The organism is Psychrobacillus sp. FSL W7-1457 (genome assembly GCF_038593405.1).
Taxonomy (GTDB): domain Bacteria; phylum Bacillota; class Bacilli; order Bacillales_A; family Planococcaceae; genus Psychrobacillus.
Genome location: NZ_CP151993.1, coordinates 461370 through 922742 on the forward strand (window position 1 = coordinate 461370; position 461373 = coordinate 922742).

Here is a 461373-nt window from a genome sequence, read left to right on the forward strand (position 1 = left end):
GGAATTACTGCGCCAATGCTTTGTACAATTTCGTTGTAGGCTTGTTGAGGAGAAGCTGATTGACCAACAAGCGATTTTTATTGATGGCACAAAGCTTGAAGCAAACGCAAATAAATTCACATTCGTTTGGAAAAAGTCGATTGAAAAGCATCACGCCAACTTAGTCGAAAAATCGAATCAAGTATATGAACAACTACTCGAAGAACAGGTTATACCAGCAATTGAGCGTGAAAGCATGGAACAGCTTTCTGTAAAAGAACTTGGAGAAGTTGCAGTAACACTTGAGGATGTAGTCGATGACTACACTACAAAAATTACTACCTCTGATGATGTCATTGAACGAAAACGACTTCGAGCTGAACGTAAAACACCAAAGCAATTATTGAAACAAGTAGATGATTGGATGAAACGCAAACAAAAGTATGAACAAGATTTAGAGATACTGGGTACACGAAATAGCTATTCTAAAACTGATCAAGACGCCACATTCATGCGCATGAAAGATGACTATATGCAGAATGGACAATTGAAGGCTGGATATAATATACAAATAGCAACAGAAAACCAGTTTACTTTAGCTTATGATGTATTCCCTAATCCAACTGATACAAAAACACTTTCACCTTTTTTAGATGTAATTGAAGAACAATATTTTAAATTACCAAAGCATATCGTAGCAGATGCCGGATACGGCAGTGAACCCAATTATGAGGATATTATATCTAAGAGAAAACGTAAGCCCTTAATTACATACGGTATGTATCGAAAAGAACAGCAGAAAAAATATAAGGTTGATCCTTTTAAAACGAGTAATTGGTCTTATGATGAAGAAGCCGATACGTATACCCGTCCAAACAATCAAACGTTATCATTCCTTCACCATTCAACACGTAAAGATTCTACTGGGTTCGTGCGCCACTTTAAAGTGTATGAATGTGAAGATTGTACAGATTGTCCGTTTCGTAGTTTGTGTACGAAAGCCGGTGAAGGAACGAATCGTAAACTCGCAGTAAATACGAAATGGGAACAACAAAAAGCATATGTACAACAAAAGCTTTCAGAAGAAAAAACAGCAGCTATCTATCGTCAACGTAAAACTGACGTGGAGCCAGTTTTTGGATTTCTGAAAGCTAATTTAGGTTTTACACGATTTTCTGTTCGTGGAAAAACCAAAGTGAAAAATGAAATCGGCCTCGCATTAATGGCCACAAACTTAAGGAAATATTCATTAAGAGGGCTGTAAGCCCTCTACTTTCTATAAGAATTAGAAAAGGGCGAGTCGTTTTTGACGACTCACCCTTTAAAACTAGCTTAGAACCTATTTATGTCCCAGCCTCTTCTACTTCTTATTTAGGATCATGAGCAATAATTACTAGTTTACCTTGATCTAATTCTTTTTCTGCAGCTTCTGCTTCTTGAGTGGTTAATCCTGCACCGCTCATTTTAGCTCGTAGTTCATCTCCACGTGAAGAGAACATATTCTTCATTGATTGAAGGAATCCCATCTCCTTCACTCCAACATCAGAAGTATCTAATGCGTCATTTACGTCGTCTGCACGATCTTTTGAATGTGCAAAAATATGAATATGGTCTTTATGGTACCCTTGAGTTTCTAATCGTTCGATTTCTTGCTTAGCCTGTACGGCATTTTCTACAGTTAATTTGACTGTCATATAAAATCCCTCCAGTATTTGTTCTCCTTCATACTTTACCCGTCCTGAATAAATTTAAACTAAATACAAAACGTATTATGTGAAACAATAAATGGTATTTGTTATGATGAAAGAAAAATAGAATGGAAGTTGCCGGATGGAAAACCAATCAAAACGAATAGAAAGTTTTAAGGCTGCAATGGGAAATTACCCGACAGGAGTAACCGTGGTAACTGCTTTAGATCAACAAGGTAAACCGATGGGAATGACTGTTAACTCCTTTGCCTCTGTCTCTTTGGATCCATTACTTGTTCTCTGGTCTATTGATAAAAAAGCGTTCTTATATGAAGAGTTTTTAAAAGCGGACAAGTTTGTAGTGAACATATTAGCAGAGGATCAAAGTGACCTTTGTAATTTGTTCGCCAGCCGAGTAGAAGATCGTTTTTCTGGCTGTGAATGGCGAGCATCCGAATTAAATCAGCCGATATTAGCAAATAGTCTTTCTGTTTTAGAATGTACATTATTTAAACAAGTAGAAGCTGGCGATCATACTATATTAATAGGAGAAGTCACGGATATAAAGAATGAGGAAAAAAATCCTTTGCTATACCACCGTCGCTTTGTCGGGGCTATTCCTAAAGAGTTTTATAATTAAGTATTCGGTGGCTAGGATATGTTAAAGGTAAAGATGGATTTAAAATACACATAAAGAATGAGTTAGGATATTTTCTCCTGACTCATTTTATTTTAATATTGGTTTTTACTAAAGCACCCATTACTTTAAGTGCATCTTTTTTACCGATTCTTCTATTCCACTCATTAAACGCCCCCCATCGAATTCTCACCATCGCATGATCGAAGGATTTCGAACGCTGCATATTACTGTCTTTGTGAGATTCCTGCCAAAACAGCACGCTAGTAGATTCTTATTCTACATTACTTAAGAGTTTTACTTCCCTATAACTTTTAGGATGCCCCTTTATTTTGGTGAATTAAAAGATAAAATTATTTATAGAAATAAATTCTGACAGAACAGAGCATTGAAAGACAGGTATTTAAAGTGAAATAAATTTACTATTTAATTAAGGAGGAAATAGCATGTCAACTTGGTTAGAATCGTTACAAAAAGCAATTAACTATATAGAAGAGAATTTATTAGAAGAAATTTCGATAGAGGACATTGCAAATGAAGCAAGCTCTTCTGCATTCAACTTTCAACGAGCATTTGGATTATTAACAGAAACCACAGTAGGTGAATATATTCGACGTAGAAGATTGACTTTGGCAGCAGACGAGTTAAAAAGAACAGACAGTAAGATTATCGACCTTGCATTTAAGTACGGCTATGATACTCCCGAGGCTTTTTCAAAAGCCTTTAGGCGTCAGCATGAGGTTTCACCAAGTGACGCTAGAAAAAATATTGGCAAGATCAAATCATATAACCGCCTTGTGATAGAGGTGAGATTGAAAGGGGCAGAACCAATGAAATATCAAATCGTAGAACGTGAAGGTTTCCAAGCAATAGGTATAAAAAAAGAATTTTTACTTGAGAACGAGGGCAATTTAATCGGAATCCCTAAAATGTGGGATGAATTAAATGGTGATGGCACTACTGACAAGCTAGTACAAATTAATAATGGACAAATTAAAGGAATGCTTGGTATTTGTGTAGAAAAACCACATGAGAAAATTGACTATTGGGTTGCTACAGAATATGCAGGTGACGTTAAAGAAGGATTTGAAGTAATTGAACTTCCAGCTTCTAAATGGGGTGTTTTTGAAGTACATGGTCCAATGCCTGATGCAATGACAAAAGTTTGGAAACAAATTTTCACTGAATGGTTCCCTGCTAACGGATATCAACATGCAGGAACTCCAGAGTTCGAAAGGTATACAGAAGATGATCCATTCAGTCCAGATTGCTATTCAGAAATTTGGATTCCATTAAAATAATTTGAAATAGATGTCCCATTCGTCGACGCCAAAACGACTAGTGGGATTTTTGAATGGAGGCTAGATATACTTTCTTCTCCGACCCAACAACTATACAGTTCAATTAGTTTATCTTTGGATTCGTACATGTTTTTTGGGTTCATATATTCCAAAATCTCTATTCCCCAGTCACTTGATACTTCGTAAACAAAAGGAGTGGTAAATTGATGTTTTTTCACTTCTCAACGGTTATACTTGTTAATCAATCATTTAAGTACATTTTTTAAGGCTTCCTCAATATCTGTTTCCAGGTCATTTTTTGATAAATCATATAGTGTACCTGAACCTTCAGAATAACCACCAAAGTAATACCACAATTGAATTGTATCTGCATAAAAATCATCCTCAAATTTTGGACTATCATAATCTATCGCTATTTGAGATCGATACTCTTTTTCTAGACATTTTTCGGAATTTAAGCATTTTACTTCATCGCCATCAATATCCCTGCAAATCCAAATTCTTAGATTGGGTTTTCCCTGAATTTTGAATACATTTTCATACTTTTTCTGGAGAACTTTACCACATTCTTCTCCTAGCTTTTCTAATTCAATTATGTTTCTTTTTAACTCTTTGTTTATCTCACTTTTTGTAATTAGAATGTACTTGTTACCAAGCTTATTTTGTTCATCCTTCTTAAATAACTTTCTTAATTCATCCAGCATATTTTCCCACCTGCCTAGAGTACCCCGTCTTAAAGTATTCGATTTCTCCTTAAACTAACCTACTTACGTTCGTTAAAGTGTAACATTTTACAAACAAAACAACTTCATGAATATCCACCATAGTCTTAAACATAGACCATAAAAAAGACCCCACAAACTGTATCAATGGTAAATTTTTCGAGGTCTTTTGAACTACTAGGTATAATCATTAAATAACATTTGTGAGAAATTACTCAATTGAAAATTTTAAATTGTCTAATCTTCTATAAATTGGGTATATAAATGGTAAAATTATATTATTTGTAAACAAAAATAAAATAATGGAAAAAGTTAGGGGGATTAAATTGAGCTTAACTATACATAACGGAGAGTATGACTCTAAACAAGCATTCGCGCAAATAAAAGATTTTTTTAACGTTTTAAAAGCAAATGTTGTTCGCTCTCGTATGACAATTACTGCTGTTTTTTTATCAGCCTCTTTTAAGAAATTAGAATTCAAGCAAGAGGATTTAACATCCTATTTAGGGAACCAAATTAGAAAAACTGATTTTCTTTTTGAACTTAAGGAGCCTCATAAATGGTGTATCATACTATCCCAAAGTGGGGAGGAGGAAGCGCAAGCCTTTCTTAATAGGTTGTTTGCAGACTCTAACATTGTCTCTTCTTTGACTCTATCGGCAATTATTATAGAGATAGGGAATAATCGCGTAGAGTTTGAGGAATTATTAGAGGTTGGAAACAGAGCTTTAGATGAGGTCATTAGTACTGGAAGTCCCTTTGAAGTATCATACATACCACAATTTAAAGAAAAAGATGTAGAAAAAATTAAGGTTAGTATTCTTGAGGAAAATGAAATATTTCGGAATGTACTAAGCTCTTCCATGGAAAATATGAATGTTGATATGTTCGAATTAGAGATAAAAGCTTTCTCTGATGGGTACGATTTTTTAGAATCTAATTGGTATCGTTCTAGCCATACACATATCATCATTATGAACGATATTTTACCTAGAAAAAATGGTCTAGAAGTTTTGCATATGGTTAAACAGCTCCCTAATGAACAACGCTTTATAACTTACATGATGACTAAGAAAAAATCGGAGGAGGACATGCTCTATGCCTACGAAATAGGGGTAGATGAGTATTTGATAAAACCATTTAATATTAGACTTTTTGAGGCACAGATAAGAAGGACTTTTGAAAGGTTATGGCTATGATTCAAATTTCCATTAAATTTGTCCTCCTACTGATCTGTCTATTAACATTGTTACTGGTTTCTATCGGTCTTTACTTAATTATAAAGAGAGTCAAAGAGGTAAAGATAAAAGCGAAAATAGCATCTTATGTCAGCAAGCATGAAGAGAATTGGCGTCGTTTCTTAATAGAAGGGGTACCCTTTAATCCGGAGGTCATTCCTAAAAGTAGAGAAGAGATAATAGGTATAGAAGAAATATTTTCGACCTACTTAAAGAATCTCTCAAACGAATCCATTCAAGAAAAAATTAGTCAATTTTCTAATGAATACTTAAAGGACTACTATTTGAAGCTTCTGCAAAGTAAAAGCTGGAGTAAACGAATGAATGCTATGTTTCATATTGAAGATTTTAAGATTGACTCCCTGGAAAAAGATTGTGAAAAGCTCGGGAGAAAGAAAATCTCAAGAGAAGAATACTTTCAGCTTTTGAAAATCTACTCGCTATTTAATAAAAATTTATTTTTACAGCATATCCTGATCAGTAATGTTCAACTATCAGAATATGAGTATAAAAAACTACTTTTAAATCTCCCACCTGAGCTTTTGGATACCTTAACCGATAAAATTGTGGATTTACCTAAAACATGTCGCTATGCCTTAATTGATACCTTGGGGCTTAAAAGAGATATAGAGTATTTGCCTCATCTAGAAGTACAACTACAGCAAGAGGATATTGAGATTCGGATAAAATCCCTTAGGGCGATTTATGAGATTGGATTTATTAATAATCCAGAAAATTATTTAGCTTTTGTGAAATCTCCAGTTTGGGAGGAAAGGCTAATGATAGCTAAATTGTTTCAGCTTTTACCACTTTCTTATACGCTCCCTCATTTAGAAATACTTTTAGAGGATGAGTCGTGGTGGGTCCGCTCTCAGGCTGCCAAAACAATGATGAAGGATAAAAGGGGAAGGACTAGCCTGGAAGAGTATATAGAGCATTCAAGTGATCGGTATGCAATTGATATGGCCAATGAGGCACTAGGGAAAGGACTTAAACCATAATGGGCTTAGCCAATATTTTAGATTATATACTTTTGTTTTTTGCCGGAATCATATTGTTTTATATGGTCATCGTTATTTTAACGTATAGTATTATGCTTTTCATGGCTTTCCATCAGCTAAAAAAGCAATCCAAACTGGATAAGGATGAATTAGACGATGATTATATAGATGTGATTTATTCAAAGCCAGTCTCGATTATTGTCCCAGCTTACAACGAAGAAGCAGGTGTGATTGATAGTATCCATTCTCTTTTAAGTCTGCGATACCCACAAACAGAGTTAATCGTTGTTAATGACGGGTCTACTGATTCTACACAACAGAGGATCATTGACCAATTTAAAATGAAAAGAATAACAAAAATTATACGAGATCAGTTATCAACAGAGCCTATATTAGATATTTATCAGTCAGACATTCACCCTAACTTGTTGTTAGTAAATAAAAAAAATGGAGGAAAGGCTGACGCATTAAATGCAGGCATTAATGTCTCGAGATACCCTTACTTTTGCTCCATTGATGGAGATTCTATCCTTGAAGAGACTTCTTTGCTTCGGGTGATGAAGCCTATTATTTTATCTAACGGTGAAGTTATCGCAACGGGTGGTAATATTCGAATAGCAAACGGATCAGATATTCAATTAGGATCTATATTTAAAACTGGTCTATCGAATAACTTCTTAGTTGTTATGCAGGTTGTAGAATATTTAAGAGCTTTTCTTATGGGAAGAATTGCACTTAGTAAATTTAACTTAGTACTAATTATATCTGGTGCCTTTAGTGTTTTCTCCAAGCAATGGGTGATAGAGGCAGGTGGGTATTCCAAGCATAATATTGGAGAAGATATGGAGCTGGTCGTTAAACTTCACCGCCTACTTAAGGAAAAAAAATCAAAGAAACGTATTGAATTTGTGCCTGATCCCGTTTGCTGGACGGAGGCTCCACAAGACCTATCAACATTAAGGAAGCAAAGAAGAAGATGGCACCAGGGGTTAATAACAAGCTTATGGAAACATAGAAAAATGACCCTTAATCCAAAGTACGGAGGAATCGGTATGATTTCTTTTCCTTACTTCTGGATTGTAGAATGCTTGGGACCTGTTATTGAATTGGGAGGATATATTTATATTATTATTGCCTTCTTTTTAGGAGATATCTATTACGAGATTGCTATACTTCTTGCGCTATTATTTGTTGTTTATGGAGCCATCTTTTCAGCGTTATCCATATTATTAGAAGCATGGAGTACAAATGCATTCCCGAAAGTTCGGGATGTGTTTAGGTTAATCGTAGTATCCCTTTCGGAAATTTTTTGGTACAAGCCTTTAACGTTATTTTGGAGATGTGAAGGGTTGCTCCATTTTATACTGGGTAAAAACGTATGGGGAACTATGCAGCGTAAAGGCTTATCGCAGAAAGGATAGTGGAGATGAAACGATTTTATTTAGTTTGTATTGCTATCCTCTGTATTTTACTTCTACCAATTATACTGTGGTTTTTAGAACCAAATGAAAAGGTGAGTATAGCCATTATTGATAAGACTGTACCAGATGATTCTTACCGAGAGCATTTAGGACTCACTTGGTTACTCAATCATCTAAAATATTCGAATGGTGATGAAGAATATGATGCATCATCCGATTACTTTGGGTTTATGCCAAATAATAAGGAAAAAATACGGGCATTGCCTGATGACTATTCGAATTATGATGTAATTTACTTGGCTGATACTTACGGTGTTCATGAGGGTAGTAGTGAAGCTTATGGTGGACTGGAGCAAGTAGAGTGGAACAATATTCTAAAGAGATTAAATGATCGAGATAAAAGCTTGTTAATCGCAGAATTTAATACTTTTGCCTTTCCTACTGAACCTCCAGTTAGAGAAAGTGTGGAAAATTATTTAGGACTCCAGTGGACTGGCTGGACAGGAAGATATTTTGAAGATTTGGACCCAACTAGCAATGAAGAGATTCCAAATTGGGTGATTGCCTCTGTAGAAGATTGGAGCTACGTCGGAGAAGGATTTGTGTTAGTAAACGACCAAAATGATGTCATTGTTTTGGAGAGTGATCAGCATTTTGGTGAAAAAGGAATTCAAGTATCCTTTACGAAGGATGGAAAAGCCAAATTTGATCTCGAGAAAAGTACGGATTACAAATATTGGTTTGACATAGTAGTGCCGCAAGAGGGAACTGAGGTTTTAGCTAATTATCAATGGGATTTAACAGCAGCAGGTAAGAGTTTACTTGAGGAGTATTCAATCCCAACAGAATTTGCTGCAGTTTTGGCAAGAGAACAATCAAATTCATCTAGTTATTATTTTGCAGGTGACTTCAATGATGTAGCAAAGGTTCCTGCTTTTTATCAGCTGAAGGGGCTTGCAAACATCTATAAATTTGCTGAGAGATTTGCTGATAATGCTTTTTACTGGTCTACGTATGTTCCTATGATGAAGGTAATATTGGAAGACTTCCGTACAAGTGAGGGGACCGACATGGAAGATGGCTTGGGCTATAACGCGAGAGTAAAAGGTGAAACATTTGAAGTGTATGAGAATGACCAGTGGAAGCCCTTAACCATTAAAGGGGTAAACATCGGCATGGGAAAACCAGGCTACTTTCCTGGAGAAGCAGCTATTACAGAGGAAGAATATTATCGCTGGTTCAAACAAATAGGTGATATGCACGCTAACATGGTGCGCGTATATACATTACATCCTCCCGGCTTTTATAATGCCTTGAAACGCTATAACGAAGAACATGAAAATAAGATTTATGTACTTCATGGCGTTTGGATCAATGAAGAAAAGCTGGAGGAATCATTAGACGCTTTTGAGGAAGAAAATTTAAAAGATTTTCAAACGGAAATGAAGACAATTGTCGATGTTATCCATGGAAACAAAATAGTCAAAGAGAGGCCAGGGCATGCTTCCGGTGTTTACAATGCTGATGTGTCTGAGTATATCGCAGGGTGGGTTCTAGGCATTGAATGGTACCCTTACATGGTACTGAATACAAATGAAAAGCACAGCTCCATAGGAGAGTATGACGGTACATATTTTGAGACGAAGGGAGCAAGGCCCTTTGAATATTGGTTGGCAGAGCAAATGGATACTATCGTTACGTATGAAAAAGAGAGCTATAACTGGGTAAGACCTATGAGCTTTACCAACTGGGTGACAACGGATATTTTAGAGCATCCCGCAGAGCCAGCTGAACAGGAGGATCTGGTAGGTGTAGATCCTAACGTCATCTATACAAAAAATGAAATGAAGCTAACTGAGCAATTCGCTTCCTACCATGTCTACCCCTATTATCCTGACTTCTTTAATTATGAGGAGTCCTATCAAAAATTTGTAGATCACCGTGGTGAATTTAATAGCTATGCTGCTTACTTAAAGGAGCTACACGAGGTGCATCGTATGCCAATACTAATTGCCGAATTTGGAGTGCCAGGCTCTAGGGGGCTAACGCATAAAAATCCATTTGGTTGGAATCAGGGTTTTCATTCTGAAGAGGAGCAGGGCAAAATTATTAGCCGTCTATTTGAAGATATTATGGCAGAAAAGCTCTTAGGAGGCTTAGTTTTCACCTGGCAAGATGAATGGTTTAAGCGTACGTGGAATACCGTGGACTATGATAATCCAGATAGACGCCCTTATTGGTCTAATGCACAGACAAATGAGCAACAGTTTGGTCTTTTGAGCTTTGATCGCCATAAGATTAGAGTCGATGGAAAAACAGAGGAATGGAAGGGGAAGCCTATCTATGAAAAGAAAGACGGAAGTATGCGATCTTTATATGTAGATCATGATGAAAGATATTTATATATAAGATTAGATTATGATACGTCATTTACAGGATATCCTATGATTCTTCTAGATGTCGTTCCGAATCAAGGAAATACTAAGCTTGAGGGCTTGCCTAATATTTCTTTTATGAACGGGATAGACTTTATTGTAAATTTAAAGGAAAGTGAATCTCGTTTACTGGTCGATCAATATTACGACTTTTTCTCCTATCAATATGGTCATGTATTAAACTTACTAAAGCCAAAGCCGACAACTCCTTCATTGGATAGCGGGAAATTTGTAAAAGAGCAATATGCCTTAAATAAGGAACTATATTTGCCCCAACAAAAAACAACGCTTCCCTTTGAATCCTATGAAGCAGGAAAGCTAAAACGGGGAAATGGAAATCCAGATGCTAGTGATTATAATTCACTAGCGGATTATTACATAGCCGATGGTAAAATCGAGCTTAGAATTCCTTGGCTATTACTACGTGCCAAAGACCCTAGTCAAAAAGAGTTCATGGGGGATTTATACAAGGATGGAATAGAGGCAAGCAAGTTTGTGGATGAAATATTTGTAGGTGCCTTGTTACTGAATGAGGAAGACATTCTTCAGGATACGTTACCTTCCATGGAAGCAAGTGTTTTACCAAAGCTAAATAGCTATACTTGGGATAAGTGGGATCTACCTGAATACGAGGAGCGCTTAAAAGAGTCTTATACCATCGTACAAGATCTATTTGGTCGATATAAATAAATTAAGTAAAGACGTGAAATCAAGTAGCTGATTTCACGTCTTTCAATTTTTTAACTAGTGATCCCAGTCTCTTTTTTTATCGGCAACTAACTTATTCAAAATCAAGCTTGTAATCCTGAGCTTTAATCATTTTAAGTTTACGTGAGAATAAGTATATCAATCCTACATTTAATGCAATCGGAAGAACAAGAAAGGTACTAAGCATAATAGTTATATTCTTAAGGTTCCAACCGCCTTCAGCTAGGTTAATATAATTTAGTGGGCCTACAAGACCAGATAGGCCAAAGCCTGCACTCATGGGAGTACCCTGTATATTTAAGACACCTGCTAATCCTCCCAATATGGCGGCACTAATAACCATCGGAAAAACAATTTTTGGCTTCATAAAAAAATTACGCATTTGGATTTTAGGGGAACCAAGTACATGTGCTAATGCAGTCCCTAAATTATTAGCTTTGTAGCTTGCAATTGCCAATCCGACCCCGGTTGCCACTATCCCTAAGTTGGCTGCACCTGAGCCGACTCCAGAGAGCATGATCACAGTCGCAACACCGACCGTCGAAATAGGCGACAAAATAATTAGACAGAATGCAACAGCGATTACTGCGCCCATCAATACCGGCTGTAAGGTAGTCAAATAAGCAATTCCTTCTCCTAACAAGCCAGTAGACTTCTTCATGAATGGCAATAAAAGATAACCGACCATTCCTGGTATCATAATAGTAAGTGTTGGTATGAGAAGAATTGCATAGGCTTTTAGTTTATCTCCAATCATTGTCACAAATAATACTGCTAAAGCTGCCGTCACTCCTGTATTAAGAACAACCCCGATCCCATTCAATGCAAAAAGACCGTCAGCAGTTTTCATGACTGCCCCACTACCGACCATTGCTGCTAACCCAACGCTAGCTGTCTGAATAGGAGTTAGTTTAAAAGTAATACCTACCATAATCCCGATTAAAATAGAAAGCATACTCATTAAGTAAACGGTTATATCAAATAATGGCTGTAAAAACGGAAAATGTGGTATTAATAGTTTTAATATCTCTCCAAGTAAAGCATTTGGTATGAGAGCTACAACAATTCCAATACTCATCCCAGTGAGTAATTTACTCATAAATTCTTTCATTTCTCTTTCCTCCATCCTTACAGATTGATGTTAATTATAAAAACTATTCAGAATAGGGTCAATACACTTTATTGCTTTAAAGTGATATATAACAAAAGTATATCATTTTATTATTATTTCTTAATAATAAAATGATATAAAAAAATCCCCTAAACAGAAGTTCAGGAGATTAAGATGTATCCATATAGTTAATATTTATTGATTCACGTAAAACAATTTAAATAGAATTTCTCTTTGGGGAACCTCTAATTCCTCAAACTTTTTCAGAAAGGCTTTTTTATCATATTTTACATGATGGATTAATATAGATGGTTCGTTAGAGGAAACATCTATAATTGCATAAGGAGCTGTAGTATCTTTTGATACCCCCAGAGCACCAGGGTTTAAGAAAATTTGTTTTTCATTTGAAAAAAGATGCTGTGGATGATGGTGACCAAAGCAGATAATATCTGCGGGATAGGTAGAATACATTTTCTCCATATTTTCTAAAGTGCCTTCTAAGATACTATGAAAAGGTTTGTCCTTAATATGAGCAGATCTTTTATCTTCTTCAATATGATAATGGATGCCGAGTATACGAATACCATTTAAATTTTTTTCCAGTACACGTGGGAGGCTTGTAAGTCTTTCAACATTTTTCTGACTTAAATGATTAGCAATCCATAAATGATGTTCGAACGTATGGCTGTAGCTTTCCGGATGACCCTCCCCTTTTTTGAGCGAAAGTATGGCTTCATCATGGTTGCCTGTAATCATTTGGGTATCTGGTCGAGAAAATAATAAATCTAGTACTTCATTCGTATCAGGACCCATGGCAATCATATCACCAAGGCACCAAATCTCATCAATGTCTTGTTTCGTATCGATATCATGTAATACTGCTTTCAATGCAAGCTCATTTCCATGAATGTCTGTAATGATGGCAAGTTTCATAGCTATTATCTCCTATATATCATTAGTTATTTGCTTCTTTTTGATTATACCAAATGGGTGAGAAAGGAAATTTTACATGGATAAAAAATAAATTAAATTGAATCAAAATAGTTAAAGAAAACATGTTAGAATAAGTATATTCCAAAAATTTACTGAATATTTAAGTAATGTAATGTGAAGGAGGTATGGCTCATTGAAATCTAATTTAATCATATTAGGAGTAAATCATGCTTATCAGCTTGTTTCTAGAGAGTGTCAACCTGCCGTTTATCGCGCATTTTTTGATAGAGTAAATCCAGATTTAATAGGGATTCAAAGTACCCCTGAAAAATATGCACGTATGGATTTACAGGAATATACTTACGAGCAAAAAGAAATAATACTACCTTATGCAGTTCAAAAAGGCGTACCTATTTTTCCGTTTGATTGGAATGCATCTTCGAATGATCAACTATTAGCATACGGTATAAATGATAGTGATCAGCCAGCCTTTTTTAGAGGAGAAAACTCCTTCAAAAAATTCGCTTCCTTTTCAAATTTAAAGGAAGATTTCTTTTACTCAGAACGCAAAGAAGTTATAAAACAAAATAATGAATGGATACAAACGAAATCATCAGGGGAAAAAGATTTTGCGAGACGATTATTTCAGTATAGAACATATATGCAGGCGATGAGTATTAAGTCAATTGCTGAGAGTCATCCAGGAAAAACTATATTAATAATAGTTGAGCATAAACACAAGGTAGATATTGAAAGTATATTATCCAATAACTCTTTCATGGAAATTATACAGCCATCTAAATTTGGTTATCCAACTAATGAGGAAATTAGTCAGCACAAAGAAATTAAAGACGCTTACGCCGTATGTTCCTTTAATATACTAGGTTTGCAGGCTAATCATGAAATAGATATGAAGTGGATAGAAGAAAATCTAGATACGTTAAGAGATCATGATTATACAAGTGAAGTAAAGCTGTTAGAAGTTAAGCTAGAGCTTTTAAAGGGAACAATCACTGATACCGAAGCTATTAAAAGATATATTGAGTTAGAGAAGGGGTTAAACTACTACCAACGCTTTACCTATACAGGTGTAAAAGATAAATCTAGGATTGACTCTTATTTCGATCCTTTTGGCAATTTATCGGTAAAAAATAGATTACGAGTTGAACTTGGTAAGAGCTTTTATAATATAAAGCAGCAAGACAAGGTTCAGGTCTTAAAAGAAGAAATACTTAGCATGAGTAGCTTAACCATCTTCCAGGAAAAGCAACTTGAAGCCTATTGGAATATGTATATTTCCACGGTTTAAAAGTTATAAAATGGAGGACAATCTAATGTTCATGTTTAACTCAACTCAGCAAAAAGAGGAATTCAAAGAAAGTTTGCAACAAATTAATATTGTGCTTCGAAAGATTGAAGAATATGTAAGTATAGATATCTTCTCTTTTGATCAATTAAACAAATTCCAGTTGGGCTACAGTGTAGACTCAGAAGGAAACTCTCTTATAACTGATGAAGAAGGATCCTGGAAAAGAAGCTGGGTCGTGATAGCCTTTGATACATCCTGTGGAGACCCTATCATTGTAGATCTAAATGAAGAAGGCTATCCTGTATCAATACTACTTCATGGCTTGGGAAGCTGGGGAGCAGGCAGCTACCTGTCTAACTCAATGAGCTCCTTCACAAATAATCTAAAAGAGGTAACCAATTTATTAGAGAAAAAAGATAAAAAAATAATCGGTAAAAAAGATTTTGAATTTATGTTAAAGAAAATAGTAGTCGATAATAATGGTTATGCAGATTATTATGGGAGTCTTTATTAAATCCATTGTTTGAATTTATTGTGGACTATGAAAGTACTATGAAGGACAAAGTCAGGAACATGAAAAAAGAAGGCGAGAAAATTAGAGAAATCTCCTCTTACTTAGATATTTCCTCTAAAGATGTATATGACTACTTAAAACAGGATTAATGATTAACTTGCTTTACTGCGTGGCATTATCTTTCTATCGGTTGCGATGATATCTCACAGGAGAGCCATTTTTGCTTCGGCTTTGTAATATGGCAGTTTCTATTGCAGCGCAAGGAAAATAAATAAGAGGACGGTCTCAGGAATTAGGACGGACCATCCTCAAGTGATGCATATATATTGGTGCCTAAGTTATTTCACATTTTCAGAATCCGAAATAGGCTTACGTTTATGTTTGATGAGTTTTATAACGTAATAAAGAGCAATAGTCACAAAAATAATGCTTAGAATCAAATATTCATCTAAATCAGAGGATAAGATGCCAGCTGGGATTAATGCAAGGATAAAAAAGTATATGAAGTTACCAATAGTAGTAGCAACTGTAAAAGGCAAAATCCGTATCGTACTAAGTCCACCTAAAATATTTACGAGGCTAGTTGGGACGAAAGGAAAGAGTCTTGCTTGGAATACGTAAGCAAAGCCGTTTGCATCTACTTTTTCGATTATTTTCGCATCAAACTTATGAATAATCATGCTTTGGAATATGTAGCGAACTCCGTAAAAGACGATAATAGAAGCAAAAACACTAGTAAACCAGCTCCATAAAAAACCATTTACAAAACCAAACAATGCAATATTTATAGTAATTACTAAAATTAGCGGAAAAACAGTAAAAGAGTTTTGTATCACCATGACCAATGCCATAAAAAACAATGCATAAGCAATATTTTTATCAAGAAATGCTTTGGCTTTATCTACATCTCCATCTAAAAGGATACTAATTAGGTCTTGGTTTATTAAGAAAAAAAATATAAGGAACAGAAATCCACCGATTAAGATCCATTGCTTTTGGGAAAGAGTAGTTTTCTTTTTTTTCATAACTCACCTGTTCTTTCTAACTCGAAGTGCTGATATTTTATTCTTTCATGGTATCATTCTTTGCCTATTCTCAACACTTTGATGCATCGTTATATTACTAAAACTATAACTAAATGGAGGTTATTTAATGTCGCATAAAGGATTTAACGCCTACAACCAAGAGCAATTTTTCACGAATTACTTTAAGAGGAGAGAACGTTCGGACAGCCCGAATAATGCAATTGAAGGACCGATGATTTTTGAAATGCTAGGAGATATTAATGGTAAATCAATACTAGATCTAGGTTGTGGTGATGGCTCATTTGGTAAGGATTTGGTACAGAATGGAGCTACTAAATATATAGGGGTGGAAGGCTCCGAAAAAATGGTGGAAGCAGCCAAAGCAAATTTAAAGACGTTAAATGGCGAGGTGATTAAGGATACAATGGAGTCATATCCTTACCCAGCCAAAGCGTACGACATAGTGACTTCTAGGTTTGCTATACATTATGTGTCAGATATAAATCAGCTATTCGGCTCTATACATAAAAGTTTAAAAGATAATGGAAAATTCATATTTAGTGTCCAGCATCCTCTCACGACTTCTTCCTTTTTAAGCAAGCAATCTGGAGAGAAACGTGAGAATTGGATAGTGGACAATTATTTTCTAGATGGAGAAAGAGAAGAACCTTGGATCGATCACATAGTTATAAAATTTCACCGTACAATTGAGCAATACTTTACAGCATTACGAGACAATGGCTTTACAATCTTAGAATTGCGTGAAGGGAATCCTAAGCGTCAACATTTTTCAAGTGAAGAAGAATTTAAACGAAGACAAAGAATTCCTGTTGTATTAGCCTTTGCCTGTGAAAAAAGTAAATAGTCAAAGGGTTTCAAAACCTCTTGTTTTAGATATTCTCCATGTAATAAGGATTAAATAGCATGAACCAAGTAGCATGAGAATGGAGCCTCCTATGACCACTACTTTGATGGATACCCAGCTAGCAACTAGTCCGAATAGAAGGACTGCTACTATTTGAACAAAACTAGAAATCATCTCATATAAACTAGTGATGCGTCCCATCATATTAGAATGAATTCGTGATTGAATATATGTCATAAATCCAGTATTGGCTATAGAAAGACTGAATGATAATGCGAAAAACCCAATACTTGCTGCAAAATAGGAAGTTGAGAGACTATAAATAAAATATCCACTTGCTACAAAAAATGTCCCTAGACCCATCATTGCTTTAGCCGATAGAAACCTTACCAACAAATTTGTACATATTGCACCTAGTAAAAATCCCAGTCCAGCTATACTAACAAGGGATCCATAGGCAGCATCTGTCAATAAGAGCACCTCCTTTGCAAAAGCAACTTCTGTGGAATCTAATGCTGCAGTTACTAGCATCGTCCCTTGGAAGGTCATATAAATGAAGAAAAAGGACAAGTATTTTTTGCTAAAGTTCCAAACGGCATACCAATCTTCTCGCACCTCCTTTACGTGGAGGTGTTTTTTCACTTCAGGGATAGTATTGAGTATATTAGGCAGGAATATAGTCCATATACCGCAGCAAATAAAGATTAATACATTTATTATTAATGAAAATTCAAGTGGTGCAAGCATAAATAATATACCTGCTAGAAAAGGTCCGGTAACAAACGCACCCGAATGAACAAAGGTTAACACAGCATTAAACTTGTTTCGATCCTCTTCTGGTAACAATAAAGTCATATAAGTAAATGAGCTTGTTTCAAATATAGCACCAGCCATTTGTATAAATAAAACTAGCAAATAGATAATCCATAAGGAATCTACAAAAAGCAGAGAGCCTACGAGAATAGCCCGGATAATATCTAAAAATATCATCAAATGCTTAGTAGAAACACGGTCAATCATACTTCCAGCCCAAGGTCCAATTAACATACTAGCGAAGGGTTTAATTATATATAATCCAGTTACGGCTAATACAGACCCTGTTTTGTCCAAAATAATTAGATTAAGGGCAAGTAAATAAATCCATCCTCCAATGTTTGCAAGTCCAACAACACCTAAATAAAGAGCTCTAACTTTCCGCTTATTCATTTATATTCCTCCCGACATGTTTATTACTACAAATAAAAAAATCCCACCCCCAAGACGATTGTCTTGGGGACGAGATTAACATGTCGTGGTGCCACCCCAGTTTGCCCCATTGTCACCAAAGGAGCCTTTTCAAGTACGGCATATAATATGCTTATACTTTAGCTCTATAACAGGAGCACCCGTCACATCATACCCCGTTTTATACGAGTCCTATGTGAAGCTCAGAGGCTTGTTTCAGTAATTCCTTCTTCATCCCTTTTCAGCTGCCAGGACTCTCTTTTGGAAGACTATAAATTACTTACTCTTCTCTTCATCGCATTTAATTTACAATATCATACCATATATTTGGTTAATTTCTAGCTCGGCATATAAAATAGAATAAAAATAATTTAGATTACTCAAACTTCACATGAGAGGAGTGCAATTATTGAAGAAATTAAAGGAGTCTATTCAGCAATTTGCGTTGCCTATATCCACGGATGAAGATTTAAATCCTTTATTAGAAGCAATTGGGGGAGCTAACATTGTTTTACTTGGCGAGGCGAGTCATGGTACCTCAGAGTTTTACAAGGTAAGAGCTGAAATTTCTAAACGATTAATAAATGAAAAGGGTTTTACTTTGATAGCGGTGGAGGGAGATTGGCCATCCACTCAGCACATTAATCGATTCATAAAGGGCTATAGTAAGTACTCGGATGCTAAAGAAATGCTTATGGCTGCATTTGAGCGTTGGCCAACTTGGATGTGGGCTAACGAAGAAATTGCTGAATTTTCTACATGGTTAAAGGCTTATAATAGTAATAAAGAAGATAAAATTGGCTTTTATGGAATCGATGTATATAGCCTATGGGAATCGTTGGATGAGGTCATTCGATATTTAAAGGAAACTGATCCAAACGGAACGGAATTACAATTTGCACAAAGAGCTATTTCTTGCTTTGAACCATTTAATCGACATCCGGAAACATACGCACTTTCCACTTTAGACATTTCAGAGGCTTGTATAGAAGAGGTATCAAAGCTTATCAAGTCCATCAGAGAACACGAAGATAACTTTAAAGACGAAGAAGAAAATGACTTAAATTTGAAGATAAACGCTTTAGTTGCTGGGAATGCAGAGGAATATTACCGAGCAATGGTTCGAAGTGATGATCTGTCATGGAATGTCCGAGATGAGCATATGGTAGAGGCCATTAATGAAATAATGGATTACCATGGAAAAGATGCAAAAATCATTATTTGGGAGCATAATACGCATATTGGTGATGCGTCAGCTACAGATATGAAGGATGCAGGGATGTTGAATGTTGGACAAATCCTTCGTCTTCAAAATAGAAGAGACAATGTATTTGCGTTAGGCTTTGGTACTCATTCAGGAACAGTCATAGCTGCAGATGAATGGGACACCCCCTACAAAAAAGAAAAAGTTCCTCCAGCGAGGAAGGATTCCTGGGAGGATGTGCTCCACGATGCTGGGGGTGGAGACAAGCTATTGCTCTTTAATAAAGATAATCGTACTCTGTTCAACGAGTGGATAGGTCATCGAGCCATAGGAGTCGTTTATAATCCCGCTTTTGAGGCCTATGGTAATTACGTTCCTTCTAAAATAAGTGAAAGATACGATGCTTTTATTTACTTAGAGCAAACAAATGCTTTAAGACCTTTAAAGTAGAAAGTAAGGAGAGGTGATAAGGTCAGTGACTTTACACCTCGTTTTATTTTGCAGTAGGAAAAAAGACAGGTTTTTAGAAATATATACAATTTGAACTTATTATTTTACTATTTCATGTTAAACTAACAAAAAATAGATAATTTGGAGGTAGAGAATTGAAGGCTTGCAGAAAAGTACTTATTACATTAGTAGCAATCATCTTAATAGGAAGCGCTATATTTGTACCTACTCCGTCCATTTCTTCGGTTGAGGCTGCTTCAACCTATACTAGTTTAACGAATAAATTAAATACAATAATGGCAGACAATCGAATGAAAAACGCAACTTCCAGTATTACAGTTCGCAAGGCTTCTACGGGGGAAATCATCTATGAACGTAATGGAAATAAAGGGATTACTCCTGCATCGTCCTTAAAGCTGTTGACTGGAGCTACAGCGCTAGAAACATTGGGAGAGGATTTTCGGTTTTCTACTGCTGTATTAACGAATGGAAAGATAAGTAAAGGTACCTTGAATGGTAATCTCTATCTTAAAGGGCAAGGAGATCCGACTTTATTAAAAAGCCACTTTGACAATTTTGCTGCGGGTTTATCCAAACAAGGCATTAAGCAAATTTCAGGTAATCTAGTTGGAGATGATACTTGGTATGACAGCGTAGGGCTATCATCTGGAATACTAGAGGAGGACGTGCCCTATTATTATGCTGCTCCTATTTCCGCATTAACCTTATCGCCCAATGGAGATTTTGATGCTGGATCTGTCATTGTGGAGGCTAAGCCAACAAGTAATGGAAAAGCGGCTAGGGTAACGCTATCCCCGAATACTAATGTATTGAAGGTTGTTAATAAATCTAAGACGGTTCCAAAAGGAAGTAAAAGTACTCTTAAAATTACGCGTGAGGTTGGGACAAACAAAGTAATTGTCACGGGAAACTCTCCTATTGGAAGTTCTGGATCCAAGGAATGGATTGCCGTTACAGATCCAACGATGTATGCACTTGATATTTTCAAGCGCTCCTTAGCAGAAAGAGGGATTACCCTTGGGAAGTCTAGCAAATTAGTAAAGGGAAAGACTCCTGCTAACGCTAATACACTCCTTTCTAGAAAATCACAGCCTTTAAAAGATTTAATCGTTCCATTCATGAAGCTGAGCAACAATGTACATGCTGAGATTTTAGCTAAGGAAATGGGGAAAAAGGCATATGGGGAAGGAAGTTGGGATGCAGGACTCCAGGTAATGCGGGATTATGCATTCTCTGTTGGGATAGATACTTCTCAATGGAAGTTCGAGGACGCTTCTGGTCTATCCTATTCCAACAAAATTACATCGAGAGAGCTTTCTCATTTATTGTATGTGATTAGAAAAGAACCATGGTATAACACCTATTATAAGAGTCTTCCTATCGCTGGATCGAAGGACCGCTACGTTGGTGGCACACTGCGCCACAGACTAGGAACAGCACCAGCTGCTGGAAACGTAATGGCGAAAACAGGGAGTCTTAAAAACATTAAAGCACTTGCAGGCTATGCGAAAACAAAGGACGGAGAGCTACTCATATTCACAGTCCTTACAGAAGACAATAAAGCGAGCACCGTACCTTCTATTGACCAAATAGCAACTGCCATAACAAACCACAAATAAAACAATTACAGCAATGTTGCAGGTGCCTGGCACCCGTAACGTTGCTGTAATTTTGTGTAGGATGGTTTTTGTAATATAATGAGTGGGATAGTGAGGTGTTGGATATGGCTCGTGAAAGAAAATTTACTGATGAGCATTTGTTTAAGGAAACGAAGGAATTAATTATTCAAGATGGCTACGAGGCTTTTACGTTTAGTAAGCTGGCTTCACGTTTGGGTGTTTCAAGAGGAAGTCTCTATAAATATTATGAAAACAAGGATGAGTTAATTTCTGAGTTTCTGATGTATGAGATGGCTAGGTTTTTATCGGATTTTGATAAGTTGAATAAAAGTGCTGATTTCCAAACTCAGTTTAATGAGCTGATTGATTTTATTTTTGCGCATAATAATATTTACGAGATACTGGACATCATTGGTCAAATTCCTGCACCGACGACAAAACGAGCATTGAATAATAAATCTCGAATTAGCGAATACTATATTAGTATGTACCAGCAATTTGAAGGGTTTATTGAGCTAGGGAGAAGAGAAGGTCTTATTAAGGAGCATTTGCCTACAGCAGTTTTACTGGGGATGATCTTTCAAATTATTGCGATTCCCAACCACTTTCATATTCCTGAAGGCGAATGGGTGGCTTCTATTAAGGAAATCTTAAGTAGTGGTATGTTCAAGGTCGATTCATTGACAGGAAAATGATAGAAAAGGATAATGAAAAAGTAATATGTTTTTTTATCCAAAGTGACACTAGTGTCACTTAACAAACCAAGTAGGGAGTGGAATTGTTGAAAAAGTTATTAGGAAGTGTTACTGATTTTGTAGCCACTAAAAAGGGTATGTGGATTACAATCGGTGCATGGATAGCGATTACGGTCTTACTATCAATATTTGCACCTGGAGCGGGAGACCATAAAGTATCAAGCGTCACGTCTCTTCCTGAGGATGTTCAATCCGTAGTGGCTCAAAAGCATATTGACGAGCACTTTAAGGATGCAGAAAGTCTTCCGGCTATTTTAGTATTAAAATCCAAGGATTCAGAAATTGATGTAACTGCCCTTGGAGAAGCATTAGATAAAGTAAGTGCAGCAAATATTAATGGGGTAAAGGAAGTTGTTCCTTTTAGCAGCCTGCCACCTCAGGCTCTAGCTGGTTTCTTCTCAGAGGACCAAAAGACGGCAGTTGTTCCGTTAAATTTTATAACCTCTTTAGAAACTGCTGAATTAGAAAAATCATTAGAAGAAATAAGAGATATAGTTTTGGAAGATACGGGGGCAGATGTTTACATTACTGGCCCAGCTGGTATTGCAGTAGACACGACTAATTTGTTTGAAAGAGCAGATTTAGTATTGATTTTAGCTACTGTTGGTATCATTTTAATTTTATTGATTGTAATTTATCGATCTCCTTTATTAGCAATTATTCCATTATTGGCTGCAGGGATTGTATATCAGGTAGTTAATCAATTGTTAGGTATTCTCGGAGCAGGAGGTCTAGATTTAGCTGCTCAGTCATTATCTATTATGTCTATTCTATTGTTTGCAGCTACCATTGATTATTCTTTATTTGTTTTCTCTCGTTATCGTGAGGAACTGAAGAATTATGAGAGTAAGTTCGATTCGATGAAGTGGGCAATGAGAGAAACAGGAATACCAGTATTCTTTGCAGGTGGTACTGTTCTTGCAGCAATGCTAGTATTGTTCTTTGCGAGCTTCGGAGATTATAGAAACTTCGCTCCGATCTTTGGTACTACGATGTTTGTTATTATGTTTGCTTCTGTAACATTAATACCTGCATTGTTCACATTATTTGGTCGCAAGTCGTTCTGGCCACGCATTCCTAAGTATGGTGAAGGGGAAGAGAAGGTCAGTAAACTATGGAGCAAAATTGGTTCATTCGTTGTAGGGAAACCAATTGTAGCGGCTCTAATTATACTTGTTATTTTAGTGGGATCTGCTTTGAATATGTTTAACCTAAAGTATGAGTTCGATACGATGAAGTCCTTCCCAGAGGATATGCCATCACGTATGGGCTATGAGATTATAGAGGAAGAGTTTGCGAAAGGTGATTTAGCACCAACAACTGTTCTTTTTGAATCAGAGGAAGAAGTAACGGAGGAAGTTCAAGCAAGTATTTTGGAGCAGCTTCAAAACCAAGAACTTGTAAACTCTGTACGTCCTACTGGTGTATCAGAGGATGGGTTAGCGGTGCAATACCAATTAACCTTTAAGGACAGTCCATATTCTACTGAATCAATGGATGCTCTCGAGAAAATGATAGAAGAGAAAGAGGATATCATTTCTGCATCGGATGCTGACGGCGACCTATACTTTGCAGGTGAGACGGCTGCTCAAGTGGATGATCGAGCAGTTAATGATCGTGATTTAATCATTATCGTTGTATTAGAAACGATTTTGATCTTCATTCTATTAATCGTGTTGACAAAGTCTATTAAAATGCCTATTTACATGATGGGAACCATTCTATTGTCATTCTTAGCTGCATTAGGCTTAGGAATGTTCTTATCTAATTTATTCTTTGATATTGATACCATCAGTAATCGAGTTCCATTGTATTCCTTTGTGTTCCTCGTTGCGCTTGGGATAGATTATAATATCATTTTAATATCTCGTTTTATGGAGGAACGTCAAAAGCATTCAGTGAAGGATGCTGTTCAAATTGCAGTTTCTCATACAGGAGGAGTAATTTCCTCTGCCGGGATTCTATTGGCAGCTACATTTGCTGTCTTAATGACTCAGCCAATTCAATTATTGTTCGTATTCGGCTTCATTGTTGCGGTAGGTATTATTCTCGATACCTTCTTAATTCGAGGTATTTTATTACCAGCTTTAATCGTCTTGTTTGAAAAGGATAAAAAAGAATAAGTAGAAATAATGAAAGCTTGAACCGTTAGGGATTCTAATGGTTCAAGCTTTTTACATGGATTAAGGAGTAAAAAATTCATCTTTACTCATACTAAAGACACTTATGGATGTAGTGACATTGTGTGTATTTCAATCAGCTCTGAGACAGTTACAAACCGATATCCCTGCCTCTGAAGCTCGGGGAGTATTTCTTCCAGTGCTTTAATAGTTTGAGAACGGTCCCCTCCAGAATCGTGGAATAAAACAATGTTGCCTGGCTTCACACCTGATAATACCTTTTTAACAATTTTCTTTGTACCTGGTCTTTTCCAATCCTCTGTATCCTGATGCCAAGACCACATAATTACTTTATAACCTTCATCAATCGCAGTGTTAATAATTTTGTCATTATACTGGCCACCTACTGGCCGATAAAAAATGGGATAGGTTCCTGTTATTTTATGAATTATATCATTTGTCTTTTCTAATTCTTCCTTTAGCTTAGCTGGGGAAATGGTTAGTGGATGTGTATACGTATGGTTAGCGATCTCATGTTCATCTGTCCCCATTCTAGAAACAACCTCTGGATACTTCTCTGCTCTTTCTCCAATCACAAAAAAAGTTGCTTTTGCATCATATTTTTTTAATAAATCTAAAACCTGCGGTGTATATGTAGGATGGGGACCATCATCAAATGTAAGGGCGATAACCTTCTCATCTGTTTTTATCTCCCACATAACATATCCCTTCTCTTCGTAATAAGGTCGCCCCTTATCCATGGCGAAGGTAGTATAACCAATGCCAAAAAGCACAAGGAATACTACTCCAATTTTAATGAAAAGTGACTTCATTGCTTTATATTCCTCCTTGTAGCATATTTGGCGGAAGTATTATTTAAGTTATTGTTGCCCTAGCAAATAAGAATATACCAGCCAGAGAGCTCCCATTAAATGCAAGACGACTACAGGTACTATAATTGCAGAATGATTACAGGTGCCAGGCACCTGTAATCATTCTGCAATCTAAAAAATGCTTGGGAACTAGATTGGACTAGTCACCAAGCATTTCTATTTAGAATATTTTTTTCTGGTCTCTATCTTCTATAAGTAGCTCTACCGATTCCCTAAATCTTAAGGAGTGAATATTTTCCCTTTCTCTAAGGAAACGAAGAGCATCACTTACACCTGGATCATCACAAATGTCGATTAGCCATTGATAGGTGGCACGAGCTTTTTCTTCGGCGGCAATATCCTCATATAAATCTGCAATTGGATCACCCTTAGATTGAATGTATGCAGCGGTAAAAGGAACGCCACCAGCATTTTCATAGAATAAAGAGTGTCCATGATTAACAAAATGAGGACCAAGGCCTGCTTTTTCTAATTGCTCAGGAGTTGCATCCTTAGTTAATTTATAAATCATGGTAGCAAGCATTTCTAGGTGAGAAAACTCTTCTGTTGAAATGTCGGTAAGAATTCCAATTACTTTATCAGGAACCGTGTATCGCTGGTTCATATAGCGCAAAGCAGCTGCGAGCTCTCCATCGGCTCCACCGTATTGTTCCATAAGATATCTAGCAAGCATTGGGTTGCATGTCGTAACTTCTACAGGATAAAGCAGCTTTTTCTCATAAACCCACATTAGTTTTCTCCTTTCAAATTTGCCATGGCCATGGTGTAGAGTTCCAACGCCAGCCAACCTCTAATGCTTGCTTGGAGGGAGTAGTCATTAATGAAAGCGGACCATACTGAGCTTCATATTTCTTCCGCACAGCAGCAGCATTTTTTATAGCCATACGCCATTGCTCCAAAGCATCTAAATCATCTGGATGTGTATCGGTGTAGAGAGTCAGCTCTACGACAACAAAATCCATTTGTTGAACTTGTTTTAATAGATTCCATTGGTGATCGCTTGATGTCATGATATTCCCTCCTCCCTATAAAACCCATCAACAAACTGAGGCCATAAAGAGCCTTGCATTAATGCTTCTGCTGGTGTATTTTGCGGTAATCCTGGTTGTTGAAAATTAGTAAATAGCTGTGGAGGAAGTACAAACTTTCTAACTAAAATAGGGGGGCAAGGATCCCGCGGAGAAACGTATGGCTTATAACTACCCCGAAACTGCCAATTTTCCATCTTTAATCACTCCTTCAAACCAACCTATGTAAAAAAAAATGAAATAAGACTAGATGGACAACCCAAAAAACAATTTTTAATAACTACTGTAGCGTCTCGGCGGGCAAGGATATATGTATTTGTTACAGGTGCCTGGCACCTGTAACATTCTCTACTCTTTGGATACTTCACAAAAAAAGACCACCTAGGAAGGTAGTCAGTAAACGCACTTTAGAGCTATAGAAATTAAATTCCGAGAAAAAACAAAACGAATGGAATGGTAAGGATACTGAGAATAGTAGTTATAAAGGTTATAAAGGATACTAAATCTGGTTCAGTTCCAAACTGTAAAGAAAGCATTGTTGTGTTTGCAGCTGTTGGCATAGCAGCTTGAATGATAAAGACCGTTTTAAGTAAGTCATTTACCGGCAGAAAAAACATAATGGCTGCTGCCAGTAGAGGTGAAACAAACATTCGAATAACCGTTGCAGTCGTAACAAATCGATATGCAACCTTTTTCCTTGAGATCACTGCCAATTGCATACCGAGGACAAGCATGACGGTCGGTATAGAAGCATCTGCAGCTAGTCCCACTCCTTCCATTACTGATTGAGGAACAGTCACATTTAGCACTTGAAGGAGAACTCCCAGTAAGGATGCATAAACAAGAGGCATTCTTAAAACCTTATGTACAGCTTGCTGCCAGGTATTTTTTTCCTCTCCACCTAAAGAGGCAAAAAAGATTCCAATGGTGTTCATGATCAAACCGTGGAAAACCATTATCACAACAGCATAATCAAATCCAACAGCTCCCAAAGCAAAGAGAACAACTGGTGCACCATAGTTCCCGCTATTAGGAAAAACACTCCCTAAAATTAGTGCTGCTAACTGAGGGCGGGTCGTCTGCATAAAAAGGGAAGAAAGCCATACGACTCCCAATAAGCAAAAGGTCAAAAGAAGACATGCCCCCAAAATATATACATAATCAATAGACAACTCATGTGTATAAAACGTACGAAATGCTAAGAAAGGAGACATAAGATAAAGCGCAGCAGATGAAATAGATTTAATATCAAACCCTATCAATCTCTGTCCTATAAAACCAATAAAAAAGATAATAAAAACCGGCAAAATAATCAGCAATAAATCCATCCAAACCCACCCCTTAACCATATCTTCAAATATTACAGGTGCCAGGCACTTGTAACAAAAATAAAAACAAAACAAACCCAACCCCAAAACTAGTCCGGTATCCGTAATATATATATAACTATATCATTTGTGGAATCTTTTTTCTGAAATAGTTTTAAGGGTATGTTAAAATTATATCGTATTATACGATATAAAAAACGGGGGGGATAAAAAATGAGTATACAATCAAATCAACTAAATCAGTATTGGACTGACATTTATTTTTATTTACATTATCCACATGTGGATAAAATTACTCATCAAGCAGTACGAATACTTCAACTTCTGGATAAACATTCGGATGCTGGAATTAATGAGGTAGCAAAGGTTTTGCAGATTTCACATAATACTGCGTCAGAACATATTAAAAGACTAATTGAGAAAAATTATATAATTAAAGAGAAAAGTGGAGAGGACCAGAGAAGAGTTATACTTCGCTTAACGGAAGTAGGGGCAGATGTTTTATATCGAAACACAAGTTTGGATGATCAAAAGTTATCGAAGATTATGAATCAACTCTCGCAGGAAGAAAAAATAATAATTGAAAAAGCATTTCAAACCTTAAGTGAGGTAGCTAAAAAATGTACATTTTAATGAAGGTTATTATATCCGCTATTATCATAGCTATGGTAACGGAGATTTCAAGGAGATTTCCCACCTATGGAGGTATTATTGCAGCATTGCCTTTAGTGAGCTTACTAAGTATTGTTTGGCTGTATGTTCAAGGAGAGCAATCCTCTACGCTTAGCAAGTTCGCTTTAGGAGTGCTATGGGGATTCCCAGCAACCGCTGTAATGCTACTGATCGTATATCTGGCATTACAAAATTCTTTGCATCTTTTTGTTTCCCTCTTGTTAGGGATTGCTGGATGGTTATTCTTCTTATACATACAAGAAACCGTGGTAACTTATATTAAGCACATCGTCTAATGAGGGGCTGGTGTTGTTGCTACAGCACAGGTGGCAAACGAGGAAGCGCTTGTTTTAAATAAACTAAAAGAAATTGCAAAAGAATTGTAGACGAAAACACATTTGAATCGCATGACATTTTTTATAGTCATTTTGACAATTATAGTTGTCAAAATGACTATAATTGTATATATTGGAAAAGAGGAGGCGGGTAATGGTGAAAAGTCGTTTAAAGGAGTTAAGAGCAAGAGATGGACTCAATCAGACAGAACTAGCCAAGTTAGCTAAAATTTCTAGGCAAACTATTAGCTTAATAGAACGAGAAGAATATATGCCTTCAATATTAATAGCGGTTCGTATAGCTAGAATTTTTAATGAGCCTGTAGAAAATGTCTTTTTAATAGGGGAGGAAGAATAATGAAAAAGGTGTTCACAACAATTGTTAGTTTACTGCTTGGAGGGGTAGCTGGTTTTACGATTACTTTTGCTATCATGATGGGTAAAGATGAGGTTCGAGAAGCATGGGACCATCCTGTAAATCTGATTTTATATATTGTTTTGGCTACGATCCTAACTCTTTTAGTAATCGGTCTTGTGTTTATAGGGAAGATAAAAACAGTGAATTCCCAAACATTTGAAGGGGAACAAGAGGATTTAATGGAAGAGTACAAATACAAAAAGGTCGCTGATTTGGGCATAGCTGCTAATATTTCTCAAGTCTTGTCTATATTAGCGGTTGCAGTTTCTATTCTAATGACAAACAATACAATTTTACAAATTGGTTTTATATTTTTGTTCTTAGCTAGCTGGATAACCCCAATGTTTAGTGCAAATTTTATAAAGACAAGTTATCCAGAAAGAAACCTTCCGAGCATCCATTCAAAGGATTATGAGCAACGGCTGATGGACTCTATGGATGATGGGGAGAAGTACGTGACTTTACAAGGACTTTATAAATCGCATCAATTATTCAACCTGTTTATGCTCACTGGTATTATTTTAGCTGTTGCATTTTCTTACTTTAGCGAGCAATCTCAAATTTTTTCTATAGCAGTAATGTGCTTAGTCTTACTGGTAGTGAATACAAGCTATTTAGTAGTTGTACGCAATAAATAAGGGGGATTTTAAAAATGACTACGGGACAATTGCTTTTATGGATAATAGGTTTATCTATACTTTTATACTTTATTATCAAGTGGGGAGTAAAAAATGGGATTAATGAGTCTATGTTAGTCTCAGAGGAAGCTAGAAGGAAATATCGACAGGAGCAAGAAGACAAGGTGCAAAGGTCCATAGACGATTTAAAGAACTAAGATTTCGTATTTCGGTAAGCCACCACTACAGAAATCCAATCAGCTATGATGGCTTATCTGTTATACTTGCTCGCTGTTTGTTTATTAAAATAAAAACTGATACCTGTCTCTAAAATAAGACAAGTATCAGCAACTTAGTTATCCTGCATGGGACCATGTAGTAGGGGTTCCTGCTTTTGGGCAGTTTGGAAAAGTGGAGCCAGCCTCCAGAAAAGCTTCATCTCCATCTTCATCCACATAGCGACCAGATGTAAATACTTCCTGCCCTGAGCTATGGGTATGACTTTCAGAGCGTTTCCAATAAGTAACTACTTCTGTGTCGGGGCAAGAAGGGAATTTCGAACCCTTTTCTAAGGTTCTAGTTGTACCAGACTCACACGTATAATTACCGGTTTCTTCTACGACATCATCTGTTGTATATTCATAAACTTTACTCATCATACATTCCTCCTATATAGAACTGATATCTTATTTAAATAGATACCCTAACAGGCAAATGTAAAAACATTTCTACTAACGTTATCCACATGTGGGTAAGTCAGTTCCAAACATCCTTTGCTATTTGGACTACATGGCGAATTTTTGCCCATTGTTCCTCTTCAGTTAATATGTTTCCTTCCTCTGTAGAAGAAAATCCACATTGAGGACTCAAGCAAAGCTGTTCTTTTGGTACATATTTAGTAGCTTCTTCGATGCGAGCTTTAACTAATTCTTCTTCCTCTAGGTCCCCATGCTTAGAGGTGATCAGCCCTAGTACAATATTTAAATCCTTTCTATTAACATGTCGTAAAGGCTCAAAACCACCAGAGCGCTCATCGTCAAATTCTAAAAATAAACCATCCACATTTAATCCACCGAATATAGTTTCTGAAACTAACTCATAGCTTCCGCTTGTGATATAAGTGGATCGGAAATTTCCCCGACAAATATGCATGGTCACTAGCATATCAGCTGGTCTTTTAGAAATAGACTCATTAATAGCCCTTGCAGAAAGGGATAAGGCTTGCTCAAGCGATAACCCCCTGTCCTTTAAGGAAACGAGGCCTTCCTCGGAAAAGGAGGTAGCCCATGAAGTATCATCAATTTGAAGATAACGACAGCCCTCATCGTAAATTGCTTGAATAAAGCCTTGATAAGCTGTGATTAAGTCAGAAAATAATTCCTCATCATTGTTGTAAACCCCTTCCTCAAAGGCTGCTCGATAATAAAGCATGTTCGGACTAGGGATAGTAAATTTTACAACAGCATCCCCAGCTGCTTCTTTTAAAAACTTGAAATGCTCAATCATGTAGTGGGTACTAAAGCCAATTTTTCCTGTCACCTTAATACCATGAGCTTTTGTTTGCACCCCTTTAAAGGAGAGTCCTTGATCGGTTTCATAAAATTCCACGCCATCAAGTCCGCTTAAAAAATCGAAATGCCACCATTTTCGACGAAACTCTCCGTCTGTAACTGAAAGTAGTCCAGCTTCCTTCTGTTTTTCTACGAGTTTAATAATTTCTTCATTTTCAATTTGAGTGAGTTGTTCTAAGGATATCTCTTTTTGTTCAAATTGAGCCCTTGCTTGCTTTAAACGTTCCGGTCTCAGGAAGCTTCCCACATGATCTGCTTTGAAAGGTGCTTTTACAAGTAATTGATTTGTCATATTAAATTCCTACCTTCTATTTATATTATGTTGCTAGTAATCCTGACTATAAAATCAAATAAAAAGAGGGCTCGCTTCATAAGAAGAGAGCCCTCAATATATATTGAAGTCATTCTTCTTATCTTCAAGACTTAATGTCTATTGGATTTAGCACCACACCTAAAAGGCTGGTTGCTGAGACATCATAGGGCCAATCCCTCCGTCTCTCTTGATAAGAAATAAAATATTAAATTGTCTAAATATAATAAAAATAAGTTTAACATGGGTTTTAAACTATTTCAAGGGTTACCTTACTTAGGGATAGCTACCCAGTGACCGTTAGAAACCTCTACAAGCTCAGAATTCTTTAATTGATACTTGTCAGTAACATTAGACTCTTCCAGGAGCACACGCTTTTTCTTGGCCTCTACTTTTGGGTCAGGGATTGGGATGGCTGCTAAGAGAGACTTAGTGTACGGGTGCTGTGGATTAGTATAAAGCTCCTCACTTTCTGCTAGCTCTACAATTTTTCCAGAATACATGACAGCAACACGATCACTTATATGTTTTACCATGGACAGGTCATGTGCGATAAATAAGTATGTCAGGCCTAGTCTGTGCTGTAAATCCTCCAGGAGCTCTACAATCTGTGCTTGTATAGAAACATCTAAAGCCGATAGAGGTTCGTCACAGACGATAAAATCTGGCTCAACCGCAAGTGCACGAGCGATACCTATACGTTGTCGCTGTCCTCCAGAAAACTCATGTGGATAACGTAATGCATGCGAGGGGTCTAAGCCTACCAATACTAGTAATTCCTCTACTCGTTTCTTTCTTTCCTCTGCATTTTTGCTTAGACGATGAATATCTAACGCCTGCCCAATAATGTCTAGTACCTTTAATCGAGGATTTAAGGAAGAATAAGGGTCCTGGAAGATGATCTGCATATGCCGACGCATCGTTTTGAGCTCATTTTTACTTAAACGATTAATGGCCATCCCTTGATATAGCACATCTCCATCTGTAGGCTCGTGTAATCGAAGAATCGCTCGACCGGTAGTAGATTTACCTGAGCCCGATTCTCCTACAAGACCAAGAGTTTCTCCGGGCTTTATAAAGAAGCTAATATCGTCGACCGCTTTTAAGACATTCCCGCGACTTACTTGAAAATGCTGTTTTAAAGATTTAACTTCTAGCAGCGGCTTTCCATTTTCTAATCCAATAGAACGAAGAGGAGGTTTCTTCGGCTTTTTCTTCTCGTCTAAACGAGGCAAGGCATTTAATAGTTTTTTCGTATAGTCATGCCTTGGGTTAGCAAAAATTTCTTCAGTAGTTCCTGTTTCAACGATTTCTCCATTTTTCATCACTGCTACCCGGTCACACATTCCAGCGACAACTCCAAGGTCATGAGTGATTAAAATAATAGAGGTCCCAAAGCGCTTCTGCATATCCTTCATTAAATTTAATATTTGAGCTTGAATGGTCACGTCTAACGCAGTAGTTGGCTCATCTGCTATAAGTAGCGTGGGCTTACACGCTAAAGCAATGGCAATCATAACTCTTTGACGCATACCGCCAGAAAACTCATGCGGATATTGGTTATAACGTTCTTCACTATTTTTAATTCCTACAAGCTTGAGTAGCTCAATTGCTTGTGCCTTTCCCTCTTTTTTCGAGAGCTTTTGGTGCTTAATAAGGCTTTCTGCTATTTGAACGCCGATACGAATGGTTGGATTTAAAGAGGTCATCGGATCCTGAAAAATCATACTGATATCTTTTCCTCTAATACCTTCCATTTCCTTCTCTGTTTTTGTGTGAAGTTGTTCCCCTAAAAACTCAATGGAACCATTTTTCATGAAAGAAGGGGGAGAAGGTAAAAGGCGCATAATGGAACGGGCCGTGACGCTTTTTCCACTTCCAGATTCTCCGACTATGCCCAATGTTTCTCCTTTTTTGACTTCAAAACTAACCCCTCGAACAGCCTCAAATTCATTATCATTTGTTAAAAAGGAAATTTGTAAATCCTCTACTTTTAAAATAGTTTCCATGAAAACCACCTATCTGAATGAAATCTTCGTATTGTTTATAATTCATGCTCTGTTGTTAGAGAGCGTATATTTAAAGTAATATGAGCGGTTTCTACAAAAAAGAAGACTAAACACGCACATTAGTGGCGCATTTAACCCTACTCTAAATAGACTAAATAATTTGCGTTGACTTAATGGTAGTTCGAATCTATACTATACTATACCACTCGGATTTATACAATATAGAGAGGGGGTATTTAGTATGGGAAGAAAATTTTCTTCCAACGCATTTAGTTTTACCTACGGAAGACTACAACATCATTCCTTCTATAGTATTTTGTTATTTTTACTTGGTTTGCCGGTTCATATAATTACTTTTATACTCTTTTATTTAAAAAAACAGAAGGATCCTCATTCTTCCTTAAAAAGCGATTTAAAGTCTGCATTTGAGGCAAGGGGAGTACGAGAGGAACTGTACAAAGAGTATAAGGAACAATATGAACGAAAGCATACCTTTTTTAATGAAAAAATTAATAAAGAAAAAATGACGGCGGAAGTAAATAAACTAGTAGAAGATCGAATAGAAAAGCTTGTATCTACTGAAATGGAAGAAATACATCAGTTAAAAGGCACGAAGCCTCTTACTTATACATCCTATTTTCAAAGTATGTTAGAAAATACAACATTTCTCATTATTTCATTTATACCAGGCTTATTGATGTACCTTTTGTTAGGTATATATAGTAATGCGTTCAGTAAATTTATTTTTGAGAGACTTATTATGAGTATCTTTGTGATAACGGGTGTTTCCATTCTAGTATTTACTATTTTATACCTGTCACCATTTGATCCAGCTGCCAATCTTTTAGGGGAAAGTGCAACGAAGGATCAGATTGCTGCATTCAACCAAATGCACGGGTTAGACTTACCTTATTTACATCAGTTATGGAACTCTGTAAAAGGCATCGTAACATTTGATTTAGGAGCATCCTTTACAGGAAATGAAGATGTCGCAACAAGTATTGCAAACAAGTTTCCAGTTACGCTAATGATTGCTATCTTATCTTTAGTGATGGCCGTAGTAATTGCGATACCAGTAGGAATTATATCTGCAACAAGACAAAACTCTTTCTTAGATTATTCATTTATGTTCATTGCTTTGATCGGCTTGTCCATCCCCAACTTTTGGCAGGGACTTATCTTTATCTTGAACTTTTCTATTAAGCTACAATGGCTTCCAGCAACCTATAGTCCTCAAAACTATTTGTCCATTATTATGCCTGTAGTTGTGCTCGGAACAGGCCTTACTGCTTCGGTAGCGAGAATGACACGTTCATCCGTTTTAGAAATTATAAATGAGGATTATATAATTACCGCAAAAGCGAAAGGCTTAAACCAACGCCAAGTACTTTGGAAGCATGCAATAGGAAATGCAATGATTCCAATCATTACGGTTATTGGTCTACTGTTTGGCGGAATGCTAGGTGGAGCAGCTGTTACAGAGAAAGTATTCAATATTAGTGGTATTGGGAGTTATATTGTCGATAAACAGTTTATCCCCGATATCCCAGCCATTATGGGTGGAGTTATTTATATTGCAATAACCATTTCCTTAGTGAACGTGCTCATCGACATTTTATATGCATTTTTTGATCCGCGTATAAAATCTAAGATGAAGCAACTGTAAGAAGTAGGTGTAAAAGTGGTATCTAAAAAACAACATGCACTAAAGCTGTCACGAGAATATACTCAGGCAAACTTTGCTGGAGTATTATCTCTTCTACTGACAATAGTTTTATTGTTTAATAGCTTTAATTTTGACATGGGTACGTTAAAGCCAATTGCTAGTAGTATTTTAGCTATATATGCATTTTTTACAGCGTTTCAGTATTTTATAATCTGGAGAATGAAACGAGAGCTTTTGAGTTTAGGGCATTTAAAAAATGCTACTAGAAGGCTTGGCTATGTCCAAGTAACCGCTCTATTAACTGGTAATATCTTCATAGCATCATTCGGTTTTAATTTGATCAAGGAGAAGAAAACACCAGAATACACATTCAGCATTTGGATGATTTTCACCCAGCTTTTTATTCTAGTTATTTCTGCATTGAATCTCTTTAAACCATATGTGTCGGACACTTTTTTACCCGCAATGGGTGCTTTACTCGTAATTTTAATAATCCAAGTGTTTACTTTGGTGGCTGTAGCTAGGTATGTCAGTGATGAAGGTGCGCCTGGGTGGATGCAGGGCTTAGCGATTGTATTAATTATCACTTCGTTGACAGGTAATATTTTCAACTTACTGCTTGGCGTTAGCTTAATCATTAAAACGCGTAGTAACAGTCTGTCACGAATAGTGAAGTGGAACACAATGTGGGATAAAATCACTCGTAATTCTACAGCTATACTGGGAATGTTCTTTATCGTTCTTATGTTCGCGTTATCTGTCTCTAGCCGTTTTACTTTTGACTATGATATGGCAGTAGAGAATAACTATGAGGCACTGCTTCAGTCGCCAAGCCTGGAATACCCGTTCGGTACAGATAATTATGGCAGAGATGTATTTTCTCGAATTATCTTCGGGGCGAGAATTTCTCTAATTGTAGGCTTTGCTTCTACGTTAATACCATTCATAGTGGGAGGGGCATTAGGAGCATTGGCTGGATATTACAGCAAACGTACAGATAACATCATTATGCGTTTGCTTGATATTTTGTACGCAATTCCAGGGATATTACTTGCCATTGCAATTATTGCAGCATTCGGAGCAAATACTACGAATCTTATACTAGCTTTGAGTGTTGGTTCTATTCCGACATATGCTCGAACAATGCGAGCGAATGTGATGATGGTCTCGAATTACGAATATGTAGATTCTGCCCGGGCTTTAGGGGCTTCCAATCTATCGATCATCTTTAAGCAAATTGTTCCAAATTCCCTTGCACCTATGATTGTCAAAGCTACACTTACAATAGGTACAGCAGTAATTGCAACGAGTAGCTTGAGCTTCTTAGGTCTTGGAGTAGAGCCACATATACCTGAATGGGGCAATATTTTAAAAATAGGTAGTACTTATTTAGAGTCTAATTCCTATTTGGCGATTATACCTGGCCTTGCAATTATAGGTCTCGTATTATCTTTTAACTTTTTAGGCGATGGACTTAGAGATGCATTTGATCCGAGAATGGATTAAAGCAAGCTCAACAAGGAGGAAAATGTAATGAAGAATACAAAAGGATTATTAGCTTTATTGTTAACGCTAGTTTTAATATTGGCAGGTTGTGTAAACACAAAATCAGACGTAGATAAAGCAACAGACAAATCTGATTCTAAAACAGAGCAGGGTAAGGTAGTAATTGAGCTGTTAGGGATGAGCACTGGGGAAGCGGACATGAATATTGTACGTGACCAGTTAATCAAAAATGGCTTCGATGTGAAATTAAATATTCAACCAGACTACGGTAGCTTCACTGCGCAAAAAGATGCAGGAAACTATGATTTAGCTTTATCTAGCTGGACGACTGTAACGGGTAACCCTGACTATGCAGTACGTGCGCTTTTCAAAACAGACGGTGATAACAGCATTATGTCTGACAAGAAAATAGATGAGCTAATCGAAGAGGCTAGCACAGAAACACCAGAAGAATACACAAAAACTTATAAAGAATTCGAGGATCTTCTCGTCTTAGAAAAAGCTTATATTGCACCGTTATATAATTCTTTTAAAGCGCAAGGAGTAAATAAAGAAGTATTGAATGCGGATACTGTGAGATTGGCTAAATCTCGTGCAATCGCATGGGAAACAATTGACTTTGTAGATGCTTCTAAACGAGATTCTGCACCACTGATCATGCAACAGGGAATCGCATCCTTAACCTCATTAGATCCTATAAAAGGAAATGACGGTTCTATTAATACACTAAATACAAATATGTACGTTCGTTTAGTTAACTTAACAGACGATGATAAAGTAGTTTCTGACGGTTCTCTTTCACTGAACCATGCAATCGCAGATGGCAATAAAGATTATTACTTCTTACTAAGAGATGATATTAACTTTGCGGCAGTAACAGATAAAAAAGCAGTAGATACTGGAGAACGTGTAGGGGCAGAGGATGTAGTATTCTCGATGAACCGTGCAAAAGACAGTAAATCTGTTCCAGATCATCGCACATTTAGCTTACACGAAAGCATGGAAAACATTGAAATTGTATCAGATCTTTCAGAGCTTGATGTGAAGCAATCAGGCAGTGATACTACGGTGAAGGAAGCTTTAGAAAATAATGTTGATACAGCAATTTCAGAGCTAGTGACAGATAAAACACAAGCAGATGCAGCTAAAGGAAAGTACCAAGTAGTTAAAATTACAACGACTAATCCATTCCCACAAGTTTTAAATTATTTGGCACATCAATCTGCAGGGATTGTATCTAAAAAACAAGTGGAGAGCATCAACACTTACGATGTTGCTACCTTCGATGTAAACAAAGATATTCCTTACGGAGATCAAAATACAGTAACAGAAGGTGCTGCTTATAACAATACGTTATATGCTAGTGGGCCTTACATCTTATCCCACAAAAATGATTATGAGGCAGTATTCGTAAAAAACCCTGCTTATATGCCAGGAACTGAAAACGAGCCGAAGATCGCAAACGTAACCGTTCGTTTCATTGCAGATGCGGATAGCGCGCTATCGGCTCTTCGCAACGGAGAGATTCATATATTTAATGGAGTTCCTGAAACAAAATACAAATTAGTTGAAGATGATAGCAAGCTAACTCTTCAGAAAAACGATAGTAATGCTGTATCTTATCTATTATTTAATACAAAAGGACGTAAAGTATCAGACAGCGAATCTTTACGTAAAGCGATTCTGTACTCGATCAACCAGGATGAAATTATTAACTATTACCAAGGAAACAAGAAAAAAGCAGTATCAACTGTAAGTCCTCTTGTAGAAACGGGTAACGAGCTTAAGGCAGATGCTGCTAAGGTAGATGAGTTCTTAGAGGCTTTTAAAGCTGGCAAATAAAATAATATAAAAGAGGCTGGGACATAACTGGTAAATAAATTAAAAGAAGTGAAATAATAACGTGATTTCACTTCTTTATTTTTTTAAAGGTAACTTATTTTTTTAGGCTATATAAAAAGATAGGGTTGATTTATGAAGCAAATAAATCTTTAAATTAGAAAGTAGAATTGATTTCCGCACCAGCCGGACGCTTTCCGCGGGGTGAGCGATAAGCCATCACCCATCGCTTACGCGCGTGGTTGTGATGTCTTATCTGTCTCACTCATCCCGCAGGAGTCGCCGTCTGGCGCTCCAATCAATAATGGAAACGGCTTTTATACAGCGATAAAGATCTATAAAATTACTCGCATAAACAAAGCTTGGAAATAGACTCACACCACATTTCATAATCTCTTTATGCTTTTAATAGTTCTTTGAATTGTAACTTTTGTAATGTTTACAGTCACTATAAAAAAGAAATTTTTAATCAAAATCAACTAATAGCTTTAACAATGCTTTTTTTAATAAAAAGTTCTCTTTTATGTTTGTTTGGAGAGGAGGCGGCGACTCCTGGGGGAACAGCGCGAGCTGAAAGCCCCGCAGGAGCAAAGCGACGAGGAGATTGAAGCCGTGCCCCCGGAAAGCGTCCGCTGGAACGGAAAACAACAATGCTTTATTTTAAGGGAACTTTTGTCCCAGCCTCTTTTTGTAATTTAATTTTAGTTTTATAGGCTATGTGTTAAAGGTAAAGGTTGGTTTAACAGACAAATTAAAAATGAGCTAGGATATTTTTTCCTGGCTCATTTTACTTTGATTTTGTTTTTGACTAGCGCAGCAGTTAGTTTAGGTGTAGCATTTCAAAAACAAAAACTATCTCATGAAAAATCAACTCTAGCCTTTAACAGAGCCTTTTAAATTTACGCGTGTAAAATAACTCAAGACTCTTTTCAAAAAAGGTTTTTGGATTTTCTTTTTTCTGGATAGGTAGTTATGTCCTAATTTAGATTGTCTTACTTCCTTTTCCAAGTCAGCCATCCGTTGCTTTGCATATTCTATATCATTAATCGTAATCATTATTTTTCTCCTTAAGGAGAAGTCCAATTATATTGTTAAGGTGTGGCTAGCACCATTCCTGTTAGCCACTTTTCACCTAAATAGTGTGTTGGCAACTCCAATTTATTTTTACCTACAAATTTATTAACCTGCTTACCAATCATTTTTGGTATCATCATTTCTTTTCCTCCTTCATTTATTATTTTACCGATTAAACCAATAGCATCATTTTAGTCGACTGGGGTTTTTCTTTCCCCAACCGTGCTATCCACTTTCGAGAGATCCCTTTTTTAATAACTTTCTTCGCTGTTCCATGATCATCATCACCAGCACTCCTTTTCTTATTATTTTGTTTATATATGCAACACGCACTGCGTGAAAACACCAAAGTTTTTAAAAATGCACAAAAAAGAGCACACGCTTCTTTACATAAGCGTGTGCTCATAGAAAAAAACGGCATAACATGCCGTCAGTATTAATTATTTACAAATAAAATAATTAGCGGTTGGGCACGAAATCACTATACGATTATTTTTTGAAGTTTTAAATGTAGTCATTTTCCGTACCTCCATTTCTAATTTGAATATCTAACTACTAGAGGATATCATTGTTTATTTCTGAATGTCAACATATTTCTGAATATTATGTGTTGATTTTAGGATATCAGCCTCCAAAGCTAAGTGACTTCACATCCCAATTTGTTGCTGATTATTTTTTCTACTAATATTCACCGATTAAATCCTATTTTTTTTTCACATAGGATAAGCTATATTTTGTCTTATATGATACATGGGCATTACGGAGACTAACATTAAAGCATTTTACCCTATTTAAAATATATAAGCTTACAAAGAACAACGAGTCCTCTTCGGCTATTTAAAATATTTTAAGAAAAATCCAAACTTTAAGGGGTTGAGAATCGTTTACTATTTAGGGAAAGGAGTTTGTGATTTTGTTAACTGTTCATGACTTAAAAGAATTAATGTTTCAATATACGGAGCCATTAATACGCTTAGCTTATGGTTATGTGAAGGATATTCAGATGGCAGAGGATATTGTGCAGGAAGTATTTATAAAGTTTTACCATCAGAATAATTATGAAGAGCGTGGGGAGCTTAAGGCTTATTTAATGCAAATGACTGTTAACAAAAGCAAAGATTATTTAAAAAGCTGGGCCTATAGAAAAGTTCTTTTACAGAATACGCTTTTCCCAACAGCCGGGAAACATAGTGTGGATGAATTTGTAAAAAAAGATGAAAAATCTATTATTGGAGACGCAATACTTGAACTGCCATTAAGACAGCGAGAGGTTCTCCTCTATTTTTATTTTAATGAAATGACCATTTCAGAAATTGCCCGTTTTTTATCTATTCCTGAAAGTACCGTAAAAACTCGAATAAGTCGAGGGAGAGAGCTATTAAAAAATAAACTGAAAGGAATAGAATGGGAGGCGCTATTAAATGAATAAATATATCCCAAATAAAATCCAAGACTTAACCGACAGTAAACAACGGGTGATGCAAAATGTAGTAAATGAGATTGAAAACAACTCCAAACGACCAAAACATCAATGGCGATTTGTTGCGGTTTCTTTTGTTTTACTAGTGAGTATAATACTTTTTTTCTTTAACATTGAAAATGAACTACCATCAAACAAACTACAGGCTACATCAGAGCAACGTTTTGATTTAACAAAGCCTTCATTCATAGAGGAACGAGGAATCCTTTATCTACAGGGGGTAACGTTAGGTGACTCACAGGATCAAGTTATAGAAGACTTAGGAGAAAATTACACAATCGTACAAGAGGATGATAGTGAAGCCGACCTCATCATGGACTATGGCGGTCAGTCCAGATTCTACTTCGATGATGATAAATTGAATTCAGTAGTTTTCATGAATGTAGATGATAATTATTTCAACGAATTATTTAAAAACTACGATGGATTCAAATTTTTCACTTCCATCTATACAGACTATGATGGTCATTATTTCTACTCGAATGAAACTAATCAAGTATTAAAAGCCTTCACAGACTCTACTGATGGAAATCTTCAATTATCTTTGTCTGAATACGATTCGAATTTCTTTGTAAACGCGGAATATCTATATAAGACGCAACAGAAACTTGATAATCAACAGCATTCTCCATCAGACATTAAAATTGATTTAGTTAATCCAACAATCTTTGAGGAGCAAGGTCACCTTCACCTTAATGGAGTAACATTGGGTGACTCATCATCAGAAGTAATTGAACGCTTTGGTAATAATTATCTAATCGGTCAAGTGGATGGAGATGGCTCCGACTTCGTTTTAAATTATGATAAGCAAGCGAGCTTTTCTTTTTACGAAGATAAACTACTATCAGTAGTACTCACAAAAGTTGATAAAGACTACTTTGATCAATTATTTAATGACTATGAAGGATTTAAATTTGTTTCTGCTTCTAGTGAAGACGATAAGAATCGTTTTATCTACTCGAAAAAGACGAATAACATAATAAAAGCAACAACACAAACCCCTAACCAGGAGCTACATCTCTATCTATCCAATGCTGATCCTAACATCTTTGAAAACCCAAATTTTCTTGAAGCGATGGAACAATACCCAGATTAATTTTTAAACTATAAAGTACAAGGTTAGTTTTGGGCTATTTAGTAACATTCTTACTGGTAACGTATGTAAGTATCCAATTATTCTTGCATATAAAAAAGGCACCTGGTTTGACAAGTCGGGTGCCTTTTTCCAAAGATTATCTACATTAGCCTAAAAGAAAAAATAAAGTATGAGCACAATTACACCTAAAATAATGGAAAGCCATCCTACAATAAGTTGCTTGTAGTGATACAATGCTACGAATCCTAAAACAATTGCAGCTAAGCCTAGCCAAATTGGGTAGAAGAAAAAGCCTACAATTGCTAGCACGATACCAAGAAGCCCTATCCATAATCCTGCGTTATTAACCATTTTATACCCTCCTTATCATGTCGTGTTATGAGAACGAATTACACAGCTGTTCTTATAAACTAGTATATGAAGGGGGATACTAAGACTGTTGAGCAATATGCTAGGGGTCTTTCTAGTAAGAACATTAAATAGGTATAGCGATGGAGCCGTGCTTGTAAAAGGTATAGCACGTTTAATATTAAATCGACGAGTTTTCTAGTTTTTTGGATAAAAAAAAGAAATGAAGACAAATTTATTTTAGTTTGTCTTCATTCCATAAGAGATAGACTTCTATTATTTCCCGCCTAAAAGGTCAAAAAGTCCACCAGTTATGCTTCCTTCACCTTTAGATCCTCCACCTGGAGTTTGGGGAGCAGCAGCAAACACTCGACTCGCTAAACGGCTAAATGGAAGGGATTGAATCCACACTGTTCCAGGGCCACGAAGAGTAGCGAAGAATAATCCTTCACCACCAAATAGAGCTGTTTTAACTCCTTTAACCATCTCAATGTTATAGTCAACATCTGAAGTCATAGCTACTAGGCAACCCGTGTCCACCCGTAATACTTCCCCAGGTCGTAAAACTTTTTGGTGTATCGTTCCGCCAGCATGAACAAATGCTAGACCGTCCCCTTCGAGCTTTTGCATGATGAATCCTTCACCGCCAAAGAATCCAGTACCTAACTTTCGTTGGAATTCAACTCCCACGGAGACTCCTTTAGCTGCTGCTAAAAATGCATCCTTTTGGCAAATAATTTTTCCTCTATACTCGCTTAAATCCATTGGGATAATCTTTCCTGGATAAGGGGAGGCAAAGGAAACGTGTTTTTTACCACTACCTACGTTAGTAAAAGTAGTCATAAACAGACTCTCACCTGTTATTAACCGTTTTCCTGCGCCCATTAATTTACCCATAATCCCACCGCCACTACCCCCGGAGCCATCTCCAAAGATAGTTTCCATAGAAATGCCATCCTCCATCATCATTAAGCTGCCAGCCTCAGCTACAACCGTTTCCTGTGGATCCAGTTCAATTTCAACAAACTGCATATCGTCCCCATACAACTTGTAATCTATTTCATGATTATTCATTCTTTTTTCCTCCTCGGTGTAATTAAATAACTATACGAATGATAAAATAAAAGGTTCCTGTTTTTTTACAGAGCAATACCTTCATCTACTACTCTCGAAGCACTGATTAGGCTTTTATGCTAGTAATTTCTTGATTTCTTATGTCGTGGTGCTAGTTTTATAAAAGGATTTTATTAAATTTTTCTTAATTTTTAAATTTTTAAAGGATTTTATTAGTAATTATAGAATTTATTATATATGTAAACGTTTTCAATTTTAAGAGAGAGAGGTAAGGATATGAAACTAACAAATTTTATTAATGGAAAGTGGCAAGAGGGAGAGGCTTCCTATACCGCTGTTTTAAATCCCGCAAACGGTGAGCAACTAGCAGAAGTAAGAATGTCTACAAAAGAGGATGTAGACGCTGCAGTAGAGGCTGCAGTGAAGGCACAAAAGAAATGGGCATTAGTTCCGGCTCCAAAACGAGCGGACTACTTATATGAAATTGGCAGACTGATGAAAGAAAGAAAAGAACACCTAGCTCAAGTACTGACAAAAGAGATGGGGAAGGTCATAGAAGAAGGTCGTGGAGAAGTGCAGGAAGGAATTGATATGGCCTTTTATATGGCTGGTGAAGGAAGAAGACTTTTCGGAGAAACGACCCCTTCTGAGCTGGCAGACAAATTTGCCATGAGTGTTCGTGCCCCAATAGGTGTTGTAGGACTGATTACACCATGGAATTTCCCTGTGGCTATTGCTACGTGGAAGTCGTTTCCAGCTTTAGTTGCGGGCAATGCATTTATCTGGAAACCTGCTACAGAGACACCAATGATGGCATATGAAATGGCTAAAATATTTGAAGAGGTTGGTCTGCCAAGTGGCGTTGCAAACGTCGTATTTGGTTCCGGTTCAGAGGTGGGAACAGCGATGATTGAGCATAAGGACGTAAAAGTTATTTCGTTTACTGGCTCTACAGATACGGGAAGTAAGGTAGCTGAGCTTGGCGGTAGACATTTAAAGAAGGTCTCCTTAGAAATGGGCGGTAAAAATGCCGTAATTGTTATGGAGGACGCAGATTTAAATCTAGCTGTAGACGGAATTCTTTGGAGTGCATTTGGTACAGCTGGCCAGCGCTGCACCGCATGTAGTCGAGTGATTGTGCATAAAGATGTGAAGAAGAAACTGGAGAAAATGCTTCTAGAAAGAATGGAGAAGCTGACAATTGGTGATGGGATGGATGAAACAGTCAAGGTTGGTCCAGTTATCAACAAGGCAGCATTAGAGAAAATCCACTCCTACATTCAAATTGGAAAAGAGGAGGGGGCTAACCTTGTTGTAGGTGGTACGATCCTTCAGGATGGTGATTTAGCTAAAGGAAATTACTATGCTCCCACTCTTTTTACAGATGTGAAACCGGATATGAGAATTGCTCAAGAAGAAATCTTTGGCCCGGTTGTTTCATTAATTGAAGTTGAATCATTAGAAGAAGCAATTGAAGTAAACAATGGAGTGAAATTCGGGTTGTCCAGTTCTATTTTCTCTAGAGATATAAATAAAATATTTAGAGCTCAACGAGATTTAGATACGGGGATTGTCTATGTTAATGCTGGAACGACCGGTGCTGAAATACATCTTCCGTTTGGAGGAACAAAGGGTACAGGGAATGGCCACAGAGATTCTGGAGTTGCAGCTCTAGACGTTTATACAGAGTGGAAGAGTATTTATATAGATTACAGTGGGAAGTTACAAAGAGCTCAAATAGACACAGAATAAGGGGGAAGTCGATATGAAGGTAGCTGTATTAGGTGCAGGTTTAATGGGGAAGGAAGCAGCAAGAGATTTAATCTTGAGTCCAAATGTGGAGAAAGTATATTTATGTGATTTGGACGTTGGGCAGGCCAATATGTTTAAGGAAAAAATGCAAAACTCTAAAATTGAGGTTTTAAGATTAGATGCAAATGACGATGCCAACTTAATAGAAGTGATGAAAAAGGCTGATGTCGTGATCAATGCGCTGTTTTACTCATTCAATGAGAAAGTGGCTAGAACCGCAGTCGAAGTAGGAATCCACTCTATTGACCTTGGTGGTCATATTGGAGGTGCTACAGATGCTGTGCTTTCGTTAGATGAAAAGGCACAAGCGAAAGGGGTAACGATTATTCCGGATTTAGGAGTCGCTCCGGGGATGATCAATATTCTTGCAGGCTATGGTGCTAGTAAATTAGATGATGTTACAGATATTCACCTATATGTTGGAGGAATACCTGTAGAACCAGAAGGGATATTCAAGTATAATATCGTGTTTTCATTAGAAGGAGTATTTGATCACTATACAGATTCTTCTCATGTAATAAGAAATGGTCAATTAGAGGAGATAGATTCGTTAACAGAGGTTGAGCCAATCAAGTTTGACGGGTATGAGGAACTAGAGGCGTTCCATACAGCAGGGGGGACATCCACTCTAACTAAATCATTTCCTAACGTTCAAACATTAGAATATAAGACGATTCGCTATAAAGGCCATGCAGAGAAATTTAAGCTACTGGTAGATTTAGGTCTGACAGATAAAAATAAAACAGTTAACGCTGGAGGAAATATTGTAAACGTTCGGGAAGTATTGAAAGAAGTGCTGACACCGTCTCTTCTCTTAGGAGATAAAGAGGACGCAGTGCTACTAAGAGTTATTGTTAAAGGTGAAAAAGATGGAAATGAAACAATTTACACGTATGAAATGGCAACTCAAAAGGATCCTTTATCTGGCGAAACTGCTATGGCTCGTGCCACTGCAAATACCATTTCAGTTGTTGCACAAATGATTGGCAATGGTGTAATTACAAAACCAGGCGTTTCTACACCGGAGCTAATTGTGCCAGGTGAATTATATATTAAGGAAATGTCTGCTAGAGGCGTTGAGATAAAAGAATATGTAACAAGAGGTGAAACAGTTTGAATTTTGAATTCTCTGAGGAGCAGGTGCTTCTACGAAAAACAGTAAGGCAGTTTGTCGATAATGAAATTATCCCTCACATTGCAGAGTGGGAGGTAAAAGGCTCGTTTGACCCAATTATCTGGGAGAGACTTGCTAGCTTAGGATTAATGGGAGTATGTATTCCAGAGCAGTATGGTGGAAGTGGCATGGACTATAATTCTCTTGCTATTGTTTGTGAAGAGCTAGAAAGAGGAGACACCGCTTTTAGAACGGCTGTCTCCGTTCATACAGGCTTAAACTCCATGACCATACTACAGTGGGGTACTGAGGAGCAAAAGAAAAAATACCTGGAGCCACAAGCTAAGGGAGAAAAAATTGGTGCGTTTGGTCTAACTGAGCCTGGTGCAGGTTCAGATGTGGCAGCGATGTCGACAGTTGCCGTTTCAGATGGAGATCATTATATTTTAAATGGACAAAAGACATGGATTTCTTTATGTGATGCAGCGGATCATTTTATAGTCTTTGCTTATACGGACAAGTCAAAAAAACACCACGGGATCAGTGCATTCATTGTCGAGCGCACAATGCCAGGCTTTTCCTCTAAAGCGATCAAAGGCAAATATGGTATAAAATCGGGTAATACCGGTGAAATTTTCTTTGAAAATATGAAAGTGCCAAAGGAAAATCTATTAGGAGAAGAAGGCGAAGGGTTTAAAATTGCTATGTCGGCTTTAGATAATGGTAGATTTACTGTAGCTGCTGGAGCAGCAGGTCTTTCACTTGCTTGTCTTGAAGCGAGTGTTAAGTATGCAAAAGAGCGTGAAACCTTTGGTAAGGAAATTGGACGGCACCAGCTTGTACAGCAAATGATCGCTAAGATGGAAGCCGGTCTTCAAATGAGTCGTCTGCTAGTTTATCGTGTTGGTGAGCTGAAGAATAAAGGGGTCCGTAATACAAGAGAGACATCCTTAGCAAAATGGCAAGCTTGCGATTTCGCGAATAAAGCAGCGGATGATGCAGTTCAAATCCACGGTGCGTATGGTTATTCAGATGAATATCCCGTAGCACGTTACCTAAGGAATTCTAAGGCTCCGGTCATTTATGAAGGAACGAGAGAAATCCATACCGTTATGCAAGCGGAATATGTCCTCGGATATCGAGAAGATAAAAAATTGAACAAAATGCTTCCAAAATGGCCTTTTGAAGAATAACAAAAAAGGGGATTAGGTTATCCTCAACAATATACTATTAAGGCAGACCAATTAGCTATTCACTGGTCTGTCTTTTTGTTGTATATAAGTTTTAGGTTGAAATCCTCTTAAAAATGAATGAAAATTAGCGTTAAGATACAAGTAAGAAAATCATATACACAAGCTAGATGAAGGGGGAGATTGGTTGAGTAATTACATAGATTTTCAGTGGCGAGTCACAAAGTACAACCCTGAATTTAGGGATGAAAATGGTTACTATACGTTAAGGGAGGAATGGACTTGTCCTTCTGAAATGGGAAAGACCATTAACGGAAATGAATTCACTTTGAATGAATATCTCCAAGTTGAGGCCGCTTATATTGATTCAGTAATCAAATTTATAGAGGAAACCAGTATTGATTCATTGCGAATCTTACAGTTAGAATGCACTATTTCAGAAGAAGACAAAACATCTCCTTTATACGAAAAAGAATTTGAAACAATGGTTCTTAAAGAAGATGCACTGGTAAACAAAAACGATATACGCTTAATTTGCAAAATGGTTTTGAGAAATTTTATATGGTGTCAATTATATAGTAAGAACAATTTCTTTGTACATTTTGGTTGGGATTACTATATGTATATTGGGTCCAAAGTAAATTGTCTTTCCGCTATCGAGTTTGCCTCCAACAATGGATTGTTTGTTGAACAATGTGCGTCACCATATTATTTCTCTGAAGAAGATACTACAAGGCAAATTCAATGGAGTGAAATTGACGATGAATCAAAAGTGATTGTCGGTGAAGAGGAACTTAAAAATGTTCCACTAAATGAGTATCAGAGGATTTTTAATTTGACCCAAGAACATCCAGTGATTGGTTCATTTCATTTAAAAAAAGAACAAATGGATTTTTTCCAAACATTCTTAAAGCATAAGATGAATTTTGATAAATATGAGTATAGTTTTTGGGGCGGATATTAAGAAGATTTTGAGACAAAAATCTCCTCCAAATAAAAAAACTCAAAAATTTTACAATCTGGTAAAGTTTTTGAGGCTTCGATTGAAATTCCTGTAGTTGTTTTCCGTTACAGCGGACGCTTTCCGGGGGCAAGACTTCAATCTCCTCGGCGCTTTGCTCTTGCGGTGCTTTTGCGCTCGCTTGTTCCCCCAGGAGTCGCCGCTTCCACTTCAAACAACAAACAGATTAATTCAATAAGAAAAAAAGCTACCTAAGCAGCTCAACGGTCTTTCATTAAAGTACCAGTTAGTTGAAGAAGGTTTTGCACTCTTTGGAGCAACATTGTACCTATACAGAAAAAAGAGACACCATAATAAAATGATGACTCTTTCAGTGTCTCAGACAAATCTCCAAAAGTATAATTCATCTGTTTCTTTATACATTTTCGCCCCTGATTTTTCTAAAACCCTGTGTGATGGAATATTATCTTTATCTGTATCAGCAATAACAAACATAACATCGGGCTGATTTAACAACCAGTTTTTCAAATTATTAATGGTTTCCGTCATATAGCCGTTACCTTGGAATTCAGGGAGAGTATAGTAACCTATTACTACTTCACCATTTTCATTAGGAAGACCTTTTATCATTATTCCTCCAACACTACAGTTTTTCTCTTTCGACACGATTAACCAATTGGTATACCATACATAATTTTCCTCATCACCTAACAACTTTGAAAGTCTTATTTCCATAGCTTGTTTAAGTTCTGGACTAAGAAATCTATCTGAATCATTTAAAGATAACCTTAGTTCCATTTTCTGTGGATTATCAATTAGTAATCTTAGATTTTCTGCACTTAGTGGAATTAATCTTAATCTTTCTGTGTCTAATTCAATCATTATTACACTCCTATCATAATTTTGCACGTCATTTTATAGACAAAAACAAATTTTAAAATAGGTATATATTATTGGCAGCTACTCCCGTTACATTTAATCCAAAGTAAAGGATGCATCAAACTTTGCAATCCGATATTAAATGGTTCCTAAAGTTTATCATTCCAGAAATCTCATGTAAACCATGCCATTAATCGAATAATTATTTTATACAGAATATTTTTCATCCTTGTTCAACTTAACTGAGCTTTAGTTTAAGTGTAAAGTTGCACAAACAAAACCAACCCAAGCCTATAACGTAGCTAAAAATAAAAAGACATGAAATCAATTTGTCGATTTCACGTCTTTTTTAATTATTATCTATTTATGTCCCAGCATCATTTGCTATCTATATTATTGCATTTTTCTAATCAAGGAGACCCTCCGTTTATGAGAACGATCTTCTTACATATTTCAGGGAATGTATAATAAAATTTTTTAGAAAAAGAACAAACCGATACTAATAATGACACCACTTAGTAACAGGACAAACACACAATAGCCCATGATGTCCTTCGCCTTCAAACCTGCGATTGCCAAGGCTGGTAATGCCCAGAAAGGTTGGATCATATTTGTCCACGCATCTCCCCACGCGATAGCCATGGCCGTTTTTGCATAGCTAAGGTTAAGCGCAGATGCAGCTTCTAGCATAATTGGTGCCTGCACTGTCCATTGTCCGCCCCCTGAAGGGATAAAGAAGTTAACTATCCCAGCCGCATAAAACGTGAACAAGTAAAACGTGTGCTCATTCGATATACTAATAAATGCCTCAGAAACAACTCCAGCTAAACCGGATGCAACCATCATACCCATGATCCCTGCGTAAAAAGGGAATTGGATAACAATATCTCCTACAGTACTAGCGGCATTTTTAACTGCCATTAAAAAGTTTCTTGGTGTTCCATGACAAATAATGCCAAGCGTTACGAAAATCAAGTTAACAATATTTAAGTTTAAGTCGAAGCCCTTAGTGACAAAGTGGTTAACCAAGTAAACCAGACCAAGTAGTCCGATTAAACCGGTCAATATATAGCTTCCTTCCAGTCTTTGTGCAGGAGTAGGTTTTTCAGTTGATTTTTCCTCAATCTTTTCTTCTTCTAGTAATGCCGGGTCAATTGAGAAAGTATCCTCCTTACTTGGCATCATCCATCTGTTTAAAAGAGGTACGGAAATAAATAGCGCAATAACAATAATTAAATTGTACGGTGTAAATAATGTTTCCGAAGTTGGCACGACTCCCATGATATCAGCAAATGGATGTCCCTCGGTTGCAATAGAAAGTGGTATTGAACCTGCGAGGCCACCATGCCATATGATAAAGCCTGAATAAGCACTAGCAATTAATAGGCGGTAATCCACATTTTTAACCTGCTTGGCAATTTCCTTTGCAAATAAAGCACCAATTACTAAACCAAACCCCCAGTTAATCCAGCATCCGATTAAAGAAACAACAGAAACTAATAGAATGGCTGAACCAGGTGTCTTAGCTATTCCAGCTAAGGAACTTAATACTTTTTTAAAAAACGGGCTGCTTGCTAATACATGACCTGCCAAGAGAACAACAACCATTTGCATAGTGAACGATAGTAAACCCCAAAAACCATCTCCCCAGTAGGTTGCCATTTCCAATGGTGTGGAATCTGTTAAGAACACCCCTAGTAAGAATACAAGTAGAGTAAGTATTGCAACAAATATGTATGGATCAGGTAAGAATCTGACCATTAAAGTGTTTGAAAATCGTGTTAACGCTTTCAATTTTATTTCCCCCTTTGTTTTTTTACATCCCCTATTAATCTATGTTATAGGAAAGAGAGAAAATTCTCTATATTTTAATTAACATTTTTCGACAAAAAATACTAAAACATGACCTGTAACTAATAACCAGAAAAACGGTCTAATATATTAATTAATGTAAAAGAAAGGAAGAAGACGATGAAGAAGTGGACTGTAATTTTTATCGTTGCTGCTATTTGTTTAACAGGAGGCACATGGTGGATTTATTTTTCTCAGCAAGAGGTTTCTGCTCAAAGTCATATTTTATCCGATCAAGTTTTTAAAGCAGATTTTTCAAGGAGTATTAATAGCGATGCTCTGAAAAATGAGGAGGTGTATGTAACCGACCATTATGGCGATAAAGTAAAGCCGGATTATAAGCTAAAGAATAATGGAAAGTCCATTGAAATTTCAGGTCTATCAGAAGGCGATTACACGCTATATGTAGGTAAAAGGAAACATACTTTTCAGGTTCATGAGTCTATCCCGACTGTAAAGTCTCGAAAAGAGCTTGAGGAATATTTTAAGCTAGTGATGAGCACAAGGGAAAATATAGTCACAGAAGCAACAGATGAAATGGCGATGGAGGAATCCTCAAAGTCCGACAGTGCAAATCATTCTACTACTAACAATCAAGTAGAAGGAGTAGAAGAGGCAGATATTGTTCAGACGAATGGTTCTCATGTATTTATGATTAGTGAAAATAATATAATCATTAATGATATTGAAAATGCGAATAATATGAAGCTTGAAAGTAAAATACAATTTACAGACTCATTTTATCCTAGTCAGCTATTATTAAAAGACGAAACGCTACTAGTAGTTGGGCAAAAGAACATTTACCATACTTTGGAGGCTAGAGATAATGAGTCAAGAATAGAGCCTGCCTGGGAAAGCATGACAAGTGTTTTCCTATATGATATTTCTGACCCGACATCTCCGAAGCTGATTAGAGAACTAGCCTCAGAGGGTTATATGAACGGTGTTCGTTTAAAAGAAAATGTCCTTTATATAGTTTCTACTATTATGCCTAGATATTGGATGATGAAAGAAAATAAAGATATAGAGTTGAGACCCTTTACGTATGATTCAAAGGTAAACAAAGAGGCTCAGCCGTTGGATTATAAACAAATCTCGATATTGCCTAATTCATTAGACGGGAATTATACGGTTATAACCACGCTTGATATTTCGGAGCCTATAGAGAATGAGGCTAAAACAAAGAGCTTTCTCGGAGGCAGTCAGGATTTATATATGTCCACAGAGAATCTTTACCTAACTTCCGCCATTTATAAGGAGGAGGGGGCTAATACAAGTAGAAAGATGGTATGGGGACCGGGTAAGCTTGACACGGTTGTCTATAAATTCTCTCTTAAAGAAACTACAGTAGACTTTGTAGGAACAGCTACGTTACAGGGAACGATTCTTAACCAGTTTTCTATGGATGAACATGATGGTTACTTTAGAACAGTTACTACCACAGGGGACCTTTGGGATGAAAGGAATCCCTCAGAGAACAATTTATTTATATTAGATGAAGATATGAAATTGGTAGGTTCTATTACAGGATTAGCAAAGGAAGAAAGAATTTATTCGGCAAGGTTTATGGGGGATAAAGCATACATGGTAACATTTAGAGAGACAGATCCATTGTTTGTGATTGATGTTGCCAATCCTACTAAGCCTCAAGTGCTTGGTGAATTAAAAATCCCAGGGTTTAGCAACTATTTACATCCGCTAGGTGAATCGCATTTAATCGGGTTTGGGTATGAAACATCATCCGTTGTGCCTGTCGGTAGTAAGGAACCTATTATACAGACGGAAGGGATTAAGATTTCTTTATTCGATGTGAGCGATTTTGGCAATCCTAAGGAAGTGGATACAGAGGTAATTGGTGGGCAGGGAACATACTCCCCTCTTGTATATGACCATCATGCCTTATTCGAACATAGCGAAAAGAATCTTTTTGGCTTTCCCGTTATAATTTATGAAAAAAAGGAAGGCCAGGAATATAGCAGCTATAAACAGGATGGGGCAATCATCTACGAAATAACACCGGAGAAAGGAATTGTTTTAAAGGCGGATTTACTTAACAAGGTGAACCAAGCACAGCAATATGAGGAATGGGGAACGATGATCCACAGATTGATTTACTCGGATAACTCTATCTATACAATTGGGATGAAGGAAATGAAAAGCTATCATATGGATACATTTAAGGAAACGGGCGTCCTTTCTTATTAAATTCAATAAATATGAACGTAGTTATGGATATCACTGTAAGCATTGATGAATGTCACTGCACATGCTCAATTAATTGGATGCTTGGTAGTTTATTAAAGTGTTAAGTCGACATTAGTCAATTTAACACTTTTTTCTTTTGCCTCCATCACTTTTTAGTAGGCTATTTATGAAATTAACTAAGGTAAATGTTATATTAGATTAAACATTTCTTATAAGGGAAATTAATAAAAAAGAGGTTTTGAAGATAAAGGAAGGTGAGCGGCAATGAAAACGGATTATGAGCTAGCGGTAGAGTGCTGTTTACTTGCTGGTAAATTGATGATGGAAAGTGGGGCAGAGACATATCGGGCAGAGGATACAATGGACAGAATGGCCTTATCACAGGAATTAACCCAATCCCAAAGCTTCGTTACCCCAACTGGAATCCTATTTAGCGGAAAAGACAATCTTCCAACAAGATTAGTAAGAGTAAATAATAGAACAACAGATTTAGAAAAAATTGCCCTCGTAAATGCAGTTTCTCGTAAATTGGCCTCGGCAGAAATAAGCTTGGAAGAAGCATATAAAGAATTAAAAAGAATCGATGAAGACCATAAAATGATTGCTTTTTGGATTCGTATAGCAGCATCCGCGGTTGCATCAGGTGCATTTCTGTGGTTATTCGGTGCGTCCTTAATAGATGTTCCTCATGCCATGCTTGCTGGTGGAATAGGCTTTGCCGTTGCTGATTTATTGGAGAGAAAAACAAGAGTCAAATTCTTTGCAGAATTTTTTGCTGCACTTATCATTAGTATGATTGCCACACTTGCCGTTCGGTATGGATATGGAGTTGAAATCGATAAGATTATTATTGGATCGGTAATGCCCCTTGTTCCTGGTTTGCTTATAACAAATGCGGTCAGAGACTTGATGGCAGGGCATTTTATGTCGGGACTATCCAAGGGAGCAGAAGCTTTTCTAACTGCTTTCGCTATTGGAGCAGGAGTGGCGTTTATATTATCTTTATAAGGAGGGATCGAGATGACTTTTGTTCTACAAGGTATCATAAGCTTTATTGCTGCTGCCGCATTTGGGGTGATTTTTAATGCACCGAGAAAATCCCTCATCTACTGTGGATTAGTTGGTATGGTCGGTTGGCTTGTATTCTCGATTATGAGATATTACAACGATGATCCCATTGTGTCTACCTTTGCGGGTGCATTCTCTATTGCATTTGTTGCTCATATAATGGCGAAAAAATTTAAAATGCCAATGATTATATTTAGTGTTGCGGGTATTATACCGCTTGTTCCAGGAGGTTCTGCTTATAATGCAATGAGAAATGTAGTCGAGGAGGATTACGGAACAGCTGTAGAATACGCTGCGCTTGCCTTAATGATTTCCGGAGCGGTTGCAATGGGGCTAGTGTTCGCTGAAATCATAACACAAATATGGCTACAGACTTTGAGGAAGAAGAAAGTAAAGCCTAGCTGAACAAATAATCCTCCCCGTTTTGTGAGGGTGCAGTTAAGTAGATTACATAAAGCGGCTCCCGAAATTATATATTCGGGAGCTGCTTTTTTTATAAAAGAGGAAGTGGGAGGAGAGGTGACGAAAAAGTATAGGATGAAAAAGAAATGGGGGAGCTTCATATGAGATGTAGGGTAATTGGAATGTGGGGAGGATATCCAAAAGAAAATGGACCTTGCTCAGGCTATCTAATTGAACAAGGTGACTTTTCTGTGCTAGTAGACTGTGGAAGTGGAGTATTAATGGAAGTTCAAAAGTATATAGACTTGAATGATATAAACCACGTCATGCTGTCTCATTATCATTATGATCATAGTAGTGACATCGGTGCTTATTTGTTCTCCAGATTAGTTAACACTAAGATTGGTAGAGCAAATGAGCATTTACAAATATACGGACCTAATGATGAGGATATAAAAAGAAAGGTGGAGGAAGTAGAGTACTCTAAATTCTCCTCATTAAATGAAAAAAGTGAGATACATATTGGTCCCTTTACTTTCACCTTTTTGAGGAATATCCATCCGGTCGAAACTTATAGCATTAAAATTGAAAGTGAAAATTCAAAAATAGTGTATACATCAGATACAAGTTATATGAAGGAGCTAATTGATTTTGCTGAGGAAGCTGATTTACTAATTGTAGAAAGTAGTTTATATGAGGATATGGATGGCAGTTCATCTGGACATATGAATTCAAAGGAGGCAGGGCTTCTAGCTAGTCAATCTAAAGCAAAAAAAGTAATCTTAACACATCTTCCACACTACGGAGATTTAGAAAACCTACTGAAAAGTGCTAGAAATGAAGGAAATGAAAATATTGATCTAGCGACTCCTGGAATGCTTATAGAGTTGTAAATAGGGGGAAGTGTGATGATCCATATAATAAGGTTAAGGTGTATTATCTATCTTGCTATACTATAGAAGAAGAGGTCCTGAGCAATTCAAGACCTCTTCTTTACTATTATACATTTTCTGTAGATCTAATTAACTTTTCAACTTGATCTGCAGTAATTGGTTCGCTAATATAGTAGCCCTGTACTGCATCACAGCCCATATCCTTTAGTGCATTATATTGTTCCTTTGATTCTACGCCTTCTGCAACAACCTTCACGCCAAGAGACTGTCCAAAATGGATTAAACCTTGGATCAGTTGCTGAAGTTTTTCTTGTTGCATGATGGAATTTACAAAGGATTTATCTATTTTTAGCTTGCCTATTGGTAGTAACTGTAAATATCTTAAGGAAGCATAGCCCGTACCAAAATCGTCTAATGCAAAAGTTATTCCTTCTTGATGAAGGGTCTGCATTTGCTTCACAATATTTTTTTCTGCCTCAGCTTCCAAGGCAAACTTCTCTGTAAACTCTAATTGTAATAATTCTGGAGAACAATTATATTTTTTTAATGCAGCCCGTATAGCCTTTACCATATTTTTATCTCTAAATTCTCTTATGGAAGAGTTATAGCTAACCTTAACGGATAAGCCTTTTTCTTGCCAGATTGCAGCTTGTTCGCAGGATTTTTCTAGCATAAACATACCTATTTCATTTATAAGTCCGGTTTCCTCTGCTATTGGGATTAACTCGTCTGGGTTAATAACTCCAAGAACTTCGTCTTCCCAACGAACTAAAGCTTCTACGGAAGTAACTTTCCCAGAAGTCACTTCACGTTGTGGTAAATACATAACATGAAAGTCATTATGGTTGAGTGCTTCTATTAATCTTTTTTCAATTTGTAGGGATCTGGTAAGCTTATGATGATCCGATTGAGAAAGGGATGAAATGATTCCCCCGCCCTCTAATTTTACTTTTTGAAGTGTTGTATTTGTTGCTTTTAAAAGATGCAAATAGGTCTGTTGGTCTTCAGGGAATCTAGTGATTGCTCCACTTACGGTTATTGGGATAACTTTGTTTTCCACATAAATTGGGTTTTGTTTTAAGAAATGTATGAACCCTTCAATATACCAATCGCTTAGTGGAGTGATTACAGCAAAGTCATCTCTGCCCGCTCGAGCTATAATAGAATCTTCAAAGTAGATTTTTAATCTTTTTGTTAGCTCTATCATTAGGAAGGATTCTGTTTCAACATCTAGTATTTCTTTTAACGTATAAAATTGATTGATGCTTATAAAAACAAATGAAAAGTTCTTTTGCTCCTCAATATGCTCGTTAACAACTTGTTCTAAACGATGTCTACTCATCAGCCCTGTTTCTGCATCTACATAAGCAATTTCTTCTAGGCGGGTTTGTAATAATTTTTTTTCTGTAACTTCTTCTTCCAAAAGAATATAGTAAAGCGTATTATTTTCAATATCCGTAATTGGAATAGCTATAAGGTCGACCCAATAGCTAAGCCCGTCTTTAGTCATTTTTTCTACTGTACCTTGATAAGTACTGCCTTTTTGAATCGAGTTCATTATTCCATCTGCTACGGCAATATGCTCAGACGTATTAGGAAAGAGCTGCCAAAAGGATTTACCCACGATTCTTTTAGGGGTCCAGTTACTCTTTTTAAGGAAAAGATCGTTTGCGTGCATAATCAATCCTTCCTTATCAAGGTAGAGAACCATAAAGCTATGGGATAAAGCTTTCTTCAAGATTTCAAGTTCAAATGAAGCTGTTTGATCTGAACTTTTTATTTGATCGGTATCAAATTGGAATAAGACGTACGTTATATCATGAATAGTTAGGGATTTTAGTATAAGCGATGTTTTTAATAATTGTTTATCCTTTTTATACAATGTTACTGAATTAATGCGAATTGGTTCTTCTTTCGCGATAATTTTGTCCCATTTGGCAATAAGGTGACCGTGGGTATAATCATTAAAAAACGGTAAATTTGAACCCTTTACTTCTTCAGAAGTATATCCAAAGTGCTTTTCTGCTTCTTGGCTCCACCAAACGATATGACCACCCTCATCTGTTAGAAAGGTAGGGTATGGTATATGATTTAACACAGCTTCACTTAAATCCAGTTGTTTTTCCTGCAGATACATCGTCAGTCCCCCATAAAAATTATCTAATAGTAATTATACAGAATATAGATAATATAGTCATTAGTATAGAACAATATATTCACGAAAAATTAAAATATGGGTTAAAATACCTAACAAATATTTGAGTTACAAGGGAGGAAGTCAACATGAAACGATCAAAGGGAATAATTTTAATAATTATTGGGTCTATTTTGTGGGGGGCCACAGGACCCATGATGGAGTGGGTCCTACATAATAGTGAGTTAAGTGTGTCTTTTTTCTTAACCGTAAGGCTAATTGTTGCAGGCATTAGTATTTTAGTGTTTTTAACATTTCAACAGAAAAAGGTATTTATTATATGGAAAGAACCAGTCTGGTTGAAGCAATTATTTATCTTCGCTTTACTGGGAATGCTTGGAATACAATATACATTCATAGCTGCAATTGAAGCTAGTAATGCTTCTATAGCAACCCTGCTTCAATTTCTTGGTCCTATTTATATCATCATATATGTTTCCTGGAAAGGTAGGACGTTTCCCCCTAAATATCAGGTGGTAGGAATAATAGGGACATTGGTAGGCTTATTTTTATTGTTAACCAATGGGAACGTAAACCAGCTTTTAATAAGTAATGAAGCATTGTTCTGGGGATTATTGCTTGGAATCACCTTTTCTATATACACTGTATATCCGGCAAGGCTAATGAAGGAGTGGGGGGTACTAGTTGTAGTAGGCTGGGGAATGCTTATTGGAGGTATTGTTTTAGCATTACTCTCTCAAGTTTGGAATAGTAATGAATGGAGCGAATTGGTGAGTTATCCTCTCATCATATTTGTAGTACTTATAGTTTTAATGGGGACGATTGCTTTTGTTATGTTCCTATCAAGTATGAAATACATAACAGCGGTAGAAACGAGTATTTTATCCAGCATAGAGCCTTTGACAGCAATGATTATCTCGGTATTTTGGTTTGGGCAAATATTAGGAGGCTGGCAGTATACAGGGGTATTAGTCATGCTAGTATTTGTGACTTGGCTCTCAGTAGCAGGTGATCTAAAATTGGACCGTTTTAAAAAGAAGAAATAAATCTAAATTTAGGGTATTACAGTACCCTATCTTTAAAATAAACAGATTATTAATTTTTTTCTATTTATTACAGTAGGGATGTGGCATAATAGGTTTTACAGTAATTAGTTCGAGTGACGAAGAATTTAGGAGTGTTTTATGTGAAGACCATATTTTCTTATTTAAAGCCTTATAAATGGCTTGTAGTAACAGCTTTACTTTTTATGTTGATTGAGTTATCGGTAGAGCTCATTCAGCCACTGTTAATTGCAGTTATTATAGATGAAGGAATTGTTGGAAGAGATCAATCATCTATTATTTTCTGGGGAAGTATAATGCTAGTGCTTTCTTTCGTTGCCTTTTTAGCTGGTATCATCAATACTTTTATAGCTTCGCATGCTGTACAGAGCTATGGCTTTGATATTCGACAGGCTTTGTTTAAAAAAGTTCAATCATTTACGATGACTACTTTCTTAAAGTTTCCGACTTCTAGTTTAATTACTAGATTAACAAGTGATGTTACTATTACTCAGAATCTTATCTTTATGGGTCTTCGGATCATGCTTAGAGCACCGTTGTTAGTAATAGGAAGTATTATCATGTCGTTCATTGTTCATCCAAAACTTGCCCTATATCTAGTAATCGGTGCTCCTTTTCTATTAATTTTTCTTTATGTTATGAGCAGAAAAGGACTTAGCTTGTTCTCTAAGGTACAAAAAAGTGTAGATAATGTAACACGTAAGATACAAGAAAACTTGCAAGCGGTAAGATTGATTAAAGCCTATTTAAGAGGAGATTTTGAAGCTAGTCGTTTTGGGAAGGTAGCTAACATTTTAAAGGTGGATAATGTGAAGGCCTTTAGAATTATGGAATTGATCCTCCCAGTCCTGCTATTTGTTATGAATATAAGCTTAATGGCAGTTCTCTGGTTTGGCGCTAAGGAAATCCAAACGGGTGGAGCACAAATTGGAGAGTTAGTAGCGATCGTCAATTACGCTATGCGAATGACAGGTGCATTTTCTATGTTTTCTTTCATCATTATATTCTTTTCCCGAGCAAAAGCTTCTTCAGAACGGATGGAGGAGGTACTGCTGGTGAATGAAGGGATAGAAAATTTTGAAGGTGGAATGACTGAGCATCTTTCTACTATTGGTAAGCTAGAATTTCAAAACGTTTCCTTTACATATCCAGGAACGAACGCACCAGTACTTAAAAACGTTTCCTTTACTGTTGAACCAGGATCTAAACTTGCCATTATGGGAACCACTGGTTCGGGAAAAACGACCCTGCTAAATTTAATTCCTCGCTTCTTTGATGCAACAGAAGGCAGGATTCTTATCAATGAAAAAGAAGTACAGGAATGGCCATTAAAAGAACTTAGACAGGTGATTGGGTTAGTCCCTCAGCAATCTATTCTCTTTACCGGTAGTATAGAGGAAAACCTTGGATGGGGAGACTCCACTGCTACGGAGGATCTATTGAGGGAAGCTGCAAAGCAAGCGCAGATACACAATTCGATTGAACGCTTCCCAGAGCAATACAACACTAGAGTTGGTCAAAAAGGCGTTAATCTGTCTGGAGGGCAAAAGCAAAGACTATCTATTGCGAGGGCCTTAGTCCGTAAACCAGAAATTTTACTATTAGATGATAGTACTAGTGCGTTGGATGTTGCTACAGAAAATGCATTGTGGGAAGCATTAGAAGGAGAAAATGCCACTATGCTCGTAATTACTCAAAAAATTAGAACTGCTAAAGGAGCAGATCAAATTCTTCTCCTGGAAAATGGAGAAGTATCGGCATATGGGACGCATGAGGAGCTTATGAAAAAATCTTCGCTGTACAGAGAGATTGCAGAATCGCAACAGGAGGTGGACGAACAAGATGAGCTTCATTCGTAAACCTTTTGGCTATGAACCCGTTATTACAAAGGAAGATTTGAAGAAGAATAACAAAAAGAAAGTAGAAAAGGTATCTGATTGGAAAGGGGTACTTAGCAGGTTATGGAAGCTAGTAGATGAACAACGATTTTTACTAATCGTTGTCTTGCTATTAGTAGTAGTAAGTTCTGCATTATCCTTGTTAGGCCCTTATTTAGTAGGGAGAATTATTGATGAATATATTACAGTAAGTGTATTTGAGGGCTTAGCACGCTTAATAGGCATTCTAATTGTTGTTTATATATTCTTATCTATTTCTATGTACTTACAAAGTTATTGGATGATTGGTGTAGCGCAGCAAACTATTTATCGTCTACGAACTATACTATTCAATAAGCTTCAAAAGCTACCTGTTTCTTTTTTTGATAAGCGTCAGCACGGTGAGCTGATGAGTAGAATGACAAATGATATTGAAAATGTCAGCCAAACCTTAAACTCTTCCTTTATCCAAGTGTTTTCTAGCTTACTAACATTAGTAGGAACAACTGTGGTGATGCTTATGTTGAGTCCATTACTAACCTTGGTTACGCTAATTATTGTTCCAGTGATGTTCTTTGCAATGAAATGGATTACTAAGCGAACATCCAAATTATTTAAGGAGCAGCAGCAGGCGGTTGGGGAATTGAATGGGATGATTGAAGAAACAATCTCTGGCCAGCGAATCGTCAAAGCCTTTTCACAGGAGCAGCGGATGCTAGAGGATTTTGCTTTAAAAAGTGAACGCTTGAAAAGAACAGGGTTTTGGGCGCTTACATACTCAGGATTCATACCTAAAGTAATGAACCTGCTGAACAATACAAGTTTTACATTAGTTGCCGCTGCTGGGGGTGTCCTTGCCTACCACGGCTATGTTTCAATCGGGGAGATCGTTATTTTTACAGAGTATGCCCGCCAATTTACAAGACCTCTAAACGATTTAGCCAATCAATTCAACACCGTACTTTCTGCAATTGCTGGTGCGGAGCGTGTTTTTGCTATTATTGATGAGCCAGAAGAGCAGGATACAGTACTGGAAAATAAAGATTTGAAATTGAAGGGTAATGTAACTTTTGAGAATGTAACCTTTAAATACAATACAAAAGATGAAAAGCCTACGATTGAAAAAGTTTCCTTTCATGTAGAGGCAGGAAAGACAGCAGCGCTAGTTGGAGCCACCGGAGCAGGGAAAACAACTATTATGCAGCTGTTAGCCCGCTTCTACGAGACAAATGAAGGGAAAATTATAATTGATGGTATCGCGATCGACCAAATGCCTCGCTATACGTTACGTAGTCAGACGGCTTTTGTATTGCAGGACCCTTTCCTTTTTGAAATGAGCGTAAAAGAAAATATTCGTTATGGAAAACTTAATGCTACAGATGAAGAGATTATCCAGGCTGCTAAAGAAGCAAATGCTCATGAATTTATTGCCAAGCTTCCAAACGGCTATGATACAATTCTTTCGGCAGACGGTGGAGAAATCAGTCAAGGTCAAAAACAGCTACTTTCTATTGCACGAGCATTAGTCGCAGATCCAGCAATATTGCTGTTGGATGAGGCAACCTCAAGTATTGATACAGTTACGGAATTGAAAATACAAGAGGCTCTTGAGAGATTAATGGAAGGCAGAACGAGCTTTGTGATTGCGCACCGATTAAATACGGTAAGAAAAGCAGACTTAATATTTGTCATGGAAAATGGAAAGCTGATAGAATCAGGTTCACAAGAGGATCTTATAAATGCGCAAGGTCGTTTTTATAGTATGCTTATGAATTCAAAGATTTAGAAGGGAAGTATGGACTTGGACATATCAGTCATGACAGTGTCGATTCCAATTGATATGGAAACACGGGAAGAGATGGAAAACTTAATAGAGGAAGCTGCTCATGTCGATTTAATTGATTACAATCATTTATTAAATACGTCAGAGCTAACAGATTATTTCTTAAAGGGATTTTGCATTTTAGCATATAGCGACGAATCGGATCAATTGGTTGGAGTATTAACTGCTGTTGATAGATTAGCTACTTTAGATTATGAATGGAGCGCTGTCGTTCTTCCAAGTGCCCGCAAATTAGGCATTGGAGGAAAATTACTACAAGAACTACAAAGAAATTTAGAGCTAAGAGGAGCCTCTAGAGATATAGCTTTAGTTGCAAGCGTTGCAAAGACGGGACAATATATGCTGAGCACTCGAGGTTATTCCTACGAACTTTCCGAAATTACGATGGTTGCTAATGCAGATTCAATACAAGTGGATAGTCCGTTTGAAGTGACGCCTTTTCAAAATGAAGGTGAAGAGCTAATAGAAGTTCTAGAAAATGCTTTTGGGGATACAGCAGAAGAGGCACAGGAAATGATTGCCTTTAACCTGCAAACACCGAACCGCAAGCTGATGCTTGCTAAACAAGAAGGAAAGGTTCTAGGCACAACTACTATTGTAGAAAATGAAGATCAGCTTTGGATAACTGGCTTAGGTGTGCATAAAGAGGCGCAGGGCAAAGGAGTAGCCAAGGCACTATTGAGCTGGTGTAAGCATGAAGCTTATAAACTTGGGAAGACACAAGTCTATTTGGACGTAGAAACCGACAATGATATTGCCTTCTCTATTTACGAAAAACAAGGCTTCCAAACAGTAGCTAATACGTTGTTTTATAGAAAAAATGGCGTGGTGGAGTAAGATAAGAGGATAACTAGATACATATTTTGTATTTAGTTTAGTAAAGAGAAATATTTAGATTGTAGACAACCTCAGGAGACATTTGAGATTGGCTACAATCTTTTTTTATTTTGTTAAGTATAAGATTTCACAATTGACGGCTTTTACATTGTCATAAAAAATATGTAACAAGAAAACATTTACAAACTCTAAACATAACACCTATATTATTTTCATAATATCTTTATAAGATGAATGTAGAAACATTCAATCGTAAAGGAGCGATCTTATTGGGGTTAAACGATCAACATGTAACAATGAAAAATTCAGACAAAAGGTTACATTCTATGCGTATTACCCATGTAAAACAAAAAATTCAACTTACGTTACAGTGGATGATTTTAAAGAAAACGCGACCACCCAAGCACAAATACATAGCAATCCCCAGACGGAAGTCTATTATTCCGTCAAAACTTAAGTAAAGAACCATTTTCTAGTTTCCTTTAGCCGTGGCTATTTGTAGATCTCGTCGTGATAGGAGTCGGTATCACGATTTTTTTATGTTTAGGAAATTTTAAAGTTCTGAACCTGTGGATAAATTGATGTCTAGCTCCAGCGCCTTGCCCCTCGGGGTCAAATGGATAAAAGCTGCTCCTGCGCAAGCTCGTCGCAAACAAGAGCGTTTGTGGTGGCTGAGGAGCTGCCTCCTCGCTTTTCCCATTTGCCTGTCGGGGCAGACATAGGCGCTTGCGCTTTTCTTATGTTTTTAGAAAATTCATTTCCATTATATTCTACGTGAAGATATACTTAATGTATCTATATGAGGGGGGCATACCATGAAAATTTATGCACACAGAGGCTCGGCTGGAACTCATCCAGAAAACACAATCTCAGCATTTAAAGCAGCGGCGGCTTTACCGATATTCGGAGTAGAATTTGATGTTCATATGACAAAGGATGGAGAACTTGTCGTAATTCATGATGAAAAAATTGACCGTACTTCTAATGGACAAGGCTTTATAAAAGATATGACTCTTTCCCAGTTAGAAGCGTATGACTTTGGAGCTTGGTATTCTCAAAAGTGTAGAGGAGAAAAAATACCAACCTTAAGAGAAGTATTATATGTGTTTAAAGATACTCATCATCATATTAATATTGAATTGAAATCAGATATATTCCCTTATGAAGGGATGGAGGACAAGGTAATTGAAATGCTCCAAGATTACCGGCTAACAAATCGTGTCGTAGTTTCATCCTTTAATCACGAGGTAATTCAAAGTTTTAAAAGGAAGGCTCCAAATATAGAAACTGCCATTTTATTTATGGAAGTAATGATTGCTCCTCATAAATATGCAGATTTAGTAGGAGCAGACGCGTTACATGCTTTTTTCCCAACGGTTATAAGAAAGATGGGTCATGACGCCGTAGCAAGCGGTAAAAAGGTGCGTGTTTTCACAGTAAATGATGAAGCTTACGTGGACATGTTAGAAGAGATTGGGATCGATGCTATTTTTACTGACTACCCAAAGAAAATGCTAGACTACTTAAATAGTGGGAAGTAGTAAAAGGAAAGTGTGAAAGTAAAAAATCACACTTTCTTTTTTATATGAACTTTCATCTACTACTGCACCGTCTATTCTTTGCTTGTACTTTTCCTAATAAATAGGAAAGCGGAATAAAGAAGTAGGTCGTGAACTGACAGGTGTTACAGTATTTAATTCTATTAAGGAAGCTGATGTAGCTATGAAATTTTATCGAAAATACATTGATAAACTGTATTTTATGATAATTAAAAGAGTCCATTTTAAAAAATGAACAAAATGGACTCTTCTTCAGATGATTTCAGTTGGTTTATTACCAACCTGGTAGTCCAACACTATTTTAAAATTTGTTAGGGAATTGTTTTACGACTCCATTTGAAAGTGTATCAGCAAGCTTGAGGATATGATCTATCCCTTTATCTAAAGCAATAATACTTGAATCCCAATCCTTTGCCAATCTTGCCTTTACATCCTCCGTAATCAATTCTAAATGCATTTCCAAAAATTCTTTTAATTCTTCATTAGGCAAATTGGGATTGGCTTTGCTAAGGAAATCAGCTATATCGTCTGCGTTTTTATACCATTCTTTATTGTATCTTTCAAAATTAGCATTGTTACCGCTTTTTGCCGTATCGACAACTTTTCCGGCAAGGAGGATATGGTCCTTTAACAGCTCGGTCAATTTATTGCCTGCTGCTTCACCATAATACGGCTTGAAAGCATTCCCTATGTCTTCCTGATTCTCTAATAACCTTGCTAACACCTTTTCTTGATCGTCAAGACCTTCCAACGTACTTACAATATAAAGTCTCGTCCACATGACGTGATCAGTCCATAGCTTTCTTATTTCTCCTTTCAGCTGACATGCAGCTTGGCTAACACATTGTTCTTGGGGTACGTTTTCTTGCGCTTCTGTAGTTAATGGAGAGGCAATCAAAACAAGGGCCATTAACCATACGGCTGACTTCAAAAACTGATTTCTCATACTATTTGCTCCTTTTTATAGAATTAGAAAAATGTCCTTGTTATTTTAGCTTTATTCTCTGATTTTATTCTTCCATACAAAAAAGTACTTAAGCTTTTACTTAAGTACTTTTTAAAGGATATCAACCATTTTTTAATTACTTTCTTATTGGAATTTAAATGGGAATCTATCCGTGTATAGACATATGCCTTAAACAAAATATCGTTTATTTTTTTAGCAATAGATACATAAAGTAAGGAGCACCGATAAGAGAAACTACAATACCGGTTGGAATTCCACTAGGTTCAAGTATATTTCGTCCAATCGTATCAGCTAACAGCAATAGCCATCCGCCTAATAGAATTGCAATTGGTAAAAATAGTTGATGTCTTGGACCTACAAGCGACTTTGCGATATGGGGAGCCATTAAACCAATAAAAGCAATACCACCCGTAACACTCACTGCAGCTGCTGCTAAAGCCACAGCTACCATTAAGAATATTATACGTTCCTTTTCAATGGAAACACCGACACCAATTGCGGCCGGTTCACTCAATCCTAAAAGATTTAATCGATTCGCTCGATACATCGTAAATGGCACGAGTACGATGAGCCAAGGGAGTAAGGCTAAAATAAACGGCCAGTCCGCACCCCAAATATTTCCTGCCAACCAATTAGCTATAAAATCGACTTTTTTAGTATCAGCAGAAGAAATGAGAACAATCATTAAGCCGGAAAGCGCCATGGAAAAGCCAACCCCTATTAAAACTAGGCGTACTGGCTGGAGTCCAACTTCTCGATTATAGGAAAAGATATATATTAGAAATGCAGTAAGTAAAGCTCCTAAAAATGCCACAAGAGGTAACAGATAAATAAATGAACCAGGATCTATTGGGAAAAATAAAAAAAACAAAGCAATAGCTACACCTGCTCCAGAATTGATACCAATTATTCCAGGGTCGGCTAAATCGTTTCGAGTAATCCCTTGGAGTATAGCTCCTGATAAGGCAAGAGCCATGCCGGCAAGTAAGGTAATAATAATTCGTGGGAGCCTAATAGAAAATAGTACAAACTCTTCTTTAAAGGAGCCATTTCCTAATATAGTTGGAATCAAGCGATCAAAGGATAGAGAAGAATAGCCAATTCCCGCACTCACGAAAGCAGTCACTAAAATTAAAACTAGAAAGCTAACAAACAATATACGTTGTTTTTTTATAACTTTGGGATGAATCATTGAAATATTTTCCCTCCTTTTCGAACAATCAATAAAAAGAATGGTAGACCCATTATTGCAATGATTGCCGCTACAGGGGTTTCATATGGAATATTAATTGTACGACCGATAGTGTCTGCTAAAAGCATTAGTATAGCTCCTAAAATAGCGGACATAGGGATAATGAATCGATAGTCAGTGCCGACAATGGCCCGAACGATGTGAGGAACCATCAAACCAACAAAAGCCATGTTACCAACTAATGCAACGGATGCGCCAGTTAATAAGATAACTACTAAAAATAGAATGGTCTTCACTAAAAAAATTCTTTGCCCTAATCCAACTGCTACCTCTTCATTCAAACTTAAAATAGTAAGCTGTCTAGAGAGTAAAAGTGAAACAATAACGCCTGCTATAACAAATGGAGCAATGACCTGTAGTTGACTCCATGATGTACCAATTAAACCACCGGAGGTCCACATAGATACATCCTTTGATATTTTAAAATATATACCGATTCCATCTGCAATCGCATATAAAAAGGTTGAGACGGCAGCTCCTGCAAGAACAATACGCAAAGGAGAGAATCCGCCTTTTTTAGCAGCTCCTATGCTGAAGACTAATATAGCCCCTAACGCAGAACCAACAAAGCAAGCAAATGTAATACCTAAATAGTTGGTAGCCGGTAAGAAAGCAAGAGTTACAGCTAAAGCGGCATTTGCCCCAGAGGTTAGACCAAGTAGTCCAGGATCAGCTAAAGGGTTTCTTGTCATTCCTTGCATGATAGCTCCCGATATAGCCAAGGCTGAACCTACAATAATTGCAGCCACCTCACGAGGTAGGCGTATTTCTCTAATAATATTTATTGAATCGTTGTTTTGGGATGTGAAAATTGCATTCCACACATCTACAATGCTAGTTTCTGCAGCTCCAAAAATGATAGCAAAGCCAAACATAATGATAAGTAGGAAGCAGCTTATAATAAATTTAATACTAAAATGCAGAGAAGAGTTCATATTTTAGTTCCTTTCTGACATGAAGAAGGAGGAATTCCTATTATGAATCCCTCCAATACACTATTTACTGTTTAAAAAATTTTCCTTAAAGAACGCTAGTTGATAGTCTAAAGATATTGGATCGTTAAAATAGAATTCCTCTGCAACAGCCTCAAAAACTCGACCTTCTTTTACGGCAGGAATATTTTTGTATACATCCGTTTCTTGGAAGGAGTTATCCTGTGTACCTACTTTACTGAAAATAATGTAATCTCCTGCATATTCAGGCAGGACTTCAAGCGATAAAGCATAAAATCCATCTTTTAAAGCCATTTCCTTTACTTTTTCAGGCATTGCTAGCTTCATTTCCTGATAGATAATTTCTGTTCCTCTACCCCAGTTATCACCAAATACATATAATTGCTTGTCAAAATTCTCGATAACGGAGACAGTTGTATCTTTACCTATTTTGCCTTTAATTTCTTCACCTGCTGTTTGTGCACGTTTCTTGAAATCATCTATCCATTCCTGAGCTTCTTTTTCTTTATTTAATAGTTTTCCAATTTCTAAATGTTGTGTAAGATAATCGACTTTTCCATAAGTAAAGGTAACAGTTGGAGCAATCTCTTTTAACTTATCCAGGTTTTTAGCTGTGGAAAGTCCAATAATTAAATCCGGCTCTAACTCAATAATTTTTTCCAAGTTATCCTCTGAAACCTCTTCTACATCCGCGAAATACTTATCAAACTGCGGATTAGATTTTGACCAAGCATCGACACCTACTAGGTTGACTCCAAGTGCTGCTACGTTCCCAGCATAGGTAGATACCACAACTACTCGTTTCGGATCAGCAGGGACCTCAATTGGACCTTCCTCTGAATCATATGTAATAGTAGTAGATTCTTCTACACTATCTTTACCTGTACCATTTGTTTCAGTTGGTTCGTCATTATTACAAGCAGTAATTAATAAGATAAGTAAAAACAATATTGGTATAAGAAGCTTTTTCATTTTTTATATTCTCCCTTTAGTAGGTTATATGTAATGCACATTGGTTTTTCTGTCCGAGGATCTATGCCAATTTCGGCATCGATTTCGAAAACGTCTCTTAAAATCTCTTTTGTAATGACTTCCTTGCAATTACCAGCTTTAATAATATGGCCTTCTTTTAGAGCAATAATATAATCTGCAAATCGTGCAGCTTGGTTCAAGTCATGCAAAACCATAACAATTGTTCTTTTTTCTTGAACATTTAATTTCTGTAAAAGCTCTAGTACTTCCAATTGGTGGGCCATATCGAGATAGGTAGTTGGTTCATCTAAAAAGATGATTTCCGTTTCCTGTGCAAGCGCCATAGCAATCCAGACTCTTTGACGCTGTCCTCCTGAAAGTGAATCTACTGGTAGATATTTAAAACCAATGGTTCCAGTCACTTCCATTGCCCAGTCTATTACCTCATAATCTCTTTTGGTGAGACGTCCAAAACCGCTTTGGTAGGGAAATCGACCATAGGACACGAGTTCACCAACGGAAAGTCCACTTGCACTTTCCGGCGTTTGGGGGAGAATCGCCATCTTCTTAGCAAGCACTTTTGTGTTTTCTCTTGAAACTGTTTTCCCATCTAACAATATAGATCCAGATTGATGGGGAATAATCCTCGTAATTGCTTTTAGAAGGGTGGATTTGCCACAGCCATTAGGACCAATTATTGTTGTAATTTTTTGGTCAGGAATCTGTATAGATAGCTCCTTCACAATAAGTTTTTCTCCATAGCCTATAGACAAATCTTCCGTATAAAGGCGAACCATTTAAAAACCTCCAAACTAACAGTTGATAAAATAAATGAAAACGATTATCATTATCATAAAGAAATCATATGGAATTTTTGGGGAGAAGTCAACAATAAATTTCAAAGGGGATTACAGTATATGCGTGATATATTTGATGTAACGATAATTGGTGGTGGTCCAGCAGGCTTATATTCTGCTTTTTATAGTGGGTTACGAGAAATGAAAACAAAGATCATTGAATTTCAACCTCAACTAGGTGGTAAAATTCATGTCTATCCCGAAAAAATGATTTGGGATGTGGGGGGGCAGCCTCCAATCTCGGGTGAACGATTAATCCATCAGCTAGTAGAGCAGGGGTTAACATTTAATCCGGAAGTAGTATTAAACGAAAAGGTAGAAGCAATTGGTAAGGATAACGAAGTCTTTTGTTTAACTACAGCTTCTGGAGAGATTCATTATTCCAAAACGATCATCCTAGCAATCGGGGGTGGAATCCTGAATCCTCTTAAACTAGATATACGTGGAGCTGATCGCTTTGAAGTTAGTAACCTAAACTATACGATTAAATCTATTCGTCGCTTTAAGGATAAAACTGTCATCATTTCAGGTGGAGGAAACTCTGCGATCGATTGGGCAAACGAACTGGAGCCAATTGCCAAAAAAGTATTTGTAACTTACCGCAAGGATGCGTTAAATGGACATGAAGCTCAAATAACTCAATTGATGAATAGCTCAGTAACTTGCTTATTCAATACGTCTATTACTAAGCTGATCGCTTCTAATAACCGTGACATTATTGAACAGGTAGCCCTTTCAAACAATGAAACAGGAGAAATTACTTACCTTGAAGTGGATGAAGTCATTATCAATCATGGTTATGAAAGAGATGCAGAGTTGATTGAAAAAAGTACGGTAAATATAGCAGTAAAGGATGAATATTACGTAGCCGGCACCAGTAAAAGTGAGACGTCCGTTCCAGGTATTTACGCAGCTGGAGACATATTAGCTCATCCAGGAAAACTACACCTAATCGCAGGTACCTTTCAAGATGCTGCAAATGCCGTCAACCAGGCAAAACAATTCATTGAACCAGATGCACATAGCTTTGCCATGGTATCCTCTCACAATGAGATGTTTAAAGAAAAGAACAAACAAATGCAAAAACAGCTTATTTAAGAAGACCCTATGTCTGTCCAAGACAAGTGATGGTAAAGAGTGAACCTAAATGGAGCGAAAAGTGCACCTAAAAGTTGAAGAATGCCACCTAAAGAGGAGTAATTGACACCTAACTGGGGGAATCGCACCTAAACCTAGAAAAGTGTTACGTAAATGGAGAGAAAAGTGCACCTAAAAGTTGAAGAATGCCACCTAAAGAGGAGCAAATGCCACCTAACCAGTGGAATCGCATCTAAAGCTAGAAAAGTGTCACGTAACCTGGAGAATCTGCACCTAAATATAAAAAAAGTGCTTACCATAATTAGGAGAAGGCACACCATTTCACAAAAAAAGGCTTCCCTAACTGGGTAGCCTTTTTACCATTTAGCCTTGTGCTCTTCAATGCATCCTAACATCTGCTGGATAGTTAGAGTAGTTCCATCTTCTAATTGAATCTTGCCATTATAATACCCCATCATCTGATTTACTTCCGAGGAGACCAACTTTACATCTGTCTTCGCTACTCGATGAAAGAAAGGGGTAAAGGTGAGATCAACATCTTTAGAAAACTTAGTCTTAATTTTCCACGGGACCATGAAATCAGTGTTTTGATACTGAAACACTAAATCTTCATGAATTTTAGATAAATGACCGTCTACAATAACAGCATTTTCGGTCATTCCAGTGCCATCTGTCCATTTACCTCCAAGATTGAGGCCAATTTTTCTTGCCCCTACACGTTGAGATGCAAAACCCCAGTTCCAAATTGCCTCGCGAGGCCAAACGCCTCTTCCATAGTCGAGTACTGCAAAGTTATCTTCGCCTTGAAAGGAATAAGAGGAACTACCCATCTTCACAAAGCCTTTAGCAGGAAGGAGGTGATGCTTCGCAGTAAATTGGAATTGAGTTCGATTCCATGGAATAACCACATTTAAAGAATCCTCATCTGGTGGATGAGAAATAACCAAATCAGCATGCAAAACTTCTCCATCAAAATCTGGAACTGTAACTGTCATATGAGTTTCATTTTGAAGATATAGGAGCTGAATGGACATTTCCTCAGACTGTAATCGAACGCTTTCCAGTACATTAGTTGGCATTTTCACCTTTGTACCTAATGGAATAGTTACCGTTCTTTCGACAAAGCGTTGCGTCTCATAATTTAGGAAATAAACAAAACAGACAGCAGCATAATCTAAATGACTAATAGTTACTGAAAATAGGACTTCATCTCCAAAGATGCACCAATAATTCCATTTTTTCTTTCGCATATAGTGACCTTTAAGATTGCTTTCAATTATAGGTCTTCTAGCGAATCCAATTGCCTTCGGATTTAAATTTCCCTTATCATCGCAGAGCAAAGTCGGCACTAAGATTTCCTTTTCTGCATGTTGTCGCATCAGCCAACTTCCTTTCCCAAAAAATAGAATAAAAGATAAAAGATTGTTCAGTTAACTTCATACTAGCATATATTCTTCTTAAATACATATAAACAAGATAGGAGGAGGTGGTAAAAATGGCAAAATATAATAGAAGCGCTGCCGTTCAATATGCGGATCAATGGTGGAACAGCTATAATCCTAATTTCCCTATATTTGATGTGGATTGTACAAATTATATTTCACAATGTTTATTGGCAGGTGGGGCCCCTATGAGAGGGCAGCCAAATAGGGAAAAAGGGTGGTGGTTAAGTAACAATTCATGGAGCTTGAGCTGGACGACACCCCATTCGTTGCGGTGGTACTTAGCTGGATCTACAATTGGATTGCAGGCAACACAGGTTAATTCCGCAAGCCAGCTAACACTAGGAGATTTAATCTTTTATGATTTCCAAGGGGATGGAAGGTGGGATCATTCTACGATTGTTACAAGGGTTGAAGACGGTGTGCCGTACGTGAATGCTCATACAAACAACAGTAGAAATAGATATTGGGAATATCAGGATTCCTATGCGTACACCCCTAATACGAAGTATGTATTCTTTCATGTTAAGGATGATTTTTAAGTAAACTACGCATACCAGAACAATAAAAGCTCCCGAACCTACTCGGGAGCATTGATATTTAAAATGTCTTTCTTACTTAAGGCAAATACCACAGGACTGCAATTGTATCCTCACCTGCATGTACTGCAAGAGAAGTACTTATCTCACCTATGGTTACATCTAAATTCGGACAAGATAGCAAAATAGTTTCTTTTAAGCTTTCCGCTTGCCCAAGAGCGTTGGCATGCATAATATAAACAGTCTCGATACCATCATTTTCAACAGAGTCTACAACTTTATCCACTAAATATTGAATTGCTCTTTTATGGGAGCGTACCTTATCTAGCTCCTGTAGCTGTCCCACATTATTTATTTGAATAACTGGTTTTATTTTTAAGAGACTGCCTAAGTAAAATTGGGCACTACTTAAACGTCCACCTTTATATAGCTGAGTAAGATTACCGATTAAGATGTAGTTTTTAAACTTTGTAGCCTCTGCTTTTAGGTGTTCTACTATTTCGGTATAGCGCAGTCCCTCATGCTGTAGTTTTATACCCTTTTCTACTAAACCAGTAATTCCAGCAGATAGGGATAAGGAGTCTATACAATCTACATGCACTTGAGCAATTTGTGCTCCAGCAACAGACGATGAAAGAGTCCCGCTTAAACTATTTGATACATGTATGGCGATGATGGATTCGTACTCTTTACTTAACTTCGAGTAAAGCTGAGCAAACTCACCTGCTGATGGCTGGGAGGTTTTTATAGAATCCGCACCATTACGAATTCGTTCGTATAACTGCTCAGACGTTAAGTCTACTCCATCTACAAATTGCTCAGTACCGAAATGTATATTAATCGGAACTATAAAGACATCGGGATGTGCTTGTAAATAATTATTTATATATGCGCTGCTATCAATAACCCATGCAATTTTATGTGGAATCATTCTGTACATCCTATCTATATATATTTACGATAATAATGTAGCATATTCAAATGTAAGTGTTATATTGACTAGTTGTTTGTTTCTTTTGACTTGCTCCACCAACGTTCATTCCAGGAATCGACTATATCAAACCGATGACGGAAAAGAATAATGGCAATAGCTAGAGATAAGGGGGCAAGCTCTCGGTATTCCGGTATAACTAAGCATAAAACACCATATGCACTGAAGGCGAAAATCATGCTTAAGGTTGCACTTCTGGAAAGACCTAAGAAAAATAAAAAAATAATAGCTAGCATTCCAAATAAAAATGGATTAAGTGCTAATGATACCCCAATGAACGTAGCTATTCCTTTGCCTCCTTTTCCTTTTAACCAAACAGGATATAGGTGCCCTATGATGACGAAGAATGCTGCAATCGAAATAACCATAATCGAAAAATCTAAATAATGTCCAATATAAAGTACGAGAACCCCTTTTAAAGCATCTCCAAGAAAGGTTAAGATGAAGGCAGTCTTACCTAGAACAGCTCCTGCATTTCTAGCACCGAGATTCCCACTTCTCATGTGCCGAAGATCAGTTTTCTTCCATTTGCCAATCCACCAGGCTGTAAGAATGTTGCCGACAAAATAGCTGAAAATCCAGTAGAGAACCAACAGATCACCTCAAAATAACATTTGTATTGTTTCCTATTTATACTATATTTTACACTAAGTATACCTGCTGCATACATAATTCTAGTAGTAACTGAAGACTTTTAAAGTTTCATAGAAATTGGTATGATTAGAAGGATAAAAAAGACTGACAATTAAGAGGGTGTTAATATGACGGAACAATCATTATCAGTACGTGAAGCAATTATCCAAAGAAGATCTATTAAATTATTTAATGGAGAGCTAGTTGATCGAGATACATTAGTGTCTATTATGGAGGACGCTCTTTGGGCTCCTAATCATCAGATGAGACAGCCATGGCGTTTTATCGCAGCATGCGGCGAAGAAGGTTTAACAGAATTACATGAGCTGTTAAAAGAATATGGCATTCCAAAATGGAAAGAGCTTTCAGAGGATGCTCTAGAGAAACAAATGCAAAAATTTAAAAATCCTGGAGCATACCTATTTGTCATTGTTCCGGAAGATGCACGTCAAAAGGAACGTTTAGAGGATTATGCAGCAGCTAGTATGCTTGTGCAGAACATCCAACTTCTAGCTTGGGAAAAAGGTATTGGATCATGCTGGAAGACACCAGGATTCCTAGACAATCCAAAGTTCCGTGAAGCTTTAGGAGTTCAATCTGGAGAACGTATTATCAGCATGTTCCAGGTCGGTTATTACAATGAAGCACCTCAACCAAAACCACGTAAGAGTATTGATGAAGTAGTAACATTCTTTGGCAATCAAAAGTAAAATGCAAAAGGCAAGCAAAAAGAGGGGAATCCCTGCTTTTGCTTGCCTTATTTTTTATAGTAGGGGGGAACTAGGCCGCTTTCACTATGAAGAGATACTGTGTTTCGATCAACTATATAATGAATTTTGTAAGTTCCGTTCAAATACCCCTTTTCCCAGCTTTCTGTGAAGGTAACAATATACTCATGATCCCCTCTTTTTCTTGCAGAGGATTTTCTAGATACCTGAAAGCCTTCAATTTCCCCATTCCATTTCTTTTTATCCTTTGGAAAGTTACTAGAAATAGTACCTTCTCCAGATGTAGCACGTTCAATTGCCTCTTCACTAGTAAAAGAGGGCCGTGTCTCAGACGTAAGGGAGAAAATTGCCCATAGTATTAGAGTGAGGGCAACCGGAATAAGAAGTCCGAATTTAATATGGCGACCATCCATATTTTGAGTGTATAACCATCTATCCACTAGGCCGTATATGAAGGCCGGAACTACTCCTAAAAATAGTATGTCTAAATCCTGGAATAAGAAAATACCACCAAATAAGCCATGTAATAAAATATATAACCAATTATACTTGGGTAATATTTTTCTTAGCATTAATTCTAAAACAATAGAAACAGCTGTCCCATATATGAAAATGATGATACCACCGTAGTAAAAAAATAGGGAAGCCCAGCCAATAAATTCTACTCCACGATCATATGAAAGAGAATCGTTGCCAATCAGGCCATAAGAAGAAAAGCTTAAAGCAAAAAGCATGGCAGTGATAAGAGTGGTAACAACTTTTCTAGCGATTAATTTGATCACTTGGTCTTTCATCAATTTCACCCTTTAATGGAATATTAACTCTTGTTGTAAGAATTATACAGTAATTAAACAATAAAAAGCACAGGAATCTATAAGACTCCATGTGCTTAAATGTTTTATTTTTTTAATTCGTCTTTTGATAGGCTAGCGAGCTCATTATAGTAATCACCAATAACTCGTAATCCTTTATCAAAATTTTCTAGATGGAAATGCTCATTAGGTGCATGGAAGTTTTCTGTAGATAAGCCAAAGCCCATCAACACTACCGGTAGTCCAAGAATTTCATCAAATGCTGCTACGATTGGGATAGATCCGCCGCCGCGTGTATAGGCAGTTGGTACAGCGTATACTTTTTCATAGCTACGTCCTGCTGCTTGAATAGCTGGATGGTCGAAAGGAGTGATGAAAGGTTTACCTTTATCAAATTCAGTTACTGTTACTGTTACGCCAGCTGGTTTATGCTGATCAATATGAGCCTTCAGTTTTTCAACTATTTCATCTGGATCTTGGTCTGGTACTAAGCGACAAGTAATTTTAGCTCCTGCTTCGCTTGGTAAAACCGTTTTAATGCCTTCCCCAGAGAAGCCACCAAATACCCCGTTGATTTCAAGAGTTGGACGAGCCCAAACTCGTTCTAAATGTGTATAACCCTTTTCTCCAAATAACTCATCTACACCTACTTCTTGTTTCAATTCTTCCTCACTGAAACCAAGTGCAGCATATGCTTCACGTTCTTCTTCCAACAAAGGACGAACGTTGTCATAGAAGCCTTCCACTTCAATTGTACCCTCTGCATTACGGAAAGACTCTAGAATGGATACTAAAGCGTGGATAGAGTTTTGCACTCCGCCACCGTAAAGTCCAGAATGCAAGTCTCCTTTAGCGCCTTTTACATCAATTTGAACGCCACATAAACCGCGTAGACCGTAGCATACTGCTGGTTGTCCAGGTCCTTGCATTCCTGTATCAGAAATAACAATGACGTCTGCTGCAAGCTTATCTTTGTTATTTTCAATGTATTCTTCTAGATTAGGGCTTCCAACCTCTTCTTCACCCTCAATTAGGAATTTCACATTAACAGGTAGAGATCCCTCTAATTCTAGAAGCGCTTCAACTGCCTTCACATGCATGAATACTTGTCCTTTATCGTCACTGGCACCACGAGCATATAGCTTATTATCACGTATCTCAGGCTTGAATGGCTCCGATTCCCAAAGGTTTAATGGATCTACAGGCTGGACATCATAATGTCCATAGATCAGCACAGTTGGCTTGTCTTCCGCATGTAACCAGTCAGCGTATACTACAGGATGACCTTTCGTTTCATCAATTACAATATTTTCTAGTCCCGCTTGTTTAAAGGAGTCTGCAAGCCATTCTGCACCTTTTTGCATATCCGCTTTGTGCTCTGATAAGGAAGAAATACTTGGTATGCTAAGGAATTTTTTTAATTCTTCTAAATGCTGTTCTCTTTTTTCTGCAAAATAGTTATCTAAATTAGTTATTTGGCTCATAGATTTATCCTTCTTTCCAAAGATAGTTTAGTAAAAATAGTATATCACAATTTCAAGGTAACTAAATCATTAGAAAAGTTTGTGAAATATAGAGATTAACGAAATAATCTCTATCTAAATTATAAAGGTATTTAGCTTATGTATAAAGAATACTAATAGAAATACGGTTAACTCATATAGAAGATAGGCTATTACAATAAACAAAAATTAAAATTATAGAGGGAGTGGATCGGATGAAGAAATATGTTGAAATTGGTTATCCAATCTATGAAGGGATGCCTGTTTATCCCGGTTTACCAGAAGTTAAATTAGAGCCAAGAGAGCGTTTGGAAAAAGGGGATGACTGGAACGGTAGCGTTCTTAGCATATATCTTCATGCTGGTACCCATGTAGATGCCCCTTATCACCATTTAAATAATGGGAAGGGGATAGATGCTATTCCAATTGAAGACTTCATTTACGAAAATCCACTATTAATTGATTGTCCAGTTGGCACCAATGGTTTTATAACAATTGAGATACTTGAAAAATATGAAAACCTTAAGAATGCAGATATTCTTATTTTTAATACCGGAAACTGGAAACACCGGGGAACTGACTTTGAAAAATATGCTAATAACTTTCCGACTGTCTCACCAGAAGCAGCCGAATATATTCGGACAAAATTGCCGAACTGTAAAGCAGTCGCTATTGATACGCTAAGCATTGAAAACTTAACAGAAGCAAAAGAGAATGGCTATTTCGTACACCATGCTTTCTTAGATCATGAAAGGTACAAAGAACCGACCATGCTTATTTACGAAGACATTAACCCCGAACCTTTAATAGGCAAAAGACTTATTTCTGCCTTCACTGCACCACTACGTATCAAAGACCATGATGCCTCGGTAGTTAATGTCATCGTACAAGTGGAAGAATAGCGATTAGACTTTGATATAGAAGCGATATAAAAGTTAGAAGAGTGACTAGTTAAATTACTAATCTGTTCGGTATAAATCTTTCTTTAAGATCAAATGAATGATATAATAAAAAAACTCAGTATAGAGGTTACCTATTTGTCAGTTGGCAATGGGTAGCCTCTTTCGTGTTTTAAGGGAAGTTGCGGAGGGGAAACATTTTGGAGCTTTACACAAACTTGCGCGCCGGTGAAAAAGGTGCTTACTTATCGATAGTAACTTATATTATCCTAAGTATTTTTAAACTAACAGCAGGATATCTAGGAAATTCAGAAGCCTTAAGGGCCGATGGTCTTAATAATACGACAGATATCATTGCTTCTGTTGCAGTGTTAATCGGGTTACGTATTTCACAGCGACCACCAGATGATGATCACCGATACGGCCACTTTCGTGCCGAAACAATAGCCTCGCTAATTGCTTCCTTTATTATGATATACGTTGGAATCGAGGTATTGATATCTGCGGTAAAGAGTATGACTAATCCTGTGGAAGTAACCCCCGACATACTAACAATCTTTGTCGCCCTAATAAGCGCAGTCATTATGTTTGGCGTCTATAAATATAACTATAATTTGGCTGAAAGAATTAAAAGTACAGCGGTAAAGGCCGCTGCTTATGATAATAGGTCAGATGCTTTTGTAAGTATCGGAACAGCTGTTGGGATTGTAGCCGCAATAATTGGTTTCCCTATTATTGATACGATAACAGCTTTTATCATCGGTATTATAATTATTAAAACTGCAATTGATATATTTAAAGAGGCTGTATATTTATTAACAGATGGATTTGACAGTAAATTTTTAGCTAAAATTCGTGCAGATATAGAAAAAATGCCACAAGTACGTGAAATTACTGAAATTCGAGGCCGTCAGCATGGCGGTATGATGCTAATTGATATAACCATTAGTGTTAACCCAAACTTAAACGTTCGCCGATCGCATGATATTTCTAATAAAATTGAACAACATATACAATCTCTTAACAGTGAGGCCGTTACATTTGTCCACATTGAACCGTATGATCCGAAGGAAATGGTTATTTCGGAAGATGATTATCATTTTTAGCCAGCACAGAACATATAAGTCAAAACCCTTATTTAATAGGGTTTTGACTTTTTTTTAGGCTATGTTAAAGGGTAGGGGTGATTTATAATGCAAAGAAATCTTTAAGTCAGAGAGTAGAATTGATTTCCGCCCCAGCCGGACGCTTTCCGCGGGGTGAGCGATAAGCCATCACCCATCGCTTACGCGCGTGGTTGTGATTTCTTATCTGTCTCACTCATCCCGCTGGAGTCGCCGTCTGGCGCTCCAATTAATAAATAGGAACAGCTTTAGCATCTATAAATCGAATCAATTTACTCGCATAAACAAAGCTGAAAACAACCCCAATTTCATCATCTTTTTATGTTCTTAATAGCGATTTGAAAGTTCCTTTTTTAATGTTTACAGTCACTATAAAAAAGAATTGTTTGTCAAAATCAACCAATAACTTTAATAAAGATTTTTTTATAACGTAAAAATGTATTTCACACCTTGATTGAAAAATATAGTTTATAATGTTATATTGATTAAAAATAAGGAATATTCTGTAATTTATGGAGGAGGATTGAAAAGAGTGTTTAGATTAGCGATTAAAAATCTTTCAAAAAGCTATAAGAAACAAAAAGTACTAGATGATATTAGTTTAACCATCGATTCGCCGGGAATTTGGGCCTTAGTTGGACCAAATGGAGTTGGGAAAACTACTTTCTTAAATGTTCTTACAAATATATTATCAGCTAGTTCAGGAAGCGTAGAATTGGTCGGTAAATCAAATAAAGATTATAGAGTGTTCAAAGAGGTTGCTTATCTACAAGACAATTCCGTGCTGTTCGAATATTTAACAGGCTATGATCACTTAAAATACATATGTGAGGTAAATAAAATAAGTAAAACTCGAATAAATGAAGTGGCTGAATATGTGGGCATGACCAATTATGTAAAAAAGGTAGTGGGTAATTACTCTCTTGGTATGAAGCAGCACCTATTGTTAGCTATGGCTTTGGTGAATAAGCCCAAGCTATTATTACTTGACGAGCCATTAAATGGTTTAGATCCGACAAGTGCCATTCTCATGCGAAAGATATTACTAGAGTTGGCAGAGAAGGGTACGACTATTATTCTTTCCTCCCATAATCTTGCGGAAATAGACCGTGTGACTAAACAAATCCTATTTTTAAAAGACAAAAAAATCCTCCAAGTCAATATGGCAGACCACGAATCCATTACCTATTATCTCACTTTGTCGGATTCTAAAAAGGGGAAGTCCTGTCTTAGAAAAAATGGTTTTTTAGTAAGCGAACAGCAGGATAAACTGATATTTGAGTTAAAAGAGCAGTCCTTATCCACAGTAATAAGCATTCTTCAGGAACACCAAGTAGAAATCTACGACATCGAAAAGGAAATAACGGGTTCAGAAAAACTATATGAAGAATTATTTGGACTGTGAGGAGCTCAATGTGAAAATATTCCTATTTGAGATCAAGAAAATACTCCATGCAAAGGCATTTACCATCTTCATTCTCTTAACTGTGTTATTTATTTGTGGATTATATACTCGGAATGTTCTTCAGCAAGATATAATCATTGCTACTAAGGTACAACAATTCTCCGAACATAGAGGCAATGTGTTTCAGGAAATCGAGCGAAACAGACAGGAACTAGAAACAGCCTCAGATCCAGAAGCGGAGAACAAATTAAACGCTGCCCTAAACTTATATGATGAAATAACTGAACTCATTCAAGCTGTACATGATAAAAAATGGGAAGTAGAACTGGCAACAGAAATTAAAGTCTATCAATCTGCGATCGCTTATCAAGATATGAATGGTGACTTCAGACAGAGTAAGGCAGACATGTTGGATACTATTTTGCTCAATGAAGAGCTGTTAAAGGAAGGACTGCCAAAGGAGGATTTGAACCTTTCCATTCAAACATCCCTCTTTATGAAAAATGTAGTTTCTCTCCTATTAAATCCTTTTGGATTTTTGGTTCTCTTACTGATTCTTGGGACATCCATTACGAGAGAGTTTGAGGAGAAAAACATACAAATGGTTTATGTTTTGCCCATGTCGAGACCCTATTATTTAATGAATAAGTTCATTAGCTTTTTTGTATTAGGTGTATTTTGGATGTCCATTGTGTTTTTGACTTCTTTTTTACTTCCTTATCTCTTTACTGACAACATGGAAAATGGTTTTTCTTTTCCTTTGACTACAACCGAAGGAAATTTTCTTACATCCGGCAATTACCTCCAGGAAGCTTTGTTCTATAGTTTCGTCTATATGATTTTTTGCGTCGCCTTAATCACTCTAACGGGTTTTTTAGTAAGGAATACAATCATAAGTTATTTGCTTATCATCTTTTTACACATCGGGAACTACATCGTATTGGTTAATGGTTTTGTCTATCAGGTAAACCCATTTACATACGGTATGATTGATCTCGCTGTGTTGAATGATAAAACTCAGGTATTTTTTGGAGCAAGTCTCTTATTAGGAGTATCCATCATTTTAATCCTGGTTGCTATATATATGAGTAAAAGGAGAGGAACTTAGATGAGAGGATTTTTATTTGAGTCTAAAAAGGTACTTAAAAAGAAGACGACATTAGTTTCGATTTTTCTCTCCTTTCTAGCTGCAGTTGGTCTTTATATCTTTAACTATGCGGTGGCCGAAGAAGTTCACGAAGGGAATATAACCAGGCTAGAAAGTTATCCTGAGATGTTCACAAATTTTGCAAATGAATTTAGAGCAGAAAAAGACAAGGCCATCGAGGTAGGAGATACCGCCAAAGGGGAAGAGATGGATTCACTCATCAATAGGAGTCTAGAGTCCATTGCCAACTCAGAAAAAATGATAGAAGCCTATGAGCAAGAAAATTGGATGTTCTTACATGAAAAAGATATTGATAGTTTACAGATATTTGTGGAGGATCCAGATACCACATCGTACGGTATTGAGGAACAATTGGTCTCTTATTTTACATTGAGAGCCACTTACGAGGAATTAAAGCTGCTAAAGGATATTGACAGTAAGCCTTTTGTTCAAAATACGACATCTCTGCCTCTTATTGCGACAATCTATGATGATTTTACTGGGACCTCTTTGGAACAGTATCAAATCACAACCAAAAGGTATGGTCAAGAAGGCTTTTCCTTTTTAGTTCAACTTATTCAGCTGTTTTATATTCCTGCAGTTGTATTGATTGGTTGCTTTATTTTTGGGAATAGCATTGCATCAGAAACCACCAAGAAGAAGAGGGGCCTGAATTTCTATAGAGTATTGCCTTATTCTAGAATGAAACTATTTTTCGCAAAATATATTAGTGGATACATGTATCTACTAATCTTTTCTCTCCTTATGTTAGCAATTCCATTAGTTTGTAGCCTCTTCACCAATGGGTTAGGTAGTTTGAAAAATCCAATCCTTGTATATGAAGGCACAAAATCAACCAGTATTTTTGGTGCCTCGTTGAATCCTAGAGAAGACCAATTTCACTTTATAGAATTCCAAGAGTATTTTTGGAAGGTCTTAATATTCTTAATCGTTTTTTCCTTCTTTATATACTCAATCTATTTCTTATTTGCCCTTTTGACCAAAAATGCGAGCCTTTCCATGGTTTTGTCAGGGGCGATTACTTATATTGGGATGAACATTCTTGCTTCTGAATTTAATCCTTTTGTATATACAGATATTCATAAAATCATCACTGGAGAAACTGCTACACTTACATTTAATCCTGGCTTTACTTTTAATACAGGTTTAAATATCCATTTGGTCTTAGGCATTATTCTAACCATTTTAAGTTATGTAACTTTTCGATTCAAAAGACAAGTAACTTGAATAGGAAGCCTTTCATTTGTGTATCTAGGTGCAACTATATATGCATGATTCTCCTTAGCCTTTAATCCCTCTCTATACTAGTAATTTTAAATTACTTAGAAAGGGATTTTTTGGTCATTAATTGGCATGGAAAAATAATTATAGAGTATAATGATAGAGTATTCCTTTTCTTTGTTAAGTCTTACGCTACTTTTTGGAGTTGCGCTAATTTTGTGACAACTTAAATGGCGGTATGCTATATTTATAATTAAAATATATGAACGTGAATAAATAGGAGGATTTTAAATTGTACATAGAATTTGTACTTTTAGCTGTTTCCATCGTAGCTTCCTTTTTCCTTTCTGGAAGTGAAACAGCCTTAATGACAGTAAATAGGACAAAGGTCCAGCTGAAAGCAGAGCAAGGGGAGGTTGCTGCAGTTAAATTACTTGCCCAGCTAATGAAGCCGGACCGAATGATCATAACGATTCTTATTGGTAACACGGTAGCTAATACATCTATGACGTTATTAGCTATATTAATAGCAGATCACTATGATTGGCATATTGGTTGGTCCGTTGTAGTTGTGGCAGCATTTATAATATTATTTTGTGAGGTATTGCCGAAAACAATTGCAGCAACATTTTCTGAAACGATTGTTTACATAGTAGCACCATTGATACGTTTCTTAGTCGCAATTCTTCGTCCTATTACTATCTTGATTTCAGAGTTTACAAATATGCTCATCAGAATAGGATCTAATGGGGCAGTAAAAGAAACAATGATTACGAAGGAAGAGTTGCTTTCCATGGTAGATCTTGCTTCAAGTGATGGTACATTTGAGGTAGAGGAGTCGGAGAGAATTAGAGGAATTCTTGACTTTCCAAATAAGGATGTCTCGGATGTTCTTTGTACACATAGAACAGATGTGGTAGGTATCCCAATAGAAGCTACTTACGAAGAAGTAAGAGATATCATTTTAGAACACTCATATACGCGCTATCCTATATATGAAGAGAGCTTAGACACGATTGTTGGGATGTTCTATTCGAGAATGCTAATAGAATGGTCAATAGAACCGTCACTTACGCTAGAGGAAATTGTTGATAAAGAACCATTGTTTGTCGTGCAAACATTAAGTGTAGAAAAAGTATTTAAGTTGATGCTCAACAAGAAAAAGCATATGGCCATCGTTTTAGATGAATACGGTGGTACGCTTGGTATTGTTACGCATGAAGATTTAATAGAAGAAATGATTGGTCAAGAAATTGAGGATGAAACGGATGAGGATGAAGAAATCCTACTGTTTGAACAATCGCAAAACCATCTGGTATGCTCTGGACGTTTTGAAATTGAAGACCTAAATGAAATGTTCGAGCTTTCTATTGAAACGGAAAATGATACAATAGGTGGTCTCGTTTTAGAACAACTCGGTCATGTACCAGAAGAAAATGAAAAGTTCCGTTTTGAAAACCTGTATATAGAAATAAACGAAATGGATCGCAATAGAATTGTACGAGTAACGATTACAAAGGATTCAGAGGAAGATACTACCGAAACACAAGAGGATTAAATTCTCTTGTGTTTTTTTATATGTATATTGGATTTATGGTCGGGTGATGGCTTATCTCTCAACCTACGAAAAAGCGCTTCACAGAGCGGAAAACCATTATGTTTCTTACTTTGAAAAGTATTTAAAATAGTACCTTTCTATGTTTCTTACACGTTTGTAATTTTTCTGAAAGAGAATCCGATGGAGGGTAAGGTTAGGATTTGGCATTATATAGTTATAAGAAAAGCCAACCGGAGGATATTAAAAATGCAAATTACAATTGAGAATATATATGAAGAATATAACCGTTACATATACTACCTATGTCTGAAACTGACTAAAAATCCTGTAGAAGCAGAAGATTTAATGCAAGAGGTATGGATGAAAGTTGTAAGGTACGAGTCTTATATGAAGGAAGTAGACCACGTAAAAGCATGGTTAACAACTATTTGTATGAATACATTCCGCGACCGTTACCGTAAGCAAGTAAGACGCAGTAAATACGTTGCAAATCAACCTGATCAGTTAGATATTTCATTGCTGGACCTCATTGCTTCAGACGTTTTATCAGTAGAGGAGCAGCTAGAAAAAGAAGACGTCTGTGAAATTGTCCGCACTAAGATTTCTGAACTAGATGCTATTTATCAAAAGACTGTCATGTATTTCTATGTACATCAATTTTCACTAAATGAAATTGCAGAGGTTATGAAAGTGTCTATAGGAACTGTAAAATCTCGCTTATTCCGAGCAAAACAACGTCTAAAAGAAATGATTATGAATGACGATCTAGCAAAAGAATCATTAGCTTTTGCGTAAAATATGTATAAATAAGGACGTGAAATCTTGATGAAGGTTTCACGTTTTAGTATTTTTTAGTTAGGCAATAAATTCAATTGAATGAAATCGATGACAAAAGCGGCGATTATTATGAACTTTTTATTTGTGCCAATTGTAGCAGTAGGCTGCGACTCCAATGGGAAGAATGATAAGACACGTACGTTATATTTATAAAAAGGCAAAGAGCTTGGAATAGCAAATCCAAGGCGTTTTTCTATTTTAATTAGTCTTTGTTAGTAGATTGGGAAGTATAAACATTTTGCTCAACGGGATAATTGCTAGCTTCAATTTTAATCCTTGATATTACTTCTTCTTCATTAAGCTCAGTAGGTTCAACGCTATAGCGCAGCTGATCGATGAGCTCACTTACTTCATACCACTCCATCAAATCGTCCGGATAATCTAAATCAGATGCAATAATCCGATACATCATGTAAGCTAAATCAAATATCGCAGAATGACTATTAGCCTCTAGTATTTTAGCTGCTAAATAACCTAAATAATCTCTTGTACATGTTTCAAGGGTTGGTGCTTGTATTGATAACTCTTGTAAAGCCCTTTTGAAATAAACTTCCACTTCGAAAATACTCTCATTATATGAGATGGAAGAAAGTATATTTACGGATGGTGATGATATATCGTTTGCTAATAAGTTATGGGACCAATTCACATAGTCCTTAGTGGTCACAGTTCTTTTTTGTATTTTATAAAATAGAGCATTGGTTTTCACTGTATCAATCTCCTTAAATAATCTCTTTTATAACTTTATACACGATGAACAAAAAATTTTCTATGCAATATGCTATAGAAATAGCTGTTAGTGTTTTGCTTTGAGATATGCTATTATTGTAAAAAAATAGAGGGGTAAGACACTATGAATTATATAATCCAATTGTTCAGCTACATGCCGAGCTTGTAGGGTGCGCTATTGCCATTCCTTGAAGCACCTTGCAAGCTCGGGTTTCTCAAGGGAGCTGATACAATATGAAAAATCGTTCGAAATCTTACACTCGCCATCAGCGAGAGCGAGCCATTCAAAAAAAGATAGGAATCGTAAGAAACGTTTTTAATGGGGACGACAACGGAGTAAAATATACGCCCGTAAGAGGTAAGTTTAACAAAGGCAAGGTTCATTGTTCTTGTTGGATGTGCCGTTATGAGCAACATCTTGGGGTTCCAAAAGCCAAATATCAAGCAAAATGGCATGCTATGAAAAAAGAGATAGACTTAGAGTTAACTGTCGATATGGGAGATAACTAACGTTTCCAGTCAAAAGAATATGCAAAAAAGCTGATCGCGATACTTCTCACGATCAGCTTTTTAATGTTTATCAGGTTAAAGTTTTACTCTTCAATAATTTCTTTCCCTTTAGAGAACCATTCTTCAACGTTCCAAACCTTTGTCGCTAAGCCCTCATAAAATTCAGGCTCATGGCTGACAAGAACAATTGTGCCTTTGAATTCCTTCATTGCACGTTTCAACTCTTCTTTTGCATGAATATCTAAATGGTTAGTTGGCTCATCGAAAATTAGCCAATTACTTTCTTCCATCATTAGCTTACATAAACGAACCTTCGCTTGCTCACCACCACTTAAACTGGAAAGAGGGCGAGTAATGTGTTCACTTTTAAGTCCGGTGCGTGCCAATGCTGCTCGAACCTGGCTTTGCTCCATGCTTGGATACGTTTCCCACACAGACTCAATTGGTGTAATGTTGCCAGCTTTTACTTCTTGTTCAAAGTAAGAAGGGAATAAGAAATCGCCGCGAATCACTTTACCACCGATTGGAGGGATTTTACCTAGCATTGTTTTTAGCAAAGTAGATTTACCAATTCCGTTCATCCCAACAAGAGCAATTTTTTCCCCACGCTCAATCGTAAACGTTAAAGGGGGAAGAAGCGCCTTGTCGTAACCGATCTCTAAATGCTCCGCTTCAATTACATAACGCCCAGAGCTACGAGACTCCTTAAAGCCAAACTCAGGCTTTGCAGCAGTTTCCGGACGATCAATACGCTCAATTCGATCCAATTGTTTTTGACGAGATTTAGCTCGTCCAGTTGTAGAGTAGCGTGCTTTGTTCTTAGCGATGAATTCCTCTTGTTTTTTGATGAAATCCTGTTGTTTTTCATAAGCGTCAAGATGCTGTCTTTTATTTAGCTCAGCAAGCTCTAAGAATTTTTCATAGGAAGCAGTGTAGCGTGTAAGCTTCGAAAATTCTAAATGGAAGATGACATCTACAATTCCATTCATGAATTCTGTGTCATGAGAAATTAATAAGAATGCATGTGGATAGTTTTTAAGATAGTTGGATAACCAATTTACATGCTCTTCATCTAAATAGTTAGTAGGCTCATCTAGTAAAAGTACTTTTGGCTTTTCCAATAAAAGCTTAGCAAGTAAAACCTTTGTACGCTGACCACCTGATAGTGCTTCAACTGGACGATCTAAACCAATTGCATCTAAACCAAGTCCTCTAGCAACCTCTTCGATCTTCATATCTAGTGAATAGAAGTCTCCAGCATCCAATGCATCTTGAATTTCTGCCATTTGTTCGAGTAACACTTCAAGCTCTTCAGGTGTAGCATCACCCATTTTTCCAATAATCTCGTTAAGCTCTTCTTCCTTTTTATATAGGGGCAAGAAGGCATCACGAAGTGTATCAAACATGGAACGGCCTGGCTGTAAGCGTGTATGCTGGTCTAAATATCCATAATGAGTACCTGGAAGCCATTCTACTCGACCTTCGTCATATATAATCTCTCCCGTTAAAATGCTCATCAATGTTGATTTTCCAACACCATTTGCCCCAACTAGTCCTACGTGTTCGCCCTCAACTAAGCGAAATGAAACCTCTTTAAATAATGTACGATCACCGAATGTATGTCCTAAATTTACTACGTTTAACATATGATTTTTTCCTCCAAAAAGAAAGCTCGCAAAACTGATAAAACGATTATTTTCTCTGTATCTTTGCTTAAAAAAACATCGCAAAGACATTTTCTTCTGCATATGTTCTGCAGAAATGCAGGCAGGTCAAGTCACCATGCTTCAGCCTTTCCAGGGGATAGGCGTCCATCTGTTAACTATGTCCTGTCTGCAAACAGAAAAAATACGTTTTACAGTTCAGCGAGCTGTTTGTTTAGTTTAGCAAGGTCTTCTTCCATTTGTGCTAGTCTACGCTCAGCATTCTCGACTTGAGTAGGATGTCCATTTGATTCAAGCTTTTCCATGTCACCTTGTAATCGAATATAGTCCATTTTTAACTCAGCAATTTGTGTCTGCAGCTGTTGTTTTGTCATGTATGTTCACCTTCAGCTTTTTGCTTCATTGTAGCACAAAAATTAACTTAATGCGCAATTTCTTCTTCCTCTTTTTTGGAGACTATCAATTGTTCTATGAGTTCCACTACATCTGTAAGGTGATTGCTAAAATCTAGTTGCTTTTGTTTATATTTGTAGGCATTTTTGCGATTCTCGTGAAGAATGATTTCCATTATTGCATTTTGCAAGTAGGACTGTTTTATCTTTCTTCCGAGTCCCAGATTTGTAAAACCATGCTTCTCAGTAGGAAAACCGTAGTTAACCTCTTCCTCATGCGCACATAGTACGATACAAGGTACCTGGAATTGTGAAACTAAATAAGGCACATAGGATCCCGAGCTAATCACGATATCGCTTAATGGAATATAAATTTCCGGTTCATTCGTTTTAATAATGCCGATAGATTTCCTTGTGAGAGCGAAACGTTTTAGCTCCGTTACATCATGCTTATATTGATCATTCACAAGTACACTGATACGCAATGGAATATGGAGCTGCACTAGATGCCTAAGTGTTCGGTACGTTAAGTTTTCGGGATCCTCATGAGGAAAAGCGACAACTATATGCGGAGGCAAGTCCGGCATGTTATTATTTTTATAAACGATCTTGTGTACGGGAATGTAGCCAGTTGGCCCATATACATAATTCTCCTTGGAAATTTCTTTAGGAGTTTCATAGAGTGCCTGAAAGACAATATCAGCGAGTAATCCGCCATCTCCATGATCATCAAAATGAACCAGGCATCGGTTATCCTTTTTTAATCTTTTAATAAGATCTTTTTCAGAATTACCACTATCATGAATGATACAATCCGGCTGGAAGGAGTCCATTTCTGCTACTAATTGAGCATTTGTTTTATACAAGAAAGGTTTAATCTGCTTTTTTTCTAAGTAGTAAATGAGGCTTGTATTAGAAGAAGGAACAAAAACTTTATTTTCCTTCATCTTCATTGCAGAAAGAAGGCTATTTGCACGATCGGCAGGATACAATCCACGATGAGGCAGCGTGTTTAATAAATAAGCAAGTTTCAAATTTCATCATCTTCCTTTCAGACATATTCCTTCTATTGTATGGGGACGGGCAACGGGATATGACAATTTGGCTAGGAAAGTGATTACTACATTTAAGAGGAGGTATAAAAGTGATTAAAAGAACAGCTATAGTAGTTGGAGCGACGGGCTTTACAGGTCAATTTTTAATAAAGCAGCTCTGTGAGAGTGATGAATATACAGCAATTTCAATTATTGCTAGAAGGAAACCCGATTTTAATCATCCAAAGCTTGACGTAAGGGTAAAGGATTTTGAGCAACTGGAGGAAAAGGATCTAGAAATTGCAGATGACTTGTTTTGTTGCTTAGGGACTACGATAAAAAAAGCTAAGTCGAAAGAAAATTTTCAAAAAGTGGATTTTGAGTACCCTCTACAAATTGCTTCCCTCGCAAAAAAGAGAGGCATCCCTAATTTCCATGTTATTTCTGCGGTTGGTTCAAACAAAAAGTCTCCTTTTTTCTATAGTCAGGTAAAGGGCAAACTAGAGGAAGAGTTAATAGCATTAAACATGCCGAGTCTCTCCATTTTTAGGCCATCGCTAATAATCGGTGGGAGAGAGGAGTTTAGATTAGGTGAACGTCTATCCGAAGGTTTATTTAAAGTGTTAAATCCAGTGCTGGCGGGTCCCTTTAAAAAGATGAGGGCAGTCGAAGGACACCAGCTCGCCTTTGCTATGTATCATTACGCCCTTCATGGTCAGAAGAATAAGGTGAATATTTATCAAAATATAGATATTTTAAATGCTAAACAAATCGAAGTGAAGGAAGAGCAGCCCATTTCTAGAGAAGAGCTTTTTAATTGGGAGAAAAGAGAAGGCATTTTTGTAGATAAGGAAAAAGAGGATTAGGTAAGGAAGTTGCTATTGTCGTTCATGCAAGAAGTGCATATACTGCATTAAACTAGGTAATCCCGTATTTAGAGAAAGAAAACTGGGTGTAGCCCAGAAGGGAGCTTTTTCAGTCAAAAGGATGAACTTCATCAAACAGGAACTTTTCTACTAAAATGGAGCTATTTTTTTGATATAATAAGAACGGAAAAAGGAGGTTCTGTTAAGGTGAAAATTCTATTGGTGGACGGAACAATTATCGGAACAAAAACAGGTGTATTATTAGAACAAGTGAAAGAATATATAGAAGAAATCAATAAAGACTATACATTGGAAATCATCAAGCTTTCTAATTATGAGCATCAATTTGTGGACGGGCGACCATTTCAACAATATAACGATGACATGAAGCTATTGGTTAGTAAATTTGATCAAGCAGACGGGTTTATTTTTGCGACGCCTATTTTTCAAGGATCTATTCCAGGCGTATTAAAAAATACCTTCGACTTCTTGCATCCAAAATCAATGCGTTACAAGCCGGTTTCCATCGTAGCCAATGGAGGTACATTCCAGCATCATCTAGTGGTAGAAAACCAGTTAAAGCCAATTCTAGATTATTTTAAATGCTTAGTTACACCAAACTACGTGTACACGCAAACGAGCCACTTTGATGAAAACAATAAAATCATTGATAAAGATGTTCATGCTCGTTTGAAGGAGCTTGCACGCGTGTTTGTTCTATATGCAGACATGAGCCACAGCCTAACAAAAGAGGCAACGATTCGTATAAATTAATTGCTTTCCCTATACTCTAGTAATCGGGAAGACAGACCCTAGACTGTAAACAATCTTTCAAAGTTGTTTATAGTCTTTTTTATACTCATTTTCATTTACCTACTCAGTTAATTTTCAGAAAAAAATAATGTTTTCGATGAACTTTTTCTGTGTTCGTGTGTCTAATGTATAGAAGAAAGCTAAAAAGGGGTGTCCATGTGGAGGAGTTAGAAATTGCAAAAAAAGCTATACAAAGAGATGAGCAGGCTTTTTTGCAATTAATGCAGGAGCATAAAGCCGCTCTTTACCGAACGGCATATGCATTTTTGAAAAGTGAGCATGAGGCAGTGGAGGCAATGCAGGAGGTCACCTTTCGTGCCTATCAAAAAATACATACAGTAAAGGAACCAAAATATATAAAAACATGGTTAATCAGAATTATGATCAATTACTGTCAGACTCAGCTAAAGAAAAATAAAAGATTCATATCTACTGATGCCCTTCAAGTGCAAGTATATGACGAGAACAGCTCTTATTTGGAAATAGAGGAAGCAATTTCTTCACTGTCAGAGAAAGAGCAGCAACTAATTTATATGAAGTACTATCAAGAATCTAAGATTAAGGAAATTGCAGTATTAGAGAATATTCCTGAAGGAACAGTGAAGTCTCGGCTTCATAAAGCACTCAAATCATTAAGGAGTTTTTTATCAGAGAAAGGAGGAGCAGACCATGTTTGAAAAAGAGGAAGAAATGATAAGCAAATCGAAGAAACGATTAGAGGAAATATCTATACCTGAGGAATCCGTAAACCATGCGATTCAACATGGTCTATTAATAGCAAAAGCAAAAAGGCGGAACCGCAGAAAAACAATATGGACTATTGGAGTGGCAGTTATCCTCATGCTTACTTTTACAACTTCTATACGGGTTTCTCCTACATTTGCAACTGCAGTAGCTTCCATTCCTGGGCTGGAACGATTTGTCGAAATACTTCAGCCAGAGTTTGATAAAGGTTTAGAAGCCATCATTGATCAGGAATATTATGAGCCAGTTGGTATTAGTCAAACGAAGAATAATATTACTTTCACGTTAGATGGAGTAATTATAGACGAGACTGGAGCGGAAATCTTCTATACGCTCGAGGCACCAAGGTCGATAAAAAATATAGAATATACCGATATAAAATTTTTGAATGGTGATAAAGAATTAATCGGTTCAATAGGCTACAATTCTCCCAACCAAGAAGAAGATAATCGAAAAGTAGACAAATTTAGTTTTACCTTTAGTGACATAGAGAAATTTGATACAAAAAATTTTACCATTAAGTTTGAAATAGAAGAAGGAGCAGACAATACAAACTTTGAAATTCCATTTACGATTAAAAATGAGTTAATGAGCGGTAAAGTATACGTGGTAAATAAGGAAGTAGTAATAGACAAGCAAAAAGTCTTAATAAAAGAAATAAAAATTTACCCACTTCGAGTAGCCCTTACGATGCGCTTTGACGAAGGCAACGATATGGTATTTCTCCAATTTGAGGACTTACGACTGGAGGATGAAAAGGGGGAAGAATGGAGCTCTATAAGAAATGGTGCCTCTGGCTTTGGGGGAGTCGGAGACATAGAGAAGACTTACTTTTTACAAAGTAACTATTTTAAAGAGCCAAAGGAGCTATATTTAAAGTTTGATAAGGTGCAGGCACTACCGAAAGAGGAGAGCTATCTGTTAGTAGACTTTAATAAAAAGGTAATATTAGAACAACCTTCTTTTGAAAAAATAGAAGTTACGAAAATTCTATCCGGAGGTTTGGAGCTGAGATATAAACCGATTAAAGAAAACCATATGTATTCTTTGTTCTCACAGGGAGAGAACGCGAAGGGTGAAGATATAGATATACCGTTGGATCGAAGCTGGCAGGACGAAGAATACCAATATGCTGACATTCAGTTGGAAGGGAATATGTTAAACCCAATAAAGCTGCCGTTTTATGCTTATCCGAATTATTTAGAGGGCACAGCATCCATCAGGATAAAGTGAGAGTAGAGGCGAGAATGATGATTTATCAACATTCTCGCCTTTAGTTATGTGACAGCAATTTGAAAGCACCTATTTACTATCTCCACTGAACCCTTTATAGTAATATTATTTGATTCGTTCGTAGTGGAGGGTTTTTATGATTTCAACTGTATCAGCAATAATTATTTTTATCATTACTCTCGCATTGGTTATTTTACAGCCTAGAAATTTGTCCATCGGTTGGTCTGCATGCGGGGGAGCGTTAGTAGCCCTTCTAGTTGGAGTAGTTGATTTACAGGATGTGCTCGATGTGACAAGTATCGTATGGAATGCGACCCTTGCGTTTATAGGAATCATTATTATTTCCTTAATTTTAGATGAGATAGGATTTTTTGAGTGGTCTGCACTCCATGTGGCGAGAGCTGCAAAGGGAAATGGAGTAAGAATGTTTATCTTTGTAACAATTTTAGGTGCTGTAGTTTCCGCCTTGTTTGCCAATGATGGAGCTGCACTAATTTTAACTCCAATTGTTCTAGCGATGGTACGCAACTTGAACTTCAATGAAAAAATGGTTTTTCCGTTTATCATGGCGAGCGGATTTATCGCAGATACTACCTCACTTCCATTTGTCATAAGTAATCTAGTCAACATTGTATCTGCTGACTTTTTCGGAATTGGATTTGTAGAATATGCATCCAGAATGATTGTGCCTAACTTATTTTCATTGGTAGCAAGTATCATCGTGCTTTATTTATTCTTCCGAAAAAGTATTCCCAAAAATTATAACACTGCTGATTTGAAGCGTCCGATGGAAGCAGTAAAAGATGTGAAAATGTTCAAGCTATCTTGGTATGTATTAGCGATCTTGCTGATAGGCTACTTCTCTAGCGAATTTATTGGAGTACCTGTTTCCTTTGTAGTGGGAGTTATTTCGATCTTCTTCTTAATTATGGCTAGAAGAAGCCCTTCAATTGAAACCGGTAAAATTATTAAGGGAGCACCTTGGAATATTGTTTTCTTTTCAATTGGAATGTACGTCGTTGTTTATGGACTACAAAACGTCGGGATGACTTCGATCTTAGCGGATGTAATCCAGTCAGCAGCAGACCAGGGTCTTTTCGTTGGAACAATATCGATGGGCTTTATAGCAGCTATACTTTCTTCAGTAATGAATAATCTTCCGACAGTTATGATTGATGCATTAGCCATTGCGGAAACATCCACAACTGGAATTATGCGTGAAGCTCTTATTTATGCTAACGTTATAGGATCCGATCTTGGACCAAAAATTACTCCGATTGGGTCGCTTGCCACATTAATATGGCTGCATGTGCTCTCCAGAAAAGGAGTTAAAGTTTCCTGGGGCACATACTTTAAAGTAGGAATCGTTCTTACTGTACCAACCCTTTTTATAACACTGGTAGGTCTCTATATTTGGCTACTAATTTTTTTATATGGAGTGTTACGAGGTTTATCACCGTTGACCAGAATTTATTACCGTTCAGAAAGATTTATCACCACTTAAAGATGTTTTCCCAACTCCTAGTCATACATGATTTAGTTTGAGTTCCCTTGGTCATTCGGAAACCAATTGAGTATATTGGAAAAAGAATAGAGATACTCGTTTAGCTCATCAGGAGGGGTAGAGAAATGGTTGCTATGCCATTCCACTAAAATGCCCATAATGGCGTTGGCCTGGTAACTAACAAAATACTCCATTTGTTCATCTGGAAGGTAGTCGAAGGAATTCATCGTCATTTCCTTCATCATTTTTCGGATCGCGTGAAATAACTTGTAATAGTATTTAACTGGATTGGCTTCATCAAAAATGATTTGGTAAAATCCTTCATACCTTTTCACATGATGAAAGATAATGATCATATCTGATTTTAAATTTTGGATATTAAAATCAGTTTGATAGTAAGGTTCCTCGTAAGATTTTCTTAAATCATCAATAATTTCCTCGAAGTAACTTTCAAATACACCATGCACATTTTGATAGTGAAGATAGAAGGTACCTCTATTAATTTTAGCTAAACGACATAGCTCGGAAATGTTGATAGACTCTAACGGTTTTATTTTTAAAAGTGCTAGTAGGGCATTCCTTAAACTTTCCTGAGTTTTTATAACACGTAAATCTGTTTTCATTTATTTTCCTCCAAAAGATATTGAACAATATTTTAAAAGTTGTTCTATAATGCACAATATTTAGTTTTGTGTTGTTTGTAGGAAATTGCTAACTCAAGTATAATTTTAAATGAACAGGTGTACAATAAAATATCCTTGAAGGAGGCAAAATTTAATGAAATTACAAGACAAAGTAGCTATCGTAACTGGAGCAGCATCAGGTATGGGTAAAGCAATCGCAGAAGGCTATGCAGCAGAAGGCGCAAAAGTTGTCGTATCTGATATGAATTTAGAGGGAGCGAAAGCGGTTGCAGAAGCAATCACTGCTAATGGCGGGACTGCATTTGCTATCGATACAAATGTAACAAAAGATGATGATCTTGCTCGTCTGTTTGACGAAACGGTTAAAACGTATGGCAAGTTAGACATTTTAGTAAATAACGCTGGAATTATGGATGGCATGGAGCCAGTAAATGAAATTTCAGATGCACGCTGGGATATGGTATTTGCGGTAAATACTACAGCAACGATGAAAACAATGCGTATTGCAACTGACCTTTTCTTAAAACAAGGAAGCGGTGTAATTGTAAACAACATTTCTGCTGGTGGTCTTTATGGAGGACGTGCTGGGGCAGCGTATACAGCTTCTAAGCATGCAGTTGTTGGCTTAACGAAAAACACAGCATTCATGTTTGCTGACAAAGGAATCCGTTGTAACGGAATTGCACCAGGTGCAGTAATAACAAATATCTCTTCCACTATGAACAACGTGAGCCCATACGGAGCTGGAAAACAACAGCTAGGCATGCCATTAAACCCACGTGCTGGACAACCGGAAGAAATTGCGAAGCTTGCTATTTTCTTAGGCTCTGAAGATGCTAGCTTCATCAACGGTGTAGTAGTAACAGCTGATGGCGGTTGGACTACTTACTAACAGGTAAAACATTCTCGACCACTGAGGTTACTTTTAACTTCAGTGGTTTTTTGTATTTGTATATAGGATGAAACCTTTGGCTGCATGTTCTCGTATAAAAGATATAACTCATAGGTAAGGCAGCTTAAAATAGCTCCAATTTAAAATGGCGATAAGAACAGAAATCCCTTACAGTTGTAGGAGTTATATCCAATTGTTAAACTATAATATAAAAACTAATAAGGGAGAGTGTGTAATGGAAATATTAAGAAGATTCCGTGACATTATGTCGAGTAACATCAATGCTTTATTGGATAAGGCAGAGGATCCAGAAAAAATGATTGACCAATACTTACGCGACCTAAATAGAGATCTTGGTAAAGTAAAATCCGAAACAGCAACAATTATGGCTGCTGAAAAACGTGCGACACGCGAGCTAGAGGAGTGTCAAAAAGATATAGCAAATATGCAAAAGTATGCAATAAAGGCATTAGAAGCTGGTAATGAAGAGGATGCAAGGAAATTCCTAAGTAAAAAGGCAGAATACACGGCGAAGGAAACCGATTTAAAAACGGCAAAAGAATTAGCCTCCGCGAATACGGTCCAAATGAGACAAATGCACGATAAGCTAGTAGATGATATTGGTGAACTGGAATCTAGAAGATCCATTCTTAAAGGAAAAGCTTCTGTAGCCAAGACTCAGAAGAGGGTTAACGAATTTGCGACTTCCGTGGGAGGGGCAACTCGTTCCATGTCTGCATTTGATAAAATGGAAGCTAGAATAAACCAAGAGCTAGATGAAGCAAATGCAATGGCTGAGCTAAACAAAGGCACAGGTGAAAACATTGAGGATCTTGCTTCTAAATACGATACAGATTCAAATGTGGAAAACGAACTTTCTGCACTGAAGGCTCAATTAAACGTAGATGATGAGCTGGCAGCTTTAAAGGAACAGCTACAAACGAAAGAAGAATAGAGTAGACACAATAAATAGGCTGTGGCATACGCTACAGCCTATTTAAAAAACAGTACGAAAAGGCGAGGAGCGAAAAGATGGTTATCCATTATAAATGTCCAAACTGTGGATCCGATATGGAATTTGACAGCACTTCAGGTATGTTGTCCTGTAACAGCTGTGGTAGAAAGGATAACATAGAGGACTTCTCAGATGAGTATATTACGACGACATTTGAGGAGGACGAAGCGAAGCAATACAATTGCAATAACTGTGGAGCTGTCATCATCACGGAGGCAGATACAACAGCCACTAGCTGCAGTTTTTGTGGAGCGGCTGTAGTATTAGGGGACAGATTGTCCGGTGATCTTGCTCCTGCTAAGGTTATTCCCTTTACCATTAATAAGGAACAGGCGATGGAAGCATTTCGTAAATGGTGTAAGAACGGTCGGCTAACACCAGCTGGATTTATGACTGCAGACAGAGTAAAAGGGATCACTGGAATCTATGTGCCCTTTTGGCTGTATGATTTAGATACAAAGGCAAAAGTCGATGCAGTTGGTACAAAGGTGAGAACCTATACAAGAGGAGACTATATTTATACAGAAACTAAGTTCTATGATGTATATCGAGATTTAGATCTTAGGTATGTAAAGGTGCCTGTGGATGCATCCGAAAAGCTGGACGATGAGCTAATGGATAAGCTGGAGCCGTATGACTACAGTAATTTAAAGGATTTTAAAACTCCTTATTTAGCAGGCTATATAGCGGAGAAATACAACTATACAGACCAGGAACTATTCTCTAGAGTTAAAACGAAGGTACAGCCCTACATAGACAATTACATTAGTTCTACAGTCGCTGGTTACTCCTCTGTTCAATATAAAAATAAACAAATTAATACAAATAAGAAAACGGCACACTATGTCCTTTTACCAGTTTGGATGGTTTATTATGATTTTGGCAATAAAGAGCATATTTTTGCTATGAATGGCCAGACAGGAAAAGTAGTAGGAAAGCCACCACTTAGTATGGGCAAGGTTGCTGGCTGGTTTAGTGGTATAGCTGCCGCGTCCTTTATTATACTGAAGGGTATTTCCTTTGCAGTTGGTGGTGTTCTATGGTGAAAAAGTATTCTATTTTATTCATTGCACTATTCCTATTATTGCTTCCTATAGGACTAACTGAGGCAGCCGACACAAAGCAACGCGTTTTTGATGAGGCAGGTGTGTTGTCTGCGAGTGAAGTGGAAGCACTGGAGAAACTGTCATCCGAATATAGCGAGAAAAACGAAACAGATTTTGTATTTCTTACTACTGATGGAGCAGATGATAAGGGTTTAGATACTTACGTAGAAGACTTTGCAGATCGTACAGGAATTGGCTATGGTAAACACAATGGCAGTGCTGCCATAGTAGGAATAGATATGGTCAACAGAGATGTTGTATTAAGGGGCTTCGATAAAGCTAAAGAATACCTTGATGATCAAAGAATGGACCTGCTCAGAGATAAAATTACGCCTGCGTTAGCTGCAGGAAGCTATTACGATGCATTTAGTGATTTTATCCTTACTGCGGATAAATATATGGAATATAATCCTGGGGTAAATCCTGAAAGTATCCTTTTCAAATGGTGGTTCCAGCTTGGAGCTTCTCTATCTCTTGGCGGTATAATTGTTGGTATGATGGCATTTAACTCGGGAGGTAGGGTAACAGTAAATAGTAGAACCTACTTTGAAGAAAATAATTCAAGAATAAACAGTAAGCGTGATGTTTTCGTCAATCAAACAGTTTCCAAAGTAAAGAAGCCTACGAACAATAATAATGGTGGAGGAAGCAGTGGTGGCGGAGTTACAAGTGGTGGTAGATCATTTAGCGGAAGCAGCGGCAAATTTTAACGGTTAAAGCTTACTTAGTCATGAAAGGAATGAGGATATGTCTTTTTTTAGAAATCAATTTTCAGATGTGGTGGAATGGCGAGAATTCAGAGAAGATATGATTTTTTGGAAGTGGAGCAATGAAGAGATTAAGAAAGGTAGTAAGCTAATCATTCGACCTGGACAGGACGCTGTATTTTTCAATGGAGGACGCATCGAAGGAGTCTTTGAGGACGACGGCGAATATGATATTGAGTCTCAAATCATACCGTTTCTTTCTACGTTAAAAGGATTTAGATTTGGATTTAACAGTGGGATGCGCGTGGAGGTTCTTTTCGTCAATACGAAGGAATTTACTGTAAAATGGGGAACACAGAATCCAATTAATATTCCAACGCCTCAGATGCCAGGAGGAATGCCGATTCGAGCTAACGGAACATTCAACTTTAAAGTAAATGACTACATGGCTCTGATCGACAAGATTGCTGGCGTTCGCACAAGCTATCTAGTAGAGGATATTAAAATTCGTATTACCTCTGTTTTAGATCAGCTATTAATGAAATGGATTAGCAAAGAAGGCAAGGATATGTTCAACCTTCAAGCTAATGCCTCAGATATAGCTAGCGGTATTAAAGACGATTTAGACATGCAAATCATGGATATGGGGATGAAAATCACTGGCTTCCATATTATGAGCTTCAATTATCCTAAGGAGATTCAAGATATGATTACCAAAAATGCTTCTCATGGCATGATTGGAGATCTCTCTAAATATCAGCAGGTTTCTGTTACAGATGCAATGGCCTCTGGAAAGCTTTCTGGATCAGGCGCAGCTTCAGATATGGCAGGAATGATGATGGGTATGAACATGGCAAATGAAATGATGAAAAACATGAACCAAAGTAACCCTAGCCAAGGTCAAAGTCAGTCTTCATCACAAAATAACCAATCGAGCAGTGGAAACTCAAGCAATGGTCAAATTCCAAATTTCTGTCCAAACTGTGGACAAAAAACAACAGGTGCCAACTTCTGTCCGAACTGTGGACAAAAGCTAGTTTAATCAAAAGGGATAATCAACCTGTGTAGGGTAGATTATCCCTTTATTGTGGATTAGTTATAATATAGGGATTGGGGAGAAACTCGTGGAAAATGTAAAGGTGGTTTATGTACTTCTTTTTAATGAAAGTGGTAAGCAGGTTTTAATGGTAAAAAACACAGGAGACCATGGCTCTTACTATACGCTGCCAGGAGGAAGAGTAGAAAAAGGAGAAACTCTAAAGGAAGCAGCAATTAGAGAGGCTAAAGAGGAGACAGGACTAGACATAGAGATTGATGGGATTATTTCTGTAAATGAAGCGTTTTTTGAAGATATAAAACACCATACACTTTTTATCACCTTTAAAGGGAAACTTATAGGAGGAGAGATTACTCTTTCCCGTCCAGACGAGATTGAGGAAATTGTATGGATGGACGTTGCTTCAGCTGAAAAGATTATACATATACCTAAGGAGTTAGAAGGGTTATTGATTAAACAGTCTACGGTACCATATTTTAATAGAGGTAAGGTAACTCATAAATACTGAAAATATATAAATAGTGTGGATTATAGTAGATTTTCTTCCATCCATATTCTAAGGGACCCAAAATGAATTAGACAAACGTCGATCACGATATGATACCGGTGATAAATCTCGATGAGCGGTGATAAAACTGCGCGAACGGTGATAAGTCTCGCTAAGCGGTGATAAAACTGCTACGAACGGTGATAAAACCAAGTAACGTAAGAGTAAAGTGTGTTCATATCTAGCGCTGCTAACTGAATCTAATGAAAACCTATGCTATATTATTCATAGGGATTTACGAAAGGATGTTTGGAATGGCAAAACGCTTAGTATTAGCAGAAAAACCATCTGTGGCAAGAGATATTGCAAGAGTACTTAAATGTGATAAAAAAGGAAATGGCTATATAGAGGGTAAAGATTATGTAGTGACTTGGGCTCTAGGGCACCTAGTAACATTAGCGGACCCAGAAAGCTATGATGTTAAATATAAAACATGGAATTTAGAAGATTTACCGATGTTACCAGAAAGCCTTAAACTGACTGTGATTAAACAATCGGGCAAACAATATAATGCAGTTAAAACGCAGCTTACACGTGGTGATATTAATGAAATTATTATTGCTACCGACGCTGGACGAGAAGGTGAGCTAGTTGCACGCTGGATTATCGCTAAAGCAAAGGTAAATAAGCCAGTTAAACGTCTTTGGATTTCATCTGTAACAGATAAAGCAATCAAGGATGGCTTTGCAAACTTAAAACCAGGTAAAGCCTATGAAAACCTTTATGCTTCTGCAGTAGCCCGTTCTGAGGCAGATTGGTACATTGGGCTTAATGCCAGCCGTGCACTATCTACCAAATTCAATGCACAGCTTAATTGTGGAAGAGTTCAGACTCCAGTAGTGGCGATTATTGCAAAGCGGGAGGATGAGATCAAACATTTTAAAGCTCAAACCTACTATGGAATTGAAGCACAAACAGTAGATAATTTAAAGCTTACTTGGCAGGATGCAAAAGGAAATGGTCGTAGCTTTGAAAAAGAAAAAGTGGACGCGATCGTGAAAAAGCTTGGTAAAGGTAACGCTACCGTAACAGAAATTGAGAAAAAGCTGAAGAAGTCATTCGCTCCTGGTCTGTATGATTTAACTGAGCTGCAACGTGATGCCAATAAAATCTTTGGCTACTCTGCAAAAGATACGTTGAATATTATGCAAAAGCTGTATGAGCAACACAAGGTATTAACTTATCCACGTACAGATTCGCGTTTTATCTCATCCGATATTGTGAGCACTCTCCCAGAACGTTTGAAAGCCTGCGCGGTGGGTGAATATCGACCATTAGCAAATAAAATCTTAAGCAAGCCTATAAAGGCCTCTAAATCATTTGTAGACGACAGCAAGGTATCGGATCACCATGCAATTATACCAACGGAAGGTTATGTAAACTTCTCTGCCTTCAATGATAAGGAACGTAAAATTTATGATTTAGTTGTAAAACGTTTCCTAGCGGTGATGTTCCCTGCATTTGAGTACGAACAATTAACGTTGCGTGCCAAAATTGGTGACGAGAACTTTGTTGCTAGAGGAAAAACGATTTTAGTGAGTGGTTGGAAAGAAGTTTATCAAAACCATATGGAAGATGAGTCAACGGAGGATTTAAAGGAACAGATTTTACCACGCATCGAAAAGGGAGATTCTTTAAATGTTAAGTTAATAGCTCAAACGTCTGGTCAAACAAAACCACCTGCACGTTTCAATGAAGCTACGTTACTAACTGCAATGGAAAACCCTACAAAATATATGGAAACGCAAGATAAACAGCTCGCGGACACGTTAAAATCGACGGGTGGATTAGGGACAGTTGCAACTCGTGCGGATATCATCGATAAGCTATTCAACTCATTTTTAATTGAGAAGCGTGGGAAAGATATTCATATTACCTCAAAAGGCCGTCAGCTGCTTGACCTAGTACCTGAAGAGTTAAAGTCTCCGACGTTAACTGGTGAGTGGGAGCAAAAGCTGGAGGCAATCGCTAAAGGGAAATTGAAAAAAGAAGTATTCATAGCCGAAATGAAGAACTATACGAAGGAAATCGTTTCTGATATTAAGGGCAGTAATAAAAAATATAAGCACGACAATATATCCACTAAAACTTGTCCTGACTGTGGAAAACCTATGCTTGAAGTGAACGGCAAAAAAGGTAAGATGCTTGTGTGCCAAGATCGGGAATGTGGTCATCGTAAAAATGTGGCACGCGTTACTAACGCTCGTTGCCCGCAATGTAAGAAAAAGTTAGAGCTTCGCGGGGAAGGCGATGGTCAAATCTTCGTGTGTAAATGTGGTCACCGTGAGAAGCTATCTGCTTTTGAGGCTCGTCGTAAAAAAGAAGGCGGCGGTAAAGTAGATAAAAAATCAGTGCAGCAGTACTTGAAAAAGCAAAATAAAGAAGAAGAACCGATTAATAATGCATTTGCGGATTTATTGAAAGGTATAAAATTCGATAAATAATTATAAAAGATGAGTTGTGTCATATTTGACCAGCTCATTTTTGGTACATAGAAAATGCTCATTAAAACACAAAAAAGACCTTCTTCAAGGTCTAGTTATTTCAGTTCACTATTTACATGTTCACGAATGATAAGTAATTCAATAACATCTTGTGAGGAGTAGGAATAAGGTGCATTTTCAGGTATGAGTTCATTAAATTGTCTTACTAGGTCATTAAGGATGTCTACATAAAAATCGTTTAAGTTTATCATTTTGTTCTCCTTTTTCTTTTTTAGAAGCATGAACTATTCTATTTCATTTTATTCATCCGACTTCAATTTATTATTCTCGAAAATTTCAAATCATTTCATTTGCATACCCCTAAAGGGTATCATATAATGTAAATAAGAATAGGAGGTTGGTTACTTGGACAATGTAATAGAGGAAAATACAATATTACCAACTGATTTGTCCTGTAGGAAAAGTCACCATCCTGAGCATGTAAAAAAAGATTTAACCAATAGACTGAATCGGGTGGAAGGCCAAATCCGGGGTATTAAAGGAATGGTTGAGAAGGATATCTATTGTGATGATATTATCACTCAGCTGTCGGCAACTCAGTCGGCTTTAAATAGTGTAGCTAAAGTTCTTTTGCAAGGGCATTTAAAAGGTTGCGTAGCTGAAAGGCTAGCAGAAGGCGATGAAGAAGTATTAGATGAATTACTTGTGACGATTCAAAAACTAATGAGAAAATAGGAGGAATGGAAATGTTAAATCAAGTTACATTAGAAGTTAAAGGTATGTCATGTGGACATTGCGTTAAGTCAGTAGAAACGAGTTTAGGTAATCTTGATGGCGTAGAGCAAGTAAAAGTCTATTTGGAATCGGGCAAAGTAGATGTTTCCTATGAAGAAGATAAAGTTACTCTAGCTAAAATTAAAGATGCAATCGATGAGCAAGGTTACGATGTTCAATAATAGAAAGAGTGCTAATTAGCACTCTCTTTATTTAATCTGAATATACCCCCTAGTCGTATGTGAGGAGAGGTAATGAAATGGATAATAACATAAAGCAGACCAGCTATAAGATAACAGGGATGACCTGTGCAGCATGCTCTGCGAGAATTGAAAAGGTTATTAACAAAATGGACGGTGTAGAAGAAGCTAATGTTAATTTGGCACTAGAGAAATCTGTCATTAAATATGACCCGGAGAAAGTGACAGAGGAAGACTTTGAGAAAAAAATTGAGGCACTTGGTTATGGTGTTGTGAAAGAGAAAAAAGAATTTGCTATTACCGGCATGACTTGTGCAGCATGCTCAGCCCGTATTGAAAAAGGTTTAAATAGATTAGAAGGTGTAAGCTCTGCCAATGTGAACCTGGCGCTGGAACGAGCAACTGTAGAATTTAACCCTTCCGATCTTACGGTAAATGACATTATCGAAAAGGTAGAAAAGCTAGGGTATGGGGCAATTATAAAATCTGAGGATAAAGAGACGGTTGACTACCGAGAGGAAGCAATCAAGAGGCAAAAGACAAAGTTTATTATTGCAGCGATATTTTCCTTGCCACTTCTATGGACGATGGTCGGTCATTTTTCTTTTACAACGTTTCTATATGTACCTGAATTTTTGATGAACCCGTGGGTGCAAATGGCACTAGCAACACCAGTTCAATTTATCATTGGAGGACAGTTTTATATTAGTGCTTACAAAGCGCTGAAAAATGGTAGTGCTAATATGGATGTCCTTGTCGTGTTAGGGACATCAGCGGCTTATTTTTATAGTGTTTATCAAGCTATTATAACGGTCGGTGAACACCATTCCGCTCAGCTTTACTTTGAAACAAGTGCGGTTCTTATTACGCTTATTTTATTAGGGAAATTATTCGAAGCGAAGGCGAAGGGACGTTCATCAGAGGCCATCAAAAAATTAATGGGTCTTCAAGCGAAAACAGCATTGGTTCTAAGAGAAGGTTCTGAGTTAATGATCCCTATTGAGGAAGTGCTAGTAGGTGACACGATCCTTGTGAAGCCAGGGGAAAAAATTCCGGTCGATGGAATAGTAGTAGATGGAAATAGTGCAGTTGATGAATCCATGCTAACCGGAGAGAGTATACCTGTTGATAAAGTACCTGGAGCTTCATTGTTTGGGTCAACTATCAATAAAAACGGATCCATTCAAATGCAGGCAACAAAAATCGGGAGAGACACCGCGCTTGCCCAAATTATTAAAGTAGTAGAGGACGCTCAAGGCTCAAAAGCTCCTATTCAGCGTTTGGCAGATAAAATCTCGGGGATTTTCGTTCCGATTGTAGTAGGAATTGCAATTGTTACATTTCTCATTTGGTTCTTCCTCGTCGATCCCGGAGAGATTACGCCAGCACTGGAAGCGTTAATAGCGGTACTCGTCATAGCTTGTCCATGTGCGTTAGGCCTTGCAACACCAACTTCGATAATGGCTGGCTCTGGTCGTGCTGCAGAGTTTGGAATATTGTTTAAGGGTGGCGAACATTTAGAAACGACACACCATATTGACACGGTGGTTGTAGATAAAACCGGCACAGTCACTTATGGGAAGCCGAAGCTAACAGATGTAATGGTGGCAGAGGGAATAAAAGAACTCGACTTTCTTTCATATATCGGGGCTGCTGAAAAACAGTCTGAACATCCTCTGGCAGAGGCGATTGTAGATGGCATAAAAGGACGTGAGATAACGCTGCAGCAAGTCACATCCTTCGAGGCAATTCCTGGTTTCGGTGTAAAAGCAGTGATCAATGAGCAGGAAGTACTGGTTGGAACTAAAAAATTAATGAATCAAAACAATGTCCAAATAGCAACCATTCTTAATCAAATGGAAGAACTAGAGGCACAAGGAAAGACAGCTATGCTAGCAAGTATAAATGGGAAGTACGCTGGTATGATAGCTGTTGCTGATACCATTAAGGAATCTTCCATTCAGGCAATTCAACGATTGAAGGATATGAACATTGAGGTCATGATGATCACAGGGGATAATCAGCTAACAGCTGCGGCAATAGGAAAACAAGCTGGAATTGACCATGTTATAGCGGAGGTGCTTCCTGAAGGTAAGGCTGAGGAAATTAAAAACCTGCAATCCTTTGGGAAAAAAGTAGCGATGGTTGGAGACGGCATCAATGATGCACCAGCGTTAGCAGTTGCCGATATAGGAATGGCGATTGGCACAGGAACAGATGTAGCCATGGAGGCAGCTGATATTACATTAATTCGCGGAGATTTAAACAGTATTGCGGATGCTATTATAATGAGTCGCAAAACAATGAGAAATATAAAGCAAAATCTTTTCTGGGCATTTGCTTATAATGTATTAGGTATCCCAATTGCAGCAGTTGGTTTGCTCGCACCATGGGTTGCTGGAGCTGCCATGGCATTTAGTTCTGTTTCGGTAGTTTTGAACGCTTTACGTTTACAACGAGTTAAATTGGATAAATAGAGTAATAAGGAAAACGGCTGCTGAGTGGCGGTCGTTTTCTTTACATAAGAAAAATACGATTAAATGTAAACTATGCATGAAGAGGAGAGAGATAAATGAAGAAAATAGCTATAACAGGGTTATGCTCGTTAATTTTACTGGCAGGCTGTGGTGATGATAGTAAAGAAACTGCAAAAGACACGAATACAGAGCAGGAGCATGCTCATATGAATCATATGGACGACGGTGGAGTAATTCCGGAGGGCTTGGCTGAGGCGGAGAACCCTAAATTTGAAGTAGGAAGCAAGGCCATAATCGAAGCAGATCATATGGAAGGCATGAACGGTGCAGAGGCTACTATTGTTGGTGCCTTCGATACAACTGTATATGCGGTTACTTACGAGTCTACAACGGATGGGGAAAAAGTAGAGAACCATAAATGGGTAATACATGAGGAATTAGAAGCTACGGATGGCAAGGGAATAGTTGGCTCTAATGTGATGCTGAATGCTAAACACATGGAGGGAATGGACGGAGCAGAAGCTATCATTGAATCGTCTGAGGACACGACAGTTTACATGATTGATTACGTTTCGACTACCGATGGGACTGAGGTTAAGAATCATAAATGGGTTATAGAGGATGAATTATCAGAAGCTAAATGACCGAAAGTTCTCTTGTTTAAATCCTAACTGTTAGGGAAAAATAGTAACAGATATTTAAACAAGAGGAGGACTTATGATGAATACGAAGTATGAAGAATGTATAAAGGCGTGTTTAGAATGCCTAGAGGCTTGCAATCATTGTTATGACGCTTGTCTCAAGGAAGATCATGTAAAAATGATGGCAGGTTGCATACGTTTAGATCGTGAATGTGCAGATATTTGTGCATATGCAGTCCAGGCTATGACAAGAAATAGCCCGTTTGTGCAGGAAATTTGTAAGCTTTGTGCTCAAATTTGTGATGCATGTGGTGAAGAGTGTGCCAAACACGATCATGAACACTGTCAGAAATGTGCAGAATCTTGTCGTAAATGTGCTGAAATTTGTCGTCAGATGGTCGCGTAAAAAAAGGAAAAATTAACAGACAGCTATTTCTTTTTATAGCTGTCTTATTTTATTTAGTAAAATTAGGCATTTTATACTAATTGATAGGAAAATACATAAATTTTTAATTGATTATTATGCCTCATATCAACTTATGACTAAAGGTTATTTAATTATTTTGACAAATTAGTTAAACTTTAAAGAACAATAAGGTATGGAAGGGATGGTGATTAGGGATGAGCTTAGTTAAAGCAACTGGCAATGGGATGTCTAACTTTATGTCTAGTATAAAGGCAGTACAACGTAAAGATGCAGGCCAGGCATATAGAAGGCATGCAGAGTATTTCCTGCCAAAAACTCCCTCTTTAAATGATTTAGAAGATCTTTTACTGGGGAATAAAGAAAAAGAGAAAGAAACACCAGAGCTTTCTGCTGCTATTCGTGAATTTCAGCAAATGGAAAAGCAAGCTATAATGGATATAAAGGGTCCGGGTATTCCCATACAAAGCATAGGAGGACCGACACCTGAAAAGACAATAGAACTATTGGAAAAGGTTCGCAGTCAAGCTTTTGCAGAAACACCTGCAACGCCACAGCATTTATTGGTCGCTGCAAGTGCAACCTCGAAAATTAGACAAGAGCAAGCTCAGCTTACGTTAAATGAAATGGCGAATAGACAAATCAAGATAGAGGTTCAACGACAAAAGGATATAGAGTCTGAAGTGTTTAATCGCTCTATGCAGGTAGATTTTCAAACACCAAAGGTTTTGGAGGATGATTTGCAAAATCTACAAGCAAAGCGATTAAAGGAGCAGGCAATTGCCAAATATTCTTATCAGGTTCACTTAAAAATGTATGGCTTTTCTGATCAACAACCGAGCTTTTTCCAGATAGCATAGGAGTAATAGAATGGCTAAAAAACAAAAAACCAATGCTGTCCGCATGCTGGAGCAGCAAAAAATACCATTTGAATTAATTGAGTATGAGCTGACTGGCGATCAAGTGGATGGGGTAACTGTAGCAAATAAAATAGGCTACCCCGTTTTTGTCGTGTATAAAACACTACTTGTGACAGCTGGACCAAACAAATATTATGTCTGCATTATCCCTGTGGACCAGGAGTTAAATCTCAAAAGAGTGGCAAAGGAGGTTGGAGAGAAAAAGGTGGAGCTGCTACATCTAAAGGATCTCCTCCCAACGACTGGATACATACGAGGAGGCTGCTCTCCAATCGGAATGAAAAAGTTATTTCCAACCATTGTGGCCAGTAGCGCAGAAAATAATGACTATATTATTGTTAGTGGAGGCAGGATAGGGCTTCAGGTGAAGCTGACACTAGCTGACTTACTTCACATGACGAATGGCAAAACGGCTTTAATTACCAATTCTAAAATGGACTAGCATTCTTCCTTCAAGCGATTATAATAGATATAGTTAGAAATGATTCCATTCCAACTGTTTAGTTGAGAATGGTTTTTTCGTTAAAGGGAAGTAGGACTGAATTATGAAGGAACTTGTTTTGCGTTGGGCCTTTTTTATAGTGGGCATAACGATTATGTCATTAGGAATTTCGATGACTATTAAAGGATACTTGTTTGGTATAGGTCCTTGGGATGTTTTACACGTTGGTCTGTTTAATCATCTAGGGTTATCCATTGGCACATGGGCTATTTTGACAGGCATTATAATTGTTTTAATTACAATGATCAGCACTAAAAAAATTCCTGCATTAGGTACATGGCTTAATATCTTGTTTGTGGGATCATTCATCGATATGTTTAATTGGCTTTTGCCTAATCCGACAGAATTCTTGGGTCAGGCAGTGATATTTATATTAGGGGTAATAGTTATGAGCATCGGGATCGGGATTTATGTATCACCGAATCTTGGCGCTGGACCACGCGATTCTTTAATGCTTTTTATAATGGACAAGACAGGCTGGAGCTTAAAGAAGGTGCGGACAGGCATTGAAGTTATCGTAGCTATTGCCGGTTGGATGCTTGGTGGACCAGTGGGGATTGGGACTATCCTTATTGCGTTTGGTCTTGGCCAGCTCGTGCATTACACATTACCTGCCTCACAAAAATATTTACAAAAGATAAGTGGCTATAGACTACCCTTCATGAACAAAAGCGCTGAGAAGCATATATGATTCTCAGCGTTTTTTCATATTTTAAATTACCGTAGCATACATTATCTATTGAATGAACCATAGAAAGGATGACTATTTGAACGGAACAATTACGCACTTTATGGGCAAATCTTATACAGGACAAGGTGTTAAAAACTTCTATAAGGAGATCATTCAGGAAGCAAAAAAGGTATATTTTTTTAAAGGGCCAGCAAGCTCTAGACTCTCAGATACGTTGAAGGAAATTGGATACGCGGCGATACGGAGAGGCAATGATATGGAATGGTTTTTAGATCCGCTAGATGAGGACGCAGTAGAGGCTGTTTATATTGTGGATACAAAAACACTTTACCTTCAAACAAATACCATTGATCCCTTCTTCTATGGGGCTGGTCATGAATGGGTAACTTACTATGACGCCTATCAACCGGACAGACTTCGTGATGTGGGACTAGTTGTCCGCGATAAGCACCTTGAGGGAGAGGCTTGGCTAGCGAAGGGCTTGCAAGCACTGTCCAGAGCTAAGCTCATCCATGATGATTGGGAGCAACTCATCCAGCCGGGGATGGATTGGAAGGGCATTAATTCTTTATTAGAGGACCTTCAAAAGAAGCATATAGGATTCGTAAAGCTCCAAAAAAAACCTAAGCTGACTCATCGTTTAATGGGTTCACTTACACCTTTAGGAGCAAAGGATACGTTTGCTTCCATTTCCAAAAATTTAAAAACCCGCTTGTATATAAAGGGACTGCCAGGGAGCGGAAAGTCCTCCTTTATGAAAAAGTTTGGAGAAGAAGCGAAATCGCACGGACTAGATGTTCAATACATTTGGTGCGGACTCGATGCTAATAGTATTGACGGGGTTGTGGTTCCAGAGCTTCAGTTGAGCATTGTCGATGCAACAAGTCCTCATGTCTACGATCCAGAACGCGAGGGTGATGACATTGTTGATTTCTTCCCATATATTGACCAAACAAAATGGGATGAAGAAGAATTGACGAAAATTCGAGAGACTTATACAGGTGAAATGGAGCTTGCTACAGATTACATCAGTACCTATTTTGCAGAGGCGAAGCTTATTAAATCACTTTACGATTCTGCAATAGATGAGGAAAAATGGAGAGAGATTCACAATAGAATGCTAGAAACAGTTGAGTGAGTAGGGTTTCCTACTCGCTTTTCTTTATTTACGGGGAGCTCGGATTTTTCAAAGGGACATATCTTAGTCTTTCTTCTACAACAATGGTAAAATAAAGTGGAATATTTGTGTGAAAGGAAGATGAACTTGTCTAAAGTATTAAATAGTTTTCTGACAGAAAACCTAGAGCAACTAAAGAGTCAAGGTCTATATAACGAAATCGATCCAGTAGAGGGAGCGAACGGACCAACTATTATAGTTGGCGGTAACGAGCTAATCAATCTATCCTCAAACAATTACCTAGGACTAGCTACAAATGATGAGTTGAAGCGTATTGCAAAAGAAACGATAGATAAATATGGAGTAGGAGCAGGAGCGGTACGTACGATTAACGGCACGCTAGACCTACACGTAAAGCTAGAAGAAAAGCTTGCTGAATTCAAGGGAACAGAAGCAGCAATTTCTTATCAATCTGGTTTTAACTGCAACATGGCTGCTATCTCCGCAGTAATGGATAAAAATGATGCGATTCTTTCTGATCAGTTAAACCATGCATCCATTATCGATGGTTGCCGACTTTCAAAAGCTAAAATCATCCCATTTAATCACTCCGACATGGAGGATCTTCGCAAGAAAGCAAAAGAAGCTACAGAATCTGGACAATACAACAAAGTAATGGTCATTACTGATGGTGTTTTCTCTATGGATGGTGACATCGCGAAGCTTCCAGAAATCGTAGAAATAGCAAAAGAGTTTGACCTAATCACCTATGTGGATGATGCACATGGCTCTGGTGTGACAGGTAAAGGTAAAGGAACAGTGAAGCACTTTGGCCTAGAAAAAGAAATCGATTTCCAAATCGGTACTCTTTCTAAAGCAATCGGAGTCGTTGGCGGATATGTTGCAGGGAAGAAGGACTTAATCGACTGGTTAAAGGTTCGTTCACGTCCATTCCTATTCTCTACAGCCTTACCACCTGGCGATGTAGCAGCAATCACTGCAGCAGTCCAAATGATTATCGATTCTACAGAGCTTCATGACAAGCTATGGGAAAATGGAGACTATCTTAAAGCTGGCCTATCGAAGCTTGGATTTAACATCGGTGACTCTGAAACACCAATCACTCCATGCATCATCGGAGACGAAAAGCTAACGCAACAATTCTCTAAACGACTGTTTGAAGAAGGTGTCTACGCGAAATCCATCGTGTTCCCAACAGTACCTAAAGGAACCGGCCGAGTTCGCAACATGCCAACAGCAGCCCATACAAAAGAAATGCTAGATGAAGCCATCGCTACCTATGAAAAAGTAGGAAAAGAGCTAGGTGTAATTAAATAAGAATGAATAACGGCTACCAATTAATTTGGTAGCTTTTTTTTGTGGGGGGGTGTGGGGTGGCAGCTGGAATAAAAGAATGGGCGAGTTATAGGGTAAGGAGCTCAGGTGGAATGTTGGTGAACCGCCAATAATCATGTGGAAGGGGCCCGTAAATAGGTTAGAAGAGTCCTATAAAAGGATGAAAATGACCCATAAAAACGCGAAATTGACCCATAAAAAGTACAAGCGCCCATAAACTCCGAAAAGTGTCCCATAAATGAGCGAAAGGCGCCCATAAATAGGTTAGTAGTGTCCCATAAATGGATGAAAGTGTCCCATAAAGAGTAGAAGTGCCCATAAACCCCGAAAAGTGTCCCATAAATGAGCGAAAGGCGCCCATAAATAGGTTAGAAGTGTCCTATAAATGGATGAAAGTGTCCCATAAAGAGTAGAAGTGCCCATAAACTCCGAAAAGTGTCCCATAAATGAGCGAAAGGTGCCCATAAATAGGTTAGTAGTGTCCCATAAATGGATGAAAGTGTCCCATAAAAAGTAGGAGCGCCCATAAACCCCGAAAAGTGTCCCATAAACCAGAGCTAGTTGCACCTAAATGAGTGTGAAGTGCTACATAAAATAGAGAAATTGTCACCTAAAGAGTGGGTCTGCACCTAAAAGTGAGAGAGGGGTCAACGGAATATACGAAAAAGCCCGCCAAGGCGGGCTTTTTTATTGGAATCGGTCGGTTCGATTCAAAAATCGGTCGGTTTTCTCAAATAATCGGTTGGTTCTGGTCCATAATCGGTCGGTTTCCCTGAATAATCGGTCGGTCAACACTCACTCAACAACTTCCCTCAATATGTATCCAATTGAAAAGAGTAATAGAGACTATATTTTTGAACGCCTTTTGCTAGGTCGATGCATATGTTTACTTCTTTCTCAAAGAGATCGATGTTGTCTTGTTGTTTAGCTATGACAGCTGCTATGGCGTGCTGCATCCATTCTTTTGGTAGTTGATTTTTTAGAGTATTGGCCTCGTCGAAATTTCCTTTAAGTGCTTCTGCGTATGCTATGTAATAAGTACGAAGTGGTTCTTTGCTTATTTGTTTGGCTAGCTGTTCAAATTTGGAGACGTTGTTTTCAAAAAGTGCCAACATGGTTTTATATACTTCCTGCATATAGGGTTGTTTGTGTCTTTTCAAAATTTCCTCTATGGAGCGAACAATTTGTTCTTGATCACCAGTTTTTAAAGCTAGCGGGTAAGCAAATATGGGTTTTCGTTTATTCTTTTCCAAGTATTGTTCTATTTTATTTAGGTTCTTGGATTTATAAACGGTATACATTTGTGGGGCGACTAACAAAAGTAAATAAATTACTACAACTGATACATAAATGAACCAGAACGGTAACTCTAGAAACATCATAGCTGTTGCCAATATTACCCCTAATACAAAGATGAGTGCGTACTTTATTATTTTCATAAATACCTCCTAATCTAATTATTATACCAAAAATCGAAAATGTATATAGTTGTATTTCACGAATGAACACGATATAATTAATTCCTGACAAACATAGTCGTATCAAGGTATTTTATTAATATAATGTACTTCCCAAAAATACAAATGTTTTTGAAAGGGAGAAATAAAGATGAAAAAAATAATGGTTACCGGAGCATTAGGACAAATTGGCTCGGAGCTAGTGACGAAATTACGAAAAGAATATGGTTCAAATAATATTTTGGCAACAGATATCAGACATATAGTATCTCCAGTAACGGAAAGTGGTCCCTTTGATATTTTAGATGTAACAGATGGTGAAAAAATGTATCAGCTGGCGAAGGAATTCCAAGCAGATACAATGGTTCATATGGCAGCATTACTTTCTGCAACAGCAGAAGCAAAGCCACTTTTAGCATGGAATTTAAATATGGGTGGTCTAGTAAATGCTTTGGAAGCTTCACGTGAGCTAGGAATGCAATTCTTTACACCGAGTTCTATAGGCGCTTTTGGGCCATCAACTCCTAAGAAAGACACGCCACAGGATACATTACAGCGTCCAACTACAATGTATGGAGTAAACAAAGTATCTGGAGAATTGTTATGTGATTACTACTTCCATAAATTTGGATTGGATACTAGAGGAGTGCGTTTCCCAGGGTTGATTTCAAACGAGACATTACCAGGCGGGGGAACAACTGACTATGCTGTAGACATTTACTATAAAGCATTAGAGGATGGCGCTTACACTTCTTATATCGCAGAAGGAACATTTATGGATATGATGTATATGCCGGATGCACTTCAAGCAATTGTCGATTTAATGGAGGCAGATCCATCTAAATTGATTCATCGAAATGCATTTAATGTAACAGCAATGAGCTTTGAACCGGAACAAATTGCAGCCTCTATCCGAAAGGAAATACCAAACTTCCAGATGAGCTATGATGTGGATCCAGTGCGCCAAGCGATTGCTAACAGCTGGCCAGATAATATTGATGCGACAGCAGCGAAAGAAGAGTGGGGCTTCTCGTATAAATATGATTTAGACGCTATGACAAAAGATATGCTACAAACATTAAAAATTAAAAAAACTGCAGGCTCCTTATAAAGGGCCTGTTTTTTTGTGTATGGCTTAAATTTTTAATAGCTTTTTTCTTCGAGACAGTTCCATTTATTCATAAACATGCCTTTTAATGCAATACTAAGTAGAATATATTTCATGCCAAATCTTTAACAAAGTTTTTAGAGAATAATAAATTTAACTAAAAGGGTTGAAATTTATCTAAAAAACGAATAATATGATTAATGTTGTTAAAATCGTTCGTGTTTAAGGAAGAAGGTAATAAGATGTTTCGTTTGAAGGAACACGGTACCAATGTGAAGACAGAGCTTATAGCAGGAATGACCACATTCCTTACTATGGTATATATTGTAGTGGTAAATCCAATTATTCTATCGGATGCAGGTGTACCACTGGACCAAGTATTTATGGCAACAATTATTTCTGCTGTTATCGGCACATTATGGATGGCGATTTGCGCCAACTATCCAATTGCTATAGCTCCTGGAATGGGGTTAAACGCATATTTCACTTATGCAGTTGTATTAGCATCAGATGGTAAAATTGATTATTTAACAGCATTTGCAGCTGTTTTTGTAGCGGGTATAATTTTTATTATTTTATCTTTAACACCTTTACGCGAGAAGCTAATAACCGCTATTCCCTCTAATTTGAAGTATGCCATTACTGCAGGGATCGGTTTGTTTATTGCTTTCTTAGGCTTACGTATGTCAAAGGTAGTTGTTGCTAGTGATAGCAATTTGGTGATGTTAGGAGATTTAACTTCTCCAGGTGTTTTGCTGACGTTATTTGGTTTAATAATCACAGTCATTTTGATGGTGCGTAATATAAATGGTGCATTATTTATCGGTATGGTCGTTACTGGTATTGTAGCTGCGCTTACTGGACAATTACATATTGAAAAAGTGGTAGCTCTTCCTCATCTACCAGAAGGTATTTTAATTTGGAATCCAATAGAGGCAATTGGACAGGTTATTTCTTACGGTTTATATGGAGTAGTATTTTCCTTTATTTTAGTTACGCTTTTCGATACAACAGGTACGATGGTTGGTGTTGCTAAGCAAGCTGGCTTGATGAAAGATGATAAGCTTCCACGCGCACGCCAAGCGCTATTAGCAGATTCAGTAGCTACTACTGTTGGATCAATGTTCGGAACTAGTCCAACAACAGCATTTGTTGAGTCTTCCTCTGGTGTAGCTGTTGGTGGTCGTACTGGTTTAACTAGCTTAACTGTAGCTGTGCTTTTCATCGTTGCATCATTCTTCGGACCTTTAGTAGGTGCGCTGTCTGGTGTTGCAGCTATTACCTCGCCAACCTTAATCATTGTTGGCGCATTGATGATTGGATCTGTAAAAGAGATTGAGTGGAGTAAATTTGACGAAGCATTCCCAGCATTTTTAATTATCTTGATTATGCCCCTTACATCAAGCATTTCAACAGGTATTGCTTTTGGGTTTATCGTTTATCCGCTGTTGAAATTAATTAAAGGGGAAGCGAAAAAGGTTAATATCATGCTTTATATCTTCGCTATCCTATTTGCATTTCAATTAATTTTTTTGCCACACTAATAAATATAAATAAAGGTTGAGATAAAATCTCCTCCAAGTAAAAAGACTCAAAAAATCTACGGACTGGTAAAGTTTTCGGTGCTTCTATTCAAATTCCTGTAGTTGTTTTCCGTTACAGCGGACGCTTTCCGGGGGCACGGCTTCAATCTCCTCGTCACTTTGCTCCTGTGGGGCTTTCAGCTCAAGCTGTTCCCCCAGGAGTCGCCGCTTCCTCTCCAAACAAATAGAATGGAAACAAGAAATTACCTAACTTAAAAAACAAGAAAAACATGAAATCAAGTTATCGATTTCATGTTTTTTTATTTATTGCTATGTAATTTCTACATGGCAATATAGGAATTCAACAAAAACTGTCGGTTTATTAAATAAAAAAGCTTTGTTGAAGTTATTTGTGGATTTTGACTAATAATTCTTTTTTATAGTGACTGTCAGCAATATTAAAAGGACATTCAAATTACTATCATAAATAGATGATGAAAATTGGGATTGGGTATAGTTTTTCGGCTTTATTTATGCGAGTAAATTTATAAGCAATTTATCGATGCATCAAAGATGTTCCTATTTATTGATTGGAGCGACAGACGGCGACTCCCTCTTAAAATGTAGTCATACCAATGGTTTCATTACGTATTTTAAAGTGAAAAAATTTTTTTGGGTTCGTCTAACTGACCTTTTGCACCGTAATAAACCACTTATTAAAAATATTGGAAACAAAGGCTGTGCTCCGCTAAATAATTTAGTTAAAAATCCTATAAATATGTTATTCTTGGATGCACTCTGTTTCTCTGCAGAACTTATGATGACGTACCCTCCCATATCTCTTTGCGTCGCGCGCATACATTCCTTCGTTCGGTCTAGTCATAAGGCAGAGGCCGGCTATGCTCCAGCAGGGACTTGAAGTCGAATGTCGCGGTTGTGCCAGCTCTCTATGTCATCCAACTAAGTTAATAACTAATGAAATGGTTCACGCTGCCGTTTGAAGAACGGTCAGGTCTTGTATCATGCGTTCTGATTGAAACATCTGTTTCTTCGTACAGAGGCCATGTGCGATTTTTAATAGTTTTCCACATAAGACCACCATGGCTTCTTTCTTTCTTAAAGGGTTTACTGGGCGTTCAATATAATAATGATATAGTGCCTGAAAGGCAGAGTTGTAACGAATCATAGGCAAGATGGCTCGGAAGAGGGCTGCACGCAATCTTTTGCGACCTCGTTTAGAAATCTTCTTTTGTCCTTTTTGCTCACCCGAGGAGTTTTCACGTAATGTTAGTCCCGCTAGTTTGATGATTTGGCGTGGACTACGAAAGTTTGTGAAGGGCCCTACCTCTGATAACAGCTCGATGGCTGTATTGGAGTCGATCCCCTCGATAGATAACAAAAATATATAATCGGGCATATCTTGAGCGATTTCTTGTAACCGTTCTGCCAGTAATTCATATTGTTGTTCTACGAGCCTATATTGCATCACCAAGGAATGAATCTCAAATCGAGCCATTTCTAGGCCTTCGGTCAACCCGATCGAGATTTCGGCGGCTTCCTTCAGTTTTATTATTTTGGGGGAAGAGACACACTTTAACCCTTCAACCTCTTTGTAGAAAGGGAGTAGCTCCGCCACTTCTTTTTCTCGAAGGTCCTCTGGTAATGGTGTTTTCTCCAGCACAGCCAGGGCGGTTTTCCCGATGTCTTTAAAGACATGTTGGAATTCGGGGAAGAACCGATCTGTCCATCGAATGATTCGGTTTGTAATGATGCCAAGCTCTTTCTGAAGTGAGGCGCGATGGGATGCCCCATTGCGAAGTTCCGCTTCGATGCCTTCTAAAATGCGTGGGAAGCTGAACCGTCCATCGCGAATCAACTTGGCGATGACCATCGCATCCTTCACATCGTTCTTTGTCTGCAGATTGTCATCCAATTCTTTGGATTTCTTCACGTGACTTGGATTCACGAACACATAGCGGATGTCATGTGCGGTTAAATGGGCCGCTAGGTTCATCCAATAGTGTCCTGTTGGTTCGAACCCAACAAGGATTTCTGATTTCTCGTGTTTGTTTTGTAATACGAGCAGCTGTTCATAAAAGGTCGTAAATCCTTCTGCCGACTGTCTGATCGGAAAGGATTTATGCAATACTCGTCCACGGTCGTCTACAGCACATGCGTAATGTTTGCGCTTGGCGATATCGATCCCGATGACCAACGTCTTTTCAGTCACTTGATTAATTTTATGATTCGTATTATTATTCATAAGGGGCCCTCCTATATATGTTTTGAGTATTCAATTGGTTGTTACTCTAGCATCATATAAGAGGGTTCTTTTTTTTTCAAGAGCCTGTAAAGTTATAATACAGGAATGCTCCAGCGGGATGAGTGAGACAGATAAGACTTCACAACCACGCGCGATAGCGATGGGGGATGGTTTATCGCTCACCCTGCGGAAAGCGTCCGGCTGGTGCGAAAAATCAATTCTACTCTATGGTTTAAAGATTTCTTTGCTTTATAAATCAACCCTACCCTTTAACATAGCCAATAAAAAAGCCTAACTGGAAGATCCTCGAGTAGATGAGGAGTTAGTTAGACGTTCCATTAAAATAAGAGCTATTTTCTTTAGTATTGCTTTTATCTTAATAACTCTGGTGACCTTCGTTAGTTGATTTCTAACACTATAGAAAAAACGCTTGGAGTTTTCCAAGCGTTTTCCTTTTAAAATAGTATATGTGCAACTGCTGCTATGATTGGGAATGAAATCAGCGTACGTAATAAGAAAATAACGATTAAGTCTTTAAAGTTAACCGGTATTTTAGAGCCGAGTAATAATCCGCCAACCTCAGACATGTAGATCAACTGAGTAACTGACATAGTTGCTATAAAGAATCTTGTAAGCTCAGAGTCAATTGATGCACCTAAAATAGTAGGCAGGAACATATCGGCAAAGCCAACTACCATTGTTTGTGCAGCCTCAGCAGCCTCAGGTATTCCGAATAATAGAAGCAGTGGCTCAAATGGTTTACCTAATATAGTGAAGAAAGGGGTATACTCTGCGAGCATTAATGCAATAGTTCCAAATGCTAATACTACTGGAGCAACACCAATATACATATCGATAACATTCTTAATTCCATCAGAGAAGAACTTCGTAATAGAGCGATTTTTATCTGCTGTTTTTAAGGCATTTTCTAAACCATGTGTGACAGCATTATAATTTTCAGGAAATTTCTCTGCATCCAAGTCTAATGGGCGACCATCAATATGCACATCTTCTTTGCCAGCTAAAGGATAAATACGAGGCATGATAAATGCCAGGACAACACCACATAGTAGTACGGTTAAGTAATAAGGAGCAAAGTATTTCTCTAAACCAACTTGTTCCAATACAACGATACAGAAGGTTATAGATACAACGGAAAAAGTGGAGCCAATAATTGCAGCTTCTTTTTTTGTATAATAGCCTTCTTCATATTGTCTGCTCGTCAACAAGACTCCTATTGTTCCATCTCCAACCCAGGATGTAAGTGCATCAACTGCTGATCGTCCTGGAAGCTTAAATAGAGGGCGCATGATTTTAACCATCATCGTGCCGAAAAATTCCAATAGCCCAAAATTCAATAGGAGTGGCAGTAATAAGCCAGCAAATAAGAAAATGGTAAATAGGAAGGAAACTAATCCATCAGGAGCTAACAAAAGCCCTCCTGTATCCTCATTCCAAATAGCCTCTGGGCCAATTTGGAAAATGATTAAGACAGAAAAAATTGCACCGACTACTCTTGTGATTGTCCAAAATATAGAAACCTTAAAAAGATTGTTAATAAATGATTCGTTCTTTGGTATAAATAAAAATATTAGAGAACCAATAGCCGCAAGAAATAAGGTAATTAAAGCAATCCAATGAACAATAGGTTCAAGTACACCAGATAATAGACTTGCAAACCATGCGATAGGAATCTTTATTTCTCCTCCGATTGGTAGCGGGATCATGAAAAGGATGACACCAGCTATAGAAGGGAGAAGAAAGAGAAGCCAAGTAAATAAGCTGAATTTTTTCAAGTGAAGGCCAACTTTCTTTTTGAATAATTATGCATGAAATAGATGTTTTACACATGATAATTCATTAGAGAAGCTAAGTCTATAGCTATGAGCAATGTTCTATTATTCGAAATCTTTATTAAAATCGTATGTGTAGAAGCGTTCAAAGTGTAACCAGTTTTCTGCTTCTGGTTCTCCGTCTGCTAGACGTTTTTCCATTTCTTCTAGCATCCAAGCCGTTTGAGAAATGTGGGCACGCATAGAACCCATTTTTTCTTCACTCGATTCAGAAATGTTATGGATGATGTCTGGTTCTCCTAATACCTCTTTCGAATCATTCGAAAAAGCTAGTGCATAAACTTTTGGACGTTGATCCTTTGGCATTCTGCGTACAGCACGAATCATCGCTCTACCGGTAGCATCATGGTCAGGATGCACAGCGTAGTTAGGATAGAAGGTAATAACTAAAGAAGGATTCGTATCAGCGATTAAATCCTCCATCATTTGGACCATTTTTTCATCATCTTCAAATTCTACTGTTTTGTCACGAAGACCCATCATTCTTAAATCGGTAACACCCATAGACTTTGCAGAAGCAAGCAACTCTTGCTTTCTAACTTGTGGCAGTGTCTCGCGAGTTGCAAAAGGAGGGTTTCCAAGATTGCGACCCATTTCCCCTAGAGTCAAGCATGCATATGTAACAGGGATTCCTTGTTTTACATAAGTAGCTATTGTTCCAGAAACTCCAAAAGCCTCGTCATCAGGGTGAGGGAATACGACCAACACGGATCGTTCCATTGGTAAAGTCATTTTTCTTCCTCCTTAATATGTAAACGGTGTTTTGCTGATTTCAAGTGCTACCGCAAGCTTTCCACTTTGATCGTGGCCAGCCATTAATAATCTTCCATGCTCATCTAATTCATAATGTGTAATACCTTGAGCATATACCCATCCGTGAGGGAGCTTTAAACCTACACGATGAGGAGCTTCTCCAGCTACCTTACCAAGCTCGTAGCGAATCACCACATTACGAATAAATGCACCAGCATTAAATACGTTTTCGTTGAAATGAGTGGCATAAGCACCATTTGTTGTTTCTAAATGAATGTATACATCTTCATTTGCAAAGCTATTTAATAGCTCTTGTAATTGTTCCTTATTCACTATTTCCATACTTTCATTGCCTCCTAGCATACTGTCTGTTAATAGTATAATGAAAAATAGTTCAGCAAGCGAATGATTGAGCCGCCGTTCTGATGGCAATTTACCATACAAGTAAAAACTCGCAAAGCCCTGTTAGACTTTGCGAGTAAGGGGTTTATTAGACTGTAGTTGTTGTCACTTCTGGAGCACCGAATTTTCCTTTAGCGCCATGAAGTACAGGTCCTACGTATTGGTTTAACTTCCAGCCGTGAGCGATTGCAGAAGAAACAAATTCTTTAGCCTCAAGTACAGACTCAGCAACAGAAAGACCATTTGCTAGGTTTGCTGTAATCGCAGCAGCAAATGTACAGCCAGCACCATGGTTATAAGTCGTTTCCGTTTTTTCTGTTTCTAATAATGTGTGAGTTTGTCCATCATAGAAAAGGTCAACTGCTTTATCGTGGGCCAATTGTTTACCGCCCTTGATCACTACGTTTTTTGCCCCAAGCGCATGAATTTTTTCGGCAGCTGCCTTCATGTCTTCGATTGATTTAAGTATTCCTAGTCCTGAAAGCTGACCAGCTTCAAATAGATTTGGAGTAACAACAAGTGCACGTGGCAATAAATGAGTGATCATGGAGTCTACAGTACCTGGGTTCAATACCTCATCTTCACCCTTACAAACCATGACAGGATCGATTACGATACTAGTCACACCGGACTCTTCAATAATTTTACCTGCTGCTTCGATTATATCCTCCGTACTTAGCATACCGGTTTTAATAGCATCTACATTAGTGGATAGAGCTGTTTTCGCTTGACGTTTAATTTCATCCACAGGAAGGGAAAACACATGGTGACTCCAATTATTATCCGGGTCCATTGTAGCGATGACGGTGAGAACATTCATACCATAGGTTCCATGCTCTTGGAATGTTTTTAAATCTGCTTGTATACCAGCACCGCCAGAAGTATCAGAACCTGCAATTGTTAACGTTTTTTTAATAGACATGTAAAAGTTCTCCTTTTGCGTGAAAGTTATTTCATTAATTGTATCAGATAGATATGAAAATTCAATTACGGCAGCTTTGGAGCAGTCCAAAGCTTGAACACTATAAAAGCAAATGTGATTGAAACGAAAAGAGTTATCGTCCCGCCAATATAAATTTTATTTATATAAAGTGAGATAGTTAAGTAAACAAGGATTCCTATAAAAAATATAGTTCCTAGTAAAAAGCAACCGAAACCCATACTCGTTGCTTTTGGTGGAACATCGTTTTTTACAGCAGCATTCTCCAGTTTTTTTAGTTTTTCTCGAAATTCAAAATTTGCCATATGCATTTCCCCTTTTTACCATCGTATCATTGGGCGGAATAGTTGTTAATAGGGAAACTTTTCGATACTGTAAACGTAGTAGTTTAATAGAAGGAGAGGGATGAAGATGAAACAAGGTGACAAGATTCGGGAAATGGAAAAGCTATTAAAAGAATTGAAAGCTCAAAATGAGGAAAGTGCTGCTACCATCGTAGAAGATTCTCCAAGGCGAGGAGGGTTAAGCCTCTGGAAGATGCCATTATTTTTATCTAGATTCAAATATAAATCAATTCTAATCATCTCTGTCCTAGCTTTTTTACTTCTTGCAGCGTTACCGTTTGCCGCATTTTGGGCAATTCAAGGGAGTACCTTTACCGAATCAAAGAGCATCTTTGTTGAAAGAGTACAAGGTCTAAATGAGCTAACAACTGCACAAGCATATACGAAGGTAATTTTAAAAGAAGAAGATAATAAAGTATTTGGAAAAGAGATTGGATTAGACTTGCCAGGAACCAAAAGGCAACTTTTAGTAGTAGTTCCCGGGTCCGTGAAGGCAGGGGTTAATTTTTCAGAGGTAACCGAATCAGATATTAAGGTTAATGAAGAAAACAAGACTGCTATTTTAACATTGCCAAAACCAGAATTTCTAGGAGGTCCCGAAATATTTTTTGACCAAGTAGAGGTGTTATCTTCTGAGGGGTTATTTCGAGAAAAGGCAGACATAGAAGAAGCATATGAACTAGCTGCAACTGCCAAAGAAATGATGATTGAAGAATCTACCGGACAAGGTATTCTGGAGCTTGCAGAAGAAAATGCCGTAAAATCCGTACAGGAAATGTTCCAGCTCATTGAATATGACGTGCAAGTGGAGTTTAAGGAGTGATTAAATGCCAAATTGGAAAGAAATATTAGGCGTCGAATGGGATAAGCCTTACTTTAAGGAGCTACAGTCCTTTCTAGATAAGGAATATGCTGAACACACGATCTATCCACCACGAGAAGAGGTGGGAAGTGCGTTTCGTTTAACACCATACGATGCTGTAAAGGTGGTTATACTAGGTCAAGACCCATATCATGGTCCAGGACAGGCCCATGGCTTAAGTTTCTCAGTAAAGCCAGGAGTTAAAATTCCACCAAGCTTGCGTAACATGCTAAAAGAGCTAGAGGAGGATTTAGGATGTTCTATTCCTTCTCACGGTTATCTAGAAAAATGGGCGAAGCAGGGTGTTTTGCTGTTAAATACGGTTTTAACTGTCAGAGCAGGTGAGGCAAATTCGCATAAAGGCATGGGCTGGGAGCGATTCACAGATACCGTTATACAAAAACTCTCTGAACACGAAAAGCCGATTATTTTTGTTTTATGGGGTAAGCCTGCACAAGCTAAGTTAAAGCTGATCGACACGACCAAACACCACATCATTCAATCAACTCACCCAAGCCCTCTAAGTGCTCACCGAGGATTCTTGGGAAGCAGACCCTATTCTCAAATAAATGAACAGTTAGTGTCAATGAATGAAAAGCCAATCGATTTTTGCCTCTAATTATGCTAGGATAACGATAGAAAGTAGGGAGAGAAATTGGCTGTAAATTGTTTTAAGTGTCGACATTTTTTTACCACCTGGGATGCGAATCATCCACGTGGCTGTAGGGCTTACCAATTTAAAACAAAGGAGCTTCCTTCTGCGTTAGTCAAAAGATCCTCAGGCGTGGAGTGCTTAAAATTTGAACCAAAGCAACTGGAGGGGCATAACAAGTGATTTCGAACAGACAGATTTTAATGCAAATAGAAAAACAGCTTCAAGAGGCAAAGACTGCGTCGGGGGAACAATCCATCCGGGAAAGTCTAGCTGCTATAAAGGCTTTATGTGACGTAGCTCTAACTGTGCCACTAACAGAAAGTCCAACAGTACTTCAAACGCCCTCCGTGAAGACAGCGACCTTAACAGCGCCTTCTGCACCCTTGAAGGAAGACGATGCAAACGGAGAGTCATTATTTGATTTTTAATAAAAGAAAGTAGGGAACAACTTGAAATTTTTTATCATCGCAGGTGCTATTAATGGCTTCTTATCCGTAGCCCTTGGAGCATTCGGAGCACATTTATTAGAAGGTCGGGTTGCTGACAAGTATTTAGCGACATGGGAAACAGCGGTTCAATATCAAATGTTTCATGCGCTTGCATTAGTTGCCATTGGTATTTTAATGAGCAGTAAGCTATTAGGACCAGTGTCACAGTTAAACGTAGCAGGCTATTTAATCCTTGCGGGTATCGTTATTTTCTCTGGAAGTCTGTACGTACTTAGCTTAACGGGAATTAGTATTTTAGGAGCAATCACACCAATCGGTGGAGTGGCATTCCTAATCGGCTGGGTTATGCTAATCGTTGCAGCCGTAAAATATGCAAATTAATCCTCTTTGAAAAAGTAATCTCTAGAGTTTCTTAACTGTCCCGTAGATGTAGACATCAGTCTATCATTTGCGGGTTTTTTATTATGTGATTTATGCATTTTCGTATATCACTATCTAAATGATTAGGAAAGTTACTTACTTTTTAATGATGATCTTTTGTCGCAACAATATTGTAAGTTGCCTTGTAGGAATTTAGGTTAAGGGATTACTTGGTTTAACTCATGTGATGGTTAACTTCCTTAGCTTTATTATGGAAAGGTGTTTTTCCTAGTAGGAAGATACTAGTTAATTGGAGTGGAAGGCTGCGGAAAGCGTCCGGCAGGAACGGAAATTAGGGATTCTTATCTTTTATACAAAGTGTCTATTATTAAGCCTTTACTGTCTATGTATTTATTAAAAGCAGAAATCGACAATCTCTTAGTCCTGCTTTTTGTCACTAGAAATCCTATAAAAATAGAAAAAGGCTTACTCCAAAAGAATAAGCCTTGCCTATGGTTAATAGTAATTTATTTCTTCATCGAACGTCGCATAATCAAAGTAAATCATTAACATTAAGTATCGTTTCCCATTTTGATCACTAATAATCACATGATCGCGTCCAGCAGCTTCTACATATCCGTTCAGGACTACATTGTTTCGTGTTGCATTGTTTTCAAAAGTAAAATAAAAAGTTCCTAGTTTTCCTTTGTTGGCTCTTAAAATGTTCTCCACATAGGATTCTTCTGCTGACCGTCCACCAGCAGGTATTTGGATCCCAGGAGTATATTGCTGTTGGGGCGGTTGTTGCCCCGGAACCTGTTGCCCTTGCGAGTACTGTTGGTTTGGATAGCCACCTGGATACCAATAATACTGAACCATTTATACATCCTCTCTTTTTTTAAATCTCTGGACATTCTTCTTCGGTAGGCGAAAAGAAACAGTGTGCTTTAAAGCGTCCGGTATTCCATTGACCATACCATTGTGCAGGACATGGAGTACTCTCGCCTGGATCAAAAAACCATAATGATCTGGTAGCAGGATGAAAACGCTCACCGTTAACTACACGTTGTGCTAGTTTTAGATCACTATCTCTTGCACGCTGGTAAAAGTATGGCTTAGTAGTTGCCTCAAAGCCACCGGGACGTTGAAAAACCATTTGCTCGAGGTTTCGTATATCTGTAAAATCTAAACAAGCTGTACGAACTCGATTTACACCTACATTACCAACCATTAGCATTCCTAGTTCGCCTTCGCCCTCTGCTTCTGCTCGCATTAGCCTTGCTAGTAGATCGATGTCTTTCGAAGTCGCACGAACTACCGCCAATGCATCACCTCCTACATTAAACTATGTTAAGAAATGACCTATCATGACAAATTTTGCATATAAAAAAGACTACCCAAAGGCAGTCTCAGATTGTAGACAAAAGGTGTAGAAACAATTTCGATTTCTTCCCCTTTTCCGGGGAATCCAGGTTAAGTCTGTGATATGGACTGAGTAGCCCACGGTTTGCCTCTCCGTCATTTAATAAGAAACATTATTGAGATTGGAGCGCAGCGAGGGAAGCGGCTGAAGCCGTGCCCGCGGAAAGCGTCCGCTCGAAGCGGCATTAACAAGCTTTATCTCCATCTTAAGAAAAAGACTGTAGGCAAACACCAAAATTCATGGGGTTTGTGCTACAGTCTGAGACTACTAAAAGGCAGCCTTTTATATATTCATATTAAAGATTGAAAAATGTAGAGCGTTTTTCGCCTTCTAAAATAGTACCAACGAAGAACGAACCGAACTCGCCATAGCGAGCGCTTACTTCATCAAAGCGCATTTCATATACTAATTTTTTAAATTGAAGTACATCATCTGAGAATAAAGTTACTCCCCATTCAAAATCGTCAAAGCCGACAGAACCTGAGATAATCTGTTTCACTTTTCCTGCATAGCTGCGACCGATCATTCCATGGCTACGCATTAACTCTTTGCGTTGCTCCATAGGAAGCATATACCAGTTATCGTTGCCATCACGACGCTTGTCCATTGGGTAGAAGCAAACGTATTGAGAGCGTTGAAGTTGTGGATATAGACGTGAGCGCACATGTGGATTTTGATATGGATCTTCATTTGACTCACCAGACAGGTAGTTAGATAATTCTACTACTGATACGTATGAATAAGCAGGAATCGTAAAGTCAGCAATTGTTAACTTGTTGAATCTCGCTTCTAGCTCTTGCAATTCATCCATAGTTGGACGTAACGTCATTAACATAAAGTCTGCTTTTTGGCCCACAATAGTATAGCAAGCGTGAGCTCCAGTTTTTGCATCGTCTGCTTGTTGTAATTCATCTAAAAAGGCAACGAACTCATCTGTTGCTTGTTTACGAAGTTCAGGATCGACTTGTTTCCATGACGCCCAATCCATTTGGCGGAAATCATGTAAAACGTACCAACCATCTAATGTAATAGCTGCTTCATTCATTATATAAGACACTCCCTTTAATAAATATTTCGCATATTTAGTTTACCATACCAGCTTTTAGAATTCCCCTTTTAGCCCCACTTTTACATGACAATCTGTGACAAACTCGTGTATGCTTAAAGTACAAATATATCCTAATGGGGGCGTTATTATGGCTGATTTATTTACAGAAATAAAAGGCAAGCTGCAAAGTAAAAATGTAACCATTATATTACCAGAGGGAAACGATCCAAGAATAATTGAGGCAGCATTAAAATTGCATGAAGAGGGAGTAATTCAGCCCATTGTCATAGGAAATGAGAGCGATATTCCAAGTGGCTTACAGGTGTTGAATCCGGCAACCTATGAACATATGGACGAACTAGTAAATGCTTTTGTGGAAAGACGCAACGGTAAAGTAACTATAGAAGAGGCAAGAGAGATCTTAAAGGATGTTAACTATTTTGGCACAATGCTTGTTTATACAAAAAAAGCGGACGGTCTAGTAAGTGGAGCAGCACATACAACGGCGGAGACTGTGCGACCGGCCCTACAAATTATCAAAACAAAGCCTGGAATTACAAAGACTAGTGGGGCATTTCTAATGGTAAAGAATGATACACGATATATTTTTGCCGACTGTGCCATTACAATCGCTCCGACAAGTGATGACTTGGCAGAAATTGCAGTGGAGGGAGCTAAGACAGCTGCTGCATTTGGTATAGAGCCAAAGGTGGCAATGCTATCTTTTTCTACTAAAGGTTCCGCAAAATCGGAGGAGACGGACAAAGTCGTTCAAGCAACAAGACTTGCAAGAGAACGAGCACCTCAGCTGGTGATAGAAGGGGAGCTTCAATTCGATGCAAGTATTGTTCCGTCCATTGCGGATAAAAAAGCACCAGGTGCAACAGTGAGAGGAAATGCAAATGTTTTTGTTTTTCCTTCTTTGGAGGCAGGCAATATAGGATATAAAATAGCAGAGCGTCTTGGAGGATTTGAAGCAATTGGGCCGATACTACAGGGATTAAATGCCCCAGTAAATGACTTATCACGAGGCTGCAATGCGGAGGATGTATACAAGCTTGCTTATATTACAGCAGCTCAAGCACTAGATTAAGGAGAATAGGGATGTCAGAAATAGATGTTTTATTGGAGCAACAAACATGGCGTTTTTGGGACCAGTCACTGAGCGGAAAAAGCCGCTCTGCATTGGAATCCTTTGCAGCTGACGATTTACTTTGTCATGTAGTCGGTCAGGGGCAGTCCCCAGCAACCGTAAGAACGTGGGTACATGATCAAACCGTAGTAATGGGGATTCAGGATCATAGATTGCCTTTTGTAGAAGAGGCTCAAGATTTCTTGCGTACGCGAGGCTACAATCCTATCGTTCGAAATTCAGGAGGACTTGCGGTTGTATTAGATGAAGGCGTCCTAAATATATCAATTGTGTTGTCTGAAAGAGAGAATTCCATAGACATACCTACTGGCTACGAGGTGATGTTAGCTTTCGTCCAGCAACTTTTCCCAGAGGCTGAGGGGAAAATAGAAGCTTATGAAATAGTAGGCTCATATTGCCCCGGATCCTATGATTTAAGTATTGGAGGCAAAAAATTTGCTGGGATTTCTCAACGAAGATTGAGACAAGGCATAGCCGTCCAGGTGTACCTTTGCGTTGAAGGAAGCGGAAGCGAAAGAGCTCGCCTTATTCAAGAGTTTTATGAAATAGGGGTTCAGGGAGAGGTTACTAAATTTAGTTACCCTAGTATAAAACCTGAGGTCATGGCTTCACTTAATGAGCTTCTGCAAGCGACCTATACGGTGCAGGATGTAGTCATTCGAATCCAACAACTACTGCATCAGAGGTCCGATCAAGTGGTCTCTCAATCACTTATTCAGGAAGAAGCGGAACTTTATCGGTTCTACTTAGAAAGAGTACTAAAACGAAATCAAAAAATGCTAGAAGGATAACCATACCATACGCATAAAAAAAGTGTTTTTTCGCACATTGAGCTTGTCTATCTAACTACAACGGAATGCTGACATAATCAGAAAAAAACCACCAATCCATTAAACGGTTGGTGGTTCTTTTGTTACTAGGTTGCCGTTTTTCTCCATTTGAAATACTGGTACTGCTGGCATTTCTTCGTCGTTTAATGTTACTAGTCGACGGGCACGGTTCATGATTTGTACGAATTGCTCGTAATCTTGTTTAATAGCAGCATTTTCTTTTTCGAGTTTGGCAAGTTCGCTTTCTAACTTACGAATCTTTTCATTTGAAATCGTTGCCATGTGACGGTATCTAGAAATATCTGAATCACTATGCTGCAGTCGTACTAGATAAGCAATGATTATATCTATCGATAATGCAGAAACCGGAATAGATTGAGTGCGTTCTCCCTCTTCCTGAGGTTTCGCTAGGTAGATTCCATTTCCTCTACGTCTGTAATCTTTTCCTAAAATACGAAGCTTTTCTTTGCGTTCTTTCTTTGCTTCTTTTAGCTCTGTTTCATATTGATGGCGAACTACTGCATTCCATCTAAATCCACAAGCTGCTGCAGTACGGTTTAACTCGTCACCAGCTTCCTCAAATGCGTTTAACTGGGTGCTACCTTCGCGAACGTGTCTTAACACCAATTCAGCTAACAATTCATCGTTTTCTCTCATCCATGCGTCTTGTCTTATTTTTACCATGTTTGTCCTCCTACCATGTTCATAGTTTCGTTGTTCTATTAACATCATGGACAACATATCGCTCTTTTATTCACGTAATTTACACTTGATAGCAATATAAACTTTAAGATACAATGACGTGTAGACAATATCTATTTATAGAAAGGGTTGTGTACTATGGCAAACCATTTTCGAGTTTGCGATGAGTGTCAGGCCGTTAATTTAAAAACATTAATTCCAAAGCTAAAAGCAATCGATCCAGAGGCAGAGGTTGAGATTAAAGAATGTCAGTCCTACTGCGGTCCAGGGCGTAAAAAGACGTTTGCTTTTATAAATAATCGTCCAGTGGCAGCTTTAACTGAGGACGAATTAATGGAGAAAGTACGCGCCAAGCTGGAATCATAATAATAGACATTCCTTGCAAGAAGGTTATCCTATATGTAACGAACTATTGCCGCCTTTCCATAAGCGGCTTTTTTCTTTATACTTTATAGTTAATAGGAAGTGAGCTACATTTTTAAAAGACATGGAGGGTGAGATATGAGCTATGCTACGCAAAAGCTAGCAGAAGAAAAAGTATTTAAGGATCCAGTCCATCGCTATATTCATGTTCGAGATCAAGTGATTTGGGACGTGATTGGGGCAAAGGAATTTCAACGGCTTCGTCGCATTAAACAGCTGGGTACTACTTATCTAGTCTTTCATGGGGCAGAACATAGCAGATTTAATCACTCGTTAGGTGTATATGAAATCGTCCGTCGAATCGTAGATGATAGTTTTGAAGGAAGACCAGAATGGGACCCTTCTGAAAGACTGGTAGTATTATGTGCAGCATTGCTACACGATTTGGGACATGGACCATTTTCTCACGCCTTTGAAAATGTATTTGGATTGGACCATGAGGAATTTACAAAGCAAATCTTACTTGGAAATACAGAGGTTAATGAGGTACTTAAAAGAGTCAGTCCTGATTTCCCTCAAAAAGTTGCCGATGTAATAGGGAAAACCTATCCTAACAAGCAAGTAGTAAGTCTTATTTCAAGCCAAATAGATGCAGACCGTATGGATTATTTACAAAGAGACGCTTATTTTACTGGGGTGAGCTACGGTCATTTTGACATGGAACGTATTTTACGAGTGATGAGACCGCTCGATGACCAGGTAGTTATTAAATCTACTGGGATGCATGCGGTAGAGGATTATATTATGAGCCGTTACCAAATGTATTGGCAAGTATACTTCCACCCAGTTTCACGAAGTGCAGAGGTCATTCTTACGAAAATTTTGCACAGAGCAAAAGCATTGAGTGAAAACGGATATGCTTTTGAACAGCGGCCTACTCATTTTGCTCGTTTTTTTGACAAGACCTTTACTCTGAATGATTATTTGGCTTTAGATGAAGGGGTATTGCTAACATATTTTCAGCTGTGGATGAATGAAAAGGATGCCATTTTATCTGATTTATGTAATCGTTTTGTTAACCGTAAGCTATTTCAATATATTGAATTTGACTTGGCAAAAGACTATGTGAAAATGAAGGAATTAGAGCAGCTATTTAAGAGAGTTGGAATTGATCCAGAATATTATTTGGTGTTTGACTCGTCATCAGACTTGCCTTACGATTTTTATCGACCAGGAGAAGAGGGAGAGCGTATCCCGATACACCTACAAATGCCAAATGGGGAAATACGTGAACTTTCTCGCCAATCTGAAGTGGTAGAAGCTATTTCGGGTAAGCGACGAACAGATCACAAATTATACTTTCCAGAGGACTTTTTGACAGCAGACGGCAAGAAGAAGGCTTTGAAGAAACAAATACTTGATTTACTAAAATAGAGGTGGGTTTGTATTGTTAGAGGAACATGCAAAAATTGTACAATTTATCGGAGCAGCAGACGGGATCACGGGAAGAAAAAAATTACAAAAAATGGTCTATATCGCAAAGAAACTACAATTTCCATATAAAGAGAAATATGATTTCCATATATATGGCCCATACTCTGAAGAGCTAACCTTACGTGTAGAGGAACTTTGTAATATGGGATTTTTGCAGGAGGAGCGTCAGGATAAAGGCTCTTACGTCCAATATAAATATCAAATGACCGATGCAGGGGAACACTTTACTCAAATGGCTCAGATTTCTGAACCTAGTGCCGCATTAAATTCCTGCATTAAACAAATGAAGGAGAAAAGCTCACGGTTTTTAGAGCTAGTATCTACATTGCTTTACTTTGAGAACTTTCCAAAGGAAGAACAAATTGAAAAAGTACGTGTTGTAAAAGGAAAGTTGAATTACAGTGATGATGAAATCGAGGAAGCTTTTTCGTTTGTGATGAACTTGATGAATGAAAAAGCTATTCACTAGGAATAGCTTTGGTTAACTTTATTTATCGCTAAGAAGTGTTCCAGCTACCGCATAGTGGTTTTTAGGCATTTCTTCGATAAAAACGACAACATTCTCGACTGGAGCATTAGTCGTTTCTGCAACTACTGCAGTAACCTTTTCCACTAGCTCTCTTTTTTGTTCATCTGAACGGCCTTCTAACATTTTTACTGTTACATATGGCATTTTGTTACCTCCTTTGTAGAAATAATCAGTATACTTAACATCATAACAGAAGAAAAGGAGCATACGCATGACAAATGAAGAAAAACCGAAACAAAAAGTAGGATTTACCATTATTAAAAACGATCCAACTGATGGTCACAAGGGATATGGGATCGGTTCTCTTTCACTTGAGAACGTTTCTCCAGTCATTATCGATATAGAAGAAGGCACTGCCAAAGTTGAAATTGGTGCAATGCATGCAAGAAGCGATACTGAAAGAGGTATTAAATTTACTACCAATCGTGAGGATTCTGCTGGAGGAAAGCCATATTGGTTAGTTTGGGTAACAATCGATTACAAACAGGATGGCCCTTATTACGCCGGCGTAGCTGCTTGTGAGATGGTAGTAAATAGAGAGAAGCGACGGGGTTATAAGATTTTGGCTGACCATGTAAATCGAATGGATAAGTCCATGAAGCGCCAAATTTTAGTTGATTTTATGGACGATCGTTCAAAAGGAATCTTGAAGGAATTTTTACAATCTCACAATCCTCAAATGTGGGAACAAAGCGAACAAAAGCTGCATCAAGATTTAGGAATATAATATTAAAATAACTTTAGAATGAATTAATTACAACATAGTCCGATTAGACGGTTGAATTAATTGAAAAAAGAAAGTACAATTTACTTAAAGCTTACTTCACAGTAATGCTAGGACACTTAGTTAAATGAGTATGAGATGGGCTGGAAGGTTTGTGAAACCCAATCCAAATCTTTCCAACTTTAAACAGAAAATTATACTAAGAAAAGGCTTTTCGTCTCTTTAGGGAGATGAAAAGCCTTTTAAATTTTGGATATGGTTAAGGTAGAGATTATTAATATTGTGTAATCAATTTCATAATTGCTGCTATTCTTATGGAAAACACGAAAAGTTTAAATTGGATATGGAGGATTCCAATGCTTTTTTAGTAATAAAGTAGAATTGATTTCCGCTCTGGCGGACGCTTTCCGTGGGGTGAGCGATAAGCCATCACCCATCGCTAACGCGCGTGGCTGTGATGTCTTATCTGTCTCACTCATCCCACAGGAGTCGCCGCCTGCCGCTACAATCAATCTTATAAATTGTTCGTGTTTTAATTGGTTAATTGCTATTTATGAAATTGATAACTTTAAAAAAATTGAGCTAGGGAGAATAACCCCAAGCTCAATTTACTTTTATATTAATTTTACCTAGGGACCAGTTATTAAGTCATTAATCATTTAACCCTATTAAGGTACTTGCCTCATTTTTTATGGAAAACACGAAAAATTTAAAGAGGATATGGAGGATTAGAATGCTTTTTTTAGTAATAAAGTAGAATTGATTTCCGCTCTGTCGGACGCTTTCCGCGGGGTGAGCGATAAGCCATCACCCATCGCTAACGCGCGTGGTTGTGATGTCTTATCTGTCTCACTCATCCCGCCGGAGTCGCCGCCTGTCGCTACAATCAATATTATAAATTGTTCGTGCTTTAATTGGTAAATTGCTATTTATGAAATTGACAACTTTTAAAAAAATGAGCTAGGAATAACTCCAAGCTCATTTTACTTTAATATTATTTTTACCGAAGCACCTATTATTTAAGGTAAGTCACTAATCTTTTAACTCTATTAAGGTACTTGCCTCATTTATAATCCTTGAGATTACTCCATCTTCAATTAAGTCTTTAAAAACATGAAATCGGCAATTTGATTTCACGTTTTTACTTCTTTTAAAGCAGTTGATATCTTGTAAAAAAATCTCTCCATTGTAGTTGTTTGGAGAGGAGGCGGCGACTCCTGGGGGAACAGCACGAGCTGAAAGCCCCGCAGGAGCAAAGCGACGAGGAGATTGAAGCCGTGCCCCCGGAAAGCGTCCGCCGAAACGGAAAACAACTCCATTTTATTTAGAAGATAGTCTTGACCCAGCCTTTTAACTGTCTTAAATGCTTAGTTTCCAAAGAAGTTGAATGGGAAGATGGACCAGGACTCTTCTTCTTTTTGTTCTTCCGATAAATCCTCGAATGTGTGCTGTTTTAGTCGTGGATCTGTACAAAGCTTAGTTGGGATATCCTTTTCCTTCAGATAAACAAGGCGTTGCTTTTCACAATCAGAAGTTGCAAGTCCTCCTGTTTCTATATCTACGATAACCCCGCGTACACCTGCAGGAGCGATAAATGGCTCCTCGGGTAGTCCTCGATGTACTTGCTCCATGAATTCAATCCATACTTGCTTCGTTACCTGCTTCGCTTCTGCATCACTCACTGCCTTGCCTTGGTCATAGCCATTCCAAACTCCAGCTGTTAGCTGTGGAGAAAAGCCTATTAGGTACTGATCTGTATTCGTTGTGCCCGATTTTGCTGCGTAAGGACGTGTTTGCTTTGCCCGTATGCTAATACCAGTGGCAGGAGAGTAGTCATTAAACGTAGGATCAAATGTTCCAGTCATCAAATGGGATAATAAGAAAGCATCTTCTTCTAACAATACTTTCTTGCCTTTTCGTTTCTCCTCACTGATGTCATATATAACTTTCCCCTCATTGTCTGAGATTTTTGTAATATACGTTGGTTTCATTTGCATTCCTTTATCTGATATCGTATTGTATGCCTTCGTCATATCTAGTAAGGACGCCTCTGGTGTACCTAACGCGGTAGCAGGTGTTTGATCGACCTTCATGTTGATATTAAAGCGTTCCACCAGTTGTTCAAAAGGTTTATAGCCTATATGCTCCAATGTTTTCACTGCATATATATTGTCGGAGATTGCTAAGGCCTGCGCCATGGAGATTGGATGATTAGCAAACTCTCCATTTACATTTTTAGGCTCATATTCTCTCCGTCCGTTGTCATAAGTGAAAATCGTTCGCTCACTTTTTAAGTAAGTAAGAGGAGAGAAGCCATTTTCTAGAGCGGCTGCGAACAGTAAAGGCTTGATTGTTGAGCCGGTTTGTCTTTTTGCTTGTGTAACTCGGTTAAAGGGACTTTCGGTAAAGCTTCTTCCTCCAACCATAGCTGTTATATAACCTGTTTTGGGCTCCATACTAACGAACCCGATTTGCAACTCCCCTTTAGGCATCCACTTTTCAATAGTTTCTTCTGCTACCTGCTGATGCTGTTTATTTAACGTAGTAGTAATCGTCCATCCACCATCTTCAATGCGACGTCCTTTGCTCTCTACTATTTTTGTAGCTTCCTTCCAAACTTCCTCTAAGAAATAAGGTGCTGTCTTTTTGGCTACTCTTGATTCTTCTGTCTTTAGAGCTAAATGCTCTAGGTTTGCACGTTCCTTTTGTTCTGAAGTAATGAATTGCTGGTTATTCATTAACTGCAATATTAGCTTTTGACGATTAACGGCCTTTTCTTCGTTCACAATTGGAGAATAGTGGGTCGGTCCTTTTGGAATACCCATTAAAAGAGCTGATTCTCCTAAAGTTAAAGACTTAGCGCTTTTCCCAAAATAATACTGACTTGCAGCCTCTACTCCGTACATACCATGTCCAAAATAGACAGTGTTCAAGTACCCCTCTAGAAGCTCATCCTTTTCATAAAAAATTTCTAAGCGATAAGCGTACAAAGCTTCATTTATTTTTCTTGTCCATGTTTTATCGTGGGTTAAAAACACATTACGTGCATATTGCTGAGTAATAGTGCTGGCACCTTCAACTTTTTTTCCTGCCTTTACGTCCTTTAGTAGAGCGGAAGCAATTCGAGAGTAGTCAAAACCATTATGCTCGTAAAATTCCTGGTCCTCCACGGAAATAGTTGCTTGTGGAATGAAGGGAGACATTTCATCTAGTGATATCCAGTACCTACGTTGCTCATTAAAACGATCTCCGATGACGTTACCTTGATTGTCTAAATATACAGAGGAAATTGGAACCTGAATAATCGGTGCGCCAACTATTTGCGCATATATTCGAAGAGTGACTATGGCACTTAAAAATGCACAGCTAGCAGCTATTCCGATTAGGAGAACTCTTTTTAATCTTTTATTTCGAGTAGTCTTCTTTTTATATTGCGCGCGCTTCAAAAAATCAACCCCGTTCTCACCTGTGTTTTTAACAGTATGAGAACTATAGAAACAAATTAAACCGAGAATTAAAAAACTATTGCACTTTTGCCAAAAACCACTATACTTTCTTTGTATTTACTTTTTAGGTAAAGTAAAAGAATCATATATTGGAAGGAGATAGATAAATGGCTGGATTTTGGTTTACAGAAAAGCAAACCGAGAACTTTGGCATCACAATGAAGGTGAAACGCACACTTCATACAGAACAAACGGATTTTCAACTGTTGGAAATGGCTGAAACAGAGGAATGGGGTAACATGCTCTTTTTAGATGGCATGGTTATGACTTCCCAAAAGGACGAGTTTGTTTATCATGAAATGGTTGCACACGTTCCTTTATTCACGCACCCTAACCCAGAAAATGTATTAGTGGTTGGTGGGGGAGACGGTGGAGTAATTCGTGAGATTATGAAGCATCCGAAGGTTAAAAAAGCGACATTAGTTGATATAGATGGAAAAGTAATTGAGTACTCAAAAAAATATTTACCAGAGATTGCATGTGAATTAGAAAACCCAAGAGTAGATGTACAAGTTGGAGACGGGTTTATGCATATTGCTGAGTCTGAAAATGAGTACGATGTCATTATGGTAGATTCAACAGAACCAGTAGGACCTGCAGTAAATCTATTTACGAAGGGCTTTTATGCTGGAATCTCTAAAGCTTTAAAAGAAGACGGATTGTTCGTTGCACAATCGGACAACCCTTGGTTTAAAGCAGATTTAATCCGCCAAGTACAAAAAGATGTGAAGGAAATATTCCCAATTACAAATATGTATTTGGCTAATATCCCAACGTATCCAAGTGGTTTATGGTGCTTTACAATTGGGTCTAAAAAATATGACCCACTACAAGTTCCAGACGAGCAATTCTTCGATATAGACACGAAATATTACACAAAAGAACTTCACAAAGCAGCGTTCGTTTTACCGAAATTTGTGAAAGACCTTGCAGGAGAGTAAGCCAATGAGATTCGATGAAGCATACTCAGGTAATGTTTTTATTAAAAGCAAGCAAAATTATGATGAAGCACAGGCAGTCATTTATGGAATGCCGATGGATTGGACAGTAAGTTACCGTCCTGGATCCCGCTTCGGTCCCCAGCGTATTCGTGAAGTATCTATTGGTCTAGAGGAATATTCTCCTTATCTTGATAGAGAACTAGATGATGTAAACTATTTTGATGCAGGAGATATTCCGCTTCCATTTGGAAACGCTGGTAAAAGTCTAGAATTAATTGAAGAATTCATTCATCAGTTATTGAAGGATGGAAAAATACCGGTCGGTATGGGTGGAGAGCATTTAGTCTCTTGGCCAGTGATGAAGGCTGTATCGAATAAATATGATAACCTGGCGATCATTCACATGGATGCACACACAGACTTACGCGTGGAGTACGAGGGAGAGCCCCTTTCCCATTCCACTCCGATACGTAAAATTGCAGAACATATAGGTCCTAAAAATGTCTACTCATTTGGAATTCGTTCTGGAATGAAGGAAGAGTTCGATTGGGCGAAAGAAAATGGTATGCAAATTGCTAAATTTGAAGTGCTAGAGCCATTAAAAGAGGTACTTCCAACACTTGAGGGTCGTCCAGTGTACGTAACCATTGATATTGATGTACTCGACCCAGCGCATGCACCTGGTACAGGAACAGTAGACTGCGGAGGAATCACAAGCCGCGAACTACTAGCCTCCATCCACGCAATCGCAAACTCAGGCATAAACGTGGTAGGCTTCGACCTAGTAGAAGTAGCCCCAATCTACGACCAATCGGAGCAAACCGCAAACACTGCGTCGAAGCTCATACGCGAAATGCTACTAGGATGGGTTAAATAGAAAGCAGTCACTAATGTTCTGCGGAGCTGAACGAAGTGAAGCGGAAGCACAACCGCTAATACCGCGTCGAAGTTACTGAGAGAAATGATCTTAGGCTTTTTAAAGTAGAAAGCAGTCTCTAGTGTTCTGCGGAGCTGAACGAAGTGAAGCGGAAGCCAAACCGCAAACACTGCGTCGAAGCTCATACGCGAAATGCTACTAGGATGGGTTAAATAGAGAGTCATCTATAACTAAGGCCCCTAAAACTTTACGTACAGTAAAGTTTTAGGGGCCTTTATTTTCTATTACATACACAACTGTGAAGTAGGAGAAAGAGTTAAATGTATGGAAAATACTGTTTATTTTTATTTTTAACTTCTCTATAATTAGAGAAAAGAAGGGAAAAGGAATGATAGCTTGAGAAGTAAAATGAATCAATTATTTGAAAGCAGGAAGAATGTCCATGTGCTTTATTCTTATTTGGAAATGGAAAATTACTTGGAACAGGTAGCAAGCTTTATTGAAAATGGCATTAAGGCAGGGGAATACACTATCCTTGTTGAGAATGATAGACTTTATCCTTTTATTAAAAATGAATTGAGCTTGAGAGTATCGAAAGTTCAAATGAAATACGTTCATTTTGTAAACAGCTTATCCTTTTATTATTCAAGTGGTAGTTATCATCCTCCAGCAATAGCTGCTTACTTCAATGAAATGATCAAGCCATATGTGGAAAACGATGTCTCTTTTCGGTCATGGGCACACGTCGAATGGAGCTCTATGGAAGAGCCATTATATCTCATTAGAGATTTCGAGGAAATTGTAGATAAAGCGGTTAACGAAGTAGAGTTTCCATTAATCTGTGCCTATTCAGGAATAAGGATGCCAGAATACCTTAAGGACATTTTGTTGGAAACCCACCCATATGTTTTAGTGGAAGATGACTTATTAGTTTCGGAAAAATATAAACGTTAATCGTTCATCTCCTCTAGCGGATTGCGGCAGGTGTAACGCAAAATAATTACATGTATTGCAATAGTAGCCTCTAAAATTTACCAGGTGTAAAATTTTGAGGCTTTTATTTTGAGAAGAGTGTGTCCCAACCTTTACATACTAAAGCATTTCAGTTTAATAAGTTCTTTTTACTTGTTCTTTTTTCGATGGGACCTGCGTGTTAAGGTTCTTCTCTACTATACCTATTATATAATAGTTGGATTATTCTCTTTTTAGCCAATCTGAGCTGAATGTTGGATTTGCAACAATTCGATAAAACTGTTGGTTTGTATAGTTAATAAATCATTTTATACTAATCACACAACAGATGTTGCAAATCTTAAAGAATTAGAGGGAAAAATTATGACTAAGTTACTATTTATTACAGCAAACCCAAATGATGAAAATCATTCATTTAGTATGGCAGCAGGAAAGGCATTCATTGAAGCATATACAGCAACAAATCCAAAGGATGAAATTGTGACTGTAGATTTATTTAAGCAAGAAATCCCTAATTTAGATGCAGATGTGTTTAGTGGTTGGGGAAAACTTCGTGCAGGACAATCCATGGATGCTCTTTCTAAAGAGGAATTAGTGAAAGTGAGTCGCCTAAACGAAATTCTTGATCAATTTGTTTCAGCAGATAAAATGGTATTCGTAACCCCATTATGGAATTACTTATTCCCAGCAGTACTTAAAGCATACATTGATGCTGTAGCAGTGCCTGGTAAAACGTTTAGATATACAGAAAAAGGTTCTGTAGGCTTACTTCAAGGTAAGAAAGTGCTTCACATTCAAGCTCGTGGTGATTTTTATTCAGAAGGTCATCCTTTAGCAGACTTAGAGCTAGGCAATCGCTATTTAAAACAATTGATGGCTGTCATGGGTATTTCTGAATTTGAAGGTTTATTTATTGAGGGTCATGATGCAATGCGAGATAAAGCTGAGGAAATTAAACTAGCAGGCATTGAACGTGCAAAGCAATTAGCAAAAAAATTCTAATCATTTATTATCTAAATATTGCAATTTGTGGTCTGTTTTGTATGGACCACGAATTGCTTATTTTTTTCCCAGAAATTTTTCTGTTATAATTTAGTCATTCATTTAATTTAACAAGCGTTCAAAATAATACAGTTTCGAGAAGGTAGGTTCGAATGAAAAAACAAGATCCAAGGATCCAACGGACAAGACAAAATATCATGAATGGTTTTTTGAAACTAATTAAACAAAAAGATTTTAGTGATATTTCAATTTCTGATATTACACAAGAAGCAAAGATTAACCGTTCAACGTTTTACTATCATTTTATGGATAAATACGATTTAATCGATGTAATTCAAAAAGAGGTTCTCACGAAAGAAATTTTTAAAGAAGTAGCATTACAAGAAGTGATCGACGAACAAACGATTATTATGTCCCTACAAGCTATTATAAGTTCTCAGACAAATTTAGCCTTACATTGTCAACGAGCAGTTAAAGAATTTAAACCGAAAATGGACTATGAAATAAAACAGCGCTTGACGGAAAATCTGCATACATTATTAGATAAAGAGCACGGTATAAAAGAAGAACATTATTTTCTTGCTACATTTTGGAGTTGGGGCATCTATGGAGTTGCAATGGCATGTGTAGAGGGAAAAGAAACCTTGCATACGGCGGTAAACCGTTTGAAAAGCATCATTTTAGGCTAGTACAAGCATCCATTATAAATCCTTTGTATCAACTAAACAGAACTAAACTGCTTCAATCGTTTATGTGTAAATTCATAAACAAGACCACCTCTCGAAAAATAAACCATATCCTCTAACAGAGATAAATAAGAAAAGCTTAGTGATGACCTCCACACTCTTTTTGGTGTATTTAAACAAGCTTTTTTTTTAGAAAAAAGTGTATTTTACGATTAGTTGTAACTTAGATGAAATTTAAGCTATAATATGAAGGTTATATTTTTACATAAATAAATTATTATAAAATGCTTTAAAGGATGAAGTCCATGTCTGAACTATTAAAAAAAGAAGTTGCTGTTCGTTTACGATCAACAATCCAACACCCGAAGTCTAAAAAAGAATCTTTTGATATTCATACATCTGGCGTTCTAACCTTAAAGGGAGAGCAGCCTTATTTAGTTTATGAAGAAGTACAGAACGAAAAGTTAGTTCGAACAACTGTAAAACTTAATGCTGAATCTGCGCTAATACTTAGAAGTGGTGGTGTCAAAATGCGCCTGCCATTTCAAAGAGGAGAACAGCAGACCGGTAGCTATGACACAGGCTACGGCACATTCATGATTACAACCAATACAAAGAAATTGCAATTCACAGATGGTCAATTCCTAGTACATTATGAGCTTATAGTGGACGAAGAAGTGGTCGGTACATATAAATTAGAACTAACATATACGGAGGCGGAATAAAATGAATGCAGTAGAAAAAGTCCAACAATCCATTAAGGAAGCTTTGCAGCAAGCAATCCTTAAAGCAGAACTTGTAACCGAGGAGCAACTGCCATCAGTTCATCTTGAGACACCAAAAGATAAAGCGAATGGTGACTATGCAACAAACATTGCTATGCAATTAACTAAAATTGCGAAGAAAAACCCTCGTCAAATCGCAGAGGCAATTATTGAAAACCTTAATATGGACGGAACAATGATGGAGAAAGTAGACATTGCTGGACCAGGCTTCATGAACATTACTGTACGTAAAGATTACTTGCAGGATGTAGTAAAAGCAGTACTTTCAGAAAAAGAAAATTACGGCCGCACAACATCTGGTGGTAACGAAAAAATTCAAGTAGAATTCGTTTCTGCCAACCCAACAGGTGATTTACATTTAGGACATGCACGAGGTGCTTCTGTTGGAGATTCCTTATGTAACGTATTAGACTTTGCTGGCTACGATGTTTCTCGTGAATATTATATAAACGATGCAGGAAATCAAATCAATAACTTAGCCGTTTCTATTGAAGTGCGTTATTTTGAAGCATTAGGTATGGAAAAGGAAATGCCTGAAGATGGATATCGTGGTCAAGATATTATTGATATTGCTGCTGACATTGCAAAAGAGCATGGAGACAAATTTGTTCATATGTCTGATGAGGAGCGTTTCCAAGCATTCCGTACTCACGGGTTAAAGGTAGAATTGGCGAAGCTTCAAAAGGATTTAGCAGACTTCCGTGTTAACTTTGATAACTGGTTCTCTGAAACTTCCTTATATGAAGGCGGTAAAATTGATATTGCGTTAAACAAATTACGTGAAAATGGTCATATTTTTGAAGAAGAGGGGGCAACTTGGTTACGCTCTACTACCTTCGGAGATGATAAAGACCGCGTGCTTATTAAAAGTGATGGCTCATTCACATACTTATTACCAGACATCGCTTACCATGAGAATAAGCTAGCTCGTGGCTTCGATCAGCTCATTAATATTTGGGGAGCAGACCATCACGGATATATCCCACGTATGAAAGCTGCGTTTGAAGCACTTGGATATAACCGTGAAAAACTAGAAGTATCGGTTATTCAAATGGTTCAGTTATATAAAGACGGCGAAAAGATGAAGATGAGTAAGCGTACAGGTAAGGCTGTAACGATGCGTGAGCTTGTAGAAGAAGTAGGACTAGACGCAGTACGTTACTTCTTCGGTATGCGTTCAGGCGATTCTCACATGGACTTCGATTTAGATTTAGCTGTTTCACAATCAAATGAAAACCCAGTATATTATGCACAATACGCACATGCTCGTATTTGCTCTATTTTACGCTCAGCAGAAACACAAGGTATGAAGGCTTCTACTGACTCCTTGGATGTATTGCAAAGCGAAAAAGAATTAGATCTATTGAAAAAAATTGGTGACTTCCCACAAGTAGTGGCAGACGCTGCAAAACTTCGTGCCCCTCACCGTGTTGCAACTTATATTCAAGAGCTTGCTGCAACATTCCATAGCTTCTACAATGCAGACAAAGTATTAAATGCGGACAACATGCCACTTTCAGAGGCACGTCTAGCATTAGTGACATCTGCACGTCAAACGATTGCAAATGCATTAAAATTAATTGGAGTTTCTGCACCAGAAAAAATGTAAAATAAACCTTTAAAGGCATTAAGAATTCGCTTCTTAATGCCTTTTTTTAATGGTAAGACTTTATTACAAGCACGTAAAAAAGGAGTTGGAAATTTATATCTACCAACTCATACTTCTTTCATTTTTTAGAACTATTGTCATTTATTCTTTAGCCGAGATAATCTATAAGGTAATTAAATACTATTAGAAGTCCAATTGATAATATTATCCCATCGCTAATTGTTACAATGGACTGTTTGGGATTCTGCGAATATTTATATTCAAAAAATCCTCTGACCATACATTCTATCACAAAGTATAAGAGGCTAGTATAAATATAAATTTGTATAGGATAATCCTCTATTATTACCATGATATTAACAACGATTAATATAATCATAAAAGTAATTCGGAAAGCCCAGTCTATTTTTTGGTGCACCTCATTGACATGATTGTACGAAAAAAAAGATCTTTTTTCTTTTTTGATTCTAAATGAATACCTCAATAGAAAGCTAACGATTATATTTAATACAAATATCAACGATATATATAACAAAAGTTTAATCCAAATCATCCTATCACCCCTTGCGTAACATTCTCGTAGCTATTAATAGTCGATGGCTCAACCTCTCCCATTAAGGTAACCCTTAATTTTACTTTACCGATGATTCAATTCTTTATTCCTTTAAATATCCCTATCAAAAAGATTTAAGAAATAAGCATATAGTTTTTTTATTATATTTTTTACTTTAAAAACACGAACCTTTTCTAATTATTGATTGAAGTGACAGGCGGCGACTCCAGCGACAGGCGGGAGACAGATAAGTCATCACAGCACGCGCGTAAGCGATGGGTGATGGCTTATCGCTCACCCCGCGAAAAAGCGTCCGATTGGCGCGGAAATCAATTCTACTTGCCGATTTTAGAGTACATCATAAATCAACCCTAGCCTTTAACAGAGCCTTTTTTAAAGCTAGCTCATTTGATGAAAGTGGGCTACACCTCGTAAAAATGCTTATACCTTTCCTCCAGATTAGGCTTCCTTTGGTTGACGGATAGAATTTGTACTTTATTCTTTAGTAGCCACTCCAAATATTCTTCTACATCATGATTTTGATCTGTAATAATTCGGTTTTCCCACACCTGATAAGGTAATGGACTGTCGGTCATCAGCTTTTCTAACACGGTATCCTTGGGAACTAAAACTTCAATTTGATAAGGGAGATTTACTACTAATGTTTTGTCGTCTTTAAACAATGTTCCGTCTTTGATAAACCATATTTTTTTCGTCAGATCCTCCAAAATATCCAGGTTATGTGTGGAAATGAGAAAGCTAATTCCTTGCGCATGTAAGGTGCGAATCAGCTCCTTCAATTCGATCGTACTTGTAGGGTCCAGTCCATTAAAAGGTTCATCCATTAAAATGACAGAAGGCTTTGTTAGAATGCATAATGCAATAAGTAAATGCTGTCTCATCCCGTACGAGTAGAATTTTACGGGCTGGTCGACATAGGATCGGATTCCAATTTGCTCAATAACTTCTTCAATTTGCGTTTTTTCCAACCTATAGATGTTTGCAACAAATGCTAAATGGTCGAATCCAGTTAGCTGCATATATAAATAGTTATCGCTCGGTAAAAAGGTAACGTGTTTATAAAAGTCAGGACTCTGATTAGAGACGTTTTTGACCTTCACCGTTCCATATTCAAACTCTTCAATTGCTAGAATGGATCGTAAAAGAGTGGATTTACCTGCTCCATTTGGGCCTACTAGACCGATAACGTCGCCTTCATAAATTTCAAATGAAATATCTCGCAAAACAAGTTTTTCCCCATACTTTTTTCTAAGCTGACGAACTTCTAATACTGACATCATGACACCCTCTTTCTTCTTGGTATGAAGCCTATTAGGAACAATAGCAAACCACTAAGTAACAGAATCATCCACCCATTACGGAAATTGACGGAGGACGAGCTCGCTAATACGGATTTCCAGCCATCTACAATGTTCCATGTATCAAAATAAACAAATGGATTAAGATACATAAAGGAAGTAGTAATGTATTGATTTGCGAAGTAATAACCTAATACGGAAACTAATAATGTGATAACTAAAGAAACATAATGGTTTTTAATCCATCTCCCAGTTAAACTAAATAAGCAGTTCAGAAAGAAAATTTGGGCAACGATAAGAAATCCACTTTTAACGAGTAACACTAGTAAACTCTCAAAGTAAAAATGACTATTATCGACAGGAGAAAAAAACGTATTTTCGCTCGCATTTTTAAGAGCATAGACTAAAATCGGATAGTCTGGTTCACCGAATCCACCTATAATTGAACTTACAATAAATGTAATTCCTCCACTAATTAGAATTGCCCCATAAGCAATTAATAGATTGTAGGCCCATTTGCTTGCATAGATAGATTGGAGAGTAATGGGCTTGGTAGCCAAAAAATGAATGGATGGTGTTGGTCGCTGTTCCTCGGAAAGACATGTCCATAGCAGAAGTATAAACACACATAAGACCACCAACATTATGTTCCAATCTAAAAATTTATACATAGTGAACAAGCTACTATTTCCATATTTCGTGTTTCTTTCTTGAGATGATTTTAGTAAGGTGTAGTGTTCGTTACCTAAAGCATAACTAGGATCATTGAAATGAGAAATCCACTGATACCCGATCGGCCATGGTGTAATATCTTTCTTATCTAATATATGCTGTTGCTCCTCAGAAGCCATTACAGTAACATTCCACATGGATGGATCTAATTCTTTATAGGATTGGTCGGGCCTCGTAATCTCATTATATTTTTGGGCGAAATCTTTCGAACCAATATTATATTTTAACTCATCCAATACGTTGTATTCGTTTTCAGCGTGTCTAATCATCATGGAGAATGGGTTTTCCTCGGGAAAGTCTATAGTCCCATCTACTGAATCCTCCGAAATACGATTCGCTTCAACTTCTCTATTAAAATCCTCTTCATGGACTCTCCACTGTACTTGTTCTTCAATAAGGAGGTTTTGTAAATCTTCCATAACATTCAAGTATATGGTTGGCAGCTTTTGATAAGTTTGATTGACGCTAATAAATGTACTACCGATAATCCCAACTAACAGAATAATGGTAAGCAACACATGACCTTTGCGCTTCTTTTTAATATGTTCAAATTGAAGCAATTGCAACCTCCCCTCGAGTTTTGGATAAAATCGCTTGCGAGAATAAGCTGGGAGGGGGGAGGTGAATCCCACATTCTTTGATTTAAATACCGGAAAGCTTGCTAGTATACCTAGAATGAGCAAGAGGAGCATTCCAGTTAAATACGTTACGAAACGATTGGTAGGTAGTAAGTACATTTCATAAGAAACAATAAGATGGATAGGATTAAACATATGAAATCCAAATAGAACAGAATAAATATAGCCACACAGGACCGGGACGGCAATGATTGCTAAAAGTACATTAAATGAAAGCCTCTGTTTAAACAAACATATTGCAATCGTCAGCATAAGTGCCACAAAAATTGCCCAACCAATTGGAAGGAAGAGTAGCCATTTCCATACTGGCACCATAACTGTTTCTGCACCAATAAGCATATCTATTGGATAGTATATCGTCTCTAAATTCCCAGTCAAAAGAGGTGGTAATAACGTAAAGAATGCTGCTAAAATCGTATATACAATCACAAGCATTAAAAAAGGTATGAGATACCCGTAATGGATTGCTGTATTTGAAAGTGAGTTAACTTTAAAGAACTCGAAAGTCCTATTTTGTTCATCCGAAATAATTTTATAAATGAAGATAAGAAAAAATAGAAATGCAGTAAAGGGACTGAATAATAGCTGGAATAACTGCTTAGAAAATAGTGCTGTATTAAAGGGGGTCTCTTGTTCTGTATAAGATAGATCTTGTTTCGCTATTGTAGCAGCTTTTTGTTGCTCAACATCTAAAGCCTCAGGATTTATATAACTTATAAAGTCATAGCTCTCATACTCTCTATATGCTTTGATGTAGGCGAGGTTTTCGTTGGAAATATTTAAATCTCCTCGATCCAGCTTAGTTGATATTTCTTTTAAATACACTTCTTGGAGGAGTAAACTGTCTAGTGCTAGTTGTTGGTCCTCGGTTAAGCCTAAATCCTTTTTTTTATTTAATAGGCTACCAATGATAAAATTAATGGTTTCCTTTCGATCATTAAATGTGTCTTGTAGCTCCTGTTGAGTTGTTCCAGATTCATTACTATTAATAGCCATCAAAGAAACGATAAATAGAATGATAATAAAAGGTACCAATAATATGTATTTACTTTTTAAGATTCCTTTCATAACGAAACTTATAACTTCTCTCATGAGTTCCCCCCTGAAAAACAGACGTAGATTGTTCCACTTCCTCTTTATATATGATTATATGCTTGTAGAATCGAGCATATTTTCTAGAAAAAGAAAACATCCCTTTAAATAGTGAAACTTACAGAAAACTGCAGAGTTAAACAACTACGTAAAGGGATGATTTCTAAGAAAGCCTTTATTTTAACTATTCTATCTTCCTATTTATCAAGTTCAAGTGATACTGGTGCGTAAGGACCTGTTTTAATGTATCCTGAGAAAAATGAGTAGTTTCCAGAGCCGTCTGCAAAACCTCTATTATAAATATACCCAGAATACGTTTTACCATTTCTTGTTTCAGTTACCCACATAGATTGATCTCTAGTAAAACGAACCGTTCTTGAAACAAAAATTTGTTCTGAAGCTACATCAACTTTTGTTTCTTTACTTTCAGTGGCTTGTACATTTTCTGCTTGGGCTGTGAATCCAAAACTTAAAGCAATTACAAAACTTAACAATAATGTTTTAAATTTCTTCATAAAGTATATTCCTCCGTATCAAATTTTATTTTTTTAGAAAACAAAATACTTAGGAAGAAAATCGGCCGATTATTCTTACAATTCAATCTTTTCATATTATGATAACCTTGTCCAGCTCTTTCTGTTACACACTTTCTTAAAGGAAATGCCCATTTTTAGTATGTTTTCAAGAGTAACTTGTGTAAGTAATTATAAATATTTTTTGAAATTTTCAAATGTGAGATCAGTCCACATTGCCATTTAAAAGACGAAATTAGTTTAAAATCCATAATTCTATAATGCAGACAAAGTGCTAAATGCAGCAAATGGATCTCTTTCTGGAATAAAGACATTTAATAACTTCCATAATTCTATTCTGGTTCTTTTGTTATCCTAGAGTATTAATATATTTTATTTACAATAGTATTTATTCTAAAACAATCAAATATGTAATATAATGTAAATTATTAATAGGGGAGGTACTTTTATGGAAAAAGGAATTCTATTGTTTTTAAAGTTAGCTATTGTTTTAATGGGAATCCCAGTTCTTGCTTTATGTATATTTCTAGTACCTGAAATAGCAAGCTTTGTAGTAGAATTATATCCTGAATATGCTTATTTGAAATACCTAGTTTATATCGATTTGTATGCAACAGCTATTCCTTTTTACTTTGCCCTATACCAAGCACTAAAGCTTTTAAATTATATAGGTCATCATAATACCTTCTCTGCACCTACAGTAAGAGCCTTGAAGAAAATAAAATACTGTGGATTAGCTATTAGCTCTTTATACGTTTTAGGTATGCCAATATTCTTTCTTATGGCAGATAAGGATGATGCGCCTGGAATCATAGGCATCGGACTAGGCATGATTTTTGCTTCCCTTGTAATTGCAGCCTTTGCATCTGTTCTACAAAGACTTTTACAAGAAGCAATGACACGAATGGAACGTAACAAATGAAAAGTAGAGGCTTAATTATTGGAATGACTATAATCAGTATTGCTGTCCTTACTTTTTTTCTTTTAAATAGAGCTGATTACCATGGCAAAGTAGGGGATATAACGGATAATAACTTTACCTTATATCCTCTGGAAGTTAACCCTGAATACGAGCATTTTACTCCTAAAGTTCATATCTCTAATTTCACCAAAATAACAGGGGAAATAAATAGCATGCGGAGCTTAAAAGAAGGACAAGAAGTGGAAATATGGGCTGTGGAAAAGGAAGGAAAGATAGTTGCAAAAAAAATTAAAGTGTTGAAAGACTCGTAAAAATTATGTTAAAACAGTTCAAGGAGAAAATATAATGTCATGGTACTTAGAGAGTGCTTATAAAAGAAATAAGGAAGCGCCCTATACTTTTTATATTCCTAGCCAGGAAGTAATTGATATTTTAAGAATAGGAGATATGGTCAAATTAATTTTCGAATTCGAGACTAGAGCAGACGGGTATGCAGGTGAAAGGATGTGGGTGAAAATTACCCATAGGGATATGGAAAACTTTAAGGGAGTTCTTTCAAACGACCCAATCAATATAAGTGAATTAAAAATTGGACAAGAAATTTCATTTCGTGCAGTACATATATGTGACACTGAGTATAACGATCCAAATGCTTCTAAATGGGATTATTATTTTGATACGAAAATAATTGTAAGCAACGATGTTTTAGAGAGAAATGAATTTAACTTTATGTTAAAAGATGATCCAAAAGATGCTCAAGATTCTGGTTGGTCTGTTTTAAGTGGTTACGAAGATGATAGATTTTTAAGTAATTCTGATAATTTTCAGTATATATCCATAGGTGTAATTTTAAATATAGATGACTCTGTTCTATCTTTTATTGATGAGCCACCTCTATGTGCATATGAAAAAAATGACCACGGTGTCTTCTATAAAATAGACGATTACGATTGGGAGTCTTACTTAGCTTAGGAAGGGATTTATATGAACATTGCTCAATTAAAAGAAGTACTATTTAAGCAAGCTACCATTTTTGAGACGGGTGGACATCGACCAACAGAAGAATTAGGAGAGAGCTGGATTGGAAAGGTCATGTGGGGAAAAGAAGAAAATATATCTTCCCAGTATGAGCCTTTAAGTACAATTTTTTTAAACAATCTCCCTTACGTACCGGAGGAATTAAAAAACATTCAATTAATCACTATTTATATGGACTTTAATGTATATGATCATTTAAACAATGATAATTTAGCATCTTTTTTTATGATTAATTGCTATACAAGCCTCAACGAATTACATAAAATAAACGATCAATCTGCAAGGATGAAACCTTTTCCATTAAAACCGAAACTAGTTGAGAATGATGCTCCCGCCTGGGACTCTGATGATATACCACCAGAAATTGTAGACGAGATTTTACGCATTGAATTAGAGGATGCGATCGAATATTACGATGATATCGTGGAAGATATCTATCCTATGCATAAGGTTGGAGGATATCCTTCCTTTACCCAGAGCGGAGTCTCCTATGGTGACGAATATCCCTTTGTCTTTCAGATAAGCTCTGATGCGAAAGCGCAATTCAACATAGTAGACAGTGGTAGCTTCTATTTTTTCTATAATCAAGACAAACAAGAGTGGATTGTGTACTGTGATTTTTATTAATAGCATTAGGGGTGAGTATCTCTCGAATATTTTCTAATAGGAGATGGACATTTTTTACTTAAGCTACAAAAATGCCACTCCCCTAGCTTTATAGAAGGTCAGAAAGTGAAACGTGAAATGATTTCGATAATATGAATGTAAAAATTTCACTGAAATCACCTTTAATCAATTACTACTGTTTTTTTACCTCGCTTGAGCTGGAGAAGATTCATTTCTCAAAATAGTTAAACACGAACCTTTTCTAAAATTGATTGTAGCGGCAGGCGGCGGCACAAGTAGGGATGAGTGAGACAGCTCAGACATCACAACCTTGCGCGTAAGCGACAGGTGATGACTTATCGCTCCCCCCCTCGAAAGATCGTCCGAGATATGAGCGAAAATCAATTCTACTTTCTACATATAAAAGTATATAAACTTGAATATTCTTTATTAATTGTTCGTATTTTTGAAATTATGAAACGGATGCCTTTCTCAAATCCCGACATCATCTCGACAACATCTAAATATAAGGTATAATAAATGCAAGAAACAATAGAATAACATTTGCGTAAAGGTGCTCTAGTTATTGGATACTAGAGTTAAAAGGGAAGCTGGTTAGAGTCCAGCGCGGTCCCGCCACTGTAAGTGATGCATGTGCATCATAAGCCAGAAAACCTGCCTTTATGTGCACACCCATTACCTACGCGGATAGGTCTGGTGTAGGTCCGCTTTCGGTATTTTTGGCAGATTTATACCTATCTATCTCTCATCCTAGGATGGGGGATTTTTTATTGTTTAAAATTAGGAGGAATGAAGGATGAAAAAGTTTTGGTTATTAATTGGGATAGCACTGTTTGTATTGGCTGGGTGCAATGATTCCGAAACACTTCCGTTAGAAAAAGAAGATAGTGTAGAGGTTGGTAGCTCGGAAACAGCATTTCCGCTGACTCTCACTGATGCAGTAGGACAAGAGATTACGCTAGAGGAAGCCCCAACATCAATTATATCTATGATTCCAAGCAATACCGAAATTCTATTTGCTTTAGGGCTAGATGAAGAAATTATCGGTGTGAATGATTATGAGAGCTACCCTAAGGAAGCCTTAGAAAAAGAAAAAATTGGTGGCATGGAGTATAACATTGAAAAAATAATCTCTTTAAGTCCGGATATCGTATTCGCTCATGAATCCATTGTTTCAATGGCAGAGTCAGGATTACAGCAGCTTCGAGATGCTGGTGTAAAGGTATTTGTGGTACAGGATGCAAAGGATTTTAACTTAACCTATAAAACTATTGAACAAATTGGCCGAGCAACGGGGAAATATGAGGAAGCACAAGCCGTTATAGAGGATATGAAGGCAAAGGTTGATGAAATTCAAGAAAAAGTTGCAAAAGTAGAGACAAAGAAAACAGTATTCGTAGAAACTTCCGATGTACCAGAAATTTATACTCCTGGTAATGGGACATTTATGCAAGAAATTTTAACGATGGTCAATGCAGAAAATATTATGGCCGATCAAGATGGCTGGTTTCAAGTTAACCCAGAGGAAATAGTAAGCCGTAACCCAGATGTTATGTTAATCACCTATGACTACGTAGAAGGAATTGTAGAAAAGGTGGAACAGCGTGATGGTTTTGACACAGTGACTGCCATTCAAAATGATGAGGTGGTACAAGTGGATGAGGATGCAACGAGTCGTCCAGGTCCACGTTTAGTAGAAGGCCTAGAGGAAGTGGCTAAGGCTATTTATCCGGAGGCATTTAGTGAGTAAATCAATGATCGGTTATATCTTGTCACTGGCTACGTTAATCGTAGCCATTTGGCTAGGTGTGTCGGTCGGATCTGTAAAGGTACCGATCAGTACTTTATGGGATACGGGTACAGATGCGATTGCAACAAATATCGTCTGGAAGATTCGCATGCCGCGAGTTATACTCGCAGGATTAGTCGGAGCATCCCTGGCAATAGCGGGAGCAGCTTTTCAAAGTCTGCTTAAAAATCCGCTAGCTGATCCTTATACATTGGGAGTGTCGTCCGGAGCATCGGTTGGTGCAGTGGCTACACTCTTTTTTGGAATATCGGTACCTTTTTTAGGAATGTTCACCCTGCCTGTTTTCAGTATGTTAGGAGCTCTTGCAACGATGCTCACCGTAATCACCTTCGCGAAGCTTGTTGATCGAGCGATGAAAATGGAAACGATTATTTTAACAGGTATTATCTTTAGCTCGTTTCTCGGCTCTGTTATTTCCTTAATGATTGCATTAACAGGGGAAGAGCTAAGGCAAATAATTGGTTGGCTCCTTGGAAGCGTCTCTATGCGTGGCTGGAGCTATGTTCAAATGGCATTACCTTTTATAATAATTGGTTCACTTTTATTATGGTTAAACCGTAGGGAGCTAAATGCAATGCTGTTTGGAGAAGAACGAGCACAGCATTTAGGTGTGGAAGTAAAGAAACGTAAAATGATGATACTAATAGGTGGGTCTATGCTTACTGGGACGGCTGTAGCTGTATCGGGAACCATTGGATTTGTCGGACTCGTAGTGCCTCATATGACGAGGCTGTTATTTGGCTCCGATAACCGACACGTCCTTCCGTTAAGCTTCATAAACGGAGCATCGTTATTAATTATTTGTGATCTCGTATCACGTACGATTATATCTCCAACAGAGCTTCCTATTGGAGTTATCACAGCCTTTATAGGTGCACCAGTTTTTGCATTTATCTTCTTCCGACAACGTAAAAAAGGAGCTGCTTAACATGCTAGAGATAAAAAAGCTTTCTGGTGGCTACAATCAAAAGCTTATAGTGCATGACGTCTCCTTTCAGGTATCTAAAGGAGAAATGCTAGGGATATTAGGTCCAAATGGTAGTGGGAAATCCACTCTTTTAAAATTGATGAGTGGCATACTTACACCTTCATCGGGAGAAGTACTAATTGAAGGTAAGCCACTGAAATCCTATTCCTCAAAGGAGCTGGCAAAAAGGCTGGCAGTTTTGCCGCAACTGCACAATCAGGCTTTTTCACATACTGTTTTTGATACAGTTTCACTAGGACGATATCCTCATCAATCCGGCTGGTTTTCTACATGGTCGCCAGAGGATGAAATGGCGACACAGGAGGCAATGAGGCTGACTGCTATCGATCAATATGAAAAGCATTTACTAGAGCTACTATCAGGAGGAGAACAGCAGCGAGTTTTTGTAGCGCAGGCTTTAGCTCAGCAAGCTCCAATATTGCTGTTAGATGAGCCGACCAATCACTTGGATATTGCTCATCAAAAACAACTTCTAGATACGATTAAGACACAAGCAATTGAGAATGGTATTACGGTTATAAGCATTTTTCATGATATTAACCTTGCATCGCTTTACTGTGACAGGCTTCTATTGATGGACCAAGGGAGCATTAAAGTAATTGGAGAACCGCATGAGGTAGTAAAAAAGAGTTTAGTGGAAACGGTTTATGAAGCCAGAGTTAGTACTAATCCTCATCCGGAACGCCCTAAACCACAAATAACCATTTTGCCAGATGTAAATGAAAAACAAGACGATAAACAAATCACAGCGTCCAATTTTCAAGTAACGGATGATTATGTTCTTTTCCGAGCAGAAAATCAATTAAAGACGTGGTCATCTGCAGTCATTAATGCAGGAAGTGGCTGGTATAGAAATTTTGTCAATCGAAGAGTGGATGCGAGCTACCATTGTGATAATGTTCAGGAGGAAATGATAGAATACCTTGCTGCTGAAGGGTTATCAGAGGCAGATACGGTAGGTATGATGACAGCGGTCAAAACTACGGACGCTATCATTAAAGAGTACAAAACACCTCTTGGTAATCTAGTCGTAATGGTAACTGCGGGGGTTGGAAATGCAGTGGATGTCTCTAGAGCGCATGAGGTTGAAATGTTTCCTTCTGTAGGTACGATCAATACATGGATTGTTATTAATGGAGAGCTAGCAGAGGAGGCATTTATTCAATCTGTTATCACTGCAACAGAGGCTAAAACGAAAGCGATGGCTCACGAACAAGTAATGGATCCTAGGACTGGTACGCTTGCAACTGGCACCTCGACAGATAGTGTACTAATAGCTGCAACACAAAAAGGCTCTTATATCAAATACGCAGGTCCAATAACAGAAATCGGTAAAAAGATTGGTCAAGGTGTATTTGAATGTACAGTGGAGGCTATTCAGGTATACAAAAAGGCAAAGGGCTGGGCGTAAGATGGCATCTCACATGATAGCAATAGCAATTGGTCTTATGCTTGACCGATTAATAGGAGACCCTCCTAATTGGCCTCATCCAGTCCGCTGGATCGGCACGCTTATTTCAAGGCTAACCAAGCAATTAAACAAAGGTAGTAAGAGGAAACTTAAAGGGCTGATCCTAGTCCTAGTTATAGTAGGCATATCATTTAGCATTGCTCTAGTGCTTGTAACCGTTGCTTATTCCATTCATATTGTTTTAGGAATTGCGCTAGAAAGTATACTTATTGCCTCTGGCCTCGCCCAAAAAAGCTTAAAGAACGCTGCAATGGATGTATACAAACCTTTGATAGAGGGGGATTTACCTAATGCAAGGGTAAAGCTTTCATGGATTGTAGGAAGAGACACGGAGTATTTGGACGAGGAGGAAATAACTAGAGGGGTAGTAGAAACCGTCTCTGAGAATATAAGTGATGGAGTTACTGCACCACTATTTTTTGCCTTCCTATTTGGGGCACCTGGTCTGTGGGCATATAAAGCAATCAATACTTTAGATTCCATGGTAGGCTATAAAAATGTACAGTACGAGGAGTTTGGTTATACAGCGGCAAAGCTAGATGATGTTGCAAATTATATCCCGAGCCGATTAACTGGGTTGGCCATTATGCTTGGAGGAAGAAAGGAAGCTGACATTCCCTTGAAGGAGAGAATGAAGGGCTGGTGGATGGATGCTAAGAAGCATCCGAGTCCCAATAGTGGCTTTTTAGAAGCAGCCACTGCCTATCAATTAGGCATACAGTTAGGCGGAAGAAATACATATAAAGGAGTCGTTTCAAATCGTGCATTGATGGGAATTCGTAAGGTTCCTTTAAGTGCAAGACATATATTAGGAGCGATTTCACATTTACACACAGCCGTCTTTCTTTTCTGGTTTGGAATGACGGGGATAGGAGGTTTAATACTTGTCGTTACCTAGCCACGGAGCAAATGCTCATCAGTTATATCAGCGTCTAAACATTCCAATACCTGAGATGGTCATTGATTTTAGCGAAAATGTGAATCCACTAGGTCCTCCAGATTTTGTGAGGGAACGGTGGGAATCCTATGCAAATCTAATAACTAAATACCCAGATCCCTATGGAGAGCCATTCGTAAGCGCAGCTGCAATGTATCACGAGGTAAGCTCTGAACAAATACTGATTGGAAATGGTGCGGCAGAGATCTTTGCAAGCTTAGCTATACGCTATCAGCAAAAAAAAGCCGTGGTTATTCACCCTACCTTCTCGGAATATGAGGCCACGCTCAAACCATATAAGGCAATTGTTACAGAGATAATAGCTATAGGTAAGCTTCAGATGAACGAGGTATTCGGCGAGGTAGAAAAGGCAGATGTTATATATATTTGTAGGCCGAACAATCCAACTGGCTACCTGATTCCGTTAGAGGAAATTCTGCAGATAGCGGAGCATGCAAAAAGGCATAATTGTGATTTAGTGTTGGATGAGGCTTTCTTAGATTTTATAGATGAAAAGGAATCCTTCATTCCTTATTTAAATGATTTCCCTAATGTAATCGTTGTCCGTTCGATGACTAAGATGTATGCAATTCCAGGGCTACGACTTGGCTATGCAGTAGCGGGAAAAGAAACAATAGATGATATTCGTTCAAGGCTGCCTCATTGGAATAGTAATGCATTGGCAACAGCGATTGGTGCCCAGTGCTTCAAGGAAGAGGAGTATAGACAGCATGCTATTCATTTTGCGCGAAAGGCACGAGCGGACTTCACCCAATTTTTAGAAGGACTCAATTGTAGGGTGCTACCATCTCATACAAATTTTCTTTGCTTTCAGCTTCCCGACCCTGTTCAGTCGAAGGATTTTTTTGAATATTTACTAGCTAAAGGCTGCGTGCTACGACATACGGAAAACTTTAAAGGACTAGACGGTAATTGGTTTAGAGCAGGGATGAAAAAAGAAGATGACATGCAGTACTTGAAAAAGGAGTTGACCACATGGTTCAAGGAAAGCTTGTCTTTATAACAGGGGGAGTGCGGAGTGGTAAAAGCCACTTTGCGGAGCAGTACCTGATGAACGAGCGGGCTCCTCGCAATATATACGTTGCTTCAGGTGTAGCAACAGACAGGGAAATGGAACAAAGAATTGCGTATCACCAGAGAGATCGAGAAAGTTATACGGCAAATTGGGTTACTATTGAGCAACCGAGATATTTTGAGGAACTAGTACCAGCCATAAAAGCTACAGATGGTATCCTTTGGGACTGTGTCACGACTTGGCTAGCAAACGAGCTTTATGTTAGTGACATGGAAGAAGTGGAAAAGAAGCTATTTCTAGCAATTGATCAGTTGCTAGAAAAGGTAAAGGTAATGGTAGTTGTATCAAATGAAGTGCTCGATGAACAGGTTTCCAGTTATGATAGTGTACTTCTTTATCAGCAATGGATTGGTCGCATTCATCAAAAGTTAGTTGCTAAAGCTGATGAGGCATACGAAATGGAGTATGGATTAGGACATCAGTGGAAATGAGGTGGAATGATGAATAGCCTGTTATTGGCACTTCAATTCTTTACCATTATTCCGGTTAAAAAAAATCTACCGATGGAAAAAAGACAAATAACTGGGATGTACACTGTTTTTCCTTTGGTAGGAGCTGGCATTGGAGCAGTCGCTAGTTTGGCTCTCTATTTTGAATGGAGCCCCTTAATGACTGCATTTGTGATTGTCAGTCTCGGAATCTTACTGTCAGGTGGACTCCATATGGACGGCTTTATCGATACTTCAGATGCTTTTTTTTCTTATAGAGATTTAAAAAAGCGAATGGAAATTTTAGACGACCCTCGAGTTGGTGCTTTTGGTGTGATGGCCACTGTTTTATTGATTGTAGGTAAAGTAATCATCATAGCCGAGGTTTTGTCTTCTGAAAGTTTTCATTGGATATTTATAGTGATTATTCCTGTTTTATCACGAATAGTTCTTGTGACGCTATTTAGTACTACCGTAAATGCTAAAGAGAGCGGTCTTGCCCATTTCTTTAAGCAGAGGATTCATATTCCACTACTATTACCGTTAACAGCATGCTCATTGTTTATAGCCATTTGTTTCATTGGTCTAACGACGTATTGGCTTATTGCGATTACAATCTTAAGCGTGTTAGTCGTATTTAGCTGTGTATATCGTAGCTGGACGTTAAAGAATTTCGGGGGCATTACGGGTGACTTACTCGGTGCCAGCCTAGAGCTGACGGAGGTTATTCTATGGATCACGCTTTTACTGTTACTCTCATAAGACATCTTCCGACGAAAGGGAATACTGATAGAAAGTATATTGGATGGACAGATGAGCCCGTTATTACTGGTCTAAAGACCGTTGATAAGATAGGAGAAGTAACACAAGTGTTTGGGAGTGATTTACTGCGATGCCGCCAGACTGCCAATATAATTTTTGGAGATATTCCATATATTGAAAGTGCTAAGCTCAGAGAGTGCTCCTTTGGTAGTTGGGAAGAAAAAACATACGAGGAATTAAAGCATGAAGCAAAGTACCAGGCGTGGCTAGACGATTATGAATGTATTGCCCCACCAGGAGGGGAATCTCTAAGACAGCTAGAAGTAAGGGTAACAAGTGGGTTTTGTGAAGTTATTACTAGCTCTAATCATCCTATTATAATTACTCACGGTGGGCCTATTCGAGCATTGTTAAGAAAATTTGTCAATGACTCTAAAAAGTTTTGGGATTGGGATGTGCCCCATGGAAGCATGTATACACTGTGTTGGAAAGATAGACAAGAAGTACTGGAGGGAAAGCATTGCACGTCATATTCGGTGGAGCATTTAATGGAAAAAGAGCTTTTGTAGAAAAAAAGCTAGCTGGACGTCATGTTCAATGGATTGACGCAGGGGAAGAACTCCCTACTACATTATTTCCCGATAAAGAAATACTGGTGATAACAGGATTTGAGACCCTGCAACAAGATCAGCTAAATATATGGTATACGCATTTAAAGAAATGGGATGCGGAAAAAGAGGTTTATGTGATTGCTACTGAAATCGGAAGAGGGATTGTTCCGATGGAGGCTAGTATGCGGAAGCTTAGGGATGATGTGGGAAGATTTTATCAGCAGCTTTTTGCTGTAGCAGAGAGTGTTACACGTATTTGGTATGGTATTCCACAAACTATAAAGGGAGATGTTCACAATGAAAATTTACACAAAAACAGGTGACAAGGGACAAACAGGATTAATCGGAGGTAGAACGGATAAAGACGATATTCGAGTAGAGGCATACGGAACAATTGACGAAGTAAACTCATTTATAGGAAAAGCAGTGACAGAGTTAGACCCATCCAAATTTGCAGATCTTCTAGAGGATTTGGAAACGATTCAGCACGAGCTATTTGACTGTGGTGGTGATTTAGCAAACGTATCTAATCGCAGAATCTATAAAATGACCGATGACGCAATCGAGGCAATGGAAAAACGCATTGATGTATTAGTAGAAGAAGGTCCAGTATTAGAGCGATTTATCCTTCCAGGAGGAACTCCAGCTGCGGCGACTCTTCATATTGCGCGTACCATTACACGTCGTGCAGAGCGATTAACTGTGACGTTATCTAAAACGCAAGAGGATGTGCCTTCCGTTGTACAGCGTTACTTAAATCGTTTATCGGATTATTTATTTGCAGCAGCTCGTGTGGCAAACGTGCGGGAAAACGTAAGTGACGTTGAATACGTAAGAAGCGCAAAAGTCTTTAAAAACGTTGGAAGCGAGAAAAAAGAAGGGGAGTAATCTATATGAAGCTTCGACTATTAACACTTGCAGCCATGTTCGCAGCTCTTTGTGCAATTGGAGCGTTGATCAAGATTCCAGTGGGGATTGGAAGTGCGGCACTAGATACAGTGCCTGCACTTATTTCCGCTCTTTTTTTACCGCCAATATACGCAGGAGCGGCTTCTCTAGTAGGTCATCTAGTCTCTTCCTTATCAGCTGGGTTCCCACTAGGTCCATTACATATAATCATAGCCCTGGAGATGTTTGTCATTCTATTTATTTTTACAAAGCTCCATCAAAAGGGATATCACTTTTGGAAATGGATTTTCTTTATCTTTGCAAATAGTGTACTAGCAACCTTACCTTTCTACTGGATTATTTCACCTGCGTTCTTCATAGGTGCTTTACCGGGTATCACGCTGGCAACTATACTTAATGCTTCCATTGCTATGATTGTTTCTCCTGTTGTTGAAAAGGTAATGGAACGAGTGAAGACACATGCGTAATGCTATATTATTGCCAAATGGGATAGTACTAACCACTGATAATTCGGCAGCAATAGGTGAAAAGGAAAACGATGTGGTGTCTATATCAGATGAGGTAGTTGCCTACTTTGCCACTCGAGTCTCCATTTTGGAGCAATGGGCAGCTAGTGCCTACCCACAAACGATAGTGGTTCATAATTTTTCAGGGAATGACAGCTGGAACAAGTATATAAAAGGAATAAAGAAATTGTTTAATGAGATTGCAGAGGAATGTCCAACCATTACAGGTAGTAGCGAAACGAATATAGAAACCATGCAATCTGCCGTGGCTATTACGATGCTTGGTCAGCAACAGCTAAAACAAGATCAAGATGTTCAATGGTATGCCTATGGAAAGCCATGTGTAGGGGAAGAGGTTATTAAAGAAGCAAACAAAATTGCAGACTTAAAAAAAGTTTGGGAGGCAATGAGGTCTGGATTGGTTCATGCTGTTTGGCCGGTCGGCTCTAAAGGAATAGCAGGTGAATGTAAGCAACTAAAGCTCGAGTGCAATATGAAAGGCTGGGAAGTCCAAAAATCTGCAGGTCCAGCAACGACGGTACTAGTAGGTATTAATAGTTCGAGACAGCAGGAAGCGAAACTATACTTTGGCGAATACTTTCAAGCAATCATTTAGCATACTTAGCCTTATAAAAAGCAGTCCATTTCCTAGTTGGAACAGACTGCTTTTTTTTAGTGATTATAATATTACCCCTGAGAAACTTCCTTTTAGCACTACAGTGTTATGTTGATTGTGGCATCTAAAGGATGCAACGATAGAAGTTCTTTTCTCTATCGGTTCTAATTGATCAATCGTGACCTCACAAGTTATTGTATCTCCCGTATAGACTGGTTTTAGAAATTCAAAGTCCATATGACGAGCCAATACGTTGTTATCTCCACCCACTTTAGTCGGTAATGTTGCAGTCAGTAATCCTTGAATGACGACTCTCCCTTGAGCATCTGGATTCATATGATGAATACCTTCATCCCCTGAGATTTTTATAAATAATTCCCATCATTTAATGTAAAGTTCTTTCAAACCTAACTATATCTCCAGCCTTTAAAGACATATAATCTCCCCCTTAAAAGAATATTATATTTTTCCTATTTACTTGTATAGCCAAGTCTTACTGGATGGTACAACTCATAAAATCTAATGGAAATGAAGCTATTTTTCTCGTCTTGCGATATTCGTATCTTTATCACTCCCAATTGAGGTATATTAAGTGACCGGTATCACCTTCAAAAGAAAGTTTCCGTAGAGCTTCGAGATGAGTTAATTTGTAGTACTCACTGCCGATAAAAGGAGGGTGATTACTATAGAGACATGGATTTTACGTTTATAGACACGAAAATGTAAAGGGAGATAAATTGAATGTTTGAAAATTATTTGGAAGAGGATATGGTCGTCATTCAAGGTGACTATGCTACTTCTGTTGTTATATTGTCCATTTTAATAGCCGTAATAGCCTCATATTCAGCCTTGACGATGAATGGAAGAGCGCAGAGGATTGGTTTTTTTCATCGAAATCTATGGTTAATGTTTGCTTCTATTGCTATGGGATTTGGAATATGGTCTATGCATTTTGTTGGGATGAGTGCATTCTCCTTGCCTGTTCATATGACATACAATGTTACACTGACTGTTTTATCTATTGTGCCAGCAATGGTAGCATCGTTTATAGCCTTTTATTTATCTAACCTACCGAAAAGAGGGCTTTGGGTTTATATCCTAGCTGGAGTTTCGATGGGAGCTGGTATCTCTACCATGCATTATATGGGAATGTATGCCATGGAAATGGATATCTCTTATTCTTATAACTACTTAATATTTATAGTTTCTATTGGCATATCAGTGGCAATCTCGATGTTAGCCGTCTATATTTTTTCAAACCTGCAACTTTATATGAAAAATCGTTGGATTCAATTATTTACTGCTCTAATTATGGGTTTAGCAGTATCTAGTATGCATTATACGGGTATGTCAGCAGTCACTTTTTATGTGCCGAGTGATTTTCATGCACACGCACTAGCACATGACATGGGGAATATAGGTGGTTTAGTTATCATTGTCACTGCAGGAATGGCGTTACTGCTTGGTATACTTTTTTTATTGGGTCAAATAGATCGTTATGTGGCGTACCACACGAATTTTTTTGATCCCTTTACAAAACTACCAAATCGACGACTATTTGAGCAAGATCTTCGAAAGCATTTATTTCCGGAATACTTAATCATATGGCAGCTTCATGGATTAGAAGAGCTCAATAAAGAATATAGTTATCAGTTCGTTGATGAAGTGATTAAGCTAACAGCTCAAAGATTTCAAACAATGCGACCTCCATCCTCTGAACTATATAGAATTGAAGAGAACCGCTTCGCTTTTTTGATGAAGGATGTTAAGGAAAGCTCACATGTAAAAGAAGCTATGCAGAGAATTTCTGAATATCTACAAACGCCACTCTTTATTGATGGGGAAAAAACGTATCTTTCTTCCGTTTGTGCGGTTGCAGAAGCTAACAATAAAACCGAGGCAGCAACCTTGTATGCTAACGCTTTAGCTGTTATCCGCCACTCCTCTACTAAATTTGAAAACGAGGTAATTTTCTTTGATCCAGCAATTCACACACATGCTTTTGAGCGTGAGATAGTGGATGGAATTGGTCGTGCCATTAAAATGGGGGAACTTTTCTTAGTCTATCAGCCGAAAGTTTCTCTTAAAGGGAATCAGGTGGAAGGTTTAGAAACCTTACTCAGATGGAAACACCCCATTCATGGACTACTATCTCCGGCCTTGTTTATTCCTATACTCGAATCACATAATCGAATGGAGAGAGTTACGGACTGGATAATTGAACAGGTCTGTAAACAAATCGCAAGTTGGAGAGAAGAGGGTATCTCTTTTGAACAAATTTCTATTAATATACCTGGAGACTATGTAACCTCACCAAAACTTCTCCAAGTACTACAAGCTAATATGCGGAATTATGAGGTGTCAGCCTCTCAGCTGGAGCTTGAAATAACGGAAACGAGCTTTGTTAGAAACATAGAAAAAGCAATCCAAGCTGTCATCGCTTTTCGAAAGGAAGGGCTATCCGTAGCTTTAGATGACTTTGGCACAGGAGTTTCTTCTTTGTCCTATTTAAAAAAAATGCCTATTTCCACGTTAAAGATAGACAAATCTTTTATAGATGAAATTCCAGCATCTGAAAAGGATTCGTCCATATTGGAAGCAATGATTGGGCTTGGTCAATCGCTAAAACTGACGATTGTGTTTGAAGGTGTAGAAACGAAGGAGCAAATAGAGTTCTTACGAAACACGTGCATCAAGCCGGTTGTACAAGGATATTATTACTCAAAGCCACAATCTAGTGAAGAAATAGTGTTGTGGAATCAAGTCCATTTAGCGACATCTAAAGGGTTGGCATAGAAAGCATCGAGTGAGACTCGATGCTTTTTTCAAATTAGGAAAAGATAAGTCTCAGTGGCTAACCAATTCCGCTTTAAAAAGAGGAGAGTTATTTCTGAGAAAGGCTAGTTTTTATTAACACGTCCTGGATATTAGAAAAGCTATCAATAATATAATCCGCATGGATCAGCTCAGCTTCCTGTGAAAAATCAAATCGTACACCAATAGAGAGTAGATTGTTATCTGAAGCAGCCTTAATATCTGAGGAACGGTCCCCAACTACATACCCTCGCTTTACTCCATTCTCTTTCATGACTAATGATACTAATTCAGATTTATTGCCTGATTCAACTAAATCAATGCTATACATATCTTTTATCCATCTAGTTAAATGATAATGCTCCATAATTGCCTCTAGATATGCAGTTTGTCCATTACTTGCAATATACATGGGAAAGTCCTTTGCAAGCTCCGCTAGAGTAGATTCTACACCCTCATATAATGCGCCATGACTGTTTTGAATTTGTTCGATAAGTGCCTTTTGAAAAAGTTGATTACTCTCCTCACGAACTACATCACTATGAGCTGGACATAGAGTTTCCCAAACAACGGGTAAAGGTACCCCCATGATCTCTCTGTAAGTGTCAATCGGAGTCTCTCCGCTCCATAGGCCTTTATATCGCAGTTGCTCAAAAGTAGCCTCAAGAGCAGGCTCTAATATTAGGTTTGTTTGAAACAATGTTCCATCCATATCAAAAATAATTGCTGTCTCCATTGGAACACATCCTTCCATTAAAATTTAGTATTGATTACTTATCACTATCATTTCACCTTTATAATGACGCCGTTTCGCATTGCCAAGATACTTAATAGGTTAAGGTCACCTTAAGCGTTATATTCGGCGTATCGCCTTTAAGTAATACACCATTAAGATTAAATCTGATTGATGTAAGGGGTATCCTCTTTTATGGGGAGGTTTTGTGAGGTTATGGACCATCTTAAGACTTTTACGGGCGCTTTCTGAGTTTAAGGGCCATTTCAAGACTTTTATGGGTCACTTCTTCTAGGTTTATGGGACGTTTCTTTTAAGATTATGGGACATATAATACCTTTTATGGGCGCTTTCCGAGTTTATGGGCCATCTCAAGACTTTTATGGGTCACTTCTTCTAGATTTATGGGACGTTTCTTTTAAGATTATGGGGCATATTATACCTTTTACGGGCGTTTTCTGAGTTTAAGGGCTATTTCAAGACTTTTATGGGTCACTTCTTCTAGGTTTATGGGCCGTTTCTTTTAAGATTATGGGACATCTAATACCTTTTATGGGTGCTTTCCGAGGTTGTGGGCTATCTCAAGACTTTTATGGGTCACTTCTTCTAGATTTATGGGACGTTTCTTTTAAGATTATGGGGCATATCAAAACTTTTACGAGCGCTTTCTGAGTTTAAGGGCCATTTCAAGACTTTTATGGGTCACTTCTTCTAGGTTTATGGGACATTTCTTTTAAGATTATGGGACATATAATACCTTTTATGGGCGCTTTCCGAGTTTAGGTCACATTACTACTCTTTAATATTGCAGCATGCTTTTTGATTGAAGCGACAGGCGGCGACTCCTAGGGGAAGAGCACGAGGGAGAGACTACAGGCTCGAGCCGTGCCCCCAGGAAAGCGCCCGCCGAAAGCGAAAATCTGAATTTCTAATTCTACTTAATAATGTAGAGCTTATTATGAATTAATTAATCTATATAACATTCGATTCCAATATCTAGAACTCCTTTCCCCATCCTATATGATTGAAGCGACAGGCGGCGACTCCTAGGGGAAGAGCACGAGGGAGAGACTACAGGCTCGAGCCGTGCCCCCAGGAAAGCGCCCGCCGAAAGCGAAAATCTGTGATTTCTAAATCTCCTTAATGATGTGGAGCTTATTATTAATAAATTAATATAAGTAACATTCGATTCCAATATCTAGAATTCCTTTCCCCATCCTATATGATTGAAGCGACAGGCGGCGACTCCTAGGGGAACAGCACGAGGGAGAGACTACAGGCTCGACCCGCGCCCCCAGGAAAGCGCCCTCCGAAAGCGGAAATCTGTGATTTCTAAATCGCCTTAATGATGTGGAGCTTATTATGAATTAATTAAACTATATAACATTCGATTCCAATATCTAGAACTCCTTTCCCCATCCTATATGATTGAAGCGACAGGCGGCGACTCCTAGGGGAACAGCACGAGGGAGAGACTACAGGCTCGACCCGTGCCCCAGGAAAGCGTCCGCCGAAAGCGGAAATCTGGATTTCTAATTCTACTTAACAATGCGAGATTCATTAATAAATTTATATCTATAATTCCTAAATACCATGTGCTATTAATATAATACCTTTAAAGCAATGCCTAGAAGATTAAATTATTTTTAAAAAATAACATTTTTGAAAAGAATATATATTTCCCTATTGACTGAATGCTCATTCAGTTTTAATATTGTATTAATTCATATAATTCTATTATAATGTTATTCTATTAGTAATTAGGCACATCTTAGAGGGGGAAAAGGGATGAATCCATTGTTAATCGCAAACTGGGTGTTATTCATAGGTGTTGTACTGTATGCGGTATATCTATTTGTATATCTACTACGAACGAGATATGCATACATTAAATTGGGGAAAAAAGTTGAGTTTGAAGATAATGTGAAGGAAAGACTTCGCAAAATCTGGGTGTATGTATTTGGACAAAAGAAATTATTAAAGGACAAGAAGAGTGGAGCTATTCACGTCATGTTCTTCTATGGCTTTATCTTAGTACAATTTGGAGCAATCGATTTTATCTGGAAGGGACTAGCACCTGATTCACATTTACCGCTAGGACCATTATATCCAGCATTTACATTCTTCCAAGAAATCGTAACATTAGTTATTTTAGTAGCGGTAATCTGGGCATTCTACCGTCGTTACGTAGAAAAGCTAGTTCGTTTAAAACGTGGATGGAAAAATGGTTTAGTCCTGATTTTCATCGGTGGACTAATGGTATCTGTATTAGTCGGTAACGGTATGGGAATGATCTGGCATGGCCATGAGGCAACCTGGAGTGAGCCTGTGGCATCTGCTGTTGCAACCGTTTTCCAAGGGATACCTGAGGCAGCCGCAATCACTGTGTTCTTTGTTATGTGGTGGATTCACTTATTGTTCCTATTATCTTTCTTAGTTTATATACCACAATCTAAGCATTTCCATTTAATCACTGGACCTGCAAACGTATATTTTCACCGTCTAGATAAAGTAGGTAGACTACGTCCGATTAACTTTGAAGAAGAAGAGGACGAAGAAGCAGATGAAGAGGAAATGCCAGTCTTTGGTGTAGGTCGAGTTCAAGACTTTACACAAGCACAAATGATAGACTTCTACGCATGTGTAGAATGTGGTCGTTGTACGAATATGTGTCCAGCTACAGGAACGGGTAAAATGCTTTCTCCAATGGACTTAATCGTGAAGCTTCGTGATCACTTAACATTTACTGGAGCAGTAGAAACGAAACAAAAACCATGGGTACCTTCATTAGCGTTCCAAGGAACCAAAGGAAATCAGCTAGCAATGGCAGCTGGTGCAGAAGGTGCCGTTATTGAAGACATTTACAGTCCTTCCTTAATCGGTGATGTTATCACAGAAGAAGAGATTTGGGCTTGTACGACTTGCCGTAACTGTGAAGACCAATGTCCAGTTATGAACGAGCACGTAGATAAAATTATAGACCTTCGTCGTTATTTAGTAATGACAGAAGGCAAAGTAAACCCGGATGCGCAACGTGCGATGACAAACATTGAACGTCAGGGTAATCCTTGGGGTCTTAACCGTAAAGAAAAAGAAAACTGGAGAGATGCTCGTCCAGAACTTCATATTCCAACTGTCAAAGAAGCGTCTAAAGCAGGGGAAGAGATTGAATACCTATTCTGGGTTGGGTCGATGGGATCCTTCGACAACCGTTCGCAAAAAATTGCTCTATCGTTTGCTCATCTGATGAATGAAGCAGGAGTGAAATTCGCAATTTTAGGTAACAAGGAAAAGAATTCTGGGGACACACCGCGACGTCTAGGAAACGAATTTATGTTCCAAGAATTAGCTGCAGCAAATATTAAAGAATTTGAAAAAGCAGAGATAACAAAAATAGTTACAATCGATCCTCATGCATATAATATTTTCAAAAATGAATATGGCGATTTTGGTTGGAATGGAGAAGTTCTTCACCATACAGAGTTATTATACGACTTAGTAATGGCTGGTCGCTTAAAACCTAAGCATGCGGTAAATGAAACAATTACCTTCCATGATTCCTGCTACTTGGGACGTTATAACGATGTATACGATGCACCTCGTGAAATATTAAAATCAATCCCAGGAGTTCAGCTAGTAGAAATGGCGCGTAACCGTGAAAACGGAATGTGCTGTGGCGCTGGTGGAGGCTTGATGTGGATGGAAGAGCATGTTGGTAACCGCGTAAACGTTGCTCGTACAGAACAAGCGTTAGAAGTAAAACCAACAGTCATCTCTTCTGGATGTCCGTACTGCTTAACGATGCTATCAGATGGTACGAAAGCGAAAGAAGTAGAAGATACAGTAGGGACATATGATATTGCTGAGCTTCTAGAAAAATCCATCTTCGGTGAGTCAGTGACTGAAATAGAAGAGGTAAACGAAGAACAGAATGTTCAATAATAATTGCAATCACAAATTACTTTAAGTAAACTTAAACTACTGAGGAAGGGAGTGGAAATACTCCCTTTTCTTAACAGAATTAATCGAGCGAGCGTTCAGTCAGTGATATTTTATTTAAATAATCTTGAAAGCGTATACAAATCAAAGGGGTGACTGTATTGACGAAAACAGTAATTTTGGATGGGGCACGTACAGCTTTTGGTAAGTTCGGTGGAGCACTTAGTAACTTAACAGCTTCCGATTTGGGGGGAGTTGCTATAAAAGAAGCACTTGCAAAAGCAGGTGTAAATCCTGAGCAGGTAGATGAAGTGATTATGGGGACGGTTCTACAAGCCGGGCAAGGTCAAATTCCTTCTAGACAGGCAGCTAACAAGGCAGGTATTCCTTGGAATGTTCAAACAGAAACGATTAACAAAGTATGTGCTTCTGGGATGCGAAGCGTAACGATGGCAGACCAAATTATTCGTTTAGGGGACGAAGAGGTAATCGTTGCTGGGGGAATGGAGTCTATGTCCAACGCTCCATACTATTTGCCGAAAGGTAGATTTGGTTTAAGAATGGGCGATGGCCAAATGGTCGACGGAATGATTTACGATGGTCTTTCTTGTTCATTCCATCCAAAGCGTGTTCATATGGGAACTTACGGAAATTCAACTGCTGAGACGTTTGAGTTATCACGTGAAAAGCAAGATGAATGGTCATACAGAAGTCATAGCCTTGCGTTGAAAGCGATTGAATCTGGAATATTTGCAGAAGAAATTGTTCCTGTTGAAATTCCCCAACGGAAAGGTGATCCTATTGTGGTAAATCAGGATGAGGCTCCTCGAGCGGACACTTCTGTTGAATCACTTGGCAAGCTAAAGCCTGCGTTTGGAAAAGAAGGTTCTATTACAGCAGGTAACGCACCTGGAGTAAACGATGGTGCCTGCGCACTTATACTGACGAATGAAGAAAAAGCAAAGGAACTTGGAAAAGAGCCACTAGCATATATAGTTGGCCACACTGCCATTGCAATTGAGCCAGAAAACTTTCCACAAACTCCGGGGCTTGTTATTAACAAGCTACTTGAGAAAACAGGGAAATCTATTGACGACATTGATTTGTTTGAGATCAACGAGGCTTTTGCGGCAGTTGCGTTAGTGAGCAGCCAAATTGCTGGTTTATCAGAGGACAAAGTGAACGTGAACGGTGGGGCTGTTGCATTAGGTCATCCAATTGGAGCATCTGGTGCACGAATTATACTTACTCTTGCGTATGAATTGAAGCGTAGAGGGGGAGGCATCGGAATAGCTGCCATCTGTTCAGGTGGAGGCCAAGGAGATGCCATCATGATTGAAGTTCCAAAAACAGGGGGAAATCTAGCATGAACATTCAAAAGGTAATGGTAATAGGCGCAGGACAAATGGGATCGGGAATTGCACAAGTCTGTGCACAGGCAGGCTATGAAGTGAAGCTAAATGACCGAGAAGAAAAATTCTTTGAGCGAGGCTTTCAAACAATCTCCAAAAATCTTTCTAGAAATGTAGAAAAGGGAAGAATGACCGAGGACGACAAACAAGCGGTTTTAAATAAAATCAGTAAGTCACTATCTATTGACGATGCAAATGACGTAGATATTGTCATCGAAGCAGCTGTTGAAAACATGGAAATCAAACAATCTATTTTTAAACAACTAGATGCTATTGCACCAGCTCATGCTATTTTAGCAACGAATACGTCATCACTTCCAATCACAGAAATTGCAGCAGCTACCAATCGTCCAGAACAAGTTATTGGCATGCATTTTATGAATCCAGTACCCGTGATGAAGCTCGTTGAAATTATTAGAGGTCTTGCAACTAATGATGAAGTTTATGCGGCGATAGAGGAAATGACGAAAAAGTTAAGTAAGGTTCCTGTTGAAGTAAATGACTTCCCAGGATTTGTTGCAAATCGTGTATTAATGCCAATGATCAATGAGGCAATTTATACATTATACGAAGGGGTAGCAACGAAAGAAGCAATCGATGATGTCATGAAGATGGGCATGAATCATCCAATGGGACCTCTGCAGCTAGCAGACTTTATCGGTTTAGATACTTGCTTGTATATTATGGAAGTGCTTCATGAAGGATTTGGTGACAGCAAGTATAGACCGTGTCCGTTATTGCGTAAATACGTGAAGGCTGGATGGCTAGGGAAGAAAACTGGAAGAGGCTTCTATATCTACGAATAACCAACAAAGGGGATTTATTAATGGAGTTAACATTCACTGAAGAGCAGCTAATGATGCGCAGCATGGTTCGTGATTTTGCAAAAGCCGAAATAGAGCCTTTTATTGAACGGATGGAGCAAGGGGAGTTCCCTCGTGAAATTATAAAAAAAATGGGTGAGCTAGGTTTAATGGGGATTACGATACCAGAGAAGTACGGTGGATCGGAGATGGACTTTACTAGCTATGTGATTGCCATCAATGAATTATCCAAGGTAAGTGCGGTTGTAGGGGTTATCCTTTCTGTACATACATCCGTAGGGACGAATCCAATTCTTTACTTTGGTAATGAAGATCAAAAACAGAAGTACATCCCAAAGCTTGCATCTGGCGAGTATCTTGGAGCATTTTGCTTAACAGAGCCGTCTGCTGGGTCGGATGCAGGTGCTCTTAAAACGAAAGCAGTCAAAAAAGACGATCAGTATGTGCTTAATGGATCCAAGGTCTTTATAACAAATGGTGGAGAGGCAGATGTTTACATCGTATTTGCTTCGACGGATGCTTCGCAGGGCTCTCGTGGAATTTCCGCATTTATCGTGGAGAAGGACACACCAGGTTTTATCATTGGAAAAGACGAACACAAGATGGGCTTGCATGGATCGAGAACAGTCCAAATCACCTTCGAGGATATGAAAATCCCAGTAGAGAACCTACTTGGAGAAGAGGGCGAGGGCTTTAAGATTGCTATGGCCAACTTAAACACTGGACGTATCGGAATTGCAACTCAAGCTCTAGGCATTGCCGAAGCAGCTTTCGAAGCAGCGGTAGGATATGCAAAGGAGCGCGTCCAATTTGGTAAGCCAATTGCTGCAAACCAAGGAGTCGGATTCAAGCTTGCAGACATGGGGACAGCAGTTGAGGCAGCTAGATTACTAGTTTACCGAGCAGCCAATATGCGAGATAGAGGGCTTCCTTGTGGGAAAGAAGCATCGATGGCTAAGCTATTCGCTTCTAAAACAGCGGTAGACGTAGCAATTGAGGCGGTTCAGGTATTTGGCGGCTATGGTTACACAGAGGATTATCCTGTAGAACGCTACTTCCGCGATGCAAAGATTACCGAAATTTACGAGGGTACAAGTGAAATCCAACGAATCGTTATTAGCAAACATTTGATGAATTGAGAAATCACTGAATAGAAAACTAGATGAAGGTTACCATTCTCGACCATCCATACCTTGCAGCTTTAACAAATATTGAATGTAGCAGGTTAATAATTAAAAGTTAGGTAGGATGTTATGTATCGAAAGTTAAGTAATATCGATTTTAGCTATTTTATTGGTCAGAAGGTTGAAGAAGTAAATACAGAAAAGAATATAGTTTTTGGAATGGATTTTGAATCAGGATTTTTAACAATTGAATGTCCTTGGAGAATCCGATTTGCTAATGAAGTTGCGATTGGTTACTCCGATGTTCTCCATTCACCCGGGAAGTTTTCACACAAAGGTGCTAAACAAATATTACTGGGAAAGAGAATCGTGAATATATTTCACTTCGAACATGTATCTGACCTAATTGTGGAATTTGAAAACAGTATTTATCTTGAAATATTCCACGACAGTTCTTATTACGAAGGATGGCAGTTAGGTACCGAGAAGGGATTATATTTGTTTACTTTGCCTGGAGGCTCTTACAGCGATTAATAAATAGACTAGGTGAACCACCAACAACCATCTGAAAATCACAAAAAAACATAGAAAAAGGCGGAGTGTACAATGAATTTTCAACTAACAGAAGAGCATGAAATGATTCGTAAAATGGTACGTGACTTTGCAGTAAATGAAGTTGCACCAACAGCAGCTGAACGTGATGAAGAGGAGCGCTTTGATCGTGAGATTTTCGACAAAATGGCGGAGCTTGGATTAACAGGAATTCCATGGCCTGAGGAATACGGCGGAATTGGATCAGATTATTTAGCCTACTGTATCGCAGTAGAAGAGCTATCACGAGTTTGTGCATCTACAGGAGTAACGCTTTCTGCACACACATCTTTAGCTGGATGGCCAATATTCAAATATGGAAATGAAGAGCAAAAGCAAAAATATCTTCGTCCAATGGCAGAAGGAACAAAAATTGGTGGTTACGGATTAACAGAAGCAGGTTCTGGTTCCGATGCAGGTGGCATGAGAACAACTGCTAAATTAGATGGAGATCATTATGTGCTAAATGGCTCTAAAATCTTTATTACGAACGGCGGGATTGCAGACATTTATGTAGTGTTTGCTGTTACAGATCCAGAATCTAAGCATAAAGGAACAAGTGCATTTATCGTAGAAGCTGGTTTTGAAGGATTCTCAGTTGGGAAAAAAGAGAACAAGCTAGGAATACGTTCATCGCCTACAACAGAAATCATCTTTGAAAACTGCCGTGTGCCTAAGGAAAATCTATTAGGTCAGGAAGGTGAAGGATTCATCATCGCTATGAAAACGTTAGATGGCGGTCGTAACGGTATCGCTGCTCAAGCGGTTGGTATTGCTCAAGGTGCTTTAGATGCTTCCGTTAGCTATGCGAAAGAGCGTGTACAGTTTGGCAAGCCAATTGCTGCGAACCAAGGAGTTTCCTTTAAGCTAGCAGACATGGCAACATCAATTGAAGCTTCACGGTTACTTACTTATCAAGCTGCTTGGTTAGAATCTAATGGACTTTCCTACGGGAAGGAATCTGCAATGGCGAAGCTAATGGCTGGAGATACAGCTATGAAAGTAACAACAGAAGCGGTGCAGGTATATGGTGGATACGGATATACGAAGGACTATCCAGTAGAACGTTTTATGCGTGATGCTAAAATAACTCAAATTTATGAGGGTACACAAGAAATTCAACGTCTTGTTATCTCTCGTATGCTTACTAAGTAACATGGACAAAAAACACGAAGTATTGACCTCTGTAAAGGACGGAAACTTAATTGAAAAAAGACGTCAGCAAATGATTCGAGCAGCTGTCACTTTATTCAAACAAAAGGGCTTTCACCGGACTACTACAAGAGAGATTGCGAAGGAAGCGGGCTTTAGTATAGGCACGCTTTATGAATATATCCGTACCAAGGAGGATGTACTCTATTTAGTTTGCGATAGTATTTATCATGAGGTTCATGGAAGACTTTCAGAATTTCAGCCTGAAAAAGGCACGACGATGGAGGACTTGAAGAATGCAATATATCACTATTATGGGGTAATAGATGATATGTCAGATGAGTTTGTCGTCATGTACCAGGAATCCAAGTCGTTACCGAAAAAAGCACTCGAATATGTATTAACTAAAGAGCTAGAAATGGTGGATATATTCCATAAAATCATGGTTGGCTGTATTGAGGCTGGGGAGCTAAAGCTAACTGCGGAGCAGGCTAAACTATATGCTCATACCTTGGCTGTCCAAGGGCAAATGTGGGCATTTAGAAGATGGGCCTTACGCAAGGAATTTACCATCGAGCAATTTACAGATCTACAAGTGCAGTTATTACTCAGTGGGATGGGTAAAGCGAAGGACGTTCTTTAAATTAGTCCAGGGTTTGGAATAAATGTTCACACAAACAAGGAGGAACAACATGTCTAAGGTAGAAGTATATCGTCCAAAAAATCATGTTCGTTTTGTAACGGCGTCGAGTCTTTTTGACGGTCATGATGCATCCATCAATATTATGCGCCGCATTTTACAGGCGAGCGGAGCAGAGGTGATCCACCTAGGCCACAATCGTTCGGTTGAAGAGGTTGTTAATGCTGCTATACAAGAGGATGTTCAAGGGATTGCCATCTCTTCCTATCAAGGAGGACATGTCGAGTATTTTAAATATATGAAGGACTTACTTGCCGAAAGGGGAGCACCTCATATTCGTATATATGGTGGTGGCGGTGGAGTAATTATCCCAAAAGAAATTAAAGAACTGCAGGAATATGGTATTTCCGGAATATTTTCACCTGAAGACGGTCGAAAGCTCGGACTGCAAGGGATGATCAACAAAATGCTAATGGAGTGCGATGTTCCAACAGAGCATTCAGGAGCAAAAGAAACAATCGAGAAAGTTACAACTGAAAATCCGGAGGTACTCGCTCATCTGATTACACTAGCAGAAGAGGCACATCACACCAAGGATTCCGAAACGAAGAGTATGCTTGAGCTGGCACAAGGCTTGTCTAAGAATACTCCAGTGCTAGGGATCACGGGTACAGGTGGTGCAGGGAAAAGCTCATTAACGGATGAACTGATCCGTCGCTTTCTTCAGGAATTGCCAGATAAAAAAATAGCAGTTTTATCGATTGATCCTACAAAGCAAAAAACTGGTGGGGCTCTGCTTGGAGACCGTATCCGTATGAATGCTATTTTCAATAAACGAGTATTTATGAGAAGCTTAGCTACTCGTGGATCACGAACAGAATTATCAGGCGCAATAGCAGATGTATTAGATGTTGTGAAGGTTGCCGGCTATGATCTGATTGTCGTAGAGACAAGTGGAATCGGTCAAGGGGATGCTGAAATTACGAATGTTTCTGACCTCTCTATGTACGTCATGACTAGTGAGTTTGGAGCACCGTCTCAACTAGAAAAAATTGATATGATTGACTATGCAGACTTAATCGTTATCAATAAATTCGAACGAAAAGGCTCTGAGGATGCATTAAGACAGGTGCAAAAGCAGTATCAACGCAGCCGTGAGCTATGGGATGTGGAGCTGGACAAAATGCCAGTTTACGGTACAATTGCTAGCCAGTTCAATGACAAAGGGACTAACTCATTATTTGCGGCATTAATCGATACGTTGAATAAAAAGTTGGGCACAGATTGGGCAACATCTTATGATCAGTTTGTGAAAACACAAAAGCAAAATGTCATTATCCCTAACGATCGCAGGTACTACCTTCGTGAAATTACGGACACAGTTAGAGGCTATCATAATAAGTCTCAAGAGCAGGTAGAGTTTGCTAGACGATTGTTCCAACTAGAGGGTGCAATTGACGAGGTTAAGAAAAAAACTGCAGACGATGCTTTAATTCATTCATTAGAATCCCTAGCCGAGGGCATAAAAGATGAATTAACGGCAGAATCAAAACGTATTTTAGACAACTGGCAGGCACTAAAAGATGCGTATGCAGGAGATGAGTTTGTCACAAAGATTCGTGATAAAGAAATTCGTACAATTCTACGTACGGAAAGCTTGTCTGGCTTGAAAATCCCTAAGGTCGCTCTACCGAAATTTGTCGATTACGGGGAGATTTTGAAATGGGTTTATAAAGAAAATGTACCAGGATCGTTCCCTTATACTGCAGGGGTATTTCCTTTCCGTAGAGAAGGAGAGGATCCTAAGCGTCAGTTTGCAGGAGAAGGAACCCCAGAGCGTACTAACCGTCGTTTCCATTATTTATCTAAGGATGATGATGCAAAGCGATTGTCTACAGCGTTTGACTCCGTAACGCTTTACGGAGAAGATCCAGATTATCGCCCAGATATTTACGGCAAGGTCGGGGAATCTGGTGTTAGTATATGTACATTAGAGGATATGAAAAAGCTTTATGCTGGCTTTGACTTATGTGCGCCATCCACGTCTGTGTCGATGACCATCAACGGGCCAGCTCCGATTATTTTGGCAATGTTTATGAACACGGCAATTGACCAGCAGGTTCGCCTAAAGGAAGAAGAGCTAGGTAGAACATTGACGGTAGAAGAATTCACTCATGTGAAGGAAGCAACATTGCAAGTCGTTCGCGGTACCGTGCAGGCAGACATTCTAAAAGAAGATCAAGGACAAAATACGTGTATCTTCTCGACAGAATTCGCACTTCGAATGATGGGGGACATCCAACAATACTTTATCGACCATAAGGTTAGAAATTACTATTCTGTATCTATTTCTGGTTACCATATTGCAGAGGCAGGGGCAAATCCTATTTCCCAGCTGGCATTTACTATGGCAAACGGTTTTACGTACGTAGAGTATTATTTAAGCCGTGGGATGAATATTGATGAATTTGCACCTAATCTATCATTCTTCTTCTCAAACGGGCTAGATCCAGAATACACGGTGATTGGTCGCGTTGCCCGTCGTATATGGGCTGTGGTTATGCGTGAAAAGTATGGTGCAAATGAGAGAAGCCAGAAGTTAAAGTACCATGTGCAAACATCGGGGAGAAGTCTCCATGCCCAAGAGATAGATTTCAATGATATACGTACAACGCTTCAGGCCTTGATGGCATTGCAAGATAACTGTAACTCGCTCCATACAAACGCGTATGACGAGGCAATCACCACTCCTACAGAGGAATCTGTACGTCGTGCCATGGCTATCCAGATGATTATTACAAAAGAGCATGGTTTATCGAAAAACGAAAACTCTTTACAAGGCTCCTATGTAGTGGAAGAGCTGACGGACCTTGTAGAAGAAGCAGTTCTAACGGAATTTGATCGTATCAATGACCGTGGCGGTGTTCTTGGAGCCATGGAAACTCAGTATCAGCGTGGTAAAATTCAAGAAGAGTCTATGTATTATGAGATGAAGAAGCATACAGGGGAACTTCCGATTATAGGGGTTAACACCTACTTAAATCCAAACCCTGCTTCTGAAGATGATATAGACAATATGGAACTTGCTCGTGCATCCAAAGAGGAAAAAGAAACTCAAATAAATAATTTAAGAGACTTCCAAGCTAAGCATGAAGCTAAAGTGGAGCATGCATTAGAGCGCTTGAAGCAAGTTGCAATGAGTGGTGGCAATATCTTCGAAGAGCTGATGAGCACAGTCCAAATGGCTAGCTTAGGTCAAATTACTAACGCTCTTTATGAGGTCGGCGGTCAATATCGAAGAAATATGTAAAAATATTAGTGTCTCTAAGTATATTAGAGGCACTTTTTTATTATATTTTTTGTATAATGTATATATAAAGTCGTAGAGGAGAAGTGTGATGAAAAAGCCTGTTCAAATTATGGTTATAATTGTTCTCCTTTTAACGACAGTTTGGTTGTATAATAAAAGACTCGCTTCCATACCGTTACTCTTGCTTTCTTTTTATTTATTTTCTATAGTTGGTAGGAAAATATCTCTTTTCAAAAAGAATAAATGAATGTAGCATATAACTTAATTGTTTGTATATAATGGAAAGTATGCAAGCGGACATAGAAAGGACGTGCACGATTTGAATTTTCGTGAAATGACAACAGCACAATTACAAGAAGAATCACTAATAGATATTGGATTTGCAATACTAGAAGATAAGAAAAATTCTTTAACATTAACAGAATTATTTGATGAGATTCAAAAGTTGAACGGCTTTACAGATGAAGAGATGGCAGATCGTAAGCCACAATTCTATACAGACATGAATATTGATGGACGTTTCCTAGCAATTGCTGAAAACCAATGGGGCCTTAGAGAGTGGTATCCAGTGGAACAAATTGAAGAAGAAACTGCTCCAACTGTAAAAGTACGTAAGAAGAAAACAAAAGCAGTAGATGATTTAGACGACTTGGATGATTTGGATGAGGATGAAATTATCTTCGAAGAAGAATTCGATGAATTTATTGAAGATGACGACGAAGACGATGATGACGACGAAGACGATGATGTAGTAGCAATCGATTTCGTGGAAGCGGAAATTGATGAAGTAGACGTAATCGAGGAAGATTTAATCGACGAAGACGACGAAGACTTTGAAATCATTGATGATGAAGATCTAGATGATGATGAAGAATTAGACGAGGAAGAATAATTCTTGACTTCTTCTAGCAAACGCTATAAGATTTTATTGGGCTCTTTTTGAAGAGACATACTCATGTGCATACGCGCTCCCCTGCTAAAACCAGCAGGAGGAGCGCTTTTTATTATTGGAACACGATAAATAGGAGGAACGACAATGACTAAATTTATTTTTGTTACTGGTGGGGTTGTATCTTCGCTTGGTAAAGGTATTACAGCTGCGTCTCTTGGACGTTTATTAAAAAATAGAGGATTGAAAGTAACTATTCAAAAATTCGATCCTTACATCAATCTAGACCCTGGAACAATGAGTCCATATCAACATGGGGAAGTTTTCGTAACAGACGATGGCGCAGAAACAGACTTAGATTTAGGTCACTATGAGCGCTTCATCGACATCAATCTGAACAAATACTCTAACATCACAACAGGTAAAGTGTATTCGTCAGTTTTAAGAAAAGAACGTCGTGGAGATTATAACGGAGGAACTGTACAAGTCATTCCTCATATTACAAATGAAATAAAAGAAAGATTATTCCTTGCTGCGAGAGAAACTCAAGCTGACATCGTGATTACGGAGATTGGTGGAACGGTAGGAGATATAGAATCCCTTCCTTTCCTAGAAACAATCCGCCAAATGAAGCGTGATGTTGGAAGTAATAATGTAATGTACATCCACTGTACATTAGTACCATTTATCAAAGCTGCTGGTGAGATGAAAACAAAACCAACTCAGCACAGTGTTAAAGAGCTTAGAAGCTTAGGTATTCAACCAAATGTCATTGTTGTTCGCTCTGAAATGCCTGTACCACAAGATATGAAAGATAAAATCGCGTTATTCTGTGATATTAAACCAGAAGAAGTAATTGAATGTATCGATGCAGATTCTTTATATGAAATTCCTTTAAACCTACAAGCTCAGCATTTAGACCAAATCGTTGTAGATCACTTCCAGCTTACTACGCCAGAAGCAGATATGACGGACTGGATAGGATTAGTAGATCAAGTAAAATCATTATCGAAAAAAGTTCGTATTGCTCTAGTAGGTAAATACGTAGAGCTTCAAGATGCATACATTTCTGTTGTAGAAGCAATGAAACATGCTGGATATGCATTTGATGCAGATGTTGAGATTAAATGGGTAAATGCAGAGCACGTAAGCAATGAAAATGTTGCTGAAATTCTTTCTGACGTAGATGGTATCCTTGTCCCTGGTGGATTTGGAGATCGCGGAGTAGAAGGTAAAATTGCAGCGATTAAATTTGCTCGAGAAAACAAAGTACCTTTCTTCGGTATCTGTCTAGGTATGCAATTAGCAACAGTTGAATATGCTCGTAACGTGTTAAACCTAGAAGGAGCACACTCAACTGAGTTAGATCCAAGTACACCACACTCTATTATTGATCTATTGCCAGAACAAAAAGACGTAGAGGACCTTGGTGGTACACTTCGTCTAGGGTTATATCCATGTAAACTAACACCTGGCTCTAAAGCGCAAGAAGCATACGGCGAAGAGCTTGTATATGAGCGTCACCGTCACCGCTATGAATTCAACAATGAGTTCCGTGAGCAATTCGAGGCTGCTGGATTTATGTTCTCTGGGACAAGCCCAAATGGTCGTTTAATCGAAATCGTTGAGCTTCCTGAGCATCCTTTCTTCGTAGCATCTCAGTTCCATCCGGAATTTGTGTCTCGCCCGCAGCGTCCACAACCATTATTCCGTGAATTCATTAAAGCTTCCGTTGGAGAATAATTTAAGATAGAAAAATGAAAGCATCGAGCACTTTACTCTTTTGTAAAATGTTCGATGCTTTTTTGTACTTAAAAGTGATAATTTCACATAAACAGTAATGTAATTATTATACATTATAGGTTATAATAGGATTAGTGGAGTGGGGAAGGAAGAGTCAAATAGAAATTTCTATTATAAATCATATAAATTTAAAATATTCCGATTACATATGAAACTTTGATGTAAGATAATAAGTCTACTATACATAAAGGGTTTTTTGGTGAGAGCGAGTTAGCAGGCAAGGGAATGTAGTAAAAAGTGGACTCATTGTCATAAAGTAGCCGGTCATTGTAGTAAAATACCGTTCTATTGTCGTAAAACTAGTCAGAGCGAACTAGCAGAAGGAAGAAATAATCTTTTAAGAAACAAACAACCGTTAAAGTCATGAGGCACGCACCAATTCTAGTGAATAATGTTTGTATATTTTTATCATTAAAAAAGGCTAGCTTTTGGCAGCTAGCCTTTTATACCTAATATTTATTCCTCACTTTTAAGTATTTCGTCGATTTGTAATTTAACAGCCTCATATACGAACAATCCAGCGAGTGCGTGTGGGAAAACTACTCTAGAGCCATCTTCAGCAGGAAGTAGCCCTTTAGAAATCTTTAAGGATATATATGTATATGCAAGATCAAATAACACATTATCGTCCCCAGCTGGCTCGCTAGTTAGGACGCCAAAAGGGATAAACTGCTCACTTAAGCTTTTAGCAAGCGTAATTGCCTCATCATTAAGAGCGGAGCGAGTAATGATCCAAACTCTGTCTGCGCTAGTAAACGCTACGTCAGGACTCCATCTTTCCATTTTTGGAAAAGGCTCAGTAGCATATTGTGCATTTATCGCAATGCTATGCATTTCATCAAAAGTTGCAAAATAGATTTTCCCTTCCCCTGCCGCTGCTTGTGCAAGGAGGCGAGCGGTTTCTTCTATGCTTTCTTCCTCAGAGCTAGCAATTCTTTGGAGCAGCCCGGATAGTTGTGTTGTTAACATTTTCATTCTTTTCACCTCCAAATTATTATATAAGAATTTGGATAATCATTGTAGTAACTTGTATAGCAATCATAAAATAGTTTCTATTTTTAGGAAATTTTATCCTTTTTATCATAATATTTTCAACGGTAAAAGGAGGAAAGAGGAATGTTTGTAGCGAATAGTACATTACTAGAAAATACGGTAAAAAGGGGTCTTCCTTCATGAAACAGTTACTAATTGTAGATGATCAACTTGGGATACGGATGCTCTTAAAAGAAGTTTTCGCTCAAGAGGGGTATGAGATTAGCCTAGCTTCAAATGGTTATGAGGCATTGAAGCAATTAGAAGAAAAGCCGATTGCTGGTGTATTATTAGACATGAAAATACCAGGTATGGATGGGATTCAAATTTTAAAAAAAATAAAAGAACAATCACCTGAGTTACCAGTGATGATGATGACCGCTTATGGTGAGTTAAATCTCATTCAAGAGGCGATGGGCTTAGGCGCATCTCTCTATTTTACAAAGCCCTTTGACATTTTTGAAGTAAGGGATGCTGTGAACAATTTACTAAAATAATGAGGGTATGAGCAGGCAGTGGAAAACATCGCCTGTTTTTGTTATGATTGTGTAGGAAATGAGTAGGCTAACTCTAAACAGTTTATTTGGACAAAATATAGGGTATTTTATAATGTGGAACGTTTAGATGGGTGTCCTGCTTAAGCATTTGCTTAATTATTTGAGATGTACCAATTAAAATATAGGAGGTCCTTTTAAATGGCTTTAGTTTCTATGAAAGAAATGCTTGAAAAAGGTAAAAAAGAAGGCTATGCAGTTGGACAATTCAACATTAATAACTTGGAATTCACGCAGGCTATTTTACAAGCAGCTGAAGAAGAAAAGTCACCAGTTATTTTAGGTGTTTCTGAAGGCGCTGCAAAATACATGGGCGGATTTACAACAGTTGTACATATGGTTAAAGGATTAATGGCGGACTATAATATTACAGTTCCGGTAGCAATTCATTTAGATCATGGTTCAAGCTTTGATAAATGTAAGGCTGCAATTGATGCCGGATTTACTTCTGTCATGATTGACGCATCACACCATCCTTTCGAAGAAAATGTAGAAATTACTTCAAAAGTGGTAGAGTATGCTCATGCTCACAGTGTTTCCGTAGAAGCAGAGCTAGGGACTGTTGGCGGTCAAGAAGACGATGTAATAGCAGATGGCGTTATTTATGCTGACCCAGCAGAATGTGCGGAGCTTGTAAAACGCACTGCGATTGATTGTCTTGCCCCTGCGCTTGGATCAGTTCATGGTCCATATAAAGGTGAACCAAACTTAGGTTTTGAAGAGATGGAAGAAATATCTAAATTGGCTGATTTACCATTAGTACTACATGGTGGAACTGGTATCCCAACAAAAGACATTACAAGAGCTATTTCGTTAGGGACAGCTAAGATTAATGTAAATACAGAAAACCAAATTGCTGCAACAAGAGCAATTCGTGAATACCTAGCAGCTAACGAAGAACAATACGATCCACGTAAGTATTTAATCCCAGCACGTGATGCAATAAAAGCAACTGTCATTGGAAAAATGCGTGAATTCGGAAGTTCTAATAAAGCATAAGTAATATAAATAGCTATAAAGGAGAAGTGCTCTTTGGCTCTTAAATAGAGTGACAAGAGGGACTTCTCCTGTTTTTCCATCAAGAGGAGGATATTATTAATATGAAATTTTTTATCGATACAGCAAACTTTGACGAAATAAAAGAAGCACACTCATGGGGAGTAATCTCAGGTGTTACTACAAATCCATCTTTAGTAGCAAAAGAGAATATTTCTTTTCACGATCGTTTACGTGAAATCACAGCTTTAGTAGATGGTTCAGTAAGTGCAGAGGTTATAGCTTTAGATGCAGAAGGTATGATTAAAGAAGGTAGAGAGCTAGCTGCAATTGCACCAAACATCACCGTGAAGCTTCCAATGACACCAGAAGGCTTAAAAGCATGTTCGGTTTTCCGTGCAGAAGGTATTAAAACTAACGTAACTCTAATCTTCAGTGCAAACCAAGCATTAATGGCAGCACGTGCTGGTGCTACATATGTTTCTCCTTTCTTAGGACGTTTAGACGATATTGGCCATGATGGTATGGAATTGATTGCTAAAATCTCAACTATATTCTCTATCCATAACATTGACACAGAAATTATTGCTGCTTCAATCAGACATCCACAGCATATTACTGATGCAGCATTAAATGGTGCACATATTTCTACTACTCCATTTAAAGTTTTAAAACAATTATTCAATCATCCTTTAACTGATAAAGGAATTGAAGGTTTCCTAGCGGATTGGAACAATAGAAAAAGCGAGTAACCAACACGAAGGAGAACGGTATGGAAGTTTATAAAATAAAAGGAGGAAACACCCTCCGTGGCACGATTAAAGTAAGTGGGGCAAAAAATAGTGCAGTAGCTCTTATTCCCGCTTCGTTGATGGCTAATTCTCCCGTTACAATAGAAGGCTTACCTGAAATATTGGATGTTTTCACCCTAAAGGAAATTTTAGAAGAGGTTGGTGCAAAAGTAACCTTCTCTGAGGGGACTATGGTGATAGATCCGACAAATGTTGTAGATATGCCTATGCCTAATGGTAATATTAAAAAGTTACGAGCATCTTATTATTTAATGGGTGTTATGCTAGGGAAATTCAAAAAAGCAGCTATTGGGCTGCCGGGCGGCTGTCATTTAGGCCCTCGACCAATTGACCAGCATATTAAAGGGTTTGAAGCGTTAGGTGCAGAAGTGAGCAATGAGCACGGAGCAATCTATTTGAGAGCAGACGAGCTAGTTGGATCAAAAATATATCTAGATGTTGTAAGTGTGGGCGCCACAATTAACATCATGCTTGCTGCCGTCCTAGCAAAAGGTAGAACTATTATCGAAAATGCTGCAAAAGAGCCAGAAATCATTGATGTGGCAACGTTACTTTCAAATATGGGAGCTAATATTAAAGGTGCAGGAACAAACGTGATTCGTATTGATGGGGTAGAAGAACTGCACGGTACGAAGCACACGATTATTCCGGACCGTATAGAGGCTGGCACTTTTATGATTATGGCTGCGCTTGCCGGTGATGGAGTAACCATTGATAATGTCATTCCATTTCACGTTGAAGCTTTAACTGCAAAGCTTCGAGAAATGGGAGTAGCTGTAGAAGAGTTTGAAGAGAAGGTATTTATTCCTAAAACGACAAATTTACAAGCTGTTGACGTTAAGACACTTGTTTATCCTGGATTTGCCACGGATCTTCAGCAACCTTTTTCTGTTTTATTGACACAAGCTACCGGAACTTCGGTCATTACTGATTCTATCTATTCAGCACGGTTTAAACATATTGATGAGTTACGCCGCATGAATGCAAATGGAAGAGTAGATGGTAGAACTGCTGTGCTAACTGGACCCGTTAAGCTAGAGGCTGCAACCGTTAGAGCGAGTGATCTTCGCGCAGGAGCTGCTCTAGTACTGGCAGGCTTAATAGCAGACGGTGAAACCGAAATTCAAGATATCTACCACATAGACCGAGGATATAGCTCATTAATCGAGAAGCTACAAGGTATAGGTGCAGATATTAGAAGAGTGGAAGTCCTGGAAATCGAACAAAATAATAGCTAGAAAAATGGAGGTTGTTTTACTCCATTTTTTTAGAAATTAGACAAAACTTAAGTAATTTCTGTCGGGGCAGACATAGGCGCTTGCGCTTTTCTATCTGTCTAGCTCCATCGCCTTGCCCCTCGGGGTCAAATGGATAAAAGCTGCGGTGGCGGAAGAGATGCCTCCTCGCTTTTCTCCATTTGCCTGTCGGGGCAAAGACAGGCGATTGCGCTTTTCTTATTTGACAAATATGCTACAATGATATCGGAAGAAACAAATTCGTATGTATTTATATACAATCCGTAATACGGGAGGCACAAACGAAATGGAACGTAGTTTATCAATGGAATTAGTCCGAGTGACTGAAGCAGCCGCTATTGCATCTGCTCGCTGGATGGGACGAGGATTAAAAAATGAAGCAGATGATGCAGCAACTACTGCAATGCGTACAGTATTTGACACTATCCCTATGGAGGGTGTTGTAGTAATTGGGGAAGGTGAAATGGACGAGGCACCGATGCTATATATCGGAGAAAAGCTTGGCCATGGCACAGGAGGTCCTCAAGTAGATGTAGCAGTAGACCCTTTAGAAGGTACTAATATTGTAGCTTCTGGTGGCTGGAATGCATTAGCAGTTCTAGCAATTGCAGATCGCGGAAATTTACTTCATGCACCAGATATGTATATGGAAAAGCTGGCAGTAGGACCTGAATCCGTTGGCCAAGTGGACATAAATGCATCTGTACTTGATAATTTACGTGCTGTTGCTCGTGCAAAAAACAAAGATATTGAAGACGTTGTTGCGACTATCCTAGGTCGTCAGCGCCATGAAAAAATTATCGAAGAAATTAGAGCAGCAGGAGCTCGTATCAAGCTAATTACCGATGGCGATGTAGCTGGTGCGATTAACACTGCTTTTGATAATACTGGTGTTGATATTTTATTCGGCATGGGTGGAGCTCCAGAAGGAGTTATCTCAGCAGTTGGATTAAAATGCTTAGGTGGAGAAATTCAAGGGAAGCTTGTTCCTCAGGATGAGGCAGAACTTGAAAGATGTAAAAAGATGGGGCTAGATGTTTCCAAGGTATTGCGTATGACTGACCTTGTAAAAGGCGATGATGCCATCTTTGCAGCAACTGGAGTTACTGATGGAGAGCTCCTACGTGGAGTGCAGTTCAAAGGCGCTTTTGGTTCCACGCATTCTATCGTAATGCGCGCCAAATCCGGAACTATTCGTTTCGTAGAAGGTCGTCACAGCTTAAACAAAAAACCGAATTTAGTACTATAAAACTAAACTTCTTTGTATACCCGATAGTTCTCTATCGGGTATCCTCTAATAAAACTTCTTTCCTTTTATCCAGTTTCAATAAGTAAACAACAAAATATAGTAAAGAGTGGTGCGTGCTAATGACACAAACAACGATCAATGAGCTAGAGAATATGACCTTAAAAGAGCTCTATACTCTTGCGCGCAAGTATAAAATAGCTGCTTATAGTAAATTATCAAAAAAAGAACTTATTTTTGCAATCTTAAAATCTCGTGCAGAGCAAGAAGGCTTTTTCTTTATGGAAGGTGTTTTAGAGATCATTCAGCAGGAGGGCTTTGGCTTCCTACGACCGATTAACTATTCTCCTAGCTCCGAAGATATTTATATTTCCGCGTCACAAATTAGAAGATTTGATTTGCGTAACGGAGACAAAGTAACTGGGAAAGTACGACCACCAAAGGAAAGCGAACGTTATTACGGTCTTCTGCACGTAGAGCTAGTAAATGGAGAAGATCCTGAAATTGCTAAAGAGCGAGTTCATTTTCCAGGACTAACACCTTTGTATCCAGATCGCCATATTAAATTGGAGACTGTTCCAGAGAAGCTATCTACTAGAATTATGGATTTAGTAGCTCCAGTAGGTTATGGTCAGCGTGGATTGATAGTTGCTCCACCGAAGGCTGGTAAAACATTATTAATAAAAGAAATTGCTAACGCTATTACTACGAACCATCCGAATGCAGAGCTAATTGTATTATTAATAGATGAACGCCCGGAGGAAGTAACAGATATCGAGCGTTCTGTGAAGGCAGATGTAGTAAGCTCCACATTTGATGAGGTACCAGAAAATCACGTTAAGGTAGCAGAGCTTGTCTTGGAAAGAGCTATGCGCCTTGTGGAGCATAAGCGTGATGTTATTATTCTAATGGATTCTATCACTCGTTTAGCACGTGCTTACAATCTTGTTATACCGCCAAGTGGACGTACTTTATCAGGTGGTATTGATCCTGCTGCATTCCATCGTCCAAAACGCTTCTTCGGTGCTGCGCGTAATATCGAAGAGGGTGGAAGCTTAACTATTTTAGCCACTGCTTTAGTTGATACTGGATCACGAATGGATGAAGTTATTTACGAAGAATTCAAAGGTACAGGAAACCTAGAGCTTCACCTAGACCGTAGTCTAGCAGAGCGTCGTATCTTCCCGGCCATTGACATCCGTCGTTCAGGAACAAGAAAAGAAGAATTGTTAATTCCTAAAGACCAATTGGATAAACTATGGGCTATTCGTAAAACCTTCTCTGACTCTCACGATTTTGGAGAGCGTTTCTTGAAAAAACTTCGTCTAACGAAAACAAACGAAGGTTTCTTTGAGCAATTAAGCGAAGAAATGAAAGCACATCGCAGTGGTAAAGTATCATTGTAAATTGAACTAATAATTTCATAAATAGAAGGAGACTCAAGGCAATAGTCATGAGTCTCCTTTTTTGATGTTTTTAAATAATAATTTTATAAACGAAAACTTTTTTAACTGCACGCTCGTCTAATGTGCTAAAGGGGGGACAACGGTGGAGCGAATGTTAATGGGGGATACTAAATCTGAGAATTATGAGCAGCTCATCGATGAACTGATGAGTACACATGGTCAAGATATATTGCAGCTAGTCTATGCTTACGTACATAACGAAACGATTGCTGAGGATTTAACACAAGAGATTTTTGTGAAGTGCTACAAAGGGTTACCGAGCTATAGAGGACGATCATCTATTAAAACATGGTTATGGCGCATTGCCATCAATCATGCAAAAGACTATTTAAAAAGCTGGTATAACCAAAATGTCAAGATAACAGAAGATACTATTCTAAATAGAACTACATTGTCTTCAAGCGTAGAACAAATCGTTGTCCAGCAAGATGAGGATACCGAGCTTGCAGCAGCTGTCATGAGCTTGCCTATTAAATACCGCGAAGTGATCTACTTAGTTTATTTTGAAGAACTGACTATGAAGGAAGCAGCGACCGTTTTACAGCTAAATGAAAATACCATTAAGACGAGGCTGCGCAAAGGAAAACTTCTTTTAAAGAATATATTGGAGGGATCTGAATGGAAGAGCGATTGAAGGGCTTAAAAAAAGCTATGAAAAATACTACATTTGAGCATCTGCAATTTTCAGAGGTACATCGCCAAAAAGTAAATGACCAAATTAAACAAATCTCACCAGTTGCTTTAACAGAAGAGATTTTACCTCTTTTAGTAGAATCCAAGACGGGTAGTGAGTTAGTAGAGCTTCTGCATGTTAGAGGAGAAAAATCTATTAGATTTAATGAAGGAGCTGTATATACCTCACTTCATCTAGCGGAACAAAACGGTGAGCTAGAATCCTTTTGGACTGAAGGAGAAAAATACTATAGATTATCGAAAAAGGGACTTAAGCTATTACAGAAAAAGTATCCTTCTACAGCAGCTCGTTTCTCGCTAAGGCAGTTATTTCACGAGGTGACTACAGATGAGTATTAAAGAGTATTTACAGTCAGTAATTGCACATATTCGCTCCAAAGAGGCAAAAAGTTATATAGAAGCTGAGCTAGCTAATCATATGGAACACTCGAAGATGTCTTGGATGACAAAAGGATATACGGAAAAGGAGGCAGAGGGTAAAGCTGCTTTAGAAATGGGCAGTCCTACCGTGCTTGGTAAATCATTAAATGAAATCCATAAGCCTAAAATAGATTGGCTGCTTCTCTCCTTACTCATTGGAATATTATTACTGAGCTTTTTGCCAATTGTGGCTTTGAATCAACCGCATTATGAGTACAGATATGGTCATATGATTCCTGCGTTTTTATCTAATCATGTAATTCATATTATCTTAGGCTTTGTCGTAGCTCTTGGGTTAATGTTTTTGGATTATCGAAAGTTTGCACAATTGGGTTATGTTTTTTTCGGCATTGCTTCCGTATTTATTATATTTTTATATGGTTTTTACAATGTACAAATAAACGGAAAAGTAATGATCCAAATTGGGTTTATTAGTTTGAAGGTTTGGATGGCGATCCCACTTTACTGTATTGCCTGGGCAGCTTTGTTTTCAAAAAAGAACTTTGCCTTATGGAAAGCGTTTGTACTAGTTGGACTTTCATTTATTTTATTTAGTATGAATGCCGACTTGTCAATTTTATTAATTTACGGAGCTCTTGTTGGAGTATTATTCATGAAAAGTAAGTTTTCTAAAAAGCAAAAAAGTATAGTTTTTGGAGCTGTGGCAGCTTTAATCATTAGCTTTATTATATTTACGTGGTTCAGCTATCAAAATGGAAGCATCGCAAAATACCAGATAGACCGTCTATTGGGCTTCTTAAATCCAGCAGGTTACGCTGAAGGTGCAGGATATATGAATGTATTGCTTACAGATTTACTACAAGGAGCTAAATGGTTTGGGGCAGGAACGACCTTTAAACTACCTGAAGCACATACAGATTTAGTGTTTGGACATCTAATTCAATCCTATGGTTTAGCTGTGGCGATTGGAATATTTATAATACTAAGCTTAGTGATTATACGCTTTTTACACATTACTTCTTCCGTGAAGGACTCCTTTGGAAGATTAATCATTATAGGATGTATTACAATTTTCTCAACACAATTCATCTATGCCATTGGAATGACAGTTGGGTTAGTTCCAATTGTATCAATCTCACTACCGTTTTTTAGCTATGGATTTATGCCAACCGTCCTCAATGCTTTCTTAATAGGCTTAGTTCTTAGCGTGTATAGACGAAAACCTTTGTACAGACACTCCAGGTTCCCAAAATAACTTCTAAGACAAGTCATTAAACAAAAACTAATGACTTGTCTAGAACGTAAAGACATGTTATTATATGAAACGTAAGTTTATACATTTCTGCTACATATGCGATTGACATCAATCGGATCGTGTAAGGTATCAGTTTCATAACCAACTCTGTTCCAGATGGTTCAGGGCGAGAGGAGAGATAGAGATGAAAGCAGGAATTCATCCCGATTACAAAGAAGCAACAGTATCATGTTCATGTGGTAACTCATTCACAACTGGTTCTGTAAAATCAGACATTAAAGTCGAGTTCTGTAACGAATGTCACCCATTCTATACTGGACGTCAAAAATTCGCAGCTGCGGATGGCCGTGTTGATCGCTTCAACAAAAAATACGGAATTAAAGAAGAAACTCAAGACTAATAACAAAGTACCTGCAGAGCACTTAGTGCTTTGCAGGTATTTTTGTTTATAGTTTAGGAAATTATAAAATTCGGAACCTGTGGATTAATTGGTGTCTAGCTCCACCGCCTTGCCCCTCGGGGTCAAATGGATAAAAGCTCCGGTGGCTGAGGGGCTGCCTCCTCGCTTTTCTCCATTTGCCTGTCGGGGCAGGAATAGGCGCTTGCGCTTTTCTTGTGACAATTCCTTTAAAATAGTTTCGGGGAATACACCCGTATGATATAAATAGATAGAAGCAAAATACATAGTCGATAAGTAAGGAGATATATCATGGCTCAACTATTTTTTAAGCATGGCGCGATGAACAGTGGAAAATCAATTGAAATTCTAAAGGTAGCACATAATTATGAAGAACAAAACAAACCAGTCGTAATTTTCACACCTGGTATTGATACTCGTGATGAGGTGGGACACGTCTCTAGCCGAATTGGCTTGAAGAGAAAGGCCACTGCAATTTATGATGAAACGAACTTATATGAAGTAGTAAAAGAAATAGATCCGAAACCATATTGTGTGTTAATCGATGAGGTGCAATTCTTAAAAAAAGAGCATGTTCTTCAGCTTACACAAATTGTAGATGAACTAAATATCCCTGTCATGGGCTTTGGCTTAAAGAATGACTTCCAAAACGAAATGTTCGAGGGCAGTAAATATATGCTGATCTATGCGGATAAAATCGAAGAAATGAAAACGATATGCTGGTTCTGTCATCGCAAAGCAATCATGAACTTACGAGTGGATGAGAGCGGTCAACCAGTATATACAGGAGAACAAATTCAAATCGGTGGAAATGACTCCTATTATCCAGTTTGCCGCAAATGCCACTCCAATCCTCCGCTTACTCAGTGAACAGAAGTAGGTATTTCTAATAAAATATAGAGAACCTTGCGGAGACGGCGATGAACCTTGCAGAGACGGGCATAAACCTTGCGGAAATGAGCAAGAACCTTGCAGAAAGCCAAAAACTCTGCGGAGACGAAGCGAAGCCTTGAACAAACGGTTCCCACCTGTGCAGTTGAGCTATCAATCCGTAAACCAGCAGATGGCGAGCGAAATTGCATCTTCGCGAGCGCTTTACTTAATAGAATAGGTATATATTCTTTCATTAGCATAAAGGCCCTTTAAAATAGAAAAAGTAGCAAGCGCTACGCTTTTTCTTTATAATAGTACTATTAGACATATAAATGAACGAGGTGAGCACGATGTTTGATCGATTACAATCGGTAGAAGACCGTTATAATAATTTAAATGAATTGCTTAGTGATCCAGATGTAGTGAATGATACGAACAAGCTAAGAGAGTATTCAAAGGAACAATCGAATCTACAGGCGACAGTGGATGCGTATAGAGAATATAAGGATGTTAAAAGCCAATACCAGGATGCAAAGCAAATGCTTGATGAGAAGCTAGATGCAGATATGCGTGAAATGGTGAAGGAAGAAGTGAACGAGCTAGAAGGGCAGATTGCTGAGCTAGAAGAGCGTTTACGTATTTTGTTGATCCCGAAAGATCCGAACGATGACAAAAACGTTATTATGGAGATCCGTGGGGCTGCGGGTGGAGATGAGGCAGCATTATTTGCAGGGAATCTTTTCCGTATGTACAGCAGATTTGCGGAAACACAAGGCTGGAAAATCGAGGTTATGGAATCGAATCCAACGGGTTTAGGCGGATATAAAGAAATCATCTTTATGATTAATGGTAATAATGCCTATTCTAAGATGAAATACGAAAATGGTGCACACCGCGTGCAGCGTGTTCCAGAAACTGAGTCAGGTGGCCGTATTCATACCTCGACTGCAACAGTTGCAGTTCTTCCAGAAGCGGAAGAAGTAGACGTAGAGATTCACGAAAAAGAAGTTCGTGTAGATACTTTTGCATCATCAGGTGCTGGTGGACAATCGGTTAACACGACTATGTCAGCTGTTCGTATGACCCATTTACCTACAGGAATCACTGTTTCCATGCAGGATGAAAAATCTCAGATTAAAAACAGAGAAAAAGCAATGAAAATTCTTCGTGCACGTGTAGCGGATAAGTTCCGTCAAGAAGCGCAAGCAGAGTATGATGCTGTTCGTAAATCAGCGGTAGGGACTGGTGACCGTTCGGAACGAATTCGCACATACAATTATCCACAAAATCGAGTGACGGACCACCGTATTGGTTTAACTATTCAAAAGCTAGACCAAATTTTAGAAGGCAAGCTAAATGAAGTGGTGGATGCACTGATATTAGAGGATCAAGCTGAAAAATTAGAAAGAATGAATGATACAAATGTCTAAGACCATTTATGAGGCCCTGAACCGGGCTTCTTCTTTTTTAGAGGAAAATAACCGTGAAAAAGAAGTAGCTCGTTATATTTTACAATTTGTCCTAGGGAAAAATTACTCTGCGCTTATGATGGCCATGTATGAAGAGATATCAACAGATTCTTTTAATACCTTCTGGAGCTATGTGGAGAAGCATGCAACCGGTAGACCGTATCAATATATAATTGGTCAGGAAACCTTTTATGATCGAGAATTTTTAGTGAACGAGTCTGTTTTAATTCCCCGACCTGAAACCGAGGAACTAATAGAAGAGGTAAGAAAGCGTGCACCACATCTATTTAAGGGTAAAAACCCGTTAAATGTTGCAGATATTGGTACAGGAAGTGGAGCCATTGCGATTACTATTCAAAAGGAACTGCCAAATGCAAAGGTGACTGCTACAGATATATCTGAGAATGCATTACAGGTAGCAACTCAAAATGCAGAAAGACTGTCAGCGATTATCGACTTTAAACAAGGAGATTTGGCGGAGCCTATATCACATGAAAAATGGGATATTGTTTTATCGAATCCACCTTATATTGCACATTCAGAGGCGCCAAGCTTATCAGATACAGTGATAGATTATGAACCGCATTTGGCTTTATTTGCAGATGAGGATGGTCTTTTACTTTATCGTAAATTAGCAGAGCAGCTACCTTCCTTGATGAATTCAACTAGTTTAATAGGTTTTGAGATTGGCTATGAGCAGGGGCCAGCTGTTGCTGATATGCTTCAAAAAGCCTTTCCTAAAGGGAATGTAGAGGTCATTCAAGACATTAATGGAAAAAATCGTTTTGTTTTTTGTACAAATGCTGAATAAGATATGAATCTATTGGTAACAATGTTCCTAAGGGAGGAATGTTACATGTTACCAGATTACGAGATAAAAAGAGCAGGTAAAGTAGGACAAAAAATAGATGCAGTTATTCTCTTTGTATGGATGCTATTGGTTATTCAAACGATATTATTTGTTTTCATTCATAATGCGGAACAAACGGAGGCGATGCGCTTTCGATTAGTTGCTAACAGCAACACCGCTTATGATCAGCAGGTGAAAATGGAAGTACAGGAAAAAATAGCGCCAATCTTAGTCAATTATGAAAAGGATCCAGACGCTACTATAAAAGAATTAGAGAAGACAGTCGTGAGCCTATCAAGTAGCTTGCAGAAGAAGATGACAATCACACAAGGGCAAACGATCTTTCCGCCAAAGGAATGGGAAAGTGGAATTGCAGCTCAGACGCAGGTGGAGGCGATTGTAGTTTCTATCGGTAGTGGAAGAGGAGATAATTGGTGGTGTGGTCTATTTCCTAAAGCATGCTATAAAGAAGAAGTAAAAGAAGAAAAGCCTAAATTCTTTGTTTGGGAATGGTTAAAAAAGAAATTTTCCACATAGTTTTCCACAATTGTCTGAAAGTTATTAACATTTTGTGGATAAGGTTCTAAAAAAGGAGAAGTTACGTATGAATACAAAAATTTTATCTGTGGGTAACTTATCCACAGAAGGAATAAGTTATACAGAGGCCGTCCATTTATTACATTCGGGTGAAGTGGTAGCTTTCCCAACGGAAACTGTTTACGGCTTAGGAGCCATCGCAACGAATGAAAAAGCGGTAGCGAAAATTTTTGAAGCAAAAGGCAGACCCCAGGATAATCCTCTTATTGTGCATATTGGATCTAAGGATGAAATTAGTGATTTCATCTCTCACATCCCGGAAAATGCACAGCTATGTATGGATGCATTTTGGCCAGGACCATTAACGTTAATACTACCGCTGAAGGAAACTGTTTTGGCTTCCAATGTTAGCGCAGGCTTGGATACAGTCGGGGTAAGAATGCCTAATCATCCCGTGGCTTTAAAACTTTTACGTGAACTAAAACTTCCGGTTGCTGCTCCGAGCGCAAATCGAAGTGGAAAACCTAGCCCAACTAAAGCAAGACACGTGTACAAGGATTTAAATGGTAGAATCCCTGCTATAATTGATGGCGGAGCAACTGGGATGGGGCTTGAATCGACGGTGCTTGACTGTACTAGTGAGATTCCAACTATTCTACGACCAGGTGGAGTAACAAAGGAAATGCTTGAACAAGTTATTGGCCAGATCAATGAAACAAAGCTTGTAGATAAATCAGAAGCTCCAAGAGCACCTGGCATGAAATATGCTCACTATGCCCCAAATGCACCTGTCTATTTAATAGAGGCATCAGTACACTCGATACAAGAAGCTATCGCTAGTATACATAAGGAAGATAAAAAAGTTGCCCTCATAGCAACGGATCAATTGAAAGTAGTAGATGCCAACTATTATTTTTCACTTGGTAACCATGAACAAGTAAAAGAAGCTGCTCATTTGTTATATGAGGCACTTAGAAGCTGCGACGATACAGATGCAGATATCGTGCTTGCCCCTGTTTTCCGAAAGGATGGCGTTGGAGCAGCAATTATGAATCGTTTAGAAAAAGCAGCGGATGGCAAATGGTTTTTCGAAAAGTAAAACAAGTAAAAAAAGGTTGTCTATATTTTGTATTCTCTCCCGTCCATTTGCATACATTTAATTATGCAAATAGACGGGAGAGATTTTTTTGTGGACAGAAATATTAGCAGGATTCTTAATGTCGGTAGATGTACTTATCTTATTTTCTCTTGTATCATATAGAAAACAGGTTTTGACTCTAGCTGCTTGGGTCGCATCCTTACATATGCTCTTCCCCTTAATAGGTTATTATGCAGGTGTTTTGGTACAAACCTATTTACAGCAGGCAAGCCCTTATTTATCAGGAGTCCTGCTAACCTTGGTAGGTCTTCAAATGGTATTATCAAAATCTCCAAAAGAAATACCGATGATGCCACCATATATCTTGGCTATAGTAGCGAGTCTAGATACCTTCTCGGTCAGTATTTCCTTTGGTATGCTCCAAATAGAAAAGTTCATTTTTATTCTAAGTGCAGGCATCTTTGCTTTTGTTGGAGTACTTGTTGCACAGAAAATTATATATAAAAACACTGTTATGAACAGAGGCATGATCATGAAACTGGCCGGTGGAGTTTTATTAGTCATGGGCTTGCTTACTCTTCAAAATCTATAACAAAATAGATAGCCGATACACACTAACATAAAGGAATGATTAGTATGAATATTTTATTTGTCTGTACAGGTAATACTTGTAGAAGCCCGATGGCAGAGGCCATTTTAAAAGCAAAGAACTTAGCTAATGTAAATGTGAAGTCAGCAGGTATTTATGCAATGGATGGGGAAAAAATGTCTTTAAATAGTCAAAAAGTTCTAATAGACAACAACATTCCTTTTACCCATAAATCCTCCTCCCTACAGCCGTCAATTGTGGAGTGGGCAGATCTAATTTTAACGATGACTGCTGCTCACAAACAGGCCCTTATTTTTGCTTTTCCCGAAGCAATTTCTAAGATTTATATGTATAAAGAATTTGTAACTCCGGACGATATACAGGATGTAATGGATCCTTTTGGAGGAAACCTGGGTATATACGAACGGACTTATGAAGAACTTAGTATGCTAACAGAGGGATTAGTCAAGAAGCTATAGGGGGAAAAGGGATGAAAGAGAAAAGAAAAAGGCACGCATTTGGATTTCAAAAGAAAATTGTGCTTTTTGTAACGGTTCTTGCTTTAATTACTTATTCAACAAGTGCATTTTTTATCAATTATGTACAGCCTTATTTACAATCAATCGATATAAATATAGGTTCGCTCCCATTTGAAATTCTTACATATGCTTTAGGTATATTCTGGTCAGGCCTTCTTGCTTACTTTTTCAGTGGGTTAATCATCAAGCCTCTGTTTAACTTGGAGAAGGTTGCAACACTTGCCTCAGAAGGTAAAATTGGTGTGGATGTAGAAGTTCCAAACTCTAAAGATGAGATTCAATCCGTAGCTATTGCCTTCCAAACGATGTTAGAAAACCTTCGTGAAATGGTCCAAGGAATAGAAGAAAACTTTGATAAAACAAACAACAGTGTACAGAAGCTTGCAGAAGAAGCTTCCGTTGCATCTGATCAGGCAGAGGCAATCGCCTCTACTATAGCTCAGATTTCCGAAGGAGCAGAGCAATCCGCTATGGCTGTTCAAGAAACAGCTGAGTCAGTGGAGGATGTTAGAGTACTTGCTTCAGAGGTAAATAAGCGTGCTGAAAAATCTTCTGCACAGTCAAAAGAAATGATTACCGAGCTATCAGAAACTACTAAGGTCATACAATCTTTAGTGAGTGGCATACAAAAAATTGCCTCTGGCAGTGAATCTGCTTTAGGGAACGTTCATCAGTTAGAAGAGAATGCCAGCAAGGTTGAAAGTATCATTCAGTTAGTTGGAGACATAGCAGCACAAACTAATCTGCTAGCACTGAATGCTTCTATAGAAGCTGCACGTGCAGGAGAGCATGGTAAAGGCTTCGCGGTAGTAGCAGAGGAAGTACGTAAACTTGCAGATGAAAGTGCGAAGGCAGTGCAAGGTATTTCTACCCTTATTCTAGCGATACAAAGTGATGTTCAAACAGTAGTTCAACAGATGACGAACCAAGTAAGCTTTGCAGTTGGGGAAGCAAAACGTGTATCTGAAACGAATGCAGCAGTAGAAGGTATGTCGACAAAAGTTCATGAAATGGCTGAATCAGTAGTAGAGATTTCTTCTCTTGTAGAAAAACAGCTTTCTAATATAGAAAGCACCGCTCGACAATCTCAGGATGTGGCAGCGATTGCAGAGGAAACTTCAGCGGGAGCAGAGGAAGTAAGAAGTGCTACGGATGAACAAGCTCGCTCTATTGAACAAGTTGATATTTTAACAGAAGACTTGAAACGTCAGTCCGAAGATCTGTTCCAGGTGATCTCTCAGTTTGACCGTACTACCCGATAATGTTATAAAATGAATATGTCAAAAACTGATACAGCTCAAACGATTTGAGTTGTATTTTTTTGCTCAAAAAGATGGTATGATGAATTTGAGTACTAAACAGAAAAGAGGGAACAAGATGAAAATTGCAATTTCTTCTGATCACGGAGGCAATAACCTTCGTAAAGAAATTATTCAACAGCTTGAAGAACTCGGACTTTCCTATAAGGACTTTGGTCCACAGACAAATGATTCTGTCGATTACCCTGACTATGCAGCACCGGTAACAGAAGGTGTAGCAAGTGGAGAGTATGATCGTGGAATTTTAATTTGTGGGACGGGTATTGGAATGTCCATCGCTGCCAACAAGATTAAAGGAATTCGTTGTGCTTTAGTGCATGATGTTTTTTCTGCTAAAGCAACACGTTGTCATAATGACTCTAACGTTCTTGCAATGGGAGAGCGAGTAATTGGTCCAGGCCTTGCACGAGAAATCGTGGCAACTTGGTTAGCTCAAGAATTTGAAGGTGGTCGTCACGAACGCCGTATTGAAAAAATTTCAGCTTTAGAAAAATAACTTTGAATAGAGGGATTTCAGATGGAAGCAAAAAATTTGTGGCAACAGCAAATGGAACAGCTTCTCCTGGAAGTGGAGCAGCAAATAACTTTTCATGAAAATGATTTGTTCGTTGTAGGATGCTCTACCTCTGAAGTAATCGGGAAAAAGATAGGAACTGCCGGTGGGTTAGAGGTAGCAGAGGTTTTATTTGAACCGATTCGAGCATTTGCGGAGCGCAATAAAATACTTCTGGCCTTTCAAGGCTGTGAACATATCAATCGTGCATTAACGATGGAAAGAGCCTCACAGCAGCTATATAGACTGCCGGAGGTTTCAGTTATTCCAGTTGTTCGTGCAGGAGGCTCTATGTCCGCCTACGCATATACCCAATTCCAGGACCCTGTAGTGGTTGAGCATGTGCAGGCTAAAGCAGGACTTGATATTGGTCAAACAATGATTGGCATGCAGCTGCAACCAGTTGCTGTACCGATACGTGTATCCACCAAAATGGTAGGGGAAGCGATTATAACGATCGCTAATACTAGACCAAAACTTATTGGCGGGGTACGAGCATTTTACGGATGAATTTAGAGGAGGAACTAGAAGTGAAAAAGATTCAATCACAAGATCCAGCAGTATTTGAGGCAATGTTATCAGAGAAAAAACGTCAACAATCAAACATCGAACTTATTGCATCAGAAAACTTTGTATCAGAAGCTGTAATGGAAGCACAGGGTTCTGTTCTGACAAATAAATATGCAGAGGGCTATCCTGGCAAACGCTATTACGGTGGCTGTGAGCATGTAGACGTAGTAGAGAATATTGCTCGCGATCGCTTAAAAGAAATTTTTGGAGCAGAGCATGCAAATGTGCAACCACATTCTGGTTCTCAGGCTAATATGGCCGTTTATATGACAGCTTTACAGCCAGGTGACACTATTTTAGGGATGAACTTATCCCACGGCGGGCATTTAACGCATGGTTCTCCTGTAAACTTTAGTGGAATTCAATATAATTTCATTGAGTATGGTGTAAACAAAGAAACAGAAATGATAGATTACGAGGAAATTCACTCTATCGCTCTAGAACACAAGCCTAAAATGATTGTTGCTGGTGCAAGTGCATATTCACGTACAATTGACTTCGCTAAATTCCGTGAAATTGCTGATGAAATTGGAGCATACTTATTCGTAGATATGGCTCATATAGCAGGCTTAGTAGCTGCAGGTCTTCATCCAAACCCAGTACCACACGCTCATTTTGTGACTTCTACAACGCACAAAACGTTACGTGGACCACGTGGTGGATTGATCTTAACTACTGAGGAATTCGCTAAGAAAATTGATAAAACTATTTTCCCAGGTATTCAAGGTGGGCCATTAATGCATGTAATTGCTGCAAAAGCGGTTGCTTTCGGTGAAGCACTTCAACCTGAGTTTAAAGAATATCAACAGCAAGTGGTTGCAAATGCTAAGGTACTAGCTGATAGCTTAACAGCAGAAGGAGTTCGTATTGTTTCTGGTGGTACGGATAACCACGTTATGCTATTAGATGTTTCTGCACTAGGCTTAACTGGTAAAGTAGCAGAGCATGTACTAGATGAAGTAGGAATTACTGCTAACAAAAATACAATTCCTTTCGATACTTCTAGCCCATTCATTACTTCAGGAGTTCGTGTAGGAACACCAGCGGTATCTTCACGTGGCTTCAAAGAAGAAGAAATGAAAGAAATTGCTTCTATTATTGCTAAACTTTTAAAGAATCATGAGGATGCTACAGTAATTGCTGAAGCGAAAGAAAGAGTGCAAGCTCTAACTAATCAATTCCCTCTATATAATTAACTGTTGTGTGGGAGGCCTATGACTGTGTCATAAGCCTCCCTTATCTATGGCCAAAAGTAATTCTCCGATCATCGAGTGTGGTACAAGATTAAAGAAGCTCGCTATCGGGGAAGATACTATTGGAGGTTGGGTAGATTACCTATTCAAAAAATCATTTTAAGGTGAATGCTGAATGAACCTCTTTGGTCAAACAATAAAGACAGCTCTTGTCTGTGAACCAATTTATTTGTGTAAAAAGACATTTAAGTTAAGCAACAGATAATTGTTCAACTGCATGAAATAGACGCAATATTAAGTCCTTGTGATTACTAGTATGAATACTACCGTTTTTGTTATAATGGCAAAGATGAAAAAAAACAAGAAGGAGAGATGTAATATGGCAAAAGTATACGTATTTGATCATCCACTGATTCAACATAAACTTACATATATCCGTGATGTGAAAACTGGTACGAAAGAATTCCGTGAATTAGTAGATGAGGTAGCGACATTAATGGCCTTTGAAATTACACGTGACTTACCTTTAGAAGAGGTGGAAGTAGAAACTCCTGTTCAGGTTACAAAATCGAAAGTAATTGCAGGAAAGAAATTAGGACTAGTACCAATTCTTCGTGCGGGTATAGGCATGATCGATGGTATGCTAAATCTTATTCCAGCTGCAAAAGTGGGACATATCGGACTATATCGTGATCCAGAAACATTAAAACCGGTTGAATATTACGTGAAGCTTCCTGCAGATGTTGCTGATCGTGACTTTATCCTAGTAGATCCAATGCTTGCAACTGGCGGTTCTGCCATAGAAGCAGTTAACTCTCTGAAAAAGCGTGGCGCAATGAGCATTAAATTTATGTGTCTAATCGCTGCTCCTGAAGGTGTAAAAGCACTTCAAGATGCTCACCCAGATGTTGATATTTATATTGCTGCATTAGATGAAAAGCTAAATGACCACGGTTATATAGTTCCTGGTCTTGGAGACGCAGGAGACCGTTTGTTCGGAACGAAGTAAGGGAAGTAAGTTCTCTATTTGAGTAAAAATTAGTTAATTAGGTAATGCTTGCAGTAAGTTGGCCTTCTTTCTACGTAAGGTCAACGTACTGCATAAATGTATGGTAAGATTGTAAAGGTGTGACTAAGCGGATTAAGTATTTAATAGAAGAATGCCCCTATTATTAAAAGTTGCGAAATTTTCTTTTAAATTTGTCGATAAATTGTCAATCTAGTCATCTACGTGAAGTTTTTCACTGATAGCAATTGACATCAAATAGACCCTATTGTATGCTTACAAAGGATAAATCATGATAGGGGTTTCATGCGTGAAACGCTTGATGTATCAACTTTCTACTAGATTCACAGTTTTTACTTATATTAGGGGAAACGTGAGTACACTTTTATGCGTCATTTTGACGTCCGTTACAAGGGATAGCTCTATTTTTAGCGATTCTCTCACAGCTTGTAGGTTCTATAGACGATACGTTCACATTTTAGTGAATTGATCATACTTTTGGAACCACTCCAATCTTTTAGTGATTTGTTTATGCCTAGTTTTTATAACGAAAGCAACGAGAATCACTACCATTCGAAAATACGATTCAGGAGATTAGACCAATGCTAGAAATGCAACGTATTTTTACGAGGCAAAAGAAGTACATAATTTTTTTGCTTGCGATCTGTGTTCTTGGATGGGCATTTACGCCGTATTCTGCTATTTTTGCGGGCTTAGCAGTAGGTTCCTTATTCGGTCTGTACAATTTCTGGATACTAGTACGTAGAATGGAAAAATTTGATCGTGTGATGTTAGGTGAAAAGGGACGAGCAGGCTTAGGGACAAGCTTTCGGTTTGCCTCAGGTATTGCTGCAGTTGCAATTGCACTTATTTTCCCAGATGATATACATCTAATTAGTACGGTTATCGGATTAATGATTCCCTATGTTCTACTTATTGTAGAACGAATTTTGTTAGTTAGAAATCAGCCATGAGTATGTGAAAGAGAGGTGAAAGAATCGTGGGACACTCAAATCCAGAATTTGTGCTTTGGGGTATGACGGGGAACTGGTCAAACATCCTTATGTTGTTTGTAACTTCTCTGATCGTTTTCTTAATTGCATTTTTTGCAACGAGAAGCTTAAAGCTTAAACCAACTGGGATGCAAAATTTCATGGAGTGGATTATGGACTTCGTGAAAGGAATTATTAAAAGTAATTTCGACTGGAAAACAGGCGGAAGATTCCATATTCTAGGAATTACATTAATCATGTTTATCGCAATAGCCAACTTATTAGGTTTACCGTTTGCAATTACGTATGACGGAGTGCTTTGGTGGAAATCACCGACAGCAGATCCAACAGTTGCTATGACACTATCAGTGATGATTATTGTTTTAACTCACTATTACGGTATTAAGATGAAAGGTTTCAAACAGTACAATATTGATACTTACTTGAAGCCAATGCCACTATTATTCCCATTGAAAGTTATAGAAGAATTCGCAAATACGTTGACACTCGGTCTACGTCTTTACGGTAATATCTATGCGGGGGAAGTATTATTAGGCTTAATCGCAGGTTTAGCAACATCTAGTATTTTTGGCTTTTTCGGAGCAATCGTTCCGGCAATGGCTTGGCAAGGGTTCTCTATCTTTATCGGTGGAATCCAAGCATTCATTTTCGTTATGTTAACAATGGTTTATATGTCACATAAAGTGTCAGCAGACCATTAATATAACTGTTTAGGAAACTAGGCAGAAAATAAAAAAAAAACAACATTCCAAGGAGGAAATTAAACAATGGTAGGTTCAGTTGGTCTTTTAGCAGCAGCTATAGCAGTTGGTTTAGGTGCACTTGGTGCAGGTATTGGTAATGGTCTAATCGTTTCAAAAACAGTAGAAGGTATCGCTCGTCAACCAGAAGCACGTGGAGCTTTACAAACAGTTATGTTCATCGGGGTAGCGTTAGTTGAAGCCGTGCCGATTATCGCAGTAGTTATCGCGTTTATCGTATTAAACCAATAGTATTTATATTTAAGTCTATAATGGCGGAAACTAACTCCGCCATTCTCTTTATGAAAAAACATGAATTAGAAAATAATAAACACAAGTTTAAACATTATAGAAGCAAGATCTCTTAATAGCGTTTGAAAGGAGTGAAACAATCGTGTCTTTTGAATACCTAGTACTTGGTGCTGGTGATACTCATAATGGGTTAAATGTTTGGGATATCGCAGCTACATTATTCTTCTTCATCTTATTGATGATCTTATTGAAGAAAGTGGCTTGGGGTCCTTTAATGGGAATCATGACACAGCGTGAAGAGTTGATCGCGAGCGAAATCGAAGCAGCTGAAACTAGCCGTCAAGAATCTCAGCGTCTACTTGAAGAACAACGTGACTTACTAAAAGAAGCACGCACAGAAGCGTTAGCGATTGTAGAAAATGCGAAGAAGCAAGGGGAAGCATCACGTGAAGAAATTATCACTACTGCTCGCTCAGAAGCTGCGCGTTTGAAAGAATCTGCTATCCGTGAAATCGATACAGAAAAAGAAAGAGCGATTGCAGCGGTACGACAAGAAGTCGTTTCACTATCTGTACTTGCAGCAGCTAAAGTTCTTGAAAAAGAAGTTTCGGAAGAAGATAACCGTGCGCTAATCGAGGCAACGATTGCGAAGGCAGGCGAAGTTAATTGAGTAATTCAACTGCAGCAAAACGCTATGCCATCGCATTGTTCGATCTAGCACAACAAAAAAACGAAATTCAAGCAGTAGAAAATGATTTACGTGAGCTTAATGTAGTCTGGAAAGGCAATAAAGATTTGAAAACATTGTTTACATCTCCTAAGCTTTCTATAGATAAGAAAAAAGAGCTAGTACGTCAAATTTTCTCAAACGCTAATCCAATTGTCATTAATACACTTCTAGTGCTTATTGACAAGAAAAGATTAAGCGAAGTTACAAACATTATTGAAGAGTTTATGACCCTTTCTAATGAAGCACAAGGTGTTGCTGATGCAAAGGTTTATACAACTCGTGAGCTAACAGAGGTAGAACGTGCAAACGTTTCTACGGTATTTGCTAAAAACGTAGGTAAACAATCATTACGTATTCAAAACATCGTTGATCCATCTATTATTGGTGGTATCCGCGTTCAAATCGGAAACCGCATTTACGACAGCACTCTAAGTACAAAGTTAGATCGCTTAAAACGTAACTTGATCGGTTAATATTATGAATTATGAGAGGTGACATACATGAGCATCAAAGCTGAAGAAATCAGTGTCTTGATTAAACAGCAGATTGAGAATTATGAATCTGAGATGAAAGTTAGCGACGTTGGTACGGTTATTACAATTGGTGACGGTATCGCGCGTGCTCATGGCCTCGACAACGTCATGGCTGGAGAGCTTTTAGAATTCTCGACTGGTGTATTAGGTATGGCACAAAACTTGGAAGCGAATAACGTTGGTATCGTTATCCTTGGGCCATACACAGACATCAAAGAAGGCGATGAAGTACGTCGTACAGGCCGTATTATGGAAGTTCCTGTTGGTAAAGAATTGATTGGCCGTGTAGTTAATCCACTTGGTCAACCACTTGACGGACAAGGCCCTATTGCAACAACAAAATCACGTCCAATCGAAAGTCCTGCACAAGGGGTTATGGCACGTAAATCTGTACATGAACCACTTCAAACAGGTATTAAAGCGATTGACGCTCTTGTACCAATCGGACGTGGTCAACGTGAGTTAATCATCGGTGACCGTCAAACAGGTAAAACATCTGTTGCGATTGATACAATCCTTAACCAAGCAGACCAAGATATGATTTGTATCTATGTTGCTATCGGTCAAAAAGAATCGACTGTTCGTAACGTAGTAGAAACACTTCGTAAAAAAGGTGCTTTAGATTACACAATCGTTGTAACTGCATCTGCATCTGCTCCAGCTCCATTATTATACTTAGCTCCTTATGCTGGTGTAACTATGGCAGAAGAATTTATGTTCGATGGTAAGCACGTATTAATCGTTTATGATGATTTATCTAAACAAGCTGCTGCATACCGTGAGCTTTCATTACTTCTTAAACGTCCTCCAGGTCGTGAAGCATATCCAGGGGATGTATTCTACTTACACAGCCGTCTACTTGAGCGTGCTGCGAAGTTAAACGAAACATTAGGTGCAGGTTCAATCACTGCATTACCATTCGTTGAAACACAAGCTGGGGATATCTCTGCTTACATTCCAACAAACGTAATCTCAATTACGGATGGTCAAATTTTCTTACAATCTGATTTATTCTTCTCTGGTGTACGTCCAGCTATCAACGCTGGTTTATCAGTATCCCGTGTTGGTGGATCAGCTCAAATTAAAGCAATGAAAAAAGTTGCGGGTACACTTCGTCTTGACTTAGCTGCATACCGTGAGCTTGAAGCATTCTCTCAATTCGGATCAGATTTAGATGCTGCAACACAAGCGAAACTTAATCGCGGTGTTCGTACAGTAGAAGTACTAAAACAAGACTTGAACTCTCCTATTAAAGTAGAAAAACAAGTTATTATTTTATACGCTCTTACTCGCGGTCATTTAGATGATGTTCCAGTTAAAGATATCTCTCGCTTCGAAGCAGAGCTTAGCAGCTGGTTAGATACAAACCACACAAACGTTTTAGATCATATTCGCACGACAAAAGATCTTCCTTCAGAAGAGGATTTAAACAATGCAATTTCTGCATTCAAAAAAACTTTTGCTAAATCTGAATAATATCTTTGTCTAAGTGAAAAAAACAATAAGGTGGTGAAATACCAGTGGCATCTTTACGCGACATTAAAAATAAAATTACGTCAACTAAGAAAACGAGTCAAATCACAAAAGCTATGCAAATGGTTTCTGCTTCTAAGTTGAACCGTGCGGAGGAAAATGCGAAAGCATATGTTCCTTACATGGGTAAAATTCAAGAGGTAGTAGGTGCAATTGCTTCAGGTACGAGTGACAGTGGACATCCAATGTTAATAAACCGTCCTGTAAAAAAGACTGCATATCTTGTAATCACTTCTGATCGTGGGTTAGCAGGAGCATACAACAGTAACGTTATACGTGCCGTTGCAAATGCAATCGCTAGTCGTCATGCATCAAAGGATGAGTATGTTGTTTTAGCAATTGGTCGTATGGGACGTGACTTCTTCGTAAAACGTGGTTCTAATGTAATCGGAGAAGTTATCGGTTTACCTGACCAACCAGCTTTTTCTGATATTAAAGAAATTGCTCGCAAAGCTGTTGGTATGTTCACGGATGGTACATATGATGAACTTTATATGTACTATAACCACTTTGTCAGTGCCATCTCTAGTGAAGTTACAGAGAAAAAGGTACTGCCACTTACGGATATTGCACAAGAAACTGGCGCAGCTACAACTGCTTCATATGAGTTCGAGCCTTCAAGTGAAGCAATCCTTGAAGTGTTACTTCCTCAATATGCAGAAAGCCTAATTTTCGGTGCATTACTCGACGGTAAAGCAAGTGAACATGCTTCGCGTATGTCTGCGATGAAATCTGCAACAGATAACGCATCTGATTTGATTAGTAACTTAACATTAGTATACAACCGAGCACGTCAAGCAGCGATTACGCAAGAGATTACGGAAATCGTCGGCGGAGCATCGGCTCTAGAATAGGAAGAAAGTAAGACAGGAGGGAACAGTAGTGAACAAAGGACAAGTACTACAAGTAATGGGTCCAGTTGTTGACGTAAAGTTTGACAACGGCCACTTACCAGCTATCTATAATGCATTAACTGTAGCTATTGAACGTCCAAACGAAGCTCCTACTACGTTAACGTTAGAAGTAGCTTTACACTTAGGTGATGATTCTGTTCGCACAATTGCGATGTCATCTACTGATGGACTTAAACGTGGTGCAGAGGTAATAGATGCGGGTGCAGCAATTTCTGTTCCAGTTGGTAATGTAACTCTAGGACGTGTATTCAACGTTCTTGGTGATATTATTGACTTAGGAGAAGAAATTCCTACTACAGAGCGTCGTGATCCAATTCACCGTCAAGCACCAACATTTGAAAACCTTTCAACGGAAGTTGAAATTCTTGAAACAGGTATTAAAGTAGTAGACCTTTTAGCTCCATATATTAAAGGTGGTAAAATCGGTCTATTCGGTGGTGCCGGTGTAGGGAAAACAGTTCTTATCCAAGAACTTATCAATAACATTGCTCAAGAGCATGGCGGTATCTCGGTATTCGCTGGTGTTGGAGAGCGTACGCGTGAAGGAAATGACTTATTCCATGAGATGAGCGATTCAGGCGTTATCAAGAAAACAGCAATGGTATTCGGACAAATGAACGAGCCACCTGGAGCACGTATGCGTGTTGCCTTGACTGGTTTAACAATGGCTGAATATTTCCGTGATGAGCAAGGTGCAGACGTACTTCTATTCATCGATAATATCTTCCGTTTCACACAAGCAGGTTCTGAGGTATCAGCACTTTTAGGTCGTATGCCATCAGCAGCTGGTTACCAACCAACACTTGCTACAGAAATGGGTCAATTACAAGAGCGTATCACGTCAACTAACACTGGTTCTGTAACATCTATCCAAGCGATTTATGTACCAGCCGATGACTATACGGATCCAGCTCCAGCTACAACTTTCGCTCACTTAGATGCGACAACAAACTTAGAGCGTAAATTATCTGAGATGGGTATCTACCCAGCGGTTGATCCTTTAGCTTCTTCTTCACGTGCACTTTCACCAGAAGTAGTTGGTCAAGAGCATTACGAAGTAGCACGTCAAGTGCAATATACGTTACAACGTTATAGAGAGCTTCAAGATATCATCGCAATCTTAGGTATGGATGAATTAGGAGACGAAGACAAGCTTGTAGTAAACCGTGCTCGTCGTATTCAGTTCTACCTATCTCAAAACTTCCATGTTGCAGAACAATTTACAGGTCAAAAAGGTTCTTACGTTCCAGTTAAAGAAACTGTTGCAGGATTCAAACAGATTCTTGAAGGGAAATATGACCATTTACCAGAGGATGCATTCCGTCTAGTTGGACGCATTGAAGAAGTTGTTGAAAAAGCGAAAAGCATGGGCGTAGAAGTATAATAAATCGGACCAGGAGGTAAAAATATGAAGACACTTATAGTCAATATTGTCACTCCCGACGGCCCGGTATACGATTCTGAAGTAGACATGATTATCGCTAATACAGCATCGGGTGAAATTGGTATTTTACCTGGCCATATTCCAATGGTTGCACCTCTTCGTATTGGTGCAGTTAAATTGAAAAAAGATGGTAAATCTCAATATGTATCAGTAAGTGGTGGATTTGTTGAAGTACGTCCTGAAAAGGTAACGATTTTAGCTCAATCTGCTGAGGTTGCCGATACAATTGATGTAGCTCGTGCAAAAGAAGCGATGAAACGTGCAGAATCACTACTTCAAAGTAAACAAGACACGACAGACTATGTTCGTGCTGAACTTGCTTTGAAGCGTGCGATGAATCGTATCAACGTTTATGAGGGTAACATTTAATTTGGACGAAACATAAAACGGGCAGATTTATTTCTGTCCGTTTTTTTTCTTGCAAATCAGCTATAATTTACGAACTCAAGTGGATAATACAGATTATTCGTCATAAAATAAGGTATAAAAAGAAATGTTTATTTAGAAGACAGGAGAGCATTTTTAGCAAGAATTTTGTTTAACTACATTGGAACTGTAATCTTCTGAGCGATTGAATGAACAGAAAGAAAATCTTTTGATCATTTATACTTTTTTATAGACTATACATGTATTATTTACATTTTGATCAAATGACAAACATGGAAGAATTTGATGAACATTCTTCTTAAAAGTATAAAAGAAAGATTTAGCTAAAGTGGAGGGGAAATATGGGTCTTTTAAATTCAGAGCAAGCATTAATTGCCATTCTTGCTAATATCTTTTTTATTGGTATTTCTTTTTATGCTTTACAAGCTCTTATGGTGGACAAATTTATTAAAAAGAATCATGTATTTCAAGCCCAGCTTTTCTTTATTTTGGCAAGCATTATGTTAGGTTCGACGGTAGCAAACTTTTTCTTAAATTTAACTTCCTGGTCTAACCAGTTACAGTACTTATTTTAGTAGAGATCCTACATGCTCATGCAAATTATGGACAAGTTTGTATGAGCATGTAGAATCTCCTCATATTTCCTGGGAAATATGCTGTCGAAGATGTTTATTACTAAACATGTAGGGTAATTTATAAATATCTACACGAAAAGACTGGGTACTACGTATAATAGACTAAGAAAATTTACCAAAAGAGGACATGAAAATAGGGTTTTCGGTGCTTGTATATAGTCGAAATACGTTGTATGATGATATTGTTTTGAAATAATAAACAACACCATACATATTTTTCTTTTATATATCAGCTAAAGAGGATTATGAACGCGGAGGGAACTAAGTGGATAAAATTGTTGTTAAAGGCGGCCAAAGGTTAACAGGTAACGTACGGGTCGAAGGTGCTAAAAATGCAGTATTACCTGTATTAGCAGCAGCTCTACTCGCGACAAAGGGTAAGAACGTAATTAAAGATGTACCAACACTTGCAGATGTTTTGACGATAAATGAAGTACTAAAAAGTTTAAATACAGAAATTTCATATAGCCCCGAACTAAACGAAGTAATAATTGACTCTCAACAAAAATTATCAAGTGAAGCACAGTTTGAGTATGTGCGTAAAATGAGAGCATCCATTCTTGTAATGGGACCAATTCTTGCTCGTAATGGTTTTGCTCGAGTAGCATTGCCGGGTGGTTGTGCTATTGGCTCTAGACCAATTGACCAACATTTAAAAGGCTTTGAAGCAATGGGTGCGGAAATTTCATTTGGACATGGATTTGTCGAAGCTAAAACTGAAGGACGTTTAAAAGGTGCTAAAATCTATCTAGACGTACCAAGTGTTGGAGCGACAGAAAACATCATGACTGCAGCAGCTCTAGCTGAAGGAATTACAGTTATTGAAAACGCTGCGAAAGAACCAGAAATTGTTGATTTAGCAAACTTTATCAATGAAATGGGCGGTAAAGTTAAAGGTGCAGGTACAGATACAATCCGTATCGAGGGTGTAGAAGAATTGCACGGTACTGAGCATCACATTATTCCAGACCGTATTGAAGCAGGAACTTTTATGGTTGCTGCAGCAATTACAAAAGGCGATGTATTAATTGAAAATGCTGTTCCTGAACATATGACAGCTCTTATTTCTAAAATGCAGGAAATGGGCATTGAGATTAAAGAAGAGGGCCAAGGTCTTCGTGTGCGCTCTAATGGAAACTTAAAATCAGTGGATGTTAAAACAATGCCACACCCTGGATTCCCAACAGATATGCAATCACAAATGATGGCATTGATGATGACAGCTCACGGTACAGGTATTATTACTGAAACAGTTTTTGAAAATCGTTTTATGCACGTAGAAGAATTTAGACGTATGAATGGTAATATGAAAATTGAGGGACGTTCTGTGATGATGGATTCTCCATCTAACCTACAAGGTGCAGAGGTGGCGGCTACGGATCTTCGTGCAGCTGCAGCTCTAATTATTGCAGGTTTAGTGGCAGAGGGCGTAACTCGAGTAACACAGCTTTATCATTTAGATCGCGGTTATGTTAATTTTGACAAAAAGTTAGCTGCTTTAGGCGCTGACATTGAGCGTATTGGAACAGAAAATACCGAAAAAGCGGCTCAGCTCGTTTAATCATATGAAAGGCACAATGCATTTATTCCTGCATTGTGCTTTTTTTTGTGGATTTTTTACATTAAATCAAGAGTGGTTTTAGGTAGTCACTAACGAATAGCGGGTAGCTCGCGAAATTGTATCTTCGCGAGCTGTTTTATGAATAGAAGAGCGATCTATTCTTTCATTAGCTAAAATGCTTTTAAGTGTATAAAGCAGAAGGAAAACTGTTTAGTTCCCTTATTAGTATTTTAAGCCGTTTTGAGAAGAGTAATACTTTTAAGATATTTTCCCTCAACTAATTATTAAAAGTAGGTTCTAGACCCCTTAAAATGAGTTTAAATGGGTATTTATCTTGTAGACTACTATACTTTTAGGGAGATGCATAGAAGCTTGTCCGTCATGAGATAGTTTTGTACTGCATATAGTAATCCTATGAAACAATACATTCTCTTAATAATCCTTTGCATCGGTCTATTGATTTTGCCTTTTCTTATGATTAAAGACAAAGTGAAAGAAAAGGCTGTACCAGAAGTCGTACCTGAAATTGAAGTTGACTGTCCAATACTAATTGAGGTGAAAGGGGTAAAGGAGAAAATTCCTCTTGAAACGTATGTATTAGGGGTAGTTGCTGCAGAGATGCCAATCACATTCCATGAAGAAGCATTAAAAGCACAGTCGATTGCTGCGAGAACCTATGTTTTAAGAGAAACTGATTATGGATCAAAGTCAATTGATAAGACAGTACAAAAGCAAGTGTATGTAGGTCCAGAAGAAAGGAAAAAACGCTGGGGTGATTCCTTTAAGGAATACGAGGACAAGCTTCAACGAGTCGTCGCTTCTACGGAAGGTGAAATTATTGTCTACCAGGATCAGCTCATAACTGCAATGTTCTTTTCTACGAGCAATGGTCAAACAGAAAGCGCCGAAAACTATAGTGGGTATGCAATACCTTATTTAGTATCCGTACCGAGTCAGAAAGAAGAAGAGTATTCAAAGAAGGTGCAACAAACGTTTGAGTTCACTCATAAAGAGTGGGCGGACGCGTTTGATATGAAATGGTCTAAGAATATCGTAGGTAATGTAAAAATAAGCCGAACTGATTCAAATCGAGTAAAGACTATCGAAATGAACGGTAAAAGTTGGACAGGCAGAGAGGTTAGAACATTACTTGGCTTGCCTTCTACTGATTTCAAGGTAGCTTTCCAAAATGATAAAGTGATAGTGGAAACTACTGGTTACGGGCACGGAGTAGGGATGAGCCAATACGGTGCCGAGGTTTTAGCAAACGATTCCAAAAAAGCACATGACATATTATTGCATTACTATACAGGAACAAAAATAAAAAGTTTTTCTCCATGTTTAAAATCTCCTTAATATGCCAACAATGCAATTAGAGGTGATGAAAATGAGAGAAGAACAATCTAAAAAGCCTTCTCAGCAGAAGAGTAAGAACCCGAAAAAACCTTGGTTTTGGCCACTAGTATATACAGGTTTTTCGGTAGCGTTTGTCGGAATGATTTGGGGTTATAATGTGTATGTCAGCGATGATTCTGCAGAAGAATCTGAATGGACGGACGCAAGTAATCCAGACAAAGTTGCAATTGAAACGAATGCAAAAGCTGAATCTATGAAATATCCTTTTAAGGAAGCTATGCTAGATAACGTGGAAATTGTACAGCACTATTATGATTTAGAGGCAGACGAAGCGACTCGTGAGAAATCACTGCTTGTGTTTGACCAAACTTACGTAGCAAGCACTGGAGTATCTTTAACAATGAACAACGAGCCATTTGAAGTTGTAGCTGCATTAAGCGGTAAAGTGGAAGCAGTAAATGTAGACCCATTCGTTGGAGACGAAATCGTAATCTCTCATGCAAATGGTATGCAAACAAAATATCGTTCTGTCACTGGCATTCTAGTAAAAGCAGGAGACGAGGTTGAACAAGGCCAAGCTCTTGGAACTGCAGCTGAAAATGAATGGAATCCAACTGCAGGTATCCACCTTCAATTTGAAGTACTTGAAAATGGAGTCCTTGTTAACCCGGAATCATTACTAGCATTTTAATTCATAATAGCCCAGTCGTATGCATAAAATGGTGAAAAGTTCCTTTACTAACGAAAGGAAGAGTTGGTGCACGAAACGATTCGTCATAGATGCATACGATTGGGTGAAATGGTAATTGAAACAAAGAAAACAGTTCGCGCCATCGCGAGCAAAACAGGTCATTCCAAAAGCACCGTACACAAAGACTTAACGGAAAGACTCCATCTGGTAGATCCAGTGCTAGCTAAGGAGGTCAAGGAAATTCTTGCCTACCATAAGTCAGTCAGGCATCTGCGAGGCGGAGAAGCTACAAAACAGAAATGGAAGACCAAAAAAGATGATAGGTAAGGTCGTGAAATATTATATTTCACGGCCTTTTCTTATGACTAAATGTATTCTATGTATCGGTAGTATGGATGGATAAAATAAGATTATACATATGAAAAAGAAAAATATACTTTCCAAAATTAGAAATTAAAAGCTAAAATATTTAAAAGGGGTGTGGAGTTGAAAAGGAATTATATTCTTACTGGCGTTATATTGATATTGTTAGTCGGAGGCATTCTTTTATACAATTATTTTTCCAAGGAACTTACAGTAGGAGACGTTTTAGAAGAAAACAACTTTAGTAAAGAGGCAGCAATATCCGTTCAAAAGCTAAAAGACGGAAAAATAATACCCATTCAAGTTTCCGATGATAAACAGAAGGATTTAGTGAGGTTATTCGAGGATTTAAAGCTAATTAAATCAGACGAAAGATATCCCGTCCTCGATGCAGATTATATAATTGCTCCTAAATCAAATTACTCGCAAAAATTGTACGTATTCCTCGATGAAAATGTAATAGTCTTCAGCGAAAAAACAAGTGATAGTTATGTAATCCAAAATAAAGATTTTACGCAAATGATCAAACGAGTACTTGATTAATCACATATTTTCTAAAGTGGCTTCAGCAGCTGGCTAATTGAGGTGCTTTTTACTTTGCTCAATTGACGAATATAACATATTCATATGCAAACTTACGCATACTAAATTTAGGATGCAGAGTAGTTTCCGCAACACTTTAAGTGGTAAGCGCAACACTTTGATCAAAAGGCGCAACACTTTCTAGATTCCCGCAACACTTCAGGCCATATGCGCAACACTTTCTAGATTTCCTCAACACTTCAGGGCATAAGCGCAACACTTTTCAAAACTGCAACACTTTAAGTGGTAAGCGCAACACTTTTTGGGATTCCCGCAACACTTTCGGGATTCCTGCAACACTTCAGGTCATAAGCGCGACACTTTTGGAAACTGCAACACTTCGAGCAAAAGGCGCAACACTTTCGAGATTCCCGCAACACTTCAGGCCATATGCGCAATACTTTTCAAAACTGCAACACTTTAAGTGGTAAGCGCAACACTTCGAGCAAAAGGCGCAACACTTTCGAGATTCCCGCAACACTTCAGGGCATATGCGCAACAATTTTCAAAACTGCAACTCTTTAAGTGGTTAGTGCAACACTTCGAACAAAAGGCGCAACACTTTCGAGATTCCCGCAACACTTCAGGGCATAAGCGCAACACTTTTCAAAACTGCAACACATTAAGTGGTAAGCGCAACACTTTGATCAAAAGGCGCAACACTTTCGAGATTCCCGCAACACTTCAGGCCATATGCGCAACACTTTTCGAAACTGCAACACTTTAAGTGGTAAGCGCAACACTTTGATCAAAAGGCGCAACACTTTCTAGATTCCCGCAACACTTTAGGCCATAAGCGCAACACTTTCCAATTTTCCCGCAACACTCTCAAAAACTCCAATTCAAGCCATCCCCGTGTATATAAAACTCCCCTATGTGTATTTTTTAAAGAACCCCCTATTTAATTTAAACCTAAAGTCCCGATATAAGGGTAAGAACACTTGCCTAGACAGGAATAGTGATAATAGTTTCTAATTCGTCAAAAATTTCTATTTTTTTATACTTTTTTGTCCAAAATGCTATTTAAAAAAACTGTTATTCTGACAAAACTATGATAAAATTAGATGTTAGATACATTACGGAGTTTACATATAAAAGTTTTAGTGAGGAAGGGGAAACACTAGTAATGTTTGCAAAAGATATAGGAATTGATTTAGGGACAGCAAATGTGTTAATTCACGTGAAGGGTAAAGGGATTGTATTAAACGAGCCTTCCGTGGTTGCTTTAGATAGAAATACGAATAAAGTACTAGCAGTTGGAGAAGAAGCTCGACAAATGCTAGGTAGAACCCCAGGAAATATTGTAGCGATTCGTCCATTAAAGGATGGAGTAATTGCTGATTTTGATGTGACAGAAGCGATGCTTAAGCATTTTATCAATAAATTAAATGTAAAGGGCTTTTTATCGAAGCCACGTATTTTAATATGCTGTCCTACAAACATTACAAGTGTTGAACAAAAAGCCATTCGTGAAGCAGCAGAAAAGTCTGGCGGGAAAAAGGTTTATTTAGAAGAGGAGCCAAAAGTTGCGGCGATTGGAGCAGGTATGGATATCTTCCAACCTAGCGGGAATATGGTCGTGGACATTGGTGGGGGAACTACTGATATCGCGGTACTTTCTATGGGTGATATTGTTACCTCTGAATCCATCAAAGTTGCTGGAGACGTTTTTGATAATGATATCCTTCAATATATTAAAAAAGAGTACAAGCTGCTGATCGGAGAACGAACTGCAGAAAATATAAAAATTGCGGTTGGAACAGTTTTTCCAGACAGTCGTCATGAGGAAATGGATATTCGCGGACGTGACATGGTAAGTGGTTTACCAAGAACGATTACGATCAAGTCCGATGAAATTGAACATGCACTTAGAGAGTCTGTATCGGTTATTGTACAATCGGCTAAAAATGTGCTAGAAAAGACTCCACCAGAGCTATCTGCAGATATTATTGACCGTGGTGTAATTATTACTGGTGGTGGTGCATTATTGCATGGAATGGATACTTTATTGATGGAAGAATTAAAGGTTCCTGTGTTTACTGCAGAAAGACCGATGGATTGTGTTGCGATTGGCACTGGAATTATGCTTGATAATATCGATAAAATAAGTAGAAGATAAGAGTGGAGGCTTCATCATGTTTCGAGGATTTAATACAGTAGCATCTGGAATGATTGCCCAACAGCGAAGAACCGAGCTATTAACCAATAATATGGCAAATGCGAATACACCAGGCTTTAAAGCAGATCAATCAACGATTCGTTCGTTTCCTGATATGTTAATGTCACGTTTAGGGCCGACTAAAATTCCAACAGAGAATCCGATAAGCGGGAAATCTCTTTCTACAGTTGGTGGAATTAGTACAGGCGTGTATATGTCTGAGATTGTTGCCTTGCAAACCCAAGGACAGCTGCAGCAAACGGATTTGAATACAGATCTTGCTTTAATAGATGGTGGGCTTCCAGTGGATGCTGAAACAGGAAAAGCTGGTGCATTATTTTTCCGTCTCGAGCATCCTGCAGGTGGAGAGGCATACACTAGAAACGGTAACTTTACGTTAGACGCAGCAGGCTTTCTGACGAATGCTCAAGGGTTATATGTATTAAATTCTTCCGGACAACGCATTCAAATGCAAAATGATGACTTCCGCGTAGGCGATGATGGACAGATTTATGTGGATAACGAGTCTGTTTCTCAAATTGGCGTTTCCTTTGCAGCAACACCTGATCGTTTAGTTAAACAAGACAATGGTTTATTTAGAACCGAAGATGGCAATGGGCTACCTTCCGCATATGACAATGGAGAAGTAAGCTTTGCGATGCAGCAGGGCTATATTGAAGGGTCTAACGTGGATAGCGCAAAGACGATGACAGAACTCATGTCTGCGTATAGAACGTTTGAGGCAAATCAAAAAATACTTCAAGCATACGATCAAAGTATGCAAAAAACAGTCAACGAGGTTGGCCGAGTTTAACTAATGAAGGAGGTGCGGTAAATGCTACGTACTATGATTACAGCAACCAACACGATGTCCCAACTACAAAACCAATTAGATATTATAGGGAATAACCTTTCCAATTCTAATACGCATGGTTATAAATCAAAAGAGGTTAAGTTTCAGGAATTACTGTATCAGCAATTCAACAATGATAAGTTAGATAAAGCCGACAGACAGTCACCTGTAGGTATTCGTTATGGGGTTGGAGCAGCGCTTGCTCAGTCGCAGATGAATTGGAAGCAAGGGAGTATCCAATCTACTGGTAGAGACCTAGATTTTGCTTTCCAGGAGCCTAAGCAATACTTTCAGGTTATTATGCCAGACGGCCAAAATGGTGAAAAAACAGCTTATACTCGTCAAGGAGCGTTTTATGTTTCTCCAATAGAGAATGGTCAGCTGATGCTCGTTAACGGGGAAGGATATCCAGTAGCCGACGCACAAGGACAAGCGATTACCTTACGAGAAGGTGTTTCCAGATTCTCTGTCAATGAATCCGGAGTCTTAGTAGCGGAGTATCCAGATGGCACAACTGAACAAAGAGAATTAGCAGTTTCTGTACTGCAAAAACCTCAATTCATGGAACACTTGTCTGCTGCGTATATTGTTATACCAGAGAATTTAGATGAACTAGGTGCAAATGCTGAGGATGTTATGGTAGATTTACAAGGAGCGGCCAGAGGAGAAATTTCTTTAAGCAACCAAGTGTTAGAAATGTCTAATGTGGATGTTTCCAAAGAGATGACAGACTTAATGACCACTCAACGGCAGTATCAGTTTAGTGCACGTTCCATTTCCATTGCAGATCAAATGATGGGCTTAATTAATGGGATACGCTAGTAAGGAGTAATTTGTATGACAGAAGAAGTAAAATCTTCTAGCAGACAACAACGTAGGCTAGAAAAAGCACAAGGGCAAGCAAATAAGAAAGAACCAGCAAATGATTCAACAGAGCAAACGAAACAAACCAAATGGGTTCAAATTCGTATGTTTCCAATTTGGTTGCGTATCCTAATTGTTGCGGCTCTTATAGCAGTGGCAGTAGCTGCTGGACTTATGGTCGGCTACGGAGTAATAGGCGAAGGCGAGTCAAAGGATGCACTCAAATGGGAAACGTACCAGCATATATTTGACATTAAAGACGGTAAATAATTGGAGGGCGATTCCATGCTAACAACGGAGCAAATACAAGCTATTCTACCTCATCGATATCCATTTTTAATGGTAGATCGTATTTTGGAAATAGAAGAGGGTAAAAGAGCGGTAGGATTAAAAAATGTAACGATTAATGAAGAATTCTTTAATGGTCACTTTCCTGGATATCCGGTAATGCCAGGCGTTCTTATTGTGGAAGCGCTAGCCCAAGTTGGAGCAGTGGCAGTATTACAAATTCCTGAAAACAAAGGAAGACTCGCTTTCTTTACAGGAATAGATAACTGTCGTTTCAAACGCCAAGTGAAGCCAGGCGATCAACTGAAACTTGAAGTGGAGCTGACTAAGCTTCGCGGGCCGATGGGTAAAGGACACGCTATTGCGACAGTAGATGGCGAGCTTGTTTGTGAAACAGATATCCTGTTTGCACTAGGACCTGTACAAAATAACATTTAATCGTATTATTTCACCTCTAGATAAGTATATACAATTTTATTTTTGTTGAAAAAAGAGGTAATAATGCCATAGGATAGTTCCTTCTTCTCTTGGATAACCTATCGTAAGTCACATGAAGATGTGATGACGATATCAAGAAAGGAGGAATTTTTTTATGTGGAAAAAAGCTGTTCCTACTATTGCATTATGTTCGTTTTTATTGGTTGGATGTAATAACGATGAAGCAGTACCATCAAACAACGAAACACCAATGGGAGAGTTAAACAATGGTAATCGTGTGATCACCCCTTCACCAGGTGGAGATACTGGTAACGGTGTTGGAGGTAATGGCGGTGGAGCTGGTACTGGCACAACTGATGGTATGAACGAAGGTAACGGACGTAGTGGCGATTATGATGGCAACCGTGGAATAAATAACGATGATAATAACGGTACAATGGGCGGAAATAATGGTAATGGAAACTCTACATTAGACATGGACAAAGGTACATGGGTAGACGAACCTACTGTTGATGGCAATGGCCGATAAAAAAATTCTTCACATAAAGAGAAGCTGATTCCAATTGGAGTCAGCTTTCTTTATCTTTCTTTAGGGAAGGTCTTGTTTTCATATCCTTTTCGAATTGTGTTAATAATTCTTCTCCAATTAATCCATCCTCGATTAGCTCTGCCAGTAATGATTCGGCATATTTTCTACGTACACGCTTTAACGTTCCGCGAAGCAGGACGGAAAGATGATCACCGATTTTTTTCACGGAGTATGTCGCTACTTCAAAATGAGCGGGTTCATTTTCCGGGTAAGAGATGACAACCTTGGCGTTAAACAATTCATTCGATGCTTTTAATTCATTAAAGAAATCCTCGTGTTTTTGGTCGATAAATAACTCTAAAATCCAAGAACGACTGGTATTCTCTTGGTTAATAACAATACCATCCTCTAATAGAATCGGCAGTTCTTCATTATTACGAATAAGGGATACGGAAATCATTTTAAAAGTTTTCATAGACAATCCACCTTTAGTCTGGCTAATTATTCTCCATTATAGCATAGGGATTCTATGGAAAAAAATAATTATAAAACTAGCAAATTTCTATTTTTGATTTTTAGGAATGAGAAGGAGAAAGGGATTGTCGAAAAAGAGGTTTTCAATTTTGAATTTTAGTCTGGAATAACGCCCCAAAACGCTAAAATGCGATTTTGCCAATAATGCTTGTAAAGCTTATGATATGGCTAATGAAGGAGGTGACAGATTGAATACAGTTTCGATAATTGGAAGAATGACGAAGGCTCCACAGCTGAAACACTTATCCGAGGGGAGAGTACAAACAGGATTTGTAGTTGCTGTAAGCAAAGGCTATAAGAGCGAAGAAGCAAATTTTGTCCTTTGCACGATTTGGGGGAAGCTAGCTGAAACAACTGTGAAGTACTGTGGAAAGGGCTCCTTGGTAGGAATTACTGGCCGCTTAAATACGAGATCTTATGAAAAAGGCGAGGGCATAAGAGTATTCGTTACGGAGGTTATAGTGGAGGATATCCGATTTTTAGCTACCAAAAATCGTGACGAAACAGAACAAAGTAAAGAAGAAAATAAGCAAGTAGAAAGTGATTTTGAATTTCCAGCAGAACAAATAAAAAAACTTCCAGTGTAAAAATTTGAATGGCCGCAACCAAATCAAATGATACAAGAGAGAAAAAAACCTGACCAATCGCTGGCCAGGTTTTTGCTAAAAAATTTTAAATAGAAAGGGTGAGTAAATCCTTCAAGTCTGCGTCAGACATTTCCGTGATCCATTGACTAGAATGAATCAGTTCCTCAGACAATGCCTGCTTCTCTTCAAGTAGCTTATCAATTTTTTCTTCAATTGTACCAATTGTTATAAACTTATGAACATGAACAAAATTCATTTGTCCGATTCGATAAGCTCTATCTGTCGCTTGGTTTTCAACCGCAGGATTCCACCAGCGATCGGCATGAAGGACATGGCTAGCAGCTGTAAGATTCAGTCCTGTTCCACCTGCCTTCAATGATAGAAGGAAAACTGGGAACTCCTTCGCCTGAAATGCTTCAACCAAATGGTCACGCTGATTTTTTGGCATACTTCCTGTTAGGAAAGGAGCGTCAATTTGGAATAGCTCCGTCAAGCAATGCTGTAGTAAATGGCCCATGCCAATGTACTGGGTGAAGATTAGACATTGCTCGCCTCGGGCAGCGATTTCACCAGCCAGAGTCACAATTCGTGCTAGCTTCTCAGAGCGTTCAAGCATATCTTCTGCGTCATCAAAAGGCTCCTTCAAGTAAAGGGCAGGGTGGTTACATAGTTGCTTTAACTTACTAAGCATTTTTAAGATGAGTCCTTTTTTCTCAAAGCCGGAAAGCGTATCCAGCTTACTAACTGTTTCTTGTATGAGAGACTCATACAAAGCAGCTTGCTCGGTAGTAAGGCCGCAGTATTCTCGCTGTTCCAGCTTTTCAGGTAGGTTAAGCAATAATTCTGGGTCCTGCTTCGTTCTTCTTAATAGGAAGGGCTGAATTTTGACACGTAGCTTATGCTTTACAGAGTCTGAGTTATCTCGCTCTATTGGTGCTATATAATTTTCCTGGAACTTACGGAAAGAGCCTAAATATCCCTTATGGATAAAGTCGAAGATGGACCATAGCTCGGATAGTCTGTTTTCAACCGGTGTTCCAGTTAAAGCGATATGATGCTTACCAATTAGCTTTCGAATGGCACGTGATTGTTTGGTATGCATGTTCTTGATATTCTGAGCCTCATCGAGTGTAATGCTAGACCACTCTATTTCCTGTAATGCTTCAATGTCCTGCATTGCAGTACCGAAAGTAGTAATGACGACATCTGCTTCTTTGTCTATTTCCCGTGTTCGTGCTGTCCCATAATGAGTTTGAACAGTTAACGATGGAGCAAATTTAGCTAGCTCCTTCTGCCAGTTTCCAAGAACAGAGGTCGGACAAATGATTAAGGATGGTGTCTTTTGTTCTCCGCTTTCATGAACATGGAGCAGATAGGCGATCAATTGAACAGTTTTTCCAAGTCCCATGTCATCTGCCAGACAGGCACCAAACTTTTCATTGCGCATAAAGACAAGCCAGTCTAATCCTAGCTGCTGATATGGGCGTAATGAGGTTAATAGGTTGGATGATACATCAACCGTAGGATAACCTTTTTTCTCTGAAAGTTGTTCCATTAATACCTTAAGAGATTGCTGCATTTCAAATTGAAATAGTGGATCCTCATCAGACTGCTCGTCATCATCAATGGCTAAAGCAATTTCTTCAGGAATCTCACGGAACAATAGCTCCTTCACCGTCCAATTTTCATCCTCGGACTGCTTCATCAACTTTCGGATTTGTTGCATCCATGCAGCATCAATTCGGAACCATTCGTTTCCTGCTTGAATATAAGAACGGTTTTCATTGACCATTTTTTGAAATTCATCTGCAGAAATTTCGTGACCGTTTAAAGAAAAGTTCCAGTTAAACTGAAGAATTTCATTTAAACCTGCAGCTGTCTTATACGTATTAGCAGTCTTTGCGATTGTTTTTACCTTCATTTTGGATTCCTTGAGGCTCTTCAGCCAGCTTGGAAGGACAACCTCAAATCCAAGAGCTTGTAATTTGATCAAGTCATCACGTAAAAAAACACGCACTTCTTCATCAGTTAACGGTGAAGAGAAAAAGGTAGATAACTCTACAGCATCAATTGAGGAAACAAGGGAAAATATTTTATCCTGAGTTTCCTCGATGTAGGTGCTATAATCTCTCCATTTATCAGGCAGTGCTTCCTTAATAGGTGATGTCTTTTTACGGTAGGCAGGCGTCCAATAGACACTGCTTTTCTTACCGCGAACAACTGTCTCTATTAACCATGTGTCATCTGCTTCATCTGGCTCGGATAGACGTAAGGCAACCAATAGATTCGGGTGAGTCGACTGGGATTTTATCGGCCAGCCGCCCTGCTGGAAGAATGGTATTAAGGCAGGTAAATCCTCCATCGTCAGCCCGGCCTGGAACAGCTTCTGCTGAATGGCATGTTGGACAAGCTGCTTTCCTCGTTCTTCAAGCGGAGCCGAAACCTCTAAATTATTCTCCTTTAGCTCGACTGTGTTCCAAAGGTCTGGTGAGCTCCAAACGCCTCCAGCTTCTTTAAACGTCGTTAGCCACTCTTGAGCAGACTCATTTGCCGCAGAAAAGGTGATAAAGGGATGCCCTTCAGAAGAGAAAATCTCCATTACCTCTACTGGAGAAGCAACTAATACGTTTTCCTCAATTTGTGCATTGAGTCCAAAAAAGCTTTCACGATGATTTAAGTAGAGAGCCTCCACCCATTCTTGAATGGAAACTCCATTTGTAGATAAAAGAAAGCTTCCATTTGCTGCTTGTTCGATATACAGAGAAAATTCTTTTGTAATAGATAAAGGCTTATTCATAATGGCAGGTTTCCTTTCTCTATTTCTTGTTGCAAGGCGCGAAGTCGGCGATACTTTTCACGAACACTTTCTACGTAAGCATTCCAATAGTCAATTTCGTTTGCTTTCTTCGCCACCTGTTTCATTTTCTTCCAAACGCGAACAGCTTGCTTGTAGCTGTATCTGTTTTTTTCTTGGATATAACGCATGGCATAATGATGATAAAGTGGAAGAAGTACTTCAGGAGCTTCCTCTCTTACAACCGCTAAACCACAGGACTCCGTATACTCTAGTGAAGAGTTGGTAGCCTGGTGAAGCGCCATCCATTCTTTATACCGCTTCTGTTCGATCAATAAACCGGAGTATGCCTGGATCCCATATAAACCAAAAGATAAATATAGCTTTTCCAGTTCCTCTGTTGTTAAGTCCACTTGGTTGAATAGTATTTGTAGTCTTCTAATGAGCATAACCTTTGCTGGATGTTGAATGACTTCCGTTAAATAATAGGAGATATGAGGCAAAAGCTTTCTACTCAGCTCATTTACCAAATCCTTGTTGGACGCATGAAGAGCCTTTTCACTAACCTCTACCCACTCTAGTAGTTGGTTTCTATCCATATTCTCCGCTGCTTCCAAAAGCTCATCAATCATAGACAGGGTAAGATAGAAATATGGCAGCACCATATTTAACATGAGTCCATCTTCTTCTATAGTAAGCTCCTGCAGGTATTTAACCTCTTGCATACGAGTAGCCTTATCTGTTACTAGGGCATCCCAGAAAGCCAAGTATATGTGCTTTCGGTAATAGATCAGCCCTTCCTCCTCATAGTAAAAGGAACGTATAATTTCCATCATTCGATCGTAAAACGGGTCCGCTGCGAACATTCTAGGTTTTGCAGCTAGTTGGGACAGACTCTCATCTAAATCCTCAGTATAGTTTGTTAAAAACTGATACACTCGGTTGCGCATATTAGTTTCGGCATATTCATTAAAATAAAACCAGGCACGTTGCAGAATACCTAGCTTGACATACACATCAAAAATAGGTTGCCATTCTCGCTCAAATGGTCGAGATTTTCGAACCTGAGCTTCTAGATCATGGATTGCAAATTCTAACAAATAGAAGCTAGTTGGCGGGTAACTTGAGATAAACTTTCGGAAAAAATTATCGATAATAAAATCCCAGTTTTTCGGATTTCTTTCATTGGAAAGTAACGATAGTTGTAAATGCTCCGAGTTGGATTTCCAATTAGAAACCCAATCCGATAAGGAAAAGTTTTGTTGATATAGATAAAAAACCGCTGCAACAATATGTCTACATGGCTTTTGCATTTGGCAAGGACAATGAATGAGGTCTACCATTGGCAAATATTTAACCTCAATATTTGTTACGTCTCGGATAACAAAATCTACCCGGTTTTCGGATAGGGAATAATTTGATATGGATACCGCACCATTACGTACAAAAAAGGTTGCTCTTCTTACGAGTTCCTCATCTTCTGTGACTGTCGGATTTAATTTCTCTTCTATATTTCTCATCGATGTATCTATATATTCTTTATAATGACGAGCTAATTTTTGATACGAAGTTAGGTTCAAACAAATCTCTCCTAATAAAAAAGGCTTTCCTTCCATTATACGTTTAAACCTGCTCGAATAAAAGCCAAAGGGAGAGCAAAACTGTTTCCGAGGAAAAAAAGCAAAATAAAAAGCCTCACTAGTATTGAAAAAAGTGAGGACCTTACTCTGTTTTTAATTTCTTTATATACCGCTTGAGCTCTTTGTCATCGTTAGAATGCGATTTAATATCCATCACTAACTCACGGAACTCTTTCAGATGCTGTAGTGGTGCTATGTTTTCCTCATAAAAGGACTCTAAGTATCTTGCTCGACTTTCTCGCGCCTCTAGCCCAGGGTTCTTACTTTTAGAAGGCTTGCCCATCAGCATATGTAAAAAATCATCCTTTGGTATGGCATAAACCTCCTGGATTGTCCCCAGTAAGCTAATAGGGATTGCTAAATCACCTTTTTCATACTTAGACAATGCAGAATGATCAATACCCATTCTTTTAGCAGCTTCCATTTGAGTAATATCTAATTGTTCACGGTACGCCCGGATATGCTCGTAAAAGGCCATATAATCCCTCCTCAACAATGCCACAAGAATAACGAAAAGAGAGAAGGTTAGATTAAAAATCGCCAAATTGGAGATTAATGTAATTATTTTGATGTAATGCAGTATAAAAGTATTATAGGACAATTTACTTAAGAGAGGAGAGGAAAGTAGTAGAAAGAATCCAAGTATTTATCCCTTTGTTGTTTGATTCTTTAGATGGTTATTCGAAGAATGGTTTAAATCATGTGAAGCTAATTGGAGTTAAAAAGCAAAACGTACAATACATTGTAGAAAGTCCTAAAAAAGATATGAAGCATATACCTTTAATCGTATCGGAATATTTCAGCATCTATGATCTTCAGCTGGACTTTAACCGAAATATGCTTCTGTTCTATATAAATTGTGTGAAAGAGGTATCAAGAGAGGAAATCCTACAAAGGATTTATGATGCTATTTTAGTAGAATATAGTGCGGAAAGATATGGTTTTTTTATATGCCCTAGAGGAAAAAGGAAGATAGAGAGTGCATTGTAAATTAAATAGAAATATTTTAATAGCGAATGCATTTAGCGTTCGCTTTTTTGGCTAAATACACTACACGAAAAAAAGATATTATGATATACTACAATAAATCAGAAAATTCAAAAAGGATAGGAGGGGATGGAATGTTACTTGTACAATTAATGAAGCCTTTTTATACTCAGCTGGAAGGGGATAGGATCAAGCTAGTCTTCGCCTATCAATACTTTTCCTTGCGTAAGGACGATGAGCTTTTTGACTTCATACCTGTAGAAGGAAAAGAGATCATAGTTAACGCTAACTCGTTACAAGTCGAGAACCTGTCCGAAGTATTTGTCTTCCAAAAAGGAAATCGTTTTATTCGACTTCCTCTTTACCAACTCCTATTAGTCTCTGATATTCATGTACACCTTCAAACCATTATTAATGCAAACAATGTAGACGAGTCTAGCTCGATGCTCTTAGAAGGAACACAGGAAATTATAGACCATTTAGAAAAAGAAAACTTCGAACGAATGATAGATTATGCATTACTCCATAAAGATGCAGCTCTTTTTAGAGAACTACAAGATTACAAAGACACATACGGAGGACATCATGTCGACTAATCTCATACCTTGAAAACACCTTGCGAAAATTCTATTTCCAAGGTGTTTTTTCATGGCTAAATTACTGAAAGGACGTAAACAAATGAAGAAGAATAACAAATGTACTTGAACCCACTATTCCAAACAAAATATCCTCCCAATTAAAACCGAACTTAGCCATATTCCTATACCTCCTACACTTTATTGTTACGGGTGCCTGGCACCTGCAATAAATCTGTAATGTCTGTGTAATATATACCCAGTGTTTAGGAGGTTAGACAGTGTTTTGAAAATTTTTTTGTTGATATTTTAGGTGGGTGTGTCGATATAAAGGTTAGTAGAGTGGATGGGGGTTAGAGGATGCTAGGTAAGTGGAGTGCGACGGGGTTATCTATTCTTCGCAATATGAATCAGCATTGGTCGGTTGCTAATCGGTCGATGGAACGTCTTTCCTCTGGTTATCGGATTAACCGTGCTGCGGATGACCCGGCTGGTCTTGCTATTTCGGAGAAGATGAGGGCGCAGATTAGAGGTCTTGGTCAGGCGGCTCGTAATATTCAGGATGGTATTTCGTTGTTGCAGACAGCTGAGGGAGCACTTAATGAAACACATGCTATACTCCAACGTATGCGTGAGCTAGGGGTGCAGGCTGCGACTGATACATTAACGGATGAGGATCGTAGCTTACTTAATATTGAGTTTGAGGAATTGAAAAAAGAGGTTACTAGAATCTCCAAGGATACTAATTTCAATACGAAGACCATGCTTGACGGCACTAACACCTCCATTAACATTCAGGCAGGGGCAAATGCTGGACAGTCTATAGAGCTCCTCTTTGGTGATATGTCGGGAGGAAGCCTTGGCTTGAATGATCTGTCGATTTCCTCAAGAGCTGATGCAGAAGATACAATCGGTGGATTAGATGATGCTATTAATAAGGTTTCTCGGGAAAGATCTCGAATGGGGGCATACTCGAATCGATTGGAGCATGCCTACAATAACGCGGTTAACATGGAAGAAAACTTAACTGCAGCGGAATCTCGTATACGTGATGTGGATATGGCAAAGGAAATGATGGCATTAGTGAAAGCTAATATATTAATGCAGGCCAGTCAATACGTACTAAGCATGCATATGCAACAGGCTCAATCCGTATTGCAACTATTAAATTCACATAAACAATCGTGAGGTATTGTTCACGGTTGTTTTATTTTGCCGTCTTCTTTGTAATAAAATAGAAGCTTTGTAACCAAATATATACAAGAAATTTTAGCCATTCACAATTATTTACGTTAAGATAGGTTTATAGATTATAGAAAGAGGGAAAAAGGTATGAGGAAGGTCTCGGGATTAACTACATTTGTATTCCTATTAACATTATTACTTGCACCCATGTACACATGGGCAGCTCCAATTGATGAAGTCAGGCAACTGGTCAAGGAATATTACAAAGGAGAGCTCCAGTCTAACATAACAGAACTGGATTCCATAGAGTCCATAGTGGGGCAGTTAGATCCTTACTCTACCTACTTTACAAAGGAAGAGTTTGAAAGATACACAGATTCGATAAACAATAAACCCACTGGTATCGGGATCTCAATTGAAGAACATGAAAAAGGCATCCAAATAGTGAGCACGTTTGACGGTGCTCCAGCAAAGGAGGCTGGCATCGAGCCGGGAGACATTATTCTTTCTGTGGATGGGAATTCTACAGAGCGCATGTCTGTGCAGCAGGCTTCCTCACTAATCACAGGAAAAGCCGGTACAAAGGTTAACATAGAAGTGCTAAAGATTACAGGACAAAAACAGTCATACATATTAACAAGAAAAAGCTTTCAGGTTCCAGTTGTTTCTACTGAAATGTTATATGGAAACGTTGGCTATATAAGCATCAACTCCTTTTCAGAGGATGGCGCTTCCTTAGTCATTGCAGGAAAGGAGCGACTTGCAAAGAAAGGTGCAACCTCTTATATTTTAGACCTGCGCAATAATGGCGGGGGCTACGTAAACACTGCGGAGGAGCTAATTGGTTTATTTCCAAATAGTCCTCATGCGTATATGCTAATGCTGAAAAATCAGGTAGGTTTAGTAAAATCGATACCGCAAAAGGATTTATTTCCTACTAATACAAAGGTACTGATTAATGGCTATAGTGCGAGTGCATCTGAAATGACTGCGGCTGCACTATTAGATCACAAATCAGCTACTCTTTACGGACAACGAACTTATGGGAAGGGCTCCATGCAGTCGTTTTATCCATTGTCGGATGGGTCTTACCTAAAACTGACGGTGGCCGAATTTGCAGGTCCTAAAGGCACCGTTGTGAATAAAACAGGGGTACAGCCACAGGTGGTGACCAAAGAGGGAATGGAGCTTGAGAAGGCCCATTTAGATACGATTTTAGAAAGCTATCCATCTTATAAAAGATTATCTAAACTAGAAAATGTAGCGCAGACAAAACAATTCACGGTTACATTTTCAGAAGCTGTTCAGCTGAATAAAAAAGAGGGAATCGAATTGATCGCATTAGGTGATGCCAAGAAAATCCCTTTGAAAGTAGAACAAAAATCTACCAATCAAATTAAAGCAATACCGACAAAACTAGAAAAAGGAGCAGCCTACTTACTACTGATCCACCCTACCTTCCAATCTTCGAAAGACATTCAGATGGAACAAGGTGCTTACGTCGAGGTAACTGTTCAACAATAAGAGGGGGAACACTTGGTGTTTTTTGAATTTAGATTTTGGAAATATCTTTTCCATCAGCAAGACTTGGCGAATTCATTAAAGGATGCGACATTGCGCGATTTTAAGGGACGTGTATGGATGGTCGCTTTGTTAGGCGTGCTTCTTTTTGCACTTCGCGATATCTGGGGGATGCACACAGAAGGACTTACGACTTTATTTGCAAAGGGATTTGGAGAAACCTATTTTATTGCTAGAATTGTCTCCTTAATAGGAGCTATTCTTTGGTCGCTTGTCTACATGGCATTTTATTTTTTCCTCATTTCTTACGTGCTTCATAAGCTAACGAACGTAGACTTATCTAAAGTTGCAGTGCTGCAACTATTTGTAGTCGGACTTCTTTTATTGGAAAAGGCATTTGTCTTTGTTTTATACGCAATCGTTGGTTATACAACAGACTTTTCAGTACTATCGTTTGGACCACTAGCAGCGGTGTTTTTAGATAATGATTTTTTTGTTTACTTCTTTAATGAATTAAGTCTAATTACTGGCTTAATCATTGCGATTCAGTTTCAGTTCCTGCGTAACTACACAGAATTGTCTACTCGAAATCTAATCATTATCTTAATAGCAATTCCTATAGTATTGGCATTACTTGTGGCAGGCTTTGAAGTTCTTCCTATTGAAACATGGATTGAAGGGGGGCAAGCCGTATGAATAAATGGTTAGTAATAGGAGTTTCTATTATTGTTTCTACGTTTATAGCAGCAAACGCAATTCTGCTGTTCGAGGAAAATAGTGAGATTGCGAGAACGTACTACTTAAAGGATCATGAAACTGTTCAAACGAATACATATTCCAAGGAGCTAGAAAAAGAATCGGTTGTAGTCCCAACGGATGCAGTGATGGTGACTGTCGATGTGGAACGAGTAAGTAATTTAGCGGTCTCAGAAGGTGAAGAAATAGGTGCTGATACCGAACTGGCCCAGCTAAAGCCAGATTTTGCTGAAGAGCAACGAGGCATATGGGAAACCGAGGTACAGGCCTATAGACAGGAACAAATGCAGTTAAATCAAATTATAAGTGACCTAGAATATGAAAAATCGAATACAGAAGGGTCTTACACGGATACAGACACAGCTACTAGTAATACGAACGATGAGGTAACAGATGTCAATGTCCAGGTGGATGTTCAGCTTTCCCAAGACGGAAGCTATTCACAGGCTATCGGAGCAGCAAAGCAAAAGCTTGCGGAGATAGACCGTCAGCTACAAATCATGGAAGCTCAGCTAAACCAGGAGCCAGGCGCAATGTCACTGCTTAGCCCAATCGCAGGAACCGTTGGGTCGATTGAGAATAAAGACGGCAAATACTTTATAGAAATATACTCCGTGGAGAAATCCTTGCTTACCTTCGTGCCTGAGAAAGAATGGCATAAGCTAGAAGCAGGAATGCTAGTGCGAAATTATTCCTCACATAGCGAGTCCATGGCAGAGGGAACGATTGCTGCAATCACACAAGTACCTGCAAATGGCTCTCCTTGGCTTTCGGCATATAAACAATATGACGCGCAATCAGAGGAGCCACTTTACGAGGTAATGATCCAACTAAACGAGCAGCCAGAACAGTTACCGTTTGCCGCAAACATGAACTCTGCAATCACGACACAGCAAGCAGAGAACGCAGTAACGATAAAAAGAGAATGGCTTTTAAACCCGTCAAAGGAACAAGCCGAGCTTTACGTGTTAACTCCTGAAGGGAAGATTACACGAACTGCAGTAAATACTCCATTCCAATTAAACAAGCATGCTGTCGTATCAACAGGACTTGAAAATGGCATGATCGTCCTAGACGATAAACCAAAAGCAGAGATGGCCCCAGCCTTCCTACCGTTCCCGTTGGAGACACCGTCATGGACGAGCATCAAGGCAGTTAGCTGGAAGGATTACGTTAAATATCTGACGTATAAATAATGGTATTCTATTAAACTAGAAAGAGGATGTATGTTCACTAGGTGGGCATACATCCTCTTTTTTTGATTAAAAGTGGTTGACCCGTTGCGGGATTATTACAAGTGCCTGGCACCTGTAATAATTTATTGGGTGATTGTAGTAATTGATGGCTTGATTGTCGTAAAGTAGCGATGGATTGTAGGAAACTACCCTCGAATTGTCGTAAATTTTTCTCGTCCGACCGATGCTTGGGTTTGATTGCTATCTTAATCTATCAAAAACGATTACTAATACTTAACATATTAATATTACTTCGCTATACTAAAGATTAATCTAAATTGAAAGTAAGGCGAATAACTATATGAACAACCAGTGGAAAATTTACGGTATACTCGTACTCGTTATGTTAATATGGGGCGCTAATCTTCCGATGCTTAAATATTTGATCGCAGAGGTATCCCCAGTAACCCTGACCGCCTTCCGTATTTTTACAGCTGGTGTTACAGTTTTTCTTATTTTATGGAAAATGAAAATGATTCGAAAGCCTTCGAAGCAGGAATGGAAATATATTGCGATAGGGTCTTTGACTAACGTAGTAATCCATCACTATTTCCTGAATATTGGGCTCTCGGTTACAAGTGGAACACACGGAGCACTGATCCTAGGGACAGGGCCAATGCTTACAGCGATAGCAGGAGCATTTATCCTAAGGTATTTTCCTTCTTTGATTCAATGGCTAGGTCTGGTATTAGGGATAATTGGGGTAAGCCTTTCTGTAGTAGGCGGTGGTGACTTAGGGGGCTCTGCCATCGGAGACTTCTTTGTATTCCTTGCTATACTTGCACAGGTCATGAGCTATATGGTGATAAGTAAGGCTGCAAGAACATTGGATCCAAGACTGCTGACAGCATATATGCTTGTAATCGGCTCATTTATATTAATGATTATCAGCTTTATACAGGAGCCAGGAGCAATTGTTCAATTTACAGAAGTAGATCCAGTATTCTGGTTGATTTTCTTTGCCTCTGCGATCCTAGGCACAGCAGTTGGTCACATGCTATACAACTACTCGATAGGTCAAGCGGGTGCAACTAAATCAGCGATATTCATGAACCTAAACACTATTTTCTCATTAGTATTCTCTGCCATTTTCTTAAACGAGGTGCTAGGGTGGAATCATCTGGCCAGCCTAATCTTCATCATAGCCGGTGTAATACTCGGCTCAGGAGCAGCAGAGGATCTATGGAAAAAGCATAAAAAGAAAAAAGCAGCTGCCTAATATTCGGTAGCTGCTTTTTCATTGTTGCGTGAGTATTACAGGTGCCTGGCACCCGTAATGTATTTAAAACATTATGACAAGTGCCAGGCACCTGTAATAAAACAAACTAAAAAAATATAAAAAGTTTGCTAGCGACCCCCACAAAAATGAGTGAGCCTTCGAATAACTAGGTGTCCGGGTAATAGTTGGACAAAAATTTATACGAGGTGATTATATGCAGAATTGGAAGAAGACTGGTGCTGCTCTATTAGTGGCAACTTTGACAGTATCAGGCGCAGGCTATGCTTGGGCGAACAGTAATTACGACACCGTAAACATTAATGACGTAAACAAACACACACAGGAAACATCGTCAGCTTCTGAGACAGCACAGGTAACGCCGACTCAAGCGGTTGCAGCAACATCAACGACTGCAGCAACAGCACAAACGACTACAAACAAGGATCTTCCCGTGGAATTGGCAACCGAAAAGCTAGTTGGATTGGTGAAGGCATATGAAACTGCTAGTAATGATGACGCAAAAGCAGCAATCTTGAACGTGATTAATCGAGTTATTGCAGAGTATGAAACGACTCAAAAAGATATCTACCAAAAGAAAGCTCCAGAGCTTACGGCTGCAATCGATCGATTAATCGTGTTATTCAAAGACTATCAGCAAGCACCTAATGCAGACAAAAAAGCAGCAATTATCGCTCAAGTAAAAACTGTAGTTACGGAGCTGCAAAATTATTTAGCTAAACAAGAGGAACCTAAAGAAAATACGCCACCAGTCATTGTTCCTCCTATTAAAGACAAAGACAAAGACAAAGCAGACAGAGATAAGAAAAAAGCAGAGCTAGAAAAGAAAAAGGCTGAAGAAAAAGCAGCTAAGGAAGCAGCAAAGGCAGCTGCTGAAGCAAAAAGAGCACAAGAAAAAGCAGCTGCTGAAGCAAAAAGAGCGCAAGAAAAGGCAGAACGCGAAGCAGCAAAAGCTGCAAAGCAAGCTGAAATAGAAGCAGCGAAAAAAGCTAAAGCCGCTGAATTGGCTGCAAAAAAAGCAGCTCACGAACAAAAGAAAGCTGAACAGAAACCAAAGCATCCTAATGGTAAGGATGAAAACCATCATCACAAGGGACCAAAGCACAATCAACAACCAAAACATGATAAGCATCAAAAACATAAAGATCACCATAACAAACATGACCACAAACATGGTCATCATGGGCAAGGAAAAAATGATAGAAATTAATCATATTTCAGAATACCGCTTTTCATTTCCCGGATAGACAGATACAATACAGGTTTATACGGAAATAATGAGAACGGAGGGTATATATGCTTTTGTCCATCATTCATGGCCTCTTCAAATCAAAACAGAATAAAAGAAAGCTAGAATTTGGGACAATGGCTGGCGATGAGGAGGTAATCAATGACCTCCTCTTAGCCAATACCTCCTTTATAAAGAAAACGGCAGCTTACATTTGCAAGCGGCCAATCGATGAACAGGATGAAGAATATAGCATCGCGCTTAATGGATTTCATGAAGCGGTCCTTGCATTCAATCCTGAGGAAAATGCATCCTTACAAACACTTGCACATCTTATTATAAAAAGGCGACTTGTTGACTTTATTCGAAAGGAAGCTACCCGCAAGGAAAAGGTGCTTCTACTCCAAACGGGGGCTACCGAGGATAGAATAGACGAGCAGCATTATATATGGAACGAGCAATCCATTGAATCATACACAGAAGAACAGCGAGCGGAAGCAAGGAGAGAGGAACTGGTGCGTTTTGGGGAGCTGCTAGCAACTTATAACTTGTCATTTGATGAGTTGACGGCTTCAGCACCAAAGCACAAGGATACACGGAAAACTGCCTTTCTAGTGGCACAAATTATTTCCGAATCCGAAGAGCTTTACGAGTCCTTTATTCAGCATAAAAAGCTTCCGCTCAAGAATATCGAAGCACTGGTAGATGTATCGCGAAAAACGTTGGAACGGCATCGCAAATATATGATTGCCGTCGTACTGCTACTCAACAGTGACTTCGTTTATATAAAAGATTATGTGAAGGGAGAAATCATATGATGCGCAACTTTCGAGGCGTTGTCTGTGAGAAGAAAGATGATTACTATGTCTTTCTCACAAGTGAGGGCGAATTTCTGCGCGGTACCCCATTGGTTGATGACCCAATGATCGGATCCGAAGCAGAATTTCAATTGCTAGAAGCAAAAGCTCCATTTTTACTGACACAAATAAAGCCTAAAATTCTAGCCCCAATACTTGTCGCGGCAATTGTTCTCATATTTTGTGTCGCATCTTTGATCCCTCAGCAAACGAGCGCTTATGCTTATGTACAATTAGAAGGTGAGCATGCTGTCGAAATCGGTGTAGATGAGGACGGGCAGGTTATTTCACTCCGTTCTCTCGATGAAGACACTCCTATCGATATTAATAATTGGGAGGACCTAGCGCTTGCTGCTGTCTTAGTCCACGCAGTCAAGCAGGTAGGAGCAGCTCAGGATGAATTAGTAATCACAACCGTTTATGAGAATGAAACCAATCAAGAAGTAAAAGCTCAAGTAAACCAAGCCGTAAAAGAAGTAAAGGCAGTACAATCAGAGCAACATATTAATGTAACAGAAAGCTCTGCAGAAGAACGTAAAAAAGCAAACGAAAATAACACATCGATTCAAAAGTACAAACAAAAAGAACAACAACCAGTTAAAGAAAACAAAACCAGTGTAGAACAACAAAATAATTCCAGTGTAAATAAACACCAAAAAACCAGTGTAGAACAACAAAATAATTCCAGTGCAAAGCAACAAAAAAAATCCAGTGTAGATGAAAAACAAAAAAACAGTGTAGAAAAGCAAAAACCAGTCGTTCCAGCTCCATCTCCAGCTGCCACCCAGAAGCCGGAGAAAGAGAAAAAGGAACAACCAAACAAACATGAAAATGCACCAAAAAATAAAACTCATAATCCCGAAAACAAACTAAACCCTAACCAGTCAAAAGACAAGCCGAAACACTCGAACGACCGTAAACACAAGGATGAAAAACAACACCCATCCAGGAACGATCACAAAGGTGTAGGTCCAAAAGACAATAATAAAGGGCACGACAAACCGAAAAACAATCATCACAATGGCAACAATCAAGGCAACCACCATAGAGACAAGAATAACAACCATAGGCCATGAGCTTCTACTTTGCTATAAGTATGTGTAGACTCATGGGCCACATAAAAATGCTTTGTCTTATTAGACGAGGCATTTTTTTCGTGTAAATGGAGAATCGGTCGGTTTTCTTCAATAATCGGTCGGTTCAGCAACAGAATCGGTCGGTTTTCCCAAATAATCGGTCGGTTCCAAATACCAAATAAATCCCAAGCCCCTTTCATTTCTCTATCTTAATATAATAGCCACAAAAAAGCAGAAACGCTGTAAGATCAGCATTCCTGCTTTTTTTGAGGTTAAATTCGAACCATTCCATCTAATTTATTAACACTATTTCCTTAATAAGGAAACTTTTTTAATATGCTTAGAAATAATAAAAAGAGTTTGGCATAATTGAATTCGTTTTTCATACAATGAATATTAGCCTAGGAGGTTTATCACATGATTCCAAATAGTATAAAGGTAACAATTATTGCATTTTTATCCATAATATTTTTTATCCAAATTAATTCAGTAGCGTTGGCAGAAAAATCGAGTGAAAAAAATTACTATGTTTCTCCAAAAGGTAAAGATGCTAACCCTGGTACTAAAAAGAAACCGTGGAAGACAATACAGCATGCTGCAAAGGTGCTTGAACCCGGTGATACGGTGTTTGTACGAGGAGGGGTCTACTCCGAATTCATTCATATAACAAAATCAGGCTCTAAAAACCTCGGGAATATCACTTTTCAATCATTTCCAGGAGAGGTGGCCATTCTGGAAGGGAAAAAATTAACAGTAACATCAGCTAAGAGAGCCTTCTTTTATATAGATAATGCAAGTTATATCCGAATTGAAGGATTTGAGTTAAGAAACCTAAAAACGAGAAAACAGAATCGATATCCGGTCGGAATACTGGTAAAAGGCGGAAGTAGCAATATTCATCTTTCCGTTAATAACATTCACCATATTGAAAATAAATCTCGAAAAGGAAATGCACATGGCATTCTCATTTATGGGAATACCTCCAACGCTATGAGTAGCATTACGGTTAATAACAATGAGATTCACCATCTGAAACTCGGAAGCAGTGAGGCACTTACCTTTAGTGGGAATATACAACAGTTCGCTATTACGCACAATGAAATTCATCATAATAACAACATTGGAATTGATGTTGCAGGGTTTTACAATGCTTGTGAAACAGACGACTGCGTAGATCAAGCGAGAGATGGAATCATCGCAAACAATAAAATCTATAAGAATAGCTCTAAAAGAAATGAATCATACAAAGAATATTCAGCTGGTGGAATTTATGCAGATGGTTCTACTCAGCTTACTATTGTAAATAATATAGTAGCTTACAATGATTTCGGAATTGAGCTAGCAAGCGAGAAGGAAGGAAAAACGTCTAGTGAGATTGATGTGAAAAATAATATTATTTACTCCAATAATGGAGCCGGAATAATTGCGGGAGGGGCAGAAAAAAACAATGGAGGTGCGAGCAACAATAACATAGTGAGCAATGTTCTCATGTTTAATGACCAGACAGATGAAGGCTATGGAGAAATAACGATGCAATGGAACACAAAAGAAAACCAAATTTTAAATAACATAATATACAGCAAGGAAAAAGATGAATACCTCCAAAACTTAGGGGACGACGCAATGTGTAATATTTATCTTAACAACACTATTCATTTATTTGAAGAGAAACCTTTTTTCTTTTCACCAGTAACAACTTTCTTTAAAAACTTACGTTGGTGGTAAAAGATCTTCTACAATTTGATGGAGAGGGATGTTATCTATTTGAGAGTTTTAATAACAGGTGGATATGGCTTTATCGGTTCTCATGTAGCCGACCGATATTTTAAAGAAGGCTATGATGTATTTATCTTGGATGATTTATCTACCGGAAATAAAGAACATATTAAGTTCAAGCATAAGAGTTATATCGTTTCTGTGGAAGATAAAAAATGTGAAGAAATTTTTCGTTCCTATCACTTCGATGTGGTCATTCATTTGGCAGCCCAGGTTAGTGTGATGAAATCTATTTTAGATCCAAAACGAGATACAGAAATTAACGCAGTAGGTTTAGTGAATATATTATCCCTATCTCACAAGTATAAAGTAGGGAAATTTATTTTTGCATCATCTGCTGCCGTTTATGGGGCTAATGAACAGCTTCCCTTACAGGAAACTAATAGGTGTAATCCTATCTCTCCTTATGGTATGAGCAAGTGGTTAGGAGAATCATATTGTGAAAAATGGCGAGAACTATATGGCTATGAAAGTGTCGTCTTTCGATTCTCTAATGTATATGGGCCTCGTCAAGGCAATACAGGAGAAGGTGGAGTCGTCTCTACTTTCTTAGAGAGAATAACGGAAGGTAAACATTTAGAAATATACGGTGATGGAGAACAAACACGAGATTTCATCTATGTAGGCGATGTTGCAGACGCCATTTATCGGACGTCAAACTCTAATTTAAGTGGAATTTACAACTTGTCCACGAATAGTGAAATAAGCATAAATGAGTTGGTCGGTTTGATGGAGGAGCTTCATGGAGAAACAGAGGTTGCCTACACTGCTGCCAAGGAAGGAGACATTCAGCGTTCCTCTCTATCAAATGAAAAGTTAGTAAACGATTTAGACTGGAGCCCAATGTTTAGTATGAAACGGGGTTTGGAGCAGACATATGAGTGGATGAAGGATAAAAAAGCGAAACAGACGTCCGAAAAAACAGTTACTTCTTCCAAAAAAGCTCCTAGTCTCTTCAAACAATTTCAGCCCTATATAGAAAATGTGCTGGTATTCTCTGTGATTGCTTGGTTAACTCTAGCAAACCAAGTGAGCGTCTTGAATATAGTAGACTTTGCCTTATTTTATATATTAATTATAGGTGTGATTTATGGGAATAGGCAGTCTATTATAGCTGTTTGCCTTTCTATTGGACTCCTCATCTTTGAAAAAACACTAGAAGGTAGAGAGTTGATCTCCCTTACGTACGATACCTCTTTCCTCTTGCAAGTGGCACTCTTTCTATCCATAGGGCTTATTGTAGGCTACTCAATTGAACGAAAGAACAACCTATTAAAAGAACAAAAAAGTAAACTGGAGGAGCATGAAGATCGCTATTCTTTTTTAAGTGACATGCATGCAGAGATGAGAGAAGTAAAAAAAGAGCTGCAACTACGCGTGCTCAATACAGGAGACGGACTTGGAAAAATACATTATCTCCTGAAAGAGTTAGACACCCTAGACCCTGAACGTATTTATTTGAACAGTATAGATGTGCTACAAAAAATGATGAAGGTAAAAAAAGTGTCTATATATAAGTTTTCGAATGACAATGCCTCCTACAAATTAGTAGCAGATTCAGGCTCCTTTAAATCTTCTGCAACTCTGAAGGTAGAAGATGATTATGTTCAGCAAATAGCAAACAAGAAAAGTATTTTTGTGAATAAAACACTCCTCCCCAATGCCCCTTTAATGGCTGCCTGCCTGTCAAATAGTGAAGAAAAAATAGCACTTATTACAATTGATGACTTAGAATTCGAGCATATTTCACTTTATCATGAAAACCTATTTAAAATTATTACAGAATTGATAGAAGCTGCACTAGTTAGGGCACTACACTTTCAAAGCCTGTCAGAGCAAGAACATTTTCTGGCGCAGAGTCCAGTGTTAAAGGAATCTGTCTTCCAAAAAATTCTTCAAACGAAAAGAGAAGCATATACCAAATTTCAAATACCGTATCTTCTGTTAGAAGGAATGACAAATGAGGAAACCTTCATTCATGACGCCACAGAAATATCCAAAGAAATTGATGAAACAGATTATATAGGAGAGAGCAACGAGCATCATCTACTAGTTTTGCTTGCTAATACTTCTAAGCAAGCAGGTGAGCAACTAGTATCCAGGCTAAGTGAAAAAGGCATTGTATTAAAGCTGGTAGAAGGAGAGCTTTAAGATGATGTACGTCTATGTAATCTACCTTATATTATCGGCTATCATTTTATTTTTCATCACACAGAGAAACGTAAAGGAATGGATACTGAAGTTCATAGTTGTAAGTTTTCTACCTGTTATCGGGTGGCTTTTGCCCATTCAGTGGCCAAAAAGGGCGATAGTAAACAAGGGAGAAGAGCTAGATAGCTATATTAATCAGATGAATGAGGATATAGCCTTGGAAATATTATCAAGCCAAGAAAAAATAGATAAAGAAAAAGAATTGAATATTGTTCCAATAGAGGACGCATTAGTAATTAGTAATTATGCTGCTAGAAGAAAAGCGATGATTAACGTATTAAAGGAAGATCCACTGGAGTATATGGAGGTTATAAAAACAGCCGTGCTAAATGAGGATCCTGAAACTTCACATTATGCTGTTACCGCAGTAATGGAAGTGAAGCGAAAGCTATCCATCGCCATTATGGAGCTTTCGGATGCCTACCACAGTAATAAACAAGATGTCGCAAATGCTATATCGTACACCAATGCTATCAAGTCCTATATGAACAGTGGCTTTTTAGATGAACAGACCCTAAAGAAATATAAGTATTTATATATCGAAGTGTTAGAACAGTTGATACTTCATAACGTATCAGAGGAACACATATATAAGGAAAAGTTTAGAGCAGAGGTAGAGATGAAGGAATATTTAGCAGCAGAAACTACATGTAAACAATATCAGAAGAAGTTTCCAGCCTCTGAAGAACCTTATATTTGTTTCATTGAATTATTTTACACTACTAAATCTTCTATTAAGCTACAAGAAACATTGAATCGATTAAAAAATTCAACTATCCAATTTTCAAATAGGGGACTTACTATCGTAAGGTATTGGTCGGAAGGATTTGAACATGAAGCTAACAGGGAACTTCTCTAAAAAAATATATATCATTTTAATACTAGTCTTATTATTTGGTTTACTCCTTCAATTCGCCCATTCCAAGTTTGTCTTACAATTTCAACAAAATCAAAGCTTGATAGAGGAAAAGAAAGAGATTATGAAAAACGGCTTTGGTGAACAACAGCCTATTACAAGTGGCGACGCTTATTGTGTTTTCTATGATAAGGCTGATGCCTACAGTAATAGATTAAAAGATAATGCGATACAATCTTTGGAATATATGAAAATGAAGACTTTAGAAGTAAATGTGGAGGAAAGATTGGAAGAGTTAAGCAATTGTAAAGTGGTGATTCTCGCGACAGACAAAATAGGACATTTAGGAGATATAGAAAATGTGGAGCAGTATGTTCATCAAGGTGGATATATTCTTTTCATGTCGGTCCTAGAGCCTGATGATCATTATCAAATTTTATACCGTAAAGTTGGAGTCACTTCTTTTCACGATTATATAAACACGAAGGGAATAAAACTAACTTCTAACGTGTTGATAGGAGAGAAAGATCTCATAATCGATGATGAATTTATTACTAATACATCCTTAAGTATAGCGCTAGCTGATGAGGCAGAATTATTAGCGAAAAGTTATCAGGACATTCCACTGTTATGGAAATCGAATTATGGGGAAGGGGCATTTATGAGTTTCAATGGAACCTTACTCCAGGAGAAGATAAACCGCGGCTTTTTTGTAGGTGCATTAAGCTTGCTAGAGCCCAATTTCATCTATCCAATTTTTAATCTAAAAGTATTTTTCATCGATGACTTCCCTGCACCAATTGTTAGAGGTACTACGCAGGTTATTTATGACGAATATAAGAAGGATATCCCATCTTTTTATCAGGAAATTTGGTGGCCAGATATGTTGAAAACTGCTAGAGACTACGATTTAAAATATACCGGAGCCATCATTGAAACATATAACGATAGAGTAGAGCCTCCCTTCGATAATATAGACGACAAGGATACTCATTACTTAATATCTTATGGACGTGAGTTAATAGATAGCGGAGGGGAATTAGGATTCCACGGCTATAATCATCAATCGTTAGTAATGGATAAAGAGGTTTCTAAAGTTTACGGCTATAAGGAATGGAAAAAGAAGTCTGACATGTTCAAATCCATTCAAGAGCTTGTTACCTATACTAAAAATGCTTTTCCTCAGTACACAGTTACCTCCTATGTTCCTCCATCCAACACGCTGTCAGTGGAGGGAAGAGAAGCCTTGAAGCTAGCATGGAAGGATTTAACGGTTATCTCTTCCTTATACCCTCAGGACGGAGAGGGAGTGGCCTATGTCCAGGAATTCGAAGTAGCGGATGATGGAATTATTGAGATGCCACGAGCAACCTCTGGCTATTATGAGAAGGTTTATGATCGTTGGGCAGAGGCGAATACAATGACTGGAGTCGGTGTATTTTCTCACTTTGTTCATCCAGATGACGTTATTAGTGAAGACCGAAGCAACAACATGGGATGGGAACAAAATTATGAGCTTTTTAATAAGTATATGAGTCGGGTTCAGCATACGTATCCATGGGTTCGGGCTTTGCCGGCAACTGAGGCTGCATTAGATATGGCCAAGAATATCTACTCCCATGTTACTTGGAGTCATAGTGAATACGCGATAGAGGGGCACGTGACCAATTATCGTTCAGAATCCTTTTATGTATTTAGGACGACAAGTAACATAAAGAGCTTAACCAACTGTACAGTTTTAACTATCGATGAAAACACCTATTTAGTTACTGCCAAAGCTGCTAATTTCAAAATAGAATTGGAGGAAGCTTGAGCGTGAAAATATGTCTGATAGCCGAAGGGTCATATCCTTATGTAAACGGAGGGGTATCAAGCTGGATTCATAGTCTAGTCACAGAAATGCCGGAGCATGAATTTATCATTTATGCTATTGGAGCAGAAACAAAGCAAAAGGGAAAGTATAGGTACACACTTCCAGCTAATTTACTTGAAGTGAAAGAAATCTTCCTAGACGAGTATTTATACGAAGAAAAGAATTGGGGAAGAAGATATAAGCTTACGGATGAGGAAAAGAATAATCTTGTGTCACTTATAACTGGCAGTAAGGACATTCACTGGAGTGAACTATTTGACCTTCTAAGGAGCAAAAAATTTGAGAATGTTGGTGAGTTCCTTTCAAGCAAGGATTACTTCGACCTAATCGAATTCTTAGCAGGGGAGACATATAGCAGGGTACCCTTTACGGAGTTATTTTGGACAGTGAGGTCTATGATTCTACCTTTGTTCTTAACGATTCGTCATGATGTGCCAGAGGCGGACGTTTATCACGCAGTATCTACCGGCTATGCTGGAGTGGTTGGAACTTTAGCGAAGCATGTGCATCAAAAGCCGCTTTTGCTCACGGAGCATGGTATTTATTCGAGAGAGCGAGAAGAAGAAATTATAAAAGCGGACTGGGTAAAGGGCTATTTTAAAGATTTATGGATTAATTATTTCTATACATTATCTAATTCCATTTACGGGGCATCCGACCAGGTAATTACTTTGTTCGATCGAAATAAGGAAATTGAAGTAGAGCTAGGGTGTCCGGAAGAGAAAATAGTCATTATACCGAATGGAGTGGAAATATCTAGCTATAGTGACTTACAAGCAGCAGAAGATGAAGATATTCTGCGTATTGGCGCGATAGTTCGTTTAGTACCTATTAAAGATATCAAGACAATGATTCAAAGCTTTGGATTAATAGAAAAAGAAATATCCAATGTAGAGTTATTTATCATGGGACCAACCGACGAGGATGACATGTATTATAGGGAATGCCTCCAGATGGTAAACACATTAGGGATTAAACGAATTATCTTTACAGGAATGGTAGACGTAAAAGAGTATGTAGGGAAAATGGATATTCTACTGTTAACTAGCATTAGTGAGGGGCAGCCATTGGCTATATTGGAGGGCTTGGCAAGTAAAAAGCCATTCGTCGCAACGAATGTAGGGGGCTGTAAGGAGCTAATATTAGGCAGTAAGGGAGATAACTATGGCCAGGCGGGTTTTATAGCATCCGTCATGAATTATGAGGAAATAGCCAGCTATATTCTTCAGCTTTGTAACGATAAAAAACTGAGAGAAACGATGGGAAGCAATGGTTTTAATCGTGTGAAAAATAACTATAAGCGAAGTAGTTTCATCACAGGTTATAGGGAACTTTATTTGTCAGTAGGAGGAGTGGCATGGCAGGCATAGGCTTTGAGCTTAGAAAGCTGTTCAAAGAGGAAGGCATTGTCCAAAATTTAAAAGCCTATGGATATTCCTCCTTTACGACGATTGGACCAATGATTCTTTGTATTGTTTTAGTATTTATACAGCAAAACATGATCACGAAGAATGGTGGTAAACCATTTGACAATGAATTGTTCATCTCAACGATGACCTACTGCTTTATTTTTTCTATTCTAGTGACATCTGGATTAGCGATGGTATTAACTAGATTCATAGCGGATAGTATTTATGAACGGAAGCTGAAGAAAATCATTTCTTCCTTTTACGGAGCACTTATTATTATCTTACCGTTTGCAGGGATGATTGCAGGAGTGTTTCTTTATGGGGTTTCAGCAGGCTTGGCTTTTAAAATAGCTGCCTACTTATTTTTTATCGAGCTAGTCATTATATGGGTGCAGGGGATTTATCTCTCTGCTTTGAAGGATTACAAGCGTATTGTGAGAAGCTTTACAATTGCCATCCTTACTTCCATGGCGATCAGTTATTTGCTGTTTACCTTAACGGAGATTAACCTCACCACTATTGCATTGATAGGAATGGACATCGGCTTTGCGATTTTTGTAGGAATGACTATGTACCATTTTGAGCAGGTATTTCCAAGAGACGAAGAGAACAGCTACTTTTCCTTTCTTCGTTACTTCCAAAAGTTTCCTTCTGTCTTTTTGAGTGGAATCTTTTTGTATGCGAGCGTATACGTTCATAATATGATCTATTGGTTTTTTTCAGGAAATCATCTATTGGTTGCCGATCGATTTCAGTTAATGCCCTTTTATGATTTACCTGTGTTTTATGCGTATCTAACAGTGGTACCATCCCTGGTGATGTTTGTCGTTATTGTAGAAACGGATTTTTATGAGAAATTCTTAAGCTTTTATAAAAATATTATAGACGGTGGGACATTTAACAGTATTCAAATAGCGAAAAAAGAAATGCAAAATGTATTGTTTTTAAGGATTGGATTTGTAGTAGAGGTACAGCTTGTATTTACAGCCTTGTCCATTGCATTAGGCTTAATCTATCTACCAAGGATAGGATTTTCTATGGAGCAGTTAGATTTGTTTATCTTCTTATGTCTAGGTTATTTTTTCTATATTATTGCCTTTATTGTAATCCACGCACTCATGTATTTTGATGACCGTAAGGGAGTGTTATGGATCAGCGCTTTATTATTTTTCTCTAATGCAATCCTTACGTATGTATCCATGAATATGGGTATTGATGGACTCGGTATATTTATCGCTGCGTTTGTAACCCTTGTCGTAGCAATCGCTCGACTACTCTATATGTTTTCTAACCTATACTATTACACGTTTTGCTCCCAGCCAATAACCACACAGAAAAAGAAATTTAAAGTCTCGAAAGGTATTATTACGATGCTGCTAATTGCTTCGATTATTTTAGCTGGTTGTACAGAGAGTAAGAGCGAACAAGAAGAGAAAGTCGTTCAGGAAACTTCAACTATTGTGCAGGACAACAAAAAGGATTTAAAGTTGGTGGAGGATAAGCGGCTATATGAAAGAGATGTAGATAGCTCGATTAAGTCGTTGTATATCACAGTCTTACCTGAAGATAAGCCTAAAGAGGAAGCATTAGATTGGTACAGTTTAAATAGACTAGAGGACCGATATAGTGAAGAAAAATTAGAGGTTATTTTTGCTGAGGGAACAGAAGACGGGGCTGGCCCAAAGGAAGGCATGTTCGGTCACGGAGCAGTTGAGGCAAACGCCAACATAAGCCTAAGAGGGAACACCGCAAGATATGCTGCGCAAAAGTCTTATAAGATTAAGCTTTATGATAACGCTGGTTTGTGGCAAAACCAGCGTATTATCAATTTGAACAAACACATTTCAGATCCCAGCCGTCTAAGAAATAAACTGAGCTTCGATTTAATGGAGCAAATCCCAAATTTAACTAGCCTTCGTACGCAATTCGTACATCTTTATGTGAAGGATCAAACATCTGGAGAAAATGATACTTATGAGGACTATGGGCTTTACACCCAGGTGGAGCAGCCTAATGAGATGTTCTTGAAAAACCATTGGCTTGATCCCAATGGCTATTTATATAAAGTCACTTTCTTTGAATTTGGTCGGTACCCAAATGAGCTAAAATCCCATAACGATCCTACCTATGATAAAAAAACGTTCGAAACCATATTAGAGATTAAAGGTAGAGAAGAGCATGACAAATTGATCACTATGTTGGATGACGTAAATAACATGAAAATACCTATAGAAGAATCGATCGAAAAGCATTTTGATTTGGACAATTTCTTGACATGGACGGCCGTAAACATACTCATGGACAATATGGATACTGACGCTAACAATTTCTACTTATATTCTCCTTTAAACTCAGAAAAGTGGTATATCCTGCCGTGGGATTATGATGGATCGTGGGAACATCAAAGAAAAAAAAGTTATATAAGAACTTATCAGGCTGGTATTAGTAATTACTGGGGAAGTATCTTGCATAATAGATATTTTCGGACAGAAAAGAACGTTCAGAAGCTTACTGAGAAGCTGCAAGAGCTTTCGGAAGTAATTAATGACGAAACGGTTGAGAACCAAATCAACCAATATGCACATTTAATAGAGCCTTTTTTATATAGAGATCCAGATGTAAAGTTTTTACCTCAATTAAATTCCTTTTTTGAAGAAGAATTATTGCAAATAAAGAAGACTCCAGCAAGGGCTATGGAGAGATACTTAGAAGACCTAGAAAAACCAAAGCCTTTTTATATGGATAATATTGAAACGACGGACACTGAAGTTTTATTTACTTGGCAAATCTCCTATGATTTACAAAAGGATGACCTATTCTATACGGTCACGGTAGCTAGAGACCCAGAGTTCAATGAAATAATAGAAACGAAAGAAAATATTCGCCAAAACTCTTATTCGATGAAAAAACCTGAGGAAGGGAAATATTTTTGGAAGGTTACTGTAACAGACAGTAAAGGCCATGAACAAAGCTCCTTTGAGATGTATCTAAGTGAAGAAGGAGATGAATTCAACGGAATCAGAGAATTCGAGGTGGACTAATGGCAATTGCAGACAAAAGATTTCGACATGAGATGAAATACTATTTAAACGTATTCGATTATCTGGCCATTCGACAGAAGGTATCATCGATTCTTTCACTTGATAAAAACTCAATCAGTCCTAATGGTTATGGAATACGGAGCTTATATTTTGATGGGATCCATAATCATTCCCTCTACGATAAAAACAATGGAGTTTTTAATAGAGAGAAGTACCGTATACGAATTTACAACGAAAGCAATGAAAAAATCAGCCTGGAAAGAAAGAGCAAGTATGGAGATTTCATATGTAAAGAATCGGCACCTCTTTCACTACGAGAATATGAGGCAATTCTAGCTGGCAAAGTAGACGTACTTGCCAACAAGGACAATGCACTGTTAAAGGATTTTTATATGGCATTGAAATACCGAGGATTTAGAGCAAACGTCATCGTAGATTATATTCGTGAGGCATATGTGTACGAGCCAGGAAATGTGCGGATAACATTCGACAAAAGACTTGCAGCAGGCGTGAACACGGTTGATCTATTTGACCCTAATATCATTTTAGAGGAGCCTCTACACTCGGAGCAAACCATTTTAGAAGTGAAATTCGATCATTTTCTCCCGGACAACATCCGCCAGCTAGTACAGCCAGAAAGATTCGTCCGCTCCGCTATATCCAAATATGTCATTTGTAGAGAAGTAAACTTTTTGCATTTTAAGTAGTAAAAATTAAGAATAATCTCCACTAGCATAGCTCGAGCAGGTTGTTTTCTGCTCAGGCTAATGCAATATTTTATATCAATTAAAATAAGTAGCCGAGGAGTAGAATGATGAATGATACTGTAAATTTTCAAGACGTTATAAAAAAGAGCGTTCTTCATCTCGAATCATTTCGTAGTGTTTCCTATATTGATATTTTTCTAGGCCTAGCCTGTTCTTTTGTTATTGGCATGTTCATCTACTGGATATATAAGAAATTTTTTCGAGGCGTTGTATATAGCTATAACTACAATGTCTCTTTTGTTTTAATGACGATGATTACCTCTCTAATTATCATGACAATTAGTACTAACATTATTCTATCGCTCGGAATGGTAGGGGCACTAAGCATAGTCCGTTTCAGAACAGCCGTAAAAGATCCTTTAGATATTGTCTATATGTTTTGGGCGATAGCTGCAGGAATTGCAACAGGAGCAAAAATGTACCCATTAGCGATTATAGGTTCCCTAGCATTTGGTATCACCATCGCATGGCTTTCCAAAAAGAAAGTAAGGCACCAAGCATATTTACTAGTCATTAGGTACACAGACGACGCAACCTATCAGATCCGTGCAGAGCTAAAAAGCTTAGGAGCTAAACTCAAATCCAAATCCGTCCGCAATAACTTCACCGAACAAACAGTAGAAATCAATCTAAAAGACGACAACACAGCCTTCATGAAAACCATAGGGGACATAGAAGGCGTCATCGAATGCTCCTTAGTCAACTACACTGGAGACTATGCACAATAATTAGTACAGACTTGTTTTTTTATGAGTTTTGTTTTGTTACAGGTGCCTGGCACCTGTAACAAAACTCCACAACCTATTATCTGTACAAACTAGCCAATCTAAGTGGAAACACTCCAACTAGATTGGCTTTTTTCAATAACGAAGGTGTTACTGGTGCCAGGCACCTGTAACAATATGTATATAATAATTCACCCATAAAAACTACTAAAAACAAATAAAAATACAATTGACTTTATATTTATACATAGTTATAATATTGCTAACAAATGGTAAGAGGTGAGTGCATGAAGGTAGGGATTATAGGAGCAACAGGGTACGGTGGGCTTGAGTTAGTGCGTTTTTTACATAATCATCCTGAAGTGGAAGCCTTGAATCTGTTCTCTTCATCTGAACAGGATATACAATTTTCGGATAAATATTCACATTTAATGAATATTAATGACCAGCCGCTTCTCGAAATTGAGTCTGATAGATTAGCAGAGTATGATGTATTGTTTACGAGCACTCCCTCAGGGGTCTCATCGAGTCTACTACCAGCACTTATTGGTAAAAAGCCGAAGCTGATTGATCTATCGGGTGATTTTCGTCTAAAGGATTTAGCTGCATACGAGCAATGGTATAAAAAAACACCAGCCCCGGCCGATGCGGTAGAGCAAAGCGTATACGGGTTAACAGAATGGAACACAGCCGCTATCGCAGATGCTCAGCTTATCGCAAACCCCGGATGCTACCCGACAGCCGTCCTGCTTTCCTTGCTACCGCTTATCAAAGAGAATCTAATCGACGCAAGCCATCTCATAATCGATGCTAAAAGTGGCATCTCTGGAGCAGGCAACAAGCCGAGCCAAATGACACATTACAGTGAAACAAACGAAAACACTGCGATATACAAGCTCCATGAGCATCAGCATATACCAGAAATCGAGCAGGCCATTCAAATGTTTGCGAACCAGTCGGCACCAATCACCTTCACGACGCATCTTGTTCCAATGACAAGAGGGATCCTGGCAACAAGCTACGCACCGGTAAACGATGGCGTCACAGAAGCAGACCTAGTAAACGCTTTACAAGAAACTTACGTAAACCACCCATTCGTACGAATCATAAAAGAAACCAATAAATTCGGCACAAACCAAGTGTATGGCTCTAACTATTGCGACATTCACGTAAAAGTAGACCCACGCACGAACCGAGCAACAATCGTCTCGGTCATCGACAACCTAGTCAAGGGCGCAGCTGGGCAGGCCATTCAAAACATGAACGTCCAATTCAATCTCAACCAAACGACAGGACTCTCGCTCGTTCCATTATTCATTTAAAGGAGGAAACCCCATGTTGACAGAAACAATGACGATGAAGCGCATCACCTATAAAAACATCGCTTCACCAAAAGGTTTCAAGGCGACCGGCATCCACTGCGGCGTTAAGCACAAGAAAAAAGACTTAGCCCTACTCACAAGTGAGGTGCCTGCAAGTGTTGCTGGGGTTTTCACGACGAATGCAGTCCAGGGTGCGCCACTTATCGTAACGAAGGAAGTTGTATACACCACACAGAAAATGCAAGCACTCATCGTGAATTCAGGAATCGCAAACTCCTGCACAGGAAAGCAAGGCTTAATCGATGCCTACACGATGCAGGAGAAAACAGCGGAAAAGCTTGGGATTAACCCAAATCTAGTCGGAGTTGCCTCCACTGGCGTTATCGGTGAAATGATGAAAATGGAGCCGGTCCTAGCGGGAATCAAACACCTCGAACCAATCGACGAGTTAGAAGGAGCTATCAATTTCTCCCAGGCGATCATGACAACCGATACAGTCACTAAGGATACCTCCTACAAAACCGTCATCGATGGCAAGGAAGTCATTATTGCGGGAACCGCCAAGGGCTCCGGTATGATCGAGCCTAACATGGCGACAATGTTTGCGTTCATTACAACAGACGCCAATATCGAATCAAACCACCTGCAGGCTGCACTAAAATCCATCACTGATGTCACCTTCAACTCCATCACGGTAGACGGCGACACCTCCACGAACGACATGGTAGTCGTGATGGCAAATGGATTAGCGGAAAACAACCCGCTGACTCCACTCCATCCAGACTGGGATAACTTCTTTCAAACGCTTCATACCGTTGCATTGGATTTAGCTAAAATGATTGCAAAAGACGGAGAAGGAGCTACCAAACTGATTGAAGTTGAAGTAAAGGGTGCAGTTAATGATGAAGAGGCACGTAAAATTGCCAAGACGGTCGTAGGCTCACCACTAGTGAAAACGGCAGTATTCGGTAGTGATGCGAACTGGGGAAGACTGATTTGTGCAGTTGGATACAGCGGCGCTACGATCGATCCGAACGCCATTAAGATCTCCATCGGACCAACGCCAGTCGTTGAAAACGGGGAACCAGTCTTATTCTCCGAAGAGGAAACGATGCTTTATTTGAAGCAGGCAGAAGTGAAATTTTTGATTGAACTGAACCAAGGGGAAGGCAAAGGAACTGCATGGGGGTGTGATTTGACTTATGACTACGTTCAAATCAATGCAACCTATCGTTCCTGATCGAATCGTTATCAAGCTTGGCGGCAGTATGCTCGAAGGGTTAAATGAGCAATTTTTCACGAACTTCAAAAAGCTGCAAGCTGAGGGCAATGAAATCATCATCGTCCACGGTGGAGGCCCAGCCATCAACAAAGCACTAGCTGACAATGGAGTAGCCTCCACTACTATCAATGGCTTCCGAGTAACATCTGAGGAAGCGGTAGACATTGTCCAATGCACACTCGTCGGCAAGGTCAATCCAGCTCTAGTGCTCCAGCTCAATCAAAACGGGATTGCTGCAATCGGCTTAAGCGGCTATGACGGCAATCTTCTCGAATGTGACTTCTTAGACAAGGAGATTTACGGCTTTGTCGGGGAAATAAAAAAAGTAAACACCGGCATACTGGAAACACTGCTAGTAAACGGTATTACACCAGTCATTTCCTGTATCGGGTGCCTACCAGATGCAACGCCACTCAACATAAATGCAGATACGGTAGCAAGTCAAATCTCGCTGGCAATAAAAGCAGATTGCCTGCTGCTAGTAACAGACACACCAGGTATTAAGATTAATGGAAAGACCCAAGAGGTTGTCCAAACATCCTCGATCAAGGAATGGATCGCATCCGAACAGATCTACGGTGGCATGATTCCAAAAGTCACTGCAGCTATGGACTGCCTAAAAGAGGGTATTCCGTCCGTCAAAATTGTAGATGAAAAGCTGCAAGGCACAACGATAGTACATCAGGAGGTTTATGCATGAGTTCTCTTTTTCCAAACTACGCTCAACGACCTGTTCACTTAATAGAAGGAAAAGGCACAATCGTTCAAGATGATCAGGGCAAAAGCTATCTAGATTTCACAAGCGGGATTGCCGTGCTCAGTCTAGGGCATGCGCATCCTGCCATCGTAAAAGCAATACAAGAGCAAAGCGAAAAGCTTTGGCACACATCGAACTTATTCGAAAGTAAAAAGCAGGAGCAGCTTGCTAGCACTCTAATAGAAGAAACTCACTTTTCGCATGCTTTTTTCTGCAATAGCGGAGCCGAGGCAAACGAAGCAGCCATCAAGCTAGCGCGCAAGCATACAGGGAAACACACAATAATTACCTTCGAAAACTCCTTCCATGGCAGAACATTCGGAGCAATGTCCGCAACTGGTCAGGAAAAAGTACGTCAGGGCTTCGGTCCAGTATTGGAGACTTTCAAGACTGTACCTTTCAATAACGTGGAAAAACTAGAAGCCGCTATCGACGATGAGGTCGGCGCAATCATGTTAGAAGTCATTCAAGGAGAAGGTGGGATCAACAAAGTAACCCAAGAATTTGCTGAAGCAATTAGTTCTATTTGCGAATCAAAAGGCATTTTACTAATTGTCGATGAAGTCCAAACGGGCATCGGTCGAACGGGCACCCGCTACGCCTACGAGCAAACCGTCTTAAAACCTGATATTATGACACTTGCAAAAGGTCTTGGCGGTGGTTTTCCAATCGGCGCCATGGTAGGAACAAGTGAACTAGGTGAAACATTCAGTCCAGGAACACATGGTACAACGTTTGGAGGCAACCCATTAGCAGTCACAGTTGCTCAAGCAGTTCTAGAAAACGTATTTGAATCGGAGTTTTTAGACGAGGTTAACAAAAAGTCGGAGTATCTAGTGCATAAACTAAACGAGACACTGCCATCCTACAAGATAGTAGGTGCCGGCTTATTACTAGGAATCGTTTGCGAAGACGAAGCGGCACCATACATAACCGAAGCGGAAAAAAATGGACTATTATTAGTAGGAGCAGGACCAAACGTCATCCGCCTACTCCCGCCATTAACAGTTACACGCAACGAAATCGATCAAGCAGTAGAAATCTTATCAACTATCCTAAACTAAATAAACTTGAATTAAAGCGCTCAGCGAACCGCTATTCACAAATCATGGACCACTCTTAATAGAGGGGTTCTTTTTGTGTTTCCCTCTTTATATAGAAGAAAAGCTAGATGTCAATAGTATTACAGGTGCCTGGCTCTTGTAATAATTACTAAATATAAAGGTGGTTACTATATAAATATAGCAATATCGCTTGGAATCTTTCCAAATCAATAAATCTTTATCCCTAAATCTAATTACCTACTATTTCAAGTATTTTACAGGTGTTTTACAAGAAAAAGAGATATATTACAACGTACTAAGAGTCGTGGATTCCATTATAAGTAATTAATTAATATCTATTAAACTACCCATAATAAGTCATAAAATTATTATCCTCTATAGTTATTCTAGTCAAAAATGGTTTATATTAAGAAAGCTAGGTAGACTACATATGTAAAAAGATAACCAGAAAATAGAAAAAGCATCGACCCAATATGAGGTCGATGCTTCTTTTTAGAATGGAAATTATAGTTGTCTGGTAAAATAAGAAAAGAAGCATCCGAAGATCAGATGCTTCTTTTCTTGAGCGATAAAACGAAGGAAGTAGAAGGCTGCACACTAATTAATGTACAAACAAGTTTACGGCGTTACACATTTATAAGTAACCTTCTATACTGACATCATAACATATATTTGGAAAAATGCACGCCTTTTTCTAAAAAATATAAAATTATTTTTTAAATCAGACTTATCCTAATAAATGGGAGATAATAGAAATCTATCAAACTATATTGTAAAAAGAAAAAATTCTAAAAAAGACTAGCATAATTGGTAATGTTACTGTATTATGGAAAGTGTAATGAAGTCACTGGTGCTTTCATAACATCATTCTTTAAAAAAACTGGTAAACTTTCTATATTATTGGTTGATTTTAGTATAAGAGTTGGGTATACTCATATATTGTTAGGGTGATGATAATGGACGCGATCAGGCGACCGCATTTACACACTACAAAAAAAGCAACACACAAGCGAAGGGAGATCACAAGTTTATGAAGAAAAAAGCTATTAAAATTGCAGCTTCAACTGCAGTAGCAGCTTCAGCATTCGTTGCAGCAGCACCAGCTCAACAAGCAGATGCAGCAACAAACGTAAATCAATTAATCACAGACGCACAAAATGCAGGTACAGTTCTTAAATGGGCTATTTCAGTAGAAGGTACTGCTGACTACAAAACTGAGCCATGGGCTGAGTACAACAATGCTAAAAACGCATTGAAAAAAGCAGAGGACGCAATTGCTAAATTAGCAACTTCTGAAAAATTAGCTGCACAAGCTAAATTAGTAGATCCAAAAGTAAGTATCACTCGTGCAGGAGCATACATTGATGCTATTACTTCTGGTAAGAAAATCCTTGCTAAAAACGCTGCTTTCGAAGCTGCTGTTAAAGCGGGTAACCTAGATCAAATCGAAAAAGAATATCATGTAGTAACTGAAGAATTCCGTAAACAAACGATTCTTAACTACCGTGTTTATGGACAATCAACTCGTGATGAAATTCTTAAAGAATACAAATTACCAATCGAAAAAACAGTTCGTGGCTATGCTAACGAAGTAACTGTTCATATGCTTACTAAAGCAGCAGCAGCTGACGTAAAAGCTAACAAATTAGAAGAAGCAGCTCTTAAATTAACTGAAGCTCAATCAATTCTTGATGCAGCTGATCTTAAATGGGAGACTACTCTACAAAAATCAGCTGATGATGTAGCAGCTTCTATGCCACTTCAAGTGTTATCAGTATCTCGTACTGACAAAAACACTGTAGTAGTAAAATTCTCTAAAACTCCTGCTGATTTATTAGCGGCTGGTCAATTTACATTTGATAATGGACTTGTTGTTCAATCTGCTACTCTTGGAACGGACAAAAAGACTGTTACGTTAAAAACTACTGATCAAGTAGCTGGAAAAACTTATGCGTTAGCATACCAAGGTGTAGCAACTGGTAAATCATTTACTGCTCCTGCTAACCCAACAGATGGTTCTACAACTGTAGACGCTGCAGATACGGCACGTATTGAAACTACTAATACTAGAACTTACACTGCAAGTGTTAAGAACTCAGATAACGGAAACTACACTGGTGTAGTTGAAATTCAACTAAAAAAACCAGATGGAACTGACTATACTGGCCCTGCCTACATTAGCAATATTGATGGAGTTAAAGTCGACGGAGGTCAATATGCTGAAGTTGAAGCAGGACTAGATGGAAAAGTTTCCATCATTGTATCTGTTCCAGAAAATGAAGCAACAACAGTTCTTTATCCAGTATTCACAAATCAAGAAGATTCTTCTAAATTTGTTAAAGGTGGATTAACTTACTTCTACGAAGCTGCTAAAACTAGCGTAGATAATGCGAGTGGAACTTACGGTTCTGATCTAGACTTTATTGATAAAACTAATAATTATGTTGTTTTAGCTGGTTTAAAATATAATTTTGATAGCAATGATACATTTATCGTTGCAGAAAAAGTTGTAACATTAGACGCTTTTAAAGCTGCTTTATCAAAAAATGATACGTATACTGTAGATTATCAAGAAAATAAAGCTAATACTTCAGTGTTCACTATCATTGAAGATACAGATGCAGATGCAGATGTTGAAATTAAAAACCCTGCTAAAGTACTTACTTATGATGGAACTACATTCCGTTTAACTGGTGAAGGTCAACCAGGATCTAAAGTATATATTTACTTAGAAAAGGATTCAGTAGACATTTCTGATTTAGAAGATGATTCGGATATTACTGATGTAACTCTTAATGGAGAAGATAAAGATACTGTAGTTGCAGAAACTACTGTTGGTTCAAATGGAACTTGGGCTGTTCAAGCAGCTAATTTAAAGCAAAATGTTACAAACAAACTTTATGCTGTTCAAGTTGCTAAAGGTGATACACAAACTGATGCTGTTGATGATGGAACGTATACTTTTGCTTACTTAAATGTAGGTAAATTCACTTCTGAAACAATTACTTGGAATGATAATTCAACTCCAGGTTTAAGTGTTGGTGATTCTTTATTATTTGATTTCGTTAATAACGAAGCGTTTGGTCATGACTTTAAAAATGGTACTAAGGGAACAATCGTAGTTGACGATGGTTTTGGAAGAAAAGCAACTTTAACTGTAGAACATACTTCAACTACTGCTGCTGACACATTAGTTATTACTAAAGTAAGCGCTGCAGCTAACTTTAATTTCCAAACTGATTCAGTAACGGGTGCATCATACTTTAACGTTGATTCTGTATCAGGTGTTCTTAATCAAGACAATGTTACTTATAAATTACATGAAGATGGTAAATCTTTCACTAAATAACAATAATTTGTATTATCTTTGATTTTACTAATATTAAACAAAAAATCCCTTTAATCAATATTGGTTAAGGGGATTTTTATATACACTTTACGGTTCAAATAAGATTAGTGGATGGTATTATTAGTTAATTTACTTAATTTATAAGAAAAGTTAGGGGGAAATATGTTTGAAAAAGACTAATATTAAACTGGCAATTGCTTCCACAGTTGCAGCTACCGCTATAATTTCACCTGTCCAAGTTTCTCAGGTTAAAGCTGCGAATAATATCGACCAGCTTATGGTTAATGTACAGAATGCAAGTACTGTGTTAAAGTGGGCTATTTCTGTTGAAGGATCTGCTGATGGTGTAACACAACCATGGGAACAATATAATAACGCAAAAAATGCACTAGCAAGTGCTGAGAAAGCTATAAGCTCACTTAGTTTTTCCGAACAATTAAAATATGATGCAAAATTAACAGAGGCTAAGCTTCAATTAAAACGTACACAAGCGTATTTAGATGCTATTACAGCGAGTAATAAAATTAAAGAAAGAACAAGTGCACTTTCTACTGCAGTACTATTAAATGATTTAGATCAAGTTGAAAAAGCCTACCATGAAATGACAGCAGAGTTTCGTAAACAAACCATTTTATTGGATAGAGTATACGGACAATCTACAAGAGATAAAATCCGTAACACTATAAAGGGGCCTGCAGAAAAACTAATAAATGAGCTAAAAAATGAAGTTACTGTTCATATGTTAACGAAAGAGGCAAAAGAAGATATTAGATTATCCAGGCAAGCTAATGCTCTTAGAAACATAAATGAAGCTCAGGCTATATTAAATGCTAATATTCTTAAATGGGAAAGCTCTCTCCAAACAAGTTTAAATGGAGTTATTAACTTGTTACCAGTGCAAATTTCATCTATTAGCAGGACAAGTGATACTACACTAAACTTAAAATTAAATAGACCAGTAACTTCTGTTAGAACTTCAGAATTTACAGCCGATAATGGTCTAGTAATTACAAATGCTGTTCTAAGTAAAGATGGGATGACGGTAACATTAACTACATCGGCTCAAACTCCAAGTTTAAAATATGCAATAAAATATAAAGGAAGTTCGGTTAGCTTTTCCGTACCTGGCAGTATTGCCACAATACAAATGGAAAGTTCTGAAACACAGCACAGAGACACTTCTGAAGTTTTATCTTTAAAAGGTACTTTTGCCGGATCATATGGTTATAACACTATTAAAATAGACATTCCCACTGGATTGAAAGTATTATCTATTAATGGAATTGAAAATAATATTAGTGGTTCTAAAAGCGTAAATGTCTTACCAGATAAGAACGGATCAGTTACCATAACATTTACTGCAAGCAGCTTAAGCTCTTCAGCATTAGATAAGGTTATTACTTTTAGTAAATTAGAAAATAGCAGAGAAGTAGAGACTTTAACTTCTCCAAAATTAAACTTCTATACTCCTGCTAAAACAGGTACTATTTCAAGTAAAAAAGTATACTATGTTGATGTTGCTAATAACTACTTTGTTACAACAGATGGGGCAAAATATATTTTTAAAGGAAACTCCAATACGTACAAAAATGAGGGAGTAGCAGTTTCTTTAAATACGTTTAAAGATGCTTTAGATATAAATGATACTATCACTGGTAACTATCAACCTAATTCTTCTTCAAATTTTAATATTTCAACAAATTATTATTCTGTTCCCTTATTATTAGACTCTGATTTTGCATATAAATCTAGCTCAGGTTATCGAATGATTGGAAATGAAGTTGAATTAACGGGAAGTGGACAACCAAACTTTGAGGTGTTCTTTTTCAAAAGTTCCGGTAGTTACATGGGTAAAGTAAAGATGAATTCAACAGGAAAATGGAAGTTTAAAACACCTGTAGAACAAAATAATATTACTAATATCTATATGGTTCAACAAGAAGCTGGGAAAAAGACACCAACGTTTAATAGTGGTAGTGTTTTTAAAATTATTGAGGGACCTTTTAATTTACTTTCAATAACTAATGGCAAGACTGAAGATCAGGATCTCTCTAATGAAGAACTAACTTTTACTATTGCACCTATTAAACGTAATAATGGAACTGTAGTAGCTCAAGATCAAGCAGTCATTTCTAAGAATGCCTATATAACATTAAAAGATGAAGATGGAACTACGGTACAGTATACTAATAATCTAAAAGGTAATGTTTTTACTAAAACTACTAATGGTTTTAAAATAAAATTTGGTAATACAATAGATGGTACAATTGCTGCAGAAATTAGGGAAGCTGGAAGTGTGGAAGGATTGTCTGGACCTCTTCAAATTGTGAGTATAAATGGTATTAAAAATACTTATAATTTCGATTTGTCATTAAGCTCAGAATTCATTATAAATAAATATTAAATTTAATAGTTATTAAAGAAAACCGAACTACCCCGTAGATATTAGACAATGGTCTATATATTACGGGGTTTTTATAATAGTATAAAATAAAAAAAATCTAACTAGTTATTCCAAAAGAACTAAATATAACGTATACTATTTTTAGTATATATTGGTATTTTGAAGGATTAATACATACTAAATAACTATATTAAGGGATGATAATTTGGACAAAAAGAGAGAAGTTTTAAAAAAAGTATTGAAAATGAATATTTGTTTATTAGTAATGGTAAGTATTTTGGGAATGAGTCCACCGATTTTCAACGCAGAAGAAAACTATCAATCATTTAAGCCGTTAAAACAGGAGAAAGATTCACCTGCCTATGTGGAAGGAGAATTATTAGTAAAATTTGAGCAAGGAGCCTTAACAGAAGAAAAACTTAAACATCAAGGATTAAAAATTAACGAATTGATCACAGAAAATATTGCTAAAGTAGAGATACCACAATACTACACAACCCAGAATTTTGTTAGTACATTAGAATCTGTAGAGGGAATAATAGAAGTTCAACCGAATTATATTTACTATCCAACAGAAATCTCTAATGATCCATATGCTGATCTTATGTGGGGACTTAACAACACAGGTCAGAAGTTAAGGGTTATTGGTAAGGTGAATATGGATGTAAATATGCCGGAAGCATGGAAGTTGGTAAAAAATAGAGAGTTAAAAGAAGTAGTAGTTGCAGTAATAGATACAGGTACACAAATAGACCATCCAGATTTAAGAGAAAATATCTGGATAAATGAATTAGAAGCAAATGGCTTACCGGGGATAGATGATGATAATAATGGTTACATAGATGATATCAATGGGTATGATTTTTATAACAATGATGAAAGTGTATTTGATTATTTCGATGGAGACGAGCATGGAACACATGTTGCGGGGACTATAGCAGCCTCTACAAATAATCAAATTGGTATAGCAGGTATCGCTCCGAATGTAAAAATTATGTCTTTAAAATTTCTTGGTCCTTATGGTGGACGGACGTCTGATGCTATTCGAGCGATAGAATATGCCAAAGATAAGGGAGTTAGAATATCTAATAATAGTTGGGGCGGAGGATCTTTTGATAGGTTGTTAAAAGCTGCTATTGAAGATTCAAATATGTTATTTGTTGCAGCAGCAGGTAATGACGGACTTAATAACGATACTTATCCACATTATCCATCCGATTATAATAGTTCAAATATCTTAAGTGTAGCAGCATTAAATAATCAAGGGAATTTGGCGGTATTTTCAAATTATGGTACAAAAAATGTTGATATAGCAGCACCTGGGGAAGATATTTTAAGTACTATTCCTGGAGATTATGATTTCATGAGCGGTACTTCTATGGCTGCCCCTCATGTAAGTGGGATTAGTTCACTTGCTATGGGAATCTCTGATAAGTACACTCCTCAACAACTAATCGAACTAATAAAAAAATCAGGTAGAACAGTTCCTGGAAGTAAAAAGACTTCATCTGGGAAAATGATAGATGCAGAAAAATTAATTGAAGATATTAATCCGATAGATATAAAAGTAGATGAAGTATTTGATAGTATGCTATATATTAAGGGAACTACAGTGGCTAAGGCAAAAGTTTCAGTTAAAGATTCCAAAAACTTATTAGTAGGAAGTGGTATTGCTGATAAAAATGGTGTCTTTAATATCAAAATGAAGTCACATCAAAAAACAGACAGTAAGCTATTTGTTACCTCAACATTAGGTCAAAAATTTTCTGAAGCAACTGTTGTCGTTGTCCATGACGATGTACCACCGGAATTAAAAGAGACTTTAGTTGTAACTAACACAAATACCCTTATTGAAGGTGTAGTTTCTGAACAAGCTACTATAAATGTAAACATCTCTAATAAGCAGTTTAAAGGTAAAACGGATGCAAATGGAAAGTTTAAAATTACGATCGGTAAACAACTAGCAGGATCAAAAGGTTCAATTGAGATTGTAGACAGTGCTACACCTGCAAATACTTTAGCGTTTGAATTTGTTGTAAAAGATGGCTTAGCTCCAGTTATTAAAAAAGTGGAGACAGTTTATGATACTTCTCTGTATATTGAAGGAGAAGTAAGTGAAAAAGCAAAAATTGAGATTTTTAGTTCAGTAGACAATAAAAATTGGACACTATTAAATAAAGATATGCAGTTAATGGCTCAAGAGAATCGCTTTTCCTATGAGTTGAATACTTCAATGGTAAAAGGAACGAAAATAAAGGTTATTGCAATAGATGAAGATGCTAATTATAGTAAAGAAACTATTATTACAGTATTGGCAGATAAAAAGGCACCATTATTAATAGAACCTAAAACATTAACTTTAGACAATACTGGTGAGAATGTAATTGCTGGAAGGTTAAATGAAAAAGGAACAATAGAAGTAAAAATAGGTAAAGAAACAATTGTAAACCTAACCGATACTAAAAAAGATGGTTCCTTTAGTATTACACTACCAAAACAAGAGACAAATACGAAGGTCAATTTTATATTTAGGGATTCAGTTGGAAATAAATCAGAAAAAATTATAACAGTTTTAGATGGTACGAAACCAGTATTCTCGGAAAATCCGAAAATATACAATACAAGCAAGTTAATTCAAGGTAAAATAAGTGAAAAATCCAAGGTGGTGGCTACAGTTAATGGGAAAGTAGTTGGCACTACTACAACCGATAATGTGGGGAATTTTACAATAAAATTAAAGCAACTTATAAGTTCTGGGACAAACATTGAACTGAAAGCGACAGACTTTGCAAAACCAAAAGGTTTAGATAGTTATGTTTTAAGTATTCTTGTAGAAAACGACGATATTAACCCCGAACTCTTGGAAATTAATGCAGCAGATAACTTGTCTTCAATCAGTGGAAAAGTTAGTAAAGAGGCAACGGTGGAAGTAACGGTTGGTGAAAAATTACTAACTAAAAAGCCTATAGCAACAGATGTTAATGGTAATTTTAAAATTAGCATTACTAAACAGCCTGCTGGTACAAAAATTGGTTTATTAATAACGGATTTAGGGTCTAATCAAATTGTAGAAGAAGTAGTCGTACAAGATAAAACCATACCACAGATTAAAAAAGTGGATAGTTTTTACCATAAAACCTCTTCAGCAATTTCAGGTGTGATTAACGAAAATAGTACAGTCTTTGTCTACAATGTAAGCTCTAATAAACTAGTAGGCGATCCGATAGCAACAGGAATTACTGATGAGAATGGAAATTTTAGTATTAATATGGATGAGCAGGCTATCAATACTAAACTTGCTATTGTAGCAGAGGATCTTAATGGAAACAAAAGTAACCACAAAATAATAACAGTATTACGAGATAGAACAGCTCCTATTTTAAAATTAGAAGATATATATGCCAACAGCAAAGAGATAGTTGGAACAGTAAATGAAGAAGCGTCTATTCTAGTTAGTATAGGTGGTATGAGTTATAATGCAGTGTCAGATCAGAATAATACCTTTAATATTGCATTAGATGAATATTTAGCAATAAAAACTAGAGTAAATATAACTGTTGAAGATATTTTAGGTAATAAACGAATATATAATTATACAGTGAAAAAAACCTCTGTTAATTAAGCAATAAAATAGTCATTTAATCATTAATTATGTATAACCTCGAAATCACTTTAGAAAGTGGTCAATTCGGGGTTTTTTTTGTGGTTGAATCAGCTTAATTTATAAGAATTTGGTGGTTCCTCAGTAGATGTTAGAGAGAATCCATTATTTTTCAACAAAATAAAACATTGTTCTTTATATCCAGACAAAATATGATATAGTTATATAGAATTACTTAAGTTTTCCATTTTTATATGTTAATGGTTTTATTGGTAAGTTTAAAAATATATCCAAAGACATGTTACTGGATGAGTCTTAAGGCAGGCAAGCTTTTGTAAAAAAAGTCTAGGAGGAAAAAATGAAAAATTGTTTAGAGTGTGGCACAAGCCAAGAAACAGGTAAATTTTGTGGGAAATGCGGGTCATTATTGGGGGTATCAGTCTCCAACGAACAAGTATCGGCTACTACGGAAACAGTCAGTCAGGAAGGACCTTCCTTTTCACAACCAGTCGCTCCACAGGTGCAACCAAGCGTACATGTAGAAAAAGTGATGGCACAATCAAAAGCTTATTGGTCTTATTTTCTTAATTTTATTAAAAACCCATCAAAAGTCTTTACTGCTGGGAATAAAGAATTTATAAATGGAATGATTTCAATAGTCATCCTTGCAGCTATCATAGGGTTAGCGATATATGGATTTGTTCAAAGTATCACATCATCTATTTTTGGAAGTGTAGGTAGTTTATTTGAAAATGAATATGTAGGTCCATCTTTCTTATCTATTTTTAGCAGTATAGTCTTTTTTATTTTATTTACCGTACTTATAGTTCTATTAAGTATGTTCATCGTAGGTAAGGCATTTGGATCCGGCGACTCTTGGAAAGAGTTAATCAGTTATTATGGAGCACATATTTTATCCGTTATTATACTATCCTTATTTGGATTATTTTTAATGTTAATCAAGTCATATTTATATGGAAATATTATTTTGGTCATTTCTTTCCTTATAATTCTTATAGTCATTCCACTTTATATTATGTCAAGGTTACTTTCTAATAGTCCGAAGGGCATTGATTCCTATTATGGATATCTTCTATATATCGTTCTTGTTTGTATTCTATACAGCATCTTTATATCTGTCATTGCAGATTCAACAATCGGTCAATATTTAAATTACTTTACAGACTATTAGACATATATTTGAAAGAGGGTTCGTATGGATAGGTTTTGCCAAGAATGTGGTCATAAAATAGGAAATAATGATTTTGCTTGTACAAATTGTGGTACAAGATTTTCGGATCAACAAGAAAAGAAAATAATAACAAAGAAACAGATAGTTATAAGAAGTATGATTGGTACCGTACTAGTTATACTTGTTGGATTTTCTCTATGGGCATCGAACTACTATTCAGAGAAGTCCACTATAAAGCGTTATACGGAAGCATTATCTGAAGAAAAGGTAGATAGATTAATAGATTTAACCGTTCATGAGGATGGTTCTTCTATTAAAAAAGGTGAAGCTAAAGCATTGCTTGCATTAGTGAAAAAAGAGGGAAAAAATATAATTGACCCATTAACGACGATTGAACCTAGTGGGAAATTCTTAGGTGTCTTCCAACAGTATCGCATTAAACTTAAGGATCAGTTTGTTTATACGGGAGAGATTTTTGAAGGACTCCATTTCGAGTTTAACCAAATGGAAGTTCCAATTAAGGAAGATAGTGAAGGGGTTATTTTTGGTCCTATAACTCCCGGTATTTATACTGTATCGACCAATTTGAATAACGATTTTGGTAAATCTTCTAGTAAACAAGAGCTTTACTTGACAAGTGATATGTCTAACCCTAGCTTTTTGGAATCTAACTTACCAGTTTCGCACGCGGTAATAGCTGTAGAGAATTACGATGCTAAGATGATGAAGGATATTCAAATTGTCATCAATAATAATTCATATTCAGTAAATGAGAGCGGCATTACAGAACCATTTGGACCTCTCATTCTAGATGGTGATATAAAAGCAAAGGTAATTGCTCAGTTTCCTTGGGGGGAAACGACTACAGAAGCATTTCCAATTGATCGAGATTACATTGAAGTGAAAGTAGCCCCTGTTTCTGGCAAACAAAGAGAAATTATTTCTTCCACCTTACTAACTCTCGGGGAAGAAATAGCAAATGCGAAAGCAAGTAAAACAACTACTGTATTGACCACTGCTTCTACGAATTTTAAAAAGGATTTTCAAGAAGGAGAAATTGATTACTTAATTGATGATCAACGGTATTTCAAGGGTAAGCTTAATCAATTAGATATTAACTGGAATTCCATTGGCCTAATAGATAATGAGGCGATTATATTTTTAGATGTTGCTTATAGCTTTGATGAAACCCAATATTCACTGGAGGAAGTCCCTAGCTTAGAAAATAAAATTTACCCGCAAAAAGTTTTTCTTAGCTATAATTCAAAAGAACAGAAATGGAATGTACATTCCCTAGAAAATACTTGGTCAGAAATAATCTCTACTGAAACACTATTAGGATCAGAAACTATTTATGAGCCTAATAAAGAAATGTTTCAAACAGAGAAGCTTGCATCCGTCAAAGAGGAGCTACAGAATTTCATGGAGGATTATGCCTACTATGGAGTGGCTGCCATCAATAATCGTAATATAGAGTTTGTCGACGATTATTTGTCAAAGGATGGTCCTAAGCTACAGGAATCTATTGATTATATTTTTGAGTTAGAGAAAAAAGGAATTAAGGAAGACTACATATCTTCAGTCGTAACGAATGTAGTTGATAAAGGCGATAATACATATGAGGTTACGACGACTGAAGCGTTTACAATTTATTATCCAGACAGTCAGCAGGATAAGAAATACAATACAGTTACCCTTGTAAAAAAAGTGGATAATCGTTGGCTTGTGCACCAGCTAGTCTCTACAAAGGAAATTTAAATAAGGCATATTTTTAGGGCAGTCAGTACGTAGTATTGGCTGCTTCTTGTATAGGAGGGGAAATGAGTGAAGAACTGTATAAACTGCGGAACACATATAAGTGGGGAAGAAAGATTTTGTTTAAATTGTGGTGCAAAGCTCGAATCAGTAGAAATGACTCAACCATTGAAGAAGGAGTTGACATCGAAGCAACGCAAAATGCGTAGGTTAAGTTATGTTTCTGTTCTGGTGATCGCCGTCGCGCTAATTGGAGGACACTACTTTTTACAATGGAAGTATGATGCGTCCAGGCACCTTTCAGAGATGAACAAAGCATTTTTAAAAGGTGAGAAGGAAGAATTTTTATCTTATTTTACGTTTTCAGATGAAGTAGTGAGTGATCCAGAGGGTTTTTATTCGTATGTAGAGACTGAAGGATGGGAGGGCTTACGTGAAAAACTCCTTGAAGAAGTAACTATTCTAGAAAATGATGAATTATCCAATATAATAGATGACTCCATGGGTAATAAATTCTTGTCTGTCACAAATGACTCCATCCTTTTTGGGATTTATGACAGCATATCATTTAATCTAAAACCGATTGAGGTTCATGTAGAGCTACCTTTAGATAAAACTTCTCTAGCAGTAAGAGACTTAGATGTTTCAGGTAAGCAAGGAGAGGTTAAAAGTCTAGGTAAATTTTTGCCAGGTATTTACGCTTGGAAAGCTACTGTACCAAGTGAATATGCAGTGATTGAGGATTCAGGTGATATGGCGGTAATAGGAGAAGGGGATAATACATACAAATTTATTCCTCCACTAAAAGCCGGGATGGTCTCTCTTACATCCGATGTAGAAGAGGCTGTATTATCGATTAATAACATAACCACAGAAAAATTAATAAAAGACACAAATACTATTGGACCATTTCCTTTTGATGGTACTATCCAGCTTTCGGCAGAAATAAAAGGATCAGATGGAAACGTCCTAAAGGGAACACCTGTTAAGGTTACATCAGACAATACTCATATTGAATTCGCGCATGTACAAGAAAAGCTACAAATTGACCGTGCAAATCAACTAGCAACAGAAGAAAAGAAACAACTTGTAGACATGTATGCTGAAACGGCTGCAGAGTATATTGATTCATTTAGGAATGAATTTGAATATGCTTTAAATTATGCAGATTACTCCTATATATCATCCTTTTTCCCCGCAGGAAGTGAAGCGCAGTCCATATATATGAAGGAAATAGAAAACCACGGTAAAATTGATGGCTATTACAAGTATCAGTTTCAGTCTAATACAGCTACGGGAGTAGAAGCAGTAGATGACCAAACACTCTACGTAAAAACAGCCGAAGTATTTTATTTTTATTCGGATGAAGATAATTATATCTATAAGAAAACAAAGGGATATACAGTAAAAGTTATAGATGGTGAGATGTATATATTAAATATTGAGCAATTAACGACGGATAAAGAGATTATCGATTAGTGTCTGTCCCTGTGTCACACACAATTTCCACACAATTCATTAAAAAGCAAGCAGCCGGTATATGCCAGGCTGCTTTTTTGTATATACCTATTTGACCAGTCAGTATTTAAGAATTGTTCCAATTATAGATAGCGATAAATTTTCGTATTCATATTATCTAATAGAGGCTATAAAATTAACAGTCCTATAAAAAACTTTCCTCGCTTTTTTTACAGAATAATACATAAGTTGCTGTCGAGAACAATCGAATATAGAGGAATTCTTAACTAAAAGAATGCAAATGAAGTTAATTGTCGGAATAATATGATTTATTTATTCTTGAAATATTTGTATATTTTAATAGGGGTATTAGGAATAAAGATTTACTGTTGACGCAAATGGCGTGTAAGAGAAAGCTTCCTGTCAGAATTGGCCCAAACCAACAACTGCAGTGCAAGAGAAGCAACTTGCTCTAGATTTTGTATTGGAGGTGAAGAAGAATGTAGTAATTACTTCGTAATATGCAACACACATAACACTGCTCAACGTGGGACAAAAATTTAGATACAAGCTAATATATATCAAAGCTACAAAAATGTATTCTTTGATTCAAGTAGCAATTTAAGTTTCCACTGGTAAAGCTATATCAATTGCTAGTCAATAATGCAAAAAAGTGATCATTTTCTTATCCCCACGTCATACTATTTCAAAACTCATATGTAAATTTTCTAAAAAAAGATAACAAATTTTTCAGCTTCTAATCATATAAATAGAGGCAAGCACATAGAGTGGTAGGTATTAAATTATACATTTGATACTTATTTTATTAGGAAGTGTGCGATCCTCATTAAAAGACATTAGCTTAATAAAAATCACCATTTACGCTTTAAAGTAAAAATACTTGTACTAATAGGGGGAAATTTAGTGGGGAAAAAACTAGTTTATAAGTTTTTTAAAGTGTTTTTAGTACTAGCTATGGTCTTGACGATGTTCAGTCCAATGATGACTGCATCCGCAAATGGGGAGAAAAAGCCGTTCAAGCCAAACATTCCAAGTGAAAGTACTATGGAGCTAAAGGCGGCAATAGCAGAACAAGTAAGTTTGTCGCTTAATGGACCGAAGCTTCACAAAGATTTACAAAATATTTCAGGCAATCAGGAAGTTGCTGTTATTATTCATCTATCAGAGAAACCTGTTGCGCTTGAAAAAGGAATTAATGAGTTAAAAGGAAAATCGTTCACTGCTGCTCAAGAAAGTAAGATAAGAAGTAATGTACGAGCTCAACAAACAGCTGTAAAGAAAGAGATTAACCTTAAAAAGATATCAATGAAACAAGGATATACATTTGACACAGTTTTAAATGGTTTTGCGGCGGTTGTTAAAGCGGAAGACCTACCAAAACTATTAGAAGTTAAGGGTGTAACGCTAGTAGAGCCTGATGCAATCGTTTATGCATCGGAAGCACCTCAAAAAACAAAAACTGTTAATTCCTCTATTAAAAAAGAGGGAAAAATAGATGCAAAGATGAATACAAGCATTTCATTTCTTGGCATTGAAAGACTTTGGAATGAAGGAATAGAAGGGCAAGGCATTAAGGTTGCAGTACTAGATACGGGTATTGATGCAGACCATCCAGAGTTTGCTAACATCTACAAGGGCGGAAAGAATTTCATACCTAATTCATCTACGTATACAAGACCTCGTGCAGACGATGATGCATCGGAAACTTTACCTTCCGAACGTCCTGCTGGAACTCCTGAATTTAATGTGAATGGAAGCTCATTCTATACATCTCATGGTACACATGTTGCTGGTACAATCGCAGCGATCGGGGCTAATGAGTTCGGAATCAAGGGAATTGCTCCAAAAGTAGATTTATATGCTTACCGCGTATTAGGTGCCTACGGTAGTGGATCTACTTCAGGTATCATTAAAGCTATTGATACTGCGGTATTAGAAAAAATGGATGTTATTAACCTTTCTCTTGGTGGAGGGGCTAACACTGAAACGGACAGTGGTTCTTTTGCAATTAATAATGCGATGATGGCAGGGACTATTTCTGTAATTGCTACAGGAAACTCAGGTCCTAACCGTGGGACGATGGGAACACCTGCTACTGCAAGATTAGGAATTGCTGTTGGTAACACGACTAATCCGGAAAAAATGCATAATGGACAAGTGAAAGTTACGGTTGGTGAGTATAATTTAACAAAGCAACTGCAACTAATGGGGACAACTTTTGGTACAGACGTTTCCACTCAGCTTCAAGGTGAATTTGATTTAGTTGCTGTTCCTGGAAATGGAGAAGTAAAAGATTACAATGGACTGAATGTTCAAGGAAAGATTGTTCTAGTTTCTCGAGGCGGGATTGCATTTGTCGATAAAATTGCAAATGCAAAGGAAAATGGAGCTATGGGAGCAATTATTCATAACTTTGCGGGAGGTACCGGTGCACCAAATGCCTCTGGAACATTCTTAGGAGACTCTTTTGACTTTATCCCAACGTTTGATATGTCTCAAACAGACGGGGACGCAATTCGTGCAGCATTAGTAAACGGATCAGGGAAGGTTTCATTCGGGAACTTTGGTTCTACACAAACTACTGGGGATGATGTGAACAGCTCAAGCTCACGTGGGCCATCTACTCCTAACTTTGATATTAAACCTGATGTGAGTGCACCGGGTACAAACATTATGTCTACAATACCTATGTACAAAGCAGATTTCCCGGAAGCGGTGTATGGTGAAGCTTATGATCGTAAAACAGGAACATCTATGGCAACTCCTCATATTGCAGGGATTGCGGCTCTTGTTAAACAAGCAAATCCGACATGGAATGCTTTCGATGTAAAGGTTGCGCTTTCCAATACAGCTAAAATTCTAGACAAGACCAAATTTGATGTGTTTTCGCAAGGCGCTGGCCGTGTAGATGCGTATGCAGCTGCTCATCCAAATGTACTTGCGTATGCAATTGACACAGCTGTATTAGATGGAACTGGGGCAGTTGTTGAAAATTTGAAAGGGACGGTCACATTTGGTCCACAATCTTTGAAGGACAAAAACCTTTCTGTTACAAAACAAATTCTAGTAAAAGATTTAAAGAATACAGGTGGAAACTATAATGTAGCTGTAGATGTTACAAAGACATTTGAGGATGCTAAAGTGACGGTTGATAAACCGACATTTACATTAGCAGGTGAGCAGTTGTTAAATGTCACGTTGACTGCTTCTAAAGTAGCAACAGCACCAAAGGGATCTGAAATTCTAGGTTATATCCGTATTAACGGTGGAGGTTCAGAGGTTTCATTACCATTTGCTGCAGACTTTTCTACTGTTACAGCACCTGCTACAGAAATTAAAGATATGTCTATTACAGAAACAGACCTTTCCTTTAATGGAGATGGTGTGAAGGACACAGCTAACCTTTCATTCACATTAACTGGTCCTGTGGCAACAAACTATATCGAACTTTGGGATATTATGAATCCTGAAGGCGGGGAGTATGGAGACGGTTACATCGGATATTTACATGCAGGTGATTCACTTGCAGCAGGTAAGTGGACGCTACCGATTACTGGTGAATACAAACCTTGGGGTACTGCACCTGCAACAACTATTCCAGACGGTCTGTACACAATTGACTTTACTGGTCAAACAACAACAGGAGCAATCATTGGTGATTATGTAGGCCCTATCGTTGTTAAGACCACCAAACCAGCAATTGCAGGCTCTGTGAAGGACGGAGTGGCAACCGGGAAAGTAACGGACAAATATATTACGTATAACGAAGAATTATATTTATACGGGTTAGAATATGATTTGAATACAAAACTAAATGCTTCCTATGTTGCAACTGTAAACGGAGTACCTGCTGCGCCTGTAAAATTCAATTTAGCACAGGACGGGTCATTCACATTCCCAGTGGCAACAGGAACTAACTCTATCAAAGTAGTTGTCCAAGATGCTGCAGGTAATGTAGGAGAAGCGTTAATCTATGAAAATAACAATCCTGATCCAGAACCAGTAGTAACACTAGCTGTTAATCCATCTAAACTTGATTTAGAAACTGGTAAAACAGCTCAACTTTCGGTTATAGAAACATCTACTCCAGCAGAAGGAACAGCGACTGATAAGGATGTATCTGCAGAAGCTACTTACACAGTAGCGGACGAAGGTGTAGTAAAAGTTTCCAAAGGATTAGTAACAGCTGTTGCTAAAGGAACTACAACAATCACTATTACTCATGGTGCAAATACAGTAACTGTCAATGTAACCGTGAAAGATGCTGATGTGATTGTCCCTGGCGTGAAGCTAGTTGCAAACAAAACGCAAGTTGATTTGGATCCTAAAAAAGAATTCCAACTGAATATTAAAGAGGTAACAACAACTGCAGATGGTAAAACAAAACAACAGGATGTAACGAAAGCTGCAACATACAAAGTAGCAGATACAAAAGTTGTTTCTGTGAAGAATGGTTTAATCACAGCTAAAAATGCAGGTAGTACAACAATCACCGTTAAATACGGGAAAAATGAACTGACTATTAATGTGAACGTGATAGAACCAGTCGTGACATTGACTGCGAACAAGACTGAGCTTAATTTGGATCCAGGAAAAGAAGCTCACTTAACGATTAAAGAAGTAACAACTGGAGCAGATGGAAAAACAAAAACAGTTGATGTAACGAAGGCTGCAACGTATAAAGTTGCAGACAATAAAGTAGTTTCAGCAAAAGAAGGATTAGTAATTGCTAAAAATCCAGGAAGTACAACAATTGCAGTTAAATATGGTAAAAATGAGTTAAATGTGAATGTTACAGTTACAGAGCCAGGAGTAACATTGACAACAAACAAAACACAAATTGATCTAGAGCCAGGCAAAGAATCACAACTAGTTATTAAAGAAGTTACAACAGATGCGGACGGAAAAACAAAGCAGAAGGATGTAACAAAATCTGCAACGTATCAAGTAGCAAACGGTAATGTAGCTTCTGTTAGCAATGGCTTAGTGATAGCGAAAAGTGCAGGAGAAACAACAATCACAGTTAAGTATGGTAAAAATGAATTAAAGGTAAATGTCACAGTTACAGAACCAATTATCACTCTGACTACAAACAAATCAGAGGTTAATCTGGAACCAGGCAAGGAATCTCAACTGAAGATCAAACAAGTAACAACTTCAGCAGATGGAAAAACAAAAGAGGTTGATGTAACAAGCTTTGCAACGTATAAAACTGCCAATAACAAAGTGGCAACGGTAAGCGGTGGCTTAATCAAGGCTAAAGGTGCGGGCACTACAACCATTACAATAAAATACGGTAAAAATGAATTAACTGTAAATGTAACTGTAACTGAACCTGAAGTAACATTAACTGTTGATAAAACAGAAGTTAGTCTAGGGTCAGGAAAAGAAGTGCAATTAAAAGTGAAGGAAATTACAACAACAGCAGATGGAAAAACAACAGAAAAAAATGTTTCCGCATCTGCAAAATACAAAGTAGCTGATAGTAAAGTTGCTTCTGTAACTAACGGCTTAGTAAGAGGAAAAGCGGCAGGAACTACAACAATTAACGTTAAATATGGCAAAAATGAATTGACAGTAAACGTGTCGGTCATTGAACCAAAAGTCACATTAAGTGTGGATACTAACCAATTGAATTTAGAAAAAGGTAAAGAAGCTCAGCTGACTGTTAAAGAAATAACGACAACGGCAGATGGAGAAACAACAGAAAAAGACGTTACAACATCTGCAAAATATAAAGTAGCAGCTACTAAAGTAGCTTCTGTTACTAATGGTTTAGTATTAGCAAAAGCAACAGGAGAAACAACTATTACTGTGATCTATGGTAAAAATGAGCAAACAGTAAATGTATCTGTTTCAGAACCAGAAGTAACTATTAAAGCAGATAAAACGCAAGTGGATCTAAAACCAGGTAAGGAATTACAACTAACTATTACAGAAGTTACGACATCTGCAGATGGGCAAACATCTGAAAGAGATGTAACAATAGCTGCTTCATACAAAACAGATAATAATAAAATTGCCTCTGTCACTAGTGGACTAGTAAGAGCAAAGAGCATTGGAGAAACAATGGTCACTGTTAAGTATGGTAAGCACACAATTATCATTAGCGTAGTAGTTTCTGAACAAGGGAAATTGGGTAGTGAATCGGTTAATAGCGAATTATTCCTACTTCCTGAAGTTCCTACACCAATATTCGAGGATAAAATTGCAAGTTAATTAAAATGGAAAAGGAGTATCAGACGTGAAATCGTCGGGCTACTCCTTTTTTATGTGAAAGTGGGTTACATTGTGTCTGTCCCTGTGTAACACACAATTTCAATACAATTCTTTTGTTTCCATCCCTGTGTCCAAAAACAATTCGAAGGGTTTTGTAGGTTTTAATGAAAGAAATGAAAAGCGGTATTAAATCCGCTTCTCGTGATTTCTCATTTTCCGCATCAGCCGTATAAACAGGTAAATATAAAGTAGGATCACTCCTGTTACAAATGCCAACGCTATCTTCGAGAATAAAGTATGGTTCCAAGTAAGGAACAAACCAGTTTGCGCAACAAGCATACATACAAAAATAGTGATATAGAAATACAACATCCTTTGGTACATGTTTTTTATAGAGGATGGGTCAGAATAGATTCGTTTATCGCCAATTGCATTTTTGTCTGCACGAAAATAATGATACTGCGAAATCACGGTTTCGATATGCTCCCATCCAGAATGTTTATAGAGCTCAAAATACTCCTCACCCGCATCCTGAAAGTCTAATTGATAAATATAAGATTTCTCGTTGTCTACTTCAAAATAGTAAAAGAAAGATTTGTATTTGAAAAAATGTAATCCTTTAGAAGACATTTCCGTAAGCCACTTTGCTTCTTTTTCAATGTCATTGGCAAGAAAGATCTTAAATTTCTTAATCGATTTCATCTTGTTTCGCTCCTTTCAAAATATCATTGCTGATTGTCAGCATCTTTTTTATACGTTCATATTCAAGGCTAAAACTAGTCTGACCCTCGTTAGTAAGTTGATAAATCTTCTTTTGCCTGCTCTCTTTTTCAGCTGTCACTAGTTCAATGAGCTTCTGCTTTTGCAAATTAGTCAGCACACCATACAAAGTACCAGGCGCTAAAACAATTTCTCCATCACTATATTGTTCGATTTTCTTGATAATTCCGTAGCCATGCAGCGGCTCTTTAGTTAAAGCCAATAAAACTAAATAGGTGGACTCGGATAGGGGTTGCATTCAATCACCTCTTTTTATATCGATACTCGATATATCGTTAGTCATAGTATATGATTCAATATATCGAGTGTCAAGGTATTAATAATGAAATTTCCAAAAGAATCAGACAGTATTAAAACCATCAACTGTTCGTTTTCAACACAAAGAAGGAATGAACCTGACGAATATTCATAAAAAGTAGTTGAATTACAGAGCAATAATGTTGTACGTTAAAGAGGTAACATTAGGGGGGGCAGATGATGGATAATCAATACTTCGTAGGTTGGGGGACTTTGGCGTTGATAAACGCTGGCCTTGCACAAGGGAAGAATAGAACGGGGTTAAATTGGTTTTTTCTTTCTCTTATATTAGGTCCATTGGCAACACTAATTTTGTTGTTTGTTGAAAAGAGACAGTAGTTTATTTAATAAATGTAAGCCGTCAATTAAAGTTCGGCTTATTTTTACTTCCACATTACTAACGTACAGAAAAGCTTAGTACCAGTTTCAACAAAAAAACAGCATTCCAGAAGAATTTGAAATGCTGTCTAAAGAATTATTTTGTTAGATTTATTAGCTCATAGTTTAAAGTATGAAGTTTTGCTGTTGCTTCCCCGATTGATTCTAGTAATTTATTTTCCTCGAAGATAGAAGAAACAATTTCTTCTGTTGCTGCACTGTTTTGCTGGGATGCTGCCGATAGCATGTCAACTTCCCCTAATAATTGTGTGAACTGATCATTCACTTTTTCGATTGCCAGTACACTCTGCTTCACATTGGTATGTGAAATATCACTTGATAGCTTGACGTTGTTAAAGACGGCAGATATATCATCTAATAATTTGTGACCTTCTATAGCTGCTGTTTGTCCATGAAGTGATTGCTCTTGAGCAGCTGCTGATTTGGTGAAAAGCAGGGTTGTAACTTCTGTAATTTTAGATGCCGTTACTGCACTTTCTTCTGCTAACTTTCTGACCTCATCTGCCACTACTGCAAAGCCTTTCCCATGTTCACCTGCACGAGCTGCTTCGATAGCTGCATTCAGTGCCAATAAGTTCGTTTGGTCAGCAACGCTTTTAATGCCCGCTAGTAAATCATTCACCCTCTGTAAGCTATGTTGTAATTCATCCATTGTAGTAACCGTCATACTCATGGAATCACTTAATACACCCATATGCTTCGTCACCTGTTCCACACTATGCGTATTTCTTGATAATTGCTCGTTTACTTTTTCTGAATGTTCCATTGCCTCTTGGGATAATTCCACAGTTTGCGAAAGCTCTGATTTCGAATCATGCATTACATTATGCATTGCAAAAATCATTTCTGCCTCACTTTGAATAGACTCGGCAATTTGTTGTGTGGAGTCTAAAATTGTATTACTCACAGAGGCTAACGAATTTGATGTGTTTTTGACTTCTTCTGTTTCCGTTTCTAATATATGAGCGCTTTTTTCAATCATTATTACTAATTGCTTTGTTTCTTCGAGTAGCTTATTTGCCTCTAGCTCACCCTTTTGCGATTCGGTAACTAATTCGCCACCCCACTCATTTAATTTATTTAACATATATAAAATTCCGTTAAAAATAAAGAATGTGGTTAGGAAATAAGCGAACGTGTTGTTTACGCCTAAAAATTTATCGGGCACTAAAACGTAAAGTAGTATGAGATAAACGTTAAAAATAAGCCCATAGATAGTTAATACTTTTCGTTCAAAATAAACGGCTGCCATCACAATTGTTATGAAAAGTAAGTAGTGCTTGGTTATTCCATAGCCATCTAATATGAATAAGGCAAATACTACTGTGCCATTTAAGGTTGCAAATAAAATTGCCTTCATCAAATGGGGGAGCTTTAAAAAATAATTTAAGCATGCCAACGCCATAACAATGACACCAGTTATCACATAACTTTTTGATTCAGAAAATCCATGATTATAGAGTGGGGGGATTAAAATCAGTATGACCATAATACATGTAATTTGTAAGTTTAACTGATGAACCTTTTGAAGATTAAATGAGAATGGTGCCTTTTGCATTGCGATTTTCCTCCATTTATATAGTATTTTGAAAATTTAATATATTACAATAATATCATAAATAGGTAAAAATTCATGGTGTTTTTGTACTATTTGTTTGTATTATTTCAATTTTTTATGGTTATATAGTTGGTAGGTGGTTTCTGGAAGATACAAAAAAAGTAGCCAGGAAATATCCTGACTACTTCTTAAATGAATTGTTTGTTACAAGGATAGATACACTACCCTAGATTCTTTCAAAAATCACCTTGTAAGAAACAATGAAATTTCTGGGAATATAATAATCAACACGAGTACTATCGCAAAGATGGCAAAGAACGGGATGACTCCTTTTATTACCCTGTCGACTTTTTCCTTGGATATTGCACTGACGACGAAGAGATTTAGTCCTACAGGTGGTGTGATCATACCGAGTTCCATGTTCACTACCATGATTATTGCAAAGTGGATAACGTTGATATCCAGCGTTGTAATGATTGGTAGAAGGATAGGCAGAGTGATTAAAATAATCGCAGTTGGTTCTAAGAACATCCCTAGGATGAAGAATAAAACGCTTACAATTATTAAGAATGTCCATTTATTAAAGCCGCTTTCGCTTACCCATGATGCGAACCCTTGAGGAATTTGTTCGGTTGTTAAGAACATTCCTAGTATGAGTGCTGCAGCGATGATTAAAAATATCATGGAGGTAGTGGTAATGGACTCATTTAATATGTGTTTAAATTTAGCCCAGTTCAATTCCCTGTATACGAAAATAGAGATGATAATCGCGTATAGGGATGCTAGGAAGGATGCTTCTGTTGGTGTAACGACCCCGCTATAGATTCCGCCTAATATAACAACAGGCATTATTAGACCCCATACTGCTTTTAACGTTGGTCTCCATCTATCTTTAAGAGGGACTTTCTCTAACCCACCATAGCCCTTGCGATGTGCAACAATTACCGCATAAACCATTAAGGATAGCCCAAGTAATATACCGGGTAAGATCCCTGCAGAGAATAGCTTTCCAGTGGATTGTTCAGATACGGAACCATATAGAATAAGTGGGATGGAAGGAGGAATTAAGATTCCTAATGTACCCGCAGCAGCTACTAATCCCATGGAATATGTTTTATCGTATCCTGCTTTCACCATCATAGGAATCATTATTGCTCCGATTGCCGCAGCAGTAGCCGGGCTTGATCCAGAAATAGCTGCAAAAATCATACAAGTTAGCACCGTTACAACAGATAACCCGCCTTTTGTATGTCCAACCCAGGATTTGATACATTCTATTAAATATTTGGAGATACCCCCCTTTGCCATGACCAATCCAGCAAAAACGAAACCTGGTATAGCCATCAGCGTTGTACTATTTACCCCTGTAAACATTTTTTGAATGACCGTATCCAGCGAGAAGTCTACTAAATAGAGTCCAAAAATACTGGAGACTACTAAGCTTATAGCAATAGGGACTCTCAAGAAGGCTAAAACAAATAGTAATCCAATGACGATTATTGCTTCCATTCTAAATCACCTCCATGAGTAATTTCCTCATGCTTCACAAAGAATCTATATGCTTTTTCACAGAAGCGGATAAGTAATAAAACCCCAGCAATCGGCATGATCAAATAGTTGATCCAAATAGGGAACCCAAGATCTATTGTTTTAATCTGCTGATCGTATGCAGTAAGAACCATATTAAAACCTGTCCATATGATGAATATACTGAAACCAATCCCTATGATAAAAATGATGGCTTGAGAGACTTTTTTCATAGTAGGACCAAACTTATCATAAAATAGTTCGATGGCAATATGTTTATCTTCTTTTAAGGCTGTAGAAAAGCCTATGAAAATTGCCCATACAAGGAGCATCGTATAAACCTCGGTTGCCCAGCTTTGGGAAGCTCCCATGACGTATCGCATAAAGACGGAGTATAGACTAATACCAATTCCTAAAAGGAATAAAATACCAGATAAAGCGCTTTCAATAAAGTTTAAAACTTTCAATCAGATTCCTCCCCTATTAGTTTATGTATTTCGGATACAGGATTACAAGGTACATCATAATACAGTATATTTGAAAAAACAATATAAAATTCTAATAATACTAAATATTATAATTTTTCTTTACTTTCAGTTTTCGGTGTGATAATTTGTAAGTGAGTTGTATCCAAAGTACAGAGTAATAGATTTCGATCAACTTGTTTAAGAGGTTAAGTAGTTAGAAGGTCACCTGAAAGTACTTCGTTGTCCAAGATGCTTTCACTTTTTTGTAAGCCCTTTCATTTCAGGGTGTAAGAAAAATACTAAAAAACAATAGGGGGAAAAAGGATGAAAAAGTTTGCATTATCTTTATTTGTTTTAATTTCAGTTATCTTTCTAGTAGCCTGCCAAGGTGACGATGAAAAAATACCGGTCTCTGGTGAAGCTAGTGACGGAGTACAAGAAATGAAAATTAAATTTGCACATGTTGTAGCTGAGAACACCCCGAAACATAAAGGGGCTTTAAAAATGAAGGAATATATTGAAAAAGAATCAGGTGGAAAAATTGAAGTTGAAATTTATCCAAACAGTTCATTATTCGGTGATCAGGATGAGTATCAAAACTTAGTAGCCAATAATATTCAATTTATAGCACCAGATTTAACAAAGTTCGTTGGTAATAATCCACAATTTAATGTTCCGGCTCTTCCTTTTATGTTTGATGATGATGACGAAGCCATTGCTTTCTGGGATGGGGAAAAAGGTAAAGAGGTTTTAGCAAGCCTTAAAAATGATGGGGTAATTGGATTATCCATGTGGCCAAATGGAGGAAAGCACTTGACCAATGGTAAACGTTCAATCAGTTCTCCGGAAGACTTAAAAGGATTGAAATTCCGTACACAAGGCGGGCAAGTACTCGAATCTATCTATCATGCTTTGGGTGCAGGTTCTGAATCGATCCCATTTGGAGAGTTATATACTGCATTAGACCAAGGGGTAGTAGATGGGCAAGAAAATACATTTAGTAATATTGAATCTAAAAAATTTGATGAAGTACAAAAGTATATGACAGTAATGAATCATACACGTGTGGATTATGCTGTTTTCACTAATACAAAATTCTGGGATAGCATGAATGAAGCAACGAAAAAAATAGTGGAAGATGGTTTGGCTGCTGGTACAGAGGTAGCACGTGCAGAAGCTAAAAGCCTGAATGAAAAAGCATTGGAAACGATTAAGGAAAGAGGAAATGTTGAAATCGTGGAATTAACGCCAGAGCAAGTGGAAGAATTCCGTAAGGTTTTGGAGCCGATTTACAAAGAATATGAAGAAGAAATTGGAGCGGATGTAATCGAAGCAGCACGTGAGGCTGCTAAATAGATTACTAGATTACTAAAAATAGAATTGAAAAAGTTGGTGTTATAACCGACTTTTTCAATTTACATAGAGTAAAAAAGGATGGCGAGAAAAGATGGTAACAAAAACATTAGTAGATCATTGCTTATCAACTTCTTTTGAACAAATACCAGAGGATGTGAAGCTTCATGGAAAAAGAAGCTTACTAAACTGGATGGGGGTTGCCATTGGAGCTTCAAGGCATCCGTCTATTGAAATGATGTTGGACGTAACAAAAGAATTGCAATCGGCAGAGCAAGTTTCTGTATTCGGAAGAGAAGAAAAAGTGGATTTATTAATGGCAGCATTAATAAATGGGACGTCTTCTCATATTTTTGATTACGATGATACGCATTTAGATACTATCCATCATCCTAGTGGACCAGTAGCTCCAGTCGTTTTTGCGTTAGGAGAAAACTTAGGGTTGAGTGGAGAGGAAATCTTGCACGCGTTTATATTAGGCTGCGAAGCAGAATTAAGAATCGCCAATGCGGTTTATCCAAGTCATTATCAGCTAGGCTGGCATATTACAAGCTCTACGGGGGTTTTTGGTGCAGCAATCGCAGCAGGTATTTTATTGAAGCTAGATTCTGAAAAGCTGGTTTGGGCTTTAGGTATAGCAGGGACACAAGCATTTGGTCTAAGAGATGTATTTGGAACAATGACTAAACCATTCCATCCTGGAAAAGCTGCACAAAATGGCTTGCTAGCAGCGTTATTGGCAAAGAGAGGTTTTACGAGCTCTGAAATGATTTTAGAATCGAAGCGTGGGTTTGCTAATGTGTTAGCTCCGGAGCATGACTTAGAAAAAGTGAATGTGAACTGGGGAGAGGAATGGGAGCTATTAAAAAATAGTTTTAAGCCATATGCTTGCGGGATTGTTCTTCACCCTACAATTGATGCATGCGTTTATTTACATAAACGAGCTTCAGCTGATCAGCTAGATTCAATTGAGTTAACGGTTAATCCTTATGTACTGGAGTTAACTGGTAAGGAAACTCCACAGACAGGGCTAGAAGGAAAGTTCAGTGTTTATTTTACAGCTGCAATAGCATTCCTTGATGGCGATGCAAGTGAAAAACAATATACAGATGAAAAGGTAAAAGATGAAAAAATTATAGAAGTGCAAAACAAAATTCGTGTAGTGATAGACGAAAACCTGAAAGAAGATGAGGTCGAGCTAGCTGCATTATTAACAGATGGAACTACAGTAACGCACAAAGTTTTGCATGCAAAAGGTAGCATTGATAACCCCATGCAAGAAGATGAGCTTCTGACCAAATTCGGTAGCCTTGTCGAAGAGCATATGGGAAAAGGCACAACAGACAGTATGGCTCAGTTTCTCTTAGACATAGATAAATATTCTAATATAAACGAACTTATTGTTCTGAATAACAAAGGAAATGGTGTACAAATATAAAACGTTAGGAGAATGGCTATGAACAAAGAGAGATTTGAAAAAGGATTAGAAATAAGACGAAGTGTCCTTGGAGCAGAGTACGTTGATAATTCTATTAATAATGCAACAGATTTCAATATGCCGATGCAAGAATTAGTAACTGAATACTGTTGGGGAGAAGTTTGGGCTAGACCTGGCCTTCCGAAGAAAACGAGAAGCATGATAAATCTCGCTATGATTACTGCTTTAAACCGACCGCATGAGTTAAAGCTTCATGTGCGAGGAGCTATTAATAACGGTGTAACGAAAGAAGAAATTCAAGAAGTGTTACTACAAACTGCTATATATTGTGGAGTGCCAGCAGCGATCGATAGCTTTAGAACTGCAAAAGAAGTGTTAGATGAAATAGATAAAGAACAACAATAGAGAACAAATACCGGTGCAAATTTTTTTACATTATTTTTGGATACAAAATACATGACGGAGGTCTTAGATGAACTTTCCCAAGAGTGTACAGATAAATGAAGTAGTTCTACGAGATGGTTTACAGCTAGAAAAGAAAATCGTAAGTGTGGAAGAGAAAAAATTACTTTTTGATCAGTTAGTAAAAGCTGGTGTGTCAACTATTGAGTTTGGATCATTCGTCCATCCCAGATTAGTACCGCAAATGGCAAACAGCGGTGAATTGTATTCGCTTGTTGCAGATGAATACAAAGAACTCTCACTGATTGCTTTAATCCCTAACTTAAGAGGGGCAGAAATTGCTCATTCACACGATGTGAAAGAAGTAAATTTTGTTTTCTCCGCAAGTGATACGCATAACTTGCAGAATGTGCATAAAACAACGGCAGAATCACTAAAGGAATTAAAAGAAATTCAAGACTTTTGTTTAAAGAAAAATATTCTGTTAAGCGTTTCTATCGCAACTACCTTTGGTTGTCCTTTTGAGGGTGAGGTACCAGTTGAAAGGATTAAAAGTGTATTAGCTGAAGTAATAGCTATACAAGTTAACAAGATTTCATTAGCAGACACAACTGGGATGGCAAATCCGAAACAAGTGTATGATTTGTTGATTGGTTTACGTAGTGATTTTCCTGGACAGAAATTTAACCTGCATTTTCATAACACAAGAGGAATGGGACTTTCCAATATTCTTGCAGCTATGGAAGCAGGAGTAGACAGTTTTGACGCATCATTAGGCGGGCTAGGCGGTTGTCCATTTGCACCGGGTGCAACAGGGAATGTCTGTACGGAGGACGTCGTACACATGCTCCACAGTATGGGGATTGAAAGTGGTCTATCCTTAGATAACTTACTAGAGGCGTCCAAGACACTCACCAAAATAGTAGAACATGAGACTCCAAGCTATATAAGAAGTGCAGGACCGTACAATCGTAAATACCCAGTTCCTACTATAACTAAATAATTTGGAGGATACATTCATGACAAATTGGAAGACGATAATAGTGAACGAGGAGTACAGTGCTGAAAATGTTTATATCATTGAATTGAATAGACCAGAAGCGATGAATTCCTTAAATACATTAATGGCAAACGAGCTGATTGAATGCCTGAAGGAATTACGAGAAAAAGAGGATTTACGTGTTTTGATCCTAACGGGAAGCGGTGAAAAAAGCTTCTGCGTGGGAGCAGATCTAAAAGAAAGAAAAGGTATGACGAACAAGCAGTGGAAGCAACAGCACGATATTTTTGAAGATGCATACGGATTGTTACGAAACTTTCCATATCCAGTAATCGCAGCAGTCAATGGTTTTGCGCTTGGTGGTGGAATGGAAATGCTCTTAAGCTGTGACCTTCGTTATACGGCAGACCATGTGAAGATGGGATTGCCGGAAGTGACATTAGGAATTATTCCAGGTGTAGGTGGGACGCAGCTTTTACCAAGAGCGATTCCGGTTAGTTTAGCAAAGGAGTTTTTATTTAGAGGAAATAAGATAGATGCACAAAAAGCGCTAGAGTCAGGAATTATAAATGGCGTATTTGCTAAGGAAGAGCTCCTGACAGGTACTTTAGAAATTGCAAAAGAAATTGCTGGAAATGCACCGCTATCACTAAAAGCAATTAAACAAGCAGTTAATAATGGGCTTCAAACAGATATTAACACAGCGTTAACGATCGAGTTAGACCAATATTATAAATGTGCCAATTCAGAAGATAGATTAGAAGGAGTCCTATCCTTTAATGAAAAACGAAAACCAAACTGGCAAGGAAAATAAGGGAGGAATTACGAATGGTATTAAGCACACAGGAAGATATAAATCTTATTAGGAAAAGTGTCCGTTCTCTATGCGAAAAGTTTCCGGAAGATTACTGGAAAGAAATAGATAAAAAGCAGGAGTATCCCGAGAAATTTATAAAAGCTTTAACTGACGAAGGGTGGTTATCGGTATTAATACCCGAAGAATATGGCGGGGCGGGCCTTGGTATGATCGAGGCGGGAATAATACTAGAAGAAATTAATCGCTCTGGAGGAAATGCAGGCGCTGGGCATGCACAGATGTACACAATGGGAGCTGTTCTTCGCCATGGAAACGAAGAACAAAAGAAAAGGTTTCTACCGAAAATTGCAAGTGGAGAACTACGTCTTCAAGCCTTTGGTATTACAGAGCCAACTGCTGGTAGTGATACCACGAGCATAATTACTACAGCTGAGCGTCAAGGAGACAAATATATAGTAAATGGGCAAAAGATCTGGACATCTCGAGCTAACTACTCGGACTTAATGCTATTACTGGCAAGGACTACACCAAAAGATAAAGTAGCCAAAAAGACGGATGGGTTAAGTCTATTCATTTTAGATATGCAAGACCAAAAAGATCGAATTACGATTCGTAACATTGAAACGATGATTAATCATGCTACGACGGAAGTGTTCTTCGAGAATGTTGAGATTCCGGTTGAGAATCTAATAGGAGAAGAAGGGAAAGGCTTCCGATACGTATTAAGTGGGATGAACGCAGAGCGTATTTTAATCGCTTCAGAAAGTGTTGGGGACGGCTTGTATTTTATCGATAAGTCAGTGAAATATGCAAACGAGCGTGAAGTTTTTGGTAGACCTATTGGCCAAAATCAAGGGGTACAATTTCCAATTTCTCGATCTTATATGGAGATTGAAGCAGCTAAGCTGATGAGAGATAAAGCAGCAAACATGTTCGATGCAAACGAAAACTGTGGGGCAGAGGCAAACATTGCAAAATATTTAGCCTCCGAAGCAACATGGAAAGCAGCGAATGCTGCCATGGACACATTTGGTGGCTACGGATTTGCTACTGAATATCATATTGAACGAAAGTTTAGGGAGGCGAGACTATTCGTAATTGCTCCTGTAACTAATAATCTTGTTGTCAGCTATGTAGGTCAGCACGTCCTAGGATTACCGAGATCGTTTTAAAGCATTCAGGGTGACTGATGCTATGACCCCTAAAAAGGAGAATGAGCAAATGGAGTTAAGTAAGGCTTTGGCAAAATACAGTGTTGACATGACCTACGAAAAGCTTCCTGCAGAGGTAATATCGTTTACGAAGCTATGTATACTGGATTATTTCGGATCAGCTATAGCTGGTTCGGATAAACCACCAATTCAAATGATTAGTGATTTAATAGATGAAATGGGAGGCAAGGAGCAAGCTAGCCTCTTTACTGGAGGGAAAACCTCCGTCTTACAGGCAGCTTTAGTGAATGGGGCATCCAGTCATGTCGTGGAACTAGACGACATCCATAAGGGATCTATTATCCATGCGGCAACAGTAGTTATTCCAGCTGCGTTAGCGATTGCGGAGTGGAAAGAATTATCTGGCAGGGACTTAATTACAGCTATCGTTGCCGGCTATGAAGTTTGTTTTAGAATCGGAGAAGCAGTTTCTCCGTCCCACTATTATTATTGGCATAATACAGCTACATGCGGAACTTTTGGAGCAGCTATTGCGGCGGCTAAACTACTTCAGCTTACAGAGGAAGAAACGGTGCATGCATTAGGTAATGCAGGTACACAGGCAGCTGGTCTGTGGGAGTTTATAGAGGATGGAGCAATGACCAAGCAGCTTCATTCAGGAAAAGCATCTATGAACGGCATTCTTGCAGCACTTTTAGCTCAAAAAGGGTTTACTGGACCGCTTAAAATCCTGGAGGGTAATCGTGGATTCTTTAAAGCCATGAGTGACGAGTATGACGTGACGAAAATAACAGAAGGTTTAGGTTCAGAGTTTAAAATAATGGAAAATTCCTTTAAGATTCATGCTTCCTGTCGTCATACGCATCATGCCATCGATTTGTTAATAGAAGTCTTCAAAGAGAACAATCCAAAATTTGAAGAAATTGAGTCAATAACAGTGAAGTCATACAAGGCAGCTATAGATATAACAGATAATGACGATCCGAAGACCGAGTATGCAGCTAAATTTAGCTTACAATTTTGCTCGGCATTGGCAATATTAAAAGGCAGCGCCGGTTTAACAGATTTTAATGAGTCTACATTATGGGACAGTCAAATACGGGCGCTTTTGAAGCGAGTAAACGTAGGGATAGACTCGAGGATCGATGCAAGTTATCCAGAAAAATGGGGCTCTATGGTCGAGGTTGTTTTAACAAATGGAGAGATTATTTCTAAAGAGACGGACTTTCCAAAAGGAGACCCTGAAAATGCGGTTACTTCAGATGAACTTATTGAAAAGTTTAAGCACATGACAGGACAACATCCACCGGAAAATAAACAACAAATTATTGATAGCATCTTAGAACTAGAAATCATGGACAATATATCAGCCCTGATGGTTGAAGTGTAAAGGGATATTTGTTAAAGAGAGAGGGGTGCAAGGATGGAAGAAAATTATAAGAATAAAAATGAATTGATACAATCTATTCAAACGAATCTTCAATCGCTTAGTAGTAGTGAGTTAAACCAAATATCGTATTTACTCTCTCTTTATCAAACACCTTTTGAAAATAGAGATACAAAAGATATACCTATGCATTTTTTAGGAAGATTTTTAGGGATAACACAAAACTCAGATGGAACAACCAAAATGGAGCTTGGAATTCAAAATGAGAATACATATGGAGTTGCGCAAGGTGGAGCCATTTATACGCTTTGCGATGTTGCAATAGGATTTAGTATATTAAGCAATTTAAAAGAAGACGAAAAGGTTTTTACTCTGGAATTAAAAGTTAACTTTATTAAAAAGGGGCAGGGCGCTTATTTGTTAGCAAGTCCTTCTATACTTTATCAAGGAAAAAGCACAGTCGTTTCAGAGTGTAATATCACAGACGAAAATGGGGATTTAGTAGCCAAGGGGCTTGGTACATTTTATATTGTTCGGGATAAAAAGAGAGGGGAGGACGAAGTATGAGCGTAATTCTTTATGAGACGGTAGTGGACCAGGTTGCAGAGATGTGTAAGAAATCGAATTATAACTTAGGTGATGATGTTTACACTGCTTTTAAGCAGGCGTTAAATACCGAAAAATCGGAAACTGGTAAAGAGATTCTTTCCCAATTAATCGAAAACGCTGATATTGCAAAAGCAGAACAAGTTCCGATGTGTCAGGATACGGGAACCGCAGTTTTTATCGTAGAACTAGGGCAAGGGTGTCAGATTGTTGGGGGGAGCCTAGTGCAAGCGATTAATGAAGGAGTCTCCAAAGGCTACAAGGACGGTTATTTGAGAAATTCAATCATTTATAATCCCTTAAATCGGAAAAATACAGGAAATAATACACCTGCTGTGATTCATATTGAACTTGTGGAAGGGGATGAGCTTACACTTCATATGACGGCCAAAGGTGGAGGAGCAGAAAATATGAGTGATTTGAAAATGCTGAAGCCTTCTGCAGGAATGGATGGTGTAAAGGACTATATTCTATCTATCGTAAAAGAAGCAGGGCCGAATGCATGTCCTCCTCTTGTTGTTGGAGTTGGTGTTGGAGGGAACTTTGAACGATGCGCTTACTTAGCAAAAAAATCTTTGTTTCGACCAATAGGAGTACGGCATCAGGATCCGGTTATTGCACAATTAGAACAAGAGCTGATGGATGAGATTAATAGACTTGGTATTGGTCCTCAAGGTATGGGGGGAAGTACAACAGCATTGGATGTAAAGGTTGAAGTAGAATCTTGCCATATAGCGGCACTACCGGTAGCTGTCAATCTTAACTGCCATGCCAGTCGCCATCAAACTATTACGTTAACGTGAGGAGAGCTACTGTGCAGAAAAAAGTTAACCTACCTTTACAAGAGGCAGATTTGATTTCTTTAAGAGCAGGAGATCGTGTTTTATTGTCAGGCGTTGTTTATACAGCCAGAGATGCGGCTCACAAAAGAATGATTGAGCAAGAAATTGAAGGGATACCTTTTCCTATCGACCTCACCAATCAAGTTCTTTACTATGTTGGCCCAACTCCTGGTAGACCTGGAGAAGTTATTGGTTCAGCTGGCCCTACGACTAGCGGGAGAATGGACGCATATACGCCGAGGCTACTGGAAGCAGGACTAAAAGGCATGATTGGGAAAGGATATCGCAGTGAGGAAGTAAAGCAGGCGATGAGAACAAATAAAGCCATCTACTTTGGAGCAGTTGGAGGAGCAGCAGCATTAATAGCACGTTCCATCAAATCATCAGAAGTGATTGCGTATGAAGACTTAGGTACAGAGGCCATTAGAAAGTTAACGGTAGAGAACTTTCCTGTATTTGTTATAAATGATATTCATGGTGGGGACCTTTACGAAGAGGGAACAGCCAACTTTAAGCAATAGACGGTTGAAATCTATTTGAAAAGAAGGGATAACCTTAATGAGAGTTGGAATTATTGGCTTAGGTAACATGGGTGGCAGGATGGCTAAGAGGCTTTTGGAACAAGGAGTAGAAGTAGGGATCTTCGACGTTAATAAAGAATTTATGCGAACATATGCCAGCTTTGGTGCAGAAGAAGCAGAGAGTCCAGCTGATTTAGCAAGTAAATTTCAATATGTTATAACGGTGCTCCCTAATGTATATATCGTGAAGGAAATATTAGTTGGTGAGGAAGGATTGATGAAGGGGTTCAGCTCAAATAGCTTACTTATAGAAATGACTACTTCCATTCCCTCTGAAACGAAAGAAATAAACAAAATGATGAAACATGCAGGATTTAGAATGATAGATGCTCCAGTCAGTGGAGGAGTAAAAAAAGCAGAGGAAGGCACATTGTCGATAATGGTTGGAGGAGACCCATCGAATTTTGCAGAAGTTGAACCTCTATTAGAAAAGATCGGGCAGAATGTCATTCACGTAGGTGATATTGGAGCAGGCCACACGGTGAAAGCACTTAACAATATGATTTCAGCAGCAACCTTGGCGGTAACAGGAGAAGCAATTGCTCTTGGTGTAAAGCTTGGTTTAGATCCAACTAAAATGCTAAGCGTGATTAATACTAGCACTGGAAAAAGCTTCTCGAGTGATTTTAAATTTCCGAACCAAGTATTAACTAGAAACTTCGAAGTAGGATTTACACTAGATTTAATGGTGAAGGACTTAAAAATTGCGATGAGCATGGCCGAAGATGAAAAGGTACCTATGTTTATATCAAGTGCCTCCTATCAATTATGGAAGCAGGCTTGGTCAGAAGGTAAAGGAAACGAAGACCATACAACTATAGTAAAGCACATAGAAGAAATGTTTGATGTAGAAATAAAAGCATAAATGCATTGTTAACTCCAAATATATTAGGAAGATACTATGGGAACTCAAGGAGCATATTATGGATAAATTAAAACTTACAGAGTTAGATCGATCTACCTTACAGTTTAAAGTTACTACTAAATTAAGAGATTTAATATTAAGAGGAGAATTTAAGATGGGAGACCGTCTTATGCAAGAAGAGTGGGCAGCGAAGTTAGGGGTAAGTAGAATGCCTCTGCGAGAAGCCTTGAAACAGCTTGAGGTAGAAGGGCTCGTTCGAATGGAGCCAAGAAGAGGTGCAATCGTCACACCTATTTCTATTGATGATATTGAAGAGATTTATCAGCTGAGAGCCATGCTAGAGGGAGAGGCTGCCGTAAAGGCGCTACCTTTTATAGACGAAGAGGACATTAGAGATTTAGAGGAACTATATGAGCAGATGATTCAATTAGATCATAGCGAGACAGACATGGAAAAGTACATGAAAATGAATGCAGATTTCCACCAAATAATTATAGAAGCATGCCCTTGGAGACGGATTAAAGGGTACATCGATACACTGTGGAAAGGGATACCTCCGTATACGCCAAGTGTCCTAGTGGACCATCTAGCAGAGTCTCATAAGGAGCATAGCCTAATGGTGAAATATGTTAAAGAAAATGACCATATTAAATTAAGGGATGTAATCGAGACACATATTCTTCGTACGAAAGATAACTTAATAAAAATGATTGAAATGAGTGGAAGACAGTAAGTAAAAGGTAGGCATGGAAGGGGAAATATAATGAAAAAGTTAGAGATAGCGGTCATTCCGGGAGATGGAATAGGAAAAGAAGTAGTACCTGAAGCTTTAAGAGTACTAGATGCAATCGCAAAGGTTCATGGAGGCTTAACGTTCAACTATACTCATTATCCTTGGAGTTCTCAGTATTATGTTGAGCATGGCAAAATGATGGCGGATGATGGGTTAGATTTGCTAAGTCAAAGCGATGCAATTTTTTTAGGAGCTGTAGGAGACCCTTCTCTCGTAAAGGATCATATTTCCTTAGGCGGCCTCTTGTTAAAAATTCGAAGAGAATTTGAACAAGTCATTAATATTCGTCCTGCTAAGCATATTAAGGGAATAGTTTCTCCATTAAGCCATCCACGAGATTTCGATATTATGATTGTTAGAGAAAATAGTGAAGGTGAATATAGTAGTAGCGGCGGTCGAATCCATCAAGGAATAGATGAAATAGTAGTTCAGAACTCCGTTTTTACTAAAAAAGCTGTTTTACAGGTTATGGAATATGCTTTTGAGCTAGCTACAAAGAGAAATGGTCATTTAACTAGTGCAACTAAATCGAATGGAATCGCTCACTCTATGCCGTTTTGGGATGACGTATTAGCGGAGGTTTCTCAAAACTATAAGGATATTCCAACTAAAAGTGAGCATATAGATGCCCTTTCCGCTTTTTTCATTACAAGACCTCACACTTTGGATGTAGTCGTGGCTAGTAATCTCTTTGGAGATATTTTAAGTGATATTGGAGCAGCCATTATGGGAAGCATCGGAATTGCACCTTCTGGCAATATAAATTTAAATGGCAAATACCCTTCCATGTTTGAGCCCGTTCATGGCTCGGCTCCTGATATTTATGGAAAAGGAATAGCAAATCCGGTTGGGCAAATTTGGACAGCCAAAATGATGCTAGATCACTTTGGAGAAACTGAAATGGGAACTATCTTATTAGAGGCGATTGAACATACTTTACAGTCAGGCATCAAGACTTCTGATATTGGAGGGAACCATAGTACAACTGAGGTGACAGATGCTATTATTGCAAAAATTGAAGGCGTGAATTCCTAAAAGGCTGACATAAATACTCCTAAGAAAGGGGAAATCTATGAATCGTGCACGCTCCTATTTATTTGTGCCTGGAAGTAACAAGGAAGTAATTAGAAAAGCCATTCATTCAAAAGCTGACTCTGTGATTCTAGATTTAGAGGATGCGGTAGCGGTAAAGGAAAAAGATAGTGCAAGAGAAATAGTTAAAGAAGCATTGATTAAGTTTAGGGATGAAAAAGAATTGATTGTAAGAATCAATGACTTGGATACCCCTTTTTGGGAGAAAGATTTAATATGCGCATTATCGAATGGGGCTGCAGGTATTATGGTCCCCAAATCAGAAAGCTGCGAGGGCATGAGGGCTGTTTGTGAGATCGCTCGAGAATATTCAACCAATCAATTAAAGCCAGTTCAAGTAATTCCATTAATAGAAACCGCAAAAGGAATACAGTTTGCCTATTCTATTGCGACATCAGATGAGTTAATTGTGCGAATGGCTTTTGGTTCTATCGATTTTTCATTAGATATCGATTGTGAGCTTACAACGAATGGATTGGAGTTATTATTCGCTCGTTCCCAGCTTATCATTGCTTCCAGAGCTGCGGGCATTGGAGCTCCTATAGATACTGTCTATCCTAAGCTAGATAATGAAGCAGGTTTGGAAATGGAAGCGAAACTTGCCAAACAACTTGGCTTTAAAGGGAAATTAATCATTCATCCTAAGCAAATAGAAGCCGTCCACCAAACCTTTTCCGCTTCTCAAAAAGAAATCGATCAAGCATTAGCTGTCGTGGAAGCATTTGAAAATGCAGAACAAAACGGTATAGCATCGATAATGGTAAATAGTCAATTTGTAGATTATCCAGTGTACAAGAAAGCTAAAAATATAGTAATAGATTCCGAATTAAATATTCGGAATATTAAAATAAAAAACAAAGGATGATTTGATATGAAAATAACAAATATAGAAGTTAAGACTGTGCCAATTAGTAGTCCAATTAGAAATGCTTATATTGATTTTAGTAAAATGACAGCATCTGCATTAGCCATCACAACAGATGTGGTAAGAGATGGAAAGCCAGTCGTTGGTTATGGATTTAACTCGAATGGCCGATATGCGCCTACAAGTCTATTACTTGAACGATTTATTCCTAGATTACTTGAGGCAGAGTCGAAAGATATTTTAACAGATGATGGGACTAACCTTGATCCACATAAAATACATGCCATCATTATGGCAAATGAAAAACCGGGGGGACACGGAGAAAGAACGGTTGCGGTTGGAGTAATAGACATGGCTGTATGGGATGCAGTGTCCAAAATAGAAGGAAAGCCTTTATACCAGCTTCTTGCAGAACGATATGGGAATGGTCAGGTAGACGAAAAGGTATACATTTATGCAGCTGGAGGCTACTATTTCCCAGACAAAGGCTTAACGGAACTCCAGGATGAAATGAAGGGTTATCTTGAGCTCGGCTATAAGGATGTGAAAATGAAGGTTGGCGGTGCTTCTTTAAGTGAAGATATAAAGCGTATCGAAGCAGTTCTAGAGATTTTACCTTCAGGAAGTGGACTGATGGTCGATGCAAATGGTCGCTTTGACTTAGACTATGCTATTGAATTTGGAGAGAAGATTAAAGACTATGAATTGATCTGGTATGAAGAAGCGGGAGACCCTCTGGACTTTCATCTGCAGGCTGAACTGTCCAAGAGATATCCACATGCCATCGCAACTGGGGAAAATATTTTTTCCTTACAGGATGCAACCAACTTAATCCGATATGCAGGCATGAACCCGGAGAAAGACTTTCTTCAATTTGATTGTGCGCTTAGCTATGGATTAGTAGAATATCTACGCATTTTAGAAATGTTGAATGAACACGGCTGGTCCTCTAGACGTTGTATACCTCATGGAGGTCATCAGATGTCACTGAACATAGCTGCGGGATTAGCACTTCATGGGAATGAATCATACCCAGGCGTATTTCAGCCATTTGGTGGATTTGCCGATAACTATGCCGTTGAAGACGGATATGTAAGGCTTCCGGACATTCCAGGCATTGGTTTTGAAGCAAAATCAGATTTGTATAGCTTGCTATCATCCATCGGGAAATAAAAGGTTATATCAAAGAGAAGGAAGGCGAGAAGTTGTCTAATAAACTGGAGTTTGATCATAAAACGGCCGCTGAGTATGACAAAGGGATAAGACGAAATCTCCCTACATACGATCCAATGCTTCGGCTATCGCAAACTTTTCTACGGGCAAACTTAAAAGAGGAAGCCTCTCTCCTAGTAGTTGGAGGTGGAGGAGGTAACGAGCTAAATGCTTTTGGACCTAGCAATGCAGAATGGAAGTTTACCGTTGTAGATCCATCAACGGCGATGCTTGAGGTGGCGAAGATGAAGGTAGAGCAACTGGAGATGAATAATCGGGTTGATTTCTTCAATGGAACAATTGAGATAGTTCCTCCTGATGATACGTTTGATGCAGCAACGTGTATCTTAGTTCTTCATTTCGTACCGGACGTAAAGGATAAGCTGGCACTCTTAAAACAAATTAGAGCTCACTTGAAACCGGGAAGCCCTTTTATACTCGTTAGTAAATATGGAGATCCGAATTCGTTAGAGTTTAAAGAACTGGTTAACCTTTGGAAAAATTACTGGCTAGATACGACGAACTTGTCAGAAGAGAAAGTAGAAGAGTTAATGAACGCAACATTAACCGAATCATCTATCTCTGAAGAAGAAATTCGAAACTTACTTTCTGAAGCTGGTTTTCACCGAATTGCAAACTTTTTCAAGACGAATCATTTTGGTGGTTGGATCTGTCATGCTTTATAAATTGAGAAGAAGTCTTGTTTTAAAAGAGAACTATAAAAACTATGCAGCTCTTGCACTAGCCCTAGTAAGTTTTTTTATCATATTTCTATCGTTACCAGATACATTCTCGTACTCAGCTAAAATCATGACCGGCATTATTACGTCAGGAATTATCTTATGGGCTTTAGAGCCTATTCCTATGGGGCTTACAGGTCTAATTATCTTATTGCTTATGCTTGTTCTCAAAGTAGCAGATACATCCGTTATATTTAGTGGCTTTGCTTCGCCGGCTACTTATTTGATTGTTGCTGGAATGATGCTAGCTACGGCTGTCAATGAAACTTCGCTGATTAGAAGGCTGACCTACAAGATTTTAATAAGATGGGGAAGCCATGCGAAGGGCTTATTAGGAAGTATCATTATCATTCAGCAAATCCAAGCATTTTTTATTCCAACTACTGCGGTTCGAACGGCCTTAATAATGCCAGTTTCCAAAATGATTATTGAAATTGTAAATGCAAAGCCAGGAAGTAACTTAAGGAAAATGATTATGCTAGGAGTCGCCTATGGAGGGGTAATTAGCGGAACTGCAGTCATGACTGCTGCAATCGGCAATATATTAACGGTGGAGATTCTTAATCGTTTTGCAGGAGTGAACATCACGTATTTCCAGTGGTTCCTTTATACGTTTCCGTTATGGCTCATACTAATTCCTTCTATATGGATTCTTCTATTAAAGGTATTTCCTTTACCAAAAGAACAGCAAAGCTTCCCTATGATTCAAGGCGAAATGAAAAAGAGACTAGAAGAATTAGGACCGGTCAATAAAAAAGAGATCAACTGTCTCATCATCTTAATTTTAATCGTTAGTTTATGGTTAACGGAACCGTTCCATGGCATGCATCCGAGCATTCCCGCTTTACTGGGTGTTGTTCTATTGACCCTGCCTCAAGTAGGAATTGCCTCTTGGGAAAAGGTGATTCAAATTAATTACAATACCGTATTGCTATTGAGTGTAACTTTATCAATGGGGTATGTGTTTGTCGACTCTGGTGCGGCGGATATAATTAGTGACTATTTGAGTGTAGATTGGTTTACGAACATTATTCAATATCCTTTATTGGCGGTATTGGTAGTTAGTGTGATGGCACAATTGTTCCATAAAATGATATCCAATGTTTCCACAGCAGTAGTGATCTTGGTTCCTATTATAATCAGCGTTGCTCTAAATGCAGGGCTAGACCCATTAACAATTGGCTTCGCAACTGGTTTATCCTGTGTCTTCGGTTATATGTTAGTTGTAGAATCGATGTCTAATGTAATCGCTCATAGCAGCGGAATGATTTCACAAAAAGACTTTTTAAAGCCTGGATTGTACGCAACTATTATAACCATTATCGCTACAGTCTTGGTTGCAGCGACGTGGTGGAAGTGGATTGGTTTAGTTTAAAATGTGAGGAGGAATGTAGATGTTGCCTTTACAAGATATTACCGTAGTATCGTTAGAGCAGGCCGTGGCAGCACCCTTTGCTACCAGACAATTAGCAGATCTAGGGGCCAGAGTGATCAAAGTGGAGAGACCGGGAATGGGCGATTTTGCACGTAACTATGACGACACAGTCAACGGTATGTCGAGTCACTTTGTATGGATCAACCGATCTAAAGAATCTTTGGCTCTTGATTTGAAACAAGAAGAAGCAAAAAATGTTTTAGAAAAACTACTTTCTAAAGCTGATGTATTCATTCACAATTTAGCACCTGGTGCGGTAGATCGACTCGGTTTTAGTGCCGCAGAGCTTAAAGAAAAGTTTCCTCAGCTCATAATTTGCAGCATCTCCGGATATGGTAGTGACGGCCCATATATGAACAAAAAAGCATACGATTTGTTAATCCAATGTGAAGCAGGACTTGTGTCCGTAACAGGTACAGAAGATTCTCCATCTAAATCAGGAATATCAATTGCCGATATTGCGGCAGGAATGTACGCATATACTGGCATCCTAACAGCTATAATTGCTCGTTACAAAACGGGAAAAGGAGCAGTTTTAGAAGTATCGATGCTAGAGGCATTAGCAGAATGGATGGGCTATCCGATGTACTATGCTGGCTATGGGGAAAGTGAACCTAAACGAACAGGTGCCAGCCATGCAACTATTTATCCTTACGGCCCATTCAAGGCAGGCAACGATAAACTAGTGTTCATGGGCATCCAAAACGAACGAGAGTGGATCCATTTTTGCTCAAAGGTCCTAGGCAATCCTGACCTAGCAATAGATCCTCGCTTTAACAACAATTCAAATCGCGTGGCCAATAAAGACTCATTGAAAATAATCATTGAAGAAGTTTTTCAAAAGATGGATCCCAACCAAGTCATCCGATTGTTAGAAGCAGAAAAAATAGCAAACGCACGCCTAAATACCGTAAACGATTTAATAGATCATCCTCAGCTAGAAGCACGTAATCGCTGGAGAGAGGTGGAATCACCAGTCGGGAAACTCAAAGCCTTGTTACCACCCGTTACCTTTGACGAGATAGAATCCGTCATGAACCCTATACCTAACATCGGGGAGCATACAAAAGAGATTCTGAAGGAGTTAGGATACAGCGAGAGGGAGATTGTGTCGCTAGGGGTTTGAGGTTGGGGAGTTGGAGTGAGTGAGTTGTGTGTGTGTTGTGTGTGTCCCTGTGTCAGACACAATTCTCGCACAATTCGTTTGGAGAAATTGTTTGTGTCCCTGTGTCATACACAATTCGTTTGCAGAAGCAGCTGGGGTGATACCTGGCTGCTTTTTTTTTGATGGGGAAATTGTGTCTGTCCCTGTGTCAGACACAATTTGCATACAATTCGCTTCGTCCTTGGTGACCGCTTGCATATTTGATATCGATTTGATCACGGCTAGTAGAGATTTATCACCGATAGATGAATTTTTCCCTTTGTAGCATAAAGCAAAGTAGTTCAAAGTGTGGCATGAAGAGAGTGGGCATGCATGTAACAAGGTGGAAAACGTAAAGTGTTGCGCGAAAGTGATTAAGTGTTGCAGAAACAGATCAAAGTGTTGCGGGAAACTGTGCAAGTGTTGCGCAAAAAATCGGAAGTGTTGCACGAATGAAAAGTGTTGCGCAAAAGTGTTTGAGTGTTGCAGAAATCGATTAAAGTCTCGCGGGAAAATATGAGTTGTGTGTCCCTGTGTCACACACAACTCCCACACAATTCAATTCAACCTAAAAAGTAGCCAGTAACCACTGTGGCTGCTTTTTTTATTTACAGTCATATTAACGTCATGTCATTAAATATCATTATACGTTACTATAAAAACATATAATTCAGAAAAATCAGTAGAAGGGGGATTTCTATGAACGAAGGGGCAAAGATTGGGGTTGCTGGTAACGCGAAGGCTGGGAGAAAGAGTATTTTTAGCTATTTGGGGCCAGCATTAATTACTTCGGCTCTGGTTCTCGGGCCAGGGAGTGTGACATTGTCTTCTAAGATTGGTGCTATTTATGGGGCACAGCTGGTTTGGACGTTGGTGTTAGCGGTTGTGCTGATGATGGTGTATACCGAGATGAGCACGCGGATTGGAATTGCAGCTAAGGGGAGTTTCATTGGTGTGATGAAGGAAAAATGGGGATTCTGGTCTGGGCTGTTGATTGGGATTGGTGCATTTTTGGTTACAGCTTCGTTTCAGGCAGGGAATGCAATTGGGACTGGGATCGCTATTTCAACGGTAACTAATATGGATCCGACCATTTGGATTGTCGTGTTTACACTAATTTCCATAGGGCTTTTATTTGCGAAGCAGTTTTATCAGATTTTAGAGAAACTGATGCTTGTACTAGTGGTGCTGATGCTATTGGCATTTCTAATTACAGTGATTGTTGTGAAGCCTTCTATTAGTGCCATATTTCAAGGGTTTGTTCCTGTTATTCCGGATGGAAGTATGGGATTAATTATCGCTTTGTTTGCTACTAGCTTTTCGATAGTTGGGGCGCTATATCAGTCTTATTTGGTTAAGGAAAAAGGCTGGACTTTGACGGATGCTGCTAGTGGGAAGAGGGAGTCTTTCTTAGGCATTTTTCTTCTTGGATTTATTTCCTTCCTCATCATGATCACAGCAGCCACGATCCTCAAACCACAAGGGCTGGTTGTGAATGATGCATCGGAAATGGGCTTAGCGCTCGAGCCTTTGTTTGGTAGCTGGTCGACGGTTGTGTTTATGCTTGGGCTGTTTGGGGCTTCGTTTTCGTCATTGATGGGGAATGCGACGATTGGTGGCTCGCTGCTTGCGGATGGATTTGGGGTAGGGAATAACCTTTCTAATATGAAGGTGAAGCTTTTCATTATATTAGTGATTTTATTTGGCTCGGTTATTGGAATTGTGTTTGGTTCTGCACCGCTCAATTTAATCGTTTTTGCGCAGGCGGTTACGATATTTGTTGTTCCGTTTATTGCGATTGCTATTTTAGTCGTAGCGAATGACAAGCGAGTGATGGGGGAGCTGAAAAACAAATGGCTTAGCAATTCACTCGGCATAATAGGGTTACTTGTATTAATTTATCTGGCATATAACAACGCAAACAATATCTTTTTTTCTTAAAAAGGAATGGGGGAAATTATGAAAACAGTTGAAGAGTTAGAGAATTTGATGACGCAGCCATCTGCTGCATTGATCGATGACATGGTGAAGCTAGACGGGAATATTATGATTTTAGGTATTGGTGGGAAGATGGGACCGACGCTTGCTGTGATGGCGAAGCGTGCGATTGATGAGGCCGGCTTGGATAAAAAGGTGATTGGTGTGTCGCGTTTTTCAAATGGCACGCTGCAGGCGGAGCTGGAAAGTGCAGGGGTTGAAACGATTGCCTGTGATCTATTAAACGAGGACGAACTAAAGAAGCTGCCTGTTGAAAAGAACATCATTTACATGGCTGGCAATAAATTCGGGACGACTGGCAACGAGCATTTCACATGGGCGATGAACACCTATCTGCCTGGTCGAGTTGCAGAGCATTTTAAGGGCTCTAATATTGTGTCATTCTCTACGGGAAATGTGTACCCGCTAGTGCCTGTGATTGGGAGCGGCTGCGATGAGAACCACCAGGTTGCTCCGGTTGGAGAGTATGGTCAGTCCTCTTTAGGAAGAGAGCGTGTGTTTACATATTTCTCAGAAAGAGACAATACGCCGCTTGCCATTTTCCGTTTGAATTACGCAATCGATATGCGTTACGGGGTTTTGTTGGAGATTGCAAAGTCTGTATTCAATGAAACACCGCTAGACCTTTCGATGGGGCATGTTAATGTGATTTGGCAAGGGGATGCGAATGAGTACGCGATTCGATCCTTGCTTCACACGAGCACGCCTCCGACGATTATCAATGTGACTGGACCAGAGACGCTTTCCGTTCGCTGGGTTGCAAATGAGTTTGGCCGCTTGTTCGATAAGAAGCCTGTTTTTGAGGGGGCAGAACAGGAAAATGCACTCCTTAACAATGCGAGCAAGGCACACCAGCTGTTTGGCTATCCAAGAGTATCAGTTCGTGAAATGATTGAGTGGATTGCAGAATGGGTGGCGAATGACGGGGAAACGATTAACAAGCCGACCCACTTCCAGGAGAGGAAGGGTGAGTTTTAAATGAAGGATGAATTAAAACAACATCTACATGACGGAGCGTTCATACCTGCTCATCCTCTTGCCATCACACAAGACAAAAAGCTCGATGAAGAGGCACAACGTCGTTTAACTCGATATTACTTGGAGGCAGGAGTTGGCGGGGTCGCGGTTGGCGTGCATACCACACAATTTGAGATTCGAGATCCTCAGTTTGATTTGTATGAAACGGTATTAAAGCTTGCGATGGAGGAAATCAACAACGCAAAGCTGAATCGTCCATTCCTTAAAATCGCGGGTGCTTGTGGTAAAACAGAGCAGGCGGTTAAAGAGGCAGAAATCGCTAAAAGTTTTGGCTATGATATGGTACTATTAAGTAACGGTGGATTAAATGAATATTCCGAAAAAGAACTAATTGAACGTACGAAAGAGGTCGCTGCTATTATTCCAGTGTTCGGCTTTTATCTGCAGCCAGCGGTAGGTGGACGGGTATTTAGCTATGAATTTTGGGAGCAGTTCGCTGCAATCGACAATGTATTCGGCATTAAAATGGCTCCATTTGACCGTTATTTAACGTTAGATGTGATTCGCGCAGTGAACGCCTCTCCGAGAAGAGACGAGATTGCGCTTTATACGGGCAATGATGACAACATCGTAGTGGATTTGTTCACCAATTATAATGACAAGCAAATCGTTGGCGGCTTGCTAGGGCACTGGTCTGTGTGGACACACAAGGCAGTGGAGCTTTTTGAGCAAATAAAAGAAGCAAGGGCACAGGGTCAGATTGATCCAAAGTGGTTCAGCATTGCCCAGCACGTCACGGATGCCAATGCAGCATTCTTTGATTCGAGAAACGACTTTAAGGGAAGTATTGCGGGTATCAATGAAGTGCTCAGAAGACAGGGGCTTATGCAAGGGAACTGGTGCCTAATGGATCACGAGGTATTGAGTGAGGGCCAGCTAGAGGAAATCGATCGTGTGTACTACGCGTATCCAGAGCTGAACGACGATGCATTTGTAAAGGCTTTTTTGGAAAAGGAAAGTGTAGTAAACGGTTAAGCAATGGAGGCACATCGATTAGGTGTGTCTTTTCTTCTATTTCAAAGGAGGGAGAGGTATGGAGACAAACATAAAGGTGGGAGTTATAGGGCCGCAATGGATTCGCGAGACGATGGTTAGATGCTTTGGACTTTTTCCGAATATCCAACCAATTTTCCGTTTATCCGATGAAATAAAAGATGCAAAGAAGCTGACAACTGAGCTATTGGACAAGGTGGATTGCTTGTTTTATTCGGGAAGAATCCCTTATTTAGTTGCAAAGGACGAAATACCGATAGAGACACCAGCCTTCTATATTCCGCTGAAGGGAGCAGGACTCTATCAGTCTTTGTACAAGCTAAAGAGCAAGCAAAATTTCATGAATATTAGTCTGGACGGCATACAAGACAACTACATGGAGCTTATTAAAAGCAATTTAGAGGAAACCTTTTCGTATCAAAATTTCCAAGAAATTGTCTATATGGAAAACAAAGATGACGTGGTGAATTTCCATCTACGGAATGTAGAGGAGATACCTAATACGGTTGTCATTACTAGTCTCAAGCTAGTTAGTGAGCAGCTATCCGAGATGAATATTATAAACGAATGGCTAAAGCCTACGGACCAGGATATTATTGTGGCAATTGAACGAATGCTGCTCGCAACCAATCAACGAAAGCAAAAAGAGATGCAAATAATAGTAGGTCGAATCTTTATCGAAAATTCCTGTGATGCGAGTGAATTTATGTCCGAGCAGCAGGTACATACTCGAAATCATGCCATACACCGTATGCTTCTTCAATTTGCCGACCAAATAAATGGTTATCTGATAGCGCTTAGCAGTAGTGAGTATGTATTTATCACAAATCGAGGTATTTTCGAGCGGATTACAGAGGGCTATAAATACTTGCCAATTGTCGATGAGATGAAGAAAAAGCTAGAGGTGTCTTTATCAATAGGAGTCGGCTTCGGGTTTTCAGCGCTCGAGGCAGGATCGCATGCAAGGGTGGCACTCATTCAGGCACAGGAGCATGGAGGGGGCTGCTGCTTTATCGTTCGCGAGGATCGCAGCGTCTTTGGACCAATCGATTTGATTGTCCCGATGAAATATCCACTCACAGTGACAGATCAGCTGTTAATAAGTAAAGCGGAGCATATCGGCATGAGTGCAGCAAACATCCAAAAGACAATGGCCGTCATCAAGCGAAAGAAGGAAAATGAATTCACAGCGCATGAGCTTTCTTCTATTTTAGGTATTACACCAAGAAGCGCCCACAGAATAATCCAATCGTGGCTGGATGCCGAGCTCATCAAAATTATCGGGATGGAGAAAATTTCAAAGCGCGGTAGGCCAAGACAAGTATTCGCACTCGTAACAACCGAAAGCTAGGAGGGACTCTATGAAAATAGGATTGGTAGGACTAGACACTTCACATAGTGAAATATTCACCAGATTACTAAATAACCAAGATGATCCACATCATATACAAGGTGCAACCATCACCCATGTTATCCCAACATTCTCGGAGGATTTAGCAATTAGCTCAAGCAGATTTACTGACTTCTATCAAATTGTCATCAAGAAATACGGTGTAGCAGAGGTAGATACAGTTGAGGAATTAATGGGTGAGGTAGACGCCGTCATTATAGGGACAGTCGATGGGCGCAATCATCTAGACTGGTTCAAGGAAATTGTGCCCTATGGTAAGCCGGTGTTTATCGATAAGCCAGTCGTCATGAGCAGTAAGGAAATGGCAGAGGTGATTAGGTTAAGTAAAGAACACGCGACACCTGTCATGAGTTCTTCTGCTTTACGTTTTTCGGAGTCCGTTATGGCGGTCAAAGGGTCAGTAGACTGGAGCAGTGGCTATTTCTACGGACCAACCCCCATGCAGGAGCAGCTAACCGGATACTTCTGGTACGGTATCCACCTAGTCGAAATGGCGGTCACTCTTTTCGGGACAGGCGTGGAAAAGGTGGGGGTCGAGCAAAAGGCTGATTGCCACCATGTTCATCTAACCTACAAGGATGGTCGACATCTCATCATTCGAGGAGAAACCGAATGGCACAGCCGTTTCGGAGCAGTCCTGCACTCTTCGGATGATGTACAAACATTGAAGCTATGGGAAGAAGAGAAACCTTTTTATGCTGGACTGGTTGAGCATATGGTAACGTTTTTTGAAACAGGGGTGGGTGCTGTTTCGTTAGAGGAGACAGCTGAGATTGTACGGATTATTGAGGAGATTAATAAGGGGTTGTAGAGATGATGAAACCATTCGAGCTTGGGCTTGGGTGGTTTTTTTGTGAGGTTTAAATACTAGGAGGTTAATTTAAAAGCATATAATATTTATTCTTTTGTGTTTATTGTTCGGGTTTTTAAATAAAAAAAGTTTGAATTTTATAAGAAAAATGGTATTCTTACGATTATTCCGAATGATATAATAATAAAGTTGTAATAAATGAACTTTAACAAGGGGGAGAAAATTTGTTTAGTGGGAAAAGGATTGTAGCAAGTTTTTTAGTTGTGGTTTTATTATTAGGGAATGGAATGTTTCTAAAACAACTTCCTGTACATGCAGAAGAAAAGGATATTAATATTACCCTTCTTGCAACTTCAGATATTCATGGGCGATTTATGCCGTGGGATTATGCTATAGATGGTCCGAATGTAAGCGGGAGTCTTACGCAGCTATATACCATTATTAAGCAAGTGCGAGCAGAGAATCCAAACACCATTTTATTGGATAATGGGGATTTAATACAGGACAATTCTGCAGAGCTATTCAATGATCAACCATTATCTCCTATGACTCAAGCGATTAATGCGATGGGCTATGAGGCATGGACTTTTGGTAACCATGAATTTAACTTTGGTTTAGATGTGTTAGACAAGGTTTCTAGTCAATTCAAAGGGCCTAAACTAGCAGGTAATGTATACAAGGAAAATGGGGAACGTTTTTTACCTGCTTATACGATTATCGAACGTGATGGAGTAAAGGTTGGAATCATAGGAATGGTCACTCCATTAATAACACAGTATGAAAAGGGTACGGATCATCTAAAGGGTCTAGTCGTCAAGGATCCTGTAGAGGAAACGAAAAAAGCAGTGAAAGAGCTAGAAGGTAAAGTAGATGTAATGATTGGTCTTTTACATATGGGTCTTGAAAATGAAAACGGTAATCCTGGTACAGGCGTAATGGACATTGCAAATGCAGTGCCAGAGCTAGCTGGTATTTTTGCTGGGCATAACCATGTACTGATTAACGATGAAAATGTAAATGGCGTTGTAATTACCGAGCCAGCTAAATATGGTACACATATTTCAAGAATTGATTTAACCTTCTCCAAGGATGGCGAAAAGTTAACATTAAAGGATAAGGGTGCTTCCACAATTCCAGTGAAAGCGGCAGACGGAACTACTGTTAAGTCGGATGAAGAGCTGGAAAAATTATTGCAGCCTTACCATGAGTTCGCGCGAGCAGACGCAAATGTAGTGGTCGCACAATTAAAAGGGACAAACCTTGTTCCTCCTAATGAAATAGAGGGTATCCCAGCAGTACAAGTCCAAGAAACACCTTTGTCGGACTTTTTCCATGAGGTGATGCTTCATTATAGTAATGCAGATGTGGTAGCTCATCAGATAGATAATGACAATGCTTCTTTAAATGTTGGACCTATCAAGAAAAAAGACATTGCTTACAACTATCAGTTTGCTGGTGGAGAAGTTTCTGTCTATGAAGTAACAGGAAAAGATTTAAAGGATTATATGGAATGGGCAGTTGGCTATTTCAATAGTACGCGTGATGGAGACGTGACAGTAAGCTTTGATAAAACTCGCCGTGCTTCCAAATACAGTACAAATGACTTCTTCGGTAATGTTAAATACGATATCGACTTATCCGAGGCACCAGGAAAACGTATTAAAAACCTTAAAAAGCTAGACGGAACTCCGATTAAAGCAGAGGATCACTTAACTTTAGGGATGAATGCATATAGAATGGACTTTCTTCTATCTAAAGGACAAGCGTTAGAAGGGCGTAAGTTTAATATGACCTGGTCCTCCAAGGATGAAAGTGCCTATGGTGAAACTGGTGGTACCATTCGCAATCTTGCCATTAGATATTTAAAGGACGAGATGAAAGGCGAATATAAACCAACCATTCAAAGCAACTGGAAAATCGTCGGTGTAGATACAAAATCTCCAGCACGTAAAGCAGTTGTAGAACTAGTCAATAAAGGAATTCTAACTGTACCTACAACGGAAGATGGAAAGTACACGAATATCGCATCCATCAATTTAAAGGATGCAATTACACAGCAGGAAATAAAAGAGCTATCAACAAAAGCTAAAGTGGACTCCGCACAATTTGCAAAAGTAAAAACAACAGGTGAATTCTATTTAGCTTTAGCGAAAGCATTGAATAAACCAGAACCACCAAAGGATAAAGATAAACCAGTTAAACCAGCTAAACCAGTAAAGCCAACACCTCAAGATAATAAAAAACCAGCTGTAACTAAGCCAGAAGCACCAAAAGGAAAGGTAACAGCTTACCATTTAAATGTCCGCGCTCAACCAGTAAACAGCGGAAAAGTGCTAGGAACCATTGCTAAAAACAAAGAAGTAGAAGTACTTGGCAATGAAAAAGGCTGGTATGTCATTTCCTATAAAGGTAAAAAAGGATACGTGTACAGTCGATATATTGACTTACTAAAATAATTGATCTAACACTCATTCGGAAATCCCGGATGAGTGTTTTTAATATGGGACGGTAGAACCTTGCAGAGATGGGAGTGAACCTTGCAGAAATGGACGAAAACCTTGCAGAAATGGACGAAAACCTTGCAGAGACGGGAAAGAACCTTGCAGAGACGGGAAAGAACCTTGCAGAGACGAGAGTGAACCTTGCGGAGATGAAAGAGAACCTTGCGCAGACGAGAGTGAACCTTGCAGAGACGGCAGAACCTTGCAGAGACGGGAGAGAACCTTGCGGAAACGGGAGAGAACCTTGCAGAGACGGGAGAAAACCTTGCGGAGACGGGAGAAAACCTTGCGGAAACGGGAGAACCTTGCGGAGACGGAAGAGAACTTTGCACAAATAAGAGAAAACCTAGCGAAAAGAACCCCTCCACACAAAAAGCCCCCATGCCATCAACCGGGGCACAGGGGCTAACCTAAACAAATCTACTTCATCGATAAATCCAAAACGAATTCCATCTCTCTCAAAGGCTATCTACAAGGTAGGGACTTCACTGTCCATATATTGTTGTAGCTGTTGCTGATATTTATGAATTCGGTTGGAAGTACTAGCTATTGGATTCATAAGATATGCGTCATTTAGTAGGTTGTTGTAGTTTGGATATTTGTATTCGGGCTGCTTAAGGGTATTGGTTATATCGATCTTACTAGCCATACAAATATTCACATATACGATCTTGGCGAAATGCTCTTCAAAATAGAATGACTTTCGTAAAAAGGTAGCTTCATTAGCCTCGAACAAGTCGTCCAGGATAATATTTAATTTCTCTCGAGCCACTATAGCTTCATTCATACTCATAGCCCATTCATTAGAATATGTTTCAGTTAAAAGCTCTAAGAAAAACTCGGCTCTTGCACGGTTAAAGGAAACAAATCCTCTCCACATAATATCTTCCGCTGAACTTTCCAAAGCATGGTCAAAGGCTTGCTGGGATTCCCCCAAGTACATAATAGCTATCTGCCTGGATTCAGAATTGATTCCACTTATATTTTCTCGAATTTCCTCTAAACTTGTGATTTCTAATAAATCCTTTGTAGAAAGGTTTAGTTCTTTCGAAATTATATCCATTGCCTTTTGGCGATAGTAGAGCCCTAAGTAATTGTTATAAATAGTTTTAGAGACAGGGTTTTTTAATAGACTTCCTCTTATCTCTAAAATAGAAGCTGGAATGTTATTGTTTTCGGTATTTACTAGCTTTTGATATTTCATTACATATTTTAAGAGCTGTATAGTTTCTTCAACTAATAAAAGATTTCCTGTGCTTATTGACATTAAAGACTTTAAACGTTTATCGATTAATTTCAAAATCTCATCCATTTTCTTCGCATTTTCTTTATGATTTGCATTGGAATCAGTGAACAAGGAAGGAAAGAACACAATTAGATCAATAAAATATTGTAGGTTATTAGCAAACTCAATCGCAGATTTGGATTGCTTCTTATATAAAACAGTTAAATCTCCATATATTGCTTTGGATACGTCAGTAGCACTAGCTTGTGAATATTTTTTCATTAAAGATGGAATAGAGGTAACATAATCCGGGTTTTCAAGCACATTGCCTTGCATTTTATTAATGGCATTAACACTATCAATAGATACATAGGTTTTAAGTGCAAAGTGAAATGCAAGAATAGATACGACAATAGAAATTAATGTTATAGAGAAATCTACGAAGTCAGCCGTATCCTTCATTTTAGTAATGCGTATGGCACTGTATACACATACAATAGAAATAAGTAGAAAGAAGATATAAATATGTCGAAGCTGTAGTTTTATCACAAAAAATCTTCCTTTTAATGTTTTATTCCAATTATATCAGCAAATGTAAAGAGAAGTTAGTTGTTTTTGGCTATGTTGAAGGTGGATTCAAGACATAAAAAATGAGCTGGCATATTTTCGCCAAGCCCATTTTAATTTGATTTCCTTTTTACTAAAGCATCCGTATGAGTTTAAGTACTTTTTTCAAAAACTTGTAGCCTTAAGTGGTGACATCTTTTTCAATCGCCATACGCAAGTTCGAGACGATTCCAAGAATCAATAGTAACGAACAAACCATTTTTTCAAACGGGGTACCCAACAATTGTTGGAAAAACCAAAAAGACCAAAATACAACCAAAACCCAACAACAAACGATTCTTAGTCGTTTATGTTTGTATTGTGTATTTCCACCAACAAATAGTGTGAAAACTCCTCCTAAAATACAAATAACGATACTGGTAATAGATATCGGTAGCTGAGCTGCGAAGGAATCAGAGCGTCCACCATTAACCCAGGTAAATGGTATTACACTGCTTATAATTAGAACATGTAGTAAAATTGTTAAGGAATAAAAACAAATTCCCATACATACAGCCGTTTGCATATTAATTTTTCTAAGTTTTTCTAGCATAGATCAACCTCGTTTATTCCACTTTTCCGTGTTACCCGTTCATCCATTTTCTATAGGAGATTTCAAAGTGGTAGTAATTCTATATTTATTCTTTAGTGACAACATCCATGCATATAAAAAAAATAAGGTTTCGGTTTTTTTGTTCAACTTATAGGGAAACAAAAAATCCCCATGCCACATCGGCACAGGGACTAACCAAAATAAATCTACTCTACAATCTCACCATCAAAAGCTGCACGGTAAATCGCAGCGATCTCGTCTTTTCCTAACTCCAGTGGACTGCGAGCCAAAATGCGCTTCTGTTTTGTTGCGTCTTCCGTCAAGCTTTCTAAGGCACTTTCCGGGATCTCGAAGCCTTGAAGGGTAGAAGGGATTCCTACGTCTTCTACTAATCTCTTTAGCTCAGCGACGCATTTATAGGATGCTTCCTCCTGAGATAGATTAGCAGAGCTGAAGCCCATTGCTTCGTAAATATCTTTCATGCGTTTATCGCAGCTTTTGCGTATGTATCCCATAACATAAGGGAGCAGGACGGCGTTGGAATCTCCATGTGCGATATGGAACTGACCACCTAGTGGATACGCGAGTGCATGAACACCAGCAACTCCCGCATTGAAGAACGCTAACCCTGCTAAATAGCTGCCGTAGCTCATATCGGTCCGAGCTTGTTTGTCTTCACCGTTCGATACAGCGGTACGAATGGAATTGCTGATTAGACGAATGGCCTGTAAAGCTAACGCATCGGAAACAGGACTTGCATTTTTCGAGATATACGCCTCGACTGCATGAGTTAGTGCATCAACGCCAGTAGCAGCTGTAACCTTTGAAGGCAATGAAACCGTCAACGCAGGATCGACAATTGCCACGTCTGCCAATAAATAATCGTGTGTGACTACATCCTTAGTAGTCTCTAAAGATAGCACGGATATATTAGTAACTTCTGAGCCAGTACCAGACGTCGTCGGGATTAAAATGGTCGGTAATCCTTTATGCGTAATTTGCTTAGAGCCAGTTAAGTTTAAGTAATCTGCCACATTGCCTTCATGAGAGGCAATTACTCCTGCAAGCTTCGATAAATCGAGCGCACTGCCGCCGCCGACACCGATGACCATGTCAAAGGCATGCTCACGAGTATAGGAAACTAGCTTTTCTCCGATAGCTAAAGGGGGCTCAGGCACAACCTCTGTATAAATATCAACCGTGTAGCCAGCAGACTCGAGTGGCTCCGAGACTTGATTCGTCAAACCGATATCCTTTAAAAATGGATCGGTGACAATCAGTATTTTCTTTACTTTAAAGCGTTCCACTTCAGCTAGGAGATGGGATAGTGCATCCCATCCTGTGTAGCTGATTGGTGTGAACGTAATTTTTTCTGACATACTGCTCACTCCTTATTGATTATTCCAAACAACAAGCTTCGTTTCCGTCATTTCGTGGATCGCGTATTTGATACCTTCCTTACCGGTACCGCTATCCTTCACACCACCATATGGCATTTGGTCGACACGATACGTAGGAATGTCATTGATCATGACACCGCCAACCTCTAGAAGCTTAGCTGCCTTAAAGGCTGTCTTAATATCATTTGTGAAAATCCCAGCTTGTAGACCGAAGTCTGAATCGTTGATTGCTTCAATTCCTTCTTCAATAGAAGAAATGCGACTCACGCCGACAATCGGAGCAAATACCTCCTGACAAGAAACCTTGGAAATTGCATTTACATTTTTCAAAATCGTAGGCTGGAACACATCATTTTCAATCTTCCCGCCTGTAATAATTTCAGCTCCATGACCGACTGCTTCCTCCACCCATTCCAAAGCACGTTCCGATTCAGAAGTAGCGATCATTGCGGATATATCTGTAGCTGGATCGAAGGGGCTTCCAACGACAAGCTTTTTCGTCATCTCACTAAATTGTTCAATAAATTCATCAAAGATTTCATCCATCACATACGTGCGCTGTAGGGAAATACATACCTGACCTTGATTAGAGAAGGCACCCATCACACATTTTTGCACGACATTAGCAAGGTCCACATTTTTATCGATTATCAAACCTGCATTAGAGCCGAGCTCCAGTGCAACCTTTTTCAAGCCAGCCTTATTACGAATTCCTTTACCTACAGCAGGACTGCCAGTGAACGTAATCATCTTCACCTTGTCGCTTTCTACCAACGCATCGCCAACCTCACGACCACTACCAGTCACCACATTAAACGCACCTTTTGGAAGAGCCGTTTGTTCAATCAATTCTGCTAAAAATAAAGCAGAAAGTGGAGTCTGAGACGCAGGCTTCAACACGATCGTATTCCCGGCTGCAATCGCAGGTCCCACTTTATGAGCTACTAAATTTTGTGGGAAGTTGAACGGAGTGATGGCACCGATGACACCGATCGGCTCCTCGATCGTATAGCCAAATCGATCCGCGCCGTTTTTTGCAGCGTCCATTGGAATCATCTCTCCAGTTAAACGCTTCGCTTCCTCGGCAGCAAACTTATACGTTTCAATCGTACGGTCAATTTCCCCATACGCATATTTCAGTGGCTTTGCGGCCTCTAATGAAATAATTTTTGCAGCCTCTTCACGATGTACGGCGAACAGCTGAGCAATTTGCTCCAAAATAGCAGAGCGCTCGAATGCGGTTAAAGCCGCCATTTTTTCTCGTGCACCATGTGCCACTTCAATTGCTTCATCCACTTCCTCACGAGTTGCCTGAGGAATTTTCGCTATTAGCTCTTTTGTATGTGGGGAGTATAGCTCCGCATATCTTTCAGAAGTTCTCCATTCACCGTTTACATAATAGTTTTTTTCCATGTCGATCATCCTTTCATTCGTTACAGTTGTAACAATATTTTACCATGCGAGGATGCCATATATGTTTAGTCCGCCTTCTGATCCTTCATGAAGGTGTTGTCGACCTCACCTCTAAAGAAATGCTTACCGTAGATTAATAAACACAGTATGATTCCTACAGCAAACGCCCAAGCAGCACCCTTTATGCAAAGCACGGCACCAATAATACCAGCGATACCTAGGTCACGTTGACTACGTGATTCTAAAATCCCGACCTTAACACTAACATACCCTTGAATGAGTAAAGTTAAAGCTAAGGCTACTCCTAAAATTGGCTCTACTAAACTAACGATTGGTAATAAAAGTAATCCAGTGTTAGTTCCCCAACGGAATGAGCCAACTCCACCAAAGAACGAATCCATTGCTTTTCGTCCTTTTTTAAATCGTTCAACCATCACGACCTGCATAGCTGACCATAATGGACCACACATCGTTACGTCTGGACCTAAAATACTCATCGCACTATTACGAATTCCAAATATTAAGTGAGCACGACTCGGATTGTATTCGATTTTTTCATCAGGACGTGAAGCAGCCCCTTCTTCCACTAAAGCTTTCGTTTGTAGCACATCTCCGAACAACACGATATAAGCTGCTAGAACGGTAGGTAAACCAGTAAGGAACATCATCAGTGGTGGGAACCCTAAACCAAATATTGTATATTCATTCCACAGTGTGACAAAATCAGGTGTTGAAAAGCCCCATTGAAGTGTTGGCCATGGTGCTTCTCCAAAAATCGGCGCGATGACCACCGCCAAAATAATTACAGGGAATATCCCGAGCTTAGCAATCGTCCCCCAAAACGGATTTCGGTTTTGGAAAGTAGCAAAATGGTTAGAGAATAATAGATAGAAAGCTATACCGATTGCAATTGTGATCGTCCATGGGAAGGACTCAAATCTTCCTCCGATTTGGAAAACAGAGATAACAGCTGCAAAACCTGCCCCAAGGATAACCCCTGATTTAATGGCAGGTGGGATTAGCTTAACAACCTTAGATGCGAGACCGGTTGAACCGAGCAGCAAGGAAAGAATCCCTAGCGTCATCTGGAAGGCGATCAAGGCATGAACCCGTTCTGCACCTTCAGGGAACTGCTGGCAATAAAGCATAATCAGCGGTATAGCTGGAGTAATCCATCCCGGAACTGCTGGGTCACCAAGTAAATGATGTAACAAATAAAAGATTCCGTTTAATAATACGATTGCCATAGCAACCTCAAATGGCATTCCCAGCAACTCGATTAAAAGCGGAATAGCAGACAAATCCACTGCACACATGAGCAAGCCTTGCACATAATCTGGCCATTCAAAACGGTAGTGAATAAAAGGTAAGCGGATCTTAAAAGGGCCCGCTGGTATGTATGGGGATTCCTCTCCATACTTTCGGTTTTTCCATAACATAAACTAAATCTCCTCCCAATTTTTAATGTAACCCCTTACATAAAACCCCTTTTGAATACGTAACCATTTTATTGGAAAGTAAAATGGTTACGTATTCATTGCTAGAGAAAAAATAAAACAAACCTGGCTTCATTAGTTTGTTTTAAGTGCTCTCGTCGTGCTTCTTTTAAATACTTTAACAGACTCCGTAATTTGTGTGCAACTATTTTTTTTATTTTCAATCATTTCTATTAATTCCTGAATAGCTAAAAATCCTAGATTTTCCTCAGAGATGCTTCCTACAGTGGTCAGCTGAATCGACCCGTGCATACTCATATCCACGTTATCAATTCCTATAATACTCAAGTCATTTGGGATCGATAGACCGTGCTGAAAAGCTTCGTCCATCAAAAACAACGCGAGCGAATCCGAGCCCCCGCAAATAGCTGTAGGACGATCCTCTAAATTCTTCAGCTTTTCAAAAGCCAAGGCAATATCCTGTTTGGAAGTATCCGTATTAAAAATATACCTCTCAGATACATTTAGTTTAAAATCCTCCACAGCCTTCTTGTAGCCAAGATAACGATTATGGAAGGTACTAACAGACAATGGACCACCAACCCACGCAATCCTTGTATGACCCAGCTCCACCATATGCTGGACTGCTAAATAACCAGCTTGAAAATTATCGATTTCCACAAAATACTCATTGTTTTTATGCTTGCGGTTATAGGTGATAAATGGAATATTCATCCGCTTGAGCTTATCAAAAATAGGATCATCCAATAAAATACAAGACAAAATAATGCCGTCAATTTTATGCTCAAATGCAGTCGCATACGCTTCACTAAGCTTTTCATCGTTTACAAATTGTACGCTTACACGATATCCCATCTCATTGGCATAATTGACGATAGCAGTAGTACTGTCCACAAAAAATGGGTTATGTAGCGGTCCAGATAGAAGGGCAATCGACCCTGTCTTATTTTGAACCAAAGAGCGCGCATGAAGATTCGGCATATAGTTTAACTCATCAATCGCCTTCATAACTTTTTCAAGTGTGGGCTTCTTAACTAACTCCGGTGTATTTAAAACACGAGATACTGTCGTTTGGGAAACGCCCGCATGCTTTGCAACGTCTTTTGATGATACCAAGACAAAACCTCCTTTTAGGTCTATTCTATATCGTTTCTCCCAGAAAAAGAAGGATTATAAATACGCTTGTGGAAATAAAGGAAGGAGGGGAGAGGAAGAAATGTTCCAAACTATAATAGAACCAAGAGTCTCAGAAACCGATGGAGTAGGGCATATCAACAATACCACCATTCCTATTTGGCTAGAGGGTGGCAGAAACCAATTATTTACCCTCTTCAACCCAGATTTAAGCTTTCAAAACTGGAAAATGATTATCCTAAAAACAACCGTAGAATATAAAGCGCAAATCTATTACGGAAAACAAGTAGAAATCAAATGCTGGATCAAACGAATCGGCAACTCCAGCCTCGAGCTATACGAGGAAATCTGGCAGGAAGGAAAGCTAACAGTCGAAGCCACCACTATTTACGTAAATTACAATGTACAAGAGAATAAAAGCGAGGTAATTCCAGACGATATAAGAAGAGAGCTGGAGAAGCATATGTATGTGGGAGATTGAAGAAAATTGATCAGCATCAAACTCTTTAAAATCTAATTGGTGCATTCGAGCAAGCTCGCATGGCATTTCAATCTTGTTTCTTAAGGTATATTCTAGGCACTCCATTTCGAATCCATGTAATATATTACATAAATATCCCTGCAATACTACTTAATAGATACATAGGAATGACCTAGTATTATCATATTAGTCTTTGTGATATAATGTCTATATAGTTCGAATTTTGAAGGGAATGTTTTCATGTTTAAACCAAACCAACCAAAGACATCCAATAGATTAAAAACAATACTAGAGTTCAGTGACCTATGGGAATTAGATCAACAGGAGCGCTATGTTTTCCAATACTATCACAATAAGCTAAAGGGATTAGACCCAAACCAAATTAACATCCATGGTGTGGCATTGCACAAAAATGATAACGGGTTTATTATGACTGCAATCATTCGTCACTCCCTACAAAAAACATTGAATATGGAAATCATTAGATTAGTAGTTAGAGATAAGGATGGTAAAGATATAGCACGTAAGGAGTTCAATATGGAGGTATTCGGTCTATTAAACTCTTTAAGAGCACGTCCTTGGATTTTTGAATTCGACAAAGATTCCTTGCTTGTGCCAGAGGAAGAAATAAAAGACAAAATGGAATTCGAAGTACTGTTTGAATACCAGCAGCCAGTTGTATCTGATTTTACATTACAATTAGACGAGAACTGGTCTAATGGGCTATCTCCAGAGCAGATTGCTTCACTTGAGGCTTCTTTAACTGCCATGGAGGCAGTTGAAGAAAACTCCTTATCAGTTAATGCCTTTCATTTTGCAGAAGTAGAAGACGGCGTCGAGGTATACGTATTACTACGCAACGGATACAAAGAAGAAATCACAATCAGCAACCTTCCAGTTCAACTATTAGACGCGGCAGGCGATGTAGTTGCAAAACTAGGCTTCCCACTAGAACAATTTGCTGTAGGGTCTCATCAAGCTAGACCAGTAAGTCTTCATTTCCCGAAAAACGTATTCCAAAAAGAATCACCAGATTTCAGTAGCTGGAACGTTCAGCTAACACCACAAAACTAATACAAGAACTCCCTATCATTCACTTGGTAGGGAGTTTTTTTGGGGAGAAAGATATAACTGGCAACGAAATTTCATGATATAATCCCTTTATTGTAAGAATATTGTAAAATAATTAATATCAATCATGCAGGGCGATGAGCTCATTTACTCAGCGAGCAAGATTTAGAACAATCAAAGTAAAATTTACGACAATAGGCAGCTAATTTACTACAATCAGCGTCTACTTTACTACAATGGCAATCCAGTTCAACCCGCCAAGCTAGATTTACGACAATCAAGGCAAAATTTACGACAATGGCCACTTAGATTACAACAATCAAGCGATATTTTACTACAATCAAGTCCCAGCTCTCCAAATCGAGTCCGATTTACGACAATCAAGGCAAAATTTACGACAATGACCACTTAGATTACAACAATCAAGCGGTATTTTACTACAATCAAATCCCAGCTCTCTAAGTGGAGCCCGATTTACGACAATCAAGGCAAAATTTACAACAATGGCCACTTAGATTACAACAATCAAGCGGTATTTTACTACAATCAAATCCGAGCTCTCTAAGTGGAGCCCGATTTACGACAATCAAGGCAAAATTTACGACAATGGCCACTTAGATTACAACAATCAAGCGATATTTTACTACAATCAAGCTCCAGCTCTCTAAGTGGAGCCCGATTTACGACAATCAAGGCAAAATTTACGACAATGGCCACTTAGATTACAACAATCAAGCTCCAGCTCTCTAAGTGGAGCCCGATTTACGAAAATCCCGGCAAATTTTACAACAATGGCCACTTAGATTACAACAATCAAGCGATATTTTACTACAATCAAGTCCCGGCTCTCCAAGTGGAGCCCGATTTACGACAATCAAGGCAAAATTTACGACAATAGGCAGCTGGATTACTACATTCGAGAGCTACTTTACTACAATCCAACATTACTTTACTACAATCACGAGCTAACACGAAAAGAAGCACTTCAACGAGAGTGCTACTACTAAAAGGGATGCTCTTCAAGAGACAATCCCGATGAGGAGGACGACCATGACACACATTTTATACATAGAAGACGAAATAGATATAGGCACTTGGGTGACGAAGGATTTAACGGAAAGAGGATATGAGGTGACGTGGCTGAAGTCTGGGGAGGATGCGGAAAAGTATGTTTCGCAGGTGGACCTTGCTATTTTGGATGTAATGATACCAGGGCTTGATGGCTTTTCGATTGGAAGGCGGATGAAGAAGGAGAAGGGGGACCTGCCTATTTTAATGCTTTCGGCGCGGACGGCGGTGGAGGATAAGATAGAAGGGCTTCATTTTGCGGATGATTATTTGACGAAGCCGTTTCATCCGGATGAGCTGGCGGCTCGGGTCGAGGTCCTATTACGGAGATACCAAAAAAATGACGATGTATTGAGACTTCAGCATCTGACCATACATACTAAGGATATGCGCTTAGTGGACAATGAGACGAATGAAGAAATCCAGTTAACTGGCAAGCAGTATCATCTGCTACAATTTTTTATTCGTCATCTCAATCAAATCCTAACGAAGGAACAGCTGTATGAGGGAGTTTGGGGAGAGCAATACATGGAGGGGGATAAGACGCTGATGGTTCATATACGTTATTTGCGTGAAAGAATTGAGCGGAATCCGGCAAAGCCGACCATTATTGAGACCATTCGTGGCATCGGATATAGGGTAAAACTATGAAGAGATTATTCCAATCCTTACTAGCGAAGTATATGCTACTGATTTTGTTAGCAATGTTTATCGTTCAGGCTGCTTACTTGATTATTGCCTTGTTTGTGTTTGGGGTTTCCTATAATTCAGGGGAAACGCAAAATAAAGGTGCGGTTGAGGAAAGTGCAGTAGAGGACAAATGGCATCAGGAAGCAAACGCCATGCAAAACGTGACGACCGAATCCGTTCAACAGGTTTTTGAACGTTGGAAGGAGCAGTATCCACGAGCATCCATGTTTTGGGTGGATGGACAAGGAAAACTTGCGAGCCAAAAGGATGCACAGGATGGGCTTCCTGCAGAGTGGTCGGCTGCCTATACGGCAAAGTTTATCAAACAGCGTTATGGAGGGAACCCTTTTACGGTTATTGCGTTTGTTGGACAAGATGAGACGAACGGCTTTGTTGTACTCGAGCTGCCAAGGTCCGAGTTTGATCCGCCACTTGCCAATATGTATGACAGATATGGACTCATTTTCATAACAGGTGTGATGGCTATCATTTTCCTGTTCCTATTCATGTCCTTTCTATTCTTTAGAAGCATTCGAAAGCGGTTATTGCATTTACAGGAGGCAATGGAAATACGGGATGTAGACGGGCTGCCAATTGGGATTCCGGTGAAAAAGAAGGACGAAATTGGACAGCTTGAAAAGACATTCAATCAAATGGTAGGCGAGCTGAGGGAGAGCAAGCAGCGCGAACAGAAGGAGGAGCAGCTACGTCGAGAGCTGATTGCCAATCTGTCTCATGATTTGCGAACTCCGTTAACGAAAATAAGAGCACAAGCCTACTCGATTGCAAAAGAGGATTTATCTGACGAAGGAAAGAAAGCGATCCAATCGCTTGAGTCCTCGGTTGTGAATGTGGACAGGCTCATTGAAAATTTGATGTCTTACACGCTGCTCATGGCTAGTAAATACAAATTTGAGTCGAAGGAAATGGACGTTGTCCGCTATGTAAAGGAATGTCTAGCTTTATGGTATCCCGTATTCGAAAAGGAAGGGTTTGAAGTGGACGTCCACTTGGTTCCTTTTGAACAAAATAACTGGAGGATCGACCCGATTTGGTTAGGGAGCATACTAGATAATTTATTGCAAAACGTGCTTCGCCATGCAAAGAATGGGGCTTATGTTTGCGTCAAAACGGAAACTACCGACCAATACGATGCTATCGTTATTTCCGACAGAGGAAGAGGCATGAAAAACGAATCTGATGAAGCCGGCGCTGGAATCGGCCTGTCCATCGTCGATATGATGGTGAAGGGCATGAAGCTGGACTGGGACATGGAGTCTAGTGAAAATGGAACGACTATCAAATTGAAAAAATACAAGTAATGGTGTAGGAGAATAACTGAATAAGTAACCGAAAAACGCATAGATCCTTACACCTATGCGTTTTATTCTGCATATTTCACACTGTACAATCGTGATTCTTGTTAACACTCTAGGTACCAGAATCTACAAGGGTGATAAGCCTACCAAGGTGGCCTTTTTAATTGGAAACGGTCGGTTTTTGCTCGTAATCGGTCGGTTCGAGTCAATAATCGGTCGGTTTCTTCGAATAATCGGTCGGTTCAGGTCAATAATCGGTCGGTTTCCTCGAATAATCGGTCAGTCAAAGAAGATCAAGTGGAAGAAATACAAGTAATGGTGTATGAGAATAAATATAACTGAATTAGTAACCGAAAAACGCATAGACCATTACGTCTATGCGTTTTTCCTTTGCCTTATTTTCTACAATCATTGTCAGCTATAATTAACCAATAATAGACCAAAGAGTATACAAGAGGTTACAAGATTGACAAGGGTAATAATATATTGTCTTTCTTCTCGTTCGTATTTATATTCTACATAAGCGCGGAGACTAAGTAAAACAACGCCAATAGCAATTAGTAAATAGACCCATACCCAATGCTGCACAAACCAAAATAAACCAATGATAATAATTACTAGAACAAACAAGAATATTTCTATCCATTTATGTGTATTATTCACAAATTTAAAAAAACTATCAGGAGTAGTAATGTTATATTTCCGTCTTAAGAAGTACTGTAAAACGAAACTGATAACCATTAATAAAAAAACTAAAGCAATATACATATCGACCGTCATCATTCAACACCCCTTTCTACCTATACCGTTCATTTCTATATAATGTATTTTAACACAATAAATACCTGAATATTCAAATATTTTCAATATAACAAGCTCACATTGTCCGCACCCCATTTCCACCGCCATTTTTTAAACAAAATTTAAACTTCCCCCTTACGTTCTTTTAACCTTACATCTCTAACATAGAAATAGAGGTGAGGGAAATGGAATATGTAGTACAAACAAACAATTTATCAAAACGTTTTGGAAAGGAAGTAGCCGTAGAAGGGCTAAATATGAAAATACGTAAGGGAGAGATTTACGGATTTTTAGGACCGAATGGAGCGGGAAAGACAACGACGATTCGAATGCTGTTAGGGCTGATGAAGGCGTCGTCCGGCACCATTCAAATCTTTGAAAAGGATTTACATAAAGAGCGCATCAACATTTTGAAAAGAGTAGGATCTCTAGTAGAGAACCCATCCTACTATCCCCATTTAACGGCGTATGAAAATTTAGAAGCTTTACGGAAGATCCTAGGGGTACCGACATCAAGAGTCCATGAGGTATTAGAAATTGTCCGATTATCCGAAGTAGCCAATAAAAAGGTTAAAGGTTTCTCGCTAGGAATGAAGCAACGCTTAGGAATAGCGGCTTCCCTATTAAACAGTCCGGAACTATTAATATTAGACGAGCCAACAAACGGATTAGACCCATCCGGCATTATAGAAATTCGCAATCTGATCAAACAGCTGCCTGCTGAAACTGGGATGACCATTTTAATTTCCAGTCATTTATTATCCGAGATCGACCAAATGGCGACGACCGTTGGAATCGTTTCAAAAGGAAAAATGATTTACCAGGATTCCATCGAGGCTCTCCGCATGCATGCCAAGCAAAAGATTTTACTGAAGGTGAGCAATAGTGAGCAGGCATGGCGTTCGTTATTAGGGAACGGGATAAAAGCAGAATGGCAGGAAGGGGTTATCCTACTGTCCGAGCATTCTGATGAAAAAGTAGCGAAGGCAATCCATACCCTCGTGCACGGAGGCTACTCGATTTATCGTGTGGAAGAGGAAAAAAGATCGTTAGAAGATACGTTCCTTCAAATGACCGCAGAGGAGCAGTTCGTATGATTGGAAAACTAATAAAGGCAGACTTTTTGAAGATAAAACGAAAAGGGTTATGGTTCCTAGCATTTTTAGGGCCGTTCGGAGTGATTGCCCTGCAAATGGTCAACTACGGTGTTCGAAAAGATTATTTATTAAAGCAAAGTGACGATGATTGGGGCTATTATTTAGCAAACGTACACTCGTTTACCCCATTGGCACTTGTATTAGGAATCGCCATATTAACCTCATTTATAGCAAGTATAGAAAATGAGACGAATGCTTGGAAGCAGCTGATTTCATTGCCGGTCTCCAAAATGGGCGTGTATTTATCGAAGTTCACGGTTCTCGCAAGCCTGCTATTTGTATCCTCATTGCTTGTAGGAATATTTTCTTTAGTATATGGCATTTTTCTGAACTTGGGAGATGACATCCCTTACTTGGAGCTACTCAAATATAGCTTTTATCCTTTTTTGGCAGCTTTGCCAGTACTGGCGTTACAGCTATGGATTGCGTCCGTCAGCCAAAATCAAGGCATACCCATTACGACTGGAGTGTTAGGTGTCATTTTTGCCTATTCGGCCTTCTTTTTACCGGACTGGATGATTTGGAAATGGCCTTCTTTGATGAACGAGTCGGATGAGCCGATCATCAATGTTCTGCTTGGGGTTGGGGTAGGGCTTGTATTGTATATCGCAGGAATGCTCGACTTTATGAGAAGGGACGTGAAATAAATGCTCTCGATTTTACAATCAGAATGGTTTAAGTTTCGCCATTCCAAAATTTTGTTCATCATTTTGACCGTGCCCCTTGTTGGTATTTTTCTTGGATTGACTAACGGTTTTTCAGATGAACGTGTTAATGAATGGTATCTGTCCTTGCTAACGATGAATTTTACGTATGGCCTACTATTTTTACCTTTGTTAACTGGAGTTTTAGCGAGTGTGATTTGTAGATATGAGCATCAGGCAGGGGGCTGGAAACAGCTGCTCGCATTGCCAGTGACAAGAGGAAAAGTATTTGCGGCGAAGTATATATTGTTATTATTGCTAGTGCTGGTCATTCAATTATTATTTTTTGCTTCCCTTTACGTAGTAGGTATCAGGCAAGGGTTCACCGATCCATTTCCCATGCAAATTGTATGGAAAAGCTTAGTCGGGGGATGGGTGGCGACATTGCCGTTAGTCGCATTACAGCTATGGATGGCTATCATGTTCAAGAGCTTTGCGGCACCGTTCGCGGTTAATGTAATTTTAACATTGCCTACGATACTAGTTGTAAACTCCGAGCGCCTTGGCTCATTCTATCCGTGGGCTCAGCCATTTTTGATGATGTATATCGGAGGGGACACGAGTGATACGTTCTTCGTTCCATGGGATCAATTATTAACGGTAGTGGGCGGAAGCTTTTTATTATTCTTCATTGGAGGATATATCTATTTTCAAAGGAAGGCGGTATAAAAAATGGAACGGAATTTTATAGTAGTTATGGTTATCTTGCTTGCAGTTTTATTGACAGGGTGCAGCAGTAAAGCAGCCGATAATGCAGAATCATTTATTTCAACCGTAGAAGCGATGGATATTCCAGACGGTGTGAGGGTAATCGGCTTAGGGGAGGCGACACATGGGAATGTGGAGTTTCAAGAGCTGAAAAAAGATGTATTTGAATCGCTAATCAAAAATGAAAACGTTCGTGTATTTGTCATAGAGGGTGACTTTGGTGGCGGTCAGCAAATAAACGATTTCATCTTAAATGGAACGGGCACAGCCGAAGAAGCGGTAAACACGCTAGACTACGCTATTTATAAAACAGAGCAAATGGTCAATCTCGTACAATGGATGCATGAATATAACGCAACCGCAAGCGAGGAAGAGAAGATTTACTTTTACGGAAACGATATGCAGCGCTATGACTATAGCAAAAAAGGCGTGCTGGACTTTTACCAAACGGTTAACGAAAATGCGTTGACGAACTATGAATCAAAGCTCGAGCGCGTTTCTAATGAGAACATGCGTGAGCTAACAACTGATCAATTAAATGATATCAATCAAACAATAGAAGAGATTATTCAAGATTTACAATCTAACGAAGCAGCTTATATAGAGAAATCAAATAAAGAAGCTCACACGCTTGCGCTACAATACGCTCAAATCATGAGGCAGCGTACTCAGCTATTCTTAAATGAAAAGGATTATATGCAGCTACGAGATGAATACTTGGCACAAAACTTACAATGGATCGTGGAGTTCGAGGCAGGAAGAGGCAACGAGAAGGTTTTCTTTAATGGTCATAACGGACATGTGGAAAAAACGTCTGCATCGTTAGCTGGCTACAAATCGATGGGGCATTATTTAGACGAGGTTTATGGAGAAGCGTACTTTGCAATTGGTACGGACTTCACTGAGAGCAAGTTTCAATCCAAAAATGGCAGCGGAGAGCGAAAAAACTATAAAGTAAAAAATAACAATGACTTAACCGATGCCTTTAGCAAGGTAGAGTCCAACATTTTCTATGTGGATTTTGAAAAAGCAGGAGAGTCGGAGGTTTTAAAGGATATCATCTCGAAGAAACAAAAGATGGCTAATATCGGGGATGACTTCCGTTACTGGTACCAGTTTTTGAAGATGTTCTACACAATCGAAATGACGCCAAATGAAGCATATGATGGTGTCATTATCGTAAAGGAAGCAACACCGACAAGTGTAAATGAATAGAAAGAAAGAATCCATTTTATTTTAGAATGGATTCTTTCTGTTTATTGAACGACAATGGAAAAAGCATAATGACCGTCTCCTTTGTTCCAGTTAGCTGTCACATAGTAGACGTAGACCCCTTTTTCCGTAGGTGCAACGAGTGCATTGTCTTTCATTTTTATAGGATGGACATGATCCTCATCAATCCATTGCTCGACCTTCAAGGATTGAGCAATAGGACTTGTTCTAAAATCGATGGTAACCTCTTCCCCTGGAGTAACAGGGGTGGGTGCATGCTTTTTGGGCAAAACTTGATCTACACATTTAGTAGACAAGATTCCACTCCAGCAATAGGAGCCTTGCGTAGTAGCAACTTTTGTGTTGCTTGCCATTACAGCAGGTAAGGGAGGCTCGGTACGAAAAGGCTCGAATACAAGCAACCCCATGATTATCAATCCAATTATACTAATGACAGTGAATATCTCTCTAATTGAAATCCCCTCTTTATCTACTGTAGAAGTTTATTTATCTATCACTTTAGTTTATTGGGCAATTACCTTTGCAGGCTCGATGTCTTCAAAATGTACCGCGCCGCTTCTAGTTAGCTTGTTCCAATTCGTTCTGCTTCCGAAAAAGTATAAAATAGTGCCGTAAGTAAAGAAAAAGGTGTCCAGAAAGCGATAGGTGATAGATTCCCACATCGTGAATAGGATGATACGAAGCCAGTGTAAAACAGAAAATTTATAGCCGTAATATCCTGCCCGTTGAACTGCCACTAAACGGAGTATAAATTCACTAAACCAAGCGATAGCCATTAACAAAAATGTAATGCCGGATATGTTTCCGAGTATGATGGAGATTGGGAATATGACTAGTGCTACTGTCCCCACTATACTAAGCGTGATGGATTCAAATAAGAGAAAACTAGAAAACTTCTTACCCAAGTTAATGAAAAAGTCTTTTTTATATAGATTAATGCAATCGATGAATCCTTTTTGCCAGCGAATACGCTGATGCATGAGGGATGCAAAATTTTCTGGAACCTCTGTGTAACAGACAGCCTCCGGTATAAAAATCATTTTTTCTCCTAAATTTCTATTGTGCATATATTTTTGAAGTCGGAAGGTGATTTCCATGTCCTCTCCAAGCGTATCTCGATAACCACCAATATGTTGAAGAACATCTCTTCTGAAAGCCCCGAATGCCCCAGACACTACATTTAACACATTTAGTTTCGCTTGAGTTACCTTCCTAACATAAAAGGATGATAGATAACCAGATGTCTGATACTTAATAATCCAGTTTATAGAGTAATTAATAAGGCCTTGCTTATTGATGAGCTGACCAACGTGGACCATACCGCCTCCAGCTATCACCTTTGGATCCACAAATGCTTCATTAATCTTGTTTAAGCTATTTTTTTCTAATATTGAATCGGCATCCAAGGTGATTACAATCTCACCAGTGGCAATAGCAATCCCTGTATTTAAGGCTGCTGATTTTCCACCGTTATACTGATCTACTACTAGAATGTCAGGATATTTTTTACTTAGGTAAATATCTTTAATTCCCCTAGAGTTTAAGAGGACGGTAGAGTCTCTAGGCGTCACTTCTAAATCGAGCATTTCCTGTAATAGGTGTAAGGTGGAATCCGTCGACCCGTCATTTATAAATATGGCCTCTTTATTCGTATAATCCAACCTAAACCAGCTATCTAAGCATTGTTTTAAAACGAGTTCCTCATTGTAAGCAGGTATTAACACAGAAATCTTTTTCTCTGGCAAAATAAGAAGCTTCGTTTTAGTTGTATTCAGAGAGCTGTATATATACTTTAATTGTAGGAGCAAATAAAGTATAAAAATTATGATTAAGACAATAGATAGTAAATCCAAATAAATCCTTCTTTCTCTATTTTATTATTTTTGATAAATTCTTACGTAATCCACTTCCATATAGGCTGGAAATTGCGTTGTTGCGTTCGGGTCACCAACCCAAGTACCACCCACTGTTACATTCATGAGTAAATACATTTCTGTATGAGAAACATTACTTGTTCGGAAGGTTATTTCGTCATCTATATAAAAAATGAGCTCATCCGGTGACCAATCGAGCGTATAGGTATGCCACTCAGACCCATCTATTTGTTCGTTCAGATGAAATGCTCGATTACCTTCCTCCTCGTGAGCGACATGCCACAGTTCATTTGGCAATTGGCCTAGCATTTCCACTATGTCAATTTCTGGATAAGAAGAATGGTCAGTGGGGAGCAGCCAGATCGCAGGGAATAGCCCTTGACCTTTTGGAAATTTAGCCCTTATTTCAAACTTTCCATACATTTGCTCGTGTAAGCCTTGTGTCGTCACAGCTCCGGAGCGATAAGGATAACTTTGATAGGGGGAATCGCTAACCTCTAGCTTTAGAACACCAGAATCGGAGGTTACCTGTTCTGGTAAGTAGTGATGTAATCTACCATGTGCTTTGTAGCCAGTATTTAAGAGATTCCATTTAGAAACAGAGACGTGATCCTTATCAAATTCATCACGAAAGGTAACTTCCCAACCATTTACTGTGTGATGATCCTCATGGGGAATTTCTACGATTGTTGGTTCTGTTGGATGTTTTATAATTCTCATCTCTTCTTCTTTTTCATATACTTCTTTTACCTCTTCCTTAGTTATTTGATTATTGCTGACCGGGTCACTATTACAACTGCATAATAAAATTATGAAAACAATAAAAAATGCCCTGATTAGTTGCCCCTCCTCAATGAGAAGTGAATTCATAAAAATGGTGTTTTTAAGGATTTCTAAGAGTACAAAATGGCAAATGAATGATAAATAAAACATTGCTCTTTTTTAAGTACTTACTAATATTAAAATAGTTTTTAATTTGCTAAAACTGAGTTTTGTTAAGAGTTTTTCAATTAATATATTGAGGAATGTTAAAGTACAAGCCATAATCGGATAAAAAGAGCACTCCAATCGGAGTACTCTTTTTAGTATTTAAAAATAATAAATTTAATGGGATATATAATCGGAATATAGTATATTTTGTAGATTTTTGACTACTCTTTTTAGCGAGATGTGCGTATTTTGCTGAAAAACAGCCTGTCACTAGAGGGGAAGGTAATTTCATAGAGAAAGATTGGAAAACATAAAAAAACCCTCCACAAAAGTGAAGGGTCTAAAAGTGTTAATTATTAATCCAAATATCTCCGAGCACCTGCATAATTCGTTTTAAAGGTCCCAGCATTCATCGACTCGATTCTTACTTTTGAGGAAGAGCTCGGTGCATGCAGCATTTTACCGTCGCCCACATATAGCCCTACGTGATATACCTTTCCTTTACCGCGATTACCAGCAAAGAATACTAGATCTCCTGGTTGGAGGTTGGCTTTCTTTACAGCAGTCCCTTTTGTTGCTTGAACGAAGGAATCCCTTGGAATGATGATTCCATGATTTTTATAAACAGAATAGATAATACCTGAGCAATCATAGCCGTAAGAGGATGTTCCAGCCCATAAGTATGGGAGGTTAAGGAACATTTTAGCGCTGTTTACAATATCCTTTTGAGTCGGCTTCGGGATAGATTTGTAGTTTTTGAAAACCTTCGCATCTTTCTTATGCATATACTTCACACCATTTTGCGGAGTCTGTACATGTAGCCAATCGCCTTCCTCTTTTACTACTGGAAGGATAGTAGAGTAGCTAATGCCGATGTATTTATTCTTTTTAGCTGAGTCGCTATAGAGTGTTGTGCTTTTTGCATTTACAACGGCAATGGCACAACCGGAATAGTCCTTTGTAGTTTCATATATATGTGATTTTGGAACCCATCCTGGATAGCCTTCCTTTTGGTGAGGAACATATTGGTCCTTAATCGCAATTTTGACCCAGCTGCCACTTGTCTTTAAAATGGTTACCTCGTCACCAAACAGTGCCTGGGTGTCGACTTTATTTACTAGCCACCATTTTTCCTTGATGCTCATATTTTTCGTCCATTTATGGATATCCACCGGCGCAGATATAGACGGCTTATCTACTGCGCGATACGCGTTTGGCGTCTTCCAAAGGGAGGTGACCTGCACATTTACCTTCACTATTTTCTTGTTGCTTGGCTTCTCGCAAGATTTTGCAGGAGGGACGGGCTGGGCTGGTGGAGCAGTTACCTTACGTAAACTTGGCTCCATACTGCGAGCTAACCAAACGACGAAATCTCCTTTTGTCACATTTTCGAGTGGTCGAAATATATTGTCGGTAGTCGAGCTTATAATGTTGTGGGATTGAAGAGTTTTGATAGCATCCGATACCCAATAACCCGGTAGCACGTCTTGAAAAGTCTTCGAAACCGTTCCAGTCAAACCAAAGCCTTGAACTAAAAAGACGGCAGCCTCGCCACGAGAAAATGGCTGGTCCCTATTAAATGCATGATCTCCATCGAGACTCATGATTCCTTTTTCAACTACAGCAGCTACGATCGGATAACTAGGATGGTCTCGATCGAAATCGGAAATGAGCACATCAAATTGCTTGGCTGTATCTATATCCAATGCTTCGACAAGTAGCTCGGCAGCCTCTAATCGAGTTATTTCCTTGGTGACTCCAAAATTACTAGTGGCGTTAGTGACGATAAGACCCTTTGTAGCTAGAAAATCGTAGGCGGCTTTGTCTGAATGGGAGTCATCCACATCCTTGAACAATGCAGCGGCAGAGGCGGTAGTGAAGGTAGACAACAGCAAAATAAACAAGGTGATGATCATGGTGAGTTTTTTCAAAATATTGCTCCTCTCAAGTTTTACAACCTCTTCAATTATATGGTTTAAATTGGTAAAAAGGAATGTTTTTTATCCCTAAAAGTTAAAGTAAAATAATTTTAAAAAGCTTGTTAAAGTTATTGGTGGATTTTGACTAATAATTCTTTTTTTATAGTAACTGTAAACATCAAGAAAGGAACTCTGTTTATGCGAGTAAATTTATTAGCAATTTATCGATGCAACAAAAATGTTTGGAGCCCAGAAGGCGACTCCTACGGGATGAGTGAGAAAGATAAGCCAACGCAACCACGTGCTATAGCGATGAGTGATGGCTCACCCCCCCTCCGCAAAAAGCGTCTGGCTGGTGCGAAAGATCAATTCTACTCTCTGATTTAAAGTTTTCTTTGCATTATAAATCAACCCTACCCTTTAACATGGCCTTTTAAAATTACATATCCTACTAATTACTAAAATTAAATTTATATATCCTAAACATATAGAAGTAAAATTAACCCTATAAATGATTTTTAAAATAAGGACAAAAGAACTAAAAAATAATTAATTGTACATATAAATGGTATTAAAATTGTGAAATTATGGAGTTTTTGTTTGAATTTTGTCGAAACGGATAGTAGTATGAAGTTGTTGAAATATATTGGTAATTCTCAACGAAATTTTACTATTAGTTAAGAGGAGGAGTAATATGACAAGGAGATTTTGGAAACAAACAGCAGCAGCAGTATTGTTAACATCTTCAGTTCTATCATTTTCATCCGTTGCTTATGGGGATACATCGAATGTGAATCGATCCTTTGAGGCAGCAAAAGCTGAATTGAATCGCAGCACTACACATTATGTCTATCCAGCTTTGGAAAACAAATTAGTAACAAGTCAAGCATTATACTCGTCGCTAAATAGTGCAAAGAAGAATTATCAGCAAACTAGGAATCTAATAAATTCATCTACTTATTCTTCTTCTCAAAAGCAAAGTTATCTAAGAGACTTAGATGCGCTGTACAATGAAAAAGTTTCAAAAGGATTAGTTCCATATATTGATGCTTATAATTATGCGACAAAATACCTCGACCCCATTATGAAAAATATTAATAGTGCTCAATCTAGGAATGATTTTGCCGCAGTTGAAAAAGAATATCATAAATTATCCTACCAATTAAAAGGTAGAACAGCTATCTTATATAGATTTTCCGGCAAAGCCGCTCGCGATTTATTATTAGAGCAATATAAAAAGCCAGCTGACGCTAAAAGAGCTGAGCTAATGATCCCTGTGACGATTTATATGGAAATTGTCAAAATCAAGGATTTTTTAAATACAGGTAAACTTGAAGAGGCTCAAGCTTCATACAATGAAATTAATGCTCTATTAAGTAGCCTGCCATCTGCAACGAGTAATCCGTTTATAGCGGCTTTGTTAGAGGAGGTTGCTAAAGTCAAAAATGCAATTGATAATACAGCTAACCCTATTCAACAAGAGATACTTAACTCTAAAATTGCTAACTTAGTGACCACTCTAAATGCTGCTCAAAGTAATATTGCTACAATTGAATCAACTGGACTCAATGCTATAACTGTTGCAGTGAAAGCAGATGCAAAACCAGAGGATATAGCGAATTATTTAGGGGTAGATCTATTTAATAATGTGGTTAGTCAATTAGGTGTAACTCATGTTAATGGTTTCACTCCTCTTTCACCAGAGGGACTGGCTTACATTAAAGCACAGGTTCCTGGAGCAGATTCATTGGATGATGTAAAAGGAAAGACAGTTTCTCTTCCTTTAACCGTAAACAATGGCGTGCCGATGAATGTGGATTTTACCATTACTTTTAAATAAGTTGCTAATCTATTAGACCCACCACGTTTAAAAAGTGGTGGGTTTTTATACATAATGTTGCTACTTTATGTACTATTAAAATATTTATCATGCTAAACTAAGGTTACTTTTCAGGAGGGATTTATTATGAAGAAATTTAAAATTTTTGCTATTATTGTCCTTGTTCTAATTATTGCAGGCGGCAGTTACTTACTGTATATGTTTAAATTTAAAGAATATGATGTTGCAGACGAGGAAGTAAAAGAGATTGTAGAAAAAGAACCATATAAAGTAGATTTACCGGGTGGTGGTACTATTTTTATGGATGAGAACGGTGAAGTAGTAGAAGAAGAGGGAATATCTACAAGTGGAGAAAGTGGTATCGAAGATTTTGCTGATGGAACCAGTGAAACTAAAAATGGCAATGGTGAGAGCTCCAATTCTAATAATGTAACGAATGATACTAATAAGTCTTCTGGAACAGATGCTAGTACTGGGAGTACTAATTCCACCAATGAAACAACGGTTACTACACTAAAGGAAAAGTATAGACCAGCTCTAGAAGGATTAGAGGAACAAGCGGATGTTAAAGTAAACGCATTAATTGTTAGAGCTAAAAAAGAATACGTAGAGAAGCAGGCTAACGGTGAAAAGATTGATCTTGGTTACTTTTACAACAAGTATATGGCTGCAGCTAAGGATTTGGAAAGTAATACTGACAAAGTATTTGATGCAGTTTTAGGTGCGGTAGAAAAAGACTTAGCAGCAAATGGCTTTGACAAGGCGGAAGCTAAAGCTATGGAAGAAGAATATGAAGCGAAAAAGAAAGCGAGACGAGATAGCATAATGAAAAGAGTGGTAGGAAGTTAAAAGAGACAATTAGTAATTCGACAAATCCCATTATTTAGGAAGAATGATATTAGTAGTTATCTCAAGTCTGTATATGATAGAATAATATAAACTTTTTAGCAGTACCTAATTTAGTAATAAAAAGATAGAAGGAGTTATCAATTTGAATGAAAGAAACAATAACAATTCAAGATATTTTTAAAACAATTAAGAAACGATTATCATTAATTGTTATATTGACGATAATTGCCTTAGCTATTAGTGCAATCGTAAGCTATGTTGTTTTAACCCCTATATACCAATCATCAACACAGATTTTAGTGAGTCAAGAAAAAACAGAAGTGAATTCGTTTAGCTCACAAGATATAGAAACGAATCTTCAACTTATTAATACATACAATGTAATCATCAAAAGTCCAGCGATCTTGTCACTAGTGATTGATGAGTTGGATTTAAATACTACTGCTGCAGCATTAACCAATAAGATTACAGTAAGTAATGCAGAGGATTCGCAAGTAGTTAATATTACAGTTCAGGATCCTGATCCTCAAAAAGCAGTTGATATTGCAAACAAAACTGCAGAGGTTTTCCAAACACAAATAAAAACGCTCATGCAAGTTAACAATGTCAGCGTATTAACCCCTGCTGTTCTTGGGGATAATCCTACTCCAGTTAAGCCGGATCCGATGTTAAACATGGCGATAGCGGCTGTAATTGGAATGATGCTAGGGGTCGGATTGGCATTTTTATTAGAGTATCTAGATACAACTGTCAAAACAGAGGAAGATATAGAAGAAATATTACAATTACCTGTTTTAGGTTTAATTAGTAATATTTCCGAAAAAGATCTTCAAAGCACCAAGCTAGAAGTAATCGATAGACGAAAGAGGTTGTGAAATGTCTAATAATAAAAAGAAAAATAAAACTTTATTGACTGCTGCTAGAAAGCTAATTACCACAGCCAATTCGAAAGCAATCGTTTCTGAACAATTTAAAACGCTTCGAACAAATATCAATTTTTCTATGCCTGATAGGGAAATAAAAACTATGCTTTTTACTTCTGCCTCTCCTAGTGAGGGGAAATCTACAGTGGCTGCAAATAGTGCAGTGGTTTTTGCTCAGGAAGGAAAGCGAGTGCTTTTAATTGATGGGGATATGCGTAAGCCGACAGTCCATTATACCTTTCATCTGACTAATACTTCGGGTCTCTCCAATTTACTTACAGGTCAAGCTCATCTAGAGGGAGTGATTAAGCATCATGAAATAGAAAATCTAGATATTGTAACTTGTGGTCCAATACCTCCGAATCCAGCAGAATTGCTTGGTTCTAATAGGATGGAAAAGATAATTGGAGATTTGAAAGAAAAATACGATATGATTATTTTCGACGCTCCTCCTGTGTTGTCAGTCACTGATGCACAAATATTATCTAATTTATGCGATGGAACAGTTATTGTATTAAGTGCAGGGAAAACACAAAAGGATGCACTGTTAAAAGCCAAGGAAGCATTGATTGCTTCAAAGGCTAATATTTTGGGAGTAGTATTAAATAATTATGTCCTTCAGAAAGATCATTATTACTATCAATATTATGGAGTTGAAGAGTGATTGGGGATTGTCCTAATCACTCATTTTTCTATTAAAATTAATGGGGGTTAGATTATGGTAGATATCCACGCACATATACTTCCGGGAGTTGATGACGGTCCTACGTCTATGGTGGAATCGCTTGGTCTTTTACATCAAGCAGAGAAAGAAGGAATTACGGATATTGTTGTGACACCACACGCTTACCACCCACAATATAACGTAATGAAAGACCTAGTAGTAGAGAAATACAACAATGTTAAGGAGGAATTAGCAAAATTAGATTTGCAAATAAATTTACATTTAGGACAAGAGATAAGAATTGGAGACTCAATTGTAGAACAAATAAAAGAGGGGAAGGCATTGACCTTAGCCAACTCGAAATATGTTTTGTTAGAGCTGCCTTCATCAAATGTCCCTAACTATACTATAGCTATTATTCAAGAATTACTAAGTATGGGAAAAGTACCGGTTATTGCACATCCGGAAAGAAACAAGGCTATAGCAGAAAAACCGAGTAGACTACTAAAACTTATAACTCATGGAGCAATCTCTCAGATAACCGCAGGCAGCTTAGCTGGACACTTTGGAAAAAGTATTCAAAAAACCTCCATGCAACTAATAGATTGTAATCTGATCCATACGTATGGTTCTGATGTACATAGTAGGAAAACTAGGCCTTTTTTATTTGATGCGGGACTATGTTATTTAGAAAAACATAAAAGACAAGATACTGTAGATATCTTTTTAGAAAATAACGCTAGGATTATAGAAAATAAAGAAGTCATTATTTTAGAACCAATAGAGCCACCAAGCTCTAAAAAATGGTGGAGTTTTATCGGCTAATTTAAAAGTATGAAGGTATATTCATTTATAATGTGGCCTTTTAAAAAGCGAGCAAAAAGTCAACTCGATTTGACTTTTTGCTCGCTTTTTTTATAGGAGCACGCTGATAATATTTTCCGGTCTGTAAGTAATTGAAATCAGTAATCAATTTATTTCTATAAAATACTACTGATAATACCCTTATTTTCCGTAAAGTAAACGTATAAATATTCTAAAAAAATTTAGAATCAAATGAACTAGCGAGTACAAATATGTATTAAGGTAATTTAATTTTGATACGAAATGCAGTAAAAAATAATTATAATAATGGATTTATAAGTAAATAAACAATGATATACTTTGCAAAATTAAAAGTAAAAAATACCTAGATAACAGTTATATTTCAATTGCATTACAATAAAATTACAACAAATTTATATCTAAAGTGCTATAATTGTGACCAGCTGGAATGGAATTATACATAAGTAAAAGAAATAGCTTACATAGGAAAAGAATAGGAGAGTGACACGATGTCATTAAAGCGAAGAATGTCGATGCTGATATTAGTCGATTCTTGTATAGTGTTGTTTTCAATATACATTGGCTACTTTCTGCTACATCCGATCGATAATCCATTTACGGATGTATTGTTATTGATTAGTTCGCTTGCGATATTTGTAGCGCATCACAGTTTTGCAATGTATTACGGGCTGTATCGGAAGGTATGGGAGTATGCATCCGTTAAGGAATTGTTGTCGATATTTAAGGCTGTAACTTTCTCTATACTGATCGTTGCTCTTATCCAAGCAATAGTAACGGGAGGTGTACTTGGTAGAGCGCTATTTGTTACTTGGATGTTGCATATGTTGCTCATAGGAGGTACTAGATTATCCTGGAGAGTGCTAAGGGATACATTCATAAGTGAGAAGAATTCTAAAGGATCAAAAAAAAGGACGCTTATTATTGGAGCTGGAGCAGCTGGAACAATGATCGCTCGACAATTGTTAAAGAATGCAAACTCACCTCTTCAACCAATTGCTTTTTTAGATGATGATTTAGCTAAAAAGGGATTGGACATCTTTAATATGAGGGTGTTGGGAGGTACAGACATAATTGAGGATGTTGTGTTGGATCAAAACATTGAGCATATCATAATTGCTATACCTTCAATGGAAAAGACCAGACGGGCAAGGCTTTTACAACAATGTCTAGATACTGGTATACGTACACAAACTATGCCTTTGATAGAGGACTTGCTAACTGGAAAGGTATCGATCAATGAAATAAGAGATGTAAAGATTGAAGACTTGCTTGGTCGAGACGAAGTAGAGTTAGACTTAGAAATAATTTCTTCGAAACTAACAAATAAAACAATACTTGTGACAGGAGCGGGTGGCTCTATTGGTTCAGAGATTTGTAGACAGGTGGCTAGGTTTAATCCAAAGGCAGTAATTCTGCTCGGGCACGGAGAAAATTCTATTTATACTATAGACATGGAACTTAGACAAAAGGTTTCAAGAGATACAAAATTAATACCAATTATTGCAGACGTTCAGGATCGAGGTCGTATTTTTGACATTGTATCCGAATATAAACCGGATGTAATTTATCATGCAGCTGCGCATAAGCATGTTCCATTGATGGAATATAATCCAATGGAGGCTGTAAAGAACAATATATTTGGTACTAAGAATGTTGCTGAGGCAGCTGATGTATTCGGTGTAGAATACTTCGTTATGATTTCTACCGATAAAGCAGTAAACCCACCAAATATCATGGGGGCGACCAAACGCTTTGCAGAAATGGTTGTGCAAAATCTTGCAAAAGAAAGCAAAACTAAATTTGCTGCGGTTCGTTTTGGTAATGTTCTTGGTTCACGTGGAAGTGTAGTACCACTTTTCAAAAAGCAAATAGCTATAGGTGGACCAATAACAGTTACAGATCCAGAAATGACAAGATATTTTATGACAATACCCGAAGCTTCAAGACTTGTTCTTCAAGCAGGTAGCTTAGCAAGCGGGGGAGAGGTATTTGTTTTAGATATGGGAGAGCCGGTTAAAATTGTTGACCTCGCTAAAAATTTAATAAAACTCTCTGGTTATAGAGAAGACGAGATAGGTATAGAGTTTTCAGGTATAAGACCAGGGGAGAAATTATATGAGGAACTATTAAGTGAAAATGAAATTCAAAGCAGGTTTGTATTTCCGAAAATCCATATTGGTAAGGCAAATCCAATCAGTCCGTCTGAGCTAAAATATGTGATGGAAAAGCTTCCACATATGAATAATGTAACACTCAAAGAAACATTAATAGGATTGGCGAATCACAAGTTTGTCGACTCAAAAATTAAGCAAAATGTTTAACACAACAAACTAAGGTAAACAGATATTAAAAATTGAATCTTATTATCTTTAAACACGCTATTTAAATAGGAAGGAAGTCTAAGAAATGACAGAAAGAATTTTCCTTTCATCTCCTCATATGAGTGAGGAAGGATATGAAATGCAATATGTGAAAGAAGCTTTTGATACTAACTGGATAGCTCCATTGGGTAAAAACGTAAATGAATTTGAAAAGGAGCTTGCCCTAAAGGTAGGATCAAAGGCAGCAGCAGCTCTATCAGCTGGAACTGCTGCACTACACCTAGCGCTTAAAGCAGCTGAAGTGGGGGCTGGGGATATTGTATTTTGTCCAACCCTAACTTTTTCTGCAACGGCCAACCCTATTATTTATCAAAATGCTACACCTGTCTTTATAGATAGTGACTATGAAACATGGAATATGTGCCCAAAAGCTTTAGAAGAGGCATTTGAAAAATATCCTCATGTGAAAGCTGTTATAGTCGTTCATTTATATGGTTTATCAGCCGATATGGACAAAATAGTTGCGCTTTGTAAAAAGTATAAGGTTGCTTTAATAGAAGATGCTGCAGAATCTCTCGGAACATATTACAAAGGTCAGCATACAGGAACTTTCGGAGATTACGGTATTTTTTCTTTTAATGGGAATAAAATTATTACCACTTCAGGTGGCGGTATGCTGGTGTCTAACAATGAAGAAAAAATTGAAAAAGCAAGATTTTGGGCTACCCAGTCTAGAGATCAAGCCAGACACTATCAGCATAGTGAGCTTGGCTACAATTATCGAATGAGCAACGTGGTTGCCGGAATAGGTAGAGGCCAGCTTAAAGTTTTAGATAAGAGAGTAGATAAGAAAAACTACATATATAATTTTTATAAACAAGAGCTTGGAAAACTAGACGGTATTGAATTTATGCCTAGTAACGAGTGGGATAGACCAAACTATTGGTTAAGCGTTATAACGTTGAACGGTAAAATAAGACCTATTGATATAATGCAAGCTCTCGAAAAAGAAAATATCGAATCAAGACCAGTCTGGAAGCCAATGCATCTACAACCATTTTTCGAGAAGTATGACTACATCGGTAATCGTGTATCAGAAGACTTATTTAATAATGGAGTTTGCTTACCATCCGATTCGAAAATGACAGATTCAGAACTAGAGAGAGTTACTAAGGTTATTAAGGGAATATGGGAGGCATAACTCATGAGGCAAAAAGATAGTATGTATAAAAAACACATTAAAAGACCTGTAGATTTTATCGTTTCCCTTACGATGCTTATCATTCTTAGTCCTTTATTGTTAGTTGTAGCAGTTCTAGTAAAAAATAAATTAGGGAGCCCAATTTTATTTAAACAAAATAGACCGGGCTTAAATGAGAAGATTTTTACGATGTATAAGTTTAGAACGATGACAGAGCAAAGAGATGAATATGGAGAGCTATTGCCTGACCATATAAGACTTACACGCTTCGGAAAATTTTTACGTTCTACTTCCATTGATGAATTACCAGAGCTATTAAATATATTAAAAGGAGATATGTCCTTTATTGGACCTCGTCCTCTGTTAGTAGAATATCTAAAATATTATAATGATGAGCAAAGAAAAAGGCATAATGTTCGACCAGGTTTGTCTGGTCTTGCTCAGGTGAATGGTCGAAATTCGCTTAGTTGGGAAGAAAAATTTGAGTTAGATGTTAAGTATGTTAATAATATATCCTTTCTAGAAGATGTAAAGATTCTATTTTTGACTATAAAAAAAGTATTTGTAAAAGAAGGTATAAACTTCGACAATACTAAAAAGAACAATAGATTTCAAGGAACAAGTAATAATCCAAAATGACCCATATTTGAATTTGAGGGATACATATGAAAAAGGTTTTTATAATAGGTAGTGGTGGTTTTAGCAAGCAAGTTATAGAAATTGTTGAAAAACTAAACAAGAATGAAAATAAATATCAGCTTATGGGCCTGATTGATGATAATGAAAGTCTCGTTGGTAGTAATGTAATGGGTTATGAAATTCTCGGAAATACTGACTATTTAAGAGAATACTCAGAGCAGAATCAAGTTTTTGGTGTAATTGCTATAGCTAATTGGAAAGTCAGAAAATTGTTGGAAACTAAACTAACCGCAGTTAAATGGTTAAATCTAGTACATCCAAGCGCTGTAGTAAGTGATTATATTCAAATGGGAGAAGGTAATGTTATTTGTGCTGGTGTGGTGATAAATCCAGATTGTAGGATTGGAAGTCATTGCCATATTAATATAGGTACGACCATGGGGCATGATATAAACATGCGAAACTTCGTAACAGTTATGCCTGGAAGTAGAATTTCAGGGAATGTTACTTTAATGGATTGCTCAATGATTGGAACTGGATCTACTATTTTGCAAGGGTTAACTATCGAAGAAAATGTAATAGTTGGGGCTGGTGCAGTAGTAACAAAAAATACGAGTCCTAATGGTTTATATTTGGGTGTGCCAGCCAATAAAAAAAGATATAAATAAGAAGCGAATTAAATGAAGGGTGATTATAATGGCAAGAAAGACTCTTAGAGGAACTGTTTTTTGGGGAGTAGATGCATTAAAAGGTAAAACGATTAAACAACACTATCAACATATAAAACAAATAATGGAAAGTAATACTTCGAATAACAAACAACTACAGTCAATTTGTAGTCATGCTTGTAATACCGTTCCTTTCTATAAATCCTTTAAATCATCCAACTTTAATGATTTACCTGTTGTCACAAAAAACCATTATAAAGAAATGTATCCATCCTTTCAATCCGAAATACATTTGAATAATGTATATCATCAAATGTCCACTAGCGGTTCTACTGGTACACCCTTTACTGTCAATCAAGACAAAGCAAAACGTGAAAGAACGATGGCAGAGGTAATCTATTTTAATGAAATAGAAGGACAGACGCTTGGTCAAAAATATATGTACTTCAAAGCTTGGCCCGAAAAGAGGACTAAATTAGAAAAGCTTAAACAAAATCTAGTTCCTGTTGACGTATTACGATTAGATGAAGATGCATTAGAGAGTATTAGAGATACATTAAAAAAAGATAAACAAATTAATAGTTGTTTAGCTTATGCTTCTTCCTATGAAATTCTAAGTAATTATATATATAACAAAGGCGACACTCCGGATATGTATAATTTAAATGTTATCTTTTCTAGTTCCTCGTTATTAAAGGAAGAAACGAGAGAAAAGCTGGAGAAGATTTTTGGTTGCCCTATTATTGATAGATACTCCAATCAGGAAAATGGCATTTTAGCACAGACAAAATCTAACGATCAAGTATTTAAAGTAAATCGTGCAAGCTACTATATTGAATTACTAAGCTTAGATAGTGATGAACCAGCTAAACCTGGCGAGCTAGGTAGAATAGTGGTCACAGATTTATATAATCATGCGATGCCTATTATACGCTATGACACAGGAGATCTTGCAATATCAGATGATTTAGATCGTCAAAATATCTCTACTTTAAGAAGTATTCAAGGAAGAAGAATTGATATGGTATATGATACGCAAGGAAATGTTCTAACTCCTCATACTATAAGTGTACATATGAAAAAATATAAGCAGTTAAAACAATGGCAATTTATTCAAGAGGATAAAACTTACTATATTTTAAAGGTTAATGGAGCAGAGGGTATTTATATGAAAGATGATTTTGTAGATTCATTTAAGAAAATTTTAGGTGAAGATGCCCTCGTAGAAGTGAAGTATGTAAATGAAATCCCGGTTTTATCTTCAGGTAAATTTAAGAACACTATATGTAATTATAAAATTCCAGAAAAAATAAGATAATTACAACGAACAGAAGAGGACATGACAATGCAAAAAAAAACAGTATGGATTTTCAATCATTATGCTCACGGTACATTCTTTAATAAGGGTGGGCGACATTATTGGTTTGCTAAAAATCTTATAAACAAAGGTTATGAGCCTACTATTTTTTGTGCTAGTACTAAACATAATAGTGATTCTTATATACCGATACAAAATGGAAGTTACGAATTAAAGTCAGTAGAGAAAATACCGTATGTCTTTGTGAAGACTACTAGATATAAAAATGGAATAGAACGTCTACAAAATATGTGGAACTTTTACCGAAACCTTTTCCCCTCTAGTAAGCAGTATAGTAAAAAGTATGGTAAACCAGATGTAATCATAGCTTCTAGTGTGCACCCACTAACTCTATTAGCGGGGATTAAAATAGCTAAAAAATTTAATGTACCATGTATTTGTGAGATTAGAGATTTATGGCCAGAGACAATTGTCCAGTACGGAACTCTAAAAAAGAATAGTTTTGTGGCAAAGCTTTTGTATAAGGGTGAAAAATGGCTATACAAGAAAGCAGACAAGCTTATTTTTACTATTCCAGGAGGAAAGGATTACGTTGAGGAAATTGGACTGGACTCATCAAAGGTTAGGTACATTAATAATGGTGTTGATTTAGAAGAGTACAATACAAACAAAAAAGAGCTCATATACTCTGATGACCATCTAGATGATCCTTCTACATTTAAAATTCTTTATACAGGCACCATGGGTGTTGCTAACGAATTAACTTATTTAATTAAAGCAGCAGAGGAAATACAAAGAAAAGGTATTCATGATATTCAATTCATCTTATTTGGTAACGGTAGTCAAAGAGAAAAGTTAGAGCAGTATACAGTTAGTAAAGGATTAACTAATATCGTTTTTAAAGGTAAGGTAGATAAAAAACTAATCCCAAATATTTTAAGTAAGTCTAATTTAAACGTTTTCACTGGAAAACATATCCCATTGTATAAGTATGGTCTGAGCCTAAACAAGCTCTTTGACTATATGGCATCTGGAAAACCTACCTTATCTAATATGGAAAACGGCTACGATATTCTAACTAAATATAACTGTGGGAAAACCGTAAAGGGTGGCTCAGTGGACGCTTTAGTTCAAGGAATTTTAGAATTTTATCATATGGATGACCAAGAATACAATCAGTATTGTCTTAACTCCTTATCTACCATACAGAAATATGATTTTAAAACGTTAACTGATAAATTAGAAAATATTATTATTGAAAGCTAATAATATGTTTTCATTTTGAGAAGTAAATAAGGAGGTAGTAAAATATGCGAATTTTACATATAAATTCATATTACGGTGGCGGAATGCTTTATAAAAATATTTACGATCGCCAAGTTAAAAATGGCATTCCTATTGATGTTTATGTCCCCACTCCTATTACTACGGATTTATCTCACTTGCAGCTAGGAGATTATACAACCGTTAGAAAAAATCATCATAAATTCGATCGTTACTTGTTTTATGTCAAGCATCAGAAAATCTATAGGGATTTAGTGAAAAATTTCGAAATACAGAAATATTCAATAGCCCATGCACATACTCTTTTCTCTAATGGGTATATTGCTTTACAGACAAAGAAAAATTTCGGCATCCCATATGTAGTAGCAGTTAGAAATACAGACGTAAATCAGTTTTTCAAAAAAAGAGTTTTTCTTCGTAAACTAGGTGTTGAAATATTAAAGGAAGCTGAATCTATTGTTTTTCTATCTGATCCGTATAAAAATATAGTGCTAGAAAAGTATATCCCACAGAAAGATAGAGAAACGATAATGAAAAAGTCTATCATTATTCCTAATGGTATAGATGAGTTTTGGTTTAATAATTTAGGGAAGCCAAAAAGTCTATCTCAACCTCTGTGCATAAATGCCGTTTTCGTAGGGGCTGTAAACAATAATAAGAATCTTTTAACCTCGGCAAAAGCTTTGGAAACTTTACAAGGTAAGGGCTTTAACGTTAATTTTACTGTTGTTGGGAAAATTAGTAATGAGCAGGTATTTGAAGAGCTAATGAAGTTTTCGTTCGTAAATTACTTAAAGCCACTACCAAAAGAAAGGCTGATAGAAATATATCGTTCCAATGATATTTTTATTATGCCCTCTTTAACTGAAACTTTTGGGCTCGTGTACCCAGAAGCTATGAGTCAAGGCTTACCACTAATTTATTCAAAGGGACAAGGGTTTGATGGTCAATTTCCTGAAGGGAAGGTTGGGTATCACGTGGATGCTCATGACCCTACAATGATAGCTGATCGAATAATAGATATCATGAAAAATTATGAGAATATATCTAAAAACTGCTTGTACCTCGTAGATAACTTTAATTGGGATAAATTGTTGACTCAATATGATGATGTGTATGCTAAAGCATTAGAGAATGAATCCAAACGATAAGAGGAATGTGAATAATTTATGGTAAAAAATAAATCAGATGATCAAAAAATAAGCATAGCAATAATGGCGTCCTTTATAGTCCTGACTATTCAATATTTTCTTCTGATTTATTTTAATCTTATTGGTACCGGTATTGGCTCAGGGATACAACTGTTTTCTAAAGTAATGGTAGGAGTCTTATTTTTGTATGCACTTCCTGCTGTGTTAAAAAGAAGTTTAGGGAAATTTATCGGAGTATATTTTGTAGCTATTTTAATATTCCTTGTAAATTATTTGTTTTTTCCACAGAATCATCTCTACTTAAAACAATTAATATTTCCGTTGTTTGGAATGTGCTTGCCCGCGTTCATATATACGATGAGCCTAAGAGATTTAGATGTTTTTAAAAGAGTTATGGTTAAGGCGAGCTATCTAGTTTTCTTTTTTGGTGCATTACTAGGAATCATCATTGTTTCTGGAAATGCTAGTGCCGGGTCTTATAGTATGGCTCTATCCTATTATATGCTACTCCCAGCTATTCTATTTTTAGATAGCCTAATAGATAAATATTCAAATAGGGCACTACTTTTTTCTCTAATCTCCATTTTTGTAATACTAGCCCTTGGTTCTCGGGGCGCCATATTATGTATTGTTGTGTTCATTGCATTAAAAATGATTCGTTTAATCTTTCAGGTTTCCTATTCCAAAGTATTTTACAATCTTTTAGTAGTTGTAGGTTTAGTCTTTATAAGTCTAAATTTAGATAAGTTATTTAATATGCTTTATGAAATATTAAACAAATACGACATCAATAGTAGAAGTATAAAATTATTTTTGAGCGGGGAAGTTCATCTAAGTGGAAGAGATTACATATATGAAAATCTTATAAAAGCTGTAATGAACAATCCCTTCCTAGGACTTGGTTTAGGAGCAGATCGTCGAATTATTGGTAAAGAGGGAGGATATGCACATAATTTCTTTCTTGAGATAGTTGTAAACTTTGGCGTAATCGTTGGAGGAATAGCAATTCTGATTATCTTGTTTTTATTAATAAGAAGTCTCTTATCCCAAAATTTAAATAATTATTATTTAATAATTATTTGGATATGTTTAGGGTTCGTCCATTTGATGATAAGTAGTTCCTATATTACAGATATCAAGTTTTGGATTTTATTAGGGTTGCTTATCAAACTAAATATAGAAAACGGTGAGAGATTAACATGAAAAAAAAGCAATTTCTCGTGGATTCCCTGCTAAATATTATATCAGCTGCGTTACCACTGCTTATCCTACAGCTAGTTTCCTATCCTTTAATCGCCAGGGCACTGGGAGGAGAAGAATACGGGCTAATAATAACCTTGATTAGTGTGTTTACTGTTGTGAGTTTTCCACTAGGAAACGTATTGAATAATATTCGTTTATTGAGGGACAAAGAATACAAGAGCAAAAACTTAGAAGGAGATTTTAATCCTCTATTAGTAGGGTCTTCTTTTATAAGTATTCTTCTAATTATCATTATTTCCTTTTATATCGATTCTAGCTTAAGCATCATGGATTACCTATTACTAAGTTTAATCACTGTTGGGTCTATTTGGAAGGAATATTTAGTAGTAACTTTTCGTTTGGTATTGAATTATAAGGGGATTCTTTTAAATAACATATATATGAGTGTAGGCTATTTAATAGGTTCAATCATATTTTTGTATTTAGAATATTGGCAGATTATCTATTTCGTAGGACTGTTATTTAGCTTAATCTATATTATCCGTCATACTAGCTTACATAAGGAAAAGTATAAATTATCTACATTATTTAAGGATACAGCTTCAAATGGGGGATCATTGTATATCGCAAACCTATTGAAAAATGTTCTTTCCTATGCGGACAAATTAATTTTACTACCTTTGCTTGGACCTGTGAGTGTTGCTATATATTATAGCTCTACTATTTTAGGGAAAATTATATCGATGATGATTAATCCGGTAAACTCTGTCATTTTAAGCTATTTAGTTAAAGTAGATAATATAAGCATAAAAAAAGTAGTGAAAATGTTTAGTATTTCTTTAGTATTAGGTGCGGTAGGCTATATCACGACTATTTGGATTAGCCCGTACTTCTTAGAATTTTTCTATAATGATTGGGCAGAAGAGTCGTTAGAGCTAGTTTATATAACTACAGCTACAGCCATTATAAGTGTACTGTCTACAGTAGTTCAGCCCTTCAACCTTCGTTTTAACAAAATAAGCTGGCAAATTTACATGAGTGGTCTTCATTTGGTAGTCTACGTTGCAGCAGCGTTCTATTTTTACAAAATTGATGGATTAAAAGGCTTTACATTTGGTGTTCTCGTAGCTGCAGTATTTAAACTAATTATGCAGTTATGCGTATTTATGCTTAATTATCTAAGAAGCCAAACAGTGAAAGGTTCCAAAGGGGGGTAAGTCCTGTTCACCAGGCTTTCCTAGTTTGGCACATAATAATTTACATAAAAATAAAAACGATAGAAGAAAGTAGGACATATTAGATGAAAACAAAAATATTAGATAAAATTGAAAACAAACAAATAACAGTAGGTGTAATTGGACTAGGGTATGTTGGACTTCCATTAGCGGTTGAAAAAGCGAAAGCAGGCTTTAAAACAATAGGATTTGATGTACAACAAGAAAAAGTAGATATGGTTAATAAAGGGAAAAATTATATTGGGGATGTAATCGAGACTGAGTTGGCTAATATCGTAGAAACTGGTTTACTGTCAGCAACTACAGACTTCAGTTTTATTAAAGAGGTAGACTTCATCGCTATTTGTGTGCCAACTCCTTTAGACGAATATCAACAGCCAGACGTAAGTTATCTTGAAAGCTCTTCGAAAGAGATAGCTAAATATCTTACAAAAGAAACGATGGTAGTCCTTGAATCTACAACTTATCCTGGGACAACAGAAGAATTAATTAAACCAATTTTAGAAGAAGGTTCGGGCTTAGTGTGTGGTACTGATTTCTACTTAGGATTTTCTCCAGAACGTGTAGATCCAGGAAATTTAGTCTATAAAACAAATAATACACCTAAAGTAGTTGGTGCAATAGGCGAAGAAGCAACAGAAGTAATTGCAGAAATGTACCGTGCTGTTTTACAAGGAGAAGTAATAACTGTTTCCTCTCCAGCTATTGCAGAAATGGAAAAAATTCTGGAAAATACATACAGAAATGTTAACATTGGTCTTATTAATGAGCTCGCAATGTTAAGTAACAAGATGGGGATAAATTTATGGGAAGTTATTGACGCAGCTAAGTCTAAACCCTATGGATTCCAAGCATTCTATCCAGGGCCTGGCCTAGGGGGACATTGTATTCCACTGGACCCTTATTATCTTTCTTGGAAAGCACGTGAATTTGGATTCCATACATCTATGATTGAATCTTCCATGATGGTTAATGATCGTATGCCTGAATATTGTACAGAGCGAGCAAGTAAAATATTGAATAGAGATAAAAAACCAATGAATGGCTCCAGAGTTTTAGTTTTAGGTGTTGCTTATAAACAAGATATAGAAGACTTTAGAGAAAGTCCTGCAATTCGAGTAATTGAAGAATTAGAGAAAGAAGGAGCAGATGTAGTGTACTTTGATCCTTTTGTTCCTGAATATCGCGAGAATGGAATAGTGAAAAAAGGAGAGCCTGAGTTAACTGCAGAATTATTAGGTAGTGCAGATTTAGTAATTATAACAACTGCTCACACAACTGTTGATTATGAATTTGTTCAGAAGCATTCAAAAGCCATTTTTGATACGAAGAACGCAATGAAATCAATTACTAATAGAGATAATGTAGAATTGTTATAGTCTTCAAGATAGAACGGAGGTTTGTTCATGAATTTTTTTGTACACGAAAGCAGTTACGTAGACGAAGGTGTGGAAATAGGTTCTGATACGAAAATTTGGCATTTTAGCCATATCCAAAAGGGTGCAAGAATCGGTGAAAAGTGTTCTATTGGTCAAAATGTAAATATTTCTAATAACGTTCAAATAGGTAATGGCGTGAAAGTCCAAAATAATGTCTCCATATATGAAGGAGTAGAGTTAGAGGATTATGTTTTTTGCGGACCATCTATGGTTTTTACAAATGATTTAACTCCTAGAAGTAAATATCCTAAAGGGACTGAAGGATATAAAAAGACGCTAGTGAAATACGGAGCATCCATCGGAGCAAATGCAACAATCGTTTGTGGTAATTCAATTGGTCGTTGGGCCATGATTGCTTCAGGTGCTGTAGTAACTAAGGATGTACCAGACCATGCTTTGATGGCAGGGGTACCTGCCAAACAAAAAGGCTGGGTCTGTGAGTGTGGTCATGTATTGAAGGAACAATTGAAATGTAGTGAGTGCGAAAGAGAGTATAACCTTTCTAATGATACGCTAATTGAAAGTGTATAGAATCTTATAAATTATATAGTAGAAAGCTGGTTAATCATGGAATTTAGAGATTTAAAAACTCAATATCAAACATACAAAAATGAAATTGATTCAGCTATACAGAAGGTTTTAACTAACACGAACTTCATTGGAGGAAATGAAGTAAAAGAATTAGAACAACAACTATCAGAATACGTAGGAGTAAAGCATGCGATCACCTGTGCAAATGGAACAGAAGCATTATCTCTTGTATTAATGGCATGGGGTATTAAAGAAGGAGATGCAGTCTTTTTACCTGATTTTACTTTCTTTTCAACAGGTGAAGTAGTTTCATTTGTTGGAGCAACTCCCGTTTTTGTCGATGTAGACAGAAACACATTTAACATAGATACGGAAAAATTAGAACAAGCAATCGTTCAAACAATGGAAGAAGGGAAACTAACTCCTAAGGTTATCATTCCTGTAGATCTATTTGGACTTCCAGCAAATTATCCTGAAATCGAAAAGATTGCACAAAAATATAAGTTGTTAGTACTGGAAGATGGAGCTCAAGGCTTTGGAGGTAATATTGGCGGTAAACGGGCTTGTAGTTTTGGTGATGCGGCAACTACATCGTTCTTTCCCGCTAAACCATTAGGAGGCTATGGTGATGGAGGAGCTATCTTTACGGATGACGACATTTTAGCAGAATTGTTGAGGTCCCTAAAAGTACATGGAAAAGGTAGTAATAAATATGACAACGTTAGAATTGGTGTGAACTCGAGATTAGATACCATTCAGGCTGCTATTCTTCAAGTGAAACTAAAGGCATTTGCTAATCATGAGGTTACAGATGTCAATCGAGTAGCTGGTCATTACAATGAACGTCTAAAGGATATCGTTGAAATTCCTTATATGCCAGAAGGCTATATTTCTAGCTTTGCTCAATACACGATTAAACTAAAGAATAAGGCAGAAAGGGATAATCTTCAACGCAAGCTGAAAGAAGAAAATATCCCAAGCATGGTGTATTATGTAAAACCGATGCATAAACAAGAAGCATTTAGTGATTTAGGTTATGCTGAAAATGATTGTCCAGTGACAAACGAGTTATGTGATATAGTACTATCTTTACCAATGCATCCGTATTTGAGTGAAGAAGAGATTGAACAAGTTTGCAAAGTGATCAAAGAATTTATGAACTAAAATTATGAGCAGTCGATGTAATAATTCGACTGCTTTTCTATACCTGAGAGTTTTTCAGATATAAAGTGGTTACTATTTTTATACAAAAAGGTGGAAGTGCTTTAATGATAAAAGATAAAGCGATGAATGTATATCGTCAGGCGAATATTTATCGGACATTTATTAGAAAAAACTTAAAATCATCCGTTAATAAAGGTGTTAGCAAAAAAATTTCTAACTCGAGGCGAGGTTTCTTGAGTGAATCAGAAATAATTTATAATTTTAAGGAAAATAATCCTCAAGAATATTTATCTGATATACAAAGACTAAATACAAGATATTTAAATAGCCCATATAGTTTTGTTCTAGATGAAAAGCTTGTCTTTGAATCCATGTATAAGCAATATATTAAGATTCCAAGAAATTTTAGTTTAATTGAAGCTGGGAAGTTTTTATGCTTGGAAGATGAAGAAAAAATTGATTCTTCTATGAAAATTTTAAGATACTTAGACAGACATTCTGCATGTGTTATTAAACCAATACGTAACGGTGGAGGTTATGGGATATTTGTATTGAAGAAAATAGAAGGAAATTATTTTTTAAATGAAAAGCAGATAGATGAAGCTGGGCTCGAAAAAGCAACTTCAAAGCTAAATAATTATATAGTTAATGAATTTGTTGAGCAAAGTAATTTTAGTAAAGACTTTTATCCGAAGACTACTAATACAATTAGAATTTTAACTATGATAGATCCTCTTACCAACAAACCTTTTATACCTATAGCTGTCCAAAGAATGGGGAATTTAACATCTATACCTGCTGACAATTGGACGCAGGGAGGATTAAGTGCAGAAATTGATTTAGAGACTGGTGAGCTAGGCAAGGGTGTTTCATATCCTAAAAATGGGAAACTACAATGGTATAGTGAACATCCTGAAACAAAGTCACAAATTGAAGGAAAGTTAGTTCCGAAATGGAATGAAATGAAAGAAAGTATACTAAATGCAGCCTCTATCTATCCATATATTAAATATGTGGGGTGGGATATCGTTATTACTAATGAAGGATTTTCTGTTCTAGAAGGAAATAATTTTAGTGATGTGAATTTATTGCAGGTGCATAGACCCTTACTTAGAGATGATAGAGTGAAAAGATTTTATAGACATTATGGAATTATTTAAAGAAGGAGTTTCCGATAAAAACATTGAGTAACAATTTTTGAAGGAAGAGTATAAATAGAGATATATCATAAGATGGTTAAAGAATTAATAGATAAAATGTTCATGATTAAATAATATAATGGAAGAAAGAAGCAGTATTTTTATTAGCAGGTTAAGCTGCTTCTTTTAAACTTATTTTTTAGAGTTAAAATCAAACCGTTTTATATAGTTACACCCCTCACAAGCCATACCAATTTGTTTATTTGTTTCAGGATCTATAAAATAAAACTCATTATAACCACAAATCTCACACTCTTTTATATGCAGAATTTTTCTTGGTCCTATCTCCTCGTCTAACTTAGTGCTAAAGTCTGACAACAATTACTACACCTCATAACATCATATTCTTTTACTCCCTTTAACTTCGGTAGAATTCTTAAATATTTAATAGTATTCATTAAAGATTACTAAGAAAGTGTCTTTTATTTCTATTATTTATAGGATAAAAAATATCATTATATCCGTATATCATTATTAATTAATACAATATAAATATAAAAACCTTTTTCATGAAAATACATAGTAAAATAGTTTTGTGTTTTTCTGATAAAAGGTAAAAAGAAATAGTTCTACCAATAAAAGTATAAAACGAAAGTCCTTGGTGGTCAATCATATTTTGTGTAAGTTAAGCAAAAGAAGATGAAATATAAATTAAATATAAAATAATAAAAGGTATTTAAAGGTATTTTTAAGTGTATATAGAATTACTTAATTAGACTGATATTTTTGCTAAGGAGGAGTCTATGTTAAGTAGAATGGTATTAAATGAACAATTTATCGTCATGGCTAAATTTGAGTATAGGCAATTTGAGATACACCAGGTTATTACTAGGCCAGAGGCAAGAATTATAAGAAAGGGAGCAACCATCCCAGATGATTTAAGTAATAGAAAAGCTAATGCGTTAATTGTTATGCAAAACCCTGGGAGCTGCCTACCGAGAGAAGAATCAAAAGATGGATGGCAGGAAAGTATTCCGGATAAAACGCAATATCAGCTTATGCGATTAATGGAACGTATGGATTGGGATGAACTAATAATTGTTAATCTATCGGATATGTGTGAGGGAGATTCCTTTGAGTTCCTGCGATTGCTTAAAATATGCGAGCTCCAAAATGTTCCAAATTCGCGTTATGCTAATAATATAAAAGAATTTATTGAAATGACTACTTTAGTGGAGCATGTGTTGTATGGTTGGGGATCTAGACCTGAAGCTAAGCGACTTGCGGAAGAACATGGTTTTTTACCGTTGAGTGGATTGGACTTGAATGGTAAAGTACCAAAGGCATACTGGCATAAAACGAGAAACTATCCAAGACATCCATTTCCTTATCTGCCTAATAGGTGTATAGAGTGGATTGAGGAAATGACTGCTATTATAAAGGAACAATCAGAAGTTACTATTAAGGAATTTTAACATGCTTGTAGTTGAACCAAAGGAGCAGACCTCCTTTAACGAGTAGTTAAACTGCTTCTTTTGGTTGAACTATAGAACTACAATAAAATACTTCTTCAAATTACTCTCCCCTACATGGCCTCCCAATTAACGTAATTGTTCATAGACTAAGTAATATACCATATAGCATCAATAAAATCGTATTGATAGATTTTTAGGTTTATACAATATTTAAAATAGACATAGACAAAGTGTAATATCCATACAATAGAGCACTTCAGATAAAAAAGGAGGAATACATAGATGGATAAGAAATATCCGGAGTTAGATGAGTCGTTACATGGGGCATTTGTAGGAGCTAGCAAATGGGAGTATTATTCAAGCAAATGGAGGCAGGGGCTATCCTGGAATTGGGCTGCCTTTTTTCTTTCGTTCTTTTGGTTAGGCTATCGAAAAATGTATGCGTATATTTTCATCATACTAGGTCTTTTTCTTTTATATGATCTGATCATTGTCTTAAGTGGGGTCGATTTTGGGGTAGATTCGACCATAGGAATTACAGTAGGGGTCATCTGTGGTTTTTTAGGAAACTATTTATATTTGATGCATGCGAATAAGGAGATTAAGAGAGTCACGGAGCAGCAACATGGCAGCGAGGAATTCGTGCAGTCAGAGCTTCAACTGCGCGGTGGTACTAGCTGGCTTGGGGTGTTGGCTGCCTTTGGGTTGCTGATTGTTTATGGGATTCTTGCTGGGATGATTTATGGGTTTGGGGGATAAATAGGAAGTCACTCAATTTAATGAGTGGCTTTTTTTATATTTAACTGAAAATTTTATAAATTCATTTAAATTATAGTGAAATTATGATAGCCTTTTGATATAGATAGATTGATAAGGAGGAAGACTATGAACGTTCAAACAGCAAAAATCCATCATTTTCCGGAGGAGATTGTGCACTACGCATGGGAGAAGGATCCAAAGCCGGTCCTGACGATTGAAAGTGGGGACACGGTCATATTTAAAACAAGAGAGGTAACGGACAACCAGTTTTCGATTGATTCTACTACTGAATCGATTGCTAGCTTAGATTGGGACAAGGTTTACCCGCTTGCCGGTCCAGTCGCGATTGAAGGGGCAGAGCCTGGAGATACGCTGGAGGTGGAAATTGTAAATCTCGAGACAGGAAGCTGGGGCTGGACGGCTATTTTGCCTGGACTAGGTTTGCTGCCAGAGGAGTTTCCAGATGCGTATTTAAGAACCTTTGATTTGAACGACGGGGAGTTTATTCATTTCCGAGAGGATATTAGAATTCCAATTGAGCCTTTTTTAGGTACGATGGGAGTAAGTCCTAAGGATGCAAGTGGTCAGCCGATCATGCCTCCTGGAACGTTTGGAGGAAATATGGACGTTCGCCAGCTAACGATTGGGACCAAGTTGTATTTACCTGTCCAGGTGGCTGGAGCGTTGTTTAGCTGCGGGGATGCCCATGCAGCGCAAGGAGACGGGGAGGTTTGTGTTTCCGCATTAGAGTGTCCGATGACCGCTACCTTAAAGTTCAACCTTATTAAAGGTAAAACGATTCCTTCGCCTCAGTTTTTAACGAGTGGTGAGCTTACTCCAAAGGTGAACCATAAGGGGTTCTTTGGGACCACTGGCGTTGGTCCAGATTTGATGAAGGCTTCGCAGGATGCACTTCGGGCGATGGTAGATCACATTTCAACTACATATGAAATGGAGCCAAAGGATGCCTATTTATTGTCTAGTCTATGTGTCGATTTGAAAATCTCAGAGATTGTAGACGCAGGACAATATATCGTTAGTGCAGTATTGCCGATGGCAGTGTTTGAGGATTAATGTCTTCAGTTAATAGGTATTGAAATATAAATAGTAAACCGTAGGGACGAGATACTTGTTCCTACGGTTTTTTTGAGTTTATGGGGATCATAATTTATTAGATTATCTGTTAATAAAAGTCATTCTTAACGAATACATTATAGGAAGGAAGTAGCTTTGGTAATTTCCTCAATCTTATAAAAGGGGGACAAGCGTTGAAGAAGAATATCATGTTGGCCATTATTACGGTTTTTGTCTTGAGTATACTAGCAGGCTGCGGGTCTGGAGAAGGTAAAGTGCTAGAGCGTATGGAGAAAAAGAAGGTACTGAATGTTGCTTTTGAGGGAACGTATCCACCGTTTAACTATTTAGATGATCAAGGTGAATTAACTGGCTTTGATGTAGATATTTCCAACGAGCTAGCGAAAAGATTAGGCGTGAAGGCCAATTTTATCACTTCTAAGTGGGAGGGTTTGATAGGTGGTCTGAAGGCAGATAAGTTCGATATTATTATCGGGCAGATGACTGTGACAGAGGAAAGGAAAAAAAGTGTAGATTTCACGGATCCGTATGTTATTACAGGCTCGGTGTTAATCACTCGTGAGGAAACGAATGATATTAGCAAGCTCGAAGATATCAAGGGTAAAAAAGTTGGTGTTGGCGGAGGAACTACCTTTGAGGAAATCGCAAAGAGTGTAGATGGTGCGGATGTGAAGCTATATAAGGCATTTACGGATTATTTAGAGGATCTGAAAAATGAACGATTAGATGTCATCATTAATGACCAGCTGTTAATGAGCTATAACATAAAAGAAAATAAGCTGCCAATCAAGGTTGCAAGCGAGATTCTAAAGGTGGACGAGGTTGGGATGGCAGTGAACAAAGGGAACGAGGATTTTATCGAAAAGGTCAATGAGGCTTTACGTGACATGAAAGAGGATGGGACGTATAACGAGATTTATAAAAAGTGGTTTGGCTCAGATCCTGTGGAGCAATAAAACGATGGGAGGAAATAACACTTGCATATTGTAGTTTTAGGTACGGGAATGATTGGGACGACCGTCGTGAGCGAGCTTGCTAAATTCTCAGAAATAGATGTCATTACCGCGGTGGATGTTAGACAGGAAAGTATTGATAAATGCTTAGAAATCGCTAATAGTCCCAAAGTGACTGGCAGGGTTGCCTCCTTAGAGACTATGGAGGATATCGCGAAGGTGTTGACAGGTGGGGATGTTGCGGTTGCCTGTCTGCCACATTCCTTAAGTCTAGTTGCTATACAAGCAGCAATAGAGTCTAGCTGTCATTTGGTAGATTTAGTTGGGTCTTTATTCCAAGAGAAAATAGAATTACAGGAAGCGGCGAGAAATGCAGGGGTGATCATCGTGCCAGGCTGTGGTGTAGCTCCCGGAATAACGAACTTTTTGGCAGCCCAAGGGATCGAGATGCTAGACGAAGCAGAGGAAGCGATCATGATTTGTGGAGGGATTCCGAGACATCCCGTTCCACCTCTATGGTATCAGGTCGTTTTTCGCTTAGAGAGTGTGCTAGGCCTCTACACAAAACCTGCTATTGCGGTTGAAAACGGACAGCTTGTGGAATTAGCTCCTTTGTCTGGTTTAGAAAAGATGACGTTCCCCCAGCCCGTTGGGGACTGTGAGGCAGTGATTACGGATGCGCATAGCACGGCTTTTATATTGAAGGACAAGGTGAAAAACCTATACGAAAAAACAGTTAGGTATCCTGGGCATTGGGACAAGATGAACGTTTTGAGGGAGCTAGGGTTTCTAGACAATAAACCTATAACAGTCGCAGGAGTTATTACAACTCCTCGAGCAGTTGCAGAACAGATTTTAGCGCCTAAAATGGTTGGTGCCTCCCATGAGGATATAACGGTGCTAAGAGTCGAGGTTAGTGGAATGAAGGAAGGCAAAGCGACTAAATTTACATGGGAAATGGTTGATGTCTACGATCAGGAACGAAACATTACGTCCATGGCTAAAACAACTGCCCTTCCTGCAGCAATTCTAGCGAAATGGATTGCATCTGGAAGGATTGAAGAGACAGGGGTTGTACCGGTAGAGAGCCTTATTGTTAGGGAGAGATTCGACCCGTTTATGAAGGAACTACAGAATTTAGGAATTCATATAGGTTTTAAAGAAGAGGCTGTAATCTAATCCTATCATTTGTCGGAAGGAGGTCGATCTATGGATGTTACGATAATTATTGATTCCCTGCCATCCCTACTGAAGGCAACGCTCATGACTATCTTTTTGGCAGCCATATCCATTATCATAGCGCTCATTATTGGATTTTTCGCCGCAATCATTAGAATTCTAAAAGTAAAGGTTTTAAACGGCATTGCCACAGGCTATGTTTCTATAATTCGTGGAACTCCTTTACTTGTTCAAATATTCGTTATTTACTATGGCTTACCTCAGATCGGTATTTCATTAGATCCCATATCGTCGGGGATCGTAGCATTGAGCTTAAACGCTGGCGCTTATCTATCAGAGTCATTTAGAGCTTCCATTCTTGCAGTGGACAATGGCCAAATGGAAGCTTCATTATCCATGGGAATGACGTATTCACAGGCGTTAAGGAGAATTATTCTCCCGCAAAGTCTTCGCATATCTATTCCTACGTTATCAAACACATTTATCGTACTTATAAAAGATACCTCGTTGGTCTCAGTTATTACCGTTACGGAACTATTGCAAATGTCGAGCTTAATCATTGCCAAAACATTCGAGCCACTTACCATCTATTTAATAGCTGCAGCTATCTATTGGGTATTAATAACCTTCTTCACTACTATTTTAGATAAATTAGAAGTTCGTACATCCAAGTACTTGGTTCGATAAATACGAATGATAGGGGATGTCTATGAGTATCATTCAGGTTAATCAATTGAAAAAAAGCTTCGGAACAAATGAAGTATTAAAAGGTATCGATTTAACGGTTGAGAAAAGCGAAGTAGTGGTCATTATGGGACCGAGTGGGTCTGGAAAATCAACCTTGCTACGTTGTTTAAATTTCTTAGAGGAGCCAACGGAGGGTGTCATTCGCATTGGTGATTTCCAGGTAGATACCGGTGGAAAGTCAAATCGTAGACGTAAAAAAGAAATAAGGGAGCTACGAAAGAAAACTGGATTCGTCTTTCAATCGTTCAATCTGTTTCCGCATAAAACAGCCATCGAAAATGTGATGGAGGGACCAATCGTCATACATGGGACCAAGCTAGAAGAGGCAAGAATAGTAGCGAAGGCACTTCTTACAAAGGTAGGGCTAGGTGACAGATGTGATTACTACCCAGCGCAGTTGTCAGGCGGTCAGCAGCAAAGAGTAGCCATCGCACGCTCGTTGGCATTAAACCCAATGGTCATGCTCTATGACGAGCCGACCTCTGCATTAGACCCAGAGCTTGTAAAGGAAGTACTTCAGGTGATCAAGGACCTGGCACGTGAAGGAATGACGATGATTATCGTGACGCACGAAATGAGCTTTGCCAAAGACGTAGCGGACCGAGTTATTTTTATGGACAAAGGTGTAATCGTGGAAGAGGGAACATCAGAGGAAATATTTCTTCACCCGAAAGAAGAGAGGACTAGACAGTTTTTATCGATCGTGGAGTAGTTTGGGTTTGTGTGCGTCCCTGTGTCACACACAATTCACTACAATTTAGAAGGTATGCCTGTGTCAGTAGCGTTTGGAGGCTGACACAGGTATTTTTGTTGGTATGTTTGTCCCTGTGTAAGACACAATTTACTACAATTCGTCGGGTTACCGTGTGTGTCCCTGTCAGGCACAATCCTTTACAATTCACCGTTTTCTACTTTAGTACTAGGCAATAAAAATGGAAAACGGTCTTGACTAAAGAAATATTCTTAATTACTATTAATATAATAATCAGAATTTATTATTATTTCGTAATATTATGTCTAATTATAGCGAATAGGAGGTCTACATGAAAAATACAGTAGTAGAAGAGAATGTTTTACTTAAAGAAGCGCTTGAGATTAAGGAGAATTTAATACAGTGGCGCAGACATCTTCACGTGAATCCAGAACTATCATTTGAAGAATATGAAACCTCCAAGTTTGTTTTAGAAAATTTAAAGGATCTTGGTTTTGAAATTCAAGCACCGGTTGCCAAAACTGGAATTGTGGCTCTTTTAAGAGGCACTGAGCCAGGTCCGACAGTTGCATTAAGGGCAGATATGGACGCTCTTCCTATACAGGATGAGAAGTCGGTTTCATACGCCTCGTCGGTTCCTGGAGTAGCCCATTTATGCGGACATGATGCGCATACTTCGATGCTGCTGGGAGCGGCCAAAATACTAAGTAAGCATCGGCCGGTAAAAGGTAATATTAAATTTATTTTCCAGCCAGCAGAGGAAGGGCTAGCAGGGGCCTTACATATGGTTCAGGAAGGGGTTCTTCAAAATCCGGATGTGGATGTTATTGCCGGTTTGCATGTACATCCGACGGCACATACAGGGTTTATAACGGTTGCCAAAGATGTCGCGATGGCATGTGCGGATTCCTTTGATATCGAAGTGATCGGAGAGGGGGGACATGCAGCTCATCCTCATATGTCTATCGACTCGATAACGGTGGCAGCGGAAGTAATCTCTTCCTTACAGCAAATTGTAAGTCGGTCGATTGATCCTTTAAAGCCAGCTGTTTTGACAATAGGAAAAATTGAAGGTGGCTTTAAGCGAAATGTCATCGCACCGTCCGTTCGATTAGAAGGAACAGTTAGAGTGTTAGATCCTTCGTTGCGCGAGGTCATTTCCAAAAGAATGGAGCAATATATTAAAGGCGTTTGCGAAGGGATGGGGGCTACTTATAAGTTCGATTATCAATTTGGCTATCCTTCCGTGAAAAATGATAATCGATTGATTCCATTATTAGATGCAGTCTCTGAAAAAATATTGGGAGCCAATACTCTATCGATTATTAATCCGAGCATGGGAGGAGAGGATTTTGCTTACTATGCGGAGAAGGTGCCGGGAATTTTCTTTAGATTAGGCACTTACAATGCAGAAAAGGATTGTATCTATCCCAATCACCATCCGAAATTCGATATTGATGAAGATGCGTTACCGTATGGCTCGGCTTTATTGGCCCAGTTCGCTCTTGATTACATAGAGAGTAATACGAACGAATAATAAGTATAGGTTCAATGAAATTATATATATAAAGGGGAATGACTATGAAGAAATGGGTAGGATTAGCAAGTTCTGTACTTTTGACAGTAGGATTGCTGGTAGCTTGTAGTGGAGATGATTCTTCTACTTCTACGACCAAAAAAGAGGACGACAGGACATTGACGATTGCAATGGGAACGGACATGGTAACGTTTGATGTTCATAACCATGTTAATACTTCTACAGAAGCAATTCACGTTAATATGTTTAACTATTTGTTTAAACGAGACAATGAAACTGGTGAGATTTTACCAGACTTAGCAGAGGGGTACGAAAAAATAGACGATAAGACGTGGGAAGTGAAACTAAAAGAAGGAGTTAAGTTCCATAACGGCGAGGCATTAGATTCGGAGGATGTTAAATTCTCACTGGAACGAGTTGCGCATGATTCCACACTGCTTGATCACATTAACTATAACTCTATTAAAGAGGTACAAGTTGTGGATGAGTTAACGTTACGTATCATTACAAATGAGCCAGACCCGGCTTTATTAAACAGAATTTCAAGGATTGCTTCTAGTATCCTTCCTTCTGAATATATTGAAGAAAACGGAATGGATCACTTTTTGGAAAACCCAGTTGGGACAGGACCATTTAAATTTTCTAAGTGGGTACGTGACGATCGTATCGTGCTAGAAGTCTATGATGATTATTTTGACGGTAAAAATGAAGAATGGGATGAGGTAGTATTCCGTGTCATTCCAGAAAACTCTACACGTGTTTCTGAGCTGCTAACAGGTGGAGTTGATATTGCGACAAACATGCCACCAAGTGAGTGGAAACGTATTGATGACAACGATGGAACGCATTTATCGCAAGGTACTTCTAACCGAACTATGATGATATTTGTCCGTTCAACAGAAGGATATCCAACTTCGGATCCTAGAGTTAGAAAAGCTTTGGACTTGGCTATTGATAACAAGGCAATAACGGATAACCTGTTAAATGGAGCAGGTATACCAACAATCACTCGTGTCGCACCAGGAAACTTTGGTTTTGCAGAGGATCTTTATGACACGTATAACTATGACGTGGAAGAAGCAAAGAAATTATTGGCTGAAGCAGGCTATCCAGATGGATTTGAGATGACATTCCATTCTCCAAAAGGGCGTTATTTACAAGATGCTGAAATAGCGGAGATGGTTGCTGGCATGTGGACTGCAATTGGAGTAAAAGCAAATGTTGAATTCATGGAGTGGAGCAGCTTCGTTGAACTTCGTAACTCAGGCAAAAACAAAGATGCTTATTTACTAGCTTTAGGTAACTCTATGTTTGATGCGGCAAATGCATTAGATTGGTATAACTATGAGAGATTCAAAGGTCAAATTGATTATCATAACGAAGAGGTAGAAGAATTATTGTCAGCTGCTGCTCAAAATATGGACCCAGAAGAAAGAGCAGAGCAATATATTAAAGCACAGCATTTATTAGCTGAAGACACGGCTCATATCGTATTACACCAAGAATCTATTAACGTAGGGGTAAGTGATGCAATTGATTATACTCCGACAATGGATGAAATCATTTACGTGGATTCTATTAATAAAAAGTAAATATGGTGATCGGTAGGGAGAGCTTGCTCTTCCTTCCTTTACTATTAGGTAGAAAGTTTAGTAGGTTTGTTCAAGTTTATAGAAGATTGTAGCGGAAGGTGACGACTCCAGCGGGATGAGTGAGACAGATAAGACATTACAAACGCGCGCGTAGCGACGGATGATGGCTTATCGCTCACCCCACAGAAAGCGTTCACCTGAAGTGAAATTCCATGCTACTTTCTTACTTAAAAAGGATTTTTCTATAGGAAAAAGATTATGAAATTAATAGTTGATTCAATTTCATAAAATGTTTCACTGATTAGACACGACAGTTATCTCCGTATGGATTGTAGTGGAAGGTGGCTTATCGCTCACCCCGCGGAAAGCGTCCGCCTGAAGCGAAAATCCATTCTACTTTCTTATTTAAAAAGGGATTATGAAATTAATTCAGTCTACAAATCATTTCAAAATATGTGTGAGGTGACAATTGATGAACAATTACTTCGTTAGGCGAATACTACAAATAATACCCGTATTATTAATCATTTCATTTATTGTCTTTTCACTAGTCTTTATAGCAGGAGATCCCGTGGCATTAATGCTACCTGATGACGCCTCTCAGGAAGATGTCGAGCTATTAAGAGAATCCTTAGGCTTAAATGAATCCTTTATCGTTCAATACACTACATACCTGATGAACCTTGTACAAGGTGATTTTGGAGAATCGTATCGTTATGGGCAGGATGCGATGTCCATCGTCTTAGAGCGTCTCCCTGCAACACTTGAACTAGGTATTGCAGCACTTCTAATAGCAATTGTTGTATCCATCCCACTTGGTATTTGGTCTGCTACCAAACAAAACTCTAGTCTAGATTTAGTGGCGACGGGCGCGGCTGTAATAGGAAAAGCGATGCCGAACTTTTGGCTAGGAATCATGTTAATTTTATTATTTTCCGTTACGTTAAGCTTCTTCCCGGTTTCCGGAAGAGGAACGCTTATGCATTTGGTTCTCCCTTCTGTCACTTTGGCTACTGGGATAGCAGCGGAAATGACGAGACTCATCCGGTCTAGCATGATTGAAACGTTGAATCAGGATTACGTACGCACAGCAAAGAGTAAAGGTTTAAAGGATAGAATCGTAGTTTATAAGCATGCGTTCCGAAACTCCCTTATTCCGGTTATCACAATCACTGCATTACAAACCTCTACTTTGGTTGGTGGCACATTGATAACTGAAACCGTCTTTTCATGGCCAGGTTTAGGGCAACTATTAATACAGGCCGTAAATACACGTGATATGGCGATTGTTCAAGCCAGTGTATTTGTCATCGCAACACTCGTCATTCTCATGAATCTAGTAGCAGATATTCTTTACCGACTATTAGATCCACGGATTAAATATAGCTAGGGGGGAAGTTAAGTTGACCCAATCACAGACAGTAAGCATGACACAAAACAAACCCTCTTCTTTTAAAAGGTGGAGTAGATTATTACTTAGAAGTAAGACAGGTACCGTAGGATTTTTTATCGTATTATTTGTTTTCTTAGTGGCTATTTTTGCGCCATTACTAGCACCACATGATCCCGCTGCTATTAATGCAGCTAATATGCTCAAGCCTCCTTTCTGGATGGAAGGTGGTAGTACTGCAAATCTATTGGGAACGGATAATCTTGGGAGAGATATTCTTAGTCGAATCATATATGGATCTCAAATTTCCTTATTAGTAGGTATTACATCTGTAGTTGTTGCCGGAATCATCGGTGTGACGATTGGCTTGATCGCAGGGTATTACGGAGGTTTTATTGACAATTTGCTCATGCGTCTTGTAGATTCCTTCCTTGCCATCCCTACTATTCTTTTTGCGCTAGTAATACTTAGTGTTTTTGGCCCTAGTGTGATTACGCTTATCTTCGTTCTCGGTGCTACGAACTGGGTAAACTATGCACGGCTTGTTCGCGGCGAAGTGTTAACTATAAAGGAACGTGATTTCGTAAGAGCTGCTCGTTCCATTGGAGTGAAAAACCATAAGATAATTACTCGTCATTTATTGCCAAATGTAATTTCCTCTTTTATCGTAATTTCCACGTTAAGTGTGGCAACAACGATCATTCTAGAAGCGTCACTTAGCTTTTTGGGACTTGGTGTTCAACCACCGACAGTTTCATGGGGATCTATTTTGAGTGATGGAAGAGATTATTTAGCGACTAGCTGGTGGCTGGCAACTTTTCCGGGTCTAGCCATAACAGTAACAGTGCTTGGAATCATATTCTTGGGTGATTGGTTAAGAGATGTTCTTGATCCACGCTCTATCAAAAAATAATCTAAAGGAGGAATCCCAATGGCGGAGGAAGTACTGAATGTAAAAAACCTCAAAACTTATTTCCATACTGAAAATGGGATTGTTCCCTCAGTCGATGACGTTTCTATAAGGATAAATAAAGGCGAGACAGTAGCAATAGTAGGGGAATCGGGCTCAGGGAAAAGCGTAACCTCTCTATCCATTATGCGTTTAATCGAATCGCCAGGGAAAATTGAAGATGGACAAATTTTATTTAAGGGAAAAGATATTGTTCCTATCTCAATGAAAGAAATGCGCAGCCTTCGTGGTAATGAAATAGCGATGATTTTCCAAGAGCCTCTTACTTCCTTGAACCCTGTTTTCACAATAGGAAATCAAATGGCAGAATCGATTATGCTGCATCAAAAGAAGAATAAGAAGGAAGCACGTCAGATAAGTATTGATATGCTGAAAAAAGTAGGGATACCAAGGGCAGAGAAGGTCATTGACTCATTCCCGCATTCATTGAGTGGAGGTATGAGACAGCGTGTCATGATTGCAATGGCACTCTCCTGCAATCCAGAATTGTTGATTGCAGATGAACCAACTACTGCTCTAGATGTAACGATTCAGGCTCAAATTCTTAAATTGATGAAGGGCTTAATCACGGAGTTTGACACATCTATTTTGCTAATCACCCATGACTTGGGTGTAGTGGCTGAAATGGCAGATCGTGTAGTCGTGATGTATGCAGGTCAAGTAGTGGAAGAAACGGATGTATTTACATTGTTTAGAGAACCCAGACACCCTTACACGAAAGGCCTGATGGATAGTACTCCTAAAATCCATGAATTAAAGGATGAGCTAACCTCTATACCGGGCACCGTCCCAAGTCCGTTAGATTATCCAACTGGTTGTCGGTTCATGGATCGCTGTCCGTATGCCATGGAAAAATGTGCTGAGTCTCAACCAAAGCTTGAAGAAATTCTGACAAATCACAAGGTCAGATGCTGGCTCCATGAAGAAAAGGTGGTTGATTTGTATGAAACAAAATCATTTGCTGGAAGTTAAAGGGCTGAAAAAGGCTTTTGATATATCTGAAGGCTTCTTAAAAAGAAAAAAGCAATTTCTTTATGCAGTTGACGGCTTGGACTTTTATGTGGACGAGGGAGAAACCCTAGGGATAGTTGGGGAATCCGGATGTGGGAAGTCTACTACTGGAAACCTGATAGGTCAGCTACTGGATGCCACGGAAGGTGAGATTTTATTTGAAGGAGAAGATTTGACGAAGCTAAAAGGAGAGGTGTTAAGAAAGAAACGAGCCGATATCCAAATGGTATTTCAAGACCCTTTTTCTTCCTTGAATCCACGTATGCGCGTGTTTGATTTGATAGCGGAGCCGTTAAGGACTCATAAATCTCTCCATAAAAAAGAGCTCACTGAACGAGTAATGGAGCTGATGGACCTAGTTGGGTTAAATCGTGCTTATGTCAATCGATATCCACATGAATTTAGTGGTGGACAGAGACAACGAATTGGAATTGCTCGTGCTATTTCCTTAAATCCCAAGCTTATCATATGTGATGAGCCAGTTTCTGCACTGGATGTATCGATTCAGTCCCAAATATTAAACTTACTATCTAAGCTACAAAAGGAACTCAATCTAACATTCATTTTTATAGGACATGGACTTCCGGCAGTAAAGCATATTAGTGACAGAATTGCCGTGATGTATCTTGGTAAAATCGTGGAGCTGACGACAAAGGAAAAGTTGTTTTTACATCCTATGCATCCTTATACAGAGGGTTTATTGTCCGCTGTGCCAGTTCCAGATCCAACTCAACGGAACATCGAGGGAAGACAGCTTTTAGAAGGCGATATCCCGAGTCCGGCAAATCCACCCCCTGGCTGCAATTTCCATACAAGATGCCCTTATGCTCAGGACATATGCAGTAAAACGGAGCCTATATTTGAGGAAAAAGCGTCAGGTCAATTTGTAGCCTGTCATTTCCCGCTTGAAAATGGTAAAGGAATTATCAATGAAGAGAAAGTGAAGGTAGATGCGTGATGGACTATCTGAGGAGAAACCTTGAGCCGATGCTTGAGCTCATTGAAAAGCTAGTAAATATCGATAGTGGCTCAACGTGTAAAACTGGAGTAGATAAAATAGGAGAAATCCTAATAAATGAATATAAACAAATGGACCTCTCAATTGAAATAAAAGAAAATGAGGAATTTGGAAATAACATTGTCATTAAACATAAAGAAGCCTTGAAGCCTGAAATACTGCTAATCGCTCATATGGATACGGTGTTTCCGATTGGAACAGCAGCAGAAAGACCGTTTACTATTAAGGATGGCCTTGCATTTGGTCCAGGAGTAGCGGATATGAAGGCAAGTCAGGTAACTCTATTGTATGCCATGAAATATTTGTACGAGAAAAACGATGCTGCTTTGAAAAATGTCATCATTATTTTAAATAGTGATGAGGAAATAGGTTCCCCGACATCCAGGGAGCTCATTGAGGAAATTTCAAAGGAAGTGAAATATGCATTGGTTATGGAGCCTGCCCGTAAGGATGGTTCGATTGTGTCCTCACGAAGAGGGGGCGGCAGATATACGCTGCATGTACATGGAAGATCTGCACACTCCGGAGTAGCACCAGAAGAAGGCAGAAGTGCTATTGAGGAGCTTGCATATAAAACGATAAAGCTCAATCATTTAACTGACCATGAGCAAGGAATATCAGTAAGTGTAGGTATAGTGGAAGGCGGAGACGCTGTAAATATGATTCCAGACAGCGCCACTGGATATGTAGATGTACGCGTCGAAAGTGATGAGCAAAGCTTAGAAATTGCCAAGCAAATCGAAACTATTTGTTCCGTACCAGACGTACCAGGAACTACAATCGACCTAGAAGGCGGCATCACCCGTCCACCAATGGAGCTTGATGATAAGAACCAAAAGCTACTAGAGATCGTAAAGGAAGTCGGAAACTCCTTTGGCTTAAAGGTAACCGATTCTCATACCGGAGGAGGATCAGACGCTTCATTTCCCTCTCACCTTGGCGTAGCCACCATTGACGGTGTAGGACCAATTGGTGGGAAGCTGCACAATGAAGGGGAATATCTCGAAATAGACTCACTGACGGAAAGATGCTTTTTGTTGGCTGAAACGGTGTCGAGGCTGTCGGGAACTGGTGGGTAGGTTGGAGGGTTGTGAGCGTCCCTGTGTCAGAAACAATTCTACACTATTCTGACAATTGACTACAATTCTCGGTAATTGCATCCCTTTGTCATACATAATCGGCAGTGAGCAGTTGGATACAAAACCTCGGAAGCGTGTATGCCCAAGGAGACTGGTTGTTTTTTAAGAAGGATAAATTAGAGGTCACTCATTAGTGAGTGGCTTTTTATTATGTAAATAGGAAAAGCCGCGAAACTAAAAAAAGCAGGATTTTTTCGTGTCTATTGCGAATAAATAACGAAGGATATATAGATTCGGCAGGTATGAACAATTTAATTATGGTAATCCGTGGGATGTCAAAGGGTGGAGGAGGATAAATAGATGATTAAGCTTAAAGAAATGAATGACCATGAATTTAATACCTACTTAGATTTTATGATACCGGATTATGCGAAGGATATTTCGGACAACTATAATCTTCCTATAGATAAAGCGATGGAAGAATCAGAAATGATGATGAAGGATTTGTTTCCAGATGGTTTATCCACCGATGGACAATTTTTATACAACCTCTATGATCCTGTAATAGCTAAGGAAGTAGGAATCATCTGGTTTAGTGTAAATCTGGAAATTAATCGCGCCTATCTTTATCACATTTATATTAAAGAGACATACAGGCAAAAGGGTTACGCAACAAAAGCCTTAGAGGAATTACAAGATAGAGTAAGAGGGCGTGGAATAGATTCAATCTCTTTAAGCGTATTCGGAAATAATGAGCATGCTTATCGTCTATATACAAAGCTGGGGTTTACCTCTTCTGCTATTTCCATGCACAAACTGTTATAGGTGTCCCTGTGTCAGACACTATTCTGATAATTGATTTTAATTTCTACATATTTCGTACTATAGACTTTAATATTCAAACGCTAGGGAGAGTAGCGGTGTTTAAGCTTTTTCTTTAAGCGAGATAAAGCGGTCTTCCAATTTAATTAAAAAATTTTAAATAAATAGTGATAAAAGATGTTTAATGATATTTTAGTGGGGTATATTAATAGTACAAGGCGGAACTACCGAAGGAAAGGACTGGTAAACAATGTGTTTACAAGAAACTCCAAAGGATGATTTGCACAGCCTTGGCGGAAGATTTGCTTTACTGACGAAAGGTACTCTCGTCGGGAACCGATATATTTAGGTTTCGATTCAGTGTATTGTTTTTGCAAGTGAAAGAAAAGTTTTTTGTTTTAAGTGCACCTAAATGTCTGGTTCATTAACAGACGAATTGTCAGTTACAATTTACAACGCAACATGAAGTAAATTTTCCGAGTGTATTCCCTTTATAGGGATAGAAGAAGCGTAATCCGAAATTTGGATTACGCTTTTTTCTTTGTGTCCCTGTGTCAGAAATAATTGCTCAGCTAATAAAAGATGTTTAAGTATTTTCCGACGGGGTATATAAATAGTACAAGGCGGAACTACCGAAGGAAAGGACTGGTAAACAATGTGTTTACAAGAAACTCCGAAGGATGATTTGCACAGCCTTGGCGGAAGATTTGCTTTACTGACGAAAGGTACTCTCGTCGGGAACCGATATATTTAGGTTTCGATTCAGCGTATTTTAGCAAGTGAAAGAAAAGTTTTTTGTTTTAAGTGCACCTAAATGTCTGGTTCATTAACAGACGGATTGTCAGTTACGATTTACAACGCAACATAAAGTGAATTTTCCGAGTGTATTCCCTGTATTAGGGAAAGAAGAAGCGTAATCCGAAAGTTGGATTACGCTTTTTTCTGTGTATCCGGATGTTGATCGAAGAAAAAACTATTATATTGATAACATTATTTTGTTATATAGGTTGCAGCATACTATAACTTAATCAAGAGAAAGTCGTATAAAATAATCTATTAATATACTAATGCGATAACTTTTTCACAATTAGTTAAAATGATTCATTTTAAAATTTCAGTAAATTCTAAATTGACAATTAAATATGATTATATTATGGTGTAAATAGTTATCACTGAGGCATAATAATTATGCTATATCGGTAAAGGAGGAGTTAGATGAGACAGTTACAGCTACCAGCCTTTCAGTTTACAGAGGAGCAGATGGCTTTTCGACAGGAAGTTAGAGCTTATTTAGAACAGGAGAAGCTTGACGGAGCCTTTGAAACACATTCGGATTCTTGGCTAAGTGGATATAGCGCGGAGTTTTCTCAGAAACTTGGGAAAAAGGGTTGGGTTGGCATCACATTTCCTAAGGAGTATGGTGGCCAAGCGCGATCTAGTATTGACAGATACATAATTACAGAGGAGCTGTTAGCGATTGGTGCACCAGTTGCCTCTCATTGGTTTGCGGATCGGCAGTCTGGACCGCTTATCCTAAAATTTGGAACGGAGCAGCAGAAGGAGTTTTTCATACCTAAGATTGTGAGGGGAGAATGCTTCTTTTCCATTGGTCTATCTGAACCGAATTCTGGTTCTGATTTAGCATCCTTAAAGACCACTGCTACTAAAGTAGACGGTGGCTGGGTAGTCAATGGGATGAAAACATGGACGTCGGGTGCACATCATTCGCATTACATGATTACCTTGTGCAGGACTGCCCCACAGGATGTTAATAATCGCCACGGGGGAATGAGTCAGCTCATTATCGACTTGAAGTCGGAAGGGGTAACTGTTCGACCGATTCAATTTTTGACTGGAGAGCATCACTTTAATGAAGTGTTTCTTGAAAGCGTTTTCGTGCCAGATGATAGATTAATAGGCCAAGAAGGAAATGGCTGGGCACAGGGGTTAACCGAGCTGTCGTTTGAGAGAAGCGGTCCTGAGCGGATCTTAAGTACATTTCCTTTATTAAATGAAGCTATGAAGCTACTAAAGGTAAAGGGTGACCAACGAGGTTTGATAGATGTTGCGAAGCTAGTCAGCAGAATGTGGTCTTTGCGAAATATGTCGATGGGTATCGCAGCTATGCTGGAGGAAGGTAAGGACGTGAATTTAGCAGCCGCACTTGTGAAGGACTTAGGGAATAGTTTTGAACAAAGTGTTGCAGAGGTGATTCGTTTGCTACTTCCAACTATGCCTAGCAAGCAGGAGGCAGACCATTATTCTAGATTGCTAGCTGAATCTATTCTGCATGGTCCTGGCTTTACGCTAAGAGGTGGGACGACCGAAATCTTACGAGGAATAGTCGCAAAAGGAGTGGTTTCTGCATGAGTGAGATGAGAGAATTTATCGAGGATACGACCGAAAAAATATTGAGGGATCTATCGACTAAGGAGACGAGGGAAAGGTTTGAGGAAGGGGAATGGAGCAAGCCACTCTGGAAGGCAGTTCAGGAATCAGGTCTGACTTACCTTGGGATTGATGAGGATTCCGGAGGCGTAGGAGGCGACAGTCAGGATATATTTTCTATCCTCCGAATCGCTGGCAAGTATGCAGCGCCGTTACCTCTAGCAGAAGTGATTTATGCCAATCAGTTTCTTGCTAAGGTAAATGGTGAAGTGGATGATAAGCTACGAGTTTTACATCTATGCGAAGAAGGTGAGGATACGCTTTTTCATGTTCCTTATGCGCGGTTTGTAGATGAGATTATCGTTGTTTCTCCTAGTGGCTATGAGCGAGTGAATGCCTCAGAGATGACCTACACGTCAAAGGCTAATCTTGCAGCTGAACCTAGAGATTTGGTGCAGTGGAATAAAGGAAAAATAGGAGCGTTAACTGTCCCTTTTCATGAGCTCGAGGAGGACTATGAGCGTTATCTTACGATGAGTCGAGTGGCAATGATGACGGGAGCTATGGAGAGTATTTTGGCATTAACGGTATTTTATTCGAAGGAGCGTCAGCAGTTCGGTCGGCCATTGCATCGTTTTCAGGCGATTCAGCATCATTTGACAGCTATTGCCGGAGAGGTTGCTGCGGCGTATGCTACATTCGAGGCGACAGTAGCAGCTTACGAGAAGGACACTAAGAATGAAAAAATTGCAATGGCGAAGATAGAAATTTCCTCCAATAGCAATGTAGTTGCTAAGGCGGCACACCAGCTGCACGCGGGGATTGGTATGACGTATGAGCATGAGCTACACCATTTTACTAGAAGACTATGGTCTTGGCGAGAGGAAGCCGGAAATGAAACCTATTGGGCAAATCATCTTGCCGATTTGTACTTAACAAGAAAAGAAACAATTTGGGAAGCCATAACAGAAGTGAGAGGGGTAGAGGTAAATGTCGGATCTACTGTTTGAGGTAAAGGATACAATTGCAACGATTACACTGAATCGTCCAGAGGCACTAAATGCATTTAGCGGAGAAATGCTAGATTTATGGATTGAGGCTTTAGAAGAGGTAAGAGATTCAGAGGAAATATCTGTACTTGTTGTTCAAGGTGCTGGAAAGGGTTTTTGTTCCGGCGGAGACATAAAGGAAATGATTGCAGGAAAAGGCTTTTATAAATCAGATAAAGACATTATTTCGAAGGGGATTAACCGAAAAAACTCTCTTTGGAAAAAAGTGCAACGAGTTCCTCTTTTATTGGAGGAGATTGATAAGCCCGTTATTGCTAAGGTGCATGGTGTAGCATTCGGAGCGGGGCTTGATATGGCCTTGATGTGTGATATCCGATTTGCAGCTAACTCTTGTAAGCTATCAGAAAGCTATATTAAGGTAGGCATTGTACCTGGTGATGGTGGAGCCTACTTCTTACCAAAGCTTGTCGGAAAAGACATGGCGCTTCATATGCTCTGGACCGGAGAGGTGCTGACAGCTGAGGCGGCAAAGGAACGAGGCTTAGTGACATTTGTCGTGCCAGATGGGGAATTGGATGAAGTAGTTGCGGCTTATGCCAAACAGCTTTCTGAGGCACCAAGGCTAGCAACACAGCTAATCAAGCGAGCGGTTTGTCAAAATAGTGAAATGTCCTTGCGATCCTCGTTAGATTACATTTCCTCTAAGATGGCATTGGTGATGGAGGATGACAACCATAAAGAAGGCGTCCAGGCGATTGTAGAAAAAAGAAAACCAAACTTTAATCGGGAAGAGGTAATGTTGAATGAAAAATAGACATTGGTTAGTGCTTCTAATGGTTTGTATATTGATATTTGTAAGCGCTTGCAGTTCTGATAATGGAGCGACTGCAGAGGGTAAGCCTGACCGTATTACATTTAGTACTGGCACAACGAGTGGAGTGTATTATCCACTTGGAGCGTTGCTTGCAACGCATTGGACGAATACGAATGATCTTTCAGTTACGGCTCAGGCTTCTAACGGGTCGGTAGAAAACTTAAAGCTAATGCAACGTGGAGAATCCCATTTAGCCTTTTCAACGGTAAATATTATTTGGGAGGCCTATAACGGAGAGAACAGCTTTGGGGATAAAAAATATGAAGATGTTCGTATTCTTGCCAACTTGTACCCAAATGTCAGCCATATTATTGCTTTGAATGATGCAAAAATTGACTCTATCAATGATCTAGATGGGGAATCCTTTGTCCTTGGAGCTGCAGGTTCGGCTACAGAGCTTGAATCTAAACTCATTTTGAAGGCGCATGGAGTTCAGTCAGTGAAAGAAAATTATGTTGGATTTGGAGAAGCGGTAGATTTGATGCGTAACAAGCAGGTGAAGGCAGTCAACATTTATACCGGGGTACCAGCTGCTGGAGCATCTGAGCTGATCTCTACTGTAGATTCTAAGTTGGTGAGCTTTACTAAAGAAGGTGTAGCCAATATGACGGATGAGAAAAATCCATGGAATTTTGAGTATGTTATCGAAAAAGGAACGTACGAGGGACAGGAAGAGGATATTTTAACGGTAGGTCAGTATAGCACGATAGCGGTTGATGTCAATTTGAGTGAGGAAACTGTGTATGAGATGACGAAGTCGCTTTGGGAGAACTTAGATACATTAAGCGAAGGACATTCTGTCGTTAAGGCATTTGATCTAGAGAAGGCAGTAACTGGTACAGCGGATGTGCCGTTACACCCAGGAGCAGAGAAGTATTACAAAGAAATCGGCGTTTTGAAATAGGAGGGTGGACAGGATGACTACTCAAGAGCAAGCAAATCTTCCAGTGGATGAGGACGCTAGTCAACGCCAGTTTATAGGCAAGTGGGCAAGAGTTATTTTAGTAGCAACAATCATTTGGACCTTTTTCCAACTATATATGAGTAGTTATGGTGTAATGGATGCAATTAAGTTCCGAGCATGGCATCTAGGCTTTCTGTTAGTATTTAGTTTTTTGTTATATCCTAGCTCTAAAAAAAGTAAAGCCCGATTACAGCCTAGCAAAATAGATTTGGTGCTGGTCGCACTTTCTATTATTACAATAGGTTATCTCATTTTGACCTACGATACATTTATTAGAGATCGATATGGTGCGAACATCTTCATGGATTATATCATTGGTGGATTAGCGATTATTTTGTTATTTGAAGCGACTCGCCGTGTGACTGGCCTCTCTATGACGATCATAGCAGCCGTCTTTTTACTCTATAACTTTATCGGTTCTTATTTACCAGGAATGTTTGGGCATGCGGGCTTTAGTGTGGAACGGGTAATCTCGATTATGTTCTGGGGTGGTCAAGGTATCTTTGGGACCGCTATAGGTGTGTCAGCTACTTACATTTTTGTATTCGTCATGTTCGGGGCATTCCTGAAAAACAGTGGATTCTCTGATTTTATCAATGACTTAGCCTTAACGATTGCCGGTAGAACATCTGGGGGTCCAGCAAAGGTTGCGGTTATCGGAAGTGGATTAATGGGGATGATGAGCGGTTCAGCAGTAGGGAACGTTGTGACCACTGGAGCCGTAACAATCCCATTGATGAAGAAAACAGGTTACAAGCCAAAGTTTGCTGCAGCAGTTGAGGCAGTAGCCTCCACTGGTGGCCTTATTGCTCCGCCAATTATGGGAGCTGCCGGGTTCATCATGGCCGAGTTTCTAGGAGTCCCTTACAGTACAGTTATGCTGGCAGCCATTATCCCGGCAGTTTTGTATTATAGCGTACTGCTTATGGTCGTACATTTAGAGGCAAAACGTCTTGGATTGTCTGGTGTTGCAAAGGAAAATATTCCAAATGCTATTGTAGTTTTAAAGGAAAAAGGACACTTATTAATCCCGTTAGTCGTGTTAATAGCTACGTTAATGACTGGTGTTACACCACTCTTTGCAGCTATTTGGTCATTAATAGCTACGGTTATTGCTTCTTGGATTCGCAAAAGCACGAGAATGGGCTTTTCAGATATTCTACGTTCGATTGAAGAAGGAGCACGAGGAGCGGTTAATGTAGGTATCGCTACCGCAATTGTAGGGATTGTTATCGGAACGGTTACGTTATCGAGTATTGGTTTGACGATTGGTAACAACGTTCTGAACTTGGCTGGGGACAGCGTGTTGATCGCTGCAATTTTAACGATGGTGATCAGTATCATCCTTGGTATGGGAGTACCTGCAACGGCAGCATATATCATCGTGGCAACTATTTCCATTCCTATTCTTACTCGTATGGGAGTGCCACCTATTGCAGCCCATATGTTCGCCTTCTATTACGCAGCGCTATCTAGTATCACACCACCTGTTGCCTTAGCCTCGTATGCTGCAGCTGGGCTAGCGAAGGTCAATCCAAATGCGGTATCAATCGAGTCAGTGAGATTAGGGCTTGTCGCCTTTATCATTCCTTTTTACTTTTTGTTCAACCCACTATTGTTATTCGATGGGCATTCCGTTTGGGCAAGTATTGGTGCAGGTTTAATCGCGTTAATGGGTGGAGGTGCATTATCCATCGCTATAGCCGGATATTTGCTTGATCGGATTACTATAATAGAAAGACTACTATACGGTGCTGCAGGGTTACTTGTTATTGATACATCTGGTTTTACGGATTTAATCGGGTTTGCTATGCTATTGCTCCTTTTCTTGTTCCATCTACGGAAAGTAAAGGAAAGTGGAGTTAGTTTTAAGCTAGCACAAGCAAAAAAATAAAGTAAGAAACGAAGGGAGAGGTATGGAAATGATTCAACCGCTACATGATATTCGCGTCTTAGATTTGTCTCGAGTCTATGCTGCTCCTGCAGGGGCTATGACGCTAGGAGATTTAGGTGCTGATGTGATCAGAGTAGAACCACCTGGTGGATCGGATAGCATGAGAGAGTGGGGACCTTTTATAAATGGAGAGAGTACCTACTATTTATGTGCCAATCGAAATAAAAGGTCTATTACCCTCAATTTAAAATCAGTGGAAGGAAAAGAACAGTTTCTAAAACTAGTAGAGAAGTCGGATGTAGTCATTGAAAACTTTAAGACGGGAACGATGAAAAAACTTGGATTAGATTACGAGATTTTAAAAAACAGAAATCCTAAAATCATTTATTGTGCAGTAACCGGCTTTGGTCAGACAGGTCCTCTTGGCACGCTTCCAGGCTTCGATCCAGTCGTGCAGGCTATGAGCGGTTTAATGGATGTAACGGGTCAGCCGGACGGAGAGCCAACAAAGGTAGGTATCCCAATTGCGGATATTATTACTTCAGGATACGTGGCGTTAAGTATTGTTTCGGCTATTCGTCAAAGAGACATGACTGGCGAAGGACAGTTTATAGATTTGTCGCTATTAGATGTACAGGTCGCAAGCATGGCCAATGTTGCAAGCGCCTACCTTAACACTGGGATGGTATCCGAAAGAAAAGGAAACCAACATAATAACGTCACTCCGTATCAGGTATTCCAAACAGAGGACTACCCAATTATGATCTGTGCCGGAAATGATGGTCTGTTTCGAAAGCTAGCAGACGCGATGGGACACCCCGAATGGGGAGTAGATACTCGATTCGTGTCAAACAACGATCGGAAGCAGCATGAAGGTGAATTGGTAGGGTTAATTGAAGGGGTTTTAATTACTAAGTCATCCGAGGAATGGGTAACTATATTATCCGATGCAAAAGTGCCAGTAGGTCGAGTGAACACGATTCAACAGGCGCTAGAGCAGGAGCAGATTTTGGATAGAGAAGGTGTTGAAACCGTAGAACACCCAGCGGGACCAATTAAGCTTTTAGCAAGTCCGCTCAAGCATAGCGGCTTAAACGTGAAAACAAGATACGCTCCTCCTACAATTGGCCAACATACGGAGGAGGTTTTAGATGAGCTATTAGGAAATAAGGTAATAGAAGATTCATTCACTGCTAAAAATAAGGTAATATGAAGGGAACAGGTATGAAAGAGGTGCTTCCCTTGGAGAATGAAACAAACAAAAGCAAATATTCTATGTCATCTATCCACCGGGTTATACAAGTGCTAAGAGCTTTCTCACTAGACTATCCCAAGTTATCACTCACCGAAATATCCAAGCATACGGACATTTCAGTCTCTAGTTTGCAAAGAATAGTGAGCACATTAATGTCGGAGGGATTTTTAGTAAGAGACGAGCAAACAAAGCAATATTCGTTAGGCCTAGAGCTAATGTTCCTAGGAGAGCTCGCAGCTAAAAGTGATGCTCTTCTATCAAAAGCAATCCCGATCATGGAAAAGCTAAACGAACAAACGAAAGAAAATATTTCTATTAATATAATAGAAAGAAACGAGCGTCGGTGCATTTATAACTTGCCGAGCCGTCATGAGCTAGCAGCACTTACCTTTGTTGGTCATACGTCGCCACTTTATGCAGGCGCATCCGCCAAAATACTTTTAGCACACCAATCAGATTCCTATTTAAGAGATTACTTAGAAACAGTAAACTTCGAAAAGATTACTGATATTACTGTAGAAACAAAAGAAGAGCTGCTAGAACAGCTATCACTTATTCGTCAACAAGGCTATGCCATGACTAAGGGAGAAAGAGTGAAGGGAGCGGTTTCCGTCAGTGTCCCAATCATCGCACATGGACAAATTTTGCTCGGTGCCCTCTCAGTGACTTACCCTTATATTCGCCAGGAAGAATATGATGACGAGCAGTTGATTCAGTTGTTGAAGGATGCTGCTGGGCGGATTGTTTGAGGAAGTGCGTCTTTTTGTCTGTCCCTGTGTCAGACACAATTCACTACTGGTTCCCGCTAACAATAAAAGGATGGAGTGACTGACGTCGCTCCATCCTTTTATTAATATAGTTTTCCTTGTCGATACAGTACAGTAGACAAACGAATTACCGCATGGATAAAGCAGTTTTGGCGAAGCGGTAATGGGTCGCTGAAGTATAGTGGGAGCAGCGTATCCATCGTGTGTTTCATTTTATCGAGAAGCTGGTTGTAGACTTCTTCCTCTGAGTAAAACTGGGTTTCGCGTCCTTGTAGCCATTCTAGATAGGATACGATTACCCCGCCGGCATTGGCTAAAATGTCGGGTATGATAATGACGCCCTTTTGGCTCAAGTATTGATCTGCATCCTTTGTCGTTGGGGCATTTGCGCCTTCTACAATAATTCGTGCTTTAATCTCGGCTTTATTCGTTGCGTTTAATTGATTTTCTAAAGCAGCCAGGAATAAAACATCCACATCCATCGTTAGAATTTCTTCTCTACTCAAGATAGTCGCTGTGACTCCAGCTTCTTTTAGCTGTTGCTCTGACGTTGGTAGGTCACCCTTGTTCCCGGCAGAGAATTGGACAAGTGACTGGATATCTAAGCCTTCTTTATTAAAGAGTGTTACATTTCTATCGCTTACAGCAACGACTTTATTTTGTAAGTGTTCGCATTTAGCAGCCTCGAGTGCAGTGACTGAGCCAACGTTACCAAACCCTTGGACAGCAACACTTAATGGTCGGTTGGCGTGTTCCATTAACGTTTTAGCGTAAGGATTATCGGAGCCTGCTAACGTTTGCCCGTGCTCCTTGGCATAATTGCTTAGCATATAGCGGAAGGTGAAATAAACCCCTTTACCCGTTGCCTCACGTCGTCCTAAAGACCCTCCATTGGCGACACTTTTTCCCGTAAAGCTGCCGAGATAAGGCTGCCCTTGGTTAATTTTTTTGTATTCAGCCATCATCCAGTCCATTTCACGCTCACCAGAACCAACATCTGGTGCTGGAATATCACGGTCGGGGCCAAGTACATGATTAAAATAACGAACGTATTTCGTACAAATACGATGTAGCTCCTTATCGGTGAAGTTTTTAGGATCAATAACGATTCCGCCTTTTCCTCCCCCAAATGGCACATCATGCAAAGCGTTTTTTAACGTCATCAAAAACGCTAAGTTAATAACCTCTTCCTCATTAACCGACTCATGAAAACGAATCCCACCTTTATAAGGTCCAAGGGCATCATTATGATGCACCCGATAAGAAGGAATTCGAACGACCTCTCCACTTTCGAGCGGGACACGCAGGAAGGACTTATGTATCTGATTCGGCGTTGATAAAATCGCATTCAACGAAGTAAAGGCCTTTGTCCGCATTTCACCCTGTAACTCTGGCAAAAATGTCTCGTTCTCCAATAGTGCATTCAGTGACTGTTTTACAATAGATATCGTTTGCTCTTCCACTAATTCCAGCACCTCCAAATAATTGTTCATCGTTGTTAGTTATACCCTAAAGTTTTGGGAAAAAACGTAGGAAATGTAATTAATGATCTAGCTTTCATAACTATTTTTGAGAGCAATTTATTGGTATGATTTGTTTTAATTAGACTAATAAAAAGGAGCCTTACTAATGAATCTAAATAACTTTCAAGAAAGATTAAACCAAGAAATATTACAGCGAGGCTTTAACTATTATAGGGAAAATCGGGTTATGAAGAGCTATAACGAGGATAATTTTATAGTACAAGGCAGTGAAGATTATGAAGTTATTGTCAAAGTAGACGAAACAGGTAATATAACTTATTCGGCATGCGATTGTCCTTACGATTTTGGACCTATTTGCAAGCATGAGGCTGCTGTTTATTTTAAACTAATGGAAGCTGAATATGAAGGTGAAATGGTGGGGAAGAAAAAGCCCGCTGTCTTTGAATTGTTAAATGATTTATCTAAAGAGGAACTGGTAGAAATATTAATGGATATGACAAAGCAAGATCCAAAGTTTGGTGAAAAATTAGTCTTCAAATACGCGAAAGTGAATGAGATAAATTTGTTAGATCAGTGTAAAAAGCTGGTGTCTTCTATTGTTAAAGAGCATAAAGGGAGAGAAGGTTATATCTCTCGACGAAATGCGTATGCATTTGTTGTAGCCTTCGAAGAGCTTATGGAGAAGATTCGAGATACAGAGGACGCATTATTAGCTATCGATATTGGATTGCTCGTGCTAGATGAAGGGATGAAGGCGTTTCAATATGTTGATGATTCGGACGGGGATATTGGTTATCTCGTAGACGAAACGATAGGACTAATCGGGAAGCGTGCAATGGCATGCAATCCGTTAGATTTGGATTTAAGAATAGAGATATTTAACAAGCTGTTGAAGCATGGAGATCGACGTATATTTGAAGGATGGGAAAATTTTAAATTGAAATTACTCGAAATCTGCGAGGAATTTTCGGATATAGAAGTCGTGAGGAAAAAGTACAGAGCCAAATTGGAAAAGTTGATAAAAGAAGAGTCAGACGATGCGTACTCGAATTATTATAAGGAAAGTCTTCTTCAGTTATTATGGATTTTAATGGTAAAATACGATTCTGAAGAGGAAAAGGCTTCTTTTATTCAAGAAAATATTCATTATAAATTCTTTCGACAGCTATTGATAAATCAGCATATGGAAAAGAAAAATTATGAGCGAGTGATAGATCTTGCTTTGGAGGGAGAAAAGCAGGACCAAAAGCTCCGAGGTTTAGTGATACATTGGAAGAAGGAGCGATACGGAGCTTATAAAGAGCTTTCACTTCAAAAAGAGCAGAAGAAGCTTGCGAAAGAGCTATTGCTGTCCGGTGACTTTGAATATTATAAAGAGTTAAAAGAGCTTGCCCAAGACGACACATTTTATAATTCTCTAATCAATGAATTAAAGGCTTCCGAAGGGTGGAATGCAAGGGAAGTATACTTGAAAATTATCCTCGAAGAAAACGATTTAGAGGAGTTATTGCATTATGTGAAGCAATCTCCAAGCCAGCTAGAAAGCTATGCTGATCAGCTAGCGGAAAAATATCCAGAGGACGTTATAGAAATTTATCAAAATTATATACATGCCACCGCAAAATCAGCTACGGACAGAAAGCGATACAAAGGCGTATGTAAAATAATTAAGAGATACAAAAAGTATGCTGGTGAGGAAAAACAAGCAGAGCTAATCCAGCAATTAAGCACCGAGTATGCAAAAAGGCCAGCATTTATAGATGAGCTCGGCAAGCTATAAGCAACAATAAGTCGATGAAAGAGAATCATTCTCTTACATCGGCTTTTTTATTGAGTTGAATTTTGTCCTCCTTCCATTATACATATGACAACTAGTTGAAGACCAAACTACGAAAAACAGCTTTATGATTGATTTCTGTTTATGTGTGCTTTTAGCGTAATAGACTTTTTGTAACAAAACAACTGGATTAATGGGCGCTTTCTCCTTGGTTAATGGGACACTTTTTGATTTTTGTGTGCTCGATTTAGTTAATGGGACACTTTCTTCATTTTATGGGACATTTCTACTTGATTAATGGGCGCTTTCCGCATAGTTAATGGGACACTTTTGGACTTCTAATGGGCACTTTTGCGGTTTATGGGCGTTTATCTTTCATTTATGGTGCACTCTTAGTATATTTATGGGCACTTTCAGGTGTTAAATGGGACACTTCTTAACTGTTATGTACCACTGTCATAATTTTAGGTGCGAATCTCCAGTTTAGGTGAGGTTATCTCTGATTTAGGTGCCACTTTGAAAGTTTTACGTGCGCAGCTTCAGTTTAGGTGACACATTCATAATTTTAGGTGACAAATAGCTCCGTTTAGGTGCGGTTATCCTGACACTTCAACAATTTTAACCGTCCCCAAATCTCTCTATTCACACCATATCTTTTTACCGATTTTTCATTAAATTCACAATATATTTAATTCATTTTTAGAAAGTTTACAATACCTTTACATTCAGTTAATAGAAGGTTAAGAAATTAGCCTTATGATGGAGAGTAGATAGAAGTCTATAACTTTTGGAGGTTGTCCATGTTATTTAAAAAAGCGATTGTTTCTCTCGTGATTCCGTTTGCGTTGTTAGCTGGCTGTGGAGGTAATGATTCGGGGCAGGGTAATGGCGATAAGCAGACGATTTCTATATCTGGGTCTACTTCGGTTGGTCCTTTGGCAGAGAAGTTGGCGATGAAGTATGAGGAAACGGAATCGGTCAAAATAGAGGTAAACCAGATTGGTTCGTCAGCTGGTATTACCAATGCAACAAATGGTGTTTCGGAAATTGGGATGAGCTCTCGTGATTTAAAGGATGAGGAAGCGGCTCAATTAGAAGAAATTATCATTGCTTATGATGGGATTGTTATTGTGACGCACCCATCAAATAAGGTGGAAAACTTAACGATGGAACAGGTGAAGCAGATTTTCACTGGTAAGGTGAAGAACTGGAAGGAGCTTGGCGGGGAAGACTTAGAAATCGTAGTTGTTTCGCGTGAGGACGGCTCTGGTTCTCGTGATGCGTTCCAGGAAATTGTCGGCTATTCCTCTGGGGAATTGATTCGAAATGCGATTGTTGCTAGTGGGAACGGTAATATCAAGACAACAGTGGCAACAAATAAGCACGCAGTTGGCTTTATTTCCTTTGAATATATCGATGAAACGATCTACCCGATGAAGATTAATGGCATAGAGCCGACCGCACAAAACGTGCTGGACGAAAAGTACAGTCTTTCAAGACCATTCTTATTCGTTTATAAGGAAGGCGAACTAACAGCGGCTGGTCAGCAATTTATCGATTATATTTTAAATCCTGAAGGACAGGAAATAGTTTCGGAGGCTGGGGCTATCCCTATTCTTCAATAAAATCCGTTGAAATTACATAATGGGAGGAACTTGCGTGACTACACCACCAAACGAAAAGCAAACCGTTGAAATAGAAAAAGCGAACAAACGCAAGTATTTTCTAGAAGGTTTATCTGCAAAGGTTTTCCTTGCTTGCGCCTTATTATCGGTAATCAGTTTAGCGTTAATAGTAGGTTTTGTATTTTATAAAGGATCCTATCCGTTTATAGCAGAGGGCTATAGCTTTATAGACTTTATATTCGGCTCGGACTGGGTTCCTAGTGAGGATAAATTCGGTATTTTCCCAATGATCGTGGCTTCTCTATTCGCGACAATTGGTGCATTAATCATTGGAGTTCCAATTGGCTTGTTCACCGCGATTTTCTTAGCAGAGATCGCACCTAAATGGCTAGCTAAATTAATTTCTCCAGCTATTCAGCTTTTAGCTGGGATCCCTTCCGTATTATACGGGGTATTTGGACTGGCGATTATCGTTCCATTTTTACAGGACAATTTTGGCTTAGCGAGAGGGCAAAGCTTGCTAGCTGTCATTCTTGTGCTAGCCATTATGATGCTTCCTACGATTGTAACGGTAGCAGAGACTTCAATACGTGCTGTACCTAAGGCATACACAGAGGGCTCTTTAGCGCTTGGTGTATCTCATATTGGGACAATTTTTAAAGTAATTGTTCCTGCTGCAAAGTCTGGAATTATGGCAGCGATCGTCCTTGGATTAGGACGAGCTATCGGAGAGACGATGGCGGTTATATTGGTTGCGGGGAACAGCTTGATCATCCCTACAAGCCTTACAGACAGTGTTCGACCGTTGACTACGAATATTGCTTTAGAGATGGGATATGCGTTTGGAACTCATCAGGAAATGTTATTTGCAACGGGGATCGTTTTATTCTCCTTCATTCTAATTTTAAATTTCGTACTAGCTAGAATTACAGCAAGAGGAGGCAACTGATATGAATAGGGTAAAGGATAATGTTTTACGTGGCCTCTTATGGTTTTCCGCTTTTATATCGGTTGCCATTCTCGTTGTCATTGTTGGTTATATTTTTTATAAAGGCTTTCGATTAATCAGTTTCGATTTTATATTCGGCGATTACTCTCCAACTGAGGGCGGGGGCATCTGGCCGATGATCGTCACGACGATTTATTCGATTATTATCTCACTGGCTATTGCTACACCAATTGGTATTTTAGCAGCCGTGTATTTACACGAATATGCAAAGCAAGGTCGACTAGTGAAAATTATTCGCTATGCAACTGAAAGTTTAACAGGGATTCCCTCTATCATTTATGGATTGTTTGGTGCGGTATTCTTTGTGGCAACGTTAAAGCTTGGTATGTCTATTATCGCGGCATCCCTGACATTAACGATTATCGTTTTACCAGTCATTATCCGAACGACGGAAGAGGCATTAAAGACGGTACCTAACACGTATCGAGAAGGCTCTCTAGCACTCGGGACGACGAAGCTACAAACGCTTTATAAAATTATTTTGCCAAGTGCGATGCCAGGGATTTTGTCAGGTATTATTCTTTCCATCGGACGTATCGTGGGAGAATCAGCAGCAATCTTCTTAACAGCAGGAACAGTTGCGGCGATGCCAGATAGTATTTTCTCTTCAGCACGAACGTTAACAGTACATTCGTACTTAGTTACACAGGAAACGGGAAATATTGAATTGGCAGCAGCCATTGGTATTGTCCTTATCGTGATCATCTTAGTCCTTAACTTGTCTGCAACGTATATATCGAAGAAATTCAATAAGGCAAATCATTAAACGAAGGAGACCAATATGAAGAAAATACTTTCTAAATCTACCGCTGAAAGCTATGGTGCAATTACAACTACGGAGCAATCAAAAATTAATGTGTACGACCTGAATTTATTCTACGGGGAGAAGCAGGCGTTATATGGTGTTTCCTTAGGTATCCAGGAGAAAGAAGTAACTGCATTGATTGGCCCTTCCGGCTGTGGTAAATCCACATTCCTACGTACGTTAAATCGTATGAATGATTTAATCGATGGAGTGAAAATCACTGGGAGAATTGTTATTGACGAGGAAGATATATATGCAAGTCAGGACGTTATCAAGCTACGCACAAAGGTAGGAATGGTGTTCCAGAAGCCGAACCTGTTCCCGATGAGCATTTTTGATAATGTAGCTTATGGACCACGTATGCAAGGCATTAAAAGCAAGAAGGATTTAAATGAGATCGTCGAAGAAAGTCTTCGTGGGGCTGCGATTTGGGACGAAGTGAAGGACAGATTAAAAACGTCTGCTTTAGGACTTTCCGGTGGACAGCAGCAGCGTGTGTGTATCGCCCGTGCGATTGCCATGAAGCCAGATGTGATTTTAATGGACGAGCCAACTTCTGCACTAGATCCAATTTCAACGCTTAAGGTAGAAGAGCTTATCACACAAATGAAAAAAGATTACACGATTGTGATTGTGACACATAATATGCAGCAGGCAGCTAGAATCTCTGATAAAACAGCATTTTTCTTAAATGGGGAAGTCATCGAGTACGATCAAACAGACATTATCTTTTCAACACCAAGTGACTCTCGAACAGAAGATTATATTACTGGTCGTTTCGGATAATAAGATGGGAGACGGAAAATGATACGCGAAAACTTTGAAAATAACATGCAGGAGCTAGAAAACAAGCTAGCTGAAATGGTAAGAATTACAGAGGAGCAGCTAGAATGCTCCTATCAAGCATTAGAAACGCAGGACATCGAGCTTGCTTTAAAGACAATTGAAAAAGACAATACGATCGATGACATGGAAAAGGAAATAAACCAGATGGCTATTTGGTTTATCTCCAAAGAACAGCCGCTTGCTCGTGACTTACGCCGAATTATTGGCGTGCTGAAAATATCAAGCGACATCGAGCGCATCGCTGACTTTGCAGTTAACATCTCCAAGGCAACTATTAAAATTGGAGAGCGCGAATCCCTGTTACACATGACAAAGCTTGAGCCGATGAAGACTGTATCCATTACTATGCTACAAAAATCGTTGAAGTCGTTTGTTGATGAAGACATTGCGCTTGCTAAGGAAGTAGCCGACCTTGATGACCAGGTTGATGCAAATAGCAGAGCTAACTACCAAAATCTCATTCAATATTTAAGCGAACATCCCGAGGACACAGCCCAGCTTGTCCAGCTCCTATTCATCAACCGTTTCTTAGAACGCACAGCCGATCACATCACCAACATAGCAGAAAGCACCGCTTATCTGATTAAAGGTCGGATGTATGATTTTAACTAACATTGTATCGCCTCCGAAAATTGCTTCGGAGGCTTTCTTGTAAAAGTAATCCGTTTTCAATTAGTAAGAGCATTTCTGGAGACGGTTTTGAAAGTTATCACCGTTCACAGAGATTTATCACCGTTCAGCGAGAGTTTATCACCGTTCGCAGAGATTTATCACCGTTCGTGAGACATTTATCACCGGTAGGAAGAAATAAGGTAGCTCGCAGGAATAAAAAATGAACAAAAAGAAACATTTAGTAGAAAATGCACGTCCTTTTAATTAGTAAAAGCGCTTGTTAGATCACGTGCAGGTTTTATTTCCAAAATGAAGAGTTTAACTTTTAGTTGATAAAACTATAGATTGGAATATGATATAATAGTGTAGGCTTTATGTGAGGATATTCACTAAGAGTACAACTTTAAGTGTTTGGATAACATAAGAGCATATAGATTTTGGATATTACAAAGGAGGAAGACGTAAGTGAGTTTAAAATATGCAATTATCGGGTGTGGACGAATCTCTCCTAATCATGTTGCTGCAGCTATAGAAAATAATTTAAATATTGTGGCTTTATGTGATGTGGACGAGAGCAAAATGGATGCAACTATTTCCATGTTTGAGCTACCAGAAACAGTGAAGAAATATACGGATTACAAGGAAATGCTTCAGCAGGAATCTCCTGAGCTAATCGGGATTTGTACAGAAAGCGGAAAGCATGCACAAATCGCTTTAGATTGTATCGAGCATGGTAGCAATCTAATTATCGAGAAGCCAATCGCTTTATCTTTAGAGGAAGCAGATCAAATCATCGCTTTAGCTAAAGAGAAAAACGTTAAAGTAAGTGCTTGTCACCAAAACCGCTTTAACAAATCTGTTCAAAAAATGAGAGAAGCTGTGGAAGAAGGTCGCTTTGGTCGATTACTTCACGGTACTGCTCATATCCGTTGGAACCGTGGGGAAGATTACTATACACAAGCTCCATGGCGCGGTACTTGGGAGCAAGATGGCGGCGCGTTGATGAACCAATGTATACATAATATTGACTTGTTACGTTGGATGATGGGCGACGAAATCGTAGAGGTTGTTGGAATGACGGACAATCTAATGCACGGCTTCATCGAGGCGGAAGACCTTGGTATGGCGCTAGTTCGCTTTAAAAATGGAAGCTACGGAATTATCGAAGGTACAACGAATATCTTCCCTAAAAACCTAGAAGAAACACTTTATGTGTTTGGTGAAGAAGGTACTGTTAAAATCGGTGGTAAGTCTGTTAACATCATTGAAGAGTGGATGTTTGCTGATGACAAAGATAACTCTGAAGAAGTAAAAGCAAAATACTACGAAAATCCACCATCCGTTTATGGATTTGGACACAACCCACTATATACAGATGTGATCGATGCGATTAAAAACGACAGAGATCCTTATGTAACAGCAGTGGACGGTAGAAATGCACTTGAGTTAGTATTAGCTATTTATAAATCAGCTGCAGAAGGTAAAAGTGTTAAGCTTCCATTGGAAAAATGTAGCACAATGGACTTTGCAGGAAGATTTTCAAAATAAATATATTTAAGCAGCCGGAGTTTAACTTCGGTTGCTTTTTTTAATTAAAAATAGAATAAAATACCTTTTTTCCACCGAAACATTTATAATAGAGATATTATTGTTTAGACAGAAAGAAGGGGAGCCTTTGTCTTCTATTAATGAGCAACTATACGATTATTTAATTGAAAATTCTCCATATATTACACAGCAATGGCTGGAGGAAAAAAGAAATTTTACAGATCCTTTTTATTCTAATAACTCTAATCCTCTACAAGACGAATTATTGAGGGAACAAAATGCCCTAACTATTAGGACAGTCGCTACCGCGTTTTGGAATGAGAATTCCTTCTCCGATCTTTTAAAAACTTGGGCTGAAACAGTTGCCAAAAATAGAGTGGAAAATGATATAGCCATTCATCATGTTATAGAAGCACTTAACAAAACGAGAGAGATCATTTGGAGCTATGTCGAACGTTTTGTCCATGCAAAAGAGAAGGAAATTTCCAATGCAAATATAATCAAATGGAGCACGACGTATAATCAATCGTTTGACCGTTTGATTTTTGAGTTCTCCAAGCGCTATTATTATCTTTTTACTACTCGGTTCAATGCTCAACAAACATTAATCCGTGAATTGAGCAGCCCAATTATACCTATATTAGAAAAGGTTGGTGTATTGCCAATCGTTGGGGACGTGGATACATATCGAGCAAAGGCTCTAACTGATGAAATTCCACAAAAGTGTATAGAACTTGGATTAGATAAGCTATTTATTGATATTTCTGGAGTTTCAATAATTGACACAATGGTTGCCAATGAACTGTATAAGTTTATGGAGGTTTTAAGCTTACTAGGAATTCGTCCTTATATTTCGGGCATCCGCCCAGAGGTTGCGCATACATCTGTTCAGCTAGGGCTGGACTTCGGTAAAATTTCTACTTTTAGCTCGTTAAAGCAAGCATTGCTTCGTACGGGCGTCTATAAAAATATGTAAGATTAATAGCAGCTAGAGCTATGGCTTTAGTTGCTTTTTTGATAAGAAAAGCTTTAAAGGTGAGGTTATATGTCGAAAATTTGGTCGTATTTAGCAGTGGTTTTATGGATGGGGTTAATCTTCTTTTTCTCCAGTCAACCAGCTGATGACTCAAAGGAATTAAGCACAGGGGTAACAGAGGTAATTTTATCAGTGGTGGAAGCTGTTGCTCCGGAGTCGGATTTATTTGTTGATAATTTACATCATTTCGTACGAAAGAATGCACATTTTCTTATTTATTTTGTATTGGGAATATTGGTTGTCCGAGCTTTCCGGGTAAGTGAGATTCGCGGTAAAAAAAGTATGTTATTAGCCTTGGCCACTTGCATTGTATATGCCGTTAGTGACGAGATTCATCAGTTGTTCGTACCTGGAAGGGGAGCGCAGGTAAAGGATGTTATGATCGATAGTACTGGCGCTTTTGCTGGAATCATAATATATAGTTGGCTAAAGGGTTTGCAGAGGAGTTCAAAAGCATAGGATTTGGGGTGGTTAATATTTCACAGGGAAAAGTTGAAATTCAAAAATACATAGATTCTCCAGAGGAAATACAGCGACTATATAAAAGAACGCTGTGGATTGTCGTTTTGTCACAGGTTTTTGGAGGAGCGGGGTTGGCAGCTGGGATAACCGTGGGGGCGTTGATCGCCCAGGATATGCTAGGGACTGATAGCTATGCAGGTATACCTACTGCCTTGTTCACGTTAGGGTCAGCTGGAGCGGCGTTGATGGTTGGAAGAATGTCACAGCGTTATGGTAGAAGGTATGGCTTGTCAGGAGGATTTATAGTCGGTGGTATTGGTGCCATTGGGGTGGTTGCTGCTGCTATGACTGACAGTATCATTTTGCTGTTTGCCTCCTTGTTAATATATGGTGCAGGGTCAGCGACAAATTTGCAGGCAAGATATGCCGGGACAGATTTAGCCACTGCCAAGCAACGAGGTACAGCAATTAGTATTGCGATGGTATCGACCACATTAGGGGCGTTTGCGGGTCCAAATTTAGTAGGGGTTATGGGAGAGTTTGCTGAGTCTATCGGGGTTCCATCTCTTGCTGGGCCATTTATATTGGCGGCAGCTGCCTATTTATTGGCTGGAACAATTCTTTGGGTTTTATTGCGACCAGATCCGTTAGTAATTTCGACTGCTATTAATAAGCAGGTGGAACAGGATACTTCAAGTGTGGAAGAGGAAATAGAGGATAGGAGAGGTATTTTCATCGGGGCTGCCGTTATGGTCATCACTCAGGTCGTGATGGTTTCCATTATGACAATGACTCCCGTGCATATGAGGCATCATGGACATGACTTGAACGCAGTCGGTCTTGTCATTGGCTTTCATGTGGCTGCGATGTATTTACCCTCACTTGTTACTGGGATCCTAGTTGATCGTTTTGGTCGTGTGGCAATCGCGGTTGCTTCTGGATTTACACTGCTGGGTGCAGGGTTAGTGGCAGCATTTGCACCAGGTGACTCGTTGGGCATGCTTATTGTGGCGCTTGCTTTACTCGGGCTAGGCTGGAATTTCGGTTTGATCAGCAGTACAGCTTTGATTGTCGACTCCACCGTACCTGCGACGCGGGCGAAGAGACAAGGGTCGATTGACGTGTGGGTAGCGCTCGCTGGAGTTTCGGGTGGCGGCTTGTCAGGTGTGATTGCGGCTCAAACTAGCTATATGACGCTATCGTTAGTAGCCGGGATTTTGTCGTTCCTACTCATAGTTGGCTTATGTAAGGTTCCGGGTAGAGCCTGGAGATTTTCTTGGAAGAACTGAATGGGTAATTGAGCTGTCTTGTTAGGTGAGTTTTACACCTAGGGAGGCAGTTTTTTTGTGTTTTACGACAATCAGAGTGTAGATTACGACAATGACGGGCTAATTTACGACAATCACCGAGTATTTTACGACAATCGAGCTCTAGTTTACGACAATCACCCCGTAGATTACTACAATCCCCATAAACATAAATCCTCACGCTTCCCATAGCCCGATATTACTTGGTCCATTACTTTTTGATTCATCTATTTATTATGAGATGCCCAAAAATTCGACTTGTTTTGTAGAAAGAATCCTATTTGGTTGTACATCCTATTTAAAATCTCCCTTTACTCTATATTGTTTCTGTTTAACAAAAAAAGAACGGAAGCGTGGGTGATATGAGCGGACAGAGAAAAGTATATGGTTTTCCATTTTCTTTTAATCGTTCGTGCTTTCTATAAAAGTGATTAATGTAAATCTAATTTTACAAAACGTTAATGAATGGCTGATTGTTCTTAATACGTAAGATTGCTATATTTGCCAGGAACATTGGAATGATGAATATTACTTTTGTCTAGTGACTAAAAATATGGAGGGAAATCATGAACAACAAGATGAAGAAATCTGTCATGGCAGCAGTACTCACAACTTCTCTGCTAGTTTCAAGCAATACAGGTTATGCTAATAGTTCACTTCAATCGATGGTGGATCAGGCAAGAAAAGACATGAAGGAGGCTGCATATGCTTATGTAGTTCCTGCTCAGAACGGTCAGGTAGCAACTAGCGCAGAATTATATCCGGCATTAAACTTGGCAAAGAAGAATTATCAAAAGGCAAGAAGTGCTATACAAAAATCGAACGCTTCAAACAAGGCTGCTATGTTGAGAGATTTGGATGCATTATACGAGGAGCGTGTTACTAAAGGGATCATACCTTATATTGATGCTTATAATTACGCGGACAAGTATTTAAATCCTATAATGGCTGATATTAAAAAAGCGGAAAGTGCAAAGGATTGGGAAAAGGTTGAATCACTTTATCACAAGCTTTCAGTTCAGCTAAAAAATAGAACAGTTATCCTTTACCGTTTTTCTGGTAAGGCAGCTAGAGATCTATTACTAGATCAGTATAAGGAGCCTGCAAATCAAAAACGAGATCAGTTAATGATACCTGTCACTATTTACATGAAAGTGAAGGAAGCGGATAAATTACTTGCTGCAGGTAAAAAGGCAGAAGCTATTAAGATATTAGAATCTATTAAACCATTAGTTAATCGTTTACCTTCTCCTAGTGCTTTACCTATGGTGAAGGAGCTTATCGACAAGGTGACGGAGGTATCTAAAAAAGCTGGAATGGATATTATTATACCGACACCAATGCCTACACCTGTTCCAACACCACCATCCATACCAAGCCCACCACCATCGTCCGGTGGCGGAGGAGGAGGGAGTAATCCAGCTCCTAACTTCAAATTATCTATTATGCATACAAACGATACACATGCTCAATTAGATAATGTGGCAAAGCGCGTGACAGCTGTAAAAGATTTTCGTAAGGAAAAGCCATCAGCCCTTCTCATTGACGCTGGAGATGTATTTTCTGGAACTTTATATTTTAATGAATTTCAAGGACAAGCAGATTTAGAATTTATGAATTTAATGAAATATGATGTGATGACAATTGGTAATCATGAATTTGACCTAGGTTCGAGTTCGGAAGGGCATCAAGCTTTAGCAGAATTTATTAAGAAATCTAAATTCCCTATTGTAAGCTCCAATGTCGATTTTTCAGAGGATGTAGATCTTCAAGGATTGTTTAATGTAAAAGTAGCAAGCAGTGCGAAAGACGGTCAAATCTACAGTGGAATTATCAAAGTAGTCAATGGGCAAAAGATAGGATTATTCGGTTTAACGACAGAGGAAACAAAAGATATATCTAGTCCAGAAAAAGTAACTTTTACGGATTATATAAAAGCAGCAGAGACAATGGTAGCGGAGTTCAAAAAGCAAGGTGTCAACAAGGTTATTGCGGTGTCTCACCTAGGCTATGATGATAATCCGGCATACGACAATGATTTAGAGCTAGCTGCAAGAGTTTCAGGAATTGATATTATAGTCGGAGGACATAGCCATACAAAACTAGAAGCCCCAGTAGTGGTCACTAAAGACAAAAACGGTAAAGCCAAGGATCCGACTGTTATTGTACAAGCCTATCAGTATAGTGAGTTTTTAGGTACTTTGGATGTAGAATTTGATAACAACGGTAGAATTGTAAAGAATGCTGGAAAGCTAATCAGTGTAAATGATAAAAAAGAAGATGAAGAAGCAGCAAATTTATTAAAAAAATACTCGAATAAAATTAAAGAAATAAAAGAGATGGAAACGGGAGCGACTGCTGTTAAAGCATTAGAAAATCCACGGGCTACTGCAGATAACCCAGCTAGTGTACGAAGCAATGAAACTCCACTTGGTAATTTAATAACAGATGGCATGTTAAATAAGGCAAGAGTGTATAACAAAGATGTAATTATGGCATTCCAAAATGGTGGGGGTATTCGAGCTGCTATTAATCAGGGACCGATCACAGTTGGAGAAGTAATCTCCGTACTTCCATTCGGTAATACTTTAGCGACGATGAAGCTTTCAGGTGCAGAGATAAAAGCCGCATTTGAGATTAGCTTTAAAGAGTCTCCAAAGGAAAATGGAGGTTTTCTTCATGTATCAGGAGCAAAGGTTGTCTATGATTCTTCAAAACCAGTTGGTCAACGAGTAGTTTCTATTCAATATAAGGATGCTGCAGGTAAGTATGTTTCGCTAGAAAATGGACAAGAATACATGATTGCGACAAACGCGTTTACTGCTAAAGGTGGAGACGGTTACGATGTGCTCAAAAAAGCATATGAACAAGGCCGTGTAACTGATTTAGGTCTTTCTGACTGGGAAAACCTACGGGAGCATATTGCAGCTCTTAAAACTGTAGATCCTCAAGTGGAAGGAAGAATTGTGAATGTTGCTGGTCAAGGTGACACTGAAATTCCTGGCGGAAATATCCCTGCCGATGACTTCTCAGGAACTAAAGAGGAGCCTAAAGTATATAAAGGCGATGTAACCGTATCATTATCAGATATAAGTAAGCTCGAACATGCAGTAATAAAAGGAAATCTAACATTAGTTGGTAGCCCATCAGGAAGTGTATCCTTCTTCAATATTACAGTTGAGGGCGATGCAGACTTTTCAGAGTTAGATAGTGATAGCTACACCTTAGACGGAATAACGGTCTTAGGAAATATCATTCTATAGCTTTTATTAATACTAAAATCCCTAACTAAAAGGAGAAATATAGAGATGATAAAAAGGAACTGGAAAAAGCATTTGAATGTGCTTTTGTCTGCAACACTTATGGCTGGACTAGTTTTACCAGCGTTACCTTCCAAGGCAGTTGCGGCAACTAATGCCACGGATTTAATCATATCGGAGTACGTAGAGGGAACTAGCAATAACAAGGCAATCGAGCTCTATAATGGGACTGGCTCCGACTTAGACCTTTCTAACTATTCGATAGAACTTTATGCGAATGGTAAAACAAGTGGACCAGCTGCTCTAAAATTGTCAGGCACGTTAGCTAACGGTAAAACTTACGTAATTTATAATAATCAAGCGAATGCAGCCCTTAAAAACAAAGGGGATTTGCAAAATAGTACTGTGACTGCCTTTAACGGAGACGATGTTCTACTGTTAAAGAAATCCACAGAGGTTGTTGATTCCTTTGGTCAACTAGGAAGCACAACAAAATGGGGAGAAAATGTCACGCTAGTGAAAAAGGCATCTGTTCTTTCTGGAGATTCAAATCCTAATGATGTATACGATGTAACTGTTCAATGGGACTCGTATCCAATAGACACATTCGATCATCTAGGCTCTCATACAATGGGTGGAACAACTCCAGTGGAACCAGACCCAGAGGAGCCAGAGGAACCAACATCTATCACAGTTGCTGAAGCTCGATCAGGAAAAATAGGAGACACAGTAACTATTAAGGCAATTGTAGCTGCTAACCTGAAAAACAGCATTTCTGTACAAGATGGGACGGCGGGGATTGCGGTTCGACCTGCAAGCCTGCCAGCAACGATCGGTGATGAAGTTATAGTATCAGGTAAACTAGCAGAATATCTTGGACTTTTACAATTGGACAATGCAACTATAGTTGATAAGCAAGAACAGGTAGGTGCTCCAGCTCCTAAGGTTGTAACAGGTGCAGAGGTGAATGAAGCAAATGAATCACTTCTCGTGCAGGCGAGAGATATTACATTAACTGCAGTGAACGCAAATAACTTTACTGCCACTGATGGAACAAATAGCTTTATCGTCCGTGATGAAAAAGGAATATTAAATCTAAAAGTTGGTAATGTCTATGAATCTATCACAGGAATTGTTCAACAATTTAATAATGACTATCAAATTATTCCACGATTTGCTTCAGATATCGTAGAGGATAGTTCTATTCTACAGTCGGTTGTTGCTACACCAGGTAGCGGGACATATGTAGGGGGGACCACGGTTACTCTTTCTACTACGACATCCGGTGCTGAAATTTATTACACGATAGATGGCACAGATCCTACTGTGGAAAGCATAAAATATACTGCACCAATCGATGTTCAAACGAATATGACAGTAAAGACGATAGCAGTAACGGCTGATGGAGTCTCAGAGATAAAAACCTTTGAGTATATCATTACAGACAGTCTGCAAATCCACGATATTCAAGGTGAAGGACATACTACGTCTTTTGTAAATCAAACGGTGGAAGGAATCCAAGGTGTTGTCACGTATTCTTTTGTTCTAAACGGTTCAACTTATTATACGATTCAGACGCCAGATGAGTTTGTTGATGACAATTCGAATACTTCAGAAGCAATCCTACTTTACAGCGGAACTAAGGCTTGGCCAATTAAAGTTGGAGATTTAGTTGAGGTTACTGGGAAAGTTAGTGAGTATGCCTATGATGGATATTCCGATGCTAACGCAACTGATTTGAAAACAACTCAAATTAATGTAAGAAATGACCAAGGCGGGAAAGTTACTGTGGTGAAGAGCAATGTGTCTTTACCAGAGCCAATTATCATCGATGAGTCAAAGATGAATTTAGAAGCAATTGATAGCGATCACTTGCAAGTTTTTAACCCAACAGTAGATGCAATTGATTTTTGGGAAAGTATAGAAGGAATGCGTGTGCAGGTTGGTAATGTGAAGGCTGTATCCCCTCAGGAACACGGAGATTTGATTACCGTATTAGAAAGTGCACCTACCAATTCTCTTCATGGTGGAGTTCTTTTCGAGGAAGGTAACCAAAATCCAAATCGTATTCAATTCCGATTGGAGCCAAATGGAGCGGCACGTAATTTTGAGGTTGCTACAGGAGACAAGTTTAATGGCCCGATTGTTGGGGTTGTAGGGTACTCGTATCAAAACTTTAAAATTTATGTTTCTTTAAATGAAATGCAAGCAGCACATACAAAAGGTACTGCTTCTCCAGAGAAAACTACAATTGTAAAAGCAGAAGACAAACTGACAATCGCTTCCTACAATTTAGAGAATTTCTCTAATAATAAATCGTCTACTTCAGACGACAAAGCTAGAAAATTAGCTAGAGCTATAGCTAATGATATGCAAAGTCCAGATATCGTTGGAGTAACAGAGGTTCAAGATAATAATGGAGAATCTACAGGAGATTCAAAAGCAAATCAAAGCTACGAGCGCCTAATAACAGCGATTAAGGCTGCCGGCGGAGTGGAATATGAATATGTGAATATCGATCCTGTCAACAATGCGGATGGTGGAGCACCTAATGCTAATATTCGTGTTGGATTTCTTTACAACCCTGAGCGTGTGTCGTTAACCAAAGGAATGCCAGTAGGTGGAGCAACCACTAAAGTTGGTTATGAAAATGGTAAGCTAACGCATAACCCAGGTCGTATCGACCCAACCAATAGTGCATTTAATAGCAGTCGTAAACCTTTGGCAGCTCAATTCGACTTCCAAGGTGAGAATGTAATCGTGATTGCGAATCACTGGAATTCTAAATCTGGAGATACTCCTTTGTTTGGAGCTATTCAACCACCAGTTTATAAAAGTGAAGCACAGCGCCATCAAATTGCAAACATAGTTTATGGATTTATAAAAGATGTTCACACGAAAAATCCAGAAGCAAATATCGTTTCATTGGGAGACTTTAACGACTATCAATTCTCTCAATCGTTAAAAATTCATGAAGGTCAATTAATGAAAAATATGATCAATAAAGTGGAAGCTTCGGATAGATACACGTATTTATACCAAGGAAATTCACAAGTTTTAGATCATATTTTAGTTACGAATAACCTTGCTAACAAAACTAAAATTGATGTTTTGCATATCAATGCTGACTTCACAGATATGGCAGGACGTGCTTCTGACCATGATCCTGTAATGGTTCAAATTGACTTGCTTGCAGAGGACGAAGTGACACCAATTGTTGCAGAAAAACAATATAGCTTGAAAAATGTTCAATCAAACAGAGTGACCATTACTAAACCAAGCGTTTCCATCGAATTGGATGCTCAATCTGAAATAACAGAGGGGATTTTCTTTACCGGTGCATATGCAGAATTTAAAGGAGAAGGCTTTGCAGAGCATTCTGTTACCCTTGTCCCGGCAAAGGATGGAGCAATCACAGATTTTAAAGGTACACACGTGCTTAAGGTCGTTGTGGATGGTACACATGTTAAGGAAATAAAAGGCGCAGAAAACATTCAAGAATTTGATTTTATTAACGGAGCAACAAGAGATTCTATCAAGATTACCAATTCAAAAGGGGAACCCATTGTGGTTCCTTCTTTACCTGGAGAAAACCGAGCACCAATCGCTTCAACTATACCTGCTATGAGTGTAAAAGCAGGTCAAACAAAATCCATTGAATTAATGGATTATTTCTCTGATCCAGATGCGGATGAACTAACGTTTACTTCCACATTTGGAAAGATTAAAGGTTCGGTACTAACCCTTGACTTGGAAGAGGGCACTTATTTAGTAGGAGTTACCGGATCAGACGGCGATAAAGAAGTAACGACTCGGTTCAGTGTATCTGTCTCATCGGCAAGCTCACCGACAGATAATTATTATAAGGATGCTCTTGGTAAAGAAGGCGCTGCACTAAAAGTAGCTCTTCATGAGATTATCGACGGCCATACACAGCTTAGCTATGATCAAGCATGGGCTGCATTACGGGAAACAGATGAGGATCCAAATAATAAAAATAATGTTATCTTGTTTTATTCGGGGAAATCCCGTTCTAAAACTGCTAACGGAGGAAATGTAGGGCAATGGAACCGCGAGCATACGTGGGCTAAGTCACATGGGGATTTTGGTACAAGTAAAGGGCCAGGAACAGACATCCATCACCTACGTCCAACTGATGTTCAAGTGAATAGTGCGAGAGGCAACCTAGACTTTGATAATGGCGGGTCACCAGTTAGTGGCTGTGACGGCTGTTATAAGACAAAAAATTCCTTTGAGCCACCTGATAGAGTCAAGGGGGATGTTGCTCGTATTCTTTTTTATATGGCTACACGTTATGAAGCAGGAGATAGAGTAGATTTAGAGCTTAACGAAAAGCTGAATAATGGCTCTGCTCCTTTTCATGGAAAGCTTTCTGTTTTGCTAGAATGGCATGAGCAAGATCCAGTAGATGAATTTGAACTTAACCGAAACAATGTTATCCAGGAGTGGCAGGGGAATCGCAATCCATTTATCGATCATCCTGAATGGGTGGAGTTAATATGGGGAGAAGCAGGTTCTTCAAGCCTTCCTAAAGCTTCATAAGCCATAGTAAAAGACTGGACCCCTTCAAACAGGGGGTCCAGTCTTTTGGTTACTGGAAATTATCGATACATTTTGCATGGGTAGCTAGAGGTGGTTAAGTTTAACATCTAATTTTAGGTGGTTTACGACGATCATGGCTTAGATTACGATAATTCCGCTCCTGAATGCGATAATGAGCGCCTGTATTACTACAATCAAGCTCAAGTTTACGACAATCGCCCCGAAGATTACGACAATCCCAAAACTGCTCACCGGTCTAAGCACTTTTACAACAATGCGCGCCTGGATTACTACAATCAAGCTTAGGTTTACGACAATCGCCCCGAAGATTACGATAATCCCAAAACCACTCACCGGTCAAAGCGACTTTTACAACAATGAGCGCCCAGATTACTACAATCAAGCTCAAATTTACGACAATCGCCCCGTAAATTACGATAATCCCAAAACCACTCACCGGTCAAAGCGACTTTTACAACAATGAGCGTCCAGATTACTACAATCAAGCTCAAATTTACGACAATCGCCCCGAAGATTACGACAATCGCAAAACTGCTCACCAGTCAAAGCTAACTTCACAACAATCCACCCTATCCTACAATTAAAAAACCTGGACCCCTATAAAGGAGGTCCAGGTTTTCATTATTTACGTTTTGTTAAGCGACCAGCTAGGAATGCAGCTGCTGCTAGTCCAATTACTGTATTTGTTTTTTTATTGAATACTTGTTTGGTAACAAGTGCTAAGTTTTGTGGTCGTTCAGCTAGACGGCGCATGAAGTATCCATACCAGTCACTACCAAAAGGTACGTATGTACAGAAGTTATACCCTTCTTTAGCAAGTTGGAGCTGCATGTCCTTACGGAAGCCGTACAGCATTTGGAATTCGAATTTATCGTTAGGAATATCATTGATTTTAACAAATTGCTTCACATGATCAATCACGTTATGGTCGTGTGTCGCAATGGAGGTGAACTTGCCGTTAAGCAAATGATACTCAATCAATTGGATAAACTTGCGATCAATCTCTGCTTTATCCTGATATGCGATGTTAGCTGGCTCTTTATAAGCCCCTTTTACTATTCTTAAACGATAGTTTTTATATTTCTCAATATTTTCATCAGACTCATGGAAGTAGGCTTGAATTACTGTGCCGATGTTGTCGTGCTGTTCACTTAGTTCCTCCATTAGCTCAAAGGAAGGATGCAGTCGACCGTAGTCTTCCATATCGAAGTTAACAAAAATATCGTATTCGTCCGCCAAGGCAACAATCTCTTTTAAATTTTCATAACAAAAATCACGATCTATATCTAGTCCTAGCTGTGAAGGTTTTAAAGAGATATGTGCATCCACACCATGTTCATGTATTGCTGTAATAACCTCTAAGATTTGCTTCTTAGCAGCAGTAGCCTCTGATTTTTCGAACACGAACTCACCTAAATTATCAACCGTACAGGAGATTCCCTGTTGGTTTAGTTCTTTAATGCTCTCAATCGTTTCTTGAATATTAGTTCCTGCAACAACACTTTGTGCACCCATTTTTAAACCATATTTTTGAGCTGCACTGTTAAGTGTACGGTTTTCAGATAAAGCGATAAAAAAGTCACGTAATGCCATCTAATATCTCTCCCTCATGTTCATCAATCAATTTCTCAAGCATTATAACATATATTTTAAAATTGTGATAAATTTATCTTTTTTTAATATAAATATATTTTTGCGCAAATCCCTGTATGGCGGGGTTTATTATTAGAAAATAACAAAAAAATAAAATTATATGAATGCAATATACTTTTCAAAACATATTAAATATTATATGTTTTAAGTTAAAGAAGAAATTAATAGAAAGTGAGGACAAGTATGGATCAGTATATTTTAAGTTTAGAAACAATAGATACACATACGATGGGAGAGGCAACACGTATAGTTATCAACGGCTTTCCAGATATTGTTGGAGAGACGATGATGGAGAAAAAGGAGTATGTCAAAGAAAATTACGACCACCTTCGTAAGCTATTAATGAACGAGCCAAGAGGGCATAAAGATATGTTTGGCTCCATTTTAACTGAACCATGTAATGAAAAATGTGATATAGGAATAATTTTCATGGACAGTGGCTCCTATTTGAACATGTGTGGTCATGGTACTATTGGCACTGTTACGATGTGTTTAACTAAAGGGATTATTCCTAAAAAAGAGCTTATCTATGTAGACACGCCTTCTGGAGTTATAGAATGCAGAGCTTATTTTAAGGGAGATCAGGTGGAGAGTATCGAATTTACGAATGTCCCTGCGTTTATCTTACATAAAGGATTATCTATCAAGTTAAATGACATAGGTGATGTATCCGTAGATATTGCATTTGGAGGAAGTTTTTTTGGGATAATCAATTCCTCTGATTTAGGGGTCAATATTGACCTATCGGACAAACAAAGAATATTAGAACTTGCTACTGAGGCAAGGGATTATATCAATCACCATATCAATATTGAGCACCCGACTATTCCGAACATCCGAACGGTGGATTTGATCGAAATTACTAATAAGATTAGTGACAATCATTATAAAAATGTAGTTGTATTTGGAGACGGTCAGATTGATCGCTCACCTTGTGGAACTGGAACGTGCGCTAAAATGGCTGCCCTCGAATTAGAACCAGGAGCTTCCATTATTCAAGAAAGTATTATTGGTTCAACTTTTGAAGGAAAGGTATTAGGCAAAACAAAAATCGCAGAAATAGACGCTATTATCCCAGCTATCAAGGGGTCTGCTTGGATTACTGGAGAGCACAGATTTATTCTTCAGGAAGCAGATATTTATGCGGAGGGTTTCGCGATTTAAAGAAGGTTTTTATTTAAAGGGGGCAAAAAAAATGGAAAAAAAATTATCGTTTTTTCAAATTGTAGCCATTGGGTTTATGTTATTTGCCATGTTCTTAGGAGCTGGTAATGTGATTTTTGCTCCAGTTTTAGGGCAGCAGGCAGGGACCAATACACCGATTGCCATGGCAGGATTCTTAGTAACTGGAGTAGGCTTAGTTTTACTAGCAATAATTGCACTGACTAAAGGTGGAGGAACTGTGGAAAAGCTGGCAAGTAGGGTTTCCCCTAAATTTGCTGTTGTTTTCTCTGTTTTGTTGTTTTTAACGCTAGGACCAATCTACGTTATTCCCAGGACTACCTCGGTAGTTTATGAGATTGCTATTAAACAGCTGATTACGGACAATAGTATGATAGGTTTATTTTTACTTGTTTTTTCTATCATTTTTATCGCTTTGACGGTTTACCTATCATGGGAGACTACTAAATTTGTTGATCGATTAGGAAAGTTAATCACGCCTGTCTTTGCAACGCTTTTAGTGATCATCGTTGCTAAATCTATTTTCACTCCGATGGGCTCTGTATATGGACCTATGGATGGAATGGGTTACGAAACTGCCAGTGAGGCTTTTTTAAAGGGGTTCACGCAAGGGTACTTTACGATGGACGTGTTAGCTGCGTTTGTCTTTGGTGGGATCTTTATAAAATCAATTGATGCTTTAGGTATTCGCTCTAAAAAGGAAGTATCCAAGGTGTTTATCAAGGCCGGTCTTATCACAGTAGTTGGACTAGTTCTGTTGCAGGTTTCGATGTCTTGGATCGGGGCAACTAGTATAGATGCTGTTGGCTATACAACAAACGGCGGAGAGCTGATTGCACTTGCTTCTAAAGCGTTATTTGGCCCAATTGGAATTTATTTAATTGGAATTGTTATTTTCTTAACTGGTATTACGACGAATGTAGCTTGTTTAGCTGCTGTAGCAGAATACTTTGAGCGGATTATTCCAAGGGTGTCCTACAAGAAATGGTTAATCATCTTCTCACTAGGAAGCTTGGTTATCACTAACTTCGGATTAACTAAAATCTTGACTATGGCATCACCAATACTAATGCTGCTGTACCCAATTGCTATTGCACTAATTATCTTGATTTTTACGGATAGCTGGTTCAAGGGTTCACGTGCGGTATATGTTGGCACTATTATCGGTGTAAGTATAGTTGCTATCATGGATGCGCTAAAAGATGCGAACATCGCGGTGGAAACGCTTAACAATATATTTGGCTTTATCCCGTTGTTCTCAAACGGAGCAGGGTGGATTGTTACTGGTCTGATTGGTGCGATCATCGGCTTTTTCTTTAAAAAGGAGAAGCAGGAAGAGACCGGGGAACTGCGGGAGGCTTAGTATGTGTCCCTGTGTCAGACACAATTCATTTGGGCGGAACATTGAGATAGGTTGGTTTCGGGGGAAGTTGCGTGTGTCCCTGTGTCAGACATAATTCGCCTAGGCTTACGAGAATCTTTTTGAAACGATGAAAAAGCTCCCATATTAGGGAGCTTTTTTAGTTGTTTAGGAAATTATAAAGTTCTCATTTGCCTGTCGGGGCAGTGACAGGCGATTCCGCTTTTCTTGATGTCTAGCTTCATCGCCTTGCCCCTCGGGGTCAAATGGATAAAAGCTCCGGTGGCTGAGGAACTGCCTCCTCGCTTTTTCCCATTTGCCTGTCGGGGCAGTGATAGGCGATTCCGCTTTTCTTGATGTCTAGCTTCATCGCCTTGCCCCTCGGGGTCAAATGGATAAAAGCTCCGGTGGCTGAGGAACTGCCTCCTCACTTTTTCCCATTTGCCTGTCGGGGCAGTGACAGGCGATTCCGCTTTTCTTGTGTTTATAAGAATTTTTGGTTGTATAGCAGGATTGCTTTGGCTCTTGATTTCACGCCTAGCTTGCTGTATATCGTTGTCAGGTAAACGCGGATGGTTCCTTCGGATAGAAATAGTTTTTGTGCGATTTCCTTGTTGGTTGCACCATCTACAAGTAGTTGGAAAACTTCCAGCTCTCGAGGTGTTAGTTGGTCTAGTATGCTGCTCTCCGCTTGGCTGCTGCTTTCTATGAGCCGTTCTACGTAGCTTAACGGCACCGAATTCCAGCCTGTCTTTTTATGTTTTTGTCGTTCTTTGCTATAGGCTTTTAATAATTTAATACTACCTTCCTCATCTAGGAAGGTTCGGACGTAGTCATAAGTAGAGCCGTAGCTTAATGCTTCATGCAATGCGTTCAAAGCGCTGTCCTTATGGTCCATTTCCATTTCACAAATTGCTTCTAACAAGGAAGCTTCTACGATTGTAGATACTTGATCTTCCTCTATGGCTTTAGTTTTCACTTGAATCACAGTCTTTAAGGCTTCTTCTACTTTTGCAGTTGCTAGCAATAATCGAGCATGGACGAGTAACCAAAAAGGTTGTCTCGATTCCGCTTTTCGTAGCTCTGCTTCTGCTCTTAACGTATTACCTTCTAATAAAAAGCAACGAGCTTTCATCGTGAGTAAAATATTTTGCCAATGCTTATCATTTATTGAATCTAGTACGTTATCTAATAATGCATGAGCTGCTACAAAGTTTTTATTTAAGGCATAAATTTGAGACTTTAAAACATACATGGGAATAAATAATCCAGGATCTTTTAGACTATGGCCATACTTTAAAGCAATTTCTAATTCTCCAATGGCAGCATCGATATAGTTTCTTTCATACAATGTTTCTGCGGACGCACCATAGCTAAAAAGAGTCATATTTTTTTCCTTAAATTCTGTTTCACGGAATAGCTTTGCAAACGGAATAGCTTTTTCTAACGACATAAACCTACCCTTGGATCCAATGCTAGTTCGAGTAATCTTATGTTCAAATAAGTTGAACCTTATCGGTATTCCATCCCACCTAGAACTAACATATCCTTGGTCTACTTGCCTTTGAATTATTTCTATCGCTTTCTCAATCCCTGTCCCCATACTAATAAGCGCATATACTTGCAGTGTTGTAAAAATATCAGCTATTCCTTTGTTCTCCTCTTTATCCATCCATTGTTCTAATTGTTGCTTTAGCTCTAACTCATAAATGATTAGACCAGCCTCTTCTATTTGAAGGGCAGATATTAAGGTAATGGTGTACATCACTAGTATTTCATAATTAACTGGGTAATCGTTTCTTCTTAAAGTTTGGATCCAACCTAAAAAAGTGGAGGTTTCTCCATTTTTGAATATTTCTACTAAATGTTCTGTTATCCACGACTCCGCTAGTGTAAAGGCGCCTTCTTGTAATGCCAGGTCAATCGCACTGTTGATATCACCTTTTAAGTAAAGCAGCTTCGCGGTTTCCAAGATGATGGATGAAACAAATTCCTTTGGATAACGGTTTTTAAGTTCGATTTGTAAAGCTTCTGCGAATAAATGATGATAACGAAACATCGGTTGGGCATTGTTTAAACGAACAGTGAAAATTCCCTTGTTTTCTAGTTCTAGAAGCATTGCATAGCTATCACTTCGGTTCGTTAGGCTATTACAAATTTCTGGTTCTAAAGATTGTAAAAAAGACGTCTTCAGAAGAAAATCTTGAATAGATGACGGAAGTGTATCTAGTATCTCTTGTAGTAAAAAATCAGTGATCAAGGGCTGTAAAGGGTTCATCTTTTCTAATGTTAATGCATTATTGGAGTTGGACCTCATTGAAATACTCGTTAATTGGATGCCGGCTGGCCAGCCTTCTGTGGTGTTTAATACGTGATGTAGTAGCTTCTCTTCGAGGTTTTTCTTTTCGTAAAATTGTTCAATCTCCTCAAATGTAAAGCACAGTTGTTCCGTGCTTATCTCATTGAGCCAGGATTTAACTCGCCACTTGGCGATTGGAAGGGGTAGATTCTCACGACTAGTTACGTAGACGTGTACGTTGTCAGGTAGATATTCGATTAGTTGGGTAAGCATTTGATGAATCACTTTATTGTCAATTAGATGATAGTCTTCCAACACAATACTGAGAGGACGTTCTATTAAACTCATTTCGTTTAAGAAAGAATCAATCAAAAATTCCAACGTGGAAGGATCCTGTGATTGGAACAATGAGGCGAGCGTGTTATACATATTACTTTCCGTGACATTAGATGTCGTGTGAATAACATATTTCCAAAATCGAATTGGATCATTGTCAGATGTATTCAGGGAAATCCATGTAACGGTGTCATTCGTTTGGTTAAACCATTGGCTTAATAGCGTAGTTTTACCGTAGCCTGCTGGTGCTTGAATAATGGTGATTCTCTTAGAATGGTTTTTCTTAAATAATTCATATAATCTTTTTCTATCTAGTGCTTCTACTGTAGCTTTAGGTACCGTTGTTTTGGAACTCAACCAGACCATTTGCATCCTCTTTTACCTCCATGGGTTGCTTAGACTTTAAAAGACATAAGAATAAATAACTAGTCTCCTTGTAAATCTATTATACTATTAATCTGTAACTTTTTATTCAAAAAATTAAAATAATTAACATTCCTCAATATTTTCTGAAAGTCATTTCGTATAAGCTTAAGTGGTATGTGTTTTTAAGGGTTTTTGCGAATGAGAAATGGTTTCTTAAAGTAGGTAGGGGGGATACTTGATAAATTATAGTATATTAATGATTTTTTAAATAATGCATTATGAATTGAAATAAAAAATGGAGCAATTTATTAGGAGGAATAGTTTTGAGGAATAAAGGATGGAAGACAGCAACAGCGGTAGCCTTATTAACAAGTTCGGTTTTAGCCTTTTCACCAATTGCGTATGGTAAATCATTTTCAGTGGAGCAATCGGTAGCCACGGTGAAAAGTGATTTACACAAGGCGACTACAATATACGTATCTCCGGCGCTTGATGGGAAATTAATCCCAAGTGACTCGCTTTATACAACGTTAAATAGTGTGAAGAAAAATTATGAGATCACAAAAAGTGTAATTACCTCATCCAAATTATCTGCAACTGAGATAGAAGGTACGTTGAAGGAAATGGATGCCATTTACAATGAAAAAGTAACTAAGGGATTAGTTTCTTATATTGATGCGTATAATTACGCAACAAAGTATTTAGAACCTCTAATGAGGGAAATTAGCCAAGCGGAAGCAAAAAGTGATTTTGCAGGGGTAGCTGCTGGTTATCATAAGCTATCGTATCAATTAAAGGATAGATCCTCTATTTTATATCGCTTTTCTGGTAAAGCTGCACGGGACTTACTACTAGAAAAGTATAAAAAGCCTGCTGATGCAAAGCGTGACGAACTAATGCTACCAGTCACCATTTATATGAAATTAGTAGATTTAAACAGCTTATATACGGCTGGGAAACAAGCGGAAGCTTTAAAAGTATATGCAGAAATAAATGGATTAATGGAAGGGTTGCCGAAAACAAGTAAGTATTCGCCTAATCTATTGGCTGAAGTAGCTAAAATTAAAGCGATAGTGGAAGGACTTCCTAACCAATCCACAGAACAGCAGGTACTTGATGCAAAGGTGGAAGGCTTCGTGAAGGCAGTAAATGCTAGTCAAAAAAATGTTCTTTTATCGTCTAGCTCGTCCAATTCTTTAACGATAACAGTTCAGGAAGATATCAGTATGTTAGACTTTTTGAGTAAAGGATTTTATCCGACCCTCATTAGTAGCTTAGGTGTATCTAAGGTGAATGGAAACGACCCATTGTCAGAGGCTGCTATGAATGAATTAAAGGCTTTGTTTCCTACAGATGCAAAAGTGCTATCGGATTTAAAAGGCAAGTCATTTAATCTTCCAGTAACAGTTAATAATGGTACCTTGGATGTCGTATTTACACTAGTTTTTAACTAAACAAAAAAAGACCATGTAAAAGTTTAACTTTTACGTGGTCTTTTTTTGTTCATGAATGTTCATTTTGAAAACTGAAGGTTTTTACATAATTGCACCCTTCACAAGCGAGGCCTATCTGTTCTTGGGTATCGGGGTGCTGATAGTAAATTTCATCGTACCCACAAATGTAACACTCCATGACATGAAAAATGAGACGAGGACCAATGACGTTGTCTAACAGCTGATTAAAATCGGACTGCATATTCTACATCTCCCTCTGCTTTTGTATCAATATAGCAAGTTAAAACCATATTATTCGTCGAAAGCCGGCAGAAATTTGGAATTGATTTCGACTATTTTCTGTTAATAGATTATATGGAGGGAGCGTGTTCTATTATGAACATTTTTTTAGGAGGAACATACTAAAGGTTAGGTCTATTTGTAATCTTTTATTCATAGTAATTGAACTCTATTTTCAATTAAAAAGTACGATTTTTATTCGACGGTGGATTGTTTGTCGGAAAGAAAGGGAAATGAGGGAAAACGGTTAGAAAGATAGATTCATGCTCTGTGGGAGACAGTCAGAATCTCATGTACCTCTTTTTACGTTGTGGTAGAATAGAGGCATTTTACCCACTTTTTGGAGGCATTTAATCTGATTTGTCGTATTATGGAGGGGAAAGAAGACACTTGAGGTTGTAAGAAATGAGGAATGTAAAATGATAGAACTCCGGGATGTACGAAAAAAATATCGTTCAGGGACAAAGCACATGGAGATATTGCGCGGAATGAATCTTCGTGTGGAACAGGGAGAGTACGTGGCAATCATGGGGAAGTCGGGTTCAGGTAAGAGCACGATGCTCAATTTGTTAGGAACCCTGGATTTGTTAGATAAAGGGAGTTACGAGCTAGCTGGAAAATCCGTACATAAAATGGGGAAGGCCAGTCGAGCAAGACTCCGTAACGAAGAGATTGGTTTTGTGTTCCAGCATTTTCAACTTATTCCTAATTTATCGGTTTATCAAAATGTACTGCTCCCATTAACCTATGGGAAAAAAAGGTTTAAAAGAAAGAAATCTCGAGTGCTTGCCATGCTAGATGAGATGGGAATCTTAGACAAGAAAAAACAAAAGCCAGATCAATTATCTGGTGGAGAAAAGCAACGCGTTGCAATTGCAAGAGCCTTGGTCAATGAACCATCTCTTATACTAGCTGATGAGCCTACCGGGAGTTTAGATGAAGAAACGACGGAAAGTATTTTAAAGCTATTTGACCGTGTACATGCAAAGGGTGCTACTCTTATTGTGATCACACATGATATGGAAGTAGCTTCTCGTGCTCAGCGTATTTTAACGTTACAGAACGGGGTGCTTATATGAAGCTATTTACATCATTTAAATTGGCTTGCTTTGGCTTATGGTCGAATCGCCTTCGCGTATTATCGGCGATGACCGGTGTGATAATTGGCATGTTTGCGGTCATTGTGTTATCTTCGATTGCCATAGGGGTAAAAGATACACTGATGAAGCAGATGGGGAGCCTCGGAGCAGAGCAAATTCTCGTAATGCCAGGGAGGCTATTAGATACGACAACTGGAGAAAAGGATTTGCTTAGTGGATTGACTAGCGTACCTAGTACACTTACATATGATGATGCTGAAGTGGTAGAAGAATTAGAAGAAGTGAAAACAGTTACTCCTATACTCGAAACTATTAATGTAGTGAAACATGAAGGAAAAAGTGCTCAGTCTTCCATGGTCGGTACCACGGATCAATTCTTGCGAGTTCAGCACGCGGAGCTTTCGGAAGGTCGTTTTTTTACACAAGCGGAACAGGATGCCAAGGCAAGGGTAATCGTGTTAGGAAATAACATACATGAAACTCTTCTTGGAAGTAAGGAAATAGCCGATGATGAGGGAAAGAGTTCTGAAAGACCCACAGTGGAGCCGGAACCTTGGTGGAAGCGGATTATGAACAAACTTCTTGGAGAAAGTGCTTCAGCTGCTGGTCTTTCTACATTAGTTGGTCAAACTGTAACGATTAATGAAGAAACGTATGAGGTCATTGGAGTACTCGCACCAAATGCTACCCTGGGATCTAGTACAGACAATAATGTCATCATTCCAATTAAGACGGCTCTAGAAACAACAGATATGAAAAACCTTACAAAAATGATTGTAGAAGCTAATAGTATAGAAGCTGTCGATCAAGTTGATGGAGCTGTGTTTGGAGCAATTAAGACTAATCACTCTGAAATAGATTTTAGTGTGGTGAAGCAGGAGCAAATGCTTGGAGCTTTAGGCAAGGTTACTTCTATATTGCAGGTGATGTTATTTGGGATTACAGCTACGGCCCTAGTCATTAGTGGTATGGGAATTATGAATGTCATGGTGATGTCAGTTAGAGAAAGAACGAAGGAAATAGGTATAAGAAAGGCACTTGGTGCAACAACCTTCGAAATTTTAATGCAGTTCTTCTTCGAAACGTTGCTGCTATGTATGATTGGTGGAGCTGCCGGGATTGGTTTTGGATATTTGTTTATAGAGTTTTGGAACAATAATGTGGATATATTCTCCTTGGTGTTGCCATTATGGGCAGTGAAGCTTGCGCTTTATACGTCCTTTGGGATTGGTAGCCTGTTCGGTATTTATCCGGCATGGAAGGCTGCTCGGATGAATCCAAGTGAGGCTTTGCGATTTGAATAATTTTGATTAGCAGAAGCAAATAGGATTATTATAGGAATATTATTACAGGTGCCTGGCACCTGTAATAATTGTTTTGCTATTTGATTTTTGGGAAGCTTGTACTTTTTTTATTTACCTAAAGGTTTTTTGTTGTGATTTAGGGAATAAGATAAGATATAGAGTTTCGTAGAAGGGGGAAAAATAGTGAAACAAAAGGTACAAATATTATTAGCTTTATGTTTGTTTGTCTTTAGTGTAAATATGCCAGCAGCTTTTGCGGCGAATGAAAAAATAGATTACGTGGCGTTGGGAGATTCCATCGCTAGTGGTCAAACGCCATATGGAGAAAGAGTTGGACGTGGATTTACAGACATCATTAGCGAGAAGCTTGAGAAGGAAGGACGTTTAGGCTCCTTTACGAAGGAATTTGCTAAATCCGGAGAAACGACGGATGGACTTTTAGAGAAGCTGAAGCGAGAAGATGTTCAAAAGGCGTTGAAGGAAGCTGAATTAGTAACAATCGTCAGTGGTGCTAATGATTTTATCCAGGCCTTTTATGACCCTAAGGATGAAAGTGTGAATGTCGACCTTACAGCTGCAACTTTAATATTGAGTAAGGTGTCGGAGAATCTAACGACTGCGGTTAAACAAGTGAAGGCTATTAATCCAGATGCTGAAATCTATTTGTTCGGCTACTTTTTTCCGTTTCCACATATGACGGATATTGCTACGAGACAGCAGCTACAAATGGCATTCAATATTGTTAATAATCGAATAGCGGCTATTGCAGAAAGTGAAGGGGTACATTTTGTTAATGTAGCGCCAGCGTTTGATGCAAAGGGAACGGTCTATTTGGAAAATCCAAAGGATATTCACCCAAACGAAGCTGGCTACCAAGTAATAGCTGACCAATTTTTCTTAAAAACACTGCCTGAGCTACCACTTGGATGGGGCAGAGTGATGGAGAAAAATATACCCGTGGCCTCTGATAAAAAATGGACAATTACGTTAAGCAAGGATGTAGACATTGCAAGTTTGAATCAATCCATTTTTGTCATGAAGGATGGTTCAATGGCAATACCAGTTGATAAAGCTGTGTCTAAGGCAAACGGAAAGCAAGTAGAAGTTTTCGCTCCAAAAGGTGGATATAAACCAGGTTCCTACGAGCTAATGATCACCAATGAGCTGAAGGGGACAGATGGAAAACCCTTAACGGAAAGTGTGTTAGTGAAATTTGTAGTGAAGTAGAAGTTAGCTTTTGGGAAACTAATGGTTTTTAGTTGATCTGAGTTTCCCAAAGTAGTTGGTAGTTGGGAAAGAAGAAAAAGCCTATTTCATCTTTAAGAGATGAAATAGGCTTTTTCTATGTTATTTGAAGACGGTTACGTAAGAAAAATGGTTGAGTTTTATTATCTGGATATTATTACAGGTGCCTGGCACCTGTAATAATATCCAAATAATAATGGGGGTAATATGGGGCGAATATGGTGGGATATGTAGGGTATAATGGCTGCTTGGGTAAATAGTTAGAAAAGTGACTAAATTTTCTGTTAGTATGTTATTTAAATATATTAATGATGTGGGTGGTGATTGGTTTGGTTTCAGTTGAGCAGTTGGCTTGTAGGCTAGAGAAGTATGGGATTCTTTTGGTTGGTGGGGAGAAAGGGCAGGGAAGAGGGATAGATTATATTAATATTCAGGAGCTTCCGTTAAGGAGTGAGCGTGTTCATCCTTTTGGGTTTATTTTGACTACTTTTGCGGCTTTTGAGGGTGAGCAGGGAATCGTTTCGCATGTGGATTGGCTGATTTCACGAAAGATATCAGCACTAGGTATTCATGCTGCTGGTTGTGCGGTGGTTCCAGAAAGCTTGTTGGAGCTAGCTAATACGCATTCGCTGCCTATTTTTACAATACCAATTGATTTGTCTTATAAGGAGATTTTTAAAGAGTTTAATGAGCTGCTTTTAGGTGAGAATGATGCTCTTCGTGTTCGAATTGAGGAGATGAATCTTCAATTGTTAGAGGCAGTTGCCCAAGATAAGGGAGTTAGTTATATCGTTGCAACGTTAGGGAAGTATCTTGCTTCGCCAATTGTTTTTCTGGATCAAAGCTTAAACATTGTTTCTATTTGGACTAACAATACATACAATCGAGAGGAATATAGCCTTACAGTTAAAGCGGTTTTAGAGCAAGAAAAGGATTGGTTATACAAGGGAAAATACATGGAGGTAGAAAAGGTATTGACCGAGTCGTTTTCTACACAGCATGATTTGACATTTTCTGTTCTCCCTATTATGGAGCATACAGAAAATCACGGATTCTTAATCATATGCAATAACGGGGTAGAGGATTTGATGGTTAACTCTGCCATTCAGTATGGGAGGACGGCATTACTCCTGGATGCCGTAAAAAGAAAATCGTTAGAGCGTTTCTTGAAAAACCAAGAGATACGAACATTGGAAACGATTATTGAAAATAAACGCCGAGAATCTAGTCGCTCTTCTAGCCTTTCTTCTTCTTTAAAAAAAATGCCTTACCTGTATGTATTTCGTTTTGATAATGAAGATTTAATCAACTATGGATTTACCGTCATTTACGATAAGCTGGGTGGAATAAGTTCGGATAATATTATTTGGATATATGAACAGGAGGTTATCTGCCTCACTTCCATTCCGTATGAAACACAACATTTGAAGGAGCTATTATCAGCTTTGCAAGGAGTTCATTGTGGGGGCAGTGATGGTAGACCTATCAGGGTTGAGGCAGATCTTTCGCTTAAGTATAAACAAGCGAAGCGTTGTCTAGAGCTTACAGATCAATGGAATAGCAATCTAATTTTATTTCAGAACATAGGTGTGGAAAGATTTTTATTTTTAATTAAAGAGGAGAGCTCTATGCAGGAGGCAGCAAGGGGATTGCTTAAGCCTTTATTAGAATTCGATGAATGTAACCATGCAGAATTAACAAAAACATTGGATGTCTATTTGAAGAATTTTTTTAGTCTGAAAAAAAGTGCAGAGGAATTATTTGTCCACCGTAATACTGTGAGCTATCGACTAGAAAAAATTCAAGATCTTTACCCGGGTATCAGCTTTGAAAACCAAAATCATTACTTACTATTTACGATTGCTTTAAAGTTAATCAACTAATTTTGTTTAGAGGCTATAAAATAGTCTCTTTTTTTTGTGCTCCTTAACTAATGAAAAATTTATTGGAAAAATCTAAAATTTCTATTAACTAAAGAGAGGACGGGGATATTGATGCAGACTATTTTGTATAACTGTTCGTTAATTGACGGACTAAATAAAGATATAAAGGAAAACTCGTATCTGATAATAGAGGATAAAAAAATAGTAGAGGTTGGCACTGGAAAAGTGGAACAGACAGAATCTGCAAATTTAGTGGACGTAAAAGGAAAAATTGTAATGCCAGGGTTAATTGATTGTCATGTGCATTTAGTGTGGGATGGAACGGAAGATCCGCAAAAGAAGATAGAGCATCTAGACGAATCGAAGGTTGCCCTGCAGGCTTACTCGCATGCACTACTAACGATAAAGGAGGGGATCACCACAGTTCGAGACGTTGCCTCTCCAGGGAAAAGTGTTTTAAATTTACGAGATGTGATAAACAACGGAGGTCTAATTGGCCCGACAATTGTTGCGTCTGGTCCAGCCGTTTGTATGACAGGGGGACATGTCCATTACTTAGGTAAAGAAGCGGATGGTCCCGATGCCGTACGTCGAGCTACCCGTGAGGTAATGAAGGAAGGCGCAGATCTGATCAAGCTTATGGCAACTGGAGGTATTTATACATTTGGAGAGGAGCCAGGTTCTCCGCAGTTAAATGTGGAGGAAATGAAGGCAGCTGTCGAGGAGGCACATAAGAAGAATAAGAAAGTAGCAGCACATGCTGAAGGCTTGATAGGAATTCACAATTGTATAGAGGCAGGAGTGGACACAATTGAGCATGCCATTTATGCAGATGAAAGTGCACTCAAAAAAATGAAGGTGAATGACACTTATTTAGTGCCCACGATGATTGTAATGAAAAGATTGGCTACGGATGAGCATATACCAGCGTGGGCATTAGAAAAGGCAAAGCATGTAGTGGAACCACATGAAAATATGCTAAAGCAGGCTGTACAGCTTGGAGTAAAGATAGCAACTGGGACAGATTGTGGTTCACCGGTGACTCCACCAAGCTACTATTTCGATGAATTATTAATAATGGAAGATGCGGGAATGTCTAGGTTGGAAGTTCTTCAAGCATCTACTCGAGTAGCTGCAGAATGTTTAGGGCTTAATGATAGAGGTTTATTAAAGGAAGGAATGTACGCAGACCTATTAATTTTGGAGGATAACCCATTAGACGATTTGTCTATTTTGAAAGGTAACAAAAGGATTATGAAGGATGGACACTTTATTAATTAAGAAAGGGGATAAGCATATGAATTTGGAAAAGAGGGTTCATCAGCTACGCCAGGTAATGGATGACAAGGAGCTGACATGTTCAGTTATTTTAAACTTTGAAAACCAATATTATTTTAGTGGATTAAAGGCAATCACATATTCTAGGCCGATCGTTTTGTTTGTAGATCAACAACATACAAAGCTTGTAGTGCCATCTTTAGAAGAAAATCATGCTAAGGAAAAGTCTATAGCAGACCAGCTACTTGTTTATTATGAAACTCCTTTACATCAAACACAGGCTAATTCTTATATAGAACTATTTGAAGAAGTGATTGCTTCTTATCCGAAAAATTCTAAGATTGGAGTCGAGTTTGCATCTCTCCCAGTTGAATTAGGAAAGAGGTTGAGAGATAAGGGATTTGATTTAGTTAGCATAGATGATGAGATTATCCATATGAGAGCTATTAAAGAGGAAGCAGAGATAGAACAAATTATAGAATCAGGTAATTTGGTCAGCCTGGCATTAAAGGAGTCGCTAGAGCATGCAACACCTGAAATGACTGAAATGGAGATAGATCAATTTGGAAATACAGCTCTATTTCTAGAGGTAGCAAAGAGGCATCCTAATTCGACGTTAGATTACTTCGTTATGTCACCATCTGGAATAGAACGTACGAATATGCCGCATGTCTTCTCTAATACAAGGCAGCTAAATAAGAATGATCTTGTGATTCACAGCAGACAGGTTGGTATAAATGGATACCGAGCAGAATGTGAACGTACTTTTTTTGTTGGTAATCCTTCATTAGAACAGGAGGAAGCATTTAAGCTGGCTCAAGAAGCGCAACAGGCTGCATTAGACTTTATACGTGTGGGCGTAACAGCAGCAGAGGTAAACGAGGTTGCTTTACAGGTTTTCCGAGATGCCAATATGGAGCAATATGTGAGACATCGGACTGGTCATGGTATAGGGATAGGTCTTCATGAGGAGCCGTCATTAAAGTATTCTAATGATCTTGTATTACAGGAAAATATGGTGTTTTGTGTGGAGCCTGGGCTATACATACCTGGTGTTGGAGGCTTTAGGCATTCAGATACAGTCATTTTAAGGGGGGAGGGCACACAGTTAATTACTCATTATCCAAGTAAGCTGGAGGATTTAATTTTTTAACTAATTAGGGGAGGGAAAGGGATGAGTATTTATTTAATAGCCGTCGTTATTTATTTAGCTGTAATGGCCTTGATGGGGGTTTACTTTAGTAGAAAATCAATTGAGACTAGCAAAGATTTTATGGCAGCAGGCAGAACACTCCCCTTATGGGTTATGACAGGAACTCTGTTAGCTACCTTTGTAGGTTCAGGAACGGTAGTGGGTGGAGCAAGCTTCATTTATCAATATGGTCCATGGGCAGCCATTTTCAATCTATCGGGTGGGATCTTCGGTATTATCGTACTTTATTTTATCGCAGGTAGGGTTCGAAAAGGGGAAGCTTTTACTGTTCCAGAAATTATTGAAAAGCGTTTCGGAAGTCAGGCTAGACTAGTTGCCAGTATTTTAATACTTCTGGCGTATGTAGGAATTACGGCTTACCAGTTTACTGGTGGAGCATATGTTTTACAAATTACAACGGGCTTACCTATACAGACAGGCGCTATTATCATCGCCATACTTGTTATTTTCCTTACAGTGAGCGGTGGGTTATTCTCGGTTGCATACACTGACGCGTTAAGTGCACTTTTAATTGTTTTTGGGTTTTTAATAGGGTTGCCTTTCGTGTTAAATGGAGTTGGAGGCTTGGAGGGATTGTCTCTAAATCTTCCAGAGCAGACAAAGCAATGGAATGGCGGGCTTAGTAACTTGCAATTATTAGGATATTTCTTACCTTTGTTTTTATTGATACTTGGTGATCAAAACATGTATCAGCGATTTGCTGCAGCAAAGGATGAAAAAACTGCAAGAAATTCTACAATAGGTTTTTTTGTAGGAAGCGTTCTGGTAATTGGATTAACGATAACTTTTGCAACTGCGGCAATTGTGATGTTCCCTAATATTACTCCTGATACTGCAGTATTGAATATGGCGATCAATGGATTGCCCTTAGGAATCGGGTTGGTCGTTCTCTGTGCGTGCGTTGCCTTCATCATCACCACGGGAACGTCGTATTTACTCTCGGCTTCAGGAAACATTGTGTATGATATGTACAAAAGGTATAGCAAAAAAGATATTCCCGATAAAAAATTATTAAAGATGAACCGCTATGTTGTAATAGGGTTAGGTTTACTAGCATATGTGCTAGCAATGTACTTCCCATCAGTTCTAGCTATTCAAATGTACTCGTATACGATGTACGGAGCAGCAGTTACCCCTGCACTGCTTGCGACGATTTTGTGGAAGCGCGCCACTAAGCCCGGGATATTAAGCTCCATGGTAGTTGGTGGATTGAGCACAATTTTATGGGAAGTAGTGCTGAGTAAACCATTTGAGCTAAATAGCGTATTATTCGCATTGCCAATGGCCGTCCTCACTTTAATAATTGTCAGCCTACTCACCCAGCCAAGAGTAAGCGTAACGGGAAGCTTGGCGAAAAACTAGAGGTGTGAAATGTTGAATGCGATGAGTTATGTTACAAGTGCCTGGCACCCGTAATACTATGATAAAAATTATGAATGGAAACCCCTTGCTCGGATCTTAGTGGAGCGAGGGGTTTTTCTATGGTTTTAGTGTGAAATGTTATAGAAGTATTATTACAGGTGCCAGGCACCTGTAATATACTACCTCTATAATATAATAGACAGTAAAAGTATATGTTTATTTACAAGTAATTTGGTTTTCATTTATGTATTTAGTTTTATTTTGTATAGTCTTCGCAGAGTGCGTATTGTTTTAGTGATAATAATTGATTATCTTTAAAGAGTAATTAATTATTCTATTTTTAAAAAATAGATATACTAGTTAGATAATAAAAGAAATTAGAAACAGGAGTGGGATTGTGAAAAAGGATTCTATAAAAAAATCGGTAGTCGCTGCTGCACTAGCGACTTCATTGTTTGCCTCAGCAAATGTAACTTTTGCGAGTAGTTCGACACAACAAATTGTAGACCAAGCTCGTATGGACATGAAAAATGCAGCGTATGCTTACGTTGTGCCAGCTCAAAAAGGTAAAATTGCTACTTCTAAAGAATTATATCCCGCTTTAAACAAGGCTAAAGCAAGTTATGCAAAAGCCAGAACTGTTATTACTAAATCGAACGCTAAAAACAAAGCTTCTATGCTAAAAGATTTGGATACTTTGTATTATGAGAAAGTAACAAAAGGAATTATTCCTTATATCGATGCTTATAATTATGCGGATAAATATTTGAACCCGATTATGGAGGATATTGAAGAGGCGGAAGCTGCCCGTAACGTTATCCAAATTGAAAAGTCTTATCATGCGTTATCTGCACAGTTAAAATCTAGAACAGCTATCATGTATCGTTTTTCTGGTAAAGCTGCACGTGATTTATTGTTAAAAGAATATAAGGATCCTGCTAATGCGAAACGTGACGAGTTACAGATTCCCGTAACTATTTTCATGGGAATAGTAGAAGCGGATAAATTAGTACAAGAAGGTAAAAAAGAAGAAGCCACTGCAGCCCTACTTAAAGTTTACCCATTGATAGATAAGGTTCCTGATTCTAATGCATTCCCAGGATTTAAACAATTCCTAAGAGACTTATATAATCAGAAAATAGGTGAAGAAGTAGTTGGGAAGGATACTGTTTCTTTACGTATCTTAGGAACTTCTGATATTCACACTAATATCGTAAACTATGATTATTATAAAGACACAGCTTCTAATAGCTTAGGTCTTGCTAAAACAGCTACATTAATTAAAAATGCACGTACGGAAAATAGTAACTCATTGTTATTCGATAACGGAGATTCTATTCAAGGGACTCCGCTAGGCTCTTATAAATCGTCAGTGGACAAGCTAGTGGATGGAGAAGAACATCCTTCTATTACAGCAATGGAGCTTTTAGACTATGATGGTGCAACATTCGGTAATCACGAGTTTAACTATGGCCTTGATTTCTTAGATGAGGTAATGGATGATGCAGACTTCCCTTATGTAAATGCAAACGTTCGTGATGCAGCTACTGGTAAGTTAGCTTATACACCATACGTATTAATCGACAAAGAAGTGGTTGATGCAGCTGGAAATAAAACAACTGTAAAAGTAGGGGTAACAGGTATTGTACCTCCACAAATCCTAAAATGGGATAAATCTCATTTAACAGGAAAAGTGACAGTGGATGATTCAGTTCAAGCTATCGAAAAAGTTGTTCCTGAAATGAAAAAAGCAGGAGCAGATGTAGTAGTCGTTCTTTCTCACTCAGGTATGGGTGATGCAACACATGAGGTTGGCGAAGAGGATGTAACTTATTTATTAACTAAAGTTAAGGATGTAAATGCAATTATCACAGGTCACGCGCACCAAGTGTTCCCAGGTAAAGTGGATGCTTCCCTAACAAATGTTGATATCGACAAGGGAACTATGAATGGCGTGCCAGTTGTAATGCCTGGTAAGTTTGGTAGTCATTTAGGTGTAATTGATTTAACGCTTGAAAAAGACGGTAAAGGCTGGAAAGTTGCTTCTTCTAAAGCAGAAGTTCGTACAATTGCTAAGGATGCATCTGATGTAGACCAAACAATTGTAAATGCAGTTAAAGAAGCGCATGAAGGAACTATTAGCTATGTTCGCCAAGCAGTAGGTACAACTACAGCGGATATTCATAGCTACTTCTCTCAAGTGCAAGATGATCCATCAATCCAAATCGTTACAGATGCACAAACAGAATATGTAAAATCTAAGCTAAAAGGAACTGCAAATGAGAACATTCCAGTCCTATCTGCAGGTGCTCCATTTAAAGCAGGAACAAGAAGTGACTCAGAATATTACACATATATCCCTACAGGTCAGTTAGCGATTAAAAACGTTGCGGATCTATACTTGTACGACAACACACTTTCTTATGTGAAAGTAACTGGGGCAGACGTCAAAGACTGGTTAGAGATGTCTGCAGGGCAATTCAATCAAATTGATGCAAACAAAACAGGTGAACAACAGTTAATCAATACAGATTTCCGTTCATATAACTATGATGTAATCGATGGAGTAACATATGAAATTGATGTAACAAAACCAGCGAAATATGATCCAGATGGTAATCTAGTGAATAAAGATGCTTCACGTATTGTTAACCTACAATTTGATGGCAAGCCTATCGATTTAAAGCAACAATTCATTGTAGCAACAAATAATTACCGTGCAAACGGAACATTCCCAGGTGTGCGTAATGCAACCGAAACAGAAGTATATCCTGATGAAAACCGTCAAGCAATCATTGACTACATCTTAGAAAAGAAAACAATCGACCCTTCTGCAGATGGAAACTGGAAATTTGCACCTCTTCCAGCAACTGCAAAAATCGTATTCGAATCTTCGAAAAATGCTGCAAAAGTAATTCCAACTGATGGCAACATCCAATTCATGGGTGAAGGCACAGACGGATTTGGTAAGTATTCTATTAAGTAAATAAAAAGATAGTGTTGTATGTAGCTAGAAAAAGATGACTTCGGCAAATAGCCGTAGTCATCTTTTTAATGTGGATAAAAATTAACTCTAGAATGTAAGAGTTATTAAAAGTGTTATTGAGAGGTAAAATAAAAAGCCCCAAATAGGTACACTTTTGAAAGTGGTTACTATCTGGGGGTAAATGGTTATTATCTAATAATTTCATACTTCTTAACATAATTACAATGTTCACATGCTACTCCATTTTGCGTTCTAGTTTCAGGATCTTGGTAGTAGATTAAATCAAATCCACATATTTCGCACTCCATGTGATGAAAAATAGTGCGTGGTCCTATGACAGTGTCAAGTAAATTGATGAATTCCATATGCTGCATAATTCGAACTCCTTATAATTTTGTATGTATACTTAGGCGAAAATGTTATTCATATTTCGTCGGAATTTTTATGTGAGTAAAAAGTTTAGAGAATTTATTTAGTACTTGGGTTACAGGAGGACATAACAGTAGAAAAGTATCCCACATTTTTTCTTGCAGGCTCTAAGTTCCATTCTCCTTTAGTTTTTGCAAAATTAAAATGGCAATCAAACTGATTTTGTAATCCTTCGATATTACTCCATTTCTCATTGGTTTTATGTATTTCAACAAGTTTATTCCATGCATCTAACCTCTTTAACGTTGAAATTTCATAATTAGCAGACGCTAACAAATAGGTGCTAGGTTTCATGCTGACAGAATGGAGGTTGCCCCTTTTAATCCAGTCATTATTATCAAAGTATGTGTCAATATCTGGACTAGTAATTTCAATAGTAATAGTTACTGGTTCTAATAGTTTCTTTGTTTCTATTTTCAATTCTAGTATATTCTTATCTCGAACATTTGTAGTCAACTGTAACTTATTTTGAATTTTTTCTGTGGAGATAAAAAATAATCCGAGAGACTCATTTTTATTATTGGAAATATGTCCTGCATTAAATTTCTTTCCAGAGGGATCCTTATAAAGGGTTATATACTCTTTGTTAGAGAATTTAAAGGGAAGTTCTAAGCTAATGCTAGTTGTTGAAGGCAGGACCGTGAAAGATTGTGTCCAAGTTGAATCTTCCTTTTCTTTTATAATCTCTTTTGAGAAATAAATATAAGGTGAATTTTTCAAGACGTTTGTTGGTCCAAAACTAATATCACCTCCATTTTTGCTAGTTATAAAGGCCTTGTTGTTTATTACACTAGCAGAAGCAGTACTTCCGAATAAAGTTAAATAAATAATAAATATTAGTAAAATAGTAATGTTTGATTTCATAGTATAAATGACTCCTTGTTGTATTATGAAGTTCATTATAACAGGACTTATTTCATAATAAAAGAGCTATTTATTGAAAAAAAGAAAAATATTTTTATTTAAAATAGAATAATGGTTATAAAGACATGTCTGTTCTATTTGGTAAGTATACAAAGATATTTTATTAGGTAAAAAGAATTATTGTTTCATATTTATGACAAGTGCCTGGCACCCGTCATAAATATGAAACTAGTGAAAGTATTTTTCTATTTTTCTTTAAGTGTGGTATTCTGAATAATAGGAATAATTATCAAGTTAATGGAGGCTAGTGCGAATGAAGTTAAAAAGGTATGTGGCTTTGTTTGTTATAACAGTTTCGTTATTTTTAGTTAATAGTGTGTATGCTGAAGCCAAGATAAAAGTAATGTGGGGAAAAACAGAGCTAAAGGTTGGTCAAATTGGAAAAGTAACGGTCCAATCCGATACAACTCTTTGGAAACTAGAGGCTGATCAATCTTTAACAAAGGTACGAAGCTTGAAAAAGGGTGAGGAATACCGTGTATATCGCTATATTAGTTCCCATAATGGTCTTTATGGTGTAGGAGGAGGGAACTTTGTGAAAAAGGATATATCTATTAAGTACGAAACTCCATCTAAAGCTAAGCTAAGATTATTAAACGGTGATAAACCAGATGTAGTCGAAACGCCGGCTAATCCAAAACCAGGAGATACGCTTCCAGTTGAGCCTCCTAAAAAAGATAATCTAACTGTAATCTCTGTTGAGTAGCCTAATTCTGTCCCATCATTGAGTTGATGGGACATTTTATGTGTGTAGATTTGGAAAATATTGAAACAAATAATTAAAAATTTCCTAAATTTAGAAATATTTTTACCGTAATTTACATGTTATGATTAATATAAAAGGAAGGGAGCTCCATATGGGAAAGTCTAAAACGTTCAAAATTTCCGTAGCAGCCTCAGCAATTATAGCAGCTACGCCATTAACCCAAGCTAACGCTGCAACAAATGTGAATCAGCTTGTAATAAATGCGCAAAACGCAAGCACCATATTAAAGTGGGCCATTTCTGTAGAAGGGTTCGCAGATTTCAAAACAAAGCCATATGAAGAATATAATACAGCGATAAAATACATAGAAGCAGCAGAAAAAGCGGCTGCCAGTCTCTCGAGCTCTAAACGATTAAGTGTACAGGCCTCACTGGTAGACGCAAAGGTCCAAGTAAAGCGAGCACAGGCATACATAGATGCAATTACTTCAAGTGAAAAAATAAAAGCCCTAACGTCTAATGTTCAACTAGCAATATCTTCTGGAAATTTAGATGATATAGAGACTGCCTACCACGTGGCTTCTGAAGAATATCGTAAGCAAGCCAAGCTACTGGATAGAGTCTATGGGCAGTCCACTAGAGACGGAATTCGAAACTCAGTAAAGCCCACTTTTGAACATCTCATACAAAGTATTCGATACGATGTAACCGTACATATGCATATAAAAAAGGCAGAACAACTTTCGAAGGAAGATAAATACATAGAAGCTGATTTAGAGCTGATGAAGGCTCATCAATACTTACAGGATTTCAAGAATACTCACAGATTTCACTCCAAGCTAGTAAACAATTATGAGGCTGTGCAGGATGCCATTCCTATGTTACCTCTTTTTGCCACGCCTGAAGGCCAACATACAGTAACCTTGAAATTGTCAAAAGCAATGGAAAACAATATTAATCATTTAGAACCTGGTCAGTTTATTATTCCGGGGGAAATAATTCAGCAGGCAAAGCTTTCAGATGATCGAAAGTCTATTAAATTATCAACTTCAGAATTAGAATCAGCTACGGACTATACCCTGAGATGGAAAGGGCATTCCGTGCAATTTACGACACCTTCAGTTGAGGACACATCAGGTATTTCATTAACCGATCTAATAGATCAATACCTTGAAACGACGGATACTCGTGTGTATATAGCGAAGTTTACAAATAGCGATGGTTCTCCTTATAACGGCCGAGTAAAAATAAACCTGGCTCAAACCAATGGAGAAGCTACTACAGCTATTATTACTTCCTTTAATGGACAAGTTAATACTGGAAGTCAGGAATGGAGCCATTATGCCGACCAGAATGGTCATGTAGTTTTTACGGTAAAGGCTTCTTCAAGTGAGACAACCAGCGTTCAACCAACCATTCAAAAGCTTGATGGCAATCAAACAAGCAAAAAAGCTGCAATTACTTATTTCTACCAGCTGCAAACTAATGCAGGTGAATATAATTTGAAGCTAGAAAATGCACCTATTCATAAGGATTCAAATTTCATAGTAGTTAACGGGGTTAAATACAAATGGGATACGAATGACTTATTTTTTATTCATGGTCAGATTGTTTCCGTAGAGGAATTTATAGTAGCTTTAACTGAGGGAGACATGCTGACGGTTGGGTATAATCTTAATCCAAAAGATATATCAACGTGGAATATTACTTCAGATCTCACTCGTTATGCCCCTGTTACTATTAAGAATCCGGTTAAATCTTCTGTGACTTTTGATGGCTCATATTACGAGATAAGTGGAACAGCTGAACCAGGAAATAAAGTGAAGGTTTATCGTAATGGTGCTTATGTTGGTATGGTAACTGTGGACAAGGAAGGAAATTGGACAGTTGGAACCGTTAGTTTGCTTCAAAACATAGAAAATGCATTTGTTGCGTATCAGTATGGTCCCGGACAGGATGGTATCGATGGCACAGGCTCGGTGGATCAGGCCAATGCTACGATAAAGGAGGGAGCTTTTGCCTCTACATCTATCACTTACCATGATGAAGGCTCTAAAGGAATTTCTATAATGGATACGCTTGATTTCCAATTTATAAATCCTTCATTTAATCACAGCTTTAAGCCAAAGACTTCTGGGACCATCACTATAAATGATGGGTTTGGTAGGTCAGTGGAAGTACGAGTAGATTATGTGGATGAAGATACTTTAAAGATCGTTGATTTTGTTTCAAGAGATGACCATTTTAATTTTGATGCATCCGTTTTTGTTATAACTTCGACCTCTGGCATAGTCAATCAAGACCAGCTAGAATACAGTGTGAAATCCTCGGAATTGGACGGAACAATTCTTCGGGATTCTTCAAAATAATCAATAAAGGCTATTCTTCGATATATTTCCCGGGGAATAGCTTTTATTTTTTATAAATTTATGAAAAAAAATATAGATTCTCGCCTAGTTTCGACAATCTTTTCAGTTTTGTTCTTATAGAATATAAAGTAACATTATTCTTTTTACAAACGAGGTGATGAAGTGCTAAAAGTAAATATCATTTTGGGTAAAACGTCCTTTACACAGTACATGATAAATAAACTACAAGAGGATCGCAAAAATATAGTAATTGTCATGGACTATAATCATTCGGACGATAAAGAACCATTTGTAGAGAAGGGAGCTATGTATTGCTCTCCAAACCAAGCCAAAACTTACATAGAAATTGCAGGAGATGTACTATTCCACCGCTTTGGTTATGTAAAGCCAAGGTTGAACCACTAAGCTGATAGAAAACAGGGTGTTTGAAGATCTACATCTTCGGACAACCTGTTTTTTAGTTTGGGAGAGGGAATTTGGTTTGGGAAAGAGAATGTTTGTGCGGGATTTGACGTAAATAAATAGATCATTGTCGTAAATTTGGCTGGAGTGGGAGATTCGGCTAGTGATTGTAGTAATTTATGAGTTGATTGTCGTAAAGTGATGCAGGATTGTAGTAAAGTAGCCAATCATTGTCGTATATTTGGCTGGAGTAGGAGATACGGCGAGTGACTGTAGTAATTTATGAGTTGATTGTCGTAAAGCAATGCAGGATTGTAGTAAAGTAGCCAATCATTGTCGTAAATTTGGCTGGAGTGGGAGGTCGGCAAGGACTACAAGCCTATTCTCGCATATCGAACACTCCATTAGCTGACGGATAAATGAGTTCCTTCTATATAAATAGCTAAAACTTTCATAAACGTGAACATAAAGCTTTATGAAACGGGTAAACTAGTTGTAATTATTCGCAGGAAATATTGGTGTGATTTGGAGGAGATTTGGATGAAGATTCGCATTGAGTGGACTTATACAACACCTAGAGGGGCGGAGACGTTTTTTCGGTCAGATGAAATGCCTGTTGCTAAAGCGCTGCTTATTGCAGAAGATATTCAGAAAACAGGTAGAGTAAAACAGATAGATTTTATTGATCAGTATGATAGCTCGTGGCTTTTAAAGGAGTTAAAGAGCTACCTGAAAAGTATTGAAACAGAGCCTCATAATGTGCGTGTTTACTTTGATGGAGGCTTTGATATTCAAACAAAGATGTCGGGTATGGGGTGTGTAATTTATTATGAGCAGAGTGGTAAGGCGTATCGCCTTCGGAGTAATGCTCCCTCCGCACATTTAATATCTAATAATGAGGCGGAGTATGCTGCACTACATATGTGTTTGAAGGAATTGGAGCTGCTTGGTGTTCACCATTTGCCTGTGACGTTTATTGGAGATTCGCAGGTTGTCATTAACCAATTGAGTGGGGAGTGGGCAGTTATTGAGCCGAGTCTTTCGGGATGGGCCGATCGCATAGAAGCGAAGATGAAAAAACTTGGGCTTGATCCGACCTATGAGTTAGTGCCGCGTAAGGAAAATGGTGAGGCAGACAGGTTAGCTACCCAGGCATTGAACGGCATTGAGATAATAGCTAACAGTGAATTGCTATAAAAAAAGCCACTTCCTTTAGGAAGTGGACTCTACCTTCTTATCGAACATTCATCTCATTTGGGTGGGAGCCTTTACGTCGATCAATGTTCAGGCTGTTGATTTGTTCCATTTCATCGTTAGTTAATTCAAAGTCAAACACCTGGAAGTTTTCTTCGATTCTTGATGGAGTAACTGATTTTGGAATTACGATGGTATTGTTCTGTAAATGCCAGCGTAAAACGGTTTGTGCTGGTGATTTGCCATGCGAGTCTGCAATTTTTTGAATGATGGAATCTTGCAGTACCTCTCCACCTTGGTCTAGAGGACTCCATGCTTCTACAAAAATATTATGCTTGGCACAGAATTCCTTTAGTTTACTTTGATCTAAGTAAGGATGACATTCTACTTGGTTTAATACCGGTGGGATTTCACATTCCTCTAAAATGCGCTCTAAGTGTTCTATTTCAAAATTGCAAACACCGATCGCCTTTACTCGTCCATCTTTGTATAGCTTTTCCATAGCTTTATATGTTTCGACATAACTATCAAATTGAGGGGTTGGCCAGTGAATTAAATATAAGTCAACATAGTCAAGACCTAGACGTTCAAGGCTTTCTTCGTATGCGCGTAAGGTATTTTCGTAGCCTTGGTCGCTATTCCAAACCTTTGTAGTGATAAATAAATCTTCGCGAGCTACATTGGCATTTTTTAATGCCTCCCCGACGCCTTCTTCGTTTTTATAAATCATTGCTGTATCAATGGAACGATATCCAGCTTCAATTGCTTTAGAAACTGCTTTAGTAGCTTCCTCACTTGGTACTTGCCAAACTCCAAATCCAAGCTGGGGCATTTTTAAACCATTATTTAAGGTAATATAATTCATTCTAGCATTACTCCCATCTCTCATATATTTTGCATACAATTACCATTTTAGTTTAATAGAAAATAATAATTTTTGCATTTAATTGGAACTCCATTCAAGGAAATCAAGGAAAAAAACCTGTACTTTAAGTACAGGTTTCTAATTACTCAGGATTATTTCTTTTTGTGTTTTCTTGCTTCGCTGGAGAATCATTGTTGGATTCTTCTAGAGATTCCTTTGTAACAGGTGTTTGTTTTTTATGTGATTTAGGATATTTGTTTTTACCAGCTTTATCTTGAGCATTTTCATTAAAATATTGAATGCTTGTCATTGCACCTTCTTCAATCATACGGTTATCATCTGGATCCCCTGGATCAGAAAACCCTGTTTTCGTCACGTATGTTGGTGAGTTTTTGCGTGAGTCCATATAAGAGTCCATTTTTGCTTTCGTATTTTTTAAAGCTACCTTAGCTTTACTGCGGTTTTCTGTTTTATATAAATAAGTAATAGCGAAGGCTGCGACACTTCCGATGAGTAATGCTTGTTTGTTAACTTTTGACATTCTTATCACTCCCTCTTGGTCTTAATTAAATAATACCCACTTCAATTCTTAACCAAACACCTCCCAAATAAAATGAAAAAAATATATTTATCCTCTACCCATCAAGCTCCTCATTTTACATAGTAGCCGTTCTCTTCTCTTTTTAATTCCAGAAACGGTTATACCATACCTTGTAGCAGCTTGTTTGAGAGAGGTCTCCTCCACAAATAGCCAGCGTAATAATTCTTTTTCTTCGACCGATAATTGTTTTATAGCATTGGACAATTGGTCATGTTCAATAGTGGGGAGCTTGTCATTCTCTAGTAGGTTGCTCAATTGTTCTTCTTCTATAACTTGAAAACGTTCTTCGATGAGGTGTTCTTTCTTTAATTCATCGAGTAATGCTCCATAGATTGTCCGGTAAGCAAAGGGAGCAAAGTCGCCTTTGGTAGCGTCAAACTTTAACCAAGCTTTCCATAGTGCGATATATCCAGCTTGTCTAAAAGTATCGTAGTTTTTATAAATATTTAATTTTCTAATGCAGGCAGATATCATTGGCTTATAGGTAAACAAAATATCTTCAAAACGTTCCAATTTTTTTCCGTTCCATCATGCATGACTATTTTTTCCTAGGTATTCCATAGCATAACGAGAAGTCTAGCGATATTCGAATGTGGAAATATGAAGAATTGACATACATACGTCATATTTGTTTTGCAAAATTTTAATGAAATACGACAAAATAAATTAAAATCCATATTATATTAATAATTACAATTATTCAGTTAATTCAGACTATACAAAGGAGAGGGTATTTAGTATTATTTATTTAAGGGGAAACAGGGGAGTGAAAAAACTGCTGTATAACGATTCTTTATTGATAACGAGGTATACACTTATGATTCAATCAGCATTTTGTGGAGGATATAAATCCATTATCACTACAACACATGGAGTTTTCAGATCTTCCTTATCCGTCAATCAACTACTGAATTTAGCATGCATTCGTCATGCTTCTACATTAGAAGGTCGAATGGAGGCAACTAAGAAAATGATGAATTATGCAAATAAGTCACCAATTCTAATAGCTGAAAAAATCGGAGCTTTTCCAACAAGGTCTTATAAGGACTTAGAATGTATTTGGATCTTTAATCATTTGTTTCAAATAGAGAATCAGGGAAGGGGTTTATGCAAGCTTACGTTTTATGACAAAATAAGCGTGGATGTAGCGGTCTCTAAGTATACGTTGATGAAGCAACAGGAGCGATTACACACAACGATGAATTTATTTAGTATGTTAAGTGAGAAGGTAGACTTATTTGATTTGCAATTTTCAAACAAAATGTAATTAAATAGAAAAATAGTTTCTCCTTAATAAAACGGCTGTTTACTCCATAATCAGTCGCTTTTTTTTATTAATATATAGTACTTTAAACCTATATTAATGATACAATCTATCTATTACAATTATTTATATATGTGTTTAATCAAATTATTGGTAAAAATAAAATAATATTTTGATGTAAAATGGTTTGATATATGGAGGGAATAGAATGGACGTAGCTAATGTTTATGTCGACTTTAAACTTGCAGTTGAGGAGGGTACATCGTTCTTTAGAGTTCTTGCCCAGTGTTTCATCTATAAAGATTCTCATGACGATCCAATTCTAATAGGCGAAGCCTCCTTACATTTGTTTAATCCGGTAAAAACCTCTTATCTAGATCTTTGTGGAGAAGCAGATTGCTTGTCTGATAAGCTATCGTACTCCCTAATTAGTTTAGAAAAATTTTGTGAAGTAGATAAGATCAATAGTATCGTAGCTGTTTTTCACACATTGAATATCAAAGAACCTTGGGATGAAAAGGAGCTTAGCATTGCCATTTATAAAAAGCTGGAGGATCAATTATCATTATTAAATGTTGAATTGATTTTAATTTCGAATAGCCGTCATCATGTAATCGATAACTTAACCAGTATATCACCGTACTATACTGAATTAGGATTTACATCTTTCATAAAAGAAAAAGAACCTATCATCATGTATAAGCAGATTTCCAGTACATATGCAGAGATAAATTAAACGTAGGCAGCCAATTATTTAAGATTGGCTGCCTACGTTTATACCTCCTCTAAATAAAGCTGATATACTTTTTTTGGTCGTCCTCTTAATTTTTTTTGCTGCTGTGTCGTAACCTTTGCTGCCCCTTTTTCCTCTAGCTTTTTCAGAATACGATTTGCTGCTCTTTCGGTAATCCCTAAGTGAATACTTAGATCCTCCGCTGATAGGATGTTTGTTTGAAGCTTGTTCATTACTGCGATTATTTTCTTCAGTTGAAGGGACGTCGTGTTTAGTTTAGCGCTTAGCTTTTCCGTTGCAGAATCGTATTGAGTATCTACTTGAATATAGTCTTCACTTCCAAGAGGTCCAATGAGCTTTGCCTCTTTTGTTAATATATAGGACTGTGTTTCCGAAGTTGTACATAAGTGAGCTGCTTTTTCTGCGTTTAACTGTGCTGCTTGAATAGAATTGCCAATTCCCCATCCAATTTTCACTACAAATGGTAGCTCGGTTGAAAGGTAGCTGACTAGTTTGCAGCTCTCCATGTCACTTGTTATTAGTTTGAAGTCGCTATAATTCGTTATAACTTCATAGAAAAACGTATTTTGATGAATGATAAATTTCATATTATTTTTTCGGCTAAAGTCCAGGATCGCTTTGTATAAGGACATTTGTTTATATTCCAAATCTCTAAAATTTTCCCGTGTGATAGATAGCTCTAAATGCGCTATGACTACTTGATTTTCAATTAGCTGGAGTATTTGAATTTCTTTTAAGAGCTCATTTACTTTTTCGACCATGCTTCTTTGGGAAGGTACAACTAAAATTAAATTTACTCCATACGGCTTCAATATGTCAGGCAGGCGACTCAGTCGTGTCATGCTAACATCTATCTTCCCTTCCTTCCATAGCTTCACATGGTAGTTCGTCATTTTTTCATATACCTGTTGATCTGCATAGGACTGCATGGTTGCATCGAAGATATAAGGGAAGTCCTCTTCTTCAGTCCATTCCTTCACTCCAAGGTAGTTATTTTCCTCATATAAAAAGTCTATCAAGCAACGTTTCATCTGAAAGTCTCGGTTTGTATATATATATTCAGATAATGCACGATAGAAGTCCGTTTGTGTAACGTCAAAATGTAACATCGGAATGTCAATGTCAGGGAAGTGCTGCTGGACAAAAAAGTGAGGGATTTGTCCACTAAATAGAACTCCGTCGACTAATCGAATCTGCTCTAAAAAAATATCCTTTAAATGTTCTAATGATTGGTACACCATAAAACTATACTCACATGGTTCTACTGGTAATGTTTCTACCAGCTTGACCCATTCCAGTGAATTCTCGGTAGTCAATATTAAAATGCGAGCCATAATTATAATGTTCTCCTTTTTCTAAAAATTTGTTGAATTTTGTCTAATTATAGTTTACCCTATTCTTTAAAGACAGGTACAAAAAGTGTCTTTTAATAAAAAAAGGGGTGATTATTATTACAACTAACAGTGTGGAGATGAAAGATAACGGTAAATTTTCCAAGTTTCTTTCTTTAGTTGAACGGATAGGAAATAAGCTGCCAGATCCATTTATTCTCTTTTTCTATCTAACTTTGGCATTAATGATTGTTTCAGCAATTTTAAATTTAGTTGGTGCAGAGGTTATCCACCCGAATACCGAGGAAACGGTTGTAGTTAAGAGTATACTCTCGGGCGAAGGTCTCCAGTTTATACTAGCTAATACTCTTACGAATTTCACGAGTTTTGCACCGCTTGGTCTCGTACTGACCATTATGTTAGGAATCGGATTAGCGGAAAAAGTAGGTTTATTGGAAATGCTCATGAAGCGTGCCATTGTTAAAACGCCTACAAAAATTATTACGTTTACCGTGTTTTTCATTGGTATTTTAGGAAATATAGCTTCGGATGCTGCATTTGTAGTAATTCCACCTTTAGCGGCTTTAGTCTTTCTATCTCTAGGCAGACATCCTCTAGCAGGTTTAGCAGTTGGTGTAGCTAGTACAGGAATTGGTTTTACAGCAAATATACTAATCGCAGGAACGGATGCATTACTTTCTGGTATTTCTACGGAAATTGCTAAGGGTATTAACCCGGATGTAATCGTAACACCGCTAGATAACTGGTTCTTTATGAGTGCCTCTACGTTCTTACTTGCAGCCGTAGGGACAATTATTACTGAAAAGTATGTTGAGCCTAGACTTGGTACATATACAGGGAAGCAACAAGCGTTCTCAAAAGATATTAGCCCTTTGGAAAAGAAAGGATTACGTAATACGTTAATAGCAGCCATTATATTTATTGCAATTGTAGTTATTGGTATGCTTATTCCTAATTCTCCACTTTTAAATGAAGATGGCACTATTTTACGTTCACCATTTTTATCAGGGATTGTTCCTGTTTTGTTCTTGTTCTTTGTAACGGTAGGTATTGTATACGGAGTTACGACAAAAAAAATTCAGTCTACAGCTGATGTTCCAAAAATAATGACAGAGGCGATAGGAAGCTTGTCTGGCTATATCGTTTTAATCTTTATGATTGCTCAGTTTGTTGCCTATTTTAACTGGTCGAATATAGCTATTTGGTTAGCGGTAAATTGCGCAGATCTATTAACTAAGTTCAATATGACAAATATTTTTGTTATCGTGTTATTTGTAATTTTAGTAGCATTTTTAAGTTTGTTTATCATTAGTGGCTCGGCTCTATGGGCATTAGTTGGTCCCGTATTTATCCCAATCTTTATGCTGCTAGGGTATCATCCCGCATTTATCCAACTAGCTTATCGTATTGGAGAGTCCTCCACGAACATGGTGACACCGTTGAACCCTTATTTTGCGATTATCTTATCATTCATGCACCTTTACGATAAAAAAGCAGGTATTGGTACGCTTATGTCACTAATGATTCCGTATACTATTGTGTTCCTAATCGTTTGGGTTGCTTTAATGTTAGTTTTTGCATTTTTCGGAATTCCAATCGGACCAGGAGTATCCTTGTATTTAAATTAAATGAATTAAGGAGTGAACGTACTTGAGTTTATTTACAATTCCTTCGAATTCATTGGAACAAATGAAGGTATGGAGAAGAAACCTCCATCAATATCCAGAGGTAGGATGGACAGAGTTTCGAACCGCTTCCATTATAGCAAATGAGCTGAAAAATCTTGGTTTTCAAGTGCAGGTTGGTAGAGAGGTAGTATCAGAGAATCGTATGGGAGTGCCGTCAGAGGAGATCCTAACGAAGGTTTATGAAAGTGCCGTGGAAAACGGGGGACATATCGAATACTTAGAAAAAATGGTCGGTGGATATACTGGAGTAGTCGGTACAATAGTCGGCTCTAAACCAGGACCGACAATTGGTTTTCGTTTCGATATGGATGCTTTAGATCTTTTAGAATCAAAAGAGACTACTCATCTACCGATAGAGGAAGAGTTTGTATCTAAATATGAAGGCAGGATGCATGCTTGTGGCCACGATGCTCATAGCTCGATTGGTTTAGGACTGGCTACTATTCTCTCGCAAAATAAAGAGAATATTGAAGGGGTCATCAAGATTATATTCCAGCCAGCAGAGGAAGGTGTGCGAGGAGCAAAGTCCATGGTCGATGCTGGTGTAGTAGATGACGTCGATTACTTTCTCAGCATGCATGTCGGTACAGGATCACCTTTAGGCACGGTAATTGGAGGTTCGAATGGGTTTTTAGCTACTTCTAAAATAGATGCAACCTTCACTGGGAAGGCCGCTCACGCAGGTGCTGAGCCTGAAAAGGGTACGAATGCATTATTAGCTGCAGCCTCTGCCATTCTTGGACTTCACTCCATTTCGCGGCATAGTGGTGGGGCTTCTCGTATTAACGTGGGTACGTGCATAGCCGGGGATGGGCGGAATATTATTCCCTCTCATGCATCGTTAAGGCTTGAGACACGTGGAGAAAACAGTGAGGTGCATACCTATGTGCATGAGCAGGCTATTTCCGTATTGGAAGGGGCAGCTAAAATGCACGGGGCAGAACTGTCCTATGAAATTGTAGGTGAGGCAAGAACGTGCTCTTCCTCCAATGAATTGGCGGAACTTGTGATTAAGGCAGCGAAGGAAGTTGCTGGTGTAAATGAAGTTATACCAATCGCGGATTTTGCAGCTGGATCAGAGGATGCGACATTCATGATGGAACGAGTCCAACAGAATGGTGGTTTATCTACCTATTCCATTTTTGGAACAACACTAGCAGCTGGTCATCATCATGAAAGATTTGATATCGATGAAGCGGTGCTACCTATTGCATTGCAAACTTGGTTAGCTACGATCGAACAAATTTATCAACATGAAAGGTGAGTGCTAATGATTAAAATAGAAGATCAAATAACTAGTCTAATAGAATTATACGAAGAGGAAATTATCCAACTAAGTGATCGTATATGGGATATTCCAGAAACAAGATTTCAGGAGTTCGAATCTTTTAAGATATTGAGTAACTTTTTAGAGGAAAAGGGCTTCATAGTGGAGAGAGGCGTCGGCGGTATTGAGACTGCCTTTACCGCTACCTTTGGGCAAGGTGGGCCGAATATCGGTATTTTAGGTGAATTCGATGCGTTGTCCGGTTTAAGCCAAAGAGCTGGAAGTCCAGTCAGAGAGCCGATTATTGAAAATGGTAATGGACATGGCTGTGGACATAATCTTTTAGGTACGGCAGGGATAGCTGCTGCTCTTGCGGTGAAGGATTTGATCGAACAAGGCAAAGTTACTGGTACCATCAAATATTTTGGTTGCCCTGGAGAAGAAGGCGGGTCGGGTAAAACGTATATGGTCAGAGACGGCGTCTTTGACGGGATTGACGCTGCCCTTACCTGGCATCCAAATTCGTATACGGGAATCTTTTCTTTTTCTTCGCTTGCGAATTATCAGGTTTATTTCTCGTTTGAAGGAAAGGCGGCTCATGCAGCTAACTCCCCACACTTAGGGAGAAGTGCGTTAGATGCTGTTGAGCTGATGAATGTAGGGGTTAACTATTTAAGAGAGCATATTATTTCCGAGGCAAAGGTACATTATGCAATTACCAATTCTGGAGGGGCGTCCCCTAATGTCGTTCAGTCAGATGCAGAAGTGTTATATTTAATCCGAGCTCCCCATTTAAAAGATGTAGAAGCAATCTATCAGCGAGTTGTTAATATTGCGGAAGGTGCCGCGTTAATGACGGGTACAAAGCTCACGGTGAAATTTAATAAAGCCTGCTCTAATTATATTCCTAACCATACATTGAATGTTTTGATGGATGAAAAGCTTCAGCAATTTGGATTACCTACCTATAACGATGAGGAAATGGAATACGCTAAGGCGATGGCTAAAACTATTACTTCTGAAGAAGTCGAGGCTGCGGTAATTGATGCAGAAAAGCTTTCTGCATATACAGTTTCGGAAGAGTTTTATTCGGCAGATTCTCCATTCTTTACGGAAATTATTCCTTATGTGAAAAATCGTGAGGTCATGCAGGGCTCGACCGATGTAGGGGATGTCAGCTGGATCGTGCCAACTGCTCAGTTTTTCACGACTTGTTTTGTAGCGGGAACACCGTTACACACATGGCAGCTCGTATCTCAGGGGAAAACATCATTAGCACATAAAGGATTGATCTATGCGAGTAAAGTATTAGCTGCAACTGCAGTAGATTTGTTTGATAATCCACAGCGGATTGACGATGCAAAAAAAGAATTATTAAAGCAAGTGGGAGATGGATACCAAAATCCACTACCAGCAGATTTACGCCCAAGCGCTATGTAATATGAAAAATTAATCGAAACTAAAAAACAGACCAAAAAGAATAATTCTTCTTGGTCTGTTTTTTCAAATTGCCGTATTTTGATAAGGGTTAGGTGAAGAAAAAGTGATACGTTAAACCAATTGCAATGCCTACTATTCCCGCGCTAATAAAAATTATGCCATGTGTTCTTCTATTCTTGTGTCGCATATATAAACCGGAGGCAATTTGTCCAAAACAGATCATTAGCAATAAGAAAAGTAAGATCGGTCTCATATTTTTTTTCACTCGATTCTACTTAAGTATTTGTTTGCTAATTAATAATCAACTATCTATTTTATTAAATCTTTCTATCTAACATTCCCTTGAATTATGAAATACTGTTGGCAAGCTCTACTATCCACTACGCTAAACTAGAATTCTTCTACACGTTTTACTTCCAATGGTTTGTCTGAAGCAGATGTATTTTTAAGCTCGCGCTTTGCCCAATAGGTTGCAAGGAATGTACCGGTAATAACCTGCCAAGCAGAAGAAAAGGCACTTGGCAAGGCAGCTAATGGAGAGAAGTAACTATTAGCCAATGACACTCCAAGTCCAGCATTTTGCATACCTACTTCGATAGATATTGCTCGTTGGTCCTGCTTAGATAATTTAAATAGCTTTGCTGCAAAGTAACCGAGAAGTAAACCAAATGCATTATGCAGTAACACAGCAATAAAGACTAAAAATCCAGCTGTTGCGATATTCTCTTTATTACCAGCAACGATAGCTGAAATAATAATAGTGATTGCTACTATTGAAACAAGTGGTAGGATCGGAATACTTTTTTCTGTAACAGTCGGTAGAAACTTGCTTACGACTAACCCTAAAATAATAGGTATGATAATAACTTGGATAATAGACATAAACATGGACATCGGATCAACTGGAAGCCATTGCCCGGCAAATATGAGCAGTAGCAAGGGAGTCATCACGGGTGCAAGTAATGTAGAAACACTTGTCATGGTAATAGATAAGGGGACATTTCCTTTTGCTAAGAAGACCATAACGTTAGATGAGGTGCCTCCAGGAACACTTCCGAGTAATACCAATCCTGCTGCAAGTTGTGGCGGAAGATTTAATAGATATGCTATTACGAAAGCAATTGTTGGCATAATCGAAAATTGAGCAACCACCCCTATTAATACAGGAATAGGATTTGTAAAAACGAGTTTAAAATCAGAAGCTTTAAGCGTAAGCCCCATTCCAAACATGACAATACCGAGTAAAATCGTTATGTATGCAGAAAACATGGTGAACATACTTGGCACCATAAATGCTAGTACGGAAAACAAGATTACGATAAAGGCGAAATACTTACCTGCGAAGTTACTGATTGATTGAAGCGTTTTCATTTCTTTCCTCCTTATTCACCTGTTGGTGTCATAATATAATATTGATTATATTATATTTTAATATATAAACAACTAGTTTTTATAATTTTTTGATTATTTTAATTATTAATTTTATCCCATCAGTTTCTAGGAAGAACATATTTTATTTTTACTTAATGTTTTTCTATGATGTTGTAATATCCTGATTTATCCCACTTATCCCAATGAAGTCGTTAATGAATCACGTTTAAAATTATTTGATAATTTTAAATTATTTGTTAAAAACTTTACCAGACTATTATTTAAATGATAATATAATCTTATTAATTTAATAGAAATAGAGGTGGGGAATTTAATTATGATACATAAAATTGCTTGTATTCCAGGAGACGGTATAGGGCCTGAGGTGATGGCAGAGGCACGAAGAGTGCTTCAGCTTGTGGAAGATATACACGGAGGTGTCACTTTTGAGGTTAATCCTTATGAATGGAATTGTGACTACTATTTAAAGCACGGTAAAATGATGCCGGAAGATGGGCTGTCTATATTAAAAGACTATGAAGCAATTTTGTTTGGGGCAGTAGGAGATCCTAAAGTGCCTGACCATATCTCGGTATGGGAGTTAATCTTACCGATTAGGCGAGCGTTTCAACAATATATTAATCTAAGACCAATCAAGCTTTTGAAAGGAATTCAAAGCCCCTTAGTCGGCAAGGGTGTGGAGGACATAGATTTTGTTGTTGTCCGAGAAAATACAGAGGGTGAGTATTCAAACAGTGGAGGTCGTTTACATGCGGGCACTCCTTATGAAGTTGTTGTTCAAAATAGTGTGTTTACGCGCATGGGTAGTGAGCGAGTGATCAAATACGCGTATGAGCTTGCGCAAAAAAGAGGTTCAAAGCATTTATCGGTTGCAACTAAATCTAATGCTATTAACTTTTCAATGCCTTTTTGGGACGAAATAGCAAAGGAAATTGGAGCAGGTTACCCAGAGATAGAACCAAAATTCTATCATATCGATGCACTTGTTGCTTTCTTCGTATCTAAGCCGGAAATATTTGATGTAGTTGTAGGTAGTAATTTATTTGGAGATATATTAACGGATCTAGGAGCAGCAATTTCAGGTGGTCTAGGTATTACTCCATCAGGGAATATCAATCCCGAAAAACAGTATCCATCTATGTTCGAGGCCATTCATGGCTCTGCTCCCGACATCGCAGGTAAGGGGATAGCCAACCCGATAGCTCAAATATGGAGCACTTCTTTAATGCTTGAGCATTTAGGCTACTCAGATTTGTCTAAAGTAATCGTGGACGGAATTGAGGAAACATTAGTGGAAGGTAAAGTTAGGACCCCTGATTTAGGGGGGAATGCTAATACTATGGAGTTTACTGAGGAAATTATGAAACACATTAAATCTTATGCATAGGAGAGATGAGAAATGGGTGTAGTTGAAAGCAAAGTAATTGTAGTAACAGGCGCTGGTGGGGGAATGGGTCTACAAGTAGTTCAAGATTTATTAGAGAAAGGAGCAATTGTGATTGCTTTAGATATTAACACCGATGCTGTAGGTGGGGTGGAACATACAAATTTACGAGTGAAACAGGTTGATCTGTTAAATGAAGATAGTATCCAGTCTATGTTTAAAGAGATTAATGATGAGTTTCATAGAATAGATGGCTTGGTGAACATCGCTGGTATTGCACAGGCTGCTAAATCAATTGTAGATGTAGAACTAACCGAATGGAATAGGCTTATCAATATTAATGCAACAGCCACTTTCTTAACGTGTAAGGAAGCAATTCGCTATATGAGAGAGGCTAAAAACGGATCGATTATCAACATTGGGTCAGTTTCTGTCACGAGACCACGGCCAGGTCTTCAAAGCTATGTAGCTTCAAAAGGTGCTGTAGAGGCATTCTCTAAGGCGCTTGCGTTAGAAGCTGCTTCTTATAACGTACGAGTAAATGTAATACATCCTGGTCCTGCTGATACTCAAATGCTAGGACAGTTTTCTTCTCAAAAAGGGGAAGTAGTGCTGAATAAAGATATCTTTGCAGAAAGTGTTCCTTTAGGTAGATTGATTAAACCGTCTGACATTTCTGCAACAGTTGTGCATCTATTGTCCGATGCGGCTCAAATCATTACAGGTTCAGTGATTCATGTGGACGGTGGTAGGAATATTTAAAGGAGGTGGAAGCTTTTTATGGAAAAAATTAATATGCTAATTAATGGAGAGTGGGTCAGTGGCAACCAGTGGATTGATGTACGGGATCCTGCTACAAGTGACGTAATAGCTCAAATCGTTCGTGGTAATGAAACGCATGTGGACGAGGCTGTGGCAGCAGCAAGACTGGCATTGAAGAGCAAAGAATGGAAGGCCTTCAAGCCTTTTCAAAGAGGACAATTATTAGTGGAGCTAGCTGGCTACATAAGATTACATGCAGAGGAACTTGCAGCGCTTGAATCTCTGGACGTTGGAAAACCGATGAATCAAGCCCGAGCCGATGTAGAAGCAGCAGCCCGATACTTCGAGTTTTACGGAGGTATTGCTGATAAAGTGTTCGGTGATACAATTCCAATTGAAGAGAATTTATTGAATGTAACAGTAGTGGAGCCTATCGGCGTAACAGTACATATTGTCCCTTGGAATTACCCGATTCAAATTACTGCGCGAAGTGTAGGAGCAGCACTTGCAACCGGAAATGTAGTAATTGTAAAAAGCTCAGAGGATACTCCTTTGTCCACAAATTTTCTAGCAAAATGGTTTCATGAAAAGCTTCCAAAGGGAGTTTTTCAGCATTTAACTGGATATGGGGCTGAGGTTGGGGCAGCATTAAGCTCACATAAAGGAATCAACCAAATCACTTTTACCGGATCTGTACAGACGGGAATATCGGTCATGCAATCTGCAGCAGCGAACATTGTACCTGTAACGCTGGAGTTAGGTGGTAAATCACCCAACATTGTGTTCCAGGATGCCGATTTGGATCGTGCAATTCCTGCCATTGTCAATTCCATTACGCAAAATGCGGGTCAAACGTGCTCTGCAGGCTCACGCCTGCTAGTGCAGGACACGATCGCTGATGAGCTACTAGAGCAGCTTGTTGTCAGGTTTGGAGAGCTATCCATAGGACCAGCATCCATTAATGCAGATGTCGGGCCAATCATTAACCAAAAGCAACACGAACGTATTTTAAATATTTTAAGTGAAGCAAGTAAGCAAGGCAATGTGCTAGTTGGAGGGAAGGGTGTAGAGGTAAGAGACTATGAGAATGGATATTATATTTCCCCTACAATTATCGAAGCAACTAGTCATGAAGAGAGCTATGTTCAGGAGGAAATATTTGGGCCAGTATTGAGCGTTGTCCGCTTTCATTCAGTTGAAGAAGCAATTGAGCTAGCAAACGAAACTGAATATGGCCTTGTTGCTGGAGTGTGGTCAAAGGATATTGACGTGGCTCATTATGTAGCTGCTCGTATTGAAGCTGGTCAAGTTTTTATCAACACGTATGGAGCAGCTGGAGGCGTGCAAATGCCTTTCGGTGGATATAAGAAGAGTGGGATTGGACGAGAAAAAAGTCATTTAGCCGTTCAAAACTATATACAAATTAAAAACCTAGCTATTCAGGTTAAAATTTAGTAGTGAATTAAAAAAAATGAAACGGAAACTCGATTTCATGTTTTTACTTCATTTTTAAGGTCCGCACAATTTCTTGTAAGAAACCTTTCAATTCTTGTTGTTTGAAGTGGAGCTGGCGATTCCTGGGGGAACAGCTCGAGCTGAAAGCATCGCAGGAACGAAGTGAGAGCACTGAAAAAGTACTTTTAAAACGCTTAGGGATAGAGTATGAATAAAGCTCCTATTTCCTGAATCCGTGTCTTTCCGTTCCGAGCGGATGCTTTCCTGGGGGCGGCCCGGCAAGCCTTCTCCCTCGCTGCGCTCAGTCCGGGTGCTCGCCGTGGCCGCTAATCCCCTAGGAGTCACCGCTCTGCACTCCAATCCACTATAGAATTTTTAAAAAATGTACTCAGGCAAAAAAATCTTTTCTTGCTATACCAAAGAAAAGTAAATACAGGGGTGCGCACAATGATTTCAAACCAAGAAACGCTGAACTTAAGTCCATACATGGCAACCGTAACCCTCAAATCAAAAATAATTTTGATGTGGAAAAATGTAAAATATGCCATTTCAGAGGTGGGTGTTACAAAGAAGGATCTAAATCTAAAACATATTGTGTCACAATCAAATCGACAGAGCACCTTGAACAAGAGGCATTTCAGAATACCGAAGAATTTAAACAGCTTGCCAAAGAGCGATATAAAATTGAGGCAAAGAATAGTGAGTTAAAGGGTGGACACGGCTACGATAAACGATTAGGAGGGGTCTTTTTGGCATGGAAATACAAGGAGCCACAACCATATTTGCGGTCAACTTGAAGCGAATCCTAAAGTTACTCAACGAATGAGAGCAAGAATAAGAAAATGAAAAAGGGTATTTTCTGTTCAATTTGAACAAAAAGTACCCTTTTTTATTTTCAAAAACAAATTTAAAAACGTAAGTTTTTCAGTGCCCTCAACGAAGTAACGAGGAGATTGAAGCCGTGCCCCCGGAAAGCGTCCACTGTAACGGAAAACAATCACAGGTATATTTGAATAGAAGCCTCGAAAATTACAAGGTCGTAAAATTTTCGAGGCTTTTTATTGTTGAGGAGCGTTTTGTCCTAGCCCCGTTTTTTCCCTTAATTCATTAGATAGTTCTTGCAGAATTCCTCTCCAGTGAATAAGAAGTCTCTTTTTTAGTGAGAATAGTGTCTTTTTGCCTAACTAAAGTGATAGGTTACGATATTTCACCTATTTAGATATAAAACCAAATAGTGTAAAATGTTTCATGCTTTCTCGATACATAAGAAAAGGAGAATTAATAGCATGACAGGAAACACACATATTATAGGCGGTCTTGCAGCAAGTCTTGCTATTTCACAGATGACAGATTATGACCCGGTATTGCTGGTCGTAGGAGGAGTGGCAGGTGCGATTCTACCGGATATTTGCCACGGTGGAAGTATGATAGGGAGACGTTTTCCACTCATATCTAAAATTATTAACAAGGTGTTTGGACATAGATCCTTTACGCATAGTCTATTGTTCATTCTTCTATTAGTTGCATTGATGAATTATTTTACCTGGGACAAGTCCATTATGATGGGAGTTTCAGTTGGAGTAGCAAGTCATCTTCTATTAGATATGGCTACGAAAAATGGGGTTAAATTATTCTTTCCAATACCTGTGACAGTTCGTTTTCCTATAACTACGAGAACTGGGGGAACAATGGAGAGTATCGTGTTTGGTATATTATCAGTTCTTACCGTTTATTTTGGATACGGGGCTTTCGCTACATATTTTTAATCAGTTATAATGGTATAAATATCCAGTAGAGGGGTGGAAGTTTGAAGAAGGTATTGGTTTTAGGTGGAACTCGTTTTTTTGGTGTTCATTTGGTAGAGGCGCTTTTAAATGAAGGAATAGAAGTAACTGTCGCAACTAGAGGAAATACGGCACATGTTTTTTCTAAAAAAGTGAACCATATGGTTATAGATCGATCCAGCTTGTTGGCTGACAAAGAGAAGCTTCAATCAGAAAAATGGGATGTTGTATTTGATCAAATCTGTTATGCCTCTAGAGACGCGTTGGATGCGGTAGAAGTGTTTAATGGACATACGAAAAAGTATGTTCTTACTTCTTCAAAGTCTGTTTATGAAGGAAAAGAGCTATCTAGAGAGGAAGATTTTATTCCAGAAAAGCATTCCATAGTCATGGGAACGAGTGAGAACTTTACCTATGCGGAAGGAAAACGCCAAGCGGAGGCTGTCTTTTTTCAGCACGCGGAGTTTCCAGTAGCTGCTGTTCGACCACCAATCGTGATTGGGGAACATGATTACACCAACCGAATGAAATATTATGTTGGGAAAATTATGAGCGGAGAGGAAATTCATCTAGTAAACTCGGATGCTTATATAGATTTTATCTCAGAGGAAGAGATTGGACAGTTCCTTGCATGGATTGGACTCTCTACATTTACCGGAGCTGTGAATGCGACCAGCAACGGTAAGATTAAGCTGCAGGATTTAGTTCAATTAATCGAAGCTGTGGCGGGTAAAGAGGCGAGAATTAGTCTAAAACCCATTGAGGGAGAAGATTCACCTTACAATCTATCAAAAACTTGGCTGATGAGTAATGAACGTGCTAAAAGCTTAGGATATTCTTTTCAAGACTTGCATGACTACTTGCCAAAATTGCTTAAAAAGTTGTAAATCTATCACTCTGTTTAAAGCTATTCAGCTTGGGCAGAGTTTTTTTGTTGTTTAGGAAACTAGAAAGTTCTGAAGCTCCGGTGGCTGAGGAACTGCCTTCTCGCATTTCTCCATTTGCCTGTCGGGGCAGGAAAAGGCGGTTGCGCTTTTCTTGTTGTCCAGCTCCACCGCCTTGCCCCTCGGGGTCAAATGGATAAAAGCTCCGGTGGCTGAGGAACTGCCTCCTCGCTTTTCCCCATTTGCCTGTCGGGGCAGAGAAAGGCGGTTGCGCTTTTCTGGATGTCTAGCTCCAGCGCCTTGCCCCTCGGGATCAAATGGATAAAAGCTCCGGTGGCTGAGGAACTGCCTCCTCACTTTTTTCCATTTGCCTGTCGGGGCAGGGATAGGCGCTTGCGCTTTTCTTGTTGTCCAGCTCCACCGCCTTGCCCCTCGGGGTCAAATGGATAAAAGCTCCGGTGGCTGAGGAACTGCCTCCTCGATTTTTTCCATTTGCCTGTCGGGGCAGAGAAAGGCGGTTGCGCTTTTCTAATCTCTCTTATTCTCATAAGTTTATATGTCTTGAACATATATTGGCTTGAGCGATAAACGATAGGAGGGAGAGTAATATGAGGAATAAAAGCGGAAAGCTGATTTTATCTACAGTGGTAGCTACTTCAGCAATAATTGCCGTGACTCCAGGGTCTCAGGTTGAAGCCACATCAAACTTAAACCAGTTAGTTGTGGATGCACAAAATGCTGGAAATGTATTGAAGTGGGCAATTTCGGTGGAGGGGTCGGCGGATGGGGTCACTCAGCCGTGGAAACAATTTAATAATGCGAAGCAAGCAATTGTAAAAGTGGAGGCTGCCCTTGCAAAGGCTAGCTTTTCGGAGAAATTAAAGTACGAGTCTTTATTGATAGAGCCCAAAACTCAGCTACAGCGTGCACAGGGCTATTTAGATGCTATTACAGCAAGCAGTAAAATACATGCAAAGACAAATGCGCTATCCTTAGCGGTAAAGGCAAATAATTTAGATCAAGTGGAAAAGGCTTATCATGAAATGACAGCGGAATTCCGAAAGCAGACGATTCTGTTAGACCGTGTATATGGTCAATCGACACGTGATCGAATTAGAGGAGCAGTAAAAGGCCCGGCTGAAAAGCTAATATCAGAGCTAAAAAATGATGTGACGGTTCATATGCTTGCTAAGGGTGCACAAGAGGACTTAAACAGAGGACGATACACAGAGGCTTCGGCTAAAGTATATGAGGCACAGGCAATTTTAACTGCTGAAACATTAAAGTGGGAAAAAAGCCTACAAGCAACAATTAATAATATTAACAATACTTTGCCGATGAATGCAGTAGCTGTCACTCGTGTCGATAACACGACAGTACTCGTTAAGTTAAATAGATTTATTTCTTCTGTAAAGGCATCCGATTTCACAGCCAATAATGGGATGACTATTAGTAGTGCATCTCTAAGCAGTGATGGATTTAACGTTACATTAAAAACATCAGTTCAGGTACCTGGAACTACCTATACGATTAAATATAAAAATGGTTCGGTGAGCTTTGCAGTTCCAGGAAATATATCACCTGTTTATATAGGCGATAAAAACATTCAGCATAAAGAAACCACAGAGGTTTTGTCACTCTCGACTGTCTTTAAAAACACGAGTAATCAAGCAGTTCGAATTGATATACCAGCTGGCGTCAAGCTAATCTCTGTAAATGGAGCAGCTAACAATAATGCAGGTGCTAAGTCGGTTAATGCTCAGACGGATAAGAATGGAGCAATACAAATTGTTTTCACAGCCAATAATTCCAATCAAGCTGCGTTAGATAAAACTATTGCTATTCATAAAATTGTTAAAAATAAGGCTGTAGAAACGCAGACTTCTGGAGTGTTTAATCTTTATGCTCCGCCAAAAGAAGGTGCGATTGGGAATAAAGCAGTGAGATTTATCGACAGTAAAAACAATTATTTTGTGACCACAGACGGAGTTAAGTATAGCTGGAAGATATATAATGACATCTTTCAAAATGAAGGAATAAATGTGTCGCTGGACAGCTTTAAGAGTGGGCTGGATATTGGCGACACTATTAATGGTGAATACCACCAAGTTTCCACCTCCTTATTTAATATATCAAAGAATGCATCAATAGCAGCAGTCAAGCTAGACACAAAATTTGCGGTCAAGGCAGGCACTTCCGGTTATCGCATCCATGGGAACAAAGTGGAGCTAAAAGGCACAGCAGAACCTAACTATGAATTGATTTTCTTCAAGAACAATGGCACATCCCTCGGTAAGGCAAAGGCCGATAGTAAAGGGAGCTGGACCTTTGTAGCTGAAGTAGATACAAATGCCGTAACTGATTTCTCTATCTTTCAGCAAACTGCAGGTAAAGCTATACCGGCTTACGTAGGATGGGGAGAAACAACCTTGAGGGTAGTCGAAGGACCATTTGCAGTGGGGAGTATAACAGAAGGAACGAGCAAGGACGATGACCTATCCAACGAAAAAATCACCTTCACCATTTCGCCAGTCCAATACGCCAATGGCGCAGTAATCGCACAAGACCAAGCAATCATTACTAAACAAGCCTCTATTATAGTAGTAGATGGAGATGGCACGAAGGTTAAATACACCAACAACCAAAACAAAACCATCTTCTCCCAAACTAAAGGTGCCTTCTCAATAGACTTCGGTCTACTCAGCACAAGAAAAAGCGATGGCCAACTCATAGACCAAGGAAAAGACCACAAGCTAACAGGTCCACTTACCATCGTCTCGATAGAAGGAATAACAAACGAATACGGCCTACAAATCCAAACAAAACCAACAAACCAAATCAAAAACTACTAACATTAATTATTACAAGTGCCTGGCACTTGTAAAATATCTCAGTATAACAATTCACACCGATTGAAACAAAGTGAAAACTATACCAATATTATTACGAGAGCATTGCAGGTGCCAGGCACCCGTAATGCTCTCGTAATGCAATCGATTTAATAACGGTGTTTAATAGACAAAACTGCACCCCGAGCGTTGCCGGGGTGCAGTTTTGTTGTTTTATAGATTATTTATGGTAGTTATATTTTCAATAATAATTTCACTTATGATTACGTTTAGCCAAATTTGTAGATCAGATGTTATTGTACGCGAGCGAAACCGAATCCTGAAGCGTAGTCGTCTCCAGTTGCTGCTCCGTAGCCACCTTTAATATCTACTGCTTTAGCTCTATTTTGTAAGTTTGTGCGAAGTTGAGTATGAGACCAAGATGGGTTTTGTGCCCAAATTTTAGCAGCTAGTCCAGCAACGTGTGGAGATGCCATAGATGTTCCACTAATTGTGTTGTATCCACCATTGTACCAAGTAGAGTAGATAGAAGCTCCAGGTGCAGAGATTTCTACATCCCCTTGTTGAATTACATAATCACCGTCTGTAGAAGCATAGCCACGAGAAGAGAAGTTTGCTACACGATAAGTCCCATTTTCTTGTACATTTTCAAGTGCCGCTACAGCAACAGCGTTTACTAATGCTCCTGGATATCCGATTGTTCCTTGCGCGTAACCGGAGTTTCCAGCCGCTGCAACTATTAATACACCTTTACTATACGCATAGTTAACTGCACTTGATATTAAACTATTATTTGCAGAAGATCCTAATGACATATTGATAACTGTTTTTGTTCCTGTAGAAACCGCTTGATCAGCAGCGTGTCTGATAGCTGCTGCAATATCATCTGAGCTACCTGAGCCACTATTGCTTAACACTTTGTATGCCCATAGATCTGCTGCGGGCGCTACACCGTAAACTCCTGATTTGTCACTGCCGCCATCTGCAAGGGCTGTCCCAGCAACGTGAGTACCATGTCCATTACCATCAGAACAGCTATTGTTGATCACCGTAGTAGAACCTGTAAAGTCTTTACACTGTTCTACTCTATTTACTAAATCCGTATGATTTCTATTTACTCCTGTATCCAATACCGCGATATTAATGCCATTTCCACCTGAAGTGGAGGTTAAACTACTATTATTGTAAATTGCTTTAATGCCCCAAGGAGTCTTCTGAGATGCGTTTGCTGCAGTCTCGAAATCTGCTGGTTGTGTAATAGATTCTGCTGGCAGATCCAGTGTTACAGTTGGAACCTTTGTTACGGTAATGTTCTTATTTTTTTGAAGAGCTTGGAATTGCTTTTCATTCATATCCGTAGAGAACCCATTTTCCGATAGCTCCCATCTTACTTCGTACTGATTAGCCAAGGATGCTTTGTTCGCCTTGTTATTGGCTTCTACATACACCCGAAACTTTTCTACCCCGACATTCGAATTTCTGTCCTCTACTGAGGATGGTGTTTCTTCCGGTGAGCTTGCTTGTACCGGTGCTGCAAGTGAACCTGCAATTAAGAGGCTTGCAAGTGCGATTTTAAATTTGCTCATCTGTGAAAACTCCTTTTCGGTTTAGTTTTGTAGTACAATATTAAAACTAACACATTTTGAAAATTATGTTTATTGGGAAAAAATATCTTACAATAATTAGGAGGGATACTATGAGGATTGGCTCGCTAATAAAATTTTATCGAACAAAGAGAGGATTAACGCAAACAAGTCTTGCTAATGGAATATGTTCTGTGCCTCATCTCAGCAAAATAGAAAATAACAGTAAGGAAGCCAATGTTGAGACAATCCGTTTGTTGCTGGAGCGTTTAAAAATTGACTTGCAGGATGTACAGGCAAATGAAAAACAAATTTTCGATTTAATAAAGGATTTCTTATGTCATATTCACTATTTAGAAGAGGAAAAGGCAACAGAAGTATTCAAAACTTTAGAGGGCTATCATGAGCTTATTGTGTTTACGGATCATATTTATCTATACGAACTTTATAAACTACGCTATTATCTATTAATAAATAATAGAGACGCTGCAGAATATCAGCTAAAATGGCTACATGCCCAGAAACAAAATTTTTCCCAATATGAGAAGTATTTACTTTTATACATGGGTGCTTTAATTTTAATGTTAAGGGGGAGATTTGAAGAAGCAGATAAGCAACTTACTCGAATTATTCACGATCAAGCTGAGTTGGGATCGTTTACCGGAGAGCTTCACTATCATCTAGCAGTTGTAAAGGGACATTTAGAAGAGTCTAGCTTAGCGATCATATACGGTAAGCAGGCATTGCAATTTTATAGTAACCAATACAACTTCAAACGAATCCTTCATACACTTATGTCGCTTGCTTTAAACTACTCACGGGCCAAAATTTTCAATGAAGCATTAAATACGTATACCCATTTGTTAAGAAGCATAGAATTGCTTAACCAGCAGCATCTCCTACCAAAAATCTATCACAATATAGGTGACTTACATCTGCGGATGGGAGATTATTTGCAAGCTTTAGAGTACTTTCAAAAAAGTAAAGCCATTATCCCTGTGAATTCCGATAATTATCTCTTGTGCCTATATAATTTGGCGCAAACCCAGTTCCGCTTGGAGCAATGGGAAGCATGTAAGGAAAGCTTTACTTTGTTGAAGTCCGAGGCTAAAAAGCAGCAAATCATGCACTATCGATTGTTTTCCAGCTTTTATTTATTTTTGTTGGAGGGTGAGAGGGAAAAGGCGATGACCTTTTTAGAGGAAAAATTAGTTCCCTATACAGCAAGAGGAGAAAACCTTAAAGAGATTCACCATCAATTCCTGGTCATTTTAACGGACTATTACCGACAAGAAGGTAAATTTGAGAAAGTCGTTCTACTAACTAATCAATAGAGGAGAGTGTCCATGATGAAAAAATCTACAAAAGCCCTAATTTTAGCTACATTAGCAGGTGTTGCAATCGCTTTTATTCCTATCCATCCACCAATCGGATCTAGTGCGAGCGGCGAAGTAAACGCTATCCCGATCCACCCACCGATTGGCTCAAGCACAAACACTATCCCAATACACCCACCAATTGGCTAAATCAAAAAGAGAAATCCTTCGGGGTTTCTTTTTTTAGTTTCATAGAATTTTGCAGAGACGGGGGACAACCTAGCAAAAGAAGAAGCAGAACCTTGCGGAAATGAGTGAGAACCTTGCAGAGACGAGTCAGAACCTTGCGGAAATGAGTGAGAACCTTGCAGAGAGCAAAAAACCTTGCAGAGAAGGACGTAAACCTTTCGGAAACGAATCAAAACCTTGCAGAGAAGAAGCAGAACCTTGCGGAAACGAGTGAGAACCTTGCAGAGAGCAAAAAACCTTGCACAGACGCGCATAAACCTTGCGGAAACGAATCAAAACCTTGCAGAGATTAAAAAGAATCTTGCGGAAACTAGCAAACCTGGAAAAGCCCAAAAAAAGAACCGTCATCAACATGACGGTCCACGATTTTATATTCACTTAAATAAATAAGTTAGATTTTGTACATAACTGTTAATCGTTAGATTGCCGATCATCATTGTAATCATGAGTAAGAGTGCAAAGTATAGAACGATGTATAAGAGGAAGCCATATAATGGCTCGAAGTTTTCTTGTTTGCTCGTAAGTATAGCACTGATGACATAAAGCGGGATGAAGAAAACAGCTAATAACAAACACACGGTTAGCATTCCGTTCCCGAAGGCGAAAGATTTTAAAGACATAAGGATCACGGAAAGAGCAGTGCCAATGATCACAATTGGTAGCTGTCCTGCATAGAAGCTAATAATGCTTTTAAAAGAGTGCTGTGGTCCAAAAATAGTGTTTATAAAAAAGATGGATAGGATTGCGATTAATGTTAAAACAAACGTGACGAAGAAAACTTCCATAAATGTTGATAAAAAGCTGGGTGGATTGCTCCAGTACTGGTTAACTGCAAAAAGATAAATCGAGAAGGAGAAAAGAGCTGTAAATAGAAGAATACTTACAGTAGCATTCGGGAATTCGCTTTCTCCTTTGCTATATGTTAACGAGGGACTTTTAAGCTGGCGCATAAAATAATTGGAATACTGCTTTGTGTGATTTTTCAAAGTTGCCAAGTGGTCTTTTACTGCAATGGGTGCCTCTGTTGCAATAGCAGCTTCCTTAATAATCTCTCTTTGATGCCTCAGTAAATAGTTTCCACAATCTGAGCAATAATTTCCTGATACTTGATCATGATTGCAATTTGGACATTGCATCTTTCTTCCTCCTTTTTTGTTCTAGCCTATAAATCTAGCAAGCTCTTCATTAAACTTTTCTTTTTCTTCATAAAACAAACCATGCCCACTATATTCAAAAGGGACTAACATAGAATTTTGAATTTGTACGTACATAAGCTCTCCTAGTTCGTAGGGACAGATTAAATCCCATTTGCCGTGGAGGATAAGTGTAGGAGTATGAATGCGGGTAAGATCACTTCGGAGGTCTTCATCACGCAGTGTTTCTAAGCATTGCGCAGTTGCATGGCCAGACGCAGTAAGACAAAGATTTTGGAACCAGTGCTGAAAGCTTTCGCTTAGGTGACGGTGATAGAACAGATTGCCGAAATCCTGCACCATTTTTGGTCGGTCATTATACGTATCGCTTATTAATTCGTTTACTACAGTTATAGGGGTGCCATAAGGAAAATCGGGCTGCATCGTAAACATTGGAGCAGCTGCACCAGCTAAGGCCAGCTTATCGACCTGATGACCTTTGTAACGAGACATATATCGGATGGCAACTGCCCCACCCATCGAGTGACCTAAAAGCGTAATGTTCTCCAGCTGTAGCGTGTCTATAATAACTCGGATATCGTCAGCCATTCTGTTGTAGGAGTAGCTTTCCCAGGGGTTAGAGGATTTTCCAAAGCCACGCAAGTCAAGACCTATACAGCGGTAGCCAAGTGCGGGCAGCTGGTTGAATTGATACTCAAACATTTGATGGTTAGCTGGCCAGCCATGAATAAATAAAATCGTCTTGTCGGCTGATGGGTTTATATCCTCTATGTATATATTCACACCTTTTTCGACCTTTACATAATATCCCATATAAGCCCTCCCATATTATCCGATATATCAATATATGAGGAAATACATAAGGTTATTCTTTAGTGACGTTAGGATTGGAGACTGATAGATTATGATGCTCAGCATAAACAAATTTTTGGAAAAAACGATGGCTTATTTTATTCCGGTCAGTGTAATAATCGGAGTATTAGTATCTGATTACATTGTTGATTTAGCATGGCTAATACCATGGATTTTTGCATTTATGACCTTTGCAGGTAGCCTAAATTCAAATTTCGCTTCCTTCAAGGATGCTGTTTTACATCCACTTCCAATCTTCGTGACGTTCACCATTTTGCATATTATTATGCCCCTGCTGTCGCTTGGAATTGGTCATCTCGTGTTTCCGGGAGAAATGCTAACGATTACAGGGCTAGTACTTGCTATGTCTATACCTACCGGGATTACTAGCTTTGTTTGGGTTGCAGTGGCAAAGGGAAATAATGTGCTGGCACTTACGATTATTTTATTAGGAGCGCTTCTTTCTCCTGTAATTGTTCCATTAACACTGCATCTTCTAGTAGGGGAGACAGTAGAGATTGATGCACTCGGTATGATGATCGGACTTCTTTGGACGATTGTTATTCCTTCCATTGTAGGAATGATTCTAAATCAGGTGACGAAGGGCAAGGTAGTCGATATTTTAAGTGCTAGGCTTTCTCCGTTTTCTAAGGTAGGCATGGGAATAGTAGTAATGCTAAATGGGGCAGTAGTTGCTCCGTTTTTATTAGAGGAAGGCTTTACTTTAATAGGGCTTGGAATTGTTGTAATCATCATCGCTTTTTTAGGCTATGTTCTTTCTTTTTCAGCGGGGAGATTGTTGAAACAGGGGAAGGAAACAGTAATTGCAATGGTCTTTACTGGAGGGATGCGCAATATAAGCGCGGGAGTTGTTCTAGCAACTGCATACTTCCCGCCAGCAGTTGCTATTCCTGTTGTTCTTGGCATGCTCTTTCAACAAGTTCTTGCTTCCTTGTTTAACTCCTTTATTGAACGTCACTACAGAAAAATGTAATTATTTTTATTTTCAAATAATTACGACTTTTGACAGTTCAATTATGCTAAAATATTTTCATAATAATAAAGGGGGATAAGAAATGGTAAATAAAATAGAGATGATGGGGCAATTCGAGCAATATGCAAAGGATCTCATAAAAGAACACAAAATCCCTGGGGTAGGTATTGCTTTTAATCAAAACAATGAACGAATCTATGAAAAAGCCTTCGGGTATCGAAATGTGGAAAAACAGCTTCCCATCGATGCAGACACGATTTTCGGCATAGCCTCCATGACGAAGTCCTTTACGTGTGTAGCCATTATGCAGCTTCAGGAGCTTGGTAAACTGTCTGTCCATGACGAGGTGGTGAAGTATTTACCAGATTTTCGAACGCACGACGAAGAAAAATCCAAGAGAATTACAATACATCATTTGATGACTCATACATCGGGTCTTCCGCCAATTGCAACTCATGTCTATGCAAGGAAGCGTAGTATCGATCAGGATCCATCCGCAAAAGATTATGGTTTAGACCTAGTGAACAATCCTGAGCCGGCGATTGACACGTATGAGGAGTTGCTTCATTACATTGCAAAACAAGACTTCGACCTGCTTGGTGAACCAGGGGAGGAGTTCAGCTATTCCAATGACTGCTACGGAATTCTAGGAATAATTATTGATCGAGTGAGTGGTCAATCCTATGAAGAGTACGTAATGGATCATATTTTAAAGCCAATCCAAATGAATAATAGCTTTTTTGATTTGGAGGAATTAAAGAAGAAAGAAAATGCGACTACACTTTATATGTCGCGCTACTCTGCAGAGGGGGTGGACGTATATGAGGCTCCGCTTTGGTGGGATGCACCTTCCATGAGAGCAGCAGGTTATTTAAAATCCACTATAAATGACATTCTGAAGTATCTGGCTATGTTTTTAAATGAAGGAATGGCTGGAGAGAATAGAATTCTACAACCAGAAAGTGTACAGCAGATGGTCTATCCACATGTAGAGTTCGAAAAAGGACGATTTTACGGGTACGGTCTACGAATCATTCCCAATTACTTTGGGACTACCTTTATTAACCATGGTGGGGGCTTGAAGGGAGTTTCTTCGTTTATGGGAATTTTACCTGAGAAAGGAATTTCTGGAGTGCTACTAAGCAGTCTAGCAGATGTTCCATCCGACAAGCTGTTCCTTGGAGCACTTAATGGCATAGAGGGTCGGGAGCCGGCTACCAAGCACATGCATTTTCAAACACACGATGTGCCAGTAGAGAAGCTTTTCAAATTTAAAGGAACCTTCATTTCTGGAGAAGGGATGAAGGTAAGAGTGGATATAGTGGATGGACGCCTAGCCATTCTAACAGCAAGTGGTCCCAACCCATTAAAATGTGTAGAAGGTAATTTGTTTATCGGAACTTTAGAGGATCAAGAAAATCTAATTGAGTTTCTAAGTGGAGCAGACGGAAACATAAATCGTATTTTCTATAGCTCCCGTCAAATATTAAAAAGCTCGGATTAGGTGTAGTGCATAGCAGCCCATAATTCGGGGTGACCGACCGATTATGTGGAAGAACCGACCGATTATTCGGGGTGACCGACCGATTATATGGCAAAACCGACCGATTATTCGGGGTAACCGACCGATTATGTGGCAAAACCGACCGATAATTCAGGGCGACCGACCGATTATGTGGAAGAACCGACCGATTATGGCACAAAACCGACCGATTAGCTAAATGAACCGACAATTGGGCCAAACACTAGCAAGGTTTATCTTCCCAATTAGAAACAGAGCAACTTGATGACGATGAGAAGGAGTGAAAATTAATTGAAAATAGTAGATACGCATTGTGATGCGCTTTTGAAGCTACAGCTAGCTAAGCAAGGAAGAATATACAAGGTAAATCCATTAAGCTTTGTTGATGCACCGGAGTTAGAAACTAATATGGTGCGGTTGATAGAAGGCGATGTCCTTGTGCAGTTTTTTGCAGTTTTTATTTTTCCGAATGTGCCAGATGACCAGAAGTGGTTATATGCCTTGGAGCAAATAGATTTGTTTTATACAGAGGTATTGGGAAAAAATCCGAGAATGAAGCATATAAAGAAATGGGAGGATTTAAAAAGTTTAAAGGATGGTGAAATTGGCGCGGTTTTGGCATTGGAGGGTGCTGATGCATTTGGAAATGATCTGATGAAGCTTCGTCAGCTTTACAGGTTAGGTGTGCTATCCATAGGGCTCACATGGAATAATGCTAATTTATGTGCAGATGGAGCAGGTGAGCCGAGAGGTGGAGGGCTTACGCTTTTTGGTAAGGAGGTAGTGCTTTTAAATAATGAGTATGGTGTTTTGACGGATGTCTCTCATTTAAGTGAGAAAGGATTTTGGGATGTGATGAATCTTGCGGAGTATCCTTTTGCTTCGCATTCCAATGCTGCTGCTATATGTGAGCACCCGAGAAATTTGAATGATGACCAAGTTAAAGCGATGTTTGCACGTGGTGGGCATGTCCATGTAGTTTTTTACCCTCCTTTTATTAACGGGAACCAGACTGCTGAAATTCCAGAGCTTATTAAGCATATAGAACATCTTTGTTCTTTAGGCGGCGTAAAGCAAATTGGGCTTGGGTCTGATTTTGATGGAATGGACTTTTATACAAATGGCCTTCATAATTCCTCCGATTTTCCAGTCTTGATCAATGAGCTATTAAAAAGCTTTTCAGAGGATGAGGTGAAAGGGTTCGCTTACCAAAACTTCTTAAATATGCGAGCAATCCAATAAAGTTAAAATTTCATATTATTTACTAAATTCAAAATTAATTGTATAATACAGGAAAATATTAAGGAGGTTTCTATGAAACCAATTATCGGTGTTTCATCTAATTTAACGGAGCTTGTACTTTCCGTCCCTACAGATAACATTCATGCGGTAACAAGATTTGGAGGTGTTCCAATCGTATTGCCGAATATGGAGACTGAATTGATAGATTCTATTGCAAACTTAATAGATGGTTTACTTTTAACAGGTGGAGGAGATATTGATCCGACACTTTTCGGCGAAGAACCACATAGAAGTCTCGGAAGTATTGTCCCAGAACGAGATGAATTTGAAGTTGAGCTTATTAAAAAAATGCTGGAGCAAAATAAACCAATTTTAGGACTATGCCGAGGTGCTCAGATAATGAGTATTGCAGCTGGTGGAGATATGTATCAGGATATTTATGGTCAAATTGAAACAACCTTACTTCAGCATGATCAAAAAGCTCCGCGTACTCATGCTTCTCATTTTGTGCAGCTCGGAGAAGGAACTGTGTTAAAGCATATTATTGGAAAGGACCGCATTAAAGTAAATAGCTTTCATCATCAGGCGGTGCGCAAAATTCCACAGGGCTATCAAATTTCGGGTATTGCAAGTGATGGAATAATTGAAGCATTTGAAAGTCAACATCATTCCTTTGTTATTGGTATTCAATGGCATCCAGAGTGCTTAGTCACAACCGGAGATGATTCATCCGAGGCAATATTTAAAGGATTTATTGAAGCATGTAAAAATTCAAGTAAACGACTGTCTTTTCAATAGGCGGTCGTTTTTATTTTGCTCAAAAGCTTAATTCTCATTCATGATTTTGATTCGTTTGGGAAAACTAATGAAAGAATTAAAAAGGAGGTAAAACATTCATGCGCTTGCTTATTAAAATAATGGCTGTCGGCTTTCTATGTCTATTTTTTGCCTCCGAGGCTTCGGCTGCCGAAGAGCTCACGCGCGAGCAAATTCTAGATAAGCGGATGGAATACTATATAAAGTACTCCACGGATACATTACCATGGTATTACTTGGCTGCAGTGGACCAATATGAGCGGAATATACAGGAGGTAAGGAAAGATTTGCCTGAGCGAGATGGTGTTGTTGCCGTACAATTTACGGATGATTTTTGGGTAGGGCCGCTTAATCCGCTTGGAGACGACACTAATCTGACAACCATTTCTTATTTTGAGGGTCAAGGAAGAGATGGCGATAATGATGGAATTGCGGATCGCCAAAATGATGAGGATGTCATGTTCACGCTTGTCCAATATTTAAGCCCCCAAGTTCATTCAGAGAAGGATTTTGAAAAGGCTTTAAAGCGCTATTATGACAAAGATCTAACGGTGAAACAAATATTGACGAATGCAAAGATTTATAAGACCTATGAGGTATTAAATCTGGATAAGCGGGCGTTTGTGCTTGCCATCAGCCACAATTATAGTTATCGCAGTACTTGGGGAGATAAGCGCGGCTGGGGTGGACGACGAATGCATGAGGGCACTGATCTTTTTGCCTATAGCGGTGTTCCAGTAAAATCGGCAACATACGGTATAGTGGAAACCAAGGGCTGGAATGACTACGGTGGCTGGCGAATTGGTATTAGAGATGTGAATAATACGTATCATTATTATGCTCATCTTTCAGGGTTTGCTAAAGGAATTGAGGAAGGAAAAATTGTTGAACCTGGTACAGTCATTGGTTACGTAGGCAGCTCTGGATATGGAAAAAAAGGGACTGCTGGTAAGTTTGCTCCACATCTTCATTATGGAATGTACAAATACAATGGTCGCACGGAATGGGCATATGATCCTTTTCCTTTGTTACAAAAATGGGAAAGGGAAGAGAAAACTCGCTATAAGTTAAATCCAGCAGCTAGGTAGTTGCTGGATTTTTTTATGTAATGAAGAGTACATATATCCAATAAATATGCTTGAACAAGACGAAGGCATATAGGAATAGTGCTCCCGCTATAAGTAACTGTAAAAAGGCATTTGGCTTTAATTTTGTAATTATCAATATGAATAAAATCGGTAAGATAATTTTAATCGAAAAAAAACCAAGGATGCTCGTTTCATACATATAACGCATCAGTGGATTGGCTTCTTCTATATATCCGTTGCTTAAACCAAAATGGGTGATAAAGCTATCACAAATAGCTAACAATAAAAGAAGTATGGCTGTGTAATGCCATCTATTTTGTTCTGTAGCTTTACTTTTAATTTTTGTGTCCATAAGACCAGCTTCCTTTCTTTAGTTAACTGATATCAGTATGAGGACGTTCGAATCTTATTAACCCTTTTTATGGAATAAAATTTAAGAAATACAAATAATGTTAACTATTTTAAAAAATAAAAAATTAAAAATATGACTTATAAAATAATAATTTGTTATTTCTTGTAGAATTAGCAAATAAAATAGAAGGACTATAGAATCATAAACTAATATTTAATAAACTAAATTTTCTTGAAATTAAATAGACTGATAGATAGAATTGAAAATAATATGTATATCTTTGGAAAATATTGCGGCTGAATGAAATGGTTTAGCAGCAAAATATTTTAAAAAGATTTATATAAAAATAGGGGGAATCGGAAGCTTATGAAAAAATTAGTTGTGGCAATCGTATTAGTAATATCACTTCTTTCGAATTCGTTTGTGGGGGCAGCTTATGCATCTCCACTTGAAACGGTTGAAAAGGCTCAGATCCAAATAGAAAATGCGAAAAAGACTTCTATTAAATCTCCTTTTTTAAGTTCAATCATTGATCAAACTGTCGCTAAATTATTTATGGCGATGCTTTATGTAGTGCCGCCCGCTTCAAAGGTGAAGGAAAGTGATGAAAAAGTGATCAAGGTGGTTCGTGCCACTTATGAAAAGCTAACAGCAAAACAGAAGAAGCTAGTAGATATAACTAGATTAGTGGATGCAGAGAATGCTTTAATCGCATTAAAAGCAGCTAAGGAAGATAAGAAAATTGCTGCAAAAGTTGTAGAGCTAATCGATCAAATTAATAAAGAGTCTAGTGCAAAACAGTATAAACAAGCAGTTACCGTTGCACTAACTGAATATAATAAACTAACGGACAAGCAGAAGGCATTGGTTACTAATTCGGCTAAGCTGACGAAAGAAGCAGCTGATTTAAAAGCTGCTGAACAAGAGGCTGCAAAAATTACACCGTCAGCAATTGGAGAACTAGTTGAAGGAGATATTTTAGTTAATAAAATTTCTGCTTTAATTGGCGAGGATTATACGGTGACTTTATTGTCTACACCTGAAGGAATGGTTGTAGATGGGAAAATTGTACAGCCTGAAATTGGGCAAGCGGATAAGTCAGGGACAGTAGTGTTGCTACTTACAAGAACGGACGGCACAAAGGTAGAACATTCTATAGAGCTTACTGTTAAAGCTAAAGTCAATTTGGACAAGGGACTTTCACAAATTAGCTTATTCAAGGACAGTACCTCATCTACAAACAAGATTGACTTTACGACCATTTCGAATTTTGCTTTGAAAAATAAAGAAACGAACAAAGTTTATAACGTAGGAACTACACCGAACAATCAAAAGAATGTGTATCAGATGAAGGATCTTCCGACTGGATCGTATACGATTGAGCTAACTACACCAGACGTGTTCCAAGTCGACAGCATTCAACTTGGGGAATCGTATAAGGAAACGATATATGATCCTGCTAATAATCCGTTAGTCATTACAAAGAACAAAACAACATATGTAAAAATTGTATTAAAATCAGATATTACTTTACAGGAAATTAAACCGTTGGAAAGCTTAACAGTACCTTTCGATATTTCTTATGATGATTTTGTAGTTGCACTTCCAAAGCAAGGTAAAATTGTAGATTCAAGAGGACAGGAGCATACAGTTCCATTGAAATGGGATGTGCGCCCATTCCAGTTTGAAAATTACACGAAGCCAGGAACTAGAACTTTATCTAGTGAATTCTTTGATTTACCTTTAGAGGTATCTAATAGTACGCCAGCACAACGTCTGGAAATGACTATTCAAGTGATATTTCCAGAGCCAGAAAAAAGCAACTCACATATTAGCTTATTCAAAGATAGTACATCCTCTATGAATAAGATGGATTTTACAAACATTAGTAATTTTAGCTTGAAGAATAAAAAGACGAATAAAGTGTATCAAGTAGGCACTACACCGAGTAATCAAAAACATGTGTATCAAATGAAGGATATTCCTGAAGGCTCTTATACCATTCATTTTGATACATTAGATTCAATGAGTGTTAGTCAGATTGAGCTTGGGGAATCCTATAAAGAAACAATTTATAACGCAGATACTAATCCATTGGTGATTACGAAAGGGAAAACTGCATACGTGAAAATTGTTGTATCGTCTGAGGTAACTCTCGAAACAATTAGTCGATTAGAGACTTTAACCGTTCCTGCAGATATTACGTATGATGATTTTCTTGCTCAATTGCCGAAGCAAACAACTATTATTGATTCGGATGGGGAAGTGCATACAGTAGCGATTACATGGGATGTGCGTCCATTCCAGTTCACTAGCTACAAAAAGCCTGGAACCGTTTCGTTAACTAGCCAGTTCTTTAAGCTGCCAATTGAAGTATCCAACAGCACTCCAGCCCAGCGCTTAGAGGTAGGCTTGCAAGTGATTTTCGCTGCACCGAATGCACCTGACGCAGTAGAGGAAGAGGAACAATAATATAATTTGAATGAAAGAATCTCTTTAGGACCACGTGGTCTTAAAGAGATTTTTTTATTATTTGGGTGTAAAGGCGTGATTTTATTAGAATAGGGAAACTTCGTCAATGGAATAAGTGTTTACTTAAAGAAAGGAAGGTTATTATGCTAGTTATTGGGTATTTTAATAAGGTATATTTAATTGGACAAAATACATAGAACAATGGAGGTAGAAGATGGCTAAGATGAATAAAGGGATTATAACGGCGTTATCAGCAATTGGATTGGCTCAAGGATTAAAGGTGTTTACCCATAAAAAAATAACTGGAGAATGGGATTTAAAACAAGCTTTTACAACTGGTGGAATGCCAAGCTCTCATTCAGCAGGTGTTGCAGCTCTAGCTTCATATGTAGCAGCAAACAGAGGCACCCGCCACACGGAAACAGCTTTAGCAGTTGTGTTTGGAGCAATCGTTATGTACGATGCACAAGGTATTAGACGCCATACAGGAGAAATCGCTCAGCTAGTGAACGATTTAGAAGAAAACGTTGTAGCTCTATCTGGTAATTTCCCTAGCTTTGAGGTTGTAAAAAGAGAAGAGGAACTAAAGGAATTACTAGGTCACCAACCAGTAGAAGTACTAGCAGGAGCAACACTGGGCACAGTGTTTGGAATACTTTGCGCCAGACTTGAAGATCGATAACGTGGGACAAGTGTGGATGAAATGTTACTGATGTCTTAAATGTTAGTGGTGTCAGAAATGTTACAGGTGCCTGGCACCTGTAACATTTAAGAGGAAATAAAAAATGGCCAAGGCGATCAGTTAAATCGCTTTGGCCTTTAGTGTTTTAGTTGACTGCGTAATTTTTTGTTTCACCATCATCATATTGGATGTCTAAGTTAAATGCAGTGAAGTCTTCTACTTCAAATGCTTTTGAAACCTCTTCTACTACATCCTCCGTATTCATTTCTTTCGTTAAATTTAAGTCTTTAAAGATAGGATCAAGTGTTTCTGCTGCTCCTTCACCTTCTGTGTTTACAGCCGTGTGCATATTTTTATAAACTGCTGAAGATGAGTCCAACTTATACTCAACAATGACAGCATCTTCGTTGTCTGGAGTATCGATAATCATAGTAAATTCCTGGAAGCCATAGTCTGTTTCAGGATTAGTAACAACTTGTGCAGAATCATCAACTGGGTTTGGCTCAACTACATCAGATTTCATTACATTTTCATCATTCTCATCGTTGTTATCATTGCAAGCTCCTAATAAGAATGTAGTTGAAAGAATGGAGGTAATTATTAACGCTCTTTTTTTATTTATCATCATGTTGCTCCTTCCTTGATGTTCTCGTACTTACTCTTTTAATATCCAAATATAATATACATTAAACAAATATTTTCCTAAAAGTGGGATAAAACTACTTTTAGAAGCTAGGACAGTGTCTATCAATTATTACAGGTGCCTGGCACCTGTAATAATAGTAAGTAATATTGGTTTAATGGGTAGTATATAGGGTATGGAGAATGATGAAAGGGTAGGGTGATTTTTGTGACGAGTTATAAGGAAATTACGAGTGTTGATGAATGGAAAGATGTATTAAAGCTATCTGATGCCCAGAAGATTTTGGTTTTAAAACACAGTACTACTTGCCCAATTAGTGCGAGGGCTTTTCGAGAATTTGAATCATTTGACACGCCATTAGAGAAGTATTTAGTTAAGGTGAGGGAGAGCAGACCGGTTTCAAATGAAATGGAGAGTGATTTGGGCGTTAAGCATGAGTCTCCACAGGTCTTTTTAGTCGGAGACGGGAAAGCTGTTTGGAATGCATCTCATCATCAGATCAATCGAACAGAGTTAGCAATCGCCACGAAATCTTCTTAAAAGGTGTGTAAATAAATGAATGAAATTTTAACTGTGAGTGAGTACCTTGTAAAAAATGCAGGAACAATTGGAGAAGAGCTAACCAAACGTGTTGTTGCGGAAGCACAAAGCATGGATGAAAATATAAATATTGAACCATATATAACTACGAAAAAAAGAAATCAAGAACTTATATCCATTTTAGGAGCAGCGCTTAATAAACCTAAAAATATCGCTGAAGAGGAATTAGCTCATTGGATCAATGAAGTACGAAGTGATGAAATCGCTAATTTTTCAAGCTTTTCTGCCCATATCGCGACTACTGTTAAAAGTAGAACCATTTTTTTAGAATATCTGAATGAAATTTGTTTGTCGTTACATGTAACCTCAGAAAGCATTGTAAGCATCAACAGTCAAATTAGTTACTTGTTTGATGTATGGATGGTTAATAAAATGCATGTCTATGAGGACCATAGGGAGCAAATGATCATAGAGCATCAAAGAGCAATCAACGATTTGAGCGCTCCGATCGTACCAATTCAACATGGAGTAGCAGTTCTTCCTCTTGTTGGGTCTATAGATTATATTAGAGTACAGCATTTGTTGACCTATGTATTGCCTACCATTCCTGACATGGACATTGATTTTTTAATCATTGATTTTTCAGGTATTCTAACAATTGACGAGGAAATTGCTCAGCATATTTTCACCATTCATAATGTATTAGAGCTGCTTGGCATTCATGTGTTGTTCACCGGCATCCGACCTAATCTTTCCATGGTTATTGTCAAAGCAGGAATCGATTTTAGTTCCTTCCAAACCTTTGGTAGTGTAAAGCAAGCGATAGAAAGTATAAATAATAAGTAAGTCGTACTATAACTTTAGCTTCTTTCATAGAGCTGTGGTGGCATAGAGCTACTACAGTTTTTATTTATGCAAAAATAGGATTGTAGAAAAAAGTACAAAGGAATTTCTCAAATAAAATAGCGCATAGCGAGCGAAATGGAATCTTCGCGAGCTTAATGATGATTAGAATAGCTATTTTTTCTTTCATTAGTAAAAGTGCAAGTGAAATTTCATAAATCAGAGGACCTAAAAATAGGAAGTATATAGGATATTTGATTTGCATGTGTCAGGCTGATTATTCCCCTTTTGATAAATTCTTTAGTTTAGAAGAATCGTAGGAGGGGTAGATGGAGGTTGGGAACATTTATAAAACAAAGGAGGACATGGAATGTTTGATGAATTATATTGGAGGAACACCCTTCACTTTTTACCAGAGCTTTTATTAGCATTATTGGTCTTATTAATAGGTTTTTTTGTAGCTAAGCTACTAGAAAATGCTACCTTTAAGCTTTTAAGGAAGTACCGTGTCAATGAAAGACTTGGCAATATTAAGGGTGAGTGGTCAGTAGAGAAAATTCTTAGTAAGGTAGTTTTCTTTATTGTATTAATCTTTGCATTTATCCTGTTCTTTTCTATTTTAAATATGGGTAATTTAGTATCTCCATTTGTCTCTATGTATTCAGGGATTACAGGTGGTGTGCTAAACATTTTGAAAGCTGGTCTCATCTTATTGTTTGCATGGGTTCTAGCTACGCTTGTTAAAAAAGTTATTAAGATGACTGGAAATAGATTTAGTCTAAATAAATACATTATGAAAACCGGAGGAGACCCTTCCAAGGTAGACCAAGTTAAATGGACAGATACTGCTGCAAATGTGGCATATTATTTAATCTTTTTATTGTTCATTCCAGCAGTACTAAACGCACTTGGAATTGATGGATTAAGTGGACCTTTGGAAGGTATGCTTGCTAGCTTCTTTAATTTCATACCTAAGCTAGTGTCAGCTGCAATCGTGTTTGCGATTGGTTGGTTTGTAGCTAAGCTTGTACGTACATTAGTAGAGAAGTTTCTACAGGCTGCAGGAGCAGATAAGCTTGCAGATAAAATGAAGCTTTCTAGTTTTATCGAAGGTACGAGTCTTTCTAAGATTGTAGGAATCGTTGTATTTGTATTAATCATTATTCCGGTTTCCATTACTGCATTGGAAATTTTAGATTTACAAGGCATTTCACAACCAGCAATTGCAATGTTAAATAATATTCTAGCAATGCTGCCTAAGATTTTTGTAGCAATAGTACTAGTACTTGTAGGAATCGTTGTTGCTAAGTGGGTCAAAGATGTGGTTGTTACTTTACTACAAAACCTTGGCATCAACTCGATATTTGGTAAAATGGGCTTCGCTTCCACTGGAGGATCCGCTCCTTCCTTTGCAGCAATAATTGGTACTATCGTTCAAGTGTTTATTATTTTATTGTTTGTAGTGGAAGCTCTACAAGTGTTAGAACTAGAGTTTATGGTTACTCTTGGAACAGCGATATTTGCTTATTTACCACATGTCCTTGCGGCAGTTGTTATATTGGCAGTAGGATTCTGGTTAGCAAGTTTAGTAGAGAAATTAGTAGGAAGCGTTATGAAGCATTCATCAGGTACTCCGCATTTCCTACGTTACGTTGCTAAGTACGCTATCTTAGCCTTTGCATTTTTCATGGCATTAAGTCAGTTAGGTATTGCAGCAGCCATCATTAACTCTGCATTTATCCTAATCTTAGGTGGAGTTGCTTTAGCGTTCGGTCTAGCATTTGGCCTAGGTGGACGTGAGCACGCAGCTCGTTATTTAAGTAAAATGGAAAAAAGTATCGAAGACGCAGACGTTTCAAAGGAAAGATATAAAGCGGAAGCTAAGGGAATGAAAGAATCATTCAAAGAAAATTTCCGTGATCCTTCAGAAGCAGAAAAAAGTTTAAGAAGAGGAAAAGGGCCACATATCGATGAGGTTAAACCAGTCGGAGACTTCGAACCACAAAATGGTGTAGATACTCCAACAGAAAACCCTATGGATGCGGCTCATGAAGAGGATTCACCGAGCACTGGATATAACATCCCGTCAACAAATGATTTACATCCATATGATGATCTTCCTTCAAATGACGACGATAACAGAAATAAATAATACACAGACACCCTAGCATGCAAGTTGCTAGGGTGTTTTTACGTCACTAAGGTAAGAGAATTGATTACAGAAAGATTGCAGTTGCCAGGCACCTGCAATCTTTCTGTAATTTTTAAAAATTTAAACGGCGTTCAATTTTTAGTTTTATTTTGTTTGTTTGGGTTGTATAATTGTTAATAGTAACAATTTTCTGAACTAAGTAAGGAGGGGATGTAGGTGAAGGCTGCGTTTTTGACAGAGGAGCATGAGCTATTTCGGAAGTCTTTAAGGAGAATGCTTGATAAGGAGGCATATCCTTTTTATGAGGAGTGGGAGAAGAAGCGAGAAATTCCTCGTTCGTTTTGGCTGAAGATGGGGGAGAATGGCTTTTTGTGTCCATGGGTTGATGAGGCTTATGGAGGTTTAGGATTAGATTTCTCGTATTCCATGGTTTTAACGGAGGAACTCGAGCGTGTTGGTCAAGGGTTGGCAAGTGGTATGTGTCTTCACTCGGATATTGTAAGCCCTTACATTGCGGAACTTGGGACAGAGGAACAAAAGCAAAGGTGGCTGCCACGTTGCGTTACTGGGGAGTTAATCAATGCTATAGGTATGACGGAACCGGGTGCAGGCTCTGATTTGGCGGGTATTAAAACAACAGCTCGTCGCGATGGTGACTATTATATTTTAAATGGAGAAAAGACGTTTATAACGAATGGGACGATTGCTGACTTTGCAATTATCGTTTGTAAGACGGACCCTTCCGCACAGCCCGCGCATAGAGGTATCAGCTTGCTTGTCGTGGAAAAAGGCATGGAAGGATTCAGGCATGGGAAGAAGCTCGATAAAATCGGTATTCATAGCGGTGATACTGGTGAGCTGATATTTGAGGACGTTCGAGTCCCAGTAGATAATTTACTAGGGGAAGAAGGTAAGGGGTTTTATTATTTAATGCAAAACCTTCAGCAGGAACGGCTGATTGTAGCTATTCAATGTCAGGTAGAAGCGGAGGAAATGCTTCGAATCACACTAGATTACATAAAGAATAGAAAAGCATTTGGTCAGTCTATCAGTAAGTTTCAAAATACCCAGTTTAAAATTGCTGAAATGGCAACGGAAATTGATATCGGGAGAACTTATATTAACTCATTAACCGCTCGCCACATCGCTGGAGAGGATTTAGTGAAGGAAGTGGCGATGGCCAAATGGTGGATTAGTGAAATGGCGAAGCGAGTGGCTGCGGAATGCTTACATTTGCATGGGGGATATGGGTATATGGAAGAGTACGAGATTGCTAGAAGATATCGGGATATTCCCGTAGCAAGCATTTACGCAGGTACCACTGAGATTATGAAGACGATTATTGCTAAAAAGCTAGATTTGTAAATGCGCAAGGAGGTAATCCTTTTGGCAATCTCACCTAATAAAATTACAAAAAAGAAAGAGGAAATTATACTTTCTGCTGTGAAGATCATGAATGAAAAGGGACATCAGCGAGCGACGATGGAAGAAATCGCAGCAGAGCTTCAAATGACGAAGGGGTCACTCTACTATTATTTTAGGAATAAGGAGGATTTGATCTTCCGATGTCATGAGCTTGTACTTGAGCAGGCAATTGACGAGCTTCGCGAGGCTTTTCATTCCAACGTTTCCAATGAAGTAAGACTTCGCCAAATGATTGCTATTCATGTGAAATATGCAGTAAAGGAAAAGGAATCCTTTAACATGATCATTAAGCCGGATGAAACATTTTCAACGGATCACCTTCATCCCATCTTAAAGAAAAGAAATGAGTACGAGGGCTGGTTCGACCGAGTAATTCTTGCTGGTATAGAATGTGGAGATTTCAATATTAATGAACCTAAAATTGTGCGAATGATGCTATTGGGTGCTCTAAATTGGATTCAGCAATGGTATAAGAAGGCTGGAGATAAATCTCTAGCAGAATTGCAACAAATTTATAGTGATTATTTATTGAAGGTAATGAAGTGAGCTTAATCAATTAAAAAGGGGATTGGTTATTATGTTAATTACTGAACAATTGGCAGCACACGTAAAAGAGCGACCAAATCACATTATTACGCAATTCAATGGAAGAGAGATTACTTATTCCGCATTTTATGAAAAAGCAAAGCAACTTGCAGGCTTTTTTCAAGCAAAGGGCTATAAGCGAGAGGATGTTATCGCTCTATATTTAAATAACTCGGATTACTTTTTAATCTGTTATTATGCATGCCAGCTTGGCGGTTTTACAGTTATGCCGGTCAATACAAAGCTTGCTGCACCTGAAATTGAATATATATTCAAGCATTCGGAGGCGAAGGCACTCGTTTATGATGTTCGATTGGAACCTGTATTGCATGAAATACCGGAGACATTTGAAGGGTTTTTACACACCATACAGGTTGGTGGGGATAACACACTAGAGGCTATATTTGCAGATTCAAGCTTAGTAATGAAAGAAGTCGCTATAAATGAACAACAGACAAGTGTCATTTTTTATACGTCAGGTACAACTGGTAAGCCAAAAGGAGTCATGCTTTCTGCTCAAAATGTATATGCGACCGCACAAATTTGGGGAGAAGCAATGGATCTAAATGAAAGCGATCGAATGCAGATTGTTGCACCGCTATTTCATTGCGCAGCGAGTCATGTGTTTAGTATTCCAGTCATTTATGCGGGAGGGACAATTGTCATAGAGGAGGCATTTTCTCCGGAGCAGGCGTTGACTACAATGGAGCAAGAAAAAATTACTATATTTTTTGGAGTACCTGCGATGTACAGTATTTTA

Annotated in this window: 407 protein-coding genes, 2 pseudogenes, 2 riboswitches and 1 other annotated feature (2 of these 412 running past the window's edge); of the genes and pseudogenes, 319 read left to right on the plus strand and 90 right to left on the minus strand. The window is 38.3% G+C overall.

What is annotated here, in order from left to right; translation table 11 throughout:
• Positions 1–1243: the 3' portion of an IS1182 family transposase gene (locus NSQ95_RS02280; RefSeq protein WP_342560781.1), read on the plus strand. The gene continues 329 nt to the left of window position 1, outside the view; only the last 1243 of its 1572 coding nucleotides appear in the window; the start codon falls outside the window, past its left edge; its stop codon occupies positions 1241–1243.
• 103 nt (positions 1244–1346) lie between these two features.
• On the opposite strand, the gene NSQ95_RS02285 is transcribed toward NSQ95_RS02280, so the two are convergent.
• Positions 1347–1673, minus strand: a complete 327-nt coding sequence (locus NSQ95_RS02285) for a general stress protein (RefSeq protein ID WP_169359058.1) — start codon at positions 1671–1673, stop codon at positions 1347–1349.
• A 136-nt stretch (positions 1674–1809) separates the two neighbouring features.
• Between NSQ95_RS02285 and NSQ95_RS02290 the strand changes: the two genes are divergently transcribed.
• Positions 1810–2307, plus strand: a complete 498-nt coding sequence (locus NSQ95_RS02290; protein WP_340885809.1) for a flavin reductase family protein — start codon at positions 1810–1812, stop codon at positions 2305–2307.
• 443 nt (positions 2308–2750) lie between these two features.
• Entirely contained in the window at positions 2751–3605 is an 855-nt protein-coding gene (locus NSQ95_RS02295; protein ID WP_340885806.1) for a GyrI-like domain-containing protein, read from the plus strand.
• Between the two features lie 245 nt (positions 3606–3850).
• Here NSQ95_RS02295 and NSQ95_RS02300 read toward each other — a convergent pair whose 3' ends face one another.
• Complete coding sequence (locus NSQ95_RS02300) at positions 3851–4309, minus strand: hypothetical protein (protein ID WP_340885804.1); 459 nt, start codon at positions 4307–4309, stop codon at positions 3851–3853.
• A gap of 344 nt (positions 4310–4653) precedes the next feature.
• Between NSQ95_RS02300 and NSQ95_RS02305 the strand changes: the two genes are divergently transcribed.
• The 4 genes from NSQ95_RS02305 to NSQ95_RS02320 are packed head-to-tail and all read left to right on the plus strand — an operon-like array spanning position 4654 to position 11112.
• Positions 4654–5526, plus strand: a complete 873-nt coding sequence (locus NSQ95_RS02305) for a response regulator (protein WP_340885803.1) — start codon at positions 4654–4656, stop codon at positions 5524–5526.
• Positions 5517–6566: a HEAT repeat domain-containing protein gene (locus NSQ95_RS02310; protein WP_340885801.1), complete on the plus strand. Its 1050-nt coding sequence runs from the start codon at positions 5517–5519 to the stop codon at positions 6564–6566. Before NSQ95_RS02305 ends, NSQ95_RS02310 begins: the two co-directional genes overlap by 10 nt.
• On the plus strand, positions 6566–7987 hold the full coding sequence (locus NSQ95_RS02315; protein WP_340885799.1) for a glycosyltransferase: 1422 nt from the start codon (positions 6566–6568) through the stop codon (positions 7985–7987). The genes NSQ95_RS02310 and NSQ95_RS02315 overlap by 1 nt, the downstream gene beginning before the upstream one ends.
• A 5-nt stretch (positions 7988–7992) precedes the next feature.
• Entirely contained in the window at positions 7993–11112 is a 3120-nt protein-coding gene (locus NSQ95_RS02320; RefSeq protein WP_340885797.1) for a hypothetical protein, read from the plus strand.
• Between the two features lie 91 nt (positions 11113–11203).
• Here the strand turns inward: NSQ95_RS02320 and NSQ95_RS02325 are convergent, their stop codons facing one another.
• Complete coding sequence (locus NSQ95_RS02325) at positions 11204–12241, minus strand: PTS sugar transporter subunit IIC (RefSeq protein WP_340885795.1); 1038 nt, start codon at positions 12239–12241, stop codon at positions 11204–11206.
• Between the two features lie 195 nt (positions 12242–12436).
• A complete protein-coding gene (locus NSQ95_RS02330) occupies positions 12437–13174 on the minus strand; it encodes a metallophosphoesterase family protein (protein ID WP_340885793.1) in 738 nt (245 codons plus the stop codon).
• 193 nt (positions 13175–13367) lie between these two features.
• Between NSQ95_RS02330 and NSQ95_RS02335 the strand changes: the two genes are divergently transcribed.
• Together NSQ95_RS02335 and NSQ95_RS02340 are read left to right on the plus strand one after the other, a co-directional pair.
• Positions 13368–14483 carry a hypothetical protein gene (locus NSQ95_RS02335; protein WP_340885791.1) on the plus strand — a complete coding sequence of 372 codons (1116 nt, stop codon included), beginning with the start codon at positions 13368–13370 and terminating at the stop codon, positions 14481–14483.
• 25 nt (positions 14484–14508) lie between these two features.
• Positions 14509–14997, plus strand: coding sequence for an SMI1/KNR4 family protein (locus NSQ95_RS02340; RefSeq protein ID WP_340885788.1), 489 nt, complete (start codon positions 14509–14511; stop codon positions 14995–14997).
• A gap of 338 nt (positions 14998–15335) precedes the next feature.
• Here NSQ95_RS02340 and NSQ95_RS02345 read toward each other — a convergent pair whose 3' ends face one another.
• Positions 15336–16022, minus strand: coding sequence for a VTT domain-containing protein (locus NSQ95_RS02345; protein ID WP_340885785.1), 687 nt, complete (start codon positions 16020–16022; stop codon positions 15336–15338).
• 127 nt (positions 16023–16149) lie between these two features.
• Between NSQ95_RS02345 and NSQ95_RS02350 the strand changes: the two genes are divergently transcribed.
• Positions 16150–16887 carry a class I SAM-dependent methyltransferase gene (locus tag NSQ95_RS02350; protein ID WP_340885783.1) on the plus strand — a complete coding sequence of 246 codons (738 nt, stop codon included), beginning with the start codon at positions 16150–16152 and terminating at the stop codon, positions 16885–16887.
• On the opposite strand, the gene NSQ95_RS02355 is transcribed toward NSQ95_RS02350, so the two are convergent.
• On the minus strand, positions 16888–18093 hold the full coding sequence (locus NSQ95_RS02355; protein ID WP_340885780.1) for an MFS transporter: 1206 nt from the start codon (positions 18091–18093) through the stop codon (positions 16888–16890).
• A 62-nt stretch (positions 18094–18155) separates the two neighbouring features.
• Positions 18156–18416: a binding site (T-box leader), on the minus strand.
• Between the two features lie 104 nt (positions 18417–18520).
• Between NSQ95_RS02355 and NSQ95_RS02360 the strand changes: the two genes are divergently transcribed.
• The 4 genes from NSQ95_RS02360 (at position 18521) to NSQ95_RS02375 (ending at position 24283) form a co-directional block, all read left to right on the plus strand.
• Positions 18521–19765 carry an erythromycin esterase family protein gene (locus NSQ95_RS02360; RefSeq protein ID WP_340885778.1) on the plus strand — a complete coding sequence of 415 codons (1245 nt, stop codon included), beginning with the start codon at positions 18521–18523 and terminating at the stop codon, positions 19763–19765.
• A 155-nt stretch (positions 19766–19920) separates the two neighbouring features.
• On the plus strand, positions 19921–21405 hold the full coding sequence (gene dacB / locus NSQ95_RS02365) for a D-alanyl-D-alanine carboxypeptidase/D-alanyl-D-alanine-endopeptidase (protein WP_340885776.1): 1485 nt from the start codon (positions 19921–19923) through the stop codon (positions 21403–21405).
• Between the two features lie 104 nt (positions 21406–21509).
• Positions 21510–22100: a TetR/AcrR family transcriptional regulator gene (locus NSQ95_RS02370; protein WP_342560172.1), complete on the plus strand. Its 591-nt coding sequence runs from the start codon at positions 21510–21512 to the stop codon at positions 22098–22100.
• A gap of 86 nt (positions 22101–22186) precedes the next feature.
• Positions 22187–24283 (plus strand): MMPL family transporter, encoded by a 2097-nt coding sequence (locus NSQ95_RS02375; protein WP_342560173.1) that lies wholly within the window; start codon positions 22187–22189, stop codon positions 24281–24283.
• Between the two features lie 101 nt (positions 24284–24384).
• Here NSQ95_RS02375 and NSQ95_RS02380 read toward each other — a convergent pair whose 3' ends face one another.
• The 5 genes from NSQ95_RS02380 to NSQ95_RS02400 form a co-directional block, all read right to left on the minus strand.
• Positions 24385–25113, minus strand: a complete 729-nt coding sequence (locus NSQ95_RS02380; RefSeq protein WP_342560174.1) for a polysaccharide deacetylase family protein — start codon at positions 25111–25113, stop codon at positions 24385–24387.
• A gap of 220 nt (positions 25114–25333) precedes the next feature.
• On the minus strand, positions 25334–25903 hold the full coding sequence (locus NSQ95_RS02385) for a manganese catalase family protein (protein ID WP_340885766.1): 570 nt from the start codon (positions 25901–25903) through the stop codon (positions 25334–25336).
• Between the two features lie 13 nt (positions 25904–25916).
• On the minus strand, positions 25917–26183 hold the full coding sequence (locus NSQ95_RS02390) for a spore coat protein CotJB (RefSeq protein ID WP_342560175.1): 267 nt from the start codon (positions 26181–26183) through the stop codon (positions 25917–25919).
• Positions 26180–26398, minus strand: a complete 219-nt coding sequence (locus NSQ95_RS02395; protein WP_342560176.1) for a hypothetical protein — start codon at positions 26396–26398, stop codon at positions 26180–26182. The genes NSQ95_RS02390 and NSQ95_RS02395 overlap by 4 nt, the downstream gene beginning before the upstream one ends.
• A gap of 225 nt (positions 26399–26623) precedes the next feature.
• Complete coding sequence (locus tag NSQ95_RS02400) at positions 26624–27529, minus strand: AEC family transporter (protein ID WP_342560177.1); 906 nt, start codon at positions 27527–27529, stop codon at positions 26624–26626.
• A gap of 213 nt (positions 27530–27742) precedes the next feature.
• Between NSQ95_RS02400 and NSQ95_RS02405 the strand changes: the two genes are divergently transcribed.
• The 5 genes from NSQ95_RS02405 (at position 27743) to NSQ95_RS02425 (ending at position 29789) form a co-directional block, all read left to right on the plus strand.
• Complete coding sequence (locus NSQ95_RS02405; RefSeq protein ID WP_340885758.1) at positions 27743–28162, plus strand: MarR family winged helix-turn-helix transcriptional regulator; 420 nt, start codon at positions 27743–27745, stop codon at positions 28160–28162.
• Positions 28150–28497: a DUF3147 family protein gene (locus NSQ95_RS02410; RefSeq protein WP_342560178.1), complete on the plus strand. Its 348-nt coding sequence runs from the start codon at positions 28150–28152 to the stop codon at positions 28495–28497. The genes NSQ95_RS02405 and NSQ95_RS02410 overlap by 13 nt, the downstream gene beginning before the upstream one ends.
• A 196-nt stretch (positions 28498–28693) precedes the next feature.
• Positions 28694–28894 (plus strand): helix-turn-helix transcriptional regulator, encoded by a 201-nt coding sequence (locus tag NSQ95_RS02415; protein WP_298466930.1) that lies wholly within the window; start codon positions 28694–28696, stop codon positions 28892–28894.
• Entirely contained in the window at positions 28894–29592 is a 699-nt protein-coding gene (locus NSQ95_RS02420; protein WP_342560179.1) for a DUF3169 family protein, read from the plus strand. The genes NSQ95_RS02415 and NSQ95_RS02420 overlap by 1 nt, the downstream gene beginning before the upstream one ends.
• A gap of 14 nt (positions 29593–29606) precedes the next feature.
• Positions 29607–29789: a DUF6019 family protein gene (locus NSQ95_RS02425; protein ID WP_251553534.1), complete on the plus strand. Its 183-nt coding sequence runs from the start codon at positions 29607–29609 to the stop codon at positions 29787–29789.
• Positions 29790–29927: 138 nt separating this feature from the next.
• Here NSQ95_RS02425 and NSQ95_RS02430 read toward each other — a convergent pair whose 3' ends face one another.
• The 3 genes from NSQ95_RS02430 to NSQ95_RS02440 all read right to left on the minus strand — a co-directional run bounded on the left by NSQ95_RS02430 (position 29928) and on the right by NSQ95_RS02440 (position 33461).
• Positions 29928–30227 (minus strand): hypothetical protein, encoded by a 300-nt coding sequence (locus NSQ95_RS02430; RefSeq protein ID WP_340885752.1) that lies wholly within the window; start codon positions 30225–30227, stop codon positions 29928–29930.
• A gap of 100 nt (positions 30228–30327) precedes the next feature.
• Positions 30328–31434: a 5-methyltetrahydropteroyltriglutamate--homocysteine S-methyltransferase gene (locus NSQ95_RS02435; protein ID WP_342560180.1), complete on the minus strand. Its 1107-nt coding sequence runs from the start codon at positions 31432–31434 to the stop codon at positions 30328–30330.
• 115 nt (positions 31435–31549) lie between these two features.
• Positions 31550–31652: riboswitch (SAM riboswitch) on the minus strand.
• A gap of 72 nt (positions 31653–31724) precedes the next feature.
• The gene (locus NSQ95_RS02440; protein ID WP_342560181.1) at positions 31725–33461 is read right to left on the minus strand and encodes an ABC transporter ATP-binding protein; all 1737 of its coding nucleotides are present in this window, start codon (positions 33459–33461) and stop codon (positions 31725–31727) included.
• Positions 33462–33702: 241 nt separating this feature from the next.
• On the opposite strand from NSQ95_RS02440, the gene NSQ95_RS02445 reads away from it, so the two are divergent.
• Genes NSQ95_RS02445 through NSQ95_RS02455 form a run of 3 tightly spaced genes read left to right on the plus strand, consistent with a single transcriptional unit; the run spans position 33703 to position 38475 of the window.
• A complete protein-coding gene (locus NSQ95_RS02445) occupies positions 33703–35127 on the plus strand; it encodes an ABC transporter permease (protein WP_340885746.1) in 1425 nt (474 codons plus the stop codon).
• A 15-nt stretch (positions 35128–35142) separates the two neighbouring features.
• Positions 35143–36633 (plus strand): ABC transporter permease, encoded by a 1491-nt coding sequence (locus NSQ95_RS02450; RefSeq protein WP_340885744.1) that lies wholly within the window; start codon positions 35143–35145, stop codon positions 36631–36633.
• A 27-nt stretch (positions 36634–36660) separates the two neighbouring features.
• Positions 36661–38475 carry an ABC transporter substrate-binding protein gene (locus tag NSQ95_RS02455; protein WP_340885742.1) on the plus strand — a complete coding sequence of 605 codons (1815 nt, stop codon included), beginning with the start codon at positions 36661–36663 and terminating at the stop codon, positions 38473–38475.
• An 870-nt stretch (positions 38476–39345) separates the two neighbouring features.
• Here NSQ95_RS02455 and NSQ95_RS02460 read toward each other — a convergent pair.
• Entirely contained in the window at positions 39346–39528 is a 183-nt protein-coding gene (locus NSQ95_RS02460; protein ID WP_340885739.1) for a hypothetical protein, read from the minus strand.
• A gap of 35 nt (positions 39529–39563) precedes the next feature.
• The gene (locus NSQ95_RS02465; RefSeq protein ID WP_342560182.1) at positions 39564–39686 is read right to left on the minus strand and encodes a hypothetical protein; all 123 of its coding nucleotides are present in this window, start codon (positions 39684–39686) and stop codon (positions 39564–39566) included.
• A gap of 767 nt (positions 39687–40453) precedes the next feature.
• Here NSQ95_RS02465 and NSQ95_RS02470 point away from each other — a divergent pair.
• Positions 40454–40975 carry a sigma-70 family RNA polymerase sigma factor gene (locus tag NSQ95_RS02470; RefSeq protein WP_342560183.1) on the plus strand — a complete coding sequence of 174 codons (522 nt, stop codon included), beginning with the start codon at positions 40454–40456 and terminating at the stop codon, positions 40973–40975.
• Positions 40968–42122, plus strand: coding sequence for a hypothetical protein (locus NSQ95_RS02475; protein WP_342560184.1), 1155 nt, complete (start codon positions 40968–40970; stop codon positions 42120–42122). Before NSQ95_RS02470 ends, NSQ95_RS02475 begins: the two co-directional genes overlap by 8 nt.
• A 150-nt stretch (positions 42123–42272) precedes the next feature.
• Here NSQ95_RS02475 and NSQ95_RS02480 read toward each other — a convergent pair whose 3' ends face one another.
• Together NSQ95_RS02480 and NSQ95_RS02485 are read right to left on the minus strand one after the other, a co-directional pair.
• Complete coding sequence (locus tag NSQ95_RS02480) at positions 42273–42473, minus strand: C4-dicarboxylate ABC transporter (protein ID WP_169359023.1); 201 nt, start codon at positions 42471–42473, stop codon at positions 42273–42275.
• Between the two features lie 273 nt (positions 42474–42746).
• Positions 42747–43544 (minus strand): TIGR00266 family protein, encoded by a 798-nt coding sequence (locus NSQ95_RS02485; RefSeq protein ID WP_169359022.1) that lies wholly within the window; start codon positions 43542–43544, stop codon positions 42747–42749.
• A 276-nt stretch (positions 43545–43820) separates the two neighbouring features.
• On the opposite strand from NSQ95_RS02485, the gene NSQ95_RS02490 reads away from it, so the two are divergent.
• The 4 genes from NSQ95_RS02490 to NSQ95_RS02505 all read left to right on the plus strand — a co-directional run bounded on the left by NSQ95_RS02490 (position 43821) and on the right by NSQ95_RS02505 (position 48624).
• Complete coding sequence (locus tag NSQ95_RS02490; RefSeq protein WP_342560185.1) at positions 43821–45296, plus strand: aldehyde dehydrogenase family protein; 1476 nt, start codon at positions 43821–43823, stop codon at positions 45294–45296.
• Positions 45297–45309: 13 nt separating this feature from the next.
• Positions 45310–46473 carry a saccharopine dehydrogenase C-terminal domain-containing protein gene (locus tag NSQ95_RS02495; protein ID WP_342560186.1) on the plus strand — a complete coding sequence of 388 codons (1164 nt, stop codon included), beginning with the start codon at positions 45310–45312 and terminating at the stop codon, positions 46471–46473.
• The gene (locus NSQ95_RS02500; protein WP_342560187.1) at positions 46470–47663 is read left to right on the plus strand and encodes an acyl-CoA dehydrogenase family protein; all 1194 of its coding nucleotides are present in this window, start codon (positions 46470–46472) and stop codon (positions 47661–47663) included. Before NSQ95_RS02495 ends, NSQ95_RS02500 begins: the two co-directional genes overlap by 4 nt.
• Before the next feature lie 184 nt (positions 47664–47847).
• Positions 47848–48624: a hypothetical protein gene (locus tag NSQ95_RS02505; protein ID WP_342560188.1), complete on the plus strand. Its 777-nt coding sequence runs from the start codon at positions 47848–47850 to the stop codon at positions 48622–48624.
• A gap of 375 nt (positions 48625–48999) precedes the next feature.
• Here NSQ95_RS02505 and NSQ95_RS02510 read toward each other — a convergent pair whose 3' ends face one another.
• Positions 49000–49503, minus strand: coding sequence for a GNAT family N-acetyltransferase (locus NSQ95_RS02510; RefSeq protein ID WP_340885716.1), 504 nt, complete (start codon positions 49501–49503; stop codon positions 49000–49002).
• Between the two features lie 474 nt (positions 49504–49977).
• On the minus strand, positions 49978–51294 hold the full coding sequence (locus NSQ95_RS02515) for a short-chain fatty acid transporter (protein ID WP_342560189.1): 1317 nt from the start codon (positions 51292–51294) through the stop codon (positions 49978–49980).
• Positions 51295–51471: 177 nt separating this feature from the next.
• Between NSQ95_RS02515 and NSQ95_RS02520 the strand changes: the two genes are divergently transcribed.
• The 4 genes from NSQ95_RS02520 to NSQ95_RS02535 all read left to right on the plus strand — a co-directional run bounded on the left by NSQ95_RS02520 (position 51472) and on the right by NSQ95_RS02535 (position 55919).
• Entirely contained in the window at positions 51472–53556 is a 2085-nt protein-coding gene (locus NSQ95_RS02520) for a beta-propeller domain-containing protein (protein WP_342560190.1), read from the plus strand.
• Between the two features lie 264 nt (positions 53557–53820).
• Positions 53821–54564: a threonine/serine exporter family protein gene (locus tag NSQ95_RS02525; RefSeq protein ID WP_340885707.1), complete on the plus strand. Its 744-nt coding sequence runs from the start codon at positions 53821–53823 to the stop codon at positions 54562–54564.
• A 12-nt stretch (positions 54565–54576) separates the two neighbouring features.
• Complete coding sequence (locus NSQ95_RS02530; RefSeq protein WP_340885704.1) at positions 54577–55029, plus strand: threonine/serine exporter family protein; 453 nt, start codon at positions 54577–54579, stop codon at positions 55027–55029.
• A gap of 158 nt (positions 55030–55187) precedes the next feature.
• Positions 55188–55919 carry an MBL fold metallo-hydrolase gene (locus NSQ95_RS02535; RefSeq protein ID WP_342560191.1) on the plus strand — a complete coding sequence of 244 codons (732 nt, stop codon included), beginning with the start codon at positions 55188–55190 and terminating at the stop codon, positions 55917–55919.
• A gap of 106 nt (positions 55920–56025) precedes the next feature.
• On the opposite strand, the gene NSQ95_RS02540 is transcribed toward NSQ95_RS02535, so the two are convergent.
• Positions 56026–58056, minus strand: coding sequence for an EAL domain-containing protein (locus NSQ95_RS02540; protein ID WP_340885699.1), 2031 nt, complete (start codon positions 58054–58056; stop codon positions 56026–56028).
• A 146-nt stretch (positions 58057–58202) separates the two neighbouring features.
• On the opposite strand from NSQ95_RS02540, the gene NSQ95_RS02545 reads away from it, so the two are divergent.
• From NSQ95_RS02545 to NSQ95_RS02565, 5 genes are all read left to right on the plus strand, one after another.
• Positions 58203–59120: an EamA family transporter gene (locus NSQ95_RS02545; protein ID WP_340885697.1), complete on the plus strand. Its 918-nt coding sequence runs from the start codon at positions 58203–58205 to the stop codon at positions 59118–59120.
• A 140-nt stretch (positions 59121–59260) separates the two neighbouring features.
• A complete protein-coding gene (locus tag NSQ95_RS02550; protein WP_342560192.1) occupies positions 59261–60997 on the plus strand; it encodes an ABC transporter ATP-binding protein in 1737 nt (578 codons plus the stop codon).
• Positions 60981–62801 carry an ABC transporter ATP-binding protein gene (locus tag NSQ95_RS02555; protein ID WP_340885693.1) on the plus strand — a complete coding sequence of 607 codons (1821 nt, stop codon included), beginning with the start codon at positions 60981–60983 and terminating at the stop codon, positions 62799–62801. The genes NSQ95_RS02550 and NSQ95_RS02555 overlap by 17 nt, the downstream gene beginning before the upstream one ends.
• A 15-nt stretch (positions 62802–62816) precedes the next feature.
• Positions 62817–63695 carry a GNAT family N-acetyltransferase gene (locus NSQ95_RS02560; protein ID WP_340885690.1) on the plus strand — a complete coding sequence of 293 codons (879 nt, stop codon included), beginning with the start codon at positions 62817–62819 and terminating at the stop codon, positions 63693–63695.
• 815 nt (positions 63696–64510) lie between these two features.
• Complete coding sequence (locus NSQ95_RS02565; protein WP_298473625.1) at positions 64511–65236, plus strand: glycerophosphodiester phosphodiesterase; 726 nt, start codon at positions 64511–64513, stop codon at positions 65234–65236.
• Between the two features lie 319 nt (positions 65237–65555).
• On the opposite strand, the gene NSQ95_RS02570 is transcribed toward NSQ95_RS02565, so the two are convergent.
• The 5 genes from NSQ95_RS02570 to NSQ95_RS02590 form a co-directional block, all read right to left on the minus strand.
• The gene (locus NSQ95_RS02570; protein ID WP_342560193.1) at positions 65556–66200 is read right to left on the minus strand and encodes a glycosyltransferase; all 645 of its coding nucleotides are present in this window, start codon (positions 66198–66200) and stop codon (positions 65556–65558) included.
• Positions 66201–66405: 205 nt separating this feature from the next.
• Positions 66406–67413, minus strand: a complete 1008-nt coding sequence (locus NSQ95_RS02575; RefSeq protein ID WP_340885680.1) for an iron ABC transporter permease — start codon at positions 67411–67413, stop codon at positions 66406–66408.
• Positions 67410–68408 (minus strand): iron ABC transporter permease, encoded by a 999-nt coding sequence (locus NSQ95_RS02580; RefSeq protein WP_340885676.1) that lies wholly within the window; start codon positions 68406–68408, stop codon positions 67410–67412. The genes NSQ95_RS02575 and NSQ95_RS02580 overlap by 4 nt, the downstream gene beginning before the upstream one ends.
• 60 nt (positions 68409–68468) lie before the next feature.
• Positions 68469–69398 carry an iron-hydroxamate ABC transporter substrate-binding protein gene (locus NSQ95_RS02585; RefSeq protein WP_342560194.1) on the minus strand — a complete coding sequence of 310 codons (930 nt, stop codon included), beginning with the start codon at positions 69396–69398 and terminating at the stop codon, positions 68469–68471.
• Positions 69395–70195, minus strand: coding sequence for an ABC transporter ATP-binding protein (locus NSQ95_RS02590; RefSeq protein WP_342560195.1), 801 nt, complete (start codon positions 70193–70195; stop codon positions 69395–69397). Before NSQ95_RS02590 ends, NSQ95_RS02585 begins: the two co-directional genes overlap by 4 nt.
• 120 nt (positions 70196–70315) lie before the next feature.
• Here NSQ95_RS02590 and NSQ95_RS02595 point away from each other — a divergent pair, with 120 nt between their 5' ends.
• Positions 70316–71353: an NAD(P)/FAD-dependent oxidoreductase gene (locus tag NSQ95_RS02595; protein WP_342560196.1), complete on the plus strand. Its 1038-nt coding sequence runs from the start codon at positions 70316–70318 to the stop codon at positions 71351–71353.
• A gap of 356 nt (positions 71354–71709) precedes the next feature.
• On the opposite strand, the gene NSQ95_RS02600 is transcribed toward NSQ95_RS02595, so the two are convergent.
• A complete protein-coding gene (locus NSQ95_RS02600; RefSeq protein ID WP_340885665.1) occupies positions 71710–72732 on the minus strand; it encodes a DUF2804 domain-containing protein in 1023 nt (340 codons plus the stop codon).
• Between the two features lie 116 nt (positions 72733–72848).
• Between NSQ95_RS02600 and NSQ95_RS02605 the strand changes: the two genes are divergently transcribed.
• On the plus strand, positions 72849–73337 hold the full coding sequence (locus NSQ95_RS02605; RefSeq protein WP_342560197.1) for an amidase domain-containing protein: 489 nt from the start codon (positions 72849–72851) through the stop codon (positions 73335–73337).
• A gap of 76 nt (positions 73338–73413) precedes the next feature.
• Here NSQ95_RS02605 and NSQ95_RS02610 read toward each other — a convergent pair whose 3' ends face one another.
• Both NSQ95_RS02610 and NSQ95_RS02615 read right to left on the minus strand, forming a co-directional pair.
• Positions 73414–74265 (minus strand): DegV family protein, encoded by an 852-nt coding sequence (locus NSQ95_RS02610; RefSeq protein ID WP_342560198.1) that lies wholly within the window; start codon positions 74263–74265, stop codon positions 73414–73416.
• 68 nt (positions 74266–74333) lie between these two features.
• Positions 74334–74918 carry a glycerol-3-phosphate acyltransferase gene (locus tag NSQ95_RS02615; RefSeq protein WP_342560199.1) on the minus strand — a complete coding sequence of 195 codons (585 nt, stop codon included), beginning with the start codon at positions 74916–74918 and terminating at the stop codon, positions 74334–74336.
• A gap of 168 nt (positions 74919–75086) precedes the next feature.
• On the opposite strand from NSQ95_RS02615, the gene NSQ95_RS02620 reads away from it, so the two are divergent.
• On the plus strand, positions 75087–75668 hold the full coding sequence (locus NSQ95_RS02620; protein WP_342560200.1) for a nitroreductase: 582 nt from the start codon (positions 75087–75089) through the stop codon (positions 75666–75668).
• Between the two features lie 47 nt (positions 75669–75715).
• On the opposite strand, the gene NSQ95_RS02625 is transcribed toward NSQ95_RS02620, so the two are convergent.
• Together NSQ95_RS02625 and NSQ95_RS02630 are read right to left on the minus strand one after the other, a co-directional pair.
• Positions 75716–76480 (minus strand): hypothetical protein, encoded by a 765-nt coding sequence (locus NSQ95_RS02625; protein ID WP_342560201.1) that lies wholly within the window; start codon positions 76478–76480, stop codon positions 75716–75718.
• Positions 76481–76584: 104 nt separating this feature from the next.
• Positions 76585–77982, minus strand: coding sequence for a dipeptidase (locus NSQ95_RS02630; RefSeq protein ID WP_340885649.1), 1398 nt, complete (start codon positions 77980–77982; stop codon positions 76585–76587).
• A gap of 233 nt (positions 77983–78215) precedes the next feature.
• Between NSQ95_RS02630 and NSQ95_RS02635 the strand changes: the two genes are divergently transcribed.
• From NSQ95_RS02635 to NSQ95_RS02665, 7 genes are all read left to right on the plus strand, one after another.
• Positions 78216–78902 (plus strand): cyclase family protein, encoded by a 687-nt coding sequence (locus NSQ95_RS02635; RefSeq protein WP_342560202.1) that lies wholly within the window; start codon positions 78216–78218, stop codon positions 78900–78902.
• 197 nt (positions 78903–79099) lie between these two features.
• Positions 79100–80005 carry a cation diffusion facilitator family transporter gene (locus NSQ95_RS02640; protein WP_342560203.1) on the plus strand — a complete coding sequence of 302 codons (906 nt, stop codon included), beginning with the start codon at positions 79100–79102 and terminating at the stop codon, positions 80003–80005.
• Between the two features lie 550 nt (positions 80006–80555).
• Positions 80556–81428, plus strand: a complete 873-nt coding sequence (locus NSQ95_RS02645) for an ABC transporter ATP-binding protein (protein WP_340885640.1) — start codon at positions 80556–80558, stop codon at positions 81426–81428.
• A gap of 10 nt (positions 81429–81438) precedes the next feature.
• Positions 81439–82536, plus strand: coding sequence for an ABC transporter permease subunit (locus NSQ95_RS02650; protein WP_342560204.1), 1098 nt, complete (start codon positions 81439–81441; stop codon positions 82534–82536).
• Positions 82537–83823 (plus strand): ABC transporter permease, encoded by a 1287-nt coding sequence (locus NSQ95_RS02655; protein WP_342560205.1) that lies wholly within the window; start codon positions 82537–82539, stop codon positions 83821–83823.
• A gap of 286 nt (positions 83824–84109) precedes the next feature.
• Positions 84110–85375, plus strand: coding sequence for a CNNM domain-containing protein (locus NSQ95_RS02660; RefSeq protein ID WP_285841663.1), 1266 nt, complete (start codon positions 84110–84112; stop codon positions 85373–85375).
• Positions 85376–85621: 246 nt separating this feature from the next.
• Positions 85622–86170, plus strand: coding sequence for an RNA polymerase sigma factor (locus NSQ95_RS02665; RefSeq protein ID WP_169360847.1), 549 nt, complete (start codon positions 85622–85624; stop codon positions 86168–86170).
• A 244-nt stretch (positions 86171–86414) separates the two neighbouring features.
• On the opposite strand, the gene NSQ95_RS02670 is transcribed toward NSQ95_RS02665, so the two are convergent.
• Positions 86415–86921, minus strand: coding sequence for a hypothetical protein (locus NSQ95_RS02670; RefSeq protein ID WP_298473672.1), 507 nt, complete (start codon positions 86919–86921; stop codon positions 86415–86417).
• 254 nt (positions 86922–87175) lie between these two features.
• On the opposite strand from NSQ95_RS02670, the gene NSQ95_RS02675 reads away from it, so the two are divergent.
• Complete coding sequence (locus tag NSQ95_RS02675) at positions 87176–87451, plus strand: hypothetical protein (protein WP_342560206.1); 276 nt, start codon at positions 87176–87178, stop codon at positions 87449–87451.
• An 83-nt stretch (positions 87452–87534) separates the two neighbouring features.
• Here NSQ95_RS02675 and NSQ95_RS02680 read toward each other — a convergent pair whose 3' ends face one another.
• The 3 genes from NSQ95_RS02680 to NSQ95_RS02690 form a co-directional block, all read right to left on the minus strand.
• Positions 87535–89097 carry an ABC-F family ATP-binding cassette domain-containing protein gene (locus NSQ95_RS02680; protein ID WP_342560207.1) on the minus strand — a complete coding sequence of 521 codons (1563 nt, stop codon included), beginning with the start codon at positions 89095–89097 and terminating at the stop codon, positions 87535–87537.
• 209 nt (positions 89098–89306) lie between these two features.
• The gene (locus NSQ95_RS02685) at positions 89307–89489 is read right to left on the minus strand and encodes an SE1832 family protein (protein ID WP_169360851.1); all 183 of its coding nucleotides are present in this window, start codon (positions 89487–89489) and stop codon (positions 89307–89309) included.
• A gap of 47 nt (positions 89490–89536) precedes the next feature.
• Positions 89537–90541: a hypothetical protein gene (locus tag NSQ95_RS02690; protein ID WP_342560208.1), complete on the minus strand. Its 1005-nt coding sequence runs from the start codon at positions 90539–90541 to the stop codon at positions 89537–89539.
• A 110-nt stretch (positions 90542–90651) separates the two neighbouring features.
• Here NSQ95_RS02690 and NSQ95_RS02695 point away from each other — a divergent pair, with 110 nt between their 5' ends.
• The 5 genes from NSQ95_RS02695 to NSQ95_RS02715 all read left to right on the plus strand — a co-directional run bounded on the left by NSQ95_RS02695 (position 90652) and on the right by NSQ95_RS02715 (position 95701).
• Complete coding sequence (locus tag NSQ95_RS02695) at positions 90652–91407, plus strand: oxidoreductase (protein WP_342560209.1); 756 nt, start codon at positions 90652–90654, stop codon at positions 91405–91407.
• Positions 91408–91614: 207 nt separating this feature from the next.
• Complete coding sequence (locus tag NSQ95_RS02700; protein ID WP_342560210.1) at positions 91615–92181, plus strand: NADPH-dependent FMN reductase; 567 nt, start codon at positions 91615–91617, stop codon at positions 92179–92181.
• 197 nt (positions 92182–92378) lie between these two features.
• Positions 92379–92897, plus strand: a complete 519-nt coding sequence (locus NSQ95_RS02705) for a sigma-70 family RNA polymerase sigma factor (RefSeq protein ID WP_342560211.1) — start codon at positions 92379–92381, stop codon at positions 92895–92897.
• A complete protein-coding gene (locus NSQ95_RS02710) occupies positions 92890–94197 on the plus strand; it encodes a DUF4179 domain-containing protein (RefSeq protein WP_342560212.1) in 1308 nt (435 codons plus the stop codon). Before NSQ95_RS02705 ends, NSQ95_RS02710 begins: the two co-directional genes overlap by 8 nt.
• Positions 94198–94333: 136 nt before the next feature.
• Positions 94334–95701, plus strand: coding sequence for an arsenic transporter (locus tag NSQ95_RS02715; RefSeq protein WP_342560213.1), 1368 nt, complete (start codon positions 94334–94336; stop codon positions 95699–95701).
• Between the two features lie 32 nt (positions 95702–95733).
• On the opposite strand, the gene NSQ95_RS02720 is transcribed toward NSQ95_RS02715, so the two are convergent.
• A complete protein-coding gene (locus NSQ95_RS02720) occupies positions 95734–96324 on the minus strand; it encodes a TetR-like C-terminal domain-containing protein (RefSeq protein ID WP_340885610.1) in 591 nt (196 codons plus the stop codon).
• A gap of 154 nt (positions 96325–96478) precedes the next feature.
• On the opposite strand from NSQ95_RS02720, the gene NSQ95_RS02725 reads away from it, so the two are divergent.
• The 7 genes from NSQ95_RS02725 to NSQ95_RS02755 all read left to right on the plus strand — a co-directional run bounded on the left by NSQ95_RS02725 (position 96479) and on the right by NSQ95_RS02755 (position 104113).
• Positions 96479–97237, plus strand: a complete 759-nt coding sequence (locus tag NSQ95_RS02725) for an SDR family oxidoreductase (protein WP_340885607.1) — start codon at positions 96479–96481, stop codon at positions 97235–97237.
• A gap of 235 nt (positions 97238–97472) precedes the next feature.
• On the plus strand, positions 97473–98192 hold the full coding sequence (locus tag NSQ95_RS02730) for a PspA/IM30 family protein (protein ID WP_342560214.1): 720 nt from the start codon (positions 97473–97475) through the stop codon (positions 98190–98192).
• A 77-nt stretch (positions 98193–98269) separates the two neighbouring features.
• Positions 98270–99298, plus strand: a complete 1029-nt coding sequence (locus NSQ95_RS02735; RefSeq protein ID WP_340885602.1) for a TFIIB-type zinc ribbon-containing protein — start codon at positions 98270–98272, stop codon at positions 99296–99298.
• The gene (locus tag NSQ95_RS02740; RefSeq protein WP_342560215.1) at positions 99292–100068 is read left to right on the plus strand and encodes a TPM domain-containing protein; all 777 of its coding nucleotides are present in this window, start codon (positions 99292–99294) and stop codon (positions 100066–100068) included. Before NSQ95_RS02735 ends, NSQ95_RS02740 begins: the two co-directional genes overlap by 7 nt.
• Before the next feature lie 37 nt (positions 100069–100105).
• A complete protein-coding gene (locus NSQ95_RS02745) occupies positions 100106–101107 on the plus strand; it encodes an SPFH domain-containing protein (protein WP_342560216.1) in 1002 nt (333 codons plus the stop codon).
• An 82-nt stretch (positions 101108–101189) separates the two neighbouring features.
• Entirely contained in the window at positions 101190–101630 is a 441-nt protein-coding gene (locus NSQ95_RS02750) for an NUDIX hydrolase (RefSeq protein WP_340885596.1), read from the plus strand.
• A 293-nt stretch (positions 101631–101923) separates the two neighbouring features.
• A complete protein-coding gene (locus NSQ95_RS02755) occupies positions 101924–104113 on the plus strand; it encodes a DNA topoisomerase III (RefSeq protein ID WP_342560217.1) in 2190 nt (729 codons plus the stop codon).
• A gap of 95 nt (positions 104114–104208) precedes the next feature.
• On the opposite strand, the gene NSQ95_RS02760 is transcribed toward NSQ95_RS02755, so the two are convergent.
• Positions 104209–104364: a hypothetical protein gene (locus NSQ95_RS02760; RefSeq protein WP_298473712.1), complete on the minus strand. Its 156-nt coding sequence runs from the start codon at positions 104362–104364 to the stop codon at positions 104209–104211.
• Between the two features lie 154 nt (positions 104365–104518).
• Here NSQ95_RS02760 and NSQ95_RS02765 point away from each other — a divergent pair, with 154 nt between their 5' ends.
• The 10 genes from NSQ95_RS02765 to NSQ95_RS02810 all read left to right on the plus strand — a co-directional run bounded on the left by NSQ95_RS02765 (position 104519) and on the right by NSQ95_RS02810 (position 113197).
• The gene (locus NSQ95_RS02765; protein ID WP_340885589.1) at positions 104519–104848 is read left to right on the plus strand and encodes a metal-sensing transcriptional repressor; all 330 of its coding nucleotides are present in this window, start codon (positions 104519–104521) and stop codon (positions 104846–104848) included.
• Between the two features lie 11 nt (positions 104849–104859).
• Positions 104860–105069 carry a copper chaperone CopZ gene (gene copZ, locus NSQ95_RS02770; protein WP_340885586.1) on the plus strand — a complete coding sequence of 70 codons (210 nt, stop codon included), beginning with the start codon at positions 104860–104862 and terminating at the stop codon, positions 105067–105069.
• A 77-nt stretch (positions 105070–105146) separates the two neighbouring features.
• Positions 105147–107564: a heavy metal translocating P-type ATPase gene (locus NSQ95_RS02775; RefSeq protein WP_342560218.1), complete on the plus strand. Its 2418-nt coding sequence runs from the start codon at positions 105147–105149 to the stop codon at positions 107562–107564.
• A 95-nt stretch (positions 107565–107659) separates the two neighbouring features.
• Entirely contained in the window at positions 107660–108208 is a 549-nt protein-coding gene (locus NSQ95_RS02780; RefSeq protein ID WP_342560219.1) for a YdhK family protein, read from the plus strand.
• 76 nt (positions 108209–108284) lie between these two features.
• The gene (locus NSQ95_RS02785) at positions 108285–108611 is read left to right on the plus strand and encodes a four-helix bundle copper-binding protein (RefSeq protein ID WP_169360873.1); all 327 of its coding nucleotides are present in this window, start codon (positions 108285–108287) and stop codon (positions 108609–108611) included.
• Positions 108612–108826: 215 nt separating this feature from the next.
• Positions 108827–109489 carry a hypothetical protein gene (locus NSQ95_RS02790; protein ID WP_342560220.1) on the plus strand — a complete coding sequence of 221 codons (663 nt, stop codon included), beginning with the start codon at positions 108827–108829 and terminating at the stop codon, positions 109487–109489.
• Positions 109490–109499: 10 nt separating this feature from the next.
• Positions 109500–109991, plus strand: coding sequence for a Cys-tRNA(Pro) deacylase (ybaK, locus tag NSQ95_RS02795; RefSeq protein WP_340885575.1), 492 nt, complete (start codon positions 109500–109502; stop codon positions 109989–109991).
• A 103-nt stretch (positions 109992–110094) separates the two neighbouring features.
• A complete protein-coding gene (locus tag NSQ95_RS02800) occupies positions 110095–110742 on the plus strand; it encodes a YitT family protein (RefSeq protein WP_342560221.1) in 648 nt (215 codons plus the stop codon).
• A 76-nt stretch (positions 110743–110818) separates the two neighbouring features.
• Complete coding sequence (locus NSQ95_RS02805; RefSeq protein ID WP_340885570.1) at positions 110819–111880, plus strand: hypothetical protein; 1062 nt, start codon at positions 110819–110821, stop codon at positions 111878–111880.
• Positions 111881–112006: 126 nt separating this feature from the next.
• The gene (locus NSQ95_RS02810; RefSeq protein WP_340885568.1) at positions 112007–113197 is read left to right on the plus strand and encodes a glycine C-acetyltransferase; all 1191 of its coding nucleotides are present in this window, start codon (positions 112007–112009) and stop codon (positions 113195–113197) included.
• Positions 113198–114027: 830 nt separating this feature from the next.
• Here NSQ95_RS02810 and NSQ95_RS02815 read toward each other — a convergent pair.
• Positions 114028–114654 carry a hypothetical protein gene (locus NSQ95_RS02815; protein WP_342560222.1) on the minus strand — a complete coding sequence of 209 codons (627 nt, stop codon included), beginning with the start codon at positions 114652–114654 and terminating at the stop codon, positions 114028–114030.
• 169 nt (positions 114655–114823) lie between these two features.
• On the opposite strand from NSQ95_RS02815, the gene NSQ95_RS02820 reads away from it, so the two are divergent.
• On the plus strand, positions 114824–115783 hold the full coding sequence (locus NSQ95_RS02820) for an L-threonine 3-dehydrogenase (RefSeq protein WP_340885562.1): 960 nt from the start codon (positions 114824–114826) through the stop codon (positions 115781–115783).
• A gap of 239 nt (positions 115784–116022) precedes the next feature.
• Entirely contained in the window at positions 116023–117324 is a 1302-nt protein-coding gene (locus tag NSQ95_RS02825) for an NCS2 family permease (RefSeq protein ID WP_340885559.1), read from the plus strand.
• 964 nt (positions 117325–118288) lie between these two features.
• On the opposite strand, the gene NSQ95_RS02830 is transcribed toward NSQ95_RS02825, so the two are convergent.
• From NSQ95_RS02830 to NSQ95_RS02855, 6 genes are all read right to left on the minus strand, one after another.
• Complete coding sequence (locus NSQ95_RS02830) at positions 118289–119566, minus strand: IS110 family transposase (RefSeq protein ID WP_342560223.1); 1278 nt, start codon at positions 119564–119566, stop codon at positions 118289–118291.
• A gap of 455 nt (positions 119567–120021) precedes the next feature.
• A complete protein-coding gene (locus NSQ95_RS02835; RefSeq protein ID WP_340885555.1) occupies positions 120022–121362 on the minus strand; it encodes a YjiH family protein in 1341 nt (446 codons plus the stop codon).
• 102 nt (positions 121363–121464) lie between these two features.
• On the minus strand, positions 121465–122151 hold the full coding sequence (gene bshB2 / locus NSQ95_RS02840) for a bacillithiol biosynthesis deacetylase BshB2 (RefSeq protein WP_340885553.1): 687 nt from the start codon (positions 122149–122151) through the stop codon (positions 121465–121467).
• Between the two features lie 12 nt (positions 122152–122163).
• On the minus strand, positions 122164–122514 hold the full coding sequence (locus tag NSQ95_RS02845; RefSeq protein WP_251557154.1) for a YojF family protein: 351 nt from the start codon (positions 122512–122514) through the stop codon (positions 122164–122166).
• A gap of 148 nt (positions 122515–122662) precedes the next feature.
• Positions 122663–123496 carry a bifunctional hydroxymethylpyrimidine kinase/phosphomethylpyrimidine kinase gene (thiD, locus tag NSQ95_RS02850; RefSeq protein ID WP_340885550.1) on the minus strand — a complete coding sequence of 278 codons (834 nt, stop codon included), beginning with the start codon at positions 123494–123496 and terminating at the stop codon, positions 122663–122665.
• Between the two features lie 65 nt (positions 123497–123561).
• A complete protein-coding gene (locus NSQ95_RS02855; RefSeq protein ID WP_340885547.1) occupies positions 123562–123819 on the minus strand; it encodes a hypothetical protein in 258 nt (85 codons plus the stop codon).
• A 100-nt stretch (positions 123820–123919) separates the two neighbouring features.
• Here NSQ95_RS02855 and NSQ95_RS02860 point away from each other — a divergent pair, with 100 nt between their 5' ends.
• The 5 genes from NSQ95_RS02860 to NSQ95_RS02880 are packed head-to-tail and all read left to right on the plus strand — an operon-like array spanning position 123920 to position 126205.
• Positions 123920–124681, plus strand: coding sequence for a DUF4230 domain-containing protein (locus NSQ95_RS02860; protein ID WP_340885543.1), 762 nt, complete (start codon positions 123920–123922; stop codon positions 124679–124681).
• A 4-nt stretch (positions 124682–124685) separates the two neighbouring features.
• On the plus strand, positions 124686–125339 hold the full coding sequence (ung, locus tag NSQ95_RS02865) for a uracil-DNA glycosylase (protein ID WP_340885540.1): 654 nt from the start codon (positions 124686–124688) through the stop codon (positions 125337–125339).
• Between the two features lie 36 nt (positions 125340–125375).
• Positions 125376–125555 carry a uracil-DNA glycosylase gene (locus tag NSQ95_RS02870; RefSeq protein ID WP_340885537.1) on the plus strand — a complete coding sequence of 60 codons (180 nt, stop codon included), beginning with the start codon at positions 125376–125378 and terminating at the stop codon, positions 125553–125555.
• On the plus strand, positions 125552–125803 hold the full coding sequence (locus NSQ95_RS02875) for a YwdI family protein (RefSeq protein WP_169361457.1): 252 nt from the start codon (positions 125552–125554) through the stop codon (positions 125801–125803). Before NSQ95_RS02870 ends, NSQ95_RS02875 begins: the two co-directional genes overlap by 4 nt.
• A gap of 21 nt (positions 125804–125824) precedes the next feature.
• Positions 125825–126205, plus strand: coding sequence for a DUF423 domain-containing protein (locus tag NSQ95_RS02880; RefSeq protein WP_169361458.1), 381 nt, complete (start codon positions 125825–125827; stop codon positions 126203–126205).
• Between the two features lie 495 nt (positions 126206–126700).
• Here NSQ95_RS02880 and gerQ read toward each other — a convergent pair whose 3' ends face one another.
• From gerQ to hemQ, 3 genes are all read right to left on the minus strand, one after another.
• Positions 126701–127063 carry a spore coat protein GerQ gene (gerQ, locus tag NSQ95_RS02885; protein WP_251557143.1) on the minus strand — a complete coding sequence of 121 codons (363 nt, stop codon included), beginning with the start codon at positions 127061–127063 and terminating at the stop codon, positions 126701–126703.
• A 19-nt stretch (positions 127064–127082) separates the two neighbouring features.
• Entirely contained in the window at positions 127083–127508 is a 426-nt protein-coding gene (locus NSQ95_RS02890; protein ID WP_251557142.1) for a cell wall hydrolase, read from the minus strand.
• Between the two features lie 394 nt (positions 127509–127902).
• Complete coding sequence (gene hemQ, locus NSQ95_RS02895; RefSeq protein WP_342560224.1) at positions 127903–128652, minus strand: hydrogen peroxide-dependent heme synthase; 750 nt, start codon at positions 128650–128652, stop codon at positions 127903–127905.
• A gap of 151 nt (positions 128653–128803) precedes the next feature.
• On the opposite strand from hemQ, the gene pta reads away from it, so the two are divergent.
• Positions 128804–129748: a phosphate acetyltransferase gene (gene pta / locus NSQ95_RS02900; RefSeq protein WP_340885530.1), complete on the plus strand. Its 945-nt coding sequence runs from the start codon at positions 128804–128806 to the stop codon at positions 129746–129748.
• A gap of 20 nt (positions 129749–129768) precedes the next feature.
• Positions 129769–130599 carry a lipoate--protein ligase family protein gene (locus NSQ95_RS02905; protein ID WP_340886092.1) on the plus strand — a complete coding sequence of 277 codons (831 nt, stop codon included), beginning with the start codon at positions 129769–129771 and terminating at the stop codon, positions 130597–130599.
• 99 nt (positions 130600–130698) lie between these two features.
• Here the strand turns inward: NSQ95_RS02905 and NSQ95_RS02910 are convergent, their stop codons facing one another.
• The gene (locus NSQ95_RS02910) at positions 130699–131322 is read right to left on the minus strand and encodes an RsfA family transcriptional regulator (RefSeq protein ID WP_169361399.1); all 624 of its coding nucleotides are present in this window, start codon (positions 131320–131322) and stop codon (positions 130699–130701) included.
• A 156-nt stretch (positions 131323–131478) separates the two neighbouring features.
• On the opposite strand from NSQ95_RS02910, the gene NSQ95_RS02915 reads away from it, so the two are divergent.
• From NSQ95_RS02915 to NSQ95_RS02925, 3 genes are all read left to right on the plus strand, one after another.
• Positions 131479–131706, plus strand: coding sequence for a DUF1450 domain-containing protein (locus NSQ95_RS02915; RefSeq protein ID WP_144539789.1), 228 nt, complete (start codon positions 131479–131481; stop codon positions 131704–131706).
• A 135-nt stretch (positions 131707–131841) separates the two neighbouring features.
• A complete protein-coding gene (locus tag NSQ95_RS02920; RefSeq protein WP_340885528.1) occupies positions 131842–133137 on the plus strand; it encodes an HD domain-containing protein in 1296 nt (431 codons plus the stop codon).
• A 13-nt stretch (positions 133138–133150) separates the two neighbouring features.
• On the plus strand, positions 133151–133666 hold the full coding sequence (locus NSQ95_RS02925; RefSeq protein ID WP_340885526.1) for a YwgA family protein: 516 nt from the start codon (positions 133151–133153) through the stop codon (positions 133664–133666).
• An 18-nt stretch (positions 133667–133684) separates the two neighbouring features.
• On the opposite strand, the gene NSQ95_RS02930 is transcribed toward NSQ95_RS02925, so the two are convergent.
• Positions 133685–133870 carry a 2-hydroxymuconate tautomerase gene (locus NSQ95_RS02930; protein ID WP_340885524.1) on the minus strand — a complete coding sequence of 62 codons (186 nt, stop codon included), beginning with the start codon at positions 133868–133870 and terminating at the stop codon, positions 133685–133687.
• A gap of 67 nt (positions 133871–133937) precedes the next feature.
• Here NSQ95_RS02930 and NSQ95_RS02935 point away from each other — a divergent pair, with 67 nt between their 5' ends.
• Positions 133938–134453, plus strand: coding sequence for a YwhD family protein (locus NSQ95_RS02935; RefSeq protein WP_340885522.1), 516 nt, complete (start codon positions 133938–133940; stop codon positions 134451–134453).
• 1364 nt (positions 134454–135817) lie between these two features.
• Here NSQ95_RS02935 and NSQ95_RS02940 read toward each other — a convergent pair.
• Complete coding sequence (locus NSQ95_RS02940; RefSeq protein ID WP_340885520.1) at positions 135818–137896, minus strand: PBP1A family penicillin-binding protein; 2079 nt, start codon at positions 137894–137896, stop codon at positions 135818–135820.
• Positions 137897–138063: 167 nt separating this feature from the next.
• Between NSQ95_RS02940 and speE the strand changes: the two genes are divergently transcribed.
• The 7 genes from speE to argS all read left to right on the plus strand — a co-directional run bounded on the left by speE (position 138064) and on the right by argS (position 144828).
• Positions 138064–138897, plus strand: a complete 834-nt coding sequence (gene speE, locus NSQ95_RS02945; protein WP_169361405.1) for a spermidine synthase — start codon at positions 138064–138066, stop codon at positions 138895–138897.
• 4 nt (positions 138898–138901) lie between these two features.
• A complete protein-coding gene (speB, locus tag NSQ95_RS02950; protein ID WP_342560225.1) occupies positions 138902–139774 on the plus strand; it encodes an agmatinase in 873 nt (290 codons plus the stop codon).
• A 408-nt stretch (positions 139775–140182) separates the two neighbouring features.
• Positions 140183–140728, plus strand: a complete 546-nt coding sequence (locus NSQ95_RS02955) for an MEDS domain-containing protein (RefSeq protein WP_340885515.1) — start codon at positions 140183–140185, stop codon at positions 140726–140728.
• Between the two features lie 381 nt (positions 140729–141109).
• Positions 141110–141748, plus strand: a complete 639-nt coding sequence (locus NSQ95_RS02960) for an FMN-dependent NADH-azoreductase (RefSeq protein WP_342560226.1) — start codon at positions 141110–141112, stop codon at positions 141746–141748.
• 152 nt (positions 141749–141900) lie between these two features.
• Positions 141901–142437 carry a TetR family transcriptional regulator gene (locus tag NSQ95_RS02965; protein WP_340885510.1) on the plus strand — a complete coding sequence of 179 codons (537 nt, stop codon included), beginning with the start codon at positions 141901–141903 and terminating at the stop codon, positions 142435–142437.
• 302 nt (positions 142438–142739) lie between these two features.
• Entirely contained in the window at positions 142740–143159 is a 420-nt protein-coding gene (locus NSQ95_RS02970) for a DUF1934 domain-containing protein (RefSeq protein ID WP_340885507.1), read from the plus strand.
• A 1-nt stretch (position 143160) separates the two neighbouring features.
• Positions 143161–144828, plus strand: a complete 1668-nt coding sequence (argS, locus tag NSQ95_RS02975) for an arginine--tRNA ligase (protein WP_342560227.1) — start codon at positions 143161–143163, stop codon at positions 144826–144828.
• A 975-nt stretch (positions 144829–145803) separates the two neighbouring features.
• On the opposite strand, the gene NSQ95_RS02980 is transcribed toward argS, so the two are convergent.
• The 3 genes from NSQ95_RS02980 to NSQ95_RS02990 all read right to left on the minus strand — a co-directional run bounded on the left by NSQ95_RS02980 (position 145804) and on the right by NSQ95_RS02990 (position 149677).
• Positions 145804–146679 carry an ABC transporter ATP-binding protein gene (locus tag NSQ95_RS02980; protein ID WP_342560228.1) on the minus strand — a complete coding sequence of 292 codons (876 nt, stop codon included), beginning with the start codon at positions 146677–146679 and terminating at the stop codon, positions 145804–145806.
• Positions 146679–149162, minus strand: a complete 2484-nt coding sequence (locus tag NSQ95_RS02985; RefSeq protein ID WP_342560229.1) for a hypothetical protein — start codon at positions 149160–149162, stop codon at positions 146679–146681. Before NSQ95_RS02985 ends, NSQ95_RS02980 begins: the two co-directional genes overlap by 1 nt.
• A gap of 197 nt (positions 149163–149359) precedes the next feature.
• Positions 149360–149677: a hypothetical protein gene (locus NSQ95_RS02990; protein ID WP_340885492.1), complete on the minus strand. Its 318-nt coding sequence runs from the start codon at positions 149675–149677 to the stop codon at positions 149360–149362.
• Between the two features lie 466 nt (positions 149678–150143).
• Between NSQ95_RS02990 and NSQ95_RS02995 the strand changes: the two genes are divergently transcribed.
• The 16 genes from NSQ95_RS02995 (at position 150144) to NSQ95_RS03070 (ending at position 162416) form a co-directional block, all read left to right on the plus strand.
• Positions 150144–150617: a DUF2975 domain-containing protein gene (locus tag NSQ95_RS02995; RefSeq protein WP_342560230.1), complete on the plus strand. Its 474-nt coding sequence runs from the start codon at positions 150144–150146 to the stop codon at positions 150615–150617.
• A complete protein-coding gene (locus NSQ95_RS03000; RefSeq protein ID WP_342560231.1) occupies positions 150614–150928 on the plus strand; it encodes a DUF5666 domain-containing protein in 315 nt (104 codons plus the stop codon). The genes NSQ95_RS02995 and NSQ95_RS03000 overlap by 4 nt, the downstream gene beginning before the upstream one ends.
• Before the next feature lie 34 nt (positions 150929–150962).
• The gene (locus NSQ95_RS03005) at positions 150963–151589 is read left to right on the plus strand and encodes a DUF2185 domain-containing protein (RefSeq protein ID WP_342560232.1); all 627 of its coding nucleotides are present in this window, start codon (positions 150963–150965) and stop codon (positions 151587–151589) included.
• Positions 151590–151601: 12 nt separating this feature from the next.
• Positions 151602–152282 carry a DUF1963 domain-containing protein gene (locus NSQ95_RS03010; RefSeq protein ID WP_342560233.1) on the plus strand — a complete coding sequence of 227 codons (681 nt, stop codon included), beginning with the start codon at positions 151602–151604 and terminating at the stop codon, positions 152280–152282.
• Positions 152283–152816: 534 nt separating this feature from the next.
• A riboswitch (cobalamin riboswitch) is annotated at positions 152817–152959 on the plus strand.
• Positions 152960–153078: 119 nt separating this feature from the next.
• Complete coding sequence (locus tag NSQ95_RS03015; protein ID WP_342560234.1) at positions 153079–154032, plus strand: ABC transporter substrate-binding protein; 954 nt, start codon at positions 153079–153081, stop codon at positions 154030–154032.
• Entirely contained in the window at positions 154025–155020 is a 996-nt protein-coding gene (locus NSQ95_RS03020; RefSeq protein WP_340885474.1) for an iron ABC transporter permease, read from the plus strand. Before NSQ95_RS03015 ends, NSQ95_RS03020 begins: the two co-directional genes overlap by 8 nt.
• Position 155021: 1 nt before the next feature.
• Complete coding sequence (locus NSQ95_RS03025) at positions 155022–156491, plus strand: adenosylcobinamide amidohydrolase (protein WP_342560235.1); 1470 nt, start codon at positions 155022–155024, stop codon at positions 156489–156491.
• 1 nt (position 156492) lies between these two features.
• Entirely contained in the window at positions 156493–157449 is a 957-nt protein-coding gene (gene cbiB / locus NSQ95_RS03030; protein WP_340885468.1) for an adenosylcobinamide-phosphate synthase CbiB, read from the plus strand.
• Positions 157436–158512, plus strand: coding sequence for an aminotransferase class I/II-fold pyridoxal phosphate-dependent enzyme (locus NSQ95_RS03035; protein WP_342560236.1), 1077 nt, complete (start codon positions 157436–157438; stop codon positions 158510–158512). The genes cbiB and NSQ95_RS03035 overlap by 14 nt, the downstream gene beginning before the upstream one ends.
• Positions 158485–159015: a bifunctional adenosylcobinamide kinase/adenosylcobinamide-phosphate guanylyltransferase gene (locus NSQ95_RS03040; RefSeq protein ID WP_342560237.1), complete on the plus strand. Its 531-nt coding sequence runs from the start codon at positions 158485–158487 to the stop codon at positions 159013–159015. Before NSQ95_RS03035 ends, NSQ95_RS03040 begins: the two co-directional genes overlap by 28 nt.
• Positions 159016–159024: 9 nt before the next feature.
• On the plus strand, positions 159025–159774 hold the full coding sequence (gene cobS / locus NSQ95_RS03045; protein ID WP_342560238.1) for an adenosylcobinamide-GDP ribazoletransferase: 750 nt from the start codon (positions 159025–159027) through the stop codon (positions 159772–159774).
• Complete coding sequence (locus NSQ95_RS03050) at positions 159744–160343, plus strand: histidine phosphatase family protein (protein ID WP_342560239.1); 600 nt, start codon at positions 159744–159746, stop codon at positions 160341–160343. The genes cobS and NSQ95_RS03050 overlap by 31 nt, the downstream gene beginning before the upstream one ends.
• Complete coding sequence (locus NSQ95_RS03055) at positions 160295–160708, plus strand: bifunctional adenosylcobinamide kinase/adenosylcobinamide-phosphate guanylyltransferase (RefSeq protein ID WP_342560240.1); 414 nt, start codon at positions 160295–160297, stop codon at positions 160706–160708. The genes NSQ95_RS03050 and NSQ95_RS03055 overlap by 49 nt, the downstream gene beginning before the upstream one ends.
• Positions 160683–161273, plus strand: coding sequence for a cob(I)yrinic acid a,c-diamide adenosyltransferase (locus NSQ95_RS03060; RefSeq protein WP_340885455.1), 591 nt, complete (start codon positions 160683–160685; stop codon positions 161271–161273). The genes NSQ95_RS03055 and NSQ95_RS03060 overlap by 26 nt, the downstream gene beginning before the upstream one ends.
• Positions 161274–161278: 5 nt before the next feature.
• The gene (locus NSQ95_RS03065; RefSeq protein WP_342560241.1) at positions 161279–161761 is read left to right on the plus strand and encodes an ECF transporter S component; all 483 of its coding nucleotides are present in this window, start codon (positions 161279–161281) and stop codon (positions 161759–161761) included.
• On the plus strand, positions 161754–162416 hold the full coding sequence (locus NSQ95_RS03070; RefSeq protein WP_340885448.1) for a hypothetical protein: 663 nt from the start codon (positions 161754–161756) through the stop codon (positions 162414–162416). Before NSQ95_RS03065 ends, NSQ95_RS03070 begins: the two co-directional genes overlap by 8 nt.
• A 63-nt stretch (positions 162417–162479) precedes the next feature.
• Here the strand turns inward: NSQ95_RS03070 and NSQ95_RS03075 are convergent.
• Positions 162480–162852, minus strand: a pseudogene (locus NSQ95_RS03075) (enoyl-CoA hydratase).
• Between the two features lie 305 nt (positions 162853–163157).
• Here NSQ95_RS03075 and NSQ95_RS03080 point away from each other — a divergent pair.
• Positions 163158–165212, plus strand: coding sequence for an EAL domain-containing protein (locus NSQ95_RS03080; protein WP_342560242.1), 2055 nt, complete (start codon positions 163158–163160; stop codon positions 165210–165212).
• 88 nt (positions 165213–165300) lie between these two features.
• Here the strand turns inward: NSQ95_RS03080 and NSQ95_RS03085 are convergent, their stop codons facing one another.
• The gene (locus NSQ95_RS03085) at positions 165301–165966 is read right to left on the minus strand and encodes an HAD hydrolase-like protein (protein WP_342560243.1); all 666 of its coding nucleotides are present in this window, start codon (positions 165964–165966) and stop codon (positions 165301–165303) included.
• A 1785-nt stretch (positions 165967–167751) separates the two neighbouring features.
• Here NSQ95_RS03085 and NSQ95_RS03090 point away from each other — a divergent pair.
• The 10 genes from NSQ95_RS03090 (at position 167752) to NSQ95_RS03135 (ending at position 181587) form a co-directional block, all read left to right on the plus strand.
• Positions 167752–169905, plus strand: a complete 2154-nt coding sequence (locus NSQ95_RS03090) for a (Fe-S)-binding protein (RefSeq protein ID WP_340885443.1) — start codon at positions 167752–167754, stop codon at positions 169903–169905.
• A gap of 158 nt (positions 169906–170063) precedes the next feature.
• A complete protein-coding gene (locus NSQ95_RS03095; RefSeq protein ID WP_340885440.1) occupies positions 170064–171272 on the plus strand; it encodes an acetyl-CoA C-acetyltransferase in 1209 nt (402 codons plus the stop codon).
• Entirely contained in the window at positions 171269–172120 is an 852-nt protein-coding gene (locus tag NSQ95_RS03100; RefSeq protein ID WP_342560244.1) for a 3-hydroxybutyryl-CoA dehydrogenase, read from the plus strand. Before NSQ95_RS03095 ends, NSQ95_RS03100 begins: the two co-directional genes overlap by 4 nt.
• A gap of 20 nt (positions 172121–172140) precedes the next feature.
• Positions 172141–173277 carry an acyl-CoA dehydrogenase gene (locus tag NSQ95_RS03105; RefSeq protein WP_342560245.1) on the plus strand — a complete coding sequence of 379 codons (1137 nt, stop codon included), beginning with the start codon at positions 172141–172143 and terminating at the stop codon, positions 173275–173277.
• 114 nt (positions 173278–173391) lie between these two features.
• The gene (locus tag NSQ95_RS03110) at positions 173392–173796 is read left to right on the plus strand and encodes a DUF6188 family protein (RefSeq protein WP_342560246.1); all 405 of its coding nucleotides are present in this window, start codon (positions 173392–173394) and stop codon (positions 173794–173796) included.
• 72 nt (positions 173797–173868) lie between these two features.
• The gene (locus NSQ95_RS03115) at positions 173869–175008 is read left to right on the plus strand and encodes an acyl-CoA dehydrogenase (RefSeq protein WP_342560247.1); all 1140 of its coding nucleotides are present in this window, start codon (positions 173869–173871) and stop codon (positions 175006–175008) included.
• 1 nt (position 175009) lies between these two features.
• Positions 175010–175648: a TetR/AcrR family transcriptional regulator gene (locus tag NSQ95_RS03120; protein ID WP_169359442.1), complete on the plus strand. Its 639-nt coding sequence runs from the start codon at positions 175010–175012 to the stop codon at positions 175646–175648.
• A 49-nt stretch (positions 175649–175697) separates the two neighbouring features.
• Positions 175698–178955 (plus strand): fused isobutyryl-CoA mutase/GTPase IcmF, encoded by a 3258-nt coding sequence (gene icmF / locus NSQ95_RS03125; protein ID WP_342560248.1) that lies wholly within the window; start codon positions 175698–175700, stop codon positions 178953–178955.
• 319 nt (positions 178956–179274) lie between these two features.
• A complete protein-coding gene (gene rpoE, locus NSQ95_RS03130; protein ID WP_342560249.1) occupies positions 179275–179847 on the plus strand; it encodes a DNA-directed RNA polymerase subunit delta in 573 nt (190 codons plus the stop codon).
• Between the two features lie 144 nt (positions 179848–179991).
• Positions 179992–181587, plus strand: a complete 1596-nt coding sequence (locus tag NSQ95_RS03135) for a CTP synthase (RefSeq protein WP_340885422.1) — start codon at positions 179992–179994, stop codon at positions 181585–181587.
• Positions 181588–182103: 516 nt separating this feature from the next.
• Here the strand turns inward: NSQ95_RS03135 and NSQ95_RS03140 are convergent.
• Entirely contained in the window at positions 182104–182622 is a 519-nt protein-coding gene (locus tag NSQ95_RS03140) for a DUF2529 family protein (protein WP_340885419.1), read from the minus strand.
• Positions 182623–182819: 197 nt separating this feature from the next.
• Here NSQ95_RS03140 and NSQ95_RS03145 point away from each other — a divergent pair, with 197 nt between their 5' ends.
• The 43 genes from NSQ95_RS03145 to NSQ95_RS03355 all read left to right on the plus strand — a co-directional run bounded on the left by NSQ95_RS03145 (position 182820) and on the right by NSQ95_RS03355 (position 220217).
• The gene (locus NSQ95_RS03145) at positions 182820–183176 is read left to right on the plus strand and encodes a response regulator (RefSeq protein WP_169359446.1); all 357 of its coding nucleotides are present in this window, start codon (positions 182820–182822) and stop codon (positions 183174–183176) included.
• A 198-nt stretch (positions 183177–183374) separates the two neighbouring features.
• Positions 183375–184232, plus strand: coding sequence for a class II fructose-bisphosphate aldolase (locus NSQ95_RS03150; protein ID WP_340885414.1), 858 nt, complete (start codon positions 183375–183377; stop codon positions 184230–184232).
• A 101-nt stretch (positions 184233–184333) separates the two neighbouring features.
• On the plus strand, positions 184334–184981 hold the full coding sequence (gene fsa / locus NSQ95_RS03155; RefSeq protein WP_169359448.1) for a fructose-6-phosphate aldolase: 648 nt from the start codon (positions 184334–184336) through the stop codon (positions 184979–184981).
• Between the two features lie 20 nt (positions 184982–185001).
• On the plus strand, positions 185002–186279 hold the full coding sequence (locus NSQ95_RS03160; RefSeq protein ID WP_169359449.1) for a UDP-N-acetylglucosamine 1-carboxyvinyltransferase: 1278 nt from the start codon (positions 185002–185004) through the stop codon (positions 186277–186279).
• Positions 186280–186583: 304 nt separating this feature from the next.
• The gene (glpX, locus tag NSQ95_RS03165; RefSeq protein WP_340885410.1) at positions 186584–187546 is read left to right on the plus strand and encodes a class II fructose-bisphosphatase; all 963 of its coding nucleotides are present in this window, start codon (positions 186584–186586) and stop codon (positions 187544–187546) included.
• A gap of 119 nt (positions 187547–187665) precedes the next feature.
• Positions 187666–188949: a transcription termination factor Rho gene (gene rho, locus NSQ95_RS03170; protein ID WP_340885408.1), complete on the plus strand. Its 1284-nt coding sequence runs from the start codon at positions 187666–187668 to the stop codon at positions 188947–188949.
• Positions 188950–189100: 151 nt separating this feature from the next.
• Complete coding sequence (locus NSQ95_RS03175) at positions 189101–189643, plus strand: sigma-70 family RNA polymerase sigma factor (protein WP_340886090.1); 543 nt, start codon at positions 189101–189103, stop codon at positions 189641–189643.
• The gene (locus NSQ95_RS03180; protein ID WP_342560250.1) at positions 189628–190041 is read left to right on the plus strand and encodes a helix-turn-helix transcriptional regulator; all 414 of its coding nucleotides are present in this window, start codon (positions 189628–189630) and stop codon (positions 190039–190041) included. Before NSQ95_RS03175 ends, NSQ95_RS03180 begins: the two co-directional genes overlap by 16 nt.
• Complete coding sequence (locus NSQ95_RS03185) at positions 190031–191338, plus strand: FtsW/RodA/SpoVE family cell cycle protein (protein WP_342560251.1); 1308 nt, start codon at positions 190031–190033, stop codon at positions 191336–191338. Before NSQ95_RS03180 ends, NSQ95_RS03185 begins: the two co-directional genes overlap by 11 nt.
• Before the next feature lie 184 nt (positions 191339–191522).
• A complete protein-coding gene (rpmE, locus tag NSQ95_RS03190) occupies positions 191523–191738 on the plus strand; it encodes a 50S ribosomal protein L31 (RefSeq protein ID WP_340885400.1) in 216 nt (71 codons plus the stop codon).
• Between the two features lie 309 nt (positions 191739–192047).
• Entirely contained in the window at positions 192048–192626 is a 579-nt protein-coding gene (locus NSQ95_RS03195; RefSeq protein WP_169359456.1) for a thymidine kinase, read from the plus strand.
• Positions 192627–192979: 353 nt separating this feature from the next.
• Entirely contained in the window at positions 192980–194059 is a 1080-nt protein-coding gene (gene prfA / locus NSQ95_RS03200) for a peptide chain release factor 1 (protein ID WP_169359458.1), read from the plus strand.
• Positions 194052–194909 (plus strand): peptide chain release factor N(5)-glutamine methyltransferase, encoded by an 858-nt coding sequence (prmC, locus tag NSQ95_RS03205; RefSeq protein ID WP_342560252.1) that lies wholly within the window; start codon positions 194052–194054, stop codon positions 194907–194909. The genes prfA and prmC overlap by 8 nt, the downstream gene beginning before the upstream one ends.
• Positions 194910–194954: 45 nt before the next feature.
• Positions 194955–195485, plus strand: a complete 531-nt coding sequence (locus NSQ95_RS03210) for a stage II sporulation protein R (RefSeq protein WP_342560253.1) — start codon at positions 194955–194957, stop codon at positions 195483–195485.
• Between the two features lie 67 nt (positions 195486–195552).
• On the plus strand, positions 195553–196584 hold the full coding sequence (locus NSQ95_RS03215) for an L-threonylcarbamoyladenylate synthase (RefSeq protein WP_340885392.1): 1032 nt from the start codon (positions 195553–195555) through the stop codon (positions 196582–196584).
• An 88-nt stretch (positions 196585–196672) separates the two neighbouring features.
• Positions 196673–197176 carry a manganese efflux pump gene (locus NSQ95_RS03220; RefSeq protein WP_340885390.1) on the plus strand — a complete coding sequence of 168 codons (504 nt, stop codon included), beginning with the start codon at positions 196673–196675 and terminating at the stop codon, positions 197174–197176.
• A gap of 44 nt (positions 197177–197220) precedes the next feature.
• Positions 197221–197652, plus strand: a complete 432-nt coding sequence (locus tag NSQ95_RS03225) for a low molecular weight protein arginine phosphatase (RefSeq protein WP_342560254.1) — start codon at positions 197221–197223, stop codon at positions 197650–197652.
• Positions 197653–197663: 11 nt separating this feature from the next.
• Positions 197664–198974, plus strand: a complete 1311-nt coding sequence (locus NSQ95_RS03230) for a HAMP domain-containing methyl-accepting chemotaxis protein (protein WP_340885384.1) — start codon at positions 197664–197666, stop codon at positions 198972–198974.
• Positions 198975–199089: 115 nt separating this feature from the next.
• The gene (rpiB, locus tag NSQ95_RS03235) at positions 199090–199527 is read left to right on the plus strand and encodes a ribose 5-phosphate isomerase B (protein ID WP_298471536.1); all 438 of its coding nucleotides are present in this window, start codon (positions 199090–199092) and stop codon (positions 199525–199527) included.
• A gap of 21 nt (positions 199528–199548) precedes the next feature.
• Entirely contained in the window at positions 199549–200094 is a 546-nt protein-coding gene (locus tag NSQ95_RS03240; protein WP_340885380.1) for a TIGR01440 family protein, read from the plus strand.
• A complete protein-coding gene (gene glyA, locus NSQ95_RS03245) occupies positions 200091–201350 on the plus strand; it encodes a serine hydroxymethyltransferase (RefSeq protein WP_342560255.1) in 1260 nt (419 codons plus the stop codon). The genes NSQ95_RS03240 and glyA overlap by 4 nt, the downstream gene beginning before the upstream one ends.
• A 376-nt stretch (positions 201351–201726) precedes the next feature.
• Positions 201727–202356: a uracil phosphoribosyltransferase gene (gene upp / locus NSQ95_RS03250; RefSeq protein ID WP_169359468.1), complete on the plus strand. Its 630-nt coding sequence runs from the start codon at positions 201727–201729 to the stop codon at positions 202354–202356.
• 599 nt (positions 202357–202955) lie between these two features.
• Positions 202956–203327, plus strand: coding sequence for an ATP synthase subunit I (locus NSQ95_RS03255; protein WP_340885372.1), 372 nt, complete (start codon positions 202956–202958; stop codon positions 203325–203327).
• A gap of 26 nt (positions 203328–203353) precedes the next feature.
• The gene (atpB, locus tag NSQ95_RS03260) at positions 203354–204067 is read left to right on the plus strand and encodes a F0F1 ATP synthase subunit A (RefSeq protein WP_169359470.1); all 714 of its coding nucleotides are present in this window, start codon (positions 203354–203356) and stop codon (positions 204065–204067) included.
• 66 nt (positions 204068–204133) lie between these two features.
• Entirely contained in the window at positions 204134–204358 is a 225-nt protein-coding gene (gene atpE / locus NSQ95_RS03265; RefSeq protein WP_144540512.1) for a F0F1 ATP synthase subunit C, read from the plus strand.
• Between the two features lie 142 nt (positions 204359–204500).
• Positions 204501–205028, plus strand: coding sequence for a F0F1 ATP synthase subunit B (atpF, locus tag NSQ95_RS03270; protein WP_169359471.1), 528 nt, complete (start codon positions 204501–204503; stop codon positions 205026–205028).
• Positions 205025–205561, plus strand: a complete 537-nt coding sequence (locus NSQ95_RS03275; protein WP_340885366.1) for a F0F1 ATP synthase subunit delta — start codon at positions 205025–205027, stop codon at positions 205559–205561. The genes atpF and NSQ95_RS03275 overlap by 4 nt, the downstream gene beginning before the upstream one ends.
• 27 nt (positions 205562–205588) lie before the next feature.
• On the plus strand, positions 205589–207097 hold the full coding sequence (atpA, locus tag NSQ95_RS03280; protein ID WP_169359473.1) for a F0F1 ATP synthase subunit alpha: 1509 nt from the start codon (positions 205589–205591) through the stop codon (positions 207095–207097).
• 44 nt (positions 207098–207141) lie between these two features.
• The gene (locus NSQ95_RS03285) at positions 207142–208008 is read left to right on the plus strand and encodes a F0F1 ATP synthase subunit gamma (RefSeq protein ID WP_169359474.1); all 867 of its coding nucleotides are present in this window, start codon (positions 207142–207144) and stop codon (positions 208006–208008) included.
• A 28-nt stretch (positions 208009–208036) separates the two neighbouring features.
• Positions 208037–209452, plus strand: a complete 1416-nt coding sequence (gene atpD, locus NSQ95_RS03290; RefSeq protein ID WP_169359475.1) for a F0F1 ATP synthase subunit beta — start codon at positions 208037–208039, stop codon at positions 209450–209452.
• A gap of 24 nt (positions 209453–209476) precedes the next feature.
• The gene (locus NSQ95_RS03295; RefSeq protein ID WP_169359476.1) at positions 209477–209881 is read left to right on the plus strand and encodes a F0F1 ATP synthase subunit epsilon; all 405 of its coding nucleotides are present in this window, start codon (positions 209477–209479) and stop codon (positions 209879–209881) included.
• A 359-nt stretch (positions 209882–210240) separates the two neighbouring features.
• Complete coding sequence (locus NSQ95_RS03300) at positions 210241–210474, plus strand: DUF1146 family protein (RefSeq protein WP_169359477.1); 234 nt, start codon at positions 210241–210243, stop codon at positions 210472–210474.
• Positions 210475–210799: 325 nt separating this feature from the next.
• Positions 210800–212095 (plus strand): UDP-N-acetylglucosamine 1-carboxyvinyltransferase, encoded by a 1296-nt coding sequence (gene murA / locus NSQ95_RS03305; protein ID WP_340885359.1) that lies wholly within the window; start codon positions 210800–210802, stop codon positions 212093–212095.
• Positions 212096–212509: 414 nt separating this feature from the next.
• Complete coding sequence (spoIID, locus tag NSQ95_RS03310; protein WP_342560256.1) at positions 212510–213451, plus strand: stage II sporulation protein D; 942 nt, start codon at positions 212510–212512, stop codon at positions 213449–213451.
• A 31-nt stretch (positions 213452–213482) separates the two neighbouring features.
• Entirely contained in the window at positions 213483–214142 is a 660-nt protein-coding gene (locus tag NSQ95_RS03315) for a M23 family metallopeptidase (protein WP_340885355.1), read from the plus strand.
• 66 nt (positions 214143–214208) lie between these two features.
• Entirely contained in the window at positions 214209–214469 is a 261-nt protein-coding gene (locus NSQ95_RS03320; protein WP_340885352.1) for a sporulation transcriptional regulator SpoIIID, read from the plus strand.
• Between the two features lie 159 nt (positions 214470–214628).
• Entirely contained in the window at positions 214629–215048 is a 420-nt protein-coding gene (locus NSQ95_RS03325) for a hypothetical protein (RefSeq protein ID WP_342560257.1), read from the plus strand.
• A 1165-nt stretch (positions 215049–216213) separates the two neighbouring features.
• Positions 216214–217206 (plus strand): rod shape-determining protein, encoded by a 993-nt coding sequence (locus NSQ95_RS03330; RefSeq protein WP_340885346.1) that lies wholly within the window; start codon positions 216214–216216, stop codon positions 217204–217206.
• 16 nt (positions 217207–217222) lie between these two features.
• Entirely contained in the window at positions 217223–218059 is an 837-nt protein-coding gene (locus tag NSQ95_RS03335; RefSeq protein ID WP_340885342.1) for a flagellar hook-basal body protein, read from the plus strand.
• Between the two features lie 21 nt (positions 218060–218080).
• The gene (locus tag NSQ95_RS03340) at positions 218081–218920 is read left to right on the plus strand and encodes a flagellar hook-basal body protein (protein ID WP_340885339.1); all 840 of its coding nucleotides are present in this window, start codon (positions 218081–218083) and stop codon (positions 218918–218920) included.
• Between the two features lie 15 nt (positions 218921–218935).
• Positions 218936–219232 (plus strand): DNA-directed RNA polymerase subunit beta, encoded by a 297-nt coding sequence (locus NSQ95_RS03345; protein WP_342560258.1) that lies wholly within the window; start codon positions 218936–218938, stop codon positions 219230–219232.
• A 15-nt stretch (positions 219233–219247) separates the two neighbouring features.
• Positions 219248–219688 (plus strand): 3-hydroxyacyl-ACP dehydratase FabZ, encoded by a 441-nt coding sequence (fabZ, locus tag NSQ95_RS03350; protein WP_342560259.1) that lies wholly within the window; start codon positions 219248–219250, stop codon positions 219686–219688.
• 154 nt (positions 219689–219842) lie between these two features.
• On the plus strand, positions 219843–220217 hold the full coding sequence (locus NSQ95_RS03355; RefSeq protein WP_340885331.1) for a hypothetical protein: 375 nt from the start codon (positions 219843–219845) through the stop codon (positions 220215–220217).
• A 40-nt stretch (positions 220218–220257) separates the two neighbouring features.
• Here NSQ95_RS03355 and NSQ95_RS03360 read toward each other — a convergent pair whose 3' ends face one another.
• Positions 220258–220692 (minus strand): YwpF family protein, encoded by a 435-nt coding sequence (locus tag NSQ95_RS03360; RefSeq protein ID WP_169359488.1) that lies wholly within the window; start codon positions 220690–220692, stop codon positions 220258–220260.
• Positions 220693–220939: 247 nt separating this feature from the next.
• On the opposite strand from NSQ95_RS03360, the gene ssb reads away from it, so the two are divergent.
• A complete protein-coding gene (gene ssb, locus NSQ95_RS03365) occupies positions 220940–221338 on the plus strand; it encodes a single-stranded DNA-binding protein (RefSeq protein WP_169359489.1) in 399 nt (132 codons plus the stop codon).
• Positions 221339–221423: 85 nt separating this feature from the next.
• Here the strand turns inward: ssb and NSQ95_RS03370 are convergent, their stop codons facing one another.
• The 3 genes from NSQ95_RS03370 to NSQ95_RS03380 all read right to left on the minus strand — a co-directional run bounded on the left by NSQ95_RS03370 (position 221424) and on the right by NSQ95_RS03380 (position 226250).
• Entirely contained in the window at positions 221424–224135 is a 2712-nt protein-coding gene (locus tag NSQ95_RS03370) for a DEAD/DEAH box helicase (RefSeq protein ID WP_342560260.1), read from the minus strand.
• Entirely contained in the window at positions 224132–225712 is a 1581-nt protein-coding gene (locus NSQ95_RS03375) for a hypothetical protein (RefSeq protein WP_342560261.1), read from the minus strand. Before NSQ95_RS03375 ends, NSQ95_RS03370 begins: the two co-directional genes overlap by 4 nt.
• Positions 225713–225854: 142 nt before the next feature.
• On the minus strand, positions 225855–226250 hold the full coding sequence (locus NSQ95_RS03380) for a helix-turn-helix transcriptional regulator (protein ID WP_298471488.1): 396 nt from the start codon (positions 226248–226250) through the stop codon (positions 225855–225857).
• 176 nt (positions 226251–226426) lie between these two features.
• On the opposite strand from NSQ95_RS03380, the gene NSQ95_RS03385 reads away from it, so the two are divergent.
• The 29 genes from NSQ95_RS03385 to NSQ95_RS03525 all read left to right on the plus strand — a co-directional run bounded on the left by NSQ95_RS03385 (position 226427) and on the right by NSQ95_RS03525 (position 273511).
• Positions 226427–226762 (plus strand): hypothetical protein, encoded by a 336-nt coding sequence (locus NSQ95_RS03385; protein ID WP_342560262.1) that lies wholly within the window; start codon positions 226427–226429, stop codon positions 226760–226762.
• A 131-nt stretch (positions 226763–226893) separates the two neighbouring features.
• Complete coding sequence (locus NSQ95_RS03390) at positions 226894–227355, plus strand: transcriptional regulator (RefSeq protein WP_342560263.1); 462 nt, start codon at positions 226894–226896, stop codon at positions 227353–227355.
• Between the two features lie 339 nt (positions 227356–227694).
• Complete coding sequence (locus tag NSQ95_RS03395) at positions 227695–228522, plus strand: flagellin (RefSeq protein WP_342560264.1); 828 nt, start codon at positions 227695–227697, stop codon at positions 228520–228522.
• Positions 228523–228666: 144 nt separating this feature from the next.
• Positions 228667–230043, plus strand: coding sequence for a S41 family peptidase (locus tag NSQ95_RS03400; protein WP_340885319.1), 1377 nt, complete (start codon positions 228667–228669; stop codon positions 230041–230043).
• A 15-nt stretch (positions 230044–230058) separates the two neighbouring features.
• Positions 230059–230736 (plus strand): hypothetical protein, encoded by a 678-nt coding sequence (locus NSQ95_RS03405; protein ID WP_340885317.1) that lies wholly within the window; start codon positions 230059–230061, stop codon positions 230734–230736.
• Positions 230733–231992, plus strand: coding sequence for a hypothetical protein (locus tag NSQ95_RS03410; RefSeq protein WP_340885315.1), 1260 nt, complete (start codon positions 230733–230735; stop codon positions 231990–231992). Before NSQ95_RS03405 ends, NSQ95_RS03410 begins: the two co-directional genes overlap by 4 nt.
• Before the next feature lie 340 nt (positions 231993–232332).
• Positions 232333–233250: a DMT family transporter gene (locus NSQ95_RS03415; protein WP_169359498.1), complete on the plus strand. Its 918-nt coding sequence runs from the start codon at positions 232333–232335 to the stop codon at positions 233248–233250.
• Between the two features lie 214 nt (positions 233251–233464).
• Entirely contained in the window at positions 233465–234478 is a 1014-nt protein-coding gene (locus NSQ95_RS03420) for a hypothetical protein (RefSeq protein ID WP_342560265.1), read from the plus strand.
• 86 nt (positions 234479–234564) lie between these two features.
• Positions 234565–235314, plus strand: coding sequence for an RNA polymerase sigma-I factor (sigI, locus tag NSQ95_RS03425; RefSeq protein ID WP_342560266.1), 750 nt, complete (start codon positions 234565–234567; stop codon positions 235312–235314).
• Positions 235311–236429, plus strand: a complete 1119-nt coding sequence (locus NSQ95_RS03430) for a hypothetical protein (protein ID WP_342560267.1) — start codon at positions 235311–235313, stop codon at positions 236427–236429. The genes sigI and NSQ95_RS03430 overlap by 4 nt, the downstream gene beginning before the upstream one ends.
• A gap of 417 nt (positions 236430–236846) precedes the next feature.
• Positions 236847–238154: a right-handed parallel beta-helix repeat-containing protein gene (locus NSQ95_RS03435; RefSeq protein WP_342560268.1), complete on the plus strand. Its 1308-nt coding sequence runs from the start codon at positions 236847–236849 to the stop codon at positions 238152–238154.
• Between the two features lie 39 nt (positions 238155–238193).
• Complete coding sequence (locus NSQ95_RS03440; RefSeq protein WP_342560269.1) at positions 238194–240356, plus strand: NAD-dependent epimerase/dehydratase family protein; 2163 nt, start codon at positions 238194–238196, stop codon at positions 240354–240356.
• A 1-nt stretch (position 240357) separates the two neighbouring features.
• The gene (locus NSQ95_RS03445) at positions 240358–241275 is read left to right on the plus strand and encodes a hypothetical protein (protein WP_342560270.1); all 918 of its coding nucleotides are present in this window, start codon (positions 240358–240360) and stop codon (positions 241273–241275) included.
• Entirely contained in the window at positions 241250–243085 is a 1836-nt protein-coding gene (locus NSQ95_RS03450; RefSeq protein ID WP_342560271.1) for a DUF2194 domain-containing protein, read from the plus strand. Before NSQ95_RS03445 ends, NSQ95_RS03450 begins: the two co-directional genes overlap by 26 nt.
• A gap of 2 nt (positions 243086–243087) precedes the next feature.
• Positions 243088–244515 (plus strand): GT4 family glycosyltransferase PelF, encoded by a 1428-nt coding sequence (gene pelF / locus NSQ95_RS03455; RefSeq protein WP_251552533.1) that lies wholly within the window; start codon positions 243088–243090, stop codon positions 244513–244515.
• Positions 244503–247595: an exopolysaccharide Pel transporter PelG gene (gene pelG, locus NSQ95_RS03460; protein ID WP_342560272.1), complete on the plus strand. Its 3093-nt coding sequence runs from the start codon at positions 244503–244505 to the stop codon at positions 247593–247595. Before pelF ends, pelG begins: the two co-directional genes overlap by 13 nt.
• Complete coding sequence (locus NSQ95_RS03465; protein ID WP_342560273.1) at positions 247595–248302, plus strand: polyphosphate polymerase domain-containing protein; 708 nt, start codon at positions 247595–247597, stop codon at positions 248300–248302. Before pelG ends, NSQ95_RS03465 begins: the two co-directional genes overlap by 1 nt.
• Before the next feature lie 107 nt (positions 248303–248409).
• On the plus strand, positions 248410–249090 hold the full coding sequence (locus NSQ95_RS03470) for a DUF4956 domain-containing protein (RefSeq protein ID WP_340885288.1): 681 nt from the start codon (positions 248410–248412) through the stop codon (positions 249088–249090).
• Between the two features lie 284 nt (positions 249091–249374).
• Positions 249375–250409, plus strand: coding sequence for an N-acetyl-gamma-glutamyl-phosphate reductase (argC, locus tag NSQ95_RS03475; RefSeq protein WP_342560274.1), 1035 nt, complete (start codon positions 249375–249377; stop codon positions 250407–250409).
• A 13-nt stretch (positions 250410–250422) separates the two neighbouring features.
• The gene (argJ, locus tag NSQ95_RS03480; protein WP_342560275.1) at positions 250423–251649 is read left to right on the plus strand and encodes a bifunctional glutamate N-acetyltransferase/amino-acid acetyltransferase ArgJ; all 1227 of its coding nucleotides are present in this window, start codon (positions 250423–250425) and stop codon (positions 251647–251649) included.
• The gene (argB, locus tag NSQ95_RS03485; protein ID WP_342560276.1) at positions 251612–252391 is read left to right on the plus strand and encodes an acetylglutamate kinase; all 780 of its coding nucleotides are present in this window, start codon (positions 251612–251614) and stop codon (positions 252389–252391) included. The genes argJ and argB overlap by 38 nt, the downstream gene beginning before the upstream one ends.
• Complete coding sequence (locus NSQ95_RS03490) at positions 252388–253512, plus strand: acetylornithine transaminase (RefSeq protein ID WP_342560277.1); 1125 nt, start codon at positions 252388–252390, stop codon at positions 253510–253512. Before argB ends, NSQ95_RS03490 begins: the two co-directional genes overlap by 4 nt.
• A gap of 1030 nt (positions 253513–254542) precedes the next feature.
• A complete protein-coding gene (locus NSQ95_RS03495; protein WP_342560278.1) occupies positions 254543–256861 on the plus strand; it encodes a hypothetical protein in 2319 nt (772 codons plus the stop codon).
• 166 nt (positions 256862–257027) lie between these two features.
• Positions 257028–259265, plus strand: coding sequence for a hypothetical protein (locus tag NSQ95_RS03500; protein ID WP_342560279.1), 2238 nt, complete (start codon positions 257028–257030; stop codon positions 259263–259265).
• Between the two features lie 205 nt (positions 259266–259470).
• A complete protein-coding gene (locus NSQ95_RS03505) occupies positions 259471–262887 on the plus strand; it encodes a S8 family serine peptidase (RefSeq protein ID WP_342560280.1) in 3417 nt (1138 codons plus the stop codon).
• Positions 262888–263224: 337 nt separating this feature from the next.
• The gene (locus NSQ95_RS03510; RefSeq protein ID WP_342560281.1) at positions 263225–264058 is read left to right on the plus strand and encodes a hypothetical protein; all 834 of its coding nucleotides are present in this window, start codon (positions 263225–263227) and stop codon (positions 264056–264058) included.
• Between the two features lie 24 nt (positions 264059–264082).
• Entirely contained in the window at positions 264083–265816 is a 1734-nt protein-coding gene (locus NSQ95_RS03515; protein ID WP_342560282.1) for a hypothetical protein, read from the plus strand.
• A gap of 66 nt (positions 265817–265882) precedes the next feature.
• Positions 265883–267292 (plus strand): hypothetical protein, encoded by a 1410-nt coding sequence (locus NSQ95_RS03520; RefSeq protein WP_342560283.1) that lies wholly within the window; start codon positions 265883–265885, stop codon positions 267290–267292.
• 903 nt (positions 267293–268195) lie between these two features.
• Entirely contained in the window at positions 268196–273511 is a 5316-nt protein-coding gene (locus NSQ95_RS03525; RefSeq protein ID WP_342560284.1) for a S8 family serine peptidase, read from the plus strand.
• Between the two features lie 186 nt (positions 273512–273697).
• On the opposite strand, the gene NSQ95_RS03530 is transcribed toward NSQ95_RS03525, so the two are convergent.
• Positions 273698–274213 (minus strand): DUF2812 domain-containing protein, encoded by a 516-nt coding sequence (locus tag NSQ95_RS03530; protein ID WP_342560285.1) that lies wholly within the window; start codon positions 274211–274213, stop codon positions 273698–273700.
• Positions 274200–274529 carry a PadR family transcriptional regulator gene (locus tag NSQ95_RS03535; protein ID WP_342560286.1) on the minus strand — a complete coding sequence of 110 codons (330 nt, stop codon included), beginning with the start codon at positions 274527–274529 and terminating at the stop codon, positions 274200–274202. The genes NSQ95_RS03530 and NSQ95_RS03535 overlap by 14 nt, the downstream gene beginning before the upstream one ends.
• A gap of 236 nt (positions 274530–274765) precedes the next feature.
• Here NSQ95_RS03535 and NSQ95_RS03540 point away from each other — a divergent pair, with 236 nt between their 5' ends.
• Positions 274766–274927, plus strand: coding sequence for a hypothetical protein (locus tag NSQ95_RS03540; protein WP_342560834.1), 162 nt, complete (start codon positions 274766–274768; stop codon positions 274925–274927).
• A 136-nt stretch (positions 274928–275063) separates the two neighbouring features.
• Here NSQ95_RS03540 and NSQ95_RS03545 read toward each other — a convergent pair whose 3' ends face one another.
• From NSQ95_RS03545 to NSQ95_RS03555, 3 genes are all read right to left on the minus strand, one after another.
• Complete coding sequence (locus NSQ95_RS03545; RefSeq protein WP_342560287.1) at positions 275064–276545, minus strand: methyl-accepting chemotaxis protein; 1482 nt, start codon at positions 276543–276545, stop codon at positions 275064–275066.
• Between the two features lie 243 nt (positions 276546–276788).
• Positions 276789–278054: a TRAP transporter large permease gene (locus NSQ95_RS03550; RefSeq protein ID WP_169360699.1), complete on the minus strand. Its 1266-nt coding sequence runs from the start codon at positions 278052–278054 to the stop codon at positions 276789–276791.
• A complete protein-coding gene (locus NSQ95_RS03555) occupies positions 278042–278539 on the minus strand; it encodes a TRAP transporter small permease (RefSeq protein ID WP_169360698.1) in 498 nt (165 codons plus the stop codon). Before NSQ95_RS03555 ends, NSQ95_RS03550 begins: the two co-directional genes overlap by 13 nt.
• 324 nt (positions 278540–278863) lie before the next feature.
• Here NSQ95_RS03555 and NSQ95_RS03560 point away from each other — a divergent pair, with 324 nt between their 5' ends.
• From NSQ95_RS03560 to NSQ95_RS03680, 25 genes are all read left to right on the plus strand, one after another.
• The gene (locus NSQ95_RS03560; RefSeq protein ID WP_342560288.1) at positions 278864–279895 is read left to right on the plus strand and encodes a DctP family TRAP transporter solute-binding subunit; all 1032 of its coding nucleotides are present in this window, start codon (positions 278864–278866) and stop codon (positions 279893–279895) included.
• Positions 279896–279986: 91 nt separating this feature from the next.
• The gene (locus NSQ95_RS03565; protein WP_342560289.1) at positions 279987–281330 is read left to right on the plus strand and encodes an MmgE/PrpD family protein; all 1344 of its coding nucleotides are present in this window, start codon (positions 279987–279989) and stop codon (positions 281328–281330) included.
• Between the two features lie 18 nt (positions 281331–281348).
• A complete protein-coding gene (gene pcaC / locus NSQ95_RS03570) occupies positions 281349–281735 on the plus strand; it encodes a 4-carboxymuconolactone decarboxylase (protein ID WP_251552552.1) in 387 nt (128 codons plus the stop codon).
• A gap of 67 nt (positions 281736–281802) precedes the next feature.
• On the plus strand, positions 281803–282735 hold the full coding sequence (locus tag NSQ95_RS03575; protein ID WP_342560290.1) for a hydroxymethylglutaryl-CoA lyase: 933 nt from the start codon (positions 281803–281805) through the stop codon (positions 282733–282735).
• A gap of 16 nt (positions 282736–282751) precedes the next feature.
• On the plus strand, positions 282752–283546 hold the full coding sequence (locus NSQ95_RS03580; protein ID WP_342560291.1) for an enoyl-CoA hydratase-related protein: 795 nt from the start codon (positions 282752–282754) through the stop codon (positions 283544–283546).
• A gap of 14 nt (positions 283547–283560) precedes the next feature.
• Complete coding sequence (locus NSQ95_RS03585; protein WP_251552555.1) at positions 283561–284721, plus strand: acyl-CoA dehydrogenase family protein; 1161 nt, start codon at positions 283561–283563, stop codon at positions 284719–284721.
• 49 nt (positions 284722–284770) lie between these two features.
• Entirely contained in the window at positions 284771–286111 is a 1341-nt protein-coding gene (locus NSQ95_RS03590; protein WP_342560292.1) for an MmgE/PrpD family protein, read from the plus strand.
• 33 nt (positions 286112–286144) lie between these two features.
• On the plus strand, positions 286145–286675 hold the full coding sequence (locus tag NSQ95_RS03595; RefSeq protein ID WP_342560293.1) for a PaaI family thioesterase: 531 nt from the start codon (positions 286145–286147) through the stop codon (positions 286673–286675).
• Entirely contained in the window at positions 286672–287517 is an 846-nt protein-coding gene (locus NSQ95_RS03600) for a fumarate hydratase (protein WP_169360689.1), read from the plus strand. The genes NSQ95_RS03595 and NSQ95_RS03600 overlap by 4 nt, the downstream gene beginning before the upstream one ends.
• Positions 287518–287528: 11 nt before the next feature.
• Positions 287529–288077 (plus strand): Fe-S-containing hydro-lyase, encoded by a 549-nt coding sequence (locus NSQ95_RS03605; protein ID WP_251552558.1) that lies wholly within the window; start codon positions 287529–287531, stop codon positions 288075–288077.
• A gap of 37 nt (positions 288078–288114) precedes the next feature.
• Positions 288115–289002, plus strand: coding sequence for an NAD(P)-dependent oxidoreductase (locus NSQ95_RS03610; RefSeq protein ID WP_342560294.1), 888 nt, complete (start codon positions 288115–288117; stop codon positions 289000–289002).
• A 58-nt stretch (positions 289003–289060) separates the two neighbouring features.
• Positions 289061–289735, plus strand: a complete 675-nt coding sequence (locus NSQ95_RS03615) for a GntR family transcriptional regulator (protein WP_342560295.1) — start codon at positions 289061–289063, stop codon at positions 289733–289735.
• Between the two features lie 30 nt (positions 289736–289765).
• Entirely contained in the window at positions 289766–290830 is a 1065-nt protein-coding gene (locus NSQ95_RS03620) for a tartrate dehydrogenase (protein WP_342560296.1), read from the plus strand.
• A gap of 37 nt (positions 290831–290867) precedes the next feature.
• Positions 290868–291752, plus strand: a complete 885-nt coding sequence (locus NSQ95_RS03625; RefSeq protein WP_342560297.1) for a CoA ester lyase — start codon at positions 290868–290870, stop codon at positions 291750–291752.
• 6 nt (positions 291753–291758) lie between these two features.
• The gene (locus tag NSQ95_RS03630; protein ID WP_298472094.1) at positions 291759–292925 is read left to right on the plus strand and encodes a mandelate racemase/muconate lactonizing enzyme family protein; all 1167 of its coding nucleotides are present in this window, start codon (positions 291759–291761) and stop codon (positions 292923–292925) included.
• Positions 292926–292957: 32 nt separating this feature from the next.
• Positions 292958–293650: a methyltransferase gene (locus NSQ95_RS03635; RefSeq protein WP_342560298.1), complete on the plus strand. Its 693-nt coding sequence runs from the start codon at positions 292958–292960 to the stop codon at positions 293648–293650.
• Entirely contained in the window at positions 293640–295079 is a 1440-nt protein-coding gene (locus NSQ95_RS03640; RefSeq protein ID WP_169360682.1) for a DASS family sodium-coupled anion symporter, read from the plus strand. Before NSQ95_RS03635 ends, NSQ95_RS03640 begins: the two co-directional genes overlap by 11 nt.
• A 19-nt stretch (positions 295080–295098) precedes the next feature.
• Entirely contained in the window at positions 295099–296265 is a 1167-nt protein-coding gene (locus NSQ95_RS03645) for a CaiB/BaiF CoA-transferase family protein (protein ID WP_342560299.1), read from the plus strand.
• 717 nt (positions 296266–296982) lie between these two features.
• A complete protein-coding gene (locus tag NSQ95_RS03650) occupies positions 296983–298224 on the plus strand; it encodes an Nramp family divalent metal transporter (RefSeq protein WP_342560300.1) in 1242 nt (413 codons plus the stop codon).
• 18 nt (positions 298225–298242) lie between these two features.
• The gene (locus NSQ95_RS03655; RefSeq protein WP_342560301.1) at positions 298243–299259 is read left to right on the plus strand and encodes an NAD(P)-dependent oxidoreductase; all 1017 of its coding nucleotides are present in this window, start codon (positions 298243–298245) and stop codon (positions 299257–299259) included.
• Complete coding sequence (locus tag NSQ95_RS03660) at positions 299260–300294, plus strand: dihydrodipicolinate synthase family protein (RefSeq protein WP_342560302.1); 1035 nt, start codon at positions 299260–299262, stop codon at positions 300292–300294.
• Positions 300295–300352: 58 nt separating this feature from the next.
• The gene (locus NSQ95_RS03665) at positions 300353–301663 is read left to right on the plus strand and encodes a hypothetical protein (protein WP_342560303.1); all 1311 of its coding nucleotides are present in this window, start codon (positions 300353–300355) and stop codon (positions 301661–301663) included.
• Positions 301664–301673: 10 nt separating this feature from the next.
• Complete coding sequence (locus tag NSQ95_RS03670) at positions 301674–302534, plus strand: Gfo/Idh/MocA family oxidoreductase (RefSeq protein ID WP_342560304.1); 861 nt, start codon at positions 301674–301676, stop codon at positions 302532–302534.
• A gap of 287 nt (positions 302535–302821) precedes the next feature.
• A complete protein-coding gene (locus tag NSQ95_RS03675; protein WP_342560782.1) occupies positions 302822–304990 on the plus strand; it encodes a 5'-nucleotidase C-terminal domain-containing protein in 2169 nt (722 codons plus the stop codon).
• 74 nt (positions 304991–305064) lie between these two features.
• Entirely contained in the window at positions 305065–305373 is a 309-nt protein-coding gene (locus NSQ95_RS03680) for a hypothetical protein (protein WP_342560305.1), read from the plus strand.
• A gap of 131 nt (positions 305374–305504) precedes the next feature.
• Here the strand turns inward: NSQ95_RS03680 and NSQ95_RS03685 are convergent, their stop codons facing one another.
• The 6 genes from NSQ95_RS03685 to NSQ95_RS03710 all read right to left on the minus strand — a co-directional run bounded on the left by NSQ95_RS03685 (position 305505) and on the right by NSQ95_RS03710 (position 312805).
• Entirely contained in the window at positions 305505–306809 is a 1305-nt protein-coding gene (locus NSQ95_RS03685; protein WP_342560306.1) for a hypothetical protein, read from the minus strand.
• 199 nt (positions 306810–307008) lie between these two features.
• Positions 307009–307419: a hypothetical protein gene (locus tag NSQ95_RS03690; RefSeq protein ID WP_342560307.1), complete on the minus strand. Its 411-nt coding sequence runs from the start codon at positions 307417–307419 to the stop codon at positions 307009–307011.
• A 206-nt stretch (positions 307420–307625) separates the two neighbouring features.
• Positions 307626–308798, minus strand: coding sequence for an iron-containing alcohol dehydrogenase (locus NSQ95_RS03695; protein WP_342560308.1), 1173 nt, complete (start codon positions 308796–308798; stop codon positions 307626–307628).
• 12 nt (positions 308799–308810) lie between these two features.
• Positions 308811–310232 (minus strand): aldehyde dehydrogenase family protein, encoded by a 1422-nt coding sequence (locus NSQ95_RS03700; protein WP_342560309.1) that lies wholly within the window; start codon positions 310230–310232, stop codon positions 308811–308813.
• Between the two features lie 65 nt (positions 310233–310297).
• Positions 310298–311671, minus strand: a complete 1374-nt coding sequence (locus NSQ95_RS03705) for a DUF3360 domain-containing protein (protein ID WP_251552577.1) — start codon at positions 311669–311671, stop codon at positions 310298–310300.
• A gap of 132 nt (positions 311672–311803) precedes the next feature.
• A complete protein-coding gene (locus NSQ95_RS03710) occupies positions 311804–312805 on the minus strand; it encodes a LacI family DNA-binding transcriptional regulator (RefSeq protein ID WP_298472064.1) in 1002 nt (333 codons plus the stop codon).
• A 100-nt stretch (positions 312806–312905) separates the two neighbouring features.
• Between NSQ95_RS03710 and NSQ95_RS03715 the strand changes: the two genes are divergently transcribed.
• The 4 genes from NSQ95_RS03715 to NSQ95_RS03730 all read left to right on the plus strand — a co-directional run bounded on the left by NSQ95_RS03715 (position 312906) and on the right by NSQ95_RS03730 (position 317455).
• Positions 312906–313304 carry a thioesterase family protein gene (locus tag NSQ95_RS03715; protein WP_342560310.1) on the plus strand — a complete coding sequence of 133 codons (399 nt, stop codon included), beginning with the start codon at positions 312906–312908 and terminating at the stop codon, positions 313302–313304.
• 240 nt (positions 313305–313544) lie between these two features.
• Positions 313545–314378, plus strand: a complete 834-nt coding sequence (locus NSQ95_RS03720) for an SLAP domain-containing protein (protein ID WP_342560311.1) — start codon at positions 313545–313547, stop codon at positions 314376–314378.
• Between the two features lie 1047 nt (positions 314379–315425).
• Positions 315426–316094, plus strand: a complete 669-nt coding sequence (locus tag NSQ95_RS03725; protein WP_342560783.1) for a response regulator transcription factor — start codon at positions 315426–315428, stop codon at positions 316092–316094.
• Positions 316091–317455: a HAMP domain-containing sensor histidine kinase gene (locus NSQ95_RS03730; RefSeq protein WP_342560312.1), complete on the plus strand. Its 1365-nt coding sequence runs from the start codon at positions 316091–316093 to the stop codon at positions 317453–317455. The genes NSQ95_RS03725 and NSQ95_RS03730 overlap by 4 nt, the downstream gene beginning before the upstream one ends.
• Positions 317456–317866: 411 nt before the next feature.
• On the opposite strand, the gene NSQ95_RS03735 is transcribed toward NSQ95_RS03730, so the two are convergent.
• Positions 317867–318235 carry a DUF4181 domain-containing protein gene (locus NSQ95_RS03735; protein WP_342560313.1) on the minus strand — a complete coding sequence of 123 codons (369 nt, stop codon included), beginning with the start codon at positions 318233–318235 and terminating at the stop codon, positions 317867–317869.
• 203 nt (positions 318236–318438) lie between these two features.
• Between NSQ95_RS03735 and NSQ95_RS03740 the strand changes: the two genes are divergently transcribed.
• Genes NSQ95_RS03740 through NSQ95_RS03755 form a run of 4 tightly spaced genes read left to right on the plus strand, consistent with a single transcriptional unit; the run spans position 318439 to position 322037 of the window.
• Entirely contained in the window at positions 318439–319350 is a 912-nt protein-coding gene (locus NSQ95_RS03740; RefSeq protein ID WP_342560314.1) for an ABC transporter ATP-binding protein, read from the plus strand.
• Complete coding sequence (locus tag NSQ95_RS03745; RefSeq protein WP_342560315.1) at positions 319347–320057, plus strand: ABC transporter permease; 711 nt, start codon at positions 319347–319349, stop codon at positions 320055–320057. The genes NSQ95_RS03740 and NSQ95_RS03745 overlap by 4 nt, the downstream gene beginning before the upstream one ends.
• Complete coding sequence (locus tag NSQ95_RS03750; RefSeq protein WP_342560316.1) at positions 320058–320783, plus strand: ABC transporter permease; 726 nt, start codon at positions 320058–320060, stop codon at positions 320781–320783. It begins immediately after the preceding gene.
• A 3-nt stretch (positions 320784–320786) separates the two neighbouring features.
• Complete coding sequence (locus tag NSQ95_RS03755; RefSeq protein ID WP_342560317.1) at positions 320787–322037, plus strand: erythromycin esterase family protein; 1251 nt, start codon at positions 320787–320789, stop codon at positions 322035–322037.
• 41 nt (positions 322038–322078) lie between these two features.
• Here the strand turns inward: NSQ95_RS03755 and NSQ95_RS03760 are convergent, their stop codons facing one another.
• From NSQ95_RS03760 to NSQ95_RS03775, 4 genes are all read right to left on the minus strand, one after another.
• Entirely contained in the window at positions 322079–322462 is a 384-nt protein-coding gene (locus tag NSQ95_RS03760; RefSeq protein WP_342560318.1) for a hypothetical protein, read from the minus strand.
• Between the two features lie 96 nt (positions 322463–322558).
• Positions 322559–323908 carry a glycosyltransferase family 2 protein gene (locus NSQ95_RS03765; RefSeq protein WP_342560319.1) on the minus strand — a complete coding sequence of 450 codons (1350 nt, stop codon included), beginning with the start codon at positions 323906–323908 and terminating at the stop codon, positions 322559–322561.
• Positions 323909–323932: 24 nt separating this feature from the next.
• Positions 323933–324862, minus strand: coding sequence for a glycoside hydrolase family 16 protein (locus NSQ95_RS03770; RefSeq protein ID WP_342560320.1), 930 nt, complete (start codon positions 324860–324862; stop codon positions 323933–323935).
• A gap of 353 nt (positions 324863–325215) precedes the next feature.
• Positions 325216–326790: an NlpC/P60 family protein gene (locus tag NSQ95_RS03775; RefSeq protein WP_342560321.1), complete on the minus strand. Its 1575-nt coding sequence runs from the start codon at positions 326788–326790 to the stop codon at positions 325216–325218.
• Positions 326791–327472: 682 nt separating this feature from the next.
• Between NSQ95_RS03775 and NSQ95_RS03780 the strand changes: the two genes are divergently transcribed.
• The 40 genes from NSQ95_RS03780 (at position 327473) to NSQ95_RS03975 (ending at position 372666) form a co-directional block, all read left to right on the plus strand.
• Positions 327473–328618: a hypothetical protein gene (locus tag NSQ95_RS03780; RefSeq protein ID WP_342560322.1), complete on the plus strand. Its 1146-nt coding sequence runs from the start codon at positions 327473–327475 to the stop codon at positions 328616–328618.
• A gap of 126 nt (positions 328619–328744) precedes the next feature.
• Entirely contained in the window at positions 328745–329467 is a 723-nt protein-coding gene (locus tag NSQ95_RS03785) for a hypothetical protein (protein WP_342560323.1), read from the plus strand.
• 146 nt (positions 329468–329613) lie between these two features.
• Positions 329614–330342 (plus strand): Wzz/FepE/Etk N-terminal domain-containing protein, encoded by a 729-nt coding sequence (locus NSQ95_RS03790; protein ID WP_342560324.1) that lies wholly within the window; start codon positions 329614–329616, stop codon positions 330340–330342.
• 1 nt (position 330343) lies between these two features.
• Positions 330344–331054, plus strand: coding sequence for a CpsD/CapB family tyrosine-protein kinase (locus NSQ95_RS03795; protein ID WP_342560325.1), 711 nt, complete (start codon positions 330344–330346; stop codon positions 331052–331054).
• A 54-nt stretch (positions 331055–331108) separates the two neighbouring features.
• Positions 331109–331879 (plus strand): CpsB/CapC family capsule biosynthesis tyrosine phosphatase, encoded by a 771-nt coding sequence (locus NSQ95_RS03800; protein ID WP_342560326.1) that lies wholly within the window; start codon positions 331109–331111, stop codon positions 331877–331879.
• A 509-nt stretch (positions 331880–332388) separates the two neighbouring features.
• On the plus strand, positions 332389–334221 hold the full coding sequence (locus NSQ95_RS03805) for a nucleoside-diphosphate sugar epimerase/dehydratase (RefSeq protein ID WP_342560327.1): 1833 nt from the start codon (positions 332389–332391) through the stop codon (positions 334219–334221).
• A gap of 85 nt (positions 334222–334306) precedes the next feature.
• Positions 334307–335422, plus strand: coding sequence for an aminotransferase class I/II-fold pyridoxal phosphate-dependent enzyme (locus NSQ95_RS03810; RefSeq protein WP_342560328.1), 1116 nt, complete (start codon positions 334307–334309; stop codon positions 335420–335422).
• Positions 335423–335425: 3 nt separating this feature from the next.
• The gene (locus NSQ95_RS03815) at positions 335426–336061 is read left to right on the plus strand and encodes a sugar transferase (RefSeq protein WP_342560329.1); all 636 of its coding nucleotides are present in this window, start codon (positions 335426–335428) and stop codon (positions 336059–336061) included.
• A gap of 26 nt (positions 336062–336087) precedes the next feature.
• The gene (locus NSQ95_RS03820; RefSeq protein ID WP_342560330.1) at positions 336088–336729 is read left to right on the plus strand and encodes an acetyltransferase; all 642 of its coding nucleotides are present in this window, start codon (positions 336088–336090) and stop codon (positions 336727–336729) included.
• A 28-nt stretch (positions 336730–336757) separates the two neighbouring features.
• Positions 336758–338047 carry a hypothetical protein gene (locus NSQ95_RS03825; protein ID WP_342560331.1) on the plus strand — a complete coding sequence of 430 codons (1290 nt, stop codon included), beginning with the start codon at positions 336758–336760 and terminating at the stop codon, positions 338045–338047.
• 27 nt (positions 338048–338074) lie between these two features.
• Positions 338075–339313, plus strand: a complete 1239-nt coding sequence (locus NSQ95_RS03830; protein ID WP_342560332.1) for a glycosyltransferase family 4 protein — start codon at positions 338075–338077, stop codon at positions 339311–339313.
• A gap of 44 nt (positions 339314–339357) precedes the next feature.
• On the plus strand, positions 339358–340482 hold the full coding sequence (locus NSQ95_RS03835) for a glycosyltransferase family 4 protein (RefSeq protein WP_342560333.1): 1125 nt from the start codon (positions 339358–339360) through the stop codon (positions 340480–340482).
• A gap of 18 nt (positions 340483–340500) precedes the next feature.
• A complete protein-coding gene (locus NSQ95_RS03840) occupies positions 340501–341685 on the plus strand; it encodes an O-antigen ligase family protein (protein ID WP_342560334.1) in 1185 nt (394 codons plus the stop codon).
• Positions 341682–342902 (plus strand): hypothetical protein, encoded by a 1221-nt coding sequence (locus tag NSQ95_RS03845; protein WP_342560335.1) that lies wholly within the window; start codon positions 341682–341684, stop codon positions 342900–342902. Before NSQ95_RS03840 ends, NSQ95_RS03845 begins: the two co-directional genes overlap by 4 nt.
• Before the next feature lie 83 nt (positions 342903–342985).
• Positions 342986–344299: a nucleotide sugar dehydrogenase gene (locus tag NSQ95_RS03850; protein ID WP_342560336.1), complete on the plus strand. Its 1314-nt coding sequence runs from the start codon at positions 342986–342988 to the stop codon at positions 344297–344299.
• A gap of 27 nt (positions 344300–344326) precedes the next feature.
• Positions 344327–344890: a DapH/DapD/GlmU-related protein gene (locus NSQ95_RS03855; RefSeq protein WP_342560337.1), complete on the plus strand. Its 564-nt coding sequence runs from the start codon at positions 344327–344329 to the stop codon at positions 344888–344890.
• 36 nt (positions 344891–344926) lie between these two features.
• Positions 344927–346054: a DegT/DnrJ/EryC1/StrS family aminotransferase gene (locus NSQ95_RS03860; protein WP_342560338.1), complete on the plus strand. Its 1128-nt coding sequence runs from the start codon at positions 344927–344929 to the stop codon at positions 346052–346054.
• A 104-nt stretch (positions 346055–346158) separates the two neighbouring features.
• Positions 346159–347214 carry a sugar-transfer associated ATP-grasp domain-containing protein gene (locus tag NSQ95_RS03865; protein WP_342560339.1) on the plus strand — a complete coding sequence of 352 codons (1056 nt, stop codon included), beginning with the start codon at positions 346159–346161 and terminating at the stop codon, positions 347212–347214.
• A gap of 782 nt (positions 347215–347996) precedes the next feature.
• Positions 347997–348668, plus strand: a complete 672-nt coding sequence (locus NSQ95_RS03870) for a hypothetical protein (RefSeq protein ID WP_342560340.1) — start codon at positions 347997–347999, stop codon at positions 348666–348668.
• Positions 348669–348950: 282 nt separating this feature from the next.
• Positions 348951–349427: a DUF2628 domain-containing protein gene (locus NSQ95_RS03875; protein WP_342560341.1), complete on the plus strand. Its 477-nt coding sequence runs from the start codon at positions 348951–348953 to the stop codon at positions 349425–349427.
• Positions 349428–349553: 126 nt separating this feature from the next.
• Complete coding sequence (locus NSQ95_RS03880; RefSeq protein WP_342560342.1) at positions 349554–350501, plus strand: acetamidase/formamidase family protein; 948 nt, start codon at positions 349554–349556, stop codon at positions 350499–350501.
• A 194-nt stretch (positions 350502–350695) separates the two neighbouring features.
• Positions 350696–351478, plus strand: coding sequence for a transporter substrate-binding domain-containing protein (locus NSQ95_RS03885; protein WP_251552625.1), 783 nt, complete (start codon positions 350696–350698; stop codon positions 351476–351478).
• Between the two features lie 21 nt (positions 351479–351499).
• Positions 351500–352654: a saccharopine dehydrogenase C-terminal domain-containing protein gene (locus NSQ95_RS03890; protein ID WP_251552626.1), complete on the plus strand. Its 1155-nt coding sequence runs from the start codon at positions 351500–351502 to the stop codon at positions 352652–352654.
• 30 nt (positions 352655–352684) lie between these two features.
• Positions 352685–353341 carry an amino acid ABC transporter permease gene (locus NSQ95_RS03895; RefSeq protein ID WP_251552627.1) on the plus strand — a complete coding sequence of 219 codons (657 nt, stop codon included), beginning with the start codon at positions 352685–352687 and terminating at the stop codon, positions 353339–353341.
• Between the two features lie 22 nt (positions 353342–353363).
• Positions 353364–354113: an amino acid ABC transporter ATP-binding protein gene (locus tag NSQ95_RS03900; RefSeq protein ID WP_342560343.1), complete on the plus strand. Its 750-nt coding sequence runs from the start codon at positions 353364–353366 to the stop codon at positions 354111–354113.
• A gap of 331 nt (positions 354114–354444) precedes the next feature.
• Complete coding sequence (locus NSQ95_RS03905; RefSeq protein WP_342560344.1) at positions 354445–355650, plus strand: amidohydrolase; 1206 nt, start codon at positions 354445–354447, stop codon at positions 355648–355650.
• A gap of 44 nt (positions 355651–355694) precedes the next feature.
• Positions 355695–357242, plus strand: a complete 1548-nt coding sequence (locus NSQ95_RS03910; protein WP_342560345.1) for an ABC transporter substrate-binding protein — start codon at positions 355695–355697, stop codon at positions 357240–357242.
• Positions 357243–357714: 472 nt separating this feature from the next.
• Entirely contained in the window at positions 357715–358632 is a 918-nt protein-coding gene (locus NSQ95_RS03915; protein ID WP_251552631.1) for an ABC transporter permease, read from the plus strand.
• A 37-nt stretch (positions 358633–358669) separates the two neighbouring features.
• On the plus strand, positions 358670–359545 hold the full coding sequence (locus NSQ95_RS03920) for an ABC transporter permease (RefSeq protein WP_342560784.1): 876 nt from the start codon (positions 358670–358672) through the stop codon (positions 359543–359545).
• Between the two features lie 18 nt (positions 359546–359563).
• Positions 359564–360574, plus strand: coding sequence for an ABC transporter ATP-binding protein (locus tag NSQ95_RS03925; protein ID WP_342560346.1), 1011 nt, complete (start codon positions 359564–359566; stop codon positions 360572–360574).
• The gene (locus tag NSQ95_RS03930; RefSeq protein WP_342560347.1) at positions 360546–361571 is read left to right on the plus strand and encodes an oligopeptide/dipeptide ABC transporter ATP-binding protein; all 1026 of its coding nucleotides are present in this window, start codon (positions 360546–360548) and stop codon (positions 361569–361571) included. The genes NSQ95_RS03925 and NSQ95_RS03930 overlap by 29 nt, the downstream gene beginning before the upstream one ends.
• Positions 361571–362710: a M20 family metallopeptidase gene (locus tag NSQ95_RS03935; RefSeq protein ID WP_342560785.1), complete on the plus strand. Its 1140-nt coding sequence runs from the start codon at positions 361571–361573 to the stop codon at positions 362708–362710. The genes NSQ95_RS03930 and NSQ95_RS03935 overlap by 1 nt, the downstream gene beginning before the upstream one ends.
• A gap of 360 nt (positions 362711–363070) precedes the next feature.
• The gene (locus NSQ95_RS03940) at positions 363071–363535 is read left to right on the plus strand and encodes a GNAT family N-acetyltransferase (protein WP_342560348.1); all 465 of its coding nucleotides are present in this window, start codon (positions 363071–363073) and stop codon (positions 363533–363535) included.
• 1212 nt (positions 363536–364747) lie between these two features.
• Positions 364748–365902 carry an acyl-CoA dehydrogenase family protein gene (locus tag NSQ95_RS03945; protein WP_342560349.1) on the plus strand — a complete coding sequence of 385 codons (1155 nt, stop codon included), beginning with the start codon at positions 364748–364750 and terminating at the stop codon, positions 365900–365902.
• The gene (locus tag NSQ95_RS03950; protein WP_342560350.1) at positions 365899–366930 is read left to right on the plus strand and encodes an acyl-CoA dehydrogenase family protein; all 1032 of its coding nucleotides are present in this window, start codon (positions 365899–365901) and stop codon (positions 366928–366930) included. Before NSQ95_RS03945 ends, NSQ95_RS03950 begins: the two co-directional genes overlap by 4 nt.
• The gene (locus NSQ95_RS03955) at positions 366911–367744 is read left to right on the plus strand and encodes an enoyl-CoA hydratase-related protein (RefSeq protein ID WP_298470486.1); all 834 of its coding nucleotides are present in this window, start codon (positions 366911–366913) and stop codon (positions 367742–367744) included. Before NSQ95_RS03950 ends, NSQ95_RS03955 begins: the two co-directional genes overlap by 20 nt.
• Complete coding sequence (locus NSQ95_RS03960; RefSeq protein ID WP_342560351.1) at positions 367734–368708, plus strand: TAXI family TRAP transporter solute-binding subunit; 975 nt, start codon at positions 367734–367736, stop codon at positions 368706–368708. The genes NSQ95_RS03955 and NSQ95_RS03960 overlap by 11 nt, the downstream gene beginning before the upstream one ends.
• A gap of 13 nt (positions 368709–368721) precedes the next feature.
• Positions 368722–370662 carry a TRAP transporter permease gene (locus tag NSQ95_RS03965; RefSeq protein ID WP_342560352.1) on the plus strand — a complete coding sequence of 647 codons (1941 nt, stop codon included), beginning with the start codon at positions 368722–368724 and terminating at the stop codon, positions 370660–370662.
• 28 nt (positions 370663–370690) lie between these two features.
• Entirely contained in the window at positions 370691–371875 is a 1185-nt protein-coding gene (locus tag NSQ95_RS03970; RefSeq protein WP_342560353.1) for a CoA transferase, read from the plus strand.
• A 29-nt stretch (positions 371876–371904) separates the two neighbouring features.
• Complete coding sequence (locus NSQ95_RS03975) at positions 371905–372666, plus strand: IclR family transcriptional regulator (RefSeq protein WP_342560354.1); 762 nt, start codon at positions 371905–371907, stop codon at positions 372664–372666.
• A 101-nt stretch (positions 372667–372767) separates the two neighbouring features.
• Here NSQ95_RS03975 and NSQ95_RS03980 read toward each other — a convergent pair whose 3' ends face one another.
• Positions 372768–374147, minus strand: a complete 1380-nt coding sequence (locus NSQ95_RS03980) for a Glu/Leu/Phe/Val dehydrogenase (RefSeq protein WP_342560786.1) — start codon at positions 374145–374147, stop codon at positions 372768–372770.
• 166 nt (positions 374148–374313) lie between these two features.
• Here NSQ95_RS03980 and NSQ95_RS03985 point away from each other — a divergent pair, with 166 nt between their 5' ends.
• From NSQ95_RS03985 to NSQ95_RS04040, 12 genes are all read left to right on the plus strand, one after another.
• Positions 374314–375948, plus strand: a complete 1635-nt coding sequence (locus NSQ95_RS03985) for a hypothetical protein (protein WP_342560355.1) — start codon at positions 374314–374316, stop codon at positions 375946–375948.
• A gap of 797 nt (positions 375949–376745) precedes the next feature.
• Positions 376746–377570 (plus strand): phosphate ABC transporter substrate-binding protein, encoded by an 825-nt coding sequence (locus tag NSQ95_RS03990; RefSeq protein WP_342560356.1) that lies wholly within the window; start codon positions 376746–376748, stop codon positions 377568–377570.
• 34 nt (positions 377571–377604) lie between these two features.
• Entirely contained in the window at positions 377605–378519 is a 915-nt protein-coding gene (pstC, locus tag NSQ95_RS03995; protein WP_340885089.1) for a phosphate ABC transporter permease subunit PstC, read from the plus strand.
• Between the two features lies 1 nt (position 378520).
• The gene (gene pstA, locus NSQ95_RS04000; RefSeq protein ID WP_340885087.1) at positions 378521–379345 is read left to right on the plus strand and encodes a phosphate ABC transporter permease PstA; all 825 of its coding nucleotides are present in this window, start codon (positions 378521–378523) and stop codon (positions 379343–379345) included.
• A 15-nt stretch (positions 379346–379360) separates the two neighbouring features.
• Positions 379361–380170, plus strand: coding sequence for a phosphate ABC transporter ATP-binding protein PstB (pstB, locus tag NSQ95_RS04005; RefSeq protein WP_340885085.1), 810 nt, complete (start codon positions 379361–379363; stop codon positions 380168–380170).
• An 18-nt stretch (positions 380171–380188) separates the two neighbouring features.
• Positions 380189–380842, plus strand: coding sequence for a phosphate signaling complex protein PhoU (phoU, locus tag NSQ95_RS04010; protein ID WP_340885082.1), 654 nt, complete (start codon positions 380189–380191; stop codon positions 380840–380842).
• Between the two features lie 465 nt (positions 380843–381307).
• A complete protein-coding gene (locus NSQ95_RS04015; protein WP_169361322.1) occupies positions 381308–382390 on the plus strand; it encodes a Gfo/Idh/MocA family oxidoreductase in 1083 nt (360 codons plus the stop codon).
• 127 nt (positions 382391–382517) lie between these two features.
• Complete coding sequence (locus NSQ95_RS04020; RefSeq protein WP_340885079.1) at positions 382518–383366, plus strand: STAS domain-containing protein; 849 nt, start codon at positions 382518–382520, stop codon at positions 383364–383366.
• Positions 383367–383435: 69 nt separating this feature from the next.
• The gene (locus NSQ95_RS04025; RefSeq protein WP_340885076.1) at positions 383436–383885 is read left to right on the plus strand and encodes a VanZ family protein; all 450 of its coding nucleotides are present in this window, start codon (positions 383436–383438) and stop codon (positions 383883–383885) included.
• A complete protein-coding gene (locus NSQ95_RS04030; RefSeq protein WP_340886081.1) occupies positions 383882–385177 on the plus strand; it encodes an MFS transporter in 1296 nt (431 codons plus the stop codon). Before NSQ95_RS04025 ends, NSQ95_RS04030 begins: the two co-directional genes overlap by 4 nt.
• 584 nt (positions 385178–385761) lie before the next feature.
• Positions 385762–388458 carry a 5'-nucleotidase C-terminal domain-containing protein gene (locus NSQ95_RS04035; RefSeq protein WP_340885072.1) on the plus strand — a complete coding sequence of 899 codons (2697 nt, stop codon included), beginning with the start codon at positions 385762–385764 and terminating at the stop codon, positions 388456–388458.
• A gap of 45 nt (positions 388459–388503) precedes the next feature.
• Positions 388504–393018: an endonuclease gene (locus NSQ95_RS04040; RefSeq protein ID WP_340885070.1), complete on the plus strand. Its 4515-nt coding sequence runs from the start codon at positions 388504–388506 to the stop codon at positions 393016–393018.
• A gap of 642 nt (positions 393019–393660) precedes the next feature.
• On the opposite strand, the gene NSQ95_RS04045 is transcribed toward NSQ95_RS04040, so the two are convergent.
• Entirely contained in the window at positions 393661–394632 is a 972-nt protein-coding gene (locus tag NSQ95_RS04045; RefSeq protein ID WP_340885068.1) for a proline dehydrogenase family protein, read from the minus strand.
• Between the two features lie 243 nt (positions 394633–394875).
• On the opposite strand from NSQ95_RS04045, the gene NSQ95_RS04050 reads away from it, so the two are divergent.
• Together NSQ95_RS04050 and brnQ are read left to right on the plus strand one after the other, a co-directional pair.
• On the plus strand, positions 394876–395856 hold the full coding sequence (locus NSQ95_RS04050; protein WP_340885066.1) for a proline racemase family protein: 981 nt from the start codon (positions 394876–394878) through the stop codon (positions 395854–395856).
• Positions 395857–395887: 31 nt separating this feature from the next.
• On the plus strand, positions 395888–397237 hold the full coding sequence (gene brnQ / locus NSQ95_RS04055) for a branched-chain amino acid transport system II carrier protein (RefSeq protein ID WP_340885063.1): 1350 nt from the start codon (positions 395888–395890) through the stop codon (positions 397235–397237).
• A gap of 481 nt (positions 397238–397718) precedes the next feature.
• Here brnQ and NSQ95_RS04060 read toward each other — a convergent pair whose 3' ends face one another.
• Positions 397719–400241 (minus strand): LuxR C-terminal-related transcriptional regulator, encoded by a 2523-nt coding sequence (locus tag NSQ95_RS04060; protein WP_342560357.1) that lies wholly within the window; start codon positions 400239–400241, stop codon positions 397719–397721.
• Positions 400242–400558: 317 nt separating this feature from the next.
• On the opposite strand from NSQ95_RS04060, the gene NSQ95_RS04065 reads away from it, so the two are divergent.
• The 9 genes from NSQ95_RS04065 to NSQ95_RS04105 all read left to right on the plus strand — a co-directional run bounded on the left by NSQ95_RS04065 (position 400559) and on the right by NSQ95_RS04105 (position 414339).
• Complete coding sequence (locus NSQ95_RS04065; protein WP_340885058.1) at positions 400559–401689, plus strand: hypothetical protein; 1131 nt, start codon at positions 400559–400561, stop codon at positions 401687–401689.
• A gap of 698 nt (positions 401690–402387) precedes the next feature.
• Positions 402388–403047, plus strand: coding sequence for an ABC transporter ATP-binding protein (locus NSQ95_RS04070; protein ID WP_340885055.1), 660 nt, complete (start codon positions 402388–402390; stop codon positions 403045–403047).
• The gene (locus NSQ95_RS04075; RefSeq protein ID WP_340885054.1) at positions 403044–404372 is read left to right on the plus strand and encodes an ABC transporter permease; all 1329 of its coding nucleotides are present in this window, start codon (positions 403044–403046) and stop codon (positions 404370–404372) included. The genes NSQ95_RS04070 and NSQ95_RS04075 overlap by 4 nt, the downstream gene beginning before the upstream one ends.
• Before the next feature lie 183 nt (positions 404373–404555).
• A complete protein-coding gene (locus NSQ95_RS04080) occupies positions 404556–405599 on the plus strand; it encodes a GDSL-type esterase/lipase family protein (RefSeq protein WP_340885051.1) in 1044 nt (347 codons plus the stop codon).
• 347 nt (positions 405600–405946) lie between these two features.
• On the plus strand, positions 405947–407500 hold the full coding sequence (locus tag NSQ95_RS04085; RefSeq protein ID WP_340885049.1) for a helix-turn-helix domain-containing protein: 1554 nt from the start codon (positions 405947–405949) through the stop codon (positions 407498–407500).
• 111 nt (positions 407501–407611) lie between these two features.
• A complete protein-coding gene (locus NSQ95_RS04090; protein ID WP_340886079.1) occupies positions 407612–408781 on the plus strand; it encodes an amidohydrolase family protein in 1170 nt (389 codons plus the stop codon).
• A gap of 16 nt (positions 408782–408797) precedes the next feature.
• Complete coding sequence (locus tag NSQ95_RS04095) at positions 408798–409931, plus strand: Xaa-Pro peptidase family protein (protein ID WP_340885045.1); 1134 nt, start codon at positions 408798–408800, stop codon at positions 409929–409931.
• A 21-nt stretch (positions 409932–409952) separates the two neighbouring features.
• Entirely contained in the window at positions 409953–411353 is a 1401-nt protein-coding gene (locus NSQ95_RS04100; RefSeq protein WP_340885041.1) for a sodium:solute symporter family protein, read from the plus strand.
• A gap of 397 nt (positions 411354–411750) precedes the next feature.
• Entirely contained in the window at positions 411751–414339 is a 2589-nt protein-coding gene (locus NSQ95_RS04105; RefSeq protein ID WP_340885039.1) for a bifunctional 2',3'-cyclic-nucleotide 2'-phosphodiesterase/3'-nucleotidase, read from the plus strand.
• 468 nt (positions 414340–414807) lie between these two features.
• Here the strand turns inward: NSQ95_RS04105 and NSQ95_RS04110 are convergent, their stop codons facing one another.
• Complete coding sequence (locus NSQ95_RS04110) at positions 414808–415632, minus strand: DUF2599 domain-containing protein (protein WP_340885036.1); 825 nt, start codon at positions 415630–415632, stop codon at positions 414808–414810.
• Between the two features lie 313 nt (positions 415633–415945).
• Between NSQ95_RS04110 and NSQ95_RS04115 the strand changes: the two genes are divergently transcribed.
• The 4 genes from NSQ95_RS04115 (at position 415946) to NSQ95_RS04130 (ending at position 420365) form a co-directional block, all read left to right on the plus strand.
• Positions 415946–416398 (plus strand): VCBS domain-containing protein, encoded by a 453-nt coding sequence (locus NSQ95_RS04115; RefSeq protein ID WP_340885034.1) that lies wholly within the window; start codon positions 415946–415948, stop codon positions 416396–416398.
• A 151-nt stretch (positions 416399–416549) separates the two neighbouring features.
• Positions 416550–418766 carry a hypothetical protein gene (locus NSQ95_RS04120; protein WP_340885032.1) on the plus strand — a complete coding sequence of 739 codons (2217 nt, stop codon included), beginning with the start codon at positions 416550–416552 and terminating at the stop codon, positions 418764–418766.
• 162 nt (positions 418767–418928) lie between these two features.
• Positions 418929–419171, plus strand: coding sequence for a hypothetical protein (locus NSQ95_RS04125; protein WP_340885030.1), 243 nt, complete (start codon positions 418929–418931; stop codon positions 419169–419171).
• Between the two features lie 537 nt (positions 419172–419708).
• On the plus strand, positions 419709–420365 hold the full coding sequence (locus NSQ95_RS04130; protein ID WP_340885029.1) for a ribonuclease H family protein: 657 nt from the start codon (positions 419709–419711) through the stop codon (positions 420363–420365).
• 37 nt (positions 420366–420402) lie between these two features.
• Here the strand turns inward: NSQ95_RS04130 and NSQ95_RS04135 are convergent, their stop codons facing one another.
• The 3 genes from NSQ95_RS04135 to NSQ95_RS04145 all read right to left on the minus strand — a co-directional run bounded on the left by NSQ95_RS04135 (position 420403) and on the right by NSQ95_RS04145 (position 422341).
• Positions 420403–421227, minus strand: a complete 825-nt coding sequence (locus NSQ95_RS04135) for an aldo/keto reductase (RefSeq protein WP_340885026.1) — start codon at positions 421225–421227, stop codon at positions 420403–420405.
• A 142-nt stretch (positions 421228–421369) separates the two neighbouring features.
• Positions 421370–421768, minus strand: coding sequence for a hypothetical protein (locus NSQ95_RS04140; protein WP_342560358.1), 399 nt, complete (start codon positions 421766–421768; stop codon positions 421370–421372).
• A gap of 87 nt (positions 421769–421855) precedes the next feature.
• Positions 421856–422341 (minus strand): sigma-70 family RNA polymerase sigma factor, encoded by a 486-nt coding sequence (locus NSQ95_RS04145; protein ID WP_298470575.1) that lies wholly within the window; start codon positions 422339–422341, stop codon positions 421856–421858.
• A gap of 253 nt (positions 422342–422594) precedes the next feature.
• On the opposite strand from NSQ95_RS04145, the gene NSQ95_RS04150 reads away from it, so the two are divergent.
• A complete protein-coding gene (locus NSQ95_RS04150) occupies positions 422595–423095 on the plus strand; it encodes a competence protein ComK (protein WP_298470577.1) in 501 nt (166 codons plus the stop codon).
• A 205-nt stretch (positions 423096–423300) separates the two neighbouring features.
• A complete protein-coding gene (locus NSQ95_RS04155) occupies positions 423301–423828 on the plus strand; it encodes a hypothetical protein (protein ID WP_298470579.1) in 528 nt (175 codons plus the stop codon).
• Positions 423829–423866: 38 nt separating this feature from the next.
• Here the strand turns inward: NSQ95_RS04155 and NSQ95_RS04160 are convergent, their stop codons facing one another.
• Entirely contained in the window at positions 423867–425180 is a 1314-nt protein-coding gene (locus NSQ95_RS04160) for a hypothetical protein (RefSeq protein WP_342560359.1), read from the minus strand.
• A gap of 107 nt (positions 425181–425287) precedes the next feature.
• On the opposite strand from NSQ95_RS04160, the gene NSQ95_RS04165 reads away from it, so the two are divergent.
• The 3 genes from NSQ95_RS04165 to NSQ95_RS04175 are packed head-to-tail and all read left to right on the plus strand — an operon-like array spanning position 425288 to position 429593.
• On the plus strand, positions 425288–426826 hold the full coding sequence (locus NSQ95_RS04165; RefSeq protein ID WP_342560360.1) for an AbgT family transporter: 1539 nt from the start codon (positions 425288–425290) through the stop codon (positions 426824–426826).
• A gap of 22 nt (positions 426827–426848) precedes the next feature.
• Positions 426849–428150, plus strand: coding sequence for an amidohydrolase (locus NSQ95_RS04170; protein WP_342560361.1), 1302 nt, complete (start codon positions 426849–426851; stop codon positions 428148–428150).
• Between the two features lie 6 nt (positions 428151–428156).
• On the plus strand, positions 428157–429593 hold the full coding sequence (locus tag NSQ95_RS04175) for a M20 family metallopeptidase (RefSeq protein ID WP_342560362.1): 1437 nt from the start codon (positions 428157–428159) through the stop codon (positions 429591–429593).
• A 390-nt stretch (positions 429594–429983) separates the two neighbouring features.
• On the opposite strand, the gene NSQ95_RS04180 is transcribed toward NSQ95_RS04175, so the two are convergent.
• Positions 429984–430964: a bile acid:sodium symporter family protein gene (locus NSQ95_RS04180; RefSeq protein ID WP_342560363.1), complete on the minus strand. Its 981-nt coding sequence runs from the start codon at positions 430962–430964 to the stop codon at positions 429984–429986.
• Between the two features lie 337 nt (positions 430965–431301).
• Between NSQ95_RS04180 and NSQ95_RS04185 the strand changes: the two genes are divergently transcribed.
• The 7 genes and pseudogenes from NSQ95_RS04185 (at position 431302) to NSQ95_RS04215 (ending at position 440106) form a co-directional block, all read left to right on the plus strand.
• Entirely contained in the window at positions 431302–432372 is a 1071-nt protein-coding gene (locus tag NSQ95_RS04185) for a tartrate dehydrogenase (protein ID WP_342560364.1), read from the plus strand.
• 12 nt (positions 432373–432384) lie between these two features.
• Positions 432385–433131: an SDR family oxidoreductase gene (locus NSQ95_RS04190; protein WP_342560365.1), complete on the plus strand. Its 747-nt coding sequence runs from the start codon at positions 432385–432387 to the stop codon at positions 433129–433131.
• Positions 433132–433149: 18 nt separating this feature from the next.
• Positions 433150–434586: an aldehyde dehydrogenase family protein gene (locus NSQ95_RS04195; RefSeq protein WP_342560366.1), complete on the plus strand. Its 1437-nt coding sequence runs from the start codon at positions 433150–433152 to the stop codon at positions 434584–434586.
• A 518-nt stretch (positions 434587–435104) separates the two neighbouring features.
• Positions 435105–435412: pseudogene (locus tag NSQ95_RS04200) on the plus strand (transposase); the annotation flags it as partial.
• A gap of 460 nt (positions 435413–435872) precedes the next feature.
• On the plus strand, positions 435873–436352 hold the full coding sequence (locus NSQ95_RS04205) for a metal-dependent hydrolase (protein WP_342560367.1): 480 nt from the start codon (positions 435873–435875) through the stop codon (positions 436350–436352).
• A gap of 41 nt (positions 436353–436393) precedes the next feature.
• Positions 436394–437257: an NAD-dependent epimerase/dehydratase family protein gene (locus NSQ95_RS04210; protein ID WP_342560368.1), complete on the plus strand. Its 864-nt coding sequence runs from the start codon at positions 436394–436396 to the stop codon at positions 437255–437257.
• Positions 437258–437862: 605 nt separating this feature from the next.
• A complete protein-coding gene (locus NSQ95_RS04215; protein ID WP_342560369.1) occupies positions 437863–440106 on the plus strand; it encodes a hypothetical protein in 2244 nt (747 codons plus the stop codon).
• Positions 440107–440396: 290 nt separating this feature from the next.
• Here NSQ95_RS04215 and NSQ95_RS04220 read toward each other — a convergent pair whose 3' ends face one another.
• Positions 440397–441689 carry a S8 family serine peptidase gene (locus NSQ95_RS04220; RefSeq protein ID WP_298468226.1) on the minus strand — a complete coding sequence of 431 codons (1293 nt, stop codon included), beginning with the start codon at positions 441687–441689 and terminating at the stop codon, positions 440397–440399.
• Between the two features lie 110 nt (positions 441690–441799).
• Between NSQ95_RS04220 and NSQ95_RS04225 the strand changes: the two genes are divergently transcribed.
• From NSQ95_RS04225 to NSQ95_RS04235, 3 genes are all read left to right on the plus strand, one after another.
• The gene (locus NSQ95_RS04225) at positions 441800–443020 is read left to right on the plus strand and encodes a helix-turn-helix transcriptional regulator (RefSeq protein WP_342560370.1); all 1221 of its coding nucleotides are present in this window, start codon (positions 441800–441802) and stop codon (positions 443018–443020) included.
• A gap of 12 nt (positions 443021–443032) precedes the next feature.
• A complete protein-coding gene (locus tag NSQ95_RS04230) occupies positions 443033–443212 on the plus strand; it encodes a hypothetical protein (protein ID WP_169361463.1) in 180 nt (59 codons plus the stop codon).
• Positions 443213–443312: 100 nt separating this feature from the next.
• The gene (locus tag NSQ95_RS04235; RefSeq protein ID WP_342560371.1) at positions 443313–443465 is read left to right on the plus strand and encodes a hypothetical protein; all 153 of its coding nucleotides are present in this window, start codon (positions 443313–443315) and stop codon (positions 443463–443465) included.
• 160 nt (positions 443466–443625) lie between these two features.
• On the opposite strand, the gene NSQ95_RS04240 is transcribed toward NSQ95_RS04235, so the two are convergent.
• Together NSQ95_RS04240 and NSQ95_RS04245 are read right to left on the minus strand one after the other, a co-directional pair.
• Positions 443626–444387, minus strand: a complete 762-nt coding sequence (locus tag NSQ95_RS04240; RefSeq protein ID WP_298470440.1) for a hypothetical protein — start codon at positions 444385–444387, stop codon at positions 443626–443628.
• A 21-nt stretch (positions 444388–444408) separates the two neighbouring features.
• Positions 444409–445218: an alpha/beta hydrolase gene (locus tag NSQ95_RS04245; protein WP_298470442.1), complete on the minus strand. Its 810-nt coding sequence runs from the start codon at positions 445216–445218 to the stop codon at positions 444409–444411.
• A gap of 91 nt (positions 445219–445309) precedes the next feature.
• Here NSQ95_RS04245 and NSQ95_RS04250 point away from each other — a divergent pair, with 91 nt between their 5' ends.
• The 5 genes from NSQ95_RS04250 to NSQ95_RS04270 all read left to right on the plus strand — a co-directional run bounded on the left by NSQ95_RS04250 (position 445310) and on the right by NSQ95_RS04270 (position 450919).
• Positions 445310–446251 (plus strand): bile acid:sodium symporter family protein, encoded by a 942-nt coding sequence (locus tag NSQ95_RS04250; protein ID WP_342560372.1) that lies wholly within the window; start codon positions 445310–445312, stop codon positions 446249–446251.
• A gap of 82 nt (positions 446252–446333) precedes the next feature.
• The gene (locus NSQ95_RS04255) at positions 446334–447755 is read left to right on the plus strand and encodes a serine hydrolase domain-containing protein (RefSeq protein WP_342560373.1); all 1422 of its coding nucleotides are present in this window, start codon (positions 446334–446336) and stop codon (positions 447753–447755) included.
• Positions 447756–448064: 309 nt separating this feature from the next.
• Positions 448065–449015 (plus strand): dipeptidase, encoded by a 951-nt coding sequence (locus tag NSQ95_RS04260; RefSeq protein WP_251552680.1) that lies wholly within the window; start codon positions 448065–448067, stop codon positions 449013–449015.
• A gap of 72 nt (positions 449016–449087) precedes the next feature.
• Complete coding sequence (locus tag NSQ95_RS04265) at positions 449088–449813, plus strand: gamma-glutamyl-gamma-aminobutyrate hydrolase family protein (protein ID WP_342560374.1); 726 nt, start codon at positions 449088–449090, stop codon at positions 449811–449813.
• 98 nt (positions 449814–449911) lie between these two features.
• Positions 449912–450919: a M23 family metallopeptidase gene (locus NSQ95_RS04270; protein WP_342560375.1), complete on the plus strand. Its 1008-nt coding sequence runs from the start codon at positions 449912–449914 to the stop codon at positions 450917–450919.
• A 13-nt stretch (positions 450920–450932) separates the two neighbouring features.
• Here the strand turns inward: NSQ95_RS04270 and NSQ95_RS04275 are convergent, their stop codons facing one another.
• Positions 450933–451271: a DUF5658 family protein gene (locus tag NSQ95_RS04275; protein WP_342560376.1), complete on the minus strand. Its 339-nt coding sequence runs from the start codon at positions 451269–451271 to the stop codon at positions 450933–450935.
• Positions 451272–451637: 366 nt separating this feature from the next.
• On the opposite strand from NSQ95_RS04275, the gene NSQ95_RS04280 reads away from it, so the two are divergent.
• Entirely contained in the window at positions 451638–453743 is a 2106-nt protein-coding gene (locus NSQ95_RS04280) for a hypothetical protein (RefSeq protein ID WP_342560377.1), read from the plus strand.
• Positions 453744–453957: 214 nt separating this feature from the next.
• Positions 453958–454425: a divergent PAP2 family protein gene (locus NSQ95_RS04285; RefSeq protein ID WP_340884958.1), complete on the plus strand. Its 468-nt coding sequence runs from the start codon at positions 453958–453960 to the stop codon at positions 454423–454425.
• Between the two features lie 145 nt (positions 454426–454570).
• Here the strand turns inward: NSQ95_RS04285 and NSQ95_RS04290 are convergent, their stop codons facing one another.
• A complete protein-coding gene (locus NSQ95_RS04290) occupies positions 454571–455053 on the minus strand; it encodes a YusW family protein (RefSeq protein WP_340884956.1) in 483 nt (160 codons plus the stop codon).
• Positions 455054–455275: 222 nt separating this feature from the next.
• Between NSQ95_RS04290 and ytxJ the strand changes: the two genes are divergently transcribed.
• The 6 genes from ytxJ to NSQ95_RS04320 all read left to right on the plus strand — a co-directional run.
• Positions 455276–455608, plus strand: a complete 333-nt coding sequence (gene ytxJ / locus NSQ95_RS04295) for a bacillithiol system redox-active protein YtxJ (RefSeq protein ID WP_342560378.1) — start codon at positions 455276–455278, stop codon at positions 455606–455608.
• A 15-nt stretch (positions 455609–455623) separates the two neighbouring features.
• On the plus strand, positions 455624–456454 hold the full coding sequence (locus NSQ95_RS04300) for an STAS domain-containing protein (protein WP_342560379.1): 831 nt from the start codon (positions 455624–455626) through the stop codon (positions 456452–456454).
• Between the two features lie 367 nt (positions 456455–456821).
• The gene (locus tag NSQ95_RS04305) at positions 456822–458603 is read left to right on the plus strand and encodes a mechanosensitive ion channel (RefSeq protein WP_342560380.1); all 1782 of its coding nucleotides are present in this window, start codon (positions 456822–456824) and stop codon (positions 458601–458603) included.
• Positions 458604–458819: 216 nt separating this feature from the next.
• Complete coding sequence (locus NSQ95_RS04310; protein ID WP_342560381.1) at positions 458820–459968, plus strand: acyl-CoA dehydrogenase family protein; 1149 nt, start codon at positions 458820–458822, stop codon at positions 459966–459968.
• A 21-nt stretch (positions 459969–459989) separates the two neighbouring features.
• A complete protein-coding gene (locus tag NSQ95_RS04315; RefSeq protein WP_240949610.1) occupies positions 459990–460574 on the plus strand; it encodes a TetR/AcrR family transcriptional regulator in 585 nt (194 codons plus the stop codon).
• Positions 460575–460605: 31 nt separating this feature from the next.
• Positions 460606–461373: the 5' portion of a long-chain fatty acid--CoA ligase gene (locus NSQ95_RS04320; RefSeq protein ID WP_342560382.1), read on the plus strand. 729 nt of this gene lie beyond the right edge of the window; the window shows 768 of its 1497 coding nt (coding positions 1–768); the start codon lies at positions 460606–460608; the stop codon falls past the right edge of the window.

Bases quoted from the DNA above. Each gene is read 5' to 3' on its own strand.
- NSQ95_RS02285 (WP_169359058.1), bottom strand. From the start codon at position 1,673: ATGACAGTCAAATTAACTGTAGAAAATGCCGTACAGGCTAAGCAAGAA.
- NSQ95_RS02290 (WP_340885809.1), top strand. From the start codon at position 1,810: ATGGAAAACCAATCAAAACGAATAGAAAGTTTTAAGGCTGCAATGGGA.
- NSQ95_RS02295 (WP_340885806.1), top strand. From the start codon at position 2,751: ATGTCAACTTGGTTAGAATCGTTACAAAAAGCAATTAACTATATAGAA.
- NSQ95_RS02300 (WP_340885804.1), bottom strand. From the start codon at position 4,309: ATGCTGGATGAATTAAGAAAGTTATTTAAGAAGGATGAACAAAATAAG.
- NSQ95_RS02310 (WP_340885801.1), top strand. From the start codon at position 5,517: ATGGCTATGATTCAAATTTCCATTAAATTTGTCCTCCTACTGATCTGT.
- NSQ95_RS02315 (WP_340885799.1), top strand. From the start codon at position 6,566: ATGGGCTTAGCCAATATTTTAGATTATATACTTTTGTTTTTTGCCGGA.
- NSQ95_RS02320 (WP_340885797.1), top strand. From the start codon at position 7,993: ATGAAACGATTTTATTTAGTTTGTATTGCTATCCTCTGTATTTTACTT.
- NSQ95_RS02325 (WP_340885795.1), bottom strand. From the start codon at position 12,241: ATGAAAGAATTTATGAGTAAATTACTCACTGGGATGAGTATTGGAATT.
- NSQ95_RS02330 (WP_340885793.1), bottom strand. From the start codon at position 13,174: ATGAAACTTGCCATCATTACAGACATTCATGGAAATGAGCTTGCATTG.
- NSQ95_RS02340 (WP_340885788.1), top strand. From the start codon at position 14,509: ATGTTCATGTTTAACTCAACTCAGCAAAAAGAGGAATTCAAAGAAAGT.
- NSQ95_RS02345 (WP_340885785.1), bottom strand. From the start codon at position 16,022: ATGAAAAAAAAGAAAACTACTCTTTCCCAAAAGCAATGGATCTTAATC.
- NSQ95_RS02350 (WP_340885783.1), top strand. From the start codon at position 16,150: ATGTCGCATAAAGGATTTAACGCCTACAACCAAGAGCAATTTTTCACG.
- NSQ95_RS02355 (WP_340885780.1), bottom strand. From the start codon at position 18,093: ATGAATAAGCGGAAAGTTAGAGCTCTTTATTTAGGTGTTGTTGGACTT.
- NSQ95_RS02370 (WP_342560172.1), top strand. From the start codon at position 21,510: ATGGCTCGTGAAAGAAAATTTACTGATGAGCATTTGTTTAAGGAAACG.
- NSQ95_RS02380 (WP_342560174.1), bottom strand. From the start codon at position 25,113: ATGAAGTCACTTTTCATTAAAATTGGAGTAGTATTCCTTGTGCTTTTT.
- NSQ95_RS02385 (WP_340885766.1), bottom strand. From the start codon at position 25,903: ATGTGGGTTTATGAGAAAAAGCTGCTTTATCCTGTAGAAGTTACGACA.
- NSQ95_RS02390 (WP_342560175.1), bottom strand. From the start codon at position 26,183: ATGACATCAAGCGATCACCAATGGAATCTATTAAAACAAGTTCAACAA.
- NSQ95_RS02395 (WP_342560176.1), bottom strand. From the start codon at position 26,398: ATGGAAAATTGGCAGTTTCGGGGTAGTTATAAGCCATACGTTTCTCCG.
- NSQ95_RS02400 (WP_342560177.1), bottom strand. From the start codon at position 27,529: ATGGATTTATTGCTGATTATTTTGCCGGTTTTTATTATCTTTTTTATT.
- NSQ95_RS02405 (WP_340885758.1), top strand. From the start codon at position 27,743: ATGAGTATACAATCAAATCAACTAAATCAGTATTGGACTGACATTTAT.
- NSQ95_RS02410 (WP_342560178.1), top strand. From the start codon at position 28,150: ATGTACATTTTAATGAAGGTTATTATATCCGCTATTATCATAGCTATG.
- NSQ95_RS02420 (WP_342560179.1), top strand. From the start codon at position 28,894: ATGAAAAAGGTGTTCACAACAATTGTTAGTTTACTGCTTGGAGGGGTA.
- NSQ95_RS02425 (WP_251553534.1), top strand. From the start codon at position 29,607: ATGACTACGGGACAATTGCTTTTATGGATAATAGGTTTATCTATACTT.
- NSQ95_RS02430 (WP_340885752.1), bottom strand. From the start codon at position 30,227: ATGAGTAAAGTTTATGAATATACAACAGATGATGTCGTAGAAGAAACC.
- NSQ95_RS02435 (WP_342560180.1), bottom strand. From the start codon at position 31,434: ATGACAAATCAATTACTTGTAAAAGCACCTTTCAAAGCAGATCATGTG.
- NSQ95_RS02440 (WP_342560181.1), bottom strand. From the start codon at position 33,461: ATGGAAACTATTTTAAAAGTAGAGGATTTACAAATTTCCTTTTTAACA.
- NSQ95_RS02445 (WP_340885746.1), top strand. From the start codon at position 33,703: ATGGGAAGAAAATTTTCTTCCAACGCATTTAGTTTTACCTACGGAAGA.
- NSQ95_RS02455 (WP_340885742.1), top strand. From the start codon at position 36,661: ATGAAGAATACAAAAGGATTATTAGCTTTATTGTTAACGCTAGTTTTA.
- NSQ95_RS02460 (WP_340885739.1), bottom strand. From the start codon at position 39,528: ATGATTACGATTAATGATATAGAATATGCAAAGCAACGGATGGCTGAC.
- NSQ95_RS02465 (WP_342560182.1), bottom strand. From the start codon at position 39,686: ATGATGATACCAAAAATGATTGGTAAGCAGGTTAATAAATTTGTAGGT.
- NSQ95_RS02475 (WP_342560184.1), top strand. From the start codon at position 40,968: ATGAATAAATATATCCCAAATAAAATCCAAGACTTAACCGACAGTAAA.
- NSQ95_RS02480 (WP_169359023.1), bottom strand. From the start codon at position 42,473: ATGGTTAATAACGCAGGATTATGGATAGGGCTTCTTGGTATCGTGCTA.
- NSQ95_RS02485 (WP_169359022.1), bottom strand. From the start codon at position 43,544: ATGAATAATCATGAAATAGATTACAAGTTGTATGGGGACGATATGCAG.
- NSQ95_RS02490 (WP_342560185.1), top strand. From the start codon at position 43,821: ATGAAACTAACAAATTTTATTAATGGAAAGTGGCAAGAGGGAGAGGCT.
- NSQ95_RS02495 (WP_342560186.1), top strand. From the start codon at position 45,310: ATGAAGGTAGCTGTATTAGGTGCAGGTTTAATGGGGAAGGAAGCAGCA.
- NSQ95_RS02510 (WP_340885716.1), bottom strand. From the start codon at position 49,503: ATGATTGAATTAGACACAGAAAGATTAAGATTAATTCCACTAAGTGCA.
- NSQ95_RS02520 (WP_342560190.1), top strand. From the start codon at position 51,472: ATGAAGAAGTGGACTGTAATTTTTATCGTTGCTGCTATTTGTTTAACA.
- NSQ95_RS02525 (WP_340885707.1), top strand. From the start codon at position 53,821: ATGAAAACGGATTATGAGCTAGCGGTAGAGTGCTGTTTACTTGCTGGT.
- NSQ95_RS02530 (WP_340885704.1), top strand. From the start codon at position 54,577: ATGACTTTTGTTCTACAAGGTATCATAAGCTTTATTGCTGCTGCCGCA.
- NSQ95_RS02535 (WP_342560191.1), top strand. From the start codon at position 55,188: ATGAGATGTAGGGTAATTGGAATGTGGGGAGGATATCCAAAAGAAAAT.
- NSQ95_RS02540 (WP_340885699.1), bottom strand. From the start codon at position 58,056: ATGTATCTGCAGGAAAAACAACTGGATTTAAGTGAAGCTGTGTTAAAT.
- NSQ95_RS02545 (WP_340885697.1), top strand. From the start codon at position 58,203: ATGAAACGATCAAAGGGAATAATTTTAATAATTATTGGGTCTATTTTG.
- NSQ95_RS02555 (WP_340885693.1), top strand. From the start codon at position 60,981: ATGAGCTTCATTCGTAAACCTTTTGGCTATGAACCCGTTATTACAAAG.
- NSQ95_RS02565 (WP_298473625.1), top strand. From the start codon at position 64,511: ATGAAAATTTATGCACACAGAGGCTCGGCTGGAACTCATCCAGAAAAC.
- NSQ95_RS02570 (WP_342560193.1), bottom strand. From the start codon at position 66,200: ATGAGAAATCAGTTTTTGAAGTCAGCCGTATGGTTAATGGCCCTTGTT.
- NSQ95_RS02575 (WP_340885680.1), bottom strand. From the start codon at position 67,413: ATGATTCATCCCAAAGTTATAAAAAAACAACGTATATTGTTTGTTAGC.
- NSQ95_RS02580 (WP_340885676.1), bottom strand. From the start codon at position 68,408: ATGAACTCTTCTCTGCATTTTAGTATTAAATTTATTATAAGCTGCTTC.
- NSQ95_RS02585 (WP_342560194.1), bottom strand. From the start codon at position 69,398: ATGAAAAAGCTTCTTATACCAATATTGTTTTTACTTATCTTATTAATT.
- NSQ95_RS02590 (WP_342560195.1), bottom strand. From the start codon at position 70,195: ATGGTTCGCCTTTATACGGAAGATTTGTCTATAGGCTATGGAGAAAAA.
- NSQ95_RS02595 (WP_342560196.1), top strand. From the start codon at position 70,316: ATGCGTGATATATTTGATGTAACGATAATTGGTGGTGGTCCAGCAGGC.
- NSQ95_RS02600 (WP_340885665.1), bottom strand. From the start codon at position 72,732: ATGCGACAACATGCAGAAAAGGAAATCTTAGTGCCGACTTTGCTCTGC.
- NSQ95_RS02605 (WP_342560197.1), top strand. From the start codon at position 72,849: ATGGCAAAATATAATAGAAGCGCTGCCGTTCAATATGCGGATCAATGG.
- NSQ95_RS02610 (WP_342560198.1), bottom strand. From the start codon at position 74,265: ATGATTCCACATAAAATTGCATGGGTTATTGATAGCAGCGCATATATA.
- NSQ95_RS02620 (WP_342560200.1), top strand. From the start codon at position 75,087: ATGACGGAACAATCATTATCAGTACGTGAAGCAATTATCCAAAGAAGA.
- NSQ95_RS02625 (WP_342560201.1), bottom strand. From the start codon at position 76,480: ATGAAAGACCAAGTGATCAAATTAATCGCTAGAAAAGTTGTTACCACT.
- NSQ95_RS02630 (WP_340885649.1), bottom strand. From the start codon at position 77,982: ATGAGCCAAATAACTAATTTAGATAACTATTTTGCAGAAAAAAGAGAA.
- NSQ95_RS02635 (WP_342560202.1), top strand. From the start codon at position 78,216: ATGAAGAAATATGTTGAAATTGGTTATCCAATCTATGAAGGGATGCCT.
- NSQ95_RS02655 (WP_342560205.1), top strand. From the start codon at position 82,537: ATGAGAGGATTTTTATTTGAGTCTAAAAAGGTACTTAAAAAGAAGACG.
- NSQ95_RS02665 (WP_169360847.1), top strand. From the start codon at position 85,622: ATGCAAATTACAATTGAGAATATATATGAAGAATATAACCGTTACATA.
- NSQ95_RS02675 (WP_342560206.1), top strand. From the start codon at position 87,176: ATGAAAAATCGTTCGAAATCTTACACTCGCCATCAGCGAGAGCGAGCC.
- NSQ95_RS02680 (WP_342560207.1), bottom strand. From the start codon at position 89,097: ATGTTAAACGTAGTAAATTTAGGACATACATTCGGTGATCGTACATTA.
- NSQ95_RS02685 (WP_169360851.1), bottom strand. From the start codon at position 89,489: ATGACAAAACAACAGCTGCAGACACAAATTGCTGAGTTAAAAATGGAC.
- NSQ95_RS02710 (WP_342560212.1), top strand. From the start codon at position 92,890: ATGTTTGAAAAAGAGGAAGAAATGATAAGCAAATCGAAGAAACGATTA.
- NSQ95_RS02715 (WP_342560213.1), top strand. From the start codon at position 94,334: ATGATTTCAACTGTATCAGCAATAATTATTTTTATCATTACTCTCGCA.
- NSQ95_RS02720 (WP_340885610.1), bottom strand. From the start codon at position 96,324: ATGAAAACAGATTTACGTGTTATAAAAACTCAGGAAAGTTTAAGGAAT.
- NSQ95_RS02725 (WP_340885607.1), top strand. From the start codon at position 96,479: ATGAAATTACAAGACAAAGTAGCTATCGTAACTGGAGCAGCATCAGGT.
- NSQ95_RS02730 (WP_342560214.1), top strand. From the start codon at position 97,473: ATGGAAATATTAAGAAGATTCCGTGACATTATGTCGAGTAACATCAAT.
- NSQ95_RS02735 (WP_340885602.1), top strand. From the start codon at position 98,270: ATGGTTATCCATTATAAATGTCCAAACTGTGGATCCGATATGGAATTT.
- NSQ95_RS02740 (WP_342560215.1), top strand. From the start codon at position 99,292: ATGGTGAAAAAGTATTCTATTTTATTCATTGCACTATTCCTATTATTG.
- NSQ95_RS02745 (WP_342560216.1), top strand. From the start codon at position 100,106: ATGTCTTTTTTTAGAAATCAATTTTCAGATGTGGTGGAATGGCGAGAA.
- NSQ95_RS02755 (WP_342560217.1), top strand. From the start codon at position 101,924: ATGGCAAAACGCTTAGTATTAGCAGAAAAACCATCTGTGGCAAGAGAT.
- NSQ95_RS02760 (WP_298473712.1), bottom strand. From the start codon at position 104,364: ATGATAAACTTAAACGATTTTTATGTAGACATCCTTAATGACCTAGTA.
- copZ (WP_340885586.1), top strand. From the start codon at position 104,860: ATGTTAAATCAAGTTACATTAGAAGTTAAAGGTATGTCATGTGGACAT.
- NSQ95_RS02775 (WP_342560218.1), top strand. From the start codon at position 105,147: ATGGATAATAACATAAAGCAGACCAGCTATAAGATAACAGGGATGACC.
- NSQ95_RS02780 (WP_342560219.1), top strand. From the start codon at position 107,660: ATGAAGAAAATAGCTATAACAGGGTTATGCTCGTTAATTTTACTGGCA.
- NSQ95_RS02785 (WP_169360873.1), top strand. From the start codon at position 108,285: ATGAATACGAAGTATGAAGAATGTATAAAGGCGTGTTTAGAATGCCTA.
- NSQ95_RS02790 (WP_342560220.1), top strand. From the start codon at position 108,827: ATGAGCTTAGTTAAAGCAACTGGCAATGGGATGTCTAACTTTATGTCT.
- ybaK (WP_340885575.1), top strand. From the start codon at position 109,500: ATGGCTAAAAAACAAAAAACCAATGCTGTCCGCATGCTGGAGCAGCAA.
- NSQ95_RS02800 (WP_342560221.1), top strand. From the start codon at position 110,095: ATGAAGGAACTTGTTTTGCGTTGGGCCTTTTTTATAGTGGGCATAACG.
- NSQ95_RS02815 (WP_342560222.1), bottom strand. From the start codon at position 114,654: ATGAAAATAATAAAGTACGCACTCATCTTTGTATTAGGGGTAATATTG.
- NSQ95_RS02820 (WP_340885562.1), top strand. From the start codon at position 114,824: ATGAAAAAAATAATGGTTACCGGAGCATTAGGACAAATTGGCTCGGAG.
- NSQ95_RS02825 (WP_340885559.1), top strand. From the start codon at position 116,023: ATGTTTCGTTTGAAGGAACACGGTACCAATGTGAAGACAGAGCTTATA.
- NSQ95_RS02830 (WP_342560223.1), bottom strand. From the start codon at position 119,566: ATGAATAATAATACGAATCATAAAATTAATCAAGTGACTGAAAAGACG.
- bshB2 (WP_340885553.1), bottom strand. From the start codon at position 122,151: ATGACTTTACCAATGGAACGATCCGTGTTGGTCGTATTCCCTCACCCT.
- NSQ95_RS02845 (WP_251557154.1), bottom strand. From the start codon at position 122,514: ATGGAAATAGTGAATAAGGAACAATTACAAGAGCTATTAAATAGCTTT.
- thiD (WP_340885550.1), bottom strand. From the start codon at position 123,496: ATGTCTATTAAAAAAACGTTAACAATTGCAGGTTCTGATACTTCTGGC.
- NSQ95_RS02855 (WP_340885547.1), bottom strand. From the start codon at position 123,819: ATGGCAAATTTTGAATTTCGAGAAAAACTAAAAAAACTGGAGAATGCT.
- NSQ95_RS02860 (WP_340885543.1), top strand. From the start codon at position 123,920: ATGAAGATGAAACAAGGTGACAAGATTCGGGAAATGGAAAAGCTATTA.
- ung (WP_340885540.1), top strand. From the start codon at position 124,686: ATGCCAAATTGGAAAGAAATATTAGGCGTCGAATGGGATAAGCCTTAC.
- gerQ (WP_251557143.1), bottom strand. From the start codon at position 127,063: ATGGTTCAGTATTATTGGTATCCAGGTGGCTATCCAAACCAACAGTAC.
- hemQ (WP_342560224.1), bottom strand. From the start codon at position 128,652: ATGAATGAAGCAGCTATTACATTAGATGGTTGGTACGTTTTACATGAT.
- pta (WP_340885530.1), top strand. From the start codon at position 128,804: ATGGCTGATTTATTTACAGAAATAAAAGGCAAGCTGCAAAGTAAAAAT.
- NSQ95_RS02910 (WP_169361399.1), bottom strand. From the start codon at position 131,322: ATGGTAAAAATAAGACAAGACGCATGGATGAGAGAAAACGATGAATTG.
- NSQ95_RS02915 (WP_144539789.1), top strand. From the start codon at position 131,479: ATGGCAAACCATTTTCGAGTTTGCGATGAGTGTCAGGCCGTTAATTTA.
- NSQ95_RS02920 (WP_340885528.1), top strand. From the start codon at position 131,842: ATGAGCTATGCTACGCAAAAGCTAGCAGAAGAAAAAGTATTTAAGGAT.
- NSQ95_RS02930 (WP_340885524.1), bottom strand. From the start codon at position 133,870: ATGCCATATGTAACAGTAAAAATGTTAGAAGGCCGTTCAGATGAACAA.
- NSQ95_RS02935 (WP_340885522.1), top strand. From the start codon at position 133,938: ATGACAAATGAAGAAAAACCGAAACAAAAAGTAGGATTTACCATTATT.
- speE (WP_169361405.1), top strand. From the start codon at position 138,064: ATGGCTGGATTTTGGTTTACAGAAAAGCAAACCGAGAACTTTGGCATC.
- speB (WP_342560225.1), top strand. From the start codon at position 138,902: ATGAGATTCGATGAAGCATACTCAGGTAATGTTTTTATTAAAAGCAAG.
- NSQ95_RS02955 (WP_340885515.1), top strand. From the start codon at position 140,183: ATGAATCAATTATTTGAAAGCAGGAAGAATGTCCATGTGCTTTATTCT.
- NSQ95_RS02960 (WP_342560226.1), top strand. From the start codon at position 141,110: ATGACTAAGTTACTATTTATTACAGCAAACCCAAATGATGAAAATCAT.
- NSQ95_RS02965 (WP_340885510.1), top strand. From the start codon at position 141,901: ATGAAAAAACAAGATCCAAGGATCCAACGGACAAGACAAAATATCATG.
- NSQ95_RS02970 (WP_340885507.1), top strand. From the start codon at position 142,740: ATGTCTGAACTATTAAAAAAAGAAGTTGCTGTTCGTTTACGATCAACA.
- argS (WP_342560227.1), top strand. From the start codon at position 143,161: ATGAATGCAGTAGAAAAAGTCCAACAATCCATTAAGGAAGCTTTGCAG.
- NSQ95_RS02980 (WP_342560228.1), bottom strand. From the start codon at position 146,679: ATGTCAGTATTAGAAGTTCGTCAGCTTAGAAAAAAGTATGGGGAAAAA.
- NSQ95_RS02985 (WP_342560229.1), bottom strand. From the start codon at position 149,162: ATGAGAGAAGTTATAAGTTTCGTTATGAAAGGAATCTTAAAAAGTAAA.
- NSQ95_RS02990 (WP_340885492.1), bottom strand. From the start codon at position 149,677: ATGAAGAAATTTAAAACATTATTGTTAAGTTTTGTAATTGCTTTAAGT.
- NSQ95_RS02995 (WP_342560230.1), top strand. From the start codon at position 150,144: ATGGAAAAAGGAATTCTATTGTTTTTAAAGTTAGCTATTGTTTTAATG.
- NSQ95_RS03000 (WP_342560231.1), top strand. From the start codon at position 150,614: ATGAAAAGTAGAGGCTTAATTATTGGAATGACTATAATCAGTATTGCT.
- NSQ95_RS03005 (WP_342560232.1), top strand. From the start codon at position 150,963: ATGTCATGGTACTTAGAGAGTGCTTATAAAAGAAATAAGGAAGCGCCC.
- NSQ95_RS03010 (WP_342560233.1), top strand. From the start codon at position 151,602: ATGAACATTGCTCAATTAAAAGAAGTACTATTTAAGCAAGCTACCATT.
- NSQ95_RS03015 (WP_342560234.1), top strand. From the start codon at position 153,079: ATGAAAAAGTTTTGGTTATTAATTGGGATAGCACTGTTTGTATTGGCT.
- NSQ95_RS03025 (WP_342560235.1), top strand. From the start codon at position 155,022: ATGCTAGAGATAAAAAAGCTTTCTGGTGGCTACAATCAAAAGCTTATA.
- cbiB (WP_340885468.1), top strand. From the start codon at position 156,493: ATGGCATCTCACATGATAGCAATAGCAATTGGTCTTATGCTTGACCGA.
- NSQ95_RS03040 (WP_342560237.1), top strand. From the start codon at position 158,485: ATGGTTCAAGGAAAGCTTGTCTTTATAACAGGGGGAGTGCGGAGTGGT.
- cobS (WP_342560238.1), top strand. From the start codon at position 159,025: ATGAATAGCCTGTTATTGGCACTTCAATTCTTTACCATTATTCCGGTT.
- NSQ95_RS03050 (WP_342560239.1), top strand. From the start codon at position 159,744: ATGGATCACGCTTTTACTGTTACTCTCATAAGACATCTTCCGACGAAA.
- NSQ95_RS03060 (WP_340885455.1), top strand. From the start codon at position 160,683: ATGAAAATTTACACAAAAACAGGTGACAAGGGACAAACAGGATTAATC.
- NSQ95_RS03065 (WP_342560241.1), top strand. From the start codon at position 161,279: ATGAAGCTTCGACTATTAACACTTGCAGCCATGTTCGCAGCTCTTTGT.
- NSQ95_RS03070 (WP_340885448.1), top strand. From the start codon at position 161,754: ATGCGTAATGCTATATTATTGCCAAATGGGATAGTACTAACCACTGAT.
- NSQ95_RS03080 (WP_342560242.1), top strand. From the start codon at position 163,158: ATGTTTGAAAATTATTTGGAAGAGGATATGGTCGTCATTCAAGGTGAC.
- NSQ95_RS03085 (WP_342560243.1), bottom strand. From the start codon at position 165,966: ATGGAGACAGCAATTATTTTTGATATGGATGGAACATTGTTTCAAACA.
- NSQ95_RS03090 (WP_340885443.1), top strand. From the start codon at position 167,752: ATGAATCCATTGTTAATCGCAAACTGGGTGTTATTCATAGGTGTTGTA.
- NSQ95_RS03100 (WP_342560244.1), top strand. From the start codon at position 171,269: ATGAACATTCAAAAGGTAATGGTAATAGGCGCAGGACAAATGGGATCG.
- NSQ95_RS03105 (WP_342560245.1), top strand. From the start codon at position 172,141: ATGGAGTTAACATTCACTGAAGAGCAGCTAATGATGCGCAGCATGGTT.
- NSQ95_RS03110 (WP_342560246.1), top strand. From the start codon at position 173,392: ATGTATCGAAAGTTAAGTAATATCGATTTTAGCTATTTTATTGGTCAG.
- NSQ95_RS03115 (WP_342560247.1), top strand. From the start codon at position 173,869: ATGAATTTTCAACTAACAGAAGAGCATGAAATGATTCGTAAAATGGTA.
- NSQ95_RS03120 (WP_169359442.1), top strand. From the start codon at position 175,010: ATGGACAAAAAACACGAAGTATTGACCTCTGTAAAGGACGGAAACTTA.
- icmF (WP_342560248.1), top strand. From the start codon at position 175,698: ATGTCTAAGGTAGAAGTATATCGTCCAAAAAATCATGTTCGTTTTGTA.
- NSQ95_RS03135 (WP_340885422.1), top strand. From the start codon at position 179,992: ATGACTAAATTTATTTTTGTTACTGGTGGGGTTGTATCTTCGCTTGGT.
- NSQ95_RS03140 (WP_340885419.1), bottom strand. From the start codon at position 182,622: ATGAAAATGTTAACAACACAACTATCCGGGCTGCTCCAAAGAATTGCT.
- NSQ95_RS03145 (WP_169359446.1), top strand. From the start codon at position 182,820: ATGAAACAGTTACTAATTGTAGATGATCAACTTGGGATACGGATGCTC.
- NSQ95_RS03150 (WP_340885414.1), top strand. From the start codon at position 183,375: ATGGCTTTAGTTTCTATGAAAGAAATGCTTGAAAAAGGTAAAAAAGAA.
- fsa (WP_169359448.1), top strand. From the start codon at position 184,334: ATGAAATTTTTTATCGATACAGCAAACTTTGACGAAATAAAAGAAGCA.
- NSQ95_RS03160 (WP_169359449.1), top strand. From the start codon at position 185,002: ATGGAAGTTTATAAAATAAAAGGAGGAAACACCCTCCGTGGCACGATT.
- glpX (WP_340885410.1), top strand. From the start codon at position 186,584: ATGGAACGTAGTTTATCAATGGAATTAGTCCGAGTGACTGAAGCAGCC.
- rho (WP_340885408.1), top strand. From the start codon at position 187,666: ATGACACAAACAACGATCAATGAGCTAGAGAATATGACCTTAAAAGAG.
- NSQ95_RS03175 (WP_340886090.1), top strand. From the start codon at position 189,101: ATGTTAATGGGGGATACTAAATCTGAGAATTATGAGCAGCTCATCGAT.
- NSQ95_RS03180 (WP_342560250.1), top strand. From the start codon at position 189,628: ATGGAAGAGCGATTGAAGGGCTTAAAAAAAGCTATGAAAAATACTACA.
- NSQ95_RS03185 (WP_342560251.1), top strand. From the start codon at position 190,031: ATGAGTATTAAAGAGTATTTACAGTCAGTAATTGCACATATTCGCTCC.
- rpmE (WP_340885400.1), top strand. From the start codon at position 191,523: ATGAAAGCAGGAATTCATCCCGATTACAAAGAAGCAACAGTATCATGT.
- NSQ95_RS03195 (WP_169359456.1), top strand. From the start codon at position 192,048: ATGGCTCAACTATTTTTTAAGCATGGCGCGATGAACAGTGGAAAATCA.
- prfA (WP_169359458.1), top strand. From the start codon at position 192,980: ATGTTTGATCGATTACAATCGGTAGAAGACCGTTATAATAATTTAAAT.
- prmC (WP_342560252.1), top strand. From the start codon at position 194,052: ATGTCTAAGACCATTTATGAGGCCCTGAACCGGGCTTCTTCTTTTTTA.
- NSQ95_RS03210 (WP_342560253.1), top strand. From the start codon at position 194,955: ATGTTACCAGATTACGAGATAAAAAGAGCAGGTAAAGTAGGACAAAAA.
- NSQ95_RS03215 (WP_340885392.1), top strand. From the start codon at position 195,553: ATGAATACAAAAATTTTATCTGTGGGTAACTTATCCACAGAAGGAATA.
- NSQ95_RS03225 (WP_342560254.1), top strand. From the start codon at position 197,221: ATGAATATTTTATTTGTCTGTACAGGTAATACTTGTAGAAGCCCGATG.
- NSQ95_RS03230 (WP_340885384.1), top strand. From the start codon at position 197,664: ATGAAAGAGAAAAGAAAAAGGCACGCATTTGGATTTCAAAAGAAAATT.
- rpiB (WP_298471536.1), top strand. From the start codon at position 199,090: ATGAAAATTGCAATTTCTTCTGATCACGGAGGCAATAACCTTCGTAAA.
- NSQ95_RS03240 (WP_340885380.1), top strand. From the start codon at position 199,549: ATGGAAGCAAAAAATTTGTGGCAACAGCAAATGGAACAGCTTCTCCTG.
- glyA (WP_342560255.1), top strand. From the start codon at position 200,091: ATGAATTTAGAGGAGGAACTAGAAGTGAAAAAGATTCAATCACAAGAT.
- upp (WP_169359468.1), top strand. From the start codon at position 201,727: ATGGCAAAAGTATACGTATTTGATCATCCACTGATTCAACATAAACTT.
- NSQ95_RS03255 (WP_340885372.1), top strand. From the start codon at position 202,956: ATGCTAGAAATGCAACGTATTTTTACGAGGCAAAAGAAGTACATAATT.
- atpE (WP_144540512.1), top strand. From the start codon at position 204,134: ATGGTAGGTTCAGTTGGTCTTTTAGCAGCAGCTATAGCAGTTGGTTTA.
- atpA (WP_169359473.1), top strand. From the start codon at position 205,589: ATGAGCATCAAAGCTGAAGAAATCAGTGTCTTGATTAAACAGCAGATT.
- NSQ95_RS03295 (WP_169359476.1), top strand. From the start codon at position 209,477: ATGAAGACACTTATAGTCAATATTGTCACTCCCGACGGCCCGGTATAC.
- NSQ95_RS03300 (WP_169359477.1), top strand. From the start codon at position 210,241: ATGGGTCTTTTAAATTCAGAGCAAGCATTAATTGCCATTCTTGCTAAT.
- spoIID (WP_342560256.1), top strand. From the start codon at position 212,510: ATGAAACAATACATTCTCTTAATAATCCTTTGCATCGGTCTATTGATT.
- NSQ95_RS03315 (WP_340885355.1), top strand. From the start codon at position 213,483: ATGAGAGAAGAACAATCTAAAAAGCCTTCTCAGCAGAAGAGTAAGAAC.
- NSQ95_RS03330 (WP_340885346.1), top strand. From the start codon at position 216,214: ATGTTTGCAAAAGATATAGGAATTGATTTAGGGACAGCAAATGTGTTA.
- NSQ95_RS03335 (WP_340885342.1), top strand. From the start codon at position 217,223: ATGTTTCGAGGATTTAATACAGTAGCATCTGGAATGATTGCCCAACAG.
- NSQ95_RS03340 (WP_340885339.1), top strand. From the start codon at position 218,081: ATGCTACGTACTATGATTACAGCAACCAACACGATGTCCCAACTACAA.
- NSQ95_RS03345 (WP_342560258.1), top strand. From the start codon at position 218,936: ATGACAGAAGAAGTAAAATCTTCTAGCAGACAACAACGTAGGCTAGAA.
- fabZ (WP_342560259.1), top strand. From the start codon at position 219,248: ATGCTAACAACGGAGCAAATACAAGCTATTCTACCTCATCGATATCCA.
- NSQ95_RS03355 (WP_340885331.1), top strand. From the start codon at position 219,843: ATGTGGAAAAAAGCTGTTCCTACTATTGCATTATGTTCGTTTTTATTG.
- NSQ95_RS03360 (WP_169359488.1), bottom strand. From the start codon at position 220,692: ATGAAAACTTTTAAAATGATTTCCGTATCCCTTATTCGTAATAATGAA.
- NSQ95_RS03370 (WP_342560260.1), bottom strand. From the start codon at position 224,135: ATGAATAAGCCTTTATCTATTACAAAAGAATTTTCTCTGTATATCGAA.
- NSQ95_RS03380 (WP_298471488.1), bottom strand. From the start codon at position 226,250: ATGGCCTTTTACGAGCATATCCGGGCGTACCGTGAACAATTAGATATT.
- NSQ95_RS03390 (WP_342560263.1), top strand. From the start codon at position 226,894: ATGTTACTTGTACAATTAATGAAGCCTTTTTATACTCAGCTGGAAGGG.
- NSQ95_RS03395 (WP_342560264.1), top strand. From the start codon at position 227,695: ATGCTAGGTAAGTGGAGTGCGACGGGGTTATCTATTCTTCGCAATATG.
- NSQ95_RS03400 (WP_340885319.1), top strand. From the start codon at position 228,667: ATGAGGAAGGTCTCGGGATTAACTACATTTGTATTCCTATTAACATTA.
- NSQ95_RS03410 (WP_340885315.1), top strand. From the start codon at position 230,733: ATGAATAAATGGTTAGTAATAGGAGTTTCTATTATTGTTTCTACGTTT.
- NSQ95_RS03415 (WP_169359498.1), top strand. From the start codon at position 232,333: ATGAACAACCAGTGGAAAATTTACGGTATACTCGTACTCGTTATGTTA.
- NSQ95_RS03420 (WP_342560265.1), top strand. From the start codon at position 233,465: ATGCAGAATTGGAAGAAGACTGGTGCTGCTCTATTAGTGGCAACTTTG.
- sigI (WP_342560266.1), top strand. From the start codon at position 234,565: ATGCTTTTGTCCATCATTCATGGCCTCTTCAAATCAAAACAGAATAAA.
- NSQ95_RS03430 (WP_342560267.1), top strand. From the start codon at position 235,311: ATGATGCGCAACTTTCGAGGCGTTGTCTGTGAGAAGAAAGATGATTAC.
- NSQ95_RS03435 (WP_342560268.1), top strand. From the start codon at position 236,847: ATGATTCCAAATAGTATAAAGGTAACAATTATTGCATTTTTATCCATA.
- NSQ95_RS03445 (WP_342560270.1), top strand. From the start codon at position 240,358: ATGATGTACGTCTATGTAATCTACCTTATATTATCGGCTATCATTTTA.
- NSQ95_RS03450 (WP_342560271.1), top strand. From the start codon at position 241,250: ATGAAGCTAACAGGGAACTTCTCTAAAAAAATATATATCATTTTAATA.
- pelG (WP_342560272.1), top strand. From the start codon at position 244,503: ATGGCAGGCATAGGCTTTGAGCTTAGAAAGCTGTTCAAAGAGGAAGGC.
- NSQ95_RS03465 (WP_342560273.1), top strand. From the start codon at position 247,595: ATGGCAATTGCAGACAAAAGATTTCGACATGAGATGAAATACTATTTA.
- NSQ95_RS03470 (WP_340885288.1), top strand. From the start codon at position 248,410: ATGAATGATACTGTAAATTTTCAAGACGTTATAAAAAAGAGCGTTCTT.
- argC (WP_342560274.1), top strand. From the start codon at position 249,375: ATGAAGGTAGGGATTATAGGAGCAACAGGGTACGGTGGGCTTGAGTTA.
- argJ (WP_342560275.1), top strand. From the start codon at position 250,423: ATGTTGACAGAAACAATGACGATGAAGCGCATCACCTATAAAAACATC.
- argB (WP_342560276.1), top strand. From the start codon at position 251,612: ATGACTACGTTCAAATCAATGCAACCTATCGTTCCTGATCGAATCGTT.
- NSQ95_RS03490 (WP_342560277.1), top strand. From the start codon at position 252,388: ATGAGTTCTCTTTTTCCAAACTACGCTCAACGACCTGTTCACTTAATA.
- NSQ95_RS03495 (WP_342560278.1), top strand. From the start codon at position 254,543: ATGAAGAAAAAAGCTATTAAAATTGCAGCTTCAACTGCAGTAGCAGCT.
- NSQ95_RS03510 (WP_342560281.1), top strand. From the start codon at position 263,225: ATGAAAAATTGTTTAGAGTGTGGCACAAGCCAAGAAACAGGTAAATTT.
- NSQ95_RS03515 (WP_342560282.1), top strand. From the start codon at position 264,083: ATGGATAGGTTTTGCCAAGAATGTGGTCATAAAATAGGAAATAATGAT.
- NSQ95_RS03530 (WP_342560285.1), bottom strand. From the start codon at position 274,213: ATGAAATCGATTAAGAAATTTAAGATCTTTCTTGCCAATGACATTGAA.
- NSQ95_RS03535 (WP_342560286.1), bottom strand. From the start codon at position 274,529: ATGCAACCCCTATCCGAGTCCACCTATTTAGTTTTATTGGCTTTAACT.
- NSQ95_RS03540 (WP_342560834.1), top strand. From the start codon at position 274,766: ATGATGGATAATCAATACTTCGTAGGTTGGGGGACTTTGGCGTTGATA.
- NSQ95_RS03545 (WP_342560287.1), bottom strand. From the start codon at position 276,545: ATGCAAAAGGCACCATTCTCATTTAATCTTCAAAAGGTTCATCAGTTA.
- NSQ95_RS03550 (WP_169360699.1), bottom strand. From the start codon at position 278,054: ATGGAAGCAATAATCGTCATTGGATTACTATTTGTTTTAGCCTTCTTG.
- NSQ95_RS03560 (WP_342560288.1), top strand. From the start codon at position 278,864: ATGAAAAAGTTTGCATTATCTTTATTTGTTTTAATTTCAGTTATCTTT.
- NSQ95_RS03565 (WP_342560289.1), top strand. From the start codon at position 279,987: ATGGTAACAAAAACATTAGTAGATCATTGCTTATCAACTTCTTTTGAA.
- pcaC (WP_251552552.1), top strand. From the start codon at position 281,349: ATGAACAAAGAGAGATTTGAAAAAGGATTAGAAATAAGACGAAGTGTC.
- NSQ95_RS03575 (WP_342560290.1), top strand. From the start codon at position 281,803: ATGAACTTTCCCAAGAGTGTACAGATAAATGAAGTAGTTCTACGAGAT.
- NSQ95_RS03580 (WP_342560291.1), top strand. From the start codon at position 282,752: ATGACAAATTGGAAGACGATAATAGTGAACGAGGAGTACAGTGCTGAA.
- NSQ95_RS03585 (WP_251552555.1), top strand. From the start codon at position 283,561: ATGGTATTAAGCACACAGGAAGATATAAATCTTATTAGGAAAAGTGTC.
- NSQ95_RS03590 (WP_342560292.1), top strand. From the start codon at position 284,771: ATGGAGTTAAGTAAGGCTTTGGCAAAATACAGTGTTGACATGACCTAC.
- NSQ95_RS03595 (WP_342560293.1), top strand. From the start codon at position 286,145: ATGGAAGAAAATTATAAGAATAAAAATGAATTGATACAATCTATTCAA.
- NSQ95_RS03600 (WP_169360689.1), top strand. From the start codon at position 286,672: ATGAGCGTAATTCTTTATGAGACGGTAGTGGACCAGGTTGCAGAGATG.
- NSQ95_RS03610 (WP_342560294.1), top strand. From the start codon at position 288,115: ATGAGAGTTGGAATTATTGGCTTAGGTAACATGGGTGGCAGGATGGCT.
- NSQ95_RS03615 (WP_342560295.1), top strand. From the start codon at position 289,061: ATGGATAAATTAAAACTTACAGAGTTAGATCGATCTACCTTACAGTTT.
- NSQ95_RS03620 (WP_342560296.1), top strand. From the start codon at position 289,766: ATGAAAAAGTTAGAGATAGCGGTCATTCCGGGAGATGGAATAGGAAAA.
- NSQ95_RS03625 (WP_342560297.1), top strand. From the start codon at position 290,868: ATGAATCGTGCACGCTCCTATTTATTTGTGCCTGGAAGTAACAAGGAA.
- NSQ95_RS03630 (WP_298472094.1), top strand. From the start codon at position 291,759: ATGAAAATAACAAATATAGAAGTTAAGACTGTGCCAATTAGTAGTCCA.
- NSQ95_RS03640 (WP_169360682.1), top strand. From the start codon at position 293,640: ATGCTTTATAAATTGAGAAGAAGTCTTGTTTTAAAAGAGAACTATAAA.
- NSQ95_RS03645 (WP_342560299.1), top strand. From the start codon at position 295,099: ATGTTGCCTTTACAAGATATTACCGTAGTATCGTTAGAGCAGGCCGTG.
- NSQ95_RS03650 (WP_342560300.1), top strand. From the start codon at position 296,983: ATGAACGAAGGGGCAAAGATTGGGGTTGCTGGTAACGCGAAGGCTGGG.
- NSQ95_RS03655 (WP_342560301.1), top strand. From the start codon at position 298,243: ATGAAAACAGTTGAAGAGTTAGAGAATTTGATGACGCAGCCATCTGCT.
- NSQ95_RS03660 (WP_342560302.1), top strand. From the start codon at position 299,260: ATGAAGGATGAATTAAAACAACATCTACATGACGGAGCGTTCATACCT.
- NSQ95_RS03665 (WP_342560303.1), top strand. From the start codon at position 300,353: ATGGAGACAAACATAAAGGTGGGAGTTATAGGGCCGCAATGGATTCGC.
- NSQ95_RS03670 (WP_342560304.1), top strand. From the start codon at position 301,674: ATGAAAATAGGATTGGTAGGACTAGACACTTCACATAGTGAAATATTC.
- NSQ95_RS03675 (WP_342560782.1), top strand. From the start codon at position 302,822: ATGTTTCTAAAACAACTTCCTGTACATGCAGAAGAAAAGGATATTAAT.
- NSQ95_RS03690 (WP_342560307.1), bottom strand. From the start codon at position 307,419: ATGCTAGAAAAACTTAGAAAAATTAATATGCAAACGGCTGTATGTATG.
- NSQ95_RS03695 (WP_342560308.1), bottom strand. From the start codon at position 308,798: ATGTCAGAAAAAATTACGTTCACACCAATCAGCTACACAGGATGGGAT.
- NSQ95_RS03700 (WP_342560309.1), bottom strand. From the start codon at position 310,232: ATGGAAAAAAACTATTATGTAAACGGTGAATGGAGAACTTCTGAAAGA.
- NSQ95_RS03705 (WP_251552577.1), bottom strand. From the start codon at position 311,671: ATGTTATGGAAAAACCGAAAGTATGGAGAGGAATCCCCATACATACCA.
- NSQ95_RS03715 (WP_342560310.1), top strand. From the start codon at position 312,906: ATGTTCCAAACTATAATAGAACCAAGAGTCTCAGAAACCGATGGAGTA.
- NSQ95_RS03720 (WP_342560311.1), top strand. From the start codon at position 313,545: ATGTTTAAACCAAACCAACCAAAGACATCCAATAGATTAAAAACAATA.
- NSQ95_RS03725 (WP_342560783.1), top strand. From the start codon at position 315,426: ATGACACACATTTTATACATAGAAGACGAAATAGATATAGGCACTTGG.
- NSQ95_RS03730 (WP_342560312.1), top strand. From the start codon at position 316,091: ATGAAGAGATTATTCCAATCCTTACTAGCGAAGTATATGCTACTGATT.
- NSQ95_RS03735 (WP_342560313.1), bottom strand. From the start codon at position 318,235: ATGATGACGGTCGATATGTATATTGCTTTAGTTTTTTTATTAATGGTT.
- NSQ95_RS03740 (WP_342560314.1), top strand. From the start codon at position 318,439: ATGGAATATGTAGTACAAACAAACAATTTATCAAAACGTTTTGGAAAG.
- NSQ95_RS03745 (WP_342560315.1), top strand. From the start codon at position 319,347: ATGATTGGAAAACTAATAAAGGCAGACTTTTTGAAGATAAAACGAAAA.
- NSQ95_RS03750 (WP_342560316.1), top strand. From the start codon at position 320,058: ATGCTCTCGATTTTACAATCAGAATGGTTTAAGTTTCGCCATTCCAAA.
- NSQ95_RS03755 (WP_342560317.1), top strand. From the start codon at position 320,787: ATGGAACGGAATTTTATAGTAGTTATGGTTATCTTGCTTGCAGTTTTA.
- NSQ95_RS03760 (WP_342560318.1), bottom strand. From the start codon at position 322,462: ATGGGGTTGCTTGTATTCGAGCCTTTTCGTACCGAGCCTCCCTTACCT.
- NSQ95_RS03770 (WP_342560320.1), bottom strand. From the start codon at position 324,862: ATGTTTTATTTATCATTCATTTGCCATTTTGTACTCTTAGAAATCCTT.
- NSQ95_RS03780 (WP_342560322.1), top strand. From the start codon at position 327,473: ATGACAAGGAGATTTTGGAAACAAACAGCAGCAGCAGTATTGTTAACA.
- NSQ95_RS03785 (WP_342560323.1), top strand. From the start codon at position 328,745: ATGAAGAAATTTAAAATTTTTGCTATTATTGTCCTTGTTCTAATTATT.
- NSQ95_RS03790 (WP_342560324.1), top strand. From the start codon at position 329,614: ATGAAAGAAACAATAACAATTCAAGATATTTTTAAAACAATTAAGAAA.
- NSQ95_RS03795 (WP_342560325.1), top strand. From the start codon at position 330,344: ATGTCTAATAATAAAAAGAAAAATAAAACTTTATTGACTGCTGCTAGA.
- NSQ95_RS03800 (WP_342560326.1), top strand. From the start codon at position 331,109: ATGGTAGATATCCACGCACATATACTTCCGGGAGTTGATGACGGTCCT.
- NSQ95_RS03805 (WP_342560327.1), top strand. From the start codon at position 332,389: ATGTCATTAAAGCGAAGAATGTCGATGCTGATATTAGTCGATTCTTGT.
- NSQ95_RS03810 (WP_342560328.1), top strand. From the start codon at position 334,307: ATGACAGAAAGAATTTTCCTTTCATCTCCTCATATGAGTGAGGAAGGA.
- NSQ95_RS03815 (WP_342560329.1), top strand. From the start codon at position 335,426: ATGAGGCAAAAAGATAGTATGTATAAAAAACACATTAAAAGACCTGTA.
- NSQ95_RS03820 (WP_342560330.1), top strand. From the start codon at position 336,088: ATGAAAAAGGTTTTTATAATAGGTAGTGGTGGTTTTAGCAAGCAAGTT.
- NSQ95_RS03825 (WP_342560331.1), top strand. From the start codon at position 336,758: ATGGCAAGAAAGACTCTTAGAGGAACTGTTTTTTGGGGAGTAGATGCA.
- NSQ95_RS03830 (WP_342560332.1), top strand. From the start codon at position 338,075: ATGCAAAAAAAAACAGTATGGATTTTCAATCATTATGCTCACGGTACA.
- NSQ95_RS03835 (WP_342560333.1), top strand. From the start codon at position 339,358: ATGCGAATTTTACATATAAATTCATATTACGGTGGCGGAATGCTTTAT.
- NSQ95_RS03840 (WP_342560334.1), top strand. From the start codon at position 340,501: ATGGTAAAAAATAAATCAGATGATCAAAAAATAAGCATAGCAATAATG.
- NSQ95_RS03845 (WP_342560335.1), top strand. From the start codon at position 341,682: ATGAAAAAAAAGCAATTTCTCGTGGATTCCCTGCTAAATATTATATCA.
- NSQ95_RS03850 (WP_342560336.1), top strand. From the start codon at position 342,986: ATGAAAACAAAAATATTAGATAAAATTGAAAACAAACAAATAACAGTA.
- NSQ95_RS03855 (WP_342560337.1), top strand. From the start codon at position 344,327: ATGAATTTTTTTGTACACGAAAGCAGTTACGTAGACGAAGGTGTGGAA.
- NSQ95_RS03860 (WP_342560338.1), top strand. From the start codon at position 344,927: ATGGAATTTAGAGATTTAAAAACTCAATATCAAACATACAAAAATGAA.
- NSQ95_RS03865 (WP_342560339.1), top strand. From the start codon at position 346,159: ATGATAAAAGATAAAGCGATGAATGTATATCGTCAGGCGAATATTTAT.
- NSQ95_RS03870 (WP_342560340.1), top strand. From the start codon at position 347,997: ATGTTAAGTAGAATGGTATTAAATGAACAATTTATCGTCATGGCTAAA.
- NSQ95_RS03875 (WP_342560341.1), top strand. From the start codon at position 348,951: ATGGATAAGAAATATCCGGAGTTAGATGAGTCGTTACATGGGGCATTT.
- NSQ95_RS03880 (WP_342560342.1), top strand. From the start codon at position 349,554: ATGAACGTTCAAACAGCAAAAATCCATCATTTTCCGGAGGAGATTGTG.
- NSQ95_RS03895 (WP_251552627.1), top strand. From the start codon at position 352,685: ATGGATGTTACGATAATTATTGATTCCCTGCCATCCCTACTGAAGGCA.
- NSQ95_RS03900 (WP_342560343.1), top strand. From the start codon at position 353,364: ATGAGTATCATTCAGGTTAATCAATTGAAAAAAAGCTTCGGAACAAAT.
- NSQ95_RS03905 (WP_342560344.1), top strand. From the start codon at position 354,445: ATGAAAAATACAGTAGTAGAAGAGAATGTTTTACTTAAAGAAGCGCTT.
- NSQ95_RS03910 (WP_342560345.1), top strand. From the start codon at position 355,695: ATGAAGAAATGGGTAGGATTAGCAAGTTCTGTACTTTTGACAGTAGGA.
- NSQ95_RS03915 (WP_251552631.1), top strand. From the start codon at position 357,715: ATGAACAATTACTTCGTTAGGCGAATACTACAAATAATACCCGTATTA.
- NSQ95_RS03920 (WP_342560784.1), top strand. From the start codon at position 358,670: ATGACACAAAACAAACCCTCTTCTTTTAAAAGGTGGAGTAGATTATTA.
- NSQ95_RS03925 (WP_342560346.1), top strand. From the start codon at position 359,564: ATGGCGGAGGAAGTACTGAATGTAAAAAACCTCAAAACTTATTTCCAT.
- NSQ95_RS03930 (WP_342560347.1), top strand. From the start codon at position 360,546: ATGAAACAAAATCATTTGCTGGAAGTTAAAGGGCTGAAAAAGGCTTTT.
- NSQ95_RS03935 (WP_342560785.1), top strand. From the start codon at position 361,571: ATGGACTATCTGAGGAGAAACCTTGAGCCGATGCTTGAGCTCATTGAA.
- NSQ95_RS03940 (WP_342560348.1), top strand. From the start codon at position 363,071: ATGATTAAGCTTAAAGAAATGAATGACCATGAATTTAATACCTACTTA.
- NSQ95_RS03945 (WP_342560349.1), top strand. From the start codon at position 364,748: ATGAGACAGTTACAGCTACCAGCCTTTCAGTTTACAGAGGAGCAGATG.
- NSQ95_RS03950 (WP_342560350.1), top strand. From the start codon at position 365,899: ATGAGTGAGATGAGAGAATTTATCGAGGATACGACCGAAAAAATATTG.
- NSQ95_RS03955 (WP_298470486.1), top strand. From the start codon at position 366,911: ATGTCGGATCTACTGTTTGAGGTAAAGGATACAATTGCAACGATTACA.
- NSQ95_RS03960 (WP_342560351.1), top strand. From the start codon at position 367,734: ATGAAAAATAGACATTGGTTAGTGCTTCTAATGGTTTGTATATTGATA.
- NSQ95_RS03965 (WP_342560352.1), top strand. From the start codon at position 368,722: ATGACTACTCAAGAGCAAGCAAATCTTCCAGTGGATGAGGACGCTAGT.
- NSQ95_RS03970 (WP_342560353.1), top strand. From the start codon at position 370,691: ATGATTCAACCGCTACATGATATTCGCGTCTTAGATTTGTCTCGAGTC.
- NSQ95_RS03985 (WP_342560355.1), top strand. From the start codon at position 374,314: ATGAATCTAAATAACTTTCAAGAAAGATTAAACCAAGAAATATTACAG.
- NSQ95_RS03990 (WP_342560356.1), top strand. From the start codon at position 376,746: ATGTTATTTAAAAAAGCGATTGTTTCTCTCGTGATTCCGTTTGCGTTG.
- pstA (WP_340885087.1), top strand. From the start codon at position 378,521: ATGAATAGGGTAAAGGATAATGTTTTACGTGGCCTCTTATGGTTTTCC.
- pstB (WP_340885085.1), top strand. From the start codon at position 379,361: ATGAAGAAAATACTTTCTAAATCTACCGCTGAAAGCTATGGTGCAATT.
- phoU (WP_340885082.1), top strand. From the start codon at position 380,189: ATGATACGCGAAAACTTTGAAAATAACATGCAGGAGCTAGAAAACAAG.
- NSQ95_RS04025 (WP_340885076.1), top strand. From the start codon at position 383,436: ATGTCGAAAATTTGGTCGTATTTAGCAGTGGTTTTATGGATGGGGTTA.
- NSQ95_RS04035 (WP_340885072.1), top strand. From the start codon at position 385,762: ATGAACAACAAGATGAAGAAATCTGTCATGGCAGCAGTACTCACAACT.
- NSQ95_RS04040 (WP_340885070.1), top strand. From the start codon at position 388,504: ATGATAAAAAGGAACTGGAAAAAGCATTTGAATGTGCTTTTGTCTGCA.
- NSQ95_RS04045 (WP_340885068.1), bottom strand. From the start codon at position 394,632: ATGGCATTACGTGACTTTTTTATCGCTTTATCTGAAAACCGTACACTT.
- NSQ95_RS04050 (WP_340885066.1), top strand. From the start codon at position 394,876: ATGGATCAGTATATTTTAAGTTTAGAAACAATAGATACACATACGATG.
- brnQ (WP_340885063.1), top strand. From the start codon at position 395,888: ATGGAAAAAAAATTATCGTTTTTTCAAATTGTAGCCATTGGGTTTATG.
- NSQ95_RS04060 (WP_342560357.1), bottom strand. From the start codon at position 400,241: ATGCAAATGGTCTGGTTGAGTTCCAAAACAACGGTACCTAAAGCTACA.
- NSQ95_RS04070 (WP_340885055.1), top strand. From the start codon at position 402,388: ATGATAGAACTCCGGGATGTACGAAAAAAATATCGTTCAGGGACAAAG.
- NSQ95_RS04075 (WP_340885054.1), top strand. From the start codon at position 403,044: ATGAAGCTATTTACATCATTTAAATTGGCTTGCTTTGGCTTATGGTCG.
- NSQ95_RS04090 (WP_340886079.1), top strand. From the start codon at position 407,612: ATGCAGACTATTTTGTATAACTGTTCGTTAATTGACGGACTAAATAAA.
- NSQ95_RS04095 (WP_340885045.1), top strand. From the start codon at position 408,798: ATGAATTTGGAAAAGAGGGTTCATCAGCTACGCCAGGTAATGGATGAC.
- NSQ95_RS04100 (WP_340885041.1), top strand. From the start codon at position 409,953: ATGAGTATTTATTTAATAGCCGTCGTTATTTATTTAGCTGTAATGGCC.
- NSQ95_RS04110 (WP_340885036.1), bottom strand. From the start codon at position 415,632: ATGAAATCAAACATTACTATTTTACTAATATTTATTATTTATTTAACT.
- NSQ95_RS04115 (WP_340885034.1), top strand. From the start codon at position 415,946: ATGAAGTTAAAAAGGTATGTGGCTTTGTTTGTTATAACAGTTTCGTTA.
- NSQ95_RS04120 (WP_340885032.1), top strand. From the start codon at position 416,550: ATGGGAAAGTCTAAAACGTTCAAAATTTCCGTAGCAGCCTCAGCAATT.
- NSQ95_RS04130 (WP_340885029.1), top strand. From the start codon at position 419,709: ATGAAGATTCGCATTGAGTGGACTTATACAACACCTAGAGGGGCGGAG.
- NSQ95_RS04135 (WP_340885026.1), bottom strand. From the start codon at position 421,227: ATGAATTATATTACCTTAAATAATGGTTTAAAAATGCCCCAGCTTGGA.
- NSQ95_RS04140 (WP_342560358.1), bottom strand. From the start codon at position 421,768: ATGTCAAAAGTTAACAAACAAGCATTACTCATCGGAAGTGTCGCAGCC.
- NSQ95_RS04155 (WP_298470579.1), top strand. From the start codon at position 423,301: ATGGACGTAGCTAATGTTTATGTCGACTTTAAACTTGCAGTTGAGGAG.
- NSQ95_RS04160 (WP_342560359.1), bottom strand. From the start codon at position 425,180: ATGGCTCGCATTTTAATATTGACTACCGAGAATTCACTGGAATGGGTC.
- NSQ95_RS04175 (WP_342560362.1), top strand. From the start codon at position 428,157: ATGATTAAAATAGAAGATCAAATAACTAGTCTAATAGAATTATACGAA.
- NSQ95_RS04180 (WP_342560363.1), bottom strand. From the start codon at position 430,964: ATGAAAACGCTTCAATCAATCAGTAACTTCGCAGGTAAGTATTTCGCC.
- NSQ95_RS04185 (WP_342560364.1), top strand. From the start codon at position 431,302: ATGATACATAAAATTGCTTGTATTCCAGGAGACGGTATAGGGCCTGAG.
- NSQ95_RS04190 (WP_342560365.1), top strand. From the start codon at position 432,385: ATGGGTGTAGTTGAAAGCAAAGTAATTGTAGTAACAGGCGCTGGTGGG.
- NSQ95_RS04195 (WP_342560366.1), top strand. From the start codon at position 433,150: ATGGAAAAAATTAATATGCTAATTAATGGAGAGTGGGTCAGTGGCAAC.
- NSQ95_RS04205 (WP_342560367.1), top strand. From the start codon at position 435,873: ATGACAGGAAACACACATATTATAGGCGGTCTTGCAGCAAGTCTTGCT.
- NSQ95_RS04215 (WP_342560369.1), top strand. From the start codon at position 437,863: ATGAGGAATAAAAGCGGAAAGCTGATTTTATCTACAGTGGTAGCTACT.
- NSQ95_RS04220 (WP_298468226.1), bottom strand. From the start codon at position 441,689: ATGAGCAAATTTAAAATCGCACTTGCAAGCCTCTTAATTGCAGGTTCA.
- NSQ95_RS04225 (WP_342560370.1), top strand. From the start codon at position 441,800: ATGAGGATTGGCTCGCTAATAAAATTTTATCGAACAAAGAGAGGATTA.
- NSQ95_RS04230 (WP_169361463.1), top strand. From the start codon at position 443,033: ATGATGAAAAAATCTACAAAAGCCCTAATTTTAGCTACATTAGCAGGT.
- NSQ95_RS04235 (WP_342560371.1), top strand. From the start codon at position 443,313: ATGAGTGAGAACCTTGCAGAGACGAGTCAGAACCTTGCGGAAATGAGT.
- NSQ95_RS04240 (WP_298470440.1), bottom strand. From the start codon at position 444,387: ATGCAATGTCCAAATTGCAATCATGATCAAGTATCAGGAAATTATTGC.
- NSQ95_RS04245 (WP_298470442.1), bottom strand. From the start codon at position 445,218: ATGGGATATTATGTAAAGGTCGAAAAAGGTGTGAATATATACATAGAG.
- NSQ95_RS04250 (WP_342560372.1), top strand. From the start codon at position 445,310: ATGATGCTCAGCATAAACAAATTTTTGGAAAAAACGATGGCTTATTTT.
- NSQ95_RS04255 (WP_342560373.1), top strand. From the start codon at position 446,334: ATGGTAAATAAAATAGAGATGATGGGGCAATTCGAGCAATATGCAAAG.
- NSQ95_RS04265 (WP_342560374.1), top strand. From the start codon at position 449,088: ATGAAACCAATTATCGGTGTTTCATCTAATTTAACGGAGCTTGTACTT.
- NSQ95_RS04270 (WP_342560375.1), top strand. From the start codon at position 449,912: ATGCGCTTGCTTATTAAAATAATGGCTGTCGGCTTTCTATGTCTATTT.
- NSQ95_RS04275 (WP_342560376.1), bottom strand. From the start codon at position 451,271: ATGGACACAAAAATTAAAAGTAAAGCTACAGAACAAAATAGATGGCAT.
- NSQ95_RS04280 (WP_342560377.1), top strand. From the start codon at position 451,638: ATGAAAAAATTAGTTGTGGCAATCGTATTAGTAATATCACTTCTTTCG.
- NSQ95_RS04285 (WP_340884958.1), top strand. From the start codon at position 453,958: ATGGCTAAGATGAATAAAGGGATTATAACGGCGTTATCAGCAATTGGA.
- NSQ95_RS04290 (WP_340884956.1), bottom strand. From the start codon at position 455,053: ATGATGATAAATAAAAAAAGAGCGTTAATAATTACCTCCATTCTTTCA.
- NSQ95_RS04300 (WP_342560379.1), top strand. From the start codon at position 455,624: ATGAATGAAATTTTAACTGTGAGTGAGTACCTTGTAAAAAATGCAGGA.
- NSQ95_RS04305 (WP_342560380.1), top strand. From the start codon at position 456,822: ATGTTTGATGAATTATATTGGAGGAACACCCTTCACTTTTTACCAGAG.